Origin of the sequence: Nonomuraea phyllanthi, from assembly GCF_006334985.2 — a bacterium.
Classification (GTDB): Bacteria; Actinomycetota; Actinomycetes; order Streptosporangiales; family Streptosporangiaceae; genus Nonomuraea; species Nonomuraea phyllanthi.
In genome coordinates this window covers 115344-570881 of record NZ_VDLX02000004.1, presented here as the reverse complement: position 1 = coordinate 570881, position 455538 = coordinate 115344, and the positions used below count along the sequence as shown (strand labels likewise).

Genomic DNA, 455538 nt, shown 5'->3' with positions numbered 1-455538 from the left:
GCAGCGAGGAGCGGCGATGCCCCAGCCGAGACGCAGGCCGCCGGGCGGCACCGACGTCGCCCGGCTGGCGGGCGTGTCGCAGAAGACGGTCTCCCGGGTGATGAACGGCGAGCCGTACGTGAGCGAGCAGGTGCGCGAGCGGGTTCTCGCGGCGGCGCGCGAGCTCGGCTACCGCCGCAACACCGCCGCGCGCGCCCTCCACCTGGGCCGCTTCCACCGCATCGGGGTCGCCGCGCTCGGCAGCTCGCTGTACGGCCCGTCGTCGCTGCTCGTCGCGCTGGAGCGGGAGGCCAGGGAGATCGGGTACGCGCTGGCCGTGGTCAACACGCTCGAAGGGGAGGGCGACGCCGTCATGAACGCCGTCGAGTCGCTGCTCGGGCAGGGCGTGGACGCCATCGTGGTGTCGGAGCCGATCGACGAGGGCCGGGCGCTGCGCGTCGACCCCGACGTGCCGGTGCTGAGCTTCGGCCGGCTCCCCGGCCTGGACGGGCCGCGCGTGGTGGTCGCGGGCGCGTCCGGCGTGGAGGCCGGGCGGCGGGCGACCGAGCACCTGCTCGGGCTCGGGCACGCCACCGTCTGGCACGTCGCGGGGCCGCGCCGCTGGTGGGCGGCGCGCGACCGGGCGCGCGGCTGGCGGGAGGCGCTGGCCGCCGCGGGCGCCGCCGAGCCGCCGCCGCTGGAGGGCGACTGGTCCCCCGCGTCCGGGTACGCCGCAGGGCGGGTCCTCGCGGCGGACCCCGAGGTCACGGCGGTGTTCGTGGCCAATGACGACATGGCGGTCGGCGTGCTGCGCGCCCTCGCCGAGGCCGGGCGGGCGGTGCCGGGGGACGTGAGCGTGGTCGGCATGGACGACATCCCGCCCGCCGCGTACCTGTCGCCGCCGCTGACCACGATCCGCCAGGACTTCGCGGCGGTCGCCCGCCACGGCCTCGCGCTGCTCGTGGACGAGATCGAGCGCGCCACGAGCCCGGACGCCCGCCTCGGGCGCTCCCCCGGACCGGACGCCCGACCCTCCCCCGACGCCGGCTCCGGCTCCGAGCGGCTCCCGCGCTCGCGCGCCCACCCCGATCCGCTGCCCGCGCGCCTGGTGGTGCGCGAGTCGACCGCGCCCCCGCGCGAGCCAGGGGGCCATTGAACCGATGCGAAAGGACACGCACGTGCCGCGAGTGCTCTTCGGCGCCGCCTACTACCCCGAATACCACCCCGCCGAGCTGCTGAAGACCGACCTCGACCTGATGGCCGAGGCGCGGTTCTCGGTGATCAGGGTGGGCGAGTCGGTCTGGTCGACGTGGGAGCCGGAGAACGGCCGCTTCGACCTCGACTGGCTCCAGCCGGCCCTGGACGGCGCGCACGAGCGCGGCATCTCCGTCATCCTGGGCACGCCGACGTACGCGGTGCCGCCGTGGCTGGCCCGGCTCTACCCGGAGATCGCCGGCGAGCGGGCCACCGGGCAGCCCATCCCGTGGGGCGCGCGCCAGGAGATGGACTTCACGCATCCCGCCTTCCGCTTCCACGCCGAGCGGGTCATCCGCAAGGTGGTCGAGCGGTACGCCGGCCACCCGGCGGTCATCGGCTTCCAGGTGGACAACGAGCCGGGCCTGCACCTGCTGCACAACCACGCCGTCTTCCAGCGCTTCGTCGACCACCTGCGCGGGCGCTACGGCGACGTGGAGACGCTGAACCGCGAGTGGGGGCTGGTCTACTGGTCGCACCGCCTGTCGGACTGGTCCGATCTGTGGCGGCCCGACGGCAACGCCCAGCCGCAGTACACCCAGGCGTGGCGGCGCTTCCAGGCCGAGCAGGTGAGCGAGTTCATCGCCTGGCAGGCCGGCATCGTCCGCGAGTACGCCGCGCCGGGGCAGTTCGTGACCACGTGCATCGCCTACGACCGGCCCGGGGTGGCCGACGACGAGCTGACCAGGCGGCTCGACGTCACCGCCGGCAACCCGTACTACTCGATGCAGGACGCGTTCGCGCTGCCCGCGCCGCCGGCCTCGCCGCAGACCTGGATGACGATGAACACGTGGGCGCTCTACCTCAGCGCGGACCGGATGTTCTCCTCGCGGCAGGAGCCGTTCCTGGTCACCGAGACGAACGCGCAGGCCATCGGCCCGTCGTGGGTCAACCAGCCGGCCTATGACGGGCAGTGGCGCCAGGCCGCGTGGGCGCTGGTCTCGCGCGGCGCCTCCATGATCGAGTACTGGCAGTGGCGCACCCTGCGGTTCGGCACCGAGACGTACTGGGGCGGCGTGCTGCCGCACAGCGGTCGGCCGGGGCGCGCGTACCGGGAGATCGCCGGGATCGGCGCCGAGCTGGAGGCGGCGGGCGACCTGGTCGCCGGGCTGACTCCCGACGCGGACGTGGCGATGCTCTACTCGACGCCGAGCAAGTGGGCGCTGGCGGCGCAGCCCGCGCTCGCGCGCGCCGACGGCGGGCCGGACGAACGGTCCTACCAGGGCATCTTCGAGCCGTTCTACCGGGGCGCGTTCGACGCGGGCTGCCAGGTGCGGGTGCTGCACGCCGGGCAGGCGACCGGCGAGGAGCCGGGCGTCGTGGCGGCGCGGCATCCGGTGCTGGTGGCCGCCGGGCTCTACGTCGCCGACGACGCCACGCTGGACTGGCTGGCGACGTACGCGGCGGCCGGAGGGCACCTGGTGCTCGGCCCGCGCACGGGCTACGCCGACGTGGAGGCGCGGGCGCGCGGCGACGTGCAGCCGGGCCGGCTGGCCGAGGCGGCGGGCGCCTGGTACGACGAGTTCAGCAACCTGCCCGCCGAGCTGCCCGTGCGCGGCGCGGGGCTGCCGGAGAGCGCGGCGGGCGTCCGGTGGGCGGACGGCCTGCAGGCCGACGGGGCCGAGGTGCTGGCCGCGTACGAGCACCCGCACTTCGGGCGGTGGGCGGCCGTCACCACGCGGGCGCACGGCGAGGGGCGCGTCACCTGCGTCGGCACCGTGCCGAACGCGGCGCTGGCCGAGGCGCTGTTCCGCCGGTTCGTGCCCGCCCCCGGCGCGTGGGCCGGCACGCCCGCCTCCGTCACCTCGACCGGCGCCACCGCGGCCGACGGCCGGCGCGTGCGCTTCCTGCACAACTGGGCCTGGGAACCGGCGTCGGTGCGGGTGCCCGTGCGGGTCAGGGACGCGATCGGCGGCTCGGCGCACGAGGCGGGCGCGGAGCTCCGACTCGGCCCGTGGGACGTGCGGGTGCTGTGGGAGACGGCGGGCGCCGACGTACGCTGATCCCGCGCGCCGCCACGGGGCCGGCCCCTCCGCGCCGCTCGCACGGACCAGGAAGGAAACGCATGCCGGTCAACGTCACCGTCTGGAGCGAGAACTACCACGAACCCCGCGAGGAGGCGGTGCGCCGCCTCTATCCGGACGGCATGCACGGCGCCATCGCTGCGGGGCTGCGCGAGCTGCTGGGCGAGCGGGTGCGGGTGCGCACGGCCGTGCTCGGCGACCACGAGCACGGCCTGACCGACGAGGTGCTGGCCGGCACCGACGTGCTGACCTGGTGGGGGCACATGGCGCACGAGGAGGTGGACGACAAGGTCGTGGAGCGGGTGCGCCGCCGCGTGCTGGGCGGGATGGGCCTGCTGGTGCTGCACTCGGGCCACTACTCCAAGATCTTCCGCGCGCTGATGGGCACCACCTGCACGATCACCTGGCGCGACGAGGGCGAGCGGGAGCTGGTCTGGACGGTCGCGCCGGGCCACCCCATCGCGCGCGGCGTGCCCCGGCCGCTGGTGATCGAGCGGCACGAGACGTACGGCGAGCCGTTCGGCATTCCGGAGCCGGACGAGCTGGTGTTCGTCAGCAACTTCAGCGGCGGCGAGGTGTTCCGCAGCGGCTGCTGCTTCCGCAGGGGCCTGGGCCGGATCTTCTACTTCTCCCCCGGCGACCAGGAATACCCGATTTATCACCATCCGGGGGTGCGGCGCGTCCTGGCCAACGCGGTCCTGTGGGCCGCCCCTGCCGACGGCACGGGAGAGCCGCTGGCGAACGTCCACACCCCCATCACCTGGTAGGCCGCCTACAGCGTGGTCTCGCCGTTCAGGCCGAAGAAGTCGTGCCATTTGACGCCCGCGCCGAAAGCGGTGCCGGTGGACAGGGCCACGTACACGTCGTTGAGCGTGCCGCGCGTGAACGTGACGACGTCGTCCTTCCGTCGCCGTTCACGTCCGCCACCCGCGGCTGCTCACCAGCCAACGCGAACCTGGTCGCCGACGGCGGGCGCGCCGACCGTGGCGGCGGAGTCGATCCGTACCGTCGAGAAGAACGGGCTGGGCGGCGGCGAGGCGGCGGCCGTGGCGCCGGGGAGCGCCAGGCCGGTGACGGCGAGCAGGCCGGCCGGCCCCGTGCTCAGACATCGTCGAACGATCGGGAACATGACGTCTCCTGGCGGTGCCGGCCCCTGAGCGCGCGGCGGTCAGGAGGCCGTGAGGGTGGGGGGTGAAGGGAGAAGGACCTGAGCAATCGATTTCTCGATGGAACGTATGATCGCGACCTGACACGCGTCAAGCCCTGATTTGTCAGGCTTTCAGTCGGCCATTTGCCCAGGTGGATCCGCCCGCTTCACCGTCGCAGGAAGGGGGCACGTATGATCATCTTCGGAAAGCGATTCCTGGAGCAGGTGCCTGGGCCTCGTTCCTCGCGAGCACGGGCTGCCCGGCTCCGCGATGGTGGAAACTTGGAGCGATGCCTACTATCTACGATGTCGCGCGCGAGGCCGGCGTGTCGGCGGCCACCGTCTCGCGGGTGCTCAACGGCGCCACGACCGTCGACCCCGCCATGGTCGCGCGGGTGCTCACCGCGGTCCGCGAGCTCGGCTACCGCCCCAACGCGGTGGCGCGCAACCTGCGGCGCAGCCGTACGACGCTCTGGGCAGTGATCATCTCCGACATCGGCAATCCCTTCTTCACCGCCATGGTCCGCGGCATCGAGGACGTCGCCCAGCGCGAGGGCTACTCGGTCGTGCTGTGCAACAGCGACGAGGACCCGGTCAAGGAGGAGACGTACGTCGCGGCGGCGCTGAGCGAGCAGATGGCCGGCGTGATCATCTCCTCGTCGGGGAGCGTCAAGGCGGCCAAGACGCTCACCGGCTCGCCCGTCCCGGTCGTCGCCGTCGACCGCGAGCTGCCCAGGGCCGTCGTGGACACCGTGGTGGTCGACAACGAGGCGGGTGCGCGCACGGCCACCGAGCACCTGCTCGCGGCCGGCTACCGGCGGGTCGCCTGCATCACCGGGCCCGAGGGCGTCAGCACCGCCGACCTGCGGCTGCGCGGCTACACCGAGGCCATGCGGAGCAGCGCGCCCGCCGAGCCCGTGATCGTGCGGACGGACTTCCGCGAGCAGGGCGGCTACGACGCGATGGCCTCGCTGCTGTCGTCTCCCGAGCCTCCCGACGCGGTGTTCGTGGCCAACAACCTCATGACCGTGGGCGCGCTGCGCTGCCTGGCCGAGCGCGAGGTGGCCGTGCCCGGCCGGATGGGGCTGGTCGGCTTCGACGAGATCCCGTGGGCGGACCTGGTGCACCCCTCGCTGACGACGGTGACGCAGCCGACGTACGAGCTGGGCCGCACCGCCGCCCGCCTCCTGGTCGACCGCATCGCCACCCCGGCCGCCAAGCCCGCCAGGATCGTCCTGTCCGCCGAGCTGCACCCCCGCCGGAGCAGCAGCCGCTGACGCGGGCGCGGCGGCCCGTCAGTTCTGGCCGGACAGGTCGTACTGCTTGTACAGCTCGGCCGCGTTGTCCTTGGTGACCTGCGTGGTGCCGAGCACCTGCTGCTTCTCGACCGGCTGGCCGTGCAGGATCTTGTTGACGGTCTCGGCCGCCTCCTGCGCGCCGGTCGGGTAGATGAAGGTGGCCGAGAGCTGGCCGAGCTGGACGGCGCGGATGCCGCCGTCGGGGATGGCCAGGCCGTCGATGCCGATGAACTTGATCGAGTCGGCCTTGCCCGCCGCCTTGGCCGCCAGGTACGCGCCCAGCGCCATCGGGTCGTTGTGCCCGTACACGAGATCGATCTTCTCGTGCTGGGCCAGCCACTGCTGCATGATCGGGGTGGCCTGCTCCTTGAGCCACTTGGCCTCGCGGTCGGCGATGATCTTGATCGTGGGGTTGGCGGCGATGGCCTCGCGGAACCCCTTGTCGCGGTCGATCTGCGGCTGGTTGGACATGATGCCGCGCAGCTCGACGACGTTGCCGCCGTCCGGCAGCAGCCGCAGCGCCTCCTCGCCGGCCTTCTTGCCGATGAGCACGTTGTCGCCGCCGATGAAGGCCGTGTAGCAGTCGGTGTTGACGGTGCGGTCGAGCACGATCACGGGGATCTTCGCCGCGCACGCCTGCTCCACGGCCGCCGTCAGCGGCGCGGGCTCGGTGGGCGAGACGATGAGCGCGTCGACCTTCTGGGTGATGAAGTTCTGGACCTGGGAGACCTGGGTGGCGCTGGACTGCCGGGCGTCGGCGATCGGCAGCAGCTCGATGTCCGGATATTTCTTGAGATAGTGCTGAAGCTGCAGGTTGAGCTGCGCCCGGTACGGCTCGGCGTTGTTCGACTGCGAGTAGCCGACGACGAACGTGCTCTTGTCCCCCGAGGAGGCGGACGGAGCGGGTGCCTTGGACGCGCACGCGGCGGCCAGCGCGGCGCACAGCGCGACGGTGATGGTCGTGATGGTCTTGTTCACGATCGGGACCCTCCTCGGAGGAATGTGAAGAGATCGGGACGCTGCAGGACGACCGCCACGACGACGATCAGTCCCTTGATCACGAGCTGCCAGTTGTCGCTGACCGCGTTCAGGCCGAGCACGTTGTCCAGGAGCGTCAGGATGAGCGCCCCGACGAACGTGCCGGCGATCGTGCCCTTGCCGCCCGCCAGCGAGGCCCCGCCGATGACGGCTGCGGCGATGGCGTCCAGCTCGTACGACTGCCCGGCCTGCGGGTCGGCCGAGGCGCTGTAGGCGGCGTCGATCGGCCCGGCGAACCCGGCGAGCATGCCGGACAGCGTGAACACCGCGATCGTGACCGCCGTGACGTTGACACCGGACAGCCGGGCCGCGGTGGGGTTGCCGCCGACGGCGTACACGTGCCGGCCGAACCGGGTCTTCGTCAGGATCAGGTGGAAGACGATGCAGACCACGATGAAGGCCAGCACCGGGTAGTAGATCCGGTCGAACAGGTTGTGGCCGGGCGTGCCGAACACCTGGAACGCCTCCGCCTGCGGCGTCAGTTTGCCGTCGGGCCCGGCGATCTGGGTGCCGACGCTGACGTTGTCGCTGACCTGCCGGTCCAGGCCGCGCACGACCGAGAGCATGGCCAGGGTCATGACGAACGACTGGATGCGCAGCCAGGTGGTGCCGGCGCCGTTCAGAAATCCGAAGAAGGCCCCTACCACCATGCAGATCGGCACGATCTGCCACGGCTCCAGCGAGAACCTGGCCAGCATCATCGCGGCCGTCATCGACGCGATGCCCAGCAGCGACCCGACCGACAGGTCGATGCCGCCGGTCAGGATCACCAGGGTGACGCCGACGGCCAGGATGCCGCGGGAGGCGAACGCGCCGACGGCGTTGGTGAGGTTGGTCTCGTTCAGGAAGATCTCGCCCTTGGTGGCGATCCCGACGGCGAGGATCAGCACCAGGCCGATGTAGGCCTGCGCGGCGCCGAGCGCGGAGAGCGTGCGCCGCATCCGGTTCTCCCCCCGCGCCTTCACGGGCGGCGGCGTCCTGACCGCCGTCATGGGGTCACCTCCTCCGCCTTCGCGGCCGGCGGCGAGTTCGGCGTGGTCGTGCGGGTCGTCATGCGGTCACCTGCCGTCTGGCCATGGCGGCTTCGAGGATCGCCTCCTGCGTGGCCCGCCCCCTCGGGAACTCGGCCGTGACGCGGCCCTCGCAGAGGACGAGGACGCGGTCGCACATGGCGAGCAGTTCGGGCAGCTCGGAGGAGGCCACCAGCACGCCCTTGCCCTCGGCCGCCAGCGCGGACATCAGCGCGTGGATCTCCGCCTTGGCGCCCACGTCGATGCCGCGGGTGGGCTCGTCCATGAGGATCAGCGACGGCGCGGTCAGCAGCCACTTGGCCAGCACGACCTTCTGCTGGTTGCCGCCGGAGAGGTTGCCGACGGTGAAGCGGATGCCGGGCGCCTTGACGCGCAGCTCGCGTACCTGCCGCTCGACGGCGGCATTCGCGCGGCGGGCGGCCACGACGCCGAGCCGCAGGAAGCGCCCGAGCGAGGGCAGGCCGACGTTGAAGCCGATGGTGTTGCCGAGCACGAGGCTCTGCGCCTTGCGGTCCTCGGCGACCAGCGCCACGCCGCGCCTGATCGCCGCCTTCGGGCTCTTCGGCCGGTACGGCCGGCCGCCCAGCGTCATCGCGCCTCCGGCCGCCCGGTGCACGCCGAAGATCGACTCCAGCAGCTCGCTCCTGCCCGCGCCCATCAGGCCGGCGACGCCGACGATCTCGCCCGCCCGTACGGTGAGGGAGACCTCGCGCAGCGGGGTACGTCCCGAGCCAGGCTCGCCGGGCACCGACAAGCCCTCGACCGTCAGCAGTTCCTCGCCCGTGGAGCCGCCGGCGGCGCGGGGGAACATCTCGCCCAGCGGGCGGCCGACCATCATCTGGATCAGCTCGTCCCGGTCGATGCGGTGCCGCTCGCCGATGTGGCGGCCGTCGCGCAGCACGACGACCCGGTCGGCGATCTCCTCCAGCTCCTCCAGCCGGTGCGAGATGTAGATGACGGCCACGCCGCGGCCGGTCAGGTCGCGGATGACCCCGTACAGCCGCCGCACCTCGGCGTCGGCCAGGGCCGAGGTGGGCTCGTCCATCACGAGGACGCGGACGTTCTGCGACAGGGCCTTGGCCACCTCGATGAGCTGGCGTTCGGCGATCTTGCACTGCTTGACGAGCGTGCGCGGCGACAGGTCGAGCCCGAGGCCGCGCAGCAGCTCGGCGGTGCGCGCCTCCGTGCCCCTGCGGTCGAGCAGCGCGCGCTCCCTGCCGAGGAAGAGGTTGTCGGCGATGGACAGCTCGGGCACCAGGTTGAGCTCCTGGTGGATCATGGCGATGCCGTGCCGCCGCGCGTCCCTGGGCGAGTGGATGTGCGCGACCTGGCCGCCGACCTCGATCTCGCCCTCGTAGTCCTTGAACACCCCGGCCAGGATGTTCATCAGGGTCGACTTGCCCGCGCCGTTCTCCCCGAGCAGGGCCACCACCTCGCCCTCGGCCACGGTGAGCGAGACTCCGTCGAGCGCCCGCACGCCGGGGAAGGACTTGCCGATGGCCCGCATCGTCAGCACCGTGCCCGCTTCAGAACTCACCGCAGGCTCCAGGCCGTGTAGGAGGCGGCCGACCAGGGGGTTCGCGGGGTCAGCCGGACGGTGATCTCGCGTTGTCCCCGGGTGACGGACGCGGGGATCTGGTAGACGTCCTCCAGCCACCTGCGGCTGGTGTTGCCGAGCGGCTGCGCCCAGTCGGCGAGGCGCCGCCCGTTGACGGTGACCTCCGCGTGCTGCCCGGCGACACTCTGGTCGCTCGTACGGCGCAGCTCCACGCCCCGGTTGTTCCGGTCGATCGCCAGCGTGAAGGTGACCGGCTCGCCCGTGACGCGGTGGACGGCCTCGAGGGTGTCGGGGTTCCTGAAGTCGCCCTCGAACGCCGAGTTCAGGGTCACGGCCTCGCCCTGGCCGGTGTAGGCGTGGCGCCGCTCGCTGGCCGGGTCGCCGACCGTCAGCGCGTCGGTCCGCGACGTGGCGCTCCCGTCAGAGCCGTACCAGTAGGCGGTGGAGGAATAGACGCCCTCGACGTCGTTCGTCCAGCCGTGCTCGATGTCGAACGTGAGCGCGCCGGCGAACGGCACCGCGTCGCCGATCATCAGCCGGTACGCGCCGGTGCAGTCGCCGTTCGCGGGGCAGCCGGTGGCGGGGGCCAGGTGCGCGGTGTTGCCGTGGAAGGGGGTGGTGAAGGTCTCGCGGTTGAAGTACCAGCCCGCCTGGTAGAAGTCCTCGGTGCCGGTGCCGTGGATCTGCGGGGTGCGCGAGCCGTCGACCTGGACGCGCTCGTCGCCCTCCAGGTAGTTGCGGGTGGTGGGGCCGCGCATGGTGTGGCTGACGCCCACGAACTTGCCGTGCGCGCCGGAGACCCGCAGGAAGGGCCAGCTCGTGCCGGGGGTGGTGGCGCCGCTGCGGGACTGCGTACGGAAATAGCCGGCATTTCCTGGCATGGGGCGGTGGGCTGAGGTGACCGTGGCCTTGCCCTCGATCGCGCGGCCGGAGTCGTTGCGCAGCTCGACCGTCGCGCCCGTCCGGTACGGCATCGGCCACCAGGCGCTGAGCGTGCGGGTCTCCGCGTCGACACCGAACATCAGCGACCTGACCGGCATCATCGCGTGCCCGGCGCCGAAGAACTCACCGGCCGGCGAGTCGACGGTGCGCCGGCCGTCGAAGCTGATCCGCAGCCGCAGCCCCTGCAGGATCTCCTGCGCCGCGCGTACCTTGGCCAGTTTCGCCGCGTCCATCGGGAAGGCGAAGGTCCGCTCGCCCTGCCAGGTCTGCGCGGCGATCCGGTAGCCGTGCGCCGCCTCGTCGGCAGCGTCGCCCACGTCAACCGTGTCGGTGCGCTCACCGGCGCTGTCCACCCAGTACGTGAACTCGTTGTAGTCCAGGTCAGACGACACGAACACGTTCTTGATCGTGATCTGTGACTTGCCCCTGGTCGCGGCGGCCGGCAGGTCCACGCTCTCCTCGGCCCACATCCCGGCGGCGCCGAGCGCGCTCGGCGGCCACTGCGCGACCTCCTCGCCGTCGACCAGCACCTTGGCGATCTGCCTGCCGATGGCCGGGTCGATGCGCCTGGTCAGCCGTACCCCGTCGTTGGCGGGGTCGATCTTCACGGTGAACTCGCTGGAGCCGTCGCGCCCGAACGCCCTGCCCTCGTCGGCCTCGGTCTCCGGCAGCACCTGCTCGGCCTGCGGCAGCCGGAGCGTGATGCCCGACAGCAGGCCGGAGCCGCGCGTGCGCGCCACCCGTACCGACGCGCCCGGGGCCAGGTCGATCGCGGCCTCCTGCGTGCGCGCGCCCGGGAGCGCCGGCTTGGGGTCGCCGCCCGCCCTGAGCCTGTCGATCACGTCCTGCGCCCTGTCGGCCGGGTCGAACGCGCGCACTCCCTCGGCGTCGGCGAACGTGCGGTAGCTGACGTGGTAGAAGAGCGGGTTGTGCTCGGTGGTGATGCGCATCGAGCGGGTGAACGGCATCGGCACCTCGACGTAGACGCCGCCGGAGCTCTGGTCGGCGTTGCCCACGAGGGGGTGGGCGAAGGGGGCGCCGAGCCTGCCGTCCACCAGGTCCTGCAGGCTCGCGTCCACCACCTTCCTGCCGTCCAGCTCGATGGTGATCTTCCCGGTCCTGGTGACGTCGCCGCCGTCCCTGGTGAACCAGATGGCCTGCACCTCGCCGGCGCCGGTGTGCTCGGCGATGACGCAGCCCTGCTCGGTGGTGCTCAGGCAGGAGTACGTGCCCTCGAAGCCGTCGTTGTTGTCGCCGGTGCGGTCGAAGCTGGAGAACTGCTTGGTCTGCACGCCGACCGGCAGCTCGGGCAGCCGGTCGAGCCTGCGGTAGACGTCCCACCCGACGGGGCCCTTGGCGCCGCCCTCCTCCTGCTGCCGCGCGTGGGCGGGGGCCGCCAGACCGCCCACCAGCAGGGCCGCCGTGGCCAGAATCGCGCTAAGCCGCATCGCCGAACCCCTCGAACTCGACACCCAGCTGCTTGCAGACCGCCGCCAGCTCGGCGACATGATCACCGGGCACGGCGTGGATGTGGTTGGAGCCGAACCGGCCCAGGAACTCGGTGGCCGGCACGTGCAGCCTGGTGAAGGCGTGCGGCCACTCGAGCGTGGACTGCCGGGCCATCGCCTCGTTGGTCGCGTCGTCGTACCGCTCGAAGGCGCCGCGCATCACGTGCATGCGGTAGGCGCCGTCCCTGCGGGTCAGGCGGGCGAACGTGGCCGCGCCCGGCGCGGCGAGGTGGTGCACGCTCGCGCCGCCCGCCGGGAAGAAGAACACCTCGGGGTAGAAGTGGGTCATGGCCAGGTTCTCGGCGGGGTCGTCGGACCTGGCCGCGTACCAGGTGGCGTGCTGGCCCGAGTTGCACAGGTCCCAGACGTCCCTGTCGGCGTGGTAGTGGCGCACGTCGGCGAAGAGCACCGGGTCGCCGCTCAGCAGCTTGAGGATCTGCATCGTCAGGGCGCCGTCCATGTCGGCCTCGGTGGCGCAGACGTGCGTGTCCTTCGGGCCCTCCCAGTCGTACGGGTCGTTGAGGAACGCCTCGGCGATGTCCATCGTGCAGAAGTGGGTGGTCAGCTCGGGCTGGCCCTTGATGCCGGAGAAGTCCAGCCGCCACTCGTCGATGAGCTCGCGCATCGCGTAGTAGCTGCGGATCTGGCGTTCGAGCAGCTCAGGGGTGAGCTGCTTGCCGTCGTAGTGGACGTTGCCCATGGTCTCCAGCCATGTGCGGGCCTCCTTGACGCGGGCCGGGGACGCGTTCTCGCTGCGGCGGACGACCTCCCACTGGTCGATCTCCTCCACGTCCACGCCGAACGTGCGCATCCACTGGTCGGTGTTGGCGACGGCGGTGTACATGCCCATCGGCCGGCCCCCGATCCGGCCGAAGGTGGATCCGCGCAGCCCCCTCACGGCCCGCGCGGCCCGCACCTCGGTCAGCACCCGCTCCCTGACGGCGGGGTCGTCGATGTCGCCCCAGGCCCGGGCGTGCACCCGCCCGATCTGGTCCAGCCCCCCGCCGCCGGCCAGCATGCCGACCATGCCGGGCTGGGCGGGATCGAGGTTCGCCATGAGCAGCAGCGGGCCGGGGGTGGACTCGGCGGCCAGCATGGTGAAGTGCGGGAAGGCCCAGACCGCGTAGTTGAAGATGGTCAGATCGGGCCTGCGATCGGCCAGCCACCTGGCCTGCGAGGTGGCCAGCTCGCTCGTCCACACGATCTCCGGCGCCACGATCACCTCGTGGCCCTCCTGGCGCAGCGCCTCGGCGAGCGCGGTGGTGGCGGTGGTGATGTGCTCCACGAGATCGCGCGCGACGAAGTCCCGCCCGTCCGAGATGCTCAGCACTCCGATACGTGACACGGGGTATGACCTCCATGCGGTGAGAAATCGATTGCTCAGAAATCGATTTCCATTCAAGCTAGATCGGGCCTCTGGGACCGTCAATCCCGGCTCACATCACAGAATCGCAACGGTGAGCCGGTGTGCGGTCGCCTCGCCCGGGTCCCCTCTGGCCGGCTCGCCCAGGTCCTTCCGGCCCGCTCTCCTGGGGCCTTCCGGGCTGGTCGGCGCGGGGTGAGACCGGTGCGGGCACGTCGCCGGCGCCGTCGTCGGCGGGCATCGGTGCCGCACAGGCATGGGATCGGCGCGAGCGAGGGGAGGGCTCAGTGCGGGCGGGGGTGGGAGCTCTCGCGGGGGTGGAGCTCGGTCTGCAGGACCATCCGGGCGGCCGGCCGGGCCGGGTTCTCGATCCGGTCCGCCAGCAGGCGCGCCGCCGCCCGCCCCAGCTCGTACGTCGGCTGCCGCACCGTGCTCAGCCCGGGCCGGAACAGCCGCGCCCACGGGATGTCGTCGAACCCGATCACCCCCACCCGCTCCGGGATCGGCACCCGGCGCTCCGTCAGGCACTCCACCGCCCCCACGGTCATGAGGTTGTTGGCCGCGAAGACCGCGTCCATCTCCACCCCCTCGTCCAGCAGCGCCGCCATCGCCGAGTAGCCGCCGGCCTCGCGGAAGTCCGCGTGCCGCACCAGGGCGCGGTCCAGCGGCACCCCGAAGGCGCGCAGCGCCCGCTGGTAGCCGCGCAGCCGCTGCATGGCCGTCGACATGCGGCGCGGCCCCGTGATGCAGGCGATCCGCCGGTAGCCGGACGCCAGCAGGTGCGCGGCCGCCAGTTCGGCGCCCTTCTCGTTGTCGACCAGGACCGCGTCCACCTCGGTCCCCGCCAGTTCGCGGTCGATGGTGACGACGGCGGTCCCGGCGGCCACGAGGGCGGAGAGGTCGGTGGAGTCGTCCGCCGGGGAGATGATCACGCCGGCCATGTTGTCGGCCAGCGCCACCGCGATGTACTCGGCCTCCCGCGCCCGGTTCTCGTCGGTGTTGCACAGCACCACCGAGTAGCCGGACTGGCGCGCCCCGTCCTCCACCCCCCGGACGAGGGAGGTGAAGAACGGGTTGCCGACGTCGGAGACGAGCACCGCCCACAGCGTCGTCTGCCTGCGCCGGAGGTTGCGCGCCACCCCGTTCGGCCGGTATCCGAGCTCCCGTACGGCCGCCAGCACGCGGGCCGCCAGCTCCGGGTTGACCGTGGCGCGGCCGTTGAGCACGCGGGAGACCGTCGCGGCGGAGACCCCGGCGTGCCGCGCGACATCTTGGATCTTGACCAAACCCACCCCATCTCGTCGCCGGCTGGAAATCGATTACGCGGGCGGGAAGGGCAGTCGCTCCTCGACCGGCGCCAGCCCGAACGGCCGGTGCGGCAGCGTCTGGTACCAGTACGCCACCGACGAGAAGTCGTCCGAGCGCTTGTTGGCGTGGCCGTGCTCGATCGTCACCCTGATCGACTCGGTGAAAGTGATCGGGTCCTCGACGTGGAAGCGGTAGAGGGAGATCTCGCCGCTCCAGTTGTCCCCGCCGGGCAGGGTGATGCCGTGGTACGGCGCGTGGTAGGTCTGCGTCGGGCACCAGGCGGTGTTGAAGTAGTCCTCGGTGCCGGTGCCGTGCAGGGAGGGCGGGAACGGCTCCCCGTCGATGAAGATCATGTCGTCGCCCTCGCCGTACCAGTTCCAGTCGCTGGTCTCGCGCAGGTTGCGGATGTTGAGCACGCAGCCGACGTAGTGGCCGCGCCCGGCGGCGTCGAGGATGACGTAGTTGCCGTCGCCGGTGTCGTTGATCCCCTCGACCTGGAACTCGCGGTTGCTCTGGCCGCCCTGCGGGATCCCGTCGGTGGGCCGCTCGCGCCGCCACTGCGCGTGGAAGTGGCCGAGCTCGGCGTCGGCCGCGTCGAACAGCTCGTAGTCGATGTAGTAGTAGAAGAAGACCGGCTCGGCCGACAGCTCGCTGATCAGCTCGACCCGGGCCCGGCTCGCGAACGGCATGTGGAACCACGAGTTGAAGCCCTTGCCGTCCTGCGGGCTCATCTGCAGCGGCGCGGAGACGAAGTTCGCCGTCCTGGCGTGGCCCATGCCGAAGAAGTCGCCGAGCGGCACGAGCACGCTGGGGTGCTCCTGGTCGTCCCAGGTGATCTTCAGGACGAGCCGGCGCAGGTAGTCGACGTCGACGGCGTCCGGCACGTCCTTCATCGGCAGCGCCACCGTGCACCAGATGTGGTTGATCGAGCCGGGCCCCTCGATGTCGGCCAGGGTCGCGGTGGTGCCCGCCCGGACCGTCAGCCGGTCGTCGTTCCCGCCCGTGCGGTCGTAGCTGGAGACCCGCCTGCGCCGGGAGGTCCGCAGGCGGGGCAGGTCGCGCAGGCTGCTGCCGTGGTTTCCGTAGGTCATGCGGTGGGGTTCCTTCACTTCAGTCCGGAGGTCTTGATCGCCTCGACGAGCCGGCGCTGGCCGAGCACGAACGCGATCAACGTGGGCACGGCCGCGATCACCGTCGCGGCCAGGACGTAGTTCCAGGCCGAGCCGTACTGGCCTTGGAGGGTGGCGATCCCGACCTGCACCATGCGCAGCCCGGGGTCGCGGGTGGCGGTCAGCGGCCAGAGGAAGGCGTTCCAGTTGGCCAGGAAGAACAGCACGGCCAGCGAGGCGAGCACGGGCCGGCTGAGCGGCACGACCACCTGCCACCAGCGCCGCAGGTAGCCGCATCCGTCGAGGTCGGCGGCCTCCTCCAGCTCGCGCGGGATCGTCAGGTAGTACTGCCGGAGCAGGAAGATCCCGAACGCGTGGAAGATCGCGGGCAGGATCAGCCCCGCGTACGTGTCCAGCAGGCCGAGCTGCCTGGCCACCAGGAACAGCGGCACGAGGATCACCGGCAGCGACACCAGCAGCGTGGACACGATCACCGAGAAGATCAGCTGCCGCCCGGGGAAGCGCAGCCGGGCCAGCGCGTACGCCGCCATCGAGTGCAGCACGAGGGCGACCACCGTGACGGCGGCCGAGACGACGAAGCTGTTGAGCATGTAGCGGCCGATCGGCACCTCGGTCAGCACGTACAGCAGGTTGTCCAGGGTGAGCCTGGTGGGCAGGGCCACCTCGAACAGCTCGTCCGCCGGCTTCAGCACCGTCACCAGCAGCCAGACCAGCGGCGCCACCGTGACGGCCGCCAGCACGTACGCGAGCCGGGCGCGCAGCCTAATCGGCATCGAACCTGCCTCCCCTCGTCAGCCCGAACATCAGGCCCGTGGCCACGACCAGGAAGGCGACGACCACGGTGGTCAGCGCGGCCGCGTAGCCGTAGTTGTTGAAGGTGAAAGCCTGCTGGTAGATGTAGAAGACCACGGTGGACGTGCTGTTGGCGGGGCCGCCCTTGGTCAGCACATAGACGAGGTCGAAGGCCTGCAGCCCGGTCACAGCGCCGACGGTGGAGTTGACCAGCACGAAGAAGCTGGTCGGGCGGAGCAGCGGCCAGATGACGTGGCGGAAGCGCTGCCAGGAGCTCGCCCCGTCGACCCGGGCCGCCTCCTCGTACTCCTTGGGGATGTCCTTGAGGCCGCCCAGCAGGATGAGCATCTGGTAGCCCATGAGGAACCAGATGCTGATCACCACCAGCGAGCCGAGCGCCAGCGCGGGGTTGCCCAGGAACGACACGTCGCCGAGCCCCGCGGGCCGCAGCAGCGCGGGCACCGCGCCCTGCTTGTCGGCCAGCAGGAACTGCCAGATCACGCCGACCACGACGAGGCTGATGACGTGCGGCAGGAAGAACAGCGTGCGCACCAGGCCGACGCCGGGGAAGTGGTCGCGGACCAGCAGCGCCAGCCCGAGGCTGACGACGAAACCGATGGGGACGAAGGTCACCACGTACGTCAGCGTGACCTTGACGCTCTGCCAGAGCTGCGTGTCCCCGGCCATCTGGCGGAAGTTGTCGAGGCCGGCGAAGGTGTAGCCGCCGAACCCGTCCACGCTGAACAGCGACACGCCGATGGCGAGCACCATGGGCAGCCCCACGAAGACGAGCAGCCCGAGCAGGTCGGGGGCGACGAACGCGTACCCGGCCAGGGCCTCGCGCCTGCGGCGGCTCCACCTCGGGGACGGCGCGCCCGGAGCGGCCGGCGCCGCGGCCGCCAGAGCGGGGCGGTCGCCGGGCGCGGCGCGCGTTTCAGAGCATGGCGGCACCCTGGTAGCCCTTCAGGAAGGCGTCGATCTTGGATGCGGCGTCGGCCGCCGCCGTGGCCGGGTCGGCGCCGCCGAGCTGGGTGGCCTGGATGGCGTCGGAGACGGCCTTGTAGACCTCGGGCGTGTAGCGCGGCTCGCCCCTGCCGCCCGGGACCACCTCGTCCAGGAAGACCTTGAGCGCGGGCTTGTCGAACGCGCCCGCCGCCCTGGCCGCCTCCTGGACGGACTTGCGGGCGGGCAGGTTGGTCTTGACGACCGTGTTCCACTGCCGGCCGCGCTCGACGCCGGCCTCGTCCGTCGCGCCCAGCGCCCAGGCGATGAACGTCGCGGCCGCCTCCGGGTTGGCGCCCTTGGCGTTGGCGACGAACGCCCAGCCGCCGACGTCGGTGGTGTAGGTGCCGCCGTCGGGCACGGGCAGGGGGAAGACCCCGTACGGGAAGTCCTTCTTCTGCTGCTCCATCTCCGACACGGTCCAGATGCCGCTCTGCTGCATGGCGACGTACCCGCTGCCGAGGTTGGCCGGGCCGTTGCCCGCGCCGTCACCCTGCGGCTTGCGCGGCGCGACCTTGGTGGTGACGGCGTCCTGCCAGAACTTGAGCGCGTTGTGCACGGCGGGCACGTCGAACCCGGGCTTGCCGCTCTCCGGCACGGCCGAGCCGCCGCCCATCCACATGAACGGGTACCAGGTGAAGTTCTGGTAGTAGCCGGGGATGGTCTCGAAGAGCAGGCCGAAGCGGTCCTTGGTGGTCAGCTTGGCGGCCACGTCGAGCCACTGGTCCCAGGTGGCGGGCAGGTCGCCCTCCGACAGCTTGGCCTGCTCGAAGGCCGCGACGCTGTAGTAGACGGCCAGCGGCTCCTGCTCCATGGGCAGGCCGTAGACCTTGCCGTCCACCGTGCGCGTGTCGAGCACGCCTCCGTCGAAGTCGGCGATCTGGTCGGGCTTGAGGTACGGCGTGAGGTCGGTCAGCACGCGGCCGTTGTGGTAGCGGAGGAAGTCGCCGGGGCTGAGCAGGAAGATGTCCGGGCCCTGGCCCGCGGAGAAGGCGGTCTGCAGCGCGGTGCCGGCGAGGTATTCGGAGACGGGCAGGTAGTGGAGCTTGACCTTGACGTCGTTGTTGGCGTTCCAGGCGGCCACCAGGTCGGTGAACCACTTGCTCCGGGCGTCGCCCTGCGGGTTGGGGCCGTAGAAGTTCCAGAACGTCAGCTCCTTGGCGTTGCCGCCCTGCCCTCCTCCCCCGCACGCGGCCACCAGCGGCGCGGCCATCGCCGTGCCTAACATGACGGCGCCGCCGCGCAGCAGCGATCGGCGGGTCACCCTCTCGAATGCCGGCATGTCGCTTCCTCCTGATCGCGCGAGAGCTCGCCGCGAAGCGAGCAATCGATTTCTCAGAAATGTAGAAGTCGACATGCCCAGCGTCAAGAACTCACCGTCCCAGAGGCCAAAGATCAGGAATCGATATCCCCGCTTCCGGACGGAGCCGCCTCCAGGACGACGGGCCGTCAGAGGCCGAGGTCGTCCAGTTCCTTCAGCAGGGCGGACCTGGGACTCTGCGCCGGCGCGGCCGGCTTCGGGCGCACGCGGTCGCGGAACACCCAGCCGCCCAGCACCCCGGCGGCGAAGCCGAACAGGTGGGCCTGCCAGCCGATGCCCTCCTGTGGCAGCAGCCCCGCGAACTGGTAGGCGAAGCACAGTCCCATGACCACGCCCACCACGATGTCGATCAGGTGCCGGTCGAACGCGCCGCGCACCAGGACGTACCCGAAGTAGCCGAAGAGCACGCCGCTCGCGCCCGCGCCCACGCTGCCCGGCTGGGAGGTGAGCCACGCGCCGACGCCGCTGACCACGATGATGAGCCCCGTCACGCTCAGGAACCTGGCGACGCCCCGGTAGGCCGACAGGAAGCCGAAGATGAACAGCGGCCCGGAGTTGGCCTCGATGTGGTCCCAGCTCCAGTGCAGGAACGGCGAGGAGAGGATGTCGGGCAGGCTCGCCGGATTCCACGCCTCCAGGCCGAACTCCCGGCTCAGCCCGTAGCCGAGCGCCCAGTTGACGACCTGCACCGACCAGATGAGGGCCAGGAAACCGACCATCACCCAGAACGCCTTGCGCGCTTCGGCGATCATGATCTCGGCCTTGCGGCCCGTGGCCTCCACCTGGTTCCTCCCTGGCAGTCCCTGTCCCGGCTGGCGGAGACCAGTATCGGGACCCGAGGTCACGAAACGTGCGCCCCGTCCGTGGCATTCGTAGTGGAATCGCCCGGAATTGGCGGCTAGCACACTCCATGTGGTCTTCTCGTTATCGGGGTGTGGCATGATCAGACGGCTGGGCCGGTCGCTGCGGGTGCGGCTGGCGCTGTTGGCGAGCATCACCATGCTGCTGCTCAACGTCGTCGTCAGCGCTCTCGTGATGTACAGCCTCCGCAACGAGATCGCCGACAGCCGGGCGCACGAGGTGTCCAGCAAGGCCCTGAGCGTGCTGCTCCTGGTCAGGAAGAACCGGCTGCCCGGCACGCTGCGGGACGGCGACCTCGACGGCATCCAGGTGATCGACGCGGAGGGACGCGTGGTCGCCTCGACGCCCAACCTGGCCGGCATGGCCCGCCAGACCACGGCCGTCCCCCGCCGCAACCAGCCCAACGACGCGGCGCAGCTGTGCAGCCTGCCCGCGTTCCCGAATCGGTGCGAGCTCGTGGTCACCATGCACGCCTACCAGCCGGACGGCGCCTGGGTCATCTACGCCTTCGCCCCCTCCGTGCCCTGGTACGTCAGTCTGGAGGTGCTCCTGTTCCAGATCGGCATCTCGGCGGTGCTGATCGCGCTGGCCTGGTTCGGGGTGTCGCGGGTGGTGGCCAGGACGCTCGCGCCCGTGCACAGCATCACCCGGCGGCTGGCCGAGATCAGCGTGGGCGGGGGCGGGATGCGCCTGCCGGTGCCGGAGAACGTGGACGACGAGATCACGACCCTCGCCGAGACCGGCAACCACATGCTGGAGCGGCTGGAGTCGGCGATGAAGAAGCAGGAGGCGGCGGTGGAGCAGCAGCGCAGGTTCGCCGCCGACGCCTCGCACGACCTGCGCAGCCCGATCACCGCGATGCGCACCCAGGTCGAGGACGCGCTCCTCCACCCTGAGGAGGGCGACTGGCGGGCGACCGGCCAGGCGCTGCTGGCCAGCCTGGACCGGCTGCAGGCCATCGTCACCGACCTGCTCACGCTGACCAAGCTCGACGCGGGCGCGCCCGCCCAGCGCGAGCGGGTGGACCTCGGCGAGGTGGTCGCCACCGAGACCGGCCGCCCCCGCTCCAAGAGCGTCGCCACCAGCGTGGAGCCGGGGGTGGCCATCACGGGCGACCGGCTGCTGCTGGCCCGCCTGCTGACCAACCTCCTGGACAACGCCGAGCGGCACGCCGAGTCCCAGATCATCGTCACGGTACGCCAGCAGGACGGGCAGGCCGTGCTGGAGGTCCTCGACGACGGCGCCGGCATCGCGCCCGACCAGCGCGAGACGGTCTTCCAGCGCTTCACCCGGCTGGACGCCTCGCGCAGCCGCGACGCCGGCGGCACCGGGCTCGGCCTGTCCATCGCCCGCGAGATCGCCCACTCCCACGGGGGCACGCTCACCATCGAGGACTCCAAGAGGGGCGCCCGCTTCGTGCTGCGCCTGCCGGTCCTCCGGGACTGAGACCGCCCCGCCATCCCCCGCCGGGCTCTGGACAACGGGGCCCTGACGTGATCTGACGGAGGAAGTAAGGAACGCCGACGATCGCGAACAGGAGCACTCGGACATGACCGACACACCGCGCCTGCACTCCGCCGGCACCACCGCGCCGCTGGACGCCGCCCGCGGCCTGCGCCCGCTGATCGAGCGGGAGGCGGCCCAGGCCGAGGCGCTGGGCAGGCTCACCGACCCCGTCGTGAACGCGCTGCACGAGGCCGGCCTCTTCGGCATCTGGGTACCGGCGCCGCTCGGCGGCGCCGAGCTGTCCCCGAGGGAGCTGATCGCCGTCTTCGAGGAGCTGTCCTACGCCGACCCCTCCACCGGCTGGGTCGTCATGGCCACCACCCTGGAGAACGGCACGGCCGGCGCCTACCTGGGCGACGACGCGGTCGAGCACATCTTCAAGGGCCCGCGCACGCCGCTGATCGCCGGGCAGGGCACCCGGCCCGGCACCGCCGTACGCCGCGACGGCGGCTTCCTCCTCAGCGGGCAGTGGGGCTTCGCGTCGGGCATGCTCCACGCCCAGTACGCCCACAGCCTGGCCGCCGTCGAGGGCACCGGCGAGACCCGCATCTGCGTCACCCCCATCGAGGACGTCACGATGCTCGGCAACTGGGACGTGCTGGGCCTGCGCGCGACGGGCAGCATCGACTACGCCATCCACGAGGCGTACGTGCCGGAGTCGTACACGCACGTCTTCTCCCTGGACGAGCCGCTGCGCGGCGGCGCGATCTACCGGCTCGGCCTGCTCGACCAGGCGCTCATCTGCCACTCCGGCTGGGCGCTCGGCGTCGGGCGGCGGCTGCTCGACGAGCTGGCCCGCCACGCCGGGGCGCGGGCCGGACGGCCCGGCCAGCTCGCCGGCAGCGACGCCTTCCACGCCGGTTTCGCCCGCGCCGAGGCGGGCTTCCGCGCGGCCAGGGCGCTGGTCCACCAGACCTGGGACGAGGCCGAGCGCGCGCTGGACGCGGGGCGGGCGCTCGACGTGCGGCAGGAGACGATGGTACGGCTCGCGCTCAACCACGCCACCTCGACGGTGGCCGACGTGGCCGGGTTCGTCCACGCGTCGGGCGGCACCGCGGCGGTGCGGGACGGGCTGATCCAGCGGCTGGTCAGGGATGTGCACACCGGGGCCGCGCACATTACCTCGGGGCCGCAGGCGCTCCAGGAGTGCGGGCGGGAACTGGCCGGGCTGGCCCCGGGCGAGAGGTGGGAGCTGTTCGCGCTGCGGGAGGCGTGAGCGGCGGGCCGGGTCGTCGTGGTGGTCCGGGAGACGGGCTCAAGGTCAAGTCTTCCAAAGCGTTGCGCACGGCGCGGTTTCGCTCAAGAAATCGAAGGTTACTATACGTAGCGAATTGTCACCTGAAGTGATTGGAGCGGTGTCATGAACCGCCTTTTCGCCGTACTCGCCGTCGCGTCCGCCGCTGCCGCGCTGCCGATCGTCACCTCCGGCCCGGCCGCCGCCGAAGACGCGCCGACGGTCACGATCCTCACCTGCACGATCAGGGGCGGCGCGGTGCTGCCGACCGCCAGCAGCCCGACGAACCTGCGGTGCCTTGGAGGCAAGTTCCACGGCTACGCGGTCCGGGGCGTCATCTGACGGTCGTCCGTCCGGCACGGTGCGGCTTCCGGGAGTGGCCGATCGCGAGGGGACGGCACATGCCGCACTCACGGCCGTCCCTTGATCACTCCTCGGCTCCGCCGCCGAGTCCGTCCGGCCGGGCGTCCGCGGTGCGATCACGCCCGCGGCGCGGCCGGTCCCCGTTCCCCTGGTCCGTGCGGGCCGGCCAGGGAGGCGGCGGCACCGACGGGCGCGCCGGTGACCGCCGGCCGGTGCGCTCGCGCTCTGGCGCACCGGCGGCTGAGTCACCCGGTCCGGCCTACTCGCCGACGGCCTTGAGCACCGCGTCGGCGATCGAGCCCGGGTCGACGCCGAAGTGCCGGCGTACGGCCTCCCGCGTGCCCGAGAGCCCGAACCCGTCGGTGCCGAGCGAGGTCCACGGCCGGTCGATCCAGGGCCGGATCTGGTCGGGCACGGCCCGCATCCAGTCGCTGACCGCGATCACCGGCCCGTCCGTCCCGGCGAGGGCCTGTCGGACGTACGGCACGCCCGTCGTGGCCATGGCCTCGCGGCGCAGCTCGCTCCACGAGGTGACCGACCAGACGTCGGCGCCCACGCCGTACTCCTCCTTGAGCAGCCGCTGGGCCTCCAGCGCCCAGTGGATCGCGGTGCCGCTGGCCAGGATGTGCGCCTGCCCGCCGCCCTCGGAGTAGCGGTACATGCCCTTGACGATGCCCTCTTCCACGCCCTCGGGCATGGCCGGCTGCGGCATCGGCTCGTTGTAGACCGTCAGGTAGTAGAAGACGTCCTCGTCCAGCTCGAACATCCTCTTGAGCCCGTCGCGGACGATCACGCCGACCTCGTAGGCGAAGGCGGGGTCGTAGGCGAGGCAGGCGGGGTTGGCGGAGGCCAGCAGCTGTGAGTGCCCGTCGGCGTGCTGCAGCCCCTCACCGGTCATCGTCGTGCGGCCGGCCGTCGCGCCGACGAGGAACCCGCGGCCGAGCTGGTCGGCCAGCGCCCACATCTGGTCGCCCGTGCGCTGGAAGCCGAACATCGAGTAGAAGATGTAGAAGGGGATCATCGGCTCGCCGTGCGTGGCGTAGCTGGAGGCCGCGGCGGTGAAGGACGCCATCGAGCCCGCCTCGGTGATGCCCTCGATGAGGATCTGCCCGTCCACCGCCTCCTTGTACGACAGGAGCAGCTCGCGGTCGACGGCCTCGTACCGCTGGCCGAGGGGCGAGTAGATCTTCGCGGTGGGGAAGAGCGACTCCATCCCGAACGTGCGCGCCTCGTCCGGCACGATCGGCACCCAGCGCCGCCCGGTCTCCGGTTCCTTCATCAGGTCCTTGACGAGCCGGACGAAGGCCATCGTGGTGGCGACCGGCTGGGCCGAGCCCTTGGCGACGTTGCGGAAGGCGCGGTCGCCGGGCTGCGGGAGCGGGTCGTGGGAGACGGTGCGCCTGGGGATCGGCCCGCCGAGGGCGCGGCGGCGCTCGGCCACGTACCGGGCCTCGGCCGAGTCGGGCCCGGGGTGCGCGTACGGCGGGAGATCACCGCTGAGCGCCTCGTCGGAGATCGGCAGGCCGAGCCGGTCGCGCATGACCCGGAACTCGTCCTGGGTGAGCTTCTTCATCTGGTGGTTGGCGTTGCGCGCCTCGACCCCGGCGCCGAGCGTCCAGCCCTTGACCGTCTGGACGAGCACCACCGTGGGCCCGCCCCGGTGGTCGACGGCGGCGCGGTAGGCGGCGTGCACCTTGCGCGGCTCGTGCCCGGCCCGCGACCCGCCGACGATGCGCCGCAGGTCCTCGTCGGAGTACGCCCGCGCGATGTCGATGTCGCGGAGGAGGTTCTGCCTGATGTAGTCGCCGTCCGACGCGGCGAACGTCTGGAACTGGCCGTCGGGCACCTCGCTGAGCCTGGCCACCAGCTCCTCGGAGGCGAGCAGGCCGTCCCACTCCTGCCCCCACAGGGCCTTGACGACGTGCCAGCCGGCTCCCCTGAAGACGGACTCCAGCTCCTGCACGATGCGGGTGTTGCCGCGGACCGGCCCGTCCAGCCTCTGCAGGTTGCAGTTGATGACGAAGACGAGGTTGTCGAGACCCTCGCGGGCGGCCAGCGTGAGCGCGGCCGTGGACTCGGGCTCGTCCATCTCGCCGTCGCCGAGGAACGCCCATACTCGGCTGCCGGAGGTGTCCTTGATGCCGCGGTTCAGCAGGTAGCGGTTGAACCGCGCCTGGTAGACCGCGTTCAGCGGGCCGATGCCCATCGAGACGGTCGGGAACTGCCAGAAGCCCGGCATGTTCCTCGGGTGCGGGTAGGACGGCAGCCCGCCCTCGGGCTCGCGCCTGAACAGGTCGAGCTGGGCCTCGGTCAGCCGGCCCTCCAGGAAGGCGCGGGCGTAGATGCCGGGCGAGGCGTGGCCCTGGAAGAAGACCTGGTCATGGCTGCCATGGAAGAAATGGTTGAACCCGACCTCGTAGAGCCACGCGGCCGAGGCGTAGGTGGCCAGATGGCCGCCGAGCCCCAGCTTGCTGCCCCTGCTGACCATGACGGCGGCGTTCCACCGGTCATAGGCCGCGATGCGCTCCTCCAGCTCCAGGTCCCCCGGGTAGGCGGGCTCCTCGGCTGTGGGCACGGTGTTGAGATAGCGTGTGCTCGCCGCCAGCCTGCGCAGCAGGTATTCGGCCCGGTCGGGGCCGGCAACCCTGCGGACCGCCTCGAGCGATTCGAGCCATTCGGCGGTCTCCTGCGGATCCAGATCTCTTTCCATAACTTTATTAAACACCCTATGATCGATCATCCGACGAATGGGTACGCTGTCGACGTGGATCCAGTCGCGCGCCCGGCACTGCGCCCGGCGGTGCGCGCGGTCGCCCGCCGGCCCCTGCGCGAGGAGATCCGCAGGTCACTGGTCGAGGGCCTGATCAGCGGGCGCTGGAAGCCGGGTGACCGCATCGTCGAGCGCCGCCTCGCGGCGGAGCTCAACGTCAGCCAGGCCCCCGTGCGCGAGGCGCTGCGAGAGCTGGAGACACTCAGGCTAATCGAGTCCTCTCCCCACAAGGGCGCCAGGGTCCGCGGTTTCACCGAGGCCGACCTCCGGGAGGTCTATCAGGTACGCGCGGGGCTGGAGGAGACCGCCGCCGGCCTCGGCAGCCCGCCGGTTCCCGCGCTGCGCCTCCACGTGGCCCGCATGTACGAGGCCGCCGCGGCGGGCTCGCTGGACGACCAGGTGCGCCACGGGGTCGCCTTCCACCGGGAGATCGTCGCGGCCTCCGGCAACGACCTGCTGCTGTCGGTGTGGGAGTCGCTGGGCATCGAGGTGTGGACCCACGTGTCCATCAGGATGTTCCGGACGGGGCCGCACGAGAACGCCGCCGACCACGAGCCGATCGTCGAGGCCTTCGCCGTTGACGACCCGCGCGCGGGGCGCCTGCTGCGCGACCACATCCTCGCCTACTGCCCTGGATCGCCCGCCACGCCGTAGCCGGCGGGCCGGCCGCGACCACGTACCCCCTGGTCGATTTGGGGTTGTTTGGGTGGTTTATCGTGCACTACCGTGCATCGCACCCCCTGACCTCCCCCTCTCCTCCCTCGCCCCGAAGAGGCTGCCATCACCGTGCCCATCACCCCGCCCACCACCCTGTCCACCACGCTGTTCGGAAATATCAGGAAATGCCTGGTGGTGGCGCTGGCCGTTCTCCTCGCCATGACCCTGGCCTCGCCGGCGAGCGCCGCCGCCACGACCCGGTCCAAGCCCCAGCCGCCGAACCCCGAGTCGCCCAACATCGTCTTCTTCCTCGTCGACGACATGTCGGCCGACCTGCTCCCGTACATGGACACCGTCCAGACCCTCGCCCACGACGGCGCCACGTTCACCGGCTACTACGTGGCCGACTCGCTCTGCTGCCCGTCGCGGGCCACCATGTTCACCGGCGAGTTCCCCCACAACACCGGCGTGCGCACCAACCAGGGCTACGACCACGGCGGCTACCCGGCGTTCGAGAGGCACGAGAGCCGCACGTACGCCGTGGCGCTGCACCAGGCCGGCTACCGCACGGGCTACCTCGGCAAGTACATCAACGAGTATCCGGCGGGCCCCGGCTACAAGGTGCCGGCCGGCTGGGACGAGTGGCACGTGACGGCCGGCGGCGGCTACAACGAGTTCAGGTACCGCCTCACCGGCTACGTCAGGGAGGAGTCGGGCGGCAAGCGGCCGATCGCCGCCTCCAAGGGCAGGTACCTGGTGGACGTGCTGGGCAGGCGGGCGGTGAAGTTCGTCGAGCACTCCCGCGAGCACGCCCCGGGCAAGCCGTTCTTCCTGCAGGTCTCGCCGTTCTCGCCGCACAACAGGATCGACGTCGAGCACGGCGACAAGGAGCCGCGCTTCCCGCCCGCGCGGCGCGACCGGCCCAAGAACCGGTTCCCCGCCGGGGAGTTCCCGCACGGCGACTGCGGCGGCACCGACTGCGCGGACATCGACGTGACCACCGCCCTGCCCTCCTTCGACGAGGACACCGCCGACAAGCCCGCCTGGGTGCGGCGGGAGCCGATCGGCCCGACGCTGGTCAAGCAGTTGCGCGAGGACTTCCGTAACAGGATCCGCATGGTGCAGTCGGTCGACGACATGGTGGAGCGCGTCCTGTCGGCGCTGACGGCCGAGGAGCGGCGGAACACGTACGTGGTGTTCGCCAGCGACAACGGCTTCCACCTCGGCCAGCACCGCCTGGTGCGGGGCAAGTCCACCGCCTACGACCACGACGTACGGGTGCCGCTCCTGGTCAAGCGGCCGGCGGCGAGCCGGCGCGGCGACTTCGTGACCGGCGCGCTCGCCCAGAACGTCGACCTGTTCGCGACCTTCCTCGACATGGCCGGCGTCGACCCGGCGACGCGCGACAGCCGCGACGGCCGCAGCCTGCTGCCCTTCGTCAACGGCGAGAAGGTCGCGGACTGGCGCGAGGCGGCGCTGATCGAGCACGTCAGGCCGGACCCCAAGACGCCCGGCCAGCCCGACCCCGACGCGGACGCCATCAAGAAGGGCAACTCCCGGGCGCCCACCTACTCCGCCGTGCGCACGGCTGGCGAGCTCTACGTCGAGTACGAGGGCGAGCCGGCGCCCGAGTACTACAACACCGTCACCGATCCCCGCCAGGAGTCCAACGACCCCGCCAACGCCAGGACGGCCGACCTGAGCAGGGCCCTCGCGGCGCTGAAGAGCTGCGGCCGGCGGCCGGGCGCGGTGGACTGCTGGACGGCCGCCCACCTGCCGTAACCGGCGTCGTTGGACTCCTGGCGGCGAGCGGGCGGTCAGCCGAGGCGGGCGCGTTCCTCCTCGCTCAGCACCAGGCCGGCGGCGGCGACCGAGTCGAGGATGGTCTCCGGGCGGCTGGCGCCCGGGATGGGGATCACCACCGGGCTGCGGGCCAGCTCCCACGCCAGGCAGACCTGCTGCGGGGAGACCCCGCGCGCGTCCGCGATCTCGGTGAAGGCGGCGTGGCGGGTGCTCAGCTCCCCGGCGCGGCCGACGCCGCCCAGCGGCGACCAGGGCAGGAAGGCGAGACCGAGCTCGGCGCAGACGTCGATCTCGGGCTCGCTGGAGCGGAAGCGCGGGGAGTACTCGTTCTGGACGCTCACCAGGCGGTCCCCGAGGATATCGTGGGCGAGCCTGATCTGCGCCGGGTCGGCGTTCGAGATGCCGGCCATCTGGATCTTGCCGGCGTCGTGCAGGTCCTTGAGCGCGCCCATCGTCTCCTCGTACGGCACCCGCGGGTCGGGCCGGTGGTGCTGGTAGAGGCCGATGCTGTCCACGCCCAGAGCCTTCAGGGAGCGGTCGCAGGCCTGCTTGAGATAGGAGGGGCTGCCGTCCAGGTCCCACCCGGACGGGACGCGGGTGTGGCCGCCCTTGGTCGCGACGAGCACGCTGCCGGCGTCGCCCGACCACAGCGCCAGGGCGCGGGCCACCAGGCGCTCGTTGTGGCCGACGTCCTGATGAGAGGGCGTGTACGCGTCAGCCGTGTCGATCAAGGTGACTCCGGCGTCCAGGGCCGCGAGGATCGTACGGACGGACTGGGCCTCGTCGGGCATGTGCCCGGCGACGGACATGGGCATGGCGCCGAGTCCGATGGCTCCGACCTGGCGGTTTCCGATGGCGCGCGTTGGCATGGCGTTGTGCATGAGGAACACCCTGCCCGCTGGAGCGCACTCCAGGTCAATCTCCTGGACCGGGCGTGAAAGTTACTGCAAAGAACCATATGACGCGAATGAGGGCACAGTTCTGGACACGTAGAGTGACGCTCTGGAGCGGAGGCGGGGGCGAGGCACGATCGGGATGGTGTGGGAGGAGGCGCCGTACCCGATGCTGGCGGTCGATTCCGCCGGCGTCATCGAGCGGGCGAACACTGCGGCGCGGCTGCTTCTGCCCGGTGCGGACGCCGGCGTGCCGCTGGAGAGGGCCGCCCCGGAGTGGCTGGCGCGCGCCCACCGCGGCGCCCTCGCCGGCCAGGAGCGCGTCGCACCGGAAGGCGGGCGGGAGAGCGGGGCGGCGCGCGGGGCGGTCGGCGGGTCGGTGTTCGAGGCGCATCCCGTACGTGCCGAGCCCGACCGGGTCATGTGGCTGCTCATCGACGTCGGCGGCGAGGAGCGGGCCGTCGAGGCACTGCGCGCGGAGCGCGAGTGGACCGTGTTCATGGTCGAGGCGTCCATGGAGCTGCTGTCGTCGCTGAACCTCGGCCGCTGCCTGGAGGCGACCGCGCGCCTGGCCGCCCGGCGGTTCGCCGACGCCGCGCTGGTGGTGCTGCCGCTGGCCCTGCGCAGGCACGCGGTCGTCTCCTGCGACGTCCGGGGCCGGCCGGCGCGTGAGGACGTCTCCATCGACCCCCGCACGGTCCCGGGGCTGACCGAGGCGCTGCGGGGCTTCCCGCCCGTGCCCGCCCGGTGGGTCGATCCGGCCGAGGTCCCCCGGTGGGTGCTGCGCGCCGGGGCCGGCGAGGTCGCGGCCGTGGCGGTCGCCGCGTTGCCCGGGCACGGAATGCCCGCGGGCGCGCTCATCCTGCTGCGCCGTACCCGCCCGGCCGGTTTCTCGGACGGCGAGCAGGTGTTCGCGCCGCTGTTCACCGCGTGGGCCGGCGCGGCGATCTCGGCCGCGCGGCTGTACGCCGAGCAGGCGGCCATCACCGAGACCCTGATGGCCGATCTGCTGCCGCCCTCGGCCCCGCGGCTGGAGGGCGTGGAGGTGGCGGCCCGCTACCGGCCGGCGGAGGCCAGCGAGCGGGTCGGCGGCGACTTCTACGACGTGCATCCCGCGGCCGGGGCGGAGCGGCGGCCGCTGGTGGTGCTGGGCGACGTGTCCGGCAAGGGCCTGGAGGCGGCCGTGCTCACCGGCAAGATCCGCAACACCCTGCGGGCCCTGGTGCCGCTGGCCGACGACCACCAGCGGGTCCTGGAGCTGCTGAACGGCGTGCTGCTGAGCCAGGAGGAACCGGCGCGTTTCGTCACGCTCGTCCTGGCCTCGATCGAGCGCCGCGGCGCGCGGGTCCTGGTGCGGCTGACCAGCGCCGGCCACCCGCCCCCGCTGATCGTGCGGAACGACGGCCGGGTGGACACGGTGCGAGCCGGCGGCACGCTCATCGGGCTGCTGGAAGACGTCACCGGCGTCACCGAATCGGTGCTGCTGGAGCCCGGCGAGACGTGCCTGCTGTACAGCGACGGCATCATCGAGGCCAGGGGCGGCCCGCTGGGCGATGAGTTCTTCGGCGAGGAGCGGCTGCGCGAGCAGCTCAGGCAGTGCGCGGGCATGCCGCCCGAGGCCCTGGCCGAACGCGTGCAGATGCTGGCCTCGCAGTGGGTCGGCGGCGGCGAGCACGACGACATGGCGGTGGTCGCCATCACCGCGCCCCGCGACGCGACCGGAAGGGACAGCCCGTGAGCCACGACATCGAGGAGCGCGTCGAGAGGTTGTGGGCGGCGGCGACGTCCGGCGACGAGTACGCCGCCGCCGACGCGGCGCTGGCCGCCCTCGACGCCGGCATGCCCATGGAGACCCTGCTGCTGGACGTCGTCGCCGCGGTGCAGGCGCGCGTCGGCCAGGAGTGGGCGGCCAACCGCATCACGGTGGCCCAGGAACACACGGCCACGGCCATCAACGAACGGGTGCTCTCCGCCCTGGCTCACCATCCCGCCACGCGCGCGAGCCTGTCACAGGACAGGGGCCGCATCGCGGTGGCCTGCATCGACCACGAGTTCCACGCGTTCCCCGCGCGGCTGCTCGCCGAGGTGCTGCGCCTGCGCGGCTGGCAGGTCGACTACCTGGGCGCGCAGGTGCCCACCCCGCACCTGGTCGCGCACCTGCACCGGACGAATCCGGACGCGGTGGCGCTGTCCAGCTCGCTCGCCACCCGCCTGCCCGACGCGCACGCGGCGATCACCGCGTGCCAGGCGGCGGGCACGCCGGTGCTGGCGGGCGGCGCCGCCTTCGGCCCGGACGGCCGCTACGCCCGCCTGCTGGGGGCCGACGCCTGGGCGCCCGACGCGCGGGCCGCCGCCGACCGCCTGGCGGACGGTCCGCTGCCGCGCCGGCTGGCCGCCGACCGTGACGGCGGCGGGCCGGCGCACCAGGCCGGGCACGAGTACGCCGTCCTGACCGCGTCCGCCCCTGAGCTGATGAGAGGCGTCATGGACGAGCTGGCCCGGCGGCTCCCCGAGGTGAGCCGGGAGGTCACCGGCGAGTCGGTCTCCTACGTCGTCGACTTCCTGCGGGCCGCCCTGTACGTCGACGACCCCGACCTGTTCTCCTCGTCCGCGGGCTGGCTGACGGACGTTCTCGCCTCGCGCGGCATCCCGGAGCAGGTGCTGAGCTCCGCGCTGGAGCTGCTGGCCGGCCGCCTCGCCGGACTCACCCGCGCTCAGGAGATGCTGGCGGGGGCGCGGGCCGCACCGGATTGATCACCGCGGCCCCCGGTGCGTCACTCGCCGGGGCACAGGACCGCTTCGGCCGCCTTGTTGAGCAGCGGGTCGAGCGCTGGATCGGTGTTGCGGGTGCTCAGCGTGGCCGAGATGACGAACTGCACCCGGCCGTCCCGCGAGATGTAGCTGACCGCGTTGAAGCCGGACGAGCTGCCCTTGTTGACCGCGTACGCGCTCTCCTGCCCGCACACGCGCCGGTCGCCGGGGTCCTCGGGCCGGCCGGGCCGGGGCTCCTGGGCCGGGCGGCCGGCTTCCAGCGCCTTCTTCTCCTCCTTCGTCAGCAGCTTGTCCCCCGCGTACGCCCGGTGGAAGGCGGCGAGGTCGTGCGTGGTGGAGATCACGCCGCCGGCCGCGTAGCCGTAACTCATGTTGAGCCGGTCGACGTCGCGCAGCCTGCCGTTCTCGTCGGGGAAGTAGCCGTGGGCGTGCCTGCCCCTGATGCCGCCGGGGAACCTGACCGGCAGGTAGCTGTCGTCCATGTGGAGGGGGTCGAAGACGCGCCGCTCGAACTCCGTCGCCACGCTGTGGCCGGTGAGCTTCTCGATGATCAGGCCGAGCAGGAAGTAGTTGGTGTTGGAGTAGGAGAACTTCTCCCCCGGCTCCTGGGAGCGCGGCACCGTGCGGGACCGCTCGATCAGCTCCATCGGCGAGAGGTACGTGGTGAAGTCGAGGAGATCGACCAGCTCGGGGGTGTACCAGTTGGGGATGCCGGAGGTGTGGTGGATCATCTGCTCCACGGTGATCTCGTCGGCCCGCTCCACCAGGTCCTCGTCCACCACTTCCGGCAGCAGGTCGGAGAGCCTGTCGTCCAGGGCGAGCCTGTGCTCCCTGACCAGCTGCATGAGGACGACCTGCGTCATGGACTTGGTCTGCGACCCGGCCCGGAAGCGAGCGCCGGCGGGGATCCCGCCGCCCTTGCCGCCGAGCAGGCGCGAGCCGGCCGAGCCCTCACCTGCCTTCCTGCCGTCGACGTAGACCGCGCCGATGGCGCCCACCACCTTGGCGCTCTTGGCCAGTTCGGCGAGCGCCTTCTGCACGTTGCCCGTCGTGGGACGGTCGGCGGTGGCCGCCGTGGCGGGGGCGATGCTCTGCAGGGTCAGCGCGGCGCAGGCAAGGCCGGTCAGGGCGAGCAGCCGGGTACGGGTCACGAGAAGGATCCCTTCTTGGCATGGGGGTACTGGTCGTGCATGGGGTCGCCGGTGGCACGCATCCACGCGTCGAGCGCCGCGCGCCTGGTGTCCAGCGCGGCGACGATCTCGGGCCGGGTGTCCCCGGCGAGGTTGCGCAGCGCGTGGGGGTCGTCGTGGAGGTCGTACAGTTCCTCGGGCGTCCGGTGCAGGTAGAAGTCCACCCGGGCGGCGACGGCGGGGTCGGCCAGCATCGCGGGCCAGGTCAGGCCGCTCATGTTCTCGGCCCGGTACTCCAGCAGGCCGTCGGACCAGGCGTTCCAGATGTAGCTCCAGCGACCGTCGTGCAGGCCGCGCATCTCGTAGCGGGTCTGCCCCGCGGACTCGTGGAAGACGGTGTTGACGTGGCCGCGACCTGGCTGTCCGCCTCCCTCCAGCAGCGGGGTGAGGTCGCGCCCGTCCAGCCCGTCCGGGACGGGCGCGCCCGCGGCGCGGCAGAGCGTGGGGAAGAGGTCCATCGTGGAGACGAAATGGTGGTCGTCGGCGTCACCGGGACCGGTCACGCCGGGCCAGCGGATGATCAGCGGGGTGCGGGTGCTGTGCTCGTAGCAGTTGGCCTTGGCGTACGGCACCGCCTGGCCGTTGTCCGACATGAAGATCACGATGGTGTCCCCGGCCAGGCCGGAGGAATCGAGCGCGGCCAGCACCGCCGCGAGGGTGTCGTCGGCGCGGCGGGCGCTGCTGAGGTACTGCGCCATCTCCTCGCGCACGCCGGGCAGGTCGGGCAGGAAGCCGGGCACCTCGGCCTCGGCCGGGGTGTAGACGCGCGAGGGCGTCGCGATCGTGGCGAGCTCTTCGGGGGTGAACCGTCGCTGCTCGGCGGCGCTGCCGTGGAAGGGCCGGTGCGGGTCCTCGGCGTTGGCCATGAGGAAGAAGGGCCGCCCTTCCGTCCTGGCCCGCTCGAACAGCTCCGCGGCGAACCGCGCGTACTGCTCCGGGTCGCGGCCCATCCCGAGCTGCGGCGGGGTGATCTGCAGGTCCCACGCGAACCGCTCGACGGGGGCGAGGTGGCCGACCTTCCCGAGGATGCCGGTCAGGTAGCCGCGCGGGCGCAGCAGATCGTTGAGCACCGGCACGTCGTCGCGGATGGGCTCGAACCCCTCGGCGCCGTTGCGGTGGGGGTAGCGGCCGGTCATGGTGGCCGAGCGGCTCGGCTGGCAGATCGCGACCGGCACGTGCGCCCGGCGGAAGGCCAGGCCCTCGCGGGCCAGCCGGTCGATCGCCGGCGTCAGGTCGGGGCGGCCGCCGAAACATCCGGGCGAGTCACCGCCCATGTCGTCGACGGTGAACAGCAGGATGTTCGGCGGCGCGGGCCGTCCGGCGGTCGTGGCCGCGCCGCGGGCCGGCAGGGCGCCGAGTGCGGCGGTGGCGGTCGCGCCGGTGATCAGGGCGCGCCGCGACAGATCAGCGTTCATGTGAGCTGGTCCCTCTCTGGGTGCCGCGTCAGCCGCGGCCGGGCGTCTCGGTCGAGGCCGGCAGGGGCGCGCCGGGGCAGGTGCGGGTACGCCGGCCCGTCTCGAAGTAGTCGACGATCTTGGCGGCGCAGCCGGGCGTGCGGATGGCGGAACCGTGCACGTCGTCGTCGATGGTCACCAGCGTGCCGCCGATGGCCTCGTGCATGGCGACCGTGCCCTCGTAAGGGGACAGGGTCTCGTACAGGTGGCCCGACAGCATCAGCGAGCCACCGCCGCGCAGGCGCGTCTCCTGCACCGGCAGCGGCCACCCCGCGCACATCGGTACGAAGGGCGTGGCCCGGCCGGTCACCGGGTAGCGCTTCATCCGCTTCCGGTAGGCGTTCCACGCGGCCTCGAACGAGCGCGAGCCCTGATCCTCGTTGCAGTGGAAGGCGCGGTTCGCCGTCCTGTCGGTGCTGGCGGCGGCCCCGGACGGCGGGCCGCCCAGCACCTTTCTGACCGCCGGCGGCGCGGAGGGCCCCTCGGCGGTCAGCAGTTCCTTGAACAACTGCGCGACGTCCGGCCAGGCGAAGCCGGGCCGGCCCGCCACGTCGGCGATCACCGCGCCGTCCACGGTGAGATCGAGGTCGCTGAACGTCAGCGGCTCGGCGTCGAACGACCTGCGCAGCTTCTCGACCGTGGCCATCACCTGCTCGCGGGAGGTTCCGAGCCCGTACGTGCCGTCCCGGTCGGCGATCCACGCGGCCATCCGCCGGAACTCGCGATCGGTGGCTCCGGCGCGCAGCTCCGTGGCGCGGTCCGTCCGGGAGGTGGGCGGGGCCACGCTGTCCAGCCACATCCGCTCGACTTTGCCGGGGAAGAGGCTCCGCAGGACGGCCCCTAGCCAGGTGCCCCAGGAGACGCCGAAGAAGCTGATCTTCCGCTCGTCCAGCGCGGCGCGGATCCGGTCGATGTCGCGGGCCACGTTCGCGGTGGTGAGCTGCCCCAGGAAGGCCGGGTCGGACGCGGCGCACTCCCTGTTGCGCTCGGCCGTCTCCGCGTAGACCTCCCTGGCCCACGCCTCGGTGACAGGCCCCGGCCGCCGGTCGCCCTGGCCGTCGGCGCAGGCGACCTTCGTGCTGCGGCCGACGCCGCGCGGGTCGAATCCGATCAGGTCGTAGCGGCCGCCCAGCCCGGCGCCCTTCACGGCGAGTTCGAGGGGCATCAGGTAGCCGCTGCCGCCCGGCCCGCCCGGGTTGAGCACCATGCTGCCGAGCCGGTGCTCCTGGTCCGTCGCCTTCAGCCTGGTCAGGGCGATGCTGATCTGCTGCCCGCCCGGGTCGGCGTAGTCCAGCGGCACGGCGAGCGTCCCGCACTCGGTGCGGCCGAGCAGCTGCCTGAACGCGGCGAGCTCCTCCTCCCGCAGCCCGCGCGAGCGCAGCTCGTCGTCGGAGTACTCGGGGCACTCCCGCCACACGACGGCGGGGCGCCGGTCGAGCTCCGCCACGGCCGGCGTGCCTGCGGCGAGGGAGCCCATCAGCAGCGTCCCCAGTGCCGCGGTCGTCGCTGTCGCACTTACCACGTGACTTCCTTTCGGTAGGCGTGGTCATCCTTTGTGCACCAGCGGCTGTTTCCGCGGCGTTTCCGGGGCCTGGACCTGCGAGGGGAGAGCGATCGCAGCGCCGGGCCGCCACCCATGACGTCCCTCGACCCCAGGTCAGGGACGGTGGTCCCGACGCGGCGGGACCTTGGACCCTAGGCAGGCTCAGGGTCCGGCGAGTGAATGTGAATGTCCCCTATTCCGGGGAGCCGCCCTGGTGAGCTTTCAACGCTTCCAAGGAGTCAGGAGTCGAATTGCCGGAGGTATGCGATGGGAGCCTTCGAGGGCGGCGTGCGGCGCCGGGTCGATGAGGCGCGAGCCGCCCTGCGTTCCGCGACCGAGGCGGACGACCAGCACGGGATGCAGGTGTACGCCGCGGACCTGGAGGAGGTCCTGCGGTTGGCGGCCGAGCACGGCGTCCGGGTCGATCTCCCGGCCGCGGAGACGTGAACGGCGGCGGGGCCTCCCCACCTGCAGCAGCGGCATCCAGTGCCACACGGCCCACACCGATCCCAGGACGAGAGCCGCCTTCAGGGCTCCCCATCGTTCCCGCAGGGGCCCGGTGGCATACCCGGACCAGCCGAGCTCTTCGCACAGGCCGCTGACGAAGAACCCGGGAACGAGGAGGAGCGCCGAAGGCGCCATCCATCTGGTGTGATGGGCCGCCTCCGGGAAGGGGCCGGGGCAAGCCGGACAGGCCAAGAGTTTCCCCGGCTGTGGGGCTCATTTCAGCGGCGACGGGCAGGCTCATCCGACAGGACCCGACATTTCGTCCCTCGGAGGCGGCAGTGAGCGATGAATATGCCGGCCGGCCCGTACTGGTCGGTTACGACGACTCCCCCGAGAGCCGGCACGCGCTGCAGTGGGCGATCGAGGAGGCGCGGCTACGGCGGCTGCCCCTCCTGGTCTGCCACGCCCTGCACTGGCCCTACGCCCCCAGGCCCATTCCGCAGGAGATTGTGACGCAGATCGAGCAGGTCGCCCTCGGCGTCGTGGACGAAGGCGTCCGCCTCGCGGCGAAGCTCGCCCCGGAGCTGGACGTCCGGCCGCTCCTCAGCAGAGGCACTCCCTCGGCGGTGCTCCTGGAGGCCGCGCGCCATGCGGCGATGACGGTGCTCGGGTCTCGCGGGCAGGGCGGGTTCGACGGGCTGCGGGTGGGATCGGCCGCCGTCCAGGTGTCCGCGCACAGCGTCACGCCGGTGGTCGTCGTACGCCCGTCCCTCCAGCCGCCGAGCGGCCAGGACGCCCGGATCGTGGTCGGCCTCGACGGCTCGCCGTCCAGCCGGGCGGCCTTCGACTTCGCCCTGGACGAGGCCGCGCTGCGTGGCGGCACCGTGAGGGCTCTGTGCTGCTGGGCGGACCCCGGGTCATCGTCCTGGCAGGAGCCGCTGCCCTTCGTGGACTCGCACGCGCTGCGCGCGGGCGCGGAGGCCCGCTTCCGGGAGGTCGCCGCCCTTCTGGCCCGCCGGCACCCGGAGGTCACGGTGGTCACCGAGTTCGTGACCGAGCGCCCCCAGCGCGTCCTGATCGACGCGACCAAGGACGCCACGCTCCTGGTGCTCGGCAACCGGGGAAACGAGTGTCCCCCCGGCCTGCTCCTCGGGCAGGTCACCCAGACCGCGCTGCTCGAAGCCTGGTGCCCGGTCGCGGTGACCGCGGCCGCCGTTCCGAACCCGCTGCTGCCACCCGGCTGACCGGCCGGGACGCCGCCCGCGGGCGTCAGCAGTCCGTGCGGGACAGGGTGGCGTCGCGGCGCACCTCCCGGTGCGGCAGCGGCCGTACGCCGAACTCGGCCGGCCGGTGGCCGTCGGCCGTCACCGCCAGCTCGGTCCTGCGCACGCCGCCCTTGATCCACAGGGAGTACCGGCCCTCGCCGTCCGTGCCGACGGTCCAGGTGTCGCGCCCGCGCCGGACCGTCACCGTGGCGCCGGGCAGCGGGCTCGCCGTGCCGTCGCACGCCTTGGAGCGCACCTGCCCGGACAGGTGGGCCCAGTGCCAGGGCGCCTCCGCCTCGAGCGTCACGCCGATCCGGGGCGCGGGGTACGGGGTGTCCTCGACGATCGTCAAGCCTGCCGCGTACGTGCCGGGCTGCGCGAGCTCGCGGGCATCGAGCGTGAGGGTGACGCGCGCGCTGCGGCCGGGGGCGAGGGTGCCGCGCGCCGGGTCGGCGCTGAGCCACGGCGCGTCGGTTCCTGCCGGGTCGCAGCCGTCGTAGCCGGGCAGGACCTCGCTGTACGGCGTGACGCGCGGCCCGTCGGCGCCGCCGATCTTGTAGAAGCCGCAGGCCGCGGCGCCGCGGAAGAGGGCGTTGCGGGAGTTCGGCAGCGCGGTCCAGACGTCGGCGTCCGGGTCGTAGGCGAACGCCTCGTTGGTCAGCGTGCTGCCGCCCTTCGTCACGCCGCCCGCGACGAGCAGCTTCCCGCCGGCCACCGCGTAGCTGCTGCCCCACAGGTCCAGCGGCAGGTCGGCGGCCTTGTCCCAGGCGTCGCGGGCGGGGTCGTACACGTAGGCGCGCGTCGTGCCGTGCGGCCCGGCGGCCAGGCCGCCGGCGCAGTAGACCCGGCCGTCGATCCCGCCGCAGGCCGCCCAGGAGATCGGCTCGGGGTACGGCGCCGCGGCCGTGAAGCGGTCGTTCGCGACGTCGTACACCGTGACCTGGTCGGTCGCGGTCTGGCAGTCGCCGGCGCAGCCGCCGACCGCGTAGATCCTGCCGTCGAGCACGGCAGAGCCGACCGCGCCCCAGGGGTGCGGGCTGTCCGCGCCGCTGCTCCAGGTGTCGGTCTTCGGGTCGTAGACGAGGGTTCGCGCGGAGGGCGCGCCCTGCGGTCCCCAGCCGGCGACCACGTAGAACCTGCCGTCCACGAAGGCCGAGGCGGGCTTCTGGCGGGCCTCCGGCATGTCGGCGATCCGCGTCCAGGCGGTGGCGAGCGGGTCGTAGACGTACGAGGCTGGGGTGCCGCCCTCGCCGCGGAGGGAGCCGCCGAAGGAGTACACCTTGCCGTCGAGGTAGCCGACGGCGTTGTCCCTGATCGTCGTCGGATAATCGGAAATATCCGTCCAGGGGGCGGCGGCCGGGACAGCACCTCCCTCAGCGCCTCCCTCAGGGCCTCCCTCAGGGCCTCCCTCAGCACCTCCCTCAGGGCCGCCCTCGGCGGTGGCTCCCGTGCCGGGGGCGGTGATGGCGGCGGGGCTGAGGCCGGACGTCTCGATCCGGCGCGCGGGCGCGCCCTGCCCCCGCAGGACGGGGCTCTGCCGCGACTCGGCGAGGTCGTAGGTCACGGGCGCCGTGCCCCGGTTCGTGATGGTCAGGCGGGTCCGCTCGCGCTCGCCCAGCCTGGCCCGCTCCGACACCTTCTCGGTGCTCACCGACAGCCGGCCGGCCTTGAGGGCGAAGTCGATCCTCGACACCTGGTCCGCCCCGGCCTTCACGGGCTCGGAGGCGGTCTGGTAACCGCGCTGGGCGGCGGTGAGCAGCCGGTCGCCCGACGCCGGTACGGGGGCGAACACCCAGTAGAACCCGTCCGGCAGCGTGGGGTCGTCGGGGGTGGCGGCGGTGTCGTTGCCGGTGCCGCCGGCGGGCGTGACGGTGGCGGTGTCGACCGGTTCGCGGGTGTTCGCGTCGGTGACGGCGCCGTACACGAGCCCGCCGGCCACCGGTGCGCACGTCCCGTCCCCGGCGGCGTAGCCGGGGGCCGCGCACGTCTGGGCGTCGATCTCGGCGGTCAGGTCGGCGGTCAGGCCGGCGGACGGCTCTCCGGCGGCCTCGACCGTGACCTGCTGGGTGACCGGCCGGTAGCCGGGGTAGCGCGGGGTGGCCGTGACCTGGTATGTCGCGCCCACGGGCAGGTCCAGGGAGGCGCGGCCGTCGCCGGGGGCGGTGAACCACGTGCGCGACGCCCCTTCGACCGAGATCCCGGCGTACAGCGGCCAGCCGTGCCCGGATCCGTCCGCGACGCGCACGGTCACCTTCGCCGTGCGCGCGGGTGCCAGGGCGACGTCCTCGGACACCGTCTTTCCCTCGGTCACGTGGACGCCGAGCAGGCTCGCGTCGTCGTAGCCGAAGAGCGACGTGCGCACGTCGTAGTCGCCCTCGTCGAGGTGGAGGCGGTAGGCGCCGTCGGCGCCGGTCGTGGTCTCCAGCGTGCGGGGCCCGGTGGCGGAGACGCGCGCGCCGGCGACGGGCTTGCCGGTGCTCTTGTCGGTGACCGTGCCCGCCAGGACGCCGGTGCCGGTGCGGGGCGAGGCTCCGACGGCGGCGTGGACGTCGAGCATGCCCTCGCCGTAGACGTTGTTGTCGCCGGCGGTGCCGCCGCAGGTGGTGTCGGCGTGGTCGTGCGCGGTGGCGTCGAGGATGGCGCGGGTCGCGGCGACGTCCCCCTTCAGCGCGGGGGCGGCCGACCACATGAGCGCCACCGCGCCGCTGACGTGCGGGGTGGCCATGGAGGTGCCGTTCTGCACCTGGTACGTGCCGCCGGGCGTGCTGGAGCGGACGTTCTGGCCGGGCGCGACGATGTCCGGCTTGCTGTCGGGCGATCCGGCCTCGCCGCGCGAGGAGAACCAGGCCACGTCGCCGTTCTGGTCCACCGCGCCGACGGCGTACGACTCGGGGTACTCGCCGGGCGAGTGCTGCGTGCCGCACGCGGACCCGTCGTTGCCGACCGCGAAGGCGGGGAAGATGCCCGCCGCCACCCACTCGCGCACGTAGTCCTGGTACCACGGGTCGCCGGGCCCCGAGGACCACGAGTTGTTGAGGATGTCGGGCCGCTTGGCGGGGTCCGGGTTCGAGCCGTCCGCCTCGGTGGGGGCGAGCATCCACTGCGCGGCCAGGGCCAGCGTCAGCTCGGCGCACTGGAAGTCGCGGCAGCCCTTGGCCGCGATCCAGCGGGCACCGGGCGCGACGCCGATGCCGCCCGCGCCGACCATGGTGCCCATGGTGTGCGTGCCGTGGCCGAAGTTGTCGCACGGGGCGGGGCCGTCGCAGAGGCCGGTGGGGTCGTAGAAGTTGTGGTCGTGCGTGACGGTGCCGTCGCCGTTGGCGCCCCGGTACGCCGCGGCCAGCGCGGGGTGGGAGACGTCGACCCCCGAGTCGATGTTCCCGACCACGATGCCCTGGCCGGTGCTCCCGTACTCGCTCCACACCTGGTCGGCGTGGATGGCGCTGATGCCCCACTCCACCTGGCCGGCCGCGGCGACGCGCTCGCCCGGGGACGGCTCGGGCAGCCTGTACGTGCGCGGCAGCCGTACCCGCTCGACCGCCGGATCGGCCGCGAGCCGCCCGGCCAGCTCGGCCGAGCCGCCGTGCACGTACAGGGAGTTGTCGATGTACAGGGACGTGGAGCGGGCGCTTGCGGCCCGGACCAGCTCGCGCGCCCGGCCCTGGCTGGCCTGCGCGGTCGCGCGCAGCTCAGCCACCACGGCCGCGCCCCGCTCGGCCCAGTCGCGGATGGCCGGGGCGGACGTCAGCGCGGCCTGCTCCTTGAACTCGACCCAGAAGTCGGCCTTGCCGTCCTTGTCCAGCTGTGCCCGCAGCTCGGGCTGGACCGGGCCCGGGGGCTCCGCCGCCTGGGCGGGCACGACGAGCCCGAAGAGGGCGAGCAAGACGGCGAAGGGGACGAACGCGGCCCGGCGCAGCCGGGCCGAGGGGGTTGTGCGCCGCACCGGGCCTCCAAACACAGGGCGCCCGGCCATCGCCTTCGACGGCGCCACGAACACCGTGGAGCAGCCTGGCCCGGCATGCGCGTTCGATTCAAGGCATTGACCAGGCGACATCCTGACATGTCATGAATACGACAGGCGTCATCCGCGTGGCCGGAGGCCAGCCAGCAGGGCGTCCAGGGCGAAGTGGAAGCGCTCCTCGTGGTCCCGCGGCGTTCCGAGACCGGCCGCGAGCGCCCGGGCGAGGACGGGGTGGCGCGCGGGGTCGAGGTCGGGCTCGGGGTCGGGTCCCTCCTGGCCGGGCACCCGGCCCGCCTCGGCGAGCACCTGGCCGATCACGAAGGTCCCGAGCGTCGTGATCACGTGGAGCGCCTCGGAGGCGGTGAAGCCCTCGTCGACCAGCGCCTGGGCGGCGCGTTCCGCGGTCGCCAGCCCGCCGGGGGTGGCCACGGGACGGGCGGCCAGCAGCGGCAGCAGGCCGGGGTGGGCGAGCAGCGCGGAGCGGAACGCGATCGCGAACCCGCGCGCCCACTCCCGCCACGGACCCTGCGGCCGGGTCTCGACGCCGGCCAGCGTGCGCTCGACCAGGCCGTCGAGGACGGCCTCCTTGCTCGGGACGTAGTAGTAGAGCGTCATCGCCTCGACGCCCAGCTCCCTGCCCAGCTTGCGCATCGACAGCGCGGCCACTCCCTCCCTGTCCACCAGGTCGAGCGCCGCGTCCAGCACCTTCTCGGTTGACAGGCCCGCTCTTTTCATACACCGTAAGATAGCGTCTTACAGCGTAAGAGAAGGAGTTCGCGTGAAGACCGTGGTCCGGGATTTCGTCACCGCCGTCAACGAGCGCCGCCTGGCCGACCTGCCCGCCCACGTGGCCGCCGGCGTCGTCGACCACAACAAGATCATTTTTGGCGAGCCCGACGAGCCGGGCGCCGCCTTCGAGGGCATCAGGATGCAGCTGGACGCCTTCGACCCGTTCCACCTGTCGGTGGAGGAGCTGATCGAGGAGGGCGACCGGGTGGTGGCGCGGCTGCTCATGACCGGCCGGCACACCGGCCACCACCCCCGGATGCCCGAGCCGACCATGAGGAGCTTCGTGGTCGAGGCGATCTTCGTCTTCACCATGACGGCCGGGAAGATCAGCGAGATCCGCGCCGTCAGCGACCGGCTGGGCCTCTTCCTCCAGCTGGGCTGGGACTGGCCCGAGGCGGACCAGCGGGTGTAGTGCCGGAATCCGCGACGAGCCGGGACACGGGGGACGCCGCGCCCGTACGATGCTCGGATGACTCCCCTGGCGTGGAAGTTCGTCTGGACGATGGCCGCCTCATGGGTCCTCGGCGTCCTGTGGATCGTCGCCTTCTACCTCGACCCCACCCTCCCGGTCCTCGACGAGCTGGGCAACTGGAATCTCATGGTCGGGTTCGTGCTGCTCGTGGCGGGCGCGGGGTTCGGCGCGGCCGCGCTGGTGGCGACCATGGTGGCGGGGGCGCGCCGCCGAGGCCGCTTCTGACTCCCGGCTAGTTCTTGATGCCGGTCAGCGTGACCCCCTCGATGAAGTAGCGCTGCAGGAAGAAGAAGAGCGCGATGATGGGCGCGATCACGGCCGCCGACGCGGCCATGAGGTAGCCCCACTGGGTGAGGTACATGCTCTGGAACGAGGCCAGCCCCAGCGACAGCGTGTAGTTCTCCTCGCTCTGCAGGTAGAGCAGCGGCCCCAGGAAGTCGTTCCACGTGCCGATGAACGTGAAGATGGTCACCACGATGATCGCCGGCTTGGACAGCGGCATGACGATCGTCCAGAACACCCGCCACGGCGAGGCCCCGTCGATGTAGGCGGCCTCGTCCAGCTCGAACGGGATGGTCAGGAAGAACTGCCGCAGCAGGAAGATGTTGAACACTCCCCCGCCCGCCCCGGCGAACCAGCTGGGCACCGTGAGCGGCGCGATGGTGTCGATCGCGTCGAGCTGCTGCCACATCACGAACGTCGGGATGAGCGTCACCGCGTACGGCAGCATCACGCCGCTCAGCAGCAGCGCGAAGACGACGTTGCGCCCGCGCCAGCGCAGCCGCGAGAAGCTGAACGCCGCCACCGAGCAGGTCAGCACGGTGCCGAGGACGCTGATGACGGCGATGACCAGCGTGTTGAGGAAGTAGCGGCCGAAGGGCTGGGTGGTCAGCGCCTCGGAGAAGTTCGACCACTGGAACGGCGAGGGCAGCCACTGCGGGGGCGAGACGAACATCTGCGCGTCCTGCATGAGCGCGCTGCGCACCAGCCAGACGAACGGCAGCAGGGTCGGGATCGACCCGGCCAGCAGCGCCACGTACAGCAGGATCCGGCCGTACCTGCGCGGTCTGCGCAGCCCCTGGGTGGGGGCCACGCCACGCCGGGCGGTCTTGTCGGGGGTCGCCACGGCGGTCATCGCGCGCCTGCCATCTCGTAGTAGACCCAGCGGCGGGCGTTCCTGAACATCAGGAACGTCACCACCATGATGATCATGAACAGGGTCCAGGCGAGGGCGCTGGCGTAGCCCATCTCGCTCTCGGTGAACGCCTTGCGGAACAGGTAGTAGACGTAGAAGAGGGTGGCGTGGTTGGGGCCGCCCTCGGTCATGACGTACGCCTGGTTGAACACCTGGAAGGTGCCCACGACGCCGACCACCAGGTTGTAGAAGATGGTCGGCGTCATCATCGGCAGCGTCACGTGCCAGAAGCGCCGCCACGCGCCGCCGCCGTCGATCGAGACGGCCTCGTACAGGTGCCTCGGCACGCCCTGCAGCCCGGCCAGGAAGATCACCATGGTGTTGCCGAAGCCCCAGGTGCTCATGATGATCAGCGAGGGGATGGCGGTCGACTCGGCGTAGATCCACTGGGAGCCGGGCAGGCCGCCCTGCCGCAGCAGGGAGTTGAGCAGGCCGAAGTCCGGGTTGAAGATCCAGATCCAGAGCACGACGTTCGCGATGGCCGGGACCAGCGTGGGCAGGTAGAAGATCGTGCGCCAGACGGCCAGGCCGCGCACCTTCTCGTTGAGCAGCATGGCCACGGCGAAGCTGACGATCAGCACGAGCGGGACCGCGCCGAGCGTGTAGTAGGTGGTGGTGCCCAGCGACTTCCAGAACAGCTCGTCGTGGACCATCGTGGTGTAGTTGTCCAGGCCGGTGAAGGACGGCGAGCCGCCGATCGTCCAGTCGGTCAGGCTGAAGAACGCCGAGGCCACCATGGGCCCGATGGTGAAGATGACGAACCCGAGGATGGCGGGCAGCGCCATGAGGATGCCCCAGCGCGTTTCGAGACGGCGCATCAGAGGTCCTGGGTGTGCTGCCAGCCCTGGAGCATGCTGGTGATCTTCGGCGCGGCCGCCTTGAGGATCTCGCCGGCCGGGCGCTTGCCGGTCTCGATCTCCTGCAGGGCCGGGGTCAGCACGTCGCTGGAGATGGAGGACATGTTCTTGACGCGGTTGCCGAACACGGGCACGCCGTGGTCGCGGGCGTAGTCCACGACGGCGGTGCGGAACTCCGGCGGGTGCAGGTCGTTCTTGGTCCAGGAGTCGATGGCCGCCTGGTCCTCGTAGTACTTCTTCTCCTGCGGCATCCACAGGCCCTTGGCGAACAGGTCGACGTAGCGCGGGTCGTTGTGGAAGGCGAACAGCTCGACCGCCTCCTGCTCGTGCTTGCCGCCCGCGAACACCGCCGACGCCCCTGCCACCTGGGTGGAGGTGAACGGCTCCGCGTACTTGGGCAGCACGCCGATGCCGTAGTCGACCTTGCTCTCGTTCATGTCGAGCAGGCTCCAGTGGCCGTCCACCACCATGGCCACCCGCTTGGTCTTGAGCAGGATGTTCGTGCCCGGCACGTCGTCGCCGGTCGCGGCGAGCTGGCCAGGACCGGGGGCGACGCGGTGCTTGTAGATGAGGTCCTGCAGGTTCTGGAACACCTCGATGGCCTCGGGCGTGTCCAGCAGGCACTTCTTGCCGGCCTCGTCGGCGAAGTCGACGCCGTTGCTGCGCAGGAAGCCGTACCAGGCGGCCCCGTAGGTGATGCTGCTGGAGATGCCGAACTGCTTGATCTGCTTGGGGTCGAAGCCCGGCTCGTCCGGGTGCTTGCCGTTCTGGTCGACGGTCAGCTTGTAGGCGGTCTCGACGAGCTGGTCCCACGTCCACGCGGAGGCGGCGTCGGCCGGCGGCGGCGTGACGCCGGCCGCCGCGATGGCGGACTTGCTGTACCAGAGCAGCTCGATCTCGTTGGCCGTGGCGACGCCGTGCAGGTTGTCCTGGCCGCTCCACAGGTACGCGTCCGGCAGATATCCGGCCAACTGCGGATATTTCTTCAAATAGGGGAACAGGTTGACCAGCTTGCCCTGCTCGCCCAGCCGGAACGACATCGCCAGCGGCACGTAGCCGACGTCCGGCAGCCGGTTGCTGGCCACCAGCGTGTTGAGCTTCACGTCGTACTCGTCGGGCGTGTAGAGCGGCTTGACCGTCACGCCGGAGTGCTTCTGCTGGTACTGCTTGAGCATCCGCTCGACGGCCGCCTTCTCGAACGTCGAGCCCCAGTACATGAACTGCAGCTCCACGTCCCCGCCCGAGCCGGAGCCCGAGCCGGAACCGCCGCAGGCCGCCGCCGAGGCGCCGAGGGCGGCCAGCCCGCCCAGCTTCAACAGGTCGCGTCTTCTCATCCGCGTCTTTCCTTACGCGAGGGGGATCCAGACCCGCATCGCGCCGCCGTCGCGGTTGTCCCACTGGAAGTAGGGGACGGCGGTCGCGGTCACGCCGGTGCTGGTCGCCAGGGGTTTCGTGGTGTACGGCAGGCCGCCGCGCGGCTGGTGCACGGCGACGGCGTCGGTTTCGATCAGTACGGTGCGGCCGACTCCCCCGAGGTCGGCCACGGGCTTGACCCGCAGCGGGGGCTGCGGGTCGAGAGCGAGCTCGGCCACGTCCACGCCTTCGGGCTGGTCGGCCTGCTCGAAGCAGTAGACGAGCGGGCCGCGCTCCAGCGCCACGCAGCCGCGGACGGCGTCGATCGCGTGGTGCGGGTAGCTGAGCCGGGGCGTCATGTCCAGCCGCAGCTCCACCGTGTCGCCGCGCTGCCAGTCGCGACGGATACGGAAATATCCGTCGTGGGCCGCCCGGGCCGGGCGGTCGTCGACGTACGTGGTCTCGCTCCAGGCGGGGATGCGCAGGGCGAGCTCCCACTCGCCCGCCTCCTCCACCGTGACGCGGACGAGGCCGTCCCACGGGTAGTCGGTCTCGACGCGCACCTTCCCCGCGACGGTCCCCGGCACGTACTGGTGCAGTTGGAGGCCGGAGTCGCCGGTGGTGGCCACGTACGAGCCGAGCGAGGCGACCAGGCGCATGATGTTCGGCGGGCAGCAGGCGCACGCGAACCACTCCCTGCGCCGCCCGAGGTAGGCGTCCTCGACGAGGTCGTCGCGGCGCTGCAGCGGGTTGACGTAGAAGAAGCGCAGGCCGTCGGCCGAGGTGGAGGCGGCGAAGGCGTTGTAGAGCGTGCGCTCGATGAGGTCGGCGTGCCGGCCGTGACCGGTCGCCAGCAGCAGCCGCCAGTTCCAGTGGACGCTCGCGATGGCGGCGCAGCTCTCGCTGTAGGCGCGGTCGGGCGGCAGCTCGTACCGCTCGCCGAACGCCTCGCCGTCGTGGCGCGAGCCGAGGCCGCCCGTGATGTAGGTCTTGGTGGCGACCATGTCCTCCCAGCGGCGCAGCGAGCACTCCAGCAGAGACTCGTCGCCGGTCTCCAGGTAGACGTCGACGACGCCGGCCTCCAGGTAGAGCTGGCGCACCGCGTGCCCGACCGCGGTGTCGGCCTCGCGCACCGGCAGGTGGTCCTGGGCGTAGAGCATGCCCATGCCGCTGTCCTTGATGAGGCCCTTGCCGCGGTTGTCGATCAGCTTGACGGCCAGGTCGAGGTAGGAGCGCTCGCCGGTCAGCCGGTAGAGCTCGACCAGGGCGGTCTCGACCTCCGCGTGGCCGTCGATGCCGTCGTTCCCGCCGGTCAGGAACACCTCGACCAGGTGGTCGGCCAGGCGACGGGCGACCTCCACCACGCCCTGCCCGATCCCGGCGCGGGCGGCGGCCACCGCCGCCTGGAACAGGTGGCCCGCGCAGTACATCTCGTGGCTGTACTCGAGCTCGGCGTAGATCTTGTCCGGCTTGACGACCTGGTAGTGCGAGTTGAGGTAGCCGTCAGCCCGCTGGGCCTTGCTCAGCACAGCCGCCGCCTCGTCGGCGAACCGCGCGTACCCGCTCTCGGGGGCGCGGACGTGCTCCCAGGCGATCGCCTCCAGCTGCTTGTAGAGGTCGGAGTCCTGGAACCGGTAGCCCTGGAACGGCCCCTCGCCCTCTCCCCCGGCCCTGCGGAGGTTGGGCAGCGCGCCGGAGCTCTCCATCTGCTCCAGGCCCAGCGGGATGCTGGCCTCGTGGTTGATCCGCTGCCAGCGCGCGAACGGGCCACCGGTGATGTCGACGTCGCGGATGCCGACCGGCCGCCACACTGCCCGGCCGGAGGGATCGACGGGACTTTGCTGCATCAAGCTCCTTAGACTCCGTGGGAAAACCGTGGGAATAGGTTTTCTCATCCGGAGGGTAAGGTGTGATACATCACAGGTCAAGGGGACGCGCGTTGCGCGTTATGGTGTGACCGCGAAAGGGGACTCGGTTGGCCAGCCCTTCCGATGGGACAACGAAAACCGTCACGATCAGAGACGTCGCGGCGGCCGCCGACGTGTCGATCGGCACCGCCTCCAAGGCGCTCAACGGGCGCGGCCGGATGCGCGTCGAGACCCGCGACCGGGTGCTGGCCGCCGCCGAGCGGCTCGGCTTCCGGCCCAACCCGCTCGCCCAGGGCCTGCTCGCCGGGCGCACGTACACGGTGGGCCTGGTCACGGGCGACAGCTTCGGCCGCTTCAGCATCCCGGTGATGCTGGGCGCCGAGGACGCGCTGGGCGCCGGGCAGATCTCGGTGTTCATGTGCGACACCCGCGACGACCCGATCAGGGAGCGCCACTACGTCGAGCGCCTGCTGGCCAGGCGCGTCGAGGGCATCATCGTCACCGGGCGGCGCACGGAGCCCCGGCCGGGCATCGGCCGCGACCTGCCCGTCCCGGTCGTCTACGCCATGACGCAGTCCACGGACGACTCCGACGTGTCGATCATCCCGGACGATGAGGGCGGCGGGGCGCTGGCCGCGCGCCACCTCATGGCGACGGGCCGCACCCGCATCGGCCACGTCACGGGCCCGCAGCGCTTCGAGGCGGCCCGCCGCCGCGCCCAGGGGATGACCACCGCCCTGGCCTCCGCCGGGCTCTCGCCCGCCGGCGAGATCCTCTACGGGCAGTGGAGCGAGGAGTGGGGCCGGCAGGGGGCCGACGTGCTGCTGCACGAGTCACCCGACGTGGACGCCATCTTCTGCGGCAGCGACCAGATCGCGCGGGGGGTGGCCGAGACGCTGCGCGAGCGGGGGCGGCGGGTCCCGGAGGACGTGGCACTGGTGGGGTTCGACAACTGGGAGCCGATGGCGCTGGGCTGCCGCCCGCCGCTGACGACCGTGGACATGAACCTCGGGGAGATCGGGCGCCTGGCGGCCCGCCACCTGCTGGACGCGATCGCGGGCGACCCGGCGCCCGGCGGCCTCACGATCGTCCCGGCCAGCCTGGTGCTGCGCGAGTCCACCCGCCGCGCCACCCCCTGACGACCGGGGTTGACCGGTGCTGTGTAACACCTTACTGTGCGCCTGGGAAAACCTATTCCCAACCCCCTCAAAGGAGTCCCGATGGACCGAGGACGCCGCCACGCCCCCAGAGCCGCCAGGGGCGTCAGGCGCATCACCGTAGCGGCGGTCGTACTAGCCTCCTTACTCGGCGGCGTGCAGCACCAGGCGCACGCCGCATCCACCGCCACGGTGGTCGACATGTTCGGCAGGACCGTCAACGACTACGGCGTCAAGCTGGTCGACTGGCAGGGCTACCTGGCCAATCCGTACGTCGAGCTCACCGTCAAGCCCCCGGCCGACGCCCGTTACCCCGTCACCATCGACCTCAAGGCCGAGGGCACGTCCAGGCTCATGATGGACCTGCCCAGCCGGTTGACCGCCACCGGCGCGACCAAGACCCTCACCTTCGCCGCCGCGAGCGAGCAGAAGCCGTTCCGCCTCGCGATCCACTCCAAGCGCGGCCCCGGCCAGGATGAAAGTTACACGCTCAAACTGAACATCCGGGACGCGTCCGGCACCACGACCCAGCAGCAGCTGCCGATCCGGGTGCAGCAGGACGAGAAGACCGCGCTGCAGCCCAGCCTGCCGATCACCTTCGACTACCGCTACGACACCATCACCGGCTACTTCGGCGACCCCGACTTCAGGAACGCCGCCGAGGAGGCGGTCAAGGACTGGTTCCGGTTCTTCGACATGCAGCCGTTCGACACCGTGGCGGCCGGCGCGGAGTCCAACCACCTGCCGGGCAACGACTGGCAGAACAGCATCAACGTCACCAACGCCTCCGCCTACAACGGGATGTACGTGTTCTTCCGCGGCATCCAGACCCCGTACTCGACCGGCTACCCCGCCGCCAACGGCCGCTACAGCACCCGGGGCGGCCAGCAGGTCGCGGGCCCGCTGCACCGCTCGACGGCGATGATCTTCGAGTACGACGAGGCGAACAAGCAGCTCTTCACCTCCCTCGCCGACGAGGACTGGTACAAGACCGACATCGCGGGCTCGGTGCTCGACGTGCACGGCCTGGTCATGCACGAGTACGGCCACGCCGTCGCCTACCACAGCGACTGGGCCGGCATGCGCGCCTACGTCCAGTCGGGCGGCAACGACCCCGACGTGGTGGCGTACCAGGGCTACCCGGTGCCGCTCGACAGCAGCTACCACATCCCGGGCGACCAGCGGTACTGGGACCGGCTGAGCGGGCAGAACGGCGGCTGGACCCACATGTTCCCCACCCGCCGGTGGATGCTCACCAAGCTGGCGCTGCTGGTCGCGGAGAACGCCGGGTGGAAGCTCAACCGCAACCTGACGCCGTTCCTGCCGCCGTCCATCGTCACGACCTCCCTGCCGGCGGCCACCCCCGGCACCGCCTACAGCCAGACGCTCCAGGCCAAGGGCGGCGTGCCGTTCTACGACTGGCGGGTGACCGGCGGCTCCCTGCCGGCGGGCCTCACGCTCGACCGGTTCACCGGGACGATCAGCGGCACGCCGGCCGCGCCGGGCACGTCCACGTTCACCGTCCAGCTCAGGGACTACGACACGATGAGCACGCCGGTGACCAGGACCTACCAGCTGACGGTCGGCAGCGGCGGCGGCACCTCCACCAACGTGGCCGGCAGCGCGACGCCGTCCGCGTCCTACACCTCCCCCTGGGAGAGCGTGGCCGCGATCAACGACGGCATCGACCCGCCCCGCTCCAACGACACCACCAACCCCCGCTGGGGCACCTGGCCCAACACCGGCACCCAATGGGCCGAACTCACCTGGCCCTCCACCCAGCAACTCACCAGCGCCGACATCTACTTCTTCGACGACAACGGCGGAGTCCGCCTGCCCGCCTCCTGGAAACTCCAGTACTGGAACGGCAGCGCCTACACCGACATCCCCGCCTCGTATCCGACCGCGCTGAACGCCTACAACCACGTCACGTTCGACCCGGTCAGCACCACACGGCTGCGCGTCGTGCTGCAGAGCGGCCAGGCATCCGTGGGGCTGCTCGAAGTCAAGGCCAACACCTAGCGAGGGCCACCCCGCCGCGTTCGGCGCGCCGTCCACCCCGGCCGGCGCGCCGTCCGCCCCGGGTCAGTCGCTGCCGGAGGCCCCGCGCGGCAGCCCGCTCAGCTCCTCGGTGTGCTGCTCGACCAGCTCGGGCCGGCCATGGTACTGCGCGGGGGTGTTCTGGAACAGCACCACCCGCCACGTTCCCGACCCGTTCTGGTTTGACCCGCTCTGGGCGACCAGCGACTGCACGGCGTTCGCGGCGGGATTCAGCTCGGTCCGCCCCGGCGGGACCATCCCGGCGATGGCCCGCAGCAGGACCACCCCCTCGGCCAGCGCCCGCACCTCGCGCACCTTGTACACGTACGGCGCGGTGGGGTGGTCGGCGAAGATCGGCGCCAGATGACCCTCGACGTCCGATCCCGCCACCTGGCTGCCGTCGAAGCCGACCATCGCGCCGGCGGGGTCGAACAGCGCCGCCATTCCCGCGGCGTCACGCCGGTTCCACGCACCGATCAGATCCTCGTACAGCTCCAGCGCCGCCGCCTCGGCCTGCTTCCGGTGTTCCGTCGTCTCAGACATGCCTCCCATGATGGCAGCGGCCCGGGCTCCCCCATTTCAGGCGCCGGCGCCGCCGTCCACCGGCACGATCGCGCCTGTCACCATCGAGGCCCGGTCGCTCAGCAGCCACGCGGCCGCCTCGGCGACCTCGCGGGACTCGGCCATCCGCCCCAGCGGGATCGACGACGTCACCCGCTCCACGATGCCGGGGGTCGCCGCCTCCCACGCGTCTATCATCGCCGTGGCGGTGCCGCCGGGGGTGATGCCGTTCACCCGGATGCCGTCACGCGCCCAGCTCACCGCGGCGGTCTCGGTGATGCTGTTGAGCGCGCGCTTCATGGCGCCGTACGCGGGCAGGGCCGGGTTCGCGCGGCGGCTGCCGATGCTGGAGGTGTTGACGATGGCCCCGCCGCCGTTGCGCCGCATGAGTGCGGCCTCGGCGGTCATGGCCGTCCAGTGCGCGCGGAAGTTCACGGCGAACTGCTCGTCGATGTCCTCCTCGGTCGTGGTGTCGAGCGGGCCGGGCCGCCGCTGGATGGCAGCGCCGTTGTTGAAGGCGCCGTCGAGCCGTCCGTGCAGCTTCTCGACGTGGTCGACGGCGGCGCGGACGCTCGCGCGGTCGGCCAGGTCGAGGGGGACGGCGTCGGCGACGCCGCCGCCGGCACGGATCTCGGTGACGATCTCCTGGAGGGCGTCGGTGCCGCGGGCGGCGAGCACGACGGCCGCGCCCTCCCGAGCGAAGAGCCGGGCCGCGGCCGCGCCGATGCCGCGGCTGGCTCCGGTGATGAACACGACCTTGCCGGCGAGCAGGCCGATGGGTGCGATGTCGATGTCGTACGTCATGCCGACAGTGTCCGGCCGGACTCCGGGCCGGATGCAGGCACAGACGGTACCAGGATGCGCCGCCGCGCGGCGTGCAGACTGGGTGCCATGGACAAGCAGGAACTCGGGGCGTTCCTCCGCAGCCGCCGCGAGCGGCTCCGGCCGGAGGACGCCGGACTCCCCTCGGGCCCGCGACGCCGGACACCGGGGCTTCGCCGCGAGGAGGTGGCGGTCCTCGCGCACATCTCCACGGAGTACTACGTGCGGCTCGAACAGGGCCGGGCTCCGCGGCCGTCGGGCGAGGTCCTCGCCGGGATCGCGGGCGCGCTGCGGCTCACGGACGCCGAGTCCGACCACCTCCACGTCCTCGCGGGCACGGCGCCGACCCGTACCGGGCTGCACCGGCGCGACGTCCGCCCGAGCATCCTCACGCTCATCGAGCGGCTGCCGCAGACCGCCGCCTTCGTGACCTCCGCCGCGTTCGAGGTGCTCGCGTGGAACGACCTCGCGGCCGCGCTCATGGAGGACTTCGGCGAGCTCGCGCCTGAAGAGCGCAACCTCGCGCGCCGGGCCTTCCTCGACCCGCCGCGCGCCGGCGCCACGCTGTACGGGATCTCCGACGCCGCCGAGTTCCGGCACCACGTCGTCATGCAGCTGCGCTCCACCCTCGCCCGCTACCCCACCGACCCCGCCGTGACCGGCCTCGTCGACGAGCTCCGCGAGGGCAGCCCCGACTTCGCCCGGCTGTGGGACCGGCACGACGTGCAGGCCGCGCCGATGCTCACCAAGACGTTCCGCCACCCGGTCGTCGGGGAGGTCACCGTCGACTGCGACGCGCTCGCGCTCACGGACCGCGACCAGCACCTCATCCTCTACACCGCGCCGCCGGGATCCCCTGACGCCGAGGCCCTGGCCCTGCTGAACGTCCTGGGCGCCGACGCCGGCGGTTACCTGGCCCGGTAGCGACGCGCCGGAGGGCGACGGGCGACCCCGCCGCCCTCCATGGCGTCCGTCAGTAGCCGTAGCGGCTCTTCAGGTGCCGCCACCAGTCCCGGAACATCCACTTGTCGAAATCGGTGATGTACGCCGCGCTGCCCGCCTTCATCAGGAAGCAGCACACGCCCGTCGGAGTCCAGTCGTAGAAGTCGTCCAGGCCGAAGGAATGCCCCATCTCATGCAGGAGGATGTGGATGTTGTCGGCGTTGAGGTTCGACATGTAGTACTCGCTGCCGATCCGCTGCCCCCAGTCGCCCCCCGCTCCCCCGCCGAACCCGGCGGTCAGCCACAGCGACATGTCGTAGTGGTGCGAGGCGCCGCCCGGGCAGTTGGGGTAGTTGCCGCTCTGGTTGAAGAAGCGGCCGCAGGGCTCGGCGCACTGGGGGGCGTTCTCCCGGATGTCGTTGACGTAGATGTCCACCGAGCTGTCGCTCCACTGCAGCTGCGCCCGGTCACGCACGGCCCAGCCGACCACCTTGACCGGCACGTTCGCGTACGGCCAGCCGTTGTGGCCGGCCATGACGTCCATCCACTTCTTGAACTGTCGGGCCAGCGCGGCGTGGATCTGGTCGCGCTGCGCGGCCGTCACGGTGGCGGTGGTGTCCCAGCGGACGCAGTAGTTGATCGAGCCGCCGTTGGCCATGACCTGGTCCCAGGCGTAGTTGCGGAACCCGTACAGGTCGGGGTACGTGCTCTCGACGTGCTGCCAGACCTCGTTGAGCGGGGTGACCAGGCTGGCCGGCGGGTTCCAGCCGCTCGTGCCGCCGCCGGAGCCGGGGGCGTACGCCTTGACCTCGAGCAGCCCCACCGACGCCTGCCCGCTCACCAGCACGACCCGCAGGCGCGTGGTGCTGACCTGCGCGAAGCTCGCCTTGTTGTAGGCGTTCACGGCCACGGGGTACGAGGCGGCGATGTCGGTGTAGGCGCTGCCGTTCCAGTACTGGAGTTTCCAGGAGGCGGGCAGGCGGACTCCGCCGTTGTCGTCGAAGAAGTAGATGTCGGCGCTGGTGAGTTGCTGGGTGGAGGGCCAGGTGAGTTCGGCCCATTGGGTGCCGGTGTTGGGCCAGGTGCCCCAGCGGGGGTTGGTGGTGTCGTTGGAGCGGGGCGGGTCGATGCCGTCGTTGATCGCGGCCACGCTCTCCCAGGGGGAGGTGTAGGACGCGGACGGCGTCGCGCTGCCGGCCACGTTCGTGTCGGCCAGGGCGTTCCGGACGGGTAAGAGCAGCGTGAGCAGCAACAGCAGGGGCAGGACGGCCAGACGTTTCATACGGCACCTCTGGTTTGTTAGCGCTAACACAACGGGGCGCGCCCTTCGGGAACCGCGTTCGCATTGATGGCACGAGCCGGATCCCGCGTCAAACCCGGCCCCGGGCGCGTGGCGCCGACCTGGAGGTTCGCGCTGAAACTTTCACCCCCAGACGGCCCGGCTCATCCGCGCAGGCCGGCCAGCAGCGCCCGCACCTCGTCGTAGCTGTCGCGGACCCCGTCTGCGTTGCCCAGCCGGTGGCGCTCCAGCCGCACCGCGCCGACGTGCCGGGCGTGGTAGATCCGCGCCCGGAGCCCGGCGGAAGGCGACCCGTCCGGCGCTCCATAGGTCTCCCAGAAGGCGTCGCGCTCGGTGCCCGGCCTGGCCAGCGCCATCCGGATGGTCCAGTCCGCGGCGGGATCGCCCCACCACGTGCGATCCAGGTCGAGCACCCCGCTGATCGTCGGCTCGGGCGCGCCGTCGGCCAGCATGACGTTCACGGTCCACAGATCGCCTGCCAGCATGCGCGGCTCGGTGACCTCGTCGAGGGCGGCGCGCCGCCGGTCGGCCACCGCGGCGACCTCCCGCAGGTCGGCGGCGTCCAGGCCGGCGCCCTCCAGGTCCGCCGCGATCCGCCCCAGCGCCACGACGATCGCCTCGCTCCAGGTGGCGTGGCCGGGGCCGGCGACCGGGCCGAAGCGGGGACCGCGGATGTCGTGCACCCGCCGGGCGATGTCACCCAGCTGCCGGAAGAATCCCCGCCACGCCGGCCGCGGATAGCCGCCGAGCCGCTCGGGGGCGGGCACCCCGTCCAGCAGGCTCTGGATCATCCAGTCCCGGCCGATCAGCTCGTGCGTGAAGTCCGCGGCGAGGACCCGCGGCATGAGGGGCGCTATCGAGGTGAGGTACGGCACGCTCGCGTACTCGTTGCGCATCAGCTCCCGCTCGGACGAGAACTGCCGCCCCGGCTCCGGCGCCACGCGCAGCACGACGGGCCGCCCCTCGCCGAGGTCGATCCGGTACGTGGTGTTGTACATCCCCAGGCCCAGCTCCACGGCGGAGACCACCCGCGTGCCCGGCCCGAACGCCCGCCGGCACACCGCGGCGATCTCCTCGGCCGTCAGCGGCTCCTGGAACGCCCCCGCGGCCCGCTGGATGCCCTGGAACTCCACGTGCTCCCCCTTGACCGGCGCCCTGATCGGATCAGCCGGGGCACCCTACCAGCGGCGGGGGGCGGCGGGTCAGCGGTAACAACCTCGTAACAGGGTCTTTTCCTGCGGCATGTGAGCGGTCACACTCATGCTTCAAGGAAATGTGACCGGTCACATCGGGGTGTGGCCGCGCGGCAAGGGAGATCCATGAACACCAGCGTCGTCTGGGGCCACCCGAGCCTTCGGGTCGTGCTCGACGTCTCACCCGACGGCCCGGTCGGCGTGCGGTCGCTGTCCCGGGGCGACGCCGCCACCGCGCACCGGCCGAGGGCGACGCAGCCGCTGGTGGAACTGCTGCTCCCGGGCACCGGCCGGGCGCGCGCCTCGCACCGCTTCTCGCGGACGGCCGTCGGCGAGCGCCTCGCCTACCGGGGCTGCGAGCAGCGCACGGACGGCCCGTGGCACGTGCTGCGGGTGCACCTGCACGACGCGGGGAGCGGGCTGGACGCCGAGGTGTTCCTGCGCTCGGTCGACGGGGTGGCCGCGTTCCAGGCGTGGACGAAGGTGACGAACCGCGGCCAGGAGCCCGCGCTGCTGCTGGGCGTCACGTCGTTCGCCGCGGCGTTCGCGGCGCCGGTGGACTCCGTCGACGTGGTGCGGGCCGACAGCGAGTGGCTGGGCGAGAGCCGCTGGGTGCGCGAGCCGCTGCGGGAGCAGTCCGTACCGGATCTGCGCCTGGCCGCGCACGGCCAGGACGGGCGCGGCCGGCTCGCGGTCACGAGCACGGGCACCTGGTCGACCGGCGGCCACCTGCCCACGGGCGGGCTGATCGACCGGGACGGCGGGCAGGCGTGGCTGTGGCAGGTCGAGCACAACGGCCCGTGGCGCTGGGAGGTCGGCGAGCGGCTGGACGACCCGTACGTCGCGCTGCTCGGCCCGACCGACATCGACCACCAGTGGCAGCACCGGCTCGCCCCCGGCGAGTCGTTCACCACGGTGCCGGTCTCGGTCGCGGTGTCCGGCGCCGGCCTGGAGGGCGCGGCCGAGGCGCTGACCGCGCACCGCCGGGCGATCGTGCGCCCGCACCCCGACCGGGAGCGGCTGCCACTCGTGTTCAACGACTACATGAACACGCTGTCGGGCGACCCGACCACGGCCAAGCTGCTGCCGCTGATCGACGCGGCGGCCTCCGTGGGGGCCGAGGTGTTCTGCGTGGACGCCGGCTGGTACGACGACGGCGGCACCTGGTGGGACAGCGTCGGCGAGTGGCAGCCGTCGCAGACCCGCTTCCCGCACGGCATCGAGGAGGTGCTCGGCCGCATCAGGGAGCACGGCATGGTGCCGGGCCTGTGGCTGGAGCCGGAGGTGATCGGGGTGCGCAGCCCCATGGCCGACAAGCTGCCGCCGGAGGCGTTCCTGCAGCGCGGCGGGGTGCGCCTGGTCGAGCACGGCCGCTACCACCTCGACCTGCGCCACCCCCGCGCGGTCGCGCATCTGGACCAGGTGGTGGACCGGCTGGTGGAGGAGCTGGGCGTCGGCTACTTCAAGCTCGACTACAACATCGACCCGGGCGCGGGCACCGACCTGGACGCCGACAGCGCCGGTGACGGGCTGCTGGCCTGCAACCGGGCGCACCTGGCCTGGCTGGAGGGCGTGCTGGCGCGCCACCCGGGGCTGACCCTGGAGAACTGCGCGTCGGGCGCCATGCGCATGGACTACGCGATGCTGTCCAGGCTGCAGTTGCAGTCCACCAGCGACCAGGAGGACTTCCGCCTCTACCCGCCGATCGCGGTGTCGGCGCCGATGTCGGTGCTGCCGGAGCAGTCGGCGAGCTGGGCGTACCCGCAGCCCGGCATGTCGGACGAGGAGATCGCCTTCACGCTCTGCACCGGCCTGCTGGGGCGGCTCTACCTGTCCGGCCACCTGGACGGGATGAGCGCCGCGCAGCTCGACTCCGTCCGCGACGCCGTACGCGCCCACCAGGAGATCCGCGCGGACCTGACCCGCGCGACCCCGCTGTGGCCGCTCGGGCTGCCGCGCTGGGACGACCGCACGCTCGCGCTGGGGCTGCGGGCCGGCGACGTCACATACGCTGGCGTCTGGCGGCGCGACGGCGAGCGGACCGCACGGCTCGACCTGCCCCACCTGGCGGGCCACGACGTCGAGATCGACGTCCTCTACCCGCGGCACCTGCCGGAATGGGACCGCCACTGGCAGCCCGGCACCGGCGTGCTGACGCTCACGTCCCGCGGCGAGGAGCCCTTCTCCGCCCGGATCCTCCGCATCCGCACCGCCCAATGAAAGAGACCAGCATGAAGACGAAATGGACGGCGGCCGCCGCCGCGGCGGCGCTCACGCTCGGGCTCGCCGCGTGCAGCGACCCCTCTGTCGAGACCTCCTCCGCCGCGCCCACCGCCCCCGCGGCGTGGCCCGACCCGACCGCCAAGCTCGACGGCGTGAAGCTGACGATCTGGGCCGCGCAGAACAGCAACACCGTGCCCAAGCAGGTCATCGCCGGTTTCCAGCAGGCGACGGGCGCGCAGGTCGAGGTCGTGACCATCCCGGACCCGTACGAGCAGGGCATCCAGACCAAGGTGGCCACCGGCGACAAGCCGGACCTGGCGTTCTGGCAGCCGACCGCGTCCATGCTGACCGCGATCAACGCCAGGACCAACCTCCAGCCGCTCACCGACGCGCCGTGGCTGTCGCAGCTGTCGCCGGACCTGAAGGACATCACCGGCATCCTGGACGGCACCCGGTACGCGGCCCTCATCACGAGCCCCGCCGTGGAAGGCGTCTACTACAACAAGGAGGTGTTCGCCGCCAACGGCATCACCGGGACGCCCAAGAACTTCGACGAGATGGTGGAGGTGGGGCGCAAGCTCAAGGCCAAGGGCGTCACGCCGTTCTTCGAGATGGCCGGCGACAAGTGGGCGACCCAGTGGTGGGTGCAGGTGCAGCTCGCCGACGCGGCCAAGGACGGCCTGTGGGAGCGGATCAACACCGGCAAGGAGAAGTTCACCGACCCGACCGTGGTCGGGGCGATCAAGACGTACAAGTCGCTGATCGACGAGGGGCTGTTCAACTCCGACATCAAGACCGCGAAGTTCGAGGACCAGGGCGCGGCGCTGCTGTCCGGCAAGGCCGCCATGGCCGTGCAGGTGAACTCGTTCTTCGGGCAGCTGCAGGCCACCGCCGACACCGAGACGCTGAACAAGAAGATCGGCTTCTTCCCGATCTCGCCGTCGGGGAACGTCGGCACGTTCATCCCCGACCAGTCCAACGCGCTGGTGGCGTTCAGGACGGGCGACGCCGGGCGGGAGGCCGCAGCGCGGCAGCTCCTGGCGTACTGGATGGGGCCCGGCTACAAGGACTTCGTCGCCGACCGCGAGACCGTCTCGCTGGAGCCGTCCGTGCCGAGCCCGGCGGGCGTGCCGCAGGCGCTGCTCGACGTGCACGCCGCGCTGCCGGAGGCCGTCGGGTCCATGCAGGCGCTGGCGGTGGCCAACCCGGACCTGTACCTGAACCTGGCCGACATGATCAACGGGACCATGACGCCGGAGAAGGTCGCCGCGGCGACACAGGACCAGTTCGAGCAGCTCGCCAAGGCGGCCGGGGCAAGCGGATTCTGACGTGGTGATCACGACCTCGCGGCAGCAGGCGTCCCGCCGCGGCACGACCGGCGCACGGCCGGTCGTGCGGCGGCGGACGCACCCCATGTGGTTCATGGCCCCCGCCTTCGCCATCCTGCTGGTGTTCTTCTTCCTGCCGACGGTGTTCAACTTCGTCTACGCCTTCACCGACTGGTCGGGCTTCAAGAGCTCGATCAACCCGGTGGGGCTGGAGAACTTCACCGACCTGGCCTCCAACGGCACGCTGTTCCGGTCGCTGCGCGTCACGGTGGTGTACGCGGTGCTGGTGGCGATCTTCCAGAACCTGTTCGGCTTCGGCCTGGCCGTGCTGCTCGAACGCGACACGCTGGTCAACCGGGTGGCCCGGGTGTTCTTCCTCATCCCCGTGCTGATGTCCGCGCTGGCCGTCGGCTACATCTTCCAGGCGCTGCTCAAGCCCACCGGCGGCCTGAACCGGCTGCTCGGCATCGACTACGCCTGGCTGGGCGACACCACGTGGACGATCGTGGTGGTGGCGCTGATCCACGCGTGGAAGTGGATGGGGCTGTCGATGCTCATCTACCTGGCCGGGCTGAAGACCATCTCCGAGGACATCGTGGAGGCCGCGCACATCGACGGCGCGTCGCGCTGGCGGACGTTCTGGGCGGTGCGCTTCCCGCTGCTGGCGCCCGCGATCACGTTCAACGTCGCCACGGCGCTGCTGGGCTCGATGAACGGCTTCGACGTCGCCCAGGCGACGACCGGCGGCGGCCCCGCCCGTACGACGGAGATCCTCAACATCTTCATCTACCGCACGTTCGGGCAGGGGCTGTTCGCGCAGGCCACGACGATGAGCCTGGTGCTGTTCCTGCTGGTGGCGCTTATGGCGTTCCCGGTCATCTACGTCCTGCGCAAGCGGGAGGAGGTCCTGTGAGGGATACGTCCTTTCTGAGGCGGTCGCAGCCGGTCGTCGCGCTCGTCCTCGTGGTGGTCTCCATCGGCATCCCGCTGTGGCTGGTGCTGGTGACGGCGGCCAAGTCCCAGGGCGAGGCGCTCAACCCGGACCTGTCGCTGCCGTCGGAGTGGCACCTGCTGGAGAACCTGGGCCAGGTGTGGACCCAGGGCGAGGTGCTGTGGGCGTCGCTGGGCAGCCTGCTCGTCGTCGTGCCGTCGGTGGTCGGGGTGCTGCTGTTCGGCTCGATGGCGGCGTGGATCCTGGCCAGGCGCGCCACCCGGCTCAACGCCGTCCTGTACGCGCTGGCGATCAGCGGCATCGTGCTGCCGCCCGCCGTCGTCACCGTCGTGCTGCTGCTGCGCCAGCTCGGCCTGGCCGGGACCGCCGTCGGGATGATCGGCGTCTACATGGGCATCTACATGTCCACGGTGATCTTCTTCGTCACCGGCTTCGTGCGGACCATCCCCGACTCGCTGGAGGAGGCGGCGCAGCTCGACGGGGCGAGCCCGCTCAAGGTGTTCTGGCTGGTCGTGCTGCCGCTGCTGCGCCCGGTGCTGGCCACGGCCACCATCCTGGTCTGCCTGTACGTCTGGAACGACGTCTTCTACGCCTTCTTCGTCATCGGCGGGCGGCTGGACACGCTCCCGCTCAACCTCTTCCGGGTGGCCAGCGCCGGGCTCTACCTCAACAACTGGCACCTGATCTTCGCGTACGTGATCCTGATGAGCCTGCCCCTGGTCGTGGTCTTCGCCGTGGCCCAGCGGAAGATCATCTCAGGCATCACCAGTGGGGCCGTCAAGTAGTAGTTGTACGATGACGTACTGTGAGCGGCCATCATGCAGACGCAGGCACGGACGAGCCGGAGCGGCGCGCCGAGCTGCCGGAGCGCCGCGGCCCGCGCCCCGCCACCACGCCCGTGATCCCGCACCAGCAGATCGACCAGATCGCGCCGGTCGAGCTGCAGGAGGAGCTGTGGCGGCGCATGTCCGGCCTGCCCCACGTCCGCACCGGCGCCAGCGTCGTCTCGCTGCCGGAGACCAGGGCGCTGCACCTCGACCCGGCGCACGCTCACGGCCCGAGCACGGCGTTCGTCCGCGACAGCACGGAGTTCGCCCACCTGCACGGCGATCACGACGGCAGCCTGCACGCCCTGCTGCCCGAGGGGCAGGCCGCCGAGGCCGTGGCCAAGGGGTGGGCCGAGATGCACCCGGTGGTCCACGAGCGCGGGCTGGCACCGACCCTCGTCATGGTGTACGGGCCGCGGGACGCGGAGGAGCTGGAGACGGTGTGGACGCTGGTCCGCCGCAGCCACGCCTTCGCCTCCGGCCGCACCCTCTAACCGATCAGCCCCGCCTTCGCCTCCGGCTCTTGCAGTGGTCAGCCATGCCTCCGGCCGCACTCTCCGGGCGGTCAGCCGCTCCCCGTCGTCACCTGCATGCCGCCCGGCCCGACCTGCGCGGTGAACGCCCCCGGCACCGGGCGGCCCAGGCGGATGACCGCTCGCTTGCCGTCGATGCGCACCAGCCTCAGGGAGAAGCCGTTGATGTTGGCGGCGCCCTTCGGCCCCGGCTGCGTGAGGGTGGCGCTGCCGAAGTCGTAGCGCACCTGCTTCTTGCGGACGCTCAGCACCTTCACGCCCTCGACGCCGGCCCTGCCCATGCCGCGCGCGTTGAAGCGGATGGTGTCACCCGCCTTGACCCATACCTCGCACCTGGCGTCCGCGCAGGCCGACAGCCGGGTCCCGTCCGCGGGCGGCTTCCCGGCCGCCGGGTCGGCGGTCGTCGGGGCCGGGGAGGGTGAGGTCGACGGCGTGTCCGAGGCGGTGCCGGACGGCCGGCCTCCCGGGGACGCGGTCGACGAGGGTGCGCCATCCGTCGGGCTCGTCGATGTGGTGGCGCTCGGGCTCGTCGCCTGGGTGGTGCCCGTCGCGGCGGGGTCACCGCCGCCGCAGCCCGCGAGGGAGACGGCCACGGCGGCGGCGAGCAGGGGGCGGCGCAGGGTCCAGGGTGCGCGGCGCCCCGGTTGTCGCGCCTGGTCCATGGTCGATTCCCTCCGTACGGGTCCGGGCGCCTTCCGGCGGCGGATCGGCTGTGCACGCGAACCGTTGTGCACGCGAACCGTAACGCTCCGCGTCCGGGACCGGTCCCGGACGCGGAGCAACCGGTTTCGGCCGCGAGCAATCGGAGGCGGGACCGGCCACGAGGGCGGCAGCGGCGAGGCCTCGCAGGGTGAGCACCGGAGGTGGACCGGAGCCCTCACAGGTCAGGAAATTTTCGGGCATGTCGTGATCAGCCCTAGTAGGGTGCCGGGGAGGCGGCTCCTGGGTGTGCTTCCTTCTCACTCGCCGTGAACGAACAGCGTGCCCGCTCTCCGCCCACGCGGGCCGTGCGGGTTCCCGTACGGCCCGCGTCCCGTTCTCCTCAGCCGCGGGGGTGCCTGATGGACGGTTCTGGCGAGATCCTGCTGCGCCGCCGCAGGCTGGTCGCGCCCGAACTGCTGGCCGCCGGCGCGCGCGTGCCGCCGCCGGTCGGGAAGCTGCCCAGGCGGCTCGGCGTGGTGCCCGCGGACGTCCCGGCCGGGGTGGCGGCGCTGGAGTCCGAGCTGTTGCAGCTCGGGTTCCTGGTGTCCGGGGAGCTGTACCGGGCGCTGGCGGGGCTCGGGGTGGAGGAGCTGACGAAGGCGGGGCGGCGATTGCTCCACTGCCTGCGCGAGGAGGTGGGGGCGAATCACTCGCACATCCCACTGTTCCGGAAATTTCCGGACAGCGTCCCTTCTGATACGTCGGTGTTCTACGTGCGCCGGGTCTTCAGCCTGCTGCTGCAGGATCCGGCGCGCCCGTGCGTGCTGTGCGGCCGGAACGAGACCGTGCACCCCGTGTCGCCGTGCGCCCATCTGGTGTGCCGTACGTGCTGGGACGGATCCGACTTCTCCGCCTGCCCGATCTGCCATCGCCGCATCGACCCCGACGACCCCTTCCTGCGCCCGTCACCGGAGCGGGGCTCCACGCGCCGCGGCGCCGTGACGACCACCACGCTGCTGCGGCTGTGCCACGACCCGGCCGCCGCCTGCCGCGAGCTGGCCACGGACATGATGGCGCGGCGCACCCCCATGGCGGCGCACGATCGGGCCGAGCTCGAGGTGCTCCTCGACGACCACTGGCCCGGCGCGCTGGCGTGGGTGCCGGACGCGATCCCGGTCAAGGAGACGCGGGCCGCGGTGGTGGCGTACGCGCTGCGCAAGGGTGCCGATGAGCTGCTGCCACACCACGCCGACACGGCGACGGACGTGCTGCGGGTGCTGTACGCGCTGATGGGCGCCGATCCGGGGCTGCGGGTACGGCCCGAGCGCCGGACGTCCCTGCCCCGTGCGCTGCGGCGGGCGGTGCTCGCCCGCTTGGACGCGATGCCGTACCTGCTGGAGGACCTGCTGCGGCACCGGGAACGGTGGAAGCACATGGCCGAGGTGCTGCACCCGCACGAATACCACGCCCGCTTCCTGGACGCGGCGCTGGCGTTCGCGGCGCTGCGCGGGACGCGGCCCGACCCCGGCACGGCGCTCGGCCGCGCCCTGCTGGAACGCGCCGCCGGCCGTCCCGACGTGGAGGTCAGGAAGGGGCGGCTGCGGGGGGCGACGTTCGCGAGCCGGGTGGAGACGGCGCTGGCCGACGGCCGCCACGCCGACGCCTGCGCGCTGCTGGCCCAACGCCCCGGCGACCTGCTCCGCCGCCTGTCGCATGTGCTGCGGCAGACGTACGGCGAGGAGGCGGCCGGACACCGCTCGGAACAGGCGTACAGCGAAGAGCCGTCCGGGCACCACTCGCGGCAGTCGCACAGCGACGAGCCGGCCGGGCACCACTCGGGACAGCCGCACCACCAACGACCCTCCGGGCTTCACTCGCGGCAGCGGTTCGGCGCGGAGCCTGCCACGCACAACTGGCTCGACGGCCAGGTGCCGCGGCCGCTGGACGTGCTGGAGGCAGCGGTGCGTCGGGTCGCGCCGGGGGTGCTGCTCGCGGCGCTCGGCCAGGTCAGAACGCCGCCCGGCGGGATCAGGCTGTTCCTGCCGCGCGCCGGCACCGCGCGATTCTGGACGCGCCCCGACGACCGGCCCCCGCTCCCGGACGAGGTCGTGCTGGAGGCCGAGCGCATCGTGACGGCGGAGCTGCTGCGGCGGGCCGGCGACCTGCCGCCGCTGCGCCGGGTGCTGCTGGACGAAGGTCTCGCCGACCTGGTGGCGCCGACCTCCGAGCGTACGGCCGGCGCGGCGCTCGTGCGGCTGGTACGCGGCAGCAACCAGCCCATCCCCGCGGGCAAGCGGATCCGGTTCTTCCTGCACTGGGCCGAGCCGCCGGGCACGCGGGTGGACCTGGACCTGTCGGTGGCGGTGTTCGACGAGGACTGGCGGTTCGCGGGCGTGTGCGACTACACGCGGCTGCGGCTGGGCAACGGGCTCGTCCACTCCGGCGACCTGACCTCGGCCCCCGAACCGCTGGGCGCGTCGGAGTTCATCGACGTGGACGTGCGCGCCCTGGCCGCCCGCTACCTGGTGCCGGTCGTGTTCAGCTACAACGACGTGCCGTTCGAGGAGCTGATCAGGGGATACGCGGGATTCATGGAGCAGCCGCACGGGGTGTTCGACCCGACGGCGGTGCGGCAGAGGTTCGACCTGGCCGGGCCGGCCAAGATCCTCGTGCCGCTGGTGGCGGACCTGTGGACCCGAACCATGCGCTGGGCCGACCTCAACCCGTCCGACATGGGCACCTACCACAGCGTGGCCGGAAGCTCCGCGGAGCTGGCCAGGCTGGGCGCGGCGCTGGAAAGCGCCTTCGAGCACCGGGTGACGCTGTGGGAAGTGGGGTGCTGGCACGCCGCCGCCCGCGCGGCCGAAGTGGTGGTGCGCCGCCGTGACGGCTCATGCGTGCGGTACGCGCGCCGCCCCGGCGAGGACGTCGAGGGGTTCGCCGCCCGGTTGACGGCCCGCGCCGACGCCCCGCCCCTGGACGGGCCGCCGGACGGAGCGGACCTCGCCGTGCTGGTGTCCGGTGACGTCGCGCTGCCGGGGGCGGAGGTGTACGCGCTGCACCCGTACGCGGTGGGTGAGGCCCGGCTGCTGGATGCCGCGGACCTGCTGAGCGGCCTCTCCCCCGCCACGGCCGACCACGCCTTCGCCACCGGCACCCCCTGACCGCCCACCACCGGCGCCCCTGACCGACCGACCGCCACCGGCACCGACCGCCCGCCCTGGCGCCGACCGCCCGCCCTGGTACGCCCGACCGGCCACGCCAGCACCGCATGATCGAGCACCGACGACACCCCTGATTGACCGTCGATGACACTGCTTGACCGACCGCGGGCACGGACGACCGCTCGTCGCGCGTTTCAGACCGCTCGGCGTAAAAGATCTATAATACTGCATACTGTATGTGGTAGGCGTGGCAGGTGGCACTTAGTTTCCTCGACCGTTCTCGCACCGTGGCGGCCCCGGGGTGGAGCCGCTGGCTGGTGCCGCCCGCGGCGCTCTCCGTACACCTGGCGATCGGCCAGGCGTACGCGTGGAGCGTGTTCAAACCCCCTCTCGAATCCTCACTCCAGCTGTCGGGCACCCAGAGCGCCCTGCCGTTCCAGCTGGGAATCGTCATGCTCGGCCTGTCGGCGGCCTTCGGCGGCACGCTCGTGGAGCGCAACGGGCCGCGCTGGGCGATGTTCGTCTCGATGGTCTGCTTCTCCTCCGGCTTCCTGCTGTCCGCGCTCGGCGTGGCCACCCGGCAGTACTGGCTCGTGGTGTTCGGGTACGGGTTCGTCGGCGGCATCGGCCTCGGCATCGGCTACATCTCCCCCGTCTCCACACTGATCAAGTGGTTCCCCGACCGGCCCGGCATGGCGACCGGCATCGCGATCATGGGGTTCGGCGGCGGAGCACTCATCGCCTCGCCGTGGTCGGCGCAGATGCTGCAGTCGTTCGGCGCCTCGACCGGCGGCATCGCCAGCACGTTCCTCGTGCACGGCGTGGTCTACGCGGTGTTCATGTCGATGGGCGTGCTGCTGGTACGCGTGCCCCGGGAGGGCTGGTCGCCGCCGGGCTGGACGCGGCCCGCCGTCGCCTCCAGGCCGCTGATCACGGACGCCGACGTCTCGGCCCGCAACGCGATGCGCACCCCGCAGTTCTACCTGCTGTGGATCGTGCTGTGCTGCAACGTCACCGCCGGCATCGGCATCCTGGAGAAGGCCGCCCCCATGATCAGGGACTTCTTCGCCGACACCGCCACGCCGGTCGCGGTGGGCGCCGCCGCCGGGTTCGTGGCGCTGCTGTCCCTGGCGAACATGACCGGCCGGTTCGTCTGGTCCTCCACCTCGGACCTGATCGGCCGCAAGAACATGTACCGCGTCTACCTCGGCGTCGGCGCGCTGCTCTACCTGGTGATCGCGCTGGCGGGCAACTCCTCGAAGCCGCTGTTCATCCTGTGCGCGCTCGGCATCCTGTCCTTCTACGGCGGCGGTTTCTCGACCGTGCCGGCGTACCTGAAGGACCTGTTCGGCACGTACGAGGTCGGTGCGATCCACGGCCGCCTGCTCACCGCGTGGTCCACCGCGGGCGTGCTCGGCCCGCTGATCATCAACGCCATCGCGGACGCCCAGGAGACCGCAGGCCGGTCGGGGCCCGCGCTCTACACGACCTCGCTCTACATCATGATCGGGCTGCTGGTCGTCGGACTGCTCGCCAACGAGCTGATCCGGCCGGTCAGCGACAAGTACCACGAGAAGCCGGCGCAGGTGGCGGTGGAGGAAGGGCAGACAACGTGAACGAGCGGCGGACCGGCCTGATGGTGCTGGCGTGGGCCTGGGTCGGCCTGCCCTTCGCCTTCGGGGTGTACGAACTGGTGATGAAGCTCACCCAGCTGTTCGACTGACCAGCTCCCGGGTTCGGCCGTCCAGGCTGTCGTAAGGCGCTCTGCCCGAACGCGCCGACACCACTCACCGAGCCGAACCCGGCTGAGCGGAACCGTGCAGCGGAACTGGGTAACCGCTCTGGGTAGCACCAGGCCTGACCACGAGGCACGACCGGACAGGGCCGAGGCACGACCGGACAGTACTCAGGGACCAGACACGGCCGAGGGAGGACCGGACAGGACTCAGGAACCAGACACGGCCGAGCAACCGGGCCTGCGGACAAGGCTGCGGCTCCCGCAGCGCAGTGGTGCTCCGGGCGGCCGAATCAGGTCATGCCGGGCAGCGGGCCGTGGTGAGAATGTCGGTGAACACGGCAAGGAGCGGCGTGTCACTCCGGCCGGGTGCGGCGCCGTCGCCGCCAGTAGGCGATGGTGAGCGCGCCCAGCAGCGGTCCCCACAGCAGCAACGGGGCGTAGCTCGCGAAGAACACGACGATGTCGAACGAATCGTGCATCGCCAACGGGTTGTCGCTGGTGATCGGTTTCCCCTGGAGCGTGCGGCCGAGGGCGCCCTGTGCGGCGACGGTGGTCCACAGGACGGTCAGCACCGTGGCACCGAGAGCCGCGGGGATGACCGCGAACGCCGTGGGCACCCTGCGTCCGCGCAGGCCCGGAACCCAGCGGGGGAACGCCTCTCCCCACCGCGCGATCAGGCCGACCGCACTGAAGGCCAGCACCTCGGAGACGACCGACAGGATGACCACGTACACCTCGAGCGGCATCCACGAGGGGAGGTTCCCGGTGCCGCCCTCGACATCGCCGTTCACGATGGGCGCGTGGAAGACGACCGCCGCGATCCGCCACAGGCTGGACGGCAACACGGTGTACGGGATGGCGTAGGCGACGATGCGCGCCCAGCGGGGCACCCCGGGGACGGGGGCGTGCGCGGCCGTCCACGCCGTGCGGAACCGTCCCTTGCGTGGCGGCTCCGCGCCGTGACGGGGTCCGGAACGGGGCCGGCCAGCCGCGGAAGATCGTGTCGTGTCCGCGTATCCGGCGGCGGCCAGCAGCAGGAGCGCACCCCACAGCAGGAAGATCGGGTAGGTGGCGGTGAAGCCCCAGTTGCCGTCGAGCACCTCGGTGCCACCGGCCGGGGCGCACCTGCGCGCCATCCCGAAGGTCAGGCAGCCGGTCATCATCGCGCCGTACTGGCCGATCAGCAGCCCCACCGGCACCGTCAGGACGACGGGCAGCCAGCGCGGCACGCGGCGGCCCCCCACCAGCGGAGCCCAGGACGGTATGACCTGCCCCCAGCGCTTGACCAGCCCCGACGTGAGCCCGGCGCCCACCACGGGACCCGCGATGAGGAAGATCCACCCGGCCGAGACTCCCCCGCCCGCGATGTCCGCCGCCTGGGTGGAGGTCACCCCGAACGGCACGCCGAGCACCCAGAGCAGGTGCGGCAGCGAGAAACCGAACAGCGGCACGGCCGCCGCCGCGATGGTGACGGCCCTGGCCCACGCGGCCGGCGTGCCGCTTTCCGACCGACGGGGCGCGGTGCGATGTCTCCACCTTTCGACGGCCACGACCAGCGCCACTCCACCGATCGTCAAGGCGATCTGTGCGGCCAGGGCGGGGTCGTCCAGCATGCCGAACGACAGCCGCATCACCAGGTTGCCGGGCGCCACCAGCGCGAGCCACGCCCCGGCCGCCCACCCGGCCGCGATCAGCAGCAAGCGGAGCAGCGCCGGCACGGCGGCCGACATGGAGGCCGCCAAGGCCGCTGCAGAAGCCGTCGACCCCACTGCCGGGGCCACTGCCGAGACCGCCGAAGCCGTCGAGACCGCCGAGGGAGCCGCGAGGGCCGAGGGAGCCGAGGGAGCTGAGGGGGCGGCTGAGGAAGAGGCCGAGAGGACCGAAGAGGAGGCCGAAGGGACCGAAGAGGAGGCCGAAGGAGCCGAGCGGGCCACCGAAGGGGTTGCTGTCGGGGCAGTTGTCGGGGCCCCTCTCGTTTTCCGGGTCATGCAAGAACGATCCCGTTGCGGCCTACGGTGGCGCATCACTTGGCCGGGTGAACCGCATCCCCCACAAGGGTGACCCGGGCTCGCGAGCGTTCGGGGACAATGGCCGGTGTGAGGGTGCATGCACTGGTCGACCCGCTGATCAGCGGGGTGACCTACCGACGAGGGGTCCACCTGTTGCTGGGTGGTGTCCTCCTGCTGCCCTACCTCATTATCGGCTACACGATCGTCCGGGTGGTCACCGTGCCGGCCACGCCGCGGGTGCTGATCCCGCTGCTGGCGCTGGCCGTGCTCGTCGGCTGCGTGCCACCGTTCCTGCGCGGCACCCGGTCCCTGGAGATCGCGGCCGCGCGGTCGCTGCTCGGCGTCCCCCTGCCTGATCCGCCCGCGACGACCGGCCCGGCGACCGGCCAGGAGGCACGGGAGAAGAGGGAGACGAGGGAGACCAGGGTCCGTGGCGCCCTGTGGTTCGCCGTGCACCTGGTGATCGGCGGTGTGGTGGGGCTGCTGCTGGCCGTCCCCGTGGTGCTCGGCGTGATCTTCATCGCCCAGTGGTTCGGCGTCGATGCAGAGCTGATGGCCGGGCTGCGCGTCGGGCCGCTGAACGAGCACGACACCGGCTGGCTGGCGCTGGTCGGCGTCGTCCTGCTCATCGGCGTGCTCTACACCGTGGCGGGCCTCGGCGCGCTCGCCGCGGTGATGGCGCCGGTGCTGCTCGGGCCGTCGGCCGCCGAGCGCATCGCGACCCTGGAGGCCCACGCCACGCGGCTCGCCGAACGCAACCGGCTCGCCCGCGAGCTGCACGACTCCATCGGGCACGCGCTGACCGTGACCACCGTGCAGGCGGCCGCGGCACTGGAGGTCCTCGACACCGATCCGAGGTTCGCCCGCCGCGCCCTCACCGCGATCGAGGACGTCGGGCGCGCGGCCGCGGACGACCTCGACCGCGTGCTCGGCATGCTGCGCGAAGGGGGCCCGGCCGATCGATCACCCCGCCGCGGGCTGGCCGACCTCGACAAGTTGCTGGCCCAGTCACGCGGCACCGGCGTCGACGTGCACGTCGAGACCGAGGGCGCGGTGGGCTCGCTGCCGGCTCCGGTCTCGCGGGAGGGCTACCGCATCATCCAGGAGACCCTCACCAACGCGCTGCGCCACGCCGGCCCGGTCCCGGTCACGCTGCGTGTCGCCGTGCACGGCGGCAGCCTCGCCATCGACGTGGCCAACCCCGTCACCGGTTCGACGCCCCGGCACACGGGCGGGCGCGGCCTGATCGGCATGCGCGAGCGGGTCGACCTGCTCGGTGGGTCCATGACGGCGGCCCTGGAAGAAGGGCAGTGGAAGGTGTCCGTACGGCTGCCGAAGGGACGGCCGTCATGACCATCCGGGTAGCCGTCGTCGACGACGAGGAGCTGATCAGGGTCGGGCTGCGGATCATCCTCGACGCGCAGCCCGACCTCGAGGCCGTGGGCGAGGCCGCCGATGGCGCCGACGTGCCCGCGATGGTCGCGCGCACCCGGCCCGACGTGGTGCTCATGGACGTGCGCATGCCCGCGATCGACGGCATCCAGGCCACCCGACAGCTGCTCGCCACGTCCGCCCTGCCGCCCCGGGTGCTCATGATCACCACGTTCGACAACGACGACTACGTGTACGACGCGCTGCGCGCGGGCGCGAGCGGGTTCCTGCTGAAGCGCGCCCGCCCGGCCGAGGTGGCCGAGGCGGTCCGGGTGGTGGCGCGCGGGGAGTCCCTGCTGTTCCCCGCGGCGATCCGCCGCCTGGTCGAGACGCACGGCTCCTCAGGCGGGCCGGCGGGCGACCGCCTGCGCGCCGCGCGGCTGACCGAGCGCGAGGCCGAGGTGCTGCGCCTGATGAGCACCGGCCTGTCCAACGCCGAGATCGCCGCCAGCCTCTTCCTGGGAGTGGAGACGGTCCGGACACACGTCCGCAACGTGCTCACCAAGCTCGGCGCCCGCGACCGCACCCAAGCCGTGATCGCCGCCTACGAATCCGGATTCATCAGCCCCGGCGGCTGACCGGTCGGGTCCCCGTTGGCAGGCGTTCGTGCCGGTGATCGTGGGTGGCCATGGCGCGGCGCAGGAGGAGCGGGTTGCCGAACGGTGGGAACGCTGCCCTGCCCGGGTCAGTGCCTGCTCGCCCGCGGCGAGCTCCCACTAACCTGCGGCGGGCTCCCGCTCAGCCGCGGCGGGCTCCTGTCAGCTGCGGCGGGCTCCTCCTCGCCAGCGACCGGCCGCCATTCAGCTGCGGCGGGCTCCTACTCACCAGTGACCGGCCGCCATTCAGCCGCGGTGGGCTCCTGCTCACCAGCGACGGGCCGCCGTTCAGCTGCGGCGCGCTCCTGCTCACCGGCGGGGGAACTCGGTCAGAGCGCTGGTATCTGCGGGGGTCGGTTCGCGGCGCGGTAGCAGCGCCGCCGGGGCGAGCGCAATCAGGGAGAGGACGAGGGTGCAGCCGAAGGCGATCGCGTACGCCTGCAGGGCGGAGCCGCCGCCGTCGAGGTGGCGGGCCACGACGGCCAGGAGGAGTGCCGTGCCGAAGGCGCCTCCGATGCGCTGGACGACGCTGAGCAGGGTGGTCGCCGCGGGGATCTGCTCGGGTGACATGCGCATGTACGCGGCGGTGGTGATGGGGACGGTCGCGAGGCCGAGTCCGGCGCCGCGCAGGAACAGGGCGATGGACAGCGCTGGATCGCCTGTGGCCGGGGCGATCATGTACGGCAGGGTGGACGCGGCGGCGACGACGGTGCCGGTGATGAGGAGGGGGCGGGGTCCGAAGCGGTCGGTGAGGCGCCCGGCCAGGGGTAGCGCGGCCATGGTGCCGAGAGCGAGGGGAGCCAGCAGCAGGCCGGTCTCCACGCCGGTGGCGCCGCGTACCTGCTGGTAGAAGAGCGGCAGCAGCAGCATGGGGCCGAAGATGGACGCGCCGGCCAGGAGCATCAGCCCGCAGGACAGGGCGAACGCGCGGTCCCTGAACAGCCGCAGGTCCACCAGTGGATGGCGGCGTCGGAGGGCTCGGCGGGCGTAGCCGCTCAGCAGTGCGGTCCCGAGAGCGATCGGCGGCCACGCGCCGCCCAGGCCGTTGGCGGAGGCCGTCAGCTGGGTGCCGCCGTACAGCAGTGCCGCGAGCCCAGGGCAGAGCAGGAGCAGTCCGCGCAGGTCGAGGGGCCGGCGGTCGGTGGGGACGCTGTCGGGAAGCCCGCGCCAGGAAAGGATCAGGGCCGCCACGCTGAGCGGAACGCTGACCCAGAACACCCACCGCCAGCCGGGGCCATCGATCAGCACGCCGCCGAGGAGCGGTCCGAGGAGCGGCGCGAGCTGGCCGGGGACCGCGACCAGCGCCATCACCCGGCCCAGCCGCCGCGGGCCCGCCATGGTCGCCAGGATGGTCTGCAGCAGAGGCAGGATCAGCCCGCCGCCGATCCCCTGCAGGACGCGGAAGGCGATGAGGCCGGTGACCGACCAGGCCGCCCCGCACAGCAACGAGGCCACGGCGAAGACGAGCAGGCCGGCGCGCCACAGCACGCGGGCACCGACGCGGCTGAGCGCCCAGGGCATCGTGGGGACGACCACGGCCAGCGTGAGGAGGTGGGCGGTCGCCACCCACTGGATCTGCTCGGTGCCGGCGTCCAGCGCGATCCGGGCACCGTCCAGGGCGACTCCCACGATGGTGGTGTTGAGCAGGGACGCCAGGCCGCCGATCATCAGGACCACGGCCTGACGGACCAGTCCTGGGTCCAGCGGGTCGGGAGCCTCAGCTTTTGTTGGCATGCCAGCAGTATGTGCGCTATTTTGTTGGTATGCCAACAAAGGGTGCTGGGGGGCGTGGAGCGCGCTCCCATCCGGGAGTGCAGATCACCGAGGCCCCCATCGGGTCGCTGTTGCTGCAGGCGGTGCGGGCCCACGCCGCCCTTGCCACCTCGCTCCTGGCCGACCTGGGCCTGGTGGCCCCGCAGGAGGTGGTCCTGCTGTACCTGCAGGACCACGGCCGGATGCCGCAGGCGGAGCTCGTCCGCTTCCTGGGCCGCGACCGCTCCACGGTGACCGCGACCCTGCAGGCCATGGAGCGCGGCCGGCTCATCGTGCGGACGCCGTCCCGCACCGACCAGCGCGCGATGGACGTCGACCTCACCGACACCGGACGCGCCCTGTGCCCCCGCATCCGAGCCGCCTGGGCCGAGCTGGAACGGCTCACCTTCGGCCGGCTCGCCCCCGCACAGCGCGAGCAGCTGAAGGCCGGCCTCACCGCCGCGCGTGACGCCGCACGCGCCCACCACGAGAACAAGGAAACCCGCCCGTGAACGACCAGCCCCTGCGCCTGGCACTGATCATCGCCAGCACCCGCCAGGGCCGCTTCGGCGCGGCCATCGGCCGCTGGGCCGCCCGCGTCGCCGGCGGCCGGCCCGAGTTCACCGCCGACGTCATCGACCTGGCCGGCCTGTCCCTGCCCGCCGATCTCAGCGGCTCCGCCGCCGGGGCGCGGCTCGCCGGCCGCATCGGCGACTCCGACGCCGTCCTCATCGTGACCTGCGAGTACAACCACGGCTACCCCGCCTCGCTGAAACTCGCGATCGACACCGTACGCGAGGAGTGGGCCGCCAAGCCCGTCGCGTTCGTCTCCTACGGCGGAGTCGCCGGCGGGCTGCGCGCCGTCGAGCAGCTGCGCCAGGTTCTCGCCGAGCTGCATGCCGTCACGCTGCGCGACACGGTCAGCTTCCACTTCCCGCACGACCACGTGGATCCGGACGGGCGCGTCACCGATCCCGCCGTCGCCAAGGCGGCCGAGAGCGCGGCACACACCCTGTTCGACCGGCTGACCTGGTGGGGCACCGCACTGCGCGCCGCCCGCGCCGCCCAGCCCTACGCCCTGGCCGGCTGAGCGCCGACATCCGAGACGAGGAACTGCCCCCAATGCCGACCGTCATCGCGCTGACCCGCTTCGGCCCTCCGGAAGTCCTGCGGCCCATGCAGATCGAGACGCCCCGGCCGGGACCCGGCCAGGCCCTCATACGGGTGCGCGCGGCCGGGGTCAACCCGGTCGACTGCAAGCTCCGCCGCGGCGACTTCGCCGGCACTTACCCCACCGATTTCCCGCAGCGCCTGGGCAACGAGTTCGCGGGAACGATCATCGCCCTCGGCCCCGACGCCCCCACCGACGGCACCATCGCCGTCGGCCCGGACGCCGCCGGCGACGGCGCGCTCTCCATCGGCACGGACGTGGTGGGCTCGGCCACGGCGCAGGCCTACGCGGAAGTCCTGGTCGCCGACATCGCGGGCCTGGTCGCCAAGCCGCCGTCGCTCCCCTGGGAGACGGCCGCGGGCCTGCCGGCCGCCGGGCAGACCGCCCACACCGCCCTGTCCCAGCTGGGCGTGGGGCCCGGCGATGTCCTCCTCGTCCATGCCGCGGCCGGCGGCGTCGGCACCATCGCCGTGCAGCTCGCGCGTGATCTGGGGGCGCGGGTCATCGGCACCGCGAGCGAGAGCAACCATGACTACCTGCGCGGCCTCGGCGCCACCCCCACCACCTACGGTCCCGGGCTGCTCGACCGCGTCCGCGCTCTCGCGCCGGAGGGCGTGGACGCCGCCCTGGACCTGGTCGGCGGCCAGGCCATCACCACCAGCCTGGCCCTGGTCCAGAACCGCGACCGCATCGGTACGACCGTCGACCGGCGTGCCGTCGAGGAGCACGGGGTGCGGCGGGTGGGGGGCCGTTCCCTCCCGGCTCTGCGTGAGATCGTCGGCAAGGCGGCGGCCGGGCGCCTGGCTCTGCCCGTCCGGACGTTCCCGCTGCGTGCGGCCGTGGCCGCTCATCACCTCGTCGAGGGCGGCCACGTGCGCGGCAAGGTGGTCCTCGTCGTCTGACTCCTCGTCGCGGGGCAGGATCTTTGTGTACGTGGCGGCGGCGCCGGCGTGACGTGGTGGTGAGCGGCGCGGAGATCTTCGGTACGGAGCTGACGCCGGCTGCCGGGCAGCCCGACCGGATTCTGGAGGGGCGAGAACGAGATAGAGGTTTCCTCTGTTCTGAGAAGCCGGCCGTGGAATCGGGCCGGTGCGAGGGAAGCGTTCGGTGTGCCTGTCCGGATATGGGCCTGCGGGGATGACAGCGGGGCGGCGCGAACAGGCCCGTGGGAGCTGGCGAGCGCCCGGTCGCGGGAGCCGGGAACTGATGAGGGTTTGGATGGCAGGTGGTGGAAGCTGGTGAGGGTCCGGATGCGGGCGCGGGGTCAGCTGGGTGGCAGGGTGAAGCGGTTGAGGATGTTCCGGCCGTCCGCCGTGATGACGGTGAAGCCGCGGCCGGTCTGCGCCAGGACGAGCTCGTCGTCCCCGTCCCCGTCGTAGTCGCCGGACGCCAGTGGCGCGGCCGGTCCCAGCCCCGTGATGCCGGTGCCGGGGCGCAGGCCGCCGGGGGCGCCCCAGAAGAGGCGGACCGGGCGTCCGCCCGCGTACCCTCCGCCGAAGGCGAGGTCGTCGCGGCCGTCGCCGTTGAAGTCGCCGGAGACGGCGGCGCCCTGGAGGCCCTTGAACGTCCGGGTGCGGCCGCCGCCGTAGTAGACGGTCAGCGTGCTGTCGACGGTGGGAGGCTCCGTCTCGTAGCCGGGCTCGTCGTTGCGGCTGCCGTCGTCGCCGACCGCGACGTCCCTGGTGCCGTCGCCGTCGAAGTCGCCGAACGCGGCCGCCATGCCCTCGTTGAGCCTGCGTCCCTTCGCCGACAGCCCGCCGCGGCCCCCTTCGAGCAGCCAGCCGGCGGTCTGCTCGCCGTCGTCACCCTCGTACACGAGCAGCCCCGTCGCGTGCCGCCCGCCGATCTCGTCCACGGCCATCCGCCAGAACTCCTCGCCGGTGGGGGACGGCTGGACGGTCTGGCGGGCCGGGACGCCCTGGCGGCTGAACGGGCCGTACATGACGGTGAGGTTCGCGGGCGGGCTGGACATCGCCACGTCGGCGGCGCCGTCGCCGTCGAAGTCGCCGGCGGCGGCGCGGTAGCCGGCCCCGCCCACGGCGGGCAGCGGGAAGGCGGCGGGCGGGGCGGCGGGGTCGATGCCGTGCGGCCCGCCCCAGAACAGGCGCGGCCCGGGCCGGTCGTCGGGCTCACCCGCCCCGCCGTAGGCGAGCAGGTCGCCGAAGCCGTCGCCGTCGAGGTCGGCCCGGAAGCCACGGTCGGTCAGCCCGGACGAGAGGCGGCCGGACGGGATCAACGTGCGCCGCCCGGGGTCGAGGCCGCCGCGCGAGCCGTACAGGACGGCGAGCCGGTACGGGTTCGCGCCGCCCGCGTCCACCTGGACGACCAGGTCGGCGCGCCCGTCGCCGTTGATGTCGTCGGCGGCCCCGCGCCCGCGGCGGGACGTGTCCCGCGGATGCGCCGTGGCGGTGGAAGCCGGGGCCGACGCGGTGGGAGCGGGTGACGCGGTGGCAGCGGGCGAGGCGGTGGGGGCCGGTGAGGTGGCGCGGGGGCCGGGGGCGCCGCCGCAGCTCGACAGCAGCAGGGCCGAGGCCAGCCAGATGATCACCCTTCGCGGCACAGCCAGAGCCTACGGGACGGGCGCCGAGCAGGCGGGCCGGTCATGCCTTCCGGTCCTAAACTGGAAGTGACGGGAAAGGGGGACCGTCATGATCGAGGTCAAGAGCATCGACAAGCCGGACGAGCGCCGCGACTTTCCCATGGGCCACCTCGAGGTGTGCGGCCTGGAGGGCCTGAGCTTCGGCGTCTTCACGTTCGAGCCGGGCTGGCGGTGGTCGGAGTCGGTGCGGTCGCTCGCGGGCACCGACTCGTGCCAGGTGCACCACAACGGGTTCGTCGTCCAGGGCCGGCTGCGCCTGCGGGCCGACGACGGCGGCGAGGCCGAGGTGGGGCCCGGTGACGTGTTCGTCTGCACGCCGGGGCACGACGCCTGGGTGGTGGGCGACGAGCAGTGCGTCGTCTACGACTTCGCGGGCGGCGCCGCGGGGTACGCCAAGGGCGCGGCGACCGGCTGACACGGCGGTAGGCCGGACCGCCCGGCCCGGCCTACTCAATGCCTACAAGGGGGGGTCAGCCGCAGTGTTCGAGCGGGCTGTCGTACGTGCTGGTCCCCGCCTTGCCGCCCCACCGGACGCACTTGCCGGCGGCCGAGGCCCGGACGGGTCCGGCGTAGTAGGCGAAGTTGCCGCTGTCGGTGACGCGGGCCTTGCCCTCCACCTCCAGGTACGCGCTGGTCGCGGTGGCCGTCCCCACGGAGGTCTTCTTGATCGTGGTCACGCAGTTGTAGCCGTTGCCGGAGTTGTACAGCAGGTACACGGTGCCGGCCGAGCCGAGCGCGGCCGAGTCGATCACCTTGTACCCGCTGCCGCACACCGACTCGGGCGTGTGCGGGTTGGTGGCGCCGCCGCTGTCACCGGTGACGTACTGCATGTACGTGGTCCAGTTCCAGTAGCGGCCCGGGTCGGTGTGGGTGGCGTCGGGGACCTCGCTGTGGCCGACGATGTGGGTGCGGTCCTTGGGGATGCCGTACCGGTCGGCGATGTTGCGGGTGAGCGCGGCCGAGGAGCGGTACATCGCGTCGGTGAACCAGGTGGCGTTGTCGACGAAGCCCTCGTGCTCGATGCCGACCGAGCGCCGGTTGTAGGTGCCGGCGTGGAAGGCGCGGTCCTTCTCCCTGACCATCTGGGTGATGGCCCCGTCGGAGGAGCGCACGACGTAGTGGGAGCTGACGCCGGAGGCGGGGTTCTGGAACCAGGAGATCGTCCCGGCGTAGGAGCCCTGGGTGACGTGGATGACGATGCGGTCGATGGCGTCGCTGGACGGCCGGCTGGAGACGGCGTAGTTGCCGCTGTGCGCGGGAGCCCAGGCGGCCGACGGGTAGTCGGTGCTCGCGGCGAGCGCGCGGGGCTGGTCGAGGTCGCCGGCCTTGGCGTACGGGCCGAGGTCGGGCGTCACGGCGCGGGCCGGCGCGGTGACGCTCTCGCCGCCGGGCGTGGTGGCGCGGACGCCTCCGGCCAGCAGGTCGTAGACGGTGTCGGCGTAGAGCCGGGCGACCTCGGGCGAGGCGGCGCCGGAGTACCTGGCCACCGCCTGGTACCACGCGCCGGCGTCCTTGCGGGCGGCGGCGTCGAGCTTGAGCGCGTCGGCGTAGGAGCGCAGCACGGCCGCGCCGCCGGCGATGTTGGCGGCGTCGTCGCTCTTCAGCGCCGGGACGGGCCTGCCGGTCAGGGCGGCCGCCCGGTCGAGGGTCTTGCCGGTGACCAGGTGCATCACGCCGTAGCCGCCGCCGGCGCTGGGCTCGCCGCGGTGCCCGTCCAGGTGCGTCTCGGAGTAGGCGAGCGAGACCAGCAGGTCGCGCGGCACCTCGTACGCGGAGGAGGCGGCGGCGAAGGCGTCGGCCATCGGGCCGGCGGACGCGGCCCCCGCCGGCTGCTGCGTGAGCAGCAGCGACAGCGGGAGGGCGGCGGCGCCCAGGAGGAGGCGTAGCTTCATGGTGGGTCAGCTCCCGCAGTGTTCGGACGGGCTGTTGTACGTGCTGCTGCCGGCCTTGCCGCCCCACTTGACGCACTTGCCGGCGGCCGAGGCCCGCACAGGTCCGGCGTAGTAGGAGAAGTTGCCGCTGTCGGTGATACGGGACCTGCCCGCCACCTCCAGGTACGCGGTGGTCGCGGTGGCCTTGCCGAGGGAGGTCTTCTTGATCGTGGTCACGCAGTTGTAGCCGTTGCCGGAGTTGTACAGCAGGTAGACGGTGCCGGCCGAGCCGAGCGCGGCCGAGTCGATCACTTTGTAGCCGCTGCCGCACACTTCCTGGGGCGTGTACGGGTTGGTGGCGCCGCCGCACGTGTTGTTCGAGGTCACGGCGGCGCTCGGGTAGCCGAAGGTGACGCCGTTGAAGACGGCCCTGCGGATGTTGCCCGGGTAGCCGCTGCCCTCGCGGACCTCGTAGTGCAGGTGCGGGCTGATGTTGTTGCCGGGCTTGCTGGTGTTGCCGACCGTGCCGATCTTCTGGCCCTGCGAGACCTTGGCGCCGGCGGACACCGATCGGGAGTTCAGGTGGGCGTAGTACGACGTCCAGCCGCCTCCATGGTCGATCTTGACCAGGTTGCCGTAGCCGTTCGTGGAGCCCTGGTGGGCGGAGATGACCACGGTGCCGGCCGCGGCGGCGACCACGGTGTCGCCGAGGTCCGCGCCGGCCGTGCTGCCCCGGTTGAAGTCGATCTCGTACGACCTGTGGGCGCTGCTCGCGCTGGAGTTGCCGCTCCACCGCTGCCCGCAGGGGAACGGGAGCTGGAAGTTCGGCGCGGCCAGGGTGGACACCTCCGGGACCTCCACCTGGTTCGGCGGGTCGTTCGGGTCCTGCCTGGAGGAGGGCGCCGGCGTGGGAGCGGGGGTCGGTGCGGCCTGGGCCGCTGTCACGCCCGTGGCGAGGCTGAAGAGCAGGGCGAACCCGGCCGTAAGCACCCCTCTGAGTCTCATGCGGATACCTTTCTGCGGACGCCGGAGGGTGTGCTCCGCTGCCGTCGCCGCGAACTGTCCGTCGGATCTTCCGAAGCGCTCGTGCTGGGGCCAACATTGCGATTCCGGCATACAAAGAACATCCAAAATCGGTATAAAGGCCCTCCAGCTTGAACGCCCCACCCAACGGGCGCCGCGGGCGGCGTCCAGCGAGGAGAACGCGCGGTCATGGTGGTTGATCAGCCCGTATTCGGCGTGCTCGGCCCGCTGCGGATCGATGTTCCTGAGGGGCCGCTGCGCATCGCGGGCGGGAAGCCGAAGCTCCTGCTCGCCTCACTTCTTCTGGACGCCAACCAGGTGGTCGGCTCGGACGTGCTGGCCGAGGTGCTGTGGCCGCGGGCGCGGCCATCGTCGGCCGTGGCCAACCTGCGCACGTACGTCAGCTCGCTGCGCTCGGCGGGCGTGCGGATCGCGACCCGCGGCTCGGGCTACGTGATCGAGGTCGGCGCGGACCGGCTGGACGCCCTGCGCTTCGAGGAGCTGGTGGGCAGGGCTCGGGCGGCGGGCCGTACCGGGGAGGCGGCGGAGCACCTGCGCGCGGCGCTGGCGCTGTGGCGCGGCACCCCGCTCGCGGACCTGCCCGCCAGCCCCGCCTGGGACGGGCGGCTGCGCGTGCTCGCGCAGGCCCGGCTGGCCGCCGCCGAGGAGCTGGCCGAGACGATGCTGGCGCGCGGCGAGCACGCCGCCGCGATCGACGGCCTGCGCGAGCTGATCGGCGAGCACCCCTACCGGGAGGATCTGTGGCAGCGGCTCATCCTCGCCCTGCACCACAGCGGCCGGCGGGCCGAGGCGCTGCACGCCTACACCGCGGTCAGGCGGCAGCTCGTGGACGAGCTGGGCGTCGAGCCCGGCCAGGAACTGCGCGACGTGCACGCCCGCGTGCTGGCCGGGGACCCGCCCCCGGCGCCCCACCAGGCCCCTGCCGCCGCGCCGCACCAGCTGCCCGCCGACGTGCCGGACTTCACCGGCAGGGCGCACGAGGTGGCGGACCTGACGCGGGCGCTGTCGGCCGGGCGGCGGCCGGTGGACGGCCCGCCGGCGATCGCGGTGGTGACGGGGCCGCCCGGGGTGGGCAAGTCGGCGCTGGCCGTGCACTGCGCGCACGCCCTGCGCGCCGCCTACCCGGCCGGGCAGCTCTACCTGTGCCTGGGCGGCACCGACGCGGACCCGGCCGACCCGCTCGACCTGCTGGCCGAGGCGCTGCGGGCGCTCGGCGTCGCCGAGCCGGCCCTGCCGCCCACGCTGCGCGAACGAGCCTCGCTCTACCGCTCCCTGCTGTCGGAGCGGCCCATGCTGGTCCTCCTCGACGACGCCGCCGACACCGCGCAGGTACGCGCCCTGCTGCCGGGCAGCGGCTGCGCGGTGCTCGTCACCAGCCGGCGGCGCATCGCCGAGCTGCCGGGCGCCCTGCAGCTGGAGCTGGACGTGCTGACCCCGGCGGAGGCCGAGCGGCTCCTGGGCCAGATCGCCGGGGCGAGGCGGGTGGCCGCCGAGCCCGAGGCCGCCCGCGCGATCGTGCGCTCCTGCGGCCACCTGCCGCTGGCCGTCAGGGTGGCGGGCGCGCGGCTGGCCGGGCGTCCCGGCTGGCCGCTGGGCGTGTTGCGGCAGCGGCTGGCGGACGAGGCGGGCCGCCTGGACGAGCTGCGCGCCGGCGACCTGGAGGTACGCGGCTCGGTCGAGCTCAGCTACCGCCGGCTGCCCGGCGACGTGGCCCTGGCCTTCCGCGCGCTCGGCCTGCTCGGCGCGCAGTCCGTGCCCGGCTGGGTGGCCGACGCCGTGCTCGACCGGCACCGCTCCGAGGCCGTGGTGGACGCCCTCGTGGACGCGAACCTGCTGCGCCTGGCCGGCACCGACCCCGTCGGCCAGCCCCGCTACCGCCTGCACGACCTGGTCCGCTGCGCCGCCCGCGAGAAGGCCGGCGGCGACAGCGAGCGGCATGCCCTGGTCCGGGTGCTCGGCGGCTGGCTGACGGCCGCCGAGCACGCGAGCGCGCGGCTGCCGACGACCCTGTTCGGGCTGACGTCGGAGCGGGCGCCCCGCTGGAGCCTGGAGCGGGACACCCTGGACCGCCTGACCGCCGAACCGCTGCCGTGGTTCGAGGCCGAGCGGGAGTCCCTCGTCTCGGCGGTACGGCTGGCGGCCGGCGCGGGCCTGGCCCAGTCGGCGTGGGGGCTGGCCGCGACCCTGGTGCCGTACTTCGACCTGCACTGCCGGCTGGAGGAGTGGCAGGACACGCACCGGGTCGCGCTCGACGCGGCCCGCGCGGCCGGCGACCGCCAGGGCGAGGCCGCCATGCTGCGCGGCCTGGCCCAGGTCTGCCTCTACCAGGACCGCTACGCCGAGGCGGGCGAGATGTTCCGGCGGGCGCGCGTGCTTTTCCGCGAGCTGGGCGACCCCCGCGGCGAGGCCATCTCGATCTGCGGGCTGGCCGCGGTCGACCAGTTCTCCTACCGGCATCTCGCGGCGCTCGGCTCCTTCCGGCACGCGCTGGCCATGTTCCTGGCCATCGGCGACAGGAGCGGCGAGGCGTACGTGCGGCAGGCGATCGGGCGGGTGCACCTGTCGCTGCGCGACCCGCGCCAGGCCGCCCGGTGGCTCGGCGACGCGCTGCGGCTGGCCGGGGAGCTCGGCGACGCCCACCGCGAGGCGTGCGTGTCGACGCAGCTCGGCCGCCTGTACGACCTGGTCGCCGAGTCCGACAGGGCCATGCGCTGTCAGGGGCACGCGCTGGACATCTTCGAGTCGCTCGGGGACCGGCACTGCGGCGCGTACGCGATGCGGAACCTGGGCGGGCTCCAGGTCGCGAGAGGCGACCGGTCCGACGGCTCCGACCAGCTCAAACGCTCACTGGAGATCTTCCGGCAGCTCGGGGACCGCAGCGGCGAGGCCGACACGTACCAGACGCTGGGCGAACTGTACCGCTCGTCCGGGCGCTCGGCGCTGGCCAGGCACTACCTGCACCAGGCGCGCACCTTGCGCAAGGAGCTCACGCAGACCGGCGTCAAATGAGAGGCCGGCGTCAGGTGAGCCAGCGGGCCGTGGGCCAGCTCTCCATGCGCCAGGCGCTGTCCCAGAACATCCACTCGTACTCGGTGGCCCGGCAGAACGCCTCCTCCATCGCCTGCCGCGTGCCCGGGTCGGCGAGCTCGGCCAGGCGGTCCACCACCGCCTTGGCCTGCTCCACCGAGGCCGCGAAGCCCGGGTCGGCGTAGGTGGAGATCCACGTGCGGTACGGGTGATCGGCGGCGCCGGACGTGCGGGCGAGCAGCGCCGTGCCGACGTCCTGGTAGACCCAGAAGCACGGCAGCACGGCGGCGGCCAGCACGGGCAGCGGCGCCGACAGCGCCGCCGCCTGCAGATAGGACGAGTAGGCCAGGCAGGTCGGCGAGGTGGCGATCTGCCCGGTCTGCTCGGCCGTCAGCCCGAACTCGCCGAGGTAGCCGGCGTGCAGGCCGCGCTCGACGACCAGCGCCGTGTGCGCGCTCTGGGCGAAGAACGCGGCGTCGGCCGGGTCGGTGGCGCGGGCCGACGCGGTCGCCAGCACCTTGGCGTAGGCCACCAGATAGCGGCCGTCCTGCACCAGGTAGAACGCGAAGCGGTCGCGGTCGAGGGTGCCCTCGCCGAGCGCGGCGTTGAACGGGTGGGTGTGGATCGCGTCGAGCAGCGCGGCCGTGCGCGCCCAGGTCTTCTCACAGAAGGTCACCGGCTGACGTCCCTTCGCTAGTGCGAACTAGAGCAGGTTCGACGGGTGTGATCTCAGCCCGGCCCTCCGGGCACCCCGCGTCGTGATCCACCGTAGCACCGGGGTTTCCGGCCGCCGCACCGGCCCGGCCGGCGGTGAAAGTTTCAGCGCCGACGTGCGCGGACGCCCGGCCGGCGGGCGGCGCGCTGGTGCTCGTGGCGGGCCGTGCCTATCGTCGGGGTGCCATGTCACGTGTCCTCACCCTCCTGGCCGGGCTGTGCCTGGCACTCGCGCTGTCACCCGCCTCCGTGGCGGGCACCGCGGCCGCCGCCGCGACACCGGCCGCACCCCTCACCGCACCCCTCACCGCACCCCTCACCGCACCCCTCACCGCGCCCCTCACCGCGCCCCTCAGCGAGGCCGCCGGATCCGCGACGCGGACCGCGCCCGTCACCGTGCCGGTCGGCGCGCCCTTCACCGACACCTCCGGCAACGCACTGCACGCCCACGGCGGCGGCGTGATCAAGGTCGGCTCGTACTACTACTGGTTCGGCGAGAACCGCAACGCCGACGGCACCTTCCGCTACGTCTCCGCCTACCGCTCGGCCGACCTGCGCACCTGGGAGTTCCGCAACCACGTGCTCACCCAGTCCAGCGCCGCCGAGCTGCAGGTGGCCAACATCGAGCGCCCGAAGGTCATCTACAACGCCGCCACCGGCCGGTTCGTCATGTGGATGCACAAGGAGAACGGCCGCGACTACGGTGAGGCCCGGGCGGCCGTGGCGGTCTCGGACACGGTGGACGGCTCCTACACCTACCTGCGCAGCTTCCGCCCGCTCGGCCACATGTCGCGCGACATCACCGCGTTCGTCGACAGCGACGGCACCGGCTACATGATCTCGGCCGCGAACGAGAACTACGACCTGCACGTCTACCGGCTGACCTCCGACTACACCGACGTGTCCGCACTGGTGCGCATGTGGGCCGGCGACCACCGGGAGGCGCCGGCGATGTTCAAGCGCGACGGCGTGTACTTCCTGCTGACCTCCGCCGCCACCGGCTGGCAGCCCAACCAGGCCCGCTACGCCACCGCCACCAGCATCACCGGCACGTGGAGCGCCTGGCAGAACGCGGGCGACTCCCTCACGTTCGGCTCGCAGCCGGCGTACGTGCTGCCGGTGCAGGGCACCTCCGGCACGTCGTACCTGTATCTGGGCGACCGGTGGGCGGGCGCGTGGGGCGGCCCGGTCAACGACTCGCGCTACGTGTGGCTGCCGATCCAGTTCCCCAGCCGTACCTCTATGAGCCTGTCCTACGCGCGGGAACTCGCCATCGACGCCGCCGCCGGCACGATCACCCCCGTCGGGACGGGCTTCGACCGGCTGACGGTGCGCCACTCGGGCAAGTGCGCCGACGTGCGCAACGCGTCCACCGCCAACGCGGCGGCCGTCATCCAGTACGCCTGCAACGGCGGCACGAACCAGCAGTGGCGCATCCAGTCGGTCAGCGGCGGCTACGTGCAGGTCGTGGCCCGCCACTCCGGCAAGTGCCTGGACATCGACGGCGTCTCCACCGCCGACGGGGCCGCCGTCCAGCAGTACACGTGCGGCTCCGGCGCCAACCAGCAGTGGGCGCTCCAGGACGCCGGCGGCGGCTACCTGCGGCTGGTGGCCCGGCATTCGGGCAAGTGCCTCGACCTGCCCTCCTCCTCGCAGGCCGACAACGTGCAGTTCAAGCAGTATCCGTGCAACGGCGGCCAGAACCAGCAGTTCGCCCGTGCCCCGCTCTGACACCGTCCGGGTGGAAATCGCCTCGCGGGAACGGCGGGCGCTTGACAACATTCGTTAACCGTGTCGGAACCTCTCGAGGTCGCGTGCGACGAGTCCGGCGCGGAGGGCGAGAAGCTGGTCGGCGGCAACACCGACGTGTTCGCGCACGCCAGCGTCCGCATGTCCCCCGAGGCCGCCGGCGACTGCATCCGGGAGCTGCGCGAGCGGGCCCCCACCCCGGCCGACGAGTTCAAGGCGGGCCACATCCTGCGCGAGAAGCACCGCGCTGCCCTGCGGTGGCTGCTGAGCCCGGACGGGCCGGTCCTCGGCCACGTGCACGTGTTCCTGACCGACAAGACCTTCCATGTCGTCGGCAAGGTCGTCGAACTGCTCGGCGCCCCCGACGCCGGCGGCCTGGCCGTGGCGCTCTACGACGAGGGACGGCGGGCGTTCGAGCCCGCGCGGTGGGCGGCCTTTCTCGACGCGTTCAACTACCTGCTGCGCGCCAAGAACGGCCAGGGCGTCACCACCTCGGTCGAGGAGAGCTTCCGCCTGGTCGACGGCCTGCGGGGCGCCGGCGGACCGGCCGGCGAGATCATGGACCTGCTGTGGCGGGCCAGGCCGCGCTTCGAGTCGTTCAGGGAGCGGCTGCTGGCCGACCCGCACGTGCTGCCCGCGCTCGACCCGCTCATCCCGGCCATCGTCAGGGCGGTCGCCTACTGGGGTGAGGACGGCCGTCCGGTGCAGGTCGTGCACGACCGGCAGACCACGCTGACCGACGAGCGGGTCGCCCACCTGCACCTGGTCGCCGCCGGGCTGGCCGGGCTGCGGCTGGTCGAGGCGCGCCTGGACGCCAGGGTCCAGGTGGCCGACGTCGTGGCCGGCGCCGCCCGCAAGATCGCCTCGGACGAGCTCAACGGCCGGGGCGACCCGAAGCTGGCGGCGCTGCTGCGGCCGTACGTGGACGCGTACTCGATCTGGGGCGACGCACGAAGCCGGACACTGCTCGCGCACCACACCAAGCACGGGTAAATACCCCACCCCCGCCTCAATCGCCACAAATCGTGACGATAGAGTGACGTACTGTGAACGAATCGAAGCGTGTGGAAATCACCTGGCCCAGCCTCGGCATCACCGTGACCGCAGAACTCGACCAGCGCAACAGCGCCCTGGCCCAGTGCCTATGGGACGCGCTGCCGTACCAGAGCCTGCAAGGACACGCCCTGGTCGCCGGCTATCACCTCTACCACGTCGCCCCGGTCCATTCGCTGCTGCACACACCGGCGCAATACCGGGTGGACCGGCGCACCGTGCCCGACGGCACCATCTTCTGCTCGCGGCTGCAGCACCTCGGCATCAAGTACGGCGAGCTGACCGAACCCATGACCGCCACCCCGGTCGGCCAGGTCGTCCCCGACGACCTCGACGCCCTGATCCAGGCCGGCCGCGACGTCTGGGACTCCGTCTACACCACCAAACAGCCCGTCATCGCCGAGGTGCGCCGCGCCGGCGAGGCCGGCGGCCACCAGCTGCCACGCCTGCCCATCGGCGACCCGCAACTCAACGAGCTCGTCAAGGAGGTCCATGCCGAGACCGAGCGCATCTGGCTCGACCCGCCGCGCGAGCTGCTCGACCTGCACGCCGGGCGCATCCCGTCCGGAGCCGGCAGCTACGAGACGGTCCTGACCACCCTGCTGTTCGTCAACGGCGAGACCCGGCCGCTCGGCTACAGCTGCTACGGCGGCCTCGTCCGCGCCGCCCTCGACGGCATGCCCATGCCGTGGCTGCGCCAGATGACCCGCCAGCTGGCCCACACGCCCGCCGAATTCCTCGGCTACTGCGGCCTGGACACGCTGTGGGACTTCACCCAGCGCCTCCTGGACGGCCTCGAACGCCTCGACAGCCACCAGGACTTCATCGCGGTCATGGCCCACATGGCCCTCTACTGCAACTGCCTCGGCGGCTGGAACCTGCACCTGTTCCCGTGGCAGGCCGGCGAGCACCTGCACCGAGAGGCGACGCCGGCATGACCGGCCCGCGACCGGGCAGCCGGGTGGTGGTCGTCGGCGGCGGCGTGATCGGCCTGTCGATCGCCTACCACCTGGCCGAGGCCGGGGTCGACACCACGCTCCTGGAGCGGGGCACGCTCGGCTCCGGCGCCTCGCGCGCCACCGCCGATGTGGTCCGCTCCTACTTCGCCGGCAACCCGGTCAGCTCCGCCCTGGCCGTACGCAGCCTGGACGCGTACCACGCCTTCCCGAGCAGGCCCGGGACCGAGCTGCCGCTGCGGCAGGTCGGCTACCTCGTGCTGTTCACCGAGCAGGAACAGGTGGAGGCGTTCGAGGCCGACCTGCCCGCCCAGCGCGCCGCCGGCGTCGACGTCGCCCTGATCAGCGCCGAGGAGGCCCGCGAGCACAACCCGCTCATCGGCGACGCCCCGCTGCGCGGCGCCGCCTACTCGCCGCAGGCCTACATCTCCGACACCACCGCCATCGTCACCGCGTACGCGCGGGCGGCCGAAAAGGCGGGCGCGTTCCTGCGTACCGGCTGCCCGGTCACCGCCATCGACACCCGCGCCGGGCGCGTGCTGACCGACGACGGCGACATCGGCGCCGACGCCATCATCTGCGCCGCCGGCGCCTGGTCGTCCTCGCTCGTCCGCAGCGCCGGCGTCGACCTGCCGCTCACCGAGCCGATCGAGCAGGAACTGCTCACCACCGACCCGCTCCCGCCCGGCACGCCCGACGTCCCGGTCACCCTGCACGCCGCCAGCGGCCTGCTCATCCGGCTGCGCGGCGACCGGCTGCTGATCGGCATGGGCTACCCGGGCCCCGACCGCGAGGCCTGGCGGCGGCAGGTCGCCGAACGGCTCGCGGCCACGTACCCGAGCCTGGCCGGGCTCGCCCTGCACACGGCCGTCACCGGCCTGCGCGACGCCAGCCCCGACAAGACGGCCTTCATCGGCCACCAGCCGGGACCACCGGCCTTCCTGTACGCGACCGGCTTCTCCGGGCACGGCCTGTGCAACGCGCCCGCCGCGGGCGAGCTGGTCCGCGACCTGTACCTCGACCGGGACCCCGGCTTCGACGTGACCGCGCTGGCGATGAGCCCGCGACGGGCGGGATGACCACGACAGACGGGAGCACTCATGAGCCACGACAGCCGCCTCGACCAGGACTCCGCCGGACAGGACGCGCCTCCCGCCCAGGATGGCCTGGACGCGTCGGAGGACACCCTCGTCCAGGACGCCCTGGACGACCCGCCGGCGGGCGACCGGACGCCCAGGGAGGACGCGGGCACGCGGTTCGTGCTCGACCCGGCCACCCCGAGCCTGCACGCCGACAACGAACGGCTGCGCGCGGCCGGCCCGCTCGTCCCCGTGACCGCCGAAGGCGTGCCCTCCTGGGCCGCCACCCGCTACGACACGCTGCTGACCGTCCTGACCCACCCCGACCTGTCCAGGGAGATCCGCCACTGGGCGGCCCGCCACGAGTCACCGCCCGGCACGGCCATCGACCGCATCGTCACCGACACCTCCATGCTCAACGCCGAAGGCGAGGAGCACCGCAGGCTGCGCACCGCGGTCGCCGGCGCGTTCACCGCGCGCCGCCTGCGACAGCTGCGCCCCAAGGTGGAGGCGCTCACCGGCAGGCTCATCGACGCCCTCGCCGCGATGCCGCCCGACCAGCCCGTGGACCTGCGCAAGGAGTACGCCTACCCGCTGCCCCGCGAGGTCATCTCCGAGCTGATCGGCATCCCGGCCGCCCACCAGGAGCGGCTGCACGAGCTGTCCGACTCCGTCGCCCAGGTGGACGGCAGCCTCGACGACACGCCCGACCTGCGCAGGACCCTGCACGAGTTCCTCGACCAGATCATCGAGGAACGCCGTGACACGCCCGGCGAGGACCTCATCACCGACCTGTTCAAACTGCGCGAGAAGGACGGCGGCCGGCTGTCCACCGACGAGCTGTTCGCCACGATCGAGCTGCTGTTCATCGCCGGGCACGTCACCACCGTCAACCTCATCACCAACGCCATCGGCGCCCTGATCCACCGGCCCGACCAGCTCGACCTGCTGCGCTCCGGCCGCTGCCCGTACGACGCGGCCGTCGAGGAGACCCTGCGCTGGGACTCCCCGATCGCCTACTTCCCGATGCGCTACGCCGTGCGCGACGTCGAGATCGACGGCGTGCCGCTGGCGACCGGCGAGCCGGTGCTGGCCTGCTTCGCCTCGGCCGGGCGCGACCCCGGCCACTACGGCGACGACGCCCACCTCTTCGACATCGGCAGGCCACCGGGCACCCACCTGTCGTTCGGGCACGGACCGCACTTCTGCCTCGGCGCGCCGCTGGCCAGGATGGAGGCCGAGATCGCGCTGACCGCGCTGTTCGGCGCCTTCCCGGAGATCGCGCCGGCCGCGCGGCCCGAGGACCTGGCGCCGCTCGACACGCTGCTCGGCAACAGCACCCGCACCATGCCGGTCCTGCTCGGCCCGCGCGCCCGCTGACCCGCCTCAAGCGCCACACGCACCGCGCCATACCGGCCGCGCGCCCACTGACCTGCCGCGTGCCGGCCCGCGCCTCGCCACGGGCGCGAGCCGGCGGCCGCGCGCTCGTGACCCCGGCTACGCACACGGCCCCGCCGCGTTCTACGCTCCATGACGACGATTGGAGCCAACGCCGTGCCACAGCCCCACCTCCCCCCGGCCACCGCGCCCCTGCGCCTGACCACCGCCGTCCGCCCGTACGACTGGGGCTCGGTCACGGCGCTGCCGGAGCTGTTCGGCACCGAGCCCACCGGCCGGCCCCAGGCCGAGCTCTGGATGGGCGCCCACCCCGGCGACCCCTCCACCGTCGACGGCACCCCGCTCACCGAGCTCATCGCCCACGACCCCGGCGCCACCCTCGGCGGGCCCACCGCCGGCCGCTTCGGCCCCGCCCTCCCCTACCTGCTCAAGATCCTCGCCATCGAACGCCCGCTCTCCCTCCAGGTCCACCCCACCACCGCGCAGGCCCGGGCCGGGTTCGCCGACGAGAACGCCCGCGGGATCCCGATCGACGCGCCGGTCCGCACGTACAAGGACGCCTCGCACAAACCCGAGATGGTCTGCGCCCTCACCCCCTTCCACGGCCTGTGCGGCTTCCGCGACCCCGCCGACACCGCCGGCCTCCTCGACCGCCTCGCCGTGCCGGACCTGCGCCCCTGGACCGCCCTGCTCAGGGCGGGCGACCTGCGGGCCGTGTTCGGGCAGATGCTCGACGGCGCCCACCGGCCGCTGCGCGCCCAGGTCGAGCAGGCGCTGCTCGCCCGCGACGGCGACCCCGAGCTGGCCGCCTACCGCGACATCGCCCGCGCCTGCCCCGGCGACCCAGGCGTCACCGCCGCGCTCCTGCTCCACCACGTGAGCCTGCGTCCCGGCCAGGCCCTCTACCTCGGCGCCGGAGTCCCCCACGCCTACCTCGGCGGCATCGGCGTCGAGATCATGGCCAACTCCGACAACGTGCTGCGCTGCGGGCTCACCACCAAGCACGTCGACGTGCCCGAGCTCATGCGCGTCGTCGACTTCACGCCCGCTCCGCCGCACCTGATCCGGCCGGAGGAGGACGCGCGGGGCGAGCACCGCTACCGGCCGCCCGTCCCCGAGTTCGCCCTCACCCGGTACGACCTGGACACGCCGCACTCCCTGGCCGGAGGCGCGCCGCGGATCGTCGTCTGCGTCGACGGCGAGGCCCGCCTGGGCGACCTGGCCCTGCGGCCCGGCGAGTCCGCGTTCGTCCCCGCCGCCGTTTCCTCGGTGCGGCTTTCCGGGAAGGGCACGGCGTACGGCGCCTCGCCGGGCGCCTTTACAATGTAGATCTGCAGGAATGGTTCGGCCCAGGGTTGAATGTCGCGTTCCTAGGGTTCTGGGACATGAACACCGTGACCGCTGAATCCCATGTGACCATCCAGCCGAGCATCCTCTACTTCGGGACGCCCGTCGTCCTGCTCTCGACGGAGAATCCCGACGGGACCTTCAACCTCGCCCCGATGTCGTCCGCCTGGGCGCTGGGCAACGTGATCGTGCTCGGGCTGGGCGCCGACGGGCAGAGCGCGCAGAACCTCATGAGCCGCCCCGACGTCGCCATCAACCTGCCCGCGCCCCACCAGTGGGAGGCGGTCGAGCGCCTGGCGCCCCTCACCGGCCGGCACCCGGTGCCGGCCAGCAAGCCCGCGGGCTGCCATTACGAGCCCGACAAGTTCGGCGCGGCCGGGCTGCGGCCCGAGCCCTCGGAGGCGGTACGGCCGCCGCGCGTGGCCGAGTGCCCGATCCAGTTCGAGGCGCGGGCGGAACGGGTGACGCTCGACGTGTCGGGGTCGTTCGTCATCGCCGAGGCCGTCGTGGAGCGGGTGCACGCGGACCCCCGCATCGTCGTGCCCGGCACGCAGTACGTGGATCCGGGGGCGTGGAGCCCGCTCATCTACAACTTCCGCCACTACTTCGGCCTCGGCGCGGAGCTCGGCCACTCCTACCGCAGCCAGACCCCCCGCTGACGCGTCCGCGGCCCGCCACGCGCGGGAGCCGCCGCCCCGTTCGCGCCTACGCGGCGGCGGCGCGGGCGGCGACGGCGCGGCGGGTCTCCTCGGCGATCAGGTCGGCGTTGATCGCCGCCCCCGCCCGCACGCCCGCCGCCGCGGACCCGATGACCTGCTCCACCAGGCTCGTCACGTTCCCGGCCACCCACACCCCGGGCACGCTCGTGGCGCCCGACGGGTCGGCCGGCACCCGGGTGCCGATCACGTGGCCGCCCATCTCCACGTCCTCGGTCTCCACCCCGAGCCCGGCGAGCAGGCCGCCGCGGGCGGTGAGGCGGGTGCCCACGGCGAGCGCCCGGCACGGCACCACGTGCCCGTCGGCCAGGCGCACCCCGGAGAGCCGCCCGCCCGCCGTCTCCAGGCCCGTCACCTTCTCCGCCACCACGGTGACGCCCCTGGCGGCGAGCTGCTCGCGCTGGTCGGCGTCGAGCTCGGGCGCGGTGTGCAGGAAGAGCGTCACGCCCTCGCTCCACTGCCGCCACAGCAGCGCCTGGTGCACGGAGAGCGGACCCGTGCCCAGGACCCCGATGGCCTGGTCGCGCACCTCCCAGCCGTGGCAGTACGGGCAGTGCAGCACGTCCTTGCCCCACAGCTCGGCCAGGCCCGGCACGTCCGGCAGCTCGTCCACCAGTCCGGTGGTGACCAGCAGCCGCGCCGCACGCACCTCGGACCCGTCGTCCAGCACGACCCGGAACCCGCCGTCCTCCAGCCGCTCGGCGGTCTCGACGGTGCCCGTCACGACCTCTCCGCCGTACCCGGCCACCTCCTCGCGGCCGGCGGCCAGCAGCTCCAGCGGCGACAGGCCCTCGCGGCCCAGGTACGTGTGCACGCCCTCGGCGGGCGCGTTGCGCGGCCGCCCCGCGTCCACGACCAGCACCCTGCGCCGTGCCCGGCCCAGCGTGAGCGCCCCGCTCAGCCCGGCGGCCCCGCCCCCGACGATCACCACGTCGTACATCGTGTCCATCGCGCGTCTCCTCTCGTTCGTCGCGACGGCGCCACTGTCGGCGACCGGGTGACCGGTTGACAAATCCCGTTGCCGGAATGGCAAGGTGGACGGCATGGACCTCGACGACGTTCTGCAGTCCGTGGGGCCCCGGCTGCGGGCGCTGCGCCAGGAGCGCGGGGCGACGCTGGCACAGCTGTCCGGCAGCACCGGCATCTCCGTCAGCACGCTGTCGCGCCTGGAGTCCGGGCAGCGCAAGCCCACCCTGGAGCTGCTGCTGTTGCTGGCCAGAGCCCATCAGGTGCAGCTCGACGAGCTGGTCGACGCCCCCGTGACCGGCGATCCCCGCGTGCACATGAAGCCGTTCAAACGCCATGGCACGACGTTCGTCCCGCTGAGCCGGCGGCCCGGCGGGATGCGGGCGTACAAGCAGATCTACCCGCCGAACTGGCCGGGCTTCGAGCCGGAGCAGCGCACCCACGAGGGCTACGAGTGGCTGTACGTGCTGGCCGGGCGGCTGCGGCTGCTCCTGGGGACGCACGAGGTGGTGCTCGCGCAGGGCGAGGTGGCGGAGTTCGACACGCGGACGCCGCACGCGTTCACCAACCCGAGCCCGGAGCCGACGGAGGTGCTGGCACTGTTCGGGCCGCAGGGAGAGCGCCTGCACGTCCGCGCCCGCCCGGCCCGTCCCTGACCCTCGCTCCCCCGGCCGCCGCCTTTCCGGGGGATCGATACCGAAATCGTATGGCTGGGCATCGGGCGGATCAGCGGATGCGCAGGTCAGGGCCTCCCGCCGGTGACGGCCCGGCCGGGCGTGCCGTCTAGGGTGAGGGAGACGGACGCGCCTGCCCGGCTCGACGGGGCGGGCAGGCGCTCGATGGACGGGGTGCGGGCGCGGGGCGTCCCCGGCCGGGCGGGCGGTGCTGGAGCCGCCCACCCCGCCGCGGGCGCCTCGCCGGCCCGGCCGGCACCGCGAGAGCGTGCCACGACCGAGCGGCCGCCGGCTGCGGGTCTCAGGGGCCGGAGGGCGGGTCCGTGTTCGTCCCGAAGCCGTCGAGCTCCTCGCGTTCCTCCGGGGCGCGCAGCTCCTGGAAGACCGTGATGTGCAGCCCGGCGGGCGCGTCCAGCCGGGCGTTGAGCGATTCCCAGGGCGTGACGGTGGGCGGCGCCACCTCCGTCGCACCCGCCGCCGCCAGCCGCTCGGTCGTGGCGCGGGCGTCGTCCACCTCGAACGCCACCCGGAACTTCGGCGCCACCTGGCGCCCCACCTCGACCTCGTCGATCATCTTCTTCTGCGCCGGGTTCGCGATCTCCAGCGTGGCCCGCCCGGCGTCCAGGATCGCCACCCGCGCGCCGTCCCCGCCGGAGAAGGCGGCCTCCTCGGGCAGGCCCAGCACGTCGCGGTAGAACGCCACCGCGGCCTCGTAGTCCTCCGCCTCCACCACCAGCCGGAGCTGGCGGACCGGGCGGCCCTCGGCAGCTTCGCTCATCGGATCAGCTCAACCCCTCCCGTATCTATCCTCGGCCCGCCAGAAGTACCAGAACCCGAAGATCAGCGCGAACACCGCCCAGAACACGCAGGCCACCCATACCGTCCGCGGCAGGTCGTGGCTGCCGATGAGCAGGTCGCGCATCCATTCGATGAAGGCCGCGCCGGGGTTCAGGTACATCACCGTGGCCACCCATTCGGGCAGGCCCGCGCTGACGACGACCTTGTCGTGGATGGCGAAGAACACCCCGGACGCGTACAGCCACGTCCGCATGATGAACGGCAGCAGCTGGTTCAGGTCGCGCACCGAGGCGCCCAGCCTGGCCATCACCAGCCCGGCACCGACGTTGAACGACGTCTGCAACAGCAGCACGACCGGCACCATCAGCCAGGACCACGTCGGCAACTCCCCGGTGAGCATCACGATCAGCACCAGCACCGCCATGGAGACGCCGAGCTGCTGCAACTCCTGGAGCGTGTACGCCAGCGGCAGCGAGGCCCGCGGGAAGTGCAGGGCGCGGATCAGCGACAGGTTCCCGGAGATCGACTTGGCGCCGGAGGTGACCACCCGCTGCGTGTAGGTGAACACGAACATCCCCGTCAGCAGGAACGCCGGGTAGTTGTCGATGTGCCGGCTGCCGCCCAGGATGAGGCCGAACATGACGTAGTAGATGGCCGCGTTCAGCAGCGGGGTGACGACCTGCCACAGCTGGCCCAGCGCCGAGCCCGAATATCTGGAGACGTTGCGCGAGGTCGCGTACGTCAGGATGAAGTGCCGCCGCTCCCACAGCTGCCGCAGGTAGACGCCCGGCCTGGGCCGCGCGATGGCGGGTCGCAGGCCGTATTTCCTGGCGAGCTCGGCCAGTGACCCGCTCTCCGGCGGGGCCTCCTCCAGTTCGCTCATGAGCACCTCCGCCCGCACCGATGCTAACCGCTCGAGGGGCGGCATCCCAGGGACCACGCGCGGGCCCGCCTATCCGGCGGGCGGCTCCTCCAGGTGGGTGCTGACCGAGTCGCGGACGACGATGTGGGTGCCGAGCATCACGTGCCGCGAGACGCCGGGCGTCCCGCTCTCCAGCGCGAGGCGTACGGCGGTGCGGCCGAGCTCCTCGTGCGGCACGTGCACGGTGGTGAGATCGATGTCGGCGGCCGGAGGCAGATCGTCGAACCCGGCCAGCGAGACGTCGGCCGGGATGCGCAGCCCGCGCTCGCGCAGCGCCTGGCGCGCCCCGGCGGCGATCTGGTCGTTGACGGCGAAGACGGCGGTGAAGTCGCGCGGGCCGTCGGCCAGGCGCTCGCGCATCATGCGGTAGCCCTCGTCGCGTTCCATCGTGCCCTCGACCTCCAGGGCCGGGTCGTGGGGGACGCGGTGGGCGGCCAGCGCCTGCCGGTAGCCGGCGATGCGGCTCTCGGGGGTGGTGTAGCCGTCGCGGCGGCCCAGGAACAGGATGCGTCGGTGGCCGGCCGAGAGCAGGTGGCTGGTGATGGCGTGGGCGCCGCCAACGTTGTCGTACTGGACCACGATGGCCGGCACGTCGTCGCCGAGCGGCGGCCGGCCGCAGAGCACGAGCTGGGAGCCGGCCAGGGCGAGCGCGCGGGCGTAGCCGGCCATGCGTTCGCGGTAGGCGCCGTCGGCGACGATGTTGCCGACCAGGATGACGGCTTCGGCGTGCTCCTCGCGCATGAGCTGGACCGTGGCCAGTTCCCGCTCGGGGTCGCCGCCGGTGGTGCCGACGATGCACAGCCGGCCCTCGCGGACGGCCTGGTCCTGCACGCCCTGGGCGACGTGGGCGTAGTGCGGGGAGACGACGGAGTTGACGACGATCGCCACGCTCTTGGGCCGCACGCCCGCCAGCCCTCGGGCGTGCGCGTTGGCCACGTAGTCGAGCTCCCGCACCGCCCGCATGACCTTGCTGCGCGTGGCGGGCGCGCTCGGGTAGGAGCCGGACAGGATGCGCGAGACGGTGGCGACCGAGACCCCGGCACGCCTGGCCACGTCACGGATGGTCGAGGGGCGAGGGCGGTCGTCCTCGGGCGTGGCCCGTCGCGGCATCCGACCTCCTTGATCTCCCCGTGACGGCATGTAACCGCTTGATCGGATGATGGCGCAGGGGCTCCCGCGCGTCAACTCCGGTCCCGGAGGGAGGCCTGATGATGGTCGTGTAAACGCTTGAACCCGTGTCGGCCGAACGGCGAGGGTGCCGGGGCGGAGGTGCGGTGCGCCCGCTGCGTCCTCGCTGCGTCCTCGGTGCGTCCTCGGTGCGTCCTCGGTGCGTCCTCGGTGCGTCCTCGGTGCGTCCTCGGTGCGCCGATCCTCCGATCAGCCGGTCACGCCGGTCACCGCGAAGCGTTCGACGGCCGCCACATGGCCGCCGGTCGAGGCCACGATCGTCAGCGTCCGGCCCGGCGCCGCCGTGAACGAGACCCGGGCCGACCACGGCGAGTCCTGCCCGCCGGCGCTCACGCAGCAGGTCTCCCCCACCGGCTCCGGCGAGCCCGGCTGCCGCACCTGGACCCTGACGCTCTCGTCCACGCCGGAGATCCGCCCGCCCACGGTCAGCGGGGATCTCACGGCGGAGCCGTAGCGGGGCCTGGTCAAGGAGAACGAGGTGTCGTCCGTGCCGACCACCTCCCAGGGCGCGTCCCCGCCCGAGCCGTACCTGACCAGATGGACGACGGCCGCCACCAGCGGGCGCGGCCCCTCCTCGGAGCGGAAGCCGACGTGCACGCGGGCGTGCGCCCCCCGCTCGACGGTCTTCACGGCCTGGTCGATCTCGGTGAAGCCGAGGTGGTCCCGGGTGAAGGCGAGCGCGGTGCGGCGGGCGTCGAGGTGCCACGCCTCGCGGCCGTCCTCGCGGTACGCGCGCCGCCAGGCCGCCACCTGGTCCGGTCCGGCGAACGGCCACAGCGGCTGGTAGTGGCCCGCGACCAGCCGGTCCTTCCGGGGAGGAGGCGGGGCGGGCGAGCCCGTACCGGTGGGCGGGGGTGACGTCACGGACGGGGAGCCGGTGGTGGGCGGCCCGGTGGTGGTCACCGGCGGGGAGGTGGCGGTGGGCGGCCCGGTGGCGGTCACCGGCGGGGACGTGGCACTGGCCGTGGCGTCCGGCCCGCCCGGCTCCCCGCACCCCGCGGCGGCCAGCCCGAGCACGGCCACGACCGGCAGGACGCGGCAGGCGCGTCGCCGGATGCCGTGTCGGGTGCTGTTTCGGGTGCTGTTTCGGGTGCTTTGTCCGGTGCGTCGTCGGGCGCGGGGTCTCATGCGGCACCTCCCGGCAGTCGCGATCGCATCCGCACGGTTAGGGACGTACCCCGCCCGGCCGCCTCCCCGACATGGACGCCGGCGCGGCTGTCGTCCACCGGCCCCCGACTTCGGCGGGGCGAAAGGGTCACACGCCGTGGATGCGGCGGCCCGAGACCTGCTGCGGGACGATGCGGATGTAGAGCCGGCGCTCGCCGCCCACCCACGGCGTGACCTCCGCCCCGGCCACGTCGTCCGCCTCGTCCGGCGACACGTGGTGGGCGGGCCCCTGCACCAGGACGCTCCACCCCTCGCGGTTGGTCTCGTCGATCTGGTCGATCTCGAAAGCGATCTTGATGTCGACGCCCTCCATCCCGGAGCGCAGGTCCCGGTCCATCGCGCCGCCCGCCGCCGTACGGAACACGATCGCGCCGTTGCACATCGTGTAGTTGACCGGCAGCACCGTCGGCCCGTGCGAGCCGTTGAACGCCACCCGCCCGATCCCGCCCGGCTCGATCAGGCGCAGGCACGCCTCCTGGTCCAGCACCTCCGAGGTCGGGTGGGCCATGGCGGGCCCGTGTCCCGGCGGGCGGTCCTGCCCGCCGCCGAGCAGCTCGGGCACCGTGGTCTGCAGCGCGTCGGCCAGGCGGTAGAGGGCCCCGGTGTCCGGTACGTCGGGATTCTCCTCCAGGTACTTGAGGTACCCCGGAGACATGTCCGCGTGCTCGGCGACCTGCTCGCGGGTCAGCCCGAGGCGTTCGCGGCAGTGGATGATGCGGCGTCCCAGGTCTCCGGTGCCAGTCATGATCGATTCCCCTTCGAGCTCATCGCAGGACCACGGGCACGCGCCCGTGGACGTCCACGTCCGCCAGGTCGGCGACCACGGTGCCCGCCCCGGTGCCCGCCCCCGTCCGGCGGCCGCCCCCGGCGAGGGTGACGACGAGGCCGAACCCCGGGGCGTCCGGCGGCATGCCCGCCACGATCGCCACCTCGCCCGGCTCCAGCCCGAGCCGGCGCGCGGCCTCCAGGAACATCGCGTCATGGCCCGGCCCGCCGGGCATGGTGCCGTCCTCGCCGTCCACCAGCACGTCGAACAGGTGCAGCAGGCCCGCCGACGACAGCGCCGCCCGGTCGTGCCCGCCGGTCGCCACGGCGCCCGTACGGCAGCCGCGGTGGCGCAGCTCGTGCAGCAGGGTGACCGCGGCCGGGAAGGCGGACACGCCGTGCCGGCCGATCTCCTGGGCGAACAGCGCGTCCTCGGCCAGCCACAGCCCGTACACGGTCGCCGCTCCCGGCTCGTCGCCCGGACCGCCCTCGGGCAGCGACAGGCCGCGCGAGGCCAGGAACGCGCGCACGGCGTCGAGGCGGGGCCGCCCGTCCACGTGGGCGAGGTAGTCGGCGCGGACGTCGAACGGTTCGCACCGGCCCCGCAGGTACGCGTCGAAGACGTGCTTCCACGCGGCGGCGTGCACCCGCGCGGTGTCGGTGACCACGCCGTCGGTGTCGAAGACGACCGCGCGGAGCGTGGTCAGGTCGAAGATGGCCATACGCAGGCGCTACCCAGCCACGTCACAGTCAGCCCTGCCCGCTCGCCGGCCCCGGCGGCCCCGGCCCTCCGCGCCCGGGTCACGGGCAGCCCGTCGCGCCGAAGGCGAGGAACTGGGTCACCTCGCTCTGGTCGAAGTTGTCGTCGGAGCCCATCACGAGCGTGCACTCGCCGCTCGCCAGGCGCGGCCCCCAGGCCAGGCTCTCCAGGTTCTGGACCGGCGGGCGGAAGGTGCCGAGGTCGTATACGAGCCGCTTGCGCACCGGCTGGTAGGCGACGCCTTCCGACAGGTCGTCCCTGGCCAGCACGTTGGTGGCGCCGCGCAGGTCGAACTCGTAGAGCTTGACCCGGTAGCCGACACCCTGGATCCAGGACCGCTCCAGCGCCAGGTAGCGGTGGCCGTCGATGGGGAGGATCTCCGACACGCCGCTGTCGGCGTCCCCGCCGGACGGGACGGGGGCGGCGGGCAGGGGGTCGATCGGGTAGACGTACTGGCCGCGTACGGAGCCCTGGCGGCTCCACACGGTGATCCGCGCGGGCGCGCCGCGCTCCGTCGTGGGCACCGGCCCGTCCTCGAACCTCGGCCCCTCGGTGACGGCGGTGATCGCGCGCGCGGAGACGGCCAGCCCCTCGAAACCGAAATTGCGCCGGGGGCCGCTCTCGGTGTCCGTCAATCGCAAATTCGACGGCAGGCCCATTTCCCCCACGCTATGACCCTGAATGTCCGCCAGCCGCACGCCGGAAGGGGAAACCGGAATGGCCGGATTGCGGGTGTCGGGGCGGTCACCCTCGTCACCCCAGAGCAGCCGGCCGGCCCACGGGTCGTATCTCATGGATTCGGGATCGGCCGACCCCGGGCTCCCGTACGCCGGATAGGGGGTGCCGTCGGCCCTGGTCAGCGTGGTGACCCCGGTCAGCCGCACACCGCCGAACTCCCCGGTCTCCCGGTCGAAGTCCAGTCGGCCGGTGTAGAAGCGGGCGGGGTTGTAGCGCCAGCGGTCGTCGGAGACGAAGTACCAGGTGTCGGTGGCCGGATCGCGGTCGATGCCCGACAGCCCGCCCACGGTCGTGCCCTCGAACCGCATCATGTGCGGCAGGCGCTGCTCCCCGAGGAAGCGCGTGATGCGCACGGGCTCCGCCGGCGCCGCGCTCGCGGGGGTGGCGGCGCCCACCACCACCGCGAAAGCGACCGCGATTTCCATGATGCTCCGCGAACGAGCCATGTGATCCCCAGAATTCCAAAAGCCGATCCGACGGGAAAATGAAAGCGCGGATCATCGGCGAAGTCCACGGACCGATAACGGCACGCCGCCCCGCAAAAAGGGATCAATTACTGCAAATGACGGCGCGGTAGGAAAGCTCGATCCTGGTCAGGCACGGGTCCCGATGACCGCCGTGGCGTCCAGCTCTTCCGAGTTCGCCACCTCGACGGCCAGGCCCGCGCGGGCGACGGCCTCGGCGGTCGCGTCCGCCTGCCGTTCGCCGGTCTCGACCAGCAGGTGCCCGCCAGGCGCGAGCCAGTCAGGGGCCCCGGCGATCACCCGCCGGACGACGTCGAGCCCGTCGCCGCCGCCGTCCAGCGCGAGGAGCGGCTCGTGCAACCGGGCCTCGGGCGGGAGGAGCGAGACGGAGCCGGACGGCACGTACGGCGGGCTGGCGATCAGGACGTCCACCCGGCCCCGCAGCGTGGCGGGCAGCGGCTCGTACAGGTCGCCGAGATGGACGTGCCCGCCCGGCAGGTTGCGCCGGGCGCAGCGGACGGCGGCGGGATCGAGGTCGGCGGCGTGCAGCTCGGCCCGCTCCAGCCGCGCGGCCAGCGCCAGGCCCATCGCGCCGGTGCCGCAGCACAGGTCGAGGACGACCGGCGTCCCGGCGACGCGGCGGGCCAGCGCGGCGGCCTGGCCGACCAGGAACCCGGTGCGCGGCCTGGGCACGAACACCCCCGGCGCCACGGCCACGCGCACGCCGCAGAACTCGGCCCAGCCGAGGACGTGTTCGAGGGGTTCGCCGGCCACGCGCCGCTCGACCATGGCGTCGAGCTCGGCGGGCGTGGCCGCGGTGGAGAGCAGCAGATCGGCCTCGTCCTCGGCGAACACGCATCCGGCGGCGCGCAGCCTGGTGACGAGAGAGGGGGAGGAGGGGAGGGACATGGACTGCCTTTCGGAACACCCTAGGGCGCTCCCGCGGCCGTCTAGCCCCGGTCGCGGGGAGGGAGCACCCGAACTGACACGGCGTTGACGGGTCTCACCTCCTCAGGACGAACTGCCGGAGACATTATCAGAGCCGGGGCCGGAGCCCGGTGGCGGTCAGGGGTGGGTCTTGGCCAGCAGGTCGAGGATCTCGGCGGTGGTGCCGGTCTCGCCGAGACGTGGGAAGATCTTCTCGGTGCTGTGGCGGTGGGAATCGCCGTCCATGTCCGTCATCGCGTCGGTGGCCAGCGTGACGTTGTAGCCGTGCTCGTGGGCGGCACGCGCGGTCGACTCCACGCCGATGCTGGTGGCGACGCCGGCCAGCACGATCTGGGTGACGCCGCGGCGGCGCAGCTGCAGGTCCAGGTCGGTGCCGTAGAAGGCGCCCCAGTTGCGCTTGGTGACGACGATGTCCTCCGGGTGCCCCGCCAGCTGGTCCGCGATGGCGTCCCAGCCGGGCGTCCGCGCGCGGGCCGCCCGCGAGACCTCGCTGCGCCCCGGCACGACGTCGGCTCCGTCGGAGGCGGAGGTGACGCGTACGAGGACGACGGGCAGCCGGCGGGCGCGGAAGGCCTCGGCCAGCTGGACGGTGCGGGCCAGGACGTCGGAGGTGGCGTACGGGGCGCCGGGGATGGCCAGAATGCCGTTCTGGAGGTCAATGACGACCAGCGCGGTCTGCGAGTCGAGGGCGGTGACGGGCATGATGGTGCCTTTCGGGTTATCCGTGGTGCTTTTCTGCTGGTACGGGGTGCCGTCGCGGTCCGTGCGCCCGACGCGCCGCAACGACCGGTCGGCCAGGGTCACGACCAGCAGCAGGGCGGCGACGGCCACCAGGAGCCGGCCGAGGTCGTGGAGCCCGCCGGTGGTGGCGCCGTGCCGGTAGAAGGCGGCGTTGGCGGCCGAGGCGGCCAGCGCGCCGAGGTACATGAACGTCCGCAGCAGCCCGGCCGAGGAGCCCATCCGGGCGGGGTCGGCCTGGGCGTAGAGGGCGTTCTGGTTGGCCAGGCCGTTGAGGCCCTGCGGGATGCCGATGACCGTGGCCAGGATCACCAGCTGCCAGATCGGCGTGGCGGGGCCGATCAGCAGCAGTGCGGCGCAGCCGATGACCTGGACGAGGCTGCCGGCCAGCAGCTTGCCGCGCACCTCGGGGCGGCGGCCGGTGACGGCGGTGACCGCGATGGCCGCCACGGACATGGGCAGCAGCACGAGCCCGGCCGCGGACGGGCTGAGCGAGCGGCTCTCCTCCAGCCACTGGGTGAAGCCGTACAGGAACGCGTACGAGGTGACGAAGGCCAGCAGCTGGCGGCCGTACGTGGCGAGGAGCGGGCCGTTGCCGGCCAGGACCCGCAGGTCGAGGAACGGGGCGGCGGCGCGCAGCTCGCGTACCGTGAAGGCCGCCCCCGCCAGGGCGCCCGCCGCCGGCAGCGGCCAGTGCGCCGCCACGGGGTCCATCAGGAACGACATGAACGCGGTCAGCGTGACGGCGAACAGCGCCATGCCCGGCAGGTCCACGCCGCCGGCCCGGCCGCGCCCGGACCTGCGCGGCAGGCGCAGGGCGCCCAGGACGAGGCAGGCCGCCGACAGCGGCACGTTGACCGCGAAGATCAGGTGCCAGCCGCCCACGCCGATGAGCAGCCCGCCCAGCGGCGGCCCGAGGACCGCGACGACCTGGTTGGAGATCGACAGCCCGGCCAGGACCCCGCTCGGGCTGCGTACGCCGGTGCGTTCGGACTCGGAGCGCAGCAGGAACATCGACGCCGGATAGGCCGCCGACGTCCCGAACCCCAGCAGCACTCTCGAGACGATCAGCACCCACAGCTCGGGAGAGAGCACGCCGATCAGGCCCGCGACGCCCACCAGGGCGGTGCCGATCAGGTAGAGGGGGCGCGGGCCGAAGGCGTCCACGAGCCGCCCGATGACGGGCTGACCGACGGCGGTCGCGAGGTACAGGCCCGTGATCAGCCACGCGGTCTCCGACGGCGACGCGCCGAAGGCCTGCCCGATCGGGATGAGCGCCACGGCGAGCATCGAGGAGTTGATCGGGTTGAGGACGGAGCCCAGGATCATGGGCGCGATCAGCTTGCGGTCGAACCCGCCGCCGGCCGGCCGCCGGATGGCGCGCAGCCGTGCCGCGAGCCGGGTCATGCGTGCGCCACGTCGTCCAGCAGCGCCATCACCTCGATGACGGCGCGCAGCTGCTCGTCGGTGCAGCGCTCGCCCAGGGTCCTGCCGAGCCACTCCTCGCGGGCGCGCCGGTCGCCGAGCCGCCGCTCGCGGCCCAGGTCCGTCAGCGTGACGAGCTGGCGGCGGCCGTCCTCGGGGTCGGGGTGGCGGGCCACCAGCCCGCCCTGTTCGAGCGCCAGGACGATCTTGGCCATGGACTGCGGGCGGACGCGTTCGAGCACGGCGAGGTCGCTGGCCGAGGCGGGGCCTTCCTTGTCCAGCCGGGCCAGCACGGACGCCTGCGCCGGAGTGAGGTCGCCCTCGCCGGACACCGCCCTGACCCGGCGGCGCAGGCGACTGAACACCACCCACACGTCACCCGCCGCGCGGGCGGCCAGATCGGACTCTCCCATGCTTCCACGGTAAAACCGTCAGTCTGAACTGTGCAGTTTGAGCTGGCCATTTGTGGGATTTTTCACATGGTCGCAGCTCAAAGTGGGGCAATTCAGTCAGATGATGAGAACATTCGAGTGTTGGCAGTATCGTTTGGCCCATGAGCAGCTCGAGTGTGAAGGGGCCGTGATGGCCAGGCTGACGCGGGCGCAGCAGCAGGAACGTACGCGAGCGGCCGTGCTGGCCGCGGCCAGGCAGGAGTTCGCCGAGCGCGGCTACGCGGACGCCAAGATCGACCGGATCGCGGAGCGGGCGGAGCTCACGCGCGGCGCGGTGTACTCGAACTTCCCGAGCAAGCGCGCCCTCTACCTGGCGGTGCTGGTCGCCGCGATCGAACAGCCGTCCCCTGCCGGAGCCCCGGCCACCACGGGCGCAGCCGAAGCGCCCGGCCAGGCCACGGCACCCGACGCCGCGAGAGCGCCGGCCACCTCCGGCGAACCGCCGCACTCCAGCATCGCCACCAGGCCAGGCGCCCCCGGCGAGCCACCACGCCCCGGCACCGCGACAAATCTGGGCACTTCCGGCGAGCCGCCACACCCCGGCACCGCGACAAGGCCAGGCACCTCCAGCGAGCCACCGCACCCCGGCACCGCGACGAGGCCGGGCGCATCCGGCGGGCCGTCACTCCCCGATGCCGGCGCGGGGTTGGGGGCGTTCGCCCGGGTGTGGCTCGAGCGCCTCCCCCTGAGCGGCGACACCCCCGCCAGCGGGAAGCTGCAGGCGCGCTCCCTGGCCGGGGTGTTCGACGACGAGCCCGGCCGCACCGCACTGGGGCAGGTCGCCAGGCTGGAGGCGCTGCTGCTCGGGCTCGCCCTGGAGGCGGGCCTGCCGCGCCACGAGCGCCGCGTGCGGCTGGCCGAGCTGGCCCTGACGCTGCTGAACGGTGCCGGCCACCTGGCCGAGACCGCGCCCGGCTACGGCGACCCGTTCGACGTGGTCCGCGCCTGCCGGCACCTCGCCGGTCTCGACCTCGCCGACACGTGGGACCCGCCGTACCTCCCGTTCGTCAGCCCCGCGCGAAGCGTCGCGGACCCCTGGGAGCCGCCCGCCGAGACGCCCGACCTGATCAGCCGCCGCCCGGCCGAACTCGGCGCCGACGGGGTGATCGCCGTCCTCGGCGCCGCCCGGCTGGAGGCGGCCGAGGAGGCCGTACGCGCCGCCCGCCCGGGCGACCGGATCACCGTGGCCGTGGTGACGGGCGACCCCGCCGAGATCGGGCGGCTCGTCCGGCTCAAGGTCGGTGACCTCGCCTCCTGCCTGCGGCTCGTGTTCGCCCCGGACGCGTGGCCCGGCCTCCAGCTGGTCATCGACGAGGACGCCGCCGTCGCCTCCGCCGCCGGGATCCCGCACGCGGGCGACACGACCGAGGGCGCGGTACGCGTACGGGACGGCAGGATCGTCGCCCGTGCCGTCGGGCGGGGCGCCGCGCACGCCGCGACCACGGCGGGGGGCCGAACCGGCTCAGTGCCGGGGCATGCCGAGCGTGACGCTTAGGTCCGCGGCCCGGCCCGCCTCGGTCAGGCCCACCCGCCGAAGTCACCGGGAAGGTGCGTGACCCGGCCGGCCACGGCCAGATCGATCAGCTCGGACTCGACCTAGGGCTCGGGCGGCCCCGCCGCCTCGGACACGTGCGCGAAGGTGCCGGCGGCCGAGACCGGCGACGTACGGTTTCCCCGCTCGACCTGCACGGCCTCCCCGCCGCGGCCGGAGTCGTCACCGCGCACGGCGGGCCCGCCGCCGTCGTCGCCCGTTCCATGGGCAAGCCGGCCGTGGTGGGGCCGCGCGGCCGGCGATCGATGTCGGTGGGCGCCGTGTGCGTGTCGGTGGACGTACGTTGGAGGAGGTCTCGGGGGACGACGGCTCGTCCCAGGACGAGGAGGGTCGCCTCCCGGCCGGGCACTACGGGGTGAGTGAGCGGTCACCCACTCCCATCACCGGGCTTGAGGGGCGACGGGCATGGGGCGCGTGTTCCAGGTAGCCAGCACGTCGGGGTGCCGGTGACCGGGGTGGCAGATGGGTGCTGGTGGCGATGACGCGGGCGGCCCGCGAGGAGGATCGTAAGGAATGGGAGCAAGCCCCTCAACCAGTCGAGGAAGTGGGAGCCCATGACTGCCGACATCTGCTGCCTGCCGTGCCTGGCCCAGGTTTTCCGCCTTACCGTCCTGTGCCGGCCCAAAGGCCGGAGGACGGCGCCCGTGGCGCGCGACCGCCGCGCGTCCTGGGGGCTGCCGCAGGACGTGGCGTCGATTCCGGCCGGGCGTCACCTGGTCAGCCGCAAGCTGGCCGAGTGGGGGCTGCGGTCGCACAGCGACCTCGCCGACGTCATGGAACTGCTCGCCAGCGAACTCCTGACGAACGCCGTGGAGCACGCCTGGGGTGACGTGGTGCTCACCCTTTCGGCCCGGGGTGAGACCCTGCGCTGCGCGGTCTGGGACGAGGACGCCCAGCTGCCGTGCAGCCGGCATGCCGGTCCCTCCGACGAGGGCGGGCGCGGGCTGCTCATGGTCCACCTGATGTCCAGGCGCTGGGGGGTCGATGTGTGCCACGCGGGCAAGGCCGTGTGGTTCGAGGCGGGCTGAGGGGGCCGGCTATTCGAGCTGCCCGGCCGCGCGGTCGCCGGTCCTGCCAGGACCGCGCCGTGCGGGCAGGACGACAACCGCGCGGTCCACGAGGTGACGGCGCACGTGCGGCCGGGCGAGGTGGTCGTGCTGACGATGCCGGAGCCGAGGCCGGTCGCGCTGCTCGGCGACCTGCTCGCCACCCAGGCCCCGGTGCGGGGCGCGGTGGCGGTGCCGGCCGCCGACGTGGAGCGGACCGTGACCGCCGTCCGGGAGCGGCTGGCCAAGGAGGCGGGCCTGCGGGCACGGTGGCGGGCGGGCGAGCTCAGCTACGACGTGTACGGCATGCGCGCCGAGGACGAATCATGATGGTCCCCCGCCATCTCGGGTAAAAGACCACCTCCGATCCGGAGGAGGAGAACTGGATGAGCGGGGACGGATCTCACCAGGCGACGCTCGCCGCGCTGGCCGCCAACGTCGGGGTGGCGGTCACCAAGTTCGTGGCGTTCCTGTTCACCGGCTCGTCGGCCATGCTCGCCGAGGGCATCCACTCCGTCGCCGACAGCGGCAACCAGGCACTGCTGATGCTCGGCCGGCGGCGGGCCGCGCGCGAGCCGAGCCCCGCCCATCCGTTCGGGTACGGCCGTGAACGCTACTTCTACGGCTTCCTGGTGTCGGTGGTGCTGTTCTTCGGCGGCGGGCTGTTCGCCCTGTTCGAGGGGTACGAGAAGATCACCCACCCGGAGCCGCTGGAGAGCTGGCCGTGGGCGATCGGGGTGCTGGTCGGGGCCATCGCCATGGAGTCGTTCTCGCTGCGCACGGCCGTCCGCAGCTCCAACCGGGTGCGCGGCAGGCGCTCCTGGGCGCGCTACATCCGCGACGCCAAGGCTCCCGAGCTGCCGGTGGTGCTGCTGGAGGACGCCGCCGCGCTGACGGGGCTCGGATTCGCGCTGGCGGGCGTCACGCTGACCCTGATCACCCGCAACTCCCTGTTCGACGGCCTGAGCTCGATCGCCATCGGGCTGCTGCTGGTGGCGGTGTCGGTGACGCTGGCCAGGGAGACCAAGAGCATGATCATCGGCGAGGCGGCCGCGCGGTCCGTCCAGGAGGCCATCACGGCCGTCCTGGACGGCGACCCGGCGATCCAGGGGTACGCCCAGGTGCGCACGCTGCACCTGGGCCCCGAGGACCTGCTGGTGGCCGCCCGGGTGACGATGCCGCCGTCCGGGGACGTGGACGGGGCGGCCAGGGCGCTGGCCGAGACCGAACGCCGGATCAGGGAACAGGTCCCGATCGCCTCGGCCGTCTACCTGCAGCCGAGCCCGCCGGAACCCTGAGCGCGTACCGCCGTCAGCTCGTGACCGCCTCTCCCGCCATCCTCGGCGTGCCCCGGGATTCGAGGCGGGCGCGGACCGGCTCGGGCACGGCCTGGGCCAGCGCGTCGCGGTGGGCCTGCTCCAGCAGTGCGCCGATGTCGACGCGTTCGCCGGTCTCGGCGGAGCGGACCGCCGCCTCCACCATCGCGAGGCTGCGGACATTACGGGCGATCGTCCCGGACGGCTCCTCACCCGTCCGCAGGGCCGTGACGAACTCCGCGAGCGCCCCGGCGATCTGCTCCTCGCGGCCGGGCGGCACGTGGCTCGCGCCGCCGACGCTGGAGGCGACGTGGTCCTCCCCGTCCCAGGTCGCCGCGCCGGCCGGACCGGAGGCCCGCCACTCGCCGTTCCACGACGTCTCCAGCCCCTCCGCGCACCAGCTGCCGGTGTAGACGTAGCGGGTGCCGTCGTCGAACCGGAACGTCGCCGTGGCAGCGGCGTCGCCGCGGTACCAGCTCCAGGCCGGGTTCCAGCTCTCGCAGGTGACCGAGACCGGCTCGGCGTCCAGCAGGTAGCGGGCGGCGTCGAAGGCGTGGATGGCCATGTCGACCAGCAGCGGCTGGGCCATCTCGTCGCGGAAGCCGCCGAAGCGGGGACCGCGGAAGAAGCCGGTGGTGAGCAGCCCGACCGTGCCCAGCTCCTGAACGCGGCGGCGGAACTCGGCCAGGGCGGCGAAGTAGCGGCGGGACTGGCTGATCATCAGCAGCTGGCCGGCGGCCTCGGCGGCGGCGACCTGGACGAGCGCCTCCGCGAGGGTGGGGGCGGCCGGCTTCTCGCACAGGACGGGCAGCCCGGCGAACAGCGCTTCGATGCTGACGGCGCTGTGCGCCGCCGGGACGGTGACGTTCACGACGGCGTCCGGCTCGGCCGAGGCCAGCAGCTCGGCCAGCGAGACGCCCGCCCGGACGCCGCCGCCGGCGGCCCGTGCGGTCTCCTCCGCCCGGCCGAGGTCGAGGTCGGCCACCCCGACGAGCTCGACGTCGGCGGAGCCGGCCAGCGTGCGGATCCAGGCCTGGCCCATCGCGCCGGCGCCGACCTGGACGACGCGGAGCGGGCGCGACGGATCGGCCGCGCGCGCGAAACCGGTCACTCGGCGTGCTCCTTGTTCTCCATGGCTCCGCGGTAGTCGTGGCCGTTGAAGAAGTCGCCCCTGTCGTAGCGCAGCAGCGTCGGCAGCTCGCGCCGCGACCGGTCGCCGGCCGCCCACTCGGCGCCGTTGGCGATGACGTGCAGCACGTCGGGATGGTGGTAGACCGGGTAGTCCTGGTCGCCGGGGCTGAAGTAGAAGATCTTGCCGTTGCCGCGCCGGAAGGTGCAGCCGCTGCGGAACACCTCGCCACCGGTGAACGAGCTGATGAAGATCAGCTCGTCGGGGGTCGGGATGTCGAACTGCTCGCCGTACATCTCCTGGGCGGGGATCTCGATGGGGTGCGGGATGCCGCGGGCGATCGGGTGCGTCGGGTTGACCGTCCAGACCAGCTCGCGGTCGTTGTCGCTGCGCCAGCGCAGCGTGCACGTCGTCCCCATGAGCCTGGTGAAGATCTTCGACCAGTGGCCGGAGTGCAGGACGACCAGCCCCATGCCGGACAGCACGTGCCGGTGCACCCGCTCCACCACCTCGTCGGAGACCTCCGCGTGCGCGGCGTGCCCCCACCAGATGAGCACGTCGGTGCCGGCCAGCACCTCTTCGGTCAGGCCGTGCTCGGGATCGTCGAGCGTGGCCGTGCCGACGCTCGCCCGCTCCCCCAGCCAGCCCTCGATGCCGCGCCGGATGGCGTTGTGCATGCCGTCCGGGTAGATCTCGGCGACATGGGGTTCGAGCTGCTCGTGGCGGTTCTCTCCCCATACCGTGACATGGATCTTCACGCGGTGTTCCCTTCTCGATATGCCGTCGTGGTGAACGGTCTCATTTGACGGCGCCGTTGACGGCGCCGGCGGCGATGTAGCGCTGGGCGAGGACGAGCAGCAGGCCCGCCGGGACGGAGGCGAGCACGGCGGTGGCCATCACCGCGGCCCAGTCCTGGGTGTTGGCGCTGATGTAGTCGTAGATGCCGAGCGTGATGGGCTTCACCTCGGGCGTGCTGGTCAGCGTCAGGGCGAAGAGGAAGTCGCTCCACGCGCTGAGGAACGTGAACAGCGCGGCGGTCACGAGCGCGTTCCTGCTGATCGGCACGACGATCGAGACGAACGCCCGCAGGTGGCCCGCGCCGTCCACCAGCGCGGCCTCCACGAGCGCTCTCGGGATGGCGCCCATGAACGCCCGGATGAGCAGCACCGCGAACGGGATGCCCATCGCGGTGTTGGCGAGGATCAGGCCGAACACGTTGTTGATCAGGAAGAGCGAGTTGAACATGGGGTAGAGGGCGTTGGCGATGACCATGGCGGGGATCATCTGCGCGACCAGCAGCGCCAGCAGGAACGCGGTGCCGCCGCGCGTGCGGAAGCGGGCCAGGCCGTAGGCGGCGGGGGTGGCCAGCACCAGGGTCAGCGCCACCGTGCCCAGCGCGATGGTCAGGCTCGTGAGGAAGTTGCGGCCCTGGTCGGCGATCGCCGTCGCGTACCCGTCGAGGGTCGGGTGGACCGGGAAGAACGCGGTGGCGGCGGCTCCCGAGTCGGCCTGGAGGCTGCTGTTGACCATCCAGTAGACCGGGAAGATCATCACGGTCAGGAAGAGCACGCCCAGCACGGTCATGGGGAGGCGGCGCGCGGCCGGCGAACGGTTCATGCGGCGGGCTCCCGGCGCGAGATGGACAGGTAGACCATGGCGAAGACCAGCGACACCACGATGAGGATGTTGCTGATCGCGGCGCCCTCCCCGAAGTCGAACTCGACGAACGACTTGTTGTAGGCGTTCGTCGCCAGCGTCTGGGTGGAGTTGGCGGGGCCGCCGCCGGTCAGGCCGAGGATGATGTCGACGACCTTGAGGGTGTAGACGACGCCGAGCACCAGCACGACGCTGACCACGGAGCGGATGCTCGGCCAGGTGATGTGCCGGAACGCCTTCCAGCCGACCGCGCCGTCCAGCGATCCCGCCTCGTACAGCTCCTTCGGGACGCCCTGCAGGCCGCTGTAGAGGATGGCCACGTTGAACGGGATCCCGAGCCAGATGTTCACGCCGATGACGCCCGCCAGCGCGAGCGTCGGATCGACCAGCCACGGCACGGGATCGACGCCGAACAGGCCGAGGAACTCGTTCAGCGCGCCGCTCTCCTGGTCGAGCAGCCACTTCCAGACCGCGCTGGAGGCGATCAGCGGCAGCAGCCACGGAAGCAGCAGCAGCGAGCGCAGGAATCCGCTGAGCGGGAAGTTGCGCCGGAAGAACAGCGCCAGGGCGAGCCCGATCGCGAACTGGAAGGAGATCGACCCGATCGTGAACAGGGCCGTGTTCACCATGGTCGTCGTGAACATGGTGCTGGAGACGGTGGCCGCGTAGTTGGCCAGGCCGACCCAGGGCGCGTGGCCGCTGTAGAAGGTGGAGGTCGTGTACTCCTGGAAGCTCATGACGATGTTCTGGACGACGGGATATCCGAAGAACACCGCCACGAAGACGATGGCGGGCAGGGTGAAGAGCCACGGGGTGCCGCGCCTGACCAGGCGGGCCCTGAGCGGGGCCGCCCCGTCACGCGGGTTCCGTGCGGAGGTGAGCCGGATGCCGGCCGAGGTCATGGAGCCACTCCTTCGCGGTGCCCGGTGGCTACTGGTCCTGCGCCTGGCGGAGGGCCTCCGCCGGGGCGTCCTTGCCTGTGAGCGCGGTCTGCACGGCGGAGTAGATCTTCGTCGCCGCCTTCGGCCAGTCCGGCCCGAGGATCGCGGTGCGGGCGCGGGCGGTCCGCACGGCCGTGACGAACGGCGCGATCACCTCGTTCGACCTGGCGAACTCCGCGGCGACCTTCAGGTCCGACGGGATGTTCCGCCGGATCCTCGCCGACTCCAGCTGCATCTCCGGGGAGGCCAGGCACTTCACGAACCGCCCGGCCTGGCGCATCCTGGCCTGGTCGTCCGTACGGGGGACCGTGTAGACCTCGCCGCCGAGCGGGGCGACGGTGGTCTGCGTGGCGGCCCGGGTCGGGATCGTGAACGCCGCCCAGTGCAGCTCCTCGTGCTCCTTCAGCGTCGGGATCTGCCACGGGCCGTTGACGACCATCGCGGCCTTGCCGGCGACGAACTGGTCGATCACGTCGTCCTGGCTCCAGTTGATGGAGCTCCTGGAGATCGACCCGTCGTTCTGCAGGTCGACGAGGAACCGCAGGGCCTGCTCGGTCTCCGGGGTGGCGATGTCCTGCTCGGAGCCGCCGTTGCCCCACATGAACGGCAGGAACTGCCAGGAGCCCTCGTAGGTGTTGACGTTGCTCATCGCGAAGCCGTAGCGGTCCTGGCCGGTCAGCCGCTCGGCGGCGGCCCGCAGCTCGGCCCACGTCCTGGGCGGCGTCGTGATGCCGGCCGCCGCGAACAGGTCCTTGTTGTAGAAGATGCTGAGGGTGTTCACCGCGGGGGCGATCCCGTACAGCCTGCCGTCGTACGTGCCGGCCTTGACCACGGCGGGCACCATGCCCTCCGCGCTCACCCCGTAGTCGTCCAGCGGGGACAGCGCGCCGGAGGCGGCGATCTGCTGCAGGTCGGGGTTGTCGAGCATCAGCACGTCGGGCAGGGTGCGTGAGGAGCTCTGCTGGAGCACCTTCGGGATCAGCCCGGGGCCGGCGACGTGGTTGATCGCGATGGGGACGCCGACGGTCTCGGCGCAGGCGTGGTAGATCGGGTCGTGCGAGTCGTCGTAGTAGTCCTGGATCGTCAGGGCCGCGGAGTCGGAGGCGGCCGATCCGCCGCAGCCGGTCAGGGTGAGGGGGACGAGGGCCGCTGCCGCGACAGCCACGACGGGCGCCCTGCCACGGCGCCTCCGTGCTGTCCTCATGTGAGCCACTCCTTCTGCGGAACGGGTCCGTGCGCTGCCGCGTGCTGGGCTGCGCACGGCGTACGGGGGTTCGTTCGGGTTCGTTCGGCTCGTCCGATGGATGGGGTCGCGGAGAGCGGGCCCGGGGGCCGCACGGCTCTCAACAGTCGGGCAAGAATTGGTAAAGCGCTTAACCGCGCCTGCTTGTGAAGTATGTTGCGCTCATGACCGGGTGATGTCAATAACACGTTAAGCGCTTTACCAACGGCGTCGCGATAGCATGTCGCTGCTCTTCGCGCCCTCACGAGCCGGGAGGCACCGTCCATGGTCACGATGCGCGACGTCGCCGAGCGGGCCAACGTCTCGATCGCCACGGTCTCCTTCGTCCTCAACGGCACCAAGCGGGTGGCGCCGGAGACCCGGACCCGCATCGAGGCGGCCATCGAGGAGCTCGGCTACCGGCGCAACGTCGTCGCCCGCGCCCTGGCCAGCTCCCGCACGCGCATCCTCGCGCTGCTCCACCCCGACCTGGAGGCCCGCCCGAACGCCACCGTGATCCAGTTCGTCATGAGCGCCGCCCACGGCGCCCGCGAGCGCGGCTACGACCTGGTGCTGTGGCCGGTGAACGGCGACGAGCAGATGTCGCACCTGCTGGCCGGGGGGCTCGTCGACGGCGCGCTGCTCATGGAGGTGCAGATCCACGACCCGCGCGTCGACCGGCTCATCGCCTCCCGGCTGCCGTTCGCGCTCATCGGACGCACTGAGGACGAGGACCTGCCGTTCGTCGACATCGACTTCGTCACCACGATCGACCAGGCGCTGGCGCACCTGCGCTCGTACGGGCACCGGCGCGTGGCGCTCGTCACCCAGCGCACGAAGGCCCCGTCCGGGCACGAGCCGGGCCGGATCATGCGGGTGGAGTCGGCGTACCGCGACGCCATGGCGGCTCTCGGCGAGCCGCCCGCCGTCATCACCGTGGCCGGCACCTCGGCCGGCGGGCGGGAGGCGGCGCGCGCGCTCGCCGAGGACGCCCCGGAGGCGACCGCCGTCATCCTGGTCAACGAGGGCGCCTCGGCGGGGCTGGTCAAAGGGTCGCGCGAGCTCGGCCGGTCCGTGCCGGGCGACCTGTCCGTCATCTCCGCCTCGACCACCGCCGAGCTGGGCGAGATGATCGAGCCGTCCCTGACCGTCATGGCGGCGCCGGCCCCCCAGCTGGGGCGGCTGGGCGTGAACGCGCTGATCGACCAGCTCGAAGGCGTCCAGGACGCCCTCCCCCACATCCTCATCCCCTGCACCCTGGTGCCCGGCCAGTCGGTCGGCCCCGCCCGTCCCTCCTGAGCTCGGCAGCGGCGGCGCGGAGCGGCCGCGGATCGGTGCGGCGGCGGCGCGCGGGGGCCGCCGTGGACCGGGTGCGGTCCCCCCGCCGCCGATAGTGTGGATCACGGCCCCGCGACCTCAGCAGAACCTCGGGAGAAGAGCGGCATGAGCATCACCCCGTACACCGTGACCGACCCCGTCTCCGAGCATGGCGAGGGGCCCGTGTGGTCGAGCCGCTGGGGCGGCCTGCGCTGGGTGGACATGCTGGCGGGCGACGTGCTCGCGCTCGACGCCCAGGGCGGGGTGCGCCGCCGCCACGTCGGCAAGGTGGCCGCCGTCGTGCGGCCGCGCGTGTCCGGCGGGTACGTGGTCGCGGCCGAGCGGGAGCTGCTGCTGGCCGGCTCCGACGACCTGGACGCCCCGCTGACCTCCCTCGGCGAGGCCTGGAGCGACCCCACGGTCCGGATGAACGAGGGCGGCTGCGACCCCGACGGCCGCTTCTACATCGGCACCATGGCCTACGACGAGAGCCCAGGCCGCGGGTCGTTCTACGTGGCCGGGCCCGGCGGGGCGCTGCGGGTGGTGCTGCCGCGCGTGACGATCTCCAACGGCTTCGGGTTCAGCCCCGACGGCGGGCTGGCCTACTACGCCGACACCCCGACCGGGCGGGTCGACGTGCTCGACTACGACCCGGAGGGCGGGCTGAGCGGGCGGCGCCCGTTCGTCACCGTCGATCCCGGCCAGGGCGCGCCCGACGGGCTGGCCGTCGACGCCGAGGGCGGGGTGTGGGTGGCGCTGTGGGGCGGCGGGGCCGTGCACCGCTACGACTCCGGCGGCCGGCTGGACGCCGTGGTGGAGCTGCCCGCGCGGCAGGTGACGGCGGTGACGTTCGGCGGGGAGCACCTCGACCGGCTCTTCGTCACCACCTCGGCGCACGGCGTGGACCGGGCCGAGCAGCCGGCCGCAGGCGCCCTCTTCGCCGCCGACCCCGGCGTCCGGGGCCAGGAGGTCCTCCCCACCACCCTCTGACCCACCTCCCGGAGCCACGTGCCGACCGGCCCCGTCTCATCGCTCTTCAGTTGCCGTAGAAGGCCCGTCCCGCTCGTCCCCCGGAGACCGACCAGACCTCGGTGATGAGGCCGTCCTCGACGCGCAGCATGTCGATCCCGCTGATGCGCAGGTCGCGCCCGGTCTCGTCGGTGAAGGTCGCCACATGGGGCTGGGCGACCTTGCCGTGCGCGCGCCCGTCGGCGAGGCGCACATCCGCGACGGCCTCGCCGTCGGGCGCGAAGCGCAGCCCGGAACGGGCCGCCCGGAACCGGGTGATCATCTCGGCCAGCTGCGAGGGGTGCCGGATGTGGTCGAAAGCGTCCGTGCCCGGCTGTGCGTAGCGGAGCCGGAACTCGGGGGCCACGTTCCGATCGGCCAGGCTCAGCTCACCGTTCCACAGCGCGGACCACGACGCGAAGATGCGGCCGGTGAACAGCTCAAGCTCTTCTTCGCCGACCTCGGCGACCCCGATTCCCTCGACGTTGCGGACGGCGGCTGAACCCCGCGGGCCCGCGTCCACGCGGAGCCGGTAGAGAGCCGTGGCCGGGCGCGGTTTCGAGCGCTCTCGTTGCCGCATGCCCGAAATTCCAGATACTCTGCACATCCAGATGATGATGTCATTTGAATGGAGCGGTGAGATGACCGACGTGCCCGAGATCGACCTGACCGATCCGGCGCTGCTGCGTGACCCCTTCACCGCGTACACGGCCGCCAGGGAGCAATCACCCGTGGCGCGGCTCAAGGCGCCCGGGTTCGGCCCGTTCTGGGCAGTGACGCGGCACGAGGAGGCCAGGGCGATGCTGGGCGATCCGCGGCTGGCCACCGACGAGCACAGCTACCAGCGGCCCGACGTACCGGAGCACTGCCTGCCGTACATGCGGACCATGTCCGAGATGAACGGCGCCGAGCACGCACGGCTGCGCCGGCTCGTCGCGCCCGCGTTCACGCCGCGCCGGGCCGCGGAGTTCGCCCCGCGCATCGAGGCGATCGTCGAGGGGCTGCTCGACGAGCTGCCGCCGCGGCCCGACCTGCTGGCCGACTTCGCCCGCCCGCTGCCGATCGCGGTGATCTGCGAGATGGTCGGCATCCCCGCCGCCGACCGTCCCCAATGGCGCGAGTACGGCGCCGCGGTCGCGGCCGGGCACGGCGAGAGCTTCGGGACCGCCATCCCCCGCATCCTGGAGGACGCGCACGCCGCCGTCGCCCGCGGCCGGGAGCGGCCCGGCGAGGACCTCGTCTCCGGCCTGGCCCGGGTCATGGAGGAGGACGGCGACCGCCTGTCCGACACCGAGCTCGTCACCATGGTCTGGACGCTCGTCCTGGCCGGCCAGACCCCCACCAACCTCATCGCCAACGCCATTGCCGCCCTGCTCGCCCACCCCGCCCAGCTCGCCGCCCTGCGGGCGGAGCCGGAGCTGATGCCGCGGGCCGTGGACGAGCTGATGCGCTGGTGCGGGCCGCAACTGCTGACCATCCCCCGCTTCACCAGGGAGAAGGTGGAGATCGGCGGCGTGCCCATCCCCGAAGGGGTGCCGGTCACGGCCTCCATCGCCGCCGCGAACCGCGACCCGCGCGCCTTCACCGACCCCGACCGGCTGGACCTGCGGCGGGAGCCGTCGCCGCACCTCGGGTTCGGGCACGGGCCGCACTTCTGCGTCGGCTCGTCGCTGGCCCGGGTGCAGACGGGGATCGCACTGAGCGCCGTGCTGCGGCGGTTCCCGGATCTGGCGCTCGCCGGGGAGTTGCAGTACACCCTTGATCCGGGCACCTGGCGGCTGACGTCACTGCCCGTCACCATCTGAGCCGGCGCGACGAGCGTGGCCGCTCACCCGTGATGGAGGGTGGCGGTGTGGCGGACGGTGTGGCGCGGCGGCGCCGCTGTGACTCGGCGGTGATGTCAGCGGCGATGTCAGCGGCGACGTCGGCGCCGGCCGGACCCACGCCCCGAACCGTCACCCCGCGCGGAACCGTCGCCACGCCCCGAACCGGTGCCTTGCCCCGACACAGCGCCTTCACCTGAGCTGGAGCCGCGCCTGGACGGCGCTTTACGTTCCGACCCGGAGCCGGCACCCCGTGACGGGCCGTTCGCGGCTCGCTTGTACCGGGTGGTGGCCCAGTGGGTGGGGTGGGTGAGGGCTGTGGGCAGGCGGGTGGCGGCGTCGCCCTTGGCGGCGTTGAGCTGGGCCTGGGTGAGGAAGAAGCCGCCGGTGAGGTCGGCGCCCGACAGGTCGGCACCCCGCAGGTCGGCCCCGATCAGGTCGGCACCCCGGAGATCGGCACCCCGGAGGTCGGCGCCGATGAGGTAGGCGCCGCGCAGGTTGGCCGAGCGCAGGTCGGCGCCCGCCAGCCGGGCCCCGACCAGGTCCGCTCCCCTGCGGTCCTTGCCGCCCCTGCCCCGGACCAGCTCGCTCGTCCGCAGCAGCAGGGCGTTGACGACGCCCCGGTGGGCCGCCACGTCGAGCCGCTCCAGCACGTCGGCGCTCTCCCGGGTGAGCCGCTCGGTCTCGGCGAGCGCCTGGCGCAGCTCGGCGTGCACGGCGCGGGCGGGCTCCAGCGTCAGCGCCTCGGCCAGGTACCACAGCAGCTCGTGCAGCTGCCGCATGACGGGGAACACCGCGTACATCTGCCGCGCCGTGTCAGGCGCCGCCCGCCAGCTGGTGCCGCCGAAGGTGACCTGGGAGACCTGCTGCCCCGCCCCGAAGCAGTCGTAGACGGTGCAGCCGGGGAAGCCGCGCTCCCTGAGCTGCGCGTGGATGGAGCAGCCGAAGTCCTCGCGCAGGTTGCGGCAGGGCTGACCGGCGTCCTTGTCGGCGGCGAAGTCGGCCGAGGCGGAGAACGGCAGTGCCACGCAGCACAGCCCGAAACAGCTCGCGCAGTCGGCCACCAGGCCGAGCTCGCGGGGGTGGGTGGCGGGCAACGTGCTGGGCTCCGTTCGCGGTGGGTGCGGCACGTCAAGCGTACTAACTCATGGATGTACGCCGTTCGTCGTGACGGCCCCCGGACGTACGGCGTTCGTCGGGGCGAACACTTCCACGAACGGCGTTCGTCACGGCGAACGCGCCGTCAACCCCCGGCAACGCGGTAGGGCGCTCCCTACCTCCAGGTCACGTGTATGCGTGACTGACCTGCGAGGCCGCGTCTCGAAGAATCAGGGGAACCACCGAAGAACTGGAGCCCCCCATGATGATGAGAAGCGTTCTCACCGCCACCCTGGCCGCCGCCGTGGTGATCGCCGGTACCGTCCCTGCGGAAGGCGTGGGGCGTACGGCCAAGCCGAAGGTCGTCGTGATCGGGACCGGCGGCACGATCGCCGGCGCGGCCGAGAGCCGGGTGAGTTTCGAGAGCTACCGGCCCGGCCGGCTGCCGGTCGCCGACCTGGTGAAGGACCTGCAGCCCGAGGTCGGCGAGATCGCCGACGTGTCGGTACGCGACTTCGGCGGCAAGGGCTCCACCGACTACACCCTTGCCGACTATCACGACCTGTCACGCCTGGTCGACCGGCAGCTGGCCGCTGCGGACGCCGTGGTGGTGGCCACCGGCACCCAGACCATGGAGGAGCTGGCGTACTGGCTGGATCTCACGGTCCGCAGCCCCAAGCCGGTGGTGCTCACCGGCGCCATGCGCCCGTGGACGGCGATCGGCAGCGACGGGCCGCCCAACCTCTACAACGCGATCCGCGTGGCGGCCGGGCGGCGTACGCGCTGCTTCGGCGCCGTGGTCACGCTGAACGGCGAGATCTTCGCCGCCAGGGAGGTGACCAAGACCAGCACCCAGCGGCCGGACACCTTCGCCGCCCCCGAGACCGGCCGGCTCGGCTCGATCGGCGACCAGGGCGTCACCCTCCTGAGCACGCCCGCGCGGACCTGCGTGAAGACCCCGTTCGACCTGTCGAAGATCTCGCGTGACAAGCTGCCGCGGACCGAGATCGTCTACACCTACGCGCAGGCCGGCGGGGAGCCGGTGAAGGCGTTCGCCGACGCGGGCGTCAAGGGGCTGGTCTTCGCGGGCACCCCGTCGCCGGGGCAGTTCGAGCAGGCGCAGGCCGCGGCCAAGAAGGGCATGGTGCTCGTCGCGGCCAACCGCAACACCAGCGGAGCGGTCCACCCGGACATGCCCGGCGTGATCGCCGCCCAGGACCTGCACCCCCAGAAGGCGCGGCTCCTGCTGACGCTGTCCCTGGCGGCCGCCCGCGACCCTCGCCAGGTGGCGGAGCTGTTCGCGGAGTACGGCACGCCGCAGGCGCCGGGAGACCGTTCCTAGGTCAGTCCTCAGGGGTGAGCGCCCGCACTGGCAGCCGGACACGACGGGCTGCCGGCCCTCCTTCCGAACCCCAGTCGTCGCTTATTGTAAAGGACCGGCAACTCGGCGTCGTCGTCTTCGAGGAGCGTCCGTGGCGGATCTGGTGGAGTCGATCGAGTCGATGGAGCAGCTCGCCCTGGTCTGGCGGGCCATGGTGCTCGACCGGGACCCGGGGGCGGATGTGCGGGACCTTCCGGGCATCGCCGTCCGCTGGGCCGACTGCCGGTTCGCCTTCTGGAACTGCGTCACGTTGACGGACGTCGGCGCGGACGCGGAGCTCGCCGGGCGGCGGCTGCGCGAGGCGGCGGAGATCATGCGCTCGAAGAAGCGTCCGGGGTTCCTGTGGGTCTTCGACGACCTCCTCGACGTCGAGGCCCGCGCGGCGCTGTGCGAGGGCTCCCGGGCCACCGGGCTGACCCGCGCCACCGGCTGCCGGTCCGGGCGTCTCACGCCCGTGCAGGTACGGGTCCGCGCGTCCGCTGCCGTGCGCGTACGCGTCCGTGCATGGTCAGTCGTGCACGTACGGCGTCGTCGTGGTGAGTGCCTCGAACCCCAGCCGCAGCAGGATGGGCCGGCTCTGGTCGGAGGCGTCCACCTGCAGGTAGCGGTAGCCGCGCGCGGCCGCCTCCCGAGCTCGGTGGGCGACCAGTGCGCGGTAGAGGCCGCGCCCGCGCCACTCCGGCACGGTGCCGCCGCCCCACAGTGAGGCGAATCCGGTGCCGGGGTGCAGGTCCATGCGGGCCGCGCTGACGGGCTCGTCGCCGGCCATGGCGACGACCGCGACGAGGGCGCCGGCGGCGAACTGGCCGCGCAGGAGGGCCCTGATGTGGTCGCGGGTGGCGCCGAAGGCGCGCTCGTGCACCTCGGCCATCAGCTCGACGCCGTCCGCGTCGGTGACCGGGACCAGCCGCACGCCCTCGGGCGGCTCCCCCGCCGCGGGCAGGCGGGCGATCTCGGCCACCATCAGAGTCTCGGCGGGCTCGGGGGTGAAGCCGGCCGCGAGGAGGCGGCGGTCGAGGTCGGCGGGCCGGTCGTGGCCGTACAGCTTCCACTCGAACGGGCGTCCCAGCGCGCGGTAGTGGCGCACCTGCTCGGCGATGGCGGCGTCGGCGGTGCGCTCGTCGAGGGCGGACCACAGGACGCCGTTCCAGCCGTCCGCGGGCGCGACCTGGCGGACGACGTCTCCGGCGCGCTCGATCACCGCGCCCGGTCCGTCGGGGCGGGCTCCGCGCCGCAGCTCCCTGTCGAAGAGGTCCAGCACCTCAGCCTCCGAACCGGCGCTGCCGGGCGGCGAAGCTGCGCAGCGCGCGCAGGAAGTCGATCTCGCGGAAGGCCGGCCAGTACGCCTCGCAGAAGTACAGCTCCGAGTAGGCGGACTGCCAGAGCAGGAAGTTGGACAGGCGCTGCTCGCCGCTGGTGCGGATCACCAGGTCGGGGTCGGGCTGCCCGGCGGTGTAGAGGTGGGGGGTGATGTCGTCGACGCTGAGCGTGGAGGCCAGCTCCACCATGGACTGCCCGGTCTCGGCCCGCTCGTACAGCAGCTCGCGCAGGGCGTCGATGACCTCCTGGCGGCCGCCGTACCCGATGGCCAGGGTGAGGTGGAAGCCGGTCGTGCAGGCGCGGGTCGCCTCGACGGCGCTCTTGAGCGCGTGGGCGGTGGTGTCGGGCAGCATGTCGAGCAGGCCCGCGACGTGGACGCGCCAGCGGGCGTCGGGCCGGTCGAGCCGGTCTGCGACCATCTGCTCGATCACCCGCAGCAGGTAGGCGACCTCCTCGTCGCCGCGGCGCTGGAGGTTCTCCGTCGAGCAGAGGAACACGGTGACGTGCCTGATCCCCAGGCCCTCGCACCACTCCAGCACGTGCGCGATGTGCTCGGCGCCGTACTTGTGGCCGATGCTGGGGTTGGGCAGGCCCTTCTGCCTGGCCCAGCGCCGGTTGCCGTCGATGATCAGGCCGACGTGGCGGGGCAGCGGCCCGGCCGTCACCTGGCGGCGCAGGCGGCCGGCGTAGAGGGAATGAAGGAGATCAGTCGTCCACATCCCTCAAGGATGGCTCACCCGCGGAGTGCCCTGGCTCCCCTTCGGGGTCGGCCTGGCCGAGGTGGGTGAGCTTGTCGGGGTTGGTGACGGTGTAGATGCCGCTCACCTGCTCGCCGTCGGGGGTGAGGTCCAGCACCATCATGCCGAACGGCGCGTCGCCGTCGAACAGCACGGCGGACGGGTCGCCGTTCACCTCGCGGTAGCGGATGTCCAGCCCGGCGGGCACGCGGTCGAACCCGGAGGTGAGCAGCCTGGCCACCTTGTCGCGGCCGTGGACGGGGCGCAGGCCCGGCTGGGGCGCCTTGCCGCCGCCGTCGGACCAGAGCGTCACGTCGGGGGCCAGCAGCCGCAGCAGGCCGCCGAGGTCGCCGCCGAACACGGCCGCCAGGAACTTCTCGGTGGCTTTGCGCCGCAGCCGCGGGTCGACGTCGTAGCGGGGGCGGCGGGCCTGGACGTGCCCGCGGGCGCGGTGGGCGAGCTGGCGCACGGACGCCGGGGTGCGGTCGAGGATGCCGGCGATCTCGGTGTGCGCGTACCCGAAGACCTCGTTCAGCAGGAACACCACCCGCTCCAGCGGGGTGAGCGACTGGAGCACCACGAGCAGCGCCATCGACACCGACTCGGCGCGCATCGCCTGCTCGGAGGCGTCCTGCTGGTCGCCGGTGGCGACGGGCTCGGGCAGCCAGGGGCCGACGTAGTGCTCGCGGCGGCGGTTGATGCTCTCCTGGCGGGCCAGCGCTCGGTTGACGGCGATGCGGACGAGGTAGGCGCGCGGGTTGGCGATCTCCTCGCCCGACTCGCTGCGCGGCGCCCAGGCCAGCCACGTCTCCTGGAGCACGTCCTCGGTGTCGGCGACGCTGCCCAGCATGGTGTAGACGACGGAGAACAGCAGTTCCCGGTGGTCGACGAAGACCTGGGTGGCCTCTGGCATCGCGGTGTTCCTCCTGGTGCGGGTGTCACAGGATGAGAGCGGCCCGGCCCCGGCGAGTGTGACGGGTCGCCCGCGAATGTGACGGGCGTCTCAGCAGGTGTGTCCCCGCGCGCCCTGTCAGTCCGTACGCGGCCAGCCGTCGCCCCATGCGGCGTCCCTGGCGGCGCGGTAGAGGTCGCCCTGCCGCTTGGAGACGATCACGTCCTGGACGCCCTCCTCCCCGGCGCACAGGCGCAGGGACACCATGCCCTTGCGCTTGACCGGGTGGCGCAGGATCCGGGCAGCGGCCCGCTGCCCGCCGGCCGCGGTGGCGGCCACGTAGGAGAACTTCTCGTCCTCGAAGCTGAGCGTACCGGCCTTGATGCGGCGGTGCAGGGAGCCTCGGGGCAGCCTGACGGAGAAGTGGCACCAGTCGCGCTCCGGCTGGATCGGACAGGGGCCGTCGTGGGGGCAGGGGGCGACGACGGTCAGGCCGAGAGCGGTCAGGGCCTGCCTGGCCTCGGCGACGGTGGCGTAGCCGGCGGGGGTGCCGGGCTCGACGACGATCACCATGGCGGCGTCCCTGGCCAGCCAGCCGACGACGTCGCGGCGCTCGGCGCGGGGCAGCTCGCCCAGCGCGTACGACATGGTGACCAGGTCGGCGGCGGGCCGGTCGAGGCCGGGGCGGACGGACGCCTGCCGCCACGTGGCGCCGCGCAGCGACCCGGACGCGCGGGCGAGGCGCCTGCCGAGGTCGATGATCTGCGGGTCGTGCTCGATGACGGTGACCCGGTCGATGGAGCTCCAGGTCTGGCCGGCCGCCCAGATCGCCGCGCCGGTGCCGCCGCCCACGTCGAGGTGGCTTCCCGGCCGGAAGCCGGGCGTCATGGCGGCGGCCTGGCGCATGGCGGTGGCGGCCGCGGCGTAGGTGGCGGGCATGCGGTACGCGGCGTAGGCGGCGACGTCGGCGCTGGACCTGATGTGGGCGCCTCCCGCCGTGCCCTCGCGGTAGCTCTCGGTGAGGCGCGCGACGGAGTCGGCGAGGTCCTGGGGCGTGAAGCCGGCCACGGCCTTGTCCAGGGCCGCTCTGAGTGCGTCGGGAAGCATGTCCACGGGTGTGATTATCCGCCCTGCCGGTGAGGGCCCGGCGCGGACCAGGCGCGTCCCGTCCTGGACGTGTGCTCGGCCAGGATGCCGCCGATGGCCGACGCGACGAGCTCCCGGTGCTCCGCCGGCAGGTCCGCCGCCAGCGTCTCCAGCTGCCGCGTGACCCCGTCGTGCGCCAGCACCGCCGTCCGCGTCCCTTCGCCGGTCAGCTCGATGAGGCAGGCACGCCGGTCCCGGGAGTCGCGGACGCGGGCCACGAGCCCGCGCCTCTCGGCCCGGTCGACGAGCCCCGTCAGGCTCGACTTCTCCAGGTGCAGGGCGCGCGTCAGCTCCGTCATCCCCACGGGGCCGCCGATGAGCAGGCACAGCAGCTGCGCCTGCTGGGGTGTCAGGTCGTGCTCCCTGGCGACCTCGCCGTACACCTGCTGCACGAGGTGCGCCAGGCGTACGAGCGCCTCGGTGAAGCCCGGGACCGGCTCGTTCGTCGTCACCACAGAAGAAGTCTACTTGACAACAGTTTGGATCACGAACTAATTTCGTCCTCATCACAACTGTTCGTATTACCAACCAAGTCCGGAGCCTCCCATGCCCGACTACGGCCACGACCTGCTCTTCGGCGCGAGCTTCGTGCCCTCCGCCCAGCAGGCGGACGCCGTCGTAGCCCTCTCCCAGCTCGCCGAGCGCGCCGGACTCGACCTCGTCACCTTCCAGGACCACCCGTACCAGCCCGGCTTCCTCGACACCTGGACGCTGCTCAGCCACCTCGCCGCCGTCACGGAGCGGATCCGGCTGGCGGGCAACGTGCATCCGCTGCCGCTGCGGCCGCCCGCCATGCTCGCCCAGGCCGCGGCCAGCCTCGACCTGCTCAGCCACGGCCGGTTCGAGCTGGCGCTCGGCAGCGGGGGCTTCGCGGACGCCATCGCCTCCATGGGCGGCCCGCGCCTGAGCGCCGGCCAGGCCGTGGACGCGCTGGAGGAGGGCATCGGGATCATCCGCGCCGCCTGGGACACCGGCGCCCCCGGCGACATCGCCCACCGTGGCGAGCACTACCAGGTCAGCGCGCCACGGGGGCCGCGTCCCGCCCACGACATCGGCATCTGGCTGGGCGCGTACAAGCCCCGCATGCTCCGGCTGACCGGCCGGCTGGCCGACGGGTGGCTGCCCTCGATGCCCTACCTCGGGTCGGCCGCCGCGCTCGGCGAGGGCAACGCCGTCATCGACGAGGCCGCCGCCGAGGCGGGCCGCTCGCCCCGGGACGTCCGCCGCCTGCTCAACCTCGGCGAGGACCTGCCCGCCGACGGGCTCGCCGAGCTGGCCCTCACGTACGGCGTGAGCGCCTTCATCGCCATGCTCGGCGACGCCCGCGCGCTCGAACGCTTCGCCCGGGAGACGGTCCCGGAGGTGCGGGAGCTCGTCGCGGCCGAACGCCGCCGCGCCGCCTCCCTCACAGAAGCCTCCCCCACGGAGGTATCCACGGCGGAGGCCACGCGGATCACCAGCGCGCCAGGGGACGCCATGGTGGAGGGCGCGGCCCCGGCCCCCACCCCGGACGACGGCGTGCGGCTCAGCGAGGTGCGCGTCTGGGACGAGAGCACCCGCCCCACCGGCCCCCGCCCCGACCCGGAGCGGCGCTACACCCCGGTGGAGCAGGCCAACGGCCGCCACCTCGTCGACGTGCACGACCACCTGCGCGGCGAGCTGGCCCGGCTGCGCGACCTCGTCGAGCAGGTCGCCGCCGGCGCGATCGACGCGGGCACCGCCCGCTCCCACGTCAACGCCATGACCATGCGCCAGAACAACTGGACCCTGGGCGCCTACTGCGCGTCGTACTGCCGGCTGGTCACCATGCACCACACCGCCGAGGACGCGATGCTCTTCCCCGACCTGCGCCGAGCCGAGCCGGGTCTCGCGCCCGTGCTCGACCGCCTTCAGGAGGAGCACCACGCCATCCACAAGGTCCTCGAACGGGTGGATCGCGCGCTGGTCGCCTATGTCGGCGACCAGGCCGGGCTCGAAACCCTGCGCGCCGCCGTGGACCTGCTCACCGACAGCCTGCTGTCGCACCTGTCGTACGAGGAGCGCGAGCTGGTGGAGCCCCTGGCCAGGCACGGCGCCTGAAGGGCGCCCCAGGGAGGGCGCCACGCCCGCCTCGCCGCGATGCGGCGAAAATAGCCGCGTGGAGGGTGTCTGTCCGGCGCGGTCCCGTTCGTCGGTTGGGCGTCATCACCGTACGAAAGGGCATTCCATGAACACCGTGACCTCCCGCGACGGCACGCGCATCGCCTTCGAGCGGGCCGGCGAGGGACCGGCGCTCGTCCTGGTGGACGGCGCCATGTGCTACCGGGGCGCGGGCCCCTGCTCGGCGCTCGCGGCGGAGCTGGCCGGCGACTTCACCGTCTACACCTACGACCGGCGCGGCCGGGGCGAGAGCGGCGACAGCGACACGTTCGCGGTCGAGCGCGAGTACGAGGACCTGGCCGCGCTCGTCGAGCACGCGGGCGGCGGCGCTTCCGTGTTCGGCCACTCCTCGGGCGCGGTGCTCGCCCTGGAGGCGAGCCTGCACGGGGTGGACATCGCCAGGCTGGCGCTGTTCGAGCCGCCGCCCGCGGGCGAGGACGCGGCGCTGGCCGAGCGGCTCGGGGAGCTGGTGCGCGCGGGCAGGCGGGGCGAGGCGGTGGAGGAGTTCCAGCTCGCGGTGGGCCTGCCGCCGGAGATGGTCTCCGGGATGCGCGGCTCGCCGTTCCGCGCCGCGCTGGAGGCCATCGCGCCCACCCTCGTGTACGACACCACGATCACGGGTTCGGCCCGCCTCGACCGGTACGCCGCCATCGCCGTGCCCACGCTGCTGGTCGACAGCGAGAACAGCCCGGAGATGCTGCGCGCCTCCACCGAGGAGGTGGCGCGGGCGGTGCCGGGGGCGCGGCGGCGCAGCCTGCCCGGCGGTTTCCACGACGTGGAGCCGGGAACGCTCGCTCCCGTACTGGCCGGATTCCTGCTCTGACGCGGCGCCGGGGGCGATACCGGGTTTCGGGTGAGTTTGCTGGCCAACGGCGCCCCATTGATCGAAATCGGGTGTGGCGCTGCACTCACCGCACAAGATCGCTACGTATAGTGATCTCCGATGTCACTTCGTGATTACAGGGGGAGATCATGAGAAGTAGCCTCATCGCCACCGGCGGTACGCTGCTCGCCGCGGCCGCGCTGTTCAGCAGCGCCGCGCCGGCCACGGCCGGCTCCGCGGACTGGAACCACCGGCATCCCGACCACTGCTGGCTCGGGGTGAGCGAAGACACGACCTACCACCACGTCACGTCCCACGGGGTGTTCTCCGGGACCAGGGACGCCGACGGCTGCAACAAGGGGTCCTGGGGCCACCACGACGACCACCACAGCCACTGGCTGCACCGCAACTGGCCCACCAGCGGCAACGGCAACTTCGTCGGGACCTGGCCCGACCACGGCTTCCGCTTCGACGACGACTGACCGTCCCTCTCGCCACGCGCCCGGGTCCCGGCGCCCCGCCCCGCGGGACGCGCCGGGACCCGCGCGTATCGGGGCGCCGCCGCCGTCACGCCCGCGTGCGGGCCGAGCGCGCGGCGGGAGCGACCGGGCGGCCGACGCGGGCCACGTGGAGCAGGGTGCGCGGGTCGGCGATCCCCAGCCGGCCGGCCAGCTCCCGCCGGGTCGGGTCGCAGTCGATGATCTGGCTCAGCGGGTGCGCCGCGTAGCCGTGCCGCGACAGCGTGAGCCAGTGCCGCATCAGCACCCGCCCCATCCCGAGTTCGTCCTCCACCGGCCCCACCAGCACCAGCACGTCCCCGTCGTGGTCCAGCAGGCCGCGCGAGGCCGCCGCCAGCGCCCGCGGCAGCCCCAGCGGGCGCAGCGCCGGATACAGGGCCAGCGAGGCGCGCAGCCCGGCCGCCTCGGCCCTGCCCAGCGCCAGGGCACGGTCGGTGAGCCCGTCGAGCAGGTAGCGGCGGTGCCGGCGGGTGAGCCGGAGCCAGGCGCGCAGCTCCCGCGTCACGTCCCGGTCCGCGAACTGGTGCAGGTCGGCGGCGTACAGCAGGTCCGCGAGGTCGCGGCAGGCCAGCCGCCGCACGCCCGCCAGCTCCGCGACCAGCCCGTCGGGCAGCCGCCCCGGGTGGTACGCGCCGCGGTTCGTCCCGCGGTCCCGGACGTCGGCCGTGCGGAACGGCGTCGCGTACGGCCGCGCGGCGGCGTGCAGCACGCCCGCCCGGCCCGGACCCGGGTCGGGCCGGAAGCCGACGGACAGGCCGGCGTCGGCGCACACGATCAGGCAGCACTCCACGAACGCCCCCAGGCTCAGCCGCAAGTCACGCCCCGTGGGGTCGCTGATGGGCAGCGCGCGCGAGGGGTCCCAGCCGATCACGGCCTCGTCGCCCGCGTAGGTGAGGGTCCAGGGCTGGGTGTTGTGGGCGCTGGGCGCCCGCCAGAAGTCCGGCTCCAGGGCCCGCAGCCGGTCCCTCATGACGCCAGGCGCCTGTCGTAGAAGGTGTAGCCGTGCAGGGGGCGGCCGCCCATCGCGACGTACTGGGCGGCGGAGCCGGGGTTGGTGCGCTCGACGTACGTGCTGCGCAGCGCCCGGTAGCCGCCCCGGCGCAGCCCGTCGTGCAGCTCCCGCGACAGCAGCCGCATGTAGCCGCGGCCCTGCTCCTCCGGGACGGTGCCCTTGATGATGAGCACCGCCTCGCGGCGGTAGCGGGCGCGGGTGGCCAGCAGCCGGAGCTGGTGCAGCGGATGCAGATCCCCGCCGATTTTCGCGATGAATCGCGAAATGTCAGGCAGGCAGAGCACGAACGCGATCGGCCGGTCCGCTTTCGTCAGGTACAGCAGCAGGGCCTCGTCCAGCAGGTACGCCAGCCCGTCCGTCTGCGCCGCCAGCTGCTCCGCCGAGATCTCCGTGTAGTACCCGAGCCGGGCGAAACTGGCGTTGAGCATCTCGCGCAGGATCGGCAGCTGCTCCCCGACGCGCCGCCGGTCGCCCCGGTGCACGCGCAGCCGTTCGGCCTCGATGCGCCCGTCGTCGAAGGTGAACACCGGCTCGTCCGGCACGGGGCAGATCCAGGTGTCGGACTCGAAGCGGCGGGTGAAGCCGCGCGCCTCGTAGGCGGCCGGGACGTACGGATGGTTCCAGGCGCTGTCGATGAAGCCGCGCTCCTCGAACCCGGAGGTGATGACGCCGCCCGCCTGGTTGGGCAGCAGCGACACCGGCCCGAACGCCGCCTCCTTCCCCGCCGCGCGCCCGGCGGCCAGGATGCCGTCGAACAGCTCCTCCGCCGCCTCCTCCGCGAACTCCGTCAGCCCGAACAGCTGCGTGGCCCGGCCCAGCCTGGCGTCCAGCGCCGCGTCGGCGTGCAGCGTGGTCCGCGCGACCACCTGACCCCGCCGCCTGAGCACGTACAGGCGCACTCCCCGGCGGTGCCAGGCGCGTACCTGGGCGTGCAGCGGCGGGATGAAGCGCGGCTCGCCCGCGTAGAGCCGGTCGGTCAGGGCGAGGAAGTCGCGCAGGTCGCGGCGGCTCTCGACGGGTCGCAGACTCACCGGCGCCGCACCCGGGGCCCGTCGCCGTCCTCCGTGGACAGCGGGGTGAACGTCTCGATGTGCGCCATCTCCCCGTCCTCCGCGCGCCAGACGCCGTTGCTGTAGCCCTCGGGCTCGGCGCCGTAGAGCCTGATGAAGCCGCCGGTGGCGTGCTTCGTGCCGTCCGTCACCCACCGCATGAGCTCGCGGTGGTGGCGGGAGCGGGCGAAGACCAGCAGCGCGTCGCGGTCGTCGAAGAAGGCGATCGTGCCGAGCGTGAAGGGGAACTTCCAGTAGACCTTGTGCCAGCGGTAGCCGCGCATCCGCTTCATGTCGCGGACCATCCGCGCGTACGCCGGCGCGAGCGCGAGAATCGACAGGGGGCCGCGGTAGCGGGTCGCGCCGACGAACATCGCCGTCGCCTGCCCCTGCGGGGGCGCCTTGCTGAAGTCGGTGGTCCTCATGCGTCCTCCACCAGGTAGACGTTCTTCATCTTCGTGAGGCCCGCGAACGGCCCCTCGCCCGCGCCGAACACCCTGACCCGCAGGTCGGCGGCGGTCGGGTCCTCCTTCAGCGACTCGGCGAAGTCGCGGGAGACGGAGCTCAGGTGGGCGACCACGCCCTCGCGGCAGATCTCGGCCAGCCGCTCGCGGTCGGCCTCGCCACGCAGCTCGATGTTGATCACCGGGCGGTACTCCAGGCCGGGCAGCTCCTCCAGCGACAGGCAGAACCGGTTGATCGCGGCCGCGTACGGGTTGCCCTGGTAGAGGCCGTACTCGACGTCCTGCGGGTAGAGGTTGGCCCCCATGTAGGAGATCGTCGAGTCCTTGCGGCCGAACAGGAACAGCAGCGGCAGGTTCAGCCGCTCGTCGGTCCACGTCCGTGCGTACTCCTCGGCGCCCAGGGCCTCCTTGACGTCGGCGAGGGTGTACAGCCTGGCCTCGTCGCCGACGTTGTAGCGGAGTTTGGGCTGCAGGTACGTCTTGGTGTTGATGGTGCACAGCAGCTCGCCGTCGGCGTTGACCTCCAGGAAGGTCTCCAGCGGGTTGTAGTGGAAGATCATGGGCAGCCGCTGCTCGCCCGGCCCCAACAAGCGGTCACGCAGGCGCTGGTCGGTGGCCAGGCGGCGGCGCAGCCGTACGCTGAACCCGCTCTCCGCGCCCATCCCGATGGTCAGGTCGCTCGCGCCGTAGCCGGAGCGGACCTCCTCGAAGCGCTCCTCCAGGTAGTCGCGCAGCGCCTCGGTCATGCCCTCGCCGCCCACCATGCCGCGGATGCGGTAGTCGCTCCAGGGGAAGCCCGCCTCGTCGAGGCGGTCGCGCAGGTGCTTGAGGAACGGCGGGTACGCGGCCACCACGTAGTCGTAGCCCGGCCCGAAGTGCTCCAGCGTGTCGGCGATCTTCTCCAGGTCGGGGCCGGTGTTCTTGACCATCGCGATGCGCGCCATGGCCGCGCCGGTGGTGGTGCCGGTGGCCCAGGCGCCCATCGAGTACGCGTTGATCACGAACAGCCGCCGGCCGGGGAAGACCAGCTCGATGTACCCGGCCGCGTTGCGGTAGATGCCCTTGAGCTCGCGCGGCCCGCGTACCCAGTTGTACGGCTTGCCGCTCGACCCCGACGACTCGTCCACGATCACGCCCGGCCGGTGCAGCCTGCCCTCCTGGCAGCGGCTCTCCTCGTCGTACACGGCGGCGTAGTTGCGCTTGGTGGTCTCGGGGAAGTCCGCCAGCGCCCTGGCGCGCCCGGCGCCGTTCGCGCGCAGGAAGTGCCGGTACGCGGGCACGTCCACGGCGGCGAACTGGCAGGCCACCCGGGCGTGCCTGGCGGCCAGCCGGTCGAGCGCCGGGTGGTAGCCGCGGGCGACGAACCGCCAGACGGCGGGATGCGTCGCGCCGAGCCGGTACGCGCCGGTCAGGGACCAGGAGTAGGCCTGGAGCCGGACTCTGCGCCAGCGCTCGCGGGGGGTGAGCGTCCCGAGGCCGGGACTCAGTCGCGTCATGGACGGTGAGGCTAGTGGTATCGGATGAAAGATCGCTTTCCATCTGCTTTCAACGCTAATGCGGCACCGTCCTTTCCGCATCTGTCCTTACTGTGGGCTGCGCGAACCGAGGAGGACATGTGATCGAACTGTCGTGGCCGCAGGTCAGCGCCCGGCGCCTGGAGCGGGCCGGGCTGGGCGAGGGCCCGCCGGAGGCTCTCCCGGCGCCGCCGGCTTTCGCGACGGCCGAGGCGTTCCGGGCGGCGGGGGCCTTCCCGGCGGCGGAGCCGGAGGTGATGGTGGCGGCCATGTGCGGGGCGCACGCGCAGGTGATGTCGGCGGCCGAGGCGTCGGTCGGGCTGCGGCTGCCCGGGGTGACCCGCGCCGGCGTCCGCGCCGCCCTGTGGGAGCGGCGCACGCTGGTCAAGACGCACGGCCCGCGCGGCACCGTGCACCTGCTTCCCGCCCGCGACCTGCCCCTGTGGGTGAGCGCGTTGTCGTCGATCCCGGACACGCACCAGGGGCGCCGCCGTCCCTGAGGATGACCGCGGAGCAGACCGACCAGGTGGTGGCCGCCATCCGGGACGTGCTCGCGGGGGCCGAGATGACGATCGACGAGCTGAGCGAGGCCGTCGTCGAGGCCACCGGGCCGTGGGCGGGCGACCTGGTGATGCCCGCCTTCCAGACCATGTGGCCGCGCTGGCGGCAGGCGATGGCGCGGGCCGCGCACCGGGGCGCGTTCGTGTTCGGGGCGGGCAGGGGCCGCAAGGTCACCTACACCGCCCCGCCGGCCGCGCCTGCCTCGACCGGTGGGGCGGTCGGGCTGGTCAGGGCCTATCTGTGGGCGTACGGGCCCGCGACACCGGCGCAGTTCGCGCAGTGGGCGGGAGGGCCGGTGGGGTGGGCGCGGGAGGCGTTCGCGGGCGTGGAACTGGAGGAGGTGCTGTTCGCGGGCGAGCGGGCGTGGGTGCTCGCGGGCGACACCGCGGTGCCCGGCGATCCGCCGCGGGGCGTGCGGCTGCTGCCGTACTTCGACGCGTACGTGGTGGCGGGACGGCCCCGCGAGCTGCTCTACCCGGGCGCGGCGGCGGCGCGGGCGCTGAACGGCGGGCAGGCGGGGAACTTCCCCGTGCTGCTGGTGGACGGGGACGTGGGCGGTGTGTGGCACCAGCGGCGCTCCGGCAGCAGGCTCGACGTCACGGTGGAGCCGCTGCGCGACCTCACCGCCGCCCAGTTCGGGGAATTGGAGGGGCAGGTGGAGCGGCTGGGCGAGGTGATGGAGGCCCGTCCGCGCCTGGCCATCGGCCCGATCACGGTCGGCCCGCACGCCTGATTCCCTATCACTCCCTATCGTGTGCCACCATAGGGAGTGTTATGGAGCAGTACACCGTGGACGAGGCGGCGGCCCTGCTGGGGCTGCACGTCAAGACGGTCCGCAACTACGTGCGGGACGGGCGGCTGCCCGCCGTGCGCGTCGGCAAGCGCTACCGGATCGCCAAGGACGACCTCGCGGCCTTCGCCGGGCTGCCGCCCGGCGGCCCCGCGCCGCGCCGGCACGCCGAGGCGTCCAGCATCGTGCAGATCGACGGCATCTCCAGGAGCGAGATGGACCGGGTCAGCACGATGGTGCTGAGCGCCCTCTCGGGGCGGCCGAGCGGGCTGCGCGTGGAGTTCGCGTACGACGAGGAGCGCACGCACCTGAAGATCATCGTGCTGGGCGGCCTTGAAGAGACCGCCCAGGTCCTGCGCATCGTCGACGCGCTCACCCGTGACTGACCTTCCGGCCCCCCTTTGGAGATTTCATGCATGACGACCGCACGATTCACGTCCTGGAGCCCGACGGCGCGCCGCTGCGCGAGACCCAGGACGCGCTCGACCTCATCGGCGAGGCGTTCGGCAGCGGCGTGCGGTGGGTGGCGATCCCGGTCGAGCGGCTGCACGAGGACTTCTTCGCGCTGCGCACCGGCGTGGCGGGCGAGATCGCGCAGAAGTTCGTCAATTACGGCATCGGCCTGGCCGTCGTGGGCGACGTGTCCCGCTTCACCGCCACCGGCACCGCGCTGCGCGACTGGGTGCGCGAGTCGAACAGGGGGCGGCACGTCTGGTTCGTCGCCAACCTGGAGGAACTGGCGGCACGGCGCGCGGCGTACGGGATCTAAGGCCGCGTACGGGATCCTGCCGGCCCGGGCGGCTGGGCGTCAGGGGCGGCGGGCCGCCACGGCGGCGAGCATCTCCCACGCCGCCTCGGGGTGCAGCGTCTCGTCCGGGTCCTCGTGGAACGGGTCGAGGACGACGGTGTCGGCGCCGAGCAGCCGCAGCTCCTCCAGGTCGGCCATCACCTGGTCGATCGTCCCCTCCCCCGCCCGCCGCTCGGCCGGCGGCGCGCCGGTGATCCGCAGCAGGATCCTGGGCGCCAGCGCGGGCACCGGCCGGCCCTCCTCGGCGGCCAGTTCCTGCAGCCGCGACCACCTCTCGCGCAGCCACGGGACGGTGTTCCGCAGCGGGTGCCAGGCGTCGCCGTACCGTACCGCCCTGCGCAGTGCCGCCGAGCTCCCGCCGCCCACCCAGATGGGCACGCCGCCCGAGCGGTAGTCGCGCTCGTCGGCCCAGGCGGCGCGGATCGCGGCCAGGTGGTCGTCGGTCACCGCGCCGCGCCGCTCGTACGACGCTCCCAGCGCCTCGAACTCCTGCCGCGCCCACCCGACGCCCACGCCGAGCACCAGCCGGCCGCCGCTGAGGTCGTTGAGGTTGGCCGCCATGCGAGCCACCAGCAGCGGGTGGCGGTACGGGACGATGACGACGGTCGTGCCGAGGCCGATCCTGGTCGTGGACCCGGCCAGCCACGCGAGCGTCGTGAACGGCTCGTAGAACGGCGGCGGGTAAGGCCCGGCGACGTCGGGGGTGATCACCACGTGGTCGGAGACCATGAGCAGGTCGAACCCGAGCCCCTCGACGGTCTGCGCCCAGCGTCGCAGGACGCCGGGGTCGGTGCCGGGGCCGAAGTTGGGGACGTTCACGCCGAGCCGCATCGGCCCAGATTACTTCGCCTCACGCGCCGCGGTCGGCACGCGCCTCGCCACCGCCGCATGCGCCGCAGACCCCCAGGCCAACGCCTACGACCTGACCACGGTGATGGACTCACCCGGATCGGCAAGGCATCCACCTTCGTGCTCATCCCCTACGGCCACGAACCCGAGTCGGTTGGGTTTCCTCCTGTCGAGTACTGCGAAGGAGGACCCTGTGTCTCCGCTTCGGAGGCGGTACGACGATGCCGTTGCCGTTCCGAACGACAGGGAGAGCCGTCGGAGCCTGGTCCACGATGCCCCAGAAAAGGCTTCACTCGGCTCGCGCCCGCCGTACGGGGGGGCTGGACCCGCCGCCCCCGTTCGTGCTTGATGAGGTGGCCGACACCGGCCCGGTGCCGCTCCCTGCGTGGCCGGCCACGGCCGCCGGGTCGGGCATGTCGATGATCGTGGCGGGACAGTCCTGGAGCCGGTTCCGGCATCGGTGGCGCGAGCGCGGCGCCAAGACCATCTGGAACTCGGCGAAGGCGGAGGTGTCGTTCGGCGCGGTGTCCGACCCGGACGATCTGGAGGTGATCTCCAAGTTGTGCGGGGAGGTCACGCTGCCGGTGTGGGAGGAGAGCCGCGACGCCCGCGGCGAGCGGTTGCGGACCCGCCGCTAGGAGACGGTGCGGGTGCTGCCGGCGGAGCAGGCGCGGATGCTGCCCGGCCCTGGACCGCCTGAGCGTGCGGTTGCGCCCGTGCGCCGAATCCCACCAACCGGACGGGGGCCGACGCGATGACGCCGACCTGGTCGACCGCAGCATCGCCGAGCTGCGCCGCCTCTGAGCCTCCCGGAGTCGCCGGGCCGTGCCTGCGTACGCGACGCCCCGCCCACGACCTTGACGGCCGCGGCCGCGGCGGCCAGCCGGCGCGGCTCGATGCGGTAGGTCTCCAGCACCTGCTCAGAAGAATCTGTCGGCAATGAGCTGAAACAGCGTTCCCAAAGCGGCTCCTATGACGAGATATGCGATCTGCCCTTTGCGGCTGCGGCGATCGATCTCGCGCAGCAGCGGCTCCGCACGCGTGGCCACCAGGCGGTCCACGGCATCGGCCTCTTCCCGTTTCTCGGCGGCGTAACGGTGATTTTCCTCAGCCTCCCGCGCCAGCTGCTGCGCTACCACGGTGCGTGCTTGCACCTCACCTTGCAGCAGGGCGAACTCCTCTGCCGACTCTGAAAGTCGCCGGGCCACCATGCCAAGACGGTGCTCGAGGTCATCCATCGGAAGCAGCTGGACGGCGTCATAGCGCCTTCTTATCTGAGCACGCACCAGTGCCATGGACCCGAGCCCGAGAACCAAGGGGACGGCCCCGAGATTCAGGCTCCTCAAGAGCACGCCATCGTCGAAGAACACGTTGAGGGCCGCAAGGATCGCTGAAACTGAGCTGGCGAGGACCACGTCCGCGTGCATGAGGACTGCGTAGCTCCATCGTCGCCATCCCGAATCCGGGGTATTGAGCGGGGTGTCGTGGGCGACGGATGGCAGGGTGGCGCAAATTGCCGCAGCGAGTGTCCAGATGAAGGCCAGGGCGGCATCTTTGCTGACGGCGTCAGGGAGGAAGAGAACGATCGCCAGCAGCACGGCAACGAAGGTGGGTCCGAGGGCGATGAGGATTCTGCGCAAGCTCACGATCTGTTCATCCGAGCAGAGGCTGTCGCGTTTCGCCGTATCGTCGGCGTGCTGCTGGCCGCCGGCCTGGCCCACGCCCTGATCGGCACGGCCGAAGCGCACGCCAACCGCGCGGAGGACGGCCCTGCTCACCTGTACATGACGCGCGCGATGAGTTTCTGCTGCTTCACGGGTCAGCACAGAAGAACCGTGCAAACAGTAAGGAACCATCATGAACAAGCACAAGGCTCCCGCCGAGATCGCCGTCGAGTTCATCGAGGCGTTCGCCCGTCACGACCGGGCCGCGATGGCGCGCCGCCTCGCCGACGACATCGTCTTCGAGAGCCCGCGCGGCGCCATCGCGGGGGCGCGGGCCGTCCTGGAGGCGATCGGGCAGTTCGCGGAGGCCGTCGCCGAGGTGAAGATCATTTCCGTGCTGGGCGACGACGAGCAGGCGCTGATCATGTACGACATGGTGACGGGCCCGTTCGGCACCTTGCGGGCCGCCGACCACCTCGTGGTCCAGGACGGCCGGATCACCTCCGACCGGCTCGTGTTCGACACCTACGAGCTGCGCACGTCCTAGCCGGCAGGCGGTTGTCCGTCGCAGCGGTTGTCCGGACTTCTCGAGCAGGACAACGTCCCTCCCGCCCACCCGTCGGCGTGCAGGTAGCGCTCGTCAGCAGGTCGGCAGCGAGGCGCGCTCGGCGGGATGTCGAAAAAAGACTCCGCAACGAGACGCCTTCGCACGTATCCATGACCATGACGCAAGTCGCGATGGCGAGGGGAGATGAGCATGAGACGTCCTGGGCCGTTCGGGTTCTTGCTGGAAGGCCAGGAGAACCGCAGCGTGTGGGGCTGGGATGAGAGGACCGGCAGCCGGTGGGCTCAGCTGTGGCGCGACTGGCGGCTGGTAGGTCTGGCGGCGCTCACGTTCCGTCTGCCGGCCAGGCGTTGGACGGGCGGGATCGTCGGTCGGGGCGGCGGCCGCGCGTCGGCGCTTGGCGTTCTCAGCGCGGGCGGCATGTTCGAGCTCGCGCCGGTCGGGCGGCAGGTCGGCGCGGCGCCGGCGTTCGTCATGGATGGCGGCCGGCTCTTGCTGGGCGAGCTGGTGGTCGTGGCGGGCGCGGGCGGCCCGGTGGGTGGCCCGATGGGTGGCGTCGTCGACGTGCCGGCGCGGGCGGCGCGCTGGACGGTCTCCAGGTCGCGTTCGAGGTCGTGGTGCCGGCGCCGCACCATCGGCCACGCCGTCCGGGGCGGCGCTGCGGCGGCGGCCTGCCGGGCGGCGGCCTTCACTCGGCGGAGGGCGGGGATGGCCGGTTGTCGGTCCAGCCGGACTCCAGCACCATGGTGACCCGGTCTTTCACCTGTGGCATGCCGCCGGTGACTTCGAAGGTCAGCACTTTGGAGGTGTCGGGGTCGATGATCAGTCTGCCCTGGGCAGGCCGGCCCTGCTGGATTGGGAAGGTCACGGCGACGCCCGGCCGTCCCTGCGGATCGGTGGTCCGGCCTTCGACCCGCACTGCGGGCAGCGTCGCCAGCGCCTGGTAGGCGGCGCTGCGCACCTGTGGGGAGGCGGGCAGCTCGTACAGGAGTGATGCCAAGGTGGGCGGCAGGCCGTCCTCCACCGAACCGGCGAAATCCTGATCGCTACGGATGGCCTCGGCGGCCCGTTTCTTCAGCGCTTCGGGGTCGGCGGGCAGTGCCTCGATCTCCTTCAGGGTCAGGGGCATGGCACTCCAGTAGAGTTTCCGCTCCCCCTTGAGCCGGGTGAGCGTGCCCTCGCCGGGCGAGGTGGAGTGGACGCCGCCGTCCTTCCCCATCTCCCATTCGGTCGGCGAGCCGTCCCGGCGCCATGCCTCCACATCCAGGGGGCGTGCGGCCAGCTGCCTGCGGCCGATCCAGCCTCGGCCATCCTTGGCCACCCACGTCTCCGAGAGGTACGAGGTTTCCAGACGGTAGGTGTTGCCGTTCTGGCCGTACGGTCCCGCCGAGCCCACGTACAGCTGCTTGAGATGCCAGTAGGCGCCTTCTGGGGCGGCTTGGGCCTTGGCGGCGGCGGCCAGCAGGATCGACGTGCCCGACAGGACGGTGCCGCCGGGTGTGACCGTGGGAGAGGGCGATGCGGTCAGGGTGATCTGGCCGAGGAAGACCGCCGTCGCGGCCGCGGCCGCTGCGAGCCCGATGGCACCGGCCCGCCACGGCAGACGCCGGACCGCTCGGTGCGGGCGCGCCTGGGTCGCCATGATCGCCGCACGCAGTTCGCGCGCGCCGGGCCCCTGATCCGGCGCGTGTGGTGCCGGGTCGATGGCCCTTACCAGGTTGTCGATGTCGCTCATGCTTCCCCCATCGCGATCGTCAAGGACGCCTGCCGCTCCAGCGCCGCCGCCATCCGTTTGCGCGCCCGATGCAGCCGGGTCCGGGCGGCAATAGCCGTACATCCCGTAACTTTGGCGATCTGCTGGCTGGTCAGACCCTCCCAGCAGGCCAGCGCCAAGACCTCGCGGTCGCGTTCGGGTAACCCGTCGAAGGCGGCGCGAACATGGTCCAGATCGACCGGTCCGACCGGCCGGTCGGCCGCCAGTTCCGCACGTAGCCGCTCGGTGAGCACGGCCCTGCGGAATTCGCCGCGCTGCTGGTTGGCCAGCACGCGGCGGGCCACCCCGTACAGCCACAGCAGCGCCTCCTCACCCTCAGGCACGTCGCCGATGCGCCGCCAGGCGGTGAGGAACGTCTCGGAGATGACGTCGGCCGTGTCGTCGGGCGAACCGGTACGGCGTGCGGCGTACTGGTGTATCGCCGGGTAGTACGCGTCATAGACCGCTTCGAAGCGATCTCGGTGTGTCACAGGGTCTCCTTGCCGAAAGGTGCCGGACACCCGGTAAATGTCCGGCACCTCGCGGAATGTGGCAGCTGGTTATGATCGGTGGCGGAGCGATCTCCGAAGCCCGCCTGCCGAGCCGCTGAGAGCCCTGGAGAGCTCCGATTCGGCGGCCTGGCGGGCCAGGTGGCGGGCGAGGTCGACCAGCTCGGCGTTGCGGGCGGCGTTGCGGGCGGCGTTGCGGGCGGCGTTGGCGGCCAGGAGCGCGGCGTGCCGCAAGCCGTTGTCGTCGACGCGCAGCTGTGCCGCGTGGCGGGCGGCTCGGCGCATCTGGGCGAGGGCGCGGCCGATGCGCCGGCGCAGCACCCCGCACAGGTCGGCGGCGGTGGCCACCTGGTGGGTCAGCAGCTCGCGCGCCTCCGATCCGGGCATGTGGCGCAGCAGGAGCATCACCAGATGCGCCGATTCAGCCGGCTCGGCGTCCGAGATTCAGGCGCCGCAGGCGGCACGTACCTCCGCCACCAGGCGGGTGGCGTCGTCGATGGTGCGCCCGATCTCCTCCGGCGTGCGGCCGACGGCGGCGAGCAGCGCCTGGGCGCGCTCGCCGAACCCGGCGGGGGCGGACGGGAGCCGCGCGGCCGAGGCGACCATGCCCTTCTCGTTGATCAGCCAGGCGCCGTCGGCGGCGTGCAGGGCGTGGCAGGCGACGCCCACGGCGCGGAACAGCGCCCCCGCGGCGTACGCCGGGTCCTGGCCGGAGGCGCCGTAGCGGGCCGTCGCCAGCGCGAACTCGGCCTCCCACAGCCCCTCGACGAGCGCCCGCCGCAGCGGCGGAGGGTACTCCTTCGCGACATCGTCCCGCAGCGCGGCCAGCTCGCCCTCCGGGTCGGTGAGGATCCTGCACAGCGCGACCTCGCCGGCGTAGGCGTGGGAGTAGAAGCCGAGCGGGTGGCCGGGCTGGAAGCCGACCTCGTAGCGGCCCGCGCGGCACTCGCCCCAGACGCGGCGGACGCGGTCGAGGTCGCGGTAGATCCAGTCCACCCGCCATCCTCGCACGGTGAGCCAGCCGCCGCCGTCGACCCACGGGCCCCAGCCGCCCGGCTCGGTCACCTCGACCGGCTCGCCGGTCACCTCGGCCGCCAGCTCCCGCAGCTCGTCCACGGCCGGCGGGCGCCGGTAGTAGAGGCCGAGGTCGACGTCGGAGTCGGGCCGGTGCGTGCCGCGTGCCCGGCTGCCGCCCAGGACGACCGCCACCACGCCCGGCACCTCGCCGAGCCGATCCGCCAGTGCCTGAATGCCCGCATCTTCCACGCGTCGAGCCTACGGCGCCCGTACGACGTGCGACCACGTAGGATTCACGCATCGTGAACGGTGTCGAGACGCGGGCGTTCGAGGAGCTGCTGCGGGAGCTGGCCCCTCAGGTGCTCAGCGCGGTCGTACGGCGCTACGGGCAGTTCGACCTGTGCGAGGACGCCGTGCAGGAGGCGCTGCTCGACGCCGCCGTGCAGTGGCCCGCAGAAGGGCTGCCCGGCAACCCGCGGGCCTGGCTGACCACGGTGGCCGCGCGCCGGGTCGTCGACCAGATGCGCAGCGAGCACGCGCGGCGGCGCAGGGAGGAGAGCGTCGCGGTCAGCGTGCCGGCCGACGAGTTCACGGCGCCGGCGCCGGGCGAGGAGCGGGCGGGCGACCAGGACGACACGCTGACGCTGCTGTTCCTGTGCTGCCACCCGTCGCTGTCGCAGGCCTCGCAGCTGGCGCTCACCCTGCGGGCCGTGGGAGGGCTGACGACGGCGCAGATCGCGGGCGCGTTCCTGGTGCCGGAGGCGACGATGGCGCAGCGCATCAGCCGGGCCAAGCAGCGCGTCAGGTCCGCCGGGGTGCCGTTCCGGATGCCGCCGGAGGGCGAGCGGGAGGAACGGCTGCGCGTCGTCCTGCACGTCCTCTACCTGATCTTCAACGAGGGTTACACCGCCACCTCCGGCCCCGACCTGCACCAGCCCGAGCTGACGGGCGAGGCGATCAGGCTCGCCCGGGCCGTGCGCCGGCTGCTGCCCCACGACGGCGAGGTCGCGGGGCTGCTGGCGCTCATGCTGCTCACCGAGGCGCGCAGGCCGGCGCGCACGGGCGCGGACGGCGGGCTGATCCCGCTGGCCGAGCAGGACAGGAGCCTGTGGGACCGCGCGCTCGTCGAGGAGGGCGTGGAGCTGGTCAGCAACGCCCTGTCCACCGCCGCGCTCGGCCCGTACCAGCTGCAGGCGGCCATCGCGGCCGTGCACGACGAGGCGCCAACGGCCGGGGAGACGGACTGGCCGCAGATCCTGGCGCTGTACGGGGTGCTGTCCGGCATCGAGGACAACCCGGTGGTCGACCTCAACCAGGCGGTCGCCGTGGCGATGGTGCATGGGCCGCGCGCCGGGCTCGACCGGCTGGAGCGCCTGGCCGCCGACGAGCGGATGGCGCGCCACCACCGGCTTTCGGCGGTCCGCGCCCACCTGCTGGAGATGGAGGGCGACGCGGCGGGGGCGGCGGCCGCCTACCGGGAGGCGGCCCGGCGCACCACCAGCGAGCCGGAGCGGCGTTATCTGGAGAGCCGAGCATCCCGCTTGTCTTGACGATTATTTTTTTCGGTGCGATCGTTCCCTCATGCACGAAGTCGCGGTGATCGAAGATCCGGCAGCGGCCGAGGCGTCGCTCGACCCCATGCGCTCCACGCTGCTGGCCGCGCTGGTCGAGCCGGGCTCGGCCACGTCCCTGGCCGCCAAGGTCGGCCTGGCCAGGCAGAAGGTCAACTACCATCTGCGCACGCTGGAGCGGCACGGCCTGGTGGAGCTGGTCGAGGAGCGCAGGAAGGGCAACGTCACCGAGCGGGTGATGCGGGCCACCGCCGCCTCCTTCGTCATCTCGCCGGCCGCGCTGGCCTCCGTCCAGCCCGACCCGGGCCGCTCCCCCGACCGGCTGTCGGCGCGCTGGCTGCTGGCGCTGGCCGCGCGGCTCGTCCGCGATGTCGGCACGCTGATCACCGGGGCCGCGAAGGCGCAGAAGCGGGTGGCGACGTTCGCCATCGACGGCGAGGTGCGGTTCGCGTCGGCGGCCGACCGGGCGGCCTTCGCGGAGGAGCTGGCGCAGTGCGTGACGACCTTGGTCAGCAAATATCATGATGAATCCGCGGAAGGCGGGCGCAATCATCGGCTGGTCATCGCGGTTCATCCGGCCGTGAACCCCGACGTGCACCCTGATGTGGGTCCCGGCGTGGGTCCCGCCGATCGTCCCGCCACGGAGAAGGAGCGCTGAGCGTTGGGCCACTCGTTCGAACGTTCCCACGAGGCCGTGGTGGAGGCCACGCCCGAGGAGGTGTGGGAGGCCATCTCCACCGGTCCGGGCATCGACGCGTGGTTCATGGGACGCAGCGACGTGGCGGACGGCGTCGTACGCACCGCGTTCGGCGGCGGCGAGATGCCGCCGTCCGCGGTGACCGGGGCCGAGCCGGCGCGGCGGTTCGCGCACGCCAGTGACCCGGCGCCCGACGGGCGGTTCGTCGCCTACGAGTTCCTCATCGAGGGGCGCGCGGGCGGCAGCACGCAGGTGCGCATGGTGACCAGCGGGTTCCTGCCGGGCGACGACTGGCAGGACGAGTTCGAGGCCATGTCGCTCGGGATGGAGATGTTCTTCGCGACGCTGGCCGAATACCTCACCCACTTCGCCGGGCGGGCGGCGACGCCGGTCACGGCGTTCGGACCGGCGATCGGCGACTGGCCGCGCGCTTGGGAGCGGCTGCACGAAGCGCTGGGCGGCCCGCCGTCGACCGGCGACCGCGTGCGGCTGGGCCCGGTCGAAAGCCCGGTCGAGGGTGTGGTGTACTTCCGCAACGCCCAGACGCTCGGCATCCGCTCGGGTGACGCCCTCTACCGCTTCCTCCAGGGCTTCCACGGGTCCATGGTGGCCGCGCACGTGCTGTTCGGCGAGCGGGAGGGCGAGGAGCCGCGGTGGCGGGCCTGGCTGGAGGAGCTGTACGGGCGGCCGTGACCGCGCGAGGGGCTCAGGGGACGCGGGTGCGGGCCACGAGCAGGGCGATGTCGTCCTCGGCGTGCTCCTCGCCGACCATGGCGCGGATCACCGTGCTGCAGAAGTCCTCCAGCGGGAGCGTCGCCTGGGACAGGGCGGCGCCGAGCCGGTCGATGCCCGCCTCGATGTCGGCCGTGCGGGTCTCGATCAGGCCGTCCGTGTAGAGGGCGATCAGCGTCCCCTCGGCGAGCTCCAGGTCGAGCGACCGGTACGCGCCGAGCCCCAGGCCGATCGGGGTGCCGCTGGGCGGCCGGGGGAAGCGGACCTCGCCGGACGGGGTCACGAGCGCGGGCGGCGGGTGCCCGGCCCCGGCCATCGTGAAGCGACGGGTGGCCGGGTCGTAGACCGCGTACAGGCAGGTCGCCCCGGTGGGGTCCAGCGGGAAGCCGTCGGGGCCCGCGTCCTCCTCGGTGAGGCGGACGACCAGGTCGTCGAGGTGGGCGAGCAGCTCGTCGGGCGGCAGGCCCATGTACGTGAGCGTGCGTACGGCGGTGCGCAGCCGTCCCATCGTGGCCGCGGCGTTGATGCCGTGCCCGGTCACGTCCCCCACCACCAGCGCGACCCGGTCGCGGGGCAGCGGGATCGCGTCGAACCAGTCGCCGCCGACGGCGTCGTGGAGCCCGGCGGGCAGGTAGCGCGAGGTCACCTCGAGGGCGGCGCTGCCGGTCAGGCGGCGCGGGAGCAGGTTGCGCTGCAACGCCAGGGCGGCCGTGCGCTCGCGGGTGTAGCGGCGGGCGTTGTCGAGGCTCAGCGCGGCGCGGGCGCCGAGCTCCTCCGCGAGCAGCAGGTCGTCCTTGGTGAACGGCGCCTCGTTGTCGGTGCGCACGAACACGGTGATGCCCAGGATCTCGCCGCGGGCCCTGAGCGGAACGATGATCAGCGTGTGCATCCCGGTGCCGTGAATGATCTCCGCCCGGTCGGGGTCCTGGTCGAGCCAGGTGCCGGGCGAGGTGTCGAGGACGCGCTCGAAATGGGACCGGCCCGTGGTGAGGACCTTGGTGAAGGGCGACGAAGGAGGGACGAAGACCGGCTCTCCGAGCGGCCAGAGGGACTCGGGGATGCCCTCGTGGATCGAGGCCACGCCCGCGCGGCGGAACACCGGGATGCTCACGTCCGTGGCGGCCAGCCGTTGCAGCGGCTCGTCCGCCGGCAGGACCGCTTCCGCGAGGTCGACGGTGACGTAGTCGGCCAGGGCGGGCACCGCGAGGTCCGCCAGCTCCTGCGCGGTCTTCTGGACATTGAGCGTGGTGCCGATCCGGATGCTGGCCTCGCGGAGCAGGGTCAGACGGCGGCGCGCGCGGCTGTCCGTGACGTCCAGAGCCACCGAGCACACGCCCCACGGGCGGCCGTCCACGCCGTCGAGGCGGAAGAGCGAGGTGGACAGGATGCGTTCCTCGCTCTGGTCGGCCGAGACGAACAGCTCCTCGAGGTCGATCATGGCGGTGCCGTCGGCGAGCACCTCCCGCATCACCTCCTGCGCGGCCTCGGTGTCGGTGCCGGGCAGGGGCTCCGCCAGCGAGCGCCCGATCTCGTAGTGCGGGAAGACCGACCGCAGCCGCCGGGCCCCGTTGTTGAGCCACACACAGCGCAGGTCGCGATCCCACAGGGCCATGGCGACCGGGGAGTGGTCGATGATCGGCTCCAGCACCCCGGCCGCCCGCCGGAAGCCCTCGTCTGTCGCCGGCGTCACGGAAAGGAGCCACGCCGCGCTCGCATGCAACGGGGTGAGCCGGGAGCCCGCGACCCCCACGAGGAGGGTGCCGCCGTCGCGGTGGCGGGCCTCGACGAGGTCGTACCACTGCTCCTGGTCCCCGGGCGGCAGGTTTCCGGGCAGGACGAGCGAGCCAGGACGGCCGAGGAGCTCGGCGGCGTGATAGCCGAAGAGCTCTTCGGCGGCCCGCGACCAGGCGATCACCGTGCCACCCGCGTCGATCACGATGATCGCCGGGAATCGGGTGCCAGATGACGCCATGTCGACAACCCTCCCCACCTCGCCAGGTTACCGATGACCTGGGGTGACGGGACGCCGCCGAGTGGCGTGCCCGTGGCCGTCCACGGGCATGGGGAGGTGATGAGAGTGGTCGTGCTGTCCGACACGCACGCGCCCCGGCGGTGGCGCTCGTGCCCGCCGCGCGTGGCCGCGCACCTGCGCGGCGCCGACGTCATCCTGCACGCCGGTGACGTCTGCGTCCCCTCGGTGCTGGACGAGCTGGCCGCGTACGCGCCCGTGCACGTGGTGAAGGGCAACAACGACGGCCCGGACGTGGTGGCGCCGGAGACCCTGGAGCTGGTCCTGGACGGGCTGCGGGTCGGCATGATCCACGACAGCGGGCCGGCCAAGGGCCGCCTGGCCCGCCTGCGCCGCCGCTTCCCGGACGCGGACCTGGTCGTCTTCGGCCACTCCCACATCCCGCTCGACGAGTCCGGCGAGGGCCTGCGCATCTTCAACCCCGGCTCGCCGACCGACCGCCGCCGCCAGCCGCACGGCACGGTGGGGCTGCTCACGGTCGAGGGAGGCAGGCTGGTCCGCGCCGAGATCGTGCCCGTCACTTGACGAGGTCGTCGCGCGCCTTGTCGAGGTCGGCTTTCAGCTCCTCCATGACCTTGGCGTAGCCGAGATGGCTGTAGCGCTCGGCCGCGTGCCACGGATACAGCTGGCCCGCCTTGACCGCGGGCAGCTTGGCCCAGGTCGGCTTCCTGGCCATCTCCTCGATCTTCATCGACTGCGCGCGGGCGTCCACGAGGATCACGTCGGCCTGGTACTTGTCGGCGTTCTCCCAGCTGAGCACCTCCCAGAAGCCGCCCTCGCTCTCGGTGGGCTCGGGCGGGGAAACGATGTTCAGGCCGAGCTCGCCCCAGTACGTGATGTCGGGGTGGTCCGGCAGGTAGGCGACGTAGAGGTTGTCGGGCGTGGCGGTGACGACCATGACCTTGAGGTCGGGCCGGGCGGCGGCGAGCTTCCTGAGCTCGGCGGACGCGGCGTCGAAGCGGTTCTCCGCCTCGACCACGGGGGCGGCCTCCGGGTCCGCGCCGAGCGCGGCGGCCAGCTGCCCGTACCTCTCGATGATCTCGACGAGGGGCTTGCCGCTGAGCTGCACGCCGACCGACGGGGCGATCTGGTCGATGGCCTCCTCGGACTCCTTCGGGACGTACCAGAGCGTGTTCTTCTGGTACATGCCGGCCACCAGGAGGTCGGGCTGGAGCGAGGCGTACTTCTCGACGTTGAACTCGCCCCACACGTTGCCGATCGACTCGACCGTGGAGATGTCCACCTCGCCCACCTCGGGGTCGCGGCCGCCGTCCTTGAGCCGATGCGGGCCGAACACGGCGACCGGCCGCACGCCGAAGTCCCACAGCGCGGCGGCGGCTCCCGACTGGGCGACCACGCGCCGGGGCCGCTGCGGCAGCGAGATGTTCCTGCCCCGGTCGTCGGTCCAGGTCCAGGGCCCCTGCCCGGCGCTGGTGGAGGGCGCCTTGGAGGAATCCGTGGAGGGCGCGGCGGACGACGAGCTCTCCGCGCCACAGGCGCTCACGCCGAGGACGGCGGCGACGCCGACGGCGAGCAGGGTGCGTCGCGGGACAGCAGGCATGGGAGGCTCCTCGTCAGGCTGGCTTCTCGACGGCATATTAGATTAGCCTTACCTAACTCGGAAGTCTTCCCGTGGAGGTGGTGCGCGGCGCCGTACGACCGGCGGCGTAGTGCGGGAGGCGGCGACGGCGCGCGGCGTACGTCCGCCGGCGTAGCGGAAGAGAAGACGGCGGGCCGATTCTGTCACCGCCGGCTGCCATGATCCTGGGGTCGTGAGGGCGGCGGACACCACGCCGCGAGCGGATCCGGGAAAGGGCCGAGAAGATGAGCCAGCCGTACACCATCCAGGACGAGATCGCGCTGCCCGGGTTCGCCGGGGCCGTGCACCTGCCGGGCGAGGCCGGCTACGACGAGCTGCGCCGCTCGCTCAACCCGAGCGTCGACTCGCGCCCCGTCGTGGTGGCCCAGGCGCACACGGTCGATGACCTGCGGGCCGCCCTGCTGGCCGCGCGGCAGCACGGGCTGCCGTTCGCGGTGCAGGCCACGGGCCACGGCACGCACGCCGCGTGCGACGGCGGCGTCCTGGTCAGGACCTCCCGCATGGCGTCGGTGCTGGTGGACCCGGACCGGCGGGTGGCCCGCGTGGGGCCGGGCGCGCAGTGGGGCGAGGTGGTCACGGCCGCCGCCCCGTTCGGGCTGGCGCCGCTGTCCGGGTCGTCGCCGACCGTCGGCGTGACCGGCTACACGCTGGGCGGCGGGCTCGGGTGGCTGGCGCGCAGGCACGGGTTCGCCGCCGACAGCGTGGTGCGGGCCGAGGTGCTGCTGGCCGACGGCCGGCACGTCGTGGCCGATCCCGGCCGCCACCCGGAGCTGTTCTGGGCGCTGCGCGGGGGCGGCGGCGGGTTCGGCGTCGTCACCTCGCTGGAGTTCCGGCTCCACCCGGTGGAGCGGGTCCACTCCGGGTTCGCGTACTTCCCGATCGAGGCGGCCGGCGAGACGCTGAGCGCCTACCGCGACTGGATCGAGCACGCCCCCGACGAGATCAGCACGGCGGTCGTGCTCAGGCGGATGCCGGACGACGCGCCGGAGCCGGTGCGGGGCCGCCACGTCGTCATGGTGAAGGTCGTGCACGCCGGCGCGCCGGACGAGGCCAGGTCGCTGCTGGCGCCGCTGTGGCGGGCGGCGGGCCCGGCGCTGCTCGACGAGCTGCGGCCCACGACGTACGCGGCCACGTCGATGGGCGGCACCCCCAACCGGCACATGGACATGTTCGAGACCGTGCCCGACGAGGTGCTCGCCACGCTGGTGCGGGCCGCCGACGTGGCGCAGACGATCGAGATCCGCCACTGGGGCGGCGCGATGTCCCGCCCCGCCCCGGACGCCGGTCCCGTCGGCCACCGCGCCACCAAGCTGTCGGTCATCGTGGACACGCCGGTGCCGGGGCTGCCCGAGGCGCTGCGCCCCCACGCGAGCGGCGGGACGTTCCTCAACTTCCTGGCCGACACCTCCAGGACGGCCGCCGCGTTCACGGCGCCTGACCACCGGCGGCTGCGCGAGGTCAAGCGCGCCTACGACCCCGACGGCTTCTTCAGCGTCGGCCATGTCGTCCGCTAGCCGGCCCGGCGTGCGCCCGGCTCCGGCGCGAGGAGCGCGAACCGCCGACCTGTGCGGAGCCGCCGTGCTCAGCGCTCCGCTTCCCCCAGCGCGGCGAGGAACAGGCCCACGTGCGGGTCCACGTCGAACGGCGGCGGGGGCGCGTCAGCCGACAGCTGGGGCGCGACGAGCAGCACGGTCGTCATGGCGTGCACGACCAGCGGCCCCACGAACATGCGGGCCGCGGCCATCAGGTCCACCTCTCCGATGAGCCGCTCCTTCGCGGCCGCTCCGAGCAGCTCCGTGGTGAGCTGGAACGCCCGCTCCGGCACCGCCCGGCGGAAGATCTCCCCCACGTGGGGCAGCCGCGGCGTCTCGGCGATCACGATGCGCGCCAGCTCGATGTACTCCCGCTCCATGAGCTCGCCGCTCAGCTCGCGGGCCAGCAGGCGCAGCGCGCCCTCCAGCTCCTCCCGCGTCCGCGGCGTGAGGGAGGACGTCGTGCCGAGCTGCCCGGCCGAGATGAGATGTTCCAGCACGTCGGCGAGCACCGCCTCCTTGCTGGGATAGCGCGAGTAGAGCGTCTCCTTCGACACGCCGGCCTCCTTGGCCAGCGCCGCCGTGCTCACGGCCGCGAACCCGTGACGAAGGAACAACGTCCTGGCGGCCTGCCGGATCTGCCGCACCTTCACGTCGTCCCGGCCCTGGACCTCCATCGCACCTCTCCTGTCTGCCCGAACCGAACGGAACGGAACGGTTCGGACCGTACCGGTCAACTGCCCGGTCGAGCAAGCGGAACACCCGGAGCGGTCAGGTGAGAGGGGGCACCGTCATGCGGGTGCCCGGCCAGGAATCGTCAGGCCGGCCGCGGGTGCGGGTGCCGGTCATGGGTGCGGGCGTCTTCCATGCCGGCGCGCACGGTGGTCTCGGCGGTCCTCGCCAGTTCGGTCCTCGCCAGTGCGGCGCGGGCCCGTGACCCCCCGGCCGGGCCAGGCCGTACGGGGCTCAGGAGCGTCATCTCCACGGCCAGGTCGCGGGTGGCGGCCACCCGGAGGAGGGAGGCGAGCAGCGAGTCGTCGCCGACGTAGCAGGCGCGGGTCGAGGTCGCCGTCCCCTCGCGGTAGCGCAGCACGGCCGGGCGGACCGCGGCGCCCGCGTCGACGGCCGCCTGGAACACGGCCGGGCGGAAATGCCCCATCCCGCGTCCGCACCACGTGGTGCCCTCGGGGAAGGCGATCACCGTGTCACCCGCCCTGAGCGCGTCCGCGACCGCGGCGACGGCCGACGGCAGCGCCGACAGCCGTTCCCGGTCGATGAACAGCGCCCCGGAGCCCGCCGCGAGGGTCCGGATGACCGGCCACTCACCGATCTCCCGCTTGGCGAGCGGCCGCGAGGGCACGGTGGCCGCGACGACCAGCGGGTCCAGCCAGGAGACGTGGTTGGCCACGACGAGCGCGCCGCCCGCCCGCCCGTGCGCCTGCTCCTCGTCCCCGGTGAGTCGGATCGTGACGCCGAGAGCGCGTACGAGCATCCGTGCCCACGTCATGGTCAGCGGCGCCCGCCAGGACGCGCGTACCCGTCCCGCGAAGGACATCGGCACCCCCGCCGCCAGCACCAGGACCGCCATGGCCAGCCGGGCGGCCAGGCGCGCGGTCCCGGCGGCCGCGGCCGGGGCGCTCACACAGGCGTCGGTGCTGCAGGGGCCGAGGGGCCGCCACGGGTTCACGGCCTCGACGGCGCTCACAGCGGCTCTCCGAGGAAGTGCCGCAGGTAGCGGGTGTTCACGTTCGCCATCGAGAGGAGCACGAAGAAGTCGGCGGTGCCGAAGTCCGGGTCGTACGCGGGCGCCCCGCACACCCATGCCCCCAGCCGCAGGTAGCCGCGCAGGAGGGCGGGCGGCACGAACCGGTCGGCGGGCGACGCGCTCGCGGGACGCCAGGGCGTGCGCGGCGTGACCCGGTGCTCCTCCGGGCCGAGCGGCACCCGCTCCACCACGGCGGCGGCCAGCGCGCCCCCGTCGTCGAGCGGCACCGAGCAGCAGCCCGCCAGCCACCGGTGGCCGCCGGAGATCATGTAGCGGGCGATGCCGGCCCACATCAGCGCGACCACCGCGCCGCCCCGGTGTTCGGGGTGTACGCAGGTACGGCCCGCCTCGACCAGGTCCTTCCTGATCGGCGCGAGGGCGCCCAGGTCGAACTCGGCGTCGGCGTAGAGGCGGTCGGCGCGTCCCGGGGGAAGCAGCCGGTAGGTGCCGACGACCTCGCGGCCGTCACGGACGAGGAGATGGTCGCAGTAGGCGTCGAACCGGTCGGCGTCGAGGCCGGAGACCGGGCTGTCGAGCCGCGCCCCCATCTCGCCGGCGAAGACGGCGTGCCGGAGCCGCTGGGCGGCCTGGACGTCGGCGGGGCCGGTGGCCATGCCGACCGTGTACCGCCCGGTGTCAAGAGTGATCGTCATGGGCGCGTGTCCTTCCCTCAACGGGTCCCGCGCCTATGTCGACATGCCGACATGACGCCCGTGTCTCTCATCGGGGGCACGCAGGCGACCGCGTGGTGAACCTCACCCGCGTCCGGCAAATCGCTTTGCCACACGCGTCCGATTCATTACACTCGCCAATGATCGTCGACGAGGGAGAGGAGACCGGCCATGCGTCAGAGCACCGCCGCCGTCGTCCTCCCGTCGCGTTTCGAGGTGATCCTGGTGTCTCCGTCGTCCCGGTGCCGGCTGCGCGGCCGCCACTGGACGACGCCCTGACGCACGTCTGACCCGCTTTCCCGGGCCGTCTCGTCGGGGAAATCGCGCCGTCCCCTTTTCCTGAACGCCCCGGAAGGGTCATGGACCGTGCGTACCAACCTCTCGAACCTGTCGAACCTGTCGAAACGCGCTGAACCGCTGGCAGTCGTGCGCAACCTCGGCATCCTCGCCCACGTCGACGCCGGCAAGACCACCGTCACGGAGCGCATGCTCTACCTCGCCGGCGCCACGTACAAGCGCGGCGAGGTGCACGACGGCACGACCGTCACCGACTTCGACCAGCAGGAGCGCGAGCGCGGCATCACGATCTTCGCCGCCGCGGTGAGCTGCTCCTGGGACGGCCACCGCGTCAACCTGATCGACACCCCCGGCCACGTCGACTTCTCCGACGAGGTGGAGCGCTCGCTGCGGGTGCTCGACGGCGCGATCGCGGTGTTCGACGCCGTCGCCGGGGTCGAGCCGCAGAGCGAGTCCGTGTGGCGGCGGGCCGACCGGTACGGCGTGCCGCGCATCGCGTTCGTCAACAAGCTGGACCGGGCCGGCGCCGACCTGGACGCGGCGGTCGAGTCGATCCGCCGGCGACTGCACAGGGCGCCGCTGGTGGTCCAGCTGCCGATCGGGCGCGAGGACGCCTTCGCCGGCGTCGTCGACCTGGTCCGCATGCGGGCGCTCGTCTGGACGGCCGACGGCTGCCAGGAAGGACCGGTGCCGGACGACCTGCTGGAGGAGGCGCGGCGGCGGCGCCGGCTGCTGGAGGAGTCGGTGGCCGAGTTGCACGCGGAGGCGCTGGAGGAGTTCTGCGCGCGGCCGTCGGTCTCGGACGGCACGCTGGCCGCCGCGCTGCGCGACCTGACCCGCAGCGGTGCGGGGCTGGTGGTGCTGTGCGGCTCGGCGTACCGGAATCGCGGGATCGAGCCGCTGCTCGACGCCGTGGTGGCCTACCTGCCGTCGCCGCTGGACGTGCCCGCGGTGCGCGGCGAGGACGGCGAGGAGCGGGCCGCCGACCCGGACGGGCCGCTGGCGGCGCTGGCCTTCAAGGTGAACGCGACGGCCACCGGGCGGCTGACGTACGTGCGGGTGTACTCCGGCACGATGCGCAAGGGCGACACCGTGCTGGACACCGGCACGGGCCGCACCGAGCGGGTCAGCCGCATCCTGCGTGTCCAGGCCGACCGGCACACCGAGGTGGACCGGGCGGCGGCCGGCGACATCGTCGCGGTGGTCGGGCTGAAGTCGGCCCGCACCGGGACGACCCTGTGCGCGCCCGGCGCGCCGCTGGTCCTGGAGCCGCCGAGCGCCACCGAGCCGGTGGTGTCCGTGGCGGTCGAGGCGCGCCAGAGCACCGACACCGACCGGCTGGCGTCGGCGCTGGCGCGGCTGGCCGAGGAGGATCCGTCGCTGGCCGTCCGTACGGACGCCGAGACCGGGCAGACGCTGCTGTCCGGGATGGGCGAGCTGCACCTGGAGGTCGCGGCGGAGAAGCTCCGGCGCGACCACGGGCTGGCGGTCTCCGTGGGCCGCCCGCAGGTGGCGCACCGGGAGACGGTCGTGCGGGGCGTGTCCGGGCTGCTGTACCGGCACGTCAAGCAGGACGGCGGCGCCGGCCAGTTCGCCCACGTCGTGCTGGACGTGGCACCCCTGGACGGCGGGCCGGACGGCGCGCTGGACGGCGGGGGCTTCGAGTTCCGCTCGACGGTGGTCGGCGGCCGGGTGCCGCGCGAGTACGTACGGGCGGTTGAGGCCGGCTGCCGTGACGCCCTGGCCGCCGGGCCGCTCGGCGGGCACCCGGTGACCGGCCTGCGGGTCACGCTGACCGACGGGGCCACCCACCCGAAGGACTCGTCGGACCTGGCGTTCCGCACGGCCGGGCGGCTCGGGCTGCGCGAGGCGCTGCGGGCCTGCGCGATGGAGCTGCTCGAACCGGTGGTGGAGGTCACGGTCACCGTGCCCGACGACGCGGCCGGCGGCGTGCTGGGCGACCTGGCGGCCCGGCGCGGCCGCGTCTCGGGCTCGGCCGCGCGGGGCGGCACGGTGGTGATCACCGCCGTGGTCCCGCTGGCCGAGGTGTTCGGGTACGCGACGCAGCTGCGCAGCCGTACGAAGGGCCGTGGCACGTTCACCACCAGGCCCGCCGGGTACGCGCCGGCACGGTGACCCGGCGGCCCCGCCCCACGCGGGCGGGGCCGCCCCCGGTCATTCGTCCGGCGCGCTCGCCTCGAAGGAGATCCACACGTCCGGCGGGATGCCGGGCCGGCCGGGCACCGGCCGGCGCTCCTCGCTCCAGGCGGTTCCCGCGATCTCGGTGGCCACACGCCGCCAGAAGGCCACCGCGCCGGGGTTGGCGTCCTGGAAGGCCACCTCCCACGGACCGGGGTGCCGGGCGACGATCTCCTTGACGGCGCGCAGGCCGATGCCGGTCCTGCGCGCTCCCCGTACCACGAAGAAGCTGTTCAGCACGCGGACCGGGCCGTCCAGTCCGCGCACGAACGCCAGCCCTGCGGGGTGGCCGTCGCTGGTGAGGAGGTACGGCGCCCAGCCGGCGTCGTGGAAGGCCGAGTGCAGCCGCTCGCTCCTGAACGTGCCGTCGGGGCGGGGCAGCTGACTCTGGAATTCGGACATGTCATGACGGAACATCAGCCACAGGCGTTCCATGGTGCTCTGGTCGGCGGCGGTGGCGGGCCGCACCAGGAGATGATCGTTAGGCATGAAAAAAGCCTCCGCGGGGCAGAAGCTGTGAAGGTAGTTTATCAGCCGATCTCCACCTGAACCCCCGCGAACCCCTCCGGCACGGCGTCGGTCACCAGCCGCTCGACCGCGTCCCACCCGCACACCCGGATCGGGGCGCTCAGCCCGAACTTGCGCGCGTCGCCGACCACGATCGTCCGGCGCGCGACGGCGATGAGCCGGCGCTTGGTCTCGGCCTCGTACGGGGTGGCGCCGTAGACGCCCGAGCCGTCGAGCGCCGTGGCGGCCAGGAACAGGGTGCGCACGCTCACGTTCTCCAGGGCCGCCAGCGTTTCCGGGCCGCCGAAGGAGCGGGTGTCCCTGCCGTACTGGCCGCCGACGCCGATGAGCGTGACCTCCGGCCGGGGAGCGAGGACGGCGATGGCGGGCAGCGAGTGGGTGATCACGGTGAGGCCGGCGTCGGCGGGCAGCAGCTTGGCGATCTCCAGCGTGGTGGTGCCCGAGTCGAGCGCCACGGCGGTGCCCGGCTCGACGTGGCGCACGGCCGCGGCGGCGATGGCCCCCTTCGCGTCCGACGCCTGGGCGGAGCGGTCGGTGAACGGCGTGGCCGCCGCCGGGCCGGTCGCCGCGGCCCCGCCGCGTACCGCCCTGACCAGGCCGTCGCCGGCCAGCCTGCGCAGGTCCCGCCGGACGGTGTTGGCGGAGACGCCGAGCTCGGCGACCAGGTCGGTGGCGGCGACGTACCCGTCGAGCTCGATCCTGCGCAGGATCGCGGCGCGGCGGTCCGGGGCGTCCGAGTACCGCTGACCCGTGTCCTTCATATGACCATAATGCTCCATAAGTTGGCGTTTTTCTGCCATCTTTTGGATTTATAGTGACAACATGAGGTTGCTGGCCGGGGTGGACGTGGGGACCACCCACGTCAAGGTGGGCTTCTTCGACGAGGGGGGCGGCTGCGTGGCGTCCGTGCGCCGGGCGACCCCGCGCGAGCTGCCCGCCCTCGTCGCCGCCGTGACGCGCGGGCTCGGCGAGTGCGCCGAGCGGGCCGGGCGCGGGCCCGAGGCGATCGGGATCGCGGGCATGGCCGAGACCGGCGTGCCCCTGGACGCGGCCGGCCGCCCGCTGACGCCGCTGCTGTGGTGGAACGACCCGCGCGCCGCCGCCGAGGCCGCCACGCTGGGGCGCGACGCCGAGGCCCTGTACGCGCTGACCGGCCGCCGCGCCGACCCCAAGGCGCCGCTGGCCAAATGGCTGTGGCTGCAGGCCCACGCGCCGGAGGTGCCGGCCGCGATGCGGTGGTGGGCGCACGTGCCGGACGCCGTCGCGTACGCGCTCACGGGGCGGCTGCGCACGCACGAGACGCTGGCCGCCCGCACGCTCGCCTACGACGTGGCGGCCGGGGACTACGACGCCGACCTGCTCGCGCTGGCCGGGCTCCGTCCCGCGGCGCTGCCCCGCCCGGCCGGGGCGGTGGAACCGGTCGGGCCGCTGACGGCGCCGGTGAGCGGGGTGGCCCTCGGCGTCCCCGTCGTGATCGCCGGGCACGACCACGCGGTCGGGGCGTGGGCGGCCGGTGTGCGGCGTCCCGGGGACGTGGCCGACTCCTTGGGGACGGCGGAGGCGGTGATGGTCATGTCGGACTCCCGGCCGGAGCCGCGTACGGGGCTGGCCCTCGGCATCACGACCGACCCGTCCCTGGACGGCGCCCGCGCCGTGGTGGTGGGCGGGCTCCCCACCAGCGGCGCCATGGTCGACTGGCTCCTCGCCCTGCCCCCGGACCCACCCCTCCCGGCCGAACTCACCTCTCAGCCCGGCGGGGATGGCGATCCCGCGGGCGCCCAGGCCGGGCCTTCCGGCGCCGATGGGGGTTCCACCGGCGACAGCGTGCGACCGTCAGGCGACCGAGCCGGGCGGGGCGGCGAGGGCGGGTACGGCGCACTGCCGGGGTTGCTGGCCGAGGTGCGGCTGCCGACGGGGATCCTCGTGGAGCCGTACCTGCGGGGCCGGGTCGCGCCCGCGCCCGACCCCGGCCGCCGCGTGACGGTGTCGGGCTTCGGGCCCGGGCACACCAGGGGCGACCTGCTGGCCGCCGCCATCGAGGGCACCTGCCTGCACGCGCGCTGGATGCTGGACGAGCTCACCGCCGTCACCGGCACCACGCCCGAGCGCCTGGTGGTGCTCGGCGGTCAGGTCAGGATCCCGCTGTGGATGCGCGTCAAGGCGGCGGTCTCGCCCGTACCGGTCGAGGTGGTGCGGTCGAGGGACGCGGTGTGCGCCGGTGCGGCGCTGATCGCCGGGCAGGCCGGGGGTTCCCTCGACGACGTCCCCCTGCTCCCCCGCGAGCACCGCCCGCCCGACCCCGGCCTCGCCTCCGCCTACCTCCCCCTGTACGAGCGCTTCGTGGCCACGGCCCGCGCGCCCGGCCGGCACGCCCCACCCACATCCACCCGCGGATCCACCCGCACATCCCCAGAACACGGCACCGGATCGGAGCATTCATGACCACCCCGCAGACCACCGCCCCCACGCTCGACCTGCTGGCCCGCCCGTCCGGCGGGTTCGCCATGGTGGCGATGGACCAGCGTGAGAGCCTCAGGCAGATGTTCGCGGCGGCGACCGGCGAGCGCGTGGGCGATGAGACGCTGACCGGGTTCAAACTGGAGGTGGCGCGGGAGGTCGGGCCGCACGCGTCGGGGTTCCTGATCGACCAGGACTACGGGTTCGCCCAGGTGGCCGGTGCCGGCATGGTCACGGGCGGGTTGATCGTCGCCATCGACGCCCTCGTGCAGGACCCCGACGGTCCCGTCGAGGACACCGCCATCGACGAGCGCGTCGACCTGGCCGCCGCCCGCGAGGCCGGCGCCGTGGCCGCCAAGCTGCTGCTGATCTGGCGCGACGACGAGCACCGGGCGCGGCGGCTGGAGCTCGCCGCCGACTTCGTACGGCGCTGCGCCGCCGCGGGAGTGCTGTCCGTGCTGGAGGGCGTCGCCAAGCCCCCGGCCGGAGCCACCGGCCCCTTCGACGGGCCCGCCGCGATCCGCGAGGCCGCGCGGGAGCTGGCCGAGCTGCGGCCCAGCCTGTACAAGGCGCAGGTGCCGCTCGGCGGCGCGGCGCCCGAGGAGCGGCTCGTGGAGGAGTGCGCGCGGCTGGACGAGGTCATCCCGGTGCCGTGGGTGGTGCTCTCCCAGGGCGTCGAACGGGACGACTTCCCCGCCGCCGTACGGGCCGCCTGCCGGGCGGGCGCGTCCGGCATGCTGGCCGGCCGGGCGATCTGGAGTGACGTGGTCGGCTCCGGGGACGTGGCCGCCGAGCTGCGCGCCCGCTCCGTGCCCCGGCTGCGGGACCTGGCCTCCATCGTCGACACGTACGCCCGCCCGTGGAACGCCCGATGAACCCGTCCCCCACCTGGCCTCGGCGCGCCCCCGCGCACCCCACCAGGGCGTGCCGCGGCACCGCACAGTGGCGTGCCCGATGAAGCCACCCCGCATCTCAGCTTGGAGTGCCCGATGAAGATCGCCATGCTGCACACCGTTCCCGCGCTGGCCGGGCCGCTGGGCGAGCTGGCCGCCGAGGTACGGCCGGACGCGCCGGTCGTGCACTTCGCCGACGAGACCCTGCTCCAGGACACCATCGCCGCCGGCGGCCCGCCGCCGCACGTGATGCGCAGGGTGGTGTCGTACGCCGCCTTCGCCAAGGAGTCGGGCGCCGGGGTGCTGCTGGTCACGTGCTCGTCCATCGGCGAGGTGGCCGAGCAGGCGCGCCCGTTCGCCGAGCTGCCGATCCTGCGGATCGACGAGCCCATGGCCGAGCAGGCCGTACGCGCGGGCGGCCGGATCGGCGTGCTGGCCACCCTCGCCACCACGCTCGGCCCCACCACCAGAGCCGTCGAACGGGCGGCGGCCCGCCTGCGGGAGCCGCGGGCGGTGGTCCCGCACCTGTGCGAGGGCGCGTTCGAAGCGCTGCGCGCCGGCGACGCGGCCCGCCACGACGCGCTGGTCGCCGACGGGTTCCGCGCGCTGGCGGGGCAGGTGGACGTGGTGGTGCTGGCCCAGGCGTCGATGGCGCGCGTGGTGGAGAAGGTGGGCGGGGACGTGCCGGTGCTGTCCTCGCCGCGCTCGGGGGTGGCCCAGCTCGCCCACGCACCGAACGACCCGACCGGCGCCGAGCCCACTGACCGGGTGGAGGCCGGCTGACACCCCTCTGGTGGGGTGGGCACCGGCAGACGGCTCCAGATGGGTGGGCACCGGCAGATGGCCCCCAATCCGGCGGGCACCGGCTGACGGCCTCGTCGATCGCGTGGGTCGGGTGGCCGACGTGACGGCCTGGGGATGCTCAGGCGGAGACCTGCAGCACGATGCGGCCCTCCGCCGTACCCTCCGCCTGCCGGCGCCAGGCCGGCGCCGCGTCCTCCAGCGGCATGACCTCGTGCGCCACCGCCAGCCGCCCCAGCGCCGCCTGTTCGGCGATCAGCGTGACGGCGGCGGCGCGCTGCTCCTTCGTCAGCTCGTTGTTGGTGTACCCGAGCACCCGCAGCGACCGGCTACGCAGCGTGGCGGAGTCGAGGGGGCACGTCTCGGAGGCGGCGCTGCCGAGGTTGACGAGCCTGCCTCCGGCCCGGAGGGTGCGCGCCGCCGCGGCGGCCGGGGCGCCGAAGAGCGGGTCGAGCACCAGATCCGCCGGGCCGTCGCAGGCGGCCGAGAGCCGGGCGACGAGGACGGCCACGTCATCGGTGTCAAGCGCGACCACCGCGTCGGCGCCCGCCCGTTCGGCGCGTTCCCGTGCCCGGGGCGAGCGGGCGGCGGCGACGACCCTGCGCGCGCCGGCGAGGCGGGCGAGCTGGACGGCCGCCTGCCCCACCACGCCCCCGGCGCCGAGCACGATCACCTGTTCACCGGCGGTCAGCTCGCCGCGCCAGGTCAGCGCCATGTGGGCGGCCACGGCCGACAGCCCGAGCGCGGCGACGGCGAGCGGGGCGGCGCCGGCGGGCAGCTCCACGAGGTCCTCTGTCGGCACCGCGGCCAGTTCGGCCATGCTCCCGTCGCCTGGCGCCATCCCGGCCGAGGAGGGGAACCACACGGGTGTCCCGTCGGCGGTCCCGACGCCCTGCACTCCGGGTACGTACGGGACGGCGGGCGTGCCGAAGTAGGAGGTGCCGCCCGCGCACAGCAGGTCCAGCGGGGTGATGGGGGCCGCGAGGACGCGTACCAGGGTCTGTCCGGGACCGGCCGCCGGCGCGTCGACGTCCCCGACCACCGGCGGCCGCCCGCACACCTCGATCCGCGCCGCCCGCATCACGCCACCTCCACCGATCCTCGCTCGCCCGTCTTGATCCCGTCCGCGCCGATCACGCCGCCGCCTCCCCGTCCAAGCCCATCACGCCGCCGCGTTTCCGTTCGCGCACATCACGCCGTCCCCGCCGGCGGACATGCACCCACCATGATCCCAGCCGGGCGGCGCCGTCGCATGCGCTCCGTCCCGGCCGGGCGGGTCATGTGGCGATGTCCGGGTACGGCAGCCGCGCGTGCGCCAGCCGCCGCGCGTACTCCGTCTGGAAGCCCAGCGGCGGGTGGTCGCGCTCGAACATCGCGATGAACAGCGTCAGCGTGAGGAACGGGTGCGCCCCCAGCTCGAACAGCTTCGGGTAGTCGTGCGCGGCCAGCGCCTCCCGCTCGGTGTCGTCGAAGCGCAGCCACGTCGACGACTCGCCGGAGTGGCAGCCGAGGATGCGGTTGGCGTACTCGGACTCCCACCATTCGACGGTGGCCCGCGGCTCCTCGCGGTAGCGCTCGACGAGCTCGGGATCGCGGTCGACGGTGAACAGGAATTTGTTGAGCAGATACTTGCTCACGAAGCACCTCCGTCGGGGTACCAGGTGAAGTACGCCTCCATGGTGTGGAACAGGTCGTAGGTGTCGACGTAGTCGGCCTTGCGGCCCTCGCCGGCCACCCCCATCATCAGCATGAAGTCCATGAACCCGTGGGTGGCGTTGCCCGGCAGGTGCAGGCTGTCGAGGGTGACCTCCGACAGGCAGCCCTCGATGTCGCCGGTGGAGATCCACTCGACGGCCTTGCGGTCGAACTCCGGGTCGGGGCCGTGCGGCCCGAACTGGCGCGGGCCCCCGAGCTCCAGCGACAGGTGCCCGGTGCCGATGACCGCCACCCGCCGGTCGGACGGCCACGACTCCACCAGCTGCCTGATCGTCCGCCCCAGCTGCACGAACCGCTGGGGGCGGGGCAGCGGCGGGGCGAAGATGTTGGTGTAGACGGGCACGATGGGCAGGTCGTTCTGCGGGCGCAGGGTGATGATCGGGCAGGTGATCGAGTGGTCGATCCGCAGCTCGTTGGAGAAGGCCAGGTCGAAGCCCGCGTCCAGGCCCTCGCGCAGGATGTACGCCGACAGGTCCTCCTGCCCCTTGATCAGCATCCTGGGCAGGCCGAACTCCCGTTCCTCGTTGTAGAAGTTGGCGTCGTAGAAGGGCGCCTTGCCGACGAGGAACTGCGGCAGGTTGTCGAGCCACAGCTGGTGGAAGTGGTCGGAGCCGACCATCACCAGCACGTCGGGCCGCGCCCTGGTCAGGGTCTCCCTGAACGCCTCCACCTTGCGCACCCACTCGTCCGCGAACGGCGGGCGGTCCTCGCCGGTGGAGGTGCTGGCCCGGTAGTAGAAGGGGTGGTGGGTGGATGCGATGACCGCGACGAGTTCAGCCATACCTACCTCCGTGGGCTCCGTGGCTCCCGTTGGTCTTCGTGGTGTCCGTGGGGACATAGGGCTCGGGCGGGACGGGGCGGTTGTTGAGGTCCACCGACAGGAAGATGTCGTTGGCCACGGGACGGCGCAGCTCCTCGGCGAGCTGCCCGATCAGCCCGGCCGTCCTGGCGAGCAACGCGAACCCGCGCAGCAGCTCCAGCGGCAGCCCCAGGTCGGCGAGGGCCGCGCCGCAGACGCCGGCCCCGTTGAGCGGCAGCCTGCGGCCCAGGACCTGCGGGTGCACGCGGCCGACGGCGGCGAAGAGCGACAGGTGCGGCCCGAACACGCCCTCCTCGGCGGCGATCTGGAACAACCGCGCCGTCCGGGGGTCGCCGTCCTTGTGCACGTGGTGCCCGAGGCCGGGGATCAGCTCGCCCGCCGCCCGCCGGGCGCGTACGGTCTCCAGCGCGAGGGCGTCCCACCCCGCGTCGTCGCCCGGCAGGTGGTCGCGCGTACGCAGGACGTCGTGGAGGAAGCGGCCGCAGTCCTCGGTGACGCCGAGGAAGCGGGAGCCGCCACCGAGCAGCCCGGCGGCCAGCGCGCCCTGGACGGAGTCGGGTGCCGACAGGTACGTCAGCCGGGTCACGATGGCGGTGGGCGTGAACCCGTGGTCGGCCAGCGCGGCCAGCACGGCCTCGAACACCCGTGCCTCGCCGGGCGAGGGGCGGCGCTGGGCCGCCAGCCAGAAGGCCAGCTCCCCGAAGCCCACCTCGCCCATGACGTCGGCGGCGAGGTCGTGCCCGAGCAGGGTGATCGACGTCGGCGAGGACGCCCCCAGCGCGGTCGGGTAGTCCTGCCCGGATCCAGGTTCTGTCACGGCCGCTCGCCTCCCTCGCGGTCGCTCCCCCGGCTCTTCGCGTCCGCCGCTCCCCCGGACGGCACCGGCGCGGCGAGCCATTCGCGCAGCTCCGCGCCGTGCTCGTCCAGCTCGGGCGGCGGCAGCGCGTACCCGGCGGGCGTCTCCGAGAACCGGATCGGGTGCCGCGTCGTCGGCACCGCCCGCTCCCCCTCCCCCACCACGACGACGGGTTCCAGCCCGAACCGCTCGGCCACCGCGAACCCGCCGTCGATCGTGTTGATCGGCCCGCACGGCACGCCCGCCGCCACCAGCAGGTCGAACCACTCGTCGGCCGGCCGCGTGACGAGCCGCTCCACGAGGATCGGCCGCAGCTCCTCGCGCCGCGCCGTCCTGTCGGCGTTGCGGGCGAAGCGCGGGTCGCCGGCCACCTCGGGGATGCCGAGCACCTCGCACAGCTTCCTGAACTGCCCGTCGTTGGCGGCGGCGACGATGAGCTGGTGGTCGGCGGTCGGCAGCGGCTCGTACGGGAACACGCTCGGGTGCGCGTTGCCCATCCGGTACGGCACCACGCCCCCGGCGACGTACGCGGAGCTCTGGTTGACCAGCCCGGTCAGCGCCGACGACAGCAGGTTCACCTCGACGTGCTGCCCCCGCCCTGTCGCCTCCCGGTGCCGGAGCGCGGCGAGGACGCCGATGGCGGCGTGGTTGCCCGCCATCACGTCGAACACCGAGATCCCGGCCCGGTACGGCGGCCCGTCCGGGTCGCCGGTGAGGCTCATCAGCCCCGACATGGCCTGCACCATCAGGTCATACCCGGGCACGCGCGCCCCCGCCCCCGATCCGAACCCGCTGATCGAGGTGTAGACGACGCCCGGGTTGGCGGCCCGCACGGACTCGTAGTCCAGCCCGTACTTGGCGAGCCCGCCCGGCCGGAAGTTCTCCACCAGCACGTCCGCGCGCCTGGCCAGCTCCCTGGCCGCCGCCGCGTCGTCCTGGTCGCGCAGGTCGAGCGCGATCGAGCGCTTGCCCCGGTTGACGCCGAGGTAGTACGTGGACACCTCGCCCCTGGCGGGCGGCGTCCACGAGCGGGTGTCGTCCCCGCCCGGCGACTCGACCTTGATCACCTCGGCCCCCAGGTCCGCCAGCAGCATCGTGGCGTACGGCCCGGCCAGCACCCTCGAGAAGTCGGCCACCAGCACGCCCGACAGCGGCCCTTCAGGCACGATCACGCTCCCCTTCCCCCACGTTTGTTCCGTCCTTCCCCGCGTCCGTTCAACGGACGAATGTCCGCAATAGCTCCGATCCCAGCACCAAAGCCGCGCCGCGTCAACCGCTTGACAGCGAGGCCGCCACTCATCACAGTGGCGATGACCGTATAGCGGACAGTTGGCCGCGAAGGCCGCGCGAAGGAGCGTGCCATGAACGAGTTCGAGGCCGGACGGCCCGTGGTGCTGCGCGGCGGCACCGTGCTGCCGATGACCGGCAGGCGGGTCCTCCCCGGGACGGACGTCCTGGTCGTCGGCGACAGGATCGCCGCCGTCGGCCCCGAGCTGGAGGCGCCGCAGGACGCGGTGACGATCGACGCGTCCGGCGGCATCGTCATGCCGGGCATGATCGACACGCACCGCCACATGTGGCAGACCGCGATGCGCGGCTACGGCGCCGACTGGACCCTCACCCAGTACTTCGTCTGGTTCTACCTGGAGCACGGCAAGCTGTTCAGGCCCGAGGACATCCACGCGGGCAACACCCTGGCCGCCATCGAGGCGCTCGACGCCGGGGTCACCACCGTCGTGGACTGGTCGCACGGCCTGCGCACCCCCGACCACGCCGACGCCGCCGCCGACGCGCTGGAGTCGGTGCCCGGCCGGTACGTGCTCGCGTACGGCAACATCCAGCAGCCGCCCGCCGAGTGGACGGGCGCGCCCGAGTTCCGCGACTTCGTCCGCAGGCGGATCACCGGCGGCGACATGCTCGGCTTCCAGATCGCCTTCGACGTGCTCGGCGACCCGGCCTTCCCGGAGCGGCCCGCGTTCGAGGTGGCCCGCGAGCTCGGCGTCGCCGTCACCACGCACGCCGGCGTGTGGGGCGCCACCAGCGACGACGGCATCAAGCTCATGTACGAGAACGGCTTCATGACCCCCGGCACGATCTACGTGCACGCCGCCTCGCTGTCGGCCGACTCCTACCACCGCATCGCGGCCACCGGCGGCTCCGTGTCGGTATCGACGGAGAGCGAGCAGAGCGCGGGCCAGGGCTACCCGCCCACCTGGGCGATCCGCGCCCACGGCATCCCGGTGTCGCTGTCCATGGACACCAGCGTGTGGTGGAGCGGCGACCTGTTCTCCGCCATGCGCACCACGCTCGGCGCCGACCGCTCGCGCGAGCACCTGGAGGCGCACGCCAAGGGCGAGACCGTCACGCACTGCGCGCTCCGCTCCGACCAGGTCGTCGAATGGGCCACCCTGGGCGGCGCCCGCGCGCTCGGCCGCGACGACCTGGGCGCGATCGAGCCGGGCAGGAAGGCCGACCTCGTGCTCATCAAGAACGACCTGTCGCCGGTGTCGTTCCCGCTGCTCAACCCGTTCGGCCACGTCGCCTTCCAGGCGCAGCGGGGCGACGTGCACACCGTCCTGGTCGACGGGCGTGTGGTCAAGCACGAGCACCGCCTGCTCGGCGTCGACCTGGCCGCGGCCCGGCGCGAGGTGGAGAGCACGGTCGAGTACCTGCGCTCGGAGATGGGGGACGAGGCGTGGGAGCAGGGCATGAACCCGGACGTTCCCGAGGCGAAGGTCCTCGACAACCCGTACACCTACACCGACTACCGCAGCGACGCCACCCACCGCCTCTGAACCGGGCCGCTGTGCGGACGGCCGACCGTCTAAAGTCGGACGGGAACGTTTCCCAGCGAGGCGAGGGCGTACATGGCACGCGGTGACACCGGACCCGACTTCATCGAGGCGCTGGCCCGCGGCCTCGACGTCATCAGGGCCTTCCAGCCGGGGCGCCCGGTCATGTCGCTGACCGAGGTGGCGACGGCCGCCGGCCTGGCCCGGCCGACGGCCCGCCGCATCCTGCTCACCCTCCAGGAGCTGGGGTACGCCAGGGCCGAGCAGGGCGGGTTCGCGCTCACGCCCCGGGTGCTGGAGCTCGGCGTCACGTACGTGCGCTCGATGGGGTTGTGGGAGGTGGCCAGGCCGCACCTGGAGCGCCTGGTCATGCGGACGCGCGAGTCGTCCTCGATCGCCCAGCTCGACGGCTCCGACATCGTGTACGTCGCCAGGGTCGCGGTGCCCAAGATCGTGGCCCTTCAGGTGCAGATCGGCACCCGGTTCCCGGCACTGCCGACGTCCCTGGGCAAGGTGCTGCTGGCCGCGCTGCCACCGGCCGAGGTCGAGCGGGTGCTGGCCGAGCCGGGCCGCTCGGGCATCGAGCCGAGGTGGCGCCCCGACGCCAAGGAGCGCGAGGCGGTGCTGCGCGCGGTCCGCGCGAAGGGGTGGGCGGCCACGGACGAGCAGCTGGCGCCGGGCATCCGCTCGGTGGCGGCGCCGCTCAGGGACGGGCTCGGCAACGTCATCGCGGCCGTCAACGTCAACGCCCACGCCGCCGAGACCTCCATGGAGAAGCTGACCGAGGAGTACCTCCCGCTGCTGCTGCAGACGGCGGGCGCGATCAGCGCCGACTGGGCGCTGTACGACGCCGTCCCCCACGTCACCGCTTCCTGAAGCCGAGCTGTGAATCCGATTCGGGTCTTGCCAGTTTGATCAGGTCGGCTTTGAATCATGCCCATACGCGTGATCCAGGAGGGGCCGATGCGTGGCTTACGGGCGTCCGCTGTCGTTCTGCTGATGGTCTCGACGGCCTTGACGGCCGTCTCCACGAACGCCGGGCCGGCCGCGCCGGCAGTGGCGGGGCCGGCCGACCCGGAGCCGGCCTCACTCGTCACCCTGTCCGTGCCGGACCGCGCGGCGATGGAACGGCTGACCGCCGCCGGCGCCGACCTGACCGAACGGGTCCGGCCCCAGCCGGACGGCAGCGTCCAGGTGGACGCGGTCGTCACGCCGGGCCAGCTCGCGGCCTACCGCTCGCTCGGCGCGAGCCTCGCCTCGGAGGCGCCGCCGCAGGCGCGGGCGAAGGCGACGGCGGCCAAGGACCGGATCGTCATCGAGCGGGCGGTCTGGTTCAAGTCACGCGACGGGTACTTCCTGTCGGTGGAGGCGTCCAGCAGCGCCGGCGAGCCGGCCACGCTCACCGTCGCGTGGAAGGGCAGGCGCGGCTCGAAGGGGCAGGCGCCGATGGTCGCGTACGTGGACGCGGGCGCGTACCTGGGCCACCAGCTCAGCACCCCGGTGCCGGCCGGCGACCGGCCGCAGTGGGTCACCGTCACCTCGGCGGGCGGCGGACAGGCCGACGCGAGGGTCAAGGAGTGGCCCGACGGCGAGCGGCCGGACCGCACCGGGCGTGGCTACCAGAAGGACTTCGTCACCCAGTACATGCCGCCCGCGCAGCTCAACGAGCGGATCAAGGCGCTGCACGAGCGGTATCCGGAGCTCACCGAGCTGATCACGCTGCCGTACCCGACGAACGGCTACCGGCGCCACGCCCAGGCCCTGATCGGCACGCCGCCCGCGGCCGCGATCGTCGTCACCTCCGACGCCTACGGCTCCGAAGGCGGCAACGACCTGGCCGTCGAGCTGGCCGACCCGGGCGCGCCCGGCCGGGCGCTGCAGGTCGCCGTGGAGGGCAAGACCATCGCGGTCTCCCTGGCCACCGACGGCTCGGGCGCGCCGGTCAGCACCGCCGCCGAGGTGGCCGCCGCGATCAACGCCACGGCGGGCACGGGGGTCAAGGCGACCACATACCGCACGGACGCGGGCGGCGGCGTCATGGCGCCCGCCCCGCGCACCGAGCTCAGCGACTTCCTCAGCGCGCCGGCGAGCGTGCCCAGGGCGCCCGCGCAGGTGCTGGCGCTGCGCATCGGCGCGCACCGCGACGGCTCGCGCACCGGCGTGCTCGCCTACGCCCAGGAGCACGCCCGCGAGTGGGTGACGCCCCTGGTCGTCGTCGAGGCGGCCGAGCGGCTGCTGCGCAACCACTCCCGCGACAAGGCCACCCGCCGGCTGCTAGAGCGCACCGACGTGTTCATCGTGCCGACCGTCAACCCCGACGGCGCGAACTACAGCTTCTACGACTTCAACTCCCAGCGGAAGAACATGACGAACCACTGCCCGCCGCAGCAGTCCGACCCGGCGCTGCGCAACACCTGGGGCGTGGACGTCAACCGCAACTACGCGGTGGGCTCGCTGTCGGACGGGTACTTCGGGGCCTCGGCCAACTGCCAGAGCGGCACGTACGCGGGGCCCGCCGAGCACTCGGAGCCGGAGAGCCGCAACGTGATGTGGCTGGCCGACACGTACGACAACATCCGGTTCGCGATGAACGTGCACAGCTACGGCGGCTACTTCATGTGGCCTCCCGGGGCGTACAAGCTGGACGGGCGCGTCACCCTGCCGAGGCCGTCGGCCGAGGAGGAGGCGTACTTCCTGCGCTCGGCCCGCACGATCGAGGAGGCCATCGCCGCCGAGCGCGGCACCGTCACCTGGCCGCAGCAGACGGGCCCGGTCACGGACGTGCTCTACTCGGCCTCCGGGAACTCGGCCGACGAGCTCTGGTACGAGCACGGCGTGTACGGCTGGGACTTCGAGGTGGGGTCCGACGTGTGGAACGCCGAGACGGGCCGGTGGGAGGGCGTGGGCTTCCAGCCGCCGTTCGAGGAGGGGCACGCCGAGGCCATGGAGTTCGCCTCGGGGCTGATCTCGCTGATCGGGGTGGCCGCCGACTACCGCGAGCGCTGACGGAGGCGGCCGGACTCGGGGTGTCGAGGGACGCGGACACCGGCGCGCTGCGGGCGCCGGCGGGCGCGGGCGCGCGGTCACGCGCCCGCGCCTGGCGTTCACCCGGCACCCCGTTCGACCGTCACCCGTTCGACCGTCACCCGTTCAACGGGCGCCCGTTGAGTCGACACCCGTTCAGCGGGCGTCCGTGACAACGGCGCCCGTTCAGCCGAGTCCGTGACGGCGGCCCAGGTCAGGCGGCGCCCGTGACGACGGCTCTGGTCAGGCGGCACAGGTCGGCCGGGCGCAGGCCGTCGGAGCGCTCCCACAGCGCCGGATCGACGCAGTCGGCTTGCCGTACGTGCTCGGCCGCCTCCAGTCCGTGCTGCTTGAGCAGGGCCGACAGGTCGTCGGGGGTGAAGAGGGAGAGCCAGGGCTCGCCGCGCTCGGCGGCGGCGGGCAGGATGAGCTCGCCGGACGCGCGGCCCCGCTCGTCGCGCAGGTCCGGCGGCAGGCCGTACTCCATGATCAGCTCGCTTCCGGGGGCGAGGCGCCCGACGGCGGCGAGCGTCGCGGCGATGGCCTCCGGCGTGAGGTACATGGCCACGCCGAGCCAGCTCACCAGAGCGGGCCTGCCGGGATCGAAGCCCGCCGCGCTCAGCGCGTCCATCAGGTCGCCGGACTCGAAGTCCACCGGCACGAAGGCCAGGTTCTCCGGCTGCGCGAGGCCGGCCGCCGCCGCGAGGTCGCGTTTCCACTGCTGGGTGGCGGGGTGGTCCACCTCGAAGACGCGCGGCGGGCGGCCCGGGTCCGAGCGGTAGGCGAAGGTGTCGAGCCCGGCGCCCAGCACCACGTACTGGTCGAGGCCGCCGGCGGCCAGCTCGGCCAGGCGGCGCTCGGCGTAGTGGCTGCGCGCGGTGACCTGGGCACGCGCGCTGGACAGCACCAGGTGGTCGCCGTGCGTGCGGTGGTAGCCCAGCGGCTCGGCCGCATGGTCGCCGAGCAGCGTCGAGGCCACGGTGTCGCGGAAGACGAACGGCTCGTCGTCGACGAGGAGATGCGCCGCGCGGGCGGCGGCGGCCATGAGCGCGGTCAGGCTGGGCTGCGCTTCGTGCATGGAGGGCCGTTCCTTTCTCGGGTACGGGGAACGGCGATTATTAAACGCATTTTCCAGCCCTATAACAAACAGCATAACATAAAGAAATAAATTTGCGGTCACGGACTTATCAATACGGAATATCCGCGTTTCATCGCGATCAATCCTCAGATTGGACTTGCTGGTCCATTTTTGGCTCGGCATCCTGAACCAGCGACATCGAGCACGTCCATCTAGGGGGAATCATCATGTCCGCACGTCTGCAGGGGCGTACCGCTCTCGTCACCGGCTCCACCGGCGGCATCGGCGAGGCCGTCGCCCGCGCGCTGGCCGCCGAGGGCGCCCACGTCGTGGTCAGCGGCCGCGACACCGCCCGCGGCGAGAAGGTCGTCGCGTCCATCGCCGAGCGGGGCGGGCAAGCCACGTTCGTCCAGGCGGACCTCGCCGACGGCCTGCCCGCCGTCACCGCGCTGGCCGCCGCCGCGCACCGGCTGGCCGGCGGCCCGCTGGACATCCTGGTCAACAACGCGGCGATGCTGATCGAGCCCCGGCCGACGGCCGAGGTGGAAGAGGACCTCATCGACCGGGCCCTGGCCGTCAACATCAAGGCCGCCTTCCTGCTCACCGGCCTCGTGGCCCCCGCCATGGCGGAAAGGGGCAGCGGCGCCGTCATCAACATGGGCTCCATCAACGGGCTGTTCGGGCTGGGCGGCTCCGCCCTCTACAGCACCACGAAGGCCGCCGTCCACTCGCTGACCAAGTCCTGGGCCGACGAGTACGGGCCGTCGGGCGTGCGGGTCAACACGGTGGCGCCGGGGCCCACGTTCACGGACAAGATCGCCGCGATGGCGGACTACCTGGCGCCCATGATCGCCGCCATCCCGTCCCGCCGGCCCAGCACGCCGGAGGAGGTGGCCGCGGCGGTGGTGTTCCTGGCCGGCGACGACGCCGCCAACATCCACGGCGCCACCCTCTCCGTGGACGGCGGCCGGGCCGCCGTCTGACCCCACCGCGCCGCCGAGCTACCCGACCGCAGGAGTCCGGAGCGCCAAGCGTCCGCAGCGCCAGGCCCTCCGAGCACCGGACGTCCCGAGCGCTCGACCTCCCAAGCGCTCGACGTCCTGAGCGTCACGCGCCCCGGCACCAGACGCCCCGAGCGCCAGACGTCCCGAGCGCAGGTGCCTGACGCCGGGCGTCCGGCGGGGAGGCTCGGCGACGGTGGCGGGCACGCGAAAAGGCGCCCCTGCTCAGGAGCGCCTTCCGGAGTTCGCTCCGGGTCTGTCGCGGGGTCAGTTGGCGGGAAGCTTCACCGACACCGGCTTGACGATGGGGTGGCTGTCCTTCTCGGCCCAGGCGCCGGTGGAGAAGGCGACCGGGTAGCTCTTCTTGCCGACCCCGTCACCCCACCTGGTGATGACATAGTCGATCTTGATGTGGCCCTCGCCGTCGACGCCGTCCACACCCAGGGTGTCGGGGTTGAACCGGCCGCCGGTCAGCTCGGCGAACGTCTTGGCGTCCAGGTCGAGCATCACGCCGCGGCTGGAGGGGTCGCCCGGACCGCGGTCGCCGACGAAGAAGGGCATCTTCTTCCCCTTGTAGATGACGTAACCCTCGGTCATGAGGGGCCAGCTCGGGCTGGCGGCGAGGCCCTTCTGCATCGGCTTGCCGGCCGCGGGCAGGCCCGTGTCGCCGGCCCGGCCCGAGGAGTCGTCCCAGAAGTACGACGCGGTGGTCGAGCCGTGAAGCATGACCCTCTGGGCGGTCACGGCCTTCTGGGTGGTGCTGCCGGCGTCGGCGTCAGCGTGCGCCGCGGTCGAGCCGACGGTGAGAGCCGTCAGCGCGGAGGCGGTGAGCATGGCGAAAGAGCGCAGGCGAGCAGACATAAGTAAAGTTGGTCCTTTGTTCGGGGACGGGGGCGTGTGCGCTCATGGACGCACGTAGCCGGGCATCGCGCCATTCGGTCGCTACGTGGAGCGCTCGGGAATCCTTCGGATGGGACTCTGAGCCCGGGCGAGTGGTACCTTCCCGTGGGTCTCACGGGTAAGGTCCAGGTCACTCGTCGGTTACGCGATCCACCTTACGTGCAAGAAAAGGACAAACGCAAACGTAACCCCATGAACCGGACAAAGATCTACGCTGGCAGGTAAAAGGTTCAGTTGATGTCCTTCCTGCACACGCGCAGAGCCCCGACGGTCACGGGGACGGCGATCCAGACGAGCACCGACACGGCCAGCCGGGCGGCCCCGCCGCCGGTCATGCCGCCACCCGTCAGCAGGTTGGTGGTGGTGTTGAGGTCGAGCCAGCCCGCCAGCTCCTCCCCCGCGCCGCCCAGCCCGCGGACGGCGCTCCACGCCATGGGCGAGGCCAGGTAGATCACGATCGCGGCGGGCGCGTTCAGCAGCAGCATGCCCAGGGCCTGGCCCTGGGCGGTGCAGATCACCAGCACGGCCACCCAGCCCAGGACCGTGCCGGGCGCCACGTCCCAGTCGGCGGGCACGCCCCGCACGGCGGCCACGGCGGCCGTCACCGGCAGCGCGAGCAGCAGGGCGAGGGCGCCGGCCAGCACGGCGACGGCGAGCGGCGGCAGGAACTTGGCCGCCAGCACCCGGCCCCGCCGGGGTTCGAGCACGAACGTGGTCAGCGCGGTGCGGTGGCTCCACTCGCCGGTCACGGTGAGGATGGCGAGGACGGGCAGCAGGATGCCGAGCACGATGCCGGCGGTCCCCGCAAGGGTGAAGAAGTGCGGACCCGCGACGAAACCGCGGGCCACCACGGAGCCGGGGCCGAAGACCACCAGGATCGCGGTGAGGATCATGCCGGTGCGGGTGTCGAAGAGCTTGCGGGCCTCGGCCCGTACGAGGGTCGCGAAGGACCGGCCCCCGGCCCGCCGCGAGGAGAGGGCGCCCGAGGAGAGCGCGGTGGTGGTGTCGGTCATGAGGCGCTCCTGTCGGCGGCGGCGGTCAGTTCGAGGAAGGTCTGTTCGAGGCCGCGGCCCCGGCTCAGCTCGGCGACGGCGCCCTGCGCCAGCACCCGGCCGCGCCCGATCATCACGACGTGGTCGGCCACCTGCTCCACCTCGTGCAGCAGGTGGGAGCTGAGCAGCACCGCGCATCCCTGCTCCGCCAGGTCGCGCAGCAGCCCGCGCATCCACTGGATGCCCTGCGGGTCGAGGCCGTTGACGGGCTCGTCCAGGATGAGCGCCCGGGGCCGGCCGAGCAGGGCGTGGCCGATGCCGAGCCGCTGCCGCATGCCCAGGGAGTAGCCGCCCACGGCCCGCCGGCCCTCCTTGCCGGTCAGCCCGACCAGCTCAAGGATCTCGTCCACGCGTGCCCTGGGCAGGCCGAGGAGCATCGCGCCCAAGGTCAGGACCTCCCGCCCGCTGCGGCCCGGATGGTGCGCCGCGGCGTCGAGCAGCGTGCCGACCTCGAACCCCGGCCGCTCCAGCTCGGCGTAGGGGCGCCCGAGCACGGTCGCCGTGCCGGAGGTCGCCCGGGAGAGCCCGGCGAGAATGCGCAGGGCGGTCGACTTGCCCGCTCCGTTGGGCCCGACGAAACCCGTCACGGTGCCCGGCCGCACGGTGAACGTCACGTCGTCGAGCGCCTTCACCTTCTTGTACGACTTGCTGACGTGCTGAAATTCGATCACCGTCCAAGTTCATCGGAAACCGCCCCGGCCCTCATCGGACCTGGGTCGATCCTCGCCCGCGCCCGGTCCAGCCCTGTCGCCGCGGATGTAGACCCGGGTCGGCAGCACGATCGACCCAGGTCGCTAAAGCCAGCCCGCGATGGTGCCTAGGCTGAAGTGGTGCACCACCCGCCACCTCTCGACCGGCTGGGCATCGCGCTGCGCTATCTGGCCGCCATGCTGCCGCTGCTGCTCGCCGGCCTCATCCTGACCCTGATGGCCGGCTTCGTCCCGAGCAGCCAGGACAAGATCTTGTACGGCACGGCCGACATCGCGCTGGGCGTGGTGGGGCTGGTGCTGATGTGGTGGCGGCGCCGGTGGCCGTGGCAGGTCGCGCTGGTGGTCTCCCTTTTCACCGTCGTCTCCTTGAGCGCCGTCGGCCCGGCCCTGGTCTGTTACGGCTCGCTGGTCACGCATCGCCGGTGGCGGTGGACCGTGCCGGTGGGGGTCTCGCTGGCGCTGGCCGTGACCGGCTCGGCGCTGTGGCTGGGCTCCCTCAAGCTGGCCGAGTTCTACGGCCTGGCCGCGATCTCGGTCCTGACGGGTGTGACGTTCGCCGGCCTGTACGTCCGCGGGCGCCGCGATCTGGCCGCCGCGCGGCGGGAGGCGGAGCAGGCCGCGCAGTGGCAGCGGGTCGAGCAGGCCCAGCTCTCCGAACGGCTCAAGATCGCCCAGGAGATGCACGACGTCCTCGCGCACCGGATCTCGCTGCTGGCGATGCTGGCCGGCGGCCTCGCCTACCGCACCGACCTGTCCGCCGAGCAGACCCGCGAGACCGCCCGGGCGATCCAGGAGAACGCCCACCAGTCGCTGACCGAGCTGCGCGCCGTGCTGGGCACGCTGCGGCGCGACGGCGGCCTGGAGGCGCCGCAGCCGACGCTGGCCCAGCTGGACGAGCTGTTCGAGGAGGTCCGCGCGGCCGGGCAGCGTGTGGAGGTCGACGACACCATCGACGGGCGGGAGCTGCTGCCGACGCAGACCGGGCGGCACGCGTACCGGATCGTGCAGGAGGCGCTGACCAACGCCCGCAAGCACGCGCCCGGCAGCCACGTGCGGGCCGAGCTGGGCGGGCGGCCCGGCGAGGGGCTGCGCATCCGGGTGACCAACCCCGCGCCGCCGAGCGCGCCGGTGGGCCCCGGGGGGCGCCTGGGGCTGGTGGGGCTGGCCGAGCGCACCCGGATGGCGGGCGGCACGATCACCCATTCTGTCCGAGACGGACTGTTCGTCCTCGATGCCCGGCTTCCGTGGAAGGCTTGAGGGCGTGACCAGAGTTGTGATCGTGGACGACGATCCCATGGTGCGCACCGGTTTGCGCCTCATCCTCGGTGGCGAGCCCGACCTCGACCTGGTGGGCGAGGCCGGCGACGGCAGGGAGGCCATGGCGGTGATCCGCGACCTGCGGCCCGACGTCGTCCTGATGGACCTCCGGATGCCGCACCAGGACGGGCTCACCACGATCGAGCTGCTGCTCGGCCGCCCGGCGCCGCCCCGGATCCTGGTGCTGACCACGTTCGACGCCGACGACATGGTGCTGCGCGCCCTCCGGCTGGGCGCGGCCGGGTTCCTGCTGAAGGACACGCCGCCGCCGAAGATGATCGAGGCCGTGCGCACCGTGGCCAGGGGCGAGCCGGTGCTCTCGCCCAGCGTGGCGCAGCAGGTGATCGCCGCCGCCACCGGCCGCTACGCCGGGCGCGAGCCGGAGGCGCGGCGGGAGCTGGCCCGGCTGACCGACCGCGAGCGGGAGGTCGCGGTCGAGCTGGCCAGGGGCAGCTCCAACGCCGAGATCGCGCGCAGCCTGTCGGTGAGCGTGGCGACCGTGAAGGCCAACATCACCCGCATCTTCGCCAAGCTCGGCACGGACAACCGGGTGCATGTCGCCATGAAGGTGCGCGACGCCGGCCTGCTCTGAGCCCAACGCCGGCCCGCTCTGAGGCGGTCGTGGCGTCAGGCTCGGGCGCGGCGGATCACCGCCGCGCCGAGCGGCGCCAGCTCGACCGCGCCTGACACCCGCTCGCCCGTGAGCAGGTCCGTCCCCTCCCCCGGGAAGGGGACGGACTCGGCGCGCTCCCCGCTGTGGTTGAGCAGGAAGACGTACTCGTCCGCCTCGTCGCCCCGTACGGAGCACTCCACGTGGGCGGGCACCCCCGGGAACGGCGAGCGCACGCCCGCCGCCTCCACGGCCGCGAGCAGCTCGGCGCCGAAGGCCGCCTCCTCCAGCAGCGTCGCGAAGTACACCACGCGCCCGGCGCCGAAGCGGTTGTCCACCACGGCGGCCCGCCCGGCCAGCAGGCCGTCGGCGTAGGTGGCCAGGGCCTTGCCGGTCTCCAGGTGCAGGTCGTCGCGCCACCAGGTCGAGGTGGCCCGCCGCCCGTCGGCGAACTCCACGGCGAACACCTCGTGCGGCCTGGCCGGCCAGTACTCGTCGATCTTGGCCCCGATGAGCTCGCGGAACGCCCCCGGGTAGCCGTCCGGCCGCACCCGGTTGCACTCGTCCACCACGCCGGAGAAGAACGACATGATCACCGTGCCGCCGTCGCGGGCGAACTCGGTGATCCGCCGCACGCCCTCGTCGTCGATGAGGTACGCGTTCGGAACCACCAGCACCTTGTACCCCTCCAGCGACGACGCGGAGGACACGACGTCGACCGGGTGGTGCCCCTCCCACAGCGGCGTGTAGTGCCGCATCACGGTGTCGGCGTAGCCGAAGTCGCTGCGCGGGATGCCCGCGGTCTCCTCCAGCCCCCACCAGCCGTCCCAGTCGAACAGGACGGCGATCTCGGCGCGCGAGGTCGTCCCGGCGGCGGGCGCGAGGAGCTTCAGCTCCCGCCCCAGGTCGACGATCTCCCTGAACGTGCGCGAGTCCGGCCCGGAGTGCGGCAGCATCGCCGAGTGGAAGCGCTCCTGCCCGCCCCTGCTGGCCCGCCACTGGAAGAACATCACCGAGTCGGAGGCCCGCGACAGGGCCTGGAGCGAGCCGAGCCGCATCCGGCCCGGCTCCTTGACGATGTTGAGCTGCCACTGGCTGACGGCGCTGGCCGCCTGCTCCATCAGCAGCCACGGCTGCCCGCCCTTCAGCGAGCGGAACAGGTCGAACTGGAAGGCCGCGGACACGTGGGAGTCGGCGTCGGCGGGGTTGGGGTAGATGTCGAGCGCGACCGCGTCCTCCTCGGGCGCCCACTTCCAGTAGTCGGCGTGCTTGTAGAAGCGCATGAAGTTGGTCAGCACCGGGATGTCGTCGCGGAAGGAGCGCACGATGTCGCGCTCGGCGATGTAGCACTCGAGCAGCGCGTCGGAGGTGAAGCGCTTGAAGTCGAGCCGGCGGGACGGGTTCATCCAGGTGCGCGGGATGTGGGGCACCTCGATCTGGTCCCAGTCGGTGTAGCGCTGGCTCCAGAAGCGGGTGGTCCACGCCTCGTTCAGCGTCTCCAGGTCGCCGTACCTGCGCCGCAGCCAGCGCCGGAAGTTGACGGAGGCGGCCTCGTTGTACGCCGTCGGCCCGTACTCGTTGGAGATGTGCCACATCGCCAGCGCCGGGTGGAAGGAGTAGCGCTCGGCGAGCTTGGTGGTGATGGCCGCGGCGTACTCGCGGTAGATCGGCGAGGACGGGTCGTAGTGCAGCCGGTTGCCGAAGCCGAAGCGCTCGCCGTCGGCCATGACGGGGAACACCTCGGGGTGCAGCTGCGTCAGCCAGACGGGCGGCGCAGCGGTGGGGGTGGCGAGGTTGACGCTGATGCCGTTCTCGTGGAGGAGATCCATGATCTCGTCCATCCACCCGAACTCGTACGTCCCGGGCTCCGGCTCCAGCGACGCCCACGCGAACACGCCGAGGGAGACGACGTTGACGCCGGCCTCGCGCATCAGGCGGACGTCCTCCCGCCACACGGCGGGGTCCCACTGCTCCGGGTTGTAGTCGCCACCGAAGGCGAAGCCCCCGACGCGGTTGCGGAAGGCGTCCATGCGCGACATGTCACAGCTCCTTGATGATCGTCGACGTGATTCCGGCGGTGGCGCCGGCGATGCGGGCCGCTCCGTCGGGGCCGGTGTCGCCGTCGGCGATGGTGACCGCGTACCGGAAGGACAGCGACGCCCCTGGCTCGACCGGCCGGACGACGTCGAAGAACGGGGCCGGGCAGACGCAGGCGTAGACGCCGCTGCGCACGAACCACCGGACCGGCGCCCCGCCCGAGTCGTCCACGAACACGAGCGTGGAGGAGGCGTCCTCCTCGTCGTGGTCGCCGGAGTAGGCCAGCCAGCCGCCGCGCTCGCCCATCAACTCGTCGCCGCCGGAGCGGCCCTCCATGTAGACCCGTCCGTTGCTGAACGAGCGGGGGCCGCGCCAGAACAGCCCGCCGTACCCGGCGTTCGGGCGGCCCTCGGTGGTGGGGCTGCCGATGGGGACGGTGGCGCCGGAGACGTTGGTGAACTCGGTGGTGAAGGCCAGCGTCCAGCCGTCGGGGCCGACGAGCGCGCCGAAGCCGCGGCGTTCGGTGAACCACGGCTCGCCGGTGCTCGCCACCCAGGTCAGCGACTCGCGTACGGCGACGCGGTCCTCGCCGGTCTCGATCGCGTCGAAACCGTTGTGGACGGTGGAGCCGTTGTTGTCTGCCTGGACGTAGCCGCGGTCGCGGTAGTAGGTGACGCCGCCCCAGAAGTTCTGGGCGCCCACGTTCGGCAGCGACCAGGCGATGCCCTTGTGCCAGACGTGGTCCCAGGGGCGGTAGAGCGACACGAGACGCCCCGACAGGGTGCGCAGGGGGTGGAAGTAGGGGCGCGGCGACTCCAGCCGCGGGTCCCACGGGCCGTACACGTACCGGAAGAGGTCCGTGCCGTCGTGCGCCAGCGTCAGGCCGCGGCCCCGCTCGTCGGTGAGGCGCAGGCCGCCGGTCGGCTCCATCATGCGATGTCCATTCCCGGCGCCACGGACACGGTGGTCAGCAGCCGCTCGGAACCGGTGATCTCGTAGGTGGGCCCGGTCAGCTCCACGGTCCGCTCGTCCACGACGTCGGCGACGGAGCGGCGTACCGACAGGCCGAACGCGCCGGGCTCCACGACGCGCCGCCCGTCCCGGCCGGTGAAGGAGAGCAGCCGGGCCGGCACGTCGAAGGCGACCCTGGCGCTCTCGCCGGGGGCCAGCTCGACGCGGGCGTACCCGGCGAGCTGGGCGACGGGCCTGGTGACCGAGGCGATCCGGTCGGAGACGTACAGCTGGACCACCTCCGCGCCGGCGCGCTCGCCCGTGTTGCGCACCACGACCGAGCAGCGGATCGGCCCCTCCGTCGTGGCCGTCGCGCCGACGGTGAGGCCCTCGTAGGCGAAGCTCGTGTAGCTCAGCCCGTGGCCGAAGCTCAGCGCCGGGGCCGGGTCGACGGCGCTGACGGAGCCCGCGCCGCCCAGCTTCGGGTGCAGGTAGCTGTACGGCTGGCCGGCGGCCGAGCGCGGCATGCTCATGGGCAGCCGGCCGGAGGGGTTGACGGCGCCGCTCAGCACCCGTGCGATGGCGCCCGCGCCCTCCTCGCCGGGGAAGTACGCCTGGACGACGGCGGCGGCGTCCTTGAGCAGCCCCGGCACGGCGTAGGAGCGGCCGGTCATCAGCACCGCCACGGTCGGCGTGCCGGTGGCGATCACGGCGTCGGCCAGCTCCTGCTGGGCGCCCGGCAGGTCGAGGCTCTCCGCGTCGCAGCCCTCGCCGGACGTGCCGCGCCCGAACAGCCCCGAGCGGTCGCCGAGCACGAGGATCGCGAGGTCCGCCCCGGCCGCCAGCCGCGCGGCGGCGGCGATCCCGGAGCGGTCGCCGTCGTCCACGCCGGTGCCGCGCCCGACCCGGAGGTCGGCGCCGGGCAGCTCCTCGCGCAGCGCGTCGAGCAGGGTGGGCGCGGCGATGCCGGGCTCGACCCCCGGGAAGTGCGGCAGGACGTGGTTGACGAACGAGTAGCAGCCGAACAGGGCTGCCACGCTGTCGGCGTTGGGGCCGATCACGGCCACGGTCCTGCCCGCGGCGTCGCCGAGCGGGAGCACGCCGTCGTTGGTGAGCAGCACGACCGACTCCTCGGCCAGGCGCCGCGCGAGGTCGCGGGATCCCGGGTCGTCGAGGTCCACTGGGCCCGCCGGCTCCGGCTCGTACCCGTCGTCGAGCAGCCCGAGCCGCTCCTTCTGCGTGAGCACGCGCCGCAGGGCGCGGTCCACCAGCCCCTCGTCGATCTTCTTCGCGGCGATGGCCTGCTTCAGCGGCTCCAGGTACGCCACCCCGGTCGGCAGCTCGACGTCGATGCCCGCCGTGAGCGCCTGCACGGCCGCCTCCTCGGCGCCCTCGGCCACGGCGTGCAGGGTGTGCAGGAAGGCGACCGCGAAGTAGTCGGCGACGACCGTGCCGTCGAAGCCCCATTGGTCGCGGAGGATCGTGGTGAGGTAGTACGGGTCGGCGGCGATCGGGATGCCGTCGATCTCGGCGTAGGAGTTCATGACCGAGCCGGCCCCGGCGTCCTTGATCGCGACCTCGAACGGGAAGAGCAGCGTGTCCGCCACCTCCCTGGGGCCCGCGTGCACGGGGGCCAGGTTGCGGCCCGCCCGGGAGTTGGAGTAGCCGACGAAGTGCTTGAGCGTGGCGATCACGCCCGTGGACTGCAGGCCCCGGATGTAGGCGGCGCCGATGGTCGCGACCTCGTACGGGTCCTCCGAGACGCACTCCTCGACCCGGCCCCAGCGCTGGTCGCGGATCACGTCGAGCACCGGCGCGAGGCCCTGGTGGACGCCGAGCGCGCGCATGCTCGCCCCGATCCGCTCGCCCATGCGCTCCACGAGCGCCGGGTCGAAGGAGGCGCCCCAGGCGGGCGGCACCGGGTACGTCGTGGCCCGCCAGGCCGCCAGCCCGGTCAGGCACTCCTCGTGCGCGATCGCGGGGATGCCGAGCCGGGTGTGCTCGCGCAGCCAGCGCTGCCGCGCGGCCAGCACCGTGCTCGCCTCCTCCGGATCGACGGGTCTGGTGCCGTAGTGGCGGGTGATGTGGCCCACGCCGTGGCGGGCGAACGCCTCGAACGCGACGTCCTCGCCCTGCATCGAGTCCTGGAGCGGCGCCACCACGCCCTCGTCGCGGTTGACGTTCAGCCACACGCCCACGAGCTGGGCGAGCTTCTCGTCGAGTGACATGTCCGCGAGCAGTTCCGCGACCCGTTCCATACATCCTCGTTCGGCGACTGGATCGGAAAGTTTCTGGCACACTTTCCGAAAGATTACCGTGACATTGCCGAAGGGTTACGCTAAGCTCGGGCCTGCGGCGATGTCAACTGCGCCCAACGGGTAACAGCAAGCGCCAGGTCAGGGGGAAAGCTGCGGTTTCCCGTAGTTTCCGAAAGTTGTCAGGAGGCTTTGTGGCTCGAGCAACACTGGCCGACGTCGCGGCCGCCGCAGGGGTGTCCGTGCCGACGGTCTCCAAGGTCCTCAGCGGCAAGAAGCACGTCTCCGCCGCCACCAGGGACAAGGTGCTCGAGGCGGTCAGGGCCTTCGGGTACGAAGCGCCGCGACCGCCCAGCACGCCCAGGGTCGGCCTGGTCGACCTGCTCATCGACGGGCTCGGCTCGCCGTGGGCCCAGGTGCTCATCAAGGGGGCGGAGCAGGCCGCCGCGCGGTGGGGGTTCTCGCTCGTCGTGTCCTCGTCCTGCCGGTCCGACTTCGACCTGCGGCGCTGGATCGGGATCGTGCGCAAGCGCGGCACCGACGGCATCGTGCTGGTGCTCTCGCGGGCCGAGCAGGAGGAGATCTCGGCCATCGAGGAGCTGCTGCACGTGCCCCTGGTGCTGCTCGACCCGGTCGGCGCCCGCGACCCGCGCATCTCCACGGTCGGCGCCACCAACTGGTCGGGCGGTGTCATGGCCACCACCCACCTGCTGGAGCTGGGGCACACGAGGATCGGCTTCATCGGCGGGCCACTCGACACGCAGTGCACCCTCGACCGGTACGAGGGCTACCTGGCGGCGCACCGCACGTTCGGCATCGACCCCGATCCGGAGCTGACCCACTACGGCGACTTCCTCATCTCGGGCGGCAAGCGGTTCGGGGCCGAGCTGCTCGACCGGTCCGACCCCCCGACGGCCGTCTTCGCCGGGTCCGACCTGATGGCGGCGGGCGTCTACCAGGCGGCGGCCGAGCGCGGGGTCCGGGTGCCCGACGAGCTGTCCGTGGTCGGGTTCGACGACTCGATGCTGTGCGAGATGATGTCGCCGCCGCTCACCACCGTCCGCCAGCCGCTGGACGACATGGCCAACGAGGCGGTCCGCCTGATCTCGGAGGAGCTGACCCATCCCCGCGGGCCGGTCGGCACGCGCATCGAGCTCGCGACGACCCTCATCACGCGCGCCAGCACGCTGCCCCGCGGCTGAAAATCCGGTGGCGGATCCCGGCCGCCACCGCCATAGTCCTGACGTGATCATCACCAAAGAGCTGCGCGTGGCCGCGTACGCCATCTGCGTCGACGACGGCCGGATCCTCCTCACCCGCTGGGTCGGCCCGGACGGCGAGCGCGTCTGGACCCTGCCCGGCGGCGGCCTCGAACACGCGGAAGACCCCGTGGACGCCGCGATCCGGGAGGTCGAGGAGGAGACCGGCTACACGGTGGCGATCGAGGAGCTGCTGGGCATGAGCACCCTGCGCCGCCGCTACACCAGGGGCGAGGGCCGCGAGGCCGACTTCCACGGGCTGCGCATCTACTACGTCGGGCGCGTCACGGGCGGCACGCTGCGGGCCGAGATCGGCGGCAGCTCCGACCGGGCCGAATGGGTGCCTCTGGACCGGGTCGCCGGGCTCGACCAGTCCGAGATGGTGGGGGTCGGGCTGGAGCTGCACCGCCTGCGCCCCAGAACCGGGCGGCTGCCCTGACCCCCGCCGGCCTTCACGGGGCCTGGGACAGGATGAAGTCCTCGTAGCCGTCGGGCGGGCGCACGCCGCGCGTGGCCATCCAGTGCACGCGCCCGGCGCCGGTCAGGGCGAGGGTCGCACGATAGCCGCACTCGACGTCGGCCCGCACGAACCGGCCGCCCGCCCCGGCCAGGTAGTGCTCCAGGGGGTCGGCGAACGTGCTCAACGCGAGCGCCGCCAGATCCGCCCCGACGGGCCCCGCGCCCAGCGTCGCCCAGTCGAGCACCACGGTGGTGCCGGCCGGCGCACGGTGGGACGAGCCCTGGGGCGTGGTCTCGCGCCCGGCCTCCGGCACGCCACCGGTTGGGGCGTCCGGCCGGGCCACCAGGTTGCCGGCCGAGAAGTCGCCGTGCGTCAGGACGACCGGCAGCCGGGCCAGCTCCGCCAGGAGCTCGTCCTGCCGCGCCCACAACCGCGCCACGCGCGGGTCGGCGGCCACGGGTGTCCACTCGCTCGTCGCCAGCCGCTGGGCGAGCTGGTGCCCGGCAAGCCACGGCACGTCGGGCACCGCCGTACCGGCCTGCCAGGCCCCGAGCCGGCGAGCCGCCAGGTGCGGCGACTCCGGCACGCCCGTGACGTCGGCCAGGTACACCACGTCTCCTACGACCCCGTGACAGCGCGGCGCCGCGAGCCCGGGCCCGGCGGGCAGCAGGCCGCTCGCGTACGCCAGGGGCTCGCGCCGCCAGTACGCCCAGTGGCGGGGATCACCGGCGTAGGGGGCGTGCCGCCCCTCCCGCACGGGCCGCACCTCCTTGCGCACCACGCTGAACGGCACCTCCTCGCCGCCGCACCGTGCCAGCCCGGACAGCCGCGTGACGCGTCCGGTCGCCGCGCCGGAGCTCCCGCCGATCGGCTCCCTCCGGCACGTCACCACCGTCCCGCCCGGCCGCCCGAGGACGGAGGCGAGGACGGGTTCGGGCAGCGGGTCATCCATCGGATGCCTCCAGGTACGGGTCCGTGACAGCGATCGCGCGCCGGTAGGCCGCCAGGCGGCCCGGCGTCCAGGCGCCGGGCGCCGCGACGTCGTCGGTGACGATCCGGTAGATGAGGGCGCGGACCAGCATCTGGCCCCACTCCGGCAGGTGCGACCACCGGGCGGCCAGTGCGGGCGAGGCGCCGTGCCAGCACAGGGCGTCCACGACCGCGACCGCCGCCGCCCACGCCGGCGGCCGCCAGTAGACGGGCCAGTCGATGATCGCCGGCGGCAGGCCGTCGGCGAACAGCACGTTGCCCAGCAGGTCGCCGTGCACGGCCTGCGACGCCGCCCTGACCGGGCGGCGGGCCAGGGCCAGCGGCTCCAGCAGCTCCAGCGCCATCGGCGTGCCCTCGACGGGCCGTTCGTCCCACGCGACCCGATCGCCGTGGGACCACGGGCCGTCGCGCACGTCCAGGTACGGGGGCCGCGCCGGCCCGCCGATCGCCTCGTGGAAGGCCGCCCCGGCCCGCAGCACGTCGTCCTGCCGCCGGACGTCCGGAGCGCCGGCGACGAACCGGCACGCCTCCCAGCCCCGCGCCACCCACGAGCCGTCCCGCGCACGTACGGGACGAGCGATGCGGAAGCGGGACGAGCCGGGCAGGGCGTCGAGCACCTCGGCCCGCCACAGCGTCTCGGGCGGGAACTCCACGGGCTTGAAGGCCAGCGAGCCCGCCCGCCACACCCCACCCAGGTCGACCGGCGTGCCCGAGGCGCCGAAGGCCGCGAGGACCTCGCGCGGGGGCGGTGCGCCGCCGCCGGTCACGGGGAGGACGCGAGCCAGGCGCGCACCCCGGCCCGCAGCCGCTCCTTGAGCGCATCGCCGGCGAACGAGGCGTCGATCGAGGCCAGGGCCAGCTCCGCCAGCTCCCCGTCGCCGAGGCCGAACACCTCCCGCAGCCGGGTGTACTCGTCGGCCAGCACCGTCTCCCCGTCCGTGTTGATCGTGACCGCCAGCCCCGCCTCGCGCAGCCGGGGCAGCGGGTGCTCGGGCAGGGAGGGGACCAGGCCGAGCAGGACGTTGGAGGTGGGGCAGACCTCCAGCGGGATGCCGCGCTCGCGCACCTCGGCCACCAGCGCCGGGTCGTCCAGGACGCGGATGCCGTGCCCGAGCCGTTCGGCGTGCCCCACGTCGAGCGCCTCGCGGACGCTGGCGGCGCCGGCCGCCTCGCCCGCGTGGTGCACCAGGCGCAGCCCCGCGTCCCTGGCCGCGTCGAACACCTCCGCGAACGGCGCCAGCGGGTGGGCCTCGTCGCCGGCCAGCCCCATGCCGATGACCCGGTCGTACCGGCAGGCCAGCTTGTAGGTGCGCCACAGCCGATCCACCGGCCGCCGCCTGGAGTGGTCGAGCAGCACCCGGCACTCGATCCCGAATCTCGCCTCGCCCTCGGCCAGCCCGTCGAGCACCGCCTCCAGCGGCATCTCCGGCTCCCCCACCCGCTCCCCGTGGGAGGCGGCGGTGAAGGTCACCTCCACGTAGCGGGTGCCCTGGGCGGCCTCGTCCTCGCAGAACTCCACCGCGATCCGGCGGAAGTGCTCGGCCGTGCGCAGCAGCGAGCGGACCCGCGCCCGCTCGTCGGCGAACTCCCTGAAGCTCGCGAACGCCTGCCGCGGCTCGGGCGCCCGCTCGGGCGCGCCGCCGCCGAGCTCGCGCACGGTCTCCGGGCGTACGGTGCTCTCCAGGTGCACGTGCAGGTGGGCTTTGGGCAGCGCCCGTACGTCTCTCACGCCCCACACGCTAGGCGACGCGCCGGGCCGCACGCAGCCGGTTTTCCGCCGCGCGGGCCGTGCCGGCGCCGGTCAGCTCATCCTGGTGACGCGGATCTTCGACTGCTTGTGCGGGCCGAGCTCCCAGTCCTCCATGAACGCGGCGCTCAACCCGTACCGGCCGGCCAGGTCCACCAGGGTCTCGGTGCGGTAGTAGAAGTCCTCGCGCAGGACGTGGTGCTCCTTGCCCTCCGTGCGGTCGAAGGTGAAGTCGAACCACGCGCCCGGCTTCATGATCCGCCCCACGTGGGCGAAGCACTCCTCGATGACGTGCAGCGGCGAGTGGGAGAACACGCTGTGCGCGTGGACGACGTCGAAGTGCTCGTCGGGCAGGAACGCGAAGCGCAGGTCGCGGACGGGGATGAGGTGGGGCAGCTTGTCGCGCAACCCGTGCTCGACGAGCGTGTCCTGGGCCGCCATGAGGATGTCGGGCGAGATGTCGACGCCGTAGTAGTTGCCGGTGTGCAGGTAGTCGATGAAGAGCCGCCCCGCCCTCAGGTTGCCGCAGCCGATCTCCAGCATCCGGAACTCCGGTTTGAGCCCGTGTTCGACCAGGTAGTCGAACTGCAGGCGGCCCAGCGCCAGCCACCGCCTGTGCGTGTGCGAGCCGACCGCGCCCTCGGGGTCGCGCGCGGTGTCGGACTTCATGACGGCGCGGTAGTAGGCGACGTGGTCGCGCGTGCGCAGCCGGAACCACGTGTCGCGCGCCAGCCGCCGCAGGTGAGGCGCGATCTTGTGCGGATGCCTGGCCGCGTAGGAGATCTGGTGGGCGAGGCTCGAACGGGAGCGTTTCACGCCTCGGAATCTAAACCAGGGTGCGGCCCTCGTCAGGGGGCCATGGTGAATCCCATCGGAGCGTTTGGGCAGATCATCGACGTCGTACGGGCCTTCGATGACGGTGCGGCGGCCCGTGGCGGGGACACGCCGGGGCCCGTGACGTAACCCACACCCTCAGACCCCCTCCTAAATACGAACCCAAGATGCGTGTTTGTTAGCATCGGAACGTGCGGTTGACGAAGTTCACCGACCTGGCGCTGCGGGCCGTGATGCGGCTCGCGGTTTCCGACCAGGCCCGGCCCCTGACCACCCGGGAGGTGGCGGAGGCCGTGGACGTGCCCTACGCCCACATGGCGAAGGCGATCACCCGGCTCCAGCACCTGGGCGTGCTGGAGGCCCGGCGGGGTCGTGGCGGAGGGCTCGAACTGACCGGTTTCGGGCGGCGGGCTTCGATCGGCTGGCTGGTGAGAGAGCTGGAGGGCGAGGACGAGGTCGTCGCCTGCGACGGCGATCCACCGTGCCCGCTGCGCGGGGCATGCCGGCTTCGCCGGGTGCTGCGCGAGGCGCAGGAGGCCTTCTACGCCACACTCGATCCGCTGACCGTGGCGGATCTGGTGACATCCCCCACAGGCCCGGTTCTGATCGGGCTGACCGGCCGCCGCTCCGGGTAACTCAGGTCCTGCCGCCCCGGGCCGGCTGCCGCATGCCTAAATACGAAGATCATTTACCAATTTTATCTGGGAGTCACCGTGCTTTCCGAGCAATCCGTCCCTGTCATCCGGGCCACCCTCCCGGCCGTCGGCGCCGCCATCGGCGAGATCGCCGAGCTGTTCTACAGCAAGATGTTCACCGAGCGCCCCGAGCTGCTGCGCGACGTGTTCAACCGGGGCAACCAGGCCAACGGGGAGCAGAAGAAGGCGCTGGCGGGCTCCATCGCGGCCTTCGCGGGCATGCTTCTGGAGCACCCCGACACCCGGCCGGACGCGATGCTCGCCCGGATCGCCAACAAGCACGCCTCCCTCGGCATCACCTCCGACCAGTACAAACTCGTCCACCGGCACCTCTTCTCCGCCATCCGCGACGTCCTCGGCGACGCCGTCACCGAGGACGTGGCCGCCGCCTGGGACGAGGTCTACTGGCTGATGGCCAACGCGCTCATCGCCATCGAGACCCGGCTCTACCAGGACTCCGGCACCGCCGAGGGCGAGGTCTGGCGGCAGATGGAGATCGTCGAGCGGCGCGAGGAGGCCCCCGACACGGTCGCCTTCACCCTGCGCCGCGCCGACGGTGCCCCCGCGGGCTCCTTCCGCCCCGGCCAGTACGTCAGCATCCAGGTCGAGCTGCCCGACGGCGCCCGCCAGATCCGCCAGTACAGCCTCTCCAGCGCCCCCGGCAACCCGCTGTGGCGCATCACCGTCAAGCGCGTCCGGGGCGAGGCCGGGCCGGAGGGCGAGGTCTCCTCCTGGCTACACGAGCACGCCCGTCCCGGCGACGTGCTCACCGTCTCCGCCCCGTTCGGCGACCTCGTCCTCCCCGAGGGCGACGGGCCGCTGCTGCTGGCCTCCGCCGGGATCGGCAGCACGCCGATGCTGGCCATGCTCGACCACCTGGCCGCCGAGACCCCCGCCCGGCCGGTGACGGTGGTGCACGCCGACCGTACCCCCGCCGACCACGCCCACCGGGACGAGCAGCGCCGCCTCGTGCGGGCGCTCTCGAACGCCCGGCTGCACCTGTGGTACGAAGAGCCGGGCGAGCACGCGCCGGAGGCGTCGGCCGGCCAGGCCGACGTGGCCGCGCTGGAGCTGCCGGAGGGGCTGACCGCGTACCTGTGCGGGCCACTGCCTTTCATGCGCGCGGTACGCGGCGACCTGCTGCGCCGCGGCCTTCCCGCGGAGGCCGTCCACTACGAGGTCTTCGGCCCGGACCTCTGGCTGGGCTGCGAGTAGACCGGTCGCCGGCCACATCCGGAGGCCGCCGGCAGGGCGGCCGCGAGCAAAGGAGAAACGCACACCATGAACGCCACGTCAGCCGCCGTGACGGCCGCGGTCACCTTCGTCTGGCTGGGGATGGTCCTGGCGATCTCGTTCCTGGAGGCGCCGTTGAAGTTCCGGGCGCCCGGCGTGACCGTGCCCATCGGGCTGGGCATCGGCCGGGTCGTCTTCCGGGCGCTCAACCGGGTCGAGGCCGTGCTGGCCGCCGCCGCGATTGTGGCGGTGGCCGTCGGCGGCCCTCCCGTGTCCGTCGGCGTGCTGACCGCCGTCGCCGCGCTGCTGCTGGCCGTCCAGCTGCTGGTGATCCGGCCGCGCCTCAACCGCCGTTCGGACCGGGTGCTCGCCGGCGAGACCCTGCCGCGCTCCCGCGCCCACCACGTCTACGTGGCCACGGAATCGGCGAAGGTCCTCGCGCTCCTCGCCCTGGGCGTGAACGCCCTCATCGCCTGAGGATCAGCTCAGGTGGTCGGGGTCAGCTCAGGTAGTCGCGCAGTGCCAGGGAGCGGGACGGGTGGCGCAGCTTGGACATCGTCTTGGCCTCGATCTGGCGAATGCGCTCGCGGGTGACGCCGTAGATGCGGCCGATCTCGTCGAGCGTCCTCGGCTGGCCGTCGGCCAGGCCGTAACGCATGCTGATCACGCCGGCCTCGCGCTCGGACAGCTGGTCGAGCAGGGCGTGCAGCTGCTGCTGGAGCAGCGTGAACGAGACCGCGTCGGCCGGTGAGACGGCCTCGGTGTCCTCGATGAGGTCGCCGAACTCGCTGTCGCCCTCCTCGCCCAGCGGCGTGCTCAGCGAGATGGGCTCGCGGCCGTACCCCTGGATCTCGACGACCCGCTCCGGGTCGAGCTCGGTCTCCTGGGCGATCTCCTCGGGCGTGGGCTCGCGGCCGAGGTCGCTCTGCAGGCGCCGCTCCACCCGCGCCACCTTGTTGATCAGCTCCACCATGTGGACGGGGATGCGGATCGTGCGGGCCTGGTCGGCCATGGCCCTGGTGATGGCCTGTTTGATCCACCACGTGGCGTACGTCGAGAACTTGTAGCCGAGCCGGTAGTCGAACTTCTCGATCGTCCTGATCAGGCCCAGGTTGCCCTCCTGGATCAGGTCCAAGAAGAGCATGCCGCGGCCGGTGTAGCGCTTGGCGATGGAGACCACCAGCCGCAGGTTGGCCTCCAGCATGCGGCGTTTGGCGCGTAGGCCGTCATCGGCGATCCACTCCAGATCGGCGCGCAGCTCGGGCGGCAACCCCGGCTCGGTGTCGAGCCGCTCCCTGGCGAACAGCCCGGCCTCGATGCGTTTGGCCAGCTCGATCTCCTGCTCGGCGGTGAGCAGCGGCACCCGCCCGATCTCCTTCAGATATGCCTTGACCGAGTCGGCGCCGACGGCCGCGCCGCTGTCGGCCACATTGTCGTCGAGTTCGAGAACCTCTGCTGCTTGGGACAAAACACTCTCCTCGCTCGCTTTGGACACACGACGCTGGAACTTGGGTCGTAGCTGCAACTTGTGACTTGGACCATCGCCACCTTGGGTTACGAGGGAACGGGCGAGGCGGGAGACCGGGCCGGGCCCCTCTGTCAACGCTACCTAACGCTTCGCGCAACGTGACCAGGGCCGCACCCGATTCCCGCCATCAGCGCTCACGCCATGCGCGCACATGGTGCATGTCCGCCAAAGCGGGCGTTGTCCCGTGCGGTGCCGGACACTAGGCCGACAGCCTCACCGATGGGATGACCCGCCCACGTAGGTGGCCGCCTCCGACAGCAGGCGGCGCCAGACGGTCTCGTCGGGCACCCGCAGGGCCACCCACTCCCGCATCCGCCGCGCCCCCATCACCATCGCCTCGGCCGTCCCCTCCTCCACCAGCTCGGCGGCCCGCGCGGCCGGGACCTTGAGGACGACCCGGCGGTCCTTGGACAGGAACGCGTAAATCTTGCCGTTGACCTTGAGCCCCTCCGAATGGAACATGCGCCCCATGCTCACCTCCGGCCGGGCGAGGTGCTCCATGATCAGGTCGTCGAAAAGCTCCTGGGCGGTAGCCACGCGAGGCTCCCTTCCTCGACACCCGCGAACGCCGTCAGGCGCGCCCCTCCCCCGCCGGCTCCTCCGTCACGCCGCCGGGCAGCGGGCGGAGGGGCTCGATGATGGGCACGCCGATCTCACGGTGCCACATGCCACCGACAGTTCCTCCGATGAGGAAGGCCGCGTGGACGACCGCTCCCGCACGAGGGGACGGTGCGCGCGCTCGCAGCGCACGTCGAACGGATGGCGGAGCGGCACGCCGCGGCCGGCGCCTCCCGGAAGTCGCCGAGCCAATCTCGCCGCCGGCGAGCTGGGCCACACCCCAGCCGCCCGGAGAGATCATGAGCGGCAGGACCACCGTGAAGAGCATCCACGCCATGACGGCGGTCCCCGCGACGTACGGCACCACGAACCAGCGGGCGACCTGCCGGTCCCGCTCGCCCGTCTCAGCCGGCCCGGCGCTCTCGGCCTCGGCGAGCCGGAACAGCCTGTCCTTCGCGGTGAGCCACGTCGTCCGGTAGAGGTCGTGGCAGCGCAGCGCGTTCGCGAGCAGCGCGTACGAGTCGCCGCGCAGCGGGAGGGCGGCCCACTGCCAGACGATGCCGAAGATCAGGAAGAGCGCCACGGCGGCGAGGAGGCCGTCCGCAGCGGCGTCGGGCCGGGTGCGGGCGATGAGCTCGAAAAGCTGCTCAGGCCCCCCGACGTCGGTGTCGATCGCCTCGACCTCGATGGCCGCGTCGAAGTCCCTGACCCACGTCGAGGCCCGCTCCACCTTGCGGGCGCCGATGCCGTCCCATCGGTAGAGGTACTGCCGAGCGAAGTTGCCCGAATGCACCGTGTCGCGGTCGAGCAGCGTCAGCCTGCCCACGCCGAGCCCGGCCAGGTGCGGGATCGTGTCGGAGTTGAGCCCGCCGGTGCCGAGCACCAGGACGTGCGACTCGCGCAGACGCCGCTGCAGGTCCTCGCGGCTGCGGCCGAGCGTGCTGAACGACTCGAAGAAGGCCAGGTTGCTGAAGCAGCGCTCCGCGCCGGCGGGGTCGAGACGGCCGAGCCGGTCGCCGTCCTCCAGCAAGTCTGGTGTAGAGCTCCGCCTTGCCGTCCGGGTCCGCTTCTGCGACCAGCCGCACGAGATGGGTTCCGAGCAGCCGTGATCGACCAGGCGCGTGGGTTGCTGGGGACGCCGTCGCGTGGCCATCGATCGGCGTCCGCGTCGAGTCGGACCCCGCAGGATGGGACCGCGCCGGTCCTGCAGGAGGCGGGTGAGGCCGGGCAGCACGGCGAACGGGCTTCATCACCTCAGGCCGCGGTGTCGGCTGGAGTGCTTGCCGGGCTGGCATGACGGGTGGTGTCCGGCAGGTTCGCCGAGGCGGCGCCGCTTCGCCGGGCGAGGTTGAGTGCGGCAAGAACGGTGATGAAGATCATGCCGTAGATCGTGGTCAGCACTGACGTTTCGTAGAGGTCGCCGGTATGCCACCTGTGTCCAAGAGCGTCGGTCACAATGGTGCGCTCGCCGGACAGGAAGTCGATGACGAACGCGCCGGCGGTTGCGGCGTACAGCACCAGGGACTGCACGTGAGATGCCGTGGCCGGCTCGGGTGTCGCCCTCGGCTCCGGACCGTAGGAACGTAGGTACAGCGCGAAGAACTGGAAGAACACATAGGTCGTCAACGACCACCCGAGGAAGTTGACCAGGGGCACGCCGAAGAATCCACCGCCGTTCTCCCAGATCCACAGCTTCTGGATAGTGGCGCGAGTGGGATCCATGGACAGATCCCAGGCGACCATGGCGAAGGAGGCGATGACCGGTGTCCCGATGGTGGTCAGCCGGCCGGAACCACGGCGGACCGCTCCGACCAGTAGTGTGGCAACCGTCCACGCCAGGTAGCCGGTGGCCGCGTAGGCGGGCCCGATCCCTAAGGGAACCATGAAGAGCTGCCAACCAAGGGTGTAGTGGTAGTTCCCGAACGGGAAGCCGGTGAGGACGCTGAGGTTCTCCAGAATGTTGCTGACCAGCAGTGTGATCCCGACGAACACCAGAATCGCGCGCCAGCCGTACCGGCGAGAGCCGTGCAGCAGCGTGAACACCGTTTGGGCGAGAAGGAGCAGGGGGAAGCCGATGCCAGGGAAGAAGGTTTTCGTCAGCAGCAGGATCATCGCGAGGCTGGTGACGAACCACAAGATGGTCGACGCGGAGCGCGAGTAATTGGCGGCCATGATTGCTTCCGTAGTGGTTTCACTTTGGTGAGCCAAGGCGCCGGTGACGAGCGCCTAGGAGAGAGGGGTTCACGGAATCGATCGTCGCGCCGTCGAGGCAACCGCGGCCTCCGACAGCGGATGGCAGCGTCTACGCAGGTTCGCGTAGACAGTTCCTGCCCGCGTACGCTCGCTGTCGTAGGCGGTCACGCGTGCGGAGTCTCATCTCACACGAGAAACCGTAGGATCGCGGCATTTAAGCACCGCACCGCGTCGTTGCGCCTGTCTGTGCTGGCGCAGGATGTGTTGCTTGCGCGACGGGGCGCACGAGCACGCACCGCGCACGGCGACTCTCTACCGGGCCACCATACCTATCGCCACATCAGTGGCGTTTGGACTGGCCCTGGAGCAATGCTTGAGACCTGTGGATCTGCCGGGAAGGGGGGTACCTTCCCGGATCGCGTTGATGGTCTCAAGTAGGCCGGACTTGCAGCGTCGGCTGGGAAGGCACCGCGATGGCGCCCTGGCCGACACGGTGGGCGCCGTCACCACCTACACCGACACCAGCCGGTCTCCGACGACTTCTCCCAGTTCAACGTCGGCGGCGACATCCGCGCTGTCCTTCGCCATCGGCAATTGCCGTACTACGGTGCCGCCCATCCTTCGCTGGGGGCATCCTGTTCGTCCTTGACGACCCTGATTCGCCCAGGTCAAGAGTGAATATGACTCGCGCGACAGCGCCGCCGAGATGCTTCACTTCGACCGATCCGGCACGCATGATGACCCTTGCGGTCGATGCGTCACCCACAGCACGGCCCGACCGGAAGGAGCTGTCGCCACGGCAGCCGGTCACCTTGGTTGGTTGCTCCGTCCCAAGGGTGGGTCCAGCGCGGGGACGGCATGCGGGGGCTAGCCGTCCCCGCACGGCTGGCTCCCATCTGATGCCGCGCCACGGCCCGCGACCGCACCCGGGCGCCGCCGGCCGGGGCCACCCCAGCCGGGGCCATCACGCTATCTGCCCAGGTCAAAAGTGGATATGTCTCCGACGACAGGCCGCCGGGGATACTTCGCACCACACGGCCGGCCCCACATGATGGCCATGCGGCCTTCCCCACGGCCCACAAGGTGTGGCCGACCGGCGAGACGCTCATCGCGCTGGTCTTCTTGTGTGGTCGGGCGCCTGAGGGTAGGCAGCACCGGGGGCGGTACTTCGGGGGGAGGCCGTCCCCGGCCCCGCTCGTCGTCCCCGCTCATCGTCCCCGCTCCGCCGCTCACCGAGCCGCCACGCATACCCCCTACGCACTGGGCAGACGCAAAGAAAAGGTGACGCCTCTGTCTCCCCGAGGCGTCAACCGGGCCGAGACAGGGAGTCACCCGTGTTGATAGGCATGCGCGGTCAGTGGCCGATCACCCCAGGCCTTCCTCTGCTACGCCGGCATCCTCAGTCCTTCGGCGCTCTCGTGGGACTGCCCACCCGTCGCCTCCATGAGCTCCTTCTGGCCGCTGACGAAGCCGCCTCAGCCGTGATCATCAGCGGCAGCCACAGGGCCACGCTGACCGTCTGGACCGCCGAGACCGGTGTCAACCTGAAGACCATCGACCATCGGGACTCTCGCGTGCATCCGCGTCTGCTTCCCGTACCGGCCCCCGGCACCTTCTGCAGACGCCTGGACAGGCGACCCAGCCGCCTACTGACTCGCCTCTTCACGCCGTCGATGTAAGTGACCTGCGACGGCGGCACGCGCATGAGAACTCGCGTTGCCCCTGCTTGCCCCCTTGGGATCCCACGTTGACCCCCGGTCCCGGGCTGTGTGATGACCTTCCTCACTACATCAAGCCCCGCCCGGCTGAGCCGGACGGCACCCCGCAACTGCCGGCGTCCAGGAGAGTCAAGTCACGATACATTCGCATGGGAAGCCTGCGCTTGAGCGCGCCGTACCGGTCATTACTGGCTTTGCCTACCCGGAAGACACCATTGAACACCCCCAGCACGCCACTCCCTGACCAGCCAAGCGAGCCCTCAGACCAACCTTCTCTCGCATCACACGGTTTGCGTTTAGCCGCCTTTCTCATCGACTGCGCCCTTCTTGCAGTTTTCACGGTAACCATGTACGGCCTTGCGTCCGCCATCTTCGTCGATATGACCGAGAGTGACGCACGCTCCCTGGTCACGCCCATACTGCTCCTTCTGCCCTTCCTGTATTCGCCTATCCTGACGGCAATGTGGGGTGGCACGATTGGCAAGCTCGTCTGTCGCATCAGGGTCGTTCGTGTTGGCATTCCAGACAAATACCATGGCGGCAACATCAGCTATTGGCGCGCATTGACCGCGCGGGCCCCTGCGGAGACGATCACGATCGGCAGGTGGTCTTGGATTGGCGGTAGTCCGCCACCCGCACCCTCACCCGCCCGCGTCACCGCCCAGGACGACCGCCCGTGCCGCCGCAAGCCAGGGTTGGGGCAGGCGGGCCATCACGCCTGCGTCAGCGCCCGCGAGACGGCTGGATCGCTGACCAGAGCGTGGGGTGGGCGTCTGGTTGGCAGGTGGATCGCCCAGACGCCCATGAGCAGCTGTCCCCCTTCCCAGCGGCCAGCTACTCCGGCATCTATACCAGTAATCTGTTCATCGCTCAGTCAGTCGCGTGCGGGAACGACGTTGATCCGGGCTCCGGAGTCGACGTCCAGGGTAACCACCAGCCGGACATGACGACCTCGTGCCCCGAGTGCCCAGGTCATCAGAGACTGCCGCTCTCGTGGCATCACTTCAGGGGTCTCCGACCAGGGCTCCTTCAAAGGTTTTTCGTCCGTGAGGTGCGTGCGCGGACCCGTGTACACCCAGTCGGTCTCCTGCACGAGATCCAGTACTCGGTTCTGGAGCCGCTCCCACTGGTCATCGATCCTTTTCACCTCGGTGCGCCCGCCAAGGGCGCGACGCACTTGCCGCCTGCTCAGGCGGTCCAGGGAGCGGTACAAGTCGAACCACTCCAACCATGCGTCCCTCAACTGCTCGATGGGACGGCCCTGCGTCGACGCCCCCGCGGTCATGACCCGCTCCGTGATGAGATTCGCAAGAGCACAGCCGAAGTGAAATAGCTCTCGCCTGGGCTTGTTCAGGTACAGGACTCGGAGGCCAGGGGTCATCCGCTCCCGGATTGCCAGGCTGCGGCTCAGCTTCCGGCGCCGCCGCTGGTCGCAGCACCACGGGAGCACGGTGCGGGCTAAGGCTATCCGGTCATCCAGTTGCGCCAGGCGGTCAGCGCGCCATGCCGCGGCGACTTCGGGTTCCGCCAGATACTGCCTGGTCAGGCTCTCCAGTTCCGCAGCGATCTCCGAGGCCGGCGCGGAGGTTGGAGGGCAACTGGGGGTGGAGCAGCGGTAGAAGCGGCTTGCCGCATACCAGCCCTCATCCTCGATCCGCTCCTCGATCGCGCCTTCGCACCGCCCGCACCAGAGAACGCCCTCGCCCAGGTATGAGGCACCGCGCTGGTCCGGGACGCCACCCACGACGACCGCTGACCCGATCTTCCAGACCTTCTCCATCCTGCTGACGGCCTCGCGCATCGTTAAATCCAGAGCATCCGCCGCCATAGCGTCGCCTCCTCCTACCGGACTCCAGGTAACGCCTTACACCTGGTGCGTAACGCCTTGCAGATGTTGTCATGGTCCGGTCGTCCGCGTACACGACCATGAGGGGCAGCCCCGCTCAGGGCGGACGAGGTTGCGGCTCGCCGCCGAGCCCCTGCGTCCACCGCCAATACCGTGCATGACACGCACCACAGCAGAACACCACCTCCGGCCGCATCCAGCCAGGCAGAACGGTCCCGCCCTTCCGACAGACCCGTGCGGACTCAGCTCGCTCTAAACGGCTATTTGCTCCACTGGCCACCGGCCGGTCGCTGCACGCCAAGCACAGAATGCACCGGCGAGGACCCAAATGAAGCCGATGGTGCCGTCCTCAAGAGTGCCCCGCGGGCCGCCGCGATCCGCCATCAACGAGACGAGGGATGCGACGATCGTGCTGGCAAGGTAACCGGCGCCTGCGAGCCCAAAGCCAAGTCCTATCCGCGCGAGGAGGTGTGCGCGGAAGGCGCCTCCCACGTACACGCCGAAACCGCACACCCCGGCGAGGGTCCCCCAGCCGCCGATCTGCAACTCCGACACGTACTGATCGGCGCCGAAGTACACGATGACCATCACCACGAGCGCCGCCCCACCGACCACGGCAAGGGCGGCACAAATTGCGAGCACCACTCGACTCACGACCGCGGCCATCGACACTCCCACTATCCGGCTACATGAGCGTGCCTGAAGGTAATCCGACCCGCTCGGGACCGGTCCCGGTTCCGATGTACCGTGGCCGCTGCTCAGCGTCAACGTCAAGTCCGCCAAGGTCTTGACTAGCCCATCGGCGGCGCACAGCAGCATTCGGTCAGCTCACCGATTCAAGATCCCCAGCTTGGGAACAGGCACTCAACGTAATCGACAGGTGTGGAGGCACCACCAGTTCAGTGGCGCTCACTGATAAGGCCGCGACGCCCTTGTCGTCGAAGGCGAAGACGCCCTCGCGCGTGCGGGTTGCCCGCCTCTCCTCGAGGCCGTCCACGAAAGTGGCCATGTCGGTGAAGCGCACACCGCGCCCGGACGCCAGCTCGGCGTCCAGCGCCCGGATGGGGTTCGTGGTTTCCGAGGCATTGGTTCCCGCAAGCGCGGGAACGGAGGGTAACGCCGCGACCAGGCAGGCGGCCAGAAGATGATCATCTTTTTCACGCGGCCATCATGCCGGAAGCGCGTGGGGCGCGGGCCCGTGATCCAGACACATCAGCTGTCGCTGGTGAAGCCCTCCGCACAGTCTCGCCGGCTCGGCTGCTTCAGCCGAGCCGGTGCCGGCCGATACCGTGGCACGGCTGCGGCGGGCGATGCGCCGCCATCGGTGTAGCCGGGGCGAGGTCTTCAGGATGAGGGGTTCGCCGTTCACGGTGCGTCGTGGCCGAGCAGGGCACCGAGGTCGTGGCGGGAGGTGATGCCGAGTTTGCGGAAGGCGCGGTAGAGATGGTTGCCGACCGTGCGGGGGCTGAGGAACAGCTGGGCGGCGATGTCGCGGTTGCTGACACCACGCGAGGCGAGCCGGGCCACCTGGCGTTCCTGAGTGGTGAGGAGGTCGTAAGGGGTGTGCTTCTCGGTGCCGGTGGGGGCGGGGTCGCCGGTGGCGCGGAGCTCGGCGGCGGCGCGGCGGGCCCAGGGGCGGGCGCCGAGGTGGGCGAAGCGCTCGCGGGCGGCGTGGAGCAACTCGCGCGCCGCGCGTTTACGACGGGTTCGGCGGAGCCATCCGCCGTAGAGCAGTTCGGTCCTGGCTTGTTCGTACGGTTGCGGGTCGAGGCGGTGGGCGTACATGGCGGCCTCGAAGTGCGCTTGGCGGTCGTCGTCTCGTGAGCCCGGAGGAAGGAGGAGGGCCCGGCAGCGGTGGGCGATTGCCTCGGGGGTGGCCCGGCCGGTCTGGGCGGCCCAGGCGTCGAACCGGTGGAACGCGGCGGCCGCCCGGTCCGGTCTCGCGCAGCGGACCGCGGCCTCGACCTCGTCCGGGGCTGCGAGGTAGGTGGCGATGAGTGAGGCGTGCGGCTTACCGGCGGTGAGATGTTCCAGCGCGGACGCGTACCGGCCCGAGGCGAGGTCGGCCAGGCCACGCGCCCAGTTCGCCAGGTCGGCGCCCACCGTGTCGGAGGGTGGAGCCGGGGCGCGGTGGTAGGAGGGGTCACCGGAGACGGCGGCGAGCCAGGCGAGCAGGCAGGTGAAGTGGTCGGCGGTGTGGCGCTGGCCGGTTTCCCGGGCCAGGCGCAGCCCCTCCACGGCAGTGGCCTCCGCCTCGCGGTGGTGACCTAGGAACATCCGGGACCTGGCCAGGACGAGCAGCGCGCCGGGAAGCGATCCGAGCAGGCCACGAGCACGGCAGTCGGCGACGAGGGCGTCGGCCAGCTCGTACGAGCCGCGGTGGTCGGCGGTGGACAGGCCGGCGGAGGCGAGGAGGAGGGCGAGGCGGGGGTCGGTGGGTGGGGAGTGTCGGGCCGACTCGATCAGCGCGCGGATCCGGGGAATTCCGGGGGCGGGCTCGCCGCGGAGGAAGCCGGCGAAGGAGAGGAGGGTGTCCGCGAGCAGGGCCGTCGTGGTGGACTGCCCGTGCAGGTCACGCAGGTCGTGCGCGATCCGGGCGGCGAGTTCCGCGTCGCCCGTGTACCAGGCGGCCCGCGCGGCCTCCACGAGCATGACGGCGGCGGACGCGGGCGCGTCGGACGAGCGCAGGGTGGCGCTCTCGACGAGGATGCGGCTCCCCTGCACGGGTGAGCTCTCCTCGAAGGCGACGGCCGCCCGAAGGCGTACGGCATCGGCCTCCCAGTCGTCGTGGGCCCCTGCCCTGCCCCAAGGGAAGCCGGCGTTCGCGTGGGCGGCAGGCGCGTCGGCGGCAGCGCCTCCGAGCGCGCCCGGTGGGAGGGTGGTGGGGCCCCAGAGGTCGGGTGGGGAGTGTTGCGAAGGCGTGGCGGATGGTGGTCGCCGTAAGGGATCCTCTCTCAGATCAAGGGCCTGGTCGGCGAGGCGCGTCGCCTGGGTGAGCTGGCCCGCGTCGAAGGCGGCCCGGGCGGCGGCCGTCAGGCGCGTGGCCGCGGCCCGGCGGGTGGCGCTCAGCTCGGCGGCCCGCTCGTACGCAGAGGCCGCCGCCGCGTGTCCCTGCCGGGCCTTCTCCCTCCGGGCCACCGCGTCCAGGTCCCTGGCCGTACGCTCGTCGGGCCCCGCCATGGCGGTGGCCCGGTGCCAGGCGCGGCGGTCGGCGTGGGTGGTTCCGCGCAGGGCTCCGGCCAGGGCCCGGTGCGCCGCCATCCGATCGATGGCCGAGGCCCCTTGGTAGGCCGCCACGCGGACGAGCGGGTGGCAGAAGGCGATCGACGCCCCGGACACCCGCACGAGGGACGCCTCCTCGGCGGGCGAGAGATCGCCCAACGCGGCGTCGAACGCGGCGGCCGCGGCGCGGACGACGTGCACCAGCCCGGTGTTGTCCGCGGCGGCCACCAGGAGCAATGCCCGCGTGCGCGGCGGCAGGCGCTCGATGCGTGTACGGAAGACCTGCTGCACTCGGCTCACGGTCGGCGTGCCGTTCACCCCGAGTGGCAGTGCGGGCAGACTGCCGCTACGCTGCTCCGGCGTCAGCGCCGCCGCCAGTTCCCGCAGCGCGAGCGGGTTGCCCTCTGCCTCACCGAGGAGGCGGTCGAGCACCGACGGCACCGGTCGGCGCCCGGTCACCGACTCCACGACCGCGGCGGCGTCCGGGTCTGCCAGCCGGGTGAGCCGCAGCTCGGGCAGGACGCCCAGCGCGAAGCCGTCATCGGCGGCGAACAGCATGACGGCTCCCTCCGCGTCCAGCCGCCGGGCGGCGAACAGCAGGGCGTCGCCCGACGCCCGGTCCAGCCGGTGCGCGTCGTCCACCAGGCACAGCAGCGGCCCCCCGCGCGTGAGCTGCGACATCATCGTGAGTGCCGCCATCCCGACGAGAAAGCGGTCACCGGCGCTTTCCCGCGTCAGCCCGAACGCTCCGTGCAACGCCGCCGCCTGGGGCTCGGGCAGGGCGTCGGCCAGGGGCAGGTGCGGCCGCAGGAGCAGGTGCAGCGCCGCGAACGGCAGCTCGGTCTCGGACTCGACGCCCGTGCAGCGCAGGACTCGCATGCCGAGCGAGGCGGCCCGCGCGCCTGCGTGGTCGAGCAGGGCCGTCTTGCCGATGCCGATCTCGCCGCGGACGACAAGGGCGGCGCTCGCGCCGGTCCGGGCCTCGGCCAGCAGACGGCCGACGGCTGACTGCTCGATGGCGCGACCATGCAGCACGCGCACAACGTACCGCGGGTCGTGGAGCTGATCCAGTGCCTTTCTGACATGTCGTGCAAGGACTAAAGGCCAGCACGATCCGGCTGAGTCGTCGTACTCAGTGCCCATCGCGCGCCCGGCTCCGAGAATGAGTCGTCCTCACCGTTTCCGCGCTCCCGTTGTCGATCTAGCCTTCGCTCGGATGCCGCGCGTTTTTGAGGAGTCGCATATGTCCCGTGGTCGGTGGGCCGGTCTCGTCCTGTCGCTGTTGTTACTGGCCGGACTGGTTCAGGTGCCGCACGGTGCCGCGCAGGCGGCCCCGGCGCGCACCGCCGTACCGGCGGCCACACCGGCGAGCCCCGACGCGCTCGCGACCATGTGGGCGAACTACGGCGATGCCGGCGGGCACTGGACGGGGGGCGATTCCACGGTCACGGTCCCGCTGCCAGACGGCCGCATCGCCTGGCTCTACTCCGACACCTTTCTCGGCACCGTCAACGACGACTTCTCCCGCCCGCGCGACACCCCCCTGGTCAACAACACGCTGGTCGTGCAGGACGGCGCCACATTGGGCCCGACCCTGCACGGTGGGACGGCGAGCGCGCCGTCCGCCCTGGTACGCCCCGATTCGGGATCGGACTTCTACTGGCTGGGTGACGCCACCGTCGAGGAAGACACCCTGAAGGTCGTCTACGGCAGCTACGCCGCCACCGGCGACGGCACCCCGCTCGGCTTCCGGCTGACCGGCAACGCGCTGGCGACCTTCGCCCTGCCGGGCCTGACCCTGACGTCCGTGCGCACGCTGCCCGTGTCGGGGAAGATCGGCTGGGGCTCGGCGATCCTGGAGGACGGCGCGTACACCTACGTGTACGGCAGCGAGTCGGCCGATGGCCAGAAGTTCACCCACGTGGCGCGGGTCCCGGCCGGGCACCTGTCCGACGCCTGGCAGTACTGGACCGGGTCGGGCTGGTCGGCGCAGGAGTCGACGTCGGCGCGGCTGCTCAGCGGCGTCGGCGAAGGCATGTCGGTCACCAAGATCGGCAACCAGTACGTGCTCGTGACCCAGGAGAACAACCGGATCTTCAGCAACTGGATCGTGGCCTACGTCGCGGGTTCCCCCACCGGCCCGTTCACCGGTCCTGCGTACCTGATCGAGGCGCCGGAGCCGAAGCTGGACCCCAGCCAGTTCGTCTACGCCGGCCGCCACCACCCCGAACTGTCGGCCCCGGGCAAGCTGCTGATCTCCTACGACGTGAACACCTTCGACAGCGACGCCCACTATCGGGACGCGCGCATCTACCGGCCGCGCTTCCGCGAGGTGACCTGGCCGCCGCCGGTTCCCGACCCCGCCACCGTGCCGGGTGCGCCCACCGGGCTGAAGGTCACCGCCACGAGGGACGGAGCGGCGCAGCTCTCGTGGACCGCGCCCGCGGGCAGCGATCTCAACTACTGGATCTACCGTCGCGACGTGACGGCCGGGCAGACACATCTCACCCGCATCGGCGACCCGGCGATCAGGACCGACTACCTCGATTCGGGGCTGACGGACGGTCACACGTACGCGTACCAGGTCAGCGCGGTCAAGACGAACGGCGTGGAGGGCGCGCGGACGCCGGTCGTCACGGTCGGAGGGCGCAGGACCGTGCCGGCCGCGCCCACCAACCTGCGGGCGACCGGCTCGGGCGACGGAGACGTCACGCTGACCTGGACCGCGGCCGAGAGCGACACCGCTTACCGCGTCCACCAGCGTGACGTCACGGCAGGCGAGACGTTGTTCACCGAGACGCCGGTCGATGACCGGACGGCGACCACGGCCACGATCACGGGCCTGGCGCGCACGCACACGTTCGAGTTCAAGGTGACCGCGGTCAACACGGTCGGCGAGAGTCCGCCGACCAACCTGGTCCAGGCCACCGTCACGCTTGCCTTGCCGTCCGCCCCCACGGGCCTGAAGGCCACGGCCGCCTCCGACGGTTCGGTCGAGCTGTCGTGGACGGGCGCCGCCGGGGCCGACGTCTACTGGATCCGTCGCAGGGACACCACGGCGGGCGAGAGCGCGTTCACCAAGCTCGACTCCCCGGTCGAAGAGACCACCGCCAAGGTGGGGCCGCTGCTGAGCGGCGACACGTACGAGTTCAGGGTGACCGCCGGCAACGACGCGGGGGAGGGGCCGGCGAGCAACACGGTCACCGTGACGCCGCGTGTCGCCCCACCCGCCGCGCCGACGGCGCTGACGGCAGCCCCGCGGAGCGACGGCACGGTGGAGCTGTCGTGGACGGCCTCGCCGGACGCCCGCGCCTACTGGATCTACCGGAGGGACGTGACGGCCGGACACACCTCGTTCTCGCGCGTGGACAACCCGGTCGACAGCCCGAAGGCGACGGTGCGCTCACTGATCGACGGCAACACGTACGAGTTCAAGGTGACCGCCGTCGGTGACGGCGGCGAGGGCCCCGCGAGCGCAGTGGTGAGCGCGGTCGCCGAGATCACGCCGCCGCCCGCGCCCACGGATGTGACCGCTGTGGCAGGCGACCAGAGCGTGCGGCTGACCTGGGCGGCGCCGGCCGGCGCGGAGATGTTCTGGGTTTATGTGCGTGACGTCACCGCGGGCGAGAGCCTCGCCCGCCTGCCCTACCCGGTGAGCGACCCCGCGCTGACCGTCGAGCCGCTGGTCAACACGCACGCCTACGAGTTCAAGGTGAGCGGCATCAGCCAGGCGGGTGAGGGAGCCTCCAGCGCGGTCGTCCGGGCCACGCCGATGCCGCCGATGCCGCCGAAGGTCACGGGACTGGCCGCGACCGCCCTGACGAACGGCAACATCAAGCTGGCCTGGACCGCGATCCCCGACGTCTACTACTGGGTGTACCGGCGCGACGTCACGGCCGGGGAGAGCACGTACACGAAGTTCGCGTACCCGGCGAGCACCAACGCGGCCGAACTCGGCCCCTTCACAGCGGGACACGTGTACGACTTCAAGGTGGCCGCCACGAACGTGACCGGCGACGGGCCCGGCTCCGACCCGGTGCGCGTGACCGCACTTGGAGCGGCCCCGTCGGCGGCCCCGTCGGCAGCACCGGCGCTGCTGTCGGCGCACGCCGAGGCCGGTGCCAAGCCCGCCGTCAAGCCCGCCGTCCGCGCGGCGCCGTCGACCGCCGCACCGCTGGCGGCACCCCCAGCGCCGAGGAACCTCCGCGCCACCGGCACCGGCGACGGGTACGTGGACCTGGCCTGGGACGCCGGGTCGTCGGACCCGGTGTTCTACTGGGTACAGTTCCGCTCGCACGGAACCTCCACCTGGTACACCTTCGCCTACCCGACGGCCGCCACCAAGGCGCGTCTGACCACCCCGTTGTGGAACGACTTCACCTACGACTTCCGAGTCCTCGCCAACAATCGCGATGGCATGAGCGCCCCGTCGAACACCATCAGCACGGGCCCCTCGTCCGACCCGCCGACCACGCCAAGGAACCTGCGCGTCGCGGACTCGGGTCACGGGTACGTGACCCTCGCCTGGGACCCGAGCGACACGCCGTTCGCCTACTACTGGGTGCACTTCAAGTCGGCGTCCGGTTCGACCTGGTACTACTTCGCCTATCCCACGATCGGGACCAGTGCCCGCCTGACCGTACCGCTCTGGACCGGGTACACCTACGACTTCCGGGTGGTCGCCGTGAACCGGTGGGGGTCGAGCGCGGCCAGCAACACCGCCAGGGGCGGCCCCACCTACTCCTACCCCTTCCCGCCGCAGGACCTGAGCGCCACCGCGGCCGTCGGCGGCATCAAACTCAAGTGGAACCCCAGCCCGACGCCCGGGGTCATGTACTGGGTGTACTGGCGTCCCGCGTTCCCCTGGAGCGGCTCATGGACCAGGAGCAGGTATCCGACCACGAAGACCGCGATGACCCTGAAGTGGGTGGCGCCGATCAGGTACGAGCTGAAGGTCGCCGCCGTCAACCCGGCCGGCGAGAACGAGACCGCCACGCGGACGGCCATGCTGCTCATGACGAAGCTCCAGATGTACAACCACCTCACGAGGATCGGCGCAGACGGGCGGGCATGGTGGAGCGACGCGTACTTCTACCGGGACTACTACTCGGCCTACGACTTCAACTGGAGCAACGACGGGTGCAGCTACAGCGCGGACAAGCCGTGGATCTACAACAAGCAGGTGGACTTCCGGAAGGCCTGCCACCGGCACGACTTCGCCTACCGCAACGCCAAGGCCATGGGGATCTTCGGCTACCAGGTCAAACGGTACGCCGACTGGGCTTTCCTGCAGGACCTCTACCACGAGTGCGATGCGCAACTGCCTTCGTCGTACCAGCGTGCGTGCACCTTCACCTCGAACCTCTACTACCAGTTCGTGAGCCACCTCGGATGAACCGAACCGGCCTTCATGCTTGGTGAGATGCCGCTGGAGGCCGTCACTTCAGGAGTGATACCCCTGCCTGCCGCTGCCCCGGGGGTATGCGATCGGGCTTGATCCGGTTTGACGGGCATCCGAGATCAGGGGTTCGTCCCCGGAAGGATGTCCACCGGCACCGGCCACCGACGGCGAACGGCAATGACCACACCACTGACGACCAGCAGGACATATCCCAGGTTCCCGAGGTCGGTAAGGGGACGCTGTACCACCTCGCCGGCGTTGCGGACTATCGTGCCCTGAACCTGCATCACGGTGATGAACAAGGCTCGCGCCCGGATCGCGCCTGGAGCAAATTGATTGTCGGGGAAGCCGTGGACCAGCGTCTGACATTGTCCAGGGTCCGCTTCCTCCTCCTCGGCCCGCTGGCGATCGCCGTCGACGGCCGGGCCGTCCACCTGACCGGCAGGCAGCGCGCACTGCTCGGCTCGCCCACCGGTCGGGGCAGCGGCTGCAGTACGCCCGCGCCCTGCTCACCCTCGGCCACGCCCACGCGCCGGACGTCTGCGAGCGCGCCCGGCGCCACTGGCGGCGCGCCCACGAGCTGTTCACGGCCATCGGGGCACCCGAGCGCCTGAAGACCGCGGCGCGGCTCGATCGGGGTGAACAGGCGGTCGAGCGGCACGGCTGAGGACGTGCCGGCCGATCAGGGCTCCGCCACCTCGACGGACGGCGACGCGCCGGGCTCGGCGAAGGCCAGCAGCCGCAGCCCCTCCTCCTCGAGCGGTTCGAGGGGCGTCGAGCCGAAGGGGCTCAGGATCAGCCTGGCCCTCTTGGCCGTGCGCTTGATCTGCCACGTCCCGGCCGCGAAGCCGTCCACCAGGTAGACCGCCCGCACGCGGAGGTTCTTGGTGGCGACCCGGGCCTTGTGCTCGTCGGCCAGCACGCGGGTCCGGTCGGCGTGCCCGAGGATCAGCGTGTCGAAGTCGGGCAGGAACCGTACGGGCGCGGGGACGTCGCCGCCCGGCCTCGGCGCGTCGGGCAGGTCGTACAGCTCCCGCCCGTCGACGTCCGTGAGCCGTTCCAGCTCCATCCCGGACATGACCTTCCGCAGCCCGGGCAGCCCCGACCAGGTCTGCACGTCGGCCGGCGTCGCCGGGCCGAACGCGGCGAGGTACCGCTCGATCAGCGTCTCGACGGGCGCGGCTTCGAGGGGGATGCCGGGCAGGCCGAAGGCGGATTCGCGGGGGAAGCTCCACGGGTCCTGCGTCGGGACCATGATCAGCGGGGTGAGCATGCGCACGGCGTACCCGAGCGCCCTGTCGTACGCACCCGGGAACTCCTCCAGCAGCCGGGGTCGCAGCTCGTTGAACGTCATCGGCCCCGCCGCCAGCAGCCGGTCGGCGGCGGCCACGACCGCGTCGAAGTCGATCCCGTCGAAGCGGCGGGCGGCGGCGGCCAGCACGGGCCGCAGCACCGGCCGGAACGCGGCGAAGTCGGCGGCCGTCACCAGGTGCAGCGTGGCCCGCCACATCGTGGCGCGCACCAGCGTGCGCGCGTGCAGCGCCGCGTGCAGGTCGTCCCGCTCGAACCCCGCCAGCCGGGACCACACGCCGAGGTACGGCGGGCGCGGCTCCTGCGCCTGCAGCCCCACCAGCCGGTGCACGACGTCGGTCACGTCGCCCTTGTGCCGGTCGAGCAGGTGCTGGCGGGCCAAAGTGGCCCGGTTGAGGTCTCTGAGGGTGAGCATCTACACATCATGCACTTCCCCATCGAAGCGGTACGTTCCACCTACCCCGCCCTCGCCGACGGCTTCGCCTACCTCGACGGCGCGGCCGGCACCCAGACCCCGCAGCCGGTGATCGACGCCATCTCCGCCGCCTACCGGAGCGGGATCGGCAACGTCGGCGGCGCCTTCCCCGCCGCGCGCCGCTCCGGCGCGATCGTGGCCGAGTGCCGCGCCGCCGTGGCCGACCTCGTGGGCGGCCACCCGGACGGCGTCGTGCTCGGCCCGAACATGACCACCCTGACCTACCGCCTGGCCAGGGCCATCGCCGGTCCGGGTGACGAGGTGGTGCTCTCCAGGCTCGACCATGACGCGAACGTCCGCCCGTGGACCCAGACCGGCGCCACCGTCCGCTGGGCGGACGTCGACCCGGTCACCGGCGAGCTGCCGGTCGACCAGTACGCGCGGCTGATCGGCGAGCGCACCCGGGTGGTCGCGGTGACGGCGGCCAGCAACATCCTCGGCACCCGCCCCGACGTGCCGGCCATCGCCGCGCTGGCGCACCGGGCGGGCGCGCTGATGTACGTGGACGGCGTGCACGCCACCCCGCACGGTCCGGTGGACATGCGCGAGCTCGGCGCCGACTTCTACGCCACCAGCGCGTACAAGTGGTCGGGGCCGCACATCGGCGCGGTCGTCGCCGACCCGGCGCTGCTGGAGACGATCAGGCCGGACAAGCTGGCCTCCTCCCCCGACACGGTGCCCGATCGGTTCGAGACGGGCACGGCGCCCTTCGCCGACCTGGCCGGGGTGACGGCGGCGGTGGAGCACCTGGCCGGCCTGGTGCCCGGCACCGGCAGCCGCCGCGAGCGGCTGCTGGCCTCGATGGGCGCGGCGGAGGAGCACGAGCTGGGGCTGTTCGCGGTGCTGATCGAGGGGCTGGAGACGATGCCGCACGTCACCGTGTACGGCAAGCCGGCCAGGCGGACCGCCACCGCGTACTTCAACGTGGCCGGGCACACCCCGCGCCAGGTGGCCGAGCACCTGGCGGGGCTCGGCGTGAACGTCTGGAACGGCCACAACTACGCCTGGGAGCTGACCGCCGCGCTCGGCATCCGCGACTCGGGCGGCGCGGTACGCGCGGGGCTGGTCCACTACAACGACCGATCCGACGTGGACCGGCTGCTCGAAGGGGTGGCCCGCCTGAGCTGAAGCCCGGTCCCGACAGGGAGCCCGCCTGGTCCCGACACGAGGGGACCCCACCCGGCGGCGGCAGGGTGGGGGCCCCGGAACAGGGCATTCAGATCCTTTTCCTTGCACTATCAGCGTGCCTCGGGGCGTGTGACCCCGCCGTGATGGCGGCGTGACGGCGGCGTCACCGGCCCGCCTCAGCGGTCGCGCGCGGGCCGCAGACCCTCGACCAGCTCGCACAATCGGGAAGTGGGCCGCAGGCCGAGTTCGGCGTGAAGATTGTGCTCGTAGAGCTGAAAGTGACGCAAAGCTTCTGCCTGATTACCCTCCGCGAGGTGGGCCTCGATGAGGGCCGCACAGGCGCTTTCGCGCAGCGGGTCGGCGTGCGTGGCCACGCTCGCCGCCGTCACCGCCTCGGCGTGGCGCCCCTGCCGGACCAGCAGCGCCGACAGCGCCTCCAGGGCGTGCAGCCGCAGCTGGTGCCATTCGTCGGCGGCGGCGAGCACCCATTCCTCGTACCAGCCGGGCAGCAGGCCGTCGGACAGCAGCTCCACCGACCGGGCTCCCGCGTCGACCTCCCCTGGCCCGGCGGCGGGGTCGAGCAGGCACCGCGCCAGCGAGCGGGCCTCGTCGACGTCCACGGCGGTCTCCGGAGACAGCCCGATCTCGGTCGCGCCGACGTCGAGCACGCGCCGGCCGGCGCCGTCGAGGCGGGCCAGCGCGGAGCGCAGGTTGGCGTGCGCCCGCTTCTCCGGGGCGTCCGGCCACAGAGTGGCCGCCATCACGCCGCGCGGCACCGTCCTGCGGCTGATGGCGAGGTAGGCGAGCAGGCGTTCGGACCCGCTGGAGACGGTGAGCTGCTCGCCCGCGGCCAGCAACCTGAACCCGCCCAGGAGCGCGACGCGGAACGGCCGCCGGCTGCTCTCCACCATCTCCGGCCCCCTCGTCGTGCCGCGTTGAACAACTCGTACGGGTGGGGCGCCAGTGCTCACGATACCTGGCGCTTCCCGACAACCTTTCAGCGACCCGGCGTTATGCGACTCCATGGAATGAACAGGGCCTGAGCGGTGCTTTCACGGACGAAGTCATCCATGGAAGAAGGCGTTTCCCATGTCCCCGCAGGCCGACGCGGCCCGGCTCATCGTGCAGGCACTGGAGGCGGAAGGCGTCGAGTACGTCTTCGGCATCCCCGGCGAGGAGAACATCCACTTCGTCGACGCGCTCCAGGACTCCTCCATCCGCTACGTCCTCGTCCGCCACGAGCAGGCCGCGTCGTTCATGGCCGAGATCTACGGCAGGCTGACCGGCAAGGCGGGCGTCGCCTCCGCCACGCTCGGCCCGGGCGCGATCAACCTGCAGCTCGGCGTGGCCGACGCCACCACCAACAGCACCCCGGTGGTGGCGATCACCGCGCAGGTCGGGCTCGACCGCATCTACAAGGAGTCGCACCAGGTGGTGGACCTGGTGTCGCTGTTCAGGCCGATCACCAAGTGGGCGGAGCTGGCGCCCTCGCCGCAGGCGCTGCCCGAGATGATCCGCAAGGCGTTCAAGACCGCCCAGACCGAGCGACCCGGCGCCGTCTACCTCGCCATCCCCGAGGACGTCGAGTCCGCGCCGGTGCCCCCCGGCCTGCGGCCCCTCCCCCTGAACGTGGTACGCCCCCAGGATCCCTCGGCCGCCCAGGTCGCCCGCGCTGCCGACGTGCTGGCCACCGCGCGCCGCCCGATCGTGCTGGCCGGGCACGGCGCCACCCGCGCCGGGGCCTCGCAGGCGCTGGTGCGCTTCTCCGAGCGGCTCGGGCTGCCGGTGGCGACCACGTTCAACGGCAAGGGCGTCTTCCCCGACGACCACCGGCACGCGCTGGGCGCGGTGGGGTTCATGCGGCACGACTACGTGAACTTCGGGTTCGACGAGGCGGACGTGCTGGTCAGCGTGGGCTACGAGCTGCAGGAGTTCGACCCGGCCAAGATCAACCCGATGCGGGACAAGAAGATCATCCACATTCACCGCTTCCCGGCCGAGGTGGACGACCACTATCCGGTGGCGGTCGGCGTGCACGGGGACATCTCGCGGTCGCTGCACGCGCTCGGCGACGCCGTGCACCGCCGCTTCGAGATCAACGGCACCGGCGAGAGGATCCGCCGCATGCTGCGGGAGGAACTGGAGCAGGGCCGCTCGGACGGCGGATTCCCGCTGTCGCCGCGCCGGGTCGTGGCCGACATCCGGGAGGCGATGGGGCGCGACGACATCGTGCTGGCGGACACGGGGGCGGTCAAGATGTGGATGGCCCGCATGTACCCCACGTACGAGCCGAACACGATGCTGGTCTCCAACGGCCTGTCGTCCATGGGCTTCTCGGTGCCGGGGGCGCTGGCGGCCAAGCTCGCCTTCCCCCACCGCCGCGTGCTGGCCGCGACCGGCGACGGGGCGTTCCTGATGAACTCGCAGGAGCTGGAGACGGCCGTGCGGGAGCGGATCCCGTTCGTGGTGCTGGTGTGGGTGGACGACGCGTACGGGCTGATCGAGTGGAAGATGGACCTGGAGCTGGGACGCGACTCCAACGTGGCCTTCGGCAACCCCGACTTCGTGACGTACGCGCGGAGCTTCGGGGCGCGCGGCTACCGGGTGACCGCCGCGGACGAGCTGCTGCCGACGCTGCGCAAGGCGCTGGCGGACGACGTGGTGTCGGTGATCGCGGTGCCGGTCGACTATTCGGCGAACCTGGAGCTGACGGACAAGCTGGGCGATCTCACCGGCCCCTTCTGAGGCGAGGGCCGGCCGGCCCGAGCGCGCCGGGTGCCCGCACGACGGCGGGCGGAGGCGTGCCAGGACCGGCCGGCGCGTGTCAGCCGGCGAGGCGGGGGACGACGCCGGTGGTGTGGAGGCGGTCGCGGGCCGCGGCGATCGCCTCGTCGGTCGTCGCGAACACCTGGCCCTCCCGGTCCAGCCGCGCGATCACCCCCAGCGCCTCCAGCCGCTGGAGGTAACGGTCGGGGATGCCCGAGACGAACACCCGGATCCCGCGCCGCTCCAGCCGTTCGATCGCGTCGCCCAGCACCAGCGCGCCGCTGGCGTCGATGGTGGTGACGCGGGACATGCGCAGCACCACCACGGACACGTCCGTCACCTCCGACAGCTCCACCAGGAACCGGTGGGCCGCTGCGAAGAACAGCGGCCCGGCCAGGCGGTAGGTGACGATGTGCTCGGCCAGCAGCGCGTGCTCGTCCTCCGTGTGGTGGGGCTGGAGGTCGTGGCGGAGCGGCTCGGCGTCGAGCCGGGCGTGGCGGGCCAGGGAGCGCAGGGCCAGCGCGCCCGCCACCACCAGGCCGAGGATGACGGCCAGCACGGTGTCGAGCACCAGGGTGGCCACGGCCGTCAGCACCAGGACGACGGCGTCTCTCTTGGTGCTTCGCGCCATATTCCTGATGGCGTCGATCTCCACCATGCGCACCGACGTGGCCAGCAGCACCCCGGCCAGTGCGGCCAGCGGGATCTTGCCGACGAGCCCGGCCGCGGTGTAGATGATCGCGCCCAGGATCAGCGCGTGGGTGAGGGCCGCCAGCCTGGACCGGGCGCCGGAGCGGACGTTCACCGCGGTGCGCACGATGGCGCCCGTGCCGGGCATGCCGCCGAACATCGGGGTGACGAGGTTGGCCACGCCCTGGCCGAACAGCTCCCGGTCGGGATCGTGGCGGCGCCCGCCGGCCAGCCCGTCGGCGACGGAGGCGGAGAGCAGCGACTCCAGCGAGGCCAGGGCGGCCACGGCGATCGCCGGGGCGATCAGGGTCGGCAGCGCGCCCAGCTCCAGGAACCCCAGCGACGGCGCGGGCAGCCCGGCCGGCAGGTCGCCGATCCTGGCCAGCGACATCCCGGCCAGCTCGGCGACGACGGTGGCGACGGCCACCGCGGGCAGCGCGATCGGCAGGCTGGGACGCACGCGGGCGGCCACCAGCACGATCGCGGCCACGCTCACGGTGACGAGCACGGCCCCCCACTGCGGCCGGGCGAGGAAGTCGGCCACGGCGTGCCCCGCCACGACCGCGACCTTGTGGCTGTCGCCGGCCGCGACGCCGAGCGCCTGGGGCAGTTGCTGCAGGGCGATCACGCAGGCGATGCCGACGGTGAACCCGGTCACGACCGGGGCGGGGACCAGCGCCATGTAGCGGCCGGCCCCGGTCAGCGCGAGCCCGAGCAGCAGCAGCCCGGCCAGCACGCCGACGGTGAGGACGCCGCCGGCGCCGTGGGCGTCGATGATCGGCATGAGCATCACGGTCATGGCGCCGCTCGCGCCGCTGACCTGCAGGTCCGAGCCGCCGAGCAGGGCGGCGAGCGCTCCGGCGACCACGGCCGTGGCCAGCCCGGACGCGGCGCCGAGCCCCGATGAGACGCCGAAGCCGAGCGCCAGCGGCAGCGCGACGACCGCCACCGTGAGCCCGGCGAACAGATCCTGCCGGGGCCGGCGGCGCATGGCGGCCAGCGCGGCCCGTTCGGGGAGCACGGCACGCAGCCGCGCCCAGACGAGAGCCGGCACCCCCGTCACGTTACGCCACCCTTCGGCGCCTCTGTGTAACGGGACTTGAGCGTGAAAAGGCGTTTCACCATCACTCCTTTCAGGTCAAGCACGTCCGCGATGCCCCAATTGCACACTTCTGCAATTGGTCAAGCGGTTGCCACGGTTACACGTACACCCCTTCTCACCTGGTTAAACGAGTGTTCGCGACGCGTGAAATCGGGCACGCGAGGGGCCTCATCCGCCTGCCGGAAGGAGGTCGAAGGCGTGGCGCGCGGCCCGTACCGCCTCGCGCTCCACCTCGGCCAGCGGGCGGCCCTCGGCCAGCAGATCGACGTTGCGCCGGGCCAGCACCCGCTGCGTGGCCAGCACCTGCCCGGCGACCAGCGCGGCGGTCAGGCCGTCGGCCCCCGACTCGGCGAGCGCCTCGGCCAGGACCCGCTCGTCCAGCGACATGTACTGGAGGACCCGGGCGGCCAGGCTCGGCGTGGAGAACACCATCCGGTGGTAGGCCAGCACCTCCGGGTGGTCGTTGAGCCCCGTGACGGGATCGCGCCGGGCGAGCCCGTCGAGGAAGTGGCGGCGCAGCGCCTCCAGCGGCCGCTCGCCCGGCGCCCGTCCCCGCACGACGCGGGCCGCCTCGCCCTGGTGGTCGGCGATCCGGTGCAGGACGAGGTCCTCCTTGGTCGGGAAGTACTTGAACAGCGTCGGCTTCGACACCCCGGCCGCCGCCGCGACCTCCGTCACCGGCACCGCGTCGAAGCCGCGCTCCAGGAAGAGCGCGATGGCCGCCACCGAGATGGCGTCGTGGACCCGCTGCCGCTGGAGCTCCCGTAGTCCCGTCATGAGCACCACACTAGCAAAGTGTTAACCTGGTTAATCTCTTAACCGAGTTAACGCTTCCGGGGGGTGCGATGGGCACGCTCGACGACGAGAGGCAGTACGTCGAACGCTGCAAGGCCGGTCTGCGCAGGATGCTCGAAGGCGCGCGGGACAACGTGATCGTCGGGGAGACCGTGGCCGGCGACCGCTACAGCGCCGAGCGGCTGGGATACCACCTCAAGAGCCTGGCCAAGGAGCTGAGCGAGGAGCCCGAGGGTCCGCCGTTCTTCGGCCGGCTCGACTTCGGCCAGGAGTCGGCCGAGCACCGGGGCCGGGCGTACCACATCGGCAGGCGGCACATCACCGGCGAGCGCGGCGGCACTCCCCTGGTGATCGACTGGCGCGCGCCCGTCTCGCGGGCGTTCTACCGGGCCGGTCCCCGCGACCCGCAGGGCGTCGCGGTACGCCGCCGTTTCGGCTGGTCGGGCATGACGCTGACGAGCTTCGAGGACGAGCGGCTGGGACGGGGCGAGCAGGGCGAGTCGCGCATCCTGGCCGCCGAGATCGAGCGCCCCCGCGTCGGCCCCATGCGCGACATCGTGGCCACCATCCAGCCCGACCAGGACGATCTCGTACGGGCCGAGCTGGACGTCTCGATCTGCGTCCAGGGCGGCCCCGGCACCGGCAAGACGGCGGTCGGGCTGCACCGGGCCGCGTACCTGCTGTACGCGCACCGGCAGCGGCTCCGGCGCTCCGGCGTGCTGGTGCTCGGCCCGAACCCGGCCTTCCTCGGCTACATCTCCGCCGTGCTGCCCGCGCTCGGCGAGATGGACGTCGAGCAGACCACGCTGGAGCGGCTGCTGGGCCGCGTGCCCGTCACCGCCGTGGACGGCGAGGCCGCCGCGATCGTCAAGCACGACGTACGCATGGCCGAGGTCCTGCGCGGAGCCCTGTACGGGCGGATCCGCAAGCCGGTGGAGCCGGTGGTGGTGCCCGACGGCTCCTACCGGTGGCGGGTGCCGGAGCACGAGGTGCGCCGCATCGTGGACGACGCGCGCCGCGACGCCCTGCCGTACGGGGTGGGGCGCGAGCGGGTCCGGGCCAGAGTGGTCTCCGCGATCCGCGCCAGGGCCGAGGCCAGGGGGCAGACGGCGAACGCGGCCTGGACCCGCCGGATCGCCCGCGGCGTCACCCCGTTCCTCGACGCCGTCTGGCCCGCCGTCAAGCCGGAGGAGGTCCTGTACGAGGTCCTGCGCGGCCCCGGGCACGACGTACGGGGCGGCCCCCCGAAGAGGCCGGGCGCGAAGAGGCCGGGCGCGGAGAGGCCGGGCGCGCTCACGGAGGCGGAGCGGGCGGCCATCACGAGGCGGGACGTGCTGACGGAGGCCGAGTGGGCGGCCATCACGTGGGCCAGGCCGCCGCGCAGCGTCAGGAGCGCCCGCTGGACGGCCGCCGACCTGGTGCTGCTCGACGAGATCGCCGCCCTCATCGAGCGCCCGCGCGGCTACGGCCACGTCATCCTCGACGAGGCGCAGGACCTGTCGCCCATGGAGTGCCGCGCCGTGGCCAGGCGCGGCGAGCACGGCTCGCTCACCGTGCTCGGTGACCTGGCCCAGGGCACCACCCCGTGGGCGGCCTCCTCCTGGGAGGAGCACCTGGCCCTGCTCGGCCGCCCTGACGGCCGGGTCATCGCGCTGACCACCGGTTTCAGGGTCCCCGCTGCCGTCGTCGAGCTGGCCAACACGCTCCTGGAGGCGCTCGGCGCCCGGGTGCCCGCGACCCGCTCGTACCGCTCGGACGGCCGGCTGCGCGTCACCCGGGTGACGGCGCTGGGCAAGGGGGTGGTGGCGGCGGCGCGCGAGGCGCTGGGGTTCGAGGGGTCGGTCGGGGTGATCGCGGCGGACGCCGGCGTGGCGGCGCTCGCGTCCGCGCTGCGGGACGAGGGCCTGGAGGTGGGCGGCCGGCTGAGCGTGCTGCCCGCCTCGCTGGCCAAGGGCCTCGAGTACGACCACGTGATCGTGGCCGAGCCGGACGCCATCGTACGGGCGGAGCGGCGCGGCCTGAACCGCCTGTACGTCGCCCTCACCCGGGCCGTCTCCCGGCTCGACGTCGTGCACGCCGGACCCCTGCCGCCGGAACTTTTTCGCCCGGCAGAAGCCGGCTGAGATCCCTGGATTTCCGCATTCGTCCAGGTCGACAGGGCAGCGGTTCCGGTGTGTGATGTTGTTCTCGTCTCGAGAGGAGCCGCCAGTGACCCCTTCGCAGGACCCGTCCCAGGGCGACGACCCGGCGCGCCCCCGTGACGAGCCGCAGCCGCCCCCCGACCTGCAGCCGCCCCTCAAGCAGCAGCGGGGCACCCAGGTCCTGTCGATCGTCGGGTTCGCCTGCGCGGCGGTGGCCGTGGTGTTCCTGCCGCCGCTGTTCGGGCTGGCGGGCATCGTCCTCGGCATCGTCGGCCACACGCGGGGCGAGCCCCTGGGCAAGTGGGCCGCCATCGCGGGCGTCGTGGGCATGATCATCGGCATGCTGCTGAGCTTCCTCGTCGTGGGGACCATGACCCGCTGACCGGCCGTCCTCAGACGGCCGTTGTGCTTGCACACTCGCGCCCGTATACTCGCAGACGAGCATTCGTATGCGAGTGAGTATGCGAGGAGAGTGAGCGGTGGCGAAGCGGCGCCGGGTGGCGAACCTGCTGGCCCTGGCCGTGCTGACGGTGGCCGGGCAGCGGCCGATGCACCCGTACGAGATGGCCTCGGTCCTGCGTGCCCGCGGCAAGGACGAGGACATGCCCATCAAGTGGGGCTCCCTCTACACCGTCGTCCGCAACCTCGAGAAGCACGGGCTGCTCGAAGCCGTGGAGAGCGGCAGGCAGGGCGGGCGCCCCGAGCGGACCGTCTACCGCGTCACCGACGCCGGCCGCGAGGAGGCCGACGACTGGACCCGCGAGCTGCTGTCCACGCCCGTGCGGGAGCCGTCGTCGTTCGTGGCCGGCCTGTCGGTGATGGGCGGGCTCGGGCCCGACGAGGTGATGGCGCTGCTGCGCGAGCGGCTGGAGGCGCTGGAGCGCCGGCTCGACGCCGCGCGGCGGGCGCTGGAGGGCGAGCGGGCGCAGCTGCCCCGGCTGTTCCTCGTCGAGTCCGAGTACGCGATCGCGATGTGCGAGGCCGAGGCGGGCTGGGTGCGCGGGCTGCTGGCCGAGCTGACCGAAGGCACGTTCCCCGACCTCGACGGATGGCGGGCCTACCGGCGCACGGGCACCGTGCCGCCGGAGGTCGCGGACCTCGCGGAAAGGGGCCGCCCGGCGGACTAGAGCCCGCGAAGATCCGGCGGCGGTGCTGCAACACCGCCGCCGGGAGATCGTCGCACCGAAGAATCCCGCGCGACGGGACCCCGGACACGAGACGACACTCGCCACAATAGCCGGGCTCCCCCGCGCGTACCCAACCACGCGGATCGACCATGGGGAGCCACGATGACCACGACCACCCTCGACACCGTGACGTCGGAAGACGGCACCAGAATCAGCTACCGGCGGCTCGGCCGCGGCCCCGGGCTGGTGCTCCTGCACGGAGCGATGCAGACCGGCCACGACGCCATCGAGCTGGCGCAGGCCCTGTCCGGCGAGTTCACCTGCTTCCTGCCCGACCGCCGGGGACGGGGCCGCAGCGGCCCGTGCGGCCCCCGCTACGGCGTGGAGCGCGAGGTGGAGGACCTCGCCGCGCTGCTCACCGAGACGGGAGCCCCCTACGCCCTCGGCGTGAGCTCCGGCGCCATCATCACGCTGCGCACCGCCCTCGTACGCCCCGAGCTGCGCAAGGCGGTGCTCTTCGAGCCGCCGCTGGACATCGACGGCTCCAACCCGACCGACTGGCTGCCCCGCTTCGACCGGGAGATCGCGGCGGGGCGGATCCCGGCGGCGCTGGTCACCGGGATGAAGGCCACCAAGATGGGGCCGGCCATCTTCAACGCCGTGCCCCGGGCGGTGCTGGAGCTGCTCACCGCCATGATGCTGCGCGGCCAGGACAAGGCGGCCCACGACGGGGAGCCGACGTTCCGCGACCTGGCCCCGACGCTGCGCTGCGACGCGCAGGTGGTGGAGGAGACGTCCGGCGGGCTGGACGCCTACCGGTCGGTGGGCGCGGAGGTGCTGCTGCTCGGCGGCACGCGCAGCCCGGCCTACCTGCGCTCCGCGCTCACCGCGCTGGAGCGGGTCCTGCCCCGGGCGCGGCGGGTCGACCTGGTGGGGCTCGATCACAGCGCCACCTCCAACACCGCCCAGCGCGGGCGTCCCGAGCTGGTCGCGGACGAGGTCCGCCGCTTCCTCGCCTGACCCCTGAGGGCGAGGTCCCCGAGAGCCTGGCGAGGGCCTCGCCCGGGGCGGCGTGCGATCCTTGAGATGTGCTGTCGCCGATCGATCAACTACGCGAGCAGATCAAGTCCCATCTGACCGCCTTCGACCGCCGGGAGGTCCCGCCCGCCGGCGGGGTGCGCAGGGCGGCCGTCACCGTGTGCGTGCTGGAGGACGCCGAGCGCACCCCGTACACGATCCTGATCAAGCGGGCCGCCCGCGGCCGCAACCCCGGGCAGTGGGCGCTGCCCGGAGGCAGGCTCGACGACGGCGAGCGGCCGGTGGACGCGGCGCTGCGCGAGCTGGAGGAGGAGACCGGCGTCACCGGGGTCGAGGTGGCCGGGATGCTCGACGACTTCGTCACCGACTCGGGGTTCGTGATCACGCCGGTGGTGGCGTTCGGCGGCGTGCAGCAGCCCGTGGCCGACCCGCGCGAGGTCGCCTCGGTGCACGACGTGCCGCTGGAGTGGTTCCTGCGGCCGGGGGTGCCGCGCTGGCGCGGGGAGCTGCTGCAGATGCCGCTGGGGCCCTCGATCGTGGTCCACGCGCCGACCGGAGCGATTTTGTGGCAATTCGCGGAAGTCGCGTTGCGAGGCCGCGAGCAGCGGGTCTTCCATGTCGCACAGCCTCACTGGACCAGAACCTGACCGATTCTTTGGGCCCAGTGGAATACCGTTCGCCGGATGTCCGTTAGCATCGAAAGGCCGATGTGGTCTGTGTCCCCCGGGCCGCAAATTACCGCCTTCACGGAATACCGTTCGGCTGGAGCCGTGTTGTGCATCTCGCCGAGGAGGCGACCGCCACATCGGCCTTAACGCTTTTCGCAGGCGCCTCGCCCCCCGGGCGGGGCGCCTGCTTTATGGTGGGGTGGCCGACCGCCCGACGATCAGGAGAGCTCGTTGCTGTACGAAGTGGTCAAGTTCGCCGCCGCGCCACTGGCACACGCGATGTGCCGGCCGCACATCACCGGTGCGACGCACGTGCCCAGGAGCGGGCCCGCGATCCTGGCCGCCAACCACCTGTCGGTGCTCGACTCGTTCCTGCTGCCGGCGCTGCTGCCGCGGCACGTGACGTTCACCGCCAAGAACGAGTACTTCGACGGCAACCCCGTCTCCGGCTTCTTCATGCGCCTCGGCGGCAGCCTGCCGATCGACCGGGAGAGCGCGCACGCCGCGCAGGCCATGCTCGACGCCGCCGCCGACCTGCTGGAGCGGGGCGAGCTGTTCGGCATCCACCCCGAGGGCACCCGCTCCCCCGACGGCCGCCTCTACCGCGGCAAGGTCGGGGTGGCCTGGCTGGCGCTCAGGACCGGCGCGCCGGTGCTGCCGGTGGCGCTCAGCGGCACCGAGAAGGTGCTGCCGCTCGGCTCCAAGGTGCCGAGGCCCGCGCGGATCGGCATCGCCATCGGGGCGCCCCTGCGGTTCGAGGGCGACCACACCAAGGCGCGCGACCGGCGGCGGGTGACCGACGAGATCATGGCGGCCATCCAGAAGCTGTCCGGCCAGGAATACGTACCCGCCTACGCCGCCAGCGTCAAGGCGGCCAACGGCCAGTCCTAGAGTCGTCGAAGATCAGGGGGAAAGCAGTGGCGCGGGGTCGTACCATCGCGATCGTGTCCTGCGCCGCCGTGCTCGCGGTGGGGGCCGCGGGCGGTGGCGCCTACTACCTGCTGCACACCAGGGGCACGCCGGCCGAGACGGCCCAGCGCTTCACCGCCGCGTGGCAGGCGGGCGACTGGACCGGCATGGCGGGGCTGCTGGCCAGGCCGCAACAGCTCGGCGGCTACGACCAGCAGCGCGACGCGCTCGGCGTCCAGTCCACCTCGGTCAAGCTCGGCACGATCACCGAGGGCGACGACCGGGCCAGCGCCCCCTACACCGCGACCCTGACCCTCAAGGACGCCGGCACCTGGTCCTACCAGGGCACGATCGACCTCGTGGTGGCCGACCGCACGTGGAAGGTCGACTGGAAGCCGGCGACCCTGCACCCCTCCATGACCGCCGGGGCCGCCTTCGCGCTCGAGACGCACTGGCCGGAGCGGGCCGCCATCACCGACGCCGACGGCAACCGGATCGACACCGGCACCGCGGGCGGGTCCGTGCAGCAGCTCGTCGGCTACCTCGACAAGGCCGGCAAGAAGGACGTCGCCAAGCTCGGCGCCTCCTACAAGACCGGCCAGGCCATCGGGCGCGGCGGGCTGCAGGAGACGTTCCAGAAGCGGCTCGCGGGCACCCCCTCCACGGAGATCAAGCTCGGCGACAAGACGCTGGCGACCATCGACGGCAAAGAGGGCCAGCCCGTCCAGACAACGCTCGACCCGCGCGCGCAGGCCGCGGCGGTCGGAGCGGTCAAGGACATGGACAAGCCCACGTCCATGGTGGCGATCAAGCCGTCCACCGGCGAGATCCTGGCCGTGGTCAACAACCGCGGCGGCTTCAACCGGGCCCTCGACGGCCGCTACCCGCCCGGCTCGACGTTCAAGGCGATCACGGCGATCGGGCTGCTCGCGTCCGGGATGTCACCCCAGGACACCGTGACGTGCCCGATGTACGCGACCGTCGGCGGGCTGAAGATCCGCAACTCCGACAAGGAGGCGTTCGGGTCGCTGTCGTTCCTCGACTCGTTCGCCCACTCGTGCAACACCACGTTCGCGCCGCTGGCCCAGCAGAAGCTCGGCGCCGACAAGCTGCTGGAGGCCGCCGAGGACGTCGGGTTCAACCAGCCGCTGAACATCGGCGTGCCGGCCACCAAGGGCAGCTTCCCCAGGGCCGAGTCGGACGCCGAGCTGGCCGCGGAGGCGTTCGGGCAGGCCAGGATCACCGCCAGCCCGCTGACGATCGCCTCGGTGGCCGCCGCCATCGCCGACGGCACCTGGCGCCCGCCGACCCTCGTGCCCTCGCTCAAGCAGAAGGCCAAGGAGCACGCGCTGCCCGACGGGGTGAAGGAGCAGCTCCACGCGATGATGGCGGCCGTGGTCACCAAGGGCACCGCCAAGTCGGCGGGGCTGCCCACTGGGACCCACGGCAAGACCGGCACCGCCGAGTACGGCACGGGCGACGACCTCAAGACCCACGCCTGGTTCATGGGGTTCAAGGACGACGTGGCGTTCGCGGTGGTCGTGGAGGGCGGCGGCGGAGGCGGCTCGGTCGCGGCGCCGGTGGCGGCGGACTTCCTCAAGGCCCTCTGATCTCGGCGGTCCCCCCTTTTTCCAGGTGAGCCCGCACCGGTGCTGGGCAGGGGTCGATCGTGGGGGGAATCGGCACCGAGGAGTACGCGGCGCGGCAGGCGGCGATGCGGCGGCTGGCCGCCCGGGACGGGTTCCAGGGGGTCGTGGCCTGGTCGCGCGGCGGATCAGGCCAGGACCGCTACGCCGACGTCCTCCACCTCACCGGCTTCTACCAGCACCATCCCTTCGTGCCCGACTCTCCTGGGCGGTGGCGGGCGCGGGGGCACGCGGCCGTCGTGCTGTCCGTGGAGGAGCCGCACGCCGTACTCCTGACGTCCGGGCACCTCGATGACGCCGCTCACCTCACGGGCACCGGCCACCTCAGCGGCACCGGGCACGTCGCTCCTGGAACCGGGCATCCCGCGGACACGAGCCAGCTCGCCGGACCCACGTCCTTCCCCGGAACCGAGCCCGCCCCCGGAACCGGGCCGTCCGCCGGCGGTGGGCCTTTCTCCGGCACGGGGCCCATCGCCGGTACCAGGCCCTTCGCCGGAACCGAGCCGTTCTCCCGCACAGAGCCGTCCGCCCGCACAGAGCCGTTCAGCCGCACCGAGCCGTTCAGCCGCACCGAGCCATCCGCTCGCACTGAGCCATTCGCCCACACCCGGCTGCCGGCCCACACCGATGCCGGGCGTCTCCATCAGCCGCGCCCGGTCGCTCAGGTCCGCCTCGCGTCCGACCTCGTGGACGCGCTGGCCGAGCAGATCAGAGCCTCCATCCCGCCCGGCAGGGTCGCCCTGCTCGGCTGCGAGTCGATGGCCGCGCCCTGGTGGTGCCGCCTGCGCTCGGTGCTGCCCCGCCACGAGCTGGTGTGCGCCGACGAGCTGGCCTGGGCGGCGCGCCGGATCAAGAGCCCGGCCGAGCTGGACCTGCTGCGTGCCGCCGGGGCGCTGGGCGTGCGCGCGATGGCCGCCGCCCGGGCCGCCGCCGTACCGGGCGGAACGGAGGCCGATGTGGCGGCGGCCGCCGTCGCCGAGATCGTCCGGGCGGGCGGCGCCTACTACGGCATGGGCATCTCGTCCGGTGCCGCGTCCCACACCTACGCCGCCGACGGACCGGCGCCCTACTCCGCCACCCGGCGGCTCGCGGCCGGCGACCTGATCAGGATCGACCTGTACGGCTCCGTCCACGGCTACCTGTTCGACCTGGCCCGCACGTGGGTCGTCGGCGAGGAGCCGACCACGGAGCAGCGGCGGCTGCTGGACGCGGTACGCGACAGCGTGCTGGCCGGGGTCGAGCTGCTGCGGCCCGGCCGGCCCTTCGGCGAGGTGGCGCGCCGGTGCCAGGACGTGTTCGAGCGGTCGGCGTTCGCGGCCCACCACGGGCTGCCGGAGCCGGAGATGCACGGGGTCTGGGGGCACGGGCTCGGGCTGTCGTACGAGCCGCCATGGATCATCGAGGACGGGCCGTACGCGGGCGAGCGGGCCGAGGCCGGGATGTGCCTGGCCCTGGAACGCCGGCTCGCCGTCCCTTCGGTGGGAGGCGCCGGCCACGAGGAGGACGTCATCGTCACCGATTCGGGCCCGGAACCCACCACCCGCGACTTATTCGCCCTGCCCATTATTCGCCCTGCCGGTTATTCGCCCTGCCTGAGCCAGGCGGCGACCGCCTCCACGAACCGGCCGGCGTCGTCCCGCCACGGGAAGTGCCCCGCACCCGGCTGGAGGACCAGCTCGGCATCCGGGAAGAGCCCCGCGAACTCGGTCGCCGCGGCGGGAACGGTGTTCATGTCCAGCTCTCCCGCCACGACCAGCACGGGCGCCTCGAACGCGGCCAGCGCGCCCCGGGTGGCCTCGGGGTCGAAAGCGCCCTCGGCGGCGAACACGGCCGCCGCCTCGTCGTTCCGCCGCCGCTCCTCGTCGGCGTGCAGGGCCTGCGCCGCGGCGTCCCAGCGGCCGTGCCGGAACGGCTCGACGGCCTCCCAGTCCGTGCCCGTGCCGGACAAGATGGCCTCCAGAGCGGCGTACGCCCGCGGGTACCACGGCTCACCCTCGCGCCGGCGGGCCAGCTCCAGCCTGGCCTCCCCGGAGGTGGCGATGCCGACGGCCGTGGTGCTCGGACAGATCAGGGCGAGCCTGCCGACGCGCTCGGGGTGGCGGGCGGCGTACAGCACAGCTAGGTTCACGCCGGCGGAGTGGCCGAGCAGGTCCACGCGGTCGAGCCCGAGATGCTCGCGCAGGGCTTCGACGTCGTCCACCAGGCGGTCGCAGCGGTAAGAGGAGGCGTCCTCCGGGATCGCCGACGCTCCGGTGCCGCGCGGGTCCAGCATGACCAGCCGGCGGTACGCGGACAGGCCGCCGAGCTCGCCGAGATAGGAGGAGTCGCTCATCGGGCCGCCCGGCAAGCAGATCAGCGGCGCTCCCGGGCCGTGCGCGTGGTAGGCGAGTTCGGTCCCGTCATGGGAGCGGAAGGTCGGCATGGCCCGACATGCTGCCAGCCGGCTCACCACCCCAACAACCGACTTTCCGCGCAGCCCTCGCCCTTGGGGGCCGCTGTCTCGCCCCGCCACCACCTCGCACGGCCACCGCCCCACGCAGCCACCCTCCCGCGCAGCCTCGCCCCACACGGCCGCTGTTTCGCCGCGCCACCGCCCCGCTCAGCCGTGGTTTCACGCAGCCGCCGCCCCACGGGGCCGGCCTCCCACGCAGCCCTCGCCCCTGTCACCGCCCCGCCCCGGCACCGCCCGCCCGCACGGCCACTGCCTCGCCCGCCACCGTCCTGCGCGGCGACGACTCACGCGCCGACCGCCCCGCCACCACCCCGCTCGGGCCCCGGCCCAGCCGACCTGGGCTCAGCCGATCCCAGCCCAGCCAGTCCCAGCTCAGCCCTTGTCACCCCAGCCCTTGTCACCCCAGCCCTTGTCACCCCAGCCGTTGTCACCTCAGCTGTTGTCAGTCTGAGCTCAGCCGTTCTCAACTCAGCCGCTCAAGGCGGCGACCAGGTCTGCCGCCGCTCCCGGGGGCAGGGCCGCATGGAGCAACTCCACCCGGTGCACCAGCCGGGGCGCGGCCACCGGCACCGCGCATACCCCGCCACCGCCACCGCCGCCGGCGGGCACGGCCGACGCAGGCAGCAGGGTCAGGCCATGACCGGCCGCCGCCAGGTTGAGTGCGGTGCGCACGTCGTCCCCCTCGTACTCCAGACCCGCCGGGAATCCCTCCCCCACCAGGTCCCGGAGCCGCGCCGGCGGGCACAGGGGCGTCCGCAGCCAGCGGGCGTCGATCAGGTCCGCCAGCCGCAGCGACGCCCGCCCAGCCAGGGGGTGCCCGGCCGGCAGCGCCACGACCAGGTCCTCCTCCGTGACGCCCGTCGTGGTCATCGGGCCGGCGTCGGGCAGCCGCAGCGGGTCGCTCGGGGCCGCGATGCCGTCGGCCAGCCCCAGATCCGCCCGGCCCTCGGCCACGAGGGCCGCCAGCCGCTCGGCCCGGCACATGCGCAGCCGTATCTCCAGGCGCGGCTGCCGGGCGCGGGCCTCGGCCAGGCGGGCGGCCACGACCGGGTTGACGGCCAGCGGGGTGGCGGCCAGGCGCAGCAGGTGACGGGGCTCGGCGGCGGTGCGCAGCACGTCGGCTCGGGCCGCCCGCAGGCGCAGCAGCAGCGGCTCGGCATGCTCCAGCAGCCGCCGCCCCGCCGGGGTCGGCTCGACCGGGCGGCGGCGCAGCAGCGCGAGCCCCAGATCGGCCTCGAGGGCGGCGACCTGCTGCGAGATCGCCGACTGGGTGTAGCCGAGCTCGGCGGCCGCGGCGGAGAACGAGCCGTGCCGGGCGACGGTCACGAACGTGGTCAGCAGGTGCGGGTCCATCAGCGTTGCTTATCGTAAGTGCAGAAATCATCGTTGGCGCTTAACGAGGGGCGCCGGTCACGATGGTGTCATGAGAATCGCCCTTGTGGGGGACCGCTCCCCCGTTGTTCGTTCCCACGCCCGGATTCCGCTGCTGATGGAGGCGCTGCGCGAGCGGGACGGGATCGCACTCGACCCGTACTGGCTGCCCACCACCGACGTGAGCGGCGTGGAGGGTTTCGACGGGATCTGGCTGGTGCCCGGCAGCCCGTACCGTGACGAGGCGGGCGCGCTGCGGGCCGTGCAGACGGCGCGGGAGCGGGGGATCCCGTTCCTGGGCACGTGCGCGGGGTTCCAGCACATGCTGCTGGAGTTCGCGCGGCACGTTTGCGGGCTGCGGGTCGCGCACGGCGAGACCGAGCCCGGCGCGCAGGACCTCCTGCTGACGCCGCTGGCGTGCTCGCTGGCCGGGCACGAGGGGCGGGTGCGGCTGGTGCCGGGCACGCGGATCGAGCAGATCGTCGGGGCGCCGTCGACGATGGAGTCCTACATCTGCTCGTACGGGCTCAACGAGGAGTACAAGCAGACGCTGGCCGCGCACGGGATGGTGTTCTCCGGGCACGCCGACGACGGGACGGCACGGGTGGCCGAGCTGCCCGGGCACCCGTTCTTCCTGGCCACCTTGTTCCAGCCGGAACTGGCCGGGGACGGGCGGCGGCCCCATGCGGTGATCTCGGCGTTCGCGGCGGCCGTCGCCCGCCGGCACACCGAGCACGGCCTGCCCACCACTGCCGGCTAGCCGCCGCAGGCTCCGGCCACGGTCGGGTGCGCGGACCCACGGAGAGAGGGCGCTGAGGCGCGCGGACCCACGGAGAGGGCACGACAGCGCGCGGACCCACGGAGAGGACGCGACAGCGCGCGGCCGTGGCCGGCGAGCCAGCCGGCCTCGGCGTGCGTGTGCAGGTGCCGACCGCACGGGCAGCACCCTCGATCCGGACGGCCACCCAAGACATGTCCTGCGACGAACGGGCGCGCCACCTGGAGGACGGATGAGGACCGCCAGGAGGAAGCGGCTCTGACCCCGCCCGTCAGTCGCGTCACCCCAGGACGGCCACGGCGGCCGACGGTGCTGATCGTTTCGGGGACGGAAGGGTGAACCGGTTCGGGACGAATGGGCGACCAGTTCAGGACGGAAGGGTTGACCGGCTCGGTGACGGAAGGCTGATCGATTCGGTGGCGGAAGTCGGTGAGCCTCGCCACCTCACACGCTCCTCCCTGTGCATACGCTGCATGTATTGCATGCAATGGATGCAAGCCGCTAATGTCAAGCCGCATGCAGACCGATGTGGCAAAGGACCAGCTGCGGGAGTTGATCCTCGACGGCACCTACCCGTCCGGCGCCCGGCTGACCGAGATGGAGGTCGCGGCCGCTCTGGAGATGAGCCGGACCCCCGTACGCGAGGCGCTGCGGGCGCTGGCCGCCGACGGGCTCGTGCGGCCCTCCGGGCGCGGCGTGGTGGTCGCGGCGCTGGACCGGGATCACCTGGACGAGGCGTACCAGGTGCGGGCGGCGCTGGAGGCGCTCACCGCCGAGCTGGCCGCCACGCGACAGAGCGAGGGCCGCATCGCGCCGGCCGACCTGGTGGCGCTGCGTGACGTGGCGAACGAGACGGCGGCCGTCACCGCGGAGGGACGGTTCGCTGACGCGGTTCGGCTGAACCGGCGGTTCCACCGGCTCATCGCGGAGCTGGCCGGCAACTCGATGGCGCTGCTCACGCTGGAGCGGATCTGGGATCAGATCCAGGTTTCCACGCTGCGTTCGCTCGCGCCGCCGTCGCGGCCCGCCCATGTCTCGGGGCAGCACGAGGATCTCGTCTCCGCGATCATTCTCGGCCATGCGGATGAGGCCGCCAAGGTGGCCCGCGCACACGTACTCGACACCCGTACCGTCACCAACAGCAAGGGGGAGCCGGCATGAGCCGCCAGCACACCTACCCGGTCGTCGTGACCTGGACCGGCAACAAGGGCACCGGCACCAGCGGTTACCGCGATTATGGCCGGGAGCACGAGTTGACCGCCGAAGGCTCGGAGGCCATCGCCGGGAGCTCCGACCCGGCCTTCCGCGGTGACCCGTCGCGGTGGAACCCCGAGCAACTGCTGGTCGGCTCGCTCTCGCAGTGCCACATGCTGTCGTATCTGCACAAGTGCGCTGTGGCGGGCGTGGTCGTCACCGAGTACGTCGACAACGCCGTCGGCACCATGGCCGAGTCGGCGGACGGCGGGCACTTCACGGAGGTGACGCTGCGGCCGACGATCGTCGTGGCGTCACCGAACATGGTGGACAAGGCCATCGAGCTCCACGAAGATGCCCATAAATCATGCTTCATCGCCAGTTCGGTGAATTTTCCGGTACGCCACGAGCCGACCGTCCGCAGCGCGGGCCAGGGCACCACGGCCCCATGAGCTAGTGCCCTGACCGCACAGATTCGCCGTGGTGGCGGTCGTGACGGCTGGGTGGGCGGTGAGGTCCATTCGACCGCTGGAGGCGCCGTGTCCGAGCCTGCCCGTGTGCGCGGACTGACCGCCCAGGCGCCCCGGCAGCAATGGCGAAATTCCAACGGATATGCCACTGACCTGTGCGAACGCTCCCGCTGACCATCCGGTGGACGCGGGTTGGGGACGACCCGGCTGAAGTGGCTGGTACCGGTAGTGGAGCTCCGCACCCGGGGCGGGGGCGTGCCGGATGAGCTGCTGTCCCGCATCACGCCCGGTCACAGCCACAACATCCACTTCCTCGGCGTCATCAACGTCGACGTCGAGGCGGAGCCCGCCAAGCTCGACGCCGGCGGATGGCGGGCTCCTACGGCCGGTGCAGCTTCGTCAGTTGGCACTGACACCCTGAGCCCACTCTCGCGGGATCGCATCGCTGCGATGAGGCCCCGCATAGGGACACCGCCGCGTGTGGCTCGGCACTTCAGTTGGCGGGGAATCGCCCCGATGAAGTGCCAAGCCATGAACAATTGGTCGTTACAGGGGTGTCTAGCCGGCTTCGAGAACGAAGAACAAGAAGCACAGGAACCTCGTGCGGGTGGGCTCGAACTCGCGGAACTCCTCGGGGAACAGTTCGCGAGCTTCCGGCGCAAACGGCGGTTCGCTGATGACGCTGATACGAAAGCCCGCCGCCGTGAAGGCCTCGGTCATCGCGTGCAGCGGCCGGTTCCAGAATTTCATCTGGACCGTCTGCCCGCCCTTGGTCCATTCTTCGGTCCGGCTGCGGGTCTCGAAGTATTTGGGCTTTTCTCCGGCCATGTGCTGAAAGAATACGACGCTGAAAGGATGGTCGATCGAGATGAGGAGTCTGCCACCAGGCTTCAGCACGCGTCGCAGCTCGGCCAGCGTCGGTCCCCAGTCTTCCAGGTAGTGCAGCACCAGGGACGCGATGACGTCGTCGAACGCCTCGTCAGGAAAGGGCAGTGGGCCGGCCAGGTCGGCGACCTGCAGATCGGCCTCGGCGCCCAGCCGCTCCCGGGCCTGCTCCAGCATCCCGACGCTCGAGTCGACGCCGGTTATGATGGCGCCTCGATCGCGCAGCTCGGAGAACAGGGCGCCCGAGCCGCAGCCGGCGTCGAGAATGCGCCTTCCGGCCACATCCCCGGCAAGCTCCAGCATCGCGGGCCGCTCGTAGTACGCGTTGAGGAGACTGGTTTCGTTCTCGGCCGCGTAGCCCTCAGCCATCCTGTCGTAGTCGTTGAATCGCGACGAAGATACGGCCTCAACCTGCTGCTCGGGCATAGTAGACATAAGGGGCATTGTGCCCCATCAGTCACAGGCGTCATGGCGTATCGCCCGGTTGCCGCGATTGATCGCTTCTGCGGCGAGGCCGCCGGCATCCGCAAACCCTGGACGCAGCCGAGCAGACAGGTCGGGCGGGCTCCGCGCTTCTCGGCGGACAGCAAGGGGGCAGACCAAGGACGCGAGAAAGGGACAGTGCCTCCGATCGCCTTGCCCCGATACTTTTGATCGGCTGTCCTTGATTACACCCCAGGCGTTGAGTGATCCGTCTGATCACGGCGAGGGGAATGAGCCCTTACGAGGTGCTGCGCGAGGTCGCAGCCAAACGCTAAGTCCGAACGCCTGACCGGTGCTTCATGGCCCGCCCGTGGCTTCCAGCAAAAGCCGGCGATTGACTTCTTATCTTGGTGTGGCGGGTCATCACTGCGGCGAAGCCGAGGTTGGCGCGGATGACGGTAAAGCTGTTGTCGCCGATGTGGCACACACGCTTGAATCAAAGGCCACCACGACCAGCTGCGGATGAGTCGGAAAGGAGGCGGCGCTCGATGAGTGAAGCGTTCTACTCGCACGCGAGGCTGTACGACCTGATGTTCCCGGGCGGCGGGCCCGCAGTCGACTTCTACCGGACCGCCGCCGATCGGCAAGGCGGGCGCGTGTTGGAACTCGCGTGCGGCACCGGGCACAAGCTGATCCCCATCGCGGCCGACGGGCATCCGTGCGTCGGCCTGGACTTCTCGTCAGACATGCTGGCCGAGGCTCAGCGTAAGGCGAATGAGCGCGGTGTAGCGGTGGAATGGATATGGGGCGACATGCGAGCGTTCGATCTGGGCCGCACATTCGACTTCGTGTTCATCGCAGCCAATTCCCTGCTGCATCTGCATGAGGCCGAGGATCTGGTGAGCTGCTTCCGCTCGGTTCGAAGACATCTGGCGCCCGGAGCACGGTTCGTCTTCGATGTGTTCAACCCGAGCGTGCGCCTGCTCGCCGAGGCCGATGGCGTGCGGCGCGCCCGGGAGTCGTTCATGGATCCTGACCGTGGCAACGTCAGCGTCGATGTCGCCGAGATCTACGATGCGGCCGCGCAAGTCACACGGGGAAGGTGGTACCTCTCGACGGACTCCGAGCCCGACTTCGTCGTCGCACCGCTCGAAATCAGGAGCATCTTCCCGCAGGAGCTGCCGCTGCTCGTCTCGCTCGGCGGCCTTCGGCTCATCGAGCGCATCGGCGACTGGTCCGGCCGGCCATTCGCCATGGACACGCCGCTTCAACTCTGCATCTGCGAGTCCGTGTGATCGAAGGCGAGAGCACGGTTTCGGTCACCCCAAACTCGCCTTGGCGAATGACGCGCCCCGCACCGTCGACAGGCGCTTCCGCAGCCCGCGCCCGCCTTTTTAGTACGTGCATCTTGTGCCTCGAGATGGACGCGGACTTCGAGATCGTGGAGGAGGCGCTGGACCCACTGTCGTGGACACCGGGTCCTCCTCCGCGGAGGTTCTGTCCGGGGTGCATCGGCCGTTGGATGGTCACCCGGGCCGCCTATGGTCGCGACCGCCAGACCTTTCCTGGCGAGCCGCAAACGGCCCCAGCGGGGAACGTCAGATCCTCGCACTACGGGCGATGCGATACAGCACGTTCGGACGCAGTGGCCCTTCGGGCTCGGTGGGGTCGTCGAAGTCGTCGGCCGGGTTTCGGGTCATGCCGATCCGCCGCATCACCGCCTGGGAACGGAAATTGGTGGCCGTGGTGATGGCGAGGATCTCAGAAAGATCAAGAGCGTCGAAGCCGTGGGCCAGGACTGTCAGCGCAGCCTCGGTAGCGTAGCCGTGGCCCCAGGCCGAGCGGGCGAGCCGCCAGCCGATCTCCACTCCTGTGAACGGCATGTAGTCGTCCACCTCATCCAAGCCCGCGAAGCCGACGAACTCGCCCGTGGCCTCCACCTCGACCGCCCACCACCCGTAGCCCCGCTGGTCGAACTCGGCCTGAAATCGCGCCACGGAGGCATCGCTCTGTTCGCGGGTAAGCAGGTCGCCCAAGTGCTCCCGGACCTCGGGATCGGCATTCATCGCCGCCCACGGTTCGAGGTCGGAGTCACGCCATCGGCGCAAGATGAGGCGATCGGTACGCAGTTCAGCCATGCCGCCCAGCCAACATGAGCTCTGGACCCCGAGGCAATCACTTTTCTTCCGCGTGACCTCGCCACCGGACCGCCCTGCCAGGTCCGCCGTACGAAACGCCGTAGAAAGACCGTCATACCAGGACGGCGGTGCAAGGACAGCAGGGGAAGGGCGGACGGTGCGGTGGTCAGCGGATGGCGGTCAGGGCCACGGCGGCGGCCTCGTGGTGGAGGACCATGATCAGGAGCGTGGCGATCAATGTGGCGATGAGCACCCAGCTGATCAGGATGATGACCGTCGAGCGGCGTGGCCGGCGCCGGCGGCGGGAGCGCTGCCCCTGAGCCTTCGCCTCGCTGCGACGCACACGCTCGTTGAACGACTCCAGTCGTGCGACGAGTCGCGGATCGTCGTCGACGAGGTGCTGCTCTATCTGGGCCAGCATCCGCTCCTCGTCCTGCGACCAGGCCATAGGTGCACCTCCCGAACGCAAGCTCTGCGACGTCTTTCTGCCCAACCCTGAAGATCATTAGCCCCCGGCTGACCTAGTAATTGCAACGTCTTTTCGGTTTGCGATCAAGCCCGAACTCTTGTTCTAATCATGCCATGCGCTGGGACAACCTGCGCCTGGCCGGGCCTGGCCGGGACGATCCGGCCGCGCCGCTGTTCGCTCGCGGCGCGGTCACCCGCACGTTCGACACGCCCGAGTTCCGAGGGATGACCTTCTTCGAGATCCGGGCCAGATCCATCATCAACCGGGTGCCCGGCGCCAGCCGGGTCCCGTTCGAGTACACGATCAACCCCTACCGCGGATGCACCCACAAGTGCATTTACTGTTTTGCCCGAAAGACGCATGAATATCTAGATCTGGATGCCGGTGGCGACTTCGACTCGAAGATCGTCGTCAAGGTCAACGCCGCCGAGCTGGCCCGCAAGGAGCTGGCCTCGCCTCGCTGGGGCGGCCACCACGTGGCCATGGGCACCAATGTTGACTGCTACCAGCGCGCGGAGGGCCGCTACAAGCTGATGCGCGGCATCCTGTCCGCGCTGCGCGACGCCCGCAACCCGTTCTCGATCCTGACCAAGGGCACCCTGATCCTGCGCGACCTCGACCTGCTGACGGAGGCCGCCGACGTCGCCGACGTGAGCACCAACGTGTCGGTCGGCTTCGTCGACCCGGAGCTGTGGCGCGCGGTGGAGCCCGGCACGCCCAACCCGCGCAGGCGGCTGGAGGTCTGCGCCACGCTCAACGACAACGGAATCGCCTGCGGTGTCCTGATGGCCCCGATCCTCCCCTACCTCACCGACTCCCCCGCCCAGCTAAAGGCCACCGTCAAGGAGATCGCCGCCTCGGGCGCCACCCACATCGCCCCGATCGTCCTCCACCTTCGGCCGGGGGCGCGGGAGTGGTGGCTGCAGTGGCTCTCGCGCGAGCATCCGCGCCTCGTGCCCCGCTATCTGGAGCTGTACGGACGGGGCGCCTATGCACCCAGGTCCTACCAGGAGCGCGTGACGCGCCAGATCAAGGAGCTGGCCGAACGCCACGGCGTCGGCCGCGCCACCCCCGCCATGGCCCGCCGCCTCCCTCCCCCGCCGACGCCGGCCGCCGAGGAGCCCCGGCAGCTCCGCCTGCTCTGACGTCCTCCGCGACAGCCCGTAGGCCTAGGCGCCGTTCGCCCTTTCTCACCGCCTCGAAGGCACGGACCGCGCCGGGCTCGCTCAGGCAGGCAGATTCCTGGCGAAGATCCAGTCCAGGCCGTCCTCGCCGGCGGTGTCGAGGTGTTCGGCTCGCTGGAGGCCGGCGCGCACCGCCACGCGTTGGGAGGCGAGGTTGGCCGGCCGCACGCGAGCGATGACCGGTAGTTCAGGAACACGCTCGGACACCCACTCGACCACTGCCTTCGCGGCCTCACCCGCCAGCCCTTGACCCCATGACGAGACCTCGAACCGGTAGAAGAGATTGAGCACGCTCATGCCGTTCAAGTCCATGATCTTCGTCCCGCAGAACCCCAGCTGCCGGTCGGAGTCGCGCCGCCGTACCACCCAGTAGCCGTAACCGAGGCGCTGCCAGTGATCGTCCCAACGCTGGAAGAGCTCCAGGCCCTCCTCACGCCGGGACAGAGCGTCGGATGGATTGTGCACGCAGGTGGCCGGGTCGCTGTGGATGGTGAAGATCGCATCGGTGTCCCCTGGGACCGGGCGTCGCAGCGTCAGCCGTTCGGTCAGGAGGTGGTCGCTGTCATGGCTCCGATCGTTCACACGGCGATGGTAGACGCGGCCTCCTGTGGAGGGATGGCCGCCCCTCGCGGCAGGGATCACGTCGCGGCCGAACGGCTTTGTCAGTGGGCGTGGGATGGGTGATTACCTGGGCGAGTCGCGTCTATGCCGTGGCGGAATCTCTGCCGGGAGCCGGGGCCGGTCTCCGGATGTGGGCGGGGGCATCGGCCGGCCTTTTAGCTGTCGGACCCTCTTCTTCTCTGCTATCGGCCCGCCTTCATATCTCATGGCCCCCCCTTATGGTTATGGTCTCGCGGGCGAGCGCGGCGGGCGCTGAGGTCCTGCTTGCGTAGCAGGCAAGTGGCACGAGGTCAGGGCGTCATGGTCGCGTCGGCGGTGGCGGACGGCTGCTCGATCGTGACCGTCCCCGCGGCGCCGTCGATCGTGATCAGCTGTCCGATCCGGATGCGTTCGGTGGCGGCTGGGACGCAGATCACCGCGGGGATGCCGTACTCCCGTGCCACCGTCGGACCGTGTGCCATCACCGCGCCGGTTTCGGTGACGAGCCCGCCCGCGGTGAGGAACAGCGGTGTCCAGCCGGGGTCGGTCGTCGGCGCGACGAGGATCTCGCCCGGCTCGATCGACGCGCTCGCCGGGTCGCGGACCACGCGGGCGCGGCCGGTGACCCGGCCGGATGCCGCGCCCGTGCCGGTGAGCGTGTGGCCGTCCGGCGCCCGAGCCGGCAGCAGCGTCTCCACGTCGGTGCCGTCGGAGAGCAGGGCCACCGGAACGGTCCGGCGCCGCAGCTCCCGCGCGTACTCCGCGCGCCGCCGACCGACCGTCTCACGCAGATCGACGCCGTGCTCGACCTGCGAGCGCAGTTCACCGCCATCTCCGCAGGGCGTGCACGGCTCGCCGCCGTCTCCGCACGGCGTGCGCGGCTCGACGCCGCCATCGGCCGGCGTGCCCAGGTCGACGCCACCTCCGGCCTGGGAGCGCGGCGCGCCCCCGTCTCCGAACGGCGTGCGCGGCTCGGCGCCGCCATCGGCCGGCGTGCCCAGGCCGGCGCCGCCATTGACCGGCGTGCGCAGGTCGGCGCCGCGCCCGATCGCCGTGCGTAGCTCCGGCAGGGTGAGGAACATGACGTCGTCGGCGCGGTCAAGGAGGCCGCTTTCCTGGAGCTCGGCACCGATCAGGAGCAGCCGCCGGCGCCGGTCGCGCAGGGCGTACAGGCCGGCGAACTTGCCCGCCTCCCGCAGCCCCGCCAGTTCCCGCGTCCGGCGGAGGAAGAAGGCGGCGAGGCGGCCACGCACCGGCCGCTTGCGGCGGGCCCGGTGGGCGAGCTCGGCGAGCATCGCCTCAGCCCTGGCCGCGGCGTGCTGGAACCGCTGGTCCGGGGCCTGTTCGGGATCGGTGACCCGCAGGTAGTTGGCGAGCGTCGTGAACACGGGGGCCGGGTTCTCCGACCAGCGCGGCACCCCGACGTCGACCTCCGCGGCGGCCCTGGTGCCGTACGTGTCGAGGAACGCGTCCAGGCCGATGTCGGGCAGCTCGCCGGCCAGGTAGGCGGCGGCGAGCTCGTCCGGTGGCGTGTGCAGCAGCAACTCACGGTACGGCGTCGCGCGCTGAGCCACCTGCCAGAGTGCGAGGTCCATCTCGATCGTGACGTTGTACGGCATGCCGCCCAGCACGGTACGTACCTCGTCGTCGCTCGCGATGCCCTTGAGAAGGGGCGGCAGCGCCGCGGAGACCAGAAGCCCGCTGACCACGGGCCAGACGATCGCGTCGGGGCGCGCGTTGGACCATCCGGCCTCCTCGACGAGGTCCAGCAGCTCCGCGGCCGTGGACGGGTCGGCGACCGGCTGCCGCCGCAGGCGCTCGATCTCGCCGAACAGGCGTGCCCGCGCCACCGCCGGCCGGGCCAGCGCGCCGAGGATCCCGGCCACCGCCTTCAGCCCGATCGCCCGCGCGGGACCGCCGCGCCGGCGGGTGGCCCGCTCCGGGGCGAACCGGGGGTCGTCCAGCAGGTGCTCGACCACCGCCTGGGCGCGCGGCCCGAAGTCGACCGCCATCAGCTTGACCAGCCGCCGCCGGGTCGACGGGTCGCGCATCGCGTCGGTCAGGTCGCCGTACAGTCGTCCGCCGATGCCGACGATCTCGACCGTGAGGCCGAAGGACGCGAGCAGGCCCGCCACCATCGACCGCAGGGCCGACATGCCCATCGGGGTGGCCGGCTGGAGCATGCCCTGGACGTGGCCGAACTCGACGTAGAGCCGCGGGCCCGGCTGGGCGCTCTCCGGAGGTGCCGGGAACAACGTGGTGATCGGGCGCGACTGCAGCAGCCAGAGCGTGCCGTCGTGGTCGTAGGCCCATTCGACGTCCTGCGGCGCGCCGAGCCGGCGCTGCAGCCGCTCGCCGGCCTCGCGCAGCTCCGCCAGCCGGGCCCGGGTGAGGCAGCCGTGTTCATGGCCGTGTCGTCTCCGGTCCGTGGCGTCCAGCACGTAGCCGCGTCCCTCCTGGTCTGTGCCGTCCAGGACGTAGCCCCGTCCTGGCCTGTCCAGTACGTAGTGGTCGGCGGCCGTCGTCCCGTCGACCACGGCTGTGCCCGGGCCGGGCGCGGCGTCGATGACGGCCTCGCTGCGCGAGCCGGTGAGCGGGTTGGCGGTGAACAGCACGCCCGCCACCTCGGCGTCGACCATGCGCTGGACGACGACCGCCATGCGCGCGGTGTCGTGCGGGACTCCGGCGGCCTCGCGGTAGGCGATCGCGCGTTCGGTGTGGAGGGAGTCCCAGCAGGCGCGGACCGCCGCGAGCAGTTCCTCGGCGCCCGTCACCCCGAGGTAGGTGTCCTGCTGGCCGGCGAAGCTCGCGTCCGGCAGGTCCTCGGCGGTGGCGCTGGACCGGACCGCGACCGGCCCGCCGCCGAGCCGGCCGTACGCCGCGAGCACGTCCTCGCGCGGCACCTCGCCGCGCTCATGCGCCTCGGTGGTGACGCAGAAGCCGTCCGGTACGCGCTCGCCCAGCCGGATCAGCGCGGCGAGACCGGCGGCCTTCCCGCCCACCAGGTCCCGCCTCCCGGGGTCGATCGCCGTCAGTGCGAGCACGTCCATACGACTGCCTCCCTTTTTCAATACGACTGCAATGTATAAAGATGACAATACAGTCGCAATGTAAACTGGGCCACATGCCTCGCAAGGTCGATCACCACGAGCGCCGGGAACTGCTCGCCGACGCGCTGATGCGGCTCGCCGCCGCGCGCGGACTGGAAGGGGTGAGCCTGCGGCACGTGGCCGCCGAGGCGGGGGTCTCGACCGGAATGGTTCAGCACTACTTCCGCACCAAGGACGAGATGATGACGTTCGCCCTCGGCATGGTCATGGACCGGATCCGCGCACGGTCGACGGCCGCGGCGGCGCCGGCGACGCCGCGCGAGCTCGTCCGCGGCCTGCTGCTGCAGGTGCTGCCGCTCGACGAGACGCGCCGGCTGGAGAACCACGTCGTCCTCGCGTTCCTCGCCTACGCGGCGGTGAAGCCGTCGATCGCGTCGGACCTGCGCGAGTCCGCCGCGCAGACCCGCACATTCCTCGCCGACCAGCTGCGAGCGGCCGGAGCGGCCGGCCTCGACCCCGAACGCGCGGCGGCCGGGCTCCTCGCGCTCGTCGACGGGCTGGGCCTGCAACTGCTGTCCCTGCAGTACGCCGAGGAGGACGCGGTCGCCGCGCTCGACGCCCAGCTCGCCCTGCTCTTCGGGCCGGCCTGAGGACGATGGCCTGAGGACGACGCCCGGAGGGCGACCTGCCGCCGTCCCGTCCCGGCCCAGGAACCCCCGAGACTGCGCCAAGGAGTGCGCCGGGATCGCTCCGGAGTTACCGTGTAATCCTGTAAGCAAAGGAGTGCACGTGATGGCGGATCCCCTCGACGCCTACTCGCGCGTCGTTACATCCGTGGCGGCCGAGTTGCTGCCGAAGGTGGCCAGCGTGCGGGCGGGCCGGGGCAGCGGGTCGGCCGTGGTGTTCACCGCCGACGGGTTCCTGCTGACCAACGCGCACGTGGTCGGCTCCTCCCGGGACGGTACGGTCGCGTTCGCCGACGGCAGCTCAGGCGGCTTCGTCGTGGTCGGGCGCGATCCCCTGTCGGACCTGGCGGTGATCAGGGCGCAGACGGCCACGCCCGAGCCCGCCGCGCTCGGCGACAGCGACGAACTGGTCGTGGGCCAGCTCGTGGTCGCCGTGGGCAATCCGCTCGGCCTGGCCGGGTCGGTGACGGCCGGGGTGGTGTCGGGGCTGGGGCGCTCGCTGCCCGCGCGCAGCGGCTCGGCCGTACGGCTCATCGAGGACGTGATCCAGACCGACGCCGCGCTCAACCCCGGCAACTCGGGCGGCGCGCTGGCCGACTCCCAGGCCAGGGTCGTGGGGATCAACACGGCGGTGGCCGGGGTGGGCGTCGGCCTCGCGGTGCCGATGAACGCCACGACCCGCTCCATCATCGCCGCCCTGATCAGGGACGGGCGGGTCAGGCGGGCCTTCCTCGGGCTGGTCACCTCCCCGGCGCCGCTGCCGGAGCCGCTGCGGCTGCGCACCGGGCAGTCGGGCGCGCTGCGCGTGGTGGAGGTCGTGCCGGGCTCGCCCGCCCACCGGGCCGGGCTACGCGCCGGCGACCTGGTGCTGAGCGCGGGCCGCAGCCCGGTGGGCGACGCGCAGAGCCTGCAGCGGCTAATGTTCGCGGACGCGATCGGGCGGCCGCTGCCGATCACCGTCTACCGGAACGGCGCCCTGGTGGACGTCATCGCCGAGCCGGTGGAACTCACCGGCTCCGGCGTCTGAGGAGCGGGCCACCCGTTCCTGGACCGCAAGCCCGAACAGCACGTGAGGGCTGGATCGGGCGCGGAATGTCGGTGAGGAGCAGCAGCACCCACAGGAACGGGCCATGCGTGCGACGTTGACGGTGTGTCGCCCAACCCGGCTTTCGTGGTTGAAGGCGTCTGTACGGTGGGCCGCCGCCGGCCGGCTTCGTCCGGCGCGATGAGTTTTCCCGCCGTCGATTGTCTGCCTTCGGGAAGGTGAGCAGGCGGCACGCCACCCTCCGCCGGCCGGCGGGGCGATTCCTCCGCGCGGGCGGAGAGTGACGAGGGTAGCGATGGGTGAGATACAGGACCAGATACAGCGTCATATCGATGCGCTGGTCGGTGCCGGCGCGGAGACCGGGGTGCAGGTCGCGGTCTATCACGATGGCGCGCTGATCGTCGACGCGGTGGCCGGTACGGCTGATCCGGCCGGCGGGCGGCCGCTCACCTCCGACACGCCGATCTTCAGTTTCTCCACGGGCAAGAACATGGCGGCCACGCTCGCGCATCTGCTCGTCGCGCGGGGTTTCCTCGACTACGACACCCCGGTCACGGACCTGTGGCCCGAGTTCGGTGTGCGCGGAAAGGCCACGGCGACGCTGCGGCACGTCCTGACCCACACGGTCGGTCTTCCGGCCATGCCGCGCGAGATCACCCCGGGCGAGCTGCCTGACTGGTTCAGGGTATGCGAGGCGCTGGCCGCCGCCGAGCCGCGCTGGCGGCCGGGCACCGCCGTGGGCTATCACTCCTACACCTTCGGCTATCTCGTCGGTGAGCTGGCCCGCCGCACGACCGGGCGGCGGATGTGCGAGCTGCTGCGTGAGTGGATCACTGTGCCCCTCGGCATCGACGGGCAGCTCTACTTCGCCGCTCCGGAGGAGTCGCTGCCGGGGTTGGCGCGCCTGGAGGAGCAGCAGTGGCCTGCCGCCCCCGACGGCGGTGATGCGATCCTCGCGCCGTGGGAGAACCGGCCCAGTGCCGATTTCGGTAACAACGGCGACATCCTGCGCGCCGATATACCGTCGGTGGGGATCGCCACCGCGCACGGCGTCGCCGCGATGTACAACGCCGTGCTGCAGGGCGAGCTCGTGGACCCCGCGCGGTTGGCGGAACTGTCCGCGCTCGCATTCGACGGGGTGGATCAGGTTTTCGGTACTCCGGCGCGGATGGCGCTGGGTTTCCCGATCGGCAGGATGGGTGCCCCTGCCGAGGAGAACTCCACGGCATTCGGATGGCCGGGTGGCGGCGGAAGCTACGCTTACGCCGACCCCGCGCGGGGTGTCGCCTTCGCGCTGACGAAAAACCGGCTCGTCCCGAACTTCGACACCGCGCTGTCGGTCACCACGATCCTGGCCGACCATCTCGCCGGGACCCGCTGAGCCGTCCCCGCAAATGCGCAGGGCCAAGATTTCCCACGATCACAAGGAGAAGGTCATGTCCAACCCTACGGACGGCGACTCGACCGCCCCCCAGACCAGCCTCGGCCCGTTCTCCTCGCCGGGCGCCGGCCCGACACCGTGGGAGGCGACGGAGTCGGCACTGCGCCGGATCCAGAAATTCCAGCTGTGCACGGTGCGCCGGGACGGCCGCCCCCACGTGACCCCGTTGCTGGCGATCTGGGCGCTCGGCGCGATGTGGTTCACCACCGGCGACAGCGAGCAGAAGGCGAAGAATCTCAGCGCCAACCCCTGCTGCGCGCTGACCACCGGAACCGGCACCCTGACCGGCATGGACTACGTCATCGAGGGCACTGCGAGCCTGGTCACCGACCAGGACACCAGGGAAGCCGTGGCGACCGCGTTCGAGCAGGCCTATGGCTGGCAGCTCACCCGCGAGGACGGAACCTGGCATCAACTGGGCGACGCCGTTCGGACCGGGAATGTTCAGCTCTACCGGGTCCAGCCGGACAAGGCTTTCGCCTTCGCCACCGGTGGCGAGTCGTCCCAGACTCGCTACCGGTGGCGCTGAGAGCACCGCGCCCGGGTGCTCAGGCTCGGCGGGATGCCGGTTCCGTGGACGCTGCGGGTACCGGGGCGGCGAGCGGGCGGGAGCGGGTGTGGGTGCCGGTCCGCCGGGCCAGCAGTTCCTCCAGCAGCGCGTCCCACTTCGCCCCGATCACGCCCACGTCGTACGCCCGCGCCGTCTCCACCGCCCCCGCCGCCAGGCGGCGCCGCAGCTGCTCGTCCTCGATCACCCGGATGATCGAGGCGGCCAGGTTGGCGTTGGTGCGCGGCTTGACGAGCAGCCCGTCCACCTCGTCGGTGAGCATCTCCTTGGGCCCGTGCGGGCTGTTGAAGCTGACGATCGCCAGCCCCTTGGCCATGGCCTCCAGGATCGTCATGGGGAAGCCCTCGTGCCGGGAGCTCAGCACGAAGATCGACGCCTTCTCCAGCTCCGCCCCCACGTCGGAGGTGGGCCCGGGGAGCTCGACCGTGCCTTCCAGCCCGGCCTCCGCGATCTGCCGCGCGAGGTTCTCCTGCTGCGGCCCGGCGCCGTAAATGCGCAGCTTCCAGTCGGGGTGGGCGGCGGCGACCGTCTGCCAGGCGGTGATGAGCCGGTGGAAGCCCTTGATGCGGGTCATCCTGCCGACCGCGACGGCGACCTTGGCGGTCAGGTCGGACGTGCCGCCGGTCATGGGCGGCACGGCGTTGGGGATGCGGGTGAGCTTGCGCGGCTTCTTCGGCAGCGTCTCGCGGTAGTCGCGCAGGTCGGCCTTGGTGAGCGCGACCACGGCGTCGAGGCGGCGGTAGCGCCGCTTGACGAGCGCCTGGATCGCCTCGCCGTGGGTGCGCAGCGCCACGTGTTCCTGCCCGATCGTGATGACGCCGGGCGGGGCTAACTGGGCGACGGCCAGGTTGAGCCCCGGCCGGGTGGAGATCAGGACGCCGGTGTCGAGCGAGCGGAGGAAGCGCGCCAGCTTCAGGTCGGTCCACAGGGTGAAGCGGTGGTGGGCGGACTCCTCCTCGGGGATGATCCGGCTCGGCAGTTTCGACAGCATCGCGCGCAACGGGTCGGCACTGGGATGGAGCCGGTCGTCGAGGTAGCGGAAGCGCACCCGCGGGTCGACGGGAAAGAACGGTTCCTCGGCCTCCTTCAGAACGCTCACGATCTCCACGTCGTGCCGGTCGGCCAGGTGGCCGGCCAGGTTGAACACGGTCCTGATCGTCCCGCCCATCCCGTGCGCGTGCAGCAGCAGGATGCGGACCTGCCGCGTGGACGGCGGCGGCGCGGTGCGCGCCCTGCGCCGGTCGTACCCCCGATACAGCCGGACCACGGCCGACTTCCCCTTGCGTGCCAGTGCGCGCACGTGACGAATCCCCCTCTAATCGCCGAGAACAGCTCTCAACACACAGAGCCGGTGGCGAGGGAGTCGACCCTCGCCACCGGCCGTTCGTCGTTCATGGGTGGAATGCAGGTATTCATCCCCTGTCTGCTAACCACGCCTATGATCTTTAGACGCCAGGGGGGTCACTGAGGTTGCATGCGCGGCCGGAGCCGGGGGTCGGGAGTGTGGGGCGGGTGCTCGGCGAGGAGGTCGAGCGCGACGGCGATGGCCCGTTCGAGCTGGGTGTCCACGCCTCGGGCGTAGTCCTGCGGGGTGATGTCGACCTCGATGTCGGGGTCGGTGCCGTAGTTCTCGACCTGCCAGCCGACGTCGTCGAAGGCGAAGGAGAACTCCGGCTGCGTGGTCACCGTCCCGTCGGCGAGCCGGTGGCGCGGCCAGATGCCGATGACGCCGCCCCAGGTACGCTTGCCGACCAGCGGCCCGAGCTTCAGCAGCTTGAAGGTGTGGCTGAAGATGTCGCCGTCGGAGCCGGCCCACTCGTTGGTGATCGCCACCAGCGGCCCGCGCGGCGACTCCGGCGGGTACGGCTCCGGGTCGCCCCACCTCGGGTAGTCGTAGCCGAGCCGCCGCCTGGCCAGCTTCTCCAGCAGCAGCGGGGAGACGTGGCCGCCGCCGTTGAAGCGCACGTCCACGATGAGCGCCTGCCGGCCGTACTCGGCCAGGAAGCCCCGGTGGAACTCCCCGAACCCTCCGGTCCCCATGTCGGGCACGTGCAGGTAGCCGACCCGGCCGCCGGAGCGGCGGTGGCACTCGGCGCGGTTGTGGTTCACCCAGTCGCGGTAGCGGGCCGGCCGCTCGTCGGCGAGGGCCCGTACGGTGACCGTGAAGACGCGCTCCTTCCGGCGCAGCGTCAGCTCGACCTCCTCGCCCGCCTGGTTGACCAGGCGTTCGTTGGGGGTCGCGGTCGCGCCGATGGGCGCGCCGTCGATGGCGAGGACGGCGTCGCCCGTACGGACGTCGAGACCGAGCCGGTTGAGCGGCGAGGTCGCCTCCGGGTCCCACGGGTCGCCGGTCACGATCGAGCGGATGTGGTAGACGCCGTCACGGTAGTCCCAGTCGACGCCCAGCTTGCCCTGGCTGTAGTCGGGCCCCGGGCGGTATTCGCCGCCGCTCTCGTAGGCGTGGCTGGTGGCCAGCTCGCCGTGCAGCTCCCACAGCAGGTCGGAGAACTCGCCGCGGGTCGTGACGCGCTCCACCAGCGGCCGGTAGCGGTCGTAGACGGCCGGCCAGTCGACGCCCGCCATGTCCTCGGTCCAGAAGTTCTCCAGCTGCAGCCGCCACGCCTCGCGGAACATCTGCCGCCACTCCGCCTCGGGGCAGACCGACACCTTGATCCGCGACAGGTCGATCCAGCCGCTCTCGCGCCCCGGCGCCTCCTCGTCGCCCGGCGCCTCGCCCGCCTTGACCACGCGCAGCCGCGAGCCGGCGCGGTAGAGCAGCGTCCTGTGGTCGCGACCCAGCTCGAAGTCGGTGACGCCGTCGGCGAACGGCTCGTTCTTGTTCTGGGCGAGGTCGTACAGGTGCAGGGAGTTCGCACCCTCCAGCGGGCTGGTGAGGATCAGCACCTTGCCCTTGAGCCCGGCCACCCGCTCGTAGCGGCCCTCGGGCAGCGGGAACGCGATGACGCGCCGGGCCAGCCCTTCGACGTCCACGCGCAGCGGCTCGGCCTCCTCGGGTTCGTCGTCCTTGCCGGAGGAGGAGTCCGACAGGGGCCGCTGCACGGGGACGAACGGGTCGGGCACATCGGCGCGCAGCGCCACCGCGTACGGGCGGGTGCCGAGCGGGAAGCCCAGGTCGAACTGGAGCTGGTCGTAGACGGGCGAGAAGGCGCGCTGGCCGATGAAGTACAGGTAGCGCCCCTCGGGGTCGAACGCCGGCATCGAGTCCTTGAGCACCGGCTCCGTGGCCTGCACCGTGCGCCCCGACTCGGGGTGGTGCAGCTTGATGGCGCTGGTCCGGGGGTCGAGCGGGCTGGTGTACGCCAGCCACCGCCCGTCGCACGACCAGGCCGGGTCCTCCGGCGGTCCGTGCGGGTTGGCCTCGACGAGCTCCGCCTGCCCGCTGGCCAGGTCGAGCAGGTGCAGCTCGTGGCGGTGGTTGACGACCGCCACCCGGTCGTGGGCGGGGTCGGGCACGAGCGCGTTGACCCGTCCCAGCCTGGCCACCTCCGTGCCGCCGCCGCCCTCGTGGCCCTCCAGGACGACCAGCCGCTCCTCGTCGGCGTCGTCGCTGGCCGCCGCGATCAGCCGCGCGCCGTCGTTGAGCCAGGTCAGGTAGCGGTAGCGGACGCCGTCGGGCGAGCCGTGCTGCTGCACCGGCCCCTCCCACGCGGCCATCGCGTACGCCTTGCCGCGCGACGTGACGGCCACCGCGCTGCCGTCGGGGCTGAGCGTGGCGCTGTCGAGGTAGTCGGCCGCGTCGACGAACCTGCGGTTGCGCTGCGTCCTCGAGCTGGCCAGCAGCACCTCCAGCCGGCGCGCCGGCCTCCCGGGGTCGAGGAGGTAGAGGTCGGCGCCCGCGTGGTAGACCAGCCGGTGCCCGTCGCCGGACAGGTTGCGCGCGTAGTAGTCGTCGTGGTGGGTGAGCTTGCGCAGGTCCAGGCCGTCGGGATCGCACGAGTAGACGTTGCCGACGCCCTCGTGGTCGGAGATGAAGCACACCCGGCCCTCGCTCCAGCAGGGCGAGGCCAGGTTGCCCGGGAGCCTGATCAGCCGCCGGAACTCGCCGTCGCCGCGCGGGTCGATCCACAGGTCGCCGACCGTGCCGCCCCGGTAGCGCTTCCAGCGCGCCGGGTCGGCGGTGTTGCGGCCCAGCACGATCATGCCGTCCGGCCCGTACGCGATCGAGTTGGCCGGCCCGTACGGCAGCCGCTCCGGCACGCCGCCCGGCGCGACGCGGTGCAGCCACTTGCGGCCCTCGAACGGCTGGGCCGCGTCGCTGGCGTAGAGGATGCGCCCTTCGGGGTCCCAGCCGGTGACCGTGCAGCGGGCGCCGTGGAAGGTGACCCGGCGGGCGGCGCCACCGCCGGACGGCATGACGTACACCTCCTCCGGGCCCTCCTCGCGGCCGACGAAGGCGAGGTGGTCGCCGCGCGGCGAGATGCGCGGGTAGCCCGCCTCGGCGAGCCCGGCGGTCAGCCGGAAGGCTCGCCCGCCCCGGGCGGACACCATCCACAGGTCGTCCTCCGCGGCGAAGACGACCACGTCCTGAAGGACGGCGGGAAAGCGCAGATAGGCCGACATGACGTAGCTCCACGATGGATCCGGCAGCCGGGGCGTGCGGCCCCGGCTGCCGGATCATGGCACTCGGTGGACACGTCGCCGCTGCCACCCGCCTGTGCCGGCCGGGCGGCAGGGACGCGTCACTCCTGGTCCGTGGTCGGCTTGGTGCTCGTCTCCCGCTTGCTCTCCTTGGCCTGCCTGTTGCTCTTGATGGCCTGCTTCTTGGACTTGCCGGTCTTGGCGGCGGGTTTCTTCTTCGTGTCTGCCATGGGAAATCCCCCCTGTACGGATGAGATGCACCGGAATGGTGCACTGTGCCCCTTAATACCCATCTAGCGGCGAAACCCGACATACCGCCAGCGGGGTGGAAGGGGTTCAGAGGGCCTGGGCCAGGGCCGCCCCGCAGAACGCGGCGCCGAGCCCGGCGACCACGCCGGCGACGGCGTTGGCCACCGCGTGGAAGCGCGCGCCCTCCTCCAGCAGCCGCATCGTCTCGTAGCCGAACGTCGAGTACGTCGTCAGCGCCCCGCAGAACCCGGTGCCCAGCAGCGCCATGGCCGCGCCCTGGGCGGGCAGCGCGGCCAGGAAGCCCAGCAGCGCCGACCCGGCCACGTTCACCGCCAGCGTCCCCCAGGGGAAGACGGTGTCGTGCCGCGCCTGCACCGCGCGGTCCGCCAGGTAACGCAGCGGCGCCCCGAGCGCCGCCCCCACGACGACCAGCACCACCGTCATCGGGCGCCCACCGGCCTCTTCCTCGTCAGCCGCCTGGCCAGCCACATGCCCGCGGTCACGGCCACGAGCGCCGCCGCCAGGGTGGCCACCAGGTAGACCAGCCCCGTCAGCGGCGCGCCCGCCGCCACCGCCCGCTGCACGTCCACCGCGTACGTCGAGAACGTCGTGTAGCCGCCCAGCACCCCGACCCCCAGGAACGGCCGCACGAGCCGGTGCGCCGGCCGCACCTCCGTGATCACCACCATGAGCGCCCCGATCAGCAGGCAGCCGGACACGTTGATCATGAAGGTCGCCCAGGGGAAGTCCGCCGGCCCGGCGGGCAGCGCCGACTGCAGGCCGAAGCGCGCGAGGGCGCCCAGGGCGCCGCCGGCCGAGATCGCCCCGAGCACGGGCCAGTGCAGCTCCGCGCGCTGCGCCGGGACGTGAAGATCGACGTCCGGATCGATCGGACGATCAGTCACATAACCCTCCCCGTGTCGGAACCCGCCATGCCGGGAATTTCTCTAGACAACCTCGCATGTTCGGAGGCCTGCTTGAGCGCGAAGGACGCCATCGCCCTTCTGGCCGGAGCCATCATCGTCGTTTCCTTCGTCGGCAGCGCCAAGACACCCGCGGCCACCGCGGCCAGCCCGCTGGGCAACACCGGCGGCACGCGGCCCGGACTGGCCCCCATCATGTCGGACGCCGACGAGGCCCGGGCACGCGGCCTCATCAAACGGCTGCGCGTGAAGGGTTTCGGCCCCAACACCGGCTACCGGCGCACCTGGTACGGCGACAACTGGGCCGACACCGCGAGCGGCGTCCCGTACGCGCGCAACGGCTGCCGCACCCGCGACGACCTGCTGGCCCGCGACGGGCGGGAGGTGAGATACCGGGCGGGCTCCGACTGCGTGGTCGTCTCCATGGTCCTGACCGACCCCTACACGGGCAGGACCATTCACTGGCGCAAGTCCGAGGCCGACGAGGTGCAGGTCGACCACGTGGTGCCGCTCAACTACGCCTGGCGGATGGGCTCGCGGCGCTGGCCGATGTCCAAGCGGCTGGCCTTCGCCAACGACCCGCTGAACCTGCTGCCGGTCTACGGCGACGCCAACGAGGCGAAGGAGGCCTCGGGGCCGGCGAGCTGGCTGCCGCCGCAGCGGCGCATCCGCTGCGCGTACGTGACCCGCTTCGCGCAGGTGGCGCTGAAGTACGACGTGCCGGTCAGGGCGGCGGACAAGCGCGTCATGCTCGCCCAGTGCCGGTGACGGCGCGCCCCGCTCCCAGGGAGGCTAGCGCGGGTCGATCCAGCTGAAGCCGTGCTCGAAGGTCTGCCGCGCCAGGACGCGCTGCCCGGCCGTGTTCGGGTGGAAGAAGTCCCACTTGCTGACCTGGTCGAGCGTGAACGGGTAGTCGAACACCGCGCCCTCGTCGCTGTCGCAGCCGGGGCCGAAGGCGGTGCACGCCTCGGCCGCCTCGCGGTTGTAGGCGATGACCCGCGCCCGCACCCGGTCGCGGCGCTCGGCGTCGGCCCGCTTGGTCGAGTCGGGCCGGGCGAGCATGCTCTGGCAGATGCGGCCCACCGTCCAGAAGGTGCGGGCGATCGGGTTGGATTTGCCCACGTGCCACAGCCGCCGCAGGTCGGGGATACTGGCGATGAACACCCTGGCGCCGGGCACCCCGGAGCGCAGCTCGGCGAGCGCCGCGTCCAGCCGCCGCCGGTACGTCTCGACGGGCGTCATGGCCTGCTCCGTGCGGGTGCAGGCGTCCTGGGCGCCGACCAGGATCGTCACGTAGTCGGCCTTGGCCTCGACCGCCTTGCGGACCTGGCCGAGCAGGTCGGCGCTGGTCGAGCCGGGGGCGGCGAAGTTGAGGTTGTGCTTCTGGAGCGTTCCCGACATCGTGGACAGGCGCAGGTAGTGGCTGTCCACCAGCTGGTTGTCGCCGGTGGACCACGAGCGCGCCTTGCAGGAGACGTACCAGCCGCAGGCGTTGAAGCCGGTGGAGATCGAGTCGCCGAGCGCGGCCATGACCTCGGGCACGGACTGGGCCGCGGCGGCCTGCGCCGGACCGGTGGAGGAGACGAGAATCACTGCGGTGAGCGCGGAGCCCAGGCGACCGATCATGGGGACCAAGGTAGAAAGTGGATCATGGTCGGACTATGGCGTTCCGGCGATGTCTGTGATTTCAGGACCGACTTCATATCGCCGCTTGACAAGGCCGCACGTGATCGGGTTGAGGCTGATACCGCGTAACGTGCGGTTTTTTCCGGGCCGCCTGGCCGTTACCCCGCATTCGCGGGGGTCTGAGTCGAACGTGTTCAGTTCCCGCATAGAGTGTCTTGGGTGAGTGTCGCGCTCGGAACAACCCGCCCGCTGCCGGTTCGCACCACCCCCGTCGGCGACCCAGGCGATCTGCTGGCGTCCCTGCCCGGCACGGCGCCCTACGCGTGGGTCAGAAACGGCGAGGGCCTCGTCGGATGGGGGGAGGCCGCACGGGTGTCCGTGCCCCCGGGGCCCGGCCGGTTCGCCTGGGCCCGGCAGTGGCTGGCCACCGTGTTCGGCGACGCCCGGGTCGACGACGCCGTCGGCACCCCCGGCTCTGGCCCGGTCGCCTTCGGCAGCTTCACCTTCGACGAGGACGCCCGCGGCTCCGTCCTGGTCGTCCCGCGCGCCGTGCTCGCCCGCCGCGGCGGCCACGCCTGGCTCACCACGGTCGGCGAGGCTCCGCTGGAGACGCTGTCGCTGCTGCGCGACCCGGTCCGCGACCCGCTGGTCGAGCCCGGCCGCATCCGCTACGGCGACGGCAGCCTGTCGGCCCCCGAGTGGGAGGAGGTCGTGGCCAGGGCCGCCAAGCGTATCCGCGAGGGCGAGCTGGAGAAGGTCGTGCTGGCGCGCGACCTGGTCGCCGTCGCCGAGCGCCCCATCGACGTGCGGCTGCTGCTGACGCGCCTGGCGCGGCGCTTTCCCGAGTGCTACACGTTCTCCGTCGCGGGGCTGGTCGGGGCGACGCCGGAGCTGCTGATCCGGCGCACGGGCCAGGAGGTCGAGTCTCTGGTGCTGGCCGGCACCACCGCCCGCGGCGACGGCCCGGCCGACGACCTCGCGCGCGGGGCGGCGCTGCTGGCCTCGGCCAAGGACCGCCACGAGCACGAGTGCGCGATCGCCTCCGTGCGCCAGACGCTCGCGCCGCTCTGCTCCTCGCTGGAGACGCCCGACGAGCCCGAGCTGCTGATGCTGCCCAACGTGCAGCACCTGGCCAGCCACGTCACGGGGCGCCTGGCCGACGGGGCCTCGGTGCTGGACGTGGTGGCCGCCATGCATCCGACGGCCGCCGTGGGCGGCACCCCGACCCGCACCGCGATCGAGGTCATCCGGGAGCTGGAGGGCATGGACCGCGCGGGCTACGCCGGCCCGGTCGGGTGGATCGACGCCCACGGCGACGGCGAGTGGGGCATCGCGCTGCGCTCGGGGCTCGTGCGGGGCCGCCGCGCCCGGCTGTTCGCGGGCGGCGGCATCATGGGCGACTCCGACCCGTCCGCCGAGCTGGCCGAGGCCCAGGCGAAGTTCCGCGTCATGCAGTACGCCCTCGAAGGCTGAGCGGGCCGGCGAAGTCGCGCGGCCCGCCGTCGAAGGCCGCTCAGCCGGGCACGCGGAAGTCCTCGAAGGCCGGTCCTGGGCGCGTGGAGGTTCTCGAAGGCCGGTCAGCCGGGCACGTGGAGGTCCTCGCCGACGTCCACGCGGGCCCGCCCGGCGGTCAGCGTGGCCACCCAGTCGGTGAACGCGGCCACCTCGTCGTCGCCCACCGCGACGGCGAAGCTCACCTCCCCGGCGTACGTCACGTCGCGCACGGCGTGGCGGGAGGCGCGCAGGTCGTTCTCCACCCGCCCGGCCTGGTCGTGCGCCACCGCGACGCGCACGAGCTTGGCCGGCACCATCCGCACCGGCTCGGCCCGGTCGAGCGTCTCGGTCACGGCGGAGCCGTACGCGCGCACCAGGCCGCCGGCCCCGAGCAGGGTGCCGCCGAAATAGCGGGTCACCACCGCCACCACGTCGCTGAAGCCCCTGCCGACCAGGGCCTGCACCATCGGCGTGCCCGCGGTGCCCCCTGGCTCGCCGTCGTCGTCGCCCTTCTGCACGCGCGTGCCGATGACGTACGCGGTGCAGTTGTGGCTGGCGGAGGGATGCTCGCGGCGCCGCTCGCCGATGAACGCGAGCGCCTCCTCGACGCTGCGCGCGGGGGCCACGGCGCAGATGAAGCGGGAGCGCTTGGCCTCCGTCTCGTGCTCGACGGGGGCGGCGAGGGTGAGGTACGGCGCGGGCACACCCGACAGGGTATTGCCCCGGGGGCTACCATCGCGTTCAGGCCGATCTCGGGAGGGTCACGTGGACACCGCGGACGACATCATGCCCTTCGTCTGCCTGGCGATCGACGCGTACGGCGGGAGCGTGCTCGCCAGGACCCGCGAGCTGGCCGCCAGCACGCCCGAGGCCTGCGGCGGCCGCATCCTGCAGCGCCTCTTCGGGCGGGGCGACGCCGCGTCCAGGCGGGTCATCGAGCGGGTGGCCGAGGCCAAGCCGGACGACGGGCCGAGCCGCGCGGCGCTGCGGCTGGCGATCGCGGACGCGCTCCTCGCCGATCCCTGCCTGGCGGGCGAGGTCGCCGCGATGCTGCCCAGGGTGGCGTGATGGGGCGTCCGTCGCCCGGAGCGGGCGCGAGCAGGCTGCTGGCCATCAGTGACCTGCACGTCGGCTACCAGGAGAACCGCGCCATCGTGCGCGAGCTGAAGCCCTCCACGCCCGGTGACTGGCTGCTGGTCGCGGGCGACGTCGGCGAGCGGCTGGCGGACATCGAGTGGGCACTGGAGCTGCTGGCGAGCCGGTTCGAGCGGGTCGTGTGGACGCCGGGCAACCACGAGCTGTGGACGCCGCCGGGCGACCCGCCGGGCCTGCGCGGCACCGCCCGCTACGAGCGCCTGGTGCAGCTGTGCCGAGGGCTGGGCGTGCTCACCCCGGAGGACGACTATCCGATGTGGGAGGGCGCGGGCGGGCCGGTGCGGATCGTGCCCCTTTTCCTGCTTTATGACTACACGTTCCTGCCGGACGGCCACCGTACCAAGGAGAGCGCGCTCGCGTACGCCCACCAGACCGGGGTGGTCTGCACCGACGAGTACCTCCTCCACCCCGACCCCCACCCGAGCCGCGACGCCTGGTGCCGGGCCAGGGTGGAGCTGACCGAGCGGCGGCTGGCCGGGCTCGCGGACGGCGTGCCGCTCGTCTTCGTCAACCACTATCCCCTGGTACGCGAGCCCACCGACGTCCTGCGCCACCCGGAGTTCGCGCAGTGGTGCGGCACGACGGCCACCAGGCGGTGGCACACCCGCCACCCGACCGCCGCCGTGATCTACGGCCACCTGCACATCCCGCGCGTCACCTGGTACGACGGGGTGCGCTTCGAGGAGGTCTCGCTCGGCTACCCCAGGGAGTGGCGCGCCCGCCCCGGCGGCCCCCGGCTGCTGCGCGACGTGCTCGTGCCCTGACCGGCTCAGCCGGTGGTCATGCCCCGGGCCAGGTCGGCGGCCGTCGCCTCGGCGGAGCGCCGCTCGGCGGGGCCGTAGCCGCCGCCTCCGCCGGTCTCGCAGCGCAGCACGTCACCGGCCCTGACCGGCAGCGCGTTCACCTTGAGCAGCTCCCGCGAGCCGCGCCGCCCCGGGTTGAGCGTGACGCGCGGCGGCGCGCCCGCCCCGCCACCCGCCAGGCCCCACGCCGGCGTCACCGAGCGCTCGAACCACAGCGACAGCGAGGTGTCGCCGCAGAACTCGTACTCGCGCACCACCCCGTTCCCGCCCCGCCACTGCCCGGCCCCACCGGTGCCGGGCCGGACCTCGTAGCGGCGCACGCGTACCGGGAACAGGGTCTCCAGCACCTCGATGGGCATGTCCCGCAGCGCGCCGTTGACGTTGTTGATCAGGCAGTCCTCGCCGTCGCCGCCCTCCCACGCGCCCCAGCCGCCGACCGTGGCCTCCTGGGAGACGTACACCTTGCCGGTACGGGGGTCGGTGCCGGTGAACTGCACGATCATCGAGTCCCCGTACGAGGCGGCGGCCGCCTTTTCTGGCAGCACCGGCGCCAGCGCCCTGACCACCAGGTCGATGAGCAGCCCCAGGTGGGAGTAGTAGTACTGGCAGGCGGCCGGCGACTCGGCGGCCAGCATCGAGCCCGGCCGCGTCTCCACCGTCAGCGGGCGGAACGAGCCGCCGTTCAGCGGCACGTCGCTCGAGACCAGCAGCTTGTAGCCGACGCGCACGGCGGCCACCGCCTGCGCCGCGCCGCAGTTGACCGGGCCGGTCGCCTGGTCGGCGCAGTCGGTCAGGTCCACGTGCATCGACTCGCCCGCCACCGCGATGGTGACGTTGACGGGCAGCGGCACGTCCAGGTCGATGCCGTCGTTGTCGAGGTGGCCGGAGGCCTGGTAGATGCCGTCGGGGATGGCGGCGATGGCGGTGCGCTCCATCCGCTCGGTCTGGGCGAAGATCTCGTCGCGGGCCGCCAGCACGGTCTCCAGGCCCCACCGGGCGACGATCTCCTTCAGCCGCCGCTGCCCCGTCATGGCGCAGCTGACCTGGGCGCGCAGATCACCGAGCGTGGCGTGCGGGAAGCGCACGTTGCCGGCGATCACCTCGTGCAGGTCGCGGCAGGGCTCGCCGCCCGCGTACACCTTGACCGGGCCCATCCGCAGGCCCTCCTGGAAGATCGAGGTGGAGTCCATCGAGCCGCCCGGGTCCTTGGACCCGACGTCCAGCCAGTGCGCACGCGACGCCGCGAACCCGGCCAGCTCCCCGTCCACGAAGATCGGCCCGTAGACGGTGACGTCGTTGAGGTGGGTGCCGCCGATGTAGGAGTCGTTGAGCACCCACACGTCGCCCTCCTCCCACACCTCCCGCCCGTACCTGCGCTCGGTCTCGCGGGTGCACACCTCCAGGTTGCCCAGGAAGATCGGCAGCCCTGACGACTGGCCCAGCACGTTGTGGTCGCGGTCGAGCAGCGCGACCGCGCAGTCCTTGGCCTCGTAGATGACCGGGGTGTAGGAGCTGCGGATGAGGGTGGTGTTCATGTCCTCGGCGGCCTGGAGCAGGGCGCAGCGGATGATCTCCGTGGTGACGGGGTCCATGTCAGGGGTTCACCTTCACGATGAGGAATCCGTTGGGGTCGACGGTGGCCACGCAGCCGGGCGGGATGACCGTGGTCGCGGTCTCCTCGACCACGATCGCGGGCCCGGCCAGCTCGCCGTCCAGGCCGGCGCGCCGCAGCACGGGCGTGCTGTGCACGGCCCCGTCGAAGATCACGTCGCGTACGCGTTCCGCCCGCTCCTCGGGTGCCTGGGCGGGGGCGGCGGCGGTACGCGGGAAGGAGCCGAACCCGGTGCTGCGCAGCATGACGAACTCCACGGGCGCCTCCGGGGTGGCGTGCCCGTAGCGGGCGGTGTGCGCCTCGGCGTAGCGGGCCGCGATCGTCTCCAGGAAGCCGGGCTCGGCGGGCTCGGCCGCGTCGCGCAGCGGGATGGTGAGCGTGTAGTCCTGGCCCTCGTAGCGCATGTCGACGGCGTGCTCGACCCGGCGGCGGTCCTCGGGGACGCCCTGGGCGGAGAGCGCGGTCAGGGCCTCCTCCTCCAATAGGCCGAAATTTCGGGACATGTCGTGGCGGTTGAGGGTGTCCTGCGGCCGGAAGTACGGATGCGTCAGGTCCCGCCGTACGTCGGCCTCCAGCATCCCCCACGCCGAGAACGCGCCGGGGAAGCGCGGCACCACCACCTCGGAGATGCCCAGCTCCCGGGCGATGAACGCGGCGTGCATCGGCCCCGCGCCCCCGAACGCCACCAGCGCGAACTCCCGCGGCTCGATCCCGTGCTCCACCGTCAGCGTGCGGATGGCCTGCGCCATCTTGGCGTTGGCCACGTCGCAGATCCCCTCGGCCAGCAGCAGCGGGTCCAGGTCCAGCTCGCCGGCGAGCGTGGCCACCGCCTCGCCCGCCGCCTCCGCGTCCAGCTCCATCAGCCCGCCCGCGAACCAGGCCGGATCCACCCGGCCGAGCGCCACGTTCGCGTCGGTCACGGTCGGCCGCGTGCCGCCCCTGCCGTAACAGGCCGGCCCCGGCACCGCGCCGGCCGACTCCGGGCCCACGCGCAGCGCGCCCGCCTCGGCGTACGCGATCGAGCCGCCGCCCGCGCCGATGGTGTGCAGGTTCACGATGGGCATGAGCACCGGGTAGCCCTCGATGCGGGCCTCGGCGCTGACGTCGGGGCGCCCGTTCACGACGAGCGACACGTCGAACGACGTGCCGCCCATGTCGATGCAGATCGCGTTGCCCCGCGCTCCCTCACCGCGGAGCAGGCGGGTGGCCGCGACACCGCCCATCGTACCGCCCACCGGCCCGGACAGCAGCGTCTGCAGCGGCCTGCGCATCGCGTACGAGGCGTTGACCAGCCCGCCCGACGACTGCATGACGTGCACCGGCACCGCCAGGCCCCGCTCGGCGAAGCGCCGCTCGACCCTGGCCAGGTAGCGGCGCACGACGGGCCCGGTGTACGCCTCCAGCACCGCCGACGAGGTCCGCTCGTACTCCCGCCACTCCCGCGCCACCTCGTGCGAGAGCACCACCAGCACGCCCTCGCCCAGCTCCTCCCGCAGGATCTCGCCCGCCCGCGCCTCGTGCGCCGGATTGGCGTACGCGAACAGCAGGCACACCGCCACCGCGTCGAACCCCTCCTCGCGCGCCCGGCGCGCCGCCGCCCGTACCGACGCCTCGTCGAGCGGCACGAACTCCCGCCCCAGGTAGTCGAGCCGGCCGCCCGCCTCCATGACGTCCTGGCGCGGCACGAGCGGCACGGGCTTGCGGTAGCGCAGGTCGAACATGCGGTCGCGGTTGCCCCTGGCGATCTGGTAGACGTCCCCGCCGCCCTCGCTCGCCAGCAGCAGCACCCGGGCGCCCTTGCGTTCCAGCAGCGCGTTGAGTCCCTGCGTGGTGCCGTGCACGAAGAACGAGATCTCCGCGGGGTCGTCCACCACCCGGCCGAGCGCGGCGAACACGCCTTCGGCCAGATCTCCCGGAGTGGTGGGCGCCTTCGAGGCGGTGACGGCCCCCGTCCGCTCGTCGTAGCAGACGACGTCGGTGAAGGTGCCGCCGATGTCCATGGCGACGCGATAGCTCATGCGCTGCACCGTACGCGCCCACCGGCCCGGGTGGGATGTGCGGCCCGCACAGAGCCGCGGTGCCGCCAGTGCATCCTGCCGGTCCGGTCAGCGGAGCAGGACGTGGCAGGCCAGCTGGAGCGCCAGCCGGGTGGCGGCGTCGTCCAGGTCGAACCCCACCGACTTGACGCGCTCCAGGCGGGTGGTGACCGTGTTGCGGTGCACGCCCAGGCGCTCGGCCGCCTTCAGCGCGCCACCCTCGTCCAGGACGGCCGCCAGCGTCTCCAGCAGCGTGCCGTCCTTGTCGACGGCCAGCAGCGGCCGCAGCACGACGGCGGCGGGGGTGCGCAGGACGCCGGTGGGCAGGGCGCCCAGCAGCTCGGCCGGGCCCATCCGGTCCGCCCTCGCCACCGTGCCCGGCGCCGCCACGAACGCCGCCGCCTCCGCGCCCAGCAGCGACTCCCCCACCGACCGCAGGCCCTCCACCCGCGCGCCCACCCCGGCCACGCACGGCCACGGCATGCTCCGCACGCCGCGCGCCAGGCGGGCGGCCAGCTCGCCGGGGTCGAGCGCGGACCACCCCGCCCAGCCCTCGCCCCTGGGCAGCACGGGGACCTGGCCGAGGGCGGCGGTGATCAGTGTCCGGGCCAGCGGGCTGTCGGCCGCCTCCGCCGTCGGGCGGACGTGGTAGCCGGTCAGCTCCCCCTCCACGGGCCACCCCAGCGCGACCGCCTCCACCCGCGCCCCGCCCTCCATCCGAGCCTTCGATCCAGCCTTTGCCGGTCCCCCTGCTCCGGCCCCTGTCCCGGCTCCTGCCTCGGCTCCTGTCGCGGCCTCTGTTCCGGCCCCTGTCTCGGCTCGGGCTTCTGTCTCGGCTCCTGTCCCGTCCTCGGCTGTCGTCCCGGGCGCGGCTCCTGCCCCGGGCTCCGGTCCCGTTCCGTGCTCGGTTCCCGTTCCGGGCGCGGCTTCGGCTTCGGCTTCGGCTTCGGCGAGCAGGCGTTCGGCGAGGGCCTGCTGCAGGGCGAAGTCGCGGGAGGCGCGCAGCCGCTCCCGCGCGGCCCACGCGGTCAGCGGGGCCACCGCCAGATTCAGCACGGTACGGACGGCCGCGGGCCAGCCGGGCGACCGGGACGACCCGACGGCCACCAGCGTGCCCAGCACGCCACCCTCCTGGTCGAGCACCTCCACCTCGGCCGACCACCGCGCCCCGGCGCCTCGCCCGCCCCGCGACGCACCGCCTTCGCCCCGGCCCGCGGCCCGCTCGCCTCTCGCCTCATGTGACCTACCGTCCTCATCGGTGGTCGCGCCATCACTCGCGGCCACAGGAGGCTCTCCGGCCGCGGCTCGAAGGGGAGGCTGCTCCCCCTCCAGGGATCGCCCACCCGCCTCCCTCACCGCGACCCGCCCGCCTGCTTCCTCCACTCCTGCACGCTCCACGCCGGACCGGTCGGGGCCCGCCTGGCCCGGACGCTCGGCGCCTGGCCGGTCGAGGTCCGGACGGTCCTGGCCCGGGCGTTCCACGCCGGGGCGGTCGGTGGGGCGGGCGCCGGCCACGTGGCGGCCGTACCGGTCGAGGAAGGTCACCGAGGTGCCGGGCAGTTCGGCGTTCAGGACGCCCAGCACGCGCCGGGCCGAGGGACCCGCTTCGGCGAGGCGGGTGGCGCAGCGGGCGACGAGCTGGGTGCGGGCCGCCTCAGGGCGGGAGGCGGCCGAGGCGATCCGGACGGCGACGATCAGGGGATCCTCGTCCACGAAGATCAGCGTGATGCCGAGCCGCTCGGCGAGCACCTCCCCGGAGCCCGCGCTCAGCCCGCCCGACGGCGCGATCACGCACGCCGCCGCCTGTTCCCAGGCCCGGCGCATGGCCATCTCCACCGCCCAGCCGCCGCCGGCCGCCGCGCCGATCAGCACCACGGCCGTGTGCGGCGTCACCTGCCCCAGCACCGACAGCTCGTCCACGATCCGCACCTGGCGCACCTGGACCTCACCCGTGCCGTACATCCGCGCCCCGGCCAGCGGCCCGGCGTTGACCAGCTCGGCCACCGTGATCGGCGCCTCCCAGCCCGCGGCGCGCACCCCGCCCATCACACCCTCACCTCCCGGCGGCTCACAGCGGCAGCCCGAAGGCGCGCAGCCCGCCCAGCGCCTGGCCGCGGTCGGTGTGCCACACCGGCGCGGCCCTGACCACCATGACCTCGACCTCCAGGCCGGGCTCGGCCTTGTCGACGTCCACCACCATCCCGCCCTCCGTGGAGATCATGCAGATCTGGTCCGGCGCCATCGCGACCGGCGCCCCGTCGGCCAGGGCGAGCACGATCTCGTTGTGCGCCTCCAGCCGTACCAGCCGCCGCAGCCCCGCCGACTCCTGCACGACGATGCTCGACGGCAGCGACGGCAGCGCGAGGTCGGCGCCGTGCCCCGTGCTGCCCTCCACCGCCAGGATCCGCCCCCTGCACAGCGTGCGCACGCCGTACGGCGCCGCGGCCGAGCGGGGCGCGCCCGGCGCGCCGGCCCGCAGGAGCAGGCTCACGGTGCCCGGCACCACCACCCGGGCCAGCTCGCCCGCCGTCATCGGGTAGCAGGCGGCCACCCCCCACCCGCCGAACGACAGCACCACGGGCCGCAGCAGCTCCTCCACCCGGTCGCCGGGGGTCTCCAGCAGCACCAGCTCGCCGGATCCGCCCGCGAGTGCCAGCGGGGCCGGGCTCAGCCCGCCCAGCGCGTACGTCGTCTGCTCGACCAGCGGGAACACCCGTCCGGTGCCGTCGCCGTCGATCAGCGGCACCCCCAGCTGGGCCGCCGCGATGAGCGGGACCAGGGCGTTCTCGGCCGCGAGGTTGAGCGCCACCACCGCGCCGGCCCGCTCCCCCAGCCTGCGCTCCAGCGCCCGTACGGCCCGCGCCGGCTCGTCTCCCGCCGGCAGCTGCTCGCCCAGCGCGGTCGTGGACCCGACCAGGGTGATGGACACGCACAGCGTGCCCGGGTCCGCCTCCCCGGCCGTCACCAGCTCGACGCCCGATCCGATCACCGAGTGCGCCCAGTCGAGGGTGAGGCGGTACGCCGACTCCTCGGTCCCGATCGCGAACACCCGCGACCCGGCCGAGAGCCGTCCCAGCTCGTCCCGGTCGATGACCCGTCCCACGCGCCCTCCCACAGCCGCGCCCGTTCTCCCGGCCGGTCCCGCGGCGGTCCTTCGCCCGCGCGGTCACGGCACCGTCCCCTCCGCCGTCACCCGGACGCGGTAGAGACCGTCCGGCAGGTACGACAGCGGGTTCACCGTGGTCTCGGCGATCCGGGCCGAGCCGGGCAGGGCGCCGGCGCTGACCACGCGGGTGAGCGCCTCGTCCCGGGCGTCCTGGAGCACCCGGTCCAGCTCGGCCCGCCCCCGGGCCTGCACGATCCGCTCCACCCGCGCCTCCGGCCGCCCGATCGCCGCCCCGTAGGCCGCCGCCACCTCGTGGGGCACGCCCGGCAGCGCCACCCGCCCGCGCGCGAGGCTCGCCGCCCCGCCGAGGTCGCAGGTCAGCGGGTAGCGCCGGAAGTAGCTCGCCGACACCACCCCGCTGCCCGTCCTGGCGAAGTACACCGGAACGCCGGGCAGCTCGCGGGCGGCCTCGTCCACGATCCGACCGGCCTCTGCACCGAGCGCGGCGTTGCGGATCGCGCTCTCCTCCCGTTCGCGCAGGCCCGGAGTGCCGAACTCGTACGACAGCGTGATCCGCGCCCCCGGCACCTCGGCGGAGACGATCGCGGCCACGGCCAGCTCGTGGTCGGCCAGCATGGGCGACCCGGTCGCGGTCACGGCGAAGTCGGCCAGCCCGCAGCCGGCGGCGAAGCGCCGTACCGCCTCGGTGTCCAGCGGCGCGAGCGCGCGCCCGGTCAGGCTGTGGCCGCCGCGCACGATGGTGGCCGCGCCGGAGCCGACGCGCGGGCGCAGCACCTCGGGGCACGGCCCGCCCACCCGGATGGCGGCCACGGGCGCCGTGGGCAGGCCGGACAGGTCCACCGCCACGCACGCCCGGCGGGCCGAGCGGGCGGCGGCGCGGCCGACCGGCCATTCGGGCACGCCGTCCCCCACGGCCACCAGCACCGGGGTGGGCCGGACGAGGGCGACGCCGAGGATCACTCCAGTTCGCGCCCTTCCGTCTCGGGCAGCGGCACGGCCAGCAGCGCCGTGACCACCATGAACGCGTTGATGACGAGCATCGTGGCGGTGAAGCCGGTCGCGTGGGCCAGCAGCGCGCCGACGGCGGCCGGCGCCACGGTGGTGGCGACGAGCTGCGCGGCCGTGGCCCAGGAGTAGCCGGTGCCGCGCAGGGCGGTCGGGTAGAACTCGCCGTTCCAGGTGTTCCAGACGCCCCAGGCGCCGAGGCTGAAGAACGACAGCACGAAGTTGCCGAGGTAGAGGCCGGCGGCCGAGGAGGCGGTGGCGAACCAGAGGCCGCCGAGCGCCGCCGCCACGACGTAGACCAGGAACACCTTCTTGCGGCCGAAGCGGCCGGTCAGGAAGGAGGCGCTGACGTACCCGGGGATCATCATGAGGGCGCTCAGCGCCGCGAACCCGAGCGAGGCCGACAGCGTCAGCCCCTTCTGCTGCAGCAGCGTCGGCAGCCACGTCTGCAGGCCCCAGTAGCCCCAGTTGAAGACGAAGTTGAGCAGCAGCATGACCACGGTGATCCGGGCGAGCCCGCCGCGGAACAGGTCGAGCGGCCGCCCGGCGCGGGTGGCCGCCACCGTGAAGGTGGCCTCGGCGTCCGGGCTGCGCAGGGCGCGCAGCACCGCGCGGGCCTCCTCCTGCCTGCCCCGGGCGGCCAGCCAGTACGGCGACTCCGGCACCCACGCCCGCACCGCGAACGCCCACAGCCCCGCCGCCGCGCTGGCGATCACGACGACGTGCCAGCCGAGGTCGCCCAGCGTCACCGACGCCCCGATGGCGGCCAGCATGCCGATCGGCCACCCGATCGACAGGTAGACGGCCGCCCGGCCGCGCAGGTGCGTGGGCAGCAGCTCCAGGAAGAAGGGGAAGGTGATCGTGTAGACGCCGGCCAGCGCCAGCCCGGAGGCGACGCGCAGCGCCACCAGCGCCTCGACGCCGGGCGAGAAGGCCGAGGCGAGCGCGAACACCCCGTACGCCAGCAGCGACCAGAACGCCACCGGCCGGCGCCCCACCCGGTCGGCCACCGGCCCCCACACCAGCACGCCGGGGATCATGCCGAACGCGACCGCCGACAGCACGACGCCGACGCCCGCCTCGTCGATCCCGAACGCGCCGCCGAGGTCGCCGGAGACGTAGACGAGGGCCAGCTGCTCCCACGACTCGATGACGAACGCGATGAACAGCGCCAGCGCGATCAGCACGTGCCTGCGGGTGAACGGCATGCGGTCGAACGCCGCGCCGATGGGGATCGCCGGCGAGCCGATGGCGGTCATGGAGTGCTCCTCGGTGGGGGGCGAGCTGGAAGTGCGGGTGCGGCGGAACGATAGAGCCGTGCCCGTGCGGCGTCCCTGTGCACGCCGCACGGGCGGGCCGCACCGCCTGTGCGGCCCGCCCTGCGGCCGACGGGTAATAAGGGTCCGGGAGGCACCGCCGCGGTCGCGTGGATCAAGGAGCGATCCACCGCCGCAGCGTCGTCGTGGCCAGCTCCATCGCGGCCCGGCAGGAGTTCGTGTCGCGCAGCCGGTCGATCATGACGAAGTCGTGGACCATGCCGGCCATCCGCACAGCCGTGACGTCGTTGCCCAGCTCGCGCAGGCGCGCCGCGTACATCTCCCCCTCGTCGCGCAGCACGTCCGCCTCGCCCGTGACGATCAGGGCCGGCGGCAGGCCGCGCAGCTCCTCCGTCCTGGCCCGGAGCGGCGAGGCGTGGCTCTGGGTCCGCCGGGACGGGTCGGAGGCGTACTGGTCCCAGAACCACTTCATGCCGTCGCGGTGCAGGTAGTAGCCGGTGGCGAACTGCTTGTACGACTCGGTGTCGAGGGCGGCGTCGGTGACGGGGTAGAACATGCACTGGCCGCGCAGCCGTACGTCGCCGCGCTCCCGGGCCATCATGGCCAGCACGGTCGCCATGTTGCCGCCGACGGAGTCCCCGCAGACGGCGGTTCGTGTAGGGTCCAGGCGTTTCTCCCCGCCGTGCTCCATCACCCACTGGGCGGCGGCGTAGATCTGGTCCAGCTGGGTGGGATACCTGGCCTCGGGGGCGCGGTCGTACTCGGGGAAGACCACGGCCGCCCGGCAGCCCACGGCGAGCTCGCGCACCAGCCGGTCGTGGGTGTGGGCCGAGCCGAGCACCCAGCCGCCGCCGTGGAGGTAGAGGATGACCGGCAGGGTTTCCGTGACACCCCTGGGGCGGACGACGCGCACCGGCACGACGCCGGTCGGGCCGCCCCGCACCTGGATCCACTCCTCGTCGATGTCCGGCCTGGGCACGCCGGGGCCGGACTGGAGTTTCTCCAGCACGTCGCGGGCCTGCTCGGGCGGCAGCTCGTAGATGTACGGCCGCTCGGCGGTGGCGTCGGCGAAGTCCTGAGCCGCCTGCTCCAGCACCACCCGCCTGCTGATCATCGTGGTCACGGTGCACCCCCGGGGTGTAGGTCACGCCGAGAGATTTGTGCCTTTTCGCGCCTCCAGAGCACCGCCCGAAATCGTCAAATTTCCGCCAACAGCCGGGTCATTCCCTCCGCAGCTCGTGCGCCAGCTCCTCCAGCTCCGCGCCGCCCGACATGAGCGAGGTCAGCTCCTGCGGGGTGATGTCGGCCTTGCCGTACTCGCCCATCCCTGCGCCCCGGTTGAGCAGCAGGAACCGGTCGCCCACCGGGTAGGCGTGGTGGGGGTTGTGGGTGATGAAGACCACGCCGAGCCCCCGGTCACGGGCCCTGGCGATGTAGCGCAGCACCACCCCGGCCTGCTTGACCCCGAGCGCCGAGGTGGGCTCGTCGAGGATGAGGACGCGGGCGCCGAAGTGCACGGCCCTGGCGATGGCCACCGACTGCCGCTCGCCGCCGGACAGCGTGCCGACCGGCTGGTCCACGTCGCGGATGTCGATGCCCATGGCCTTCAGCTCCTCGCGCGCCACGCGCCGCGCCCTGGCCACGTCGAAGGCCAGGCCCTTGCGCGGCTCGGAGCCGAGGAAGAAGTTCCGCCAGACCGACATGAGCGGGATCATCGCCAGGTCCTGGTAGACGGTGGCGATGCCGCGGTCGAGCGCGTCGCGGGGGCCGGTGAGGCGCACCTCCCGGCCGTCCACCAGCAGCGTGCCCGCGTCGTGCTGGTGCACCCCGGCGAGGATCTTGATGAGCGTGGACTTGCCGGCGCCGTTGTCGCCGAGCACGCAGGTCACCTCGCCGGCGCGCACGCCCATGGACACGTCGCGCAGCGCCAGCACCGAGCCGAACCTCTTGCCGATGCCCCTGGTCTCGAGGATCAATGCCGCACCTCCTCGGCGTACCGCCGGACCAGGCGGTTGGCCAGCGTCGCGAGCAGCAGCATCGCGCCCAGGAAGAACTTGAACCAGTCGGCGTCCCAGCCCAGGAACACGATCCCCTTGTCGGCCATGCCGAAGATGACCGCGCCGATGGCCGCGCCGATCGCGGAGCCGTACCCGCCGGTGAGCAGGCAGCCGCCGATGACGGCGGCGATGATGTAGATGAACTCCTGCCCGATGCCGATGTTGGCCTGCACGGACGTGTAGCGCAGCGCGAGGATCGAGCCGACCAGCCAGGCCGCGAACGCCGTCGTCATGAACAGCGCGATCTTCGTACGGGCGGCCGGCACGCCGACCGCGCGGGCGGCCTGCTCGTCGCCGCCCACCGCGAAGATCCAGTTGCCGGCCTTGGAGCGCATGAGCACCCAGGTGGCCACAGCGGTCACGAGGATCCACCACAGGATCGCCACCCGGAACGACGTCCCGCCCACCTCCACGGTCCCGGCGAGCAGCGCGCTGGCGCCCTCGAAGCCCGAGGCCGTGCGCAGCCCGCTGACCTGCACGGTGCCGGTGATGGCCTTGGTGACGCCGAGGTTGACGCCCTGGAGCATGAGGAACGTGCCGAGCGTGACGATGAAGCTGGGCAGCCTGGTCCTGGTGACGATCAGGCCATTGGCCAGCCCGACGCCCAGCGCCACGACCAGCCCCGCCAGCATGGCGAGCCAGACGTTGAACCCGAAGCGGGTGGCCAGCGTGACGAGGATGAGCCCGCTCGTGCCGGTCAGCACGCCGGCGGACAGGTCGAACTCGCCGCCGATCATCAGCAGCGCGACCGCGACCGCCATGATGCCGAGCGTGGCGGCCGGGTCGAGCCAGTTGGCGATGCCGGACGGCGAGCGGAACACCGGCGACTGGGCGGCGAAGAACGAGAACACCACGACGAGCCCGACCACCGCGCCGAGCTCCGGCCTGATCAGCAGGCGGCGCGCGAGCCCGACGCGGGCGACCCGCTCGTCGGCCGCGATCGTCATCGCGTGCCCGCCTCGGCCAGCTTGGCCACCTGCTCGGCGTTGTCCTTGGTCACGAATCCGGGCCCGGTGTTGACCGGCAGGCCGCCGCCGACGGTGTTGAGGTTCTTCCTGTAGAGGTCGAGGAACGTGATCGGGAGGTAGCCCTGCAGGTACTGCTGCTGGTCCACGGCGAACAGGATCTCCCCGTCCTTGATCGCGGCCACCACGTCGCCCGACAGGTCGAACGTCGCGAGCTTGGCCTGCGACCCGGAGTCCCTGATGGCGTCCCTGGCGGCGACCGCGATGGCCGGGTTGAGCGCGAGCACGCCGTTGACCTGCTGGTCCGACTGCAGCTTGGCGGTGATCTTGGAGGTGACGTCGGCCAGGTTGCTCACGTCCACCTGCAGGCGCTCGACGGTGCCGCCCAGCGTCTGCTCGGCGCCCTTGCAGCGCTGGTCGAGGCCGACGTTGCCGGCCTCGTGGATGACGCACAGCAGCTTGGTGACGCCGGCGGCCTTGAGCTGCTCGCCCGCGCCCTGCCCGGCCACGTCCTCCGACTGGCCGACGTGGGTGATGGCGCCGAACGCCTTGGAGGAGTCGGCGCCCGAGTTGATGGTGACGACGGGGATCTTCGCCGCGACGGCCTTGCCGATGGCCTCCTTCAGCGCGTCGGGGTTGGCCATGGAGACCACGAGGCCGTCCACCTTCTGGGAGACGGCCTGGTCGATGAGCTGCGACTGCTTGGCGGGGTCGCCGTCGCCCTGGTAGGTGACCGTCACCCCGTACTCCTTGCCGGCGGCCTCCGCGCCGTTCTTGACCACGTCCCAGAAGGAGTCGCCGGGGGCCGCGTGGGTGATGACGGCGTAGGTCGCGCCCGAGGACGCCGCCGAGCTCTCGGGAACGCTCTGCGCGCTCTGCGCGCTCTGTCCTCCTGAGGAGGAGCAGCCGGTCAGGGCCAGCGCGCCGAGCAGGGCCAGCACGATCGGGGTACGTCTCACAGGACACCTCCAAGACCAACGGGCTCGCCCCGGTTGTACCCCAATATGATCTCTATGTATAGACATGCGGACTTTACGCGACCGTAGAACGGAATCGTACGTTCCCCTATACTGCGGAGCATGACGAGCGCACCCATGAGCGGCCGCAAGGCACAGGCGGCCCGTAACGACGAGTTGATCCTGCGGGCGGCCAGGGCCGTCTTCACCGCCGACCCCGGCGCCCCGATCGCCGCCGTGGCCGAGCGGGCGGGCGTCGGCATCAGCGCGCTCTACCGCCGCTACCCCAGCAAGGAGGCGCTGCTGCAGAAGCTCTGCGGCGACGGGCTGAAGCTCTACATCGAGATCACCGAGCGGGCGCTGGCCGACGACGGCGACCCGTGGGAGGCGTTCGCCGGATACCTGCGCGGCATCGTGGACGGCGACACCAGCTCGCTGACGATCAAGCTGGCCGGCACGTTCACGCCGACGGAGGAGCTGGGCCGCGACTCCGCCAGGGCGAGCGAGCTGGCGACCGAGGTCCACCACCGGGCGGTGGCGGCGGGCGTGCTGCGGCCGGACGTGACGCCGGCGGACATCGCCCTGCTGTTCGAGCAGCTGGCCTCGATCAAGCTGGGCGGCGAGGAGCGCACCTCCGAGCTGCGCCACCGCTATCTGGCGCTCGCGATGGACGCGCTGCGGGTGCCGCCGGGCCACCGCGAGCTGCCCTCCCACCCGCCCACGGACGAGGACCTGTCGGCCCGCTGGCGACCGGCGTCCTAGGACGGCGGCCTGCTAGGCGTCCGCGAGCCGCTCGGCCAGGGTCAGGGTGCGGCGGGCCCTGGCGACGATGGGGGCGTCCACGAACCGGCCGTCGGGCAGCGCGACGGCGCCCGTGCCCGACCGCTCGGCCCGTTCGGCCGCCTCGACGATCTCGGCGGCCCTGGCCGTCTCCTCCTCGCCGGGCCGGAAGGCGCGCCTGATCACGGGGATCTGCCGGGGGTGGATCGCGGCCCTGCCGAACAGGCCGAGCGCGCGGCCCGCCAGGCAGGAGGCCAGCAGTCCGGCCTCGTCCTTGACGTCCGGGAAGACCGACATGGGCACCGGCGGCAGGTGCGCCGCGGCGGCGGCGAGGACGACCTGGAGCCTGAGGTGGTCCAGGGCGCGCCCGTCGGTGACGGCCAGCTCGGCGGCGAGGTCCTGCTCGCCGAGCGCGACGCCGGCGACCTTGGGGTGGGCCGCGATCTCCCGCGCCGCCAGGACGCCGGCGGCCGACTCGAGCAGCGCGTACGCCGGGGCGCCGGTGACCGCGTCGAGCACGGCGGCGGACTCGACCTTGGGCAGCCGCACGCCGTCGGCGAGGTCCCCGACGGCCGCGAGGTCGGCCCGCCCGCGGCCCGTGGCCAGGTCGTTGACCCGTACGTGCACGGCGACCCCGGCGTCCCTGGCGCCGCTCAGGTAGGCGACGGCGTTGGCGCGGGCCTCGTCCTTGCGGGCGGGCGCGACGGCGTCCTCCAGGTCGATGATGACCACGTCCGCCCCGGAGGCGACCGCCTTGGGGAAGCGCTCGGGCCGGTCGCCTGGCACGTACAGCCAGGTCAGCGGGGCGTACGGCGTGCTCACGCGATCACCCCGTCCGCGCGGAGAGCCTCGACGCGCTCGGCCGGGTAGTCCAGCTCGCCGAGCACCTCGTCGGTGTCGTGGCCGAGCGGCCGCCCCGGCCAGCGGATCTCGCCGGGTGTGTCGGACAGGCGGAAGAGGACGTTCTGCATGGTGACCGAGCCGAGCTCCTCGTCCGGCACCTCCACGAACGTCCCCAGCGCCGCGTACTGCGGGTCCTCGGCGATGTCGGTGACGTCGTAGATGGGCGCGACGGCGGCCTGCGCCTCCTCGAAGCGGGCGATGACCTCGGCGGCGTCCCGCTCGGCGATCCACGAGGCGACCGCCTCGTCCAGCTCGTCCACGTGCCGCACCCGCCCGTGCCCGGTGGCGAACCACGGCTGCTCCACCAGGTCCGGCCTCCCCACCAGGGTGACCACGCGCTCGGCGATGGGCTGGGCGCTGGTGGAGATCGCCAGCCACCGCCCGTCACGCGTCCGGTACGTGTTGCGCGGCGCGTTGCTGCTGGACCGGTTGCCGGTGCGCCGCGGCACCACCCCCAGGGCCTTGTACGCGCTCATCTGCGGCCCCAGCAGGCCCAGGATCGGCTCGATGATCGCCAGGTCGATGACCTGCCCGCGCCCGCTCCGCTCGCGGGCGCGCAGGGCCACCATGATCGCGTACGACATGGCCAGGCCCGCGATGCCGTCGGCCAGGGCCAGCGGCGGCAGCGTGGGCGGGCCGTCGGGCTGGCCCGTCATGGCCGCGAACCCGCTCATGGCCTCGGCCAGCGTCCCGAACCCCGGCTGCCCGGCCATCGGCCCGACCTGCCCGAACCCGGTCATCCGTGCCACGATCAGCCTCGGGTTGAGCTCCAGCAGCTTCTCCGGGGCCAGGTTCCAGCGCTCCAGGGTGCCGGGGCGGAAGTTCTCGACGAGCACGTCGGAACGCTCGGCCAGGCGGCGCAGGATCTCCTGGCCCTCGGGGCGGGACAGGTCCACGGCCGCGGTGCGCTTGTTGCGCGAGAGCGTCTTCCACCACAGGCCCACGCCGTCGACTGACGCGCCGTGCCCGCGCGAGGGGTCGCCGCGCCTCGGGTGCTCGATCTTGATCACGTCGGCGCCGAAGTCGCCCAGCATCATCGCGGCGGAGGGGCCGGCGAACAGGGTCGCCGCGTCGATGACCCGCAGGTCGGCGAGGCTCGTCATGGGTATGTAACTTATAAGAAATATGTCATAGGTCAACCTGATGCACCGATTTAAGGGACACTTGCCGATATGTCGCCCACGGAGCCGCGGCCGCCCATGAGCAAGGCCGACTACGTCTACAGCGTGCTGCTCGACGAGATCCGCACCGCGCGGATCCCCGGCGGCACCGCGCTGCGGGCCGGGGAGGTGGCCCGCCGGCTGGGCGTCTCGGTCACGCCCGTACGCGAGGCGCTGCGCAGGCTGGAGAAGGACCGGCTGATCAGCTACGAGGCGCACCACGGCGCCACCGTGGTGGACCTGGGCGACGAGGCCCTGGCCGAGTACTACGGGCTGCGCGCGGTGGTCGAGGGCCTCGGCGCCCGGCTCGCGGCGGCCCGGATCACCTCCGAGGAGCTGGCCTCGCTGCGCGACCTGCACGCCGCGATGGCCGGCGACGCCGCGCACGGCAGGCTCGACCGGCTCGCGGCGCAGAGCAGCCGCTTCCACCTGCGCATCGTCGACATCGGCGGCCCCGCCTTCCTGGGCGCGCACGCCCGGTCGGTGCGCGAGAACTTCCCCGTGCCGCCCGAGGCGTCGCTGTGGCTGGACGAGACGCAGGTGAAGGCGCAGCTCGACGCGCACGAGAGCATCCTGGCCGCGCTGGAGTCGGGGGACGCCGACGCGGCGGAGCGTGTCATGATCGACCACGTACGGCGCGCCGGGGAACACCGCAAGCACCACTGACCCGGTCCCCTGACCACACCGACCACAGGAGTCGTCGCCATGAACCCGCCGGCATCCCACCGCCGCCCCTTGGGCCTCCACGGCAGAACCACCTGGCTCTACGAGGAGGAGGCCCGGAGTGGAGAAGCGGCGTCGCCCGGCAGCACCGCACCAGCCGGAAGCACCGCGGCACCCGGCAGCACGGCATCGACCGGTCGCACGGCAGGACGGCATCGCCCGATAGGACGGCATCACCCGACGGGACCGTGTATCTCGTCCCCGGTCCCGCGTGTACGGGAGGCCGGTCGTGAGCGCGCGTGAGGGCGGGGCGGCGGCCGCCGTCCGGTACCTGTCCGGCGTCAAGGGTGTCCTGTTCGACCTGGACGGCACGCTGCTGGACCACCGGGGCGCGGCCGACGCGGCGATCGTGGCGTGGGTGTCGGCGCACTGCCCCGGCCACGCGCGCCTGGACGAGGTGGCCGCGCTCTGGGCCGAGCTGGAGGGGCCGTACCTGGCGATGTGGCAGGCGGGCGAGTGCACGGTGGAGGAGCAGCGGCGCCGCCGCCTGCGCGCCCTGTGCGAGGAGCTGGCCGTGCCGGCGCCGGACGATCTGGACGCGGCGTACGCCGTCTTCGCCGGGCACTACCGGGCGGGCTGGACGGCCTACCCGGACGCGGCCCGGGCGATCGCGGAGCTGGAGGGGTTCACGCTCGGAGTGCTGACGAACGGGGCGCAGCGGATGCAGGAGGCCAAGGTCCGTGCGATCGGGCTGGACGGCCTGGTGGGTCCGGTGCTGACCGGCGAGGTGCTGGGCGGCCACTTCAAACCGTCGCCCGCCGCGTACACGGGCGCCGCCGCGGCGCTCGGGCTCGCGCCGGAGGAGGTGGTGCTGGTGGGCGACGACGTGGACAAGGACGTGACAGGACCGGCGGCGACCGGGATGCGGTCGGTCTGGCTCGACCGGCTCGGCCTGGAACGCCCGCCCGCCGGCTTCCCGCGCGTCACCTCGCTGTCGGAGCTGACCCCTCTCCTCCGCCCGAGCTGAGCCGAGCCGCCGCACAACCCTGGGGGTGCGGATGGCATCTCCCGGCCACCCACCGAGCCGGACGAAACGGGCGCCGGAGCAGCGCCAAGTGAGTCAGTGGGGCGCGACCTCGGCCAGGGCCGAGCCGTTCAGGTCGAAGCCGCGCACGTGCGCCAGGTAATCCCCCTTGGCCAGCGGGTCGCCGAGATAGACGCCGCCCGCCCGGCGCACCAGCAGCGCTCCCGCCGCCACGTCCCACGGGTTGGCCTGGGTGCCGTACGCGGCGTCCGCCCATCCGGCCGCCACGTACGCGAGCTTGAGCGCCGCGCTGCCGGGCCGGCGCACGGCGGAGAACGAGGTCAGGAAGCGCCCGTAGCGCCGCAGCGCCGCGTCGCCGTCCGCTTCCACGTCCATCGCGGTCGGGTAGCTCGACAGCAACATGGCCTCGCGGTCGCCGGAGGCGCCGACGCTGCGCAGCGGCGTGCCGTTGCACCAGGCGCCGTCTCCGGAGGCGCTGAACTCGTCCTCGCGCACCGGGTCGTAGATCACGCCCGCCACGAGCTCGCCGCGCACGGCCGCGGCGATGGAGACGCAGAAGAACGGCATCCCGGCGGCGAAGTTGGCGGTGCCGTCGATGGGGTCGACGTACCACACGAGGTCGCCTGAGCCGGTCGTGCCGCCCTCCTCGCCGACGATCGCGCTCTCGGGCCGGCGGGCGGTGATGACCGCGCGGATGGTCTCCTCGGCGGCCCGGTCGTGCTGGGTCACGGGGTCGTGGAAGTCGTGTTTGGTCGTCACGCCGGGCCGGGACCGGAAGGCCTCGCGCAGCCGCGGCCCGGTGGCCCTGGCCGCCTCGGTGGCGATGTCGAGCAGGTGCGTCACGTCCATGGAGGTCTCCAGCGCGGGTTCGTGCCCTCACGACCCCCTATGCCCGCTCGCTGCCCGAGCATTTGTCAGGACATTCTGACCTCGGTTAAGCTGATCAGCATGACCGCGAACCTGGCCATCGACCTGGATCGATCCAGCCCCGTGCCGCTCTATTTCCAGGTCGCCGAGCAGATCGCCGAGGCGATCCGGCGAGGGGACCTGGCGCCCGGCGCCCGGCTGGACAACGAGATCCTGCTGGCCGACAAGCTCGGCCTGTCGCGGCCCACGATCCGCCAGGCCATCCAGTATCTCGTGGACAAGGGCCTGCTGGTGCGCAAGCGCGGCGTCGGCACGCAGGTCGTGCACGGGCAGGTCAAGCGCTCGGTGGAGCTGACGAGCCTCTACGACGACCTGCGCAGGGCGGGCCAGGAGCCGGCCACGCAGGTGCTGGCCCTGGAGCCGCGCCCGGCCGAGGAGGATATCGCCCGCATCCTGGGCGTGGAGCCGGGCAGCGAGATCCTCTATCTCGAGCGGCTCCGGTTCGCGGCCGGGGAACCGCTGGCGGTGCTGCACAACTGGCTGCCGCTCGGCCTGGCCGCGCTGAAGAGCGCTGATCTGGAGAGCCGCGGCCTGTACGAGCTGTTGCGCGGGGCGGGCGTGCGGATGCGGGTGGCCAACCAGCGCATCGGCGCGCGGGCGGCGACCCAGGCCGAGGCCCGGCTGCTGATCGAGCGGCGCGGCGCGCCGCTGCTCACCATGATCCGCACGACGTACGACGACCAGGGCAGGGCCGTCGAGCACGGCTCGCACGTCTACCGGGCCTCGCACTACTCCCTAGAGGTCACCCTCATCGAGCGCTAACCCGGCCCGCCTCTTGAGGTAGAGCGTGGTGCAGATGCCGATCACCACGGCCACCACGAGCCCCACCCAGGAGAAGCCCTTCAGCCATTTCTCGGCGACGAGCCCGAGGTAGAAGACCACGGTGGTGGTGCCGCCCGCCCACACGATCCCGCCGAGCACGTTGGCGGCGGCGAACTTCCAGTACGGCATGCGCAGCGCCCCCGCCAGCGGTCCGGCGAGGATGCGCAGCAGCGCGATGAAGCGGCCGACGAAGACCGCCCACACGCCGAACCGGTGGAAGTAGCCCTCGGCCTTGGCCACGTGGCTGGGGCCGAAGTGCTTGGGGAAGCGCCGGGCGAGCCGCGCGAACAGCGGCGCGCCGCCCTTGCGCCCGATCGTGTAGCCGATGGAGTCGCCCACGATGGCGCCGGCGCTCGCGCACACCCCGACCCAGAGCGGGTGCGCGACCCCTTTGGCGGCCAGGATCGCGGCGCTGACCAGGACGATCTCGCCGGGCAGCGGGATGCCGAGGCTCTCCAGCCCGATCACCACCGCGACCGCGGCGTAGAGCCATCCGGCCGGGATCGCCTGCAACCACTCCTCGATATGCACGCGCGCCACCTTAGCGCCGTCACATCACGGCAAGGACCGCGTTCGCCGCCTTCCGGCGCCCGCGCCCCGTTCCTGCCCCCAGCGCCTCGCTCCACCGCCGGCCGGCGACCCGCCGGCGCCGCGCTCCATCCCGGCCGGCGCCGCGCAGCTGCCCGCCGGCACGCCGCCGGCCCATCCGGCGGCACTCCGCTAGCGCTCGCTGTCGAGCAGGGCGAGCTGCGCCTCGCCGTAGCGCGCGCCCGCGGCCGCCCCCTCCGGGACGGCCGCCTCGATGGCGGCCAGGTCCTCGGAAGTCAGCGTGACGTCCAGGGCTCCGAGCGCCTCGGCCAGCCGCTCGCGCCGCCGCGCCCCGACGAGCGGCACGATGTCGACGCCCCTGGCCAGCACCCAGGCGATGGCCAGCTGCGCGACCGTGACGCCCTTGGCCTCGGCCGGCGCGCGCAGGGCGTCGACCAGTGACAGGTTGTGCGCGAGGTTGCCGCCGGAGAAGCGCGGGCTGACGGCGCGGAAGTCGTTCTGGCCCAGCTCGCGGTCCTTGGACCAGTGGCCGCTGAGCAGCCCCCGGGACAGCACTCCGTACGCGGTCACCCCGATCCCCAGCTCGCGGCAGGCGGGCAGGATCTCCCGCTCGATCCCCCTGGACAGCAGGGAGTATTCGAGCTGCACGTCGGCGATCGGGTGGACGGCGTGCGCCCGGCGGATGGTCTCCGCGCCGGCCTCGGACAGCCCGACGTGGCGGACGTGGCCCTTGCCGATCTCCTCGGCGATGGCGCCGACGGTCTCCTCGATCGGCACGGCGGGGTCGACCCGCGAGAGGCGGTAGACGTCGATGTGGTCGGTGCCGAGGCGGCGCAGCGTGTAGGCGAGCGAGGTCTTGACGGCGGCGGGGCGGCCGTCGGTGCCGAGCCAGGCCCCGTCGTGGTCGCGCTGCGCCCCGAACTTCACGCTGATCGTCACGTCGTCGCGCGAGCGGGTCCTGAGCGCCTCGCGGATGAGCAGCTCGTTGTGGCCCATGCCGTAGAAGTCACCGGTGTCGAGCAGCGTGACACCGGCGTCGAGGGCGGCGTGGATCGTGGCGACGGACTCGGCCTCGTCGGCCGGACCGTACAGGTCGGACATCCCCATGCACCCCAGCCCGAGGTCGGACACGACCGGGCCGCCGGTTCCCAGAGTTCTCATATGACCAGTATGCACATTGGAATGACAGATTTCAATTTTTGTCAGCACTCACCCCGCAGCGCCTGGACGGCCGCCGCCGCGGCGGCCCCGATGGCCGCGTTGATCGCGTGCTCGTTGACGTAGGGCCGCTCGGCCCGGGTGAAGACCGCCGCCGCGTACCGCCGCCCGTCCGGCAGGCGCACGACCCCGATCTCGTTGCGCACGACCCCGAACAGGCTCCCGCTCTTGGCCGCCACCCGCACGTCGTGCGGGAACCCCATGGCCAGCCGCTGCCTGGTCACCTGACGGGCCATCAGCTCGCGCACCGCGGCGCACGCCTCCTCGGGCCCGGCCTCGCCGCGCCAGATCAGCCGCAACAGCCGGGCCATGTCGGCGGGCGTCGTCCTGATGGTGTGGATCGCCCGCAGCGGGCCGCGCAGCCGCTCCCCCATGTCCGGGGCCGCCGCCAGCTCCGCCCAGCCGGCCAGGCCGGCCTCCCGGCCGACGGCGTCGAGCATCTCCCGCAGCGTGCACGGGATCACGGTGCCGGCCAGCCCCAGCTCCGCCAGGGTGGCGGCCACCCGATCGAGGCCGGCGCGCGCGGCCAGCAGGTCGGTGGCCGTGTTGTCGCTGATCGTCAGCATCATGGCGGCCAGGTCGCGTACAGAGGCCTCGCTCTCGTCGGCGAACAGCAGCCGGCGACGTCCAGAACGCACAGCCACCCCACGCAACCGGCCTTCGCGAACAGCCCTTCGACGTCCGGAGCGGGCACGTGTCCTCCTCGCGAATCCGGGCCCCACAACGGGAAACGAGGGGCGCGCACCCATGATCGCGCAAGCGTCATCCGAGGCCCGCGATGGATGGTTTCGGTCCTGTTACGTTCGCCGACACCTCATCGACACCCCCTTGGCAACAAGCCGCCGGGGCCCCTAAGGTTCAGTACAATGCCACACATTACTGGGATGGTTCATGACGTCTAAGCAGGTCAAGCCCCTGGCAGGAGCCGTAAGCACCGCGTCAGGGGCTGTGCGGCCGGTGGCGGGAGTGCGGATCACGGGCGGTCTGCTCCACCACTGGCAGCATCGCAACCGCACGGCCACGATCCCGCACACGATCGAACGGCTCCGCGCGGCGGGCAACCTCGACAACCTGCGCCGCCTCCTCCAGGACGATCCCGCCCCCTACCGGGGGCGGTATCCGTTCCTGGACACCGATCTGTACAAGACCCTGGAGGGCCTGGCGTACGAGCTGGGCGACGGCGACCCCGCCGGCCGGGAGTTCTTCGACGAGGTCGTCACCCTGCTCGAACAGGTCCAGGCTCCCGACGGCTACCTCAACTCCTTCTTCCAGGACCCGTCCGCGGCCAAGAAGCCGTGGGAGGACCTGACATGGGGGCACGAGCTGTACAACCTGGGCCACCTCATCCAGGCCGCCGTCGCGGCCAGGCGGCGGATGGGCGACGAGCGGCTGCTGCGCGTGGCGGTGCGCTTCGCCGACCTGGTGCTGGAGCGGTTCCGCGACCGGGGGATCTGCGGGCACCCCGAGGTGGAGATGGCGCTGGTCGAGCTGTTCAGGGAGACCGGCGAGAGCCGCTACCTGGCCATGGCGGCGGCCTTCGTCGACCGCCGGGGCACGGGCCAGATGGAGCACCGCATCTTCGGCGGCTCCTACTTCCAGGACCACGTGCCCTTCCGCGAGCTGCCGTCGGTGACCGGGCACGCCGTGCGCATGGCGTACCTGGCGGCCGGCGCGGCCGACGTGCACCTGGAGACCGGGGATCCGTCGCTGCTGGCCGCGCTGGAGCGGCTGTGGGACGACATGGTGGCGACCAAGCTGTACGTCACGGGCGGCCTGGGCAGCCGGCACTCCGACGAGGCGATCGGCGACCGCTACGAGCTGCCGTCCGAGCGCGCCTACAGCGAGACCTGCGCGGCCATCGCCGTCATGCAGTGGGCCTGGCGGATGTTCCTGGGGACCGGTGGCGCGAAATACCTCGACGTGTTCGAGCGGGTGCTCTACAACGCCTACGCCGTGGGCGTCTCGCGGGACGGCCGGGCGTTCTTCTACGACAACCCGCTCCAGCGCCGTCCCGACCACGACCAGCGCAGCGGCGCGGAGCCGGACGGCGAGCCGCTGCGCCGCGCCTGGTTCGTCTGCCCGTGCTGCCCGCCGAACGTGGTGCGGTGGATGGCCCAGCTCGCCGACCACGTGGCGGCGGAGCGGGACGGCGCCGTGCTGATCGCCACGTACGCGCAGGCCAGGATCGAGACGGCCGCGATGGCGCTGGCGATGGACACCGCCTACCCGTGGGACGGCGACGTGCGCGTCACCGTCGAGCGGGCCCCGGACGAGCCGTACGAGCTGGTGCTGCGGATCCCCGGCTGGGCCGGGGACGCGGCGATCACCGTCAACGGCGAGCCCTTCGACGCACCGGTGTCCGGCGGCTGGGCCCGCCTGCATCGCAGCTGGGCACCGGGCGACGAGGTGCGCCTCGGCCTGCCCATGCCGGTCAGGGCGCACGGCTCGCACCCTCATCTTGACGCCACCAGGGGCTCGCTCAGCCTGGCCCGCGGCCCGCTGGTGTACTGCGTCGAACAGCACGACAGCCCGCAGGCGGCGGTCGACGACCTGGTGGTCGGGGTCCGCGACGCCCGCGGCGCCGGCGTGGAGCGGCGGGACGGCGCGGTCGTGCTGCGCGTGGAGGCGGAGGCGGCGCCCGCTCCCCCCGCCGAGCTCTACCCCGAGCTCGATCCCGGGCTCGATCCCGGGCTCCCCCTCGGCGAGGCGCTCCCGGGGACGAGGGTCACGGCGGCCTTCGTCCCGTACTTCCTGTGGGGCAACCGCGGCCCCCAAGCCATGCGGGTCTGGGTCAGGACCCCCTGCACCAATGGAAAGAAGGCGACATGAGGAGATCGGCGGCGCTCGCGAGCGTCACCATGACGGCCGCGCTGGCGCTGACCGCGTGCGGCGGGGGCGGCGGCGCCACCGGCCCGGGAGCGGGCACGGGCGCGTCGAGCGGGCCCGGCGCGCCCGCCGCGACGGGCGGGACCGTGCACTTCCTGACCAAGGCGGACTTCTCCCATCTGGACCCGGTGCGCGGCTTCGACGGCGGCGTCAACAACTTCTACCGGCTCATCTACCGGGGCCTGACGATGTTCGGCGCGGGTCCCGGCGAGGAGGGGACGAAGATCGTGCCCGACCTGGCCACCGACACGGGCACGCCGTCCGACGGTGGCAAGACCTGGACGTTCACCCTCAAGGACAACCTGTTCTTCGAGGACGGCACGCCGATCACCAGCGAGGCCGTCAAGTTCGGCTTCGCGCGCGCGTTCGACCCGGAGGCCGGGATCGGCTCGCCGTACGGCAAGCTGCTGCTGGACGCGCCCAAGGGCTACCAGGGCCCCTACCTGGACGGCGAGCTGAAGACCATCGAGACCCCCGACGACAAGACGGTCGTCATCCACCTGAAGAAGCCGTTCGCCGACTTCCCGAGCGCGCTGGCGCTGGCCAACTTCACGCCCTTCCCCAAGGGCACGGGCGCGGGCGCGGCGTTCGACACCAAGCCGATCGCGAGCGGGCCGTACAAGGTGGAGAGCTACCAGCGCGGAGCCTCGCTGAAGCTGGTGCGCAACCAGCAGTGGAAGCGCGAGACCGACAGCGTGCGCGCGGCCAAGCCGGACGCGTTCGAGTGGACGTTCGGCCTGGACCCGGCCACGATCGACGAGCGCCTGCTGGCCGGGCAGGGCGCCGACGCCGACGCCATCGGCCTGTCGATCCAGGCGGCGACCGTGGCGCGGGTACAGCAGCCGCAGATCAAGCAGCGCACGCTGTCCGGGCTCAACGGCTGCACCACGTACATGAGCCTGAACACCACCAAGAAGCCGCTGGACGACGTGCGGGTGCGCCAGGCCGTCAACTACGCGATCAACAAGGACACCGTGGTCGCGGGCATGGGCGGCGGCTCCCTGGCCGCCAAGGGCACCTCGATCCAGCCGCCCACGGTGGCGGGCCGGGTGGACTACGACCCGTACCCGTACAACGTCGAGCAGGCCAAGAAGCTGCTGGCCGAGGCGGGCAAGGCGGACGGGTTCTCCCTGACGCTCGACACGCGCCCGGACCCGAAGATGGCGGCGGTGGCGGTGGCGATCCAGGACGCGCTCAAGCAGGTGAACATCGACGTCAAGATCAACAACATCGACACCTCGACGTTCTACGAGGTCATCGGCACGCCGGCGCAGCAGCACGACGCCGCCGTCACCGGCTGGTGCCCCGACTGGGCCTCCGGCGCGACGTTCCTGCCGCCGCTGTTCGACGGCCGCAACATCACCGCCAAGGGCAACCAGAACCTCGCCCAGCTCAACGACAAGGCGATCAACCGGCGCATCGACGAGATCGCCGCGATGACCGACGTCAACGAGGCCAACGCCGCCTATGGCGAGCTGGACAAGGAGATCATGAAGCTGGCGCCGGTCGTGCCGCTGGCCTACGAGAAGCTCATCCTGCTCGTCGGCTCGAACATCGCGGGCGCCTACCAGTCCAACTCGTTCTCCGGCGGCATCGACCTCATCTCGGTCGGCCTGGCGAAGCCGACGAAGTAGATGACGGTCGCCGCTCTCTCCCCTGCCACGTCGGGCCGGCGGGTCACGCACGCGCTGCTGCGTGACCGGGGCGCCGTGCTGAGCACCGCGTTCCTCGCGCTGATCGTGCTGCTGGCCGTCTTCGCGCCGCTGATCAGCGCGATCACCGGCCACGGGCCGAACGACTTCGACACGGCCGCGATCGACACCGACCTGGGCGGCATCCCGCGCGGGTCGCTGGGCGGGATCAGCGCCGAGCACCTGCTGGGCGTCGAGCCGCAGAACGGCCGCGACATCCTCGCCCGCATCGCCCACGGCGCCCGCGTCTCGCTGCTGATCGCGGCCTCGGCCACGGCGCTGACGACCCTGCTGGGCGTGGTGCTGGGCATGCTGGCCGGGTTCTACCAGGGCTGGGTGGACCAGGTGATCTGCCGGGTCATGGACTTCCTCATGGCCTTCCCCGCGCTCATCTTCATGATCGCGATCCTGTCGTCGCTGCCGCAGGGCAACCGGTCGGTGCTGCTGGTCGTGGTGATCAGCGTGTTCGGCTGGCCGTACCTGGCGCGGGTGGTGCGCGGGCAGACGATGACGCTGGTCAACCGGGAGTTCGTGGAGGCCGCCCGCGCGTCGGGCGCCTCCACGGGCGCGCTGGTGTTCAAGGAGATCCTGCCCAACCTGCGCAGCTCGCTGATCGTCATGGTCACCCTCGCCGTGCCCGGGTACGTCGGCACCGAGGCGGGCCTGTCGTTCCTCGGCGTCGGCGTGACCCCGCCGACACCGTCGTGGGGTCAGATGATCGCCGGCTCGGTCGGCTGGTACGCCGTCGACCCGATGTACTTCGCCATCCCCGGCGCCTTCCTGTTCCTGACCGTGCTGTCCCTGACGGTCCTCGGCGACCGGCTGCGGGCCGCGTTCGACGCCGGGGAGGCCTCCTGATGGCGCGGTATGTGGCCGGGCGGCTCGCCGGGATGGTGCTGATCCTCTTCCTGGTGTGCCTGTTCACGTTCATCATCTTCTTCGCGCTCCAGCCCGACCCCGCGGTGATGATCTGCGGGAAGACGTGCACCCCCGAGCGCATCGACCAGATCCACTCCGTGCTGGGGCTGGACGAGCCGTTCGTGGGGCAGTTCTTCGGCTTCCTGTTCGGCATCTTCGCCGGGCGCGACTACGGCCAGGGCGCGAACCTGGTGCACTGCGCGGGCCCCTGCCTGGGCTACAGCTTCCAGACCGGCCAGTCCGTCTGGGACATGGTGGTGGAGCGGCTGCCGGTCAGCGCCACCGTCGCGATCGGCGCGGCGGTGCTGTGGCTGCTCATCGGCATCGTGGCGGGCCTGCTCAGCGCGGTCAAGGAGGGCACCTGGTGGGACCGCACCGCGATGGGGCTCGCGCTGGGCGGCTCCAGCATCCCCAACTACGTGCTGGCGCTGGCCCTGCAGTACGTGCTGGTCGTGCAGCTGCAGGTGCTGCCGTTCCCGCAGGCGGTGGCCTTCGGCGACGACCCGGTCGTGTGGTTCGAGTCGTACCTGATGCCCTGGCTCGTGCTGGCCACCGGCTACGCCTGCCTGTACGCACGGCTCACCCGGGCCAACGTGATCGACACGCTGGCCGAGAACTTCATGCGCACGGCCCGGTCCAAGGGGCTGAGCCCGGCGCTGACCATGCGCCGGCACGCCCTGCGCCCGGCGCTGACCCCGATCGCCACGATCTTCGGCATGGACTTCGCCGCGCTGCTGGGCGGCGCGCTGATCACCGAGACGGTGTTCGGGCTGAACGGCGTCGGCAAGATGGCCGCCGACTCGATCGCCAAGAACGACCAGCCGGTGATCATGGCGGTGACGCTGCTGGCGGCGTTCTTCGTGGTGATCGGCAACCTGGTGGTGGACCTCGTCTACACGAGGCTGGACCCGAGAGTGAGGATCACGGCCCAATGAGCGACCTGCTTGTCGTGGAGGACCTCACCGTCACCTTCCCCACCACGCGCGGCCTCGTGGACGTGGTCAAGGGCGTGTCCTTCACCGTCGGACGGGACGAGACGGTCGGCATCGTCGGCGAGTCGGGGTCCGGCAAGTCCATGACCAGCCTGGCCGTCATGGGGCTGCTGCCCAAGGGCGCCAGGACCAGCGGCAGCGTGCGGCTGGACGGCGTGGAGCTGCTCGGCCGCCCGGACCGGGAGCTGCGGCGGCTGCGCGGCGCCCGGATGTCGATGATCTTCCAGGATCCGCTGTCGTCGCTGAACCCGTACTACACCGTCGGGCTGCAGATCGAGGAGATGTACCGGGCGCATCGCGGCGGCTCGCGCCGCGCGGCCAGGACGGTCGCGATCGACGCGCTGCGGCAGGTGGGCCTGCCCGAGCCGGAGCGGCGGGTGGACTTCTACCCCCACCAGTTCTCCGGCGGGCAGCGGCAGCGCATCATGATCGCGATGGCGCTGGTGTGCTCGCCCGCGCTGCTGTTCGCGGACGAGCCGACCACGGCCCTGGACGTGACCGTGCAGGCGCAGATCCTCAAGCTGCTGGCCGGCCTGCGGGAGGAGAGCGGCATGGGCATGGTGTTCATCACGCACGACCTGGCCGTGATCAGCTCGATCGCCACCCGCGTGCTGGTGATGCGCCAGGGCGAGCAGGTCGAGTACGGCAGCGCCGAGCAGGTGTTCGCCGAGCCGCGCCACGACTACACCCGCATGCTGCTGGAGAGCATCCCGCGCATCGACGACGCACTGGACGATGGGGTGAGGGCATGACCCTGTTGCGCGCCAAGGACCTGACCAAGCGGTTCGTCTCGCGCGGCCCGCTGCGGGCCAGGGCCGAGTTCACGGCGGTCGACCGGGTCAGCTTCGACGTACGGCTCGGCGAGACCCTGGCCCTGGTCGGCGAGTCCGGCAGCGGCAAGTCGACGACCGCCCGCATGATCGCCAAGCTGCTGGACCCGAGCGAGGGCACCCTGGAGTTCGACGGCGAGGACGTCACCCACGCCAAGGGCGCGGCGCTGGCCCGCTTCCGCGCCGACGTCCAGGTCGTCTTCCAGGACCCGTTCTCCTCGCTCAACCCCCGCCACACCGTCGAGCGCATCCTCATGGCGCCGCTGGCCTACCAGGGCATCGCGCCCAACGGCAGCCGCCGGGCGCACGCCAAGGAGCTGATGGAACGCGTCGGGCTGAACCCCGACCACTCGCTGCGCTACCCGGCGCAGTTCTCCGGCGGACAGGCGCAGCGCATCGGCATCGCCCGCGCCCTGGCCGTCAACCCCAAGCTCGTCATCTGCGACGAGGCCGTCTCCGCGCTGGACGTGTCGGTGCAGGCCCAGGTGCTGGAGCTGCTGAGGCGGCTGCAGCGCGAGAGCGGCTTCAGCTACCTGTTCATCGCCCACGACCTGGCCGTCGTCCGCCAGATCGCCCAGCGGGTCGCGGTCATGAGCAAGGGCAGGATCGTCGAGCTGGGCGACACCGGGCAGGTCTTCGGCGACCCCCGGCACGAGTACACGCGTACGCTGCTGGCGGCCATCCCGCGCATCGACCCGGAGTGGGACCGCCGCAGGAGGGAGAAGCAGTGATCACCGCCACTTACACGATCCCCGGGATGCGGGTGCGCGACCACGTCGTGGAGGTGCCGCTCGACTGGTCCGACCCCGAGGCCACGATCAGGGTGTTCGCCAGGGAGCTGGTGGCGCCCGAGCGCGACCGCGAGGACCTGCCGTGCCTGCTGTTCCTGCAGGGCGGCCCCGGCGGCAAGGGGCCCCGACCGGTCGGCACGTCGGGCTGGCTCGGCAGGGCGCTGGAGACGTACCGGGTGATCCTGCTCGACCAGCGCGGCACGGGCCGCAGCTCGCGCATCGACGGGCGGGTGATGAGCGCGCTCGACCCCCAGGAGGGCGCCGACTACCTGGCCCGCTTCCGCGCGGACTCGATCGTGGCCGACGCCGAGCACCTGCGGAAGACCGTCTTCGGCGGGCGGCGCTGGTCCACGCTCGGGCAGAGCTACGGCGGCTTCCTGACGCTGACGTACCTGTCGAAGGCGCCCGAAGGGCTGAGCGCCTGCTACGTCGCGGGCGGCCTGCCGTCCCTCGACCCCGACGCCGCCGAGGTCTACCGGCGCACCTATCCCCGGGTGGCGGCCAAGAACGCCGCGTTCTACCGCCGCTACCCCCACCACGTGGAGACGGTCGCGCGGCTGGCCGACCGGCTGGCCGGCGGTGATGTGCTGCTGCCCGACGGCGACGTGCTCACCGTGCGGCGGCTGCGCACGCTGGGCATCGACTTCGGCATGAAGCCCGGCTACGAGCGCATGCACTGGCTGCTGGACGAGGCCCTGCCGGATGGGAGGCCGGACCGGCGCGGCGAAGTGTCCGAGACGTTCCTGCACCAGGTGCTGGCCCGCTCCTCCTACGCCGACAACCCGCTGTTCGCGGCGCTGCAGGAGAGCATCTACGGCTCCGGGCCCGGCGCGACCGCGTGGGCCGCCGAACGGGAGCTCGCCCGGCACCCGGCCTTCGCCGAGGACGCCAGGCCGCTGCTGTTCACCGGCGAGATGATGTATCCGTGGATGTTCGAGGAGATCCGGGCGCTTCGCCCCTTCCGCGGCGCCGTCGAACTCCTCGCCGAACGCGCCGACTGGCCCGCGCTGTACGACCTGGACCGCCTGGCGGCCAACGAGGTGCCGGTCGCGGCGGCCGTCTACTTCGACGACATGTACGTCGACTCAGGGCTGCAGCTGGACACCGCGTCCAGGGTCGGCAACGCCCAGGCCTGGGTCACCAACGAATACGAGCACGACGGCATCGGCGAGGAGCGCGTCTTCGACCGGCTGACCGCCCTCGTGCGCGACACAGGAGGAGGAATCACCGGTGAGTGAGGGCAGACCCCCCAAACTGTCCGAAGTGCCCGCGTTCGTCGACTACATCGCCCAGGGCTGGGACTCCCCCGCCCGCACGCCGGACCTGGTGCCCGGCGCGGCCGAGGCGGCGGCCGCCCACCGCGAGCGCCTGGCCGCCGCGCTGCCCGGCAGGACCGTGGTGGTCAAGGCCGGCCGGGCGCCGGTACGCAGCAACGACACCGCCTACGACTTCCGCGTCGACAGCGACTTCTACTGGCTGACCGGCTGCGCCGCCGAGAACGCCGTGGCCGTCATCTCAGGCGGCGACGCCACCGTGTACCTGCCGCCGCCCGCCCGGCCCGGCGACCCCGGCTTCTTCTCCGACGCCGCCTACGGGGAGCTGTGGGTGGGCCCGTCCCCGTCACTGGCCGAGTGGTCGGCGGCGCTCGGCGGGGTCGAGGTACGGCCGCTGAGCGAGTTCACCGACCCCGGCGAGCCGGTGGAGGAGCTGCCGCGGGTGCTGGCCGAGCTGCGCATGGTCAAGGACGCGTGGGAGATCGGCCAGCTGCGCGAGGCCGTGGACCGCACCGTCGAGGGCTTCGCCGCGGTGCTCGCCGAGGTGCCCGCCGCGGTCAAGGGGCCGGGCGAGCGCTGGCTGCAGGGCACCTTCGACCGCCACGCCAGGACGTACGGCAACGGCCCCGGCTACGCCACCATCGTCGGCGGCGGCCCGCACGCCCCCACCCTGCACTGGGTGCGCTGCGACGGCCCCGTCGTGCCCGGTGAGCTGCTGCTGCTCGACATGGGCGTGGAGGTCCGCAGCCACTACACCGCCGACGTCACCCGCACCTTCCCCATCGCCGGCGCCTTCTCCCCCGCCCAGCGGCAGGTGCACGACCTGGTGGAGAAGGCGCACCGGGCCGGCATGGCGCAGGTCGGCCCCGGCCACCGCTTCACCGACTTCCACCACGCCGCCATGGAGGTCATCGCGCGCGGCCTGGACGACTGGGGCCTGCTGCCCGTCTCGGTGGACGAGGCCCTGTCGGACCAGGGCCAGCAGCACCGCCGCTACCTCATCTGCGGCATCGGCCACCACCTCGGCCTGGACGTGCACGACTGCGCCCGGTCCCGCCCCGAGGCCTACCACGGGGCCGTCATGGAGCCCGCGATGGTGCTGACCGTCGAGCCGGGGCTGTACTTCCACGCCCACGACCGCACGGTCCCGCCCGAGCTGCGCGGGCTCGGCGTGCGGATCGAGGACGACCTGCTGGTCACCGAGTCCGGCGCGGAGGTCCTGTCGGACGCCCTGCCCATCGACGCCGGCGGCCTGGAACGCTGGGCCGAGCAGGCCACCGGCTGACGCGGCCCGCCGGCGGCCCGCTCGGCCCTGTGGCCGCCGGCTGACGCGCCTTTACACCCGTTCCAGCTCGAAGACGAGCGCCGTCTCCGGCCGCAGCGCCGGGGACGGCAGGCCCAGCTCGCCCAGCACCGCCCCGCTCAGCCGCACCGGCCCGCCGGTCCACTCCGGCAGGTGCGCGGCCCTGGGGAGCGGCCCCGCCACGCGCACCTCGTACACGCCGGCCGGGTCGAGACCGGGCAGCCGCAGCGGAGCGGCCCCGATCGCCACCCGCGAGGTGAGCTGCGCCAGCGCGAACACCGCCCGCTCCGGCAGCACCACGCCGTGCAGCAGCGCCGACGGGTCCGGATGGTCGGCGCGCACCACCCGCCCCGCGTGCAGGACCGGCCGCAGCCGCTTGTGCAGCGCCACCCACTCGGCCAGCTCCGCCAGCTCCTCCTCGCTCGCCGAGGTCAGGTCCCACTCCACGCCCATGTGGCCGAACAGCGCCGTCGCGGCGCGGAAGGCCAGCGGCAGCGACCGCCCGGTGACGTGGTCGTGCGGCGCGCCGACGTGGCTGCCCATCCGCTCCGGCGGCACCAGCAGGCCGGTCCAGCGCTGGATGGCCTGCCGGTCGAGCGCGTCGTTGCTGTCGGAGGTCCACACCCGGTCGGTGCGGGCCAGGATGCCGTGGTCGACGCGCGCGCCGCCCGAGGAGCACGACTCGATCTCCAGGCGCGGGTGGCGGGCGCGCAGCTCGTCCAGCAGCCGGTACGTGGCCAGCGTCTGCGCGTGCACCCCCGGCACCCCGTCGTGCACCGGCTCGGCGATGTCGCGGTTGTGGTCCCACTTGATGTAGTCGAGGGCGTACTCGCCGACCAGGCTGTCCAGCCGCTCCAGCAGGTACGCGTACGCCTCCGGCCGCGCCAGGTCGAGCACCTGCTGGGTGCGCTGCGGCGGAGGCATCCGCTCGGCCCGGCCGAGGATCCAGTCGGGGTGCGCGCGCAGCAGGTCGGAGTCGGGGTTGACCATCTCGGGCTCGAACCACAGGCCGAACTGCATGCCGAGCTTGCGCACGTGCTCGGCGAGAGGGTGCAGGCCGTCGGGCCACACGCCCTCGTCGACGTACCAGTCACCGAGGCCGGCCCGGTCGTGGCGGCGGTGGCGGAACCAGCCGTCGTCCAGCACGAACCGCTCGATCCCGGCCGCCGCCGCCCGGTCGGCCAGCTCCAGCAGCCGGTCGAGGCCGTGGTCGAAGTAGGTGGCCTCCCAGTTGTTCAGCGTGACCGGCCGGACCGGCAGCGGCCGGGCCGCGCGCAGGTGATCGTGCAGGCGGGCGCTCGCCCCGTCCAGGCCACCGCCCGACCAGGTGAAGTACGCCCACGGCGTGCGGTAGCTCTCCCCGTGCGCCAGGACGACCTCGCCCGGCTCCAGCAGCTCCCCCGCCCCCAGCAGCGCCGGCCCCTCGGCCAGCCGCTCCGCGTAGTGCAGGTGATCGCCGCTCCAGCCGGCATGCACCGCCCACACCTCGCCGCCGCGGAACCCGAACCCCGGCGTCCCCGCCACCAGCAGCCCCGTGGCGTCATGCCCGGTGCGGCCGCGCCGGTTCTCCCTGGACCACACGCCCTGCCCGAACGCCCTGCGCTGCGGCACCTTCTCCAGCGCCCAGCGCCCGGTGAAGTCCAGTAGCTCGCCGGCGCGCGCCGGCACCGGCAGCGCGCAGACCAGCCCCTCCACCCGGTACGGCGAGGCGGCGACGTTGGTCAGCGTGTGCCGCATCGTCACCAGGCCACCGGCGTCCATGGCCAGCTCGCACACCAGCTCCAGCCCCGCCCGCGCGTCGGAGGCGGCGACGGTCACCGTGCCGCCCTCGCCGGGCGCGGCCTGCGCGTCCACGCGGTCGCGCGTCCACCGCACCGGCCAGTGCCCGCCTTCCCGGTTCCCTGACAGGCCCGGCCGGCCGTACCAGCTGTCGCCCTGGGCGGGCAGCAGCGGCGGCGCGGGGGTCAGGGACGCCAGCGCGGGCAGCAGACCGGCCCCCTCGGCGGCACCGAGGTCGGCACCGAAGTGGCGCACCCTCGGCAGTCCGGACCCGGAGGTGTCGAGCACGAGGGCGGTCCCCGCGGCGGAAAGGATGAGGGGTGACAAGTCGGGCTCCTCACATAAGCAGGCGCTGCTCGGTACGACGCGAACCTACCGGAACGAGCCGCTTGTCCGGATCACGGGGAGGCCCTCCGGCGCGAACGCCGGAGGGGCCTCAGGAGGGAAGGGCTTCAGACGGAGATCCGGCCCGCGCCGGCGCCTCCCGAGACGATGGAGGGGGTGTCCAGCGAGCAGGAGTACGGGATCGAGGAGACGCTGCCGCCCGTCTCGTCGCTGCCCGAGTTGACGAAGTAGTTGTTGCGCGCCACCAGCGAGCCGGATCGGAGCTGCCCTCACCGAGGTGGAACGGGTCCTCGGTGTTCTCGAAGTAGTTGCCCTCGACCAGCACGCCCGCGTCCTCGGTGGAGGCCACGCCGTAGCTGCCGATGTTGTCGTAGTAGTTGTCGTAGACGTGCACCGGGTTGCCGAAGCGCACGCGCGGGTGGCGCTGGTTGGTGCCGTTGAACCAGTTGTGGTGGTAGGTCACCCGCAGGTGCCCGCGGTCCTCGCCGCCGTCGCCGTCGCTGTGGCCGAGCAGGCCACAACATAGGCAAGCGCTTTCCCACTGTCAACGAGCCCTGAAACTTTCGTGACAGGCGTAGGTGAACCCGCCTCGACGTGTGCTTATTCCGCATCTCGTGTTCGATCGGCTACCCGGACTCGGGAGCATCGCCGAGCACGATGCGCAGGTCCTCACGGGTGGGCGGCTTGGTCCACGTGAGCCCGGGACCACCGGCGGCGATCATCCGCGGCGCCACCTCGTGCAGCAACGTCTGCACCGACGCGTCAGACCGCTTGTCGCGGGCCTCCCGATAGAGGTCGAACAGCCGGGCCAGGTCCAGCATCATCGTGTTGGTCCCCCGTACGGTCAGCTGCAACGCTCCAACCGCCTCGTCGGCCGACCAGGCGCCCTCCGCGCCGATCACCTCGCGCACCGCCTCGGCGAAGCGCGCCGGCTCCATCTCGCCGTCCGGCCAGTCCGCGCGCAGGTGCAGCACCCCCGGCCGCTCCGCCGCCGCCAGCTGCGCGACCAGCGCGGCCACCGTCCCCTGCGGGTCGTGCAGCGCCGCCTCGCCCCTGGCCGCGAAGGCGTCGGCCAGCAGGTGCAGGGAGACCAGCCGGGGCGGCTCGTACGTCGTGAGCACCCCGCGCCGCACCCCCGCCCGCAGCGGGTAGGCCCGTAAGCCCTCCACGAACGCCGGCTCCAGCTCCGGTGCCAGCCCCAACTCCACATCCATCTCGAACGGGTCGCCACTCTCACCCGCGGCCTGGTCCCGGCGGATCCACCAGAGCACGGCGCCCACGACGATGGCCCCCACCGCCGCGAATGCGATCAACACGATGTCGTCTGCTTTCCCCTCGTATCTGACAGAGGTAGCAGCGTAGTGAAACTGATCGTTTTTAGCCGCATTTATCGGGACATGGCGGCATATGAAACGCGGTATCTCACATACTCGGGGCGGCTGACAGAATGGGAAAGGTGACAGATGGCATCCTGACGGCGGACCAGATCCTCACGGCGGCCCAGGAGGTGCTGCGCCGCTACGGTCCCGCCAAGGCGACGGTCGTCGACGTCGCGCGGGCGCTCGGCGTCAGCCACGGCAGCGTCTACCGGCACTTCCCCAGCAAGGCGGCCCTGCGCGAGGCCGTCACCCAGCGCTGGCTGGACGAGTCGCAGGCCGAACTGGACGCCGTCCTGGCCTCCGGCGCCCCTGCCCCCGCGCAGTTGCGGGAATGGCTGGCCGCGCTGTTCCGCGCCAAGCGCAAGAAGGCGCTCGGCGACCCCGAACTCTTCGCCACCTACACCGCGCTGGTCAACGAGTCGAGCACGGTCGTCGAGCGGCACATCGCCCACCTGGTCGCCCAGATCCGGCAGATCGTGGACGCGGGTCTCGCGGCAGGCGAGTTCACCACTCCCGACCCGGCCGCCACGGCCCGCGCCGTGCTCGACGCCTCCACGCGCTTCCACAACCCCGCCCACGCCGCCGACTGGAGCCGCCCGGGCATCGAGGCCGACTTCACCGCCCTGTGCGACCTCATCCTGCGCGGCCTGTCCAGCGCGCCGTCATAAGCGATCCCTGACCTTCGCGAGAGGACAGGGCCCGGCGACGGCCCCACCTGCACGGGGACTCCAGCGCGCCCCCGCGAACCGGCCCACCGACACGAGCAGCGGCCCACCCCGCCACGCGAAGCGACCTCACCTGCACGAGCCAATCCGTGTCACTCTTGCGAACCGGCCCCACCCTGAGCGACGAATTCAGGCCGCCCTCACGAACCGGCCGGACCTTCGGCGGCTGCCTGTCCGGCTCACCACGACGAGGCGGTCTCGCCATCGCCGGGCGGCCTCGCCCCGCCGGGCGACCTCACCGGGCAGCCTCACCCCGCCGAGCAGCCTCGCCTCGCCGGACAGCCTCCCCCGCAGAGCCGCCTCTTCCCGCAGGGCTGCCTCGCCTCGCGGGGTGGCGTGACGCTCGGGGTGCCCGCTCGTCCGGCGAGGTCACCGGCGCGTCCGCCTCGATGACCGAGCCAGGTCGGAGGTGATCGCCCGCCCCGGTAGGTTGTCAGGCGTGGTGATCCAGGTTCCCGATCAGATACCTCCGAAGCTGGAGGACGGTTTCGAGCGCGTCAGGCGGGAGGTCGGCCTGCCGGACGGCTTCCCCCGCGCCGTGCTCGACGAGGCCACGTGGGTGGCGCGGGTGCCGCGGCTCGACGCCGAGGACCTGTCCGACGTGCCGTTCGTCACGATCGACCCGCCCGGCTCGATGGACCTCGACCAGGCCGTGCATCTGGAGCGGCTGCGCGCCGGCTACCGCGTCTGGTACGCGATCGCCGACGTCGGCGCCTTCGTCAGGCCGGGCGGCGTCATCGACACCGAGGCCCGCGCCAGGGGCGAGACCGTCTACCTGCCGGCGGGCACGGTGCCGCTGCATCCCCGCGTCCTGTCGGAGGGCGCGGCCAGCCTGCTGCCCGGCGCGCTGCGGCCGGCCGCGGTGTGGCGGATCGACCTCGACGCCGACGGCCGCACGGTCGGTGCCGACGTGCGACGCGCGATGGTGCGCAGCCGCGAGCGCCTCGACTACGCCTACGTGCAGGCGGCGGTCGACACGGGCACCGCCGACGGCGTCCTGGGGCTGCTGGCCGAGATCGGCCGCCTGCGGCTGGCGCTCGAGCGCGAGCGCGGAGGCGTCACCCTGCCCACGCCCGAGCAGGAGGTGGTCGCCGGGGACGGCGGCTACCGGCTGGAGTTCCGCCTGCCGCTGCCCGCCGAGGCGTGGAACGCGCAGCTGTCGCTGCTGACCGGCATGGCCGCCGCCACGATGATGCTCGACGCCGAGATCGGCCTGCTGCGGGTGCTGCCCCGCCCGCACGCCGACGACCTGGCGAAGGTGCGGCGGGTGGCGCGGGCGCTGGACGTGCCGTGGCCCGACGGCGCCTCCTACGGCGCCGTGGTGCACGACCTGGATCCGAAGGTCGCGCGGCAGGCGGCGTTCCTGCACGAGTCGAAGGTGCTGCTGCGCGGCGCTGGCTACGTGGGCTTCGACGGGGAGCCTCCCCGGCTGGCCGAGCACGCCGCCGTGGCCGCGCCGTACGCGCACGTCACCGCGCCGCTGCGGCGCCTGGCCGACCGGTACGCGACGGAGGTGTGCCTCGCGGTGGCGGCCGGGGAGCCGGTGCCGTACGACGTGCGGGCGGCGCTCGCCGACCTGCCCGGCATCATGGCGGCGACGGGGCGGCGGGCCGGGGCGGCGGAGCGGGCGTGCGTGGACCTGGTGGAGGCGTTCGTGCTGCGGGAGCGGATCGGGCAGGCGTTCGAGGCGGTGGTGATCGACGTGGACGAGCGGCGCGGGGACGGGCAGGTGCAGCTGGCCGACCCGGCGGTGATCGCCCGCTGCGACGGCCCGCTCGTCCTGGGCGAGCAGGTCACGGTACGCCTGACGCGCGCCGACCCGGCCACCCGCGAGGTGCGCTTCGCACCGGCGACCTGACGCCATCGGCCGGCTGAGCGAGCACGGGAAGCCAGGCGATCTCAGGGAGCCAACGCGGACGCGGAAGCCAGGGCGGGCGCAGGGAGCCAGGGCGGGCACAGGGAGCCGGGCGAGCGCGGGAGACCAGGGCGAGCATGGCGAAGCCGCGCGCGGACGCCCCCGCGCGCGGCTTGCCGGCCGGGCATCACCTCTTCAGCGGGGTCCATCCCGCGCCCACACCCATCAGGTGCAGCGCGACGCAGAGCAGCCCGGCGGTGCCGAGCGTGGTGACCGTGAGCACGCTGCCGACGGCGACGCCGGCGATCTCGAAGATGAGCGCGAGCACGAACAGCAGGGCGGCGATGAGGGCGAACATGGGCTACCTCCGAACGGGGCCGGCCCGGACGCCGGTCATCCGAGGGGACTGGCCTCGGCGGGTGCGTCCGAGGATGTCTGTGACATCGGGATTTCCACCACGATCGCCTGAAAAACTGCCCCGAAGGTGACGTTGTGTGAGCGTGCGACAACGCGACCTTGACCGCCCGGTCAGTTCCGTCCCGACGGTAAAGGGCGGACGGTGGATGCGGTCATGCCCATCACCGGCGGACGGTCCCATGGTCTACCGGCGCATCACCATGGCGAGCCGCCCGGGGCGTGCGAAGGGCGCCATATCGCCCGCGGGGCCTTTTCCACCGGCGATTCCGGCGGCGGCCCGGATGCTTTACCCGTAGCGGGACCGTGGCCCGCGGAGCGGTTCTCGTCCGGGCCCGCCGGTGGAAAACTCTATCGGCCGCCTGGAAGCCGTTTCACTATGGTGACCTGCGCAGATCAGTGATGTCACGCTGAGTGGCCGGACGCCCGACGCGCATTCTTCCGGCGCCTGCAGAGCAATTTCCGGCTGCCGAGACTTTTGCCTGCGGCGGATGACTCCCCCGGCCCGCCTGGCTAGCTTGAGAGTTGTCCCGAGTCCATATCGATCTCTGCTTGTGATTGATATGGCGCTCCCCGAGTCCGGGATATCGCCCCGGAATCCGAAAGGGCAGTAGGTGATCGCACATGATCAGGACCCGTAACCTCTTCGCCGCCTGTGCGATGGCGGCCTCTGCTCTGGCCGTTCCCGCGGTGGCCGCGGCCGCTCCCGCGAGCGCCACTCCCGTAGCCGTGTCGACCAGCACGGACACGTCCTTCCAGATCCCGTGCCGATACACCAGGCATCCCGCTCGGTGCCGCGCCAGGCGAGGCATCGGCAACGAGAACCTCAACCGGAACCGGAACGAGAACCTCAACCGGAACGAGAACATCAACCGGAACCGGAACGAGAACACGAACATCAACCGCAACGAGAACATCAACCGGAACGAGAACTGAGGTCACGATGTCGGTAAGGGCCGTGTTCGAAGGCCATCGACGCGGCCGGCCGACGGCGTGAGCGAAGAGACAAGAAGGGCCGCACCGTGGTCTGGTGCGGCCCTTCTCCACCCGCCGGGGAGGTTCGCCCGCCCCCGGCTCACGTGGCACGGGAGCGGGTGAGCGGGCGCGGGCGTACGACGCGCTTGAGGCGGATGCGGTCCGAGCGGGGCACCGGCGACAGCTCCACCACGCGCGCCCCCTCCGGTATGTGCCGCGGGTCGTGCGTGATCAGCAGTGTGGTCCGCCCGGCCATGAGCCGCCCCAGCGGCTCCATGACCTGCGCGGCCGTGGCGTCGTCCAGCCCGGTCATGGGCTCGTCGAGCACCAGCACCGGCGAGTCCCGCAGGACGGCCCTGGCGATCGCGACGCGCTGGCGCTGCCCGCCGGACAACAGCCGGCCCCGCTGCCCGACCGGCGTGTCGTACCCCTGAGGCAGCGACTTGACGAAGTCGTGCAGGCCCGCCGTCTGAGACGCCCGGATGATCTCCTCCATCGAGGCGCCGGGCCTTCCGTAGGCGATGTTGTCGCGCACCGACCCCGAGAACAGCAGCGTCTCCTGGTGCAGGACCGTGACGTTCTCGCGCAGCGACTCCCGGGTCAGGCCGCGCAGGTCGGCGCCGTCCAGCAGGATGCGGCCCGCGTCCGGGTCGTAGAACCGCAGCAGCAGCTTCACCAGCGTGGACTTGCCGGCCCCGCTGGGCCCGGCGATGACGACCACCTCGCCGGGCGAGGCGGTGAAGGTCACCTCCCGCAGCGCCTGCCGAACCCGGCCCGGGTACGCGAACGTGACCCGGTCGAAGGCGACCAGGCCCCGGCTCCTGCCGGCGGGCACGGCGTCGGCGGCGTCGGTGACGGCCGGCCTGGCCCGCAGGATCTCGATGACCCGGTCGGAGCCCGCGGCGGCCTCGGACACCGTCAGCGCCAGTTCGCCGAGGGCCTGCACCGCCGGGTACAGCAGTGCCAGGTACGCGGCGAAGGCCAGCAGGCCGCCCAGCGTCAGCCGGCCGGCGGCGATCTCCCACGCGCCGAACCCGAGGATGACGATCAGGCAGACGGTCTCGATCACCTGGACGGCGGGGCCGTACAGGCCGGACAGCCACGCCTGGGCCATGTTGGCGCGCAGCCACGTGCTGCCCTCGCCGTGCAGTCGCCGCGACTCGGCCGGCTGGCGGTTGTAGGCCTGTACAAGTGGCTGGTTGGCCAGCCCCTCCTCCAGGACGCTGTTCATGGCGCCGTTGCTGGCCCGCTCCCGCGCCGCCGCGGTCCTGAACCTGGCCGCGAACACCTTGGAGATCACCAGGAACAGCGGGACCAGCGCCATCGTGACGAGCGCGAGGTCCCAGCGGATGAAGAAGGCCGCCCCGGCGAAGAACACCACGCTGGCTGCGGTGGTGAGCGCCTTGACCAGCCCGGACCCGACCAGTTCCTCGATGGCCTCGATGTCGTCGGTCAGCCGGGCCATCAGGTCGCCGAGCCGCCGGTTCTCCGAGAAGTCCGGCGCGAGGGTCTGCAGGTGCGCGTACACGCGGTCGCGCAGGGCGAGCAGGAATCGTTCGGCGCCCAGCGCGGTCACGTACGTGGCCGCGAAGGACGCCACACCGGCCACCACGGCGAGGCCGAGCCAGGCGGACGCCGGCACCCAGAACGCGCCGAGCCGCCGGGTGGCGAGCACCTCGTCGGTGATGTGGCCGAACAGGCGGATCGCGGCGACCTCGCAGAGCGCGGCCAGGATCGCGAAGACGACTCCGGCCGCGAACAGGCGGCGCAATCCGCGAGTGTCCGGCCAGAACTCGCGAAATGTCCGGCGAATGGAAATCGCCGGCGCGAGTTCGCGGCCGGAGACGGTCAACGAGAGCCGGCGGCTGTGCCGCCGGCTCTCGCGGGTGTCATCGACCACCCTCACCTAGCACCCCCACCACCGGCGGCGGCAGCAAGCCCACCTGCGGCGGAAGCAGCGCCTACGACGGCGGCAGCCTCCCCAGCCGTGCCGGAAGTCGGTACGCATGAACTGTGTGCTAGCCATGATTCCTCCCCCGTTTGGTGACTTGCACAAATCGCACGTTAGCACTCGAATTGCGGCAAATCAGCAGAATTCGCCAATTTAAAAGAGACTTGACCGGCAAATCCAGAAGACAACGGCGATTGCGCGCAAGCGTTAAATCACTTGTAAACGAACACAACCGCCGATCCAGGTCAGAGGACCACCAAAGATGCTTCTGAGAACTGGTTCTAAGGTGCAGGTCACCCGATACTTTGGTCCGATGGATCGGCCGCCCGCCGCCGCCACCATGGGGGCATGGCTCTCATCGGCGTACTTCTCATGATCCAGGGCTTCGGCGGCCTCGTCGCCGAGCACGTCTTCGACCGCGGTTTCGGCCTGCTGCACCTGGTGCTCGACGGCACGGCGCTGACCGCCGCGAGCGCGGCGGTCGGCCTGGCGGGCCTGGCGCTGACGATCGCCGGCGGCCGCCAGGAATCCTAGGACGGCCGCGTCAGCCGGTGGCCGTCACGTCAGCGAGGAGTAGGCCACCACGCCGCGCCGCATCGCGTCGATCGCCTTGCCCGCCGTCTGCTTGATGGCGCTGCCGTCGGGGGCCGCGTTGCCGAGCTGCCCGAGCAGGTCCATCAGCTGCTTGATCCACCGCACGAAGTCGCCGGCGGCCAGCTCGTTGCCGTTGACGCCGTCCATGAGCACGGCGTCGAGGCTGTGCCCCTTCGTCCAGCGGAACGCCGCCCAGGCGAACCCCAGATCGGGCTCCCTGATCGTGTCGAGCCCGTGGTCGGACTCGATGCCCTCCAGCTCTCCCCACAGCCGCACCATCGCCGTCAGCGCGTCGCGGGTGCTCCCGGCGGGCACCTTGGGACGGCGCGTGTCGTCGGAGGCCCGCGACTCGAACACCAGCGCCGACACGCACGCCGCCAGCTCGGCCGGGTCGAGCTCCTCCCACAGGCCCTGGCGCAGGCACTCGGCGGTCAGCAGGTCGAGCTCGGTGTAGAGGCGGCCCAGGCGGCGGCCCTCGTCGGTGACGGCCTCGCCGTCGAGGTAGCCGAGCTGCTCCAGCACCGAGCAGATGCGGTCGAACGTCCGCGAGATGACGTGGGAGCGCCCCTCGACGCGGCGGCGCAGCCCCTCCGTCTCGCGCAGCAGCTTGTAGTAGCGCTCGGCCCAGCGGGCGTGGTCTTCCCGCTCGTCGCAGCCGTGGCACGGGTGCTGTCTGATGCGCCGGCGCAGGTCGTTGACCTCGTCGTCCTCCACCATGTGGTCGCGCGCCCTGACCGGCTTGCCCAGGTCACGGTCGCCGATCTTGGCGAGCAGCGTGGAGACGAGGTTGGCGCGTTCCTTGGGCGAGCGGCCGTTGAAGTTCTTCGGGATGCGCAGCTTCTCCAGCGGCTCGACCGGCACGGGGAAGTCGGCCGGGTCGAGCTTCTTGACCTGCTTGCCGATGGTCAGCACGAGCGGGGTCGGCCCGGTGCCGGCGGCCCGGCCGCGCGGGTTGCGGCCCGGGTCGAGCACGATCGCCAGCCCGGCCCGGCGCCCGCCCGGCACCCGGATGACGTCGCCCGGCTGCAGCGCCTCCAGCGACTTGACGGCGGCGGCCCGGCGCGCCGCGCCGCGCTGCTTGGCCAGCTCGGCCTCCCGGTCGGACAGCCGGCGGCGCAGCGCCGCGTACTCGGAGAAGTCGCCCAGGTGGCACGTCATCGCCTCCTGGTAGCCCTCCAGGGCCTCCTCGTGCTTGCGCAGCTGCTTGGCCAGACCCACGACCGCCCGGTCGGCCTGGAACTGCGCGAACGACTCCTCCAGCAGCGTCCTGGCCCGCTCCCGGCCGAACTGGCCGACGAGGTTGACCGCCATGTTGTAGGAGGGCTGGAAGCTGGAGCGCAGCGGGTAGGTGCGCGTGCCGGCCAGGCCCGCCACCGACAGCGGGTCCATGCCGACCTGCCACAGCACCACCGCGTGGCCCTCGACGTCGATCCCCCGCCGCCCGGCCCGCCCGGTGAGCTGGGTGTACTCGCCGGGCGTCAGGTCGGCGTGGGTCTCGCCGTTCCACTTGTCGAGCTTCTCGATCACCACGCTGCGGGCCGGCATGTTGATGCCCAGGGCGAGCGTCTCGGTGGCGAAGACCGCCTTGACCAGCCCGCGCGTGAACAGCTCCTCCACGACCTCCTTGAACGCCGGCAGCATGCCCGCGTGATGGGCGGCCAGCCCCCGCTCCAGGCCGTCACGCCAGTCGAGGAACCCCAGCACCGCCAGGTCCTCGTCCGGCAGGTGCGCGGTGCGCTCGTCCACCAGTTGCCGGATCTCGTGGCGCTCGCGGTCGGAGGTGAGCCGGATCCCGGCGTACAGGCACTGCTGGACGGCCGCGTCGCACCCGGCGCGGGAGAAGATGAACGTGATCGCCGGCAGCAGCCCCTCGGCGTCGAGCTTCTCGATCACCTGCACCCGGTCCGGCGGGCGCGAGCGCTGCGGCCTGCCGTAGCCGCGCCTGCCGCGACCGGCCATCAGCCGCTCGGCGTCGCGCGTCACCCGCATCAGCGTCGGGTTGATGCGCAGCGTCAGGTCGTCGTTGAGGAACATGTCGTAGAGGCGGTTGCCCACCATCATGTGCTGCCACAGCGGCACCGGGCGGTGCTCGTCCACGATCACCGTGGTGTCGCCGCGCACCTCGCCCATCCACTCGCCGAACTCCTCGGCGTTGCTGACCGTCGCCGACAGCGCCACCAGCCGGACCGACTCCGGCAGGTGGATGATCACCTCTTCCCACACCGCTCCGCGGAAGCGGTCGGCGAGGTAGTGGACCTCGTCCATGACCGCGAACCCGAGCCCGGCCAGCGTCGCCGACCCCGCGTACAGCATGTTGCGCAGCACCTCGGTGGTCATCACCACGATGGGGGCCTCGCCGTTGACGCTGTTGTCGCCGGTCAGCAGGCCGACCTTGGCCGTGCCGTACCGCTTGACCAGGTCGTTGTACTTCTGGTTGGACAGCGCCTTGATGGGGGTGGTGTAGAAGCACTTGAGGCCCTGCTCCAGGGCCAGGTGGACGGCGAACTCGCCGACGACCGTCTTGCCCGACCCCGTGGGCGCCGCCACCAGGACGCCGTCGCCGGCCTCCAGGGCGCGGCAGGCGTCCAGCTGGAAGTCGTCCAGCTCGAAGTCGTAGAGACCTCGGAACGATCTCAGCGCGGCCCCGTCGTCCCCGTGTTTCTGACGGAAGGCCGCATAGCGTTCCGCTGGCGTTGTCATACCCGCCAGCCTACCGAAATCGCCATTCCGGTCTGTCCCGCCGTGGCGATCACCCGGCCCGGCGCCTTTACAAAGTAGATCTCAAACGAGGACGCGCAGCGCGCCCGGACGGATCTCGCACCGCACCGGGGCGGGGCCGACGCGCTCGCCGTCGGCGTAGGCGACCACGTCCGGGGCCTCCAGCCGGACGCTGCGGGCCCGCCGCAGCGACACCGCCCGGTGCCCCACGTGCGTGCCCCGGTAGACGCTCGGGAACACCCGCAGGAACTCGGCCTTCGACACCGCGCCCAGCATCATCACGTCCAGCAGCCCGTCGTCGGGTCGCGCGTCCGGGCACACCCGCATGCCGGCGCCGTACGAGCGGGTGTTGCCCACGGCCACCAGCATCGCCTCCCGCTCGACGACCTCGCCGTCCAGCGTCACCCGGAACGGGATGGGCCGGAAGGCGCGCAGCTCCTGCGCCATCGCCACCAGGTAGCGCGCCATGCCGGGCGGCCAGGTGAGCCGGTTGGCCCGCTCGTTGACCCGCGAGTCGAAGCCGCAGCACATCACTCCCGCGAAGAACTCCTCGCGCGGCCCCGCCTCGATCAGGGCGGCGTCGACCGGGCGCGGCCTCATGCGCAGCACCGTGCGGGCGGCGGCGAGCGGGTCGTCGCAGGGCAGGCCCAGCGCGGAGGCGATGTCGTTGCCGGTGCCGGCCGGGACGACGCCGAGCGGCACGCCGGTGCCGGCCACGGCCTGCACGGCCAGGTGCACCAGCCCGTCGCCGCCGAAGGCCACGAGCGCGTCGGGGCGCCCGGCCACGGCCGCGCGGGCGCGTTCGAGCGCGTCGGCCGCGTCGGCGCCGACGATCACCGACAGGTCCGCCCCGCCGGCGCGCAGCCGCCGCGCCACGGGCTCCAGCAGGCGCAGCGTGCGGCCGCCGCGGGCGGCGGGGTTGACGAGCAGGGCGAGTCGAGGGGACACGCCCGGAACTTATCGCCTATCGGTGGGATCGGCATCCTCTTCGGGGGACGGCTCCTCCAGCGGCGACGCCTCGTCGTCGGACAGGTCGCCGAACTCGCTCGCAGGCCGGCGCTTCTCCCGCACGAACATGAACAGCTCGGCCGCCAGGAACAGCACGATCATGGGCGCGGCCAGCGCCATCATGGTGAGCGGGTCGCCGCCCGGCGTGACGATGGCGCCGAAGACGAACATCAGGAAGATGACCAGCCGCCGGTGCTTGGCCACGGTGGCGTGCGACAGCACCCCGATGACGTTGAGGAACGCCAGCAGCAGCGGCAGCTCGAACGACACCCCGAAGATCACCAGCATGATCAGGACGTAGTTGAGGTAGTCGTCGATCGAGATGGTGGCGACGGTGTCCTCGAGCGAGAAGCTCAGCAGGAACCCCAGCGCGGTGTCCATGATGAAGTAGGACACCAGCGCGCCCAGCACGAACAGCGGGATGGCCAGCCCGAGGAAGGCCAGCGAGTAGCGCTTCTCGCTGCGGTAGAGGGCAGGCGTCACGAACGACCAGATCTGGTGGAGCCAGACCGGAGACGCCACCACCAGGCCGACCATCAACGAGACCTTCAGCGTGATGAAGAACGACGAGAAGATGCCGTTGTAGGTCAGGCTGCAGCTCCCGGTGAGCTGCCGTGATTGGACGGTGGAGCAGTAGGGCTCCTTGAGCAGCTCCCACACCGGCGGGAAGACGATCCACCCGACGATGAGGCCCACCGCCACGGCGGCGAACGCGATGAGCAGCCGGTTACGCAGCTCACGCAGGTGCTCCATGAGCGGCATCCGCCCCTCGGGATCCCGCTGCGATTTGGATCCCGACCGTTTCAGCAACGCCATCTACCAGTCCTGGGGACGAGGGGGTGGGGGGTCAGGGGCGCTTGTCGGCCTGAGCGCCGGCACGCAGCCGGGCGGCCTGCTCCTCCAGCAGACGGGCCTGCTCCTCGGCGGACAGCTCGGGCGCGGCCTGCGGGATCTGCTGCGGCGGGGCCGGCGCCGGCTGCGGCTGCGCCTGGGCCTGCACCACCGTCGGCTTGTCCTGATCGTCGTCGTCGTTAAGCTTGCTGGTCTCCGCCTTGAAGATGCGCAGGGACCGGCCGACGCCACGGGCGAGGGCCGGCAGCTTGTTGGCACCGAAGAGCAGGACCAAGGCCACCAAGATCAGGATGATCTCTGGAGCTCCCAAGTTCATGTGACGTCCTTCATGGTGAGCGAAGTGCTGTGCTTGGTCCGATCGTACGCTGCCGAGGCCGCTGCCTCATCCCCTGGCGTCCTCTTTCGTACTGAATTGCGCATGAACTTGAGCGATCTGCCTGTTCAACCCTCGCGCGGCGGCCACGACGCGGGCGCCGGTGACCGCCAGCACGGCCAGCCCGCCCACGCCGAGCCCGATCGACACGTAGATCCACGTCATGATCCGTGAGCGTACAGGGCCAGGGCGCGCTCGGCCTCCCGCCGTACGGTCTCGGCCATCTCGGGGGGTGAGACGATCCGGCCGGTGTCGCCCAGGCGCAGCGCCAGCTTGACGATCCAGTCCTCGTCGCGGGCCCGCAGCGACACCCGCAGCCGCCCCTCGCCCAGCTCGGTGACCTGCTCGCACGGGTAGTACTCGGCCACCCACCGCCCGGCGGCGCTCAGCTCCAGCTCGACCAGCTCGTCGGTCGGCGAGGGCCGGAAGACGCCCCCGGTGACGTCGATGGGCTCGGCCTCCTCCGGCGGGTCGGCCGGCACGTCGAGCACCTCCACCCCGAGCATGCGATCCAGCCTGAACAGCCGCATCGCCTCGGCCCGGTAGCACCATCCCTCCAGGTAGGTGCGGCCGTCGACGACCACGACCCGCATGGGGTCGACCTCGCGCGGCGTCACCTGGTCGCGGCCGGGCACGTAGTAGCGCAGCGACAGCCGCCGCCCCCTGGTCAGCCCCTCGCGCACGCGCGGCAGCGCGTCGGGCGCGGCGTCCACGTCCACCGCGAGCCGGCCGCTGACCGTGGCGGCGCCCTCGCCCGCGGCCCGTTCGAGCTTCGCGGTCACGCGGGAGAGCGCGTCGCCGCGCACCTCGGCGAGCTCGGGGGTGGCGGCCAGCATGCGCAGCGCGACCAGCAGCGCGCTGGCCTCGTCGATGCCGAGCCGCAGCGGCCTGGCGATGGTCTCGGCGTTGTCGATGAGGATCTCGCCGCCGTCCCAGGAGACGTCGATGAGGTCGCCGGGCGTGTGGCCGGGCAGGCCGCACATCCACACGAGCTGCAGGTCGTCGATGAGCTGCTTCTCGCTCAGCCCGAACACCGCGGCCACCTCGCCGACCTGCGCCCCGGGATGGGACATCAGGTACGGCACCAGCGCCAGCAGCCTCGGCAGCCGGTCGGCGGACCCGCTCATGGGCTCTCCCCTCGTTCGCTTCGCCGGCTCATACCGGCCTCCCCCTTCACGTGGCGGACGGGCACGCCTGCGTCCCCCTTCACCCGGCGGACGCTCACGCCTGCGTCCCCCTTCACCGGGCGGACGCCCGTGCCGGCGTCCCCTCTCATGCCAGCGTCCCCTTCAACCGGCGGATGACGGCCTCGCGGGCGTCAGGCGGCCCGACGACCTCCACGTCGGCGGCGAGGCTGGCCATCCAGCCGGCCAGCCGCTCGGCGTCGGAGAAGACCAGCTCGGCCTCGTCCCATCCGCCGTCGCTCTCGCGTACGGCCCGCGCGAGCTGGCGCAGCCCCTCGCACGCCCCCCTGCGCACGCGCAGCACGGCGACCCGCTCCTCGGCCGGCTCGTCGGGGAAGCCGACCATGGCCCGCAGGTCGACGCCGGGCGGCACCTCGAACGCCCGCGCCCTGCCCAGGACGGTGACCTGGCCGGTGATCCGGCTGAGCCGGAAGGCCCGCGGCGCGTCCCTGCCGCGGTCGAAGCCCGCGAGGTACCAGCGGCCGTTGCGGCTGACCACGCCCCACGGCTCCACGGTGCGGGCGCGCACGCTCTCGCTGCCGGCGCTCCTGTAGTCGAAGCGCACCGCGCGCCGGTCGCGCACCGCCTCCCACAGCGCGGGGAAGGCCGGGTCGCGGGTGTCGACCCGCAGCTCCAGCGCTCCGCCGCCGATGGAGGGCCCGACGGGCCTGGCGGTGGCCACGCCGCCGGCGCGCAGCTTCAGCAGCGCCCCCGAGGCGGCCTCGGCCAGGCTGGCCCGCTGCCACATCTGCGCGGCCAGGCCCAGCACGGCGGCCTCGTCGGGCTCCAGCGTGATCTCGGGCAGCTCGTACGACTCGCGCTCGATCCGGTAGCCCGGCTCGTCCTCCCACGGGTCGCGCACGACGTCGATGGGGATCCCGATCTCGCGCAGCTCGTTCTTGTCGCGCTCGAACATGCGCTGGAACGCCTCGTCGCCATCGCGGTCGTAGCCGGGGACGGCCTGGCGGATCTGCTCGGCCGACAGCGGCCGCCGCGTGGCGAGCAGGCAGATCACCAGATTGAGCAACCGTTCTGTCTTCCGGCGCGACATCTGCTCACTCCTCCTGCATCGACGCTACCCTGCCCCCGTGATCAGATGGCGCAAGGGCGAGGTTGTACGGATCCGGCGCGAGTGGCCGGGAGCGGTGGAGCTGGACGTCTCCGTCCCCGAGGGGGAGTGCCGGGCACTGGCGTATCCGCCGTTGGTGGGCCGCCCGGAACCCGGTGACGAGGTACTGCTCAACACGACCGCGCTCGCGATGGGTCTCGGTACGGGAGGTTACGCCATGGTGGTGGCCGTCCCGAACCGTTTGCCGCAAGATCCCACCGGCCCCGGGCACCTGGTGAAGGCGCGCTACACGCCGCTGCAGGCCACGGTGCTCGGCGCCGACGAGCAGGACTCCCCTCATCACGAGACGTTGCGCGAGGCGGACTCGATCGACGGGATGCCGGTGGTGGTCGCCGACCTGCACTCGGCGCTGCCGGCGATCCTGTGCGGCCTGTACGCCGACCGGCCCGGCACGCGGGTGACGTACGTGATGCAGGACGGCGGCGCGCTGCCCGCGTGGTTCTCGATGGCGGCGGCCCGGCTGCGGGAGATCGGCCTGCTGGCCGGGGTGGTGACGGTCGGGCAGTCGTTCGGCGGGGACGTGGAGGCGGTCACGGTCCACACGGGGCTGCTGGCGGCCAGGCACGTCCTCGGGTCCGAGGTCGCGATCGTCGCGCAGGGCCCCGGCAACCTGGGCACGGGCACCCGGTGGGGCTTCTCCGGCGTGTCCGCGGGCGAGGCGGTGAATGCGGCGGGCGTGCTGCTGGGGCGGCCCGTGGCGGCGCTGCGGGTCAGCGAGGGCGACCGGCGCGAGCGGCACTACGGGATCTCGCACCACTCGCTGACCGCCTACGGCCGGGTCGCGCTGGCACCCGCCGACGTGCCGGTGCCGATGCTGCCAGGCGAGTTCGGCGAGCGGGTCAGGGATCAGGCGGAGCTGCTGGCCGTGCGGCACCGGCTGGTGCCGGTGCCGGTGGACGGCCTGCACGAGGCGCTGCGCGAGTCCCCCGTGCGGCTCTCGACGATGGGCAGGGGTCTGGAGGAGGACCTGCCCTACTTCCTGGCCTCGGCGGCGGCGGGCAGGCTGACGGCCTCACTGCTGTCGTAGAAGGCGTTGAACGTGAACGCCTCGGGGCCAGGCCCGTCGGCCTTGAGGCGTTCCAGCCGCCGCATGCCCTCCGCCAGCGACGGGATGTGCCCTTCGGGGACCCACCACATGACGATGTACGGCTCCGCCATGCGCAGGAACCACTCCCTGCGCCGGCGCAGCACGCCCAGGTGGGGGCTGCGGTAGACGTAGTTCCACAGGGTCTCCCGCGACTCCCACACCGAGAAGTTGATCAGCAGGTGGTCGCCGTACTCGTGCACGACGGTGGCGGTGGGGTCCTCCTCGCTCTCCTTCAGCCGCCACACGAAGCCGGGCGCCTCGTCGGCGATCGTGTTGATGGGCTCCAGGAGGGCGACGAACTCGGCGAGCTCGGGGCTGTCGACGGGCGCGCGCATGTGGGCGATGTTCAGCTGGGCGAGATGCATGACGCTCAGCACACCACCACTCCCACTTCTATGTCAATCTTTATTTGTTTTAGAAAGGGCGACGCAGCACTCCCCCGGCCGCGCGTCGAGCCTGGCCCGCCCGGGGTCGTCGCCGAGCCCTTCCAGCAGCCCCTGGCACAGGGCCAGGTTCATGGAGCACACCAACAGCGGCCGCTCCTCAGCCAGCACGTGGAAGGGGCAGTTGCGCAGGCGTACCGCGCCGCCCTCCTCGTACGGCTCGTAGCCGCGCGCCCCCAGCACCTCCTCGACCGGCTCCCCGGCGTGCCGCCCGCCCATCGTGACGCCCGCCTCCCGCGCGGCCCGCTCGGCCTGCTCCTCGGCCCCGAGGGCATCGACAACGCCGGCCAGGACGGAGGCGAGGGTGGCGTAGTCGCGCGGCGGCAGGCTCACCGACCGCTCGCCCCTGGCCCTCCGATACACCTTCGCCGGGCGGCCGCTGCCCGGGCCCTTCTTCTCCTGCGCGCGAAAACCGCTCTCCAGCAGGCCGGCCTCGACCAGCTTGTCGAGGTGGTGGCCGGCCAGCGTCCTGGACACGCCCGCCGCCTCGGCCGCCTCTCCCCTGCCCACGTCGCCGCCTCCGGCGGCCACGGCCGCGTACAGGCTGCGGCGGACGGGGTCGTGCAGCAGGGCCAGCGCGTCGAGGTCGTCGCTACTCACAGCGGGAGTCTACGAGCGCCCAGCCCTTGCTTGCTCCCCGTGCCCCCACGGTTCCTGGCACGCGCACAATGTCTCCTGTGCGCGCCGCCCTCCTGCTCCTCGCACGAGCACGGCGCATCCCGTACGCGCCGACGTCCCACTACTCCCGCGAGCGCGGGATCCCGAGCGCCACCATCAAGCCGCCCGCGCACACGCCCCCTCGTAGGCGGCCCCGCAGCCGCGCGACAGCGCCCGGACGTAGGGGCCAGGAGCGGGCGGAGCCAAGGCGTGGCGCATGGGAGCCGGGGAGATGGGTGCGTGCGGCCCCCGGATGGCGTGCCACGCTCTCAGTAGGCCGCAATGACGTCCACGACGAAGACCAGCGTGTCGGAGCCCGTGATCCCATGGGCGGGGTCGCCCGCGGCCCCGTACCCGTAGGAGGGCGGCACGACCATCAGCACCCGGCTGCCGACCGGGACGCCCACCAGCCCCCGCTCCCACGCCTTGATCATGCTGCCGTCGCCGATCCGGAACGTCCTGGGCCCGTCCGCCCCCCAGGTGGCGTCGAAGACCTGGCGGCGGCGCCAGACCGCGGCCTCGTACTGGACGACCACGAGCCGCCCCGCCTGCGTGCCGCGCCCCGCACCCCTGGCCAGCACCTTGACCGCGAACTCGGCGGGCGGCGCGCCCGCGGGCACCGACAGCACGGGCGGGGCGCCGCCGGTGACGCGGACCCCGGCGAGCGAGCCGCCGCCCGCCTCGACGGAGGCATCCTTGTGGTGGGCGCCGAGGACGTCGACGACGTAGAGCAGTTCGGCGCCGCGCTCGACGCCTCGGGGCGGGCGCGTACCGTACGCATACGATTCCGGGGCGGCGGCGACGACCCTGCTGCCGACCCGGTGCCCCCGCAGCGCCGTGCCGAGGCCCGCTCCGACCGTCAGCGCGGCCGGGGTGCCCCGGGTGAAGGTGGAGTCGATCAGGGGGTTGCCGCGGCCGTCCCAGACGTGCCCGGTGTACTGGACGATCGCCGTGTCGCCCGTCTCGAGAGGCGCGCCCTGCCCGGCGACCGGCTCGTCCACCTGGAGCCAGGTCGCGGGCGCGCCGCCGGGGAAGGAGATCGCCGGCCTGGCCCCGAACGGCCCGCGCACCGCCGGCCCCCGCGCCGCCGATCCACCCGCCGCCCGCCACCCGGCGGTCAGTCCATGACCGGCCGCCGCCGTGTCGCCCCCGCCTGCCGCCCAGAGGCCGGCCGCCGGGGACAGCATGGCCGTGGCCGAGGAGCTCGACGCCACGTCGGCGCCGCCGCCCGCGCAGCCGACCAGCAGCAGCACGAGGGCCGGCAGCAGCGCTGCGGTGCGGCGGCGGAGCATCGGACCTCCCGGACGGCCGGGGCTGGGCCTGGCGATGCTACCGCCTCACCGCGCCCGGACGTCAGTAGGCGGCCAGCACGTCCACCACGAACACCAGGGTGCTCTTGGCGGGAATGCCCTGCTGCTCCTGGTCGCCGTAGCCCAGGTCCGGCGGGATGCTCATCACGACCCGGCTGCCGACCGGCACCCCGGCCAGGCCCTGCTGCCAGCCCTGGATGACCTGCGCCAGCGGGAACTCGGCCGGCTCGCCCCGCTCCCAGCTGGAGTCGAACTGCTTGTCGGAGCCCCAGATCTTGCCCGTGTAGTGCACGGTGAGCGTCTGGCTGGGCTGCACCTTCGGCCCGGTGCCCTCGATCAACGTCTTGACGACCAGCTTGTCCGACGGCTTCTCGTCCGTCTTGGTGGTCAGCGTGGGGGCCTTCTCACCGCCCGGGTTCACGACCTTGACGCCCTTGAGGCTCTCCTTGGTCTCCTTGCCCGTGGCCGCCTTCAGCGGCGGCGGCTGGGTGCCGACCACGTCGAACACGAACACCTTGGTCGAGTCGGCCGGCGTCGCGGGGGCGGCGGCGTCGTTGGCCAGCACGGCCAGCAGCCGCCCGCCGTTCTTGACCTTGGTGAAGCCCTCCTGCAGCACCTGCGGGATCTGCTCGTCGACCGCGATCGTCTCCGGCCGCTTGGTGTCGTACGAGGAGCCCTGGACGGCGTTGTCCTTGCCGTCCCAGTTGTAGACGGTCAGATTGACGATCACGCGGTCGCCCGCCTTGACCCCGTTGCCGGCGCCCGGCTGGATCACCGCGTACGAGGACGTCGTGGCGGGCGAGCCGGCCGGGAAGACCAGCGAGGGCTTGGCGCCCACATTTCCGCCGACCTTGAACGCCGACGCCCCCGGCGTGGACGACGCGCTGGTGCTGGCGCCGTCGTCGGAGCCGCAGGCGGCGGCGAACAAGATCAAAGGCACGGCGGCCAGTACGGCCAGAGCGCGGCGCATGGGTGTCCCTCGGAAAAGACGGCAGATTCGCGTCACCTTACCCGACTCTCGGGTACGCCCGAGGTAAACCGCGGCCTACATCCCGGCTATGAGCTTGTCCACCCGCTCGTCCACGCTGCGGAACGGGTCCTTGCACAGCACCGTGCGCTGTGCCTGGTCGTTCAGCTTGAGATGCACCCAGTCGACCGTGAAGTCGCGGCGCTTCTCCTGTGCCTTGCGGATGAACTCGCCGCGCAGCCGTGCCCTGGTCGTCTGCGGCGGCACCGACTTGGCCTCGAAGATCCTCAGGTCGGACGCCACCCGCTCCACCGAGCCGCGCTTCTGCAGCAGGTAGTACAGGCCCCGCTTGCGGTGCACGTCGTGGTAGGCCAGGTCGAGCTGGGCCACCCGCGGCGAGGACAGCGGCAGGTCGTACTTCTTGCGGTAACGCTCGATGAGCTGGTATTTCGTCACCCAGTCGATTTCCCGCGAGACCAGGTCGAGATTGCCCGTGTCGACCGCGTTGAGCGTGCGCTCCCACAGCTCCAGCACCCGGTGCGCGATGGCGTCGCCGCCGCGGCGGTCGACGAAGTCCTTCGCCTTCGACAGGTATTCCTGCTGGATCTCCAGGCTGGAGGCCTCGCGCCCGTTGGCCAGGCGCACCCTGCGCCGGCCCGTCATGTCGTGGGAGACCTCGCGGATGGCCCTGATCGGGTTTTCCAGCGACAGGTCGCGCATCACCGTGCCCGACTCGATCATGCGCAGCACCAGGTCGGTGGCGCCGACCTTGAGCAGCATGGTGGTCTCGCTCATGTTGGAGTCGCCCACGATCACGTGCAGGCGGCGGAACCGCTCGGCGTCGGCGTGCGGCTCGTCGCGCGTGTTGATGATCGGCCTGGACCGGGTCGTGGCGCTGGACACGCCCTCCCAGATGTGCTCGGCCCGCTGCGAGACGCAGTAGACGGCGCCGCGCGGCGTCTGCAGGACCTTGCCGGCCCCGCACACGATCTGCCGCGTCACCAGGAACGGGATCAGCACGTCCGCCAGCCGCCCGAACTCACCGTGCCGGCCCACCAGGTAGTTCTCGTGGCAGCCGTAGGAGTTTCCGGCCGAGTCCGTGTTGTTCTTGAACAGGTAGATGTCACCTGCGATGCCCTCCTCGCGCAGCCGCTTCTCGGCGTCGACCAGGAGGCCCTCGAGTATGCGCTCACCCGCCTTGTCATGAGTGACCAGCTCGATGACGTTGTCACACTCGGGTGTTGCGTATTCAGGATGGCTGCCCACGTCGAGGTAGAGACGTGCGCCGTTGCGGAGGAAGACGTTGCTCGATCGGCCCCAGGACACGACCCGCCGGAACAAGTAGCGCGCGACCTCGTCGGGCGACAGCCTGCGCTGCCCCCTGAACGTGCAGGTCACGCCGTACTCGTTCTCCAGCCCGAAGATGCGACGATCCATCACCTCACACTATGCCCACGGATCGGCGAGCGGGAGAGATCTTCCAGGTGTTTTCCCACCGGCGCCGCTCGAAGCCCCTTTCATGACCGTTTGATCCCGCCTGGTCCCGCGCCCGCCCCCGCGAGGCGCGGCCCCCCGTCACGGCGTCCAGATCTCCTGAACCTTGACGATCCTGCCCTTGTAGACCGTGATGAGCGCGGGCCGCCGCTGGCTCCCGTACCGCTTGATCAGCACCGTCCTGGAGCACCGCTTGGCGCCGAGGCCCGTCTTCCTGCTGACCGTCATGCCGCTCAGCGCGGTCTTGCAGCCGTACGCGGACAGGAAGACCACGTCCTTGGCGACAGGCGAGGAGTACGCCATGGCATCGCCCTCGGGCTGACCCACGAAGTAGCCCTCCGTCTGGGTGCCCTTCCTCCACTTGATCGGCTGATACTCGGCCACGCCGCCGTGGACATAGGTGATCCAGCCGCGCAGGATGCCGTTGTGGCGCGAGTGGATGTGCTTGGTGAAGTCATGCTTCGGGTCCGTCTGGAAGGTCGTCCCGAAGGGCTTGGGCGCCTTGTACCTGGGGTACGCGGCGGCCGCCGTGGCGGCGTTCGCCGCCGCGCCTGAGCTCAGCACCACGGCCACGGCGGCACCGGCCGCCAGGAGGCCACGCATCGGAGTGTTCACGGACTCTGAGATCCTCGCCTCCGCCGCGAGGTTCGCCCCGACCACAGTGAAACAGCTCACACCGCCCGACCCCGCGCCACCCCGACCCCGCGCACCCCGGCCACACGCCGGCCGAGGCCAACGCCACCCCGGCCCCACACCGCCCTTCCGGCACGCAGCCCGCCCCTCCCGCACGCGCCCCGGCCCTTCCCGCACGCGCCCCGCTCCTCCGGCACGCACGTCGTTCCGCCGGCGCCTACCGCGGTCCGCCGGCGGCGGACTCCGCGCCACGGCACCACCCCACGGAGGCCCCAGAACTCACGCAACGCCTCACCGACCCGGGCAACCCCAACAACCCCCACATCCACCCCGGAAGGGCCCGGAAACGCCGTCAGGGGCCGCCGTAGCGACCCCTGAAGAGCACGAGACCGGGAGAACCCTTACAGCGGCGAGGACCCGTCGTCCACGTCACCCTCAGGACCCGTGGGCGGCGGAGTGCCCGGGGTGCCGCCCTCCGAGGGCTCGGCGGGCGGCGCCGCCTGAGGCGGGGTGGAGGTCTGCGCCAGCAGACGCTCCAGGCGGGCACCCGTGAGCCGCAGGAACTTGCGGTGCTCCCGGTTACGGTCGAGCACCGCCACCTCCAGCTGCGCCACCGGCGGTCGCTCCCCGCCCGGCTCGGTCAGCGCCGCCAGCGCCACCTCCAGCGCGTCGGCCAGCGTCATCGACTCGCGGTAACGCTCCTTCAGCCGGGTCGCCACCGCGTCGGCCTGCCCGCCCATGGCGGCGAAGCCGTGCTCGTCGAACACCGACCCGTCGAAGGTCAGCCGGTAGATCGCGTCGCCGTCCTTCGTCTCGCCCACCTCGGCGACGACGACCTCCACCTCCAGCGACTTGATCGACTCGGTGAAGATGCGGCCCAGGTTGGAGGCGTAGAGATTGGCCAGCCCGCGGCCGGTCACGTCGGAGCGGTCGTAGGTGTAGCCGTTGATGTCGGCGTAGCGGATGCCGCCGAGCCGCAGCTCCTCGAACTCGTTGTAGCGGCCCACGGCCGCGAACCCGATGCGGTCGTAGATCTCGCTGATCTTGTGCAGCGCCCTGGACGGGTTGGGCGCGACGAACAGGATGCCGTCGACGTACTGCAGCACGACGACGGAGCGGCCCCGCGCGATGCCCTTGCGCGCGTAGTCGGCCTTGTCCCGCATGATCTGCTCAGGGGACGCATATCCGAAAGGCATGGACACGGTGGTGATCCTTTTCTAGCGCAGCGGGGCGATGGGGCCGTCAGGCGAGATCAGGCGGGCTTCGAGCATCTGCTCCACGTACGCGGAGACCTGCTCCTCGCTCAGCCGGCGGAAGCCGTCGGCGTCGATCACCGACACGATGGGCCAGATCCTCCTGGTCACGTCGGGGCCGCCCGTCGCGGAGTCGTCGTCGGCCGCGTCGTAGAGCGCCTGGATGAGGATCATCACCATGTCGTCCGCGGACGCGCCGTCGCGGTAGAGCTTCTTCAGCGCTCCCCGCGCGAAGATCGAGCCGGACCCGATGGCGTCGAACCTCTCCCGCTCATAAGGCCCGCCCGCCACGTCGTAACTGAAGATGCGGCCCTCGTCCTTGTCGGCGTCGTACGCGGCGAACAGCGGCACCACCACCAGCCCCTGCATCGCCATCGCGAGATTGCCCCTGATCATGGTCGCCAGCCGGTTGGCCTTGCCCTTCACCGACATCGTGCGGCCCTCGAGCTTCTCGTAGTGCTCCAGCTCCACACGGAACAGCCGGGCGAACTCGATGCCGGTGCTGGCCGTGCCCGCGATCCCCATGCACGAATAGTCGTCGGCCCTGAACACCTTCTCCACGTCACGCTGGGAGATGATGTTGCCCGACGTGGCCCGCCGGTCGCCCGCCATGACCACGCCACCGGCGAAGGTCGCGGCCACGATCGTGGTCGCGTGCGGAACCTGGTCGCCGATCGGGGTGGCCAGCACCTCATCCCGCTGCGGCAGCAACTCAGGCGCATACGAGCTGACGAACTCCGTGAACGAGGAACTTCCGTTGTTTCGGAAAAGCTGGTTGACCAAGCCGACGGGCAGATCCCTGTGCGATGCCACGCGACTCCCTCCAAACGTCAGTGTTCCTAGGCCGACCCTACTCATGTTGCGTCGCTGTCTGCACTTCCCACGATCAGCTCACGGCGAACCCACACGATCACTCCCCACCCCGTTCCGTGCCCAGATCGTTTCATTACGGACGCCCGCCGCCATACGCATGTCGAGACGTCCGCACGTCCTGACCCCCACCCCGGCCCGGGACCGCCCGCACCGCCACCCGACATACTTGACACCATGTCCACCAGGGACTGGATTCTCCACGTCGACCTCGACCAGTTCATCGCCGCCGTCGAGCTCCTGCGCCACCCCGAACTACGCGGCAGACCCGTCGTCGTCGGCGGCTCAGGAGACCCCACCCAGCCCCGCACCGTCGCCGCCACCGCCACCTACGAAGCCCGCGAACACGGCGTCCACTCCGGCATGCCGCTCCGCACCGCGCTCAAACGCTGCCCCGACGCGATCTTCCTGCCCAGCGACCCGCCCGCCTACGAGGCAGCCTCCGAGCGCGTCATGGCCGTCCTCCGCGAGTTCCCCGTCCGCGTCGAGATCTGGGGCTGGGACGAAGCCTTCATCGGCGCCACCACCGACGACCCCGAGGCCCTCGCCGCCGACATCCGGCACGCCGTACAGGCCCGCACCCAGCTGTCCTGCTCCATCGGCATCGGCGACAACAAGCACCAGGCCAAACTCGCCTCGGCATTCGCCAAACCCGCCGGGATCCACCGCCTCACCGGCGACAACTGGGCCGAGACCATGAACCACCGGCCCACCGACGCCCTCTGGGGCATCGGCGTCAAGACCGCCAGGAAACTCGCCGCACTCGGCCTCCACACCGTCGCCGAACTCGCCGCCGCCGACCCCGCCCACCTGGCCCGCCACTTCGGCCCCACCAACGGCCCCTGGTACCGCTACCTCGCCCTCGGCAAGGGCGAAGCCGAAGTCGTCACCACACCCTGGATCGCCCGCGGCCACAGCCACGAGACCACCTTCCAGCACGACCTCACCGACAGGACCGCCATCGCCCACCACGTGGCCGCCCTCGCCACCCGGGTCGCCCACGACGCCGCCGAGGCCGGCCGCCACATCGCCCGCGTCTCCGTCAAGGTCCGCTTCACGCCGTTCCTGACCCGCACCCGCCAGTCAAAACTCCCCGCACCCACCACCGACCCGGCCACGATCGAGCGAACGGCCCTCACCATCCTCGACCGCTTCGACCTCAACCGCCCCGTCCGCCTCCTGGGCGTGGCCGTCGACTACACCCTCCCCGACGACGATCAGCCCACCCTCGACACCCTCGAATAGAAATCGGCCCGAAGCTCCTCCTCGGCCCGGATCAATTCCTGAAGCTCTTCCTCGGAAACCTCGATTTCGTCACCGTCCACAACGGTCGCCTCGACATACGAAAGCGCCCGCCGCACCACCCCCGGATCATCCCTGAACTGCCCGATCCCGGAGTTGCACGGAAGGCACAGCGCATATCGCACGTCACCTGTGCGATGACAATGATCCACATGCTCCGGCGGCCGATCCCAGCACACCACGCACAAACCGTGCTGCCCCGAGATCATCCGCTCGACGTCCTCATGCCGCACCTGATAGCGCTGCGTCAGGTGATAAGTCCGCGACGGCGCGACCTCGTCGCTCCTCCGCTGCTCGGGAAGGACCACGAACTCCGGCCAGAGCACCTCGCCGTCCAGATAAAGGGCGGCCAACTCCAGCAGCACCGTGTTGTCGCCGAAGTGACCGAGCCCGTTGTTGCAGTTGAAACAGAGAACGCCCCTGACCTCACCGGTTCGATGGCTGTGGTCGACGAACGTGCCGGGGACGACGCGGCAGATGGCGCAGAGCCCGCCCTGCTGGGCGAGCATGCGCTCGAAGTCGTCCTCGGTGATGCCGTAGCGGCGCTTCAGATGGTAGTTGCGAGCACTGCCATGGTTCTTGATGCGATTTTCCTGCATCACCTCGTTATGGCACGGCTTGCAATAAGCAGTGAGGCCGGATTTCTCGGCACGATTGCGCCCGAACTCCGTTACCGGCTTGATTTCCCGACAGCGCGGGCAGTATTTATTCCCCTCCGGAACCGCAATCGCCTCCCGGACGACCCTGCCCTGCTCGGCCATACGTTTGCGATAACTCTGAGTGGAGCGCCGCCGGAAACAAATTTTGCAATATCGCGCACGCCCGTCTGCCATGCGCTTGTTGAGCCCGAACGCGGCGACTGGCTTGACCTCACCGCAGTCCGGGCATCGCTTCATTCCGTCCGGCGTTCCCACCCGATTTACCCCTTCTAGATGTCCGTTTTCCCCTATTGGCCGCCCTTCTGTACGTAGCTGCGCACGAATTCCTCTGCGTTCTCTTCGAGAACTTCGTCGATTTCGTCCAGAATTGAGTCGACATCGTCCGTGAGCTTCTCCTGGCGCTCCTGAACGTCGGACGTCGCTGTCGCCTCCACCTCCTCGGTCTCGGCCTCGCGCCGACCGGTCTGCTTCTGGCCGCCGGTGTCCTTGGTTGCCATGTCCTACCTCCACTCGGGGGACGTGCCTCTAGGCATATCTTCCCCGAACCGGGCGACATTTCGCGCCGATCGCCCCGCGATCTTGCCGGCTTGACCAGATAGCATGACTATCTAATACTGGACCCACGTCCACGAAGGAGGTTCCGATGTCCCCCGAATCCCTGAGCACGGCAGGTGTGCTCCTCATCACAGTCCCGCTGGTGGCCTTCGGCGGTGTCACGCTGCTGAAGTTCCTCATGCGGAACGTTCCCGGCTACCTGGACAACCCGGTCCGGCGCGGGCTGTGGCGGGCCGGGCACGCCCATGCGGGCGTGCTGGTGCTGTTCTCGCTGGTGGCGATGGTCTATGTGGACCAGGCGAGCCTGCCGGAGGGTTTGAAGGCGCTGACGCGGGTGTTGATCGTGGCGGCGCCGATCCTCATGCCGCTGGGGTTCTTCCTGTCGGTGGTGCGGCCGGGTGACACGAGACCGAACAGGTTGATCTGGTTGACGGTGGCGGGCGGGTCGTGCCTGGCGGTGGGCACGCTGACGCTCGGTGTGGGCCTGCTGTGACGGCCGCCCCTCAGACAAGGGGCGGCCGGTCGCCGGCGTGGCCGTCGGTCGCCGGTGTGGCCGGTCAGTCGCCGCCGGTGAGGGCTGCGACGAGGTCGGCGGCGGTGCGGCAGCGGTCGAAGAGTTCGCCGACGTGGGCCTTGGTGCCGCGCAGCGGCTCCAAGGTGGGGACGCGCTGGAGTGATTCGCGGCCGGGGATGTCGAAGATGACGGAGTCCCAGGAGGCGGCGGCGACGGATTCGCTGTACTGGCGCAGGCAGCGGCCGCGGAAGTAGGCGCGGGTGTCGTTGGGCGGGTGTTCGACGGCGCGCTGGACCTCGTCCTCGGTGACGAGGCGTTGCATGCGCCCGCGGGCGACGAGGCGGTTGTAGAGGCCGCGGTCGGGCCGGATGTCGGAGTATTGGAGGTCGACGAGCTGGAGCCGGGGGTGGGACCAGGCGAGGTTGTCGCGGGTGCGGTAGCCCTCGAGGAGTTCCAGTTTGGCGACCCAGTCGAGTTCGCGGGCGAGTTGCATGGGGTCTTCGGCGAGGCGGGTGAGGACGGACTCCCAGCGGTCGAGGATGTCCTTGTTCATTTCCTCTTGTGCGGTGCCGCGCTCTTCGACGTATTTGCGGGCTTGTTCGAGGTATTCCATCTGGAGCTGGATGGCGGTGAGCTTGCGGCCGTCGCGCATGGGGATCTCGTAGCGGCAGCTGGGGTCGTGGGAGACGGCCCGGAGCGCTTGTACGGGGTTCTCGACGGCGAGGTCGCGGGTGAGGAAGCCGTCCTCGATCATGGCGAGGACGAGGGCGGTGGAGCCCAGCTTCAAATATGTCGAGATTTCCGACATGTTGGCGTCACCGATGATCACGTGCAGCCGCCGGTACTTCTCCGGGTCGGCGTGCGGCTCGTCCCGCGTGTTGATGATGGGCCGCTTGAGCGTGGTCTCCAGGCCCACCTCGACCTCGAAGAAGTCGGCCCGCTGGCTGATCTGGAAGCCCTCGCCGCGGGAGTCCTGGCCGATGCCGACCTTGCCGGCGCCGACGACGACCTGCCGGGAGACGAAGAACGGCGTGAGGTGCCGGACGATGTCGGCGAACGGCGTGGCGCGCCGCATGAGGTAGTTCTCGTGGCAGCCGTAGGAGGCGCCCTTGGCGTCGGTGTTGTTCTTGTAGAGCTGGATCGGCGCGTTGGACGGGATGGCGGAGGCGCGGGTCGCGGCGTCGTACATGACCCGCTCGCCTGCCTTGTCCCAGATGACGGCGGCCCGGGGGTTGGTGCATTCGGGCGCGCTGTACTCGGGGTGGGCGTGGTCGACGTAGAGCCGGGCGCCGTTGGTGAGGATGACGTTGGCCAGGCCGAGATCCTCGTCGGTGAGCTGGGTGGGGTCGGCGACCTCTCTGGCCAGGTCGAATCCGCGCGCGTCGCGGAGCGGATTTTCCTCCTCGAAGTCCCATCGGGCCCTGCGCGCGCGAGCCGCCGAGGCGGCCAGGTAGGCGTTCACGACCTGTGAGGAGGTCACCATCGCGTTGGCGCCTGGCTGGCCGGGTACGGAGATGCCGTACTCGGTCTCGATGCCCATCACCCGACGCACCGTCATGCAACACCCTCTGTTCGTCCGGGTCTGTCTATCCGCCGTTTATATGCCCGAGCCTATGCCCTTCACAGTGCCCCGAGGCCACAGAGTTATGGCACCGACGCCTTTTCAACCTGTACGGCGGGAGTTGTCGCAGTTTGTGTGGGTCTGCGGGGCTTGAGGAGTCGCTGGATGGGCCGTTCGGCAAAGGAGTACACGAGATACGACAGCGCGGCGGCGGTCAGCGCGGTCACGATGGCGGTGGCCCACGGGGGCAGGTGCCCGGTGAGCAGGGGGATGACGGCCACCGCGACGACGCTATGGAACAGGTAAAGCGGGTATGTGATGCCACCGAGCGCGGTGAGCGTTCTGGATGGTTTGAGCCTGATCAGTCCGAGTGCCATGAGCGACATCACCACGAAGATCAACGTGATGGCGATGACCACGCTGACGTCGGTGACGGGCATGTTCTTGAAGCCGGCGGCGTCGACCCGCCGGGCCACGCGGGCGAGCGCGGAGTCGATCGACAGGCCGTATCCGGCGGCGACGTAGAGCCACGGCAGCCAGGAGCCGCCGTGTTTGTGGATGAGGTACAGGGCCATGCCGGCGGCGAAGTAGGGGGCGTAGTCCGGCATGACGATCTCGCGTACGACGTCATCGTCGTACAGCTCGGCCGCGGCGAGCAGCTTGACGCCGAGCGCGGCGGCCAGCCAGACGCCGGTGAAGGTCAGGACGCGCCCGTACGTGACCCCGATGATCACCAGGATGGCCATCAGCAGGTAGAAGCGGAGCTCGGCCCAGAGCGACCAGTAGACGCCGCTGGCATCCGTGACCTTGAACAGCCGCTGGAACATGGTGGCGTTCACCAGGTACTCGCCTGGTGAAAGTTTTGGGTTGAGCGCCTTGGCGCCGGTGAGCCCGTAGACGGCCGCGACGGCGATGAGGCTGAGCCAGTACGCGGGATACAGGCGGACGAGGCGGGAGCGGGCGAACGCGCCGAGACCGCGCCCCCAGACGGTCATGAGGATGACGAACCCGCTGATGATGAAGAACAGCTCGACGCCGAGGATGCCTAAGCCCGCGATGGGCGCCAGGGCGGGGAACAGTTCGGCGGGCCGATCTCCCCACACCGACGCGTACGCCACCAGGTAGTGGAAGGCGAGGACGGCCAGGGCGGCGAGGAACCGCAGGAGGTCGAGCTCGGCCAACCGGCCGTCTCCGCGAGCATGCTTGGGCCGGTTAGGTGCGTGCACGCCCCTTTGACGCCACAACGATCATTTCGGTTCCCGCCGATCGTCACTCTGTTCACTATGGCCACTTCCGTAACATGCCTCGGGCGGGGGCCTGGAGCCTGTTGTGGTGCGGGGCGCGCGATGGCGGCTCACCCGATGCCCGGCCGCCGGAACGCGGCCCAGAGGAGCATGGAGGCGTCGTCGGAAGGAACTCCACCGGACCGACCCACCGGACCCGGTCGGACGTGCGTTCAGGTGGGGTCCTGGGCCGCCACCGGCGATGGTGAAGCCGCTGTGCCCGGCCGGTTCTCCGCACCCCGGACGCGGAGGGCGGGCATGAGAACGGGAGGGCCCGATCGGGCCCTCCCGTCCGTGAGGTTTACAGGTACTGGCCGGTGTTGGCCACGGTGTCGATGGACCGGCCGGCCTCGGTGCCCTGCTTGCCGGAGACCAGCGTGCGGATGTAGACGATCCGCTCGCCCTTCTTGCCGGAGATGCGGGCCCAGTCGTCGGGGTTGGTGGTGTTGGGCAGGTCCTCGTTCTCGGAGAACTCGTCGACGCAGGCCGTGAGCAGGTGCTGCACCCGCAGGCCCTTCTGTCCGCTCTCGAGGAACTGCTTGATGGCCATCTTCTTGCCCCGGTCGACGATGTTCTGGATCATCGCGCCGGAGTTGAAGTCCTTGAAGTAGAGCACTTCCTTGTCGCCGTTGGCGTAGGTCACCTCGAGGAAGCGGTTCTCTTCGCTCTCGGTGTACATGCGCTCGACGACGCTCTGGATCATGCCCTGGATGGTGGACTCGCGGGAGCCGGAGTGCTCGGTCAGGTCGTCCGGGTGCAGCGGGAGGTCGGAGATGAGGTACTTGGAGAAGATGTCCTTCGCCGCCTCGGCGTCCGGCCGCTCGATCTTGATCTTGACGTCCAGGCGGCCGGGCCGCAGGATCGCCGGGTCGATCATGTCCTCGCGGTTGGAGGCGCCGATGACGATGACGTTCTCCAGGCCCTCGACGCCGTCGATCTCCGACAGCAGCTGAGGAACGATGGTGTTCTCCACGTCGGAGGACACTCCGGAGCCTCGGGTGCGGAAGATCGAGTCCATCTCGTCGAAGAACACGATCACCGGGGTGCCCTCTGAGGCCTTCTCGCGGGCCCGCTGGAAGACCAGGCGGATGTGCCGCTCGGTCTCGCCGACGTACTTGTTGAGCAGCTCGGGGCCCTTGATGTTGAGGAAGAAGCTCTTGCCCGACTGGCCGGTCTTCTCCGCGACCTGCTTGGCCAGGGAGTTGGCGACGGCCTTGGCGATGAGCGTCTTTCCGCATCCGGGCGGGCCGTACAGCAGCACGCCCTTGGGAGGCCGGAGCTTGTGCTCGCGGAACAGGTCGGCGTGCAGGTAGGGCAGCTCGATGGCGTCCCTGATCTGCTCGATCTGCCTGCCGAGGCCGCCGATCTCCTCGTAGGAGATGTCGGGGACCTCTTCCAGCACGAGCTCTTCGACTTCGGACTTGGGTATGCGCTCGTAGACGTAGCCGGAGCGGGGTTCGAGCAGGAGCGAGTCGCCGGCCCTGATGGGCTGGCCGAGCAGCGAGTCGGCCAGTCGCACGACGCGCTCTTCGTCGGCGTGCGAGATGACCAGGGCCCGCGTGCCCTCGTCGAGCAGTTCTTTGAGCATCACGATCTCGCCGACCTCTTCGTAGCCGAGAGCCTCGACCACGTTGAGTGCCTCGTTGAGCATGACCTCCTGGCCACGCCGCAGCGAGTCGACGTCGACGGCGGGACTGACGTTCACGCGGAGCTTGCGGCCGCCGGTGAACACCTCGATGGTGCCGTCTTCTCTGGCCTCGAGGAAGGTGCCGAACCCGGACGGCGGCTGCGCCAGCCGGTCGACCTCCTCCTTGAGAGCTACGATCTGGTCCCTGGCCTCCTTGAGTGTGGCCACCAGGCGCTCGTTCTGGCCTGTCACGGCCGCGAGATTCGCCTGTGCCTCATGAAGGCGTTCTTCGAGGACCCTGGCCTGACGGGGTGACTCGGCCAGCTTCCGCCTCAGCGCGGTGATCTCCTCCTGGAGGAAGGAGACCTGTGTTGAAAGATCAGCGACCTCCCGTTCGCGCTGCGCGGCTCGAGCCTCAGCATCATCGCGAGCTGCCACGCCCCGTCACCTCCTTCCCAGTCGAGGGCGACTACTTAGGACCTTACCTATCTCGGGCCCCTCCGTAACCTGGCCGGGCAGTGTTCGTAGAGTGACATTCAGTATTCGGTGATTAATCCTCAATAGTGCGTTTAATACTCCCAGCACATGAACACGGCGATCTGTTCCCGTGTCACGCACCAACGCACCCTCGTGGCCAAATTGTCATAGTTCTTCGGTGGTCCCCTTCGGTCGACGGCGTCTCGGCGGGGGCGTCACTCCGTCCGCCATGCGGCGGGCGGAGACGAGGAACCCCGTGTGGCCGATCATCCGATGATCCGGTCTCACCGCGAGTCCTTCGACATGCCAGTCGCGAACCAGGGTCTCCCACGCATGCGGCTCGGTGAAACACCCGTGATCGCGAATCGTCTCCACCGTCTTGGACATCTGTGTCGTCGTGGCGACATAGCAGCAGATCACGCCACCTGGGGTGAGCGCCTTGGCGGCGGCGTCGACGCACTCCCACGGGGCGAGCATGTCGAGGATCACCCGGTCGACGTCGGCCTCGTCGATGGAGCCCACCAGGTCGCCGACGACCAGGCGCCAGTTGTCGTCCATCGGGTCGCCGTAGAACTTCTCGACGTTCTTGCGCGCCACGTCGGCGAACTCCTGGCGCCGCTCGTACGAGGTGACGTGCCCCTCGGGACCGACGGCGCGCAGCAGGAAGCACGTCAGCGCGCCGGAGCCGACCCCCGCCTCGATCACCCGCGCGCCCGGGAAGACGTCGGCCATGCCGACGATCATCGAGGCGTCCTTCGGGTAGATGACGGCCGCGCCGCGCGGCATCGCGAGGGTGTAGTCCTGCAGCAGATGGCGGAAGGCGAGGTACTGGGTGCCGCCGGAGGAGCGCACGACGGAGCCTTCGGGCTGCCCGATCAGGTCGCTGTGGGGGATGGCGCCCTTGTGGGTGTGGAAGACGCCGTCCTCTTTGAGCGTGATCGTGTGGCGCTTGTTCTTGGGGTCGGTGAGCTGCACCTGATCCCCCGCCCGGAAAGGCCCATGCCTGCGGAAACCCATGGCCGCAAGGTTATAGGGCTTTCGACGGGCTCCGGACGCGCGGTATCTATGGGGAATGCTCCCGCGCGATGTCATCTCGACCGGTTCCCTGATCCTGCGGCCGCCCGTGGACGGCGACGCCGAGGCCATCGCCAAGTCGTGTGACGACCCGGTCACGGCCCATTTCTTCCCGTTGTTCCCGTCGCCGTACGAGGTGAAGGACGCGCGCGAGCACCTGGCGAGGGTGGCGGCGACGTGGGAGGCCGGCGGCGCCGACTACGCGATCACCGAGAACGGGCAGTACGCCGGCTCCGTCGCGATCCGGCCGCCGGATCAGTGGGGGACGGCCGCGATCGGCTACGTGGTGGCGCCGTGGGCGCGGGGCAGGAACGTGGCCACGACGGCCGCCAGGGCGCTCACCGACTGGGCGTTCGACCACGGGGTGCGCCGGGTCGAGCTGGAGGCCGCGCTGGAGAACGTGGCGAGCCTGCGCGTGGCGTACAAGGCGGGTTTCCTGGAGGAGGGCCGCAGGCGCGACGCCAAGCGGCTGCGCGACGGCCGGTACACCGACATGGTGACGTTCGCGCGGCTGGCCGGCGACGCGGTGCCGCCGGCGGAGCCGTACCTGCCGTTCTTCGAGGGCGGGCAGCTGAGCGACGGCGTGGTGCGGCTGACGCCGCTGGAGGTGGCCGACGCCGCCGACTACCACCGGATGATGACCGACCCGACGGTGGCGGCCTACTCGATGAGCCCGGCGGGCACGCCGGAGGACGACGAGCGGCGCTGCCGCCACACCGGCTACTGGTGGGTGTCGGGGCAGCGGGTCGAGCTGGCGATCAGGGACGCGGCGTCGGGGGCGTTCGCTGGGCACGTGCAGCTGACGCAGGTGGTGCCCGCGCTGGGGCAGGCGATGATCGGCTATTCGCTGGTGCCGGAGTTCCGCAAGAAGGGGTACATGACGCGGGCGGTGACGCTGCTGGTGGACTGGGCGTTCGCGAACACCGCGCTGCACCGGATCGTGGCCGGCACCGAGACGGGCAACGCGGCCTCGCACGCGGTGCTGGAGCGGGCCGGGTTCAGCCGGGAGGGCGTGCACCGGGAGCTGTTCGCCAAGCCGGACGGCAGGCGCGTGGACGACGTGGCGTGGTCGCGGCTGCGCCCGGCGTGACGGCTGCGCCCGGCGTGACTGGTGCGCCCGGCATGACGGCTGCGTCAGGTGTGACGGCTCCGTGGGGGTCCGGTTGGGGTGCGGTTGCCGCGGCGGGAGCCTGGGGCGGTTGTAGGTAAAAATCCCGATTTCCAGTTGAGGGGTAGTCAAGCGCCGCGTCCGGAGTGATAGTCAGGGCCTGAGAACATCGCGCGGTCGGCCGCGCGATCTCATCCCCTCCCCGGAGGGCACACCGCGATGCCAAACAACCATGTCGATGTCGCCATGGGCGAGCTCATCGCCTCGCTCTCCCGGCTGGAGGCCGCCTGCCTGGTCGCCCGGCTGGCGAGGGCCGCCGCCGCCGTCACGGGCGCCGCCTACGCGGGGTTCGTGGGCGTGGACGCGCTGAGGCGGGAGGCGAGCGCGATCCACGTGCACGCGCCCCCGGACGATCCGCTGGGCGTGCGCCGGTGGCTGGAGGAGTCGGGGGTGCTCAAGGAGCTCGCGACGTCCGCTGCCACGGTACGGCTGGCGCGGGACGTGACGGTGGGCGAGCCCGGGTTCCTGGCCGCCGAGGTGCCGCTGGCGACGCGCGACCACGCGTTCGTGTGGGTCGCCGGGCGCGGGTTCGGCGATGGGGACGAGCACCTGCTGGGCCGCTTCGCCACGGCGTCCGGGCGGGCGCTGGAGGCGGCCAGCGGGCTGGAGGCGGCGGCGCGGCTCCTGCGGGGCGTCCAGGCGTTCCGAGCCGCGTAGGCGAACCCAGGCATTCCGGGCCGCGTAGGCGGAGCTTCCAGGCCGGTCGGCGCATCTTCCAGAGGCCGTGCGGCAGACCCCTGAGGGGCCACGTGAGCGAACGCGTCGGGGGCCGTGCGACGGATCCGTCGAGGGCCACGTGAGGCGGGCGTCTCGGGGGCCGCGTGGGCGGATCTGTCGGGGCCCACGTGGAGCGGACCTATCGGGGGCGGCGTGGGCGGATGTGCCGGGCTGCCCGGGCGGATCCTTTGAGGGCCCGGGCGGCTAATGTGGCGGGTCGTGAGGGTTCTGATCGTGGGCGGGAGCGGATATCTGGGGCGCGAGCTCGTACGGCTCCGCGTGGCCGCCGGAGACGACGTCGGCGCCACCTTCCTGACCGCCCGGCCCGCGGGCCCGTCGCCCGTCCGGTGGCTGCCGCTGGACGTGCGTTCGCGCGAGGCCGTGGCGGCGACCGTGGAGGAGTTCCGGCCGGAAGTCGTGATCAACGCGTCGTACCGGAAGGCCGACTGGGCGAGCACCGCGGACGGCCCCGCGCACCTCGCCCTGGCGGTGTCGCGGATCGGCGGACGGATGGTGCACGTCTCGAGCGACGCCGTGTTCTCGGGCGCCGCCCCGCGGTACGACGAGACGTGCGCGCCCGATCCGGTCAACCCGTACGGGGCGGCCAAGGCGGCGGCCGAGACGGCGGTGCGCGCCATCCTGCCGGACGCGGCGATCGTCAGGACGTCGCTGATCATCGGGGACGGTGACTCGGTGCACGAGACGCTGACGCGTTCGCTCGCGACCGGGCAGGGCCAGGGGGTGCTGTTCACCGACGACGTGAGGTGCCCCGTCCACGTCGGCGACCTGGCGGCGGCGCTCGCGGAGGTGGCGGCGCGCGGGCTGACGGGGGTGCTGCACGCCGCCGGCGGCGACGACATGAGCCGGTACGAGCTGGGCCGGCTCATCGCGCTGCGGGACGGCCTGGACGCGACCCGGCTGCCGGCCGGTCGCCGCGCCACGTCGGGGGTTCCCGGGCCGCTAGAGGTGCGGCTGGACTGCGCGGCCACCCGGCGGCGGCTGCGGACCCGGCTGCGCGGAGCGCGCGAGTTCCTGGCGGGATGAGCTCAGGGGAGATTCACGGCACCTGGTGAGCGCCACCGCGAAGCGCCCAGGATCCGGCGAACGCCAGGACCTCCTACCGGGCACCCACCGGCGCGCAGGGTTTCGGGCGCGCCAGTGCGGCCATGGCGACCGGATGAGCCGGTCCCCCGTTCGAGGCGCTGGGGTGGCGCGGCACGGGAGGGAACGCCCGCGTGCCCGGCCATCGGGAACGCGGGCGGTGCCGTGCTTGCCGCAGTGTCCCTCCAAGCGGCGCCGCCATGCTCGCCCGGTGCGCCTTTAAGCGGCGCTGCCGTGCCAGCCCGGTGTGCCTCCAAGCGGCGCTGCCGTGCTACCCCCGGTGTGCCTCGAAGCGGAGGGTGCGGGAGACGCCCACCCGGACCGTGGTGCCCGGCGCGATGGTGACCGGCTCGTTCGGCGGGATGTCGTAGAAGTTGGGGTCGCCCGGCGGCTGGATCTGGGTGCCGTTGACCGAGCCGAGGTCGACCAGGTTGACGTCCCACCCGTCCAGCGCCACCCGCAGGTGGCGGCGCGAGACGGACCCGTCGGGGCTGGTCACCTTGGCGGGCCTGGCAGTGCCGCCGGCCACCTCGGGTGCCCGCTCGGGGTCGCGGCCCAGGAGGTAGTCGCTCTCCAGGGGCAGCGCCGTGCCGTCGTCGAGGATGAGGACCCCGAGGGACGGGCGCGGCCCCTTGTAGGGGACGAGGGTGCGCTGGACCAGCGCGATGCCGCACACGGCGCAGTAGGGCGAGCGGGGGTCGTTGAAGTGGTCGTTCTTGCAGTCGACGCCGTAGACCAGGGGGCGGTCGCCGTGGTCCTGCTGCTGCTCCTGCTGCGGCTGGCCGCCCGGGTGGTCGAAGTGGTCGGGCGGGCCGAGCACGGGTGGCGCGGGCTGGTCGAAGTGGTCGGGCGGCCCGAGGGTGGGTGCCGGCTGGTCGGGGGCCGAGCCGCCGGCGGGCGGCTCGTCGTAGGAGGGGAACTGCTGCTGCGGCTCGGGCCCCTGGGGCTGGTCCTGCGGCGGCGGGAAGAAGGGCGACGGCTGGTCCTGGGGCGGGCCGTAGGGCTGGTCCTGCGCGGGGCCGTACGGCTGGTCCTGCGGCGGACCGTAAGGGGAAGGGTCCTGCGGCGGGCCGTAGGGGGATGGGTCCTGGGGCGGACCGTAGGGCTGGTCCTGCGGCGGACCGTAGGGAGAGGGGTCCTGGGGCTGGCCGTACGGCTGGTCGTGCGGCGGGCCGTAGGGAGAGGGGTCCGCGGGCGCGGGCTGCGGGCCCGAGGGCGCCCCGTGCGCGACCGCCGGCTGGTCGGCCAGCGGGTAGGGCGGCCTCTCGACCGGCGCGGGCGGCTGGATCAGATCGGACTCGATGTGGATGCCGGTGGCGGGCAGCTCGCTGGTCAGCGGCCGGGACGGCGCGGGCTCGGCGGGCCGGTCGGTGAAGTCGCCCACGAGGCCACCGCCGTGCACGACGCCGCCGTCGAGGCGGACCGCGGGGTGCGGGCTGCCGGCGCCGGGCAGGCTCAGCTCGACCCGTTCGACGGGGCCGGTGACGAGGCGGTCGGCCCAGGTCAGCGAGTCGCTGCCGGCCAGCCGCGTCTCGCCGCCCGTGGTGGCGATCGTGGCCGCGGCCGAGCCGCTGACCAGGACGGCCACTCCCCCGCCCACGGGGCCGGCGACCGCGCAGGTCGCCGGGTCGCCCGCCATGTTGGCCGCCAGCACCTGAGCGGCGCGGCGGGCCAGCGCCCTGCCGTCGCCGCCGGAGGCTGCGGTCTCGCGCAGCGCCGTGAGCAGGTCGTCGGCGGCGGCCTCGCCGGCGTCGCACACCAGCAGCAGCCCGCCGGCGTAGGCGACCAGCCCGTTCCCGGGAAGCGGGCGCACCACTCCGAAGCCTTGGCCGGTCATGCGTCCTCCCTCATGACGACCGTGCTGCGCTGCTCATCGGTGCCCTCGCTGCGCTCGGTCACTCGTCTCTCCTCCCCGGAAGCCGGCGATGTTACGGCACCCGCACTGCCGTGCTGGCCACCAGCCATACGCATACCCAGGCGGCGAGGCCGTGTCGCGGCCGCGTCGTCTCGATTCGGTGAACCGGTGGACCGCAACAAACCCCTCAACTGTGCAAGTTTGGCCAAACAGCACACTATCGGCCAGTCGTCCCATCGCAGAAATCGCCGGAGCCTGGCGCCGGGTCACGCGAAACTGCTGGGCACGACCCTAGCCGGGGGCCGCCGCTTAAACGAGTGGGACAAATCAGACGCCGCTGAACACGCGGTTCACATCGGCCGTGGACAGGACGCCGTAGATCTCGCCGGAGCCGTCCACCAGGAGGTATTCGCTGCCGGGGGCCTCGCGCATGGCGTCGATGAGCGTCTCGCCGGTCAGGTCGGCCGGGAGCACCATGGAGGGCTCCAGGGACTTGGCGACGGAGCCGATGTTCACCCAGGGGCGGCGGTGCTCGGGGGTGGCCTGGACGGCGGCCTCGTGGGCGATGGCCAGGGGTTTGCCGTCGTGGCCGACCACGACGATGGCGCCGGCGCCGCGCTCGGCGGCCTGCCGCAGCGCCTCGGACAGCGGCGTCTCGGGGGTCACCGGGACCGCCCTGCGGGCCAGGGCGCGCGCGTTGACCTTCGGGATGCGCTCGCGGATCCTGGCCACGCGCAGCGACTGCGAGGCGCCGAACCAGATGAAGGCGGCCAGCACGAGCGGCCAGATCAGGTCCTCGGTCATGATCCCCCGGCCGCCGCTCACCGCCGTCACGACGGGAACCGCCACGAGCAGGACGGCCAGCACGCGCCCGCCCCAGGCGGCGACCACGGTGCCGGAGCCGGGGCTCTTGGTGAGCTTCCACACCCCGGCGCGCAGCATGCGCCCGCCGTCCAGGGGCAGCCCCGGCAGCAGGTTGAACACGCCGACGATGAGGTTGGAGACCCACAGCTGCCAGACGAGCATCTCGGCGATGCCGCCGCCGTTGATCAGGTAGACGTCGGCGGCCAGGCCGAGCCCGGCCAGGGCGAGCGAGAGCGCCGGGCCCACGGCCGCGATCAGGAACTCCTTGATCGGCGTGGGCGGCTCGCGCTCGATCTCGGATACGCCGCCGAGCAGGTAGAGGGTGATCCGGCGCACCGGCAGGCCGTACCATTTGGCGAGCACGCTGTGGGCCAGCTCGTGCAGCAGCACCGACACGTAGAGGAGCACCGCGAAGACCAGCGCCACCCCGTAGGACGCGCCGCTCCCGAGACCTGGCAGCATGCTCTGGAAACGCGGGCCGAACACCACGGTGATGAACACCGCGACGATGAACCAGGTCCACGAGACGTACACCGGAATGCCGAACGGCTTCCCCATGCGAATCCCGGAGAATTCCTGCCGCGGGCTCTGCTCGCTCACCGCACTCCTCGAACGTCCATTACGTGCTGTTGCTGCCTTGATGCTACGCGCCGGATCGAGCGATCATGGTTTCGCGGCCGCTATTCTGTCGTGGTCTTGACCTAGAGTGCGGTGCATGACGTTGACCGAACCGGTGATCATCGGAGCTCTCTCCCCGTCCCGGGCGGGCGATTTCATGACATGTCCGCTGCTCTACCGCTTCCGGGTGATCGACCAGCTCCCCGAGAAGCCGTCGCAGGCGGCGGTGCGTGGCACGGTGGTGCACGCGGTCCTGGAGCGCCTCTACGACCTGCCGGCCCAGCGGCGCTCGGTCCAGGCGGCGCTGGAGCTGTTAGAGCCGCAGTGGCAGCGCCTGCTGGGCGAGGACCCTCAATACGCGGGGATGTTCGCCGACGAGGCCGAGCAGGCCGAGTGGCTGGGGCAGGCGCGCGGCATGCTGGAGCGCTACTTCACGCTGGAGGACCCGACGCGGCTGGAGCCCGCCGAGCGCGAGCTCTACGTCGAGGCGGTGCTCGACGGGGGGCTGATGCTGCGCGGCTACGTCGACCGCCTCGACGTAGCGCCGACCGGCGAGGTCCGGGTGGTCGACTACAAGACGGGCAGCGCGCCGGGGCCTGACTTCGAGGCCAAGGCGCTGTTCCAGATGAAGTTCTACGCGCTGGTGCTGTGGCGGCTGCGAGGGAGCGTGCCGCGGCTGCTGCAGCTCGTCTATCTGGGCGGGCAGGGCGAGGTGCTGCGGTACGCGCCGGACGAGGCCGACCTGCTGGCCACCGAGCGCAAGGTGACGGCGTTGTGGGCGGCGATCCAGCGGGCGCTGGAGTCGGGCGAGTGGCGGGCGCGCCGGAGCCGGCTGTGCGACTGGTGCGACCACCGGGCGCTGTGCCCGGAGTTCGGCGGCACCCCGCCCCCGGTCCCGGACCGGCGCCCCGGCGACACGGTGCGCGGCCACCGACGCGCGGCCACCGACGAGCTGTAACGCCCGACGGTGGGCGCGTAGGCCTGGTAATCCTCCCGAGGGAGGAGGTTACGGGCTTTCACCTGGGCCTACAGTGAAGCGGTGCGCATAGACCGGACCACCTTCCACGACACGGTGCTCGCCGGGGTGGTGGCCGCCGCGTCGGTGGCGCTGTTCGCGTTCTACGCCCCCGAGCGGCTGCAGTCGCAGGGGCTGCCGGTGGACGGCATGCGGGCGCCCGACCCCCTGAGCGGGGTCCTGGTGGTGCTGGCGTGCGCGCCGATCGCGGTGCGCAGGCGGTGGCCGATGTGGGGCATGTGCGCGGTCCTGGTCCCCGAGACGCTGCTGACGGCGCTCGGCTACGGGGCGGGCATGTCGGGGCCGGCCGGGCTGGTGCTGCTCTACTCGGTGGCGTCCTGCCGCGGGCTGGCGGTGGCGCTCGCGGGGCTGCTGATCTCGCTGGTGGCGTACGTACTGGGCGCCCTGGCGGGCGCCGGCAGGGCGGGGAGCTGGAGCGAGCACGTCGTGCTGGCCGTGGTATTGGTGGCGGTGTGGGGCGCGGGCCGGAGCCTGCGGCTGCGCCGGGCGTACCTGGACGAGCTCAAGGACCGGGCGGCGCGCCTGGAGCGGGCGCGCGCCGCCGACACGAGGGCGGCCAGGGCCGAGGAGCGCTCCCGGATCGCCCGCGAGCTGCACGACGTGGTGGCCCACCACGTGAGCGTGATGACGGTGCAGGCGGCGGCGGCGCGGCGGGTGCTGGGCTCGGATCCCGACCTGGCGCGCGAGGCGCTGTCGGCGATCGAGCACACGGGCCGGATGGCGATGACGGAGATGCGGAACATCGTCGGCGTGCTGCGTACCGACGCCCGGGCCGAGCTGGGCCCGCAGCCCGGCCTGCGGGACCTGCCCGCGCTGGTGGAGCAGATGCGCGAGGCGGGGCTGCCGGCCCGGCTGGTCGTGGAGGGCGTGCCGCTGCAGCTGCCGCCGGGGGTCGACCTGGCCGCCTACCGGCTGGCGCAGGAGGGGCTGACCAACAGCCTGCGGCACGCGGGCGCCGGGGCCGAGGCGGTGGTGACGGTCCGCCACAGCCCGGACGAGCTGGACGTACGGGTCGCGGACGACGGGCAGGGCACGGCCGGGCGGTCCTCGCGGCCGGGCCACGGTCTGGTGGGCATTCGCGAACGGGTCGCGCTCTATGGTGGAATCCTGAGCATCGGTCCGCTACCGGGGGGCGGTTTCGAGGTGCGGGCGAGGTTCCCGTTGAAGGACGGTCAATGACGATCAGAGTGCTGCTGGTGGACGACCAGCCGCTGCTGCGTACGGGATTCCGCCTGATTCTGGAGGCCGAGTCCGACATCACGGTGGTGGGCCAGGCCGGCGACGGCAAGGACGCCATGGAGCAGACGCGGGTGCTGCTGCCCGACGTGGTGCTGATGGACATCCGCATGCCGGGCGTCGACGGCATCGAGGCGACCCGCCGGATCGTGCGGGAGGCGGCGCCGTCGGCGCACGTGCCGAAGGTGCTGGTGCTGACGACGTTCGACCTGGACGAGTACATCGTGGAGGCGCTGCGCTCGGGCGCGTCGGGGTTCCTGCTGAAGGACGTGCCGCCGGACGAGCTGGTGCAGGCGATCCGGGTGGTGGCGGCCGGCGACGCGATCGTGGCGCCGAGCGTGACGCGGCGGCTGCTCGACCGGTTCGCGACGCGGCTGCCGTCGGCGTACGAGCAGCCGGCTCCCGCGCGGCTCGACCGGCTGACCGAGCGGGAGCTGGAGGTGCTGCGGCTGATCGCGAAGGGCATGTCCAACGCGGAGATCGCGGCCAAGCTCGTGGTGAGCGAGACGACGGTCAAGACGCACGTCGGCAACGTGCTGACCAAGCTGGGGCTGCGTGACCGCGTGCAGGCCGTGGTGCTGGCCTACGAGACCGGGCTGATCACCCCCGGCACCTACTCCTGAGCCCTGCTCCTGAGCCCTGCTCCTGAGCCCTACTCCTGAGCAGGGACGGCGGGCGCGGCCTTGGCGGGCTCCGGGGCGTTCTCGGGGAAGTGGCAGGCGACGCGGTGCCCGCCGGCCAGCTCCTCCAGCGGCGGCTCGACCTTCTTGCAGATGTCCTGCGCCTTCCAGCAGCGGGTGTGGAAGCGGCACGCGGGCGGCGGGTTGAGCGGGCTGGGCACGTCGCCGGTCAGCCGGATGCGCTCGCGTCCGCGGCCCGCCCTGGGGTCGGGCACGGGCACGGCCGACAGCAGGGCGTTGGTGTACGGGTGCATCGGCGAGCTGTAGAGCTGCTTGCGGTCGGCGATCTCCACGATCTTGCCGAGGTACATGACGGCCACCCGGTCGCTGATGTGGCGCACCACCGACAGGTCGTGGGCGATCACGACGTAGGTGAGGTCCAGCTCCTTCTGCAGGTCTTCGAGGAGGTTGACGACCTGGGCCTGGATGGACACGTCGAGCGCGGAGACCGGCTCGTCGGCGATGATCAGCTTGGGCTTGAGCGCGAGGGTGCGGGCGATGCCGATGCGCTGGCGCTGGCCGCCGGAGAACTCGTGCGGGTAGCGGTTGTAGTGCTCGGGGTTGAGGCCCACGCGCTCCAGGATGTCCTGGACGGCCTTCTTGACGCCGTGCTCGGTCTGCACGCCCTGGATGCGGAACGGGGCGCCGACGATGGCGCCGACGGTGTGGCGGGGGTTGAGCGACGAGTACGGGTCCTGGAAGATCATCTGCATGTCGCGGCGGAGCGGGCGCAGGTGGCCCTGCGACATGTGCGAGATGTCCTGGCCCTCGAAGAAGACCTTGCCGGCGGTGGGTTCGAGCAGCCGGGTGACCAGCCGCCCGGTCGTCGACTTGCCGCAGCCCGACTCGCCCACGAGGCCGAGCGTCTCGCCCTTGTAGACCTCGAAGCTGATCCCGTCGACCGCCTTGACGGCGCCGACCTGCCTTTTGAACAGGCCCTTGGTCACGGGGAAGTGCTTCTCCATGTTGTGCACGGAAAGAAGCGGCTCGTTCTCGGTCACTGGGTCTCCAGCACTGGCTTGATCTCGTTCTCCCACAGGTCCCGCCGCTCGGTCCTGTCCATGTGACAGCGCACGAGGTGGCCGCCCTCGGTCTCGGCGAGGAGCGGCGCCTCGGTCTCGGCCCTGCCGCCGGTGCGCTCGGCGTACGGGCAGCGGGGCGAGAAGGCGCACCCCGGCGGCACGTTGATCAGCGACGGCGGGGAGCCCTTGATCGGCATCAGCCGTTCGGTGGGCTCGCGGTCGAGCCGCGGCATGGATCCGAGCAGGCCCCACGTGTAGGGGTGCTCGGGGCGGTAGAAGATGTCGTCGGCGGAGCCGTACTCGACGCACTTGCCGGCGTACATGACGAGGATGTCGTCGGACAGCTCGGCCACCACGCCCAGGTCGTGGGTGATGACGATGAGCGCGGAGTCGAACTCGCGTTGCAGGTCGCGCATGAGGTCGAGGATCTGGGCCTGCACGGTCACGTCGAGCGCGGTGGTCGGCTCGTCGGCGATGAGCAGCTCGGGGTCGCACGAGAGAGCCATGGCGATCATGGCGCGCTGGCGCATGCCGCCGGAGAACTCGTGCGGGTAGCTGTCGACGCGCCTGCCCGGCTCGGGGATCCCGACGCGGCCGAGCATGTCGACGGCGTGCTTGCGGGCCACCTGCTTGGTGACGTCGTTGTGGATGCGGTAGGCCTCGATGATCTGGTGGCCGACCGTGTAGTAGGGGTGCATGGACGACAGCGGATCCTGGAAGATCATCGCCATTTTCTTGCCGCGCAGCCCGCGCACGTGCTCGGCGCTGGCGCCGATGAGCTCCTCGCCGTCGAGCCAGATCTCGCCGGAGATCTTCGCGGGGCCGCCCTTGTGCAGGCCGAGCACGCCGAGGCTGGTCACGCTCTTGCCGGAGCCCGACTCCCCCACGATGCCGAGGGTCTTGCCGCGCTCGACGCCGAACGACAGCCCGTCGACGGACTTGACCAGACCGTCGTCGGTCGGGAAATGGATCTTCAGGTCCTTGACGTCCAGGAAGCTCACGACAACCTCACCCTCGGGTCGACCACGGCGTACAGCAGGTCGACGATCAGGCTCGCCACCACCACGAAGCCGGCGGCGATCAGCACCACGCCCATCACCTGCGGCAGGTCCTGGTTCCTGATCGCCAGGATGGCGAACTGGCCGAGCCCGGGCAGAGTATAGGTGGTCTCGGTGAGGACGGCGCCACCGACGAGCAGCCCGAAGTCGATGCCGAAGAGGGTCAGGATCGGCGTCAGCGCGGCCCGCAGGCCGTGCTTGACCACGACCTGCCGCTCGCGCAGGCCCTTGGCCCTGGCAGTGCGGATGTAGTCCTCGCCCATCGTCTCGAGCATCCCGGCGCGGGTGAGCCGGGCGTAGCCGGCGGCGAACAGGAACGCCAGGGTGATCCATGGGAGCAGCAGGTTGTAGGCCCACTGCAGGGGGTTGACCGCGAGGTCCGTCCAGGCGCCGCCCGGCGGCGTCCAGCCCAGGCCGTAGCTGAAGACGACCAGGGAGATCATGCCGGTGAAGAAGATGGGCAGGGACACGCCGGCCAGCGCGGTGCCCATCGAGAGCCGGTCGAAGAAGCTGCCTCTGCGCAGCGCGGAGATCACGCCCACGCTGACGCCGGCCAGCACCCAGATGACGGCGGCGCCGATGGCCAGGGAGAAGGTCACCGGCATCCGGTCCACCAGGTCCGGCCAGACGGGCTGGCCGCTGATGAAGGAGTAGCCGAAGCAGGGCGCGGGGCACTGCTCGACGCCGGCGCCGTAGTCGTACTGGGCGCCGGCGAACAGGCCCTTGACGAACCGGCCGTACTGGACGACCACCGGATCGTTGAAGCCCAGCCGCTCGGCCACCAGGTGGACCGTCTCCGGGGTCGCCGCCCGCCCGACGTAGCGGGCGGCCATCGCCTCCGGCGTGGCGCCGGCCCACTGGGGGACGACGAAGAAGATGCCGAACGTGACCATGCTGATGACGATCAGCATGGCGAACGCCCCGACGACACGTCTGATGATGTATGTGAGCACCGCTACCGGCCGAGTGGCCTGCCCGGTCGCCGGGCAGGCCACTCCTGCCTTCACCTGCCTTCGCTAGATCCCCGAACCTCGCAGCCTGGCGTCATGTCACTCGACGCCGAGCAGGATGTAGTCGTACATGGACTGGCCCTCGTTGTAGGCGATGTTCGTCAGGCCCTTGCCGCGCAGGAGCAGCGACTTGGCCCACACGACCGGAAGGATGGAGGCGTCCTCCATGACCTTCTTGTCGACCTCGACCCAGAGCTTGGCGCGGGCCGTGGCGTCGAGTTCGGCCGACGCCTGGTCGATCAGCTTGTCCACCTCGTCGTTCTTGACGCTGAGGTTGTAGTTGCCGGCGGGGCGGATGGTCCGGCTGTCGACGATGGCCTGCAGGAAGCCGTAGCCGTCGGGCCAGTCAGAGCCCCAGCCGTGCGCGGCCAGGCCGATGTTGTGCGACTTGACGTAGTCGACGTTGCCGGCGTAGTCGGAGAAGTAGCTGGAGCTCGGGAAGCCCTTGAGGGTGAGCTTGATGCCGGCCTTGGACAGGGCCTGCTGCATCGCCTCGGCCAGCGCCTTCTCGCGCGGGCGGTCGGAGCGGTAGGTCATGGTCGTCTCGAAGCCGTTGGGCTGGCCGCACGCCGTCAGGGCTTCCTTGGCCTTGTTCACGTCGCCCTTGCTCTCGGGCGTCGCGTACAGGTCGAACTTCTCCTGGCCGACGATGGGCGGCGGCAGGACGTTCGTGGCGAGGTCGCCGCCGGCGACGGGGCCGCCGAAGGCGGTCTGGTTGGCCACCCGGTCCGCGGCCCACATGACGGCCTTGCGGCAGTTGATGTTGTCCAGCGGCTTGTTGTACGGGATGACCGAGGCGTACCAGAGCCTGGGGATCGTCGGGTTGTCCGCACGGGCCTTCAGCGCGGGGTCGGGCAGGACCTTGCCGAGCGCGGCGGGCTGCAGGCCGGTGCCCTGGATGTCGAGATGGAGGTCACCGGCGATGATCTGGTTGTCCAGGTCGTCGGCGTTGACGTTGACCTGGACCTCGATGCGGTCGGGCAGCGCGGGACGCAGCGGGTCGGTCGAGGCGTCCCACTGGTCGTTGCGGACCAGGGTGAAGCCCTTGCCGATCTCGTTCTTCTCGAACTTGTACGGCCCCGACGAGATGACGTGCTCCTTGTACTTCGCGCCGGTGTCCTTGTCCTTCGGCACGGGAGCGCTCATCGGCATCTGGACGACGTAGTCCATGGAGGCGAACGGCTTCTTCAGGTGGAAGACGACCGTCGTGTCGTCGGTCGCCTCGACGGCCGACTTGTAGTCCACGTCGGGGGTCTTGTAGACGCCCTTGAAGTCCTTCGGCCAGTCGAGCAGCTCGTTGAGGTAGGAGGGGCCGTGCGGGAAGGTCTCCTTGTCGAACGACCGGGCCACCGCGTACGCCACGTCCTTGGCGGTGATCGGCGTGCCGTCCTCGAACTTCAGCCCGCTCTTGAGCTTGTACGTCCAGGTCTTGCCGCCGTCGCTCGCCTCGCCCAGCGCTTCGGCCAGGTCGGGGACGACGGTGTTGCCGTCGGGGCCGGGGCCCGGCTTGTACGTCGTCAGCGTCCGCCAGTAGAAGCGGCCGAAGTTGAACGAGTAGCCGTAGTAGGTGTCGCCCGGGTCGAGGCTGTCCCAGTCCGAGTAGTTGGCGGCCTTGAGGGTGCCGCCCTTCTTCGTGGACGGGTTGAACACCTGGGTGAGTGCGGCGTTGAACGCGGGTTGCGCGCCGTCGCCGGACGCCGACTGGGCGGGCTGCTGTGTGCTCCCGCCTCCGCCACCGCAGGCGGAGAGCACCAGGGCAAGCGCCGCTGTCGCGGCCCCTGCCAGTGCGGTTTTCCTTCTCATTTACTAACCCCTTGATTAGTGAGATGGGGGATGGAGCGTTGACGAAGATCAGTGCGCCCGCGGGTCGAAGGCGTCGCGCAACCCGTCGCCGAACAGGTTGAACGCCAGGACGGTGATGAAGATCGCCAGACCGGGGAAGAGCACGAAGTGCGGAAGCGTGTAGAAGCGCACCGCCTCCGAGAGCATGCCGCCCCAGGTGGGAGTCGGAGGGTTGATGCCGACGCCCAGGAAGGAGAGCGCGGCCTCGAACAGGATGTTGGTCGGGATGAGCAGCGTCGCGTACACCAGGATGGGCGCCATCAGGTTGGGCAGCACCTCGCGGAACAGGATGTAGCCGTTGCGCGCTCCGAGGCTCCTGGCGGCGTCGACGAACTCCCGCTCGCGCAGCGACAGGGTCTGGCCGCGCACGATACGGCCGATGCTGGGCCAGCTGAAGAACCCGATGATGAAGATCAGCATGGCGATCCGCAGGCCGTTGCCCTCCAGGCCGAACCCGTGGTCGGGGATGACGCCCGCCAGCGCGATCGCGAAGACCAGCAGCGGGAAGGCGAGGAAGACGTCCATGAGCCGGCCGATCACCTGGTCGACCCAGCCGCCGAAGTAGCCGGCGATGACGCCGAGCGTGGTGCCGATGACGACCGACACGAGGGTGGCCAGGAAGCCGATCAGCAACGAGACCCACGCGCCCGCCACGATGCGGCTGAAGATGTCGCGGCCGTTGATCGGCTCGACGCCGAGCAGGTACTCGCTGCCCACCCCGCCGAAGGCGCCCTTGGGCAGCAAGGTGTTGGGGTCGATCGCGTCCTGGTGGAACTCCAGCGGCGGGTGCCCGAACGCCGAGATGATCGGCGAGGAGAAGATCGACACGAGAATGAGCAGGACGACGACGGCGCCGCCCGTGAGCGCGACCTTGTCGCGCCTGAGCCGCATCCAGGCGATCCGGGTGAGGGATCGTCCCTGGATGGCCTTGCCCGCTCCCGCGAGCACCGACTCCGGATGCGCTTCTGACGCGGAGCCGGAAACGTCTAGCGGCGCGGTCATGCCTCACTGCCCCCTGGTAACGGACGACGCTGTCTGTTGACTGACTTTAGACCGCGAGTCGCGACCTCAGGAGGCAGAATCTATGGCCTGAGCTGCGCTGACCAGTCCCCCGGGCAGCTATGTGGCTAATCTGTGATTGATGCGAAACTCATTCGTATCGATCTTGAGGGGTATGTCTTGGGGACGTTCCGGTTACGTCTCGGAACTGTGACGTAACGCCGGTTCAGCTGATGCCACGGCGCTTGAGCAGCTCCTCGATGTCGGAAAAGTCGTCTTCGCCCTTGCTCGATTTGGGTGCGACGGCAGGGGCGGGACGCCCAGCCGAAACGCCCGTTTTGTTCGCTGAAGGCTGAACCGGCTTCTCCCCTTGAGCGTCGCCCGCCGGCTTCTTCCCGCTTCCCGCCAGGCGCAGCTTTCTCCCCCGCATCACGCCCGACACCACGAACAACACCGCCGACAGCCCCGCGACGGCCACCCCGGCCCACACGAGCGGGTTGAGCACCAGGCCGGCCACGAAGCCCACGGCGGTGGTGCCGATGGTCCACAGCGCGCGCAGCGCGTCCGTCAGGTAAGCGGCGATCGGCAGCAGCGCCCACGCCACCACGCGCAGCCCCGCGGCCGCTCCCCTGCGCCGGAACGCCAGGAAGCCGAGCACCAGCCCGGCGGCGCTCACCCCGATGCACAGCGGCAGCCAGGCGATCTGGTCAAACGACATCGTGCTCGCTCCCTCGTTGTGGCTCCTGACTCCATCCTGGCACGCGAACGGCTGCCCGCTTCCTCCACGAGAACCACTTTTCCCCTAGGGGACGGGGTCCGGCCACCTCAGGGACGCGGACCCGCCGTACGCCGGGGGACGGGTGCGCATGCGCCAGGCCGCGCGCCCTGCTGGGGCGCCCAGGCCGTGAGCCCGCCCCGGACGGCGGGCGCGGGCACCTTGCCGCCCGCTGCATGACCGCGGACACCTTGCCACCCTCCGCATGACGCCGCCGCCCGGCGCTCAGGACCCGCCCGGCGCTCAGGAAGGAGCACGGCGGGACGAGGACGGGGCCACGCCCCGCGCGGAACGGGGACGGGACGGGGCCTGCGAGACGGGAACGTCCGGAACCGGGGCGAGCTCCCGGAGACAGGGCCTCGGCGCCCCGGAGACGGGCCGCACCCAGAAGACGGGCCGCGGGCACTCGGAACCGGGAGCGGGCGCTCTGAGGCGAGCTTGAGCGCCGGGAACGGCCACCCCCGCGGGAGGGGGCCTGGTGTCTCAGGATGCGGGCAGCAGGGCCCTCAGGTGGGCCACGCCGACCTCCTCGAGCGAGGAGACCACCAGCCGGCCCGGCGCGGGGTCGATGGGCAGCAGGTTGGGGACGGCCACCACCGCGCAGCCCGCCGCCGTGGCCGCCGCGACGCCGTTGGGCGAGTCCTCCAGCACCACGCACCGCACCGGCTGCACCCCGAGCAACCGCGCCGCCGTGAGGTACGGCTCCGGGTCGGGCTTCGTCCGGTCCACGTCGTCAGCCGTCACCACCACGTCGAACCGGTCGCGCCCCACGCTCTTGAGCACCGCCTCGGCGATCTCCTTGAGGGACGAGGTGACCAGCCCCACGGGCACGCCCTCCGCCCGCACCGCGTCCAGCAGCTCCAGGGCGCCCGGCATGACGTGCACGCCCGCCTCCAGCCGCCGCACCATCCCGCCGGTCATCCACTCCCGCACGGTCGCGGCGGGCACGTCGGCTCCCGACACGGCCAGCATGTAGTCGACCGTGCGCTCCATGGACCCGCCCACCAGATGGACCTGGTGCTCGGGCGTCCACCGCGCGCCGAGCCGGGCCATCACGTCGGTCTCGATCTCCAGCCAGACCCGCTCGCTGTCGACCAGCAGGCCGTCCATGTCGAAGAAGACCGCTTCCACTCTCTGCCCCCGATCGCCGATGTGCCGCGCCGCCCGTCAGACGTTGAAGTATTTGGCCTCGGGGTGGTGGACGACCAGCGCAGAGGTGGCCTGCTCAGGGTGGAGCTGGAACTCCTCCGACAGCGTCACCCCGATGCGCTCGGGCGCCAGCAGCTCGAACAGCTGCTTCTGGTCCTCCAGGTTGGGGCAGGCCGGGTAGCCGAACGAGTAGCGGCAGCCCTGGATGTTGACCTTGAGCATGTCGTCGATCGACTCCTCGCCGCCGATCCCCCACTCCGAGCGCACCCTGGCGTGCCAGTATTCGGCCAGCGCCTCGGTCAGCTGCACCGACAGGCCGTGCAGCTCGAGGTAGTCGCGGTAGGCGTCCTTGGCGAACAGCTCGGCCGTGGCCTCGGCGATCTTCGAGCCCATGGTGACCACCTGGAAGCCGACCACGTCGACCTCGCCGGAGCCCTTGGCGCGGAAGAAGTCGGACAGGCACAGGTGGCGGTCGCGGCGCTGGCGCGGGAACGTGAAGCGGGTGCGCTCGCCCCCGTCCTCGTCGAGGATGATCAGCGAGTCGCCGTCGGAGACGCACGGGAAGTGGCCGTAGGCGACGGCCGCCTCCAGCAGGCCCTCGGTCTGCATGCGGTCGAGCCACATGCGCAGCCTCGGCCGCCCCTCGGTCTCGACCAGCTCGTCGTAGTCGGGGCCCGAGCCGCCCCTGGTGGGCTTGAGCCCCCACTGGCCGAGGAACAGGGCCCGCTCGTCGAGGAAGGCCGAGTATTCGGCCAGGGAGATGCCCTTGACGACGCGGTCGCCCAGGAAGGGCGCCGCCGGGATCGGGTTGTCGGCGGCCACGTCGGAGCGGGCGGGCAGCTCCTCGACGGGGGTGCGCTGCAGCACCGCGCCGGTCTTGACGCGCCGCTCGCGCAGCGGCGGCAGCGTCGCGCCCGCCTCGCCGCGCTTGACGGCCATGAACGCGTCCATCAGCCGCAGCCCCTCGAACGCGTCGCGAGCGTAGCGCACCTCGCCCTCGAACAGCTCGGCGAGGTCCTGCTCGACGTAGGCGCGGGTCAGGGCGGCGCCGCCGAGCAGCACGGGGTAGCGCTCCGACAGGCCCCTGGAGTTCATCTCCTCCAGGTTCTCCTTCATGACGACCGTCGACTTGACCAGCAGGCCGGACATGCCGATGACGTCGGCCTTCTGGTCGTCGGCGGCCTCAAGAATGGCCGAGACCGGCTGCTTGATGCCGAGGTTGACCACCTGGTAGCCGTTGTTGGACAGGATGATGTCGACGAGGTTCTTGCCGATGTCGTGCACGTCGCCCTTGACGGTGGCCAGCACGATGCGGCCCTTCGTCTCGCCCTCGACGCGGTCCATGTGGGGCTCGAGGTGGGCGACGGCGGCCTTCATCACCTCGGCCGACTGCAGCACGAACGGCAGCTGCATCTGCCCGGAGCCGAACAGCTCGCCCACCGTCTTCATGCCGTCGAGCAGCACGTCGTTGATGATCTCCAGGGCGGGCCGCTGCTCCAGCGCGGTGTCGAGGTCGGCCTCCAGGCCCTTGCGCTCGCCGTCGATGATGCGCCGCTTGAGCCGCTCCCACAGCGGCAGCGCGGCCAGCTCCTCGGCCTTGCCGGCGCGCATGGCGGCGGCGTCGACGCCCTCGAACAGGTCCATGAACCGCTGCAGCGGGTCGTAGCCCTCGCGGCGCCGGTCGTAGACCATGTCGAGCGCGACCTGGCGCTGCTCGTCGGGGATGCGGGCCATCGGCAGGATCTTGGAGGCGTGCACGATGGCGGAGTCGAGCCCCGCGTTGACGCACTCGTTGAGGAACACCGAGTTGAGCACCATGCGGGCGGCCGGGTTGAGGCCGAAGCTGATGTTGGACAGGCCCAGCGTGGTCTGCACGCTCGGGTAGCGGCGCTTGAGCTCGCGGATGGCCTCGATGGTCTCCAGGCCGTCGCGCCTGGTCTCCTCCTGGCCGGTGGCGATGGGGAAGGTCAGGCAGTCGACGATGATGTCCTCGACCCGCATGCCCCAGTTGGCGGTCAGGTCCTCGATGAGGCGGGTGGCCACGCGCACCTTCCAGTCGGCGGTGCGGGCCTGGCCCTCCTCGTCGATGGTCAGCGCCACGACGGCCGAGCCGTGCTCGCGCACCAGCCGCATGATCTTCTGGAAGCGGGAGTCGGGGCCCGCGCCGTCCTCGTAGTTGACGGAGTTGACGGCGGCGCGGCCGCCGAGCATCTCCAGCCCGGCCCGCAGCACCTCCGGCTCGGTCGAGTCCAGCATGATCGGCAGCGTGGAGGCGGTGGCGAACCGGAACGCCAGCTCCTTCATGTCGGCCACGCCGTCGCGGCCGACGTAGTCGACGCACAGGTCGAGCAGGTGGGCGCCGTCGCGGGCCTGGTCGCGGGCCATCTCGACGCAGTCGTCCCAGCGGCCCTCCAGCATCGCCTCGCGGAACGCCTTGGAGCCGTTGGTGTTGCACCGCTCGCCGATGGCGAGGTAGGAGGTGTCCTGCCGGAACGGCACCGTCTGGTAGAGCGAGGACGCGCCGGGCTCCGGGTGCGGGCGGCGGTGCGCGACCTCCTTGCCGCGCACCCGCTCCACGACCTGGCGCAGGTGCTCGGGCGTGGTGCCGCAGCAGCCGCCGACCAGCGACAGCCCGTAGTCGCGGGTGAACGTGTCGTGCGCGTCGGCCAGCTCCTGCGCGCTCAGCGGGTAGTAGGCCCCGTCGGCCGTCAGCACCGGCAGGCCGGCGTTGGGCATGCAGGACAGCTTGAGCCGGGAGTGGCGGGCGAGATAGCGCAGGTGCTCGCTCATCTCGGCCGGGCCCGTCGCGCAGTTGAGGCCCACGATGTCGACGCCGAGCGGCTCGATCGCGGTCAGGGCGGCGCCGATCTCGGAGCCGAGCAGCATGGCGCCGTTGGTCTCGATGGTGACCTGGGCGATGATCGGGATGTCGCGCCCGGAGTCGGCCACGGCCCGCTTGGCGCCGATGACGGCCGCCTTGACCTGGAGCAGGTCCTGGCAGGTCTCGACGATCAGCGCGTCGGCGCCGCCCGCGATCAGGCCCGCCGCGTTGTCGCGGTAGGCGTCGCGCAGGCTCGCGTAGGGCAGGTGGCCGAGCGTCGGCAGCTTGGTGCCCGGACCCATGGAGCCGAGCACGAAACGCGGCTGGTCGGGCGTGGACCAGTGGTCGGCGGCCTCGCGGGCGATCCTGGCGCCCGCCTCGGAGTATTCGAAGACACGGTCGGAGATGTCGTATTCGCCGAGCGCGGCGAGGTTGGCGCCGAAGGTGTTGGTCTCGACGCAGTCGACGCCGACGGCGAAGTAGGCGTCGTGGACGCCCCGCACGATGTCGGGCCTGGTCACGTTGAGCACCTCGTTGCAGCCCTCGTGACCGTGGAAGTCGTCGAGCGTCGGGTCCTGGGCCTGGAGCATCGTGCCCATCGCCCCGTCGGCGACGATGACGCGCTGGGACAACACTTCTCGGAAGGACGGGGAGATGCTCATGGGGTAGAGCTTATCGGGTGCGCCTCGGGCGCCATGCGGCGCGCGCATTCGCGCGTCGCGAACGCCGGACGGGCGCGGCGGCCCGGCGGGCGCCCCCGGACCTGCGCCTTCCGCGTCCCGGACCCTTGCAGGGCGGGGTACGCCATGCCCCCGGACGGGGACGGCGGCCGGGCCCCGGACTGGGGTACGACACCCGCCGGAACAGGGGTTCAGGACCGGTCGCGGCCGGGGCACGCACGCCGCACGGTACAGGTGCACGGCCTGCACGAGCGGGGTGCAGGAGTTTACGAGCGGGGTGCGGGGCCCGCACGAGCAGGGTGTCCGCCCCCGCCCTCACTCGGCCGCGCCCTCCCGGCCAGGGGTGCAGGGCCCGCACGAGCGGGGGCGTCCGACCCCCTCCGCTCAGGCCGCGCCCTTTCGGCCAGAGGTGCACAGCCGTCTCGGGCCGGGTGCACACGGCCCGGTCAGGCCTGGCGGCACACGGCCGGGCCGAGCCCCGCAGGCACGCGGCCGCCTCGACCCCCCAGGCACGCGCCCACGTCGGGCCCGGGGCACGGCCGCCTCGGGCCAGGCGCGCGCCCGCGTCGGACCGGCGGCACGGCCGCCGGAACGGGAGCGCGGCCGGCTCCTGCCGGCTCCGGCCGGAAGCAAGCCGTGTGAGGGCCGGGGCACGGCCGCCGGAACGGCGGTGCGACCGGCTCGGGCCAGGCCCGCGGCCGCGTCGGACCCGGGGCAAGACCGCCGGAGCGCGGGGCGGCGGGCGCGGGCCGGAAGCGGGCCGCGCCCGGCCCGGGGCACAGCCGCCGGAACGGGGGTGCGCCCGGCCCGGTGCGCCGCCGCCGGAACGGGGTGCGGACGGCTCGGGCCGGAAGCGGGCCGCGCGCCGGAAGGACCCGCGCCGTAAGCGCATCCAAGGCGGTTTGTGTGACGGCCGATGCTCTTGGGGAGATGGAGAAGGACAGAGCAGAAGGCCGCCCCCGCACGCCGGTGCGACCCGGGGCGGCGGTGCCCGACAGAAGGAGGCGCCGGACGTGGGATGGCCGGCGGGACGCGGCTCCGGGTTCCCGGGGAGATCGGTGACGCCGACTCCTCCCGACCGCATAGGCTTAGCGAGATGATGAGGAGAGGAGGCGACACGTGATAGAGCTCGAAGGGCTCCCCGAGCTCGTTGACCCGGTGCTCATAGCCGCGTTCGAGGGGTGGAACGACGCGGGTGAGGCCTCCAGCGGTGTGATCGCCCATCTCGAATCCACGTGGAAGGCCGAGCCGCTGATCGCGCTCGACCCCGACGACTACTACGACTTCCAGGTGACCCGCCCCATCGTGGAGATGGGCGACGGCCTGACCCGCTCGATCGTGTGGCCGACGACGCGGCTACTGCGCGCCCGCCCGCCGGGCCTGGAGCGCGACGTGGTGCTGCTGCGCGGCATCGAGCCCAACATGCGCTGGCGCTCGTTCTGCGCCGACATCATCGACGTCTGCCGCGAGCTGGGCGTGGAGCTGGCCGTGATGCTGGGCGCGCTGCTCAACGACTCCCCGCACACGCGGCCGGTGCCGATCCTGGGCGGCGCGACGGACGCGACGCTGGCGCGCTCGACCAACCTGGAGCTGAGCCGCTACGAGGGCCCGACCGGCATCGTCGGCGTGCTGCAGCACGCGTTCGGCGAGGCGGGGCTCGACGCCATCTCGCTGTGGGCGTCGGTGCCGCACTACGTCGCCCAGCCGCCCAACCCGAAGGCGACGCTGGCGCTGCTGCGCCGCCTGGAGGACGTGCTGGAGATCCCGATGCCCCTCGGCGATCTCGACGAGGAGGCCCGCGCGTGGGAGCGCGGCGTCGACGAGCTGGCCTCGCAGGACACCGAGGTGGCCGAGTACGTCAAGGAGCTGGAGGAGCGCAAGGACGCCGCCGAGCTGCCGGAGGCCAGCGGTGACGCGATCGCGGCCGAGTTCGAGCGCTATCTCCGGCGCAGGAACCGTGACACTGACAGCTGATCCTCAGGGATGAATTCCGTCCCTCTTCTGGGATTCCGGGTAATAATCGGGGCCGTACTCCCTCGCGAATATCCCTCGGCCTCGCGCCGTGATGCCTACTCCATCTGACCGCGCACGTTAGGCACGCCATGGCGACTTCCCATGTTGACCCGCACCAAAGAAGTCAGGACACCAGGCGCCGCGTCCTGGAAATGGCCGTCTCCCTCAGGGAGGACCGCACCGGCGGCTCGGTGGACCACTTCCTCGCGCTGCTGCAGGACCGGCTCCCGCTCTGGCTGAGCATTCTCCACAATCTTTCCCATCGCATTGGAAAAGGGTCTGTATCCGACAATCTCGTTCCCATCGCGCGAGCGGGGATCGAGTACTACATGGACGTGCAGAGCGCCGCGCTGCCCGCTTTCACCTCGCCCAACGTCACGGTCCGCTTCCGTGAGGCCGTCCGCGACACCGATCTCGGCCCGCGGACCGAGACGGCGCCGCTGGCCGCCTACCTCGCGGCCGAGCAGAGCCTGGGCAGGATCGGCCCCGACGTGGATCCGGAGGCCAGCGCGCGGCTGCTGATCGCGGGCTGCTTCCACCGGGCCTACATCGAGATGTTCATCGGCGCCGACGCCGGCCCGTCGCTCGACGCGAGCGCTCTGGAGATCGTCCGCGAGCTGCGCCTGGAAACCGTTCCGGCCTGACGCGACGTCCGCACCCGCAAACCTGTCCGCTACACTGATCGTCAGTCGAACTGATGATTTGTGGAGCTGACATATGATCATGATCACCGGCGGGCTGGGATTCATCGGCACGCACACCGCGCGGGCGCTGCTCGACCTGGGCGAGTCCTGCCTGCTCGTCCAGCGCAGGGCCCCCGTCGTCCCCGAGTCGCTCGCCGGCGAGCGCGTCGTCGTCGAGCAGGCCGACCTGGCCGACGCGGCCCAGCTGCTGGCGCTCGGCGAGCGCCACAAGATCACCGGCATCGTGCACCTCGCCGGCTCCGTCCCGTGGCCGCCCGGGGCGTACGAGCCGCTGGAGGGCGCGGAGACGTCGCTGCGCGGCCTCATGAACGTGTTCCGGGCCGCGAGCGAGTGGCAGGTCGGACGGCTCGGGCTGGCCAGCACGATCGGCGTGTACGGGGGCGTGCCAGGCGAGGGCGCGCTCGGCGAGGACGTGCCGCTGCCGATGACGGCCGGCCACCCGATCCCGGCGTTCAAGAAGATCGGCGAGCTGCTCGGCGACCACCTGGCCGGGGCCATGGGCCTGGACGTGCTCACCTACCGCATCGCCGCCGTCTGGGGACCGCTCGGCCACCCGCGCTCGCCGTTCTTCGCCGCGCCGCAGCTCGTGCACGCCGCCGCCCGCGGCACCGATCCCGATCTGTCCGCGCTGCGCTCGGGCGGCCACGCGGGCGACGGGATCGACCTGTTCTACGCCAAGGACTGCGGGCGGGCCATCGCCCTGCTCCAGCTGGCGGAGCGGCCGGCGCACCGCACGTACAACGTGGGCTCCGGGAGGCTGACGACCAACGGGGAGGTCGCCGCGGCGCTGGGGAGGCTCGTCCCCGGCGCCCGCGTCGACCTTCCCGAGGCCGCGATCCCGCCGCGCCCGCGGTCTGGCTGGACACCACGCGGCTGCGGGAGGACACGGGGTTCGAGCCGGCGTACGGCACCGAGCGGGCGGTCGCCGACTACCTCGCCTGGCTGCGCGCGGGAAACGAGCGCTGAAGCACCCCGCGCGCAACCGGGCTGCGATCGGGGACCAGCGCTGAGGCGCTTCCCCGTGGCCGGGCGCTCAGACCTGGATCTGCTCCAGTTCCTCGGCGGCGGCCAGCTCGGCCGCGAACCACTCGATGGTGCGGCGCAGCCCTTCGGCCGCCGGGACCTGCGCCTGCCAGCCGAGCCGCTCGGCCGCCAGCGTCGCGTCGGGGCGGCGGACCCGGGGATCGTCGGCCGGCCGGTCGATGAACTCGATCCCCGACGACGCCCCGGTCAGGTCGCGGATCAGGGTGGCCAGCTCCAGCATGGTCAGCTCGGCCGGGTTGCCGATGTTGACGGGCCCGGCGAAGTCGCTGCGGGCCATGGCGAGGATCCCGGACACGGTGTCGTCCACGTAGCAGATGGAGCGGGTCTGCGTGCCGTCGCCGGTGATCGTGATGGGCTCGCCCTTGAGCGACTGCCTGATGAAGGTCGGGATCGCCCGGCCGTCGAACGGGCGCATGCGCGGCCCGTAGGTGTTGAAGATGCGCACGATCCCGGTGTCGGTGCCGCGCGACTGGCGGTAGGCGGTGGTCAGGGACTCGGCGAAGCGCTTGGCCTCGTCGTAGACGCTGCGCGGGCCGACCGGGTTGACGTTGCCCCAGTACGTCTCGCGCTGGGGGTGCTCCAGCGGGTCGCCGTACACCTCGCTGGTGGAGGCCAAGACGAACCTGGCGCCCTTCTCCCTGGCCAGCCCCAGCGCGTGCAGCGTGCCGACGCTGCCGACCCGCAGGGTCTCGATCGGGTAGCGCAGGTAGTCGGCCGGCGAGGCGGCCGAGGCGAAGTGCAGGACGAGATCCAGCCGGTCCGGTACGTGTACGTACCCGGTCAGGTCGCACTCGATGATCCGGAACTCGGGCCGGTCGATCAGGTGCTCGACGTTGCGCGGGCCGCCGGTGAGGAAGCTGTCCATGCAGATCACCTCCGCACCCTCGGCCAGCAGACGTTCGCACAGGTAGGAGCCGAGGAACCCGGCTCCCCCGGTGACCAGAGCCCTCATGACGTGACCTCCAAGACGGCGTCGACGACTTCGGAAACCTCGATCTTCAGCAGGCCGGGGTCGGGCCGCAGCCCGTGCGGATCCCCGTTCCTGCCCGCCCACAGCGCCACGTGGCGCCAGCCGGGCGGCGGCCCCCACAACGCGGGTGACACCGGCCCGAACAGCACCACCGACGGCACGCAGAACGCCGTCGCCAGGTGCGCGACGCCGGTGTCTCCGCAGATCACCAGCCGCGCCCTGCTCACCAGGTCGATCAGGTCGGCCAGGCCGGTCCGCCCGGCCAGCATGCGCTCGGGCGGCAGCCCGGCCAGCTCGGCGACCCGTACGGCCAGCGGCACCTCCTCGGCGTTGCCCGTCACGACCACGTCGTCGAGTTCCGCCGCCACCTCGGCGAACCGTTCGGGCGGCCAGCGCCGGGCAGGGTAGGCGGCGCCCGGGTGCACGATCGCGGGCCCGGTGCGGTCGGAGACGCCGAGTGTCAGATCCCCGGGGTCGGTGGGGATGCCGTGCCACTCCAGCAGGCCGCACCAGCGCCGCACCTCGTGGACGCCGTCCGGGTACGGAGGCCCGGTGCCGAAGCTGATCAGCCGGCCCGGTTCGGTGCGCCGCAGCGCCTCGATGCTCTGCGGTCCCTTGCCGTGCAGGTTCACCGCGATGTCCGGCCGGTGGAAGTGGGTCCCTTCCGAAGGGACGGGCCCCGGGCCCGACACGTCGACCAGGTCGTCGGCCGCGGCGATCAGCGGTAGCAGGGCCTCCATCGCCCGCGGCGCGGCCAGCGTGATGCGGTGCCCGGGAAAGGCCTGGCGCAGCGCCCGCAGGGCGGGCACGGCTGTGAGCAGGTCGCCCAGGCCGAGCCCGCGCAGGGCGAGGAGTTCTAGGGCCATGACGTCTCCGTGGACGGGCAGACGACGAGCTCTCTCACCTCGCATCCGGCCGGCTGCCGCAGCGCGAAGACCACCGTCTGGGCGACGTCGGCCGGGTCGTTGAGCCCGGCCTCCGGTCCCGGCTGGTACTGCTCGGGCCGGCCGTCGAAGAAGGCCGTGCGCATGCCGCCGGGGACGAGCAGGGTGACGCCGACCTCGCCGCGCAGCTCGACGGCCAGCGCCCTGGTCAGCCCGACGACGCCGAACTTGGACGCCGAGTAGGCCGAGGCGTCGCTGAGCGGCCGCAGCCCCAGCGTGGAGGCACAGGTGACGATCTTGCCCCGGGTGTGCTTCAGGTACGGCAGCGCCGCCCGGACGACCGAGGCCGTGCCGAGCAGGTTGACGCGGATGACGCGCTCCCAGTCGTCGGCGGGGACGTCTTCCAGCCGTCCGCAGGCGTCGATGCCGGCGGCGGTCACCACGCCGTCCAGGCCGCCGGCCCGTTCGGCGAGCTCGCGTACCGCCCGCTCGGCCTCCCCCCGGTCGGCCAGGTCGGCCGTGACGTGCTCGAAGCGCTGGTCCGGCGGCCGCTTGTCGACGACCAGCGCCCGCCAGCCCTCCTTCTCGACGGCTTCGGCGGTGGCCAGACCGAGCCCGGAGGCTCCCCCGGTGATCAAAATCTTCACTGGATCTCCCTGATCAGATTCGTTGTCGAACGTCCCGGCAGCGTGCTCAGCACGACGATCTCCGCGCCGAGCCCGGCCAGGACCTGTGATTCGGGCAGCACTTCCCCCTCGTAGTCGCCGCCCTTCACCCACACGTCGGGGCGCAGCGTCCCGATGGCGCGCGCCGGGGTGTCCTCGTCGAACACCAGCACGGCGTCCACGCAGCCCAGCGCCCGCAGCACCTCGACCCGGTCCCGCACGTCGACGATGGGCCTGGAGGGACCTTTGAGCCGGCGCACCGAGGCGTCGGAATTGACGCAGACGACGAGCGCGTCGCCCAGCGCCCTGGCCCGCCGCAGCAGGCTCACGTGCCCGGCGTGCAGCAGGTCGAAGCAGCCGCCGGTGGCGATGAGGCGGCCGCCGTACGCGCGGGTGAGCCTGGCGACCTCCAGCGCGGTGCGCGGCCGGTCGCCGAGCAGCTGCTCCTGGACCTTGACGCCGCCGGACCCGCCGCGCTCCACGAAGCGCGAGGCCTCGCCGACGCCGATGATGACGGCCTCCTGGACGCCGGTGCCGTCGCGCAGCGCGAGCGCGGCGGCGGAGGCGAGCCGGTCGCCCGCGCCGCAGGCGTCGCGGTTGCCGGCCAGCACCGGCGGCGGCACCTGGGTGAGCGGCCCGCCCTGGACGGCGAGCGCGGCGCCGCGCTCGCCGGTCGTGACGGCCACCGCGCCGGCGCGCAGCTCCCTGACGAGCCGGCGGGCCGCCTGGTCGGGGCCGTGGTAGCCGTTCTCGCACCACGCCCTGGCCTCGGCCTCGCTGGGCGTGAGCAGCGCGCAGCCGGGCATCGGCCGGCCGCCTCTGGGGTGCGGGTCCCACACCACGGGCACGCCGGTGTCGCGCAGCAGCTCGGGGGCCATCCTGGCGACGCCCCTGCCGTAGTCGGAGACGAGGACCGCGCCGGCCTGCTCGACGGCCTCGGCCGCCTCCGGCGTGGGGGCGTAGCGGGCGGTGCCGTCGCCGGAGTCCAGCCGGAGCAGGGTCTGGCCGCGCGACCTGACCCGGGTCTTGCGCACGGTGGCGCCGCGCAGCGGCAGGCGTACCAGGTCGACCTCCTCCGACAGCAGCCCGCACAGGCGCCGGCCGTCTGGGTCGTCGCCGATCGCCGTGACCAGCACGACGTCGGCGCCGTCGCGGGCGGCCAGCAGCGCGGCCAGCCCGGCGCCGCCCGGGCGGGCCTGCTCGGCGCCGACGTCCACCACCGGGACGGGGGCGTCGGGGCAGAGCCGGTCGGCCTCGCCCTCGACGTCCACGTCCAGCAGCGTGTCGCCGATGACGACGAGCGGGCCCGTGGTGGCGGGCGCCGTCATAGTGCCTCCTCGACCGCGTCGCACAGCAGGTGGATGAGGGCGAGGTGCACCTCCTGCACCGTCGCCGTCTCCTCCCCCGGTACGGCGACCGCCTCGTCGCACAGGTCGGCCAGCGCGTTGGGCGCGGGACCGGTCATGGCCCAGGCGAGGATGCCGGCGTCCTGCGCCGCCCTGGCCGCGGCCAGCACGTTGGGGCTGCCGCCGCTGGTCGACAGGCACACCAGCACGTCGCCGGGCCTCCCGTGGGCGCGCACCTGGCGGGCGTAGACCTCGTCGGCGCCGAAGTCGTTGGCGATGGCCGTCAGCGACGAGCCGTCGGCGTGCAGCGGGATCGCCGCGTACGGCTGCCGGTCCTCCCTGAACCTGCCGACCAGCTCGGCCGTCAGGTGCTGGGCCTCGGCCGCAGAGCCGCCGTTGCCGCAGGCCAGCAGCCTGCCGCCGGCGGACAGCACGCCGGCCAGCTTGCCTCCCCAGGCGCGGACGGTGACCGCCTGGTCATCGACCTTCTCCAGGGTCGTCCAGAGCTTTTCCAGGTGTGCGTCCACGATCAACCCCCCAGAGCGGCCAGGCGGCATACCTTGCCGTCGATGACCTGCGTGTACACGGCCTCGGTCAGCTGGGCCACCCGCGGCCAGCCGTAGCGCTCGCGCGCCCTGCGCGCCCCCGCCGCGCCGAGCGCCGCCCTCTTGTCCGGGTCGCCGAGCACGTCGCCCAGCGCCCTGGCCAGCGCGCGCGGCCGGCGCGGCGGCACCAGCACGCCGCAGCCCGCGACGGTGTCGAGGTGCCCTCCGACCGCCGAGGCCACGACCGGCACGCCACAGGCCATCGCCTCCACCGGCACCATGCCGAACGGCTCGTACCAGGGGACGGTGACCACGACGTCGGCCGAGCGCATCAGCGCGGGCACGTGCTCGCGCGGCACGCTGCCGATCACGTGCACGCGGCGCTCCAGCCCGTACGCGCGCGCCAGCCCGCGCAGCCTGACCGCCTCGTCGTCGTGCTCGCTGCCGCCCGCGATGACCAGTTCGGCGCCGGGGAGCCGGCGCAGCGCCTGGATGGTGGTGTCCACGCCCTTGCGCGGCACCATCCGGCCGATGCTGAGGATGAGCGGCCCCGGCGTGCGCGGCGCCACCGGCCCGTCGGGGCAGAACGCCGACAGGTCCACCCCGCACGGCACGACCGTGATGCGCTCCTCGGGGATGCCCATCGCGCGCAGCTCGTTGACCTCGTCGCCGCAGGTGGCCAGCACGGCGTCGGCGTGCCGGCCGATCTCGCGCTCGGTGGGGATGCGGTGCGCGGGGCTGGTGTCGGCGTCGCCCTGCCAGCGCCGCTTGACCGTGCCGAGCGCGTGGAACGTCTGCACCACGGGCACGCCGTCGGCCGCCTGCAGCGCGGCCTGGCCGCTCATCCAGAAGTGGGCGTGCACGACGTCGGGCGGGCCGGCCGCCCAGCGGTCGGCCAGGCGTTCGGTGAATTCCGCCATGTACGGGGGGAGCTCGTCCTTGGGTACGGGGGCGGCGGGGCCGGCCGGGACGTACTCGACCGTGACGCCGGGCGCCACCCGCACCGACGGGGGCTGCCGCTCGGAGGAGCGCCGGGTGTGCACGACGATCGTGTGCCCGCGCCGGGCCAGCGCGACGGCCAGCGCGGCGACGTGGACGTTCTGGCCTCCGGAGTCGACGCCGCCGATCGCCGCCAGCGGGTCCGCGTGCTCGGAGATGAGATCGACCTTCACTGAGTCAGCTCCCTCACTGCCTTGACCACCTGCTCACTTGTCACGTGGGACAGGCACGGGTGCCCGGGTACGGGGCAGGTGCGCGCCCTGCTCGCACGGCAGGGCGCCTCCTGGTCTCCCAGCAGCACCACGGGCACGCCGTACGGGGCCCACCTCGCCGCGGGGACGACGGGGGCGAACAGGCTCACGACCGGCGTGCCGACGGCCGCCGCCAGGTGCGCGGGGCCGGTGTTGCCGGCCACGAGCACACCGGCGCGCTCGATGAGGGCGGCCAGTTCGGCGAACGTGGTCGCGCCGCCGAGGTCGGCCGCCAGGTCGCCGGCCACGTAGGCGGTGAGGTCACGTTCTGTGCCGGTCACGACGACCCGGTGCCCGTCTTCGACCAGCTCCCGCACGGTCTGCCGATGCCGTTCGGCCGGCCAGGTCCGTGCGGGGGCCGATGTCCCCGGGTGCACCACGACGTACGCGCCTTTGCCGGCATCGGCGCCGGCGCCGAACAGTTGCCCCAATTTCCGGTCAATATCCGGCAATGGCCGCCGAACTGCGAGTTTGCCGTCATCGCCCGCCGGCAGCTCGAACCCCGCCGCCCTGGCGACCGCCAGCATGCGCTCGGCCTCGGGGACGTCCACGCTCTCGTCCACGACGTGCCGCACGTCGAGGAGCGAGCCCGGGTAGTCGTTGCTGATGGCGCTGATCCTCGCCACCCCGGCCAGCCTGAGCAGGAGCGCCAGCGGGAGCGCCGACTGGTGGAACGAGGTGAGGATCACCGCCTCGTCCACGTCCGCGAGCTTGGCGACCAGGCCGGCTACCTGGGCCTTCCCGAGGGGCCGCGGGGTGTGGTCGATCCACGGGGCCCGCCACTCGATCACCCGGTCCACGCCGGGCAGCAGCTCGGCGGCCGCCCTGCCGTTCGGGCCGGCCAGGAAGACCAGCTCGCCGGCCCGCGTACGCACGGCCCTGACGGCCGGACCGGCCAGCAGCACGTCGCCGGCGTCGTCCAGCCGGGCGACCAGCACCCGGCGCCGCTCGTCCCCAGGGCCGTCCCCGTGCATGAGTGGCGAGGGGCACGGCCTGGCGGCCGTCACGGGCTCGGGCGCGGGGCCGCGGGCCCCCGCCGCCTTGCACGGCCTCGAACCGCGGGCCGTCGCGGACATGCGACCGCTCATCGGCGCGCCCTCCATTCCCCCCGCAGCCGGTGCGCGCAGGCGACCGGCGGGATCACCACGCTGGTGACGACCATCCGCCACACCTCCTGGGGGGTACGGGGACCCGGCGCGATGCGCCGCCAGGCGAACTCGGCGGTCATCACGGCCCACGCCAGTCCCGCCACCGCCCCGAGCCCGGCCACCGCCCTGGCGCGCCCGGCGGTGGCGCCCAGGGCCACTGCCGTGAGGCCCGCGGCCGTGGTCGCGGCGTGCAGGCGCAGCCGGCCGCTCCGGCCGCCGATGGCCGCCCGCCAGCCGGGCCCGTGCAGGCGCCGCATGCGCGCGTCGTCCGCGTTGCCCCGCTGGAAGCGCACGCTCGCCCAGAAGCCGTCCTCCCGCACCGGGTGCACTGTCACCCGCGAGCCCTTGACGAGCCGGTGGCCCGCCCGCGAGATCCGCAGCGCGAGGTCGGCGTCCTCCCGGTAGGCCCGGGGGAAGCGCTCGTCGAACCCGCCGGCGGCCTCCAGCGCCGGCCGCCGGTAGGCCATGTCCGCGGTCGCCCACTGCGCGCCGGCGAGCCCGGCGGTGTGCCGCTCGCCGTCGGTGGGCCGCCGCCCGGCCGGCAGCGGCACCTCGATGCGGCCCTGGCTGCCGGCCACGTCGTCCGGCAGGTCCGCCAGGTCCTTCCAGAGCGCCTCGGCCCAGCCGGGCGAGGGGATCACGTCGTCGTCCAGGAACGCCACCCAGGGCGTGGTCGCGGCCCGCCACCCGGCGTTGCGCGCCGCCGCCGGGCCGCGCCCGCCCGACCGCACGACCCGTACCTGATCAGGCCGTATGTGATCGGGCCGTATGTGATCAGGCAGGGACAGCGCCGCATCAGGGGTGTCGTCCACCACGACGACCGGCACGCCGGTCCCGATCGCCGCGAGCGTGTCGCGCAGCGTGGACCGGCCGACGGTGGGGATCACCACAGTGATCACGAGGCGAACACCTCCCCGCGCCGCACCAGGTACGGTCCCAGCGCGAGCACGTCCACCGGCGAGGACCCGAAGCACTCCAGCGCGTCACGGGGGTCGTCGACCATGGGACGCCCGGCCGTGTTGAGGCTCGTGTTGACCACCACGGGCAGCCCCGTCCTGGCCTCGAACTCGGCCAGCACCCGCGCCATCAGCGGCTCCGTGGCGGGCGAGACGGTCTGGATGCGGGCGGTCCCGTCCACGTGCACCACCGCGGGGATGCGCGGCGCCCAGTCGGGGTGCACGTCGTGGACGAACAGCATGTACGGCGACGGCACCGGCCCGCGCCCGAAGATCTGCGCGGCCCGCGACTCCAGCACCATCGGCGCGATGGGCCTGAACTGCTCGCGCCCCTTGACGTCGTTCAGCCGCTCGGTGTTGCGCGCGTGGCCGGGGTGGGCCAGCAGCGACCGGCGGCCGAGCGCCCGCGGCCCGTACTCGGAGCGTCCCTGGAACCAGGCCACGATCCGGTCGGCGGCCAGCTCGGCGGCCACGGCGGCGGCCAGGTCGGCGGGGCGGGTGTGCGGCACGCGGGCCACGTCCAGCCAGGCGCCCAGTTCCTCGTCGGTGAACCCGCGGCCGAGCGCGGCGCCCGGCATGGGGCCGGCCGGCTCGCCGTAGGCCTGCGCGAGGTGCAGCGCGCCGCCGAGCGCGGTGCCCGAGTCGCCCGCCGCCGGCTGCACCCACACCTCGTCGAACGGCCCCTCGTCCAGCAGCCGCGTGTTGGCCACGCAGTTGAGCGCGACCCCGCCGGCCAGCGCGAGCCGCCGCTCGCCGGTGCGTTCGTGCAGCCAGCGCACCAGCTCCAGCAGCACCTCCTCCAGCCGGGCCTGCACGCTGGCGGCCAGGTCGGCGTGGTCGGAGGTCCAGGGGGCGCCCTTGGGCAGCGCCTTGGCGTAGCCGTTCCAGTCGACCCGCTCGACCCGGAACCCGCCGTCCCCCGTCGTGTGGATCACCTCGCGCAGCGCGTCCAGGTGGCGGGGCCGGCCGTAGGAGGCCATCGCCATGACCTTGTACTCGTCGCTGGAGCGCAGGAAGCCCAGGTGCTCGGTGACCTCCTCGTACATCAGGCCCAGCGAGTGCGGCAGCTCCTGCGCGGCCAGCACCTCCAGCTCGCCGTCGCGGTAGCGGCCCGCCAGGTGGGAGACGTTCTCGCCGCGCCCGTCGCACACGAGCACGGCGCAGTCCCGCCAGGGCGAGGCCAGGCCCGCCGAGGCGGCGTGGGCCACGTGGTGCGGCACGTAGGTGACCTGGCCGGGGTCCAGGCCGGGCAGCGCGGTGGCGAGGAAGGCCGGGGCGCGCACGGCGTACCGGGTACGCAGGTCCTCCCAGTCGCCCTCCGGGCGCTGGGTGACGAGCGAGGGGTCGTAGGAGTAGGCCACGGCGTCGATGTCCTCGGGGGAGAGCCCCGCCTCGCGCAGGCACCAGGCGGCGGCCTGCTCCGGCAGCTCCCACGCGGAGAACGCCAGAGGCCGCTTGCCGTGCTTGCGGCGGCTGAAGCGTTCCTCCTCCGCCGCGGCCACGATCCTCCCGTCGACCACCAGCGCGGCGGCGGGGTCGTGGAAGATCGCGTTGATGCCGAGAAACCTCATCTTTCCTCCCCCAGAGATGTCGAGAACCGCTACCGAGAGAAGCGGCTCTCAAACATTCGCCAGGCCCAGGAGATGCGTAAACAGGCGCAACCGCCTGGGGTTGCTCACGCTGAGTAGTTGTTTGCCGGGTCAGGCGCCGGGTAGCTGGCCGACACGCGACGGAGGTGAAAGGTGTTCGAAAAGCGACGTCCCGGCGCCGTGCTCTTCGATCGGGACGGGACCTTGATCAGGGACGTGCCGTACAACGGCGACCCGGACCGTGTCGAGCCCATGCCCGGCGCGGTGGAGGCGCTGGCCAGGCTCCGGCGGTCCGACGTGCCGGTGGCGGTCGTCACCAACCAGTCGGGCGTGGCCAAGGGCCTGCTGTCGGCCGACGACATGGACCAGGTGAACGCCAGGGTGGAGGAGCTGCTCGGCCCGTTCGACGCGTGGGCGATCTGCGTGCACGACGACGCCGACGGGTGCACGTGCCGCAAACCGGCACCCGGGCTGGTGATCAGGGCGGCCGCGATCCTCGACGTCAGTCCCCGCGACTGCGTGGTCGTGGGCGACATCGGCAGGGACATGGACGCGGCCAGGGCGGCCGGGGCCAGGGGCATCCTGGTGCCGACCCCGCAGACGCGGTTGGAGGAGATCGAGCAGGCGGCCGAGGTCGCCGACGACCTGGCCGACGTCGTGGAACGGGTGCTGAGCGAGGCGGAGGCCCCCGTGCCGGCCGTCTCCGCGCCGTGGGCCCGGGCCCTGGGCTGGAGCCGCTGGTGAGAATCCTCATCTGGCACGTGCACGGCTCGTACACCAGCGCGTTCATCAGGGGCGGCCACGAGTACGTGCTGCCGCTGGTGCCCGATCGCGGCCCCGACGGCAGGGGCCGCGCCCAGACCTTCGACTGGCCCGCCTCCGCCCGCGAGGTGCCCTTCGACCGGCTCCGCGACGAGCGCGTCGACGTGGCCGTCTTCCAGCGCCCGCACGAGCCGGAGCTGGCCCGCGAGTGGCTCGGCCGCGACGTGCCCGCCGTGTACGTCGAGCACAACACGCCCGCGGGCGACGTGCCGCGCACCCGGCACCCGCTGGCCGGCCAGAACGCCGTCACGCTGGTGCACGTCACCCACTTCAACGAGCTGTACTGGGACAACGGCCGGGCGCCCACCCGCGTCGTCGAGCACGGCGTGCCCGACCCCGGCCACCTGTACACCGGCGAGCTGCCCCGGGCGGGCGTGGTGGTCAACGAGCCGGTACGCCGCACCAGGGTCGCCGGGACCGACCTGCTGCCGCGCTTCGCCGAGCGGGTGCCGCTGGACGTGTTCGGGATGAAGGTGGACGGCCTGCCGTACGGCACCTTCGAGGACCTGCCGCAGCACGTCATGCACGCCGAGCTGGCCCGGCGCCGGGCCTACCTGCACCCCTACCGGTGGACGTCGCTGGGGCTGGCCCTCATCGAGGCCATGACCCTGGGCCTGCCGGTCGTCGCGCTGGCCGCCACCGAGGCGATCGAGGCCGTGCCGCCGGAGGCGGGCGTGCTGTCGACGAGGGTGGACGTGCTGGCCGACGCGCTGCACGCCTTCGTCGCGGACCCGGAGAGCGCCGCGCAGGCGGGCAAGGCCGCGCGGGCCGCGGCGCTGGCCCGCTACGGGCTGGACAGGTTCCTCACGGATTGGGACCGGGTGCTCACGGAGGTATGAGACCGGATCGCCCGGGTAGGCGCGCAGGTCATGATGATGCTCGACTGGACACGGAGGGCCGCCTGCCTCGACCTGGACCCCGAGCTGTTCTTCCCGATCTCCGCGGAAGGGCCGGGCCGGTCACAGGTCGAGCAGGCCAAGCACGTGTGCGCCCGCTGCCCCGTGCGCGAGGCGTGCCTGGCGTACGCGCTGGACACCAGGCAGGCGTACGGCGTATGGGGCGGCACCGACCCCGACCAGCGCAGGGACCTGGCCCTGGCCGCGGCGCACCACGCGTAGCCCCGGCCCGGCGGGTCAGCCGGGCAGGGCGGCGGCGAGGAAGCGCTCGCGCTCGGCCGCCTCGAGGTGATCGCTGAACAGCACGCCGTCGAGGTGGTCCGTCTCGTGCTGGAGCACCCTCGCCAGCATGCCCAGCGCCCGGAACGTCACGGGTTTGCCGAACATGTCGCGGCCACGCGCCGTGACCGCGTAGGAACGTTCCAGTGGCCACCACAGCCCCGGCGCCGACAGGCACGCCTCGTCGGCGGTGATGCGGCGCTCCGACAGCTCCAGGCGGGGGTTGACCAGGTGGCCCGACCTGCCGTCGTAGGAGTAGACCACCACGCGTACCGGCTCGCCGATCTGCGGCGCCGCCAGGCCCGCGCGGCCGGCGCCCGCGCGCATCGTGGCGGTCAGCGCCTTGACCAGCCGCCGCAGCTCGCGGTCGAAGTCGTGGACCGGCGCGGCGACCGAGCGCAGCACCGGATCGTCGAACGTGCGAATAGGCCGGACCGTCACCCGAAACTCCCCGATAGGCGGCGTCGTCACGGTGAACGTTTCCCGCGCCCCCGCCTCGCCAACCGCGATAGGCCGAGCTTGTAGCACAGCGGTAACAAGGGAGACCCGCGGGCGAAACCACCCCAAAGCAGTATCGGAGCGTGATCTCACTTGCGTCACGCGCAGCTGTGATGGCCGGCCGGGAGCTCGGGGCCCGGCCGGCCGTCCCCGACCACCTCACCGGTAAGGCGTCTCTCATCGCCTGGAGGTGCCGGCATGAGTGATGTGCCTGCCCTCAGGGGCGCGTACTCCCCCGAGACCGCACCCGACGCCCTGTCGGGCTTCACGATCGGAGTCACCGCGACGCGGCGCCGGGAGGAGTTCGGCGCGCTGCTGGAGCGGCGCGGCGCCCGCGTGGTCAGCGCCCCGGCGATCCGGCTCGTCCCGCTGGCCGAGGACGCCGACCTGCTCGCCGCCACCAGGGAGAGCCTGGCGGGGCCGCTCGACGACGTGGTCGTCACCACCGGCGTCGGCTTCCGCGGCTGGATGGCCGCCGCCGAGGGCTGGGGCCTGTCGGCCGACCTGGGCGAGCACCTGTCCAGATCGCGCCTGCTGACCCGCGGCCCCAAGGCCAGGGGGGCGGTGCGCGCCGCCGGGCTGAACGACCACTGGACGCCGCCCACCGAGTCGTGCGAGGAGGTCAAGCAGTACCTGCTCGCCCAGGACCTGCGCGGGCGGCGCATCGCGGTGCAGCAGCACGGCGAGCCGCTGCGCGACTTCGTGGCCGACCTGCGCCGCGCCGGGGCGGAGGTGATCGAGATCCCGGTCTACCGGTGGCTGCCGTACCGCGACATCTCGCCGCTGCGCCGGCTGATCAGCCAGACCATCTCCGGCTCGGTCGACGCGGTGGCCTTCACCAGCGCGCCCGCCGTGCACGCCATGCTGGGGACGGCCCGCGCCGACGGGCTGGAGGAGGCGCTGCTCACCGCCTTCGGCGAGCGGGTCGTGGCCGCCTGCGTGGGGCCCGTCACCGCCGAGCCACTGACCTCGCGCGACGTGCCGACCCTGCAGCCGGAGCGCTCCCGCCTCGGCGCGCTGGCCCGCGCCCTGGCCCGCCACCTCCCTGAGCACGGGGTGACCCGCCTGACGGCCGCGGGGCGCCGGCTGGAGATCCGCGGTCACGCGGTGGTGGTGGACGGGGAGCTGCGGCCGCTCCCGCCCGCGCCGATGGCGGTGCTCAAACGCCTGGCGGACAAGCCCGGTCACGTGGTGTCGCGCGCCGACCTGCGTACGGTGCTGCCGGGCACCGTCGCGCGCGAGTCGGCCGAGCACGCGGTGGAGATGGCCATCACGCGCCTGCGGCGGGCGCTCGGGGCGGCCGGGATCGTGGAGACCGTGGTCAAGCGCGGCTACCGGCTCGCCTGCGTGTACGAGGCCGGCTTGTGAACGAGCGGGCCTGCCCCGCACCGGTGTGCCGCCGCCCGGCCACCGGTGCGGCCGGGGAGGGCCCCGCGCTCGTCCTGGCGGCGCACGGCACGCGCTGCGCCGCCGGGGAGCGTACGCTGTCGGCCCTCGCGGAGGCGGTCAGGAGAGCCCGACCCGGGCGGCGCGTGGAGCTGAGCTACCTGGAGATCAGCTCGCCGCTGCTGTCCGACGTGCTGCCCGCCGTACCGGGGCCGGTGGTCGTGGTGCCGCTGCTGCTGGCGGGCGGCTACCACGCCCACATCGACCTCCCGAACGTCGTCGCCGCCCACCGCCCCGACGCCGTGGTGGCCGGCTGGCTGGGGCCGCACCGGCTGCTCACCTCGGCCCTGGCCCGCAAGCTGGCCAGGGCCGGGCTGCGGGCGACCGACGCGGTGCTGCTCGGCGCGGCCGGCTCCTCCGACCCCTCCGCCCTGGCCGACGTGCGCGCCGCCGCCCACCGGCTCGCCGTCCGGCTGGCACGCCCTGTCACGGCGGCCTTCGTCTCGGCCGGGTCCCCGTCGCTGGAGGAGGCCATGTCGGGGCTCGCCTCCACGCCGGCCGCGCGGGTCGCCATCGCCTCGTACGTCCTCGCGCCGGGCTTCTTCCACGACCGGCTGGGGGGTGTGGGGGCGGGGCTCGTGAGCGAACCGCTGGGCGCGGACCCGGACGTGGCGGCGCTGATCTGGCACCGCTACGACACGGCCCTCACCGGCCGCCCGGCCCCGTCGGGACTGCGCGAGGCATCGTTGTAACGGGGCACGGATGCTCCCGGCCGCATCGCACCGCGCTTCGCCGTGCACCGTCCCGCCCAACCCTGCACCCGTGCAGGAGGCGGGGCGGCGTGCCCGATGCGGGCAACGGCTGCCGTCAACCGCCGCTGAACCCACGCCCGGGAGGCGCCGCGATGCCCGCGGTCTCACGGCGACGCTCGTCGAACGCCGGGCACCCCAAGCACGCCTGGCACCCGAACGGCCGTCGCGTAAGCCGGCGTCGCGGGCGGGCGGGGCGGGGGTCAGAGGGCGATGCCCAGGAGGGCGTCCACCAGGTCGCGGACCAGCCCGGGCGCGTCGGGGTCGGGGCCGCCGGTGGTGAGGGCCTCCTCGGCCCAGGCGTCCACGGCGGCGAGGGCGCCCGGCGAGTCGAGGTCGTCGGCCATCCGGGCGCGTACCGTGGCCAGGAGCTCGTCGGCGCGCGGCCCCGAGGCGAGCGCGACGGCCGAGCGCCACCGCGCCAGCCGGCGTTCGGCCTCGGCCATCAGCTCGGGCACGTACTCCCAGTCCGCCCGGTAGTGGTGGGCCAGCAGCACGAGCCGGACCGCCATCGGGTCGTGCGCCTGCCGCAGCTTGGACACGAACACCAGGTTGCCCTTGGACTTCGACATCTTCTCGCCGTCGAGCGCCACCATGCCCGCATGCGCGTAGAACTTGGCGAACGGCCACTCCCCCGTGAGCGCGTGCCCTTCGGAGGCGCCGCACTCGTGGTGCGGGAAGATCAGGTCGGAGCCGCCTCCCGCCACGTCGAAGCCGGGCCCGAGGGCGTCCATGGCGATCGCGGTGCACTCGATGTGCCAGCCGGGCCGGCCCCGGCCGAGCCGGGACTCCCAGGCGGGCTCGCCGGGCCGCTCGGCCCGCCACAGCAGCCAGTCGAGGGGGTGCCGCTTGCCGGGCCGGTCCGGGTCGCCTCCGCGCTCGGCGAACAGGGCGAGCATCTCGGCCTCGTCGTAGCCGGACACCTGGCCGAACTTGGGGGCGTCGGCCACGCTGAAGTAGACGTCGCCGTCCAGGTCGTACGTGACGCCCTTGGCCGACAGTTTGGCGATCAGGTCGGCGACCCGCCCGACGACCTCGGTGACGCCGACGTACTCGCGGGGCGGCATGATCCGCAGCGCCTCCATGTCGCCGCGGAACAGCTCGATCTCCCGCTCGGCCAGCTCGCGCCAGTCGATGCCGGTCTGCGCGGCGCGTTCGAGCAGCGGGTCGTCCACGTCGGTGGCGTTCTGCGTGTAGTGCACCTCGTGGCCCGCGTCGCGCCACATGCGGCCGGCGAGATCGAAGGCGTGGTAGGTGTTGGCGTGGCCGAGGTGCGTGGCGTCGTAGGGGGTGATGCCGCAGACGTAGATCCTGGCGGTCGGCCCGGGCTCCGTCTGCCTCACCTGCCCGGCCGACGTGTCGTAGAGACTCAGCGGAATGCTCTCACCTGGGAGCTTTGGAACGTTCTGGGCAGCCCACGATCTCATGTGTTTGAGCCTATCTGTCCCGATCAGCGGTCAGGTCGGCGAAGTCGTACGTCACTCCGTCCGGCGCGAGCGTGACCCGCAGCGCCGACAGGGAGGCGAAGGTCCGGCCGTCGGGCAGCGCGTGCCGGACGATGAGCGCGCCCGGCTCGCCGGACGGCTCGGCCCTGATCAGGTCGCTCCAGCTCTCGGTCCTGAACCTCGGCAGGTACGCGACGACCCGCTCGCTCGCCGGGTCGAGCCCCGTGTTCACCACCATGCTGACGCCCTCGGGCAGGTCGGAGGCGCTCAGCCGCTCTCCGTCCCAGCTGAACAGGCGCGCGCCCGCCTCTCCGGCGAGCACCAGGTGGAACGGGTCGTAGCGGGCGAGGTCGCCGCCGGGGGCGTTCCCGGTGTACGCGGCGCGCAGCGCCAGGTCGCCCCGGGAGATCCTGGTCGTCTCAGCGGCCGCCGTGCCGCGCCCGTTGAGCAGCGCGGCGGCGCGGCGTGCCGAGGGGTTGACGGCCAGCCAGGTGCCGCCGGCCTTGAGGTCGCGCCCGCCGATCACGCCGGGGAAGTCCGGCCAGTGCTCCCCCGGGCCCTCCCACGGGCGGTCGGTGTACTCGTCCCGCACGCCCATGAGGGTCAGCGGCCACCCGGTTCTCACGATCACCGTGCACATGGGCAAAGGTTAATAAACCGGCATGGATCGCTTAGATCGGGGGCCAGGGAATGGCGGGCCACCCCTCCGACGGGTACGGGTGCACGCCGGTGTCGAGCAGCCGCCTGACCCGCTGCCAGGTGGCCTCGACCTCCTCCAGCGTCAGCAGCTCGCGCAGCCTGCGCCCGAGCGAGCCCGACTCGATGTCGCGCTCCAGCTTGGCCAGCACGACCACGGCCTCGCGGGCGAGGGGCTTGCCGCGCCACTGCCAGAGCACGGTGCGCAGTTTGTCCTCGACCGAGAAGCTGACGCCGTGGTCGACCCCGTAGACGTGACCCGTGGGCAGCGGCAGCAGGTGCCCGCCCTTGCGGTCGGAGTTGTTGATCACCGCGTCGAAGACCGCCATCCGGCGTACGAGCGGGTTGCGGCTCTTGACCAGGCGCGTGAGGTCGATCTCGCGCTCGGTGTCGATCCACAGCTGGACCATGCCCGGCCCGAAGGGGCCCTCGCGGTAGACCGTGGGCGGCACGATGCTCCAGCCGGTGGCCTGCGACACCTCGAACGCGGCCACCTCGCGGGCGGCGAGGGTGCCGTCGGGGAAGTCCCACAGCGGGCGCTCGCCCCGCACCGGCTTGTAGACGCAGGCGGCCGTGCGCGAGCCCAGCTTGACCGAGCAGTAGAGCGTCATGTTGGTGGCCTCGACCAGCCGCCCCGCCACCTCCAGGCGGCCGTCGCGCAGCAGCGGGAGAGCCTCTTCGTCGTGCATGGACGGGGGTCGTGGGGGCGGCTTGATGGCCGGTTCGCTCTCCGGAGCGGTCATGAAGCCGCCTCACCCCCGCGATATCCGTTGAGACGCACGCAGACGTGCCCGGTGGCGTCGAGCGGCTGCCCGCACAGGGGACACGGCGGCCGGCCCGCCGCGACGATCTGCAGGGCGCGCCGGGTGAAGGCGCGGGCGGCGCCCGCGCTGATGCGCACGCGCAGCACCGCCGGGTCGGGGATCTCCGCGTCGTCCTCGTCGACGACCTCCTGGGCCTCGATCACCACCTGGGACGTCTCCGCGTCCCAGGCCAGCGCCATCGTGCCCACGCGGAAATCCTCCGCGACCGGGGTGTCGAGAGGGGCGTCGTCGGTCAGGTCGGCGGGGGCCATCGCGGGGACGTGCGCGGCTCCCCCGCTGAGCCGCAGCACCTCGTCGAGCAGCTCGTCGAGCCTGCCCGCGAGCGCCGCGACCTGCAGTTTCTCCAGCGCCACCGTGGTCAGTCTGCCCTCGGCCCTGGCCTGCAGAAAAAAGACCCGCGCGCCCGGCTGCCCCAGGGCGCCGGCGACGAACCTCTCTGGTGGGTCGTAGTCGAAGACCGGCATAGCCTGACCTTACGTGGTTCCGGGTCCGCCGCCGACGGCGGCATCGCTCCCGGTGATGTTTTCTCCCCCGTCTTTCTCCTCCGAATCCTCGTCCAGCTTCAATTCCCCCATATCGTTAAGCCTGCGAACAAAGGGGCGCAAGGGGGCATAGCGAATGACGGTGACAGCCGCCGGATCTGCGGTTATGCGCTGAAACTGGTCGAGGTGGAGCCCCAGAGCGTCCGCGACGATCGACTTGATCACGTCGCCGTGGCTGCAAACCAGGTAGACAGCCTTCTCCCCCAGGCGGTGATTCCACTCCCTGACCGCCGCCACGGCTCGATGCTGCATGTCGGACAGAGACTCACCTTCCGGAAATGTCGCCGCGCTGGGGTGCGCCTGCACCACCTGCCACAGCGGCTCCTTGGCGAGCTCCTTCAGCGGCCGCCCGGTCCAGCCGCCGTAGCCGCACTCGATGAACCGGTCGTCGACGCGTACCTCCATCTCCCGGCCCTCGGCGACGGCCTGGGCCGTTTCCCTGCAGCGTTCGAGCGGGCTTGAGACGATGGCGTCGAGCCTGACGCCCGCGACGCGGGCGGCCAGGGCCGTCGCCTGCGCCCGGCCCGCCTCGCTCAGATGCACCCCCGGCGTCCGTCCGGCCAGCACCGGGCCGGTGAGGTCCGTCAGCCCGTGTCGGGCCAAAAGCAGCGTGGTCACCTGGCAAGTGTCGCAGGCGTCGATCACAACGTTTCATCCACCCGGACGGTAACCTGGCGGGATCATGGAGCAGCGCTATGTCGGCCACAGCGGCCTGTCGGTGTCCCGGCTGGGGCTCGGCACGATGACCTGGGGCCGCGACACCGACGGTGACGAGGCGGCGGCCCAGCTCCGCACGTTCCTGGACGCGGGGGGCAACCTCGTCGACACGGCCGACGTCTACACCGGCGGCGACTCCGAGCGGCTGCTGGGGCGGATGCTGCGCGACTCGGTGCCGCGCTCCGAGCTGGTGATCTCCACCAAGGCCGTGGTGACCCCGTCCGGCCGCCGGCCGCGCGACGCCTCCAGGCGCCACCTCATCGCCGCGGTCGACGAGTCGCTCAGCCGGCTCGGTGTCGACTACGTCGACCTGTGGCAGCTGCACACGTACGACGCCGAGGTCCCCTTGGAGGAGACCCTGGCCGCGCTCGACGCGATCGTCTCCTCCGGGCGCGCCGTCTACGCGGGCGTGTGCGACTACACCGGCTGGCAGCTGGCCGCCGCCGCGGTCACCCAGAAGACCATCCCCGGCCGCATCCCGATCACCTCGGCGCAGGTCGAATACTCCCTGCTGGCCCGCGAGCCGGAGCGCGAGCTGCTGCCCGCCGCCGCCCACCTGGGCGTCGGCGTGCTGGCCTGGTCGCCGCTGGGCCGCGGGGTGCTCACCGGCAAATACCGCACCGGCGTCCCCGCCGACTCCCGGGCCGCCACCCCGCACTTCGCCGACTTCGTCCGGCCCTACCTCGACGAGCGCAGCCGCCGGGTCGTCGAGTCGGTCATGACCGCCGCCGACGGGCTCGGCGTGTCGCCGCTGGCCGTCGCCCTGTCCTGGGTACGCGACCAGCCGGGGGTCGCCTCGGCCATCGTCGGGGCCCGTACGCACGCGCAGCTCACCGGGGCCCTGCCGGCCGAGGACGTGGTGCTGCCCAGAGAGATCCGAGAGGCCCTCGATGACGTGTCGTCACTCGACTGACCCCTCGCCCGAGGAACGAGAGTCTCCCTCGCGTATCACTAGTCGATACCGAATCGCAACTTTACCCGCCAAACGCCTGCGTCTCCTGTGCGATGTCCATAAAGATTTCCCCTGTAAGCGATCAGGAGGGGACGGATGTTGAGCAGGACCGCGGTCTCGGCCGGAGTTCTCGCGGTGGCGCTGGCGGCCGTCCCGGTCGCGGCGCCCGCCGCAGCCGCCGCCTCGCAGGACTGCACACGTGGCGGAGGCGTGCTCTCGGGCGTGACCAACACGCTCTGCGACGTGGTGAACACCCTCACCGGCACCATCGACACCGTGACGGGCGGCACCACCGACAAGGTGACGGACGGGCTCGACAAGACCACCGACGAGGTGCTCGGCCGGGTCGGGGAGGTGGTGCCGACCACGAAGGCGTCGCCCTCCACCAAGCCGCCCCGCTCCTCCTCCACCCCTTCCACCCCCTCCCCTGCCGATCCCTCGCCGTCGGCGCTGCAGAAGACCCTCGACAACGTGTGCCTGCCGGTGCTGTCCTGCCGCGACCGGGGCGACGACGCGGAGAGCGTGTCGCCCACACCGACGCCCACGCCGTCGCCCGGCCGCACGTCACGGCTGCGTGAGTGGGGGGTGGAGACCTTCCCGACGACGGCGGCGCCGACGCCGCCTCCGCACCGCCCGCAGAGCATGGACAACGACCGGCCGGTCACCAAGGAGAACACGGTCGACACGGACGAGCCCCGGGTCGACCTGCTGTGGCCCAACCCGTTCCAGCACGAGCTGACGGTGCCGATGCAGGAGCAGCGGGTGGTACGCCCCACCCCGCCCGCCTCCGACGTGCTGGGGACGGTGCTGACGATCGCCTTGCTGGGGTCGGCGGTGCTGGCCACCCGGATCGTCCAGCAGCGCCGGCAGCGCGCGGAACCGGCCGAGTCGATCCCCTTCGAGCCGGGCCGCGCCGCCAACGGCCGCCACCGCCTGGCCTGACCCGGCGACCGCGAGCACGGCCCACCCCGGGCCGCTCGGCGGCCGCGCCCGCACGGTGGACGCCCCGCCGCGTGTCGCGTGGCCGTGTCGCGTGGCCGTGTCGCGTGGCCGGGGCGTGTGGCCGGGGCGTGTGGCCGGGGCGTGTGGCCGGGGCGTGTGGCCGGGGCGCGTGTCGCCTGGCTGAGCGTCGCCCGTTGCGCCGAGCACACCGCCGCACCAGGCCGCGCCGGTGCAGCGCGCAGAGAAGCGCCCCACCGCGCCAGGTGGCACTGGGTGGCGCACAGAAGAGATGCCGGAAAAACGGCCCGACACGTCACGTCGCACCGGCGTGGCACCCGAAGGCGGCGCGCGGAACAACCGGGCTCACAGCGCCACGGCTCGTCAGCGGGGCGCGGCGGAGATCGGCTCGTCGTGCCATCGGCTACGGTCGGCCGGTGGGCGGGCTCTGGGGGCGGTCTCGCGCGCCGCCCGCGGGTGCGCGAGGCCACCCCACCGACCGCCGCGGCCAGGCGACAGCCCCGTGCGCGAGGCCGTCCCAACCGGCCGCCCGCGATCAGGCGACAGCCCGGCGTACGAGCCGTCCCACCGGGCCGCTCGCAGTCAGGCGACGGCCCGGCAGCGGCGTCAGGCGCCGATGGCGTGGACGCCGCCGTCCACGTGGACGATCTCGCCCGTCGTGGCCGGGAACCAGTCGGACAGCAGGGCCACGCAGGCCTTGGCCGCCGGCAGCGTGTCGGACAGGTCCCAGCCCAGCGGCGCCTTGTCCGGCCAGCTGTCCTCGAACTCCTTGAAGCCCGGGATCGACTTGGCCGCCATCGTGCGCAGCGGCCCGGCCGCCACCAGGTTGACGCGGATGTTGTGCGGGCCCAGGTCGCGGGCGAGGTAGCGGCTGCACGACTCCAGGCCGGCCTTGGCGACGCCCATCCAGTCGTAGACGGGCCACGCCTTGGAGGCGTCGAAGTCGAGCCCGACGACCGCCCCGCCCTCCTTCATGAGGGGCAGGCAGGCCACCGCCAGGGACTTGAACGAGTACGTCGAGACCTGCAGGGCGGTGGCGACGTCCTCCCACGTGGTGTTGAGGAAGTTGCCGCCCATCGCGGTCTGCGGGGCGAAGCCGATGGAGTGGATGACCCCGTCGAGGCCGTCGACGTGCTCGCCGACGCGCGCGGCGAGGGTGTCGAGGTGCTCGTTGCTCTGGACGTCGAGCTCCAGCACCGGCGCCGGCTCGGGCAGGCGCTTGGCGATGCGCTCCACCAGGCTCAGCCGGCCGAAGCCGGTGAGCACCACCGTGGCGCCCTCCTCCTGCGCCAGCTTGGCCACCGCGAACGCGATCGAGGCGTCGGTGAGCACGCCGGTCACGAGGATCCGCTTGCCTTCGAGAATGCCCATGTCAGTGCCCCATTCCGAGTCCGCCGTCGACCGGGATCACGGCCCCGGTGATGTAGGAGGCGTCGTCGCTCGTCAGGAAGCGGACGACGCGTGCCACCTCCTCGGGCGCCGCCTGCCGCCCGAGGGGGATGCGGGAGACGATCGAGTCCTGGTCGAGCTCGGCCGTCATGTCGGTGGCGACGAAGCCGGGCGAGACCACGTTGACCGTGATGTTGCGCGAGCCGTACTCGCGGGCCAGGGAGCGGGCGAAGCCGACGAGCCCGGCCTTGGAGGCGGCGTAGTTGGCCTGGCCGGCCTGGCCGGACAGGCCGACCACGGAGGAGATGAGGACGATCCGGCCGCGCTTGAGCTTCATCATCGGGCGGATGGCCCGCTTGGCCACGCGGTAGGCGCCCGTGAGGTTGGCGTCGATGACGTCGGTGAAGGTCTCCTCCTTCATCATCGCCAGCAAGGTGTCCTTGGTGATGCCGGCGTTGGAGACGAGGACCTCGACCGGGCCCTGCTCCGCCTCGACCTTGTCGAAGGCTGCCTCGACGTCGGCCGTGCTGGTGACGTCGCAGCGCACGCCGAACAGGCCCTCGGGGGGCTCCCCCGATCGGTAGGTGACCGCGACGGCGTCGCCGGCCGCGGCGAGTTCACGGGCGATCGCGAGGCCTATGCCGCGATTGCCCCCGGTGACGAGTACAGAGCGTGCCATGGCATCAGACGCTATCTCCTACCGGCCGGTATCCGGTTGTCCGGGTGAGACAAGATCACAGGGTTAGGATCGTGGACATGCGCCAGATCGATCCCGACTTCCTGGACCTGCCGCTACGGCAGCTAGCGGACGCCGCCCTGCAGCGCGCTCGCGACCTCGGCGCCGAGCACGCCGACTTCCGGCTCGAACGCGTCAGGGCCGAGACACTCAGTCTGTACGACGCCAGGCTCGAAGGCGCCATGGACGCCGACGACCTGGGCTACGCCGTGCGCGTCGTCAAGGGCGGCACGTGGGGGTTCGCCGCGGGCATCCACCTGACGCCGCAGGCCGCCGCCACGGTGGCCGAGCAGGCGGTGCGGGTGGCGGAGGTGAGCGCCCCGATCAACAGGGAGCCCATCGAGCTGGCCCCCGAGCCGGTCCACTCCGAGGTCGTGTGGGTGTCGTCGTACGACGTCGACCCGTTCGACGTGCCCTCGGCCGACAAGGTGACCCTGCTGGCCGACTGGTCGGCCGGGCTGCTGAAGGGCGCCGACCACGTGTCGGCGCGGCTGCTGCAGGTCAAGGAGCAGAAGTTCTACGCCGACACGGCCGGCACGGTGACGACGCAGCAGCGGGTGCGGGTGCATCCCGCGCTCAACGCGATGAAGGCGCACGAGAGCGGCTTCGACGACATGTCGACGCTCGCCCCGCCGGTCGGGCGCGGCTACGAATACCTGACGGGCACGGGCTGGGACTGGCAGGCCGAGCTGGCCGCCCTGCCGGAGCTGCTGGCGGAGAAGCTGGCGGCGCCCTCGGTGGAGGCGGGCGACTACGACCTCGTCGTCGACCCGTCCAACCTGTGGCTGACGATCCACGAGTCGATCGGCCACGCCACCGAGCTGGACCGGGCGCTCGGCTACGAGGCCGCGTACGCCGGCACCAGCTTCGCCACCTTCGACCAGCTCGGCGAGCTGGTCTACGGCTCGCCGGTGATGAACGTGACCGGTGACAGGACGGTCACGCACGGGCTGTCCACGATCGGCTACGACGACGAGGGCGTGCAGGGGCAGAGCTTCGACATCGTCAAGGACGGCGTCCTGGTGGGCTACCAGCTCGACCGGCGGATGGCGCTGCTGAAGGGGCTGGGGCGCTCCAACGGGTGCGCGTTCGCCGACTCGCCCGGCCACATGCCGATCCAGCGCATGGCGAACGTGTCGCTGGCGCCCGCGCCGGGCGGCCCGTCCACCGACGAGCTGATCGCGGGGGTGGAGCGGGGCATCTACATCGTCGGCGACAAGAGCTGGTCGATCGACATGCAACGCTACAATTTCCAGTTCACGGGGCAGCGGGCGTACAAGATCTCTCACGGGCGGCTGGCCGGTCAGCTGCGCGACTTCGCCTACCAGGCGACCACGACGGACTTCTGGCAGTCGATGGAGGCGGTGGGCGGGCCTGAGACGTACGTGCTCGGCGGCGCCTTCAACTGCGGCAAGGGCCAGCCGGGGCAGGTCGCCCCGGTCAGCCACGGCTGCCCCTCGGCGCTGTTCAGGGGTGTGCGGATCCTCAACACCGTTCAGGAGGGCGGCAAGTGAGCGAGCGCGGCGAGCGGACCGGCAGGCACGGAACGGCGGTCCAGGCCACTCCTCAGGAAATGGTCGAGAAGGCCCTGGAGCTCTCGGCGAACGACGGCTGCGTGGTGCTCGTGGACGAGGAGTCCACGGCCAACCTGCGTTTCGCGGGCAACACGCTCACCACCAACGGCGTGGCGCGGTCCGCGCGGCTGACCGTGATCTCGATCGCGGGCGAGGGCGTCGGGGTGGTGTCGCGCTCCGCCGTACGCGATGAGCAGCTCGCGGACGTGGTGGCGGCCGCCGACGCCGCCGCGCGGGACGCCCGGCCCGCCGAGGACGCCCGGCCGCTCGTGGAGGGCGTGCCGGAGTCGCCGCACTGGGGCGACGCCGTCGAGCCGACCGACATCGGGGTGTTCGAGAGGTTCGCGCCGGCGCTCGGCGACGCGTTCGCGGCGGCCGAGGCGGGCGGCAGGAAGCTGTACGGGTTCGCCGAGCACTCGCTGACCTCGACGTTCCTCGGCACGTCGGCGGGCCTGCGGCTGCGCCACGACCAGCCGTCCGGGCGGCTGGAGCTCAACGCCAAGTCGGCCGACCTGAAGCGCTCGGCGTGGACCGGCGTGTCGACCCGCGACTTCGCCGACGTCGACGTCGCGGCGCTCGACTCCTCGCTGGCGCGGCGGCTGGAGTGGGCCAAGACCAGGGTCGACCTGCCGGCGGGGCGCTACGAGACGCTGCTGCCCCCGAGCGCGGTGGCCGACCTGATGATCTACCTGTACTGGTCGTCGGGGGCGCGGGACGCGCTCGACGGGCGCTCGGTCTTCTCGAAGCCGGGCGGGGGCACGCGCGTGGGCGAGCGGCTGGCGACACTGCCGGTCACCCTGTCGAGCGACCCGGGCGCGGCGGGCGTCGCGTGCGCGCCGTTCGTCATCGCACACGCCTCCGGCAGGCAGAGCTCCGTCTTCGACAACGGACTGCCGCTGGGGCCGACCGACTGGATCAAGGACGGCACCCTGGACGCGCTGCTGCAGACCCGCTACTCGGCGCAGCTCAGCGGGCTGACGGTGACGCCCGGGATCGACAACCTCATCATGTCGGGGCCCGCCGGCGGCGGCTCGCTCGACGACATGATCGCCTCGACGCGGCGCGGCCTGCTCGTCACGTGCCTGTGGTACATCCGCGAGGTCGACCCGCAGACGCTGCTCGTGACCGGGCTGACGCGTGACGGGGTGTACCTCGTGGAGCACGGGGAGGTCGTGGGGGAGGTCAACAACTTCCGGTTCAACGAGAGCCCGGTGGACCTGCTCGGGCGGGTGACGGAGGTGGGGGCCGGGGAGCGCACGCTGCCGCGGGAGTGGAGCGACTACTTCCAGCGGACCGCCATGCCGGCGGTGCGCGTGCCGGACTTCAACATGTCCACGGTCAGCCAGGCCAGCTGACCCTGCCGTGCCGGGCCCTTTCGCGGCCCGGCACGGCTCTATCGCGGCTCCGCGCCCTTTTCGCGGCCCGGCGCCCCCATCGCGGGCCCGGCGCTCGCTTCAGGGCCCAGCGGCTCTATCGCGGCTGGACGGCCTCTTCGCGGCTTTACGACCCCTTCGTGGCCCGGCGGCCCGTTCGCGGCTCGGCGCGCCTCACGCCCGTGATGCCGTGTGCGGCCCAGGCGTGGGGGCGGGCCCTTCGCGGAGGGCTGGCGGCCCGCTACGCCGCCGGAACGGGCCGCCATAGAGACTCCGGGGTCCCCCAGCGCGCTACAGCGCCGTACGGCTGCTGAGCCGCCGTCCGGGGCCCTCCGGCCGTACGGCGCCGCCGATGGCCTGCCTCGGCCGACCGCCCCGCGCCTGCCAAGCACCCTGCGCCTGCCGACCGCCCTCTTCTGCTGGCCACCTGCCTCTGCTGGCCGCCCCGCGTGTGCCGACCGCCCCGCGTGTACTGGCCGCCCTGTATGTGCCGGCTGCGCGCGTGAGCCGACCGCCCTGCCTGTGCCGGCCGCTGGGTCGGCGTCTGGCCGCTTTATGGACGCTCCTCCGCGCCCCCGCGACAGAGTACGGCCGGTCGGCGTCGCAAGGACGTCTCGGGAGCCGTCACGGGTGCCGTGCGGGCGCGAGGACAGGCGTCAGGCGTCCTCGAGGCGGAAGCCGACCTTCATGCCGACCTGGAAGTGCGCGACCTCCCCCGCCTCCAGATAGCCGCGGATCTGCGTCACCTCGAACCAGTCGAGGTGGCGCAGCGTCTGGGCGGCCCGGCTGATGCCGTTGCGAATGGCCTCATCGACGCTCTCCCCCGACGTGCCCACGATCTCGGTCACCCGGTACGTACGATCCGTCATCTCCACATCCTCCCTGCTCGAAGGCCATGGTCGCACGGTCGCCCGTCCCGGCGCCGGGCCCCTGTCGCCAGCGACCGGCACTGGGGCTACCGTGGAAATTATGAAGGGGTGGCGTAAGAGACAAGTGGTCCACCAGGTCACGGACGCCGAGCCGTCGCTGACGTCCGACATCCACCGGCGCGAGATCAGCTACCTCATCAAGATGGGCATCCGCACGCTCTGCCTGATCTTGGCCGTCGTGGTGCCGGTGCCGTGGCCGTACCGGCTGCTCTTCATCGCGGGCGCCGTGTTTTTGCCATACATAGCGGTAATCGGGGCCAATGAGAGGGGCAAGGGCTCCCCTCCCCCTACCTTTCAGTCGCCCGAAGCTAACCAAACCGAGATACCGCTGCATCGACGCGAGATCGGGTCGTGACTAAGTCTTGACGCATCCCATGGGTTGTAGGTGTACGCTTTAGCCAAGCGCTCCGGTCCCCCGTCGGAGTGCTGGTGCCGGCGTTCCGGGCCCCCGTCGGAACGCCGATGACGCGACGCCGGGTGGTTTGCCCCCGTAACCACCCGGCGTCGCCCCTTTTCTGACGAGCCTATTGATCTAGCCTGGCGCGGAGCAGTCCGATAGGACCGCTTTCCCGAAATCGTTTACACTCCCTCCCGCCTCGTTATTCACAGGAAATCTTCAGGCGGGGGGGAGCTTGACTTCAAGAGTTCGTTCGAGTGTCAGCTGTCCGTCAGCGTCTCGGACGTGGCCTGTCCCCAGTTCTTCGCCAGTGTGATCAGTTTTTCGACCGCGTCGTCGGACGCGGTGCCCGCGCCCTGGGCCAGGCCGAGCAGGTACGCCGTCAGGGGCGCGGCCGGGCGGGCCACGCCGTGGGCCACCTCCTTGGTGAGGTCGAGGATCTTGTCGCGGTCCACGCGGGCCGGGTCGATGCCCAGCTCCTCGCAGGCCAGGGCGGTCCATTCGTTGAGTACGTGCATACGAGCCTCCTCCAGATCGTCCATTGTGTCGCAGTCGAACCAGGGCCGGCCGGGCAGCGACAGCCGCACGGCGACCAGCGGGCCCAGCAGGCCCTTGAGCGAGCGGCCCGCGTAGGCGGCGAGGGCCTCCTTGAGCGGGCCCGTCGGCCAGGCTCCGGCCAGCCACTGCTCCCGCCCGCCGTCGTCAACCATCACCACCCCACCGGTCGCCCCAGAAGTCCCAGACACTTCACCTATCCCAGGCGTCCCAGTGGCGAGGGCCGGCTCGGAAGTCCGAGCGCCGCCGGGAGGGCTATGTGGCTCGGTATCTGGTGTCCTGGCGCCAGGGGCTGACCTGGGTGGCCCGGTGCGGGTCTGCTCCGGCGTCCCGGCGCCGCGGGGAGGCGCGGATGCCCCGGTGCGGATCTGCTCCGGCGTTCCGGCGCCACGAGCCGACCTGGACGGGCCGGTGCGGGTCTCCTCCGGTATCCCGACGCCACGGGCCGACGCGGATGGGACGGTCCGGGGTGCCTGGTCCGGTGTTCCGGATGCGGCGGCCAGCAGGGCCTTCACGTGGCCGGGCATCATGAAGGGCAGGTCGCCGGCGAGCAGCACCACCCACGGTGCGGTGACCTGCTCCAGCCCGGCCGTCAGGGCCGGGACGGGGCCGCCGCCCGGCGGGTCCTCCCGGACGAACACCACTCCGGGGATCTCCCGCTCCGGGCCCACCACGACGGTCGTCCGGGCGCCCGCGACGGCGGCCACCACGTGCTCGACCAGGGACCTGCCGCCCACGGTCAGGCCGGGCTTGTCGGCCCCGCCCAGCCGCCGCGCCCGCCCCCCGGCGAGGATCACCGCGTCGAACGCCATCTCGGCCTTGCCCACCGCGCCCGACGCCGCCTCCGCTACGCTCGCGGCGCCCGACGCCGCCTCGGCCGCGCCCATCGCGCCAGCGTCATGCGACGGCTCGGCCAGGCTCGTCGCGTCATCGTCTCCGCCGTCACCGGCGCCTTCCGCGAGGTCCATCTCGCGCACGTGCCGCTACCCGCCGATGGCGGACATCGGGCGGGACGGCTGGAGGAAGGACGGGTCGTCGATGCCGTGCCCGGCGCGCTTGCGCGCCACGGCGGCCTTCCAGCGCTCCGCCAGCTCCTCGTCGGACGCCCCGTCGCGCATGGCCGTCTTGAGGTCGGACTCCTCCGTCGCGAACAGGCAGTTGCGCACCTGCCCGTCGGCGGTGAGCCGGACGCGGTCGCAGGAGCCGCAGAACGGCCGCGTCACCGACCCGATCACGCCCACCCGGGCCGGGCCGCCGTCGACGAGGAAGCGCTCGGCCGGGGCGCTGCCGCGCGCCTTCGGGTCGTCGGGCGTGAGGTCGAACGCCGTCGACAGCCGCTCCAGGATCTCGTCGGCCGTGACCATGCCCTCGCGGGTCCAGCCGTGCTGGGCGTCGAGCGGCATCTGCTCGATGAAGCGCAGCTCGTAGCCCTGGTCGAGGCACCACCGCAGCAGCGGCACGGCCTCGTGGTCGTTGAAGCCCCGCATGAGGACGGCGTTGACCTTGACGGGCCGCAGGCCGGCCTCGGCGGCGGCGGCGAGCCCGGCGACGACGTCGGCGTGCCTGTCGCGGTGGGCCAGCCGCTTGAACGTGTCGGGGTCGAGCGTGTCGAGCGAGACGTTGACCCGGTCGAGCCCGGCCTCGGCCAGCGCTCCGGCGAGCCGTGCCAGCCCGATGCCGTTGGTGGTCAGCGAGACCTGCGGTTTGGGGCGCAGGGCGGTGGTGCGGGCCACGATGTCGGCCAGCTCACGCCTGATGAGCGGCTCGCCGCCGGTGTAGCGGACCTCGGTGATGCCCAGGCGTTCGACGCCGATGGTCACGAGGCGGACGATCTCGTCGGCGGTGAGGAGCTGGGCGTTGGGCAGCCAGTCGAGGCCCTCGGGTGGCATGCAATAGGTGCAGCGCAGGTTGCACTTGTCCGTCAGTGACACCCGCAGATCTGTCGCCACCCGTCCGAACGAGTCTCGCAACATGGGGCGTCACCTCCTGTTCGCTCGGCCAGAGGGCCAGACTACGATGCCGGTCCGACAGCGCTCAAAACCGCCCTCATCGCACGACAACACGTCGCTGCCTAGATCGATTCCACGCCGGAACGTCCCGGAATCCCCGATGTGCTCTCGTACCAGGAGTCTCTGGCCCGCATCAGCTCGGCCAGGTGCCGCCTGGACCACTCGCAGCCTGCGTTCATGGGCTCGATGAGGCTGCGGCCGAGCTCGGTCAGCCGGTAGTCGACCCGCGGCGGGATCTCGTCGTACGCGGTGCGGGTGAGCAGCCCGTCGCGCTCCATGGAGCGCAGCGACTCGGTGAGCACCTTCGGGGTGATGCCGCGGAGGGTCGCCTGGAGCTCGGTGAAGCGGCGCGGGGCGGACTCCAGGCAGCGGATGATCTTCGCGGTCCACTTGTCGCCCACGCGGATCGGCGCGGCGACCGGCGGGCATCCGAGGAACATGTCCGGATCGAGCGGCTCGGCCATCCCGACATCCTAGGTAACTTTCGTTGCGGAAAGCGATGCCTCGCCCCTTACGGTCGGCGCGAGCGGCCGGACAGCCCGGCCGGGCCGAGAGGGTGTGAGCGGACGTGAGCAGGATCGTGGTGTACGGCGCCGGCGGCCGGGCCGGGAGGCGCGTGGTCGCGGAGGCGGCCGGCCGGGGGCACGAGGTGACGGCCGTGGTGCGCGATCCGGCGAGACATCCGGCGCCGGCCGGTGCGCCGGGGGTGCGGGTGGTCGCCGGGGACGTCACGGACCTCGGCGACGTGGCGCGGACGGCGGCGGGGCACGACGCGGCCGTCCAGGCGGCGGCGCGGATGGACGTGCCGTCGGAGGAGTTCTACCGGGCCGCGGCCGAGGCGCTGGCCGGCGGGCTGGCGCGGGCGGGGGTGACGCGACTGGTGGCGGTGGGGATCGGGAGCCTGCTGGAGGTCTCGCCCGGGGTCCGGCTCGTGGACACGCCGGACTTCCCCGCCGAGGCCCGCGCGTTCTCGCTGGGGCACGCGGCGGAGCTGGCGGTGTTCGAGAAGTCGGGGCTGGACTGGGTGGTGCTCGCGCCGCCGCCCGTCTTCCTCGACGAGGAGGCCGCGCGGACCGGCCGTTACCGGATCGGCGGCGGGCGGGTGCCGGACCTGGAGCCGGCGCTGTCGTTCGCCGACCTGGCGGTGGCGGTGGTGGACGAGGTGGAGCGGCCCGCCCATCACCGGGTCCAGGTCGCCGTCTCGGCGGTGAGCGACGACCCGCGGTGAAGCCGGGTGAAGACGTCGGACGCCCGGCCGCTCGCGCGGCCGGGCGTCCGACGGGCATCTGCCTGGCGGGGTCAGTGGCGGTGGTGGCCGACGACCCGCACCCAGTCCTTGTTCTCCGCGGGAGAGAGCCAGCGGGCGCCCTCGAAGACGGCGCGGAACGTGCCGGACGTACGGGCGGGCACCCTCGTCGAGAAGTAGCCCTTGCCGGAGGTCCTGATCGTGTCCACGTGCTCCCAGCGGCCGCTGCCGTCGGGCTGGAACAGGATCACGATCCGCTTCCAGGCCAGACGGTGCCAGCGCTCCTTGCCCTTGCAGTAGTCGGCGTGGTGCACGGAGACGAAACCACTGATGTAGTCCTCGTCACACTGCACCGACAGCTTGCCCTCGAGGGTGATGGGCCGGCCACGCCGTGCGGGCTCCGGGTTCGCGTCGAACTGCATGGTGGTGTAGCCCCTGAGGTCCGGGTCGAGGCCCGGGTCCGCGAGCGCCGGCGAGGCGGCGGTGGCCACCATCGTCGCACCCAGGGCGGCAGCCGCCAGGCCGGCGGCGAGGCGTCGCATCTTCAAATCGAATGTCCTTCCCCGTCTTGAAATGACGGCCCCGAGTCGGGGCACGTCAACGCCAATGACGGGTAAGGCTATGGAAAAGTTGCGGTAAAGCCGATCACGATTCGGCAACGACGGTTTAAGGCCACACCAAGTGACATATTTCGGCTATTGCGTAATTTGTTGCGGCTTGGAGGTGTCTGATGCGTAGTGTCCTGTTCCTGGATAACGGACCCGCCAGAGGCCGCCCGTACGGCCCGTGACCGTGGTCATGAAGGTCCCCGAGGCGTCGGTCGTCGTCCTTCCCACCTCGGTCCACCGGGAGGACTCGTCGGGACGCCAGAGGATCTCCAGCGGCTGCCTGGCGAACGGCCCGTAGTCGCCGTAGCCGCGCGGGTCCACCCGCCGCAGCTGGCCGCGCAGGCGTACCGCACCGGAGTTCCGGCCCCGCTCCGCGCGCACCGACGAGAGCTTGGTGTCGCGCCTGAACTGGAACGACGCGTATTCGGTGATCTTCGCGCCGCCGGTCCCCCTGGCGGTGGCGGTGATGGTCCAGGTGCCGGCCGGGTAGTAGCGGGTCAGCTGCTTGTCGGGCAGGAAGCGCCAGGTCTCCCAGCCGTCGCCCATGCGGGCCGTCGACAGCGGTTTCGCGGCGGTCCACACCGGGCGCGGGGCGGGCGCCGCCGCCGGGGCGGGCTGCCCGGTCCCGTCGGGTCCCGCGGGATGCGTGTCCGCGAAGGGCGCGGGCGCCACGGGCCTGGCCTCCACGCCGTCGGCCGGTGGGGTCTCGCCGGCGGGCGAGGGCTCGGGCGGCCCGTCGGGATCCGCGCTCGGGCCGGTCTCCGGGGACGGTTGCTTGTCGGCCAGTACGGGCCCCGGCGGCTTGCCGGGCTCGACCTTGACGGTGACGCCGTTCCTGTCTCGCGCCCCTCTGGCGATCACGTCGATCACCAGCCGGACGGAGTCGTGCGGACCCACGACGGGCTCCGCCGGACGCACCGTGATGGAGCTGATGGCGAGCTCGGTCTCGGGCGGGGGCGCGGGCACCGTGAGCACCCCCGCCGCGAGCGGGACGAGAAGAAGGCTTCTAGTCATGATCAAGACGGTAGGAACCGCCCGGTCATGGCCAAACCCTCGACACACGCCATGAATGGCAAAATCCGCTGCGAGCGGACCCGCCGGAGGCGCTATCGGGGCGGACCGGTGTAGAGGCCCTCGATGACGTCGGCGTACTTGGCGTGGATGACCCGCCTCTTGAGCTTCAGGCTCGGGGTGAGCTCCTCGGTCTCGGCGGTCCACTCGGTGCCGAGCAGCGCCCACCGCTTGACCTGCTGCACCCTGGCCAGCTTGGCGTTGGCGGCCTCGACGGCGGCCGCCACCTCCTTGAGCACCTCCGGATGCTCGGCCAGCTCGGCGAGCGAGGCGAAGCCGATGCCGCGCGCCCGCGCCCAGCCCGGCGCCACTTCCCCGTCCAGGGTGAGCACGGCGACCGGGTGCGGCCGGTCGTCGCCGTAGGCGAGGGCCTGGCCGATGAGGGCGTGCTGCTTGAGGTGGTTCTCGATCTCGGCCGGGGAGATGTTCTCGCCGCCCGAGGTGATGATGAGCTCCTTCTTGCGGTCGATCACCCGGCAGAAGCCGTCCTCGTCGAGGGTGCCGATGTCGCCGGTGTGCAGCCAGCCGTCGGCGTCGATGAGCTCGGCGGTGGCCTCGGGGCGGTTGAGGTAGCCGCGGGTGTTGAGGGGGCTGCGGGTGAGGATCTCGCCGTCCTCGGCGATGCGGACCTCGACGCCGGGCTCGGCCCTGCCGACCGTGCCGAGGCGGTAGCAGGTGGGGCCGTTGCCGGTGAACGCGCCGGTCGTCTCGGTCATGCCGTACACGTCGATGACCTTGAGGCCGAGGCCGGCGTAGAAGTGCTGCACCTCGGCGGCCAGGGGCGCGGCGCCGGTGGCGGTCCACTCGGCGCGGTCCAAGCCGATCATGCCGCGGATGAGCGCGAGCAGGGAGGAGTCGGCGCGGTCGTACGCGGCCTGGATCTCGGGGGTGACCGTGCGGCCGTACTGGCCCGCCTCCACGTACGCGGCGCCGGCCTCCATGGCCTGGCGCACGGCCGCCTGCTGCTCGGCCGGCTGGCCGGCCAGCGCGGCGAGCAGCCGGGCCATGATCTTCTCCCAGACGCGGGGGACGCCGAAGAACATCACGGGCCGCACCTGCCCCAGCACCGTGCCGAGGGCGGCCAGGTCGGTGCAGAAGTGCACGTGGGACGCCTTCACGAGGGGGATGTACATGCTGAGGACCCGCTCGGCGATGTGGGCGTAGGTGAGGTAGGAGACCTGGTCGCCGAGCTCGGGCAGACGTGCGACGCGGTCGCTGCCGGCGACCTCGAAGAAGACGTTGGTGTGGGTGAGGGGCACGCCCTTGGGTGCGCCGGTGGTGCCGGAGGTGTAGAGGACGGTCACCGTGTCGCCGGGGCGCACGGCGCTCGCGCGGGCCTCGACCTGGCCCGGGTCGTCGGCCAGGCGGGCGCGGCCGAGCTCCAGGAAGTCCTCCCAGGCCATGAACCGCTCGCCGGCGGGCGCCCCCTCCAGCATGATGATCGTGCGTAAGCCGTCGAGCCGGTCGAGCACGGGCTGCCAGCGGGCCAGCTCGGCGGGGCCGCCCAGCACCGCGAGGCGGGCGCCGACGTCCCCGGCGACGAACGCGATCTGGTCGGGGGCGAACGTCGAGTAGATCGTGCAGCCGACGCCGCCCGCGTGCACCGCGCCGAGGTCGGCGAGCACGTGCTCGCTGCGGTTGACCATCATCAGCGCGACCGCCTCGCCCGGCTCCAGCCCCAGCGCGGCGAACCCGGCGGCGATCTCCAGGACCCTGCGGCGCGCCTGGGCGTAGGTCAGCGTGGCCCAGCCGTCCCCGTCGGGGTCGGAGTAGGCGGGCGCATCCGGATGGCGCTCGGCAGTGCGCCTGAGCTGCTCGCAGACGGTACGGCCGGCGATCTCCCGCTCGATCTCGGCCCGGACGTCGAGGACTTGGTCCATGGCACCCGCCTTCAGTCAGTGTTCACTTACGCGATCGCACCACATCAGCAGGAAGGGGGCAAGAGCAGTGGGAAGGACCTGCGACGATCACGTAAAGTAATCGTGCTAATTCGTACAAGGGGGACGAATGAGGGACAAAACGTTCTTCGGGCATCCATGGGCCCTGGCCACGCTGTTCTCCACCGAGATGTGGGAGAGGTTCAGCTGGTACGGGTTGCGGGCGATCCTCGCCACGTTCATGGCGGCGTCGCCGGCCCAGCAGGGCCTCGGCCTGTCGGACGAGACCTCACAGGCCGTCGTGGGCGTCTACGGCGCGCTGATCTACCTGGTGGCGCTGCCCGGCGGGTGGATCGCGGACCGCGTGCTGGGGGCGCGCAGGTCGGTGTTCTGGGGCGGGTTCCTCATCCTGCTCGGGCACGTCAGCATGGCCGTGCCCGTGCCGTCGCCGGCCTTCGTGTGGCTCGGGCTGCTGCTCATCATCAGCGGCACCGGCCTGCTGAAACCGAACATCTCGGTCATGGTCGGCAGGCTCTATCCCAAGGGGGACGACGGGCGCAGGGACTCCGGCTTCTCCCTCTTCTACATGAGCATCAACCTGGGGGCCTTCTTCGCGCCCATCGTGGTCGGCTGGCTGGCCGCCGGCGGGCGCTGGCACCTGGGGTTCGGCGCCGCCGCCATCGGGATGGCGATCGGCCTGACCCAGTACGTACGGGGCAGCCGCCGCCTGCGGGGGCTCGGCGACCCGCCCGCCCGCGTGGAGCACCACGGGCTCGGCCGCCGGCTGGCGCTCGGGGCCGCCGCCACGGCGGTCGCGCTGGGCGGCTGGGCGGCGAGCGGCACGCTCACGATCGACCGGCTCACGATGGCGATCACCGTGGTCATCCTGCTCGTGACCGTGGGCTACTTCTGTTACATCATGCTCGGCAGCCACGACCTCACCGACGACGAGCGCGTGCGGATGAAGGCCTACATCTGGCTGTTCGCGGCCGCCTCCATCTTCTGGATGATCTACGATCTGGCGCCCAGCAAGCTGCTGTTCTTCGCCAGGGACCACACCGACCTCTCCCTCTTCGGCATCGGCATCACGCCCGCGACGACGCAGGCGTTCAACCCGCTCTTCATCATGATCTTCGTGCCGGTGTTCGCGGCGCTGTGGGTGAAGCTCGGCACGCGGGTGAGCACGCCGCAGAAGTTCGCGTTCGCCCTGGTCACCGTGGGGTTGAGCTTCGTGGTCATGGCGGTCGCCGCCGCGCTGGCCGGCTCCGGCCGGGTGTCGGTGTGGTGGCTGGTGCTGGTCTACCTGGTCCAGGTCTTCGGCGAGCTGTCGCTGAGCCCGGTCGGGCTGTCGGTGACGACGAAGCTGGCGCCCGAGGCGTTCAAGGGGCAACTGCTGGGCGTCTGGTACATCTCGTTCGCGGTGGGCGACTCGATCGGCGGCCAGACGGGGCGGCTCGGCCGGGTGCTGTCCGAACCGGCGTACTACCTCGTGCTCGCCTCGATGGCGGTCGTGGCGGGCCTGGCGCTGTTCATGTTCACCCGCCAGCTGCGCGTGATGATGTCCGAGCACCAGCCTGAGCCCGCATTGCGGTAGATCATTGCACTATGACGGAAATACTCGACCTCGTCGGCATCTTCGTCTTCGCGCTGACCGGCGCGCTCATGGGGGTGCGCAAGCGGCTCGACGTGGTCGGGATGGCGGTGCTGGCGGAGATGACCGCCCTGGGCGGCGGCGTCGTGCGCGACCTCATCCTCAACGTCCGGCCCGCCGCCTTCCAGAGCCTCGGCTACGTGCTGGTCCCCCTGGCCGCCACGGTGATCGTCTTCTTCTGGCACCCGCACGTGGCCCGCGTCATGCCGGTCCTGCTGGTGCTGGACGCGGCGGGGCTCGGCCTGTTCAGCGCGGTGGGGACGCAGAAGGCCCTGGAGTACGGCCTCAGCCCGCTGCACGCCGCCCTGCTGGGGGTGGTGACGGGCGTGGGCGGCGGCATGCTGCGCGACGTGCTGGCCGGGGAGATCCCGACCCTGCTCTACGACCGGCAGCTCTACGCCGTGCCGGCCCTGCTCGGGTCGGGGGTGATGGCGGGGCTGTCGACCGGCGGGCTGCACGGCTGGCCGGCCACGCTGGCGGCGGCGCTGCTGGTGTTCTGGCTGCGGGTCGCGGCCATGCGCCGCAAGTGGCGCGCTCCCCTGGCCAAGGGCGCCGAGGAGTGACGACGGCCGCCCTTGCCATCAAGCCGCCGCTCGGGCCGTCGCGCTGCAGCTCAGCCCGTCGGGCTGCCGCTCAGACCATCGGGATGAGCGACTCGGACGGGCGCCGGGCGCCGGTCGGCCCGTGGTCGCGGGCGGCGCGGATGCGGGCGACCACGTCCGCCATCACCGGCGGCGGCTGCGTGTAGGGCAGGCGCAGGTGGCTCTCCAGGGTGCCCTCCAGCCCGAACCAGGGGCCGGGCGCGAGGCGTACGCCGTGGTGGGCCGCCGCCTCCGCCAGCGGCGTGGCGCCGGGGCCGTCCAGGCGGACCCACAGCGTGCCCCCGCCGCGCGGCACGGTGAACGTCCACTCCGGCAGGTGCTCGCCCAGCGCGGCCACGAGCGCGTCGCGCGAGGCGCGCAGCGTGCGGCGGCGCTCGGCCCGCGTCTCCTCCATCCGGTCGAACAGCCGCGCCACCACGAGCTGCTCCAGCACCGGGCTGGCGATGTCCACGGCGGCGCGCGCCGTCGCCAGCCGGCGCGCCAGCGCGGCCGTCGCCCGCACCCAGCCGATGCGCAGCCCGCCCCACCACAGCTTGGAGGCGGAGCCGATGCTGATCACGCGGCTGTCGGTGTCGAACGCCGCCATCGGCGACGTCCGCGGCACCTCGTCCAGCGCCAGCTCCGACCAGGTCTCGTCCACCAGCAGGATCGTGCCGGCCCGCCGGGCCTCGCCCACGACGGCGGCGCGGGTGGCGTCCTCCATGAGGGCCCCGGTCGGGTTCTGGAAGTCCGGCATGAGGTACGCCAGCCGCGCCCCCGGCCGGCGCATCGCCCCGGTGACGAGGTCCTCCTGCCAGCCCCCGTGCGAGACGCCGACGGGCACGAGGCGGGCGCCGCGCTGCCTGGCCGCGTCGATGGCGTGCGGGTACGTCGGCGACTCCACGAGCACCGGGTCGCCCGCGCCGACGAGCAGGCCGAGCACGAGCTGGATCGCGTGCTGGGAGCCGGTCGTGACGAGGATCTGCTCCGGCCTGGTGGCCACGCCCCTCTCGGTGTAGCGGGCGGCGACGCGCTCGCGCAGGACCGGCAGGCCCATCGGGTCGTAGCCGTTGCCCATGCCGTACCTGGGCAGGTCCTCCACCGCCTCCCGCACCGCCTCGTCCAGGGCCGAGGGCGCGGGCGGGGCGGCGCACTGGATCTGCAGGAGGCCGTCGCCGTCGGTGCCGAGCCACGGGTTGTCGGCCGTGGTCGCCGGGTCGGGCAGGGCGGTCCAGCTGCCCGAACCCTGGCGGCTGTCCAGGTAGCCGCGCTCGCGCAGCAGGTCGTAGGCGGCCGTCACCGTGGTGCGGCTGACCCGCAGCGTCTCGGCCAGGTGGCGTTCCGCGGGCATGCGGACGCGTACCGGGATCTGGCCGTCCATGATGAGGGCGCGCAGGCCGTCGGCGAGCGCGCGGTAGTACGGGCGCGCCGCCGGGCCGACCTGGACGAGCCGCGCCACCTGGGTCGCCGACATGTGCCTCATAAGGCCACTTTTCGTGATTGGCCCTGTTTTGGCAAGTCGGGATGATGCCACTCTGGGGCCATCATGAGCGAAACGACCGCCTCCAGGATCAGTTCCCTGCCCGCCCGCCTCCTCAGGCTCTACGGCGGGCTCGCGCTGTACGGCACCGGCATCGCCCTCCAGGTGGAGTCCGGGCTGGGCAACGACCCGTGGGACGTCTTCCACCAGGGCCTCGCCGTACGGATCGGGCTGTCCATCGGGACGGTCATCATCGGGATCGGCGCGCTGGTGATGCTGCTGTGGATCCCGCTGAAGCAGCGGCCCGGCATCGGGACCATCAGCAACGTGCTGTTCCTCGGCCTGTTCGCGGACGCCGCGATCTTCGTGCTGCCCACCCCGTCGCACCTCGCCCTCCAGACCCTGTACCTGGCGCTGGGCGTGCCCGCCATCGCCCTGGCCACCGTGCTCTACATCGGCGCGGGGATGGGGCCGGGGCCGCGTGACGGCATCATGACCGGGCTGGTGCGGCTCGGCCTGTCGGTACGGCTCGGCCGCTTCCTCATCGAGGTCACCGTGCTGGCGGCCGGATGGCTGCTGGGCGGGACCGTGGGCGTGGGGACGCTCGTGTTCGCGCTGGCCATCGGGCCGTTGACGCAGCTTTTCACCCGCTGGTTCCCGTTGAAGTGACGTTTACCTGACCATGACGCGGCCCTCAGGACCCGAGTAGCGTCAAGGCATGCGGATCGAGGATTACGCCCTGATCGGAGACATGCAGTCCGGGGCACTGGTGGCCAGAGACGGATCGATCGACTGGTTGTGCCTGCCCAGGTTCGACTCCCCGTCGTGCTTCGCGGCGCTGCTCGGGAGCGAGCGCAACGGGCACTGGTGGATCGGGCCCACGGGCCGGCCGCCGGCCACCCGGCGTCGCTACCGGCCCGACACGCTCATCCTGGAGAGCGAGTGGGACACCCCGACGGGCACGGTCCGCGTGATCGACTTCATGCCGCCCCGCGACCGCAACCCCGACGTCGTGCGGATCGTGGAGGGCGTCTCCGGCAGCGTGGAGATGTCCGCCCAGCTCAGGGTGCGCTTCGACTACGGCAGGATCGTGCCGTGGGTGCGCCGCGACAACGGGCACCTGCAGGCCATCGGCGGCCCCGACTCGGTGTGGCTGCACTGCCCCGTGCAGCTCAAGGGCGGCGACTACGCGCACCGGGCCACGTTCACCGTCAAGGAGGGCGAGCGGCTGCCGTTCGTCTTCACCTGGCACCCGTCGCACGAGCCGATGCCGCCGCTGATCGACTCCGAGACCCAGCTGCGCGAGACCGAGGCCATGTGGCAGGAGTGGGTGTCCCGGTGCACCTACGAGGGCCCGTACCGCGACGCGGTGGTGCGGTCGCTGATCACGCTGAAGGGCCTCACCTACTCCCCCACCGGCGGCATCGTCGCCGCGCTCACCACGTCCCTGCCCGAGGACCTGGGCGGCGTGCGCAACTGGGACTACCGCTTCTGCTGGCTGCGCGACGCGACCATGACGCTCGACGCGCTGATCAGCTCCGGCTACCTCGGGGAGGCCGCCGACTGGCGCGCGTGGCTGCTGCGCGCCATCGCGGGCCGGCCGCAGGACCTGCAGATCATGTACGGCGTCGCCGGCGAGCGGCGGCTGCCCGAGCTGCTGCTGGACTGGCTCGACGGCTACGAGGACTCCCGGCCCGTGCGCATCGGCAACGAGGCGGTCAAGCAGCTGCAGCTCGACGTGTACGGCGAGGTGATGAACTGCCTGTACGAATCGCGCACCCGCGGCCTGTCCGCCGACGAGCGGGCGTGGACCATCCAGCGGCAGCTGCTCGACTACGTCGAGGACCACTGGGACGAGCCCGACGAGGGGCTGTGGGAGGTGCGCGGGCCGCGCCGGCACTTCGTCCACTCCAAGGTGATGTGCTGGGTGGCGCTGGACCGCGGGGTCAAGTACGTGGAGCGGTTCGGCCGCGTCGGGCCGGTCGACAAGTGGCGCACGCTGCGCGACGTCGTCCACGCCGAGATCTGCGAGCAGGGCTTCGACGAGCGGCGCAACACCTTCACCCAGTCGTACGGGTCGTCGGAGCTGGACGCCTCGCTGCTGATGATGCCGATGGTCGGGTTCCTGCCCGCCGACGACCCCCGCATGCTGGGGACCGTCGCGGCCATCGAGAAGGAGCTCATGTCCGACGGGTTCGTGCTGCGTTACCCCATAGCCGCCGACAACGACGTCGACGGGCTGCCCGGCGGCGAGGGCGCGTTCCTGGCGTGCAGCTTCTGGCTGGTGGAGGTGATGGCGATGCAGGGCCGCAAGGAGGAGGCCAAGGACCTGTTCGAGCGGCTGCTGGGGCTGCGCAACGACGTGGGGCTGCTGGCGGAGGAGTTCGACCCGCGCTACGCGCGGCTCGTCGGCAACTTCCCGCAGGCGTTCAGCCACGTGCCGCTGATCAACGCCGCCCGCGCCCTCTCATAGAGGTGGCGGAGGTCGTCACGGGCCGGTGAGCCGGCGCTCGCCGGCCGTGGTGATGACGTACACCTGCCAGTTGTAGTAGGCGTAGTAGTTGCGCGGGTCGCGCTTGATCTGGCGGGCGTGCGCCAGGATCGCGTCGACGTACGCCCGGGACGGGTTGTACGCGTGCAGCGCCCGCCGGTAGTCGCGCGGGGCGCCCGAGGCGCGCAGGTAGTTGGCGGCGGCCATCACGGCGTCGCGCGGGTCCTGGATGTCGCCGCCCATGCCGTACGCCTTCCAGGTGTCGGGCATGAACTGCATGGGCCCCTGGGCGCCGGCGTGGCTGTCGGAGCGCACCCGGCCGAACTTGGTCTCCGCGAACATGACCGACGCCAGCACCTCCCACTCCACCCCGAAGCGGCGCTCGGCCTTCTTGAAGTAGCCGAGCAGCTCGGCGGCGGGCCGCGGGTCGCGGACCTTGAAGACGGCCGACGGCTTGATCGGGCGGGCGAGCGAGAGCAGCTCGCGGATGGCGGCCGTGTTGTCCTTCGCCTCGGCGGCCAGGGCGGCGGGCAGGCGGGCGAAGGCGCGGGAGGCGAGCTTGGGGTGGCGGGCGGCGTAGCGGTAGACGCGCTGCTCGTGCAGGGCCAGGAGCTCGACGTCGCGGGGCGGCCTGCCCGTCTTGGGCCAGGCGTCGATGGCGGCGTCGAGCGCGGTGGTGGTCCGCTCGAGGGCGGCGGCCAGCCCGGCGGCGTCCTTGGGGATCGGCTCGTCGGGCGCCGGGAGCGCCTTGCCGGGCTGCTGGACGGCGCCCGGCGTGGCCGTCCCGGCCGGGGCCTCGGCCTGGCTCTCCGCCGGACTCCGGGTCGGGGTTCGCGCCTGGCCCTGGGCCGGGACGTCCAGGGGCCGGCGGTCCGCGCCCGACGCCGTGGCGGGGTCGCCGCAGGCTGCGGCGCCGAGCAGGGCCGCCAGCGCCGCCGCGGCCAGGGCTCGGTGGTGCCGGTGACGTTGCTCCATGGAGGGCCAACCTACCCGGTACGGCCGCCCGCCCCGCGCGCATCCGACCGCGTGTCACGCCATCCGTCGCGCGTCACGAGGCGTCCGTCGCGTGTCGCGAGGCGTGCCCGTCCGCGCGAAACTGTTGTGACCCGGGCGTACGGCCTTATCGTGTGATCGCCCGATATAACACGAGAAAGGAGCGGGATGGCTGACATGCGCCCGCTCCGGCCGGACGACCCCGAGCGGATCGGCTCCTACCGGCTCGTCGGCGTGCTCGGCTCCGGCGGGCAGGGCGTGGTGTACCGGGGCGTCGGCGACGACGGGCGCCAGGTCGCCGTCAAGGTGCTGCACGGCCACCTCGTCCACGACGACGACCTCAGCAGGCGGTTCCTGCGGGAGGCGGAGACGGCGCGGCGGGTGGCCCCCTTCTGCACGGCCGCGGTGCTGGATGCCGGGCTGGCCGGGGACCGGCCGTACATCGTGAGCGAATACGTGCCGGGCGACACGCTGCAGGCGCTGGTCCGGGCGTCGGGGCCACGCTCGGGCGGGGCGCTGGACCGGCTGGCGATCTCCACGCTGACCGCTCTGGCGGCCATCCACGAGGCCGGGATCGTGCACCGGGACTTCAAGCCGGCCAACGTGCTGATGGGACCCGACGGGCCGGTCGTCATCGACTTCGGGATCGCCAAGGCGCTCGACGCCACGACCATGACCTCGGCCCCGGTGGGGACGCCGGCGTACATGTCGCCCGAGCAGTTCAGGGGCGAGCGGGTGGGGCCCGCCTCGGACGTGTTCGGCTGGGCGGGGACGATGGTGTTCGCCGCCACCGGGCGCGCGGCCTTCGCGGGGGACACGGTGGCGGCAGTGGTGAACGGCGTGCTGAGCGGCGCTCCCGACCTGTCGGGGGTGCCGCCGCACCTGCTGGACGTCATCGAGGCGTGCCTGTCCAAGGACCCCGCCGACCGCCCGCTCCCGGCCGACCTGCTACGCCGCCTCATCCGCCGGTCGGGACCCGGCGCGCCCCCTCTCCCCGGCCCCGATCCCGGCGCAACCCCGGGTTCCGACCTCCGCTCCGGTTTCGGCCCAAGCCCAGGTTTCGGCACGGGTCCCGGATCCGGCCCAGGCCGTGGTTCCGGTCCAGGCCATGGTTCCGGCGCGGTTCCTGGTCTCGGAACGGGTCCCGGTTCCGACGCGGGTCCTAGCTCCGGCGCGGGTCCCGGTTCGGGAACGGGTGCTGGTTCGGGTTCCTCGACCGTGCCGGACACCCCGGTCCGGCGGCGGGCGGTGATCGGCGGGGCCGTGGCAGCGGCGGCCGCTCTCGGGGTGTCCGCCTTCACCGTCCTTCGCGCGAGGGGCGACCTCGCCGACCCGAGCACCCGCCGTACGGACCGGCCGGCCGTCCAGAGCCCCTCACCAGGCGGCACCGCTACGAGCCCCTCCCCCGGCGGCACCTCTGCCGGTCCCTCGCCCGGCACCGCGTCGCCGGACCCGACCGCGCCCGCCGAGCCGTTCGGGACGCGGCTCGCCCGGTCGGCGCCGCTGCCCCGCGCGGTCGGCACGCCCACCACGCTGGCCGTCACAGGGGCCACCGTCGCGTGCGGGACGGCCAAGGGCGCGGTGTACGCGTGGGACCTGAGCTCGGCGGCCGAACAGCTCGGGGACGGCGGGGACTCGGTGACCTGGCTGGCCGCCGGCGACGTGGGCGGCACGCGGGCGGTCGCGTCCGGGCACCGGGACGGCGGGATGCGGCTGTGGAGCACGGCGGGAGAGAGCCTCGCCTCGCACAAGGCCGGCGACCCGGTCATCGCCGTCACCATCACGAGCACCGGGACCGCGGTGGGGGTGTCGCAGAAGTACGACCTCGTCAGGGACCTCCACAGCGTCGTACGGCTGTGGGACATCGCCACCGGCGAGCGGATCGGCAAGGCGATCGACGACCACCTTCAGGACGTCAGGGGGCCGGCGTTCGGCAGGCTGGGCGCGGACGACGTGCTCGTGACGGGAGACGGCGGGAACCGGGTCCGGGTGTGGCGCCTGTCCGACGGGCGCCTGATCCACTCGTTCCGCACCGGCGAGGTCGGCGGGATCGAGTTGATGTCCTGCGGCGAGATCGACGGCGACCCCGTCATCGTCTCGACCCACCTGGACGCGACGCTGCGCGTGTACGACCCGCTGAGCGGCAAGCGCCGGAAGAAGTGGAGGTACAGCGACCAGAGCCCGGGCGACCGGGGCGCGACGTCGCTCGTCACCGGGCGGCTGGGCGACGTGCCCTTCGCCGCCGTCGCCCATGCACCCTGGAACGGCGTCCCCGTGGTCCGCGTCTGGGACCTGCGCGACGGCGAGATCCTGGGCGTGCTCGGCGGGGGCGACGACGGGGTGATCAGCACGCTGGCGCTGGCCGAGCAGGCAGGCCGCCCGGTGCTCGTGGGCGCGGGCAAGGCTCGCAGGATCGACGTGTGGAGCCTCGGGCCGGCGTGAGCGGGTTACGGTGATCCGGAAACCACGGTTTCGGGCCCAGAATGCGAACCCGCGCGGGAGCGCTCCCAACTCCTGAAAATGCCTCTTAGCTGCGGATACTCACATCGCGTGAAATTTCATCCAACAGGATGCCTCGCCCAGCCGTCGCGGACGGGCTGCGGCAGGGGTCTTGACATCCCAGGCAGAGCCGATCGCACCAGTCCGTCACTAAAACGTTCCAGGACCGAAAAAGCGTCCACTTATCACCTTTCACCTGGTCTTTTGCCTCTTCCCTACGACTAGTCAAAGGGCCAGACAATTCCGGTAGGTCCGATATTTGATATTCAGATCACCAGGCCTGCGGCGAATGTCATACTGCGTTTGGGAGCGCTCCCGCGAGCACGTTCCCTCATGACGCCTCACGACGAGGATCGGCAGTGAACCATCCCGACCCCCTGCTCGACGCCCGGCGCCCCTGGGCCGCGCACATCTGGTGGATCGCCCTGGCCGCCGGGGCGGCCGGCTTCGCCTTCGTCTGGCTGGCCACCCCGCACGCCCGCGAGATCGACGCCGCCTGGCAGCTCGTGGCCAAGCTGCTCGCGTTCGCCTTCCTGTGCTGCGCGATCGCTTTCTTCCCGTGGGTGTCGCCACGCCTGAACTGGCTGCTGTACGTCCCGTTCGTCTTCCTGACCGGCTACCTGATCCCGAGGATCAGCTGGTTCTACTACGGGGACGGCGCCCGTGCGCACGGCGACGCCTTCTACACCCACCTGTACCTGCTGCTGTACCCGGGGATCGTGCTCACGGCCGCCGCCGCGTACCGGATCGGAGGCGGCTCGCCCGGCCGCTGCCTGAAACTCATGGTCACGGGGGTGCTGATCGTGTTCTCGGGCTTCCTCGACGTGATGTGGCAGGTGGTCAACCCGGTCGCGATCCCCGACCGCATCGACGCCCCGCACATCAACCTGTTCACGGGCGGGCCGATCCCGTTCGGAGCGGCGATCTGGTTCACGCTGGCCCACGTCCCCGTCATCGTGGGGATCAACCTGCTTCCCCTGGACCGCTGGATCGCGCGCCTGACGCGGGCCGGCGCGGACGCCGCCGGGAGGAGGTGACCCGTGCCGGACGTGCCCGCCGCGGGGCCGCTCATCGAGATCTCGGTGGCGGCGCCCGCGTACAACGAGGCGGACAACATCGCCGCCGCCGTGACCGAATGGCGCGACTACCTGGAGCGCAACCCGGCGATCGGCGCCTGGGAGATCGTCGTGTGCGACGACGGCAGTGCCGACGCGACCGGGAAGATCCTGCGGGGCCTGCGGGAGGAGTGCCCGCAGCTCGTCGTCGTCACGTTCGAGCGCAACCGCGGCGCGGGGGCCGCCATCGCGGCGGCGATCGCGCGTACCCGGATGGACTGGGTGGTGCTGCTGGACTCCGACGGCCAGTTCCCGATCGCCAACCTCGACCGCTTCATCGAGCGGGTCAGGGCCGGAGCCGGGCTGGCGTTCTCGGGCGCCCGGGTCAGGAAGGCCGACAGCCTGCCGTACCGGTGGGGCTCGGCGGCCAGCGGCGCGGTCAGCAACCTGCTGCACCGCACCCGCTACCGCGACTTCAACTCGATCTTCAAGGTGGTCTACGGGCCGCTGTTCCGGGCGCTGCCGCTGGAGTCGTCCGGGATGAACTGCTCGACCGAGATCACGGCCCGCGTCGCCGAACTGGGCCACGCCTGGGTGGAGCTGCCGATCGAGCACCGGGAGCGGGGCGGCGGCAGCCGCGGCTGGCGCTTCTGGCGCGGGGCGCGCGACCGGGCGCTGTTCGTGGGCTACCTCGGGCTGCGCCACTGGCTGCTGCGCCGGGGCGTGCTGCGGGTGCGGGCCGGTCAGGAGGAGGTCCTGTGAGGGTCGCGATGTTCAGCGGCGGGCGGGGCACGGCCGGGATCGCCCGCGCCCTGCTGCGCTCGCCCGGGGTGGAGCTGTCCCTGCTGATCAACGGGTACGACAACGGGCTGTCCACCGGGGCGCTGCGCCGCTACCTGCCCGGCATGCTCGGCCCGTCCGACTTCCGCAAGAACCTGCTGCTCCACCTGGACGGCGGCGACCCCCGCCGCGACCTGCTCGAACACCGGCTCGCGCCGGGCACCACGGCCGCCGGCCTGGAGCGGCTGATCAGCGGGCCGCTGGACTACCGGGTCGCGCGGGAGCTGCACGTGTTCGCCGGGCGGCTGCGCGCCGAGCCCGACGGGCTCGACCTGGCCGACTGCGCGCTGGGCAACCTCGTGCTCGCCGGGGCGTACCTGCGGCTGGGCGAGGACTTCAACGCGGCGGTACGCGCGTGCGCGCGCACGTTCGGGGCGCCGGCGAGGCTGCTCAACGTGACGGGCGGCGAGAACGCGTTCCTGGTCGCGCTCAAGGAGGACGGCCGGGTGCTGGCCGACGAGGCGGACATCGTCGCGCCGCAGGACGCGGCCGCCATCACCGGGCTGTTCCTGCTGCGCGAGCCGCTGACCGGCCGGGACCGCGCCGAGCTGGCCGGCCGGGCGCCGGAGCGGGTGCGGGAGCTCCTCGCCCGGCGCGCCGCCCGCGTCACGCCCAACCCGGAGGCGCTGCGGGCGCTGGAGGACGGCGACCTCATCGTGTACGGGCCCGGCACGCCGCACTCGTCGCTGCTGCCGAGCTACCTGACGCCGGGCGTGGCGGAGGCCATCGCGCGGAGCCGGGCGGCGGCCCGGGTGTTCGTGGTCAACCTCGGGGGCGACCACGACATCCAGGGGCTGACGGCCACCGACCTGGTGGACCGCACGCTGGCGTACCTGGGCGACCCGGGGAACGAGCGGCGGACGATCACGCACGTCCTCAGCCACCGCGGCGCGTCCGGCGGGCCCGCGGTGCCGCGCCGGGTCGCCGAGCGCGGCCACTGGGCGGGGGCGCGGTGGATCAGCGCGGACCTGGCGGACACCGGGCAGCCCGGCACGCACAGCGGCCCGCGCACGGCCGAGGCCCTCCGGGCGCTCCTCGGCCCGACCCCGCTGGCACGGGCCGGATGAGCACCACCCCGGCCACGGACCCGGCTGCCGGCGCCCCGCCCGGAACCATGGCGACCGGAACCACGGCGACCAGAGCCATGGCGACTGAGACGGCGGTCGACGCCATGACGGGCCTGGCACCCGCGGCCCCAGCCGACACGGCAACGGGCACGGCACACGGTCGGCGGCGGGCACATCGGTGACAGGCCCGTCCCTGACAGGCGCGTCGGTGACAGGCGCGTCGGTGACAGCGGTGGCGCGCGCGGCAGTGGCGAGCGCGGCGGTGAAGCCCGGAGCCGTGGCGATCGGGGCGGCGCAGGCGGCGTCGGCTGGGGCGGTGGCTGGGCGGCGGGTGTGGTTGTGCGATCTCGACGGCACGCTGGTCGACTCCTTCCCCGCGCACGAGGCCGCCTTCCGCCGGGCGATCGCCGAGCTGGCGCCCGCCGCGCTCCCCGGCTTCCGGTACGCCGCACACGCCGGCGCGAGCACCGCCGAGGTGGCCGCGCGGCTGGCCGGGGACCCGGAGACGGCCGGACGGCTGGCGAGGCGCAAGCAGGAGCTCTACCGGGAGCTCGTCGGCCAGGGCGCGGTCCGCCCGTTCCCTGGGGCGCGCCGGCTGCTCGACCGGCTGGCGGCGCGCGGCCGGGTGGCGTACCTGGTCACCGCCGGCAGCCGGGCGTCGGTGGAGCGGGTGCTGGCGGGCTCGGCGCTGGGGGCGTGCTTCCGCGACGTGCTCACGGCCGACGACGTGCCGGTGAGCAAGCCGGACCCGCGCTTCTACGGCCTGGCCCTCCGCCGCTGGCGGGTCGATCCTGACGAGGCCGTCGTGCTGGAGGACTCCGCGCACGGCGTGGCCTCCGCCGTCGGCGCCGGGCTGGCGACGCTGCACGTCCACACCGCCGTGCCGGCTCCCGGCGCGGTCGCGGTGGGCGGCCTTGACGACCTCGTGTCCCTCGTGGAGGTGGAGCGGTGAGCACGTGCGCGGTGATCCCGGCGGCCGGGCGCGGCACCCGGTTGGGCGGGGACCTCCCGAAGATCATGATCGAGGTCGACGACGGCGTCACGGTGTGGGATCTGCTGCTGCGGCGGCTGCGCCCGTGGACGGAGCACGTGCACGTCGTCGTCTCCCCCGATGGCGAGGGGCCGTTCCGCGACCTGGCGGCCGGGGAGATCGCCGCGGGCGCGGTGTCGGTCAGCGTTCAGGAGCGGCCGACCGGCATGGGAGACGCGATCTTCGGGGCGGGGGCGCACTGGGCGGCGTACGGGACGATCCTGGTGGTCTGGGGCGACCAGGCGAACCTGTCCCCCGCGACCGTGCGGGAGGTCCTGGCCGCCCACCCGGGCAAGGGGCTGACGCTGCCGCTGGTGCCGATGGCGGATCCGTACGTGGAGTACGAGCTGGCCGGGGGCGAGCTCGTACGCGTGCGGCAGTCCCGCGAGGGCGACCGGTGCCGCCCCGGCGGGCTCAGCGACGTCGGCGTGTTCTGCCTGGCCACCGAAGGGCTGCGGGAGGCATGGGAGCGGTTCGCGGCCGGGGCGGCGGCGGGCGCGGCCACCGGAGAGGTGAACTTCCTGCCGTTCCTGCCGCACCTGTCCCTGGCCGAGGGCCTGCCGGTGACCGTGGTGCCGGTGGCGGACCCGGACGAGGCCCGCGGCGTCAACACCCCGGAGGACCTGGAGTTCGCCAGGCGGGCCCACCGACGGCGCGGGTGCTGAAGGCCCGCGCGGCGCGCCTGCGGTGGGCGGCCGGGCCGACGCTGGTGAGCGCGCTGGCCAGCGGCACGGCGGCGGCCACCACGCTGGTCATCGCGCGCGGGGCGGGGGCGAGCGCGTTCGGCCAGTTCACGGTGGTGCTGTCGATCGCGCTGATCGTCACCGTCGGCATGCTGACGAGCCTGCACTACGTGATGCTGCAGGAGCTGCCCCGGGCTGATCCGGGGCGGCGGCCCGAGCTGATGGCCACGGCGCTGCTCGCCACGCTGGCGGTGAGCGCCGGGCTGGCGGCGCTGGGCGTGCTGGCGGCGCCGCTGCTCACGGCCGCGCTCAACGTGGACACCCGCACGCTCGTCCTCGGTCTGGCGCTGGCGGCGTCGATGACGGTGAACCAGCTGGCCGAGAGCTTCCTGCGGGGGCTGCGCAGGTTCGCCTTCGTGGCCTGGCTCAAGCTGGCCGTCGCGATCGTCTACCTGGCCGGCGCCTCCTGGTGCCTGCTGGCGCTGGGCGTCAGGGAGGCGGAGCCGTACGTGATGGCGTTGATCGCCACGAATGTGGGGTTCGCGCTGACAGCGGTGGGGGCGGTACGGGTGCGGCCGCGCCTGTGGTCGGCGCGGCTGGCCCGGTCGCTGTACCGGCACGGCATGTACGTGACCGCCATCGCCGCGCTCACCGGCGTGCTGTTCGGCATCGACGTGATCTTCCTGAACCACTGGGCGGGCCCGGCCGACGTCGGCGTGTACTCGGTCTACAACGGCTTCCCGAAGCGGCTGCTCGGCGTGCTGTTCACCGACGGGGTCGGGCTGGTGCTGCTGCCCGTGATGGCCACCGCGGACAAGCCGCTGCTGATGCGGCGCATCGCCCGGCTGGCCCCGGCCGTGGCCGGCGCCACGGCGGTGGTCTCGTTCGCCGCGAGCACGGTGTTCTTCCTGCTGATGCGCGGCGCGTACCCGTACTCCACCGGGCTGATGGCGCTGTCGGCGCTCGGCATCGGCGTGCACACGGCGTTCAACCTGTACTCCGTGGCCCTGTCGATGGACGGGGTGCGCGGGGCCAGGGTGCTCATCCGCTGCCTGCTGGCGGGCACGCCGCTCGCGCTGGCCGCGCTGGCGGCCTGCGTCCGCTGGCAGGGGCTGGCCGGCGGGCTCGTGGGCTTCGCGCTGGCCAATCTCGTCCTGCTGGCCGCCGTGGCAGTGGCGGCCGCCCGCGTCTACAGGCCCGAGGAAGGCGCCGCATGAGGATCGCGTACGTCATCAACCAGTTCCCGCCGAACATCACCGCCGGGCTGGGCAGGTACGCCGAGCTGATCACGCCGTACCTGGCCCGCGACCATGACCTGACGGTCCACACGCCGAACGACGGCCGCCATCCGGTGGACGAGGCCGCGGGGCGGCTCCGCGTGCACCGGCCGCGCGGAGCCCTCGCGCGGGGCCGGCGGCTCAACCGCACCAGGCGCGCCGAGTTCCTGCTGCTCGCGCTGAACGTCGTCGCCGCCAACTGGCGTTACTTCCTGCGGCTGTGCCGCCGCGACGCGCGGCCCGACCTGGTGGCCGTGCACGACTCGACGAACTTCCTGTCGGGGCTGCTCTGCCACTACGTGCTGCGGCTGCCGGTCGTCCTCCACGTGCACACCACCGAGTACGGCGTCGCGCCGCAGCGCAGCATCACCGACCCGCTCAACCTGTTCGCGGCGCTGGAGCGCCGGCTGGCCAGGGTGTCGCGGCGGGTGGTGGTGGCCACGCCGGAGGTGCGCGACCAGCTCCTGGCCGCGGGCTGGCGCCGGACGCCCATCGACGTCGTGCCGCTGGGCGGGACGTTCGAGGCGGTGCTGCCGTCGTACGGGCGCGACGAGCTGCGTGCCGGGGCGCGGACCCTGCGCGCCCGGCTGGGCCTGCCGGAGGGTGACCCGGTGCTGCTGTTCGTGGGCAGGATCGAGCGGCAGAAGGGCGTCTACCAGCTGCTGGAGGCGATGCGGACGGTGGCGTGCGAGGTCCCGCGGCTGCGGCTGGTGATCGTCGGCGAGGGCGACGCCGCGGGCGTCGAGCGCATCGTCGCCTCGACAGGGCTGGAGGGGCGGGTACTGGCCTCCGGGCGGTTCGTCGAGGGGCGGGAGCTGCTGGAGTACTACGAGCTGGCCGACGCGTGCGTGTTCCCGTCGCTGTTCGAGCCGTTCGGGCTGGTGGCGACCGAGGCGATGGCGATGGGGCGGGCGGCCGTCCTGGGTGACGGCTTCTCGCGGCTGTTCCTCGGGCCCGACCCCGAGCGGCCGGCGGCGTACTTCGTGCGGGCCGGGGAGCCGGCCGACATCGCGCGGGGCGTGATCGCGGTCATGACCGACGCCGGGTTGCGGCGGGAGCTGGCCGAGCGCGGGGAGCGGTTCGTCCGCGAGGGGCTGAACTGGGAGCGCGCCGCCGCCGAGACTGCCGAGGTGTACCGGGCGGCCGTGAAGACGCCCGCACGCTGACAAGCCCCGAACCCGGAGCCCCGAGCCCCGAGCCCCAAAGCCGAAGCCCCGTGCCCCTGTGTCCCGAGCCCGGCGCCCCGGGCGTCCCGGCCGTGCCGCCCGCGTCACACGGGCGAGCCTCTGAGCACGCGCAGGGAGCCGGCCGCCAGCCCGGCCACGAGCACCACGTGCACCGCCAGATGGACGGCCATGAAGTACGCGGTGAACGCCGCGCCCCGCTGCCGGTGCACGAACCGCAGCAGCTCCGGATCGGCCACCACGAACCACCCGACCAGCGCCACCGGCACCGCGAACAGCGCCGGGTGGAGCAGCCCCAGCGGCACGCAGGCCAGCGCCAGCGCGCAGGCCAGGATGCCGGCGCGGCTGTTGGCGTTCTCCGGCTTGGCCGCGCCGCGCCGGGCCGTGGCCAGGGCGAGCGGGATCAGCGGCAGCGCCCGCCGCCACTGCTCGGCGAGCACCGGCCAGAACCGGTGGCCCTCGTCGTGGCGGCCCATCACGGCGTCGGTCAGCACGATCCGCGTGCGCACGGCCAGGCGGCTGCTGTACTCCACGTCCTCGCTGTCGCGCAGCCCCTCGTCGAGCCGGCCCGCCTCCAGCCACGCCGTACGGCGGATCGCGGCCAGCGCGAACACGACGCTGTGGACCTCGCCGAGGTGCCTGCGCCGCCAGTGGACCTGGTGGAGCAGGCGGTACCACTCGACGGGGCCGTCGTCGATGAGCGGCTCGGTGTCGTAGACGCCGTGCACGCAGCCGAGGCCGGGGTCGTCGTCCAGGAGCCGCACGGCGGCGGCGACCGCGTCCGGCCGCAGCGCCACGTCGCTGTCGAGGAAGAAGATCACGTCGCCGGTGGTGCTCTCCACCCCGGCGTTCCTGGCCGCCGAGACGCCGCGGTTGGCGGGCAGGCGGACGACGCGGCAGCCCAGCTCCTCGGCGATGGCCGCGGAGCCGTCGTCGCTGGCGTCGTCCACCACGACGATCTCGTCGGGCGGCCGGGTCTGCGACAGCACGGACTCCAGGCACAGCCGCAGGGTCCTGCTCGCGTTGTAGCACGGCACGATCAGTGAGACTCTCGTCACGGGGGCCGCCCTTCGGAGTTCGGGCCTCCATGATCTCGCAGACGGCCCCCGTGGCGCGTCATCTCATCGGACCGTCACCTCCTGGTGCAGGCGCAGGTCCCTCGACGACGACCCGACGTGGACGGTACGCCGCCCGCCCGCGGTGACCCACCGGCCGTCCGACCAGTACGCCAGCGCGCGCCCGTCCACCGCGACGGTCACGCGGCGCCGCTCGCCGGGCGCCAGGCGTACCCGGGCGAACCCGGCGAGGGCGCGCGGCGGCATCGGCACCGGCGGGGCGGCGGGCGCGGCGAGGTAGACCTGCGCCACCTCCACGCCCTCGCGGCGGCCGGTGTTCGCGACCGTGAAGGACACGCTCAGCCCGCCGCCCGCGTGGCTCACCGCCAGGTCGTCGTAGCGGAAGCGGGTGTAGGACAGGCCGTGCCCGAAGGGGAAGAGCGGTTCGACGTCGTGGGCGTCGTAGTGGCGGTAGCCGACGAAGACGCCCTCGCCGTAGAGCGCCGTGCCGCCCTTGCCGGGATAGCGCTCGGCCGGGGCGGTGGGCGCGTCCGCGGCGCGGCGGGGGAAGGTCACCGGCAGCTTGCCGGCCGGGCAGGCGCGGCCGAGCAGGAGCGCGGCGGTGGCGTCGCCGCCCTCCTGGCCCGGATACCACATCTGCAGGATCGAGCGCACCCGCTCCAGCCACGGCATGAGCACCGGGTCGCCGGTGTTCAGCACGACGGCGGTGCGGGGGTTGGCGGCGGCGACCGCCTCGATGACCGGGTCCTGGCCGTTCGGCAGGGCGAGGCTCGTACGGTCGGCGCCCTCGGTGCCCTCGTTGAAGGCGAACACGAGGACCGTGCGAGCCCCCTCGGCCAGCGCGACCGCCTCCCGCAGGGCCTCCTGGCGCCGCCCTGGGGTCACCCAGGCCAGCCTGACCTGCAGCGGCGTGCCCGCCGCGCCGGTGGCCGCGATGGTGATCGGCACGGCACGGCCGGCCTTCAGCCGCACGGTCGCGCCGGCGTTGGTCAGGCCGCCGGAGGTGGCGACCAGGCTGCTGTTGCCGCCCATGAGCGCGCCGGCCGAGCCGATCCTGACGCCGTCGAGGGTGAGCGAGATGGAGCCGTCGAACGACGGCACGCCGCCCGCGCCCTGGATGCGCAGGTCGTAGTCGCCGGTCTCGGGGGCGGTCAGCGTGCCGGTCCATGTCCACGACGAGCCGGCGGGCAGGGCGTTCGCGCCGGTGTGGTCGACCTGGGCGGCGACCTGCGGCTTGCCAAGGTGATCGGTGGCGGCCCACGGCCCGCCGGTGTGATCGGTGGCGGCCCACGGCCCGCCGGTGTGATCGGTGGCGGCCCGCGGCCCGCCGGTGTGATCGGCCTCGGCGGCGCGCGGCATGCCGTCCTTTCGGGTGCGGCGCAGGGACAGGGCGGAGGCGGGCACGGCGACGCCCTCCAGGTCCACGCCGGTCGCCCACCGGACGCGGGCTCCCCGCCCGGCCTGCCGGCGCAGCGCGCCCAAGGGGCTCTCCGCCTCGACCGGCAGCACCCGGGCGCTGCCTCCCCCGCCGGCCAGGGGGCTGGCCGCGGTGGGCCCGATGACGGCGAGGTCGGCCAGGTCGGCGCGGCGGAGCGGCAGCAGGTCGCGCTCGTTGCGCAGCAGCACCGCGCCGGCCAGTGCGACCTCCCGCGCCGTGCGGGCGCCGGCCGCCGCGTCCCTGGACGGCCGCGGCCGGCCGCCGCCGAGCAGGCCGAACCGGTCGAGCTGGGCGAGCACGCGGCGGACCGCCGTGTCCACGACGGACTCGGCCGGCCGCCCGGAGGTGACGGCGGCGGCCAGGCCGGCGAAGTGGGCGCCGAACGGCATCTCCATGTCCAGCCCCGCGGTGATGGCGGGCGCGGCGCTGTGCGTGGCGTGCCAGTCGGACATCACCCAGCCGGTGAAGCGCCACTCCTCGCGCAGGACGCCGGTCAGCAGGTGCCGGTTCTCGGCGGCGTACACGCCGTTGACGTGGTTGTAGGCGGCCATCACCGCGCCGGCGCCCGCCCTGACGGCGGCCTCGAAGGCCGGCAGGTAGATCTCGCGCAGGGTCCGCTCGTCCACGCGGGCGTCGACGCTCCGCCGGTCGTGCTCGAAGTTGTTGGCGGCCAGGTGCTTGACCGTGGCGATGAGGCCCTGGCCCTGGATGCCGCGCACCTCGCCGGCGACGAGCGCGGCGGCCAGCAGCGGGTCCTCGCCGAACGTCTCGAAGTTCCGGCCGGCCTGCGGCACCCGGACGATGTTGCACATCGGCGCCAGCAGCACGTCCATGCCGAGCGCCCGGCCCTCCCGGCCCATGACGGCGCCGTACCGCTCGGCCAGCCCGGCGTCGAACGTCGCGGCCAGCGCGACCGGGGCGGGCAGGGCGGTGGCGGCGGCCGTGGCCCTGACCCCGGCGGGGCCGTCGGCCAGGCGCAGCTCGGGGATGCCGAGCCGGGGCACGCCGGGCAGGTAACCGGCCTCGCCCTTGGAGCGGGGGTCGGAGGCGCCGTGCAGCAGCGAGACCTTCTCCTCCAGCGTCATCCGCCGCAGCAGCGCGTCGACGTCCGTACGGCGGGCGCGCGGCGGCGCGATCTCCGCGCGGGCGCCTGAAGGCGCGGCGGCGGCCACGGGCTTCGGGGCTGCCGCCACGGCGACGGCCGCCCCCAGCAGCCGGGCCGCGTCGCGGCGGGTGATCGACCGGGCGGGCGCTTCAGCCATCGTGAACAGCTCCTTCGAGAAACGCCGAACGCCTCCATGGCAGCAGATCCCCGGGCCGGGCGCCCGGATCGGCAGGCAATGGCGGCCCACGGTGCCGCAAACAACGGAGAAAGGCGGCGGCCGGGCCTGCTTCGTGCGGGTGATATGTAGTGTTGTCCCCCGTTTTTGATGTCAGGAGGCTCCGGCGTGCCGTTCATCGTGGATCTGACCAGCGGAAATGTGGAGAAGGAATATCGCTCGGCTGAGAAGGGACATTTCGGCGGATCGATCCTGGGGTTGCGGCTGATGGCCGAGCGCACGCCCGCCGGGCTCGACCCGTACGACCCGCGGGCCCTGCTGTACGTGGCGGCCGGGATGCTCGGCGGGACGGCGGCGCCCGGGCTGGCCAAGGCGGTGTTCCTCGCGAAGTCGCCGCTGACGGGGGTGGCCGGGGAGGCGCACGCGCTCGGCCCCTTCGCGACGGGCCTGCGGGGCGCCGGCGCCAAGGCGCTGGCGATCGTGGGGCGGGCCTCGCGGCTGTCGTACCTGCTGGTCCGGGACGGCGAGGTGACCTGCCACCCGGCCGAGGAACTGCGCGGGCTCGGCACGGCCGCGACGACGGACGCGCTGCGTGCCCGGCACGGGGAGGCCGCGCACGTGGCGGCCATCGGGCCGGCCGGGGAGAACCTGGTGCGGTACGCGAGCGTGGTGACCGACCGCGCCTTCGCCGCCGGGCGCTACGGGCTCGGGGCGGTCTTCGGGGCCAAGAACCTCAAGGCCATCGTGTGCGTCGGGGCCCTGCCGGCGGAGGTCGCCGACCCCGGGGCGGTCGCCGGGCTGGCCGCCTACTACCGGGACGCGCTCGCCACGAACCCGCTGGCGGCGCTCCAGGCGGGGCTGCCCGGGTTCGCGGGGTGGGCGGACGACCCGCTCGACCCCGGGTACGCCTCGGTCCGCAACTTCTCGGTGCCCGGCGCGCCGGGGCTGCGGGTGCCGGAGGCGCGCGACTACGACGGGCGCGCTGTGGCCACCACCGGCACCTGCCCCGGCTGCCCGAACGACTGCATCAAGGTGTACGCGCCCCCGCCCGCCGCCCAGGGAACCGGCGCCGAGTGGCCGGCGGAAGGGGGCCGGCAAGGAACCGGGGCCGACCGGCGGGCGGGAGAGGGCGGGCAAGGGACCGGGGCCGATCGGCGGGCGGGCGGGCTCGGGCAGGAGGCCTTCCTGTCGCTGGGCTGGAACCTCGGCATCGACGACCTCGACACCGTGCTCGGCGCGAACGCCCTCGGCAACGACCTCGGCCTCGACGTGGTCTCCCTGGGCGGGACGCTGGCCTTCGCGATGGAGTGCGCGGAGCGCGGCCTGCTCCCCGACGGGCCGGCGTTCGGCGACGCGGCGGCGCTGCCCGGCCTGATCAGGGACGTCGCGACGCGCACCGGAGCGCTGGGCGACCTGCTCGCCGAGGGCGCGGCGCGGGCGGCCACCCGGCTGGGGCCGGACGCGGCGCCGTACGCGATGACGGTCAAGGGCGCCGAGCTGCCCTGCTTCGACCCGCGCATCCAGCCGGGCATCGGGCTCGGGTACGCGATCGCGCCGGGCGGGCCGCGCTACGACGCGTTGGAGCACGACCTCGACTTCGACCCGGTGGCCGGGCTGGCGTACAGCTTCGGGGAGGCGGCGCGGATCGGCGCCGAGCCCGCCCCGGTCGCCGAGCTGGACGCCGAGCGCGGGCGGCGCAGTGCGCGGCTGCTGCGGCTGTGGAGCGGGCTCGACGCGCTGAACCTGTGCGTCTTCGCCTCCTCCCCCACCCGCCCGCTGACCATCGACCACCTGACCGCCCTGGTCACCGCCGTCCTCGGGCAGGAGTTCTCTCTCGACGACCTGCTGGCGGCCGGTCAGGCGCGGCTCGACGCGATGCGCGCGTACGCGGCCCGCGAGGGCGGCGGCCCGGACGAGCTGCCGGCCCGCATGCACGAGGAGCCCATCACGGAGGGCCCCCACCGGGGCGCCGTACTGGAGCGGACCGCGTTCGAGCGCGCCCGGGCCGCCTTCTACGCGGAACTCGGCTGGGCCCCCGAAGCCTGAGCCCGCCCCGACGCGCGGAGGGACGCCCGCCCCATCTCGGTAGGAACGCCGGCGTCCCTCCACGCGCCCGTCCTCCTCGCCACGCCCAGGTGTCCCGTACGCCCTTCGGCGTCCCAAGGCGCCCTCAACGCCCAGGCGGGCGAGCATGTCCCCTGCTCCAGCGCCGCCCGGCCAGGTGGCCGGGGCCGTTCGAGCGCCTCCCCCAAGGCGGGTTCCTGAGTCGCCAGAGGGGGAAATTTCCGTGGAAAAACGATTGAACGCCCTCTTGTTCCGTTTGCGGCGGACGGGTTATGGTCTGGTCAATCGTTTGACCGGAAGGGAGTCCATCGGGGATGGCTGTCACGATCGACCTGAGCGGGCGGACCGCGCTCGTCACAGGTGGCGCGGGAGGTCTGGGCCTGGCCTGCGCCTGCGCGCTGGCCGAGGCCGGGGCGGAGGTCGTGCTCTCCGATCTGGAGGGCCCGCGGCTCGCCGAGGCGGCCGCCGAGCTGGGCGTCGAGGCGCGCCCGGCCGACCTGACCGACCCGGAGCAGGCGGCGGCGCTGGCTACGGCGCGGGAGCGGATCGACGTCCTGGTGAACTGCGCCGGGATCATGCGCACCACCCCGCTGCTCGACATCGACCCCGCGGAGTGGCGGCGGATCGTGGACGTCAACCTCAACGGCACGTTCTGGCTGACCCAGGCGGTCGGCCGCCGGATGGCCGGGCAGGGCGGCGGCTCGATCGTCACGCTGGCCTCGGTCGCCGCCCGCTCGGGCCGCCCAAACGCGGCGCACTACTCGGCCTCCAAGACGGCGCTGCTGTCGCTGACGAAGTCGGCCGCCGAGGCGCTGGCCCCGGTGCGGGTGAACGCGGTCTGCCCCGGCGTCTTCCTGACGCCCATGTGGGACGAGATCATCGAGGACCGCGACCGGCGCTTCGGCCCCGACGCGGGGGCCGCGTACCTGAAGGAGGTCAGCGACCGGTCGCCGCTGCGCCGCCCCGGGCGGCCCGAGGAGGTGGCCGCGGCGGTGCTGTTCCTGGCCAGCGACCTGGCGTCGTTCGTGACGGGCCAGGCGCTGAACGTCGACGGCGGACTGGAGATGGACTGACCGTGCCCCAGACGTTCAAGCTGCTGCCCGAGCTGTTCGGCGACGGCGCGATGGCCGAGATCTTCTCGGCGGAGCGGACCGTGCTGGCCTGGCTGCGCACGGAGGCCGCGCTGGCCCGCGCCCAGGCCGGGGCGGGCGTGATCTCCGAGGCGGACGCGCGGGCCATCGAGGCGGCCTGCGTGCCCGGCACCGTCGACCTGAGCCGCCTGTGGTCCGAGGCGGTCAACGTGGGCTACCCCATCCTGCCCCTCGTACGGATGATCGCCGCCGCGCTGCCCGACGGTCCCAACGGCCGGGTCCACTACGGCGCGACCACGCAGGACATCATGGACACCGGCCTGGCCCTGCAGATGGGCGAGGCGCTCGACCACCTGGGCGCGCTGCTCGCCGCGTTCGGCGACGCGCTGGCCCGGATGGTGGCCGAGCACGCGGGCACCGTGATCGCCGCACGCACGCACGCCCAGCAGGCCGTGCCGACGACGTTCGGGGCGAAGATGGCGGTGCTGCTGGCGGAGGTGGCGCGCCAGCGCGACCGGGTGCGCGACGCGGCCCGGCAGGTGCGGGTCGTGTCGCTGTTCGGCGCGGGCGGCACGTCCGCCGCGATGGGCGAGCGCTCCTCGGAGGTACGCCGTCAGGTGGCGCGCCTGCTCGGCCTGCGCACCACCGAGGTGCCGTGGCACGTGGCCAGGGACGGCGTCGCCGCGTTCGGCGTGACGTGCGCGAGCCTGGCGGCGACGGCGGCCCGGTTCGCCCGCGAGGTCGTGGACCTGTCGAGGACCGAGGTCGGCGAGGTGCGCGAGGCGGGCGGCCACCACCGGGGCGCGTCGTCCACGATGCCGCAGAAGGCCAACCCGATCGGCTGCGAGGCCGTCATCGGCATGTCGGGGACGGCGGGCGCGCTCAGCTCCGGCCTGTTCCGCGCGATGGAGGCGGGGCACGAGCGGGCGGCCGGCGAGTGGCAGGTCGAGTGGTACGTGGTGCCGCTGCTGGCCGAGCTGGCCGCCGGAGCGCTGGCCACGGCCGCCGAGGTCGCCGCGGGGCTGCGGGTCTATCCGGAGGTCATGCGGGCCAACCTGGGCGCGGAGGGCGGCCTGATCATGGCGGAGGCGTACATGATGCGCCTGGCCCCGGCGCTGGGCCGGGAGCGGGCGCACGACCTGGTCTACAAGGCGGCGCACGACGCGCGCGAGCGCGGGCGGGCGCTGGCGGACGCGCTGCGGGACGTGGCGGGGCCGGAGGATCTGGCGAGCCTGGGCGAGCTGCCCATCCCGCCCGAGTCGTACGTCGGCGACGCCGAGGCCATCTGCGCCGCCGCCCTGGACGCCTGGCGGAGCGACGCCGCCACAGACGAGACACGGACGAGTGACGGCTGGAGCAACGATGAGTGAGAGACGCCTCGCGGACCTGCTGGCCATGTGGCGGATCCGCGCGTTCGAGGAGAAGGTGCGCGACCTGCGCGCGGAGGGCCCGATCGTCGGCTCGGTGCACCTGTGCATCGGCCAGGAGGCCATCCCGGTGGGCGCGTGCGGCGAGCTGGAGCCGCACGACGCGCTGTTCGCCACCTACCGCGGCCACGGCTGGGCGCTGGCCAGGGGCGTGCCGGCGCGGCCGCTGTTCGCCGAGCTGATGGGCCGGGCGAGCGGCGTCAACGGCGGCCGGGGCGGCTCGGCGTACTTCACGGCCGCCGATCACGGCTTCCACGGCGAGAACTCGATCGTGGGCGCGGGCGCGCCGATCGCGTGCGGCGCGGCGCTGGCGGGCCGCTTCGACGGCTCGCACCGGGTCGCCGTCAGCGTCTTCGGCGACGGGGCGATGAACCAGGGCGCGGTGCACGAGGCGATGAACTTCGCCGCCGCGTTCTCGCTGCCCGTGGTGTTCGTCTGCGAGAACAACCGCTACTCCGAGCTGACGCCGATCGCCGACATGGTGCGCGCGCCGCGCCTGGCCGACCGGGCGGCGGCGTACGGCATCCCGGGCCACCGGATCGACGGCAACGACGCCGAGGCGGTGCGCTTCCACGTGCGCGACGCGCTGGAGGTGGCCCGCGAGGGCGGCGGCCCGACGCTGCTGGAGTGCATGACCGAACGCCTGGTCGGCCACTACATCGGCGACGCGGAGACGTACCGGCGGCCCGGCGAGTTGGAGCGGGTCAGGCGGCGCGAGCCGATCGCCCGCCTGCGCGAGGGCCTGCTGGCCGACGGCGTGCCGGCCGCCGACCTCGACGCCGTGGAGCGGCGGGCCCGCGCCGAGATGGCCGCCGCCGCCGAGGCCGCGCTGGCCGAGCCGCCCGCCGATCCCGCCACCGCGAGGGAGCATCTGTATGCGTGACCTGACCTACGGCGAGGCCGTGAACGCGGCCCTGCACCGGCTCATGGAGGAGCTGCCGGAGACCCTGGTGTACGGCGAGGACGTCGGCGTGCCCGGCGGGGTGTTCGGCGTGACGAGGGGCCTGCGCAAGCAGTACGGCGAGCGCGCCTTCGACACCCCGATCAGCGAGTCGGCGATCCTGGGCAGCGCGGTGGGCGCGGCGATGATGGGCCGCCGCCCGATCGTCGAGATCATGTGGGCCGACTTCTCGCTGGTCGCGCTGGACCAGATCGTCAACCAGGCGGCCAACGTCCGCTACGTGTCGGGCGGGCGGCTCACGGCGCCGCTGACGATCCGCACCCAGCAGGGCAACGCGCCGGGCGCGTGCGCGCAGCACTCGCAGTGCCTGGAGGCGCTGTTCCTGCACGTGCCGGGGCTGCGGGTGTGCATGCCGAGCACCCCGCAGGACGCCTACGACCTGCTGGTGACGGCCGTGCACTGCGACGACCCGGTGCTGGTGGTCGAGAACCGCACGCTGTACTTCGGCCGCAAGGAGCCGGTCAGGACGGACGGCCCGGTCCAGCCGATGGGCGGGGCGCGCACGCGCCGCGCGGGCTCCGACGTCACCGTCGTCACCTGGGGCGCGATGACGCACCAGGTGCTGGAGGCGGCGGAGGCGCTGGCCCGCGAGGGGGTGGACGCCGAGGTGCTGGAGACGCCGTGGCTCAACCCGTTCGACACCGAGACGGTGATCGAGAGCGCGGGCCGCACCGGCAGGCTGGCGGTCGTCCACGAGGCGAACGTCACCGGCGGCTTCGGCGCGGAGGTCGTCGCCCGGGTGGCGGGCGCCGGGGTGCCGCTGGCCGCGCCGCCGATCAGGATCGGCACCCCCGACGTGCGGATGCCGGCCGCGCCCGTCCTCGCGCAGGCCCTCGTCCCCGACGCCGCGCGCGTCATCGAAGAAGTCAAACGTTTGACCAAGGCAGGAGCACCATGAAGAAGGCAGTCCTCGTCGCCGCCGGGCTCACCACCGTGCTCGTCGCCGGCGCGACGGCCTGCGGCGGATCCACCGGCGCGGGCGGGACGAAGCAGTACACGATCGGCGTCTCCAACCTGGGCCTGAGCTTCCCCTTCCCCGCCGCCATCGGCAAGGGCATCAAGGAGGAGGCCGACAAGCTGGGCGTGACGATCGTCGAGCTGGACGCGCAGGGCAAGGCCGACAAGCAGAGCAACGACATCCAGGACCTCATCGCCCAGCAGCCCGACGGCGTGCTCATGCTGCCCGTCGACTCCGGCGTGGCGCAGGGCCTGGCCGACCGGCTCAAGGCCGCGGAGATCCCCACCGTGGCCGTCGCCTCCCAGGTCGGAGACCCGAAGACCCGGCAGCTCAAGGACGTCTATCCGGGCCTGGTGGCGCTGGTGACGCAGGACGAGTACGCGGCGGGCGGCAAGGCGGGCGAGATCGCGGCCGCCGTGGTGCCGGGCGGCGGCGATCTCGCTGTGGTGGAGGGCCAGGCCGGCTTCGCCGAGGTGGTCCAGCGCTTCCAGGAGTTCCCCAAGTCGGCCCAGGCCAAGGGCGCCACGTACACGGTCGTGGCCCGCCAGCCGGGCGACTGGGTGCAGGACAAGGCCCAGTCGGCCTGCCAGAACATGCTCTCCTCGCACCCCGGCACGAAGCTGTTCTACGCCGAGTCCGACGACATGGCGGTCGGCTGCGCCAAGGCGGTCGCCGCGGCCGGGTCCAAGGCGAAGATCGTCGGCATCGGCGGCAGCAAGCTCGGCGTCGACGCGGTCAGGTCGGGCGCCATCGCCGGCACCGTCTGCTTCAAGCCGGAGGACCTCGGCAAGCTCGCCCTGGACACCCTCTACAAGCACCTGACCGGCGAGAAGAAGCAGGACGCCGCCTTCGTCACGTACGACACCCCGGCGATCACCAAGGACAACCTCGCCGAATGCACGCCGCAATGGTGAGCCTGCTGTCCCTGGAAGGCATCGGCAAGGCGTTCCCCAACGGGACGGTGGCGCTGCGCGACGCCCGCCTCAGCGTGCGGGCGGGCAGCGTGCACGGCCTGGTCGGCGCGAACGGCGCGGGCAAGTCCACGATGATCAAGGTCATCGCGGGCGCGCACGCGCCGACCTCGGGCGTCGTGCGGTGGAAGGGCGAGGAGGTCTCCTGGCGCACGCCCGGCGCGGCGCGCCGGGCCGGGGTCGCCACGATCATGCAGCACGTGCCGCTCGCCCCGACGCTCACCGTGCTGGAGAACGTCTTCCTCGGCGCGGGCGGCCCCTGGCGGCTGCCGCGCGCCCGGCGCGCCGAGTTCGCCCGGCTGCTGGAGCGGGTCGGCTACGCCATCGACCCGGACGCGGAGGTCGCCGGCCTGGCCATCGGCGAGCGGCAGATGGTGGCCGTCCTGCAGGCGCTGGCCACCGGGGCGGAGCTGGTCGTGATGGACGAGCCGACCGCCTCCCTGGCCGAGGGCGAGCGCCAGGTCGTGTTCGACGTCGTCCGCCGCCTGTCCGCGCAGGGCACGGCCTTCCTGTACGTCTCCCACTTCCTGGACGAGGTGCTGTCGCTGACCGACCGCGTCACGGTACTGCGTGACGGCACGGTCGTGGAGGAGGGCGAGACCGCCGGCTACGACGAGGACCGGCTGGTCCAGGCCATCGTCGGCCGCGACCTGCTCGCCACCGAGCGGCGCGGCGCGGCCCCCGTCGCGCCGGACGGCCCGGTCCTGCTGTCGGTGCGCGGGCTGAGCTCCCCGGCCGGGGTGCGCGACGTGTCGTTCGAGGTCAGGGCGGGCGAGGTGATCGGGCTCGCCGGGCTGCTCGGCTCGGGCCGCTCCGAGCTGCTGCACGCCGTCTACGGCTCCGACACCCGCGCGCGCGGCGAGGTGCTGGCGGGAGGCCGCCCGGTGCGCCGGAGCCCGCGCGCGGCCGTGGCCGCCGGCATGGCCCTGGTCCCGGAGGACAGGAACGCGCAGGGCCTGGTGGGCACGTTCCCGATCTGGAAGAACGTCTCTCTGCCCGACCTGCCGGCCCTGTCGTCGGGGCGGTCGCTGCCGCGCGAGCCCGCCGAGACGGCGCGCGCCGAGCGGGCCATCGCCGACCTCGGCATCGTCTGCCCGGGGCCGGAGGCGCTGCCGGGCGAGCTGTCCGGCGGCAACGCCCAGAAGGTCGTGTTCGGCAAATGGCTGTACGGCGGCGCGCGGGTGTTCCTGCTCGACGAGCCCACCGCGGGCGTGGACGTCGGCGCCAAGGCCGACATCCTGGAGCTGGTCCGGCGCTTCGCCGCCGGCGGCGGCGCGGTGCTCGTGGTGAGCAGCGAGTTCGAGGAGCTCCTCGCGGTGGCGACCCGGGTGCTGGTCGTGCGCGAGGGCCGGGTCGTCGCCGAACGGGCGGCGCACGAGACATCGGAGGAGGAGTTGCTGATGCTGGCGAACGGATTCGGCGAGGCCGGATTCGGGGCAGGCGGATCCGGCGAGGGAGGCGCCCACGATGCCGCCTGAGACCCCCAGGGGAGCCGCGCGCCGCTCGCGGTTCGCGGCCGCGTTCCGGCCGGGCAACGCGGGCGTGGTGTACGCGCTGCTGCTGATCGTCGCCGTCCTGACGCTGCTGACCGCCCAGCTCGGCCGCCCGTCCTACCTCTCCCCCACGAACGTCATCAACATCCTCGACCAGTCGTCCCTGATCGCGATCCTGGCCGTGTTCACCACGGTGGTGCTGATCAGCGGCAACTTCGACCTGTCGGTCGCCTCGGTCGCCGCCTTCTCGGCCGCGACCGTACTGAGCCTGGTCGCCCCGCTCGGCCTGCCGGTCGCGATGGCGATCGCGCTCGGCGCGGGGCTGCTGTGCGGGGCGGTCAACGGGCTGATCGTGCAGCTCGTCGGCATCAACGCGTTCATCGTGACGCTGGGCACCATGACGGCGGTGCGCGGGCTGGTGCTCATCCTGACCGGCGGCCGTACGATCACCGCCCAGGACCCGGACGCGCAGCGCTCGCTCATCGCGCTGCAGGCCGGCTACTGGACGGTCCCGCACGTCCTCGCGATCCTCGGCGCACTCGCCGCGGTCGCCGGGATCGTCCTGCTGGTGCGCGGGTCGCGCCGGGCGGGGGTGGTGGTGCTGCTCGCGGGCGTGGTGGCCGTCGCGCTCAGCCCGGTGCTCGGGTTCGAGCTGCGGCTGAGCAAGCCGACGTACTATCTGATCGTGATCGCCGGGGTCACCTGGGCCGTGCTGCGCTACACCGTGATCGGCCGCCGCCTGTACGCCGTGGGCGCCAACGCCGAGGCGGCCCGCCTGTCCGGCATCAACGTCAACCGCTATCGCATCGGCGCGTTCGTGCTCAACGGGCTCGGCTCCGGATTCGTCGGCGTGCTGTTCGCCGCCAAGCTGCTGGCCATCAACCCGACCGGGCTGCAGGGCACCGAGCTGACCGTGCTCGCGGCGGCCATCCTCGGCGGCACCTCGCTCTTCGGCGGGCTGGGCAGCGTGCTGAAATCGGTGGTGGGGGCGCTGATCCTGTTCACGCTGGACAACGGGTTCAACGTGCTCAACCTGGGCGCCAACTACCAGGGGGTCATCGTCGGCACGGTCGTCGTCGTGGCCGCCGCCATCTACACCGTCGCGGGCCGCCAGAAACAGGTCCGCCGCGTCCGCGAGTCCAGACCGCGGACCGCCGTCAGACAGGAGGCGCTGCGATGAGAGGCGTCTGGCACTTCTCCTTCACGGTGGCCGACCTCGACCGGTCGGTGGCGTTCTACCGCGACCTGCTCGGGTTCGCGCTGGTGCACCGGCAGGAGCAGGACAACGACTACACCCGCAGGCTGGTCGGCTACCCCGACGCGGTGCTGCGCGTCGCCCAGCTGGCCGTGCCCGGCCAGCCCCGAGGCGTCTCCACGCACGACCTGGAGCTGGTCGAGTACGTACGCCCGAAGGGCGCCCCGCGCGACCCGGCCCGCCACCTCCCGGGCGCCGCCCACCTGGCGCTCACTGTGGAGGACGCCCGCGCCGAGCACGCCCGGCTGGCGGCGGCCGGGGTACGTTTCGTCAACCCGCCCGAGGTCATCACCGCAGGCGTGAACAGGGGCGGCTACGCCTGCTACCTCCTCGATCCCGACGAGATCACGCTCGAGCTCGTGCAACCGCCGCCGAGCGCCTAATATGTGTCGCTCAATCGATTGATCAGTGAGGAGGCCGGGATGACCGTCGTCGACGCCCACCAGCACTTCTGGAACCTGGAGACGGGCTCCTACCCGTGGCTGACGCCGGAGCACGGGCCGATCCACCGCACCTTCGAGCCGCCGGAGCTGATCCCGCAGCTCGCGGCGGCCGGGGTCGAGCGCACGGTGCTGGTGCAGGCGATGGACTCCTACGCCGACACCGACGCCATGCTCGCGCAGGCCGACGCTTACGACCTGATCGGCGCGGTGGTGGGCTGGGTGCCGCTGAACCGGCCGGACGAGGCGGCCGTGGCGCTGGAGCGCTACCGGCGCCATCCCCGGTTCGCGGGGGTGCGCCACCTCATCCACGACGACCCCGACCCCGACTGGGTGATCCAGGACTCCGTGATCGAGGGGCTCGGGCTGCTGGCCGAGGCGGGGCTGCCGTTCGACGTGGTGGCGGTGCTGCCCCGGCACCTGGAGCACGTGCCGGTGCTGGCCGAGCGGGTCCCGGGGCTGCGGATGGTGATCGACCACCTGGCCAAGCCGCCGATCGAGGAGAAGGGCTGGGAGCCGTGGGCGTCGCTGCTCGCCCGCGCGGCCGAGTGCCCGGGGGTGTACGCGAAGGTGTCGGGGCTGAACACGGCGGCCGACGCCGAGACGTGGACGGGCGAGGACCTGCGGCCGTACGTGGAGCACGCGCTGGAGGTGTTCGGCCCCGAGCGGCTGATGTTCGGCAGCGACTGGCCGGTGGCGCTGCTCGCCGGCGACTACGCGAAGGTGTGGCGGGAGACGAACGCCGTGCTGTCGGGGCTGCCGCCCGCCGACCGGGCCGCCGTGCTCGGCGGCACCGCCACCCGCTTCTACGGCATCCAGGAGGCACCGTGACCCGCACCCGGCGACACACCGACGCCGGCCCGACCCGCACCCTGGAGGTGGCCTCGTGATCGACGTGTTCGCGCCCATCGCCGCCGCGGCCGACCTGGGCATCCCGGCGGAGCAGCGGCTGCCCGTCGCCGTCGTCGGCGCGGGGGCCATCGTGGACGTGGCCCACCTGCCCGCCTACCGGCAGGCCGGGCTGGAGGTGACCGGTCTCTACGACCTGGACGGGGGCCGGGCGGCCGAGGTGGCGCGCCGCCACGGGGTGCCCAGGACGTACGCGACGCTGGAGGAGCTGCTGGCCGACGAGCGCGCGGCCGTCGTGGACATCGCCGTCGCGCCCGGGGCGCAGCCCGCGATCGCCCGGCAGGCGCTCGCGGCGGGCAAGCACCTGCTGTGCCAGAAGCCGTTCGCGCCGGACGTCGCGACCGGGCGGGGCATCGTCGACCTGGCCGCGTCGTACGGCCGCAAGGTCGCGGTCAACCAGCAGCTCCGCTTCGACGAGGGCATCGCCGCAGCGCGCGCCATGGTGCGGGCGGGCTGGATCGGCGAGCCGACGGCGATGACGTTCACCGTGAACATCTTCACCGACTGGAGCGCCTGGGACTGGCTCGTCACCACCGACCGGCTGGAGATCGTCTACCACTCCATCCACTACCTGGACGCCATCCGGTCCGTCCTGGGCGACCCCGAGCTGGTCTTCTGCACCGGCAGCCGCACGCCGGGCCAGGCGGCCAAGGGCGAGACGCGCACGATGAGCACCCTGATCTACCCGGGCGACGTGCGGGCGCTGGTCCACGCCACCCACGAGAACCGCTCGGGCGACCAGGAGGCGTCCTTCCGCATCGACGGCACGCAGGGGGCGATCAAGGGCACGCTCGGCCTGCTGTACGACTATCCGCACGGCCGCCCCGACACCCTGGCCGTGAACAGCCGGGTGCTGCCGACCGACGGCTGGCTGCCGTACCCGGTGACCAGGCGGTGGCTGCCGGACGCGGTGGCCGGGCCGATGGGCTCGCTGCTGAGGGCGATCGCCGAGGGCGGCGAGCCCGACACGTCCGGCGCCGACAACCTCGGCACGCTGCGCCTGCTCGACGCCCTCTACCGCTCGATGGACACGGGCCAGAGCGTGCGCCCCGGATCAGCGGCATGAAGCGCGCCCGGGTCACGCTGGCCGACGTGGCCGCCCTCGCGAAGGTCGACCGGGCGGTCGTCTCCCGCGTCCTCAACAAGGACCCCACGCTCAACATCCGGCCGGAGACGCGCGAGCGGGTGCTCGCCGCGATCGAGGAGCTCGGCTACCGGCCCAACGTGGCCGCGCGGAGCCTGCGCACGGCCCGCGCCCACATGTTCGGGCTGTTCATCCCCGACTTCGCCAACCCGGTCTACGCGGAGATCATCAAGGGCGCGGAGTCGGAGGCGGCCGCCCAGGGGTACGTGCTGGTCACCGGCAGCGCCACGGGCGCCGCGCTGGGCGACCACATGGACCGGATCGGGCAGGGCCGCATCGACGGCCTGCTGCTGGCCGGGACGGGTGACGACTCGGGGCTCGTCGCCCAGCTCGACCGGGCCGCCATCCCGTGGATCATGCTGAACAACCGCAGCAGGAGCGTCAAGCGGTACGTCATCCTCGACGACGCCAGGGCCGCCGCGCTGGCCGTGGAGCACCTCGTACGCCTCGGCCACCGCCGTATCGCCCACCTCGCGGGGCCGTCCCGCGCCGACACGGCCACCCGCAGGTCGGCGGGGTACTCCGCGGCGATGCGCGCGGCCGGCCTGCCTGAGGGGCCGATCGTGGCGGCCGACTACACGCCGGCGGGCGGGGCGGCGGCGATGGCCCGGCTGCTGGCCGCCTCCGAGCGGCCGACGGCGGTGTTCGTCGCCAACGTGGCCTCGGCGATCGGCGCGATGGAGAGCGTGCGGGCGGCCGGGCTGGCGATCCCCCGGGACGTCTCGATCGTGGCCGTGCACGATCTGGAGCTGGCCAGCTACCTCAATCCCGCGCTCACCACGGTCCGGATGCCGCTGGGCGAGCTGGGCCGCCGCGGCGTGACGCTGCTGGGCGCCCTGAAGCCGGACGACACGGTGGCGGAGGTGCTGGCCGGGCCGATCGAGCTGATCCAGCGCCAGTCCACCGCTCCCCCGCCGGATCTTTAGGGGCCCGCCCGGCCGGGGTACGTGGCGCAGGTCGAAGGCGGCGGTGATGAGGGGATTGCCAGGTTCATGATCACACCACCATGATCGAGGCAAGCCGACACCTCATGGAGGATCACCATGCTGACCGTGATCGGCGCGGGATTCCCGCGCACCGGTACGAGTTCGATGAAGGCGGCGCTGGAGCGGCTGGGGTTCGGGCCCTGCCATCACATGTTCGACGTCGGGTCCGACGCCGACCGCGCCCGGCGGTGGGCGCCCCTGGCCGACGGTGACACGGTGCCTGACTGGGAGCACGTGTTCGAGGGGTTCCGCTCCGCCGTGGACTGGCCGGCCTCGTTCTTCTGGCGCCAGTTGGCGGACAGGTATCCGGACGCCAAGGTGGTCCTCACCGTACGCGACCCGGACGCCTGGTTCGCGAGCATGCGGACGCTCATCACCAACGGCCCGGCCCGGTTGCAGTCCGAGAAGCTGGCACCGGAGATGGCCGGCCTGATGGAGAACATGATGACCACACGCCCGCTGCTCGAGCGCATGATTCGGGAGGGGCTGGGCAGCGACCGGCCCTTCGGCGAGGTCCCCGACGAGAAGGACACCATCGCGGCGTTCGAGCGGCACACGGCCACGGTGAAGGAGAGCCTGCCGCCCGAGCGGCTGCTGGTGTTCGACGTGCGGGAAGGGTGGGAGCCGCTCTGCCGCTTCCTGGGCGTGGACGTCCCCGCCGGGGAGCCGTTCCCGCACCTGAACGACAGCAAGGTGATGCAGCAGTCGATCGACAGGATGATGCAGGGGGAGAAGGTCGGGCTTCCCTTCCATCCCTAGGAGGCCATCACCTCAGGGGTGCCGTCCTCCCGCACCCTGAACTCCGTCTCCTGATCCGGCCCTTGGGCGCCGGATCAGGGACGCCTGCCTCGCCGGTTTAAGGACGCCCGAATCTGAGCCATTGACAGCGCCGCAAAGCGGGCCCTACGTTGTGCGAAACGTTTCGACGGGGGCTCGATCGGCGGGGGGCATGGCTTCGATACGTGACGTGGCCGAGCGGGCACAGGTCGCGGTCAGCACCGTGTCCGCCGCGCTCAACGGCACCCGTCCCGTGGCGGCCGGCACGAGGCGGCGGGTCGAGCAGGCCGCAGCCGAGCTCGGCTACCGCCCCAGTCCCCTGGCCAGGGGGCTGCAGGGCGGGCGCACCCGCATCCTGGCCCTGCTGTTCCCCGCCCCGCGCGGCGGCTTCGGGCTGACCCAGATGCAGTTCGTCACCGGCGCCGCCGAGACGGCCCGCGAACTCGGCCACCACCTGCTGCTCTCCGCCGAGCACGCCGACCCGATCGAGGAGCTGCGCCACCTCACCGGCCTGGGGCTGGTGGACGGCGTGCTGCTGATGGAGGTGGGCCTGGCCGACGAGCGCGTGGAGTTCCTGCTGGAGGCGGGCATCCCGTTCAGCATGATCGGCCGGACCCGCGACCCCGGCCGCGTCGACCACGCCGACATCGACTTCGCCGCCACGGCGCGGGAGGCCGTGGCGCACGTGGCCGGGCTCGGGCACCGCAAGCTCGCCTTCTTCGAGCTCCCCGCCGACCGGCACGCGGCGGGCTACGGTCCCGCGGTCCGCGCCGGGGCCGAGTTCGCCGGCGCCGCCCGCGCGGCCGGGATCGGCTACGTCGCAGGCTTCCGTCCCGGCTCCCCCGAGGAGGGCGGGCAGGCGTTCGAGCGGCTGGTCACGGCGCATCCGGACGTGACGGCGCTGGCCGTGATGGGCGACCGGGCGGCGGTCGGGGTGCTCGCGGCGGTGGCCGCGCGCGGGTGGCGGATCCCCGGCGACCTGACGCTGCTGCTGGTCTCGTCGTCGTCCAGGGTCGCCGAGATGTTCCATCCGCGCCTGACCACGCTGGAGCCGCCGAGCGCCGAGCTGGGCGGGCTCGCCGTGCGGATGCTCATCGACCGGCTGGACGGCGACGGCCCGCCGGCCCGGAAACTGCTGCCCTGCCGCCTCGTCGTCGGCGACAGCTCGGCCCCGCCACGGCGGAGGAAGGAGGCCGGAGCATGACCCGGCCGGGACTCCACACGCTCACCGGCGGGCGCGGCCTGCTGTTCGGCGGCGACTACAACCCCGAGCAGTGGCCCGAGCACGTGTGGGCCGAGGACGCCGAGCTGATGCGGGCCGCCGGGGTCAACCTCGTCACGGTCGGCGTCTTCAGCTGGGCCCGCATCGAGCCGGAGCCGGGCGCGAGGGACTTCGCCTGGCTGGACCGGGTGCTCGACCTCATGGACGAATCCGGCATCGCGGTCGACCTCGCCACCCCGACCGCCTCCCCGCCGCCGTGGCTGGGGCACCGCCGGCCGGAGACCCTGCCGGTGGACGAGTCGGGCCACCGCCTCTGGTACGGCTCGCGCAACCAGTTCTGCCCTTCGTCGCCCGTCTACCGGGAGCACGCGCTGGCCCTGGTGGAGGACCTGGCCGCCCGGTACGCGGGCCACCCGGCGCTCGCCCTGTGGCACGTGGGCAACGAGTACGGCCAGGTCTGCCACTGCGACGAGTCCGCCGAGGCGTTCCGTACCTGGCTCAAGGCCCGTTACGGCGACCTCGACGCGCTCAACGAGGCCTGGGGCACCACGTTCTGGAGCCAGCGCTACGGCGACTGGGCCGAGGTCGTCACCCCGCGCCGCGCCCCCTACATCATCAACCCGTCGCAGCAGCTCGACTGGCGGCGCTTCTGCTCCGACGCGCTGCTCGACCACTTCCGCGCCGAACGCGACCTCCTGCGCCGCCACACCCCGGACATCCCGGTCACCACCAACTTCATGGGCCTGTTCAAGCCGGTCGACGCCTGGTCGTGGGCGCGGGAGGAGGACGTCGTCTCCAACGACCACTACCCCGACCCGGCCGACCCGCTCGCGCCCGCCCGCACGGCGCTCACGCACGACCTGATGCGCGGCCTGGCCGGGGGCGGGCCGTGGCTGCTGATGGAGCAGGCCGCGAGCGCGGTCAACTGGCGCCCGCACAACCCGCCCAAGCCGCCGGGCCGGCTCCGGCTGGAGTCGCTGCAGGCGGTCGCCCGCGGCGCCGACGGCCTGTGCTACTTCCAGTGGCGGGCCTCCCGCTTCGGCGCCGAGCGCTTCCACTCCGCGATGCTCCCCCACGCCGGCCCCGACACCCGCCTGCACGCCGAGATCCGCGCCCACGGGCGGGAGCTGCGCGAGCTGGCCCGCGTGGCGGGGCGGCCGGTGCCCGCGCGGGTGGCCATGGTGTTCGACTGGCCGAGCTGGTGGGCGCTGGAGGAGCGCGGCCGGCCCAGCGACCGCCTCAACGCGGTCGAGCAGCTCTTCTCCTACTACCTGCCGTTCTGGGAACGCGGAGTCACCGTGGACCTGGTGCCCCCGTCCGCCGACCTGACCGGCTACGCCCTGGTCGTGGTACCGAACCTCTTCCTCGTCTCCGACGCCGACGCCGGCGCCATGACCGCCTACGTCCACGGCGGCGGCGTCCTGGTCGTCGGGCCGTTCTCCGGCATCGTCGACCCGCGGGCGCACGTGCGCACCGGACGCTTCCCGGCGCCGCTGCGCGCGGTGCTGGGCGCGTCCGGCGAGGAGTGGCAGCCGGTCGAGGGCCCCGTACGCTGCCGGTGGGCGGGCGGCGCGGAGTTCGACGCGCACACCTGGACCGAGCTGGTCGCCGCGGAGGGCGCCGAGACGGTGGCCGCGTTCGCCGGTGACGGGCGGCCCGCGGTGCTGCGGCACCGCGCCGGCGAGGGCGTCGCCTGGTACGTCGCGACGATGCCCGAGCCGGACGCGCTCGGCGAGCTGGCCGAGCGGGCGCTGGCCGACGCGGGCGTGGACGGGATCCTGCCGGAGCCGCGGCACGGCGTCGAGGCGGTGCGCCGTGGCGAGATCCTGTTCCTGCTCAACCACGGCACCGAGACGGTGCGCGTGCCCCTCCCCCGCCCGGCCACCGACCTGCTGACCGGATCCGCCGCCGACGGGCACGTGGTGCTGGCGCCACGCGCGGTCGCGGCCCTCGTGGAGCCCTCACCGCAAACGCCGCCGCCGGGCGACGACATCGAGATCACCCTCTGAAGGAGTTGTGCATGACCGCCTTTCCCGAGAACTTCCTGTGGGGCACCGCCACCGCGGCCTACCAGGTGGAGGGGGCCGCCGCCGAGGACGGCCGCGGCCCGTCGATCTGGGACACGTTCTCGCACACCCCCGGGCTGGTGGCCAACGGCGACACCGGCGACGTGGCCTGTGACCACTACCACCGGCTGGATGAGGATCTGGACCTGCTGGCCGCGCTGGGCGTGGGCGCGTACCGGTTCTCGATCTCGTGGCCGCGCGTGCGCCCCCAGGGCAGGGCCAACCGGCCGGGGCTGGACTTCTACGAGCGGCTGGTGGACGGCCTGCTGGCCAGGAACATCGCCCCCGTCGCCACCCTCTACCACTGGGACCTGCCGCAGGAGCTGGAGGACGCGGGCGGCTGGCCCGAGCGCGAGACCGCCTACCGGTTCGCCGACTACGCCACGCTCATGGGCGAGACGATCGGCGACCGCGTGCACACCTGGATCACCCTGAACGAGCCGTGGTGCTCGGCCTACCTCGGCTACGCCTCCGGCGTGCACGCCCCCGGCCGGACCGAGCCGGCCGCCGCGCTGGCCGCCGTGCACCACCTCAACCTGGGCCACGGCCTGGCCGTCCAGGCGCTGCGCGCGACCGGGGCCAAGGACGCGAAGATGTCGGTCACGCTCAACCTGCACCACGTGCGCGGCGTGTCCGAGGCCGACGCGGACGCCGTGCGGCGGGCGGACGCGGTGGCCAACCGGGCCTTCCTCGGCCCCATGCTGGAGGGCGCCTACCCGCGCGACCTCATCGAGGACACCGCCGCCGTGACCGACTGGTCGTTCGTGCGCGACGGCGACGAGGCCACCGCCTGCCAGCCGATCGACGTGCTCGGGGTCAACTACTACAACCCCACGCTGGTACGCCAGTGGGACGGCTCCTCCGAGCGGGCGACCGCCGACGGGCACCAGGACGGGGCCGCCTCGCCGTGGATCGCGTGCGAGGACGTCGAGTTCGTCCAGCAGCCCGGCCCGTACACCGAGATGGGCTGGAACATCGACGAGACCGGCCTGACCGAGCTGCTGCTGCGGCTGCACCGCGACCACCCGGGCACGCCCCTGATGATCACCGAGAACGGCGCGGCGTTCGCCGACGTCGTGACGCCCGACGGGCGCGTGCACGACGAGCGGCGCGTCGACTACCTGCACCGGCACCTGACCGCCGTGGCCGAGGCGATCGCGGGGGGCGCGGACGTGCGCGGCTACTTCGTGTGGTCGCTCATGGACAACTTCGAGTGGGCGCACGGCTACGCCAAGCGGTTCGGCATCGTGCGCGTGGAGCCGGGCACGCTGGAGCGCGTCTGGAAGGACAGCGCCCACTGGTACCGCGACGTGGTGGCCACCGGCAAGCTGCCCGGCTAGGAGCTACGGCTTGCGTGCCACGCCCCCCACGAAGGTGTGGTACGTGATGCCCGGTGTGGCGTGGTCGTCGGGCCCCGGACGCCACTCGGGCAGCGGCACCAGGCCGGGGTCCACCAGGTCGAGGCCGTCGAAGTAGGCGAGGATCTCCTCGCGGGTGCGCCACCGGCCGGTGCCGAGGTGCTCGTTGAAGATCCGCTCCGCCTCGTCCGCCTGCTTCGACACCTCCGGGTGGGCCTCGCCCGGGTTGTGGAAGTGCGAGATCACCACGTGGCTGCCCGGGGCGAGCGGCCGGATGAAGGCCTCCGCGACGCCGGCCGGGTCCTCCTCGTCGGCCAGGTGGTGCAGGATCCCGAACATCAGCAGCCCGACCGGCTCGCCGAAGTCGATCAGGCCGCGGGTCCTCGGGTCGTCGAAGATCTTCTCCGGCTCCCGGGCGTCGGCGTCGACGATCGTGGTGGTCTCGTCCACGGCGAGCAGCGCGCGGCCGTGGACGAGCACGATGGGGTCGTGGTCGACGTAGACGACCCGCGAGAGCGGGGCGACCGACTGGGCGATCTCGTGCACGTTGCCCTGCGTCGGCAGGCCCGAGCCGATGTCCAGGAACTGGCGGATGCCGGCCTCGGCCGCGAGAAAGCGCACCGTGCGGCGCAGGAACTCCCGGTTCGCCCTGGCGGCCTGGGGCGCGTCGGGCGCGACCTGGAGCGCGGCGGCGGCCACCTGGCGGTCGATCTCGTAGTTGTCCTTGCCGCCGAGCATGTAGTCGTAGACGCGGGAGACACTGGGCCTGGTGGTGTCGACTCCGCGGGGTGCGTGCTCGTGCTCGCTGTCGGGCACTGTCGGCTCCTCGGTCAGGTGAGCTGGGGCTGGGACCCATGATCCTCTTCAGACCCCCGTTTATGCCGACATTTCATCATGTCTGCCCCGTCGGGCGCGATCTTCGCGGCGGCTACCAGCGATCGACGTGCAGCACGTCGTCCAGCGGCTGCCGCCTGGCCGGCCGGAACGTCTCCCCGGTGTGGTAGGCGGTCGGGATCAGCACGCCCTGCCGCACGTGGGCGGGGATGCCGAGCAGCTCGGCGATCTCGCTCTCGTACGCCAGGTGCAGCGACGTCCACGCCGTGCCGAGCCCGCGGGCCCTGGCGGCCAGCATGTAACTCCAGGCGGCGGGCAGCAGCGACCCCCACAGCCCGGCCTGGTTGCCCTCCGGCAGCGCGGCCCCGTCCAGCGTGAGGCACCCGATGACCAGCACCGGCACCTCGCCCATGTGCTCGGCCAGGTAGGTGGCGCTCTCGGACACGCGCCGCTGCACCCCCGCCCGCTCCGGGTCGTCCTGGAACAGCGCGCCCGCCGAGGCCTTCGACTCGGCGTACGCGCGGTAGGAGCGCTCGTAGTAGCCGCCGATCGCCCGGCGCCTGTCCGGGTCGGTCACCACCAGCCAGTGCCAGCCCTGCCGGTTGCCGCCGGTGGGCGCCTGGAGCGCGACCTCCAGGCACTCGCGCACCAGCTCGACGGGGACCGGCCGGGTCAGGTCGAGGCGCCTGCGCACGCTACGGGTGGTGGTGAGCAGTTCGTCGGGGCTCAGTTCGTTGATCGCCATACGGGCCATCATGTCAATTCCCGGAAGGAGTGACAGGATGCCCGCAGGTCGCGTCGCCATCGGTCAGCGGCCGCCGCCTGATCAGGCGGACTCGCGGATCACCAGCTCCGTGGGCAGTATCACCGGATCCACGTGCTTCCCCCCGTCGATGAGCGCCAGCAGCAGGCGTACCGTCTCCTGCGCCACCTCCGCCAGCGGCTGGCGGATCGTGGTCAGCGGCGGGTGCGTCGAGACGGCCACCGACGAGTCGTCGAAGCCGCCCACCGCCACGTCGTCAGGCACGCGCCGCCCGGCGGCGCGCAGCGCGGCCAGGGCGCCGGCCGCCATCAGGTCGGAGGCGACGAAGACGGCGTCGATGTCGGGCGTGCGCTCCAGCAGCTCGGTCATGGCCCGCTCGCCGCTGGCCTGGGTCCAGTCGCCGTGCGCGATCAGCTTCGTGCTGGCCTTGCGGCCCAGCACGTCGGCGAACCCCTCCAGGCGCTGGATGCCGCCGGGGGTGTCCATCGGGCCGGTGATCATGGCGATGCGCCTGCGCCCCTGGGCGACGAAGTACTCGGTCATCTGCCGGCCGCCCAGGCGGTCGTCGGCGGCGGCGTACGGGATGACGCCCTCGCGGCCGATGACGGCGCCGTAGGAGACCGCGGGCGGCCCCGGCTGCAGCGCCTCGACGAACGGGTCGCCGGCGTGCGTCGACATGAGCAGCACCCCGTCGGCGTGGCCGCCACGGATGTAGCGGGCCACCCGCTCGCGGTCGCCCTCGTCGCCCGCCATCATCATGACGAGCGACAGGTCGCGCTCGGCCAGCATCCTGATGGCGACCCGGATGGTGGTGCTGTAGTTGGGGTCCTCGAACACCTTGTCATGCGGCTCCGACAGCACCATCACCACCGAGCCGGTGCGCTGCGTGACGAGGCTGCGGGCGGCCCGGTTGACGACGTAGCCGGTCTCCGAGATGGCGCGCTCGATGGCCACGCGCGCCGCCGGGCTGACGTACTTGTCGCCGTTGAGCAGCCGGGACACCGTGCCGCGTGACACGCCAGCGGCGGCGGCGACGTCGTGGATCGTTGGGCGCTTCACTTCACAGCTCCAGAGGACAGGTCGGTCTTCCAGTATCGCTGCATCGTGAGGAAGAGCGCGATCAAGGGGATGAGCGACAGGAACGCGCCGGTGAGGATCAGGTTGTACAGGGAGGGCTGGTTCGCCCCCGACTGCAGGAGCGTGAACAGGCCGACCGTGAGCGGGAACTTGCCGTCGTCGCCGAGCATGATGAACGGCAGCAGGAAGTTGTTCCAGATCGCCACGAACTGGAACAGGAAGATCGTCACCATGCCGGGCACCATCAGCGGGATCGCCACCTGGTACATGAGCCGCCCCTCGCCGGCCCCGTCGATGCGCCCCGCCTCCAGCAGCGAGTCGGGGATGGCCGCGGTGGCGTAGACGCGCGCCAGGTAGATGCTGTACGGGTGCAGGATCTGCGGCAGCAGCACGGCCCAGTACGTGTCGGCCAGCCCGACCTTGGAGAACAGCAGGTACTGCGGGATCGCCAGCACCACGGACGGCACGAGGATGCCGCCGATGAGCAGGTTGAAGATGAGGTTCCGGCCGCGGAAACGGTATTTCGCCAGCGTGTAGCCCGACACCGCCGAGACCGCGGTCGACAGCAGCGCGCCGCCGCCCGCGTAGAGCAGGGTGTTGGCCGCCCACAGCCAGAACACCCCGTCGCGGTAGGCGAACAGCTGCGTCACGTTGTCGAGGAAGCCGGTGCCGAAGGAGAGCGTCGAGGTGCTGAACAGCTCCGCCGGCGACTTGGTGGCGGCGATGAGCACCCAGAACACCGGGAACAGGCAGTAGATGGCGCCGAGCAGCAGCAGCCCGGTCGGCGCGACGCCCCACGGCGCCCGGGCGGCCTTCAGCCGGTGTGCGCTGGCCATCAGCCCTCCCCGAAGGCGCGGTTGCGGACCACGCGCAGGAACCCGAACGACAGGACGAGCGAGATGGCCGCGATGACGATCGACGTGGCGGCGGCCGAGTACAGGTCGCCGGTGACGAACGCGTCGCGGTAGACCTTCATGAGCGGGCTCCACGTCGAGCTGATGGTGTTGGTGAGCGGGCGCAGGGTGGACGGCTCGGTGAACACCTGGATGGTCGCGATGATCGAGAACACGGTGGTGAGGATGATCGCCGGGGTCAGCATCGGGATCTTCACGCGTACCGCGATCTGGATCTCGGAGGCGCCGTCGAGCCGCGCGGCCTCGTACAGGTCGCGCGGGATCGCCCGGAGCGCGGTGTAGAGCACGAGCATGTTGAAGCCGGTCCCGCCCCACACCGCCACGTTCGCCATGGAGTACGTGACGGTGCTCGCGCCGAGGAAGTCGATCTCCAGGACGTCCCTGATGGGGCTGAGCGAGGGCAGGTAGAGGAAGCCCCACAGCAGCGTGGCGGCCACGCCCGGCACCGCGTACGGCAGGAAGATCGCGATCCGGGAGAACCGGGCCAGCCGCACCCGCGCCGAGTCCAGCAGCAGCGCGAACAGCAGCGCCAGGCCCAGCATCACGACCAGCACCAGAGCGCCGTAGCCGAGCACGCGCAGCCAGCCGTGCCACAGCTCGGCGTCGGACAGGGCGGCGGAGAAGTTGTCGAACCCGACGGAGACCTCTCGCCGCGCGCCCCGGCCCAGCCCGAGCCCGGACACCTTGGTGCGCCGGGTCGCCAGCCAGACGGTGTAGCCGATGGGCACGGCGAGGAACAGCGTGAACAGCACCATCGCGGGGGTCAGGAACAGGTACGGCCACGCCCCCCTGCCGGAGCGCCTCATGAGGCGAGCTGGAAGCCGGACTTGCGCATGTCGGCGACCGTGGCGTCCTGCATCGCCTGGACCGCGCCGGAGAAGGCGGTCTTGTTCTGCAGCGCCTTGTCGAAGGCGTCCTTGAAGGTGTTGTACGTCACCCCGACGTTGGGCCCGAACGTGAAGCCGCGCGCCCCGGCCGAGACCGTGGCGGCCTGCTGCCAGAAGTCGGGCTGGTTGGAGAAGTAGCCGGGGGCCTGGCCGAGCGCGGACTGCGCCTTGGTGCTCGCCGGGTAGATCGCGGCCTCCTTGACCAGCAGGTCCAGGGCGGCGGGGTCGGTGTTGAGCCAGGTGGCGAACTGGGTGGCGGCGGCCTTGTTGGGCGTCTTGGACGACACGGCGGTGGAGGAGCCGCCCCAGAAGCCGCTGAAGCTCTCGCCCGCGTTCCACTGCGGGAGCGGGGCGACGGCCCACTTGCCCTTGGCCTTGGGCGCGTTGCTCTCCAGCACGCCGGGCGCCCACACGGCCGACGGCCAGGTCAGCAGCCTGCCGTCGTTGAGCGCCTTGTTCCACTCGGGGGTGAAGTAGGGCATGTCGTCGATGACGCCCTCCTTGACCAGGCCGCCCCAGTAGTCGGCGACCTTCTTGGTGGGCTCGTCGGCGATGTTCACCTTCCACGACTCGCCGCTGATCGACCACCACTGGGCGCCGGCCTGCTGCGCCAGGCCCGTGAACGCTCCCGGATCCTTGCTGGAGAACGTGCCGAGGTACGCCTTCGGGTCCTTCTTGCGCAGGGCGCGGGCGGCGTCGGCGTACTCCTGCCAGGTCTTGGGGACGCTCAGGCCGTACTTGTCGAAGAGGTCCTCGCGGTAGAAGAGCATCATCGGGCCGCTGTCCTGCGGGATGCCGTACACGCCCTCGGTGCCGAGCGTGACGAGGCCCCACAGGCCCTCGGCGAACTCGCCCGCGATCGAGGCGGTCTCGGCCTTGAGGTCGGCCACCGCGTCGGCGGCGACGAACGAGGGAAGGTGCTGGTACTCGGCCTGCACCAGGTCGGGCGGGTTGCCGGCCTTGGCCGCGGTGAGGAACTTGGCGGCGGCGTCGTCACCGCCGGCCTGCTTGCTGACCGTGACCTGGATGTCCGGGTGCTCCTGGTTCCACGCGGCGACGATCTTGTCCATGTTGGGGGCCCAGGTCCAGTACGTCAGCTTGACCGGTCCGGTGGCGGCGGCCGCGGGGCTCTGCGCCGCCTCGGGGCTCGCGGCGGGCTCACTGGACCCGCAGCTCGCGAGGGTTGCCGTGAGCACGGCGGCCAGGGCTGCTCCAAGGCGGTTGGCGCGCATTGCGTACCTCCAGAAGGTTCTGTGAACGTGCACAGAGTGAAGCAGGCGTGAAACGCGCGTCAAGGGGTCGTTACGGTGTCGTTAGGCGGTCCTCGTCGGGCCGCCTCTCCCCGGAATCCCGGACATCGGTTACTGTGCACGTTCACAGAGCTATTGAGGGGGATGGATGTATCCGGAGCGTCCTGCCGGGATCGCCTTTGGCGGCGACTACTACCCGGAGCAGTGGCCGCGGGAGGTCCTGGAGGAGGACGCGGCCCTGATGCGCGAGGCCGGGGTCAACCTGGTCAGCCTCGGCATGTTCTCGTGGGCGCTCATGGAGCCCGCGGAGGGGCGCTACGCGTTCGGCTGGCTGGACGAGATCGTCGACCGGCTGCACGCGAACGGGGTCGCGGTCGCCCTGGCCACGCCGACGGCCGCCCCGCCCGCCTGGTTCGTCCGCGCGCACCCCGACGTGCTGCCGGTGACCAGGGACGGGCAGCGGATCGGGCTCGGCGGCAGGCAGAGCGCCTGCTCCAGCGCCCCGGCCTTCCGCGAGGCCACCGCGCGGCTGGTGCGCGCGCTGGGCGAGCACTACCGGGGGCATCCGGCCGTGGTCATGTGGCACGTGCACAACGAGTACGGGGCGCCGCTCGGCGAGTGCTACTGCGAGCACAGCGTGGCGGCCTGGCGTGAATGGCTGCGCACCACGTATCGGGAGGTCCCGGCGCTGAACGAGGCCTGGGGCGCCACGTTCTGGGGCCAGACGTACACCGACTGGGCGGAGATCGACGCCCCGCGCTTCAACCACACGGCGGTCAACCCGGCCCAGCGCCTCGACTACGCCCGCTTCAGCGACGGCGAGCACCGCGCGCACTACGCGCTCCAGCGTGACATCCTGCGCGACCTCGCCCCGGGGATCCCCGTGACCACGAACTTCGCCGGGACCGTGAACTGCAAGTCGACCGACCTGTGGCGGTGGGCGCGCGAGCTGGACGTGATCGCCAACGACCACTACCTCAAGGCTGAGCGGCCGGACAACCACATCGACCTGGCCATGTCGGCCGACCTCGCCCGCTCGGTGGCGGGCGGCGCGCCGTGGATGCTCATGGAGCACTCGGCGGGCGCGGTCAACTGGCAGCCGCGCAACCTCGCCAAGCGCCCGGGCGAGATGCGCCGCAACAGCCTCGCGCACGTGGCGCGCGGCTCGGACAGCGTGCTGTTCTTCCAGTTCAGGGCCTCGCGCTTCGGCGCGGAGAAGTTCCACTCGGGCATGGTGCCGCACGCCGGGACCGGCTCCGAGCAGTGGCGCGAGGTGGTGCGGCTGGGCGCCGACCTGCGCGAACTCGCCGCGGTCCGGGGCAGCCGGGTGCGGGCCGAGGTCGCGCTGGTGTGGGACTGGGAGTCGTACTGGGCGCTGGAGCTGGACTGGCGGCCGTCGGTCGACCTGGAGTTCAGGGAGCGGATGGACGCCTTCTACGAGGCGCTGTGGCGGGAGCACGTCACGGTGGACTTCGTCCACCCTTCCGCCGATATTTCGGGTTATGCGGTGGTGGTGGCGCCCAGCTCGTACCTGCTGACCGAGGCCGCCGCCAAGAACCTGCACCGGTACGTCGAGTCGGGCGGCACCCTGCTCGTGTCGTACTTCTCCGGCATCGTGGACGAGCACGACACGATCCACCCCGGCGCCCACCCCGGCGCGCTGCGCGAGCTGCTCGGCCTGTCGATCGAGGAGTTCCACCCGCTGCGCGAGCACGAGACGGTCGAGCTGGACGGCGGCGCCCCCGCGCGCGTCTGGTCCGAGCGGATCCGCCCCGCCGGCGCGGTCGCCGTGCGGCGCTTCGCCACCGGCCCCGACGCCGGGCACCCCGCCTTCACCCGCCACGAGCTCGGCGCGGGCACCGCCTGGTACCTCGCCACCGCCCCTTCCGGCGGCCTGCGCGAGCTGCTCGGCCAGGTGCTCGACCACGCCGGCGTGTCCCGGCCGCGCGGTCTGCCCGACACCCTCGAAGTGGTACGCCGGGGCGACCACGTCTTCCTGATCAACCACGGCGACGACCCCGTGACGGTCGAGGGGGTGACCGGCACCAGCGTGTTCGACGGCGTGCGCCACGACGGCCCGGTCACCGTCGCGCCCGGCACGGTCATGGTCGTCGCCACCACCCCCTGAGGGAGATCCCGATGAAACGCATCCTCGCCACGCTCCTGTTAGCCGTCGCGTCGCTGTCCGTCGCGCACCCCGCCGAGGCCCATGCCCTGCGGATCAGGGGCGCGGACGTCTCCAGCCTGGCCAAGTCGGAGGCGTACGGCGGCGTCTACCGCGACGCCCGCGGCCACCAGGGCGACGCGCTGCGCATCCTCGCGCGGGCCGGGCTCAACTACATCCGGCTCAAGGTCTGGGTGAACCCGGCCGACGGCTACAACACCAAGGCGCAGGTGCTCGCCGTCGCCAGGCGGGCCAAGGCGCTCGGGCTGCGCCTGCTGGTGGACTTCCACTACTCCGACACGTGGGCGGACCCCGGCAAGCAGATCAAGCCGGCCGCGTGGGAGGGGCTGACGCTCGACGAGCTCACGCGGGCGGTGTACGACCACACGTACGACGTGCTCGACGCCCTGCGCCGCCAGGGCACCAGGGCCGACATGGTCCAGGTGGGCAACGAGATCAACGGCGGCCTGCTCTGGCCGGACGGCTCCAACGCCGACTGGGCGAACACCGCCCGGCTGCTGAACGCCGGCTACGACGCCGCCAAGCGCGTCTCGCGATCCACCCAGGTGGTGCTGCACCTGGCCGACGGGGGCGACAACGGGCTGTACCGGTGGTGGTTCGACAACGCCGCCGCCCACGGCATCCGCTACGACGTGATCGGCCTGTCGTACTACCCGTACTGGCACGGCACGCTGGAGGCGTTCCAGGCCAACATCAACGACGTCGCCACCCGGTACGGCCGGCCGGTGGTCGTGGTCGAGACCGCGTACCCGTTCACGACGGCCGACGACGACGGCTGGCCCAACATCATCACCTCGGCGGAGCCGTACCCCGGCTACGCGGCTACGCCGCAGGGGCAGGCGGCGATGCTGGCGAAGGTGGCCGACATCGTCCGCGACGTCCCCCACGGCCTGGGGCTCGGCCTGTTCACCTGGGAGGCGACCTGGACCGGCGTCCCGGGCAACGGCTGGGACCCGGCCGACCCGTCGTCGGGCGACGCCTGGGAGAACCAGGCCCTGTTCGGCTACGACGACCGCGCGCTACCCGCCATGAGGGTGCTGGGCCGGCGCTGACCTACAGCGCCCCGGCGTAGACCCAGCGGCCGTCGAGGCGGACGAAACGGCTGTTCTCCTCCAGCTCGCCCGGCCGCCCGCGCTCGACGTAGTGGGCGCGGAAGTGGACCGTGCCCTCGGTGTGCACGACGCTGCCGCCGGTCGTCTCCAGCACCTCCAGGCGCTCCCACCGCACCTTCCGGTCCAGGTCGAGCCGGGCGGGCCGGGCGGCGGGGTGCCAGGTGCGGAGCAGGTAGGCGGCGTCGCCCACCCCGAACGCGCTGAACCTGGAGCGCATGAGCCGCTCGGCGGTGGTGGCCGCCGCCTCGCCCCGGTGGAGCCTGCCGCAGCAGTCGTCGTAGGGGGCGGGCAGGCCGCACGGGCATGTACGAGGCATGCGTCCTATTGTGCCGCCGGGGACCCGGCGGGGCGTACCGTCAGCAGGCCGGTGAGGTCGGTCAGGGCCGGGCCGAGCGGGGCGTCCAGGGTGAGGCAGGCCTCGGCGTCGCCCCCGGTCGGGCCCTGGTTGACGATGGCGATGGGGATGCCCAGCTCGGCGGCCCTGGTGACGAACCGCAATCCCGACTTGACCGTCAGCGAGGACCCCAGCACCAGCAGCAGCCGCGCGCCCGCCACCACGGCGAAGCACTCGTCCACGCGTGGGTGGGGGACGTTCTCGCCGAAGAAGATCACGTCGGGCTTGAGCAGGCCGCCGCACGCCGCGCAGTCGACCACCCGGAACCCCTCGACCTGCTCGTCGGTGAGCACCGCGTCGCCGTCGGGGTTGATCAGCCCGCTGGCGGCCCAGCCCGGGTTGGCCGCGAGCAGCCGCCGCTCCAGCTCGGCGCGGGGCGTGCGCTGCCGGCACGACAGGCAGACCACCCGGTCGAGCCCGCCGTGCAGCTCGATCACCCGCCGGGCACCGGCCGCCTGGTGCAGGCCGTCGACGTTCTGGGTGACGATGCCGGCCACCAGCCCGCGCCGCTCCAGCTCGGCCACGGCCCGGTGGCCCGCGTTGGGGCGGGCCTGCCCCATCTGCCGCCAGCCGACGTGGCTGCGCGCCCAGTAGCGCTGCCGGGCCGCCGCGCTGCCGACGAAGCGCTGGTACGTCATCGGCTCGGCGCGCCGGGCCCGACCGGTCGGCCCCCGGTAGTCGGGGATGCCCGACTCGGTCGACAGGCCTGCCCCGCTGAGCACGGCCACGCCTCCCCCGGCGACCAGCTCGGCCAGTCGTGTCACTGTCACACCGTCCATGGTGCCCGATCCCCGCGACCGCCCATCCCCCGCCCCGGAAGGCTCCCGCCCTCACCCGGCCGGGTGCCAGGGGCCGGCCTATCCCCAGGGGCCGGCCTGTCCCCCGCCCGTCCTCTCCTCGGCCTCGGCGATGCGCTCGGCGCTCCACAACCGCCGCATCTCCGGGCAGCTCTCCAGCAGCTCCCCGAGCCGGCCGCGCCCGGCGACCCGCCCGCGGTCGAGCACGATGATCTGGTCGGCGCGTTCGAGCGCGGCCTGGCGGTGCGAGACGACCAGCAGGGTGCCGTGCCCGGAGATCCGCTCCCACAGCGACCGCTCGGTCTCGACGTCGAGCGCGGACGACAGGTCGTCCACGACGAGCAGGTCCGGGTCACGGACCAGCGCGCGGGCGGCGGTGGCCCGCTGCACCTGGCCGCCGGACAGCCGCACCCCGCGCGGCCCGACCACGGTGTCGAGCCCGTCGGGCATCGCGGCCAGGTCGGACTCGAACGCGGCCAGTTCCAGCGCCCGCCGGAGGTCGGCGTCACCGGCGGGCAGGCCGAGCAGGAGGTTCTCGCGCAGGGTCGCGGAGAACAGCCGCGGGACCTGGCTCGCGTACGCCGCCCTGCCGGGCACGAGGAACGTGCCGGGGTCCTCGACGGGCGTGCCGTTCCACATGATGGCGCCCTCGTCCAGCGGCAGCAGGCCGAGCAGGGCGCGTACCAGGGTGGTCTTGCCCGAGCCGACCGCGCCCGTGATCACCGTGAACGTGCCGCGCTCGACGCGCAGGTCGATCCCGCGCACCCCGAGCGCGCTCAGCCCGCGCGCCTCCAGCACCCGCAGCGGGTCGCCGTGCCGCGGCGCGGCCGGGAGGGGCGGCGGGTCGCCGCGCAGCCAGACGTCGGCGCCCCGCGACAGGTCGCCGGCGCTCTCGTGCGGCGCCATCAGGCGCGTCAGCCGCTCGGTGGCCACCGCGGCCTGCGGCAGGCGGTAGAGCATGGTGCCGATCGAGCGGGGCAGCGCCGTGAGCCAGCCGATGTAGCTGGTGAACAGCGCGAGATCGCCCACGGTGAACTCGCCGCCGCGCATGGCGGGCGCGGCCAGCAGCAGCACGAGCCCGATGCCGATCTCCACGGTCGTCCCGGTGGCGGCGTCCAGCAGGTCGGTGGCCAGGCGGTCCTTGACGGCCGCGGCGCGCCGCCGCCGGTTGTGCTCGCGCAGCCGTTCCAGCGCCGCCGCCTCGGCCCCGGCGGTCTTGAGGGCGAGCACGCCGCCGAAGATCTCGCCCACGTACGCCGTGACGGCCGCGCCGAGCACCCTGGCGCGCTGGTGCAGCCGGCCGATGGCCTGCCGCATGACCCGGCTGAGCACGCCGATGGCGATCATCGGCAGCACGAGCACCAGCGTGATCACCGGGTCGACGGAGGCCATGACGGCCAGCGCGGCGGCGGCGAAGAGCGTCGTGCCGGCCAGGCTCACGCTCTCGTCGGTGAAGTCGACGGCGTCGGCCACGTCGTCCCGCAGCCGGGACACGGACTCGCCGCTGGAGTGCGGCAGCCGCGCCGCGGCGGGGCCGCGGGCGGTCAGGAGCGAGCGCAGCGCGTTGGCGCGCAGGAGGGTGGCCGCCGCGGCCCACCAGTAGACGCCGTACGTCCAGGCGATGATGATCATCAGGCCGCGGGCGACCTCGACGCCCACGAACGCCGCGCACAGCCACAGCACCCAGCCCGCGTCACCCTGCAACCCGTCGAAGACCCGCTGCAGGACGAGCCCGCCGGCCAGCGGGATCACGTGGACCGGGAGCCAGAGCAGCGCGCCGATGAGGTAGCGGCGGAAGTCGAACGTGGCCAGCCGGGTGGCCACCAGCGTCACGGGCTTCACCGGCTCACCCCCGCCAGGTCGAGCAGCCGGCCGAACCTGCTGCCGGGGTCGGCGGCGAGGTCGGCGCGGCGGCCGTACTCGATGATCTTGCCTTGGTCGAGTACGGCGATCTTGTCCACGCGCGAGAGCGAGGACAGCCGGTGCGCGATGATCACGCCGGTCCTGTTCCTGAGCAGGCGGTCGATGCTGTGCTCGATGCGGCGTTCGGTGGCGGGGTCGAGCCTGCTGGACGCCTCGTCCAGCACGACGAGCCCGGGGTCGGCGAGGAACGCGCGGGCGAACGCGATGAGCTGCGCCTCCCCCGCCGACACGCCGGCCAGCCGGGTGTCGAGCCCGTCGGGGAGGCCGGCCAGCCAGTCGCCGAGCCCGACGTCGCGCAGCACCTCTTCCAGCACCTCGTTGTCAGGCGGCGGCCGGAAGAGCGTCAGGTTGTCGCGCAGGCTCGCCCCGAACAGCTGCACGTCCTGGGTGACGACGCCGATCCGCCGCCTGAGCGAGGCCGGGTCCGCCTGGCGCAGGTCCAGCCCGCCGGCGCGCACGACGCCCTCGGTCGGGTCGTACAGGCGCAGCACCAGGCGGGCGAGGGTGGTCTTGCCGCTGCCCGTGCGTCCCACCAGCCCGAGCGTCTCGCCGGGGGCCAGCGTGAGGGTGATGCCGGACAGCACCTGCTCGTCGTCGTCCGGGTAGGCGAAGCCGACGCCGTCCAGGCTCAGGCCGAGCGGGCCCGTTCCGGGCAGCGGCCGGGTTCCGTCCGTCAGCGTGCGCCGCTCGGCCAGCAGGCCGCCGATGCGGGCCAGGCCGGCCAGCGCGGCCTGGTACTGCCGGATCTGGTCGATGAGCCGCTCGAACGGCGTGCGGACCATCAGCGTGTACTGGAAGATCAGCACGGCGGTGCCGATCGTGAGCGTCCCCGACGTCAGGGTCCACGCGGCGAGGGCCAGCATGATCGCGGTGCCCGCCGCGAACGCCACCGACGTGCCCGCCAGCAGAGTGGTCCCGACGCGGGCGTCGTTGACCTCGGCGCGGTAGAGGCGGGCGTTGACCTGGTGGAAGCGGCGCACGGTGTGCTCGCCGGCGCCGTTGGCCCTGAGGTCCTCGGCACCGGCCAGCCGCTCTTCGAGCAGGCCGAACAGGCGCGCGCTCGCCGCCCGCGACCGGGCGGCCGACGGCACGGCCAGGCGCTGCGCGCGGGCCATCCCGAACCCGATGAGCAGGCAGTACGCCAGCAGCGCGGCGCCGATGCGCCAGTCGACGCCGAACACGATGACGAGCACCCCGGCCAGCAGCAGCACGCTGGCCACGACGTCCATCAGGAACGCGACGACGAAGTCGGCCACGGCCACGACGTCGCCGTCGACGCGCTCGATCATCTCGCCGGGCGTGTGCCGGCCGTGGAAGGCCAGGTCGAGGCCGAGCGCGTGCCGGGCGAGGCGCTCGCGCAGGCGGTTGGTGCCGTCCCAGGCGAGGCGGCTCGCCAGCCACGCGGTGACCATCCTGGCGGCCTGGCCCGCGACGGCGAGCGCGAGGTAGGCGAGGGCGATCAGGGTCAGGTGCCTGGTGCTCGCCCCGGCGACGGCGTCGTCGACGAAGCGGCGGGTGATCTGGGGTGCCGCCAGCGGCAGGGCGGTGGCGGCGGCGATGGCCGCGACGAGCGCGGCGGCGGGCCTGGGGCCGGGGCGCAGCAGCCGCAGGACGGACGTGCTACGCGGCGGGATCCCCTGGTCCGGCGATGGGTCGAACGATCGTGACAAGAAGCGTCATGCCCTTTGGGTAGGAGGTGTCTTTGCGCTGGGTGGACATGCGCGTCGTCCTCATGACGGAACCTCCTCGGTCGCCGGGCTGACGGACGGGAGTACATCAGCCCGGCGACCGGCTGGGCAACTCATTTACGCCTCAGGTGCGGGCGGCGGCTCCTTCGCGACCCCTCAGCACGCCCGCCCGCGCCAGCCCGGCCGTCAGTTCGGTGCGGGCGCGCTCGGGGAGCGTGTCGAGCGCGTGCGGGTCGTCGGCGGCGAGCCGCGCGACGGGCGCCACCTGGTACGGGCGCAGCCGCAACGACCGCCCCGACCGAAGGCTGACCGCGAAGGTGCCAGGCCCGCCCCCGTCAGGCCCGGCACCTCCGCGTACCACCTCCGCGCAGGGATCCCACGCGGAAGCGGGCTCCTGGCCGGCCACGGAGCAGGCGGCGAGCCTGCCGGCCGGCAGCCCGGGCAGCCGCCCGAGCCAGTCACTGATCATGGCGGCCACCTCGTACGCCCGCATGGTGCCCGGGGCGTCGAACCGGATCCACCTGACCAGGTCGTTCCCGCGCTCCGGCGGGACGCGCACGCTCGGCCCCGCCCACGGCGTCCTGATCGCCATCCGGTACGGCCGCAGCCCGGCCAGCCGGACCCCGCCCGCGCCCGCAGCCAGCAGCTCGACGGACTCGCCGACGACGCCGGCGTCCATGCCGGGCGCGCCCAGCACCAGCTCGCAGGCCACCGGCACGCCCGGCGCGATCGCGGACAGCAGCCGCCGCAGGTCGACGGTCACGCCGTTGAGCCCGGTCACGGCGGCCAGGAAGTCGACGCGCGTCGCGATGATCGTCAGGCCGCGGCAGCGGGCCAGCGCGTCGCGGGGCCAGGCGGCGGCCTCCACCGCGTCGAGCCGCCCGGCCCACGGCCCGTCGGCGGGCGGGGGGCACGCCCCGGTCACCCAGCGCACACGCTTCCCCGACCGGGTGACCAGGGCGTCGTCCGGGCGGGCCCGCCCGGCGTTCTGCGGCCGGCCGGACGCGCGGTCGTACCACGAGGGGCGGATGGCCCGTGCGGGCGACCAGGCCAGCAGCTCGACCCCGGCCAGCTCGGGCACGCGCCGCAGCGCCGCGCGCTGCCGGGCCACCAGCCGCCCGCACAGCGTCACCCGCTCCGCGCCCAGCGCCGCCACCAGCGCGAACGCCGCGGGAAGCTGCCGCCCCGCGTCCACGACGACGTGGGCCCGCCGCCCCGCGGCCGCCTCGGCGGCCAGCTCGATCTCGGGGCGGAACAGCTCGCACCTTCCGGCGGCGCCGAGCACGTCCCTGCTGCTCTGGGTGCTCCCCTCGGCCAGCTCCAGGCGGTCGAGGTCGAGGCGGACGGCCGGGTCGGCCGCCAGCCTGAGCGCCGTGCCGACCGCCCGTAGGTGGGCGTCGTCGAAGACGCCGCGTTCGAGCACGGCCGCCGCCGCCAGCTCGAGCAGGGCGCCGAGCGGCCCCTCCGCCGTCCCGCCTGCAGGCCGCCGTGCGGCGGCCTGCAGGCGGGACGGGTCGGCCAGGCGTTCGACGATCCGGGCGTTGAGGTCGAGCACCTCGGCCCCGGCGGGCGCCATGACCTCGGTGGTGAAGTCGGTGAGCGGCGGGACGACGATCAGCTGCATCGACGGCACCCCCTTTCCGGCCGCGGATTCGCCTCGCGGTGTTTCTTAACTCAAAATATTTACAAGATCATTTTTACTTGTCAATAAGCCAGGGAGACAGAAGTAAACGAGAATGCCACGCCGAAATCAACGGCCAACTCCAGCAAATCCCGCCATAACGGGACAGTCATCGCTCTCTGGCCATTCATCCGGCATCCTCCCTGTACAGAGCCCATCGGACCGCCCTGTAGGAGCAAATGAAGCCGTGCATTTCACGATTTCTTCCGCACGATCGATAAAACGGCCGTTACGCTTTTCGACGACGGGGCAGGTAAGCACTCGTGACGGAAGGCGGGAGGCGTGACGGGCCCTATCTCTCGATGCCCGCGTTCGCAGCCGGGCTCGTCGTCATCACCGGCATCGTGGTCGCTTTCGACCTGCTCACGGACACCACGGTCCGGCTGTTCCCGCTGCTGATCTTCCTGCCCGCCATCGCCGCGGGGCTGGGCTCGGTCCTGCAGACGGTGATCGCGTCGGTGTGGGTGGTCCTCGCGGCGGCGGGCCTGTCGACCTACCTGGGCGGGGACCTCGACGACAACGTGCTGACGGGCGCGTTCACGGCCGTGTTCGGGGCCCTGAGCGTCGTCGGCTGCCGCTACCGCGTCCGCCGAGAGGAGGAGGTACGCCGGCTGCGCTCGGCCGCCTCCGCGCTGCAGCAGCTGATCGTGCGCCCGCTGCCGCTGCGGACCGCCGACGTGGTGGTCGACGGCCTCTACCACCCGGTGGAGGAGGAGGCGCAGGTCGGCGGCGACATGTACGAGGTGGCCGTCTCGCGCCACGGCACCCGGGTGCTCATCGCCGACGTGCAGGGCAAGGGGCTGCCCGCGATCGGGACCGCGCTGGCCGTGCTGGGCTCGTTCAGGGAGGCCGCCTACCGCGAGCCCACTCTCAAGGGCGTGGTCGACGCGCTGGAGAAGTCCGTGGTCAGGCAGAACACGTTCGCCGCCACCACGGGCGAGCCCGAACGCCTGGTCACGGCCCTCGTGCTCGACATCAACAGGGGGCTGAGCGTCGAGGCCGTCAACTGCGGCCACATCGCCCCCTTCATGATCCACGACGGCGTGGCGCGGCAGGTGAGTCTCGGGGATCCGTCCGTGCCGCTCGGCGTGGCCGCGCTGACCACCTCGCCGCGCACGATCGCGCACTTCGCGTTCCCCCCGGGGGCCACGCTGATGCTGTGCACCGACGGCGTCACCGAGGCCCGCGACCCCGCGGGCACCTTCTACCCGCTGGAGGACCGCCTGCGCGGGTGGGCGCCCGACCCGCCCGGCATGCTCGCCCAGGCGCTCGGAGCCGACCTGCGCGCCTTCACCCGGTCCACCCCGCGCGACGACATCGCGATCCTCACGCTGCGCAGGATCGAGCCGGGCGCGGCGTGGCACGAGGTCGAGTACGACGGCCGCAGACCCGCGTGAACCGGCCACTCCGATGCCGCGTACCTACACACATCGGACATGGAGGTGTCGTGGAGCTCAGCGTCTTACGGGCACAGGCGCACAGCCCGTCGTACTTCTCACTGATGCGCGCCTCGTCGGGAGAGCGCGCGCCGGTCGACTTCTGCATCCCGTGCAACCCGTACTTCCCGACCCCGGAGATCTTCGAGCAGCTCGGGAGGAACCTGGAGACGATCCTCAAGTTCTACCCGAGCGACGCCGCCACCATCACCGAGGAGCTCTGCGGCACGCTCGGACTGCATCCCAGGACGGTCGCCATGGGCAACGGGTCGACAGAGCTGATCACCTGGATCGACCACCTGCTGGTGCGCGAGAGCCTGGCGGTGCCCATCCCGACCTTCGGCCGCTGGACCGACCAGCCGCTGGAGACGGGCAAGCGGGTGGACATGTACCCGCTGATGGAGAGCCGCAACTTCGCGCTGGACGTGAACGACTACGTCTCGTTCGTCCGCACGCGCGGCTCCAGGGTGGCGGTGATCTGCAACCCCAACAACCCCGACGGGGGCTACCTGCCCAGGCACGAGGTCGTACGGCTGCTCGACGAGCTCATCGACCTCGACCTGGTGATCGTGGACGAGTCGTTCGGCGACTTCGTGGACGCCGAGCCGTACCCGGGGGTGGCGGCGGAGGCGGCGGTGCGGCCGAACGTGATCGTGCTGCGCAGCCTGGGCAAGAACTTCGGCCTGCACGGCGTCAGGTTCGGCTACATGATCGCCAATCCGGCGCTCGCCGCGCGGGTGCGTGACGCGCTGCCCAAGTGGAACCTCAACGCGTTCGCCGAGGTCGTGGTGTTCATGATGCGGCAGTTCATGGCCGAGTACCACGACGGCCTCAAGCGGCTGAGCCAGGACAGGCGGGCCATGTTCCAGCAGCTCAGCACCATGCCGGGGCTGTCGGTGTTCGCCTCGCAGGGCAACTTCCTGCTGGTCAAGCTGCCGCCGGGCCACGACGGGGTGCCGCTGCGCGACCACCTGCTCACCGAGCACGGCGTGTACGTCCGCGAGTGCGGCAACAAGCTGGGCACGACGAGCCAGTTCATCCGGCTGGTCGTGCGCCCGCAGGAGGACGTGCGGCGGCTGCTCATCGGCATGACGCAGTTCCTGTACTCGGGCAGCCTGCACGAGATCCCGGTGATCGGGCTGCACCACCGGCACGTGAACCCGATCTCGGCCTAGCAGGCGTACAGCGTACGGTACGCTATACGGAACCCCTCGGGAATTGTCCGGGCCGCGTTGTAGGCTGACCCGGCCATCCCGCTCAGGGCATGCCAACCACACGATGGAAGGGTTCCGTGGTCCTCCCCACCAGCCAGCCCGGCACCGAGCACGAGCAGCACCGCGATCACACCGCCGCCGACAGCCACGACAGCATCCAGGTCCGCGGCGCCAGGGAGAACAACCTGAAGGGCGTCTCCCTCGACGTCCCCAAGCGCCGCCTGACCGTCTTCACGGGCGTGTCCGGCTCCGGCAAGTCCTCGCTCGTCTTCGACACGATCGCGGCGGAGTCGCGCCGGCTGATCGACGAGACCTACACCGCGTTCGTCCAGGGCTTCATGCCGAGCCTGTCCCGCCCCGACGTCGACGCGCTGCGCAACCTGAGCGCGGCCATCATCGTCGACCAGGAGCGCATGGGCGCCAACGCCCGCTCCACCGTGGGCACCGTCACCGACGCGCACACGATGCTGCGCATCGTCTTCAGCCGGATCGGCGAGCCCTACGTCGGGGGCGCCTCCGCCTTCAGCTTCAACCTGGCCGAGGGCATGTGCCCCGAGTGCGAGGGGCTGGGCAAGGCGTCCGAGATCGACGTGGACGCGCTGGTCGACAGGGAGCTGTCGCTCAACGAGGGGGCGATCAAGGTCCCCGGGTTCGCCGTGGACAGCTGGATGTGGCAGGTCATGGCCGGCTCCGGCCTGTACGACCCCGCGGTCAAGCTGAAGGACTTCACCCCCGGGCAGTGGGACGACCTGCTGCACAAGCCCCCCACGAAGCTGAAGTACGGCTCCAACAACTTCACCTACGAAGGGCTCGTCAGCCGGGTCAGGCGCTCCTACCTCGGCAAGGACCGCGAGTCGATGCAGCCGGCCGCGCGGGCGTTCGCGGATCGGGCGATCACGCTCGCCCGCTGCCCGGCCTGCGACGGCACCCGGCTCAACGAGGCCGCGCGGTCGGCCAAGGTCGACGGCCGCACCATCACCGAGTGCTCCGCCATGCAGATCAGCGACCTGGCCGGGTTCGTCCGCGGCATCGGCGACCGCACGGTCGGCCCGGTGCTCGACGGGCTGCTCTCGACGCTCGACTCCCTCGTCGAGATCGGTCTCGGCTACCTGAGCCTCGACCGCGAGTCCGGCACGCTGTCGGGCGGCGAGGCGCAGCGCGTGAAGATGGTGCGCCACCTCAACTCCAGCCTCACCGACGTCACCTACGTCTTCGACGAGCCCACGGCCGGGCTGCACCCGCACGACATCCAGCGCATGAACACCCTGCTGCTCCAGCTGCGCGACAAGGGCAACACCGTGCTGGTGGTCGAGCACAAGCCCGAGATGATCGCCATCGCCGACCACGTGGTCGACCTCGGCCCCGGCGCGGGCACCGACGGCGGGCAGGTCTGCTTCGCCGGCGACCTGGCGAGCCTGCGCGCCTCCGGCACCCTGACCGGCCGCTACCTCGACCACCGGGTGCGGCTGCGCGAGCAGGTGCGCACGCCGTCCGGGCACCTGCCGATCAGGAACGCCACCCTGCACAACCTCAAGGGCGTCGACGTCGACCTCCCGCTCGGCGTTCTCACCGTGGTCACCGGCGTGGCCGGGTCCGGCAAGAGCTCGCTGATCCACGGGCACGTGGCGGGCCTGGAGGGCGTGGTGGTGGCCGACCAGTCGCCGATCCGCGGCTCGCGCCGCAGCAACCCGGCCACCTACACCGGCCTGCTCGACCCCGTCCGCACGGCCTTCGCCAAGGCCAACGGCGTCAAGCCGGCCCTGTTCAGCGCCAACTCCGCGGGCGCCTGCCCGGCCTGCAAGGGCATCGGCCTCATCTACACCGACCTGGTGATGATGGCGGGGGTCGCGTCGGTGTGCGAGAAGTGCGAGGGCAAGCGGTTCACGCCCGAGGTGCTGACGTACACCCTGCGCGGCAGGAACATCAGCGAGGTGCTGGCCATGCCGGTGGCCGAGGCCCGCGACTTCTTCACCACCGGGCAGGCCCGCACGATCCTCGACCGCCTGGCCGCCGTCGGCCTCGGCTACCTCGGTCTGGGCCAGCCGCTCACCACCCTGTCGGGCGGCGAGCGGCAGCGGCTCAAGCTGGCCATCAACATGGCGCGGAACGGCACCACGTACGTGCTGGACGAGCCCACCACGGGCCTGCACCTGGCCGACGTCGACCAGCTGCTGGCGCTGCTCGACCGCCTGGTCGACGACGGCAACTCGGTCATCGTGATCGAGCACCACCAGGCCGTGATGGCCCACGCCGACTGGATCGTCGACCTCGGTCCCGGGGCCGGCCACGACGGCGGCCAGGTGGTCTTCTCCGGCACGCCCGGCGAGCTGGTCGCCACCGGCACCTCGCTCACGGCCGTCCACCTGCGCGACTACGTGAGCAGGCCCTGAGGGTCGAGGTGGCCGGTCTCCGGCAGGGCGTAGAACGCCTCCAGCATGGCCCTGGCGGCGGCGTCGTCCGGCACGGAGGCGTCCCAGAGCACCTCGTCGCCCTGAGCGGTCACCTCGAACGCGAAGAACGCGCAGCACGCCCTCTCCCGCGCGGCCAGGTCACGCACCCACGCCTCCACTCCCGGCCGCGCGCGGAACCGGAAGCGGATGCCGCCGCCGGTGCGCTCCCGCCCGGCGAGGGCGTGCTCGAAGATCCGCCGATACTCGTCCAGGCGCTCCCGGAGGCTGTCGGGGGCGCCGCTCATGTCACAGAAGATGTCCATGCCCCGTACTGTAGAGTCTGGACCTGACTCCAGAGTCAAGAGGTGAGACGTGAAGATCGGGCAGGTGGCCAGGGAGGCCGGGGTCAGCGTGGACACGGTCCGCTTCTACGAGCGGCGCGGCGTGCTGCCGCCCGCGGGGCGCAGGCCGTCCGGCTACCGCGAGTTCGCCGGGTCGGCGCCGGGGCGGATCAGGGCGGCCAAGGCGCTGCAGGACCTGGGGTTCACGCTCGACGAGATCGTCGACGCGCTGCGCGCCCACGACGAGGGCGGGGCGACCTGCGCCGGCGAGCGCTGGCGGCTGGAGGCGGTGGTGACGCGGCTCGACACCCGGATCGCGGAGCTGCAGCGCGTACGGCGCGAGGCCGCGCGGGCGGTCGAGGACTGCGAGGCGGGCCGCTGCCGCCTGCTGACCATCGACGATCGGGAAACGGGCCGCACGCCGGCCATCGACGATCGGCAAGCGGGCCGCACGCCGGCCGTCACCGATCGGGAAACGGGCCGCACCCCCGCCGTCCCGGATTGATCAGTCGCGGGCGTCCGGAGCCAGCGTGGCCAGATACCCGCGGAAGACCACGGCCCGCTCCCCGCCGCGGAAGACCTCCGCGAGCGTGCGCCGGCACCAGTCGCGCGCCTGTCCGGCGGTGACGGCCCCGCAGGCGATGGCGCTGTCCACGCCGGCCTCGCTGAGCACGTAACGGAGGTAGTCGTCGAGCGCCATCGGCACCGGGATCTCGACGTCGCCGTGGTCGAGCAGGCGCAGCCCCGTCCCGGCGAGGGGCAGCTCCTCCACGGCCAGCGGCCGCCACCCGCCCGGTGACGGGAACCGCCGCCGGAACTCCTCGAACGACGCCGCGGCGAACGGCAGCCGCTCCGCCGCCCCGACGGCGAATCTAGCCGAGGGAGCGACGGATCGCCGGTGCGCGAGCATCGCCGGGACCGGCTCCAGCCCGACCACGTGCTCGGCCAGGGGCGCGAGCGCCGCCGTGGACACGCCCGCGCCGCACCCGATGTCGAGCGCCCGCCCGGCCGGACGCCTCAGGCGTACGGGCGCGAGGATGTGCCGGTGCACCTGAGGGCGGTCGAAGGCGTAGCCCGCCGCCAGCCGCTCGCTGTCGTAGACGCTCGCCATGGCCGCTCCGGGCGGGACGCCGGCTCAGACGGCCAGGCGCGCCAGGACGCGGGCGAACTCCGGCGGCGGCGCCACCACCAGCCGGGTCTGGCCGCGCTGCGCGATGATGTCGGCCCGGATGTGCGTCAGCCGCTCCGCGTGCCACCAGTACACCTGCGAGCTGAGCCCGTCCGTGCGCGCCGCGTGCACCCGCAGCCGCTCGATGGCGCGCACCACGCCGATCCCGTCCACCGGGTGCACGAGCAGCGTGTACGGGTCGGGCAGCACCACGAGCACCCCGTCGGCGGGCACGGCGAGGTAGTCGCCGAGCCACCGCAGGTGCGTGGCGGCCGACGGCGTCATGGCGGTCAGCCTGGTCACCGGCGTGCCCGACAGCTCGATGGACTCGGCCTCCAGCCGCTCCTCGCGGTGGACGTTGGCGACGGCCAGGTCGAGCGCCTGCGCGGTGGGCACGGGCCAGCACCCGGCCTGCTCGGGCCGCACCGCCCGCGAGCCGACGAACAGCAGCTCCACGAGGTCGGCGTTGAGGTGGCGGCCCACCACGCGGGTCAGGTCGGCCACGTCGTCCACGGCCTCCACGCGGGTCCTGACGAGCGGCCGGGCCTGCTCCAGGTCGCAGACGTCCAGCCGCTCACCCGCGGTGGCCACGGCGTGGGAGAGGTGCTCGGAGACCAGCATGGGCCAGTCCTCCCTGGCCCGGCGGCCCGCCTCGCGGCGCAGGCCCGTGAGCCTGACGACCAGCTCCCCGCCGTCCTTGGGGTCGCCCGTCAGCGTGACGGAGCCGCCGTCACGGGCGAACGCGAAGGAGTATCCGAGGGACTCGGCGACGAGCGCGAGCAGCGAGTCGAGGTCGACGTCCTCGACCGGCCGGCGCGAGGGCTCCCGGTTTCGCCTGAACCACCACACCCGCCGTGTCCCTTTCTGTCGGATTCGTCCCTCTTACCTTGCCTGCTCTCCACTACTGACGATGGCAGCCAGGGAGCACGATTCGGTATCGATAACCCCAAGTCTCCCCAGCCACATGCTCATCTGCGGCGACCCGTGCCCCACCGGAAGCCCCGCCAGCACGGGCACGCCGAGCCCGGCGAGCCGGTCCTCCAGCACCGTGAAGGGGTCGCCGCAGTCGACCCACGAACCGAGCGCGATCCCGCGCACCCCGTCGAACGCCCCGGCCTGCAGCAGCTGGGTCAGCATGCGGTCGATCCGGTACGGCTCCTCCCCGATGTCCTCCAGGAACGCGATCCGGCCCGCAAACGACGGCTGCCAGCGGGTGCCGCACATCGAGGCGAGCAGCGACAGGTTGCCCCCGGACACCACGCCCTCGGCCCGGCCGGCCACGAGCACCCGGTCGCCCTGGACCGGCTCGGCCTCGCCGAACAGGGCCGCCCGCAGGCTCTGCCAGGTGCGCGGCTCGGGGCCCTTCTCGCCGGCCAGGATGTCGCAGGCCGGCATCGGCCCGTGCAGCGTGGGCACGCCCAGCTCGGCGGCGAACGCGTTGTGCAGCGCCGTGATGTCGCTCGACCCGATGAGGACCTTGGGTCCCGCCGCGCGCAGGGCGTTCCAGTCGAGCAGGTCGAGGAGCCTGGCGGCGCCGTAGCCGCCGCGGCAGCAGAACACGGCGGACACGCTCGGGTCGCACCAGGCGGACTGCAGGTCGGCCGCCCTGGCGGCGTCGGCGCCCGCCAGGTAGTCGAGCGGCTGCCGGTCCAGCGCGTGCGCGCCGACCACGACCTTCAGGCCGAGGCCCTCCAGGTGCTCGACGCCGCGCCTGAGCTGCACCGCGTTGGGCGGACCCGACGGCGAGACGACCGCGACGGTGTCACCGGGTCGCATCGATCAACTCCTCGGTTGGCTCGTTCACGTGGCAAACGGTGTCACACTTACCTGTCGTATGCGACTTCCGCCCCACATTCTGGTGGTCAACGGCATCAAGGTCCGCCGGCCGGTCTTCCTGGTCGGAGCGCCGCACTCCGGCACGGACCTGCTCGCCCGCGCCCTGAAAAGATCTCCGGGCTTCCACGTGACGATGGGCCGCGCGAGCGTGGCGCACGTGGTGTACGCCTTCGCCCGCAAGCCGTCCATCGCGCAGACCTCGGGAGCCGTGCGCGTCATGCGGGACGCGCTCGCCGAGTCCTGGCAGGTGCTGCCCCGTTCCTGCGGCGAGTGCGCCGAGCCGTGCAGGGACGCGGGCGGCGTCACCGGCTCGGGCCCGTGCGTGTCGACCGGCGAGGTCACCCGCTTCGGGGACGGCAGCCCCGACCTGCTCTACAGCGTCCCGGTGCTGCTGCAAGCCTTTCCCGACGCGCGCTTCGTGCAGCTCATCAGGGACGGCAGGGACGTGGTGGCCGGCATGCTGGACGATCCGGACTGCCTGGCCTGGTTCAAGCCGTCCAGGTGGTCGCCGGAGCAGACCGAGTTCCCCAACGCCTTCCTCGGCCTCAACAGGGACGAGCACCTCGACCGGTGGAAGGGCATGCCGGTGGCGGGCAAGAGCGCGCTGCGCTGGCGCGCCGCCGTACGCCTGAGCGCCGAGCTGCGCAGGACGCTGCCCGAGGAGCAGCTGCTGACGCTGCGCTACGAGGACCTGCTCGGCAGGCCGGCGCAGTCGGTGGCCGAGCTGGCGGAGTTCCTGGAGACGCGGGTGTCGAAGGTCGTCCTGTACGACGAGCGCGTGCCGAAGGCGGGAGCCTGGCGGACCAGGCTCCGGCGGCCCGACCTGGAGCTGGTGGAGAAGGTCGCCAGGGAGGAGCTCACGCGGCTGGGCTATCAGAGGAAGAGGTGAACTGGGTGCGGTAGAGCTCGGCGTACAGGCCGCCCCTGGCCAGCAACTCGTCGTGGCGCCCGCGCTCGGCGATGCGGCCCTCCTGCACGACGAGGATCTCGTCGGCCTCCCGGATCGTGGAGAGCCGGTGCGCGATCACCAGCGAGGTGCGGCCCTCCAGCGCCGTCTTCAGCGCCAGCTGCACGGCGGCCTCCGACTCGGAGTCGAGGTGGGCGGTGGCCTCGTCGAGCACGACCACGCGGGGCGCCTTGAGCAGCAGCCTGGCCAGCGCGAGCCGCTGCTTCTCGCCGCCGGACAGCCGGTAGCCGCGGTCGCCCACGACCGTCTCCAGCCGCTCGGGCAGGCCCTCCACGAGATCGGCGATCTGCGCGGCCCTGAGAGCCTCCCAGATCTCCTCGTCGGTGGCCTCCGGTCTGGCATAGCGGAGGTTGGCCCCGATCGTGTCATGGAAGAGATGAGCGTCCTGCATGACCACTCCGACGGTGTCGCGCAGGGACGCGAGGGTGGCGTCGCGCACGTCGAGCCCGTTGACGCGGACCGCGCCCTCGTCGACGTCGTACAGGCGGGACACCAGGGACGTGATGGTGGTCTTGCCCGCGCCCGAGTGGCCGACCAGCGCGATGAGCCTGCCCGGCCCCGCCGTGAACGAGACGCCCTTGAGCACGGGGTAGGACGGTCCGGTGTCCTGCCTGGCCACCGACTCCAGGGAGGCCAGCGAGACCTCCTCGGCGGCCGGGTAGCGGAAGCGCACGTCGTCGAACTCGATCGTCACCGGCCCGCCGGGCACGTCGCGGGCGCCGGGCCGCTCGGCCACCATGGGCTTGAGGTCGAGGATCTCGAAGACCCGGTCGAAGCTCACCAGCGCGGTCATCACGTCGATGTGCACGTTGGACAGGGACGTGAGCGGGCCGTACAGGCGCATCAGGAGGGCCGCCAGCGCGACCAGCGTGCCCAGCTCGAAGACGCCGTCGACGGCCAGCACGCCGCCGATGCCGTAGACCAGGGCCGTGGCCAGCGCGGCGACCAGCCCGAGCGCGGCCCTGAAGACGGTGCCGTACATGCCGACCCGCACGCCCACGTCGCGCACCCTGGCCGCCCGCTGCCCGAACTCGCCGGCGTCGTCCTCGGGGCGGCCGTAGAGCTTGGCGACCATGGCGCCGGCCACGTTGAACCGCTCGGTCGTCACCGAGCTCATCTCGGCGTCCAGCTGCATCTGCTCGCGGGTCAGCGCCGACATGCGCCGACCCACGAACTTGGCCGGCACGATGAAGATCGGCAGGAGCACCAGCGCGACCAGCGTCACCTGCCACGACAGCGCCAGCATCGCGCCCAGCACGAGGATCAGGCTGACCACGTTGGCGACCACGGACGACAGGGTGCTCGTCAGCGCCCGCTGCGCGCCGATCACGTCGGTGTTGAGCCGGCTCACCAGGGCGCCGGTCTGGGCCCGCATGAAGAACGCCACCGGCATGCGCTGCACGTGGTCGAACACCTCGGTGCGCAGGTCGTAGATCAGGCCCTCGCCGATGCGCGAGGAGAACCAGCGCTGCACCAGCGTCAGCCCGGCGTCGACCAGCGCGAGCGCGGCGATCGTCGTGGCCAGCGCGATCACGACGCCCGGCCGGCGGGCCAGGATGCCGTCGTCGATGATCGCCTTCATCATCAGCGGGTTGACGATCACGATCACCGCGCCCGCCACGATGAGCAGCAGGAACGCGGTGATGTGCCGGCGGTACGGCTTGGCGTAGCGCGCGATGCGCCGGACCGTGCCGGGCCGCAGCCGCTGCTTGGTCACCGAGCCGTCGCGCCTCAGTGACGCCATCACATGAGGGCCGAAGCCCCCTCCCATCATCGCCATGCGGGGGATCCCTCCTCCCCCGGACCCAGCGCCGGGATGACGCGCGGTGATTCCCCTGTCCGCTCACCGCGAAACTACACGAAGGGGTCAGCCGAAGAGCGCCCGGATGCGGGCCTCCTGCTCCTGCCCCTCCGCCACGCTCTGCTCCTCCAGGGAGCGGCCCCGCGCCCCCTGGAGGAGTCGCTTCGTCGCGACCGCCGCGTCGCGGTTGACGCTCAGCAGTTGCGCGACCTTGTCGCGTACGGCTCGATCCAGGTCGTCCCCGGCGACCACCTGTTCGGCGAGGCCGATGCGCATGGCCTCGTCCGCGCGCACGGTCCTGGCGGTCAGGCAGATGTCGATCGCCTTGGCCAGGCCCACCAGCTCGACCAGGGGCTTGGTCCCGGTCAGATCGGGCACCAGGCCCAGTGCGGGCTCTTTCATGCAGAAGGAAACATCATCGGCCACGATGCGCAGGTCGCAGGAGAGCGCGAGCTGGAATCCCGCGCCGATCGCGTGCCCCCGCACGGCGGCGATGGAGACGATCTCCGGGCGGCGCAGCCACAGGAACCCCGCCTGTGCCTGTCGGATGCGCTGCTCGAAAGCGGTGCCGTCGCTTGTGGCGGCCGAGCTGAACGAGCCCTGTCCGGGCACCCCCTCAGGTGTGAACATTCGCAGGTCTATCCCTGCCGAGAAGGACGGTCCCTCACCTTTCACGACGACGACGCGCACCTGCCCCGGAAGGCTCTCGCCGATCCGGGCCAGCGCCGACCAGGTCGCGAACGTCTGTGCGTTGCGCTTTTCCGGCCGGTCCAGCGTGATCGTCGCTATCTCACCGTCCACCTCGTAGCGGACCGCGCTCTCCGCCGGAACGGAGATCTCGCCCGCGTACCCCCCGCGCTGTCGCGCCTGCGCTTCCGCCATCGCCCGCTCCCTTCAGTCCCGTTCGCGCGAGGAGCGCGCGCCCGGATGCTGGCCGTCGCGCCCGAGCCTACAGAATATCGTTCTGGCTCGGGCGCGACGGATGGCTGACTAGGGACGGGCGGCTGCGGTCGCACGTTCCGAGGCGGCCGTCAGCGCTTCGACTTGCCTCGGGTCGCCCCGCCGCGCCCGCGCAGAGTCACGCCGGACTCGCTCAGGATGCGGTGGATGAACCCGTAAGACCGACCGGTGGAAGCGGCCAGGGCGCGGATGCTCTCGCCCGCGGCGTAGCGCTTCTTGAGATCGCCGGCCAGTTTTTCCCGGTCGGCCCCGGTGACCCGGGTGCCCTTCTTCAGTGTCTCGGCCACGAGTACCTCCTGTAGTGCCGGACTTCCGCAGCGTTACTCCGCCATGATCAGTCATTTCAGCGGGATCGGCTACCTACTCCACGGGAAAAGATCCGTACCCACTCAAATTAAGATCAGGCAAGTGCCACAAGATCGGAAAATTCGTCGCTCCATGCGTCTTCAGTTCCGTCCGGTAGCAAGATCACCCTATCCGGTGACAGGGCGTCAACGGCACCCTCGTCATGTGTGACTAGGACGATTGCTCCTGAATACGACCTCAGGGCATTGAGCACCTGCTCGCGGCTGACCGGATCGAGGTTGTTGGTGGGCTCGTCGAGAAGCAGCACATTGGCGCTCGAGAGCACCAGGATCGCCAGCGCCAGCCGGGTCTTCTCGCCGCCGGACAGCACCCCGGCGGGTTTGTCGACGTCGTCGCCGGTGAACAGGAACGAGCCGAGCACCTTGCGCAACTCGGTGTCGGTGAACGTGCCGCCGGCCGAGCGCATGTTCTCCAGCAGGGTGCGGCCGGAGTCGAGGGTCTCGTGCTCCTGGGCGTAGTAGCCGATCTTGAGGCCGTGGCCGGGGCGGACCTCGCCCGTGTCGGGCTTCTCCAGACCGCCCAGCAGGCGCAGCAGCGTGGTCTTGCCGGCGCCGTTCAGGCCGAGGATGACGACTCGGTGACCTCGGTCGATGGCCACGCTGACGTCGGTGAAGACCTCCAGCGACCCGTACGACTTGGACAGGGCCTCGGCCGTGAGCGGGGTGCGCCCGCACGGCTGCGGCTCGGGGAAGCGCAGCCGCGCGACCTTGTCGCTCTTGCGCTCCTCCTCGGTGCCCGACAGCAACCGGTGCGCACGCCGCATCATGTCCTGGGCGGCCTTGGCCTTGGTGGCCTTGGCGCGCATCTTGTCGGCCTGCGCCAGCAGCGCACCGGCCTGTTTCTCGGCGTTGGCGCGCTCGCGCTTCCTGCGCTTCTCGTCGGTCTCGCGCTGGGCGAGGTAGGCCTTCCAGCCGACGTTGTAGTGATCGATCACCGAGCGGTTGGCGTCGAGGTGCAGGACCTTGTTGACCGTCGCTTCAAGAAGTCCGACGTCATGGCTGATGATCACCAACCCACCTTGATGGGATCGCAAAAAATCACGAAGCCACCCGATTGAGTCGGCATCTAGGTGGTTTGTCGGCTCGTCGAGTAGGAGAGTTTCCGCTCCGCTGAAAAGAATTCGCGCCAATTCCACCCGGCGGCGCTGACCGCCGGAAAGCGTTTGCAACGGCTGTGACAGCACGCGATCCGGCAGCCCGAGGCTGGAGGCGATGGAGGCCGCCTCGGCCTCGGCCGCGTAGCCGCCGAGGACGTGCATCTGGTCCTCCAGCCGGCCGTAGCGCCGGACCGCCTTCTCGCGGGTGCGCTCGTCGGCGGAGGACATGCCGAGCTCGGCCTCGCGCAGGTCGCGCAGCACCTGGTCGAGGCCGCGCGCCGACAGGATGCGGTCGCGGGCGAGGACCTGCAGGTCGCCGGTGCGCGGATCCTGGGGCAGGTAGCCGACGCTGCCGCTGGTGGTGACGGTGCCCGCGGCGGGCAGGCCCTCGCCCGCCAGCACCTTCGTCAAAGTCGTCTTGCCGGCGCCGTTGCGGCCGACGAGCCCGATCTTGTCGCCCGGGTTGACCCGGAACGTGGCCTTCTCGATGAGCAGGCGCGCACCCGCGCGCAGCTCGATGTCACTGGCGATGATCATGTTGGCGGAACACTCCCGAGCTAGGAAACGGAGGATTGGGCGTGCGACGCCAGATCAATCGGGAGTATGCATACGCTTCAGTGTAGGGCCCCAGGCCGGGGCCCCACCTCTGGTTAACCGCCCCTGGTCAGTGCCCGTCCAGATGCCCGCCCGGGTGCCCGCCCGGGTGCCCGTCCAGGTGCCCGTCCAGGTGCTCGCCGATCAGGGCGAGGTTGTGGATGGCGGCCAGGCCGTACTGGCTGGCGCCGTTGGTGCCGACGAAGGGCGCCTCGCGCACGGGCGAGAGCACGTGCGGCCCGTCCACCTCGGTCAGGCTCCACTCCCGCTGCCGCTGCAGCGGGTTCCTGTTGAGCTGGTCGCCCTCGTCGAGGGCGAACTTGCGCCACGCCCACGCGGCCAGCGCGGCGTCGCCGGTGCGGGCGGCCGCGTACGCGGTGAGCCTGCTGTGCGCCTGGATCAGCGAGATCCCCGACAGCCGCTCCCCCACCTCCGCCTCCTGCTGCTCGGGCGTGGCCAGGTAGAGCCGGCAGTACTGCAGCCACGCCCGCTCGAAGCCCGGCACGTCCAGGTCGAGCGCGATCAGCTCGGCGCACATCTCCGGCAGCCCGAACAGCGACGACAGGTGCGAGACGGAGATCTTGTCGCGCGCGGTGTCGAACCGCCCGGTCGCCAGGTCGAGCCGGGCCTCGCCGGTCAGGAAGCCGTGCGGCAGCGCGCCGATGTCGGCCATCGTGCCCAGCAACCGGTCCCTGGCGCGCTCGTCGCCGTGCCGCTCCCACCGGGTCAGCCACGCGGCGGCCAGCGACCCCCAGTCGGTGCCGAGTCCGATCGACAGGGCCGACGGGTCCGGGGTGTAGACGTCCTCGCGCACCTTGCGCGTGGGATCGATCACCACGAACGTCTCCTCGGGCCTGCTCAGCTCGTCCAGCAGGTCGCCCGTGCGCTCGTCGGCGGTCAGGTAGTAGTAGAAGCGCCGGTAGGCCGCGTTGGAGATGCGCAGCTGCTTGCAGCTGCAGCCCCAGTGCTGCACGTTGTGCCTGCTGCCCAGGCCCTTCCACCGGCCGGCGTGATAGACGTCGACCTCGCCGGTGTGGCGGGTCATCGACTCGGCGAAGCGGAAGACGTCCGACCTTCCGGTGCGCAGGTACTGCAGCCAGAGCCACAGGTCGGGCGAGAGCTCGGAGTTGTCCCACGCGTAGCCGCCGACGTCGTAGCGCCAGGTGTGGCGGTCCGGGTCGTAGGTGTGCATGACGTCGCCGTAGTCCCAGAAGCCGTACCACCGGCGCTGCTCGCGCTCGCGCGCGTACAGGTCGAACAGGAAGTCCAGCCGGTCCTCGATCTCGGCGCGCGCGGGCGTGGAGCGGTCGGGCAGGTCCCACACGCCGAAGACGCCGGCCTCGCGCATCCGCGACGGGCCGACGGCCAGCAGGCCCGGCCGGTCCATCGCGGCGGCGTGCGCCGCCAGGGCGGGCGAGGACGGCGTGGCCTCGCAGGCGCGCAGGGTCAGCTCGTGCGTGCGCGCCACGCCGTGGGCGTCGCCGAAGCCGGGCTCGTAGTCCTCGTACGTGATCTCCAGGCCCTCGAGCTGCTCGGCGAAGGTGTCCTGGCCCATGCCGTCGTGGTAGAACCGCAGGTCCATGGCGGGCGCGGACGGCGACCAGAGCCAGACGGTGGCGGTGGCGAGGTCGGTGGCCGCGTTCCTGACGTCGAGGCGGGTGGGGTGCAGGCGCCAGAAGTCGCGCAGCCCGAATCCGAGCCCGCCGCTGACGCCGCCGACGTAGGCGTACCCGGCGGAGCGGGTGCCCGCGGGGATCGTCACCCAGGCGTGGCCCGGGGCGGTGCGCTTGCGCAGCGTGAAGCCGTCGGCGGAGCCCTGGTCGAGCGTGTAGTCGTTCCAGGCGGGGATGAGGTGCAGGCGCGAGGCGACGTCGGGGGCGATCTCGCCGGCCGGGCGGCCCTCGACCTGCGCCCGCCGTACGGACTCGCCGGGGTCGCGGCGCAGCCCGGTCAGCCCGCGCACGGCCTCGGTCAGGAAGCCCCCGGCTCCGGCGATCCGCACGTGCCGGTCGTGGAGCTCGTCGCGCATGACCACGTCGGCGCGCAGGCCGAGCCCGGCCAGGAAGTCGCGCTCGGGGTCGCCGTCCCAGACGAAGGTGTGCATGACGCGCACGTTCTCCGCGCCCGCGTGGAAGTACAGGCGCACGGTGAACGGCAGCCAGTCGCCGTGCCGGCCCTCCAGCCGGACGACGGCCCGCAGCGGCCCGTCCTGCTCGACGGTGACCGCGGTGACGCGCCCGGTGGTCTCCGTGCGCGCCACCGGGCCGCCGTCGTCGGGGGTGGGCTCGTGCTGGCGCAGGCTGACCAGGCGCACGTCCCGGGCGATCTCGCGGCTCCCGCGCGAGATCGAGCGGGCGAGCGTGCCGCCGGACTCCTCGATCGTCCAGGTGACCGCGCCGGTGGCGACGGTCAGCAGGCCGTTCTCGCGGGCGACCGTGACGGGCGTCCCCGGCGCGGCGGGCTCGCGTCCCGGCTCGACGCGGTACGCCGGCGCGGCCGGCCCGGCTCCGATCGCGTGGGCCGACCACTTGACCGAGCCGTCCGGCCAGGTGGCGGTCACCCAGCTCTGCACGGGCACCTCGCGGCCCTCTGCGTCCGCCAGCGCGAACGGCGCGTCCCGCCCGACCGCGCCGCGCGGCCACGGGACGCCCCAGGTCACCCCCTCCTCGCCCGGTCGGTCGAGCCAGTGCAGTGCGGTCATCGGATCTCCTTCAGTCGTGCTGCGACGGTCGCGGCCACCTGGCCGGCGCCGCGCAAGCCGAAGCCGGGGTCGCCGGCCCGGTGGACGGCACGGTGGACAGGCAGGTGGACGGCCCGGTGGACGGCCCGGTGGACGGCCCGGTGGACGGCACGGGTCACTCCTTGACGCTCCCGATCAGGACGCCCTTGGCGAAGTGCTTCTGCAGGAACGGGTAGAAGCACAGGATCGGCAGCGTCGCGATCACCACGACCGCGAACTTCAGCCCCTGCTGGGGGAAGAACACCGCGGAGTCGAGCGCGCCGATGGCGTTGGCGGCGTCGGGGCTGGTGAGCTGGCGCACCAGCACCTGCAGGGTCCACTTGCTGTTGTCGTTGATGTACAGCAGCGGGGACATGTAGTCGTTCCAGATCGCCACCGCGTAGAACAGCGAGAAGGTCGCGATGATCGGCTTGGAGAGCGGCAGGACGATCTTGAAGAAGACGCCCATCTCGTTGCAGCCGTCGATCCGCGCCGCCTCCTCCAGCGCCTGCGGCAGCTCCTGGAAGAACGACTTCACGATGATCAGGTAGAACGGGTTGATCGCCAGCGGCAGGATCAGCGCCCAGTAGCTGTCCAGCAGCCCGAGATCCCGCACCACCAGGTACGTCGGGACGATGCCGCCGCCGAAGACCAGCGTGAAGATGACCAGGTTCAGCACCAGCGTCCGGCCGGGCAGATACCGCTTGGCCAGCGGGTACGCCATGCTGAAGGTGAGCAGCACCTGCACCACCGTGCCCACGGCCGTCACCACGATCGTGGTGAGCAGCGACCGCAGCAGCGTGTCGTTGGCGAAGATGTACTCGTAGGTGCTGGTGACGAACTTCTCCGGCCACAGGAAGAAGGGCCGCGCGGAGATCTCGCCCTCGGTGGCGAACGACCCGGCGAGCACGTAGAACAGCGGCAGCACGGTGATCAGCGCCAGGCCGCCGAGCAGGATGATGTTCAGCGTGTCGAACACCCGGCTGCCGAGCGAGCTGTAGTGCCTGACCCCTGCGGGCTGGGTGGCGGTGGTGTTGTCAGACAAGGCCCGGCCTCCTCAGAACAGTCCGCGCTGGCCCAGGCGCTTGGCCAGCCAGTTGGAGCCGAAGATCAGGACGACGCCGGCCACGCCCTTGAACAGGCCGACCGCGGTGGCGTAGCTGTAGCCGCCCTGGGTCACGCCGACGTAGTAGACGAAGGTGTCGAACACGTCCGCGACCGAACGGTTCAGCGAGTTGGTCAGCAGCCAGATCTGCTCGAAGCTCTGGTCGAGCAGGTTCCCCGACGTCAGGATGGCCATGACCACGATCGTGGGACGGATCGCGGGCAGCGTGACGTGCCAGAACTGCCGCCAGCGCCCAGCGCCGTCCATGCGGGCCGCCTCGTACAGGTTGGGGTCCACGCCGGCCAGCGCGGCGAGGTAGATGATCGTCCCCCAGCCGGACGTCTTCCACAGCAGCTGCAGGATGACCAGCGGCCTGAACCATTCCGGCTGCGCCATGTAGTCGACCTTGGGCCCGCCGCCCGACAGGCTGTGGATCCAGCTCGCGACGACCCCGAAGTCCACCGAGAACAGCAGGTACGTCAGGGAGAAGACGATGGTCCACGACAGGAAGTGCGGGATGTAGATCAGCGACTGGACGTACCGCTTGAAGACGCTGACCCGCAGCTCGTTGAGCAGCAGCGCGACGATGATCGGGGCGGGGAAGACGAAGAGCGCCGTCAGCAGCGCGAGGAACAGCGTGTTGAAGAGCAGGCGGCCGAAGTCAGGCCCGGTGAACAGGTTCTCGAAGTGCTTCAGGCCCACCCAGGGGCTGTCGGAGTAGCCGAGGAACGGCACGAAGTCCTGGAAGGCGATGCTCAGGCCGTACATCGGCAGGTACTTGAAGAGCACGAAGTACAGCAGGCCGGGGATGAGCATCAGGTACAGCCAGCGGTAGCGCAGCAGTGCCGTGCGGACGGGCACCCTGCCCGGCCGGCGTCCCTTCTCGGCCTTCCTGGCCGCCTTCGTGGCGGGCGGCGCCAGGTCGGTGGCCACTACGGCCTCCTTTCACGGGGGGAGAGGGGCCCGGAGGACGCCGGGCCCCTCAGGTCGAGTCGGCTCAGCCGCCTACCTTGGAGATTCCTTCCTGCAGCTCGGTGAGGATCTGCGTGCCGCCGCTGTCGTACCAGCGCTTGATCTCCGCCTTGAACTGCTCCTCGGTGAGCTCGCCTGCGAGGTACTTGATGCGGGCGTCGGTGACGATCGGGTTGAGCGTGGCGCCCTTCTCGACCGCGGTCTGCGAGATCACCGGCAGCGAGGGGTCGTGCACGGCGGTCTGCAGGTCGAGGTTCATCAGCTCGTCACGCTGCTTGAGCCAGTCCTTCTCGGCCTGGCTGGGGCGCATCCACTCGTAGGCGCCGCCGGGCACGCCGACGCTGGAGGTCATGCCGAGCTGGATGAAGGCCTTCTCCACGTCGTTGTTGATGACCTTCATCTGCGGGTCCTGATCGTTGATCTTGACCGCGAAGCCGTCCTCGACCTTGAAGTTGCGGCCCTCGATCCCGTTGCTCACCAGGATGGAGCCCTCCTTGGACGCCAGCTTGTCCAGCACCTTCAGCACCTCGTCGAGCTGCGCCTCGGTCCTGACGTGCTGCTTGGACACGGCGATGATGCCGTTGAACCCGGTGAAGGGGTAGGAGAACTTCTTCCCGTCAGGCCGCGACAGGTTGCCCGCCATGGCGACCTTCTCGTCGTAGGTCTCCGCGTCGAGCTCCTTGAAGCCGTCGAAGAGCTGGCCGGCGCGGACGTTCACGTCGATGATGATGCCGCCCTTGCCCTGGATGAACGGGTCGTTCCACTTGGCGGTGTCCAGGGTCGCCCAGTCGGGGTTGACCAGGCCCTCGTCGATGAACTTCTTGATGTACTTCTGCGCCTCCCAGAACTCGGGCACGTCGAACTCGGGCACGAGCTTGCCGTCGCGCATGCCGTAGTTGTTGGGGGCGCCGAACCACACGTCCATGACGTTGTACGGGCTGGAGGCGGAGAAGGTTGTGCCGGGCCACTTCGGCAGGATCATGCCGTAGGTGTCCTTCTTGCCGTTGCCGTCCGGGTCCTTCTCGGTGAACGCCTTGGCGATCTTGTAGAGGTCGTCGGTGGTCTTCGGCATCTCCAGGTCCAGCTTCTCCAGCCAGTCCTTGCGGATCACGATCGCCGAGCGCAGCAGCGGGCGCACGCGGTAGATGCCGTAGTTCTTGGCGTTGGTCTTGGAGTTGATCCAGGTCTGCTCGGACTTGGGCTTCAGGTTCGGGTACTTGTCCAGCTTGTCGGTCAGATCCCAGAACGCCCCCGCCTCCGCGGCCTTGACGAACGACGGGCCCTTGTTGTCCTGGATGACCATGACGTCGGGCAGCGCGTCGGACGCGAGCGTGACGTTGGTCTTCTCGTTGTACTCGGCGTTGGGCACCCAGGTGATGTTGAGCTTCTTGCCGATGAGTTTCTCGACGGCCGTCTGGATCTCACCCTTGGGGTCGGGGGCGGTGCCGAACAGCGGCACCATCATGCTCAGCGTGCTGCTGTCCCCCTCGGCCTCATCACCGCCGCCCGAGCAGGCGGAGACGGCCGCGGCGGTCGTTAGCGTTAACAGACCGGCAAGGAGCCGGCGACGAGCTGCGCTCATGAGTTCCCTTTCGCTTGCAGTCGCGCCTCGTTCTCCTCGAAGAAGCGCAGGCAGAGCCACGTGTTGAGGTAGATCCACGCGCCGACGCTGATGATCGGGGCGAGGAGGGGCACTGTCGCGGTCACGTAGGCGATCGCCGAGAGCGCGAACAGCAACAGCACGGTGGAAGCCGGCCTGGTCAGCGCGAGGAGCGACGCCTTCGGGAGGTAAGCCCACAGCGGCAGCTCGTAGTGCGCGTACAGCGGCCCGATGTACACCCCGACCGCGGCCAGCACCAGCAGCGCCGCGTACGTCGCGATCCGCAGCGCGCCCGGCTCCGGCCCCAGGGCGGAGAGGTAGAGGTAGTTGCCGGCCAGGACCGTGGCGACCAGGGCCACGGGCAGGACCAGCAACGAGGCACGGACGAACTCCCGCCGGTAGACGGTCCAGAAGTCGAGCCAGTGAATCGATTCACCCCGAGCGTGCCGCCGCGCCATGGCGTAAGCCGCCACGGTGGCGGGTCCCCATCCGAGGACCACGCCGCCGAGCACGGTGAAGACGATCCACATCAGGTTGAGCCTGGCCGCCCAGAAGATCTCTGAGCAGGCTGCTTGAACCTTCATTGACATGGCTGGATGGCTCATCCCGCAGCACCTTCTGACGGCGTGTGCGCGGACACGGGGGCGGAGGGTTACGCCGGGACGTCCCCGCCGTTACGCGCGGACGAACCCCGGTTGGTGTTGCGAAAGTAGTGTTGAATCGACTCAAAGTCAATGACACGAAATCCGCAGATTTCCGTACTCACCGATCAGCGGAGCCATCTGGCGGAACCCCACCTTGCCTCCTGCCAGGGCGGGACCCCCGATCAAGCCGTCGTCCGTCCAGCGGAACGAGACCAAATCGTTCACCGAGAAGGTGATCTCCCCGCCCCTGACGTCCAGCCGCATGGCGTACGGACCCCGCGCGTCCAGCACCGCCGGCAGCGGGTCAGGACCCTGCGCGACCAGGTGGAAGCCGTGGCTCTTGCGCAGGTTGCAGGTGTGCAGGGCGCGCTCCGACTCCCACATGCGGCGGAAGTAGGAGACGTGGTAGGCGTCGATGTCGCCGTGGTGGTACTGGTCGTACGGGCCGGTGCGCCCGGCCAGGGCGGGGTCGAAGAGGTCCTCGCCGTTCCTGCCCCTGGCGTGGAAGAACATGATGGCCAGGCCCGGCTCCCTGACGGGCCAGAAGTCCCACTCGATGCGCACGTCGGCGGGGAACTCCTCCGGGCACCACAGGACGAGGTTGGCCGCCTGGCCGTCCGAGGGCGGCCTCAGGCTCTCCAGGCGCAGGCGCCCCTGGGGGAAGGAGGTCGCGCCATCCCCCTCCATCCGGAAGCCGGCCAGGTCGTCGGGGGTGGCCAGAGGGTTGCGGTAGAGCTCGGTCACGAGGGCTCCTTCCAGGGGGATCCTTCCCGGGTTTCCGGCGGTCTCGGGTTCGGTTGCCGAGGTACGGCGGCGCGGAGATACGCCGCCCGCAAGCGGACGGGTCGGCGGGAGGGTGATGCGCTGAAACCATTCAGCGGCAGGGTGATCAGCCGTCGCGGCGCATGGCGCTCGACTCGCGGATCACCAGGTCGGGCTGGAAGATGACCTGCCGGTGCCGGTGCTGCTCGGGGTCCGCGACCTCCTCGAGCAGCAGGTCGATCGCGGTGCGCCCGAGCAGTTCGCGCGGCTGCCGGACGGAGGACAGCGGCACCGCGGCCGCGGCGGCGAAGTCGATGTCGTCGTAGCCGATGATCGCGAGGTCCTCGGGCACGCGCAGCCCGTGCGTGGCCATCGCTTGTAAGAATCCGAGCGCCATCATGTCGTTGGCGCAGAACGCCGCGGTGGGGCGCTCCTCGGGAGGCAGGGCGGCCACGCGCTCGCCCACGGCCCGCCCCTCCCCCACGGTCAGCGTGGGGGCGGTGGTCGTGAGCAGCTCCACCGCGCCGTCGGCGGCGGCGACGGCGCTGCTCACGCCCGCGTGCCGGTCGGCCACCTGCTTGATGGACGGCGGCCCGCCGACGAACATGATGCGCCGGTGCCCCCGCTCGATCAGGTGGGCGCCGGCGATCTGCCCGCCGAGCCGGTCGTCGACCGCCACCGAGCACTGCAGCCCGGTCGCCGGGCTGTCGACCAGCACCACGGGGGTGCCGCGGGCGACCAGCTCCTCAAGCCAGGGGCTCTCCATCTCGACGGGGGTGATCAGTATGCCCAGGACCCGCTGCTGTTCGAGCTGGTCGAGGTGGCGGCGCTCGCGGCCGGGGTCGCCGGCGCTGTTGCAGAGCACCACCATCGAATCGTGGTCGTCGGCCACCGACTCGGCGCCCTGTGCCACGTCCACGAAGAACGGGTTGGAGACGTCGAGCACGACGAGGCCGACCGTGCGGCTGCGGCCCACCCGCAGGTGGCGGGCCACCTCATTGCGGACGAAGCCGAGTTTCTTGATCGCTTCGAAGACGCGTTCGCGTGTGGCGGGGGACACGATCTCGGGGCGGTTGAGCACGTTGCTCACCGTTCCCACCGAGACGCGCGCCAGCTGCGCGACCTCCTTGATGTTCCTTGTCGCCATCGATCCTCACGAGGCCGTGCTGCTCTAGGGGTTGGGAAATCGCTGGTGGGCCGTCAGGGCGGCCCATCGTGAACTCTGGCATCATAGCGGCATTCAAGATTATTTTGAATCGTCTCAAACACTCAAAGCGGTCACGAGGGATCGCGAGGGGACGGCGCGGCCCCGGGTGTGGCCGCGCCCGCCTTCATGCCGTCGAGCATCAGGTGCAGGTATCTGACCGGCCTGGACGCCACCGGCTCGGGCAGTCGCCCGGGGTGGCAGGTGAAGACGTTCAGCAGGTGGATCAGGTCCTCGACGGTCACGTCCGCGCGCATTGAACCGTCGGCCTGCGCGCGGCGCACGAGCGCGTCGAAGCCCTCCACCCACCCCGCTCGCTTGCGCGCGAACTCGGCCGAGCCGGCGATCGCCTCCTGCGGCACCTCGGCGAGCGCGGTGGCCAGCGCGGCCCGCCCCGGCTCGGCCGCCCAGGTGACGAACTCCCGGATCGCGGCCCAGGCGTCGGCTCCGGCGGAGGCCCGGTCGAGCGCGTCCGCCATCGTGTGGATGTAGTGGTCGCCGACGGCCACGACCAGGGCGTGGCGGTCGGGGAAACGGCGGTAGAGCGTGCCGACGCCGACTCCGGCGCGCTTGGCGATGGCCTCCATGGGGGCGTCGACGCCGCGCTCGGCCATGACCTCCGCGGCCGCTTCGACGATCTTGCCGAGGTTCCGCCTGGCATCCGCGCGCACGTGCCACCCCAAACTGGACGATCCGATTCCGCTTAGTGTACCGTCCCCGTAACCGGAATTCAGGATTCCACTTAGGGGGAATGCACCATGATCGTGGTGACCGGCGCGACCGGCTCCATCGGCCGGGCGCTCATCGAGCGCCTGCGCGGCCACGACGTCCTCGCCGTCGTCCGGCGGCCCGCCGACGACCTGGACTACGACCACGCCATCGCCGACTTCGACGAGCCCGCGACGATCGGCCGGCTGCTGTCGCCGGGTGACCGCCTGTTCCTCAACAGCTCGCTCTGGCCGGGCTTCGTGCGGGCCCACCGCGCCGTGATCGACCTGGCCGCGCGGGCGGGGGTCGCGCAGGTGGTGGCCGTGTCCGTACGGGACGCCACGCCGGGCGCCAAACTGGGCGGCGGCATGCACGGCGAGGTGGACGCCCACCTGCGAGCATCGGGTGTGCCCTGGTCGATCCTGCAGCCGAGCGGATTCATGCAGAATCTTCCGCGCGACGTGCGCGACGGGCACTTCTACGGCTCGTACGGGCCCAAGGAGGTCAACTACATCGACGCGCGGGACATCGCGGAGGTGGCCGCCGCCCTGCTCACCCGCCCGGTCGGGCCGGACGCCGACCACGTGCTCACCGGCCCTGAGTCGCTGTCGCACGCCGAGATCGCCGGCGAGATCAGCGCGGCGCTCGGCCGCCCGGTCCGGTACGTCGACCTGCCCGTGCCCGAGATGGCCGCCCATCTGGAACGCCAGGGCATCCCGCAGCCGCACGCCGCCGACCTGGCGGAGCTGATGGCCTCGACGGGCGACGGCCGCTGGGCCTCCACGACCTCGGCGGTCGAAGATCTCACGGGCCGCCCACCCCGCCCCCTGGCCGCCTTCCTCCGGGATCACAAGGCCGACTTCCCCCGCTGACCCGCCCCGCCCCGGCCCGTGCCCCTTCCGACGCAGCCGCCCCTGCCCCGGCCCCTGTCTCTCGACGCAACCGGCCCTGCCCCCGCCTCGCCCAGGCCGGCGCGCTCCGGGCCAGGAAGCGGCCCTGTCCGAGCGTGGCCCGTGAGGGTACGAGGCGCAGCCCTTCCATCGTCGTGGCGCGAGACCGGACGGCTCTCATGACGTGCCCTGGCCACCCGACCCGCAGAGCGAGCGCGCGGCACGCCGACGCCCAGGATGGCGGTGCCATCAAGGAGCAGAGGCCGTGACTACGGCGTGTGCTGTGACCCGGAGAAGATGGCGGTGTCGAGGTCGAGGCCTATCGGGTCGGGGATGCGCACCGTGGACCCCATGGCGACGCGGGTGACGGTCTGGTATTCGCCTTCTTTGGCGTCGCTCAGCACGGTGACGGTTGGCGGCACGGCGATCGGGTCCACCAGCAGCATGACGGGAACGCCGCCTGCGGCGTACAGGGGAGGCTTCTTCACCCGGTCGTCCTCGGCGCTGCTCGGCGAGACCACCTCGGCCACCATCAGCAGACCAGAAGACAGCAACTCCCGGACACCCCAGCGAGGGCAGTCAGGCGGGGCGACTACGAAATCGGGCTCCACCGGGGTCCGCGGTCCATCGATGCAGACATCCACGTTGCCCGCGAAAGCGTCCCAGCCACGTTGAGTGAGCAGAGGAATCAGTGCACGGTGGATCAGCATCGCGAGTCTTGCATGCTCGGGCGTGCTGACGGGGCTCACGATCAACCTTTCATCGATGACTTCGGCGCGGAGGCCGGGAAGGGGCGGCAGCGCGTCGAACAGCTCGCGGGCTGTTGCGGGTAGCTGTGTGGCGTCGGTCTCGGGCGTGAGCCTGCAGGGGCGCCTGCGTGATGCCATGACCATAATGGGCTCCCTACGTGTTCGTACAGACACGAAGAGTATCGCATCGTCGGGAAGCCGCACAGGCCGTAGGTGCGGAGGTCATCCCGGAGGGTCGGCGCCGGGGCGGTCCACCACGCGGACGCGGACCGCGCGGAAGGTGGCCGGTGTGTCCCTGAGCACCGCCAGTCGCGGATCCGGCACCACCAGGAACGGCTCGGTCTCCAGCGCGAGCAGGGGCGCGAGGCGGCGGTCGGCGCGCAGGGCGTCCATCGCCCGCCGGTCCCCGCCCAGCACCACCGCGTCGAGCTCCCCCAGGTAGGGGGTCAGCACCCGCACCGCCGTCTCCACGGCGTCGTCGTACGCCCGCGCCGCCTGGTTGCGCCGCCGCCGGGCGAAGCGCTGCTGCGACCACCCGCCCGCGGCCGTACGGCCCTGCACCAGCCTCGACCCCACCTTGGACGCCACGAGGACGGACCCGTGGAACACCCCGGCCGCGTAGCCGCCGAGCCGGACCAGGAACACCCCGATCCGCCGCTCCGCCTGCGCGTGGGCGACCAGGCGGGTGACGTGGGGCGGGCCGGGCGGCGTCATGGGCGGGAACGGCACGTGCAGCTCGGCCACGGCGCCGTCGGCGGCGGCCAGGCGCACGGCGCGGGCGTCGCCCGAGGCGGAGAACGGCCCGTGCCGCGCCGCGAAGCCGTCGATCCACGGATGCAGGCGTTCCGGCGGCACCGTGACCCACCGGCCGCCGCCCCTGGCCGGACGCGCGCTCATCCCCGCAAGGCCCCCAAGCTCGGTCGGCGATTCACCCTCGATCGTAGAGCGCGTCCGCACGGCCCGGCACCGGTGGACGGCATCCCCCGGACCCAGGCACGCCAGACGAAATGTGGGTGAATTCCGGGTCTACGGCCTTCTGCGGCCCCGCCGGGTGCAGCAGCATCTCTACGTGTCCTCCCTGCTCACCAGCCCCGTGGTGGATCTCGACACCGGGGCCGTCATCGCCCAGCCGGCCGTCGTGGACGCCGCGGGCACGCTCAGAGCGGCACCGCTCCCCATGGTGCTGGAGCTTCCCGTCGAGGTCGTCCTGGCCGGCGCGGGCGCGCTGGCGCCGCTGCACGAAGCCCTCAGACGGGCGGGCAGGCATCCCCGCGAGGCCATCCTGCTGCTCACCGGATCGTGCCAGGAGCGGTTCCGCCCGCTGCTGAAGGTCGGGCTCGACGGCCTGCGCACGATCGGCTACCTGCTCGGGTTCGCCGGCGTCGGGACCGGCGGGGCGCCGCTGGACCTGGCCGCGGACGCGGGCCCGTACCTGCTGGCCCTGGACCCCGGGCTGGTCGCGCGCATCCCGGGCGACCACCGCGCGACGGCGGTGGCGCGGGCGGTGGTGACGCTGGCCCGCGGCATCGGCGCCCACGTGCTCGCGCCGGGCGTCGAGCGGGAGCCGCAGCTCGCGGTGGCCCGCGGCCTCGGCGTACGCCTCGCGCACGGCCCCCTGCTCGCCCCGGGCCCCGACGGCAGGGTACGGGTGCCGCTGCCCGTCACCGAGGAGCCCGCCGGGGTGATGCTGGGCCCGCGCGTCCAGGAGCTGCTCATCCCGGCGGTGACGCTGCCCGGCGAGGCCACGGCGGAGGAGGCGGTGGCGGCCTTCGGGCAGGAGCCGACGATCACCAGCGTGATCCTGGTCGACGAGTTCCAGCGGCCCCTGGGCAGCCTGGACAGGAGCCGGTTCCTGCTGTCGTTCGCGGCCCGCTACGGGCACGCGCTGCACGGCGCGAAGCCGGCGAGGCGGCTGGCAGACCCGCCGCGCACGGTGCCGCGCACGACCCCGGCGATCGCCGCCATGCAGGCCGCGGGCCGGGACCCGGCTCGCGTCTACGACGACCTGGTGGTCACCGACGAGCTGAACCGCTGCCTCGGCATCGTCCGCGTCTCCGACCTGATCAGGCAGGTGACCGCGGTCAGGGCCGGGGTCTAGGGGCAGGGCCTGTTCGG

Annotated in this window: 404 protein-coding genes, 7 pseudogenes and 1 riboswitch; of the genes and pseudogenes, 180 read left to right on the top strand and 231 right to left on the bottom strand. The window is 72.4% G+C overall.

Annotated features, from left to right (window positions below; all coding sequences use genetic code 11):
• Nucleotides 1-16: 16 nt before the first annotated feature.
• From FH608_RS14070 to FH608_RS14060, 3 genes are all read left to right on the top strand, one after another.
• Complete coding sequence (locus FH608_RS14070; RefSeq protein ID WP_139630893.1) at nt 17-1135, top strand: LacI family DNA-binding transcriptional regulator; 1119 nt, start codon at nt 17-19, stop codon at nt 1133-1135.
• Between the two features lie 22 nt (nt 1136-1157).
• Entirely contained in the window at nt 1158-3236 is a 2079-nt protein-coding gene (locus FH608_RS14065; RefSeq protein ID WP_226899484.1) for a beta-galactosidase, read from the top strand.
• 62 nt (nt 3237-3298) lie between these two features.
• Nucleotides 3299-4024: a ThuA domain-containing protein gene (locus tag FH608_RS14060; RefSeq protein ID WP_139630891.1), complete on the top strand. Its 726-nt coding sequence runs from the start codon at nt 3299-3301 to the stop codon at nt 4022-4024.
• A gap of 170 nt (nt 4025-4194) precedes the next feature.
• On the opposite strand, the gene FH608_RS14055 is transcribed toward FH608_RS14060, so the two are convergent.
• Complete coding sequence (locus FH608_RS14055) at nt 4195-4386, bottom strand: hypothetical protein (RefSeq protein WP_139630890.1); 192 nt, start codon at nt 4384-4386, stop codon at nt 4195-4197.
• A 308-nt stretch (nt 4387-4694) separates the two neighbouring features.
• Between FH608_RS14055 and FH608_RS14050 the strand changes: the two genes are divergently transcribed.
• Nucleotides 4695-5681, top strand: coding sequence for a LacI family DNA-binding transcriptional regulator (locus FH608_RS14050; protein WP_139630889.1), 987 nt, complete (start codon nt 4695-4697; stop codon nt 5679-5681).
• 18 nt (nt 5682-5699) lie between these two features.
• Here FH608_RS14050 and FH608_RS14045 read toward each other — a convergent pair whose 3' ends face one another.
• From FH608_RS14045 to FH608_RS13995, 11 genes are all read right to left on the bottom strand, one after another.
• Nucleotides 5700-6680 carry a substrate-binding domain-containing protein gene (locus FH608_RS14045; RefSeq protein WP_226899483.1) on the bottom strand — a complete coding sequence of 327 codons (981 nt, stop codon included), beginning with the start codon at nt 6678-6680 and terminating at the stop codon, nt 5700-5702.
• Nucleotides 6677-7732: an ABC transporter permease gene (locus FH608_RS14040; protein ID WP_139630888.1), complete on the bottom strand. Its 1056-nt coding sequence runs from the start codon at nt 7730-7732 to the stop codon at nt 6677-6679. The genes FH608_RS14045 and FH608_RS14040 overlap by 4 nt, the downstream gene beginning before the upstream one ends.
• Before the next feature lie 58 nt (nt 7733-7790).
• On the bottom strand, nt 7791-9308 hold the full coding sequence (locus FH608_RS14035) for a sugar ABC transporter ATP-binding protein (protein WP_139630887.1): 1518 nt from the start codon (nt 9306-9308) through the stop codon (nt 7791-7793).
• Nucleotides 9305-11719, bottom strand: a complete 2415-nt coding sequence (locus tag FH608_RS14030; protein WP_139630886.1) for a glycoside hydrolase family 172 protein — start codon at nt 11717-11719, stop codon at nt 9305-9307. The genes FH608_RS14035 and FH608_RS14030 overlap by 4 nt, the downstream gene beginning before the upstream one ends.
• Nucleotides 11709-13124, bottom strand: a complete 1416-nt coding sequence (locus tag FH608_RS14025; protein ID WP_139630885.1) for an L-fucose/L-arabinose isomerase family protein — start codon at nt 13122-13124, stop codon at nt 11709-11711. The genes FH608_RS14030 and FH608_RS14025 overlap by 11 nt, the downstream gene beginning before the upstream one ends.
• Nucleotides 13125-13426: 302 nt before the next feature.
• Nucleotides 13427-14434, bottom strand: coding sequence for a LacI family DNA-binding transcriptional regulator (locus FH608_RS14020; protein WP_226899481.1), 1008 nt, complete (start codon nt 14432-14434; stop codon nt 13427-13429).
• Nucleotides 14435-14461: 27 nt separating this feature from the next.
• Nucleotides 14462-15541: a glycoside hydrolase family 172 protein gene (locus FH608_RS14015; RefSeq protein WP_139630884.1), complete on the bottom strand. Its 1080-nt coding sequence runs from the start codon at nt 15539-15541 to the stop codon at nt 14462-14464.
• Between the two features lie 14 nt (nt 15542-15555).
• The gene (locus tag FH608_RS14010) at nt 15556-16353 is read right to left on the bottom strand and encodes a carbohydrate ABC transporter permease (RefSeq protein ID WP_139630883.1); all 798 of its coding nucleotides are present in this window, start codon (nt 16351-16353) and stop codon (nt 15556-15558) included.
• On the bottom strand, nt 16343-17323 hold the full coding sequence (locus FH608_RS14005) for a carbohydrate ABC transporter permease (protein WP_226899480.1): 981 nt from the start codon (nt 17321-17323) through the stop codon (nt 16343-16345). Before FH608_RS14005 ends, FH608_RS14010 begins: the two co-directional genes overlap by 11 nt.
• Nucleotides 17307-18656 (bottom strand): ABC transporter substrate-binding protein, encoded by a 1350-nt coding sequence (locus FH608_RS14000; RefSeq protein ID WP_226899478.1) that lies wholly within the window; start codon nt 18654-18656, stop codon nt 17307-17309. The genes FH608_RS14005 and FH608_RS14000 overlap by 17 nt, the downstream gene beginning before the upstream one ends.
• Before the next feature lie 167 nt (nt 18657-18823).
• Nucleotides 18824-19477 carry a rhomboid family intramembrane serine protease gene (locus FH608_RS13995; RefSeq protein ID WP_226899476.1) on the bottom strand — a complete coding sequence of 218 codons (654 nt, stop codon included), beginning with the start codon at nt 19475-19477 and terminating at the stop codon, nt 18824-18826.
• A 157-nt stretch (nt 19478-19634) separates the two neighbouring features.
• Here FH608_RS13995 and FH608_RS13990 point away from each other — a divergent pair, with 157 nt between their 5' ends.
• The 3 genes from FH608_RS13990 to FH608_RS13980 all read left to right on the top strand — a co-directional run bounded on the left by FH608_RS13990 (nt 19635) and on the right by FH608_RS13980 (nt 22638).
• Nucleotides 19635-21002, top strand: a complete 1368-nt coding sequence (locus FH608_RS13990; protein ID WP_226899470.1) for a sensor histidine kinase — start codon at nt 19635-19637, stop codon at nt 21000-21002.
• Between the two features lie 103 nt (nt 21003-21105).
• Complete coding sequence (locus FH608_RS13985; RefSeq protein ID WP_139630882.1) at nt 21106-22278, top strand: acyl-CoA dehydrogenase family protein; 1173 nt, start codon at nt 21106-21108, stop codon at nt 22276-22278.
• Between the two features lie 144 nt (nt 22279-22422).
• Complete coding sequence (locus FH608_RS13980) at nt 22423-22638, top strand: hypothetical protein (RefSeq protein ID WP_139630881.1); 216 nt, start codon at nt 22423-22425, stop codon at nt 22636-22638.
• Between the two features lie 280 nt (nt 22639-22918).
• Here FH608_RS13980 and aceE read toward each other — a convergent pair whose 3' ends face one another.
• Nucleotides 22919-25369 carry a pyruvate dehydrogenase (acetyl-transferring), homodimeric type gene (gene aceE / locus FH608_RS13975; RefSeq protein WP_139630880.1) on the bottom strand — a complete coding sequence of 817 codons (2451 nt, stop codon included), beginning with the start codon at nt 25367-25369 and terminating at the stop codon, nt 22919-22921.
• 54 nt (nt 25370-25423) lie between these two features.
• Here aceE and FH608_RS13970 point away from each other — a divergent pair, with 54 nt between their 5' ends.
• Both FH608_RS13970 and FH608_RS13965 read left to right on the top strand, forming a co-directional pair.
• Nucleotides 25424-26083, top strand: coding sequence for a GntR family transcriptional regulator (locus tag FH608_RS13970; RefSeq protein ID WP_226899469.1), 660 nt, complete (start codon nt 25424-25426; stop codon nt 26081-26083).
• 132 nt (nt 26084-26215) lie between these two features.
• A complete protein-coding gene (locus FH608_RS13965) occupies nt 26216-27868 on the top strand; it encodes a sulfatase family protein (RefSeq protein ID WP_226899467.1) in 1653 nt (550 codons plus the stop codon).
• 35 nt (nt 27869-27903) lie between these two features.
• Here FH608_RS13965 and FH608_RS13960 read toward each other — a convergent pair whose 3' ends face one another.
• The gene (locus tag FH608_RS13960; RefSeq protein ID WP_226899465.1) at nt 27904-28770 is read right to left on the bottom strand and encodes an aldo/keto reductase; all 867 of its coding nucleotides are present in this window, start codon (nt 28768-28770) and stop codon (nt 27904-27906) included.
• 181 nt (nt 28771-28951) lie between these two features.
• Between FH608_RS13960 and FH608_RS13955 the strand changes: the two genes are divergently transcribed.
• Complete coding sequence (locus tag FH608_RS13955; RefSeq protein ID WP_226899464.1) at nt 28952-30520, top strand: PP2C family protein-serine/threonine phosphatase; 1569 nt, start codon at nt 28952-28954, stop codon at nt 30518-30520.
• A complete protein-coding gene (locus FH608_RS13950; protein ID WP_139630877.1) occupies nt 30517-31536 on the top strand; it encodes a cobalamin B12-binding domain-containing protein in 1020 nt (339 codons plus the stop codon). The genes FH608_RS13955 and FH608_RS13950 overlap by 4 nt, the downstream gene beginning before the upstream one ends.
• A 20-nt stretch (nt 31537-31556) precedes the next feature.
• On the opposite strand, the gene FH608_RS13945 is transcribed toward FH608_RS13950, so the two are convergent.
• The 3 genes from FH608_RS13945 to FH608_RS13935 are packed head-to-tail and all read right to left on the bottom strand — an operon-like array spanning nt 31557 to nt 35720.
• Complete coding sequence (locus FH608_RS13945; RefSeq protein WP_193318391.1) at nt 31557-32705, bottom strand: serine hydrolase domain-containing protein; 1149 nt, start codon at nt 32703-32705, stop codon at nt 31557-31559.
• On the bottom strand, nt 32702-34159 hold the full coding sequence (locus FH608_RS13940) for a sulfatase family protein (protein ID WP_139630875.1): 1458 nt from the start codon (nt 34157-34159) through the stop codon (nt 32702-32704). The genes FH608_RS13945 and FH608_RS13940 overlap by 4 nt, the downstream gene beginning before the upstream one ends.
• A 28-nt stretch (nt 34160-34187) precedes the next feature.
• Complete coding sequence (locus FH608_RS13935; RefSeq protein ID WP_226899462.1) at nt 34188-35720, bottom strand: alpha/beta fold hydrolase; 1533 nt, start codon at nt 35718-35720, stop codon at nt 34188-34190.
• Between the two features lie 288 nt (nt 35721-36008).
• Between FH608_RS13935 and FH608_RS51440 the strand changes: the two genes are divergently transcribed.
• Nucleotides 36009-36188 carry a hypothetical protein gene (locus FH608_RS51440; protein ID WP_193318416.1) on the top strand — a complete coding sequence of 60 codons (180 nt, stop codon included), beginning with the start codon at nt 36009-36011 and terminating at the stop codon, nt 36186-36188.
• 42 nt (nt 36189-36230) lie between these two features.
• Here FH608_RS51440 and FH608_RS54355 read toward each other — a convergent pair.
• A pseudogene (locus FH608_RS54355) lies at nt 36231-36383 on the bottom strand (CPBP family glutamic-type intramembrane protease); the annotation flags it as partial.
• 143 nt (nt 36384-36526) lie between these two features.
• Between FH608_RS54355 and FH608_RS13925 the strand changes: the two are divergent.
• Nucleotides 36527-37432, top strand: coding sequence for a universal stress protein (locus FH608_RS13925; protein ID WP_139630874.1), 906 nt, complete (start codon nt 36527-36529; stop codon nt 37430-37432).
• A gap of 25 nt (nt 37433-37457) precedes the next feature.
• On the opposite strand, the gene FH608_RS13920 is transcribed toward FH608_RS13925, so the two are convergent.
• Nucleotides 37458-41396 carry a S8 family serine peptidase gene (locus FH608_RS13920; protein ID WP_139630873.1) on the bottom strand — a complete coding sequence of 1313 codons (3939 nt, stop codon included), beginning with the start codon at nt 41394-41396 and terminating at the stop codon, nt 37458-37460.
• Nucleotides 41397-41534: 138 nt separating this feature from the next.
• Nucleotides 41535-42149 carry a TetR/AcrR family transcriptional regulator C-terminal domain-containing protein gene (locus FH608_RS13915; protein ID WP_139630872.1) on the bottom strand — a complete coding sequence of 205 codons (615 nt, stop codon included), beginning with the start codon at nt 42147-42149 and terminating at the stop codon, nt 41535-41537.
• Between the two features lie 43 nt (nt 42150-42192).
• Between FH608_RS13915 and FH608_RS13910 the strand changes: the two genes are divergently transcribed.
• Both FH608_RS13910 and FH608_RS13905 read left to right on the top strand, forming a co-directional pair.
• On the top strand, nt 42193-42615 hold the full coding sequence (locus tag FH608_RS13910; RefSeq protein WP_139630871.1) for an ester cyclase: 423 nt from the start codon (nt 42193-42195) through the stop codon (nt 42613-42615).
• 57 nt (nt 42616-42672) lie between these two features.
• A complete protein-coding gene (locus FH608_RS13905; protein WP_139630870.1) occupies nt 42673-42900 on the top strand; it encodes a cell division protein CrgA in 228 nt (75 codons plus the stop codon).
• 7 nt (nt 42901-42907) lie between these two features.
• On the opposite strand, the gene FH608_RS13900 is transcribed toward FH608_RS13905, so the two are convergent.
• The 4 genes from FH608_RS13900 to FH608_RS13885 are packed head-to-tail and all read right to left on the bottom strand — an operon-like array spanning nt 42908 to nt 47927.
• On the bottom strand, nt 42908-43810 hold the full coding sequence (locus FH608_RS13900; RefSeq protein WP_139630869.1) for a carbohydrate ABC transporter permease: 903 nt from the start codon (nt 43808-43810) through the stop codon (nt 42908-42910).
• The gene (locus FH608_RS13895; protein WP_139630868.1) at nt 43807-44688 is read right to left on the bottom strand and encodes a carbohydrate ABC transporter permease; all 882 of its coding nucleotides are present in this window, start codon (nt 44686-44688) and stop codon (nt 43807-43809) included. The genes FH608_RS13900 and FH608_RS13895 overlap by 4 nt, the downstream gene beginning before the upstream one ends.
• Complete coding sequence (locus FH608_RS13890; protein WP_139630867.1) at nt 44688-46061, bottom strand: extracellular solute-binding protein; 1374 nt, start codon at nt 46059-46061, stop codon at nt 44688-44690. The genes FH608_RS13895 and FH608_RS13890 overlap by 1 nt, the downstream gene beginning before the upstream one ends.
• A 12-nt stretch (nt 46062-46073) precedes the next feature.
• Nucleotides 46074-47927: a glycoside hydrolase family 127 protein gene (locus tag FH608_RS13885; RefSeq protein ID WP_139630866.1), complete on the bottom strand. Its 1854-nt coding sequence runs from the start codon at nt 47925-47927 to the stop codon at nt 46074-46076.
• A 128-nt stretch (nt 47928-48055) separates the two neighbouring features.
• Here FH608_RS13885 and FH608_RS13880 point away from each other — a divergent pair, with 128 nt between their 5' ends.
• Together FH608_RS13880 and FH608_RS13875 are read left to right on the top strand one after the other, a co-directional pair.
• Nucleotides 48056-49087: a LacI family DNA-binding transcriptional regulator gene (locus FH608_RS13880; RefSeq protein ID WP_139630865.1), complete on the top strand. Its 1032-nt coding sequence runs from the start codon at nt 48056-48058 to the stop codon at nt 49085-49087.
• 81 nt (nt 49088-49168) lie between these two features.
• Nucleotides 49169-51127 (top strand): putative Ig domain-containing protein, encoded by a 1959-nt coding sequence (locus FH608_RS13875; protein ID WP_139630864.1) that lies wholly within the window; start codon nt 49169-49171, stop codon nt 51125-51127.
• A 63-nt stretch (nt 51128-51190) separates the two neighbouring features.
• Here FH608_RS13875 and FH608_RS13870 read toward each other — a convergent pair whose 3' ends face one another.
• Both FH608_RS13870 and FH608_RS13865 read right to left on the bottom strand, forming a co-directional pair.
• Entirely contained in the window at nt 51191-51688 is a 498-nt protein-coding gene (locus FH608_RS13870) for an SgcJ/EcaC family oxidoreductase (RefSeq protein WP_139630863.1), read from the bottom strand.
• A gap of 36 nt (nt 51689-51724) precedes the next feature.
• Entirely contained in the window at nt 51725-52510 is a 786-nt protein-coding gene (locus tag FH608_RS13865) for an SDR family NAD(P)-dependent oxidoreductase (protein WP_139630862.1), read from the bottom strand.
• A gap of 87 nt (nt 52511-52597) precedes the next feature.
• On the opposite strand from FH608_RS13865, the gene FH608_RS13860 reads away from it, so the two are divergent.
• Nucleotides 52598-53452, top strand: coding sequence for a helix-turn-helix transcriptional regulator (locus FH608_RS13860; RefSeq protein ID WP_139630861.1), 855 nt, complete (start codon nt 52598-52600; stop codon nt 53450-53452).
• Nucleotides 53453-53501: 49 nt separating this feature from the next.
• On the opposite strand, the gene FH608_RS52660 is transcribed toward FH608_RS13860, so the two are convergent.
• Together FH608_RS52660 and FH608_RS13845 are read right to left on the bottom strand one after the other, a co-directional pair.
• Nucleotides 53502-54752, bottom strand: coding sequence for a hypothetical protein (locus FH608_RS52660; protein WP_226899460.1), 1251 nt, complete (start codon nt 54750-54752; stop codon nt 53502-53504).
• 161 nt (nt 54753-54913) lie between these two features.
• Nucleotides 54914-55903, bottom strand: a complete 990-nt coding sequence (locus tag FH608_RS13845) for a phosphotransferase family protein (protein ID WP_139630860.1) — start codon at nt 55901-55903, stop codon at nt 54914-54916.
• A 186-nt stretch (nt 55904-56089) separates the two neighbouring features.
• On the opposite strand from FH608_RS13845, the gene FH608_RS13840 reads away from it, so the two are divergent.
• Genes FH608_RS13840 through FH608_RS13820 form a run of 5 tightly spaced genes read left to right on the top strand, consistent with a single transcriptional unit; the run spans nt 56090 to nt 61787 of the window.
• The gene (locus FH608_RS13840) at nt 56090-58183 is read left to right on the top strand and encodes a glycoside hydrolase family 36 protein (RefSeq protein WP_139630859.1); all 2094 of its coding nucleotides are present in this window, start codon (nt 56090-56092) and stop codon (nt 58181-58183) included.
• A gap of 11 nt (nt 58184-58194) precedes the next feature.
• Entirely contained in the window at nt 58195-59514 is a 1320-nt protein-coding gene (locus FH608_RS13835) for an ABC transporter substrate-binding protein (RefSeq protein WP_139630858.1), read from the top strand.
• A gap of 4 nt (nt 59515-59518) precedes the next feature.
• On the top strand, nt 59519-60427 hold the full coding sequence (locus tag FH608_RS13830; protein ID WP_226899459.1) for a carbohydrate ABC transporter permease: 909 nt from the start codon (nt 59519-59521) through the stop codon (nt 60425-60427).
• On the top strand, nt 60424-61251 hold the full coding sequence (locus tag FH608_RS13825; protein ID WP_139630857.1) for a carbohydrate ABC transporter permease: 828 nt from the start codon (nt 60424-60426) through the stop codon (nt 61249-61251). The genes FH608_RS13830 and FH608_RS13825 overlap by 4 nt, the downstream gene beginning before the upstream one ends.
• 20 nt (nt 61252-61271) lie before the next feature.
• A complete protein-coding gene (locus FH608_RS13820; RefSeq protein WP_226899457.1) occupies nt 61272-61787 on the top strand; it encodes a luciferase domain-containing protein in 516 nt (171 codons plus the stop codon).
• 71 nt (nt 61788-61858) lie between these two features.
• On the opposite strand, the gene FH608_RS13815 is transcribed toward FH608_RS13820, so the two are convergent.
• On the bottom strand, nt 61859-62488 hold the full coding sequence (locus FH608_RS13815) for a hypothetical protein (RefSeq protein ID WP_139630856.1): 630 nt from the start codon (nt 62486-62488) through the stop codon (nt 61859-61861).
• 399 nt (nt 62489-62887) lie between these two features.
• On the opposite strand from FH608_RS13815, the gene FH608_RS13810 reads away from it, so the two are divergent.
• From FH608_RS13810 to FH608_RS54715, 3 genes are all read left to right on the top strand, one after another.
• Entirely contained in the window at nt 62888-65632 is a 2745-nt protein-coding gene (locus FH608_RS13810; RefSeq protein WP_139630855.1) for an RING finger family 4 domain-containing protein, read from the top strand.
• Between the two features lie 287 nt (nt 65633-65919).
• Entirely contained in the window at nt 65920-67248 is a 1329-nt protein-coding gene (locus tag FH608_RS13805) for an L-lactate MFS transporter (RefSeq protein ID WP_226899456.1), read from the top strand.
• Entirely contained in the window at nt 67245-67355 is a 111-nt protein-coding gene (locus FH608_RS54715) for an MFS transporter small subunit (RefSeq protein WP_449866992.1), read from the top strand. Before FH608_RS13805 ends, FH608_RS54715 begins: the two co-directional genes overlap by 4 nt.
• Nucleotides 67356-67723: 368 nt before the next feature.
• Here FH608_RS54715 and FH608_RS52655 read toward each other — a convergent pair whose 3' ends face one another.
• Nucleotides 67724-69100 carry a hypothetical protein gene (locus tag FH608_RS52655; RefSeq protein WP_226899451.1) on the bottom strand — a complete coding sequence of 459 codons (1377 nt, stop codon included), beginning with the start codon at nt 69098-69100 and terminating at the stop codon, nt 67724-67726.
• A 366-nt stretch (nt 69101-69466) separates the two neighbouring features.
• On the opposite strand from FH608_RS52655, the gene FH608_RS13795 reads away from it, so the two are divergent.
• Together FH608_RS13795 and FH608_RS13790 are read left to right on the top strand one after the other, a co-directional pair.
• Complete coding sequence (locus FH608_RS13795) at nt 69467-70732, top strand: histidine kinase (RefSeq protein ID WP_226899450.1); 1266 nt, start codon at nt 69467-69469, stop codon at nt 70730-70732.
• Nucleotides 70729-71388, top strand: coding sequence for a response regulator transcription factor (locus FH608_RS13790; RefSeq protein ID WP_139630852.1), 660 nt, complete (start codon nt 70729-70731; stop codon nt 71386-71388). The genes FH608_RS13795 and FH608_RS13790 overlap by 4 nt, the downstream gene beginning before the upstream one ends.
• 327 nt (nt 71389-71715) lie before the next feature.
• On the opposite strand, the gene FH608_RS13785 is transcribed toward FH608_RS13790, so the two are convergent.
• Complete coding sequence (locus FH608_RS13785) at nt 71716-73140, bottom strand: DHA2 family efflux MFS transporter permease subunit (protein ID WP_139630851.1); 1425 nt, start codon at nt 73138-73140, stop codon at nt 71716-71718.
• 77 nt (nt 73141-73217) lie between these two features.
• Here FH608_RS13785 and FH608_RS13780 point away from each other — a divergent pair, with 77 nt between their 5' ends.
• The 3 genes from FH608_RS13780 to FH608_RS13770 are packed head-to-tail and all read left to right on the top strand — an operon-like array spanning nt 73218 to nt 75231.
• Nucleotides 73218-73670 carry a MarR family winged helix-turn-helix transcriptional regulator gene (locus FH608_RS13780; RefSeq protein ID WP_226899449.1) on the top strand — a complete coding sequence of 151 codons (453 nt, stop codon included), beginning with the start codon at nt 73218-73220 and terminating at the stop codon, nt 73668-73670.
• The gene (locus FH608_RS13775; RefSeq protein ID WP_139630849.1) at nt 73667-74248 is read left to right on the top strand and encodes an NADPH-dependent FMN reductase; all 582 of its coding nucleotides are present in this window, start codon (nt 73667-73669) and stop codon (nt 74246-74248) included. Before FH608_RS13780 ends, FH608_RS13775 begins: the two co-directional genes overlap by 4 nt.
• Before the next feature lie 32 nt (nt 74249-74280).
• A complete protein-coding gene (locus FH608_RS13770) occupies nt 74281-75231 on the top strand; it encodes an NADP-dependent oxidoreductase (RefSeq protein ID WP_139630848.1) in 951 nt (316 codons plus the stop codon).
• 362 nt (nt 75232-75593) lie between these two features.
• Here the strand turns inward: FH608_RS13770 and FH608_RS13765 are convergent, their stop codons facing one another.
• Complete coding sequence (locus tag FH608_RS13765; RefSeq protein WP_139630847.1) at nt 75594-76889, bottom strand: FG-GAP repeat domain-containing protein; 1296 nt, start codon at nt 76887-76889, stop codon at nt 75594-75596.
• An 88-nt stretch (nt 76890-76977) separates the two neighbouring features.
• Here FH608_RS13765 and FH608_RS13760 point away from each other — a divergent pair, with 88 nt between their 5' ends.
• Nucleotides 76978-77343 carry a cupin domain-containing protein gene (locus FH608_RS13760; protein WP_139630846.1) on the top strand — a complete coding sequence of 122 codons (366 nt, stop codon included), beginning with the start codon at nt 76978-76980 and terminating at the stop codon, nt 77341-77343.
• A gap of 55 nt (nt 77344-77398) precedes the next feature.
• Here FH608_RS13760 and FH608_RS13755 read toward each other — a convergent pair whose 3' ends face one another.
• Both FH608_RS13755 and FH608_RS13750 read right to left on the bottom strand, forming a co-directional pair.
• Nucleotides 77399-78820 (bottom strand): N-acetylmuramoyl-L-alanine amidase, encoded by a 1422-nt coding sequence (locus FH608_RS13755; protein ID WP_139630845.1) that lies wholly within the window; start codon nt 78818-78820, stop codon nt 77399-77401.
• Nucleotides 78821-78826: 6 nt separating this feature from the next.
• Complete coding sequence (locus FH608_RS13750) at nt 78827-79804, bottom strand: M23 family metallopeptidase (protein WP_139630844.1); 978 nt, start codon at nt 79802-79804, stop codon at nt 78827-78829.
• Nucleotides 79805-80011: 207 nt separating this feature from the next.
• On the opposite strand from FH608_RS13750, the gene FH608_RS13745 reads away from it, so the two are divergent.
• On the top strand, nt 80012-82852 hold the full coding sequence (locus FH608_RS13745; RefSeq protein ID WP_139630843.1) for an AfsR/SARP family transcriptional regulator: 2841 nt from the start codon (nt 80012-80014) through the stop codon (nt 82850-82852).
• Between the two features lie 10 nt (nt 82853-82862).
• Here FH608_RS13745 and tenA read toward each other — a convergent pair whose 3' ends face one another.
• A complete protein-coding gene (tenA, locus tag FH608_RS13740; RefSeq protein WP_139630842.1) occupies nt 82863-83546 on the bottom strand; it encodes a thiaminase II in 684 nt (227 codons plus the stop codon).
• A riboswitch (TPP riboswitch) is annotated at nt 83539-83634 on the bottom strand. It overlaps the preceding gene by 8 nt.
• A gap of 136 nt (nt 83635-83770) precedes the next feature.
• Here tenA and FH608_RS13735 point away from each other — a divergent pair.
• From FH608_RS13735 to FH608_RS13705, 7 genes are all read left to right on the top strand, one after another.
• The gene (locus tag FH608_RS13735; RefSeq protein ID WP_139630841.1) at nt 83771-85315 is read left to right on the top strand and encodes an RICIN domain-containing protein; all 1545 of its coding nucleotides are present in this window, start codon (nt 83771-83773) and stop codon (nt 85313-85315) included.
• 60 nt (nt 85316-85375) lie between these two features.
• Complete coding sequence (locus FH608_RS13730; RefSeq protein WP_139630840.1) at nt 85376-86326, top strand: DUF3800 domain-containing protein; 951 nt, start codon at nt 85376-85378, stop codon at nt 86324-86326.
• Nucleotides 86327-86379: 53 nt separating this feature from the next.
• The gene (locus tag FH608_RS13725; protein ID WP_139630839.1) at nt 86380-87324 is read left to right on the top strand and encodes a cucumopine synthase-related protein; all 945 of its coding nucleotides are present in this window, start codon (nt 86380-86382) and stop codon (nt 87322-87324) included.
• A complete protein-coding gene (locus tag FH608_RS13720) occupies nt 87321-88421 on the top strand; it encodes an NAD(P)/FAD-dependent oxidoreductase (protein ID WP_139630838.1) in 1101 nt (366 codons plus the stop codon). The genes FH608_RS13725 and FH608_RS13720 overlap by 4 nt, the downstream gene beginning before the upstream one ends.
• A gap of 21 nt (nt 88422-88442) precedes the next feature.
• Nucleotides 88443-89801, top strand: a complete 1359-nt coding sequence (locus tag FH608_RS13715) for a cytochrome P450 family protein (RefSeq protein ID WP_139630837.1) — start codon at nt 88443-88445, stop codon at nt 89799-89801.
• Between the two features lie 150 nt (nt 89802-89951).
• On the top strand, nt 89952-91148 hold the full coding sequence (gene manA, locus FH608_RS13710) for a mannose-6-phosphate isomerase, class I (RefSeq protein WP_139630836.1): 1197 nt from the start codon (nt 89952-89954) through the stop codon (nt 91146-91148).
• A 56-nt stretch (nt 91149-91204) separates the two neighbouring features.
• Entirely contained in the window at nt 91205-91825 is a 621-nt protein-coding gene (locus FH608_RS13705; RefSeq protein ID WP_139630835.1) for a flavin reductase family protein, read from the top strand.
• A gap of 46 nt (nt 91826-91871) precedes the next feature.
• Here the strand turns inward: FH608_RS13705 and FH608_RS13700 are convergent, their stop codons facing one another.
• Nucleotides 91872-92822: an NAD(P)/FAD-dependent oxidoreductase gene (locus tag FH608_RS13700; RefSeq protein WP_226899506.1), complete on the bottom strand. Its 951-nt coding sequence runs from the start codon at nt 92820-92822 to the stop codon at nt 91872-91874.
• 103 nt (nt 92823-92925) lie between these two features.
• On the opposite strand from FH608_RS13700, the gene FH608_RS13695 reads away from it, so the two are divergent.
• Complete coding sequence (locus FH608_RS13695; RefSeq protein ID WP_139630833.1) at nt 92926-93504, top strand: helix-turn-helix domain-containing protein; 579 nt, start codon at nt 92926-92928, stop codon at nt 93502-93504.
• Nucleotides 93505-93823: 319 nt separating this feature from the next.
• On the opposite strand, the gene FH608_RS13690 is transcribed toward FH608_RS13695, so the two are convergent.
• From FH608_RS13690 to FH608_RS13645, 10 genes are all read right to left on the bottom strand, one after another.
• Nucleotides 93824-94300 carry a VOC family protein gene (locus FH608_RS13690; RefSeq protein WP_139630832.1) on the bottom strand — a complete coding sequence of 159 codons (477 nt, stop codon included), beginning with the start codon at nt 94298-94300 and terminating at the stop codon, nt 93824-93826.
• 9 nt (nt 94301-94309) lie between these two features.
• Nucleotides 94310-95203 carry an ABC transporter permease gene (locus FH608_RS13685; RefSeq protein ID WP_139630831.1) on the bottom strand — a complete coding sequence of 298 codons (894 nt, stop codon included), beginning with the start codon at nt 95201-95203 and terminating at the stop codon, nt 94310-94312.
• Nucleotides 95204-95272: 69 nt separating this feature from the next.
• A complete protein-coding gene (locus FH608_RS13680; protein WP_139630830.1) occupies nt 95273-96352 on the bottom strand; it encodes a LacI family DNA-binding transcriptional regulator in 1080 nt (359 codons plus the stop codon).
• A 267-nt stretch (nt 96353-96619) separates the two neighbouring features.
• The gene (locus FH608_RS13675; RefSeq protein WP_226899448.1) at nt 96620-97453 is read right to left on the bottom strand and encodes a hypothetical protein; all 834 of its coding nucleotides are present in this window, start codon (nt 97451-97453) and stop codon (nt 96620-96622) included.
• Between the two features lie 232 nt (nt 97454-97685).
• A complete protein-coding gene (locus FH608_RS13670) occupies nt 97686-98342 on the bottom strand; it encodes a helix-turn-helix domain-containing protein (RefSeq protein WP_139630829.1) in 657 nt (218 codons plus the stop codon).
• Nucleotides 98343-98361: 19 nt separating this feature from the next.
• Nucleotides 98362-99084: an HAD family hydrolase gene (locus FH608_RS13665; RefSeq protein ID WP_139630828.1), complete on the bottom strand. Its 723-nt coding sequence runs from the start codon at nt 99082-99084 to the stop codon at nt 98362-98364.
• Between the two features lie 79 nt (nt 99085-99163).
• Complete coding sequence (locus tag FH608_RS13660) at nt 99164-100285, bottom strand: esterase-like activity of phytase family protein (RefSeq protein WP_139630827.1); 1122 nt, start codon at nt 100283-100285, stop codon at nt 99164-99166.
• 168 nt (nt 100286-100453) lie between these two features.
• The gene (locus FH608_RS13655; protein WP_139630826.1) at nt 100454-101233 is read right to left on the bottom strand and encodes a putative protein N(5)-glutamine methyltransferase; all 780 of its coding nucleotides are present in this window, start codon (nt 101231-101233) and stop codon (nt 100454-100456) included.
• 156 nt (nt 101234-101389) lie between these two features.
• A complete protein-coding gene (locus FH608_RS13650; RefSeq protein ID WP_139630825.1) occupies nt 101390-103417 on the bottom strand; it encodes a hydrolase in 2028 nt (675 codons plus the stop codon).
• Nucleotides 103414-103848 (bottom strand): MarR family winged helix-turn-helix transcriptional regulator, encoded by a 435-nt coding sequence (locus tag FH608_RS13645; protein ID WP_139630824.1) that lies wholly within the window; start codon nt 103846-103848, stop codon nt 103414-103416. Before FH608_RS13645 ends, FH608_RS13650 begins: the two co-directional genes overlap by 4 nt.
• Nucleotides 103849-104017: 169 nt before the next feature.
• Between FH608_RS13645 and FH608_RS13640 the strand changes: the two genes are divergently transcribed.
• Nucleotides 104018-105382 carry a TetR/AcrR family transcriptional regulator gene (locus FH608_RS13640; protein ID WP_226899446.1) on the top strand — a complete coding sequence of 455 codons (1365 nt, stop codon included), beginning with the start codon at nt 104018-104020 and terminating at the stop codon, nt 105380-105382.
• Nucleotides 105383-105483: 101 nt separating this feature from the next.
• Here the strand turns inward: FH608_RS13640 and FH608_RS53810 are convergent, their stop codons facing one another.
• Nucleotides 105484-105612, bottom strand: a complete 129-nt coding sequence (locus FH608_RS53810; RefSeq protein ID WP_264372900.1) for a hypothetical protein — start codon at nt 105610-105612, stop codon at nt 105484-105486.
• On the opposite strand from FH608_RS53810, the gene FH608_RS52650 reads away from it, so the two are divergent.
• The 4 genes from FH608_RS52650 to FH608_RS13620 all read left to right on the top strand — a co-directional run bounded on the left by FH608_RS52650 (nt 105571) and on the right by FH608_RS13620 (nt 107783).
• Complete coding sequence (locus tag FH608_RS52650; protein ID WP_226899504.1) at nt 105571-105798, top strand: PEP-utilizing enzyme; 228 nt, start codon at nt 105571-105573, stop codon at nt 105796-105798. The two genes, FH608_RS53810 and FH608_RS52650, sit on opposite strands and share 42 nt — an antisense overlap.
• A gap of 285 nt (nt 105799-106083) precedes the next feature.
• Nucleotides 106084-106467: an ATP-binding protein gene (locus FH608_RS13630; RefSeq protein ID WP_193318390.1), complete on the top strand. Its 384-nt coding sequence runs from the start codon at nt 106084-106086 to the stop codon at nt 106465-106467.
• An 18-nt stretch (nt 106468-106485) separates the two neighbouring features.
• Complete coding sequence (locus tag FH608_RS13625; RefSeq protein ID WP_139630820.1) at nt 106486-106815, top strand: RraA family protein; 330 nt, start codon at nt 106486-106488, stop codon at nt 106813-106815.
• A 56-nt stretch (nt 106816-106871) separates the two neighbouring features.
• On the top strand, nt 106872-107783 hold the full coding sequence (locus FH608_RS13620; protein WP_139630819.1) for a cation diffusion facilitator family transporter: 912 nt from the start codon (nt 106872-106874) through the stop codon (nt 107781-107783).
• Between the two features lie 13 nt (nt 107784-107796).
• Here the strand turns inward: FH608_RS13620 and FH608_RS13615 are convergent, their stop codons facing one another.
• From FH608_RS13615 to FH608_RS13595, 5 genes are read right to left on the bottom strand one after another with little or no spacing between them, the layout of a single operon-like run.
• Nucleotides 107797-108912 (bottom strand): Gfo/Idh/MocA family protein, encoded by a 1116-nt coding sequence (locus FH608_RS13615; protein WP_226899445.1) that lies wholly within the window; start codon nt 108910-108912, stop codon nt 107797-107799.
• Nucleotides 108909-109688 carry a ThuA domain-containing protein gene (locus FH608_RS13610; protein WP_139630818.1) on the bottom strand — a complete coding sequence of 260 codons (780 nt, stop codon included), beginning with the start codon at nt 109686-109688 and terminating at the stop codon, nt 108909-108911. Before FH608_RS13610 ends, FH608_RS13615 begins: the two co-directional genes overlap by 4 nt.
• Nucleotides 109689-109728: 40 nt before the next feature.
• Complete coding sequence (locus tag FH608_RS13605) at nt 109729-110547, bottom strand: carbohydrate ABC transporter permease (protein WP_139630817.1); 819 nt, start codon at nt 110545-110547, stop codon at nt 109729-109731.
• Nucleotides 110544-111488: a carbohydrate ABC transporter permease gene (locus tag FH608_RS13600; RefSeq protein ID WP_139630816.1), complete on the bottom strand. Its 945-nt coding sequence runs from the start codon at nt 111486-111488 to the stop codon at nt 110544-110546. Before FH608_RS13600 ends, FH608_RS13605 begins: the two co-directional genes overlap by 4 nt.
• A gap of 28 nt (nt 111489-111516) precedes the next feature.
• Nucleotides 111517-112731 (bottom strand): sugar ABC transporter substrate-binding protein, encoded by a 1215-nt coding sequence (locus FH608_RS13595; protein ID WP_139630815.1) that lies wholly within the window; start codon nt 112729-112731, stop codon nt 111517-111519.
• Nucleotides 112732-113034: 303 nt separating this feature from the next.
• Here FH608_RS13595 and FH608_RS13590 point away from each other — a divergent pair, with 303 nt between their 5' ends.
• Nucleotides 113035-114048 (top strand): LacI family DNA-binding transcriptional regulator, encoded by a 1014-nt coding sequence (locus FH608_RS13590; protein ID WP_139630814.1) that lies wholly within the window; start codon nt 113035-113037, stop codon nt 114046-114048.
• Between the two features lie 144 nt (nt 114049-114192).
• A complete protein-coding gene (locus FH608_RS13585) occupies nt 114193-115056 on the top strand; it encodes an SMP-30/gluconolactonase/LRE family protein (protein ID WP_139630813.1) in 864 nt (287 codons plus the stop codon).
• 46 nt (nt 115057-115102) lie between these two features.
• Here FH608_RS13585 and FH608_RS13580 read toward each other — a convergent pair whose 3' ends face one another.
• On the bottom strand, nt 115103-115654 hold the full coding sequence (locus FH608_RS13580) for a nuclear transport factor 2 family protein (protein WP_139630812.1): 552 nt from the start codon (nt 115652-115654) through the stop codon (nt 115103-115105).
• Between the two features lie 61 nt (nt 115655-115715).
• Here FH608_RS13580 and FH608_RS13575 point away from each other — a divergent pair, with 61 nt between their 5' ends.
• Nucleotides 115716-116879 (top strand): cytochrome P450 family protein, encoded by a 1164-nt coding sequence (locus tag FH608_RS13575; RefSeq protein WP_139630811.1) that lies wholly within the window; start codon nt 115716-115718, stop codon nt 116877-116879.
• Nucleotides 116880-117190: 311 nt separating this feature from the next.
• Here the strand turns inward: FH608_RS13575 and FH608_RS13570 are convergent.
• Nucleotides 117191-117994, bottom strand: a pseudogene (locus FH608_RS13570) (pentapeptide repeat-containing protein); the annotation flags it as partial.
• Nucleotides 117995-118257: 263 nt separating this feature from the next.
• Between FH608_RS13570 and FH608_RS13565 the strand changes: the two are divergent.
• A complete protein-coding gene (locus FH608_RS13565; RefSeq protein ID WP_139630810.1) occupies nt 118258-119337 on the top strand; it encodes an asparaginase in 1080 nt (359 codons plus the stop codon).
• Nucleotides 119338-119884: 547 nt separating this feature from the next.
• Here the strand turns inward: FH608_RS13565 and FH608_RS13555 are convergent.
• From FH608_RS13555 to FH608_RS13535, 5 genes are all read right to left on the bottom strand, one after another.
• A complete protein-coding gene (locus FH608_RS13555) occupies nt 119885-120637 on the bottom strand; it encodes a GNAT family N-acetyltransferase (RefSeq protein ID WP_139630809.1) in 753 nt (250 codons plus the stop codon).
• A gap of 1 nt (nt 120638) precedes the next feature.
• Nucleotides 120639-121415, bottom strand: coding sequence for a polyprenyl diphosphate synthase (gene uppS, locus FH608_RS13550; protein WP_139630808.1), 777 nt, complete (start codon nt 121413-121415; stop codon nt 120639-120641).
• Nucleotides 121402-122346, bottom strand: coding sequence for an RNA polymerase sigma factor SigJ (gene sigJ / locus FH608_RS13545; protein WP_139630807.1), 945 nt, complete (start codon nt 122344-122346; stop codon nt 121402-121404). The genes uppS and sigJ overlap by 14 nt, the downstream gene beginning before the upstream one ends.
• A 117-nt stretch (nt 122347-122463) precedes the next feature.
• On the bottom strand, nt 122464-123432 hold the full coding sequence (locus tag FH608_RS13540; protein ID WP_139630993.1) for a small ribosomal subunit Rsm22 family protein: 969 nt from the start codon (nt 123430-123432) through the stop codon (nt 122464-122466).
• A 14-nt stretch (nt 123433-123446) separates the two neighbouring features.
• Complete coding sequence (locus FH608_RS13535) at nt 123447-123926, bottom strand: MarR family winged helix-turn-helix transcriptional regulator (RefSeq protein ID WP_226899443.1); 480 nt, start codon at nt 123924-123926, stop codon at nt 123447-123449.
• A gap of 91 nt (nt 123927-124017) precedes the next feature.
• Here FH608_RS13535 and FH608_RS13530 point away from each other — a divergent pair, with 91 nt between their 5' ends.
• The 3 genes from FH608_RS13530 (at nt 124018) to FH608_RS13520 (ending at nt 126915) form a co-directional block, all read left to right on the top strand.
• On the top strand, nt 124018-125550 hold the full coding sequence (locus tag FH608_RS13530) for an LLM class flavin-dependent oxidoreductase (RefSeq protein ID WP_139630806.1): 1533 nt from the start codon (nt 124018-124020) through the stop codon (nt 125548-125550).
• Nucleotides 125551-125677: 127 nt separating this feature from the next.
• Entirely contained in the window at nt 125678-126433 is a 756-nt protein-coding gene (locus tag FH608_RS13525; protein ID WP_139630805.1) for an alpha/beta fold hydrolase, read from the top strand.
• Nucleotides 126434-126582: 149 nt separating this feature from the next.
• On the top strand, nt 126583-126915 hold the full coding sequence (locus FH608_RS13520) for a hypothetical protein (RefSeq protein WP_139630804.1): 333 nt from the start codon (nt 126583-126585) through the stop codon (nt 126913-126915).
• Between the two features lie 85 nt (nt 126916-127000).
• On the opposite strand, the gene FH608_RS13515 is transcribed toward FH608_RS13520, so the two are convergent.
• Genes FH608_RS13515 through FH608_RS13500 form a run of 4 tightly spaced genes read right to left on the bottom strand, consistent with a single transcriptional unit; the run spans nt 127001 to nt 130972 of the window.
• Nucleotides 127001-127921 carry a nitroreductase gene (locus tag FH608_RS13515; RefSeq protein ID WP_139630803.1) on the bottom strand — a complete coding sequence of 307 codons (921 nt, stop codon included), beginning with the start codon at nt 127919-127921 and terminating at the stop codon, nt 127001-127003.
• Complete coding sequence (locus tag FH608_RS13510; protein ID WP_139630802.1) at nt 127918-128994, bottom strand: hypothetical protein; 1077 nt, start codon at nt 128992-128994, stop codon at nt 127918-127920. Before FH608_RS13510 ends, FH608_RS13515 begins: the two co-directional genes overlap by 4 nt.
• Nucleotides 128991-129437, bottom strand: coding sequence for a DUF4188 domain-containing protein (locus FH608_RS13505; RefSeq protein WP_139630801.1), 447 nt, complete (start codon nt 129435-129437; stop codon nt 128991-128993). The genes FH608_RS13510 and FH608_RS13505 overlap by 4 nt, the downstream gene beginning before the upstream one ends.
• Nucleotides 129434-130972, bottom strand: coding sequence for a phenylacetate--CoA ligase family protein (locus FH608_RS13500; RefSeq protein WP_139630800.1), 1539 nt, complete (start codon nt 130970-130972; stop codon nt 129434-129436). Before FH608_RS13500 ends, FH608_RS13505 begins: the two co-directional genes overlap by 4 nt.
• Before the next feature lie 275 nt (nt 130973-131247).
• On the opposite strand from FH608_RS13500, the pseudogene FH608_RS13495 reads away from it, so the two are divergent.
• The 3 genes and pseudogenes from FH608_RS13495 to FH608_RS13485 all read left to right on the top strand — a co-directional run bounded on the left by FH608_RS13495 (nt 131248) and on the right by FH608_RS13485 (nt 133110).
• Nucleotides 131248-132284, top strand: a pseudogene (locus FH608_RS13495) (winged helix DNA-binding domain-containing protein).
• Nucleotides 132285-132325: 41 nt separating this feature from the next.
• Nucleotides 132326-132727, top strand: coding sequence for a helix-turn-helix domain-containing protein (locus FH608_RS13490; RefSeq protein WP_139630799.1), 402 nt, complete (start codon nt 132326-132328; stop codon nt 132725-132727).
• Between the two features lie 26 nt (nt 132728-132753).
• A complete protein-coding gene (locus FH608_RS13485) occupies nt 132754-133110 on the top strand; it encodes a DUF4180 domain-containing protein (protein ID WP_139630798.1) in 357 nt (118 codons plus the stop codon).
• A 39-nt stretch (nt 133111-133149) separates the two neighbouring features.
• On the opposite strand, the gene FH608_RS13480 is transcribed toward FH608_RS13485, so the two are convergent.
• Nucleotides 133150-133980 (bottom strand): LLM class flavin-dependent oxidoreductase, encoded by an 831-nt coding sequence (locus FH608_RS13480; RefSeq protein ID WP_139630797.1) that lies wholly within the window; start codon nt 133978-133980, stop codon nt 133150-133152.
• Between the two features lie 359 nt (nt 133981-134339).
• On the opposite strand from FH608_RS13480, the gene FH608_RS13475 reads away from it, so the two are divergent.
• Entirely contained in the window at nt 134340-134636 is a 297-nt protein-coding gene (locus tag FH608_RS13475) for a TraM recognition domain-containing protein (protein ID WP_193318389.1), read from the top strand.
• Nucleotides 134637-134918: 282 nt separating this feature from the next.
• Here FH608_RS13475 and FH608_RS13470 read toward each other — a convergent pair whose 3' ends face one another.
• On the bottom strand, nt 134919-135824 hold the full coding sequence (locus tag FH608_RS13470) for a hypothetical protein (protein WP_139630795.1): 906 nt from the start codon (nt 135822-135824) through the stop codon (nt 134919-134921).
• 31 nt (nt 135825-135855) lie between these two features.
• On the opposite strand from FH608_RS13470, the gene FH608_RS13465 reads away from it, so the two are divergent.
• Nucleotides 135856-136209 (top strand): nuclear transport factor 2 family protein, encoded by a 354-nt coding sequence (locus tag FH608_RS13465; RefSeq protein ID WP_139630794.1) that lies wholly within the window; start codon nt 135856-135858, stop codon nt 136207-136209.
• Nucleotides 136210-136419: 210 nt separating this feature from the next.
• Nucleotides 136420-136977, top strand: coding sequence for a hypothetical protein (locus FH608_RS13460; RefSeq protein WP_139630793.1), 558 nt, complete (start codon nt 136420-136422; stop codon nt 136975-136977).
• Here the strand turns inward: FH608_RS13460 and FH608_RS13455 are convergent.
• The 4 genes from FH608_RS13455 to FH608_RS13440 are packed head-to-tail and all read right to left on the bottom strand — an operon-like array spanning nt 136916 to nt 139755.
• Nucleotides 136916-137962 (bottom strand): CU044_5270 family protein, encoded by a 1047-nt coding sequence (locus FH608_RS13455; protein ID WP_139630792.1) that lies wholly within the window; start codon nt 137960-137962, stop codon nt 136916-136918. The genes FH608_RS13460 and FH608_RS13455 overlap by 62 nt on opposite strands.
• Nucleotides 137959-138519, bottom strand: a complete 561-nt coding sequence (locus tag FH608_RS13450; protein ID WP_226899439.1) for an RNA polymerase sigma factor — start codon at nt 138517-138519, stop codon at nt 137959-137961. Before FH608_RS13450 ends, FH608_RS13455 begins: the two co-directional genes overlap by 4 nt.
• A 21-nt stretch (nt 138520-138540) precedes the next feature.
• Nucleotides 138541-138894 carry a hypothetical protein gene (locus FH608_RS51430; protein WP_193318388.1) on the bottom strand — a complete coding sequence of 118 codons (354 nt, stop codon included), beginning with the start codon at nt 138892-138894 and terminating at the stop codon, nt 138541-138543.
• Between the two features lie 39 nt (nt 138895-138933).
• Entirely contained in the window at nt 138934-139755 is an 822-nt protein-coding gene (locus tag FH608_RS13440) for a nucleotidyltransferase domain-containing protein (RefSeq protein WP_226899438.1), read from the bottom strand.
• 53 nt (nt 139756-139808) lie between these two features.
• Here FH608_RS13440 and FH608_RS13435 point away from each other — a divergent pair, with 53 nt between their 5' ends.
• The 3 genes from FH608_RS13435 to FH608_RS13425 are packed head-to-tail and all read left to right on the top strand — an operon-like array spanning nt 139809 to nt 142467.
• Nucleotides 139809-141056: an RNA polymerase sigma factor gene (locus FH608_RS13435; RefSeq protein ID WP_139630791.1), complete on the top strand. Its 1248-nt coding sequence runs from the start codon at nt 139809-139811 to the stop codon at nt 141054-141056.
• A 31-nt stretch (nt 141057-141087) separates the two neighbouring features.
• The gene (locus FH608_RS13430; RefSeq protein ID WP_139630790.1) at nt 141088-141735 is read left to right on the top strand and encodes an ArsR/SmtB family transcription factor; all 648 of its coding nucleotides are present in this window, start codon (nt 141088-141090) and stop codon (nt 141733-141735) included.
• A 3-nt stretch (nt 141736-141738) separates the two neighbouring features.
• Nucleotides 141739-142467: an SRPBCC family protein gene (locus tag FH608_RS13425; RefSeq protein WP_139630789.1), complete on the top strand. Its 729-nt coding sequence runs from the start codon at nt 141739-141741 to the stop codon at nt 142465-142467.
• A 13-nt stretch (nt 142468-142480) separates the two neighbouring features.
• On the opposite strand, the gene FH608_RS53800 is transcribed toward FH608_RS13425, so the two are convergent.
• Complete coding sequence (locus FH608_RS53800; protein WP_139630788.1) at nt 142481-144478, bottom strand: SpoIIE family protein phosphatase; 1998 nt, start codon at nt 144476-144478, stop codon at nt 142481-142483.
• A 99-nt stretch (nt 144479-144577) separates the two neighbouring features.
• Here FH608_RS53800 and FH608_RS13415 point away from each other — a divergent pair, with 99 nt between their 5' ends.
• A complete protein-coding gene (locus FH608_RS13415) occupies nt 144578-145060 on the top strand; it encodes a metallophosphoesterase family protein (RefSeq protein WP_139630787.1) in 483 nt (160 codons plus the stop codon).
• On the opposite strand, the gene FH608_RS13410 is transcribed toward FH608_RS13415, so the two are convergent.
• The gene (locus FH608_RS13410) at nt 145053-146096 is read right to left on the bottom strand and encodes an ABC transporter substrate-binding protein (RefSeq protein ID WP_139630786.1); all 1044 of its coding nucleotides are present in this window, start codon (nt 146094-146096) and stop codon (nt 145053-145055) included. The two genes, FH608_RS13415 and FH608_RS13410, sit on opposite strands and share 8 nt — an antisense overlap.
• A gap of 263 nt (nt 146097-146359) precedes the next feature.
• Here FH608_RS13410 and FH608_RS13405 point away from each other — a divergent pair, with 263 nt between their 5' ends.
• A complete protein-coding gene (locus tag FH608_RS13405) occupies nt 146360-147649 on the top strand; it encodes an FAD-binding oxidoreductase (RefSeq protein ID WP_139630785.1) in 1290 nt (429 codons plus the stop codon).
• 68 nt (nt 147650-147717) lie between these two features.
• On the opposite strand, the gene FH608_RS13400 is transcribed toward FH608_RS13405, so the two are convergent.
• The 3 genes from FH608_RS13400 to FH608_RS13390 all read right to left on the bottom strand — a co-directional run bounded on the left by FH608_RS13400 (nt 147718) and on the right by FH608_RS13390 (nt 150085).
• Nucleotides 147718-148344, bottom strand: coding sequence for a TetR/AcrR family transcriptional regulator (locus tag FH608_RS13400; protein WP_139630784.1), 627 nt, complete (start codon nt 148342-148344; stop codon nt 147718-147720).
• Between the two features lie 140 nt (nt 148345-148484).
• The gene (locus FH608_RS13395; protein WP_139630783.1) at nt 148485-149372 is read right to left on the bottom strand and encodes a lysophospholipid acyltransferase family protein; all 888 of its coding nucleotides are present in this window, start codon (nt 149370-149372) and stop codon (nt 148485-148487) included.
• A complete protein-coding gene (locus FH608_RS13390) occupies nt 149369-150085 on the bottom strand; it encodes a GNAT family N-acetyltransferase (RefSeq protein WP_139630782.1) in 717 nt (238 codons plus the stop codon). The genes FH608_RS13395 and FH608_RS13390 overlap by 4 nt, the downstream gene beginning before the upstream one ends.
• Before the next feature lie 414 nt (nt 150086-150499).
• On the opposite strand from FH608_RS13390, the gene fusA reads away from it, so the two are divergent.
• Nucleotides 150500-152536 carry an elongation factor G gene (gene fusA / locus FH608_RS13385; protein WP_394367678.1) on the top strand — a complete coding sequence of 679 codons (2037 nt, stop codon included), beginning with the start codon at nt 150500-150502 and terminating at the stop codon, nt 152534-152536.
• A gap of 39 nt (nt 152537-152575) precedes the next feature.
• On the opposite strand, the gene FH608_RS13380 is transcribed toward fusA, so the two are convergent.
• On the bottom strand, nt 152576-153088 hold the full coding sequence (locus FH608_RS13380) for a GNAT family N-acetyltransferase (protein ID WP_139630781.1): 513 nt from the start codon (nt 153086-153088) through the stop codon (nt 152576-152578).
• A gap of 41 nt (nt 153089-153129) precedes the next feature.
• Nucleotides 153130-153888 carry a DeoR/GlpR family DNA-binding transcription regulator gene (locus FH608_RS13375; protein ID WP_193318387.1) on the bottom strand — a complete coding sequence of 253 codons (759 nt, stop codon included), beginning with the start codon at nt 153886-153888 and terminating at the stop codon, nt 153130-153132.
• A gap of 61 nt (nt 153889-153949) precedes the next feature.
• Here FH608_RS13375 and FH608_RS13370 point away from each other — a divergent pair, with 61 nt between their 5' ends.
• From FH608_RS13370 to FH608_RS13360, 3 genes are all read left to right on the top strand, one after another.
• Nucleotides 153950-155569, top strand: coding sequence for an FGGY-family carbohydrate kinase (locus FH608_RS13370; RefSeq protein WP_139630779.1), 1620 nt, complete (start codon nt 153950-153952; stop codon nt 155567-155569).
• Nucleotides 155566-156459 carry a hypothetical protein gene (locus tag FH608_RS13365; RefSeq protein ID WP_139630778.1) on the top strand — a complete coding sequence of 298 codons (894 nt, stop codon included), beginning with the start codon at nt 155566-155568 and terminating at the stop codon, nt 156457-156459. Before FH608_RS13370 ends, FH608_RS13365 begins: the two co-directional genes overlap by 4 nt.
• Before the next feature lie 114 nt (nt 156460-156573).
• Nucleotides 156574-157260, top strand: a complete 687-nt coding sequence (locus tag FH608_RS13360) for an aspartate/glutamate racemase family protein (RefSeq protein ID WP_139630777.1) — start codon at nt 156574-156576, stop codon at nt 157258-157260.
• Between the two features lie 139 nt (nt 157261-157399).
• Here the strand turns inward: FH608_RS13360 and FH608_RS13355 are convergent, their stop codons facing one another.
• The 5 genes from FH608_RS13355 to FH608_RS13335 all read right to left on the bottom strand — a co-directional run bounded on the left by FH608_RS13355 (nt 157400) and on the right by FH608_RS13335 (nt 161842).
• Entirely contained in the window at nt 157400-158359 is a 960-nt protein-coding gene (locus FH608_RS13355; protein WP_139630776.1) for a quinone oxidoreductase family protein, read from the bottom strand.
• Nucleotides 158360-158555: 196 nt separating this feature from the next.
• Entirely contained in the window at nt 158556-158915 is a 360-nt protein-coding gene (locus tag FH608_RS13350) for a hypothetical protein (protein ID WP_139630775.1), read from the bottom strand.
• The gene (locus tag FH608_RS13345; RefSeq protein ID WP_139630774.1) at nt 158912-159775 is read right to left on the bottom strand and encodes a DODA-type extradiol aromatic ring-opening family dioxygenase; all 864 of its coding nucleotides are present in this window, start codon (nt 159773-159775) and stop codon (nt 158912-158914) included. The genes FH608_RS13350 and FH608_RS13345 overlap by 4 nt, the downstream gene beginning before the upstream one ends.
• A complete protein-coding gene (locus tag FH608_RS13340) occupies nt 159768-160631 on the bottom strand; it encodes a citryl-CoA lyase (protein WP_226899433.1) in 864 nt (287 codons plus the stop codon). The genes FH608_RS13345 and FH608_RS13340 overlap by 8 nt, the downstream gene beginning before the upstream one ends.
• On the bottom strand, nt 160628-161842 hold the full coding sequence (locus FH608_RS13335) for a CaiB/BaiF CoA transferase family protein (protein WP_139630772.1): 1215 nt from the start codon (nt 161840-161842) through the stop codon (nt 160628-160630). The genes FH608_RS13340 and FH608_RS13335 overlap by 4 nt, the downstream gene beginning before the upstream one ends.
• A 189-nt stretch (nt 161843-162031) precedes the next feature.
• Here FH608_RS13335 and FH608_RS13330 point away from each other — a divergent pair, with 189 nt between their 5' ends.
• From FH608_RS13330 to FH608_RS13320, 3 genes are all read left to right on the top strand, one after another.
• Nucleotides 162032-163465 carry an amidohydrolase family protein gene (locus tag FH608_RS13330; RefSeq protein ID WP_139630771.1) on the top strand — a complete coding sequence of 478 codons (1434 nt, stop codon included), beginning with the start codon at nt 162032-162034 and terminating at the stop codon, nt 163463-163465.
• 72 nt (nt 163466-163537) lie between these two features.
• A complete protein-coding gene (locus tag FH608_RS13325) occupies nt 163538-164338 on the top strand; it encodes an IclR family transcriptional regulator domain-containing protein (RefSeq protein WP_139630770.1) in 801 nt (266 codons plus the stop codon).
• 87 nt (nt 164339-164425) lie between these two features.
• The gene (locus tag FH608_RS13320) at nt 164426-166468 is read left to right on the top strand and encodes a M14 family zinc carboxypeptidase (protein WP_226899431.1); all 2043 of its coding nucleotides are present in this window, start codon (nt 164426-164428) and stop codon (nt 166466-166468) included.
• Between the two features lie 232 nt (nt 166469-166700).
• Here the strand turns inward: FH608_RS13320 and FH608_RS13315 are convergent, their stop codons facing one another.
• Nucleotides 166701-167564, bottom strand: a complete 864-nt coding sequence (locus FH608_RS13315) for a class I SAM-dependent methyltransferase (RefSeq protein ID WP_226899429.1) — start codon at nt 167562-167564, stop codon at nt 166701-166703.
• Between the two features lie 227 nt (nt 167565-167791).
• Here FH608_RS13315 and FH608_RS13310 point away from each other — a divergent pair, with 227 nt between their 5' ends.
• Nucleotides 167792-168547: an SDR family NAD(P)-dependent oxidoreductase gene (locus tag FH608_RS13310; protein ID WP_139630769.1), complete on the top strand. Its 756-nt coding sequence runs from the start codon at nt 167792-167794 to the stop codon at nt 168545-168547.
• Nucleotides 168548-168832: 285 nt separating this feature from the next.
• Here FH608_RS13310 and FH608_RS54160 read toward each other — a convergent pair whose 3' ends face one another.
• From FH608_RS54160 to FH608_RS13295, 3 genes are all read right to left on the bottom strand, one after another.
• Complete coding sequence (locus FH608_RS54160) at nt 168833-169426, bottom strand: hypothetical protein (RefSeq protein WP_139630768.1); 594 nt, start codon at nt 169424-169426, stop codon at nt 168833-168835.
• Nucleotides 169427-169695: 269 nt separating this feature from the next.
• Nucleotides 169696-170478: an ABC transporter permease subunit gene (locus FH608_RS13300; protein ID WP_139630767.1), complete on the bottom strand. Its 783-nt coding sequence runs from the start codon at nt 170476-170478 to the stop codon at nt 169696-169698.
• Nucleotides 170475-171188, bottom strand: a complete 714-nt coding sequence (locus tag FH608_RS13295) for an ABC transporter ATP-binding protein (protein ID WP_139630766.1) — start codon at nt 171186-171188, stop codon at nt 170475-170477. The genes FH608_RS13300 and FH608_RS13295 overlap by 4 nt, the downstream gene beginning before the upstream one ends.
• A gap of 159 nt (nt 171189-171347) precedes the next feature.
• Between FH608_RS13295 and FH608_RS13290 the strand changes: the two genes are divergently transcribed.
• Both FH608_RS13290 and FH608_RS13285 read left to right on the top strand, forming a co-directional pair.
• A complete protein-coding gene (locus FH608_RS13290; RefSeq protein WP_139630765.1) occupies nt 171348-172484 on the top strand; it encodes a sensor histidine kinase in 1137 nt (378 codons plus the stop codon).
• Between the two features lie 4 nt (nt 172485-172488).
• Nucleotides 172489-173136, top strand: a complete 648-nt coding sequence (locus FH608_RS13285; RefSeq protein ID WP_139630764.1) for a response regulator — start codon at nt 172489-172491, stop codon at nt 173134-173136.
• A gap of 35 nt (nt 173137-173171) precedes the next feature.
• Here the strand turns inward: FH608_RS13285 and FH608_RS13280 are convergent, their stop codons facing one another.
• From FH608_RS13280 to FH608_RS13270, 3 genes are read right to left on the bottom strand one after another with little or no spacing between them, the layout of a single operon-like run.
• The gene (locus FH608_RS13280; RefSeq protein ID WP_226899427.1) at nt 173172-175193 is read right to left on the bottom strand and encodes a beta-galactosidase; all 2022 of its coding nucleotides are present in this window, start codon (nt 175191-175193) and stop codon (nt 173172-173174) included.
• Nucleotide 175194: 1 nt separating this feature from the next.
• Nucleotides 175195-176124: a DUF6807 domain-containing protein gene (locus FH608_RS13275; RefSeq protein WP_139630763.1), complete on the bottom strand. Its 930-nt coding sequence runs from the start codon at nt 176122-176124 to the stop codon at nt 175195-175197.
• Nucleotides 176121-178400: a beta-xylosidase/alpha-l-arabinosidase gene (locus FH608_RS13270; protein ID WP_139630762.1), complete on the bottom strand. Its 2280-nt coding sequence runs from the start codon at nt 178398-178400 to the stop codon at nt 176121-176123. The genes FH608_RS13275 and FH608_RS13270 overlap by 4 nt, the downstream gene beginning before the upstream one ends.
• Before the next feature lie 191 nt (nt 178401-178591).
• On the opposite strand from FH608_RS13270, the gene FH608_RS13265 reads away from it, so the two are divergent.
• Together FH608_RS13265 and FH608_RS13260 are read left to right on the top strand one after the other, a co-directional pair.
• Entirely contained in the window at nt 178592-179599 is a 1008-nt protein-coding gene (locus FH608_RS13265) for a LacI family DNA-binding transcriptional regulator (protein ID WP_226899425.1), read from the top strand.
• Between the two features lie 43 nt (nt 179600-179642).
• Entirely contained in the window at nt 179643-180095 is a 453-nt protein-coding gene (locus FH608_RS13260; RefSeq protein ID WP_226899423.1) for an NUDIX hydrolase, read from the top strand.
• A 13-nt stretch (nt 180096-180108) separates the two neighbouring features.
• Here FH608_RS13260 and FH608_RS13255 read toward each other — a convergent pair whose 3' ends face one another.
• From FH608_RS13255 to FH608_RS13240, 4 genes are all read right to left on the bottom strand, one after another.
• Nucleotides 180109-181068 (bottom strand): aminoglycoside phosphotransferase family protein, encoded by a 960-nt coding sequence (locus FH608_RS13255; RefSeq protein ID WP_139630761.1) that lies wholly within the window; start codon nt 181066-181068, stop codon nt 180109-180111.
• Nucleotides 181061-181873, bottom strand: coding sequence for a TIGR02569 family protein (locus tag FH608_RS13250; protein ID WP_139630760.1), 813 nt, complete (start codon nt 181871-181873; stop codon nt 181061-181063). Before FH608_RS13250 ends, FH608_RS13255 begins: the two co-directional genes overlap by 8 nt.
• Nucleotides 181870-182835, bottom strand: coding sequence for an adenosine deaminase (gene add, locus FH608_RS13245; protein ID WP_139630759.1), 966 nt, complete (start codon nt 182833-182835; stop codon nt 181870-181872). Before add ends, FH608_RS13250 begins: the two co-directional genes overlap by 4 nt.
• Nucleotides 182836-182907: 72 nt before the next feature.
• On the bottom strand, nt 182908-183669 hold the full coding sequence (locus FH608_RS13240) for a class I SAM-dependent methyltransferase (protein ID WP_139630758.1): 762 nt from the start codon (nt 183667-183669) through the stop codon (nt 182908-182910).
• Nucleotides 183670-183878: 209 nt separating this feature from the next.
• Here FH608_RS13240 and FH608_RS13235 point away from each other — a divergent pair, with 209 nt between their 5' ends.
• From FH608_RS13235 to FH608_RS13225, 3 genes are all read left to right on the top strand, one after another.
• Nucleotides 183879-184322 carry an RrF2 family transcriptional regulator gene (locus FH608_RS13235; protein ID WP_139630757.1) on the top strand — a complete coding sequence of 148 codons (444 nt, stop codon included), beginning with the start codon at nt 183879-183881 and terminating at the stop codon, nt 184320-184322.
• Between the two features lie 78 nt (nt 184323-184400).
• Nucleotides 184401-185597 carry a globin domain-containing protein gene (locus tag FH608_RS13230; protein WP_139630756.1) on the top strand — a complete coding sequence of 399 codons (1197 nt, stop codon included), beginning with the start codon at nt 184401-184403 and terminating at the stop codon, nt 185595-185597.
• 66 nt (nt 185598-185663) lie between these two features.
• Entirely contained in the window at nt 185664-186092 is a 429-nt protein-coding gene (locus FH608_RS13225; RefSeq protein ID WP_139630755.1) for a hypothetical protein, read from the top strand.
• A gap of 22 nt (nt 186093-186114) precedes the next feature.
• Here the strand turns inward: FH608_RS13225 and FH608_RS13220 are convergent, their stop codons facing one another.
• From FH608_RS13220 to FH608_RS13205, 4 genes are all read right to left on the bottom strand, one after another.
• Nucleotides 186115-187083 carry an RNA polymerase sigma factor gene (locus FH608_RS13220; RefSeq protein WP_394367674.1) on the bottom strand — a complete coding sequence of 323 codons (969 nt, stop codon included), beginning with the start codon at nt 187081-187083 and terminating at the stop codon, nt 186115-186117.
• Nucleotides 187084-187356: 273 nt separating this feature from the next.
• Nucleotides 187357-187680 carry an MmcQ/YjbR family DNA-binding protein gene (locus tag FH608_RS13215; protein ID WP_139630753.1) on the bottom strand — a complete coding sequence of 108 codons (324 nt, stop codon included), beginning with the start codon at nt 187678-187680 and terminating at the stop codon, nt 187357-187359.
• A gap of 34 nt (nt 187681-187714) precedes the next feature.
• A complete protein-coding gene (locus tag FH608_RS13210; RefSeq protein WP_226899422.1) occupies nt 187715-188731 on the bottom strand; it encodes a HesA/MoeB/ThiF family protein in 1017 nt (338 codons plus the stop codon).
• A 224-nt stretch (nt 188732-188955) separates the two neighbouring features.
• Complete coding sequence (locus FH608_RS13205) at nt 188956-189873, bottom strand: carotenoid biosynthesis protein (protein WP_139630751.1); 918 nt, start codon at nt 189871-189873, stop codon at nt 188956-188958.
• A 1888-nt stretch (nt 189874-191761) separates the two neighbouring features.
• On the opposite strand from FH608_RS13205, the gene FH608_RS54350 reads away from it, so the two are divergent.
• On the top strand, nt 191762-192559 hold the full coding sequence (locus FH608_RS54350; protein WP_139630750.1) for an RDD family protein: 798 nt from the start codon (nt 191762-191764) through the stop codon (nt 192557-192559).
• On the opposite strand, the gene FH608_RS13195 is transcribed toward FH608_RS54350, so the two are convergent.
• The 4 genes from FH608_RS13195 to FH608_RS13180 form a co-directional block, all read right to left on the bottom strand.
• A complete protein-coding gene (locus FH608_RS13195) occupies nt 192487-193440 on the bottom strand; it encodes a hypothetical protein (protein WP_139630749.1) in 954 nt (317 codons plus the stop codon). The two genes, FH608_RS54350 and FH608_RS13195, sit on opposite strands and share 73 nt — an antisense overlap.
• A gap of 270 nt (nt 193441-193710) precedes the next feature.
• On the bottom strand, nt 193711-194124 hold the full coding sequence (locus FH608_RS13190) for a hypothetical protein (protein WP_139630748.1): 414 nt from the start codon (nt 194122-194124) through the stop codon (nt 193711-193713).
• 157 nt (nt 194125-194281) lie between these two features.
• The gene (locus FH608_RS13185) at nt 194282-194467 is read right to left on the bottom strand and encodes a hypothetical protein (protein ID WP_139630747.1); all 186 of its coding nucleotides are present in this window, start codon (nt 194465-194467) and stop codon (nt 194282-194284) included.
• 356 nt (nt 194468-194823) lie between these two features.
• Entirely contained in the window at nt 194824-197715 is a 2892-nt protein-coding gene (locus FH608_RS13180) for a helix-turn-helix transcriptional regulator (protein ID WP_193318384.1), read from the bottom strand.
• Between the two features lie 208 nt (nt 197716-197923).
• On the opposite strand from FH608_RS13180, the gene FH608_RS13175 reads away from it, so the two are divergent.
• Entirely contained in the window at nt 197924-202075 is a 4152-nt protein-coding gene (locus FH608_RS13175) for a phospholipase A2 (RefSeq protein ID WP_193318383.1), read from the top strand.
• A 125-nt stretch (nt 202076-202200) separates the two neighbouring features.
• On the opposite strand, the gene FH608_RS52630 is transcribed toward FH608_RS13175, so the two are convergent.
• Nucleotides 202201-202515, bottom strand: coding sequence for a hypothetical protein (locus FH608_RS52630; protein WP_226899420.1), 315 nt, complete (start codon nt 202513-202515; stop codon nt 202201-202203).
• Between the two features lie 248 nt (nt 202516-202763).
• The gene (locus tag FH608_RS13165) at nt 202764-203807 is read right to left on the bottom strand and encodes a winged helix DNA-binding domain-containing protein (protein WP_139630744.1); all 1044 of its coding nucleotides are present in this window, start codon (nt 203805-203807) and stop codon (nt 202764-202766) included.
• Between the two features lie 9 nt (nt 203808-203816).
• On the opposite strand from FH608_RS13165, the gene FH608_RS13160 reads away from it, so the two are divergent.
• Entirely contained in the window at nt 203817-204995 is a 1179-nt protein-coding gene (locus FH608_RS13160) for a cysteine desulfurase-like protein (RefSeq protein WP_139630743.1), read from the top strand.
• A gap of 176 nt (nt 204996-205171) precedes the next feature.
• On the opposite strand, the gene FH608_RS13155 is transcribed toward FH608_RS13160, so the two are convergent.
• On the bottom strand, nt 205172-205906 hold the full coding sequence (locus FH608_RS13155) for an AfsR/SARP family transcriptional regulator (protein WP_139630742.1): 735 nt from the start codon (nt 205904-205906) through the stop codon (nt 205172-205174).
• A 178-nt stretch (nt 205907-206084) separates the two neighbouring features.
• On the opposite strand from FH608_RS13155, the gene FH608_RS13150 reads away from it, so the two are divergent.
• On the top strand, nt 206085-207740 hold the full coding sequence (locus tag FH608_RS13150; RefSeq protein WP_139630741.1) for an acetolactate synthase large subunit: 1656 nt from the start codon (nt 206085-206087) through the stop codon (nt 207738-207740).
• Between the two features lie 79 nt (nt 207741-207819).
• Here FH608_RS13150 and FH608_RS13145 read toward each other — a convergent pair whose 3' ends face one another.
• Nucleotides 207820-209442 (bottom strand): SulP family inorganic anion transporter, encoded by a 1623-nt coding sequence (locus FH608_RS13145; protein ID WP_139630983.1) that lies wholly within the window; start codon nt 209440-209442, stop codon nt 207820-207822.
• Between the two features lie 279 nt (nt 209443-209721).
• Entirely contained in the window at nt 209722-210330 is a 609-nt protein-coding gene (locus tag FH608_RS13140; RefSeq protein WP_193318382.1) for a TetR/AcrR family transcriptional regulator, read from the bottom strand.
• 68 nt (nt 210331-210398) lie between these two features.
• On the opposite strand from FH608_RS13140, the gene FH608_RS13135 reads away from it, so the two are divergent.
• From FH608_RS13135 to FH608_RS54155, 8 genes and pseudogenes are all read left to right on the top strand, one after another.
• Nucleotides 210399-212471 (top strand): HelD family protein, encoded by a 2073-nt coding sequence (locus FH608_RS13135; protein WP_139630739.1) that lies wholly within the window; start codon nt 210399-210401, stop codon nt 212469-212471.
• An 85-nt stretch (nt 212472-212556) separates the two neighbouring features.
• The gene (locus FH608_RS13130) at nt 212557-212871 is read left to right on the top strand and encodes a hypothetical protein (RefSeq protein ID WP_226899418.1); all 315 of its coding nucleotides are present in this window, start codon (nt 212557-212559) and stop codon (nt 212869-212871) included.
• 97 nt (nt 212872-212968) lie between these two features.
• Nucleotides 212969-213616, top strand: coding sequence for a PadR family transcriptional regulator (locus tag FH608_RS13125; RefSeq protein WP_139630738.1), 648 nt, complete (start codon nt 212969-212971; stop codon nt 213614-213616).
• Between the two features lie 162 nt (nt 213617-213778).
• On the top strand, nt 213779-214636 hold the full coding sequence (locus tag FH608_RS13120) for an alpha/beta fold hydrolase (RefSeq protein ID WP_139630737.1): 858 nt from the start codon (nt 213779-213781) through the stop codon (nt 214634-214636).
• Between the two features lie 68 nt (nt 214637-214704).
• A complete protein-coding gene (locus tag FH608_RS13115; protein ID WP_139630736.1) occupies nt 214705-215301 on the top strand; it encodes an NUDIX hydrolase in 597 nt (198 codons plus the stop codon).
• Between the two features lie 252 nt (nt 215302-215553).
• On the top strand, nt 215554-216213 hold the full coding sequence (locus tag FH608_RS13110) for a lysophospholipid acyltransferase family protein (protein WP_226899416.1): 660 nt from the start codon (nt 215554-215556) through the stop codon (nt 216211-216213).
• Nucleotides 216214-216266: 53 nt separating this feature from the next.
• The gene (locus FH608_RS13105; RefSeq protein WP_226899414.1) at nt 216267-217841 is read left to right on the top strand and encodes a penicillin-binding transpeptidase domain-containing protein; all 1575 of its coding nucleotides are present in this window, start codon (nt 216267-216269) and stop codon (nt 217839-217841) included.
• A 104-nt stretch (nt 217842-217945) separates the two neighbouring features.
• A pseudogene (locus tag FH608_RS54155) lies at nt 217946-219385 on the top strand (M24 family metallopeptidase); the annotation flags it as partial.
• 71 nt (nt 219386-219456) lie between these two features.
• Here FH608_RS54155 and FH608_RS51425 read toward each other — a convergent pair.
• Entirely contained in the window at nt 219457-220209 is a 753-nt protein-coding gene (locus FH608_RS51425; RefSeq protein WP_264372899.1) for an alpha/beta fold hydrolase, read from the bottom strand.
• 588 nt (nt 220210-220797) lie between these two features.
• Nucleotides 220798-221682 carry a LysR family transcriptional regulator gene (locus FH608_RS13095; protein WP_139630733.1) on the bottom strand — a complete coding sequence of 295 codons (885 nt, stop codon included), beginning with the start codon at nt 221680-221682 and terminating at the stop codon, nt 220798-220800.
• A gap of 70 nt (nt 221683-221752) precedes the next feature.
• Between FH608_RS13095 and FH608_RS13090 the strand changes: the two genes are divergently transcribed.
• The 3 genes from FH608_RS13090 to FH608_RS13080 all read left to right on the top strand — a co-directional run bounded on the left by FH608_RS13090 (nt 221753) and on the right by FH608_RS13080 (nt 224124).
• Entirely contained in the window at nt 221753-222460 is a 708-nt protein-coding gene (locus FH608_RS13090; RefSeq protein ID WP_139630732.1) for a CTP synthase C-terminal region-related (seleno)protein, read from the top strand.
• A 534-nt stretch (nt 222461-222994) separates the two neighbouring features.
• Nucleotides 222995-223639 (top strand): GntR family transcriptional regulator, encoded by a 645-nt coding sequence (locus tag FH608_RS13085; RefSeq protein WP_139630731.1) that lies wholly within the window; start codon nt 222995-222997, stop codon nt 223637-223639.
• Nucleotides 223636-224124, top strand: a complete 489-nt coding sequence (locus tag FH608_RS13080) for an OsmC family protein (protein ID WP_139630730.1) — start codon at nt 223636-223638, stop codon at nt 224122-224124. The genes FH608_RS13085 and FH608_RS13080 overlap by 4 nt, the downstream gene beginning before the upstream one ends.
• 576 nt (nt 224125-224700) lie before the next feature.
• Here the strand turns inward: FH608_RS13080 and FH608_RS13075 are convergent.
• Nucleotides 224701-225453, bottom strand: coding sequence for a class I SAM-dependent methyltransferase (locus FH608_RS13075; RefSeq protein WP_264372893.1), 753 nt, complete (start codon nt 225451-225453; stop codon nt 224701-224703).
• A 545-nt stretch (nt 225454-225998) separates the two neighbouring features.
• Here FH608_RS13075 and FH608_RS13070 point away from each other — a divergent pair.
• On the top strand, nt 225999-226745 hold the full coding sequence (locus FH608_RS13070) for a class I SAM-dependent methyltransferase (RefSeq protein WP_139630728.1): 747 nt from the start codon (nt 225999-226001) through the stop codon (nt 226743-226745).
• A gap of 303 nt (nt 226746-227048) precedes the next feature.
• Here FH608_RS13070 and FH608_RS13065 read toward each other — a convergent pair whose 3' ends face one another.
• Together FH608_RS13065 and FH608_RS13060 are read right to left on the bottom strand one after the other, a co-directional pair.
• Entirely contained in the window at nt 227049-227588 is a 540-nt protein-coding gene (locus FH608_RS13065; RefSeq protein WP_139630727.1) for a GNAT family N-acetyltransferase, read from the bottom strand.
• A gap of 166 nt (nt 227589-227754) precedes the next feature.
• Nucleotides 227755-228036: a DUF3040 domain-containing protein gene (locus FH608_RS13060; protein WP_139630726.1), complete on the bottom strand. Its 282-nt coding sequence runs from the start codon at nt 228034-228036 to the stop codon at nt 227755-227757.
• A gap of 134 nt (nt 228037-228170) precedes the next feature.
• Here FH608_RS13060 and FH608_RS13055 point away from each other — a divergent pair, with 134 nt between their 5' ends.
• Complete coding sequence (locus FH608_RS13055; protein WP_139630725.1) at nt 228171-229202, top strand: Rv2578c family radical SAM protein; 1032 nt, start codon at nt 228171-228173, stop codon at nt 229200-229202.
• Between the two features lie 81 nt (nt 229203-229283).
• On the opposite strand, the gene FH608_RS13050 is transcribed toward FH608_RS13055, so the two are convergent.
• Complete coding sequence (locus FH608_RS13050) at nt 229284-229823, bottom strand: GNAT family N-acetyltransferase (RefSeq protein WP_139630724.1); 540 nt, start codon at nt 229821-229823, stop codon at nt 229284-229286.
• A gap of 329 nt (nt 229824-230152) precedes the next feature.
• Nucleotides 230153-232891, bottom strand: a complete 2739-nt coding sequence (locus tag FH608_RS13040; protein ID WP_226899412.1) for a PEP/pyruvate-binding domain-containing protein — start codon at nt 232889-232891, stop codon at nt 230153-230155.
• Nucleotides 232892-232965: 74 nt separating this feature from the next.
• On the opposite strand from FH608_RS13040, the gene FH608_RS13035 reads away from it, so the two are divergent.
• The 4 genes from FH608_RS13035 (at nt 232966) to FH608_RS13020 (ending at nt 236592) form a co-directional block, all read left to right on the top strand.
• Nucleotides 232966-233541, top strand: a complete 576-nt coding sequence (locus FH608_RS13035) for a TetR/AcrR family transcriptional regulator (RefSeq protein WP_139630723.1) — start codon at nt 232966-232968, stop codon at nt 233539-233541.
• A 142-nt stretch (nt 233542-233683) separates the two neighbouring features.
• Nucleotides 233684-234604 (top strand): S1C family serine protease, encoded by a 921-nt coding sequence (locus FH608_RS13030; protein WP_139630979.1) that lies wholly within the window; start codon nt 233684-233686, stop codon nt 234602-234604.
• Between the two features lie 313 nt (nt 234605-234917).
• On the top strand, nt 234918-236003 hold the full coding sequence (locus FH608_RS13025) for a serine hydrolase domain-containing protein (protein WP_139630722.1): 1086 nt from the start codon (nt 234918-234920) through the stop codon (nt 236001-236003).
• Nucleotides 236004-236058: 55 nt separating this feature from the next.
• Complete coding sequence (locus FH608_RS13020) at nt 236059-236592, top strand: pyridoxamine 5'-phosphate oxidase family protein (protein WP_139630721.1); 534 nt, start codon at nt 236059-236061, stop codon at nt 236590-236592.
• Nucleotides 236593-236611: 19 nt separating this feature from the next.
• Here the strand turns inward: FH608_RS13020 and FH608_RS13015 are convergent, their stop codons facing one another.
• The 5 genes from FH608_RS13015 to crcB (FH608_RS13000) all read right to left on the bottom strand — a co-directional run bounded on the left by FH608_RS13015 (nt 236612) and on the right by crcB (FH608_RS13000) (nt 242384).
• Nucleotides 236612-237931: a glycosyltransferase family 4 protein gene (locus tag FH608_RS13015; RefSeq protein WP_226899410.1), complete on the bottom strand. Its 1320-nt coding sequence runs from the start codon at nt 237929-237931 to the stop codon at nt 236612-236614.
• Between the two features lie 161 nt (nt 237932-238092).
• Nucleotides 238093-241212 (bottom strand): S41 family peptidase, encoded by a 3120-nt coding sequence (locus FH608_RS13010; protein ID WP_139630720.1) that lies wholly within the window; start codon nt 241210-241212, stop codon nt 238093-238095.
• 119 nt (nt 241213-241331) lie between these two features.
• Complete coding sequence (locus FH608_RS53795) at nt 241332-241460, bottom strand: hypothetical protein (RefSeq protein WP_263008687.1); 129 nt, start codon at nt 241458-241460, stop codon at nt 241332-241334.
• A gap of 106 nt (nt 241461-241566) precedes the next feature.
• Nucleotides 241567-241923 carry a fluoride efflux transporter CrcB gene (gene crcB, locus FH608_RS13005; RefSeq protein ID WP_139630719.1) on the bottom strand — a complete coding sequence of 119 codons (357 nt, stop codon included), beginning with the start codon at nt 241921-241923 and terminating at the stop codon, nt 241567-241569.
• Entirely contained in the window at nt 241920-242384 is a 465-nt protein-coding gene (crcB, locus tag FH608_RS13000) for a fluoride efflux transporter CrcB (protein WP_139630718.1), read from the bottom strand. The genes crcB (FH608_RS13005) and crcB (FH608_RS13000) overlap by 4 nt, the downstream gene beginning before the upstream one ends.
• Before the next feature lie 72 nt (nt 242385-242456).
• On the opposite strand from crcB (FH608_RS13000), the gene FH608_RS12995 reads away from it, so the two are divergent.
• On the top strand, nt 242457-243170 hold the full coding sequence (locus FH608_RS12995; RefSeq protein WP_226899409.1) for an HNH endonuclease family protein: 714 nt from the start codon (nt 242457-242459) through the stop codon (nt 243168-243170).
• A gap of 24 nt (nt 243171-243194) precedes the next feature.
• Here the strand turns inward: FH608_RS12995 and FH608_RS12990 are convergent, their stop codons facing one another.
• Nucleotides 243195-244028 carry a GDSL-type esterase/lipase family protein gene (locus FH608_RS12990; protein ID WP_139630717.1) on the bottom strand — a complete coding sequence of 278 codons (834 nt, stop codon included), beginning with the start codon at nt 244026-244028 and terminating at the stop codon, nt 243195-243197.
• Between the two features lie 219 nt (nt 244029-244247).
• Between FH608_RS12990 and FH608_RS12985 the strand changes: the two genes are divergently transcribed.
• A complete protein-coding gene (locus FH608_RS12985; protein WP_139630716.1) occupies nt 244248-245501 on the top strand; it encodes an isochorismate synthase in 1254 nt (417 codons plus the stop codon).
• Between the two features lie 104 nt (nt 245502-245605).
• Here the strand turns inward: FH608_RS12985 and FH608_RS12980 are convergent, their stop codons facing one another.
• Nucleotides 245606-246226, bottom strand: coding sequence for a YigZ family protein (locus FH608_RS12980; protein ID WP_139630715.1), 621 nt, complete (start codon nt 246224-246226; stop codon nt 245606-245608).
• A 61-nt stretch (nt 246227-246287) separates the two neighbouring features.
• Between FH608_RS12980 and FH608_RS12975 the strand changes: the two genes are divergently transcribed.
• Both FH608_RS12975 and FH608_RS12970 read left to right on the top strand, forming a co-directional pair.
• On the top strand, nt 246288-246590 hold the full coding sequence (locus FH608_RS12975; protein ID WP_139630714.1) for a hypothetical protein: 303 nt from the start codon (nt 246288-246290) through the stop codon (nt 246588-246590).
• Entirely contained in the window at nt 246590-247441 is an 852-nt protein-coding gene (locus tag FH608_RS12970; protein ID WP_139630713.1) for a metallophosphoesterase family protein, read from the top strand. Before FH608_RS12975 ends, FH608_RS12970 begins: the two co-directional genes overlap by 1 nt.
• Nucleotides 247442-247446: 5 nt before the next feature.
• Here FH608_RS12970 and FH608_RS12965 read toward each other — a convergent pair whose 3' ends face one another.
• From FH608_RS12965 to FH608_RS12920, 10 genes are all read right to left on the bottom strand, one after another.
• Nucleotides 247447-249072, bottom strand: coding sequence for a hydantoinase B/oxoprolinase family protein (locus tag FH608_RS12965; RefSeq protein WP_139630712.1), 1626 nt, complete (start codon nt 249070-249072; stop codon nt 247447-247449).
• 1 nt (nt 249073) lies between these two features.
• Complete coding sequence (locus FH608_RS12960) at nt 249074-251110, bottom strand: hydantoinase/oxoprolinase family protein (protein ID WP_139630711.1); 2037 nt, start codon at nt 251108-251110, stop codon at nt 249074-249076.
• 87 nt (nt 251111-251197) lie between these two features.
• Complete coding sequence (locus FH608_RS12955) at nt 251198-253174, bottom strand: PucR family transcriptional regulator (RefSeq protein ID WP_139630710.1); 1977 nt, start codon at nt 253172-253174, stop codon at nt 251198-251200.
• A gap of 22 nt (nt 253175-253196) precedes the next feature.
• Nucleotides 253197-254231 carry a DUF917 domain-containing protein gene (locus FH608_RS12950; protein ID WP_193318381.1) on the bottom strand — a complete coding sequence of 345 codons (1035 nt, stop codon included), beginning with the start codon at nt 254229-254231 and terminating at the stop codon, nt 253197-253199.
• A 63-nt stretch (nt 254232-254294) separates the two neighbouring features.
• On the bottom strand, nt 254295-255215 hold the full coding sequence (locus FH608_RS12945) for a hypothetical protein (RefSeq protein ID WP_139630708.1): 921 nt from the start codon (nt 255213-255215) through the stop codon (nt 254295-254297).
• Complete coding sequence (locus tag FH608_RS12940) at nt 255212-256519, bottom strand: MFS transporter (protein ID WP_139630707.1); 1308 nt, start codon at nt 256517-256519, stop codon at nt 255212-255214. Before FH608_RS12940 ends, FH608_RS12945 begins: the two co-directional genes overlap by 4 nt.
• A 172-nt stretch (nt 256520-256691) precedes the next feature.
• Complete coding sequence (locus tag FH608_RS12935; RefSeq protein ID WP_139630976.1) at nt 256692-257651, bottom strand: alpha/beta hydrolase; 960 nt, start codon at nt 257649-257651, stop codon at nt 256692-256694.
• A gap of 106 nt (nt 257652-257757) precedes the next feature.
• Nucleotides 257758-258513 (bottom strand): ATP-binding cassette domain-containing protein, encoded by a 756-nt coding sequence (locus tag FH608_RS12930; protein ID WP_139630706.1) that lies wholly within the window; start codon nt 258511-258513, stop codon nt 257758-257760.
• Nucleotides 258510-259541, bottom strand: a complete 1032-nt coding sequence (locus FH608_RS12925) for an ABC transporter permease (protein WP_139630705.1) — start codon at nt 259539-259541, stop codon at nt 258510-258512. Before FH608_RS12925 ends, FH608_RS12930 begins: the two co-directional genes overlap by 4 nt.
• Complete coding sequence (locus FH608_RS12920) at nt 259538-260518, bottom strand: sugar ABC transporter substrate-binding protein (RefSeq protein WP_139630704.1); 981 nt, start codon at nt 260516-260518, stop codon at nt 259538-259540. The genes FH608_RS12925 and FH608_RS12920 overlap by 4 nt, the downstream gene beginning before the upstream one ends.
• A 120-nt stretch (nt 260519-260638) precedes the next feature.
• On the opposite strand from FH608_RS12920, the gene FH608_RS12915 reads away from it, so the two are divergent.
• The gene (locus FH608_RS12915; protein ID WP_226899407.1) at nt 260639-261277 is read left to right on the top strand and encodes a TetR/AcrR family transcriptional regulator; all 639 of its coding nucleotides are present in this window, start codon (nt 260639-260641) and stop codon (nt 261275-261277) included.
• Between the two features lie 12 nt (nt 261278-261289).
• On the opposite strand, the gene FH608_RS12910 is transcribed toward FH608_RS12915, so the two are convergent.
• The gene (locus FH608_RS12910) at nt 261290-262117 is read right to left on the bottom strand and encodes an HpcH/HpaI aldolase/citrate lyase family protein (protein ID WP_139630703.1); all 828 of its coding nucleotides are present in this window, start codon (nt 262115-262117) and stop codon (nt 261290-261292) included.
• Nucleotides 262114-263301, bottom strand: coding sequence for a CaiB/BaiF CoA transferase family protein (locus FH608_RS12905; RefSeq protein ID WP_139630702.1), 1188 nt, complete (start codon nt 263299-263301; stop codon nt 262114-262116). Before FH608_RS12905 ends, FH608_RS12910 begins: the two co-directional genes overlap by 4 nt.
• Nucleotides 263302-263370: 69 nt before the next feature.
• Between FH608_RS12905 and FH608_RS12900 the strand changes: the two genes are divergently transcribed.
• Both FH608_RS12900 and FH608_RS12895 read left to right on the top strand, forming a co-directional pair.
• Nucleotides 263371-264024: a GntR family transcriptional regulator gene (locus FH608_RS12900; protein ID WP_226899405.1), complete on the top strand. Its 654-nt coding sequence runs from the start codon at nt 263371-263373 to the stop codon at nt 264022-264024.
• 286 nt (nt 264025-264310) lie between these two features.
• Nucleotides 264311-265048, top strand: coding sequence for an HAD family hydrolase (locus FH608_RS12895; RefSeq protein WP_193318379.1), 738 nt, complete (start codon nt 264311-264313; stop codon nt 265046-265048).
• A 93-nt stretch (nt 265049-265141) separates the two neighbouring features.
• Here FH608_RS12895 and FH608_RS12890 read toward each other — a convergent pair whose 3' ends face one another.
• Nucleotides 265142-265915: an inositol monophosphatase family protein gene (locus FH608_RS12890; protein ID WP_139630699.1), complete on the bottom strand. Its 774-nt coding sequence runs from the start codon at nt 265913-265915 to the stop codon at nt 265142-265144.
• Nucleotides 265916-266014: 99 nt separating this feature from the next.
• On the opposite strand from FH608_RS12890, the gene FH608_RS12885 reads away from it, so the two are divergent.
• On the top strand, nt 266015-266755 hold the full coding sequence (locus tag FH608_RS12885) for a GntR family transcriptional regulator (RefSeq protein ID WP_139630698.1): 741 nt from the start codon (nt 266015-266017) through the stop codon (nt 266753-266755).
• On the opposite strand, the gene FH608_RS12880 is transcribed toward FH608_RS12885, so the two are convergent.
• From FH608_RS12880 to FH608_RS12870, 3 genes are all read right to left on the bottom strand, one after another.
• Entirely contained in the window at nt 266729-267346 is a 618-nt protein-coding gene (locus tag FH608_RS12880; protein WP_139630697.1) for a DedA family protein, read from the bottom strand. The genes FH608_RS12885 and FH608_RS12880 overlap by 27 nt on opposite strands.
• A gap of 189 nt (nt 267347-267535) precedes the next feature.
• Complete coding sequence (locus FH608_RS12875) at nt 267536-268525, bottom strand: aldo/keto reductase (protein WP_139630696.1); 990 nt, start codon at nt 268523-268525, stop codon at nt 267536-267538.
• A 41-nt stretch (nt 268526-268566) separates the two neighbouring features.
• Nucleotides 268567-269220 carry a serine hydrolase gene (locus FH608_RS12870; RefSeq protein WP_193318378.1) on the bottom strand — a complete coding sequence of 218 codons (654 nt, stop codon included), beginning with the start codon at nt 269218-269220 and terminating at the stop codon, nt 268567-268569.
• Nucleotides 269221-269473: 253 nt separating this feature from the next.
• Between FH608_RS12870 and FH608_RS12865 the strand changes: the two genes are divergently transcribed.
• Genes FH608_RS12865 through FH608_RS12830 form a run of 8 tightly spaced genes read left to right on the top strand, consistent with a single transcriptional unit; the run spans nt 269474 to nt 279249 of the window.
• Nucleotides 269474-271411, top strand: coding sequence for a glycoside hydrolase family 127 protein (locus tag FH608_RS12865; RefSeq protein WP_139630694.1), 1938 nt, complete (start codon nt 269474-269476; stop codon nt 271409-271411).
• On the top strand, nt 271408-273102 hold the full coding sequence (locus tag FH608_RS12860) for an ABC transporter substrate-binding protein (RefSeq protein WP_139630693.1): 1695 nt from the start codon (nt 271408-271410) through the stop codon (nt 273100-273102). Before FH608_RS12865 ends, FH608_RS12860 begins: the two co-directional genes overlap by 4 nt.
• Entirely contained in the window at nt 273103-274017 is a 915-nt protein-coding gene (locus FH608_RS12855) for an ABC transporter permease (protein WP_139630692.1), read from the top strand.
• Nucleotides 274017-275012 (top strand): ABC transporter permease, encoded by a 996-nt coding sequence (locus FH608_RS12850; protein ID WP_139630691.1) that lies wholly within the window; start codon nt 274017-274019, stop codon nt 275010-275012. The genes FH608_RS12855 and FH608_RS12850 overlap by 1 nt, the downstream gene beginning before the upstream one ends.
• Nucleotides 275009-275821, top strand: coding sequence for an ABC transporter ATP-binding protein (locus tag FH608_RS12845; protein WP_139630690.1), 813 nt, complete (start codon nt 275009-275011; stop codon nt 275819-275821). Before FH608_RS12850 ends, FH608_RS12845 begins: the two co-directional genes overlap by 4 nt.
• Nucleotides 275818-276630 carry an ATP-binding cassette domain-containing protein gene (locus FH608_RS12840; RefSeq protein ID WP_139630689.1) on the top strand — a complete coding sequence of 271 codons (813 nt, stop codon included), beginning with the start codon at nt 275818-275820 and terminating at the stop codon, nt 276628-276630. The genes FH608_RS12845 and FH608_RS12840 overlap by 4 nt, the downstream gene beginning before the upstream one ends.
• Nucleotides 276627-277928 carry an alpha/beta fold hydrolase gene (locus tag FH608_RS12835; RefSeq protein ID WP_139630688.1) on the top strand — a complete coding sequence of 434 codons (1302 nt, stop codon included), beginning with the start codon at nt 276627-276629 and terminating at the stop codon, nt 277926-277928. The genes FH608_RS12840 and FH608_RS12835 overlap by 4 nt, the downstream gene beginning before the upstream one ends.
• On the top strand, nt 277921-279249 hold the full coding sequence (locus tag FH608_RS12830; protein ID WP_139630687.1) for an aminopeptidase P family protein: 1329 nt from the start codon (nt 277921-277923) through the stop codon (nt 279247-279249). The genes FH608_RS12835 and FH608_RS12830 overlap by 8 nt, the downstream gene beginning before the upstream one ends.
• A gap of 51 nt (nt 279250-279300) precedes the next feature.
• Here FH608_RS12830 and FH608_RS12825 read toward each other — a convergent pair whose 3' ends face one another.
• The 4 genes and pseudogenes from FH608_RS12825 to FH608_RS12815 all read right to left on the bottom strand — a co-directional run bounded on the left by FH608_RS12825 (nt 279301) and on the right by FH608_RS12815 (nt 282707).
• Complete coding sequence (locus tag FH608_RS12825) at nt 279301-281373, bottom strand: alpha-galactosidase (RefSeq protein ID WP_139630686.1); 2073 nt, start codon at nt 281371-281373, stop codon at nt 279301-279303.
• Between the two features lie 125 nt (nt 281374-281498).
• Entirely contained in the window at nt 281499-281636 is a 138-nt protein-coding gene (locus FH608_RS52620; protein ID WP_226899404.1) for a hypothetical protein, read from the bottom strand.
• A gap of 116 nt (nt 281637-281752) precedes the next feature.
• A pseudogene (locus tag FH608_RS53790) lies at nt 281753-281854 on the bottom strand (pectate lyase family protein); the annotation flags it as partial.
• A 163-nt stretch (nt 281855-282017) separates the two neighbouring features.
• On the bottom strand, nt 282018-282707 hold the full coding sequence (locus tag FH608_RS12815; RefSeq protein WP_139630685.1) for a hypothetical protein: 690 nt from the start codon (nt 282705-282707) through the stop codon (nt 282018-282020).
• A gap of 140 nt (nt 282708-282847) precedes the next feature.
• Between FH608_RS12815 and FH608_RS12810 the strand changes: the two genes are divergently transcribed.
• The gene (locus tag FH608_RS12810; RefSeq protein WP_226899402.1) at nt 282848-283438 is read left to right on the top strand and encodes a TetR family transcriptional regulator; all 591 of its coding nucleotides are present in this window, start codon (nt 282848-282850) and stop codon (nt 283436-283438) included.
• Between the two features lie 496 nt (nt 283439-283934).
• Nucleotides 283935-285353, top strand: coding sequence for an RNB domain-containing ribonuclease (locus FH608_RS12805; protein ID WP_226899400.1), 1419 nt, complete (start codon nt 283935-283937; stop codon nt 285351-285353).
• 184 nt (nt 285354-285537) lie between these two features.
• On the opposite strand, the gene FH608_RS51420 is transcribed toward FH608_RS12805, so the two are convergent.
• Nucleotides 285538-285708, bottom strand: a complete 171-nt coding sequence (locus FH608_RS51420; protein ID WP_193318377.1) for a hypothetical protein — start codon at nt 285706-285708, stop codon at nt 285538-285540.
• 680 nt (nt 285709-286388) lie between these two features.
• Here FH608_RS51420 and FH608_RS12800 point away from each other — a divergent pair.
• Entirely contained in the window at nt 286389-286700 is a 312-nt protein-coding gene (locus tag FH608_RS12800) for a hypothetical protein (protein ID WP_139630683.1), read from the top strand.
• Between the two features lie 139 nt (nt 286701-286839).
• Here FH608_RS12800 and FH608_RS12795 read toward each other — a convergent pair whose 3' ends face one another.
• The gene (locus FH608_RS12795; protein WP_226899398.1) at nt 286840-288510 is read right to left on the bottom strand and encodes an ABC transporter ATP-binding protein; all 1671 of its coding nucleotides are present in this window, start codon (nt 288508-288510) and stop codon (nt 286840-286842) included.
• 528 nt (nt 288511-289038) lie between these two features.
• Here FH608_RS12795 and FH608_RS12790 point away from each other — a divergent pair.
• Nucleotides 289039-289224, top strand: a complete 186-nt coding sequence (locus tag FH608_RS12790) for a hypothetical protein (protein WP_139630681.1) — start codon at nt 289039-289041, stop codon at nt 289222-289224.
• 24 nt (nt 289225-289248) lie between these two features.
• Here the strand turns inward: FH608_RS12790 and FH608_RS12785 are convergent, their stop codons facing one another.
• From FH608_RS12785 to FH608_RS12760, 7 genes are all read right to left on the bottom strand, one after another.
• Entirely contained in the window at nt 289249-291984 is a 2736-nt protein-coding gene (locus FH608_RS12785; RefSeq protein WP_139630680.1) for a DEAD/DEAH box helicase, read from the bottom strand.
• A gap of 81 nt (nt 291985-292065) precedes the next feature.
• Nucleotides 292066-292950, bottom strand: a complete 885-nt coding sequence (locus FH608_RS12780) for a diacylglycerol/lipid kinase family protein (protein ID WP_139630679.1) — start codon at nt 292948-292950, stop codon at nt 292066-292068.
• A gap of 9 nt (nt 292951-292959) precedes the next feature.
• On the bottom strand, nt 292960-293826 hold the full coding sequence (tatC, locus tag FH608_RS12775; RefSeq protein WP_139630678.1) for a twin-arginine translocase subunit TatC: 867 nt from the start codon (nt 293824-293826) through the stop codon (nt 292960-292962).
• Nucleotides 293827-293857: 31 nt separating this feature from the next.
• Entirely contained in the window at nt 293858-294178 is a 321-nt protein-coding gene (gene tatA, locus FH608_RS12770; protein ID WP_139630677.1) for a Sec-independent protein translocase subunit TatA, read from the bottom strand.
• A 66-nt stretch (nt 294179-294244) separates the two neighbouring features.
• Nucleotides 294245-294400: a hypothetical protein gene (locus FH608_RS51415; protein ID WP_193318376.1), complete on the bottom strand. Its 156-nt coding sequence runs from the start codon at nt 294398-294400 to the stop codon at nt 294245-294247.
• On the bottom strand, nt 294397-295362 hold the full coding sequence (locus FH608_RS12765; RefSeq protein WP_139630676.1) for a helix-turn-helix transcriptional regulator: 966 nt from the start codon (nt 295360-295362) through the stop codon (nt 294397-294399). The genes FH608_RS51415 and FH608_RS12765 overlap by 4 nt, the downstream gene beginning before the upstream one ends.
• Before the next feature lie 145 nt (nt 295363-295507).
• Nucleotides 295508-296470 (bottom strand): helix-turn-helix transcriptional regulator, encoded by a 963-nt coding sequence (locus tag FH608_RS12760; protein WP_139630675.1) that lies wholly within the window; start codon nt 296468-296470, stop codon nt 295508-295510.
• Between the two features lie 37 nt (nt 296471-296507).
• Here FH608_RS12760 and FH608_RS12755 point away from each other — a divergent pair, with 37 nt between their 5' ends.
• Nucleotides 296508-297575, top strand: a complete 1068-nt coding sequence (locus FH608_RS12755) for a DUF3866 family protein (protein WP_139630674.1) — start codon at nt 296508-296510, stop codon at nt 297573-297575.
• Here the strand turns inward: FH608_RS12755 and FH608_RS12750 are convergent.
• From FH608_RS12750 to prcB, 8 genes are all read right to left on the bottom strand, one after another.
• The gene (locus FH608_RS12750; RefSeq protein ID WP_139630673.1) at nt 297521-298012 is read right to left on the bottom strand and encodes a DUF3291 domain-containing protein; all 492 of its coding nucleotides are present in this window, start codon (nt 298010-298012) and stop codon (nt 297521-297523) included. The genes FH608_RS12755 and FH608_RS12750 overlap by 55 nt on opposite strands.
• Before the next feature lie 21 nt (nt 298013-298033).
• Nucleotides 298034-298678: a helix-turn-helix transcriptional regulator gene (locus FH608_RS12745; protein WP_139630672.1), complete on the bottom strand. Its 645-nt coding sequence runs from the start codon at nt 298676-298678 to the stop codon at nt 298034-298036.
• A 326-nt stretch (nt 298679-299004) separates the two neighbouring features.
• Nucleotides 299005-300027 carry an FKBP-type peptidyl-prolyl cis-trans isomerase gene (locus FH608_RS12740; RefSeq protein WP_139630671.1) on the bottom strand — a complete coding sequence of 341 codons (1023 nt, stop codon included), beginning with the start codon at nt 300025-300027 and terminating at the stop codon, nt 299005-299007.
• A gap of 61 nt (nt 300028-300088) precedes the next feature.
• Nucleotides 300089-300985, bottom strand: coding sequence for an FKBP-type peptidyl-prolyl cis-trans isomerase (locus FH608_RS12735; RefSeq protein ID WP_226899396.1), 897 nt, complete (start codon nt 300983-300985; stop codon nt 300089-300091).
• Between the two features lie 105 nt (nt 300986-301090).
• Complete coding sequence (gene pafA / locus FH608_RS12730; protein ID WP_139630669.1) at nt 301091-302449, bottom strand: Pup--protein ligase; 1359 nt, start codon at nt 302447-302449, stop codon at nt 301091-301093.
• Between the two features lie 138 nt (nt 302450-302587).
• Nucleotides 302588-303121 (bottom strand): hypothetical protein, encoded by a 534-nt coding sequence (locus tag FH608_RS12725; protein ID WP_226899394.1) that lies wholly within the window; start codon nt 303119-303121, stop codon nt 302588-302590.
• Nucleotides 303122-303540: 419 nt separating this feature from the next.
• Nucleotides 303541-304335, bottom strand: a complete 795-nt coding sequence (prcA, locus tag FH608_RS12720; protein WP_139630972.1) for a proteasome subunit alpha — start codon at nt 304333-304335, stop codon at nt 303541-303543.
• A gap of 21 nt (nt 304336-304356) precedes the next feature.
• A complete protein-coding gene (gene prcB, locus FH608_RS12715; protein WP_139630668.1) occupies nt 304357-305205 on the bottom strand; it encodes a proteasome subunit beta in 849 nt (282 codons plus the stop codon).
• 234 nt (nt 305206-305439) lie between these two features.
• Between prcB and FH608_RS12710 the strand changes: the two genes are divergently transcribed.
• Complete coding sequence (locus tag FH608_RS12710; RefSeq protein WP_139630667.1) at nt 305440-306507, top strand: DNA polymerase IV; 1068 nt, start codon at nt 305440-305442, stop codon at nt 306505-306507.
• Here FH608_RS12710 and FH608_RS12705 read toward each other — a convergent pair.
• The gene (locus FH608_RS12705) at nt 306480-307325 is read right to left on the bottom strand and encodes an endonuclease domain-containing protein (RefSeq protein ID WP_193318375.1); all 846 of its coding nucleotides are present in this window, start codon (nt 307323-307325) and stop codon (nt 306480-306482) included. The two genes, FH608_RS12710 and FH608_RS12705, sit on opposite strands and share 28 nt — an antisense overlap.
• 185 nt (nt 307326-307510) lie before the next feature.
• The gene (locus FH608_RS12700) at nt 307511-307720 is read right to left on the bottom strand and encodes a ubiquitin-like protein Pup (RefSeq protein WP_139630665.1); all 210 of its coding nucleotides are present in this window, start codon (nt 307718-307720) and stop codon (nt 307511-307513) included.
• 146 nt (nt 307721-307866) lie between these two features.
• Between FH608_RS12700 and FH608_RS12695 the strand changes: the two genes are divergently transcribed.
• Nucleotides 307867-308271: a hypothetical protein gene (locus FH608_RS12695; protein WP_139630664.1), complete on the top strand. Its 405-nt coding sequence runs from the start codon at nt 307867-307869 to the stop codon at nt 308269-308271.
• Nucleotides 308272-308335: 64 nt separating this feature from the next.
• Here the strand turns inward: FH608_RS12695 and dop are convergent, their stop codons facing one another.
• The 4 genes from dop to FH608_RS12675 all read right to left on the bottom strand — a co-directional run bounded on the left by dop (nt 308336) and on the right by FH608_RS12675 (nt 314257).
• Nucleotides 308336-309850 (bottom strand): depupylase/deamidase Dop, encoded by a 1515-nt coding sequence (gene dop, locus FH608_RS12690; RefSeq protein ID WP_317135558.1) that lies wholly within the window; start codon nt 309848-309850, stop codon nt 308336-308338.
• Between the two features lie 86 nt (nt 309851-309936).
• Nucleotides 309937-311034 carry an acyltransferase family protein gene (locus FH608_RS12685; RefSeq protein ID WP_226899391.1) on the bottom strand — a complete coding sequence of 366 codons (1098 nt, stop codon included), beginning with the start codon at nt 311032-311034 and terminating at the stop codon, nt 309937-309939.
• Nucleotides 311035-311437: 403 nt separating this feature from the next.
• Complete coding sequence (arc, locus tag FH608_RS12680; RefSeq protein WP_139630662.1) at nt 311438-313201, bottom strand: proteasome ATPase; 1764 nt, start codon at nt 313199-313201, stop codon at nt 311438-311440.
• Nucleotides 313202-313405: 204 nt separating this feature from the next.
• Nucleotides 313406-314257 carry a tRNA (adenine-N1)-methyltransferase gene (locus FH608_RS12675; protein ID WP_139630661.1) on the bottom strand — a complete coding sequence of 284 codons (852 nt, stop codon included), beginning with the start codon at nt 314255-314257 and terminating at the stop codon, nt 313406-313408.
• A gap of 55 nt (nt 314258-314312) precedes the next feature.
• On the opposite strand from FH608_RS12675, the gene FH608_RS12670 reads away from it, so the two are divergent.
• The 3 genes from FH608_RS12670 (at nt 314313) to FH608_RS12660 (ending at nt 317243) form a co-directional block, all read left to right on the top strand.
• Nucleotides 314313-315404, top strand: a complete 1092-nt coding sequence (locus FH608_RS12670; RefSeq protein ID WP_139630660.1) for a GNAT family N-acetyltransferase — start codon at nt 314313-314315, stop codon at nt 315402-315404.
• A 237-nt stretch (nt 315405-315641) separates the two neighbouring features.
• A complete protein-coding gene (locus FH608_RS12665; RefSeq protein ID WP_139630659.1) occupies nt 315642-316139 on the top strand; it encodes a hypothetical protein in 498 nt (165 codons plus the stop codon).
• A gap of 279 nt (nt 316140-316418) precedes the next feature.
• A complete protein-coding gene (locus FH608_RS12660; RefSeq protein ID WP_226899390.1) occupies nt 316419-317243 on the top strand; it encodes an SDR family oxidoreductase in 825 nt (274 codons plus the stop codon).
• 328 nt (nt 317244-317571) lie between these two features.
• Here the strand turns inward: FH608_RS12660 and FH608_RS12655 are convergent, their stop codons facing one another.
• Both FH608_RS12655 and FH608_RS12650 read right to left on the bottom strand, forming a co-directional pair.
• On the bottom strand, nt 317572-319137 hold the full coding sequence (locus tag FH608_RS12655; RefSeq protein ID WP_139630657.1) for an FHA domain-containing protein: 1566 nt from the start codon (nt 319135-319137) through the stop codon (nt 317572-317574).
• Nucleotides 319138-319482: 345 nt separating this feature from the next.
• Nucleotides 319483-320619 (bottom strand): site-2 protease family protein, encoded by a 1137-nt coding sequence (locus FH608_RS12650; protein WP_139630656.1) that lies wholly within the window; start codon nt 320617-320619, stop codon nt 319483-319485.
• Between the two features lie 115 nt (nt 320620-320734).
• On the opposite strand from FH608_RS12650, the gene FH608_RS12645 reads away from it, so the two are divergent.
• From FH608_RS12645 to FH608_RS12635, 3 genes are all read left to right on the top strand, one after another.
• Nucleotides 320735-321595, top strand: coding sequence for a RecB family exonuclease (locus FH608_RS12645; protein WP_139630655.1), 861 nt, complete (start codon nt 320735-320737; stop codon nt 321593-321595).
• Between the two features lie 81 nt (nt 321596-321676).
• A complete protein-coding gene (locus tag FH608_RS12640) occupies nt 321677-322852 on the top strand; it encodes a sensor histidine kinase (protein WP_139630653.1) in 1176 nt (391 codons plus the stop codon).
• Nucleotides 322849-323532: a response regulator gene (locus FH608_RS12635; RefSeq protein WP_139630651.1), complete on the top strand. Its 684-nt coding sequence runs from the start codon at nt 322849-322851 to the stop codon at nt 323530-323532. Before FH608_RS12640 ends, FH608_RS12635 begins: the two co-directional genes overlap by 4 nt.
• 29 nt (nt 323533-323561) lie before the next feature.
• On the opposite strand, the gene FH608_RS12630 is transcribed toward FH608_RS12635, so the two are convergent.
• The 8 genes from FH608_RS12630 to metH all read right to left on the bottom strand — a co-directional run bounded on the left by FH608_RS12630 (nt 323562) and on the right by metH (nt 334927).
• The gene (locus FH608_RS12630; RefSeq protein WP_263008782.1) at nt 323562-324554 is read right to left on the bottom strand and encodes an ABC transporter ATP-binding protein; all 993 of its coding nucleotides are present in this window, start codon (nt 324552-324554) and stop codon (nt 323562-323564) included.
• 32 nt (nt 324555-324586) lie between these two features.
• Nucleotides 324587-325612: an ABC transporter ATP-binding protein gene (locus FH608_RS12625; protein ID WP_139630648.1), complete on the bottom strand. Its 1026-nt coding sequence runs from the start codon at nt 325610-325612 to the stop codon at nt 324587-324589.
• Nucleotides 325609-326622 (bottom strand): ABC transporter permease, encoded by a 1014-nt coding sequence (locus FH608_RS12620; RefSeq protein ID WP_139630646.1) that lies wholly within the window; start codon nt 326620-326622, stop codon nt 325609-325611. Before FH608_RS12620 ends, FH608_RS12625 begins: the two co-directional genes overlap by 4 nt.
• A gap of 96 nt (nt 326623-326718) precedes the next feature.
• A complete protein-coding gene (locus tag FH608_RS12615) occupies nt 326719-328482 on the bottom strand; it encodes an ABC transporter substrate-binding protein (RefSeq protein WP_193318374.1) in 1764 nt (587 codons plus the stop codon).
• A gap of 48 nt (nt 328483-328530) precedes the next feature.
• Nucleotides 328531-329523: an ABC transporter permease gene (locus FH608_RS12610; protein WP_139630645.1), complete on the bottom strand. Its 993-nt coding sequence runs from the start codon at nt 329521-329523 to the stop codon at nt 328531-328533.
• 223 nt (nt 329524-329746) lie between these two features.
• Nucleotides 329747-330238 (bottom strand): cellulose synthase, encoded by a 492-nt coding sequence (locus tag FH608_RS12605; RefSeq protein ID WP_139630644.1) that lies wholly within the window; start codon nt 330236-330238, stop codon nt 329747-329749.
• 540 nt (nt 330239-330778) lie between these two features.
• On the bottom strand, nt 330779-331426 hold the full coding sequence (locus FH608_RS12600; protein WP_139630643.1) for an HAD family hydrolase: 648 nt from the start codon (nt 331424-331426) through the stop codon (nt 330779-330781).
• 36 nt (nt 331427-331462) lie between these two features.
• Nucleotides 331463-334927, bottom strand: coding sequence for a methionine synthase (gene metH / locus FH608_RS12595; RefSeq protein WP_139630642.1), 3465 nt, complete (start codon nt 334925-334927; stop codon nt 331463-331465).
• Nucleotides 334928-336064: 1137 nt separating this feature from the next.
• On the opposite strand from metH, the gene FH608_RS12590 reads away from it, so the two are divergent.
• From FH608_RS12590 to FH608_RS54345, 3 genes and pseudogenes are all read left to right on the top strand, one after another.
• Nucleotides 336065-336919: a PAC2 family protein gene (locus FH608_RS12590; RefSeq protein WP_139630640.1), complete on the top strand. Its 855-nt coding sequence runs from the start codon at nt 336065-336067 to the stop codon at nt 336917-336919.
• A gap of 191 nt (nt 336920-337110) precedes the next feature.
• A complete protein-coding gene (locus FH608_RS12585; protein ID WP_139630639.1) occupies nt 337111-337602 on the top strand; it encodes a hypothetical protein in 492 nt (163 codons plus the stop codon).
• A gap of 73 nt (nt 337603-337675) precedes the next feature.
• Nucleotides 337676-338428, top strand: a pseudogene (locus FH608_RS54345) (NAD-dependent epimerase/dehydratase family protein); the annotation flags it as partial.
• A gap of 267 nt (nt 338429-338695) precedes the next feature.
• Here the strand turns inward: FH608_RS54345 and FH608_RS12575 are convergent.
• From FH608_RS12575 to FH608_RS12535, 9 genes are all read right to left on the bottom strand, one after another.
• Nucleotides 338696-339658 (bottom strand): UDP-glucuronic acid decarboxylase family protein, encoded by a 963-nt coding sequence (locus tag FH608_RS12575; RefSeq protein WP_139630638.1) that lies wholly within the window; start codon nt 339656-339658, stop codon nt 338696-338698.
• Nucleotides 339655-340542: a glycosyltransferase family 9 protein gene (locus tag FH608_RS12570; RefSeq protein ID WP_139630637.1), complete on the bottom strand. Its 888-nt coding sequence runs from the start codon at nt 340540-340542 to the stop codon at nt 339655-339657. The genes FH608_RS12575 and FH608_RS12570 overlap by 4 nt, the downstream gene beginning before the upstream one ends.
• Complete coding sequence (locus tag FH608_RS12565; protein ID WP_139630636.1) at nt 340533-341207, bottom strand: SDR family oxidoreductase; 675 nt, start codon at nt 341205-341207, stop codon at nt 340533-340535. The genes FH608_RS12570 and FH608_RS12565 overlap by 10 nt, the downstream gene beginning before the upstream one ends.
• Complete coding sequence (locus FH608_RS12560; protein ID WP_139630635.1) at nt 341204-342553, bottom strand: PfkB family carbohydrate kinase; 1350 nt, start codon at nt 342551-342553, stop codon at nt 341204-341206. Before FH608_RS12560 ends, FH608_RS12565 begins: the two co-directional genes overlap by 4 nt.
• On the bottom strand, nt 342550-343098 hold the full coding sequence (locus FH608_RS12555; RefSeq protein WP_226899386.1) for a D-sedoheptulose-7-phosphate isomerase: 549 nt from the start codon (nt 343096-343098) through the stop codon (nt 342550-342552). The genes FH608_RS12560 and FH608_RS12555 overlap by 4 nt, the downstream gene beginning before the upstream one ends.
• A 2-nt stretch (nt 343099-343100) precedes the next feature.
• Nucleotides 343101-344288 carry a glycosyltransferase gene (locus FH608_RS12550; protein ID WP_139630632.1) on the bottom strand — a complete coding sequence of 396 codons (1188 nt, stop codon included), beginning with the start codon at nt 344286-344288 and terminating at the stop codon, nt 343101-343103.
• Nucleotides 344285-345340: a glycosyltransferase family 9 protein gene (locus tag FH608_RS12545; RefSeq protein WP_139630969.1), complete on the bottom strand. Its 1056-nt coding sequence runs from the start codon at nt 345338-345340 to the stop codon at nt 344285-344287. Before FH608_RS12545 ends, FH608_RS12550 begins: the two co-directional genes overlap by 4 nt.
• 110 nt (nt 345341-345450) lie before the next feature.
• Nucleotides 345451-346413 (bottom strand): glycosyltransferase family 2 protein, encoded by a 963-nt coding sequence (locus FH608_RS12540; RefSeq protein WP_139630631.1) that lies wholly within the window; start codon nt 346411-346413, stop codon nt 345451-345453.
• Nucleotides 346410-348041, bottom strand: coding sequence for a carbamoyltransferase family protein (locus FH608_RS12535; protein WP_139630630.1), 1632 nt, complete (start codon nt 348039-348041; stop codon nt 346410-346412). Before FH608_RS12535 ends, FH608_RS12540 begins: the two co-directional genes overlap by 4 nt.
• A 171-nt stretch (nt 348042-348212) precedes the next feature.
• On the opposite strand from FH608_RS12535, the gene FH608_RS12530 reads away from it, so the two are divergent.
• Genes FH608_RS12530 through FH608_RS12520 form a run of 3 tightly spaced genes read left to right on the top strand, consistent with a single transcriptional unit; the run spans nt 348213 to nt 349999 of the window.
• Nucleotides 348213-348803, top strand: a complete 591-nt coding sequence (locus FH608_RS12530) for a D-glycero-alpha-D-manno-heptose-1,7-bisphosphate 7-phosphatase (protein ID WP_226899383.1) — start codon at nt 348213-348215, stop codon at nt 348801-348803.
• Nucleotides 348800-349720 (top strand): glycosyltransferase, encoded by a 921-nt coding sequence (locus FH608_RS12525; protein ID WP_139630629.1) that lies wholly within the window; start codon nt 348800-348802, stop codon nt 349718-349720. The genes FH608_RS12530 and FH608_RS12525 overlap by 4 nt, the downstream gene beginning before the upstream one ends.
• Before the next feature lie 30 nt (nt 349721-349750).
• On the top strand, nt 349751-349999 hold the full coding sequence (locus FH608_RS12520) for a WhiB family transcriptional regulator (RefSeq protein WP_139630627.1): 249 nt from the start codon (nt 349751-349753) through the stop codon (nt 349997-349999).
• Between the two features lie 15 nt (nt 350000-350014).
• Here the strand turns inward: FH608_RS12520 and FH608_RS12515 are convergent, their stop codons facing one another.
• Nucleotides 350015-350497: a peptide deformylase gene (locus FH608_RS12515; RefSeq protein ID WP_139630626.1), complete on the bottom strand. Its 483-nt coding sequence runs from the start codon at nt 350495-350497 to the stop codon at nt 350015-350017.
• A gap of 255 nt (nt 350498-350752) precedes the next feature.
• On the opposite strand from FH608_RS12515, the gene FH608_RS12510 reads away from it, so the two are divergent.
• Complete coding sequence (locus tag FH608_RS12510; protein WP_139630625.1) at nt 350753-351922, top strand: uroporphyrinogen-III synthase; 1170 nt, start codon at nt 350753-350755, stop codon at nt 351920-351922.
• Nucleotides 351919-352692, top strand: a complete 774-nt coding sequence (locus FH608_RS12505; protein ID WP_226899382.1) for a sirohydrochlorin chelatase — start codon at nt 351919-351921, stop codon at nt 352690-352692. Before FH608_RS12510 ends, FH608_RS12505 begins: the two co-directional genes overlap by 4 nt.
• Nucleotides 352693-352952: 260 nt before the next feature.
• On the opposite strand, the gene mshC is transcribed toward FH608_RS12505, so the two are convergent.
• From mshC to FH608_RS12480, 5 genes are read right to left on the bottom strand one after another with little or no spacing between them, the layout of a single operon-like run.
• Nucleotides 352953-354176, bottom strand: coding sequence for a cysteine--1-D-myo-inosityl 2-amino-2-deoxy-alpha-D-glucopyranoside ligase (gene mshC, locus FH608_RS12500; protein ID WP_139630624.1), 1224 nt, complete (start codon nt 354174-354176; stop codon nt 352953-352955).
• A 10-nt stretch (nt 354177-354186) separates the two neighbouring features.
• The gene (locus tag FH608_RS12495) at nt 354187-354834 is read right to left on the bottom strand and encodes an NRDE family protein (protein WP_139630623.1); all 648 of its coding nucleotides are present in this window, start codon (nt 354832-354834) and stop codon (nt 354187-354189) included.
• 31 nt (nt 354835-354865) lie between these two features.
• Nucleotides 354866-355633 carry an SCO1664 family protein gene (locus FH608_RS12490; protein ID WP_139630622.1) on the bottom strand — a complete coding sequence of 256 codons (768 nt, stop codon included), beginning with the start codon at nt 355631-355633 and terminating at the stop codon, nt 354866-354868.
• Nucleotides 355630-356178 carry a DUF3090 domain-containing protein gene (locus FH608_RS12485; RefSeq protein ID WP_139630620.1) on the bottom strand — a complete coding sequence of 183 codons (549 nt, stop codon included), beginning with the start codon at nt 356176-356178 and terminating at the stop codon, nt 355630-355632. Before FH608_RS12485 ends, FH608_RS12490 begins: the two co-directional genes overlap by 4 nt.
• A gap of 9 nt (nt 356179-356187) precedes the next feature.
• Complete coding sequence (locus tag FH608_RS12480) at nt 356188-356874, bottom strand: histidine phosphatase family protein (RefSeq protein WP_139630619.1); 687 nt, start codon at nt 356872-356874, stop codon at nt 356188-356190.
• 64 nt (nt 356875-356938) lie between these two features.
• Here FH608_RS12480 and FH608_RS12475 point away from each other — a divergent pair, with 64 nt between their 5' ends.
• Both FH608_RS12475 and FH608_RS12470 read left to right on the top strand, forming a co-directional pair.
• The gene (locus tag FH608_RS12475; protein WP_139630618.1) at nt 356939-357886 is read left to right on the top strand and encodes an aldo/keto reductase; all 948 of its coding nucleotides are present in this window, start codon (nt 356939-356941) and stop codon (nt 357884-357886) included.
• Nucleotides 357887-358021: 135 nt separating this feature from the next.
• Nucleotides 358022-358867, top strand: coding sequence for a hypothetical protein (locus FH608_RS12470; protein WP_139630617.1), 846 nt, complete (start codon nt 358022-358024; stop codon nt 358865-358867).
• 624 nt (nt 358868-359491) lie between these two features.
• Here the strand turns inward: FH608_RS12470 and fabI are convergent.
• Complete coding sequence (fabI, locus tag FH608_RS12465; RefSeq protein ID WP_139630616.1) at nt 359492-360256, bottom strand: enoyl-ACP reductase FabI; 765 nt, start codon at nt 360254-360256, stop codon at nt 359492-359494.
• Nucleotide 360257: 1 nt separating this feature from the next.
• Nucleotides 360258-360953 carry a beta-ketoacyl-ACP reductase gene (locus FH608_RS12460; protein WP_139630615.1) on the bottom strand — a complete coding sequence of 232 codons (696 nt, stop codon included), beginning with the start codon at nt 360951-360953 and terminating at the stop codon, nt 360258-360260.
• Between the two features lie 77 nt (nt 360954-361030).
• Here FH608_RS12460 and FH608_RS12455 point away from each other — a divergent pair, with 77 nt between their 5' ends.
• Both FH608_RS12455 and FH608_RS12450 read left to right on the top strand, forming a co-directional pair.
• On the top strand, nt 361031-362524 hold the full coding sequence (locus FH608_RS12455) for a TldD/PmbA family protein (RefSeq protein ID WP_139630614.1): 1494 nt from the start codon (nt 361031-361033) through the stop codon (nt 362522-362524).
• Between the two features lie 59 nt (nt 362525-362583).
• Nucleotides 362584-363939 carry a metallopeptidase TldD-related protein gene (locus FH608_RS12450; protein ID WP_139630966.1) on the top strand — a complete coding sequence of 452 codons (1356 nt, stop codon included), beginning with the start codon at nt 362584-362586 and terminating at the stop codon, nt 363937-363939.
• Nucleotides 363940-364613: 674 nt separating this feature from the next.
• Here FH608_RS12450 and FH608_RS12445 read toward each other — a convergent pair.
• Entirely contained in the window at nt 364614-364826 is a 213-nt protein-coding gene (locus FH608_RS12445) for a dodecin (protein WP_139630612.1), read from the bottom strand.
• A gap of 100 nt (nt 364827-364926) precedes the next feature.
• Between FH608_RS12445 and FH608_RS12440 the strand changes: the two genes are divergently transcribed.
• Entirely contained in the window at nt 364927-365241 is a 315-nt protein-coding gene (locus tag FH608_RS12440; RefSeq protein WP_139630611.1) for a DUF3099 domain-containing protein, read from the top strand.
• Between the two features lie 302 nt (nt 365242-365543).
• Here the strand turns inward: FH608_RS12440 and FH608_RS54340 are convergent, their stop codons facing one another.
• The 4 genes and pseudogenes from FH608_RS54340 to FH608_RS12425 form a co-directional block, all read right to left on the bottom strand.
• A complete protein-coding gene (locus tag FH608_RS54340) occupies nt 365544-365801 on the bottom strand; it encodes a DUF6457 domain-containing protein (protein WP_226899498.1) in 258 nt (85 codons plus the stop codon).
• Nucleotides 365802-366308: 507 nt separating this feature from the next.
• Nucleotides 366309-366650: pseudogene (mobA, locus tag FH608_RS54335) on the bottom strand (molybdenum cofactor guanylyltransferase); the annotation flags it as partial.
• A gap of 171 nt (nt 366651-366821) precedes the next feature.
• Nucleotides 366822-367811, bottom strand: a complete 990-nt coding sequence (gene moaA, locus FH608_RS12430; protein ID WP_139630610.1) for a GTP 3',8-cyclase MoaA — start codon at nt 367809-367811, stop codon at nt 366822-366824.
• 98 nt (nt 367812-367909) lie between these two features.
• Nucleotides 367910-368311: a winged helix-turn-helix transcriptional regulator gene (locus tag FH608_RS12425; RefSeq protein ID WP_226899380.1), complete on the bottom strand. Its 402-nt coding sequence runs from the start codon at nt 368309-368311 to the stop codon at nt 367910-367912.
• A gap of 104 nt (nt 368312-368415) precedes the next feature.
• On the opposite strand from FH608_RS12425, the gene FH608_RS12420 reads away from it, so the two are divergent.
• Complete coding sequence (locus FH608_RS12420) at nt 368416-369075, top strand: NAD(P)-dependent oxidoreductase (protein WP_193318373.1); 660 nt, start codon at nt 368416-368418, stop codon at nt 369073-369075.
• Between the two features lie 71 nt (nt 369076-369146).
• Here FH608_RS12420 and FH608_RS12415 read toward each other — a convergent pair whose 3' ends face one another.
• The 3 genes from FH608_RS12415 to FH608_RS12405 form a co-directional block, all read right to left on the bottom strand.
• A complete protein-coding gene (locus FH608_RS12415; RefSeq protein WP_139630609.1) occupies nt 369147-369641 on the bottom strand; it encodes a hypothetical protein in 495 nt (164 codons plus the stop codon).
• Between the two features lie 147 nt (nt 369642-369788).
• Entirely contained in the window at nt 369789-370715 is a 927-nt protein-coding gene (locus FH608_RS12410) for a hypothetical protein (protein ID WP_139630608.1), read from the bottom strand.
• A 92-nt stretch (nt 370716-370807) separates the two neighbouring features.
• On the bottom strand, nt 370808-372652 hold the full coding sequence (locus FH608_RS12405; protein WP_139630607.1) for an AMP-dependent synthetase/ligase: 1845 nt from the start codon (nt 372650-372652) through the stop codon (nt 370808-370810).
• 127 nt (nt 372653-372779) lie between these two features.
• Here FH608_RS12405 and FH608_RS12400 point away from each other — a divergent pair, with 127 nt between their 5' ends.
• Together FH608_RS12400 and FH608_RS12395 are read left to right on the top strand one after the other, a co-directional pair.
• On the top strand, nt 372780-374243 hold the full coding sequence (locus tag FH608_RS12400) for a peptide MFS transporter (protein ID WP_139630606.1): 1464 nt from the start codon (nt 372780-372782) through the stop codon (nt 374241-374243).
• A gap of 11 nt (nt 374244-374254) precedes the next feature.
• Nucleotides 374255-374863, top strand: coding sequence for a trimeric intracellular cation channel family protein (locus tag FH608_RS12395; RefSeq protein ID WP_139630605.1), 609 nt, complete (start codon nt 374255-374257; stop codon nt 374861-374863).
• Nucleotides 374864-374933: 70 nt separating this feature from the next.
• Here FH608_RS12395 and yczR read toward each other — a convergent pair whose 3' ends face one another.
• The gene (yczR, locus tag FH608_RS12390; protein WP_139630604.1) at nt 374934-376364 is read right to left on the bottom strand and encodes a MocR-like transcription factor YczR; all 1431 of its coding nucleotides are present in this window, start codon (nt 376362-376364) and stop codon (nt 374934-374936) included.
• A gap of 63 nt (nt 376365-376427) precedes the next feature.
• Between yczR and yczE the strand changes: the two genes are divergently transcribed.
• Nucleotides 376428-377030, top strand: a complete 603-nt coding sequence (gene yczE / locus FH608_RS12385; protein ID WP_139630603.1) for a membrane protein YczE — start codon at nt 376428-376430, stop codon at nt 377028-377030.
• Between the two features lie 49 nt (nt 377031-377079).
• On the top strand, nt 377080-378834 hold the full coding sequence (locus FH608_RS12380) for a glycoside hydrolase family 15 protein (protein ID WP_139630602.1): 1755 nt from the start codon (nt 377080-377082) through the stop codon (nt 378832-378834).
• A 15-nt stretch (nt 378835-378849) separates the two neighbouring features.
• Here FH608_RS12380 and FH608_RS12375 read toward each other — a convergent pair whose 3' ends face one another.
• A complete protein-coding gene (locus FH608_RS12375) occupies nt 378850-379827 on the bottom strand; it encodes a lytic transglycosylase domain-containing protein (RefSeq protein WP_139630601.1) in 978 nt (325 codons plus the stop codon).
• Between the two features lie 186 nt (nt 379828-380013).
• Here FH608_RS12375 and FH608_RS53785 point away from each other — a divergent pair, with 186 nt between their 5' ends.
• The 8 genes from FH608_RS53785 to FH608_RS12335 all read left to right on the top strand — a co-directional run bounded on the left by FH608_RS53785 (nt 380014) and on the right by FH608_RS12335 (nt 389462).
• On the top strand, nt 380014-382287 hold the full coding sequence (locus FH608_RS53785; protein WP_139630600.1) for a WD40 repeat domain-containing serine/threonine protein kinase: 2274 nt from the start codon (nt 380014-380016) through the stop codon (nt 382285-382287).
• Between the two features lie 416 nt (nt 382288-382703).
• The gene (locus FH608_RS12365; protein ID WP_139630599.1) at nt 382704-383381 is read left to right on the top strand and encodes a hypothetical protein; all 678 of its coding nucleotides are present in this window, start codon (nt 382704-382706) and stop codon (nt 383379-383381) included.
• Nucleotides 383382-383384: 3 nt separating this feature from the next.
• Complete coding sequence (locus FH608_RS12360; RefSeq protein WP_226899375.1) at nt 383385-384161, top strand: glycosyltransferase family 2 protein; 777 nt, start codon at nt 383385-383387, stop codon at nt 384159-384161.
• Nucleotides 384158-385306, top strand: coding sequence for a 2-phospho-L-lactate transferase CofD family protein (locus FH608_RS12355; RefSeq protein WP_139630598.1), 1149 nt, complete (start codon nt 384158-384160; stop codon nt 385304-385306). Before FH608_RS12360 ends, FH608_RS12355 begins: the two co-directional genes overlap by 4 nt.
• Before the next feature lie 232 nt (nt 385307-385538).
• A complete protein-coding gene (locus tag FH608_RS12350; protein WP_226899374.1) occupies nt 385539-386258 on the top strand; it encodes an HAD family hydrolase in 720 nt (239 codons plus the stop codon).
• Nucleotides 386255-387001, top strand: coding sequence for an NTP transferase domain-containing protein (locus FH608_RS12345; protein ID WP_226899372.1), 747 nt, complete (start codon nt 386255-386257; stop codon nt 386999-387001). Before FH608_RS12350 ends, FH608_RS12345 begins: the two co-directional genes overlap by 4 nt.
• On the top strand, nt 386995-388236 hold the full coding sequence (locus FH608_RS12340; RefSeq protein WP_139630597.1) for an MATE family efflux transporter: 1242 nt from the start codon (nt 386995-386997) through the stop codon (nt 388234-388236). Before FH608_RS12345 ends, FH608_RS12340 begins: the two co-directional genes overlap by 7 nt.
• Entirely contained in the window at nt 388233-389462 is a 1230-nt protein-coding gene (locus FH608_RS12335) for a glycosyltransferase family 4 protein (RefSeq protein ID WP_139630596.1), read from the top strand. Before FH608_RS12340 ends, FH608_RS12335 begins: the two co-directional genes overlap by 4 nt.
• A 104-nt stretch (nt 389463-389566) precedes the next feature.
• On the opposite strand, the gene FH608_RS12330 is transcribed toward FH608_RS12335, so the two are convergent.
• Complete coding sequence (locus FH608_RS12330) at nt 389567-390538, bottom strand: glycosyltransferase family 2 protein (protein WP_226899370.1); 972 nt, start codon at nt 390536-390538, stop codon at nt 389567-389569.
• A gap of 63 nt (nt 390539-390601) precedes the next feature.
• On the bottom strand, nt 390602-393256 hold the full coding sequence (locus FH608_RS12325) for a glycoside hydrolase family 3 protein (RefSeq protein ID WP_139630595.1): 2655 nt from the start codon (nt 393254-393256) through the stop codon (nt 390602-390604).
• A 186-nt stretch (nt 393257-393442) separates the two neighbouring features.
• Between FH608_RS12325 and FH608_RS12320 the strand changes: the two genes are divergently transcribed.
• The 16 genes from FH608_RS12320 to FH608_RS12250 all read left to right on the top strand — a co-directional run bounded on the left by FH608_RS12320 (nt 393443) and on the right by FH608_RS12250 (nt 412378).
• Nucleotides 393443-395320, top strand: a complete 1878-nt coding sequence (locus tag FH608_RS12320; RefSeq protein ID WP_193318372.1) for an aldehyde ferredoxin oxidoreductase C-terminal domain-containing protein — start codon at nt 393443-393445, stop codon at nt 395318-395320.
• Between the two features lie 332 nt (nt 395321-395652).
• Nucleotides 395653-396411 carry an SDR family NAD(P)-dependent oxidoreductase gene (locus FH608_RS12315; RefSeq protein ID WP_139630593.1) on the top strand — a complete coding sequence of 253 codons (759 nt, stop codon included), beginning with the start codon at nt 395653-395655 and terminating at the stop codon, nt 396409-396411.
• 2 nt (nt 396412-396413) lie between these two features.
• Entirely contained in the window at nt 396414-397799 is a 1386-nt protein-coding gene (locus tag FH608_RS12310; protein ID WP_226899369.1) for a class-II fumarase/aspartase family protein, read from the top strand.
• Nucleotides 397792-398739 (top strand): thiamine pyrophosphate-dependent dehydrogenase E1 component subunit alpha, encoded by a 948-nt coding sequence (locus tag FH608_RS52595; RefSeq protein ID WP_226899367.1) that lies wholly within the window; start codon nt 397792-397794, stop codon nt 398737-398739. Before FH608_RS12310 ends, FH608_RS52595 begins: the two co-directional genes overlap by 8 nt.
• A complete protein-coding gene (locus tag FH608_RS52590) occupies nt 398732-399715 on the top strand; it encodes an alpha-ketoacid dehydrogenase subunit beta (RefSeq protein WP_226899366.1) in 984 nt (327 codons plus the stop codon). The genes FH608_RS52595 and FH608_RS52590 overlap by 8 nt, the downstream gene beginning before the upstream one ends.
• A complete protein-coding gene (locus tag FH608_RS12300; protein WP_139630592.1) occupies nt 399712-400689 on the top strand; it encodes a sugar ABC transporter substrate-binding protein in 978 nt (325 codons plus the stop codon). Before FH608_RS52590 ends, FH608_RS12300 begins: the two co-directional genes overlap by 4 nt.
• The gene (locus FH608_RS12295; protein WP_226899358.1) at nt 400671-402224 is read left to right on the top strand and encodes a sugar ABC transporter ATP-binding protein; all 1554 of its coding nucleotides are present in this window, start codon (nt 400671-400673) and stop codon (nt 402222-402224) included. Before FH608_RS12300 ends, FH608_RS12295 begins: the two co-directional genes overlap by 19 nt.
• Nucleotides 402214-403419 carry an ABC transporter permease gene (locus FH608_RS12290; protein ID WP_139630591.1) on the top strand — a complete coding sequence of 402 codons (1206 nt, stop codon included), beginning with the start codon at nt 402214-402216 and terminating at the stop codon, nt 403417-403419. Before FH608_RS12295 ends, FH608_RS12290 begins: the two co-directional genes overlap by 11 nt.
• Complete coding sequence (locus FH608_RS12285) at nt 403416-403877, top strand: VOC family protein (RefSeq protein WP_139630590.1); 462 nt, start codon at nt 403416-403418, stop codon at nt 403875-403877. The genes FH608_RS12290 and FH608_RS12285 overlap by 4 nt, the downstream gene beginning before the upstream one ends.
• A 39-nt stretch (nt 403878-403916) precedes the next feature.
• Nucleotides 403917-404765: an amidohydrolase family protein gene (locus tag FH608_RS12280; protein ID WP_139630589.1), complete on the top strand. Its 849-nt coding sequence runs from the start codon at nt 403917-403919 to the stop codon at nt 404763-404765.
• A gap of 55 nt (nt 404766-404820) precedes the next feature.
• On the top strand, nt 404821-405909 hold the full coding sequence (locus FH608_RS12275; protein WP_139630588.1) for a Gfo/Idh/MocA family protein: 1089 nt from the start codon (nt 404821-404823) through the stop codon (nt 405907-405909).
• Nucleotides 405906-406913 (top strand): LacI family DNA-binding transcriptional regulator, encoded by a 1008-nt coding sequence (locus FH608_RS12270; protein ID WP_139630587.1) that lies wholly within the window; start codon nt 405906-405908, stop codon nt 406911-406913. Before FH608_RS12275 ends, FH608_RS12270 begins: the two co-directional genes overlap by 4 nt.
• Nucleotides 406914-407030: 117 nt before the next feature.
• Nucleotides 407031-407732: a sulfotransferase family protein gene (locus FH608_RS12265; RefSeq protein ID WP_193318371.1), complete on the top strand. Its 702-nt coding sequence runs from the start codon at nt 407031-407033 to the stop codon at nt 407730-407732.
• A 190-nt stretch (nt 407733-407922) separates the two neighbouring features.
• Nucleotides 407923-408954 carry a LacI family DNA-binding transcriptional regulator gene (locus FH608_RS12260; RefSeq protein ID WP_139630586.1) on the top strand — a complete coding sequence of 344 codons (1032 nt, stop codon included), beginning with the start codon at nt 407923-407925 and terminating at the stop codon, nt 408952-408954.
• Complete coding sequence (locus FH608_RS12255; RefSeq protein ID WP_139630585.1) at nt 408951-410981, top strand: beta-galactosidase; 2031 nt, start codon at nt 408951-408953, stop codon at nt 410979-410981. Before FH608_RS12260 ends, FH608_RS12255 begins: the two co-directional genes overlap by 4 nt.
• A gap of 11 nt (nt 410982-410992) precedes the next feature.
• A complete protein-coding gene (locus tag FH608_RS12250) occupies nt 410993-412378 on the top strand; it encodes a GH1 family beta-glucosidase (protein ID WP_139630584.1) in 1386 nt (461 codons plus the stop codon).
• A gap of 3 nt (nt 412379-412381) precedes the next feature.
• Here FH608_RS12250 and FH608_RS12245 read toward each other — a convergent pair whose 3' ends face one another.
• The 6 genes from FH608_RS12245 to FH608_RS12220 form a co-directional block, all read right to left on the bottom strand.
• Nucleotides 412382-413212 carry an SAM-dependent methyltransferase gene (locus FH608_RS12245; RefSeq protein ID WP_139630583.1) on the bottom strand — a complete coding sequence of 277 codons (831 nt, stop codon included), beginning with the start codon at nt 413210-413212 and terminating at the stop codon, nt 412382-412384.
• Between the two features lie 112 nt (nt 413213-413324).
• Nucleotides 413325-413975, bottom strand: a complete 651-nt coding sequence (locus FH608_RS12240; protein ID WP_139630582.1) for a nitroreductase family protein — start codon at nt 413973-413975, stop codon at nt 413325-413327.
• An 81-nt stretch (nt 413976-414056) separates the two neighbouring features.
• Nucleotides 414057-415052: a LacI family DNA-binding transcriptional regulator gene (locus tag FH608_RS12235; RefSeq protein WP_139630581.1), complete on the bottom strand. Its 996-nt coding sequence runs from the start codon at nt 415050-415052 to the stop codon at nt 414057-414059.
• Nucleotides 415049-415906, bottom strand: coding sequence for a carbohydrate ABC transporter permease (locus tag FH608_RS12230; protein WP_139630580.1), 858 nt, complete (start codon nt 415904-415906; stop codon nt 415049-415051). Before FH608_RS12230 ends, FH608_RS12235 begins: the two co-directional genes overlap by 4 nt.
• Nucleotides 415906-416790, bottom strand: coding sequence for a carbohydrate ABC transporter permease (locus FH608_RS12225; RefSeq protein WP_139630579.1), 885 nt, complete (start codon nt 416788-416790; stop codon nt 415906-415908). Before FH608_RS12225 ends, FH608_RS12230 begins: the two co-directional genes overlap by 1 nt.
• The gene (locus FH608_RS12220; protein ID WP_139630578.1) at nt 416787-418103 is read right to left on the bottom strand and encodes an ABC transporter substrate-binding protein; all 1317 of its coding nucleotides are present in this window, start codon (nt 418101-418103) and stop codon (nt 416787-416789) included. Before FH608_RS12220 ends, FH608_RS12225 begins: the two co-directional genes overlap by 4 nt.
• 166 nt (nt 418104-418269) lie before the next feature.
• Between FH608_RS12220 and FH608_RS12215 the strand changes: the two genes are divergently transcribed.
• Nucleotides 418270-420249, top strand: a complete 1980-nt coding sequence (locus FH608_RS12215; RefSeq protein WP_139630577.1) for a beta-galactosidase — start codon at nt 418270-418272, stop codon at nt 420247-420249.
• An 11-nt stretch (nt 420250-420260) separates the two neighbouring features.
• Entirely contained in the window at nt 420261-421358 is a 1098-nt protein-coding gene (locus FH608_RS12210) for a glycoside hydrolase family 53 protein (RefSeq protein ID WP_139630576.1), read from the top strand.
• Between the two features lies 1 nt (nt 421359).
• Here the strand turns inward: FH608_RS12210 and FH608_RS12205 are convergent, their stop codons facing one another.
• The 5 genes from FH608_RS12205 to FH608_RS12185 form a co-directional block, all read right to left on the bottom strand.
• Nucleotides 421360-421734, bottom strand: a complete 375-nt coding sequence (locus tag FH608_RS12205) for a YchJ family protein (protein ID WP_139630575.1) — start codon at nt 421732-421734, stop codon at nt 421360-421362.
• A 5-nt stretch (nt 421735-421739) separates the two neighbouring features.
• Nucleotides 421740-422591 (bottom strand): NAD-dependent protein deacetylase, encoded by an 852-nt coding sequence (locus FH608_RS12200; RefSeq protein WP_139630574.1) that lies wholly within the window; start codon nt 422589-422591, stop codon nt 421740-421742.
• A 78-nt stretch (nt 422592-422669) separates the two neighbouring features.
• Nucleotides 422670-424451 (bottom strand): ABC transporter ATP-binding protein, encoded by a 1782-nt coding sequence (locus FH608_RS12195; RefSeq protein WP_226899357.1) that lies wholly within the window; start codon nt 424449-424451, stop codon nt 422670-422672.
• The gene (locus FH608_RS12190) at nt 424448-426202 is read right to left on the bottom strand and encodes an ABC transporter ATP-binding protein (RefSeq protein ID WP_226899356.1); all 1755 of its coding nucleotides are present in this window, start codon (nt 426200-426202) and stop codon (nt 424448-424450) included. Before FH608_RS12190 ends, FH608_RS12195 begins: the two co-directional genes overlap by 4 nt.
• Nucleotides 426203-426344: 142 nt before the next feature.
• The gene (locus tag FH608_RS12185) at nt 426345-427844 is read right to left on the bottom strand and encodes a hypothetical protein (RefSeq protein WP_139630573.1); all 1500 of its coding nucleotides are present in this window, start codon (nt 427842-427844) and stop codon (nt 426345-426347) included.
• Between the two features lie 359 nt (nt 427845-428203).
• Between FH608_RS12185 and FH608_RS12180 the strand changes: the two genes are divergently transcribed.
• The 3 genes from FH608_RS12180 to FH608_RS12170 all read left to right on the top strand — a co-directional run bounded on the left by FH608_RS12180 (nt 428204) and on the right by FH608_RS12170 (nt 432941).
• On the top strand, nt 428204-429298 hold the full coding sequence (locus tag FH608_RS12180) for a PP2C family protein-serine/threonine phosphatase (RefSeq protein ID WP_139630572.1): 1095 nt from the start codon (nt 428204-428206) through the stop codon (nt 429296-429298).
• A 50-nt stretch (nt 429299-429348) separates the two neighbouring features.
• Nucleotides 429349-430512 (top strand): pyridoxal phosphate-dependent aminotransferase, encoded by a 1164-nt coding sequence (locus FH608_RS12175; protein ID WP_226899355.1) that lies wholly within the window; start codon nt 429349-429351, stop codon nt 430510-430512.
• A gap of 116 nt (nt 430513-430628) precedes the next feature.
• The gene (locus FH608_RS12170) at nt 430629-432941 is read left to right on the top strand and encodes an ATP-binding cassette domain-containing protein (RefSeq protein ID WP_226899354.1); all 2313 of its coding nucleotides are present in this window, start codon (nt 430629-430631) and stop codon (nt 432939-432941) included.
• Here the strand turns inward: FH608_RS12170 and FH608_RS12165 are convergent.
• Nucleotides 432923-433264, bottom strand: a complete 342-nt coding sequence (locus FH608_RS12165) for a hypothetical protein (protein WP_139630570.1) — start codon at nt 433262-433264, stop codon at nt 432923-432925. The genes FH608_RS12170 and FH608_RS12165 overlap by 19 nt on opposite strands.
• Before the next feature lie 49 nt (nt 433265-433313).
• Between FH608_RS12165 and FH608_RS12160 the strand changes: the two genes are divergently transcribed.
• Nucleotides 433314-433787 (top strand): MerR family transcriptional regulator, encoded by a 474-nt coding sequence (locus FH608_RS12160; RefSeq protein WP_139630569.1) that lies wholly within the window; start codon nt 433314-433316, stop codon nt 433785-433787.
• On the opposite strand, the gene FH608_RS12155 is transcribed toward FH608_RS12160, so the two are convergent.
• From FH608_RS12155 to FH608_RS12145, 3 genes are read right to left on the bottom strand one after another with little or no spacing between them, the layout of a single operon-like run.
• A complete protein-coding gene (locus FH608_RS12155) occupies nt 433788-434393 on the bottom strand; it encodes a class I SAM-dependent methyltransferase (RefSeq protein ID WP_139630568.1) in 606 nt (201 codons plus the stop codon).
• Nucleotides 434394-434417: 24 nt separating this feature from the next.
• Nucleotides 434418-435299 carry a hypothetical protein gene (locus tag FH608_RS12150; RefSeq protein ID WP_139630567.1) on the bottom strand — a complete coding sequence of 294 codons (882 nt, stop codon included), beginning with the start codon at nt 435297-435299 and terminating at the stop codon, nt 434418-434420.
• A 33-nt stretch (nt 435300-435332) separates the two neighbouring features.
• A complete protein-coding gene (locus tag FH608_RS12145; RefSeq protein ID WP_139630566.1) occupies nt 435333-436226 on the bottom strand; it encodes a S66 peptidase family protein in 894 nt (297 codons plus the stop codon).
• A gap of 58 nt (nt 436227-436284) precedes the next feature.
• On the opposite strand from FH608_RS12145, the gene FH608_RS12140 reads away from it, so the two are divergent.
• Nucleotides 436285-437175: a sulfotransferase family protein gene (locus FH608_RS12140; protein WP_139630565.1), complete on the top strand. Its 891-nt coding sequence runs from the start codon at nt 436285-436287 to the stop codon at nt 437173-437175.
• Here FH608_RS12140 and FH608_RS12135 read toward each other — a convergent pair.
• The 13 genes from FH608_RS12135 to FH608_RS12080 form a co-directional block, all read right to left on the bottom strand.
• Nucleotides 437144-439033: an ABC transporter ATP-binding protein gene (locus FH608_RS12135; RefSeq protein WP_139630564.1), complete on the bottom strand. Its 1890-nt coding sequence runs from the start codon at nt 439031-439033 to the stop codon at nt 437144-437146. The genes FH608_RS12140 and FH608_RS12135 overlap by 32 nt on opposite strands.
• 87 nt (nt 439034-439120) lie before the next feature.
• Nucleotides 439121-439936, bottom strand: a complete 816-nt coding sequence (locus tag FH608_RS12130) for an enoyl-CoA hydratase/isomerase family protein (protein ID WP_139630563.1) — start codon at nt 439934-439936, stop codon at nt 439121-439123.
• 149 nt (nt 439937-440085) lie between these two features.
• Nucleotides 440086-440301, bottom strand: a complete 216-nt coding sequence (locus tag FH608_RS12125; protein ID WP_020547488.1) for a helix-turn-helix domain-containing protein — start codon at nt 440299-440301, stop codon at nt 440086-440088.
• A 113-nt stretch (nt 440302-440414) separates the two neighbouring features.
• Nucleotides 440415-442013, bottom strand: a complete 1599-nt coding sequence (locus tag FH608_RS12120; protein ID WP_139630562.1) for an ABC-F family ATP-binding cassette domain-containing protein — start codon at nt 442011-442013, stop codon at nt 440415-440417.
• Between the two features lie 127 nt (nt 442014-442140).
• Entirely contained in the window at nt 442141-444771 is a 2631-nt protein-coding gene (locus FH608_RS12115; RefSeq protein WP_139630561.1) for an exo-rhamnogalacturonan lyase family protein, read from the bottom strand.
• Complete coding sequence (locus FH608_RS51410) at nt 444768-444929, bottom strand: hypothetical protein (RefSeq protein WP_193318370.1); 162 nt, start codon at nt 444927-444929, stop codon at nt 444768-444770. The genes FH608_RS12115 and FH608_RS51410 overlap by 4 nt, the downstream gene beginning before the upstream one ends.
• Entirely contained in the window at nt 444926-445834 is a 909-nt protein-coding gene (locus tag FH608_RS12110; protein ID WP_139630560.1) for a carbohydrate ABC transporter permease, read from the bottom strand. Before FH608_RS12110 ends, FH608_RS51410 begins: the two co-directional genes overlap by 4 nt.
• 12 nt (nt 445835-445846) lie before the next feature.
• A complete protein-coding gene (locus FH608_RS12105) occupies nt 445847-446827 on the bottom strand; it encodes an ABC transporter permease (protein ID WP_226899353.1) in 981 nt (326 codons plus the stop codon).
• 64 nt (nt 446828-446891) lie between these two features.
• Nucleotides 446892-448331 carry an extracellular solute-binding protein gene (locus tag FH608_RS12100; RefSeq protein ID WP_226899352.1) on the bottom strand — a complete coding sequence of 480 codons (1440 nt, stop codon included), beginning with the start codon at nt 448329-448331 and terminating at the stop codon, nt 446892-446894.
• Nucleotides 448332-448444: 113 nt separating this feature from the next.
• Nucleotides 448445-449056, bottom strand: coding sequence for a YesL family protein (locus FH608_RS12095; protein ID WP_226899350.1), 612 nt, complete (start codon nt 449054-449056; stop codon nt 448445-448447).
• Between the two features lie 141 nt (nt 449057-449197).
• Complete coding sequence (locus tag FH608_RS12090; protein ID WP_226899348.1) at nt 449198-449854, bottom strand: DUF1961 family protein; 657 nt, start codon at nt 449852-449854, stop codon at nt 449198-449200.
• Nucleotides 449855-449999: 145 nt separating this feature from the next.
• Nucleotides 450000-451019 (bottom strand): LacI family DNA-binding transcriptional regulator, encoded by a 1020-nt coding sequence (locus FH608_RS12085; protein ID WP_139630557.1) that lies wholly within the window; start codon nt 451017-451019, stop codon nt 450000-450002.
• A gap of 131 nt (nt 451020-451150) precedes the next feature.
• Complete coding sequence (locus tag FH608_RS12080) at nt 451151-451747, bottom strand: TetR/AcrR family transcriptional regulator (protein WP_139630556.1); 597 nt, start codon at nt 451745-451747, stop codon at nt 451151-451153.
• Between the two features lie 87 nt (nt 451748-451834).
• Between FH608_RS12080 and FH608_RS12075 the strand changes: the two genes are divergently transcribed.
• Nucleotides 451835-452656, top strand: a complete 822-nt coding sequence (locus FH608_RS12075) for an NAD(P)H-binding protein (RefSeq protein WP_139630555.1) — start codon at nt 451835-451837, stop codon at nt 452654-452656.
• A 287-nt stretch (nt 452657-452943) separates the two neighbouring features.
• Here FH608_RS12075 and FH608_RS12070 read toward each other — a convergent pair whose 3' ends face one another.
• Nucleotides 452944-453567: a Uma2 family endonuclease gene (locus tag FH608_RS12070; RefSeq protein ID WP_139630554.1), complete on the bottom strand. Its 624-nt coding sequence runs from the start codon at nt 453565-453567 to the stop codon at nt 452944-452946.
• 78 nt (nt 453568-453645) lie between these two features.
• Complete coding sequence (locus tag FH608_RS12065) at nt 453646-454320, bottom strand: acVLRF1 family peptidyl-tRNA hydrolase (protein ID WP_139630553.1); 675 nt, start codon at nt 454318-454320, stop codon at nt 453646-453648.
• A gap of 172 nt (nt 454321-454492) precedes the next feature.
• Between FH608_RS12065 and FH608_RS12060 the strand changes: the two genes are divergently transcribed.
• Nucleotides 454493-455521, top strand: a complete 1029-nt coding sequence (locus FH608_RS12060) for an EAL domain-containing protein (RefSeq protein ID WP_226899346.1) — start codon at nt 454493-454495, stop codon at nt 455519-455521.
• Nucleotides 455522-455538: the final 17 nt, after the last annotated feature.

What these genes read in the sequence shown, in the direction of transcription:
- FH608_RS13815 (WP_139630856.1), bottom strand. Translation starts at nt 62,488, where the DNA reads ATGGACCAGGCGCGACAACCGGGGCGCCGCGCACCCTGGACCCTGCGC.
- FH608_RS13040 (WP_226899412.1), bottom strand. Translation starts at nt 232,891, where the DNA reads ATGGACGTGCTCGCACTGACGGCGATCGACCCCGGGAGGCGGGACCTG.
- FH608_RS13145 (WP_139630983.1), bottom strand. Translation starts at nt 209,442, where the DNA reads ATGCGCCGCCGGCCCCGGCAGGATCTGTTCGCCGGGCTCACGGTGGCG.
- FH608_RS13605 (WP_139630817.1), bottom strand. Translation starts at nt 110,547, where the DNA reads ATGAACCGTTCGCCGGCCGCGCGCCGCCTCCCCATGACCGTGCTGGGC.
- FH608_RS12325 (WP_139630595.1), bottom strand. Translation starts at nt 393,256, where the DNA reads ATGGCTGAAGCGCCCGCCCGGTCGATCACCCGCCGCGACGCGGCCCGG.
- FH608_RS13080 (WP_139630730.1), top strand. Translation starts at nt 223,636, where the DNA reads ATGAGCCGCCAGCACACCTACCCGGTCGTCGTGACCTGGACCGGCAAC.
- FH608_RS13135 (WP_139630739.1), top strand. Translation starts at nt 210,399, where the DNA reads ATGGGCACGCTCGACGACGAGAGGCAGTACGTCGAACGCTGCAAGGCC.
- yczE (WP_139630603.1), top strand. Translation starts at nt 376,428, where the DNA reads ATGAGCGAAACGACCGCCTCCAGGATCAGTTCCCTGCCCGCCCGCCTC.
- FH608_RS12290 (WP_139630591.1), top strand. Translation starts at nt 402,214, where the DNA reads ATGCCGCCTGAGACCCCCAGGGGAGCCGCGCGCCGCTCGCGGTTCGCG.
- FH608_RS12785 (WP_139630680.1), bottom strand. Translation starts at nt 291,984, where the DNA reads ATGACAACGCCAGCGGAACGCTATGCGGCCTTCCGTCAGAAACACGGG.
- FH608_RS13035 (WP_139630723.1), top strand. Translation starts at nt 232,966, where the DNA reads ATGCCTCGCAAGGTCGATCACCACGAGCGCCGGGAACTGCTCGCCGAC.
- FH608_RS12560 (WP_139630635.1), bottom strand. Translation starts at nt 342,553, where the DNA reads ATGACGGCGCCCGCCACCACGGGCCCGCTCGTCGTCATCGGCGACACG.
- FH608_RS13750 (WP_139630844.1), bottom strand. Translation starts at nt 79,804, where the DNA reads ATGAGACTCAGAGGGGTGCTTACGGCCGGGTTCGCCCTGCTCTTCAGC.
- FH608_RS14055 (WP_139630890.1), bottom strand. Translation starts at nt 4,386, where the DNA reads ATGTTCCCGATCGTTCGACGATGTCTGAGCACGGGGCCGGCCGGCCTG.
- FH608_RS13720 (WP_139630838.1), top strand. Translation starts at nt 87,321, where the DNA reads ATGACCGGCCCGCGACCGGGCAGCCGGGTGGTGGTCGTCGGCGGCGGC.
- pafA (WP_139630669.1), bottom strand. Translation starts at nt 302,449, where the DNA reads ATGGATCGTCGCATCTTCGGGCTGGAGAACGAGTACGGCGTGACCTGC.
- FH608_RS13580 (WP_139630812.1), bottom strand. Translation starts at nt 115,654, where the DNA reads ATGCGGCAACGAGAGCGCTCGAAACCGCGCCCGGCCACGGCTCTCTAC.
- FH608_RS12065 (WP_139630553.1), bottom strand. Translation starts at nt 454,320, where the DNA reads ATGAGCGCGCGTCCGGCCAGGGGCGGCGGCCGGTGGGTCACGGTGCCG.
- FH608_RS51430 (WP_193318388.1), bottom strand. Translation starts at nt 138,894, where the DNA reads ATGCTCCTGCTGCGCCACATGCCCGGATCGGAGGCGCGCGAGCTGCTG.
- FH608_RS13370 (WP_139630779.1), top strand. Translation starts at nt 153,950, where the DNA reads ATGAGGTTGCTGGCCGGGGTGGACGTGGGGACCACCCACGTCAAGGTG.
- FH608_RS12665 (WP_139630659.1), top strand. Translation starts at nt 315,642, where the DNA reads ATGCCAAACAACCATGTCGATGTCGCCATGGGCGAGCTCATCGCCTCG.
- FH608_RS12230 (WP_139630580.1), bottom strand. Translation starts at nt 415,906, where the DNA reads ATGGCCAGCGCACACCGGCTGAAGGCCGCCCGGGCGCCGTGGGGCGTC.
- FH608_RS12375 (WP_139630601.1), bottom strand. Translation starts at nt 379,827, where the DNA reads ATGGAGCAACGTCACCGGCACCACCGAGCCCTGGCCGCGGCGGCGCTG.
- FH608_RS12095 (WP_226899350.1), bottom strand. Translation starts at nt 449,056, where the DNA reads ATGTCAATGAAGGTTCAAGCAGCCTGCTCAGAGATCTTCTGGGCGGCC.
- FH608_RS13365 (WP_139630778.1), top strand. Translation starts at nt 155,566, where the DNA reads ATGACCACCCCGCAGACCACCGCCCCCACGCTCGACCTGCTGGCCCGC.
- FH608_RS12145 (WP_139630566.1), bottom strand. Translation starts at nt 436,226, where the DNA reads ATGCGACCCGGTGACACCGTCGCGGTCGTCTCGCCGTCGGGTCCGCCC.
- FH608_RS13890 (WP_139630867.1), bottom strand. Translation starts at nt 46,061, where the DNA reads ATGAGAAGACGCGACCTGTTGAAGCTGGGCGGGCTGGCCGCCCTCGGC.
- FH608_RS13960 (WP_226899465.1), bottom strand. Translation starts at nt 28,770, where the DNA reads ATGCACAACGCCATGCCAACGCGCGCCATCGGAAACCGCCAGGTCGGA.
- yczR (WP_139630604.1), bottom strand. Translation starts at nt 376,364, where the DNA reads ATGAGGCACATGTCGGCGACCCAGGTGGCGCGGCTCGTCCAGGTCGGC.
- FH608_RS12705 (WP_193318375.1), bottom strand. Translation starts at nt 307,325, where the DNA reads ATGGCCGAGCAGGGCAGGGTCGTCCGGGAGGCGATTGCGGTTCCGGAG.
- FH608_RS12510 (WP_139630625.1), top strand. Translation starts at nt 350,753, where the DNA reads ATGAGTGATGTGCCTGCCCTCAGGGGCGCGTACTCCCCCGAGACCGCA.
- FH608_RS13490 (WP_139630799.1), top strand. Translation starts at nt 132,326, where the DNA reads ATGGAGCAGTACACCGTGGACGAGGCGGCGGCCCTGCTGGGGCTGCAC.
- FH608_RS13655 (WP_139630826.1), bottom strand. Translation starts at nt 101,233, where the DNA reads ATGTCCCTCCCCTCCTCCCCCTCTCTCGTCACCAGGCTGCGCGCCGCC.
- FH608_RS14030 (WP_139630886.1), bottom strand. Translation starts at nt 11,719, where the DNA reads ATGCGGCTTAGCGCGATTCTGGCCACGGCGGCCCTGCTGGTGGGCGGT.
- FH608_RS12695 (WP_139630664.1), top strand. Translation starts at nt 307,867, where the DNA reads ATGTCCCCCGAATCCCTGAGCACGGCAGGTGTGCTCCTCATCACAGTC.
- FH608_RS12545 (WP_139630969.1), bottom strand. Translation starts at nt 345,340, where the DNA reads ATGCACGGGGACGGCCCTGGGGACGAGCGGCGCCGGGTGCTGGTCGCC.
- FH608_RS13860 (WP_139630861.1), top strand. Translation starts at nt 52,598, where the DNA reads ATGGACAAGCAGGAACTCGGGGCGTTCCTCCGCAGCCGCCGCGAGCGG.
- FH608_RS12535 (WP_139630630.1), bottom strand. Translation starts at nt 348,041, where the DNA reads ATGAGGTTTCTCGGCATCAACGCGATCTTCCACGACCCCGCCGCCGCG.
- FH608_RS12460 (WP_139630615.1), bottom strand. Translation starts at nt 360,953, where the DNA reads ATGGCACGCTCTGTACTCGTCACCGGGGGCAATCGCGGCATAGGCCTC.
- FH608_RS12860 (WP_139630693.1), top strand. Translation starts at nt 271,408, where the DNA reads ATGAGGAGATCGGCGGCGCTCGCGAGCGTCACCATGACGGCCGCGCTG.
- FH608_RS53785 (WP_139630600.1), top strand. Translation starts at nt 380,014, where the DNA reads ATGGCTGACATGCGCCCGCTCCGGCCGGACGACCCCGAGCGGATCGGC.
- FH608_RS13070 (WP_139630728.1), top strand. Translation starts at nt 225,999, where the DNA reads ATGAGTGAAGCGTTCTACTCGCACGCGAGGCTGTACGACCTGATGTTC.
- FH608_RS12070 (WP_139630554.1), bottom strand. Translation starts at nt 453,567, where the DNA reads ATGGTCATGGCATCACGCAGGCGCCCCTGCAGGCTCACGCCCGAGACC.
- FH608_RS12200 (WP_139630574.1), bottom strand. Translation starts at nt 422,591, where the DNA reads ATGGACGGTGTGACAGTGACACGACTGGCCGAGCTGGTCGCCGGGGGA.
- FH608_RS12400 (WP_139630606.1), top strand. Translation starts at nt 372,780, where the DNA reads ATGAGGGACAAAACGTTCTTCGGGCATCCATGGGCCCTGGCCACGCTG.
- FH608_RS13620 (WP_139630819.1), top strand. Translation starts at nt 106,872, where the DNA reads ATGAGCGGGGACGGATCTCACCAGGCGACGCTCGCCGCGCTGGCCGCC.
- FH608_RS13095 (WP_139630733.1), bottom strand. Translation starts at nt 221,682, where the DNA reads ATGGACCCGCACCTGCTGACCACGTTCGTGACCGTCGCCCGGCACGGC.
- FH608_RS12265 (WP_193318371.1), top strand. Translation starts at nt 407,031, where the DNA reads ATGCTGACCGTGATCGGCGCGGGATTCCCGCGCACCGGTACGAGTTCG.
- FH608_RS12475 (WP_139630618.1), top strand. Translation starts at nt 356,939, where the DNA reads ATGGAGCAGCGCTATGTCGGCCACAGCGGCCTGTCGGTGTCCCGGCTG.
- moaA (WP_139630610.1), bottom strand. Translation starts at nt 367,811, where the DNA reads ATGTTGCGAGACTCGTTCGGACGGGTGGCGACAGATCTGCGGGTGTCA.
- FH608_RS13915 (WP_139630872.1), bottom strand. Translation starts at nt 42,149, where the DNA reads ATGAAAAGAGCGGGCCTGTCAACCGAGAAGGTGCTGGACGCGGCGCTC.
- FH608_RS13985 (WP_139630882.1), top strand. Translation starts at nt 21,106, where the DNA reads ATGACCGACACACCGCGCCTGCACTCCGCCGGCACCACCGCGCCGCTG.
- FH608_RS12315 (WP_139630593.1), top strand. Translation starts at nt 395,653, where the DNA reads ATGGCTGTCACGATCGACCTGAGCGGGCGGACCGCGCTCGTCACAGGT.
- FH608_RS51420 (WP_193318377.1), bottom strand. Translation starts at nt 285,708, where the DNA reads ATGTTCGCCCTCATCGCCGCCCTGCTGTTCGTGCTCGCGCTCATCTTC.
- mshC (WP_139630624.1), bottom strand. Translation starts at nt 354,176, where the DNA reads ATGAGATCGTGGGCTGCCCAGAACGTTCCAAAGCTCCCAGGTGAGAGC.
- FH608_RS13390 (WP_139630782.1), bottom strand. Translation starts at nt 150,085, where the DNA reads ATGACGATCACTCTTGACACCGGGCGGTACACGGTCGGCATGGCCACC.
- FH608_RS12205 (WP_139630575.1), bottom strand. Translation starts at nt 421,734, where the DNA reads ATGCCTCGTACATGCCCGTGCGGCCTGCCCGCCCCCTACGACGACTGC.
- FH608_RS12605 (WP_139630644.1), bottom strand. Translation starts at nt 330,238, where the DNA reads ATGTCGTTTGACCAGATCGCCTGGCTGCCGCTGTGCATCGGGGTGAGC.
- FH608_RS13745 (WP_139630843.1), top strand. Translation starts at nt 80,012, where the DNA reads ATGGTGGTTGATCAGCCCGTATTCGGCGTGCTCGGCCCGCTGCGGATC.
- FH608_RS13900 (WP_139630869.1), bottom strand. Translation starts at nt 43,810, where the DNA reads ATGACCGCCGTGGCGACCCCCGACAAGACCGCCCGGCGTGGCGTGGCC.
- FH608_RS13650 (WP_139630825.1), bottom strand. Translation starts at nt 103,417, where the DNA reads ATGACCCGGCTCGCGGCACGGCTGCGCGCCATCCGGCGGCCGGCCGGC.
- fabI (WP_139630616.1), bottom strand. Translation starts at nt 360,256, where the DNA reads ATGGGCATTCTCGAAGGCAAGCGGATCCTCGTGACCGGCGTGCTCACC.
- FH608_RS12140 (WP_139630565.1), top strand. Translation starts at nt 436,285, where the DNA reads ATGCGACTTCCGCCCCACATTCTGGTGGTCAACGGCATCAAGGTCCGC.
- FH608_RS13020 (WP_139630721.1), top strand. Translation starts at nt 236,059, where the DNA reads ATGTCCAACCCTACGGACGGCGACTCGACCGCCCCCCAGACCAGCCTC.
- FH608_RS12675 (WP_139630661.1), bottom strand. Translation starts at nt 314,257, where the DNA reads ATGGGTTTCCGCAGGCATGGGCCTTTCCGGGCGGGGGATCAGGTGCAG.
- FH608_RS12765 (WP_139630676.1), bottom strand. Translation starts at nt 295,362, where the DNA reads ATGAGCGGGTCCGCCGACCGGCTGCCGAGGCTGCTGGCGCTGGTGCCG.
- FH608_RS13355 (WP_139630776.1), bottom strand. Translation starts at nt 158,359, where the DNA reads ATGCGGGCGGCGCGGATCGAGGTGTGCGGGCGGCCGCCGGTGGTCGGG.
- FH608_RS12210 (WP_139630576.1), top strand. Translation starts at nt 420,261, where the DNA reads ATGAAACGCATCCTCGCCACGCTCCTGTTAGCCGTCGCGTCGCTGTCC.
- FH608_RS13380 (WP_139630781.1), bottom strand. Translation starts at nt 153,088, where the DNA reads ATGCCTAACGATCATCTCCTGGTGCGGCCCGCCACCGCCGCCGACCAG.
- aceE (WP_139630880.1), bottom strand. Translation starts at nt 25,369, where the DNA reads ATGGAAAGAGATCTGGATCCGCAGGAGACCGCCGAATGGCTCGAATCG.
- FH608_RS13410 (WP_139630786.1), bottom strand. Translation starts at nt 146,096, where the DNA reads ATGCCTGCTGTCCCGCGACGCACCCTGCTCGCCGTCGGCGTCGCCGCC.
- FH608_RS12115 (WP_139630561.1), bottom strand. Translation starts at nt 444,771, where the DNA reads ATGACCGCACTGCACTGGCTCGACCGACCGGGCGAGGAGGGGGTGACC.
- crcB (WP_139630719.1), bottom strand. Translation starts at nt 241,923, where the DNA reads ATGACGGTGGTGCTGGTCGTCGTGGGGGCGGCGCTCGGGGCGCCGCTG.
- FH608_RS13480 (WP_139630797.1), bottom strand. Translation starts at nt 133,980, where the DNA reads ATGCGGCTCGGCGTGAACGTCCCCAACTTCGGCCCCGGCACCGACCCC.
- FH608_RS12240 (WP_139630582.1), bottom strand. Translation starts at nt 413,975, where the DNA reads ATGGCGATCAACGAACTGAGCCCCGACGAACTGCTCACCACCACCCGT.
- FH608_RS54160 (WP_139630768.1), bottom strand. Translation starts at nt 169,426, where the DNA reads ATGTCTGCTCGCCTGCGCTCTTTCGCCATGCTCACCGCCTCCGCGCTG.
- FH608_RS13870 (WP_139630863.1), bottom strand. Translation starts at nt 51,688, where the DNA reads ATGTCTGAGACGACGGAACACCGGAAGCAGGCCGAGGCGGCGGCGCTG.
- FH608_RS12155 (WP_139630568.1), bottom strand. Translation starts at nt 434,393, where the DNA reads ATGGCGAGCGTCTACGACAGCGAGCGGCTGGCGGCGGGCTACGCCTTC.
- FH608_RS13895 (WP_139630868.1), bottom strand. Translation starts at nt 44,688, where the DNA reads ATGCGCCGTCTCGAAACGCGCTGGGGCATCCTCATGGCGCTGCCCGCC.
- FH608_RS12520 (WP_139630627.1), top strand. Translation starts at nt 349,751, where the DNA reads ATGATGATGCTCGACTGGACACGGAGGGCCGCCTGCCTCGACCTGGAC.
- FH608_RS12965 (WP_139630712.1), bottom strand. Translation starts at nt 249,072, where the DNA reads ATGGACCCCGTCACCACGGAGATCATCCGCTGCGCCCTGCTCCAGGCC.
- metH (WP_139630642.1), bottom strand. Translation starts at nt 334,927, where the DNA reads ATGAGCATCTCCCCGTCCTTCCGAGAAGTGTTGTCCCAGCGCGTCATC.
- FH608_RS51425 (WP_264372899.1), bottom strand. Translation starts at nt 220,209, where the DNA reads ATGAGCGACTCCTCCTATCTCGGCGAGCTCGGCGGCCTGTCCGCGTAC.
- FH608_RS13405 (WP_139630785.1), top strand. Translation starts at nt 146,360, where the DNA reads ATGAGCCAGCCGTACACCATCCAGGACGAGATCGCGCTGCCCGGGTTC.
- FH608_RS13755 (WP_139630845.1), bottom strand. Translation starts at nt 78,820, where the DNA reads ATGAAGCTACGCCTCCTCCTGGGCGCCGCCGCCCTCCCGCTGTCGCTG.
- FH608_RS13485 (WP_139630798.1), top strand. Translation starts at nt 132,754, where the DNA reads ATGCATGACGACCGCACGATTCACGTCCTGGAGCCCGACGGCGCGCCG.
- FH608_RS12075 (WP_139630555.1), top strand. Translation starts at nt 451,835, where the DNA reads ATGATCGTGGTGACCGGCGCGACCGGCTCCATCGGCCGGGCGCTCATC.
- FH608_RS13190 (WP_139630748.1), bottom strand. Translation starts at nt 194,124, where the DNA reads ATGGCCGCGGTCGTGAGTCGAGTGGTGCTCGCAATTTGTGCCGCCCTT.
- FH608_RS13455 (WP_139630792.1), bottom strand. Translation starts at nt 137,962, where the DNA reads ATGAGCGACATCGACAACCTGGTAAGGGCCATCGACCCGGCACCACAC.
- FH608_RS14000 (WP_226899478.1), bottom strand. Translation starts at nt 18,656, where the DNA reads ATGCCGGCATTCGAGAGGGTGACCCGCCGATCGCTGCTGCGCGGCGGC.
- FH608_RS13330 (WP_139630771.1), top strand. Translation starts at nt 162,032, where the DNA reads ATGAACGAGTTCGAGGCCGGACGGCCCGTGGTGCTGCGCGGCGGCACC.
- FH608_RS12410 (WP_139630608.1), bottom strand. Translation starts at nt 370,715, where the DNA reads ATGACTAGAAGCCTTCTTCTCGTCCCGCTCGCGGCGGGGGTGCTCACG.
- FH608_RS13165 (WP_139630744.1), bottom strand. Translation starts at nt 203,807, where the DNA reads ATGCTCACCCTCAGAGACCTCAACCGGGCCACTTTGGCCCGCCAGCAC.
- FH608_RS13665 (WP_139630828.1), bottom strand. Translation starts at nt 99,084, where the DNA reads ATGGCCATCTTCGACCTGACCACGCTCCGCGCGGTCGTCTTCGACACC.
- FH608_RS12850 (WP_139630691.1), top strand. Translation starts at nt 274,017, where the DNA reads ATGGCGCGGTATGTGGCCGGGCGGCTCGCCGGGATGGTGCTGATCCTC.
- FH608_RS12655 (WP_139630657.1), bottom strand. Translation starts at nt 319,137, where the DNA reads ATGACCGGCCAAGGCTTCGGAGTGGTGCGCCCGCTTCCCGGGAACGGG.
- FH608_RS13885 (WP_139630866.1), bottom strand. Translation starts at nt 47,927, where the DNA reads ATGCAGCAAAGTCCCGTCGATCCCTCCGGCCGGGCAGTGTGGCGGCCG.
- FH608_RS13790 (WP_139630852.1), top strand. Translation starts at nt 70,729, where the DNA reads ATGACCATCCGGGTAGCCGTCGTCGACGACGAGGAGCTGATCAGGGTC.
- FH608_RS12740 (WP_139630671.1), bottom strand. Translation starts at nt 300,027, where the DNA reads ATGCTCCGCCGCCGCACCGCAGCGCTGCTGCCGGCCCTCGTGCTGCTG.
- FH608_RS12960 (WP_139630711.1), bottom strand. Translation starts at nt 251,110, where the DNA reads ATGAGCTATCGCGTCGCCATGGACATCGGCGGCACCTTCACCGACGTC.
- FH608_RS12445 (WP_139630612.1), bottom strand. Translation starts at nt 364,826, where the DNA reads ATGACGGATCGTACGTACCGGGTGACCGAGATCGTGGGCACGTCGGGG.
- FH608_RS12380 (WP_139630602.1), top strand. Translation starts at nt 377,080, where the DNA reads ATGCGGATCGAGGATTACGCCCTGATCGGAGACATGCAGTCCGGGGCA.
- FH608_RS52590 (WP_226899366.1), top strand. Translation starts at nt 398,732, where the DNA reads ATGCGTGACCTGACCTACGGCGAGGCCGTGAACGCGGCCCTGCACCGG.
- FH608_RS12900 (WP_226899405.1), top strand. Translation starts at nt 263,371, where the DNA reads ATGTCGCCCACGGAGCCGCGGCCGCCCATGAGCAAGGCCGACTACGTC.
- FH608_RS13640 (WP_226899446.1), top strand. Translation starts at nt 104,018, where the DNA reads ATGGCCAGGCTGACGCGGGCGCAGCAGCAGGAACGTACGCGAGCGGCC.
- FH608_RS13195 (WP_139630749.1), bottom strand. Translation starts at nt 193,440, where the DNA reads ATGGCGGCGGATGCTCTGGATTTAACGATGCGCGAGGCCGTCAGCAGG.
- FH608_RS54340 (WP_226899498.1), bottom strand. Translation starts at nt 365,801, where the DNA reads ATGCACGTACTCAACGAATGGACCGCCCTGGCCTGCGAGGAGCTGGGC.
- FH608_RS13280 (WP_226899427.1), bottom strand. Translation starts at nt 175,193, where the DNA reads ATGTCGCGCATGGACGCCTTCCGCAACCGCGTCGGGGGCTTCGCCTTC.
- tatA (WP_139630677.1), bottom strand. Translation starts at nt 294,178, where the DNA reads ATGAACTTGGGAGCTCCAGAGATCATCCTGATCTTGGTGGCCTTGGTC.
- FH608_RS12405 (WP_139630607.1), bottom strand. Translation starts at nt 372,652, where the DNA reads ATGGACCAAGTCCTCGACGTCCGGGCCGAGATCGAGCGGGAGATCGCC.
- FH608_RS12905 (WP_139630702.1), bottom strand. Translation starts at nt 263,301, where the DNA reads ATGACGAGCCTCGCCGACCTGCGGGTCATCGACGCGGCGACCCTGTTC.
- FH608_RS13875 (WP_139630864.1), top strand. Translation starts at nt 49,169, where the DNA reads ATGGACCGAGGACGCCGCCACGCCCCCAGAGCCGCCAGGGGCGTCAGG.
- FH608_RS12615 (WP_193318374.1), bottom strand. Translation starts at nt 328,482, where the DNA reads ATGAGAAGGAAAACCGCACTGGCAGGGGCCGCGACAGCGGCGCTTGCC.
- FH608_RS13160 (WP_139630743.1), top strand. Translation starts at nt 203,817, where the DNA reads ATGCACTTCCCCATCGAAGCGGTACGTTCCACCTACCCCGCCCTCGCC.
- FH608_RS13940 (WP_139630875.1), bottom strand. Translation starts at nt 34,159, where the DNA reads ATGAACGCTGATCTGTCGCGGCGCGCCCTGATCACCGGCGCGACCGCC.
- FH608_RS13085 (WP_139630731.1), top strand. Translation starts at nt 222,995, where the DNA reads ATGCAGACCGATGTGGCAAAGGACCAGCTGCGGGAGTTGATCCTCGAC.
- FH608_RS13255 (WP_139630761.1), bottom strand. Translation starts at nt 181,068, where the DNA reads ATGGATGACCCGCTGCCCGAACCCGTCCTCGCCTCCGTCCTCGGGCGG.
- FH608_RS12395 (WP_139630605.1), top strand. Translation starts at nt 374,255, where the DNA reads ATGACGGAAATACTCGACCTCGTCGGCATCTTCGTCTTCGCGCTGACC.
- FH608_RS12790 (WP_139630681.1), top strand. Translation starts at nt 289,039, where the DNA reads ATGGCTCTCATCGGCGTACTTCTCATGATCCAGGGCTTCGGCGGCCTC.
- FH608_RS13300 (WP_139630767.1), bottom strand. Translation starts at nt 170,478, where the DNA reads ATGACCGACACCACCACCGCGCTCTCCTCGGGCGCCCTCTCCTCGCGG.
- FH608_RS13660 (WP_139630827.1), bottom strand. Translation starts at nt 100,285, where the DNA reads ATGGAAATCGCGGTCGCTTTCGCGGTGGTGGTGGGCGCCGCCACCCCC.
- FH608_RS52660 (WP_226899460.1), bottom strand. Translation starts at nt 54,752, where the DNA reads ATGAAACGTCTGGCCGTCCTGCCCCTGCTGTTGCTGCTCACGCTGCTC.
- FH608_RS12425 (WP_226899380.1), bottom strand. Translation starts at nt 368,311, where the DNA reads ATGGCCGAGCCGCTCGATCCGGACATGTTCCTCGGATGCCCGCCGGTC.
- FH608_RS12955 (WP_139630710.1), bottom strand. Translation starts at nt 253,174, where the DNA reads ATGGGCGGGGTGCGCGCCGCGGGCTGGGAGGCGCCGATCACGGTGGCC.
- FH608_RS13505 (WP_139630801.1), bottom strand. Translation starts at nt 129,437, where the DNA reads ATGAGGACCACCGACTTCAGCAAGGCGCCCCCGCAGGGGCAGGCGACG.
- prcA (WP_139630972.1), bottom strand. Translation starts at nt 304,335, where the DNA reads ATGCCTTTCGGATATGCGTCCCCTGAGCAGATCATGCGGGACAAGGCC.
- FH608_RS12865 (WP_139630694.1), top strand. Translation starts at nt 269,474, where the DNA reads ATGACGTCTAAGCAGGTCAAGCCCCTGGCAGGAGCCGTAAGCACCGCG.
- FH608_RS13140 (WP_193318382.1), bottom strand. Translation starts at nt 210,330, where the DNA reads ATGACGGGACTACGGGAGCTCCAGCGGCAGCGGGTCCACGACGCCATC.
- dop (WP_317135558.1), bottom strand. Translation starts at nt 309,850, where the DNA reads ATGACGGTGCGTCGGGTGATGGGCATCGAGACCGAGTACGGCATCTCC.
- FH608_RS13310 (WP_139630769.1), top strand. Translation starts at nt 167,792, where the DNA reads ATGTCCGCACGTCTGCAGGGGCGTACCGCTCTCGTCACCGGCTCCACC.
- FH608_RS13270 (WP_139630762.1), bottom strand. Translation starts at nt 178,400, where the DNA reads ATGGAACGGGTCGCGGAACTGCTCGCGGACATGTCACTCGACGAGAAG.
- FH608_RS13670 (WP_139630829.1), bottom strand. Translation starts at nt 98,342, where the DNA reads ATGACTGGCACCGGAGACCTGGGACGCCGCATCATCCACTGCCGCGAA.
- FH608_RS12575 (WP_139630638.1), bottom strand. Translation starts at nt 339,658, where the DNA reads ATGAGGGCTCTGGTCACCGGGGGAGCCGGGTTCCTCGGCTCCTACCTG.
- FH608_RS12130 (WP_139630563.1), bottom strand. Translation starts at nt 439,936, where the DNA reads ATGGCGGAAGCGCAGGCGCGACAGCGCGGGGGGTACGCGGGCGAGATC.
- FH608_RS12120 (WP_139630562.1), bottom strand. Translation starts at nt 442,013, where the DNA reads ATGATCATCGCCAGTGACATCGAGCTGCGCGCGGGTGCGCGCCTGCTC.
- FH608_RS13785 (WP_139630851.1), bottom strand. Translation starts at nt 73,140, where the DNA reads ATGCCAACAAAAGCTGAGGCTCCCGACCCGCTGGACCCAGGACTGGTC.
- FH608_RS13075 (WP_264372893.1), bottom strand. Translation starts at nt 225,453, where the DNA reads ATGCCCGAGCAGCAGGTTGAGGCCGTATCTTCGTCGCGATTCAACGAC.
- FH608_RS12925 (WP_139630705.1), bottom strand. Translation starts at nt 259,541, where the DNA reads ATGACGATCGCGGCCGACGAGCGGGTCGCCCGCGTCGGGCTCGCGCGC.
- FH608_RS12875 (WP_139630696.1), bottom strand. Translation starts at nt 268,525, where the DNA reads ATGAGAACTCTGGGAACCGGCGGCCCGGTCGTGTCCGACCTCGGGCTG.
- FH608_RS13175 (WP_193318383.1), top strand. Translation starts at nt 197,924, where the DNA reads ATGTCCCGTGGTCGGTGGGCCGGTCTCGTCCTGTCGCTGTTGTTACTG.
- FH608_RS12645 (WP_139630655.1), top strand. Translation starts at nt 320,735, where the DNA reads ATGACGTTGACCGAACCGGTGATCATCGGAGCTCTCTCCCCGTCCCGG.
- FH608_RS12260 (WP_139630586.1), top strand. Translation starts at nt 407,923, where the DNA reads ATGGCTTCGATACGTGACGTGGCCGAGCGGGCACAGGTCGCGGTCAGC.
- FH608_RS12135 (WP_139630564.1), bottom strand. Translation starts at nt 439,033, where the DNA reads ATGGCGATGATGGGAGGGGGCTTCGGCCCTCATGTGATGGCGTCACTG.
- FH608_RS12670 (WP_139630660.1), top strand. Translation starts at nt 314,313, where the DNA reads ATGCTCCCGCGCGATGTCATCTCGACCGGTTCCCTGATCCTGCGGCCG.
- FH608_RS13500 (WP_139630800.1), bottom strand. Translation starts at nt 130,972, where the DNA reads ATGACGCGACTGAGTCCCGGCCTCGGGACGCTCACCCCCCGCGAGCGC.
- FH608_RS12635 (WP_139630651.1), top strand. Translation starts at nt 322,849, where the DNA reads ATGACGATCAGAGTGCTGCTGGTGGACGACCAGCCGCTGCTGCGTACG.
- FH608_RS13565 (WP_139630810.1), top strand. Translation starts at nt 118,258, where the DNA reads ATGATGATGAGAAGCGTTCTCACCGCCACCCTGGCCGCCGCCGTGGTG.
- FH608_RS12490 (WP_139630622.1), bottom strand. Translation starts at nt 355,633, where the DNA reads ATGACCGCTCCGGAGAGCGAACCGGCCATCAAGCCGCCCCCACGACCC.
- FH608_RS12335 (WP_139630596.1), top strand. Translation starts at nt 388,233, where the DNA reads ATGAGGATCGCGTACGTCATCAACCAGTTCCCGCCGAACATCACCGCC.
- FH608_RS12470 (WP_139630617.1), top strand. Translation starts at nt 358,022, where the DNA reads ATGTTGAGCAGGACCGCGGTCTCGGCCGGAGTTCTCGCGGTGGCGCTG.
- FH608_RS13155 (WP_139630742.1), bottom strand. Translation starts at nt 205,906, where the DNA reads ATGGTGGAGAGCAGCCGGCGGCCGTTCCGCGTCGCGCTCCTGGGCGGG.
- FH608_RS13810 (WP_139630855.1), top strand. Translation starts at nt 62,888, where the DNA reads ATGGACGGTTCTGGCGAGATCCTGCTGCGCCGCCGCAGGCTGGTCGCG.
- FH608_RS13735 (WP_139630841.1), top strand. Translation starts at nt 83,771, where the DNA reads ATGTCACGTGTCCTCACCCTCCTGGCCGGGCTGTGCCTGGCACTCGCG.
- uppS (WP_139630808.1), bottom strand. Translation starts at nt 121,415, where the DNA reads ATGTGGACGACTGATCTCCTTCATTCCCTCTACGCCGGCCGCCTGCGC.
- FH608_RS13360 (WP_139630777.1), top strand. Translation starts at nt 156,574, where the DNA reads ATGAAGATCGCCATGCTGCACACCGTTCCCGCGCTGGCCGGGCCGCTG.
- FH608_RS13375 (WP_193318387.1), bottom strand. Translation starts at nt 153,888, where the DNA reads ATGAAGGACACGGGTCAGCGGTACTCGGACGCCCCGGACCGCCGCGCC.
- FH608_RS13205 (WP_139630751.1), bottom strand. Translation starts at nt 189,873, where the DNA reads ATGGCCGCCAATTACTCGCGCTCCGCGTCGACCATCTTGTGGTTCGTC.
- FH608_RS13590 (WP_139630814.1), top strand. Translation starts at nt 113,035, where the DNA reads ATGGTCACGATGCGCGACGTCGCCGAGCGGGCCAACGTCTCGATCGCC.
- FH608_RS12180 (WP_139630572.1), top strand. Translation starts at nt 428,204, where the DNA reads ATGCCCGCGTTCGCAGCCGGGCTCGTCGTCATCACCGGCATCGTGGTC.
- FH608_RS13715 (WP_139630837.1), top strand. Translation starts at nt 88,443, where the DNA reads ATGAGCCACGACAGCCGCCTCGACCAGGACTCCGCCGGACAGGACGCG.
- FH608_RS13905 (WP_139630870.1), top strand. Translation starts at nt 42,673, where the DNA reads ATGACTCCCCTGGCGTGGAAGTTCGTCTGGACGATGGCCGCCTCATGG.
- FH608_RS13090 (WP_139630732.1), top strand. Translation starts at nt 221,753, where the DNA reads ATGAGAATCGCCCTTGTGGGGGACCGCTCCCCCGTTGTTCGTTCCCAC.
- FH608_RS13025 (WP_139630722.1), top strand. Translation starts at nt 234,918, where the DNA reads ATGGGTGAGATACAGGACCAGATACAGCGTCATATCGATGCGCTGGTC.
- FH608_RS12100 (WP_226899352.1), bottom strand. Translation starts at nt 448,331, where the DNA reads ATGATGGTGCCGCTGTTCGGCACCGCCCCCGACCCCAAGGGTGAGATC.
- FH608_RS13705 (WP_139630835.1), top strand. Translation starts at nt 91,205, where the DNA reads ATGAACACCGTGACCGCTGAATCCCATGTGACCATCCAGCCGAGCATC.
- FH608_RS13120 (WP_139630737.1), top strand. Translation starts at nt 213,779, where the DNA reads ATGACCACGACCACCCTCGACACCGTGACGTCGGAAGACGGCACCAGA.
- FH608_RS12165 (WP_139630570.1), bottom strand. Translation starts at nt 433,264, where the DNA reads ATGGACATCTTCTGTGACATGAGCGGCGCCCCCGACAGCCTCCGGGAG.
- FH608_RS13275 (WP_139630763.1), bottom strand. Translation starts at nt 176,124, where the DNA reads ATGATGGAGCCGACCGGCGGCCTGCGCCTCACCGACGAGCGGGGCCGC.
- FH608_RS13030 (WP_139630979.1), top strand. Translation starts at nt 233,684, where the DNA reads ATGGCGGATCCCCTCGACGCCTACTCGCGCGTCGTTACATCCGTGGCG.
- FH608_RS52655 (WP_226899451.1), bottom strand. Translation starts at nt 69,100, where the DNA reads ATGTCGGCCGCCGTGCCGGCGCTGCTCCGCTTGCTGCTGATCGCGGCC.
- FH608_RS12215 (WP_139630577.1), top strand. Translation starts at nt 418,270, where the DNA reads ATGTATCCGGAGCGTCCTGCCGGGATCGCCTTTGGCGGCGACTACTAC.
- FH608_RS12285 (WP_139630590.1), top strand. Translation starts at nt 403,416, where the DNA reads ATGAGAGGCGTCTGGCACTTCTCCTTCACGGTGGCCGACCTCGACCGG.
- FH608_RS13345 (WP_139630774.1), bottom strand. Translation starts at nt 159,775, where the DNA reads ATGGCTGAACTCGTCGCGGTCATCGCATCCACCCACCACCCCTTCTAC.
- FH608_RS13185 (WP_139630747.1), bottom strand. Translation starts at nt 194,467, where the DNA reads ATGGCCACTTTCGTGGACGGCCTCGAGGAGAGGCGGGCAACCCGCACG.
- FH608_RS12885 (WP_139630698.1), top strand. Translation starts at nt 266,015, where the DNA reads ATGACCGCGAACCTGGCCATCGACCTGGATCGATCCAGCCCCGTGCCG.
- FH608_RS13515 (WP_139630803.1), bottom strand. Translation starts at nt 127,921, where the DNA reads ATGAGGGACCGGCTGCGGGCCCTGGAGCCGGACTTCTGGCGGGCGCCC.
- FH608_RS12220 (WP_139630578.1), bottom strand. Translation starts at nt 418,103, where the DNA reads ATGCGCGCCAACCGCCTTGGAGCAGCCCTGGCCGCCGTGCTCACGGCA.
- FH608_RS12800 (WP_139630683.1), top strand. Translation starts at nt 286,389, where the DNA reads ATGATCAGGACCCGTAACCTCTTCGCCGCCTGTGCGATGGCGGCCTCT.
- FH608_RS12085 (WP_139630557.1), bottom strand. Translation starts at nt 451,019, where the DNA reads ATGGCGACAAGGAACATCAAGGAGGTCGCGCAGCTGGCGCGCGTCTCG.
- FH608_RS13320 (WP_226899431.1), top strand. Translation starts at nt 164,426, where the DNA reads ATGCGTGGCTTACGGGCGTCCGCTGTCGTTCTGCTGATGGTCTCGACG.
- FH608_RS54350 (WP_139630750.1), top strand. Translation starts at nt 191,762, where the DNA reads ATGGGAAGCCTGCGCTTGAGCGCGCCGTACCGGTCATTACTGGCTTTG.
- FH608_RS12710 (WP_139630667.1), top strand. Translation starts at nt 305,440, where the DNA reads ATGTCCACCAGGGACTGGATTCTCCACGTCGACCTCGACCAGTTCATC.
- FH608_RS13690 (WP_139630832.1), bottom strand. Translation starts at nt 94,300, where the DNA reads ATGAGCGAAGCTGCCGAGGGCCGCCCGGTCCGCCAGCTCCGGCTGGTG.
- FH608_RS13990 (WP_226899470.1), top strand. Translation starts at nt 19,635, where the DNA reads ATGATCAGACGGCTGGGCCGGTCGCTGCGGGTGCGGCTGGCGCTGTTG.
- FH608_RS13325 (WP_139630770.1), top strand. Translation starts at nt 163,538, where the DNA reads ATGGCACGCGGTGACACCGGACCCGACTTCATCGAGGCGCTGGCCCGC.
- FH608_RS13525 (WP_139630805.1), top strand. Translation starts at nt 125,678, where the DNA reads ATGAACACCGTGACCTCCCGCGACGGCACGCGCATCGCCTTCGAGCGG.
- FH608_RS13685 (WP_139630831.1), bottom strand. Translation starts at nt 95,203, where the DNA reads ATGAGCGAACTGGAGGAGGCCCCGCCGGAGAGCGGGTCACTGGCCGAG.
- FH608_RS12630 (WP_263008782.1), bottom strand. Translation starts at nt 324,554, where the DNA reads ATGGAGAAGCACTTCCCCGTGACCAAGGGCCTGTTCAAAAGGCAGGTC.
- FH608_RS13150 (WP_139630741.1), top strand. Translation starts at nt 206,085, where the DNA reads ATGTCCCCGCAGGCCGACGCGGCCCGGCTCATCGTGCAGGCACTGGAG.
- FH608_RS13980 (WP_139630881.1), top strand. Translation starts at nt 22,423, where the DNA reads ATGAACCGCCTTTTCGCCGTACTCGCCGTCGCGTCCGCCGCTGCCGCG.
- FH608_RS12990 (WP_139630717.1), bottom strand. Translation starts at nt 244,028, where the DNA reads ATGATCGGTCGCCTGGGCTCCGCGCTCACCGCAGTGATTCTCGTCTCC.
- FH608_RS13430 (WP_139630790.1), top strand. Translation starts at nt 141,088, where the DNA reads ATGCACGAAGTCGCGGTGATCGAAGATCCGGCAGCGGCCGAGGCGTCG.
- FH608_RS13700 (WP_226899506.1), bottom strand. Translation starts at nt 92,822, where the DNA reads ATGTACGACGTGGTGATCGTCGGGGGCGGGGCCGCCGGGCTGAGCGGG.
- FH608_RS12585 (WP_139630639.1), top strand. Translation starts at nt 337,111, where the DNA reads ATGGCCGTCTCCCTCAGGGAGGACCGCACCGGCGGCTCGGTGGACCAC.
- FH608_RS13065 (WP_139630727.1), bottom strand. Translation starts at nt 227,588, where the DNA reads ATGGCTGAACTGCGTACCGATCGCCTCATCTTGCGCCGATGGCGTGAC.
- FH608_RS12840 (WP_139630689.1), top strand. Translation starts at nt 275,818, where the DNA reads ATGACCCTGTTGCGCGCCAAGGACCTGACCAAGCGGTTCGTCTCGCGC.
- FH608_RS12455 (WP_139630614.1), top strand. Translation starts at nt 361,031, where the DNA reads ATGCGCCAGATCGATCCCGACTTCCTGGACCTGCCGCTACGGCAGCTA.
- FH608_RS12250 (WP_139630584.1), top strand. Translation starts at nt 410,993, where the DNA reads ATGACCGCCTTTCCCGAGAACTTCCTGTGGGGCACCGCCACCGCGGCC.
- tatC (WP_139630678.1), bottom strand. Translation starts at nt 293,826, where the DNA reads ATGGCGTTGCTGAAACGGTCGGGATCCAAATCGCAGCGGGATCCCGAG.
- FH608_RS13695 (WP_139630833.1), top strand. Translation starts at nt 92,926, where the DNA reads ATGGACCTCGACGACGTTCTGCAGTCCGTGGGGCCCCGGCTGCGGGCG.
- FH608_RS13840 (WP_139630859.1), top strand. Translation starts at nt 56,090, where the DNA reads ATGAACACCAGCGTCGTCTGGGGCCACCCGAGCCTTCGGGTCGTGCTC.
- FH608_RS14040 (WP_139630888.1), bottom strand. Translation starts at nt 7,732, where the DNA reads ATGACGGCGGTCAGGACGCCGCCGCCCGTGAAGGCGCGGGGGGAGAAC.
- FH608_RS13415 (WP_139630787.1), top strand. Translation starts at nt 144,578, where the DNA reads ATGAGAGTGGTCGTGCTGTCCGACACGCACGCGCCCCGGCGGTGGCGC.
- FH608_RS51440 (WP_193318416.1), top strand. Translation starts at nt 36,009, where the DNA reads ATGGGAGCCTTCGAGGGCGGCGTGCGGCGCCGGGTCGATGAGGCGCGA.
- FH608_RS12970 (WP_139630713.1), top strand. Translation starts at nt 246,590, where the DNA reads ATGGGGCGTCCGTCGCCCGGAGCGGGCGCGAGCAGGCTGCTGGCCATC.
- FH608_RS13465 (WP_139630794.1), top strand. Translation starts at nt 135,856, where the DNA reads ATGAACAAGCACAAGGCTCCCGCCGAGATCGCCGTCGAGTTCATCGAG.
- FH608_RS13315 (WP_226899429.1), bottom strand. Translation starts at nt 167,564, where the DNA reads ATGCACGAAGCGCAGCCCAGCCTGACCGCGCTCATGGCCGCCGCCGCC.
- FH608_RS12700 (WP_139630665.1), bottom strand. Translation starts at nt 307,720, where the DNA reads ATGGCAACCAAGGACACCGGCGGCCAGAAGCAGACCGGTCGGCGCGAG.
- FH608_RS12890 (WP_139630699.1), bottom strand. Translation starts at nt 265,915, where the DNA reads ATGGACGTGACGCACCTGCTCGACATCGCCACCGAGGCGGCCAGGGCC.
- FH608_RS52595 (WP_226899367.1), top strand. Translation starts at nt 397,792, where the DNA reads ATGAGTGAGAGACGCCTCGCGGACCTGCTGGCCATGTGGCGGATCCGC.
- FH608_RS13575 (WP_139630811.1), top strand. Translation starts at nt 115,716, where the DNA reads ATGACCGACGTGCCCGAGATCGACCTGACCGATCCGGCGCTGCTGCGT.
- FH608_RS13530 (WP_139630806.1), top strand. Translation starts at nt 124,018, where the DNA reads ATGCCCGACTACGGCCACGACCTGCTCTTCGGCGCGAGCTTCGTGCCC.
- FH608_RS14070 (WP_139630893.1), top strand. Translation starts at nt 17, where the DNA reads ATGCCCCAGCCGAGACGCAGGCCGCCGGGCGGCACCGACGTCGCCCGG.
- FH608_RS13520 (WP_139630804.1), top strand. Translation starts at nt 126,583, where the DNA reads ATGAGAAGTAGCCTCATCGCCACCGGCGGTACGCTGCTCGCCGCGGCC.
- FH608_RS13770 (WP_139630848.1), top strand. Translation starts at nt 74,281, where the DNA reads ATGCCGACCGTCATCGCGCTGACCCGCTTCGGCCCTCCGGAAGTCCTG.
- FH608_RS13225 (WP_139630755.1), top strand. Translation starts at nt 185,664, where the DNA reads ATGAACGCCACGTCAGCCGCCGTGACGGCCGCGGTCACCTTCGTCTGG.
- FH608_RS13680 (WP_139630830.1), bottom strand. Translation starts at nt 96,352, where the DNA reads ATGCCGCGACGGGCCACGCCCGAGGACGACCGCCCTCGCCCCTCGACC.
- FH608_RS13600 (WP_139630816.1), bottom strand. Translation starts at nt 111,488, where the DNA reads ATGACCTCGGCCGGCATCCGGCTCACCTCCGCACGGAACCCGCGTGAC.
- FH608_RS12495 (WP_139630623.1), bottom strand. Translation starts at nt 354,834, where the DNA reads ATGTGCACGGTGATCGTGAGAACCGGGTGGCCGCTGACCCTCATGGGC.
- FH608_RS13010 (WP_139630720.1), bottom strand. Translation starts at nt 241,212, where the DNA reads ATGTCGGCCTATCTGCGCTTTCCCGCCGTCCTTCAGGACGTGGTCGTC.
- FH608_RS53800 (WP_139630788.1), bottom strand. Translation starts at nt 144,478, where the DNA reads ATGGCGTCATCTGGCACCCGATTCCCGGCGATCATCGTGATCGACGCG.
- FH608_RS14010 (WP_139630883.1), bottom strand. Translation starts at nt 16,353, where the DNA reads ATGCCGATTAGGCTGCGCGCCCGGCTCGCGTACGTGCTGGCGGCCGTC.
- FH608_RS13955 (WP_226899464.1), top strand. Translation starts at nt 28,952, where the DNA reads ATGCTGGCGGTCGATTCCGCCGGCGTCATCGAGCGGGCGAACACTGCG.
- FH608_RS14050 (WP_139630889.1), top strand. Translation starts at nt 4,695, where the DNA reads ATGCCTACTATCTACGATGTCGCGCGCGAGGCCGGCGTGTCGGCGGCC.
- FH608_RS12295 (WP_226899358.1), top strand. Translation starts at nt 400,671, where the DNA reads ATGCACGCCGCAATGGTGAGCCTGCTGTCCCTGGAAGGCATCGGCAAG.
- FH608_RS12185 (WP_139630573.1), bottom strand. Translation starts at nt 427,844, where the DNA reads ATGCAGCTGATCGTCGTCCCGCCGCTCACCGACTTCACCACCGAGGTC.
- FH608_RS12610 (WP_139630645.1), bottom strand. Translation starts at nt 329,523, where the DNA reads ATGACCGCGCCGCTAGACGTTTCCGGCTCCGCGTCAGAAGCGCATCCG.
- FH608_RS13835 (WP_139630858.1), top strand. Translation starts at nt 58,195, where the DNA reads ATGAAGACGAAATGGACGGCGGCCGCCGCCGCGGCGGCGCTCACGCTC.
- FH608_RS12280 (WP_139630589.1), top strand. Translation starts at nt 403,917, where the DNA reads ATGACCGTCGTCGACGCCCACCAGCACTTCTGGAACCTGGAGACGGGC.
- FH608_RS13540 (WP_139630993.1), bottom strand. Translation starts at nt 123,432, where the DNA reads ATGCTTCCCGACGCACTCAGAGCGGCCCTGGACAAGGCCGTGGCCGGC.
- FH608_RS12225 (WP_139630579.1), bottom strand. Translation starts at nt 416,790, where the DNA reads ATGAGGCGCTCCGGCAGGGGGGCGTGGCCGTACCTGTTCCTGACCCCC.
- FH608_RS13865 (WP_139630862.1), bottom strand. Translation starts at nt 52,510, where the DNA reads ATGACGTACGACATCGACATCGCACCCATCGGCCTGCTCGCCGGCAAG.
- FH608_RS12485 (WP_139630620.1), bottom strand. Translation starts at nt 356,178, where the DNA reads ATGCCGGTCTTCGACTACGACCCACCAGAGAGGTTCGTCGCCGGCGCC.
- FH608_RS12760 (WP_139630675.1), bottom strand. Translation starts at nt 296,470, where the DNA reads ATGTCGCGCCGGAAGACAGAACGGTTGCTCAATCTGGTGATCTGCCTG.
- FH608_RS12255 (WP_139630585.1), top strand. Translation starts at nt 408,951, where the DNA reads ATGACCCGGCCGGGACTCCACACGCTCACCGGCGGGCGCGGCCTGCTG.
- FH608_RS13055 (WP_139630725.1), top strand. Translation starts at nt 228,171, where the DNA reads ATGCGCTGGGACAACCTGCGCCTGGCCGGGCCTGGCCGGGACGATCCG.
- FH608_RS12270 (WP_139630587.1), top strand. Translation starts at nt 405,906, where the DNA reads ATGAAGCGCGCCCGGGTCACGCTGGCCGACGTGGCCGCCCTCGCGAAG.
- FH608_RS13460 (WP_139630793.1), top strand. Translation starts at nt 136,420, where the DNA reads ATGAGACGTCCTGGGCCGTTCGGGTTCTTGCTGGAAGGCCAGGAGAAC.
- FH608_RS13760 (WP_139630846.1), top strand. Translation starts at nt 76,978, where the DNA reads ATGATCGAGGTCAAGAGCATCGACAAGCCGGACGAGCGCCGCGACTTT.
- FH608_RS12855 (WP_139630692.1), top strand. Translation starts at nt 273,103, where the DNA reads ATGACGGTCGCCGCTCTCTCCCCTGCCACGTCGGGCCGGCGGGTCACG.
- FH608_RS14015 (WP_139630884.1), bottom strand. Translation starts at nt 15,541, where the DNA reads ATGACCTACGGAAACCACGGCAGCAGCCTGCGCGACCTGCCCCGCCTG.
- FH608_RS14060 (WP_139630891.1), top strand. Translation starts at nt 3,299, where the DNA reads ATGCCGGTCAACGTCACCGTCTGGAGCGAGAACTACCACGAACCCCGC.
- FH608_RS13060 (WP_139630726.1), bottom strand. Translation starts at nt 228,036, where the DNA reads ATGGCCTGGTCGCAGGACGAGGAGCGGATGCTGGCCCAGATAGAGCAG.
- FH608_RS13585 (WP_139630813.1), top strand. Translation starts at nt 114,193, where the DNA reads ATGAGCATCACCCCGTACACCGTGACCGACCCCGTCTCCGAGCATGGC.
- sigJ (WP_139630807.1), bottom strand. Translation starts at nt 122,346, where the DNA reads ATGCCAGAGGCCACCCAGGTCTTCGTCGACCACCGGGAACTGCTGTTC.
- FH608_RS12450 (WP_139630966.1), top strand. Translation starts at nt 362,584, where the DNA reads ATGGTCGAGAAGGCCCTGGAGCTCTCGGCGAACGACGGCTGCGTGGTG.
- FH608_RS12440 (WP_139630611.1), top strand. Translation starts at nt 364,927, where the DNA reads ATGAAGGGGTGGCGTAAGAGACAAGTGGTCCACCAGGTCACGGACGCC.
- FH608_RS12845 (WP_139630690.1), top strand. Translation starts at nt 275,009, where the DNA reads ATGAGCGACCTGCTTGTCGTGGAGGACCTCACCGTCACCTTCCCCACC.
- FH608_RS12935 (WP_139630976.1), bottom strand. Translation starts at nt 257,651, where the DNA reads ATGATCAGCAGGCGGGTGGTGCTGGAGCAGGCGGCTCAGGACTTCGCC.
- FH608_RS12940 (WP_139630707.1), bottom strand. Translation starts at nt 256,519, where the DNA reads ATGACCGCCATCGGCTCGCCGGCGATCCCCATCGGCGCGGCGTTCGAC.
- manA (WP_139630836.1), top strand. Translation starts at nt 89,952, where the DNA reads ATGACGACGATTGGAGCCAACGCCGTGCCACAGCCCCACCTCCCCCCG.
- FH608_RS13400 (WP_139630784.1), bottom strand. Translation starts at nt 148,344, where the DNA reads ATGGAGGTCCAGGGCCGGGACGACGTGAAGGTGCGGCAGATCCGGCAG.
- FH608_RS13595 (WP_139630815.1), bottom strand. Translation starts at nt 112,731, where the DNA reads ATGAGGACAGCACGGAGGCGCCGTGGCAGGGCGCCCGTCGTGGCTGTC.
- FH608_RS13645 (WP_139630824.1), bottom strand. Translation starts at nt 103,848, where the DNA reads ATGGGAGAGTCCGATCTGGCCGCCCGCGCGGCGGGTGACGTGTGGGTG.
- FH608_RS12300 (WP_139630592.1), top strand. Translation starts at nt 399,712, where the DNA reads ATGAAGAAGGCAGTCCTCGTCGCCGCCGGGCTCACCACCGTGCTCGTC.
- FH608_RS12570 (WP_139630637.1), bottom strand. Translation starts at nt 340,542, where the DNA reads ATGGCCCTAGAACTCCTCGCCCTGCGCGGGCTCGGCCTGGGCGACCTG.
- FH608_RS53795 (WP_263008687.1), bottom strand. Translation starts at nt 241,460, where the DNA reads ATGGCAGACACGAAGAAGAAACCCGCCGCCAAGACCGGCAAGTCCAAG.
- FH608_RS51415 (WP_193318376.1), bottom strand. Translation starts at nt 294,400, where the DNA reads ATGACGTGGATCTACGTGTCGATCGGGCTCGGCGTGGGCGGGCTGGCC.
- FH608_RS12915 (WP_226899407.1), top strand. Translation starts at nt 260,639, where the DNA reads ATGACGAGCGCACCCATGAGCGGCCGCAAGGCACAGGCGGCCCGTAAC.